A 458862-nucleotide genomic window follows, 5' to 3' on the forward strand; every position below is an offset into this window, starting at 1 on the left:
GCAGGTCTTTAAAACCCTGATCGTCAAACTGGACGGCCGGCAGCTGGCTGTTGGCATTGTACCTGTGGCCGGGCAGCTTGACCTGAAAGCCATGGCGAAAGCCTGTGGTGCCAAGAAAGCCACTATGGCGGAACAGGCTGAAGCTGAAAAAAGCAGTGGCTATGTTCTCGGGGGGATAAGCCCCCTGGGGCAGAAAAAACGGTTACTGACGATACTGGACCGTACCGCCGAACAGTTTGATACCATTCATGTCAGTGCGGGTCGTCGGGGGCTGGAAATTGAGCTGGCACCTGCGGACTTGCTCACCCTGACAAAGGGGCAGTTGTCCCCAATTGGTAAGTCTGGCTGACAGGATGGTCAGTTAAACTGCGCAAAAGGCGGGTGTCCGGAACTTCTTGCCTGAAACGCACTCTATTCTGGTAACTATTTGTATGTGAGAAGAAAAGGAGTTCGCCATGAATCCATCTGCCGTTGCAGGCCCCATCAAAAATATGCTCAATAGCTATGGTCGCACCATTGCAACGTTTATGGCTGGTGCAGCAGGGCGCAGTGCAGGTGTGCAATACGGTCCCGGGATTGTTAACTGGGCGATAAACCGTACGGTCAGTGGCGTTCTTCCAAGGTTCTTTCTTCGTAATGCTGCGCACGCTGCCATCGGTGGTGGCTATGCCTGGTTCGGACAAATTGCCCTGGGTGGCGCGGCTGCCTTATGCCCGGGACCTGGCAAAATCGCCCAGACCTGGACGGGGTACAAAGCCGGTCGTGATTATCAGAACCAGCTGAAAACATTTGACCCCGAAGCGCTAACAGTGAAGGCGGTTGAAGAAGGCTGGTTGTTGTGCGATGACCTTCAGAAGAAGCCACCTGAAATCAATGACCAGGTTGATACTGAATCTTTTGTCGTTGTTGGAAATGAGGCAAAGGATTTGCCAACGCCTGCACAGATGGGAACGCCGGAAACGTTTGAAATGGATGATCTGGCATCTGACAAATCCGCAGAAGGGTTTGAGTTTGTCGATGAGCTGGATTGATTCTCATGCCGGAAAGTGACGCTTTCCGGCATGTTCTGACTGACCTTTCAAGCGACCTTTTTCTTGACTCCTGCCTTGCTTCTGCTTCTAATTGTTTCGTGTAATGTCCGATAGTAGGGCATGGATTGTTCCCACGCTTCTGCCGTTGAGAATAACGGTGAATAACCCAGTTCGTTCCTGGCTTTTTCAATACTGAAATAATTGTCGATACCAATTCGCTCCAGTGCCAGGGTGGTTTGAGGCGGTTCAGGCAGTTTGATCATCAGATGCAGCTTTTCCCATACCTGAAAAACCTGTTTAACCAGACGGTAAGATACTCTCCGGCCCGGATAGTTGTATCCCAGTGCCTGAACCAGAGTTTTGGAAAACTCCATCATATTGACGGGTTCCCCATCGTTGATAAAGTAAGCCTGCCCCGGCGCATTGCCCTGCTCACTGAGTTGCCGGGCAGCCAGTATCTGGCCATGCACCAGGTTGTGGATAAAGGAGTTATCCAGACACGCAGAGCCATTGCCGATTAACGCTTTAAAGGCGCCTTTTACCAGTTGCTCAATCATCAGTTTGAACATGGTCTGGTCGCCGGGACCCCATATGCCGCTGGGGCGAATCGCACAGGTATATAAACCATGGGTGCCATTGGCTGCCAGTACCAGTTGTTCGGCTTTGGTTTTGGTCTCTGTATACAGATCCCGGAACTCTGTTACGTAAGGTAAGGACTCATTGCCTCCGACAATGGGCTGACCATTAATCACGACACTGTTGGAACTGGTGTAAACCAGTCGTTTAATGTTGTTGACCATGGCTGACTCGATAACGTTTTTTGTGCCTTCAAGGTTCACATCGTATGACAACTGACGTGTTTCTTCCGGGACAATGCTGCCGGATCGAATATCGATGATGGCAGCGGTATGAAAAACGGTATCAATATCTTCGCATGCCAGCAGAACGGCTTCCTTGTTACGAATATCGCCCTGAAGGCTTTCGAGATTTGGATGTTCTAGGGTGTTTTTTACACGATCAAAAGAGCGGACGTTATAGCCTTTGTTCAGAAGGGTTTGTACCAGATTACTGCCCAGGAAGCCTGAGCCTCCTGTTACCAGAACCTTGCCCGGATCAACAGGGGCAGGCAGGGAGTTGATTGTATTCATCACTGTTATTCTTGTTATTGGATTACTACAAATTACTATTCTGAAGTGCGATTGGCCGATATGGCAAGGTTAGAATGGATTAGAAATCGGAATCGCTTTTATGTAAGTGCGGGTTGAAATATTCATTCATACCCATAGGATAGGAAGACCACAAGAGGTAGATAGTGAATGAAAAAACTTGCTTCGCTGATGGCCATGTTAATGGTGTTCAGCCTTGCCTTTACGGCTCCTGAAGCTGAAGCCCGGCGTTTTGGCGGTGGCAAAAGCATGGGGCGCTCGTTTAAAACGGCTCCGGCCCCCAAGCGGCAGCCTGCTTTCCAGCAGAACCGGGCCGACCGGCAACAACAGAATGCCAACCGCAATCAGCAGAACAACAGCCGCAAGGGAATGTTCGGCGGTTTGTTGGGTGGTTTGCTGGCCGGAGGGTTAATTGCCTCCCTGCTCGGAGGAGGGGCTTTCGGCGGTATCCAGATGATGGATATTCTGATACTGGGGCTTCTCGCCTTCGTGCTGTTTAAAGTGTTCCGGAGTATGAACCGGGCGAAAGCAATGGCTGGCAACCACTCGGGTGCTTCCCGCCGTGACCAGTCTTTCGGTCAGGGCAACCAGAACTATCGTGACCAGCTGCAGGACCTGTTCAGCAATGAGACGCCTGCGGAGTCCCGTGATGCGGGGTTTAACGATACCCCTTCAGGCCCTGAGGGTTCCGGTTCAGAGGCTCAGACGGGTTTTGGTGCCAGCGATGTGCCTATGAATGTGCCGTCGGATTTCAACCTGAATGCTTTCCTGAATGGCGCCCGCGACCACTACCGCACTCTGCAGGAAGCCTGGAACCGAAGTGATTTCAAAACCATGCAGGAGTACCTTGATCCGGAACTGTTTAAACAGATGAAACCGGTACGTGAACAGTTGCAGGGTGATCAGCATACGGAAGTGATGTTTGTTGATGCCGAAATGGTGCGCGCCGATTACACGGCAACTGTAGCTCAGATCAGTATTCGTTTTACCGGTAAATACCGTGATACGGTTGAAAGTGTGGAAGAAGATATTACCGATATCTGGCACCTTGAGCGAGACCTGACCCGGGAGAATGCCCCCTGGCGGATTATCGGGATTGAGTCCTGATCGTTGCTAGACGATTTGATTGCGTTTGACCTGTAGGTTGGGTAGAGCGAACGCGTTTATGCCCTTGGGTAACACCCAACATGGTGAATAGCATTGAGCTCCCATGTTGGGAGTCGCTACACTCGTCCCAACCTACAAGATATTTGCGTAGCGCTTCAGACTGCCTGCCAGCTCCTGCTGATCACGCCTTTGTGTTTGTTGAATGCCCGATGTTTTTAACCAGTGATCAATCATTGCAGCATTGAGTCTGGCACTCTTCGGACAGTGTTCACAAACAGAGACCAGCGCTCTTGCCTGTTCAAAGTTTTTTACACGTTTTCGTGCAAACAGTTTGTAGAGCAGTCTTGGCCTGAGCGTACTATCCATTTTATCCAGCAGATGCGTTAACTCTTCAGGTACTTTTTTAATATCGGCTGTTTTTTGCTGATCAGCTGACGTTAATTCTTTTTCTGCCGTTGCCTGCAGCTGGTGTATAGGGTTCAGAACGGATGCTGCCTGCTCAGGTGTTATCTGTTTCTTAAATACCATGGGCAGTAAATTGTTGGAGACCTGACTGATGTCGACAGGTATTTCTCTACGGGGGCGTTCCTCCAACCCCTTGGTTAAGGATTTCAGATTGGTCAGATACTGCTGTAATTTGTCTGACTTTTTTCGCTGTCTGGCAGGCTGCGTCTGTAACTGATCTTTCACTGCATCTAAAGCACCGTTGATTTGATTGACGTCCGCTTTGATCTGTTCTCTGACCTGAACAAGAAAATCAATGGCTTCCTTGTTTTCCTGAGCCAGCTGGCCCGCCTTGTGATACAGGTTGAAATCATCCAGAAAACCAGTTTTATAGTCATTGAGAAGCTCAGGTGGCAGGGGTAAAACCTCCCAGCCTCTGGTTAACTGATCAAAATGAACCCTGTCGTTAGTGAGCGATTTTCTGAATGCTTCCGCAATGGTTTTCTGTGGGTCAGTGGTGCTGTTCAAAAATGCCCTGAAGTCTTTGCCATTCAGGGTTTCTGGTGTGAGTGTTATCTCAACTTTGCAGGATACTGCATCTTTTTTGCCCTCAACCGGGGTTAAAGTCACTTTAGCAATACCCTGTAATACCAGGTTTAAGTCCGTTTCCAGATCTTTTGTTTTTTGCTTACCCGAAGCGAATATCTTTTTTAATTCTGTTGTTAACGATGTGGTCAAAGCGTCTGTTAATTCTTCAAAACGCGTGGCAGAAGTCTCTTTGGCATGCTTCTTTATGTCCTCTGGATATTTGCTCATTAGATACTTCAGGGCTTCACTGCCTTTCTTAATGTCTTCTTTAATGCCTTCCTCTAAATCCATCTCTGCGCTCAGAGCCCGTTGTATATTTTTGTACTGGGGCCTGTCCCAGTGATTCAGTGATTGCGAAAGAGCGTATATTTCTTCGAACGATTTTGCTTCGTTCAGTACCCTGGACAAAAAGTCAGGGGATGAGAAGTTCTCAGAGGCAGCTTCCCTAATTGCTGAAGACAGTTTTGAGATATTTTGCTCTTTGCGCCCTTCAAGGACGTCTGCCATGGAAGAAAACATCTTCAGGGAGGCTTCACTTGAGACCAGCTCCGGTTCTCTGACTAAAAATGCACGACAGACAGGGTTCAGCAGGTGAAGGAAATCGGGTGCTGATTTGGGGCTTGTGGTCAGAACGGGCAGAACATGCTCTGGCAGGTTTTGCTCCAGCTTCTCCAGAGAAACCAGATTCTGGTCAGCCTCTTCTACGGCATGCATCCATTTAGTAGTAAACTCCGGTTCTTCAATGGTCTTAACACGGGCAGACAGTGACGCCAGCTGTTTCTGGGCGTCTTCGCACAGTTCTGGTGCCTGTTGTTCCTGAAGCCGGCTCTTTTCTATTGTCAGTTTCAGCAAAGGTGCCAGACGGCTATGATATTGCAGGTTTTCCGCCAGAAAATGATGGAGTTGTTGCTGAGCCTGCTGACGCTCCTTCGGGTTGCGAGCGTTGTTAATGGCGGAAACTTTGGCTTTCAGTGTTGGGTTCCTGATCCGGGAGGTAATCCAGGCATCAAACTCTCCATTTTTCACACTTTCAACTCTTACGAGCATTTCCCGGCATCGCTCAAGCAGCTGAGTGGCCATTGACTGGTTTGAGGGGATGTCTTTTTTGTCGATTGCCTTATGAGCCAGAGACTGCAATGTATCAAACGCATTATTGAAAACGCTCTGATAGGTTGCCAGTATCTCGGCATCCTCATCGGAAGCCTGAGCTTCCTGTATCCATTGGGGCAGGACCGTCAGCAGTCTGCCAAGCTCTTCAACCGAGTTGTTCAGCGTTGCTTTAAACGCCCCGGCTTTTGACTGTTTTACGTTCTGTATCAGAGTTGCCAGCAGTTGTTCAGGGTTTTCCGGAGGAGGATCATTGGGCGGTGGAGCTGTGTCCGTTGGAGCCAGGTCCGGTAGTATGGGTGTTGTTGATTCAGCTGGCTTAGTCTGTTCCGGTGAAACCGGGGCTGTTGATTTGTTTAACTGCGCTTTGGTTTCTGAGATGACCCCTGTTGCCTTTGACATCAGGGTTCTGAGCTGCTCCATGCTGGCTTGCTGTTTGTTTTTCCAGAACTGTCTTTGAATCGACGTCTCTAATTCGTTCAGTTCGTCCAGTATGGGGGATAGCTCATTATTGCGTACCATGACTTCGTCAGCGTTTTGCTTCTCAATACGGCCTTCGACAACCAGATGTGCCACCCACTGCCTGTAGTGATTGAACAAGGTACTAAGGTTGTTTTTGATGGTGGCGACGGCTTGCTTTAACCGGGAACGCGATATGTCTGGTTTCGACTTGTCGGACAGGTCTGCCACGGTGTCAAGATACCGGTTTTCTATTTCCAGAACCTTTATGTCCCAGTCATCCAGAGTGCGGTTTGCTGTCTGGTCTGCCTCCGGAGACATGTATTGCGGATTGTCATTGTGGGGGTGAACAGAACGACTTTCGCCCGATGCCTGAAATACGCCCTCTGCGGTGGTTTTTGATTCTTTGTCATCTTTTATCGAAGGCTTGGGATTGGAAGAAGACCTTCCAGCAGGAGATATCGACATAGTGACGTTTCCAGAGGGTTGTTTCTGTTGTTCTTATGATTGTCGGCAGACCACTGTAATTTCGGATATTCTCAGGTTTATTTCATGTAAACTTCAGCCAGTTTCATTTTGATTGGCCATTAATATGTCCGGTAAGCGCCCAGTCGCTCAGCTTCACCCCCGCAATATTCATCAGGGCCGCTATAACATTGACGATCTATGCTCCATACGCCCGGAGCTTAAAGCCTTTGTTAAAGCGAATCCCCGTGGGGATAAAACCATTGATTTCTCTGATTCACAGGCTGTGGTCTGCCTGAATCAGGCATTATTGAAACGGCATTACCAGATTCAGCACTGGTCGATTCCATCGGATTACCTCTGTCCTCCCATTCCCGGCCGGGCTGACTATGTCCATTATGCAGCCGATCTTCTGGGGTCGGTGAATCTGGGCAGAGCCCCGGTGAAGGTTCTGGATATTGGCACCGGCGCTAACCTGATTTACCCCATCATTGGCAGTCAGGTCTATGGCTGGCACTTTGTTGCCAGTGATATTGATCCGGTGTCGGTTGAATCGGCACAGAATATTGTTAACAGCAATAGCAACCTGACAGACAAGGTGGACGTTGTCCGGCAAAACAACAGCCAGCATTTTTTTAAAAACATCATTGAGAAAACGGACCGGTTTGCCCTGACCCTGTGCAACCCGCCTTTCCATGCTTCTAAAAGAGATGCGGAAACAGGCACAGTGCGTAAATGGAAAAACCTGAAGAAGTCAGCGGCTAAGCGCGGCAGTCAGATGCACGGCGCCAGTAAAAAACAGCTTAACTTTGGTGGACAGAGTAACGAGCTATGGTGTGACGGGGGGGAGATTCGTTTTCTGAAGGATATGGTGAAAGAGAGTGCTGAATTTGCCCGGCAGGTATTCTGGTTTACCAGCCTGGTGTCTAAAAAAGACAACATTGCCCCTTTACGTAAAGTGCTGACAGAGGTGGGTGCAAAACAGGTGAAAGTCAGGGCGATGAGCCAGGGACAAAAGGTCAGCCATATGCTGGCATGGAGTTTTATGACGGTTGAGGAACACCGTCATCCTGAATCACTTTAATGTCGTCTGTAACAGCATTCAGGTCAAAGGCTGTGTAAAGGAGCTGTTTATGCCCTACTGCGAGCTTTGTGATCTGGGCTTTCTGGGAGAGCCCGGAATGTTTCTATACGAAAAACACATTAAGTCCCATTTATCACGCCGCCTTGTAGAAATCTCGTCTTTCCAAAACGGCGACAGTACTCTTAACGTTCAGAGACTGGGGTGGTTTTGTAAAATATGTGGGTTTAAGTTCCACCAAAGTGATGAGCTACGTGAGCACATTGATGATGCTCACGAAGGGTTTCTGGATTATTCGTCAGCACTGCCGGTCAGGGAGGGGGATGTATTCACCAAAGCCCGGGAGGATATTGCTTTCAATAAGCTGCTTATCTTCAGCTTTGCAAGTGCTTCAGAGTCTGATGCTACCGTAGAAAACCTTAGAGAGCATACCTGGCACAAAAACCGGCTTGCTGCGGAAAATATGGCAACAAACCAATGCCCAATTTGTTTTATGCCTCTGCAATTTCAGGCTTCCAGATCCATATCCTGCCGCCACGAATTCCATGAAAGCTGTATTGTTACCCATGTTAGTTTCAACGGTAGATTCTGCCCACTTTGCCGGGAGTTGTTTTACTGGTGATGAAACACAGGCGTGTATGTCCACAACGTTCAAGCGCCCCAGGCTCGTCTTAATACACCAAGAATATCTTCATAATCCGCTTCCTTCGGATTAAAAATAATCGACCCGTCATCAATTGCCACAGAAGCAATCTCTTCGAGTTGACCTTCTGCCACCTTTCCGGTTTCTTTCAACGTCCTTGGCAGCTTATGGTTTTTGTATAAGGTATCCCGCAGAGTGCAGATATGTTCAATGGTTCGTTGCGCCCGTTGCTCTTTCGGAGTCGAGGTATAGACATCATCACCGGCTAACGGCAACAGCAGCTCCCCCAGCTTGTCACCATTTACTTCCCGGTTGTATTCCAGCACATAGGGTAAAAACAGGTTCATGCAGAGTCCGTGGGGAAGGTGGCATATACTGCCCAACGCATGACCAAGGGAATGCACCATACCGACCATGGCGTTGGAAAAGGCGATGCCTGCCATGGTTGAACCTTCCGCCAGCGCCAGTCTGCTGCTGGCATCTGATGGGTTGTTCAGAGCAGTAAACAGATGATTGGAAATTTTTTTGATGGCTGCAAACGCGTAGGCGTCACTGACCGGGTTGGAAGCGAGGCAGGTATACGACTCAATCGCATGGGTCATGGCGTCCATTGCGGTCATGGCGGTGATGTGGGCAGGCAATGTCTGTGTCATTCTTGGATCGAGAACAGCAGCATTGGGGAGCAGAAAGCCTGAAGCGTAGCTTCGCTTTATACCATGGTCGTCGCTGATTACGGCGACCAGTGTCGCTTCTGAGCCTGTACCTGAAGTGGTTGGGATCACAAAAAAAGGCTTCAGTGGACGTTTAAGTGCATGTGCGCCTGCATACCGGCTGAGATCGTCACCACCTTCAGAGACCAGAATGTTAACGGCTTTTGAGGTGTCGATCACCGAGCCGCCCCCGATGGCAATAATAGAGTCACAGCCTTTTTCCCGGTAAATAGCTGCCGCCTGTCGAACACAGTGTTCACTGCTATCCTGTGGCACGTCGTCAAAAATGGTTGAGACAGTGACACTGGACTCTGCAAAAGCATTCTGCACATGATCAATAAGTCCTGCCCCCAGCACCCCCTTGTCGGTTATAACCATGGGGTTTGACAGGTTAAGAAGGGACATTTCAAAGGGGATATGCTCTAACGCCTTATGACCTGCAATGATTTTTACCGGGGAAAAAAATTCATAATAAGAATGGTTCATACTGATCGTCCCAGAATAATGGTTGTGGTGGTCCGGGCGTATATTTGCGCTGCTTTTGTGATTTTCTCTTTTATGCCCAGCTCAGGCGGGTATCTTTTGACGGCTTTTCTGGCAATGAATTCTGGCAGTATTAATGCCTCAAGCCGGTTCAGAATACGTACAAACTTTGTCGCGTAATTAAGATCGCCCTCTGCCACCATCCGGTCACGGGCAAAAGCGAGCGCGGTTCCTTCCTGAAAGCTGAACACCAGAAAGGCGTGGCTTGTATGCTTGAACCGGATAACGAGATCAGCCTTTCTGCTCTGATTCCTGACCAGTTCAAACAGGCCGGTGTCGGTAACTTTCAGTTTAAAGTTTGCGCCCTGTGGACTGGTAATCATTTCAATGTGGTAATTGGCGGGAATCTTTTTTATCTCTTCCCGGGCTACCTTGTCTATTCTGCTTAGTGCTGATAAGGCATTGCCGACAATGATCGTCATTATTTTCACGTAAACAGCCTGCAGGCTGGCTGGGCGATAAGTCTTCATTATTTTTCTTTATTTTGTCGAAGTCTGGAAAATATAACGGCTATCAACATTACCCACAACGGCAAACCCGGGCTTTTCACCGTTCTATCTCAACTATACTGTCTTTCCAGTGGCGCAGGGTGCCTGTTTGATGTGTAAGTTATCAGGCTGAGATCATACCTGTTGAACCTGATCCGGTTAGTACCGGCGTAGGGATTGTCGTGATATTCCCAGTTTGTCTGTTCAGCGTCTTCCAGCGATTCCAGAACATTGCTTCTGGCTCAGACCTTGCGCAGGAAGGCGGTACAACAGGAAGACGGTGTTCTTTCAGGCTGAATGCGTTGCTGTTCCTTTATGTTTAAGTGTTTATGGGTTAACGCATGTCAGACATAGTTATTTCAAAGGTTGTTTCAAAGACCGACACATCCAGGCTCTCCCTGCTGCTGAACTGGTACGCCAATCCCTATCACACGCCTGTTTTTATGGCGCACTACCTGGGGTTTTACGAAGAAGAAGGACTTTCACCTGCCATCATGGAGACGACAGATCCTTCTGATGTAACGGATTTAATTGGCCAGAACAAGGTGGATATTGCCCTCAAGGCGATGATCCATACTTATGCTGCCAGGGCTAAAGGGTACAAAGTGGTTTCAACCGGCACACTGTTTCATGAACCACCAACGGGCATTATCTTTTTGAAATCCAGTGGCATCAGTGGCTTTGAGGATATCCGGGGAAAAAGGATTGGTTATATTGGCCGCTTTGGGAAAATTATCATTGATGACCTTGCCCGGCGAGCAGGCATAGAGCCGGGTGCCTATGAAACCGTTCGGGTCGGCATGAATATGACCGATGCTATTCTTCAGAACCAGGTGGATGCTGGTATGGGAATAGGCTGTTTCCAACAGGTAGAACTGGAACAGGCCAGTGGACAGGAAACCGGAATACTTCGGGTGGACGAACTGGCTGGTCTGGGCTGCTGCTGTTTCTGCAGCATTCTGTTTCTGGTGAATGAAGAATACCTTGAGCATCATCAGGACGAGGTACGCCGCTTTATGAAGGCAACCCAGCGCGGTGTTCAATGGACCCTTGAAAACCCGGAAAAAGCCTGGGACCTGCTGTGTCAGCACATTCCCCGCCTGAGAACCGATACGTTCCGGAAAATATACATCAGCTGTCTTCCTTATTTTTCAAGGGATCTGGTCAATGTTGACCGAGACTGGAATAAGGTCGGGCTTTATGCTCAGGAGCTGGGCATTACCGATGAGTCTATGGAAGCTGCCTGCTGTTACAGTAATGAGTATCTGCCGGAACGGCCTTATGCCGCTTTTCAGCCTGTGGATGGCAGTTATATTTCTGAATCAAGGGCCTCTTGATACCTTCTGTCCCTTACTTTCTACTCCTTAACAGTGGAAGCCTGTTAGCAGGCTTCCGGACTCACTCTCTCTACCCCGATTTTGTAGGAAGTACACGACGTAATATGATCGTTCACCATGCCCATCGCTTGCATATAGGCATAACAAATCGTACTGCCGACGTATTTGAAGCCCCGCTTTTTCAGGTCTTTGCTCATGGCATCTGACTCAGGGGTTGTTACGGGGACTTCGTCCATGGTTTGCCAGTGATTAATGATGGGATGGTGGTTAACGAACTGCCAGATATAGGCGTCGAAACTGCCGAATTCTTGCTGCACTTTGATGAAGGCTCTGGCATTGGTGATAGCACTGTTTATTTTTAAGCGATTGCGGATAATGCCTTTGTCGTTTAAAAGTCGTTCTACGTCGGCTTCGTCAAACCGGGCGACTTTCTGCACATCGAAACCGGCCAGCGCGTTTCGGTAACCTTCGCGTCGCTTGAGAATGGCTAACCAGTTCAGCCCTGCCTGAGCGCCTTCAAGAATAAGAAATTCAAACAGGGTCTGGTCATCGTGGCAGGGGACACCCCACTCTTCATCATGATAACGAATATAAAGCTCATCGTTTGTACACCAGTGACATCGCTTCTTACTGGTGGTCTCCTGGCGGGTGGATTGTTGTGTCATCGTGTAGTCCTTTTGGAAACGTTATGCCCCGATGGAGCTGGCAGCCTGTAAAATTTCGTTCACAAACATCGTCAGTAATTTTGGCTGGTACTTTCTGTCCCGATAGACAATATAAGCCTGACGAACCTGTCGGTTGTACTCGGGAAGCAGCCTGACCAGGTCTGGATAGTCGTTTGTCAGAACCGTTGGCAGAAAAGCGATGCCCAACCCCTTTTCGACCAGCTCGATGATGACACGAATGTCGTAAACCACCAGGCGAGGAGTTATGTGAAACTTTTCAGCGATGTTATCGCCTTTGAATAAAGTCACATCGTATTTGTGATCGACATTCAGCCACTGATGCTGGTACAGCTCCCGGATAGTTTCCGGGCTTCCATGCTGCTCCAGATACTGCTTACTGGCATAGATACCGTGATAGGAGTTGAACAGTGGCCTTGCCACCATGTCCTGCATATTGGACACATCAAAGGTCAGCACCAGGTCCCGGTTAGTTTCCGGTTTAGCCTGCTCGTGACAGAGGGTTAAGTCGAAATGGACGCCCGGGTAGCCTTGCAGAAAGCGTTCAATCACGTCACTAACAAACTCTTTGTAGAAGTTGTGGGGCATTGAGATATTCAGTTTACCGGCCACTTCGGTTTGCTGGCTGACCAGCTGTGAAAAGGAGAGCTCTATCTGTTCCATTCCACTCATTAAGGAACGATACGCCTTGGCACCCGCTTCTGTTGCAACCAGCTCCCGCCCCTGTTTTTGCAACAGGCGTACACTGAGGCGAGCCTCTAAAGCCGATAAACGCCGGGACATGGTCGAAACCGGTAGCTGAAGCTTTACGGCGGCTTTTTGCAATGACCCTTCTTCGATTACAGTGCAGAGAAGATAAAGGTCATCAATGTTTCCAAATATGGAATCCAAGATCCTGTTTTCCGCTGTTTTTTGTAATTTAAGAAGATTTTATACTCTGTGAAACAATATTCAAGACGGGTCTGCAGGAGGTATTGTCATGACCAGAAAAGAATTTTTTATTAATTGCTTTTTGTCATCTGTTTTTATGACGCTGTTTATGTCCGGCGTTATTTCCGGAACAAAAGTGGGTTATGGCGCGGCATTTCTTTATACGTGGAGAGATGCGTTCCTGCTGGCCTGGCCTCTGGCACTTATATTCAACCTGACCGTCCTGCCACAGGTGAAAGGTTTATCCAGCTGGCTGGCGAATATTGGCCGTACAAAATGAGACTCTGCCTGAATACTCACTCTCCTTCCCGCTAAATACATAACTTTGAGTCGTCAATGCTTGCTGAATATTGCCGATAGCACACAGGAAAAACCGGGCAGACCGGACGGCTGAATAAGCAAAAAACAGTGAGCGGGATACTCTGGCAATGTTTAATGGCATAGGACCTCAGTCAACAGGCAGAAGTACTTCAACGGAAACCTCCGATCCAGTTGACCAGGGCGCTTCAGAAAAAGGAAGAACGTCGGACTTCAGGGATGTCAGTGTTGTCCCTTCGGCAGCGCTTTCGCACAATCGAGCCAGCCATTCTCAAAATCCGGCACGCCAGCTTAAGCGCCGAAGGATAAGGCCGGTTCATGTGAAAGGTGACTCAATAGGTTCCGGTTCGATATTGTGGCAGCCTACTTCCCGCCAGACACCACACCCCTCGACCCAGCCTCTGTCTAAAGCGCAATGTGCTGGTCTGCCCAAACGCAAGTTTATTGACCGGTTTATGGCGTTTGCCGTCTGCATAGTTCTGGATATGAGTTCGGTAAGGCAGAAGTTTGTGTCATACACTTCGGCAACCGTTTATCTCATAAAAGGTCAGTTACAAAAACTGCAACAACTGCTTAAACTGGGCGACTCTCTGAGTGACGATGAGCGTGCAGAATCCAGAAAACTGGTCAAAAATCTGCGCAGGAACGTTAAACAAGCTAAACAGGAAAAACTGGATGAGGCCCATAATTACATCCAGTTGGTTAAGGCGCTCAAGAAAATCAACCGTGGAGAAATCAGCAGTCACAAGGTTCATTTAGCCGGTATTGAGCTGGCGGGTGGCAAAGCGAACCTTGAAGATATCGATATGACCGTAACAGGCGTTGATCTGGTCAGCAGTACAAGTGGTGCGCTGGTTCCAAGGCTAAAGGCGGACGTGAAGGCCACGCTGGTTGTCCCTGTTCCCGGAAAACCCTCGGTTCGGGTCAGTGTCGACATTGAGGGTACTGAGCTGACCCTGGAAGGGCGGGTAATGCCTTTTGTTAATTCCTATATTCAGGGCAATACGATCAAGAACCTGTTTAAAAATATCCGTCATTTGCGGAAGAACAAGGAAGAGAAGTTTCAGCTAAGCCACCTGGGGCTATCAGCAGCGAAGGTATCGGCAAGGCTGGAGGATATTGATCCGGGAGCCATCAGCCGCATTGCTGCACGATCGGTTTATGGTAAGCGACGCCTGATCGAAAGGATGATGACCGACCTGAAAATGCCAGTCGATTTTCAGGTTGATGAACTGGAGCTGTTTGATCATGACCAGAAGCAGCCCATGTTAAAGGTTGAAGATCTCTCCGGACAGATGAAATGCCAGCGGGCTCATGAAGTAAAGGATGGGGGAAAGGAAACCAGAGGTTTCAGCCTGCAGACCGGCAACGTTTACTGTGATACTGAACAGGCTTCTGATCTTGCCAGCCGCACCCTGCAGAAAATGATACAGGTTCCGATGACGGTAATGCCCGGGGACACGCCGGTCACTTCAACCGTTTCCGGTGTTTTGAGTAAGCATTCAGAACGTTTCAGGGGAAACATCGCTCGTGCTGAAATAAATTTTGATATGGATTGTATTCATGAAAAGCACGCTTGCAAGGCTTTGGGGCAGGAGCGGCTGGATATCTGGGCGGATCAGCTGGAAGCATTTAATGAAGGCGCAACACATCTGGATCTTGGTGCCGGAGAAGTGCATGTAAATATTGAGAGAAAGGGAAGCGAGCGTTCGGTCACAACCAGGGTTAACGACTTTATGGTGGATGTCGATTTGCGTGAGGAATTACCGGACAAAGAGCTGAAACTGGACCTTCACGGTCGTGTACAGGGGCTTGATGCAGAACTCTCAGTCATCCAAAAAGACGGTGAAACCCACTACCACGGTGAACTGGAGCAGGTTGATATAAAGACAACACCGGAAACCATGACAATCACTAAAGGTCCGTTGGAAGTCTCTCTGCCTGGCAATGGCAGTTTGTCGTTTGATTCCGTTGCCGTGGACAGTCAGGCTCAGGAGGCGGGTCGTGACAATCATGTCAGAATGGATGGGCTCAAAGGCAAAGGTTCTGGCGATATTCGGGTAAAAAGTCCGGGCAATGAGTGGCGTGTGCCAGTGCAGGGTTCAGGCAGTGTTGAAGCGCTGGATCTGGCTGCGCAGCAGAATGCAGGCGGTGCTCAGGATGTACCTGAAACTCTGGCTTATGCTCAGTTGCAGACACTCAAATTAGATGATCTTGGAATAGCGGGTGCTCGACTGGGTGAGGTAGCGGTTGACCTGGATGAACAGGGCAGTGGAATGATTCGGTTAAACCGGGTTGAGCTGGATGGCAGTGAGTTGTTGAAAAATATTGAACTATTGCCAGAGGCGTACCGGCAATGGATTACCCCGGCACTGGTTGAAGGGCGAATTTTCCGTTGTGATATCTCCCTCAAGGTCCAGAATGGTGAAATTATCAGCGATCAGTCGCAGGTGTCCGGGCTGGATATCCAGCATACTCAGGAAGCCGGAAAAACCATGATGGGGCAGGCAGCAGGCTATCTGCTGGGGATGTTACAGGGGCTGGTTAATCGCCTGGATGTATCGGCTATCAATGTTCATGAAGGGCGACTGTGGCTGGAACTGAACGTAAAAGGCTGGCATTTGCCGGTACCGCTTTTCAAGGTTGGCTCAGAGCATATTAATGAAAAAGGCGGGGTGTCGGTCGCCGGACTGTTGCACGAAAACACCGGTGTGCAACTGATGGGGATGCGCAACAGTTACCGGGAGTTGCTGCATAGCGTCAATAGTAGTGTCAATAATAGGGCTAACACCGGGAGAAAAGGCAGCCTGCGAGTACTGGAGGAAACCTGCAGGATGGCCCCGAAGCAGGAGACCGTCAGCATTCTTCAGCGGGTTGATATTAACAGTATTCTGGAACAGGCCAGAACCGGGAAACCGGAGGCTGTGGCCGACCTGCCGGTGCTTTACCGTTTGTTTCTGCAGTATCCGGAAACGGTTAACCGAGCCTTACAGGTCAGGGAATTTATCCAGTCGCCAGCAGAAAGCCTGGATATGTTCAGGGCTGAACCTTATGCCCGACAGGTTGACCCCGTCCTTTTATTTCAGAGCCTGCAACGCGAAGGCGAACCGGAAAAGGCCCTGACAGTGATGGAACAGGCTCTTGAGCAGGCACCCTATAACCCCAGACTGAACTATTTTGCCGCCCGTCTCCTGACCGGCATACCTTTAGATAAGTTGCCATTAGATAGCTCTCCATCGGAAAAGCAGCTTCATGTGCAGCAGGCCAGGGTTGCCAGCCTGTTAGCCAGGGCGTCCAGAGGTGGATACTCCAGAGCCAGTGAGTGGCTGAATGAGAAAGCTCAGGCCAATGATCCTTATGCCATCCTGGCACAGAGTGGTGATACCCTGACCCGGACAACAGACATCAATGAATTCTATACAGCGGTGGCAAAACTGGAGCGTCTTGCAGTTAATACGCAAAGTGATATCAGGGATTATGCAGGGCAGATACTGGTGAACAGGGCGCGGAATGCAGACTGTATGTTCCTGCACCCGGACCCGAACCCGAAGCGGGTCAGTGAGCTGGATAAGCAGCAACAGCTTATCACGGAAGGCAGGGAAGGCGAACTGAGCGGAGATGATGCCTATCGCTGGGCTTTACGTTTCCTCTATGGTGTGGAAGGAGTGGGTGTAAACCCGGAATTGGCCTCGCATTTTCTGGATCTCAGTCAGCAAAGCGGCGTAGAGTCGGCATCTGTTCATCAGCAGGTGTGCCACAGGGTACATCACTCTAGTCAGGCAGCCGCTGCTGCCTGATGGCTTTCGGCTTCAACGGCAACTGCTTGCGAATTAAACGGAGTGAGAGTGAGACTCCCGCATTCTTCTCAACTCCCGTATAGCCGGATCACAACGGCACCGGTAAATGATGGCTGCAGCTCCAAAAAAAACAATCCCGGCACCGGCCGCACCTACTTTGATATGAGCATTCAGGCATTCGTCGTCTTCCTGACAGGTCGCCATACTGTAAAAGCCACCAACCAGTGTCGTAAGCAGGGTACTCATTGCACTCCCTACCAGCGTGTAAACCGGAACACGGGTTGCCAGGTGTCGCAAATGCTGTAAGGTGCTGGGCTGAGGTCTGCCTGCAGCAATGCCGGCCATTTGCCCCATCAGGGGTTCTACCTGTCCAAGCAACGCCAGCAGGTCGTTTGCGGCGTCTTCATCCAGATTCTGGACTGCCTCATAGGAAAACTCCCGAAGACTCTCCATTAATTGCTGGTATTGTCTCAATGCTCTGGCGCTTCTCAGATAGGAATTCTGGTGCAATGCACTGAACATATGGTGCGCACGAAAAAAAAGAGGGTGCCTGCTGGTCCTTTGCCCTACCGCATGCTGACAGCTTGCCAGAAGAGGCGTTGTCTCGTCGCTGTGTTGCAAGAGAGACCCTTCAAGAGAACGGGTGCTGGCAGAATCTGCGCGGCATTGGATGCGCACCAGTAATCGATCAAGAGCATTATCCCGGTTGATGATCAGCGAGTGTCTGCGCCAGAACTCAATAATGCTTCGCTCTGCGGCCTCTCCCAGAGAAAATGAATGAGAACAGTGTTCACATAAAGCGCTGAGGGGAATGAGCACATCGCTACTCCCGGCAGTGGTGAGTGTGACTCAAGGATAGAGTATTTACAGGGCTTATGCCTGAGTCAGTTTTTTCCAGAACGACTGTTGGGCTCGAGAGAAGCCCACAGGTTTTCGTCGGCCAGGGCAATCAGGGAAATTTTACCACGCCCTTTGGCTTCTGGCTGGAAAATGGCGCTGTTAGCGGGCGTTCTAAGCCCCTCGACAGGTTGCGCATTAATGGCTTTGACAGGAGATGAGCTGTCCCTGTTCTGGAGGGCATTTTCAGTCACCTGGTTGTGGGCAGGGAAAGCGCCTCTGGCGGCTGGACCTACCATAGATTGCTAGTGATCACTTAAACCATTCACCATCCTGTATCGGCTTTGAGTGGCAGGATGTGAGAATCACTACACAGATCATGGATGCCCGCTGCCTGTATGGGGGATAAAACACTGTCAGTTTGTTGAACAGGCAGGTATCCTGTTGAATTAAATACATCCCAGAGATAATGAACGAATGGTAATTTCCGACAACAAGGTCGCAAAGATTCATTACACCCTGAAGAACCAGGGCGGTGAGGTCATGGACAGCTCCGAAGGCCACGAGCCTCTGGCTTATCTCCAGGGCGCCGGGAATATTCTGGAAGGTCTGGAAAGTGCGCTGGCAGGCAAGCAGGCGGGTGACAAGCTGAAGGTGTCTATCGAAGCGGCTGAAGGTTATGGTGAATACGACGAAAGTCTGGTTCAGCCAGTGCCTCTGGAACAGTTTGGTGAGCACCAGGTGGAAGTGGGTATGCAGTTCCATGCTGACACCGCTATTGGTCCTCGCATTGTGACCATCATTGCCATCAACGAAGAAGAGAAGCAGGTGGTGATTGATGCCAACCACGCCCTGGCCGGTGAAGACCTGTTCTTTGATGTTGAGGTGGTGGAAGTGCGCGATGCCACTCAGGAAGAGCTGGATCACGGACATGTGCATGGGCCGGATGGCCACGAGCATTGATTAACCGCTGCTGATTAAAAAAGCCGGGCAGGTAACAACGACCTGCCCGGCTTTTTATTTGTATTTACTTTTTATTTTTTGCGCATTCAGCGGCAACATACTTTTTCAGGGCGTGTACTATGCTTGCTTAATATTTTCCCACTCTGAAGTATTATGGGTGCTGTCAGATTCAGATTAATTCTCTGCTTCGTTCTCTTAATGCTCAGTGAGATACTTGTTGCTCAAAACAATACCAGTGACAGTGAGCCAGAGGATGATTGCTCAAGCTTTACAACAGTGACGATAGATTCCGTTGAGGCACACATTCAGGAACTTTTACAGCAGGATAGCAAAAATTTAAGTGACTTGTCTGAGAATAGCGTGGAGGTTCAGGATGAAAGCCAGTCTGAACCTGAGACTCCATCAGAAGCGGAAACTATAGAATCACTAATGAGGAGCTATAGCGGCACTGTTATTTTGGTATCTAATCTGGATGTAGGTAATGTGGAAGATGTTAGGACTCTTCAGCAAATATGGAGGTCGTCTATTGCACGCTGGCAGCGTGAGGGCAGGATGATATGGATTGCCTATTCAAACAGGGACAGAACGTCTCAAGAGCTTGCAGAGCTGACCTTTGCCGGGTTCGACATTATCATAGAGCGCGGGTTGTCAGACTTGACTCTTTATTGCCGCTCACCAGTATTGCACACGAATATTGCCGAACACCTGGTGGTACAGAGACCTGTCAGAACGACAGAACACTTTGTTGTTATCCCGGATCTGGAAACGCAACTATTAAGTCTGCTGACGTCATTCATATATGCCCTGAGGAGAGGTGGGGCTATTCGGGATGACATGGCAGGTCTTGTTTTAAGTGGCCAATACAGCTACGACGATTATGAAAGGACGATTGCTGCTGTGGAAAGGCGACAAATGGGGACTTTGTTCAGAATCTGGATTGACCGGCACGCAAATACCGTTGAAATTAACGGCTTGCCGACACAGGAGATGGTCGTACGGGGAGTCGTGAGGGCGCTTGCTTTACCAGTAGCTTCTTTTATCGTCTTTGAAGCGAGAATTCGCAGGTTTCATGGAAGTGTGCAAATGCCAGTTTTGTTGGGCAACCAGATTCCTGTATCGGCTTTGAGTTATGAAAATAGCCTTGGTAATAATACCGACGATGGTTACATGGCTGATGATGAAAGCGATGACCGTTAACTTTGCTTAATAACGACGCTACAGACCTTTCAATTTCTCAGTTAATGGTTGTATAGTTCGCAGCCATTTTGTTTGTCGATTGTTTGTTGTCTATGCGACTCCTGACTGCGCCATTGTTGGCGATTGCTATAACTGCTTCTGTTTATAGTGCTGAACACGCTTTTCCGTATTGGACTATGATTGCGCAATGGAAAGACCCCCTGCTGTTTCTGGCTGGCCTGATGGCAGGGGTGCGTTGGCCTGACTGGGATTTTTTGATACCGGGGTTAAGCCACCGTTCCGGTTTGACGCATTCCATACTGTTGCCTCTAGTCGTGTATTTCATGGCCTTGCCCGCCATTGCTGCCGGGTTATCGCTGGGCATTGCCCTGCATCTGTCTTCTGATATTCAGCCCAAAGCCTGGACGGGAGGGGCGCTGATAAAATTTCCTGTGCTGGGCAGCATTGGAAAAAAACTGTCGCCGTTATGGCTGTTCATCAATATCGTGGGCTGCATTGGTATTATGGCAGCCTCCCTTGATATTGAACCGCATTTTGCCCAGCTGATTATGCTGATGGTAACGTCTGCCGGAACCTTCTGGTATTTCAGTCGAGAGGAGAAGAAGCGCCTGATTCCACTGACCACCCTGGCAGCCAGTGGCTTGCTGGTTCACAGTTTTCGCAGTGGGCTTCTTACTCTGAGTGCTGTGACTCAGTTTTTTGTCTGATCGCTTGATTTCGGGAGCGCTGGCGCTCCCTGTCACGGATTTTCTGCTTGCGTCGTGATTTTACGGTTTCCGCAACCTGCCCACCGATATGTGCTTCTCCACGGGCTTTAGCCAGCTGCATCTGTTTTTCCCGCTCCTTGAAACGCTGCTTCTGCTGGCTGGAATGTTTGTTATGGCAGTGTGGACAACTGACTCCCTGTTCATAAAACGGGCTGGCTTTATCTTCCTCGGTAATAGGCAGGCGGCAGGCGTGACACTGGTCGTATCGTCCCTTTTTCAGCTGGTGGTTGACCGTGACACGGTCATCAAAGACAAAGCACTCACCTTCCCAGAGCGATTCAGTCTCCGGAACGTCTTCCAGATATTTGAGGATGCCTCCCTGCAGGTGATACACCTGTTCGAAACCCTTTTGTTTAAGGTAAGCCGTTGATTTTTCGCAGCGAATACCACCAGTGCAGAACATGGCGACTTTTTTGTGTCTGGCCGGGTCAAGGTGTTTGTCAGCGTATTCAGGAAACTCCCGGAATGTTGTGGTTTCCGGGTTGGTAGCATGCCTGAAGGTTCCCACCTGAACTTCGTAATCATTGCGGGTATCGACCACGACAACCTCCGGATCTGAAATCAGTTGGTTCCAGTCCTGAGGTTTTACATAAGTGCCAGCACTCAGGATCGGGTCTATATTCTCGATCCCCATGGTGACAATCTCTTTTTTCAGTTTGACCCTGGTGTGCTTGAAGGGCTGTTGATCCGTAAAAGATTCTTTGGTGGTCAGGTCAGACAGCCTGGTGTCATTGCGCAGCCAGGCCAGAAGACTGTCAACATTCTCACGGCTTCCGGCCACGGTTCCGTTTATGCCTTCATGGGCAAGCAGCAGTGTTCCCCGGACTTGCAACCGGTGCATTGCCTCGGACAGGGGCTGGCGCAGGGTTTGGTAGTCGGTGAGAGTCACGAATTTGTAGAGGGCGCAAACAACGGTTTTCATTATTGTTGTCCATACTGTTGTCCATTGAGTGTACAACGCATTATCAGGGGTTATGTTCAGGGAGCCGGATGATGGGTTGGTTGAATGTGGTGAAGAGTGTAGCAGTCAACCAGGGATTGGAGTAGCAGTCTCTTCCAGTATGAAATAAGCCTGAATCAGTCAGTGCAAGCGTTTCTTCCATAAATTGTTAGATACACTAACCGCACAGTCAGTGTATTTTCAAAAGCATGGGGCATAATTTAGAGCATATTAAAAAGCCGACCAATAATAACTTTTAGTTAAAACGGATAAGGAGTAAATGATATGTACTCAACACAACTTTTCAACCATTCGACGAACGACTCTTTTTGGGTTGACCAATCTGATAAAAAGCCCCAGGCTGATAAAACCCGGGGAAGCGGTAGCCTGAATGGAGTGGAGGTAACGAGGGAAAACGGACAAAAGTATCTTTCCCGGACAGCTGTCGACCAGGCGAAGCCACCCAAAACATCCATCATGAGCAGAATAGCCCGACCATTTAAAGTTGCGGGCAGTTATATTAAAAGCACCATCAAAACCAGCGTCAGGAATGCTGCAAACCTTTCGGAGAAAGTGGGTAAATATGTTGGTGCGGGCATCGTTCTCGGAGCCTTGTGTCCCATTACTGCACCCTTAACGTTTGCGTCAGTTTTCTTACAAGACTCACAGTCTGCCAGACTACTCGGTAGCATAGCCAGTCCAGGTGAATCTCTGGGTGGAGGCACAGGCCGTATTGTTGGCGGAATTGCAGGTGCGGCAGTGGGGCTGGCTTTAACCCCTATTGCAGGAATGATTGGCCTTGTCAGGGGGGCGGTCAGTCTCATACCAGCCTCACATTCCGCGAGAGCCTGATTCCAGCTATTTAAGTCAGGCCGATGCAGTGTCCATTACCGTAGGAGCCTGACCGAGAATAGACTGCCCTACTGCGGTCGTAGCAAATTGGTCTGAAAATCCGCTTTTGTTCGTTAAATAGCTCGCTATTCGCCTCACAAAATCGAATTTTCATCCTCAATTTTCTACGATCCTCGCTACGGGCGCTATTCTCGGTCAGGCTCCGTAGGGATGAACACTGCATTTTCCCTAATGGCTGTTTGGATAAGTAACGGAGCAGGGAGTGTTCTCAGTTAACTTTGCAACCAGACATCCTTAGCCCAGTGCCAGACCGTAGGCCATGTTTCTTCTTCCTTCAGTTCTCCGCCTGACCAGAGACCGACTTCACCTTCAGCAGAAACGCAGTAGTAATCACCATTGTATTCGCAGATCGGGATCAGGTCTCTGGGAACACCCAGGTCCCAGGCCGTTGCGGTGACTTCTGGCAGATAAGTGTGGGAATGGGAGTCGGCAATGGTGACCGGCTCCATTGAGCCATAGACGACATCGCTTACCTGTAACAGGAATTCACGAAATTCGTAGGGTATAGGCAGCAGGATCTGTTCCTCTATTTCTATCAGGTCATCTTCGTTGGGAAGATCCAGAGGAATGGCCACCTGTTCCGCATTTTCCCGAAGTTCTTCAATGACATCTTCCATCGGTCTACATCCAGTAACAATAATTCAGAAACAATAGTTTGCCCCTAGTTTAACATTGCTCACTGGTAGCGTGATCACATTTATGCGGACACATGTGGGGCCGTCTGCATTGAAAGATATAACAGGCTGGAAATGTTACGGACTGTCTTCTGTAATAGATGCACTTCGCCTGTTAATTTGGCTTTTTCGGGTAATCTGACGTGAGCAGCGTAGCTGTCAATCTGGGTGCAGACCCTGTGCCAACCTGTTTCCGGCATTATTTGCTGCCCTCGGTTATGGGGATGATGATCAAGTCTGTTTATATTATTTCAGACCTGATCTTTATTGGTCAGAGTATGGGACACGCTGGTCTGGCAGCGATCAATATTGTAATTCCTTACTTCACTTTTATGTTTTCGGTTGCCATGTCGATTGGCGTGAGTGGCTCAGCACTGATGGCGATTCGTTTTGGTGAAGGGCGTAAACAAGAAGGCCTTATTATGTTTCAGCAGGCGTTCTCCCTGACCGGCATCACTATGATGCTGTTCACGGTTTTTACATTGCTGGAACTGGAAAACATTTCTTGCCTGTTTGGTGCCAATGAAGAGCTGTTGCCACTGGTTAAAGATTATCTGGGCATGATAACGCTGTTTGCTACTCCATGTGGTATGGGCTGGGCTATGTCCGGGTTCATCCGAAATGATGACAACCCCGGACTGGTTATGCTTGCAATGATTAGTAGCGCCAGCACTAATGTTTTTCTTGACTGGCTGTTCCTGTTTCCATTTGGCTGGGGCATGAAAGGTGCTGCCTGTGCCACGGGTATTGCTGAGGTGGTCATGTTGGGAACGCTGTTATTGCACTTTCGTCGCCCAAAGCAGTCGTTGAAACTTAAACTGGTGCTGCCGGACTGGCACATTTCTAAACTGATTTTCAAGAACGGTGTGTCGACATTTGTCATGGAGTCTGCAGTGGGTGTGGTGATCATGGTATCAAACTGGGTATTGTTAAGGCTCGGTGGCAACCTGTTTGTTTCTGTGTATACCATTGCCCTGAACTGCACCTGGGTGGTGGTTCTTCTTGTCTATGGTGTCGGACAGGCTACCCAGCCGATTATCAGCTTCAACTATGGTGCCGGGCTTAACCACCGGATTCAGGAAATCATCAAACTCGGATTTGGGCTGGCTATGGTGATTGGTCTTACCCTGTCGCTGGGAATGGTTGTGTTTGCCCATTCTATTGTGGCGCTGTTTGTTGATAAGCCATCTGCGCAATTGCTGGCTCTGGGGGGGCATGTACTGCGGCTGTATGCATTGTCGTTTGTACCTATGTGCATCAGTCTGATGACGGCGACGCTGTATCAGTCGGTTGATAAACCCGCTTATTCCACGGTTATTTCCATGTTGCGGGCCCTGGTTTTACCGCTGGCAGGAGTATTCTTATTGCCAACCTTATTTATGGCTAATGCCGTTTGGTACAATTTCTTGCAGACAGAGGTTATGACTGCCCTGATCAGCGTGTATTTCCTCAAACGCTTTTGGGATCAGTTGCGTTAAAGCACTGTTTAACCCTCTATGACATGGTCTGTATGAAAAGCCTGTATGAAGAGTCTGCCTGAATGGTGTTCACAGGCTCTCTGCTAGAAAGCCTGTGATGAAAATGGAGGGCTATCAGCTTTTCTTGCGGCGCAGGGGTTCAAAGCCCGCATCGACTGCTGTACCGGAGGCTTCAGCAGGCTTGCGACGTTTACCGATGTTTTTCTTCACACGATGACGAGCCTTGGTTTTGTCGGCGTCTTTCTTATTGATCTTTTTCTTTTTCGATCCTGCCGCTTTACCGGAAGCCTTGACCTTTTTCGGACCTTTCCATGAACCGCGTAACTCTTTAATGGAGCGCTTTTCAAAACGGGTTTTCAGGTAACGCTCAATGCTGGACATCAGGTTCCATTCGTTAGGGCCAATCAGGGCAATAGCCAGCCCTTTTTCACCGGCGCGTCCGGTACGGCCAATTCGATGTACATAATCGTCACCACTTCGGGCCATATCGAAATTGATCACCAGTTGCACACCTTTTATGTCCAGACCCCTGGCTGCCACATCCGTGGCGACCAGTATATTGATCTGGCCATCCTGAAACCGGTTCATAATCTGTTTGCGGTGTTTATGATCCATATCACCGTGCAGTACACCCACCTGTAACCCCTGCCTGTCCAGCAGATTAAACAGGTGCTCGGCATTATCGCGGGTATTGGAAAAGACCAGCGCCTTGTCAAAGGTTTCGTGCTTCAGCAGCCAGCTCAACAAACGTTCTTTGTGCGGATTGTCGTCAGACAGCATGATCTGCTGGTGAATGTTTTCGTGCTTGTCGCGGGCTGTACTGAGGGTAATGGTTTCCGGGTTTGTCAGTACAAACCGGATCAGTTCGCCCATGCCTTTGGGTTTCATGGTGGCAGAAAACAGCAGGGTCTGGCGTTCTTCACGGCATTCGTCAGCAATTTTCAGCATATCGGGGCTGAAGCCAAAGTCGAGCATCCGGTCGGCTTCGTCCAGTACCAGATATTCCAGATCACTGAAATCAGTGTTGCTGTTTTCCATGTGTTCCAGCAGACGACCCGGAGTGGCGATCAGGATTTCCGGGTTCTTGCGCAGGGTGTTAACCTGATGGCGGAAATCGTCACCGCCGGTAATGATGCCTGCTTTCAGCCAGGTAAAGCCCGCCAGCTTTTCACACTCTGCCAGAACCTGACGTGCCAGTTCCCGGGTGGGTACCAGAATCAGTCCCCGGGTGCTGGAACGGGGTGCCGGATTATTCTGCATGTGATGCAGCATGGGCAACAGGAAAGCGGCTGTTTTACCACTGCCGGTCTCGGCGTTGACGATAAGGTCCTTACCCTTTAACACCTCAGGAATCGTGGCTTCCTGAACGGGCGTTGCCTGAGTGAATTGCTGTTGGTCAAGAGCCTTTTGCAGGCGTTCATGCAGTGCCAGTTCGGAGAAAATCAAGGGCGGGTCCTCGGCAGAAAAAATCATGGGGGAATTTGAGAGGCAGGCATTCTATTCGGGAAGGACTGAAAAAGCTATGGTTCACCAAACAGCATGTCTGTCACCATATCGGCAATCGCGTCCGATATCTCGTTCATCCAGCTGTAATGATTTGCCATTTGCCAGGTGTTAAAGGTAAACATGCCTGCTTTTATCACCAGCAGACTGATCCCGGTGCCGAGTTGAGTCACCACTCCATCGGTCACGTCTGCAGGTGACGGCCTGTAAGTGTTTTCAAGATACTGAATAATAATCAATGAATTATAAGTAATGATATAGCCGACGACCTTGGCGTGGTCTTCAACTTTATTGCTGACAATCCCCCGGATTGAAAACTCTGACTCACCTTCTGACTGATAATCGCTATTCTGGTAACTCTCAACTAAATCGCCTGCACTATCGCCTACTCCCAGAATGCTAAGAAGGGAGTTAGCCGCTTCAAACAGCAGGAAGGCAGTGAGAAAGCTTTTACCCCACCAGGCATAAGCTCCGTAACCTGCAACGGAGGGAAGAGCGATAGTGATGGCATCTTCCAGCAGATCATCCAGAGAGTTATGTAAAAAGTGGTTAACTTCGTCGAGGAAGGTGGCGTATGTTGTGTAAAAAACCTTATGGAGGCGCTCTCTTGCGTTGAGTGGCTCCACTGGTTCAATTCTCATAATGGTGCAGTTATTTCTTTCTACCCAGCGCCCGGGACATCGGGTAAGAAACTGTGAGCTGTCTGGAAGCCCCTTTCCTTCTACTGCCTTTTCAAACAGTGCCGAATGATAGCAGACCAGTGTTGACTGGTTGCCGGAGATATCCATCATGCACAGCCTGCCGTCTCTCCTGCTGAGGGCAAAAGTCTGGGGGGGGTTAAAGGCTTCTGCCGTTGTGGTCAGCATCAGGCAAATTAGAAGGCAGCAATCTTTCAGGGTGATGTCCAGTCCAGTCATTCACTTTCCGTCTCAGTGCTGAATCGTCAATTGATGATAGAATAAGAGTCTTTAAAAGTTTTGGGGGGAGGATGTCCGCCTTCTTACGTTTTGTTGTTTCTATCGTTTTCCTGATAGGTCTGGCAGAAGCAGGCGAGTTTAGAATTGATGTCTACAATGCGACTGGTTTTTTCAGTCAATATTTTACGGAAGACGGGCAGGTTTATGAGGATTCCCAGATACTGGCGATGTTTCAACAGCTTCCTTTTATCAGAAGTATTCATGTAAACCACGATCCAAACCGATATTTCATCTACTCAGATTATCAAGTACAGCGAAATCCTGAGATACCTGCCATGGCCAATCCGGAATTAAGGCGCGAAACTCTGAAAAGTGCTTCTGTACCTTCAAAAAGACTCAGAAATAAACGGTTGCCTGACTTTTTAATAAGTAATTCTGACACGAACCCTATCCCAAGAAATATTGAAATCAGCAGGTCGGATAACCAGTCGTTCTCTGTTAAAAGTACATGGTCAAACGGTAAAACATCACATCGTAAAATGACTGGGAATCCTCTTTCAATGATTAATGTTTTAATTGATGTTGAAGACTGTATGGGACGCAGAGATGTACGTTTCAGCAGAACACAAAAGCAATGGCAAATTAAAACAGATGATGCTCGTGTGGTTCCTGGCCTTTCAATTTCCCTTCGTTACACCAGGGAACAGTGGGACCAAACCTTTTATGATGGAATTCTTGGTGTTGATGAGGGCTGGTCAATCTATGCAATCGTCATGTCTTCCGGGCAAAGTATTCTTTGGAACGGCCGTATGGTTTCCCATCAGGTCGTTATTGGGTTTCAGTTAGTTAACCAGCAAAGCCATTCTAATCTGTTTATTCAAATGACAAACTGGACAAACGATGACCTGCATTGCTCATACAATTACCTTAATCCTGAAACATCTTCTACCTGTCCGTTATTGTCTGAGAGTGAAAATAAGGTTGATGGTAGCAGTGAATTTATTCTCTACTCTATTCTCATTCACGCAGGAGCTGGTACTTCAAATGAAGAAACAGATCCTTTACCGCTACGCGCCTATATAAACAAGGGGTTTCGTGACGACGATGATGATGACGCACCTGCAGCCTCAGGGGCAGCAGGCTGTAGAGGATGCATGATATCGTCGGACAGATAGCTGGCTTAATTAATGGATAAAAATAATGATGGCTGAAGGCAATGGAAAGGTCGTGTGTGTATCAGGAGGATTTGATCCGGTTCATATTGGTCATCTGCGCCTGATGCAGGCAGCAAGTCAGTACGGACGAGTTGTTGTTATTGTCAATTCCGACGACTGGTTGCTGCGTAAAAAAGGCTATGTCTTCATGCCGCTGGCTGAGCGATGCGAATTACTGGAAGGTTTTGCCTGCGTGGACACGGCAATTCGGGTTGATGACACGGATAATTCAGTGTGTGAGGCTCTGGCACGCCTGAACCCCGATTATTTTGCCAACGGTGGTGATCGGAAAGCTGACAATACGCCTGAGGTTGAGCTGTGCCAGACGCTGGGTATTGAGTTGTTGTGGAATGTGGGTGGCGGGAAAGTTCAGAGTTCGTCTGAGCTGGTCAGGCTCAATGGAAATGACTTGTCGTCATCTCCACTGAAAAGAAGAGGGTGATTACATCACCCGCATTCCAGGCTGGGCGCCTTCATGAGGTTCCAGAATCCACAGATCTTTACCACCGGGACCCGCAGCCAGAACCATGCCTTCACTCACGCCGAATTTCATCTTGCGTGGTGCCAGGTTGGCGACCATGACCGTATGTTTGCCGATCAGGGCTTCCGGTGCATAGGCTGACTTGATACCGGCGAAGATGTTGCGAGTCTCCGCTTCACCAATGTCCAGAGTCAGGCGCAGCAATTTGCCAGCGCCTTCAACGTGCTCGGCGTTAACGATTCTGGCGATACGCAGGTCAACTTTGGCGAAATCATCAAACTTGATCTCTTCTGCCACCGGCTCTTTTTCCAGCCATTCGTTGCTGGCTGTTTTTACGACTGGTTTTTGTTCCGCCATCTTTGCCAGAACTTCTTTGCTGGCTTCAATCATGTTGCCCACCTTATCGGCTTCAACACGGGTCATCAGTGGCTTGAACTTGTTCACACCATGATCCAGCAGCAGGGACTGGCTGTCTGCCCATGTCAGTGGCTCAACGTTCAGGAAGGCTTCAGCTTTAACGGCCATGGCAGGCAGAACCGGCTTCAGGTAGATCATCAGCAGGCGGAACAGGTTGATGCCTGCGGAGCAGATATCGTGGAGTTCCTGATCCTTGCCTTCTTCTTTAGCAACCACCCACGGTTTCACTTCATCAATCCAGGCATTGGCTTTGTCGGCCAGGGCCATGATTTCACGCATGGCTTTACCAAACTCACGACCTTCATACAGCCCGGCAATCCTGTCACCGGCTTTCTGGAAGTCTGCGGTCAGTTCAGGAATCAGGTTGTTGGCAGACAGCTTGCCACCAAAACGCTTCTTGATGAAACCGGCGTTACGGCTGGCAATGTTGACCACCTTACCCACCAGGTCGGAGTTTACGCGCTGGATGAAATCGTCGGTGTTCAGGTCCAGATCGTCGATACGGTTAGACAGTTTGGCAGCGTAGTAGTAACGCAGGTATTCAGGGTCGAGATGATCCAGGTAGGTGCGGGCTGTAATAAAGGTACCGCGTGACTTGGACATTTTCTCGCCGTTAACGGTCAGGTAGCCGTGAACGCTGACACTGGTCGGTGTGCGGTAGTCGGTACCATGCAGCATCGCAGGCCAGAACAGACAGTGGAAGTTAACGATGTCTTTACCGATAAAGTGGTGAACTTCGCAGTCGCTGTCTTTCTTCCAATAGTCGTCGAAGTTCAGGTCGTCACGGCGGTCGCACAAGTTTTTAAATGCCGCCATGTAACCGATAGGCGCGTCCAGCCATACGTAGAAGTACTTGCCGGGCTCACCCGGAATTTCGAAACCGAAGTAAGGTGCATCACGGGAAATGTCCCAGTCCTGCAGGCCGGTGTCCAGCCATTCTGCCAGCTTGTTAGCGATTTCATCGGAGATGGTGCCGGAACGGGTCCACTCTTTCAGAAAGGCGTCAAAGTCAGACAGTTTGAAGAAGAAATGTTCACTTTCCTTTTCAACCGGCGTAGCGCCGGAAATGGCGGAACGGGCATTTTTCAGGTCAGCCGGAGAGTAAGTGGCGCCACAGGCTTCACAGTTGTCACCATACTGGTCAGGCGTGTTGCACTTCGGGCAGTCGCCCTTGATGTAACGGTCAGCCAGGAACATTTCTTTCTCTGGGTCGAAAGCCTGAATAATGTTGTGGCTGGCAATATGGCCTTTCTCTTTCAAAGCCAGGTAGATGGCTTCGGACAGCTCGCGGTTTTCATCGGAGTGTGTGGAGTGGTAATTGTCGAATTCCACGTGGAATTCGCTGAAATCACGCACACGCTCTTTGTTGATCAGGGCGACAGACTCTTCCGGCGTAATACCCTGTTTTTCAGCGTGCAGGCTGATGGCGGTGCCGTGGGCATCGTCCGCGCACACATAGGTACACTGGTTGCCGAACAGCTTCTGGAAACGAACCCAGATATCGGTCTGGATGTATTCGACCAGATGGCCCATGTGCAGCGGCCCGTTGGCATAGGGCAGGGCGCTGGTAACGAGAATTTTTCTTTGGCTCATGCGTTTACTGTTTCGCTCGAACTGGCAGATTTTGGAAATTAATCAGCCATTATACTGCATTGTGTTCAGGGAGCCATAAGGGGAACGGGAAGTGATGCATGTCTGGCAGAGAGGCTGGAAGGGGCAGTCAGGAAACCTTGTCAGCGGTTTCCTGACCTGAAAAGAGTCTGAGAATGGATCAGGCCGGTTGCCCACTTGTATCGGCAGCGGATTGTGGTGGTTTGAAGAGGTCTCTGACCCGGGTGACGATGACCACGAGGTTGTCCTTCGAACCAGCCCTGAAAGCGTGATCCCTGATACTGGCTGCCAGATTTTCCGGGGAGATATCGGGTTTTTCTGTACACAACCTTTTAACCAGCCGTGTAATTTGCTCATTGGTGGCGACTTCCGAAATGCCATCGGAGAACTGTACCAGAAAGCCACTCGGGTCAAGCTCGTTTTCATCAAAAACCGTGACAAATGGCCTCGGGCTGGTCACTCCATTATAGTTATGATCTCCAATAGAGGTGACACAACTCATACCATTGTCTCCTTCCGGAGTATCCCTGCACTTTACCCGAACCTGGCTCGGCTTTTTCGGGTGTGGAGCAACGATACCACCACGTTCATGAACCATCTTGTTAAACCGGGACTTTGCATTATCCGGGTTATCCTGTTCGTTTAGTAAACCGGCATCTTCAGAGAGCTGGATACAGGCGCCTGCATCGGATGGCGCTTTATCAGGGTTGATAAAGAGAGAACGGCTGTCACCGGTGTTGATAATGCATAGATGGTTTCCGATAACGGCTGCACAGTTCAGTGTGCTACCGCCTGACTGGTAATTGCCCTGCCGGTCCAGGTCGACAATTGCAGCCTGGCACGCAGCCGTCATACCCGTTTTTGTGAAGGTCTTCTGATTCAGTGAATTCAGGCGCTTTGTCAGGGCTTCAGGAAGGTTTTTTCCACTTTCAGTGGCTGCGGAATTGTCTCCGGTATCTTTTCTGTTATCGACAGTGTGACCGTCCAGCACAGCGGTTATCCGGACCGGTGTCCAGTGACCGGCAATCATGGTATGCACATGCTGTGCAACAGGCACATCCTCCATGCCATAAGAGACATTGCCATCGGCTCCGGCAATTCCTGTGGCAGGTAGTTCTTGAGAAGCGGTTTTAAAGCTGTACAGGTATTCACAACGTCCTAACTTATTGGGGTCATCCAGAAGCGCCTGAAACTTTCCATGGGTTTTCTCGTCAAATTGCTCAGCGTTACCTTGCGCTTGCGCCCGCTGTTTGTTTTCTGCCAGCTCGTCTTTAAGCAAAGCCGCTGAAGTGGTGACCTGATAGTCCAGATCCTGTAGCTCCTGCAATGAGAGTCCGGCAGGGTTTAGCGGGGCAGCAAAGTCAGACTGTTCTTTCATTGTTTCTACAGGCTGGCCTTTGACCTGCCGGGTTGTGACCTTGTCTTTGTCCGGAAAATTTTTTAGCTGGGCTTCTAATAATGAAGTTGCAACGGTTTTTCTGCGGGTCGACAGCTCCATAGTTAACATGTCCTGAATAGAAGACTCTTGTTCACTGTCTCTGTAGGAACTTGACACTCTTGTTGCCAGTTCTTTCACCAGGCCTTTGTTGATTGAGCAAAGTTCCTGAAAAAGTGCCCTCTTGTTGGCGGGTGTTGCGAAGTCAGGGGCAAATTTCTCAGAAAGTCCGGACTCCAGATAGGTCATAAGATGGTTGTAGTCTCCTTCTCTTAAAGAAGGGAGTCCTGGGAGTTTCAGGTTGTTAGCGCCTTCGTATGCTTTGGCGCCTGCGCTGAACGGAGTTTTTGCTGATTCCTCAAGTTTTTCTACAAAAGGTTTCAATCCTGAAGGGGTAAGGCGCTCAATAGAGCTGAATTTAATCCCCCGCTCTGTTAAGTGGGTTCTTTCAACGTAGGTGTTCAGGCTGCCTTCCATATTGCTCTGATAATCTGCAAATGTTTTACCTTCCGGGTCTCTTACCGTTAGCACCCAGGACTTTGCCCAGCCCAATGCCTTATCAGTCTGCCCGAACTCTTTAAAGAACTCCTCTTTAGACATCACCCTTCCGTTATCAGACATACCCAGCTCTTCTTCGGGCTTACTTTTTTCGTATTCACGAATGGTTTTGCAAAAGTTATACGTTGTCGGGTAAGCATTGAGTGTACTGGGGTCCATAACTGTATCTCTTGTTCTGGAGAAGGAATGTCATGGCTATCGGCGGAACCCCTGCAACTCTGATGAAAAATTGTCACTGTTGCTCAACCTGAGCTCGGGGTAAACTACTAACCGTTCATACAAAGGCGGAAAGTGCTGAAAAGTGTAGATATACGCATTGCTCTTTTGTTGACGCAGGAGCAGACTTGCCCGCCCTTTTTTCTTTCAGAAACCCTGAGATTTTTTGCAGGTTTTTTGTCACGGCTGTTTGGGCAGAACTGGTGGTAGACCCGGATCATCGCCAGCAAGTGTTCGCCCGATCCATGTTTAATTTCAATGACCGGTAGACCGGAACCGGGAAGGCAGGTATTGTTAATTCCATGACCGAAGAGGATCGAAAACAGCGTTATATTCGTCAACGCAACGCCGGTGCATTGCCCTGGGAACTTGAAGAATCGAGATCTGTCGAGCCGGAACATCCGGTTTTTTCACAGGGTATTCAGCAGGAAGTGCCGGCAGCACCCGCGAACGAAGGTGCCAGGGTGCAGCCTTTACCGGACGACTTTCAGCCTGATCCGGTATACATCGAGTTTCTCGAGGTTCACCATGGCATTGACCGTGAATTTACCCTGGCTCAGCTGGTTGAGTTCAAACTGTACTGGCGTGAAACGGGGGAAGCACGCAAGGCATGGCAGAACAAGTTCAAGAACCATGTGATTTACCAGTGGAAGCGGAGCCAAAGTGAAACAGGGCAGAGAGCTAATCGATCAACAGCTGAAAAGCTTACAGACACCAGCTGGGCAGACGGCATACAGCTCGACTTCGACGACACCGACAACTGAGTCTGTACAGGGTTCTGGTTCTGGCTCTGGTCGGGGCGCTGGTCAGAATGAAAGCGCAGAACAGCAACAAAACTACCGCTACGCCATCAACACCCTGTTTACACTGCTTGAAGATGCCTACCCGTTAAAATTCAAGCGGGCCTTCCCAACCGAAGAAGATCTGAACCGGGCCAAGCGGGTCTGGTTTCAGTCTCTTAAGGAATTTCATCCCCGGCGTATTGTTAAGGCGGCGCAGAAAGCGCTGGATACCAGCAAGTTCTTTCCAGACCTCAGTGATATCCGTGAGCTGTGTAAGCTGCGCTATGACGAGGTGGGGCTGAAAGAACCACTGCAGGCGTATTATGAAGCCTGTTATGCGCCGGTGCAGACCCGGGACTATCACTGGTCGCACATTGCCGTTTATCTGGCAGCCAAACAGACCGGCTGGATGACTCTGCGCAGTGAAGAACAGCGTATCGCTCTGCCGATTTTTGAGCGCAATTACGAAATCATCTGCAACCGTGTGCTGGATGGTGAAGACCTTGAAGCGGATATTCTGCAGGGTCTGGAAGACAGTCGCAGCAAAGAGGCTGTACGGCTGGCGGATGAGCAGGCTGAACAGGGTTTGCGTCAGCAGATGGAAAAGCAGGGGATTGACCCGGATGCCGGGCGTGAGGCATTTATCAGGATGCGTGACCAGCTGCTCAGGAATAAGTAACGTAGCCTGACCTGACTGACACCCTCTATGAAATGGGTAGCGGTCAGGTCAATCATATCTAATATCAATAAGAAAGTTGTTGCAATCATGGGTTGCCAGGCCACTGTTGTCGGTCATTCTCAGGAATTTCATTTCGCCATCAAACAGTCTCTGGCACCATTGATTTGCAGGTTCCTGCAAATCCCAATCGCTGCATATTTCCTTGCCTGCAATCGACCAGCGACTTGATTGTATTATTGCCATTGGTCCGTACATATCCAGCTCGCAATGTATATTAAACCATGGATCGCATACCCAAATATTCTCATTTTTGTACTGGTCAAACTCTTTCAGTGCTAACTTTTTTTTCAGTTCGATTTCATTCGCTACTACCAGAAACGTATGACATTTATGATCGACCAACCATACATTTGGAATCTCCAAAGCCTTACCGTACTGGAGGGCTATACAGCTGTATTCATGACAGTCACCCGCCCTCTCCTGAGGAGGGTATGAGTCTAAAAGCCTGCATGCATCAAAAGTTGTATATTTTCGTAAATCACATATTACGTTATAAGCCTTATATTCATTGGCAAGGCGTCTTTGCTTCCTCTCTGGAGAGGCCAACCCATATTCCAATGAGAAGGATTTATTACCTGTTTTTAAAGACAGCTTAAAAAATTGACGGGCATAATTTATCATCTGGTGTGAATATGTCTTTTGATCATTCATAAATGTGTCGGCCTCTCTGGTCAATTAGAGGTTTAGTTCAGCAAATGGTGAGTCGGTGTTTACTGCTAATCCAGTGATATTTTTTACTAAACCGTTTTGTTTGGTAATAATGCACACCTGATACGATTTCTCTGGAGTCAGGTGTTTATGAGTTCTCCCAGGAGCGCTGCAATCAGCCGCGCTGTGATTGAAACTGCGATCCAGTCCTACCAGGACCCTTATCTAAAACAGGATTTACTCTCTGCCGGTTGCGTGAAATCCCTTGAGATTGATGGGGGGAAAGTTCAGCTTTCCGTTGAACTGGGCTATCCGGCAGACGGTCTGGTAAATGGTGTGGCGGAACTGCTGCGTACCAAAATCAATAATGTTGACGGCGTTGAAGACTGCATTGTCAGCATCAGCTGGCGTGTTGCTTCTGCACCGGTTCAGGGAGAGCTGGAAGCTTTTGCCAATGTGAAAAACATTATAGCTGTGGCTTCCGGCAAAGGCGGTGTGGGTAAGTCTACGACGGCGGCTAACCTGGCACTGGCGCTGGCGGCTGAAGGTGCCAGAGTGGGTATTCTGGACGCCGATATTTACGGCCCAAGTGTTGGACTGATGCTGGGTATTGCCGATGGCACCCGCCCTGAAGTGAAGAATGAAAAGTTCTTTATGCCGATTCAGGCTCATGGTATAGAAGCCATGTCCATGGCGTTCCTGATCACCGAAGATACACCAGTCGTCTGGCGTGGTCCCATGGTGAGTGGTGCTTTGCAGCAGCTGCTGACCCAGACCGTGTGGAATAATCTGGATTATCTGGTGATTGATATGCCACCGGGTACCGGCGATATTCAGCTGACGCTGGCGCAGAAAGTCCCTGTCACCGGCAGTGTGGTGGTGACCACGCCTCAGGACCTTGCTCTGATTGATGCTAAAAAAGGTATCGAGATGTTTAACAAGGTCAACATTCCGGTATTGGGTGTGGTGGAAAATATGGCAGTCCATATCTGTTCCAGCTGCGGTCACAGTGAGCATCTGTTTGGTGAAGGCGGTGGCACCCGCATTGCAGAACAATTCGGCGTAGATTTGCTGGGCGCTCTGCCTCTGTCCATGATGATTCGTGAACAGGTGGATGGCGGCATGCCAACGGTGGTGGCCGAGCCGGATTCCCAGATCACCATGATCTACAGGGATATGGCGCGCAGGCTGGCCGCAGAGCTGTCCCTGAAGAACAGTCAGGCTGCAGCCGCACCAACTATCTCGTTCTCAGACGATTAACGGCTGAGCAGTTTCGGGAGTCTGGTTTTTACTTTCTGTAAGAACTGCTCCCGCTGCTGTTGGGTATTCTTGTCCATGCTGTACAGTGCCAGCCAGTGAAACCGGCGAAAGTGGGTACAGGCCCGGAGACTTAGCTTCAGCATCTTTCTGGGTGGATTTCCAATCAGTTTCATCCGCCACCAGGACGAACCCTGAGTGGTAATCACCACAACGGTTTGTATCTTTGTCAGCCCCGGTTCTACGACACCGCAATTAAACTTTGCTGCAATGCCCGGCAACCAGATTCTGTCCAGCCAGCCTTTGAGAATAGCGGGTGGTCCCGCCCACCAGGTGGGGTAGACCAGCACCAGAGCCTCAGCCCAGCGCAGTCGGCAGACTTCCTGTTCGATGCCAGTAGTGTTATCGCTGGTTGTGTAGCGTAGCCGCTCATCCCTGCTCATGACTGCAGTAAAATTCTGCTGATAGAGATCAAGCACATTGACCTCATGGCCTGCTTCTTTCAGAGTACTCTCTACCTGCGCTTTAATGGCGGCATTAAAGCTTTCAGGGTCTGGGTGGGCGTATACCACCAGTGTTTTCTTTGGTGTCATTCTTTAGAGTCATTACTACAGTTCGGTATGAGTCCGGTGATTCAGCTAAGGGGAACCTGCTCAATGGTTACGCCATTTTCACGGCAGAACCGGGAGAGTTCTTCCTGAGGATTGCGGTCGTACTGTTCGTCATAAACAATGCGTTTAATGCCTGCGGCCAGCAGGTTCTTGGTACACTGGTCGCAGGGGCTGTGGGTGACATAGGCGGTTGCCCCTTCAATGGCTGTGCCGCAGCGGGCAGCCCAGATCACGGCATTCAGCTCCGCATGGATTTCATGGCGCAATGACCAGTGATGGTGGTCTTCATAGTCGGCTTCATTGCAGTTGATGTAGCCAGACGGCGTGCCATTCACACCCGTAGACAGCACTCGCCCGTCTTTCACCAGCAGACAGCCTACCTGCAGGCGCACACACTTAGACAGCTTGGACAGCGATCGGGCCATCTCGAGATAAACAGTATCACTCATAAACAGATCTGGTTTGGATAATCGGTGGATGACCGTACTTTAGCAGCATTAAAGACGACACATAAGGCTTTGCTGACAGACAGGGTCAGTTAAGCTTGATCATTCAGCTGGTTTTCTGCCGTGAAAAGACAATGCCAGGAAATAGCAAGAAACAGACCAGAGGGGGACGAATTCTATTGATCCAGATCACGATAGTGGTTTCCCGAAATCGGCCATACTGTAGTCAAACTCAGACAGTTTCGACGCTTACGCAGGAGGCCGAGCCATGAATCAGGACTATTCTCTGCAGTCTGTCACCGCTGCGCAGATCATGACCCATAAGGTGATCAGTGTCCCCTACGACTGGACGGTTGACCGTCTGGCAAGGTTTTTCACCGACAAGGGGATTTCAGGTGCGCCGGTTGTCGATGAATCCCGCCGTCTGGTGGGCGTCGTGACACTGTCTGATATTGTTCGTCAGGCAGGCAGTGGACTGGTGGATATGAAGCGTCGTGATGAAGACTTCTACAGCTCTATGCTGGACGCGGAACTGTCTGAAGAAGATATGCACGCTTTCCATGAAAGTATTGACCAGAGTGTTCTGGTTAACGACATTATGACCCCAATGGTGTTTGAGGTGGAACCGGATACTCCGCTGGTGAAAGTGGCAGAAGCCATGGTAAAGGGCAGGATTCACAGGGTTCTGGTGACGGAAGGCCGAAAGCTGAAAGGCATTATCAGTGTGCTGGATATTCTGAAAGTTATGACCGATTAGGGAGGCGGTGGCGCTGCCACCACCTTTCCCGCTAATCAGTGGGTGACACTGATGACCGCCCTGCGGTTTTCCTGCCGCATTTCTTCTGTCTCATTGCCTCTTACCGGTTCACTTTCGCCTTTGCCCAGAGTTTTAATATGTTCTCCGGGTACACCGCGTTTCATCAGCCATTTTTTAACAGCCATGGCACGGCGTTCTGAGAGATCCTGGTTGTAAGCTTCTGTGCCAATGGCGCAGGCATGGCCCGTAATCACAATACGACTATCATCGTCGATCAGCATCAGCAGCTCATTCAGCTTTCGCTCATCTGCCGCCTGTATAGCGGTTGAATTAAAGGCGAAGTGCAGCGTGTTCAAACGACCTTGGTTAGGTACCTCCCACACATCGTCTGCAGCTGAGTCAGCCATAGCGCATGCGGTGCCAGAGAGTACTGCGCCTGCAAGAAAAGCAGCTCCCCCGGTGGCCCAGTTGTAGGCGGCACCTGGAATGCCTATGGCAACACCGCCCTGGACGGCACAGGCTGCCCAGTGTCGGGAAGGTGCAGAAGAATCTTTCTGGTTTGAGGTTGAGGCGCAGCCCGCTGTGAACAGCAGGGCAATTATGATGGCGCTGAGCTTCAGCTTGCTGATCGTCATGGTACTTCTCCATCCATGGTTTTATGTAATGACACCTGCGAGCGGGAAACGCTTTGGGTGCTTTTGAGGAGAGTATAGGCATGAGGTTTCTGGCGATGGAGAAGGGGGGTTTTGCCAGCAAATGAAAAGGAATGAGGGAAAGCTTTCCGGAAGCTGCTGGTTTTTTGACTGAAAAGGTCGAAAACCCCAGAGCCGGGGCTTTCTGGGGATGCTTAGTTATGAGCGTGCAACTCATCATTCAGGGCAAAAGCCGTCTTTTTGGTCAGGCATTCAATGGCACCTGTCTGGGAGTTACGCCAGAACAGCAGGTTGGACTGCCCGGCCAGTGTCGAAGCCTTAACGGTTTTAACCGGCTTGCGTTCGTTATCCAGCAGGGTGACTTTTGAGCCAGCCGTGAGGTACAGACCCGCTTCTATGGTGCAGTGATCACCCAGTGGGATATTGACACCCGCTTCGGCACCAATCAGGCAGTTCCTGCCGATGGATACAACGATATCGTTACCGCCGGACAGAGTTCCCATGGTACTGCAGCCGCCACCCAGGTCGGAGCCTTCGCCCACCCAGATACCGGCAGAAATACGGCCTTCCACCATACTTTTGCCCTCAGTGCCGGCATTGAAGTTGATGAAGCCTTCATGCATGACCGTAGTGCCTTCACCGACGTAAGCGCCCAGACGTACTCTGGCAGTGTGGGCAATACGAACGCCAGCTGGCACAACGTAGTCAGTCATTTTCGGGAATTTGTCCACAGAGTTAACGCTCAGGTAACGACCTTCAGCACGGGCTTTGATCTGGCGCTCCTGCAATTCAGTCAGGTCGATTGGGCCTTCGCTGGTCCAGGCGACATTAGGCAGCAGTGGGAAAATCCCCTGCAGATTCACACCATGCGGCTTGACCATCCGGTGAGAAAGCAGATGCAGTTTCAGGTAGGCTTCAGGCGTGCTGGTCAGTGCGCTGTCGGTTTCCAGAAAGGTAATGACTCTGGGACGGTCACTCTCTTCCAGACTCAGCATAATGCTGGCCAGCTCCTGTTCATCCAGGTTTTCAAACAGTTCTTCCAGGGCGTGACAGGTTTCGCTGTCCAGCTCAACGCAGGTGTTGCCGCCTTCGTACCGGATCAGGTTCCGGATGGCTTCAACCAGCTTTTCATCCGGATGCATCATCGGCTTCGGATAATAAACTTCCAGCCATTCGCCTTTGTTGTTTTTGGTGCCAATGCCAATGGCGAGGCTGAACAGTGTGTTGGTTGTACTCATGGAGTGTGCTGCCTTATTTGCAATTTTTAACTTGAATCTGATGATTACCGGGTAATGGGGGCAAAAATCTGTTTATAAAGGTCTGCCCTGAACCCAAGATGTTTTTCAGAGCCGGTATCCAGCAATGGACGCTTGATCATGGCAGGATACTCCACCATCAAAGCCAGGGCCTGATCTTTGTTAATGCTTTGTTTCTGCTCATCCGGAAGGTTACGCCAGGTGGTACCGCGTTTGTTCAGCAGTTGCTCCCAGGCCAGCTCCTCAGACCATTCCTGAAGCTGCTGAAGGGTTAACCCATCTTTACGGTAATCGTGGAAATGGTATTTGATGCCATTATCACTGAGCCAGCGGCGGGCTTTTTTTATTGTGTCGCAGCTTTTTATGCCATAAAGAGTGATGCCATAAAGAGTTGTGCCGTCAAGAATGGTCATAATTTTTCCCAGGTGTACTCTGAAGCCCTTGCCGCGCTTACTATGCCTTAAATACCGCCATGCCTCAAATAAGCTATGCCTCAAATAAGCTATGCCTCAAATAGCAGACAGTTGCGAGCGCTTCACAGCCTGTGGTTTTGTGCCGACAGTATAGGAATGACTGTTTATTAATTCACTGAGGCTGTCTGAATCATGCATTCGGAAGGTTTGCAATGCGCTTATAAAGGCCCGTCAGGTTCTGGCTGCGACGAGCTGGCGGAATCCGGTTCAACGTTTTGTTTCTGGCACTGCCCTGATATTGACAAGTCTGGTATGGATCTCAGGGAGAGACTGGAACAGCGAGCCGGGACGGGACACCCCATGGAAGGTTTTCTGCTGAAAGGTGCCAACCTGGAGAATGTCAATCTTGTGAATCATTGCGGAGAACCCTATCGGCTGGTCAGGGCAGACCTGAATCGCGCTAATCTGCACCGGGCGCACTTATATCAGGTGAGTTTGTTGCAGTGTAATCTGCTTAAGGCCAATCTCAGCAATGCGAATCTGCACTTTACCGATCTCTCAGACTGCAACCTTCTGGGAGTGAACTTCAAACATGCCCGGCTGGATGAAGTCTATTGGGGGGACCAGCTGTTGCAGGAGCGTCTGGGTTATGAAAAGCAGCACTGTCACCAGAACGAACCGGCTCAGGTGTTGTTTCAGGAGGCGGAAGAGGTCGCACGCAATATACGCCGCAGTTGTGAGAATCAGGGGTTGTTTGCTATAGCGGGTGACTTTTTTTATCGTGAAATGGTGATCAGGCGTCAGCGTTATCCTAAGTGGTCTTACGACAGAGGGTTATCAATGCTGGTTGACCTGATCAGTGGTTATGGTGAAAAACCACGCAGGGTCATTTCGTTTGCGGCTGGCCTGATCTTTCTGTTTTCTTTTATCTATCTGCTGTTTGGGGTTCAGGAAGGTGGACGGCTTATTCAGTATTCGACGGACCAGCCTTTTCTGACCAATGCACGAACCTGGCTTGATACGCTTTACTACAGCGTTGTAACGTTTACGACACTGGGGTATGGCGATATTACCCCAGTGGGAATTTCAAGGTTTTTTGCGGCGCTGGAAGCCTTTACCGGTAGCTTCAGTATGGCGCTATTTGTGGTGGTTTTTGTAAAAAAAATGACCCGGTGAGGCGTCATTCCTTTCAACCTGTTCGATAGGCTTCGCTTTCTTCAGGGTCACAGCTGATGGCAGCGTGAACCTGCCCCTGTAGCAGCTCCTTAAACTGTTCCCGATTCATATGAACCAGCTCTCTGTGGTTACCTGCCTCAAGATAGACATCCTGAACCGAGTTGAGTTCATCATCCCAGCAGGTACTCATGCCGTAAGCGGCTCCCATAGCCGGAACTGCGCCGGAATCGCAGTCCGGAAACAGCTTTCTCAGCTCTTTCTCCGTAGCCAGTCGTAAATGACGATCCAGTTTGGTATTGATCCAGCGGAGCATCAGTTTGTTCATGGAGGGCATGATAGCCATCAGGTAGCCCTGCTCGTCGTGAAGTACAACCGCTTTGGTCATATTCTTTACCGGTATACAGGCGGAACGGGCTGTATCCAGAGCCCTTTCGGAATAAGGGTGGCAGACCAGTTCGTAATCGGCATGATGCTCATGGAGAAAAGATTGCAGTTGCTGGGCAATAGCCATGTCAGTAACCCCGGTTAACCAATTGAATAGCAAATGGTCAGACGCTGTGCAAAGAAGAGATAAGAATAAAGTTTATATGGAATAAGAGCGTACGCCTGATGAGTTGGTACGGAAGCTGAGAACAAAAGTGAATTAAAACAACGTCGTATATGTTATGCAAACTTTTTCGTACGTATATTGAGGCTGTTCTGTATGATATATCATCCTGTCTTTCCTGCTTTAACAACGGTATCCTGTTTTAACTTTGGTTAATATATTATGGTTGCTGGTAATGAAAATAGGGTGCAGAGCCAGGTTTGCCTCAGCAGGCACGTTAGCGATTTCTTTCCCACAGATAACCTGGGCTGCAGATGATTTGTTAAGAGTGACAACCCATCCTGTAGCATGGGCCTGTGTCGTTATTTTTGTAATTGCTTACATCGCCGTTATGGCGGAAGAAAAAATCCACCTGCGTAAATCCAAGCCTGTCATACTGGCTGCGGGTCTGATCTGGGCTCTGATTGCCTGGCTGGCGAAAGAGCAGGGGGTCTCGCACAATGACCTGTCACGGGCAGTCATGCATGACCTGGAAGAGTATGCGGCGATGTTTCTGTTCCTGCTGGTGGCGATGACGTATATCAACGCCATGGAAGAACGACATGTGTTTGCCAGCCTGCGCTCCTGGCTGGTACAGAAGGGGTTCAATTTCAGGCAACTGTTCTGGGTAACAGGGATTCTGGCGTTTTTTATCTCCCCGGTAGCCGATAACCTGACGACTGCGTTGCTGATGGGAGCGGTGATCATGGCAGTGGGACAGAAAGATGTCCGCTTTATCTCTCTGGCAATGGTCAACGTCGTTGTCGCATCGAATGCAGGCGGAGCTTTCAGCCCCTTTGGGGATATTACCACGCTGATGGTCTGGCAGGCAGGTAAAGTCGAGTTCGCACAGTTTTTTGTACTGTTTATTCCCTCGGTTGTGAATTTCCTGCTGCCGGCAATGATTATGAGTGCTTTTGTCAGTACCGGGCAGCCGCTTCCGATTAAGGATCAGGTCGCTATTCGTCCGGGTGGCCTGATGATATGTGCCCTGTTCCTGCTGACTATTTTCATCGCTGTTTCCTTTGAACACTTCCTTGGCCTGCCTCCGTTTATGGGGATGATGACCGGACTGGCGCTGTTGATGTTTTATACCTATTTCCTCAACCTGCAGGGACTAACCAGCAGCAAGCGCTTTCCTTCCGGTATGCACAATTATGAAAACCTCGACGTGTTCCAGCGGGTAGCCCGTGCGGAGTGGGATACGCTGCTGTTCTTCTTTGGTGTAATTTTTTCAGTGGGCGGGCTGCGTTATCTCGGTTATCTGGAAGTGGTCTCCGAGTTGATGTACGACGGCATAGGCATGAGTTGGACAAACATTGCGGCCGGTGTGATTTCAGCCATTGTTGATAATATTCCGGTGATGTTTGCAATTCTTGGTATGAACCCGCAGATGGATACTTTCCAGTGGTTGCTGATTACCCTGACAGCCGGTGTGGGTGGCAGTTTGTTATCTGTGGGTTCCGCTGCGGGTGTCGCCCTGATGGGGACGTCGAAAGGGCATTATACCTTCCTGTCCCATCTGCGCTGGAGCTGGGTGATTGCCCTTGGGTATATCGCCAGTATTCTTGCCCATTTCCTGCTTAATGGAGAGCCGCTTATCTAAGCAGGTAAATGACATAAGGAGTACATTGGCCAGTGGTTCTGATATTGACAATTGCATCGTATCGCTGGCCAGGTTCAAGATTCCAGCTTTGTTTATGATGGGTCAGATAGAGTTTGGACATATCGACTTTATATCGCTTGAACCAGTAGGCATGGGGAGCAGAGTCCGGTGTGAAGCTCACCATAAGCGGGGCTTCAGTGCTGTCCATAACGACTGATCCCCTGACTGGCTCATAGTGGCAATTAAGAGCATTATTCGTATTGCAACCTGACAGCAGCAGGCTGGCAGTCACTGTTATAGCGTACAGTTTATTCTTTCCCATCACTCTCCCCCTGCGAATATCCATCCCGCTAAGGTCTGATTATCACCTGCCTTTGCCCTGATGTATATGCACAGATCGGATGAGCAGGTAGTAGACCGGTGTCAGCAGGGTCGAAAGGATGGCGACGGTGAGCATTCCCCAGAACACAGGAAGTCCGAGAGAGATTCTTGCTGTCGCACCCGCTCCACTGGCCAGCATTAATGGCAGTACGCCAAGAATAAACGAAAGACCAGTCATCGTTACGGCCCTGAAGCGCAGCCTTGCAGCCATTCTGGCGGCATTAAAAACGGTATTCCCTTCCTGTTCCCTGTGGCGGGCAAATTCGACAATCAGGATGGCATTTTTGGCAGCCAGGCCAATCAGCAGAACCATTCCGAGCTGGGCGTAAATATTGTTATCCATACCCGACAGATATAACGCCAGCAGTGCGCCAGCCAGTGAAATGGGAATGGATGCCATAACGGCAATGGGCAGTAACCAGCTTTCAAACTGTGCAACCAGAAACAGGTATGAAAACAGTATGGCCAGTAGAAGAATCACTACTGTCCATTGACCAGACTCTAACTGTTGTTGTGACAGGCCGGACCATTCATAGGTGAAACTGTCAGGCAGCTGTTCGGCGATTGCTTCCATGGCCTTCATTGCATCTTCTGTCGTGTATCCCGGGGCAGCCTGACCACCAATAGATGCTGAGCGGATCAGGTTGTAATGTTCAAGGTTTGAAGGACCTGTTGCGGGCTGTATTTCCACCAGTGTCTTCAGCGGTACCATTTTGCCATCTTCACTTCGGACATAGAGTTCAAACAGGTCTTCCGGTGTTGTCCGGTCTTTAGTCTGTGCCTGTAGAATCGTGTTGTAGGGTCGGCCAAATTTGTAGTAATAACCAAGATAACGAGTGCCGAGATAACTCTGCAGGGCATTTTGCAGGCTGGACATCCTGATGTTCTGGTTCAGCAGTTTTTCCCGGTCAATGATGACTTTCAGACGGGGTTCAGTGGCCCGGTAAGTGCTGAACGGTTGTTGTATTTCAGGTCGGGTGCTTATCTGTTCCATAACGATATCCAGCATTTGGGCTAACGCCTGTGGCGACTGTTGCAGGCGATCCTGAAGTTTGAAGTTGAATCCTCCGAGCAGGCTCATGGTTGGTATGGCAGAGGGTGGCATAGCCATAACGTTTGCACTGGCAATACTGTCCAGCTTTTCCTGAACCCTGTTCATCACTGCAAGTGATGAGGAGCGCCTGTTTTTTCGCTCGCTCCATGGCTTGAGAATCACGGCAATAAATCCAGAGTTGGAGGCATTGAATCCGTACATTGGGCTGTAACCCGTCACCGCAACCGTATGTTCGACCTCTTCCTCTTTCTGAATAATGGTGACAGCCTCCTTCAGCACTTTGTCGGTTCGGTCGACGGAATGGCTGTCAGGCAGTTGTACGAAGGCAAAGAAAACCCCTCTGTCGTCGTTTGGTATAAAGCCTCCGGGCAGTACTTTAAACTGCCAGCAGACTACGATAATTGACGCCAGCAGGGTGATCAAAGCAACAGACCAGTGTTTCAGACACCATTGGGTGACCCTCAGGTAGAAGTCAGTTAACTGCCTGAAACCAGACAATAGCCGCGCTTGAAGAGGGTGGCCTGTGCTGTATTTTTCTTTTAACAGCAGCGCACACATGGATGGGCTTAATGTGAGAGCGCAGATTGAGGAGATCATGACCGCACTGGACGTGGCGATACCAAATTCTTTATAAAACTGCCCCGAAGTGCCGGGGATAAACCCGATTGGGAAAAACACCGCCAGTAATACCAGTGTGGTGGCAATAACCGGACCAGTGACTTCTTTCATGGCAGCAACAACCGCAGAACCGGGTGGGAGCCCGTTTTCCTGAATCTGTCGCTGAACGTTTTCTACGACAACAATGGCATCGTCAACAACAATGCCTACAGCCAGTACCAGTCCGAACAGTGTGACGGTATTGAGGCTGTAACCTAATACATAAAGAATTGTAAAACTGCCTACCAGTGAAACGGGGATGGTCACTGCGGGTATCAGCGTTGCTTTCCAGTCGGCGAGAAACAGATAAATGACCAGAATCACCAGGGCAATAGTCAGCAGCAGGGTAAATTTCAATTCATTAATGGTTTCTTTAACAAACAGGCTACTGTCGTATGGAACGGTATAACTCAGCCCGGAGGGCAGCTTTTTACTCAGTTGTTCCAGTTCTTTCTGGATGGCCTGGCTGACCTCTATGGCATTGGAGTCAGGGGTTTGGTACACCGACAGGTGAATGGCGTGGGCATTGTCCAGCCGGTCTATAAAATCATAGTCTTTTGAGCCCTGCTCCACGTCGGCAATATCCCCAAGACGAACCAGTTTGCCTTCTTTGGAACGCCTGATGACCACCTGCTTAAAGTCGTCGGGGCTAAACAGCAAGCCTTCTGTTTCAATAACATATTCCAGCTGTTGATGCTCGCGGGATGGTCTTTGTCCTACTTTGCCGGAAATGATTTCCTGGTGCTGGTCGTAAAGTGCATTCTCGACATCCTGTGGTGTCAGCCCAAGGCTTGCCATACGATCCGGATCGAGCCAGATTCGAAGGCTGTACTCTTTGTTGCCAAAAATTACAACATCACTGACCCCGGGAAGTCTGGACAGGTTGTCCATAATATTCAGGCTGACATAGTTACTGAGCCAGATGTCGGAGTGTTCAGGGTTGTCGGAATAAAACACCACAAACATCAGTTGGGTCGGGTTCTTTTTTAAAACCTGTACACCTCTTTCCCGCACTTCCTGAGGCAAATAAGACTGCGCCAGTGTGACTCTGTTCTGTACTGCCAGAGCGGCAATATCGAGATCTGTTCCCGCTGCAAAGGTGACCTCCAGGCTCATTGAACCATCGTTTGCACTTCGGGAGGAGGTGTACAGCAGGTTATCCAGTCCGTTGATCTGTCGTTCTATGGGGTTGGCAACATTGCGTTCAACCTGGCTGGCTGTGGCACCGGGATAGTGGGCGTTTACATAAACCTGTGGTGGTGTGACATCCGGATACTCCAGAGTTGGCAGCAGGGGCAGGCTCATGAGTCCGCTGATAAAAATAATCAGCGCCAGCACCTGGGCGAACCGGGGGCGTTGCAGGAAAAAGCGAGTCAGCATTGGATTTGCCCTTATCGTGACGGAGTCACTATAGACAAATCAGTGCTGATTTTGTGAAAGCTAAAGAATGCGCCCCCGGGCTTTTTATGCCTGTAAAGAGACAGACAAAATGCCTAGGAAAGCTACCTTACTCTATAGGGTCATCGTAAAAACTTTGCTAAAAACTTCAAGTTTCTTTTAAGTTTGATCTGTGCTCAGAGGATATTATGGGACTTACTGCCAGCTATGGTAAAAGACAGCTTCAGAATAAAAGAGTTACCCGCCCTGACGGCTCTGCCCTTTCGTTCAGACTCAGCCGATCCGGTTTTTTGCAACGTTTGCCATTTTGTTTTTTGTATTCCATGGCTGGTTTTCCCTTAGTCGCCATATCGGCGCAACACACTGAGTTATCCAAAATTACGGCATCCTTCTCACCGAACACTGTTATCATTAATCGCACCACATACGCTATAACGGCGACCCGCAATAAAGACAGATCCGTTGATTACTCCTTTCAACCTTACGACAGCCTCAGTCCGTCCATTAACTTTAATCTCAGGGTAAGGACCTCTGCCTCAGGAAGTCTCTATCAGATGACCAGTGATACCATGGACATAAAGGCCACGGCCTCCCTTGCCACCCGGCCCGGAGTCAGCGCACCGGCAATAAGATTAGATTTCAATAATAACCAGACCAACAACAGCATCATGGCCAGTCAGACCACTACCCCCGCCAGTATTTTTTTGAACTCATCGTTTGTGGCCGGAAACAGCACATCCATTAATATCACTCTCCCCTCTGACGGATCGAAACAAACACCGGGATCAAAGGCCGGGCCACTAAAAATGGCACTTGTAATTATTTTAACGATTATCTTGTCGGTTGTGCTCGGGCTCTACTATTGCTGCCCGGTCAAAGAAAAAGGCACTACAACGGCAACCGGCCTGAATAAGCAGGCTAAATGCCTAAGGGGACACCCGCCCCCACCAGATGACTGCGCGGGGGGCATAGAGCTTACTCTGTTTCGACAGCTCTCGCCGTTAGAAGACCCATTGACCGGTTCGGGTACCATTTTCCTCCCGGAAGAAAATCAAAGCCCCCTATACAGAGGCTCATTAACCCGTTCCGAAACCATTTGCTTCACGAAAGAAAGCGAGCAACTAACACAGTCTGGAAGGGATGATAATCTCGTTCGGGAAGGCAGTGCAGTGACGGTTGAGGTGACAGTCCACTCCTCTCCCGCTTCCTGCCAACAACCCGACCCGGAAACAAGTACTGTGGACTAGCAAGGTTCGGGATGTGACGCTTAGCTTTTAATCCGGGCTGGTTAAATCATCCATCAATATTGCTAATTGACGTTTTCGTTCGGCTTTTTCTTCTTCAAACATTTTAGCCGCTTGATTTAACCATTTTTCTTTTTCTGCCACCCCTGCTATATCATGCGACGATCCATCATCATGCTGCCCCGCTAACAAGCTCGTTGATTCAGTTTCGGAAAAACGCCCCTCTGCTGCTACAGCCGATTCTTGTTGAAGAGAGAGTTCTGGTCCTGACGCCACCAGCTCTGAGACCAGAATGGATAATGGGTGTTCAGACTGATCGGGAATATCACCTTCTTCCAATACGATTAATGTTTCTTCCTGTTGTTGATGGCTTTCTTCAGGCGTTTCAGGCTTTGTTGCTTCATCAGATGGTACGGACCAGAATGAACACCCTCCTGCATCTTTAGGGTTATCATCTGCCGGTAATAGATAAACTAATGCCCCGGGGGGTTTAGGTGCTATAGGCTGAAACCCTGATCTTTTTTCAGGTGCTTCCTGCTTAGGCGCTCGAGCTTTACCCCGGGTTTTACGAACCTTTCGTGCTACAGGTGTAGCATCAGGTTCTCGCCCCTTTTGTAACAGTGTTTTTTTTGCCTCCGCAAAGAGTTGGTTTTTCTTATCTGAAAAGGCGCTTTCTTTTGTCGTTGATTCTTCTGGAATTATCTTCCTGCATTCTTCCAGAAAATCCTTATCCTGAAGCATTTTCACGACAGACCTTCTCACAAAATTGGAATGCCTGTTTAGTATTTTGCCCCTTAAAATTAAAAGCTTCTTTATTTCAACATCATTTATATTTTCTTTAAGACATTGAGCGGCTTCTTTCTTTACATTATGGGACTCATGGCAAAGAACATTGGCAAGAGAATCCAGTTTGCTTTCATATTCCCCAAAGATATCTTTATGCATACTCTTACTTATGTAGTAATCAAAGCTGTTTCTTACAAAAGCATTATCAAATGGGACGCAACCGTTAAAATCCAGCTTGGTTTTTTCATATATTTTTTCATACACTTCTTTGCCCACTTCATTTTTGAGACCTTCTGTTTCTTTAACTTTTTCCTTCCATGAAAGCTGACTTGCCAGCCTCTTTTGTCTCACTGCGCTACTTATTTCTTCGTGGTGATACCCGGGCTGAGCCTCCCCGCTTAAAAAGGTTTTATTTACAGTGACAACGACAACGCCAGCGGCACTCTCTTTTGATGGCGTTTCTTTGGGGGCTAATTCAACTGCTGCAACACCTGGAAGCGGTGACAAAGGTTTTATAATTTTATCCATTTTTAATCATTCCCTATAACATTTGCAGCCCATTTCAGGAAAACCTGAAGAAAAGTGGTTTGTCACTCTCTTTAATGGATACTTAGAGTCGTATTTTGGTCTAAAGTTTCGTTTATCTGGAAAAACAGGACACATACCAATCCCCTTTCCCGCCGACAGCTCGCTACAGGCGCTATTCCCGGTCAGGCTCCTGGCCTGAAAATATTCTTCAGTATCGACTAATGAGGCTCCCTATATTCATCAGGGGCATGTAAGCCTATACAGGGATGTGTGCGTTGTAAGGAAGGTTGCCCCGGATAAGGCTCTATCCGGGGCGGAAGGGAACGGATCAGCTGTTAGCCTTATCCGGGTTGAAATGTTCACGCAGTCGCTGCAGCAGGAAGTAGAACACTGGTATCAGCAGAGTACCGATCACGGTCGCGGCGATCATACCGGACATTACGGTTGTACCAATGATCTTACGGCTGGCTGCACCGGCACCGCTGGCGAATACCAGAGGCATTACACCCAGTACAAACGACAGAGCCGTCATCAGTACCGCACGGAAACGCAGAGCGGCCGCGTCAGCCGCAGCATCCAGAATACTCTTGCCCTGCTGACGCTGAACCATAGAGAATTCAACAATCAGGATCGAGGTCTTGGCAGCAATACCAATCAGAAGGACCATACCGATCTGGGCGTAAATATCATTCGACATTTCCGGAGCGAAGATTCGGAACAGGTTAATACCGGCAAAGGCACCAAAGGTGGCCACCGGAACCGCACTGATAATCGCCAGCGGCATAGTCCAGCTTTCATACTGGGCGACCAGGAACAGGTAAACAAACAGGAACGCCAGGCCGAACAGCAGAGGTGCCAGGTTACCCGCTTCGATTTCCTGCAGACTCTGGCCGGACCAGGAGAAGGTGTAGCCGCTTGGCAGGGTTTGAGCGATTTCTTCCATGGCTGTAATCGCAAGGCCGGAACTCATTCCCGGTGCGGCCTGACCACTCACATTCGCTGAACGGAACATGTTGTAATGCTTCAGACTGTTTGGTCCCAGAATCGGCTTCAGGGTGGCCACTGTTGTCAGCGGAACCATTTCGCCCTTGTTGTTACGAACAAAGAAGCGGTTCAGGTCGGAAGGCCCTGTACGGAATTCACTTTCAGCCTGCAGGCGCACCTGATAAGAGCGACCAAACCGGTTGAAATCGTTGATATAAGCAGAGCCCAGCTGGGTTTGCAGAGTCATGAAAATTTCAGACAGAGCAATGCCCTGGGCCTTGGCTTTGTCACGATCTACATCCAGAAAGTACTGAGGAATATCAGCACGCCAGGTACTGAATACACGAGTCAGACGTGGGTCCTGGTTAGCCTGGTAAACCAGACCATTAAGAACCTGTCCGAGTTCCTGAGCGGAACGTCCTTCTGTGTCCTGCAGGCGGAAATCGAAACCGCCGGAAGTACCCAGTCCCGGAATGGGTGGGAATTCAAAAGCCATGGCCTGAGCTTCAGCCAGTGTCCAGATCATACCCTGAATACGCTGCATGACGGCAGATTGATGCTGATCAGGATCAGGGCGCTCACTCCAGTCTTTCAGGTTTACGATTGCCATACCACCGTTGGAGCCAGCTCCCCCCATGATGCTGAAACCGGAAACGGTGATGACGCTGTCTACGTCCTTGTCAGCCCGGATCATGTCGGTGATCTTTTCCATCACCTGCTGAGTCCGGTTAACGGAAGCTGCATCAGGCAGTTGCACGTTGACCATGACAAAGCCCTGGTCTTCGTTAGGTACAAAGCCGCTTGGTGTAGAGGTAAACATATAGCCTGTGCTGGCCATCAGGATGGCAAACAGGCCAATACCCAGAACAGAACGGCGCAGCAGCAGGGTTACCCAGCTTTTGTAGCCGCCCGTCATTCTGTTGATGAAAGCATCCAGAGGCTTCAGCCAGGCAATATGCCCCATCGACTCTTTTTTGAGCAGGGTTGCACACAATGCCGGACTCAGAGTCAAAGCATTGATGGAGGAGATCACAACTGCGACAGAAATGGTGACCGCAAACTGGGAGTACAGACCACCGGTAATGCCGGGCATAAAGGCAACAGGCACGAATACCGCCAGCAGTACCAGAGTGGTGGCAACAATCGGACCTGCCACTTCTTTCATGGCCTGGCTGGTTGCTGCTTTCGGGTCCATACCTTCTTTGGTGATCAGGCGCTCAACGTTCTCAATAACAACAATGGCGTCGTCTACTACAACACCGATCGCCAGCACCAGGCCAAACAGGGTAATGGTATTGATCGAGAAGCCCAATGCCAGCATGATGGCAAATGTACCGATCAGGGAGACCGGAATTGCAATGGCCGGGATCAGGGTGGCGCGCCAGTTCTGCAGGAACAGGAATACCACCAGAATAACCAGCAGGACGGCCTGGAACAGGGTGCTGACTACTTCGCGGATGGACTCATCAATAAAGTCGGTGGTATCAAACGCAACGACGTATTCTACACCTTCCGGGAAGTTGGCAGACAGTTCTTCTACCACTGCCTTAACATCAGCTGCAACGCTCATTGCGTTAGCGTCAGGTTGCTGATAAATCACCAGGAAGCCGGTGTCAGCATTGTTAAATTTAGCAATACCACCATAGCTTTGTGCGCCCAGTTCCACGCGGGCAACGTCTTTCAGGCGAATAATGGTGCCATCAGGGCGGGCTCGAATGATAATGTTTTCAAATTCCGAAGCATCGCTGAGACGCCCCTGGGTTTTGATGGTGTAGGTGAACTGCTGATCCGGAACATTTGGCCCCTGTCCCAGCTGACCCGCTGCGACAATGGTGTTCTGTTCCTGCATAACCGCAGCAATATCATTTGTGGTAATTTCCAGCGCCGCCATGCGCTCAGGGTTCAGCCAGATACGCATACTGTAGATCTGGGGACCCATAATGCTGGCATCGGCAACGCCATTGACGCGGGCAAGCGGATCTTTCAGGTAGTTATTGGCGTAGTTACTCAGGTAGATGCCGTCGTATTCCGGTCGGTCGGAAATCAGGTTGATACCCAGCAGCATGTTAGACGACTGCTTTCGTACCCTGACACCCATACGACGAACGTCTTCCGGCAGGATGGGTTCAGCTACGGCAACCCGGTTCTGCACGTTAACCATAGCCATGTCCTGATCAACACCGGACTGGAAGGTGACGGTTACTGTCGCAGAGCCATCGTCAGCAGAAGATTCCATGTACAGCATGTCTTCCACGCCATTGATGTTATCTTCCAGTGGTCTGATAACCGCTTCTTCAATGGTTTCCGCATTGGCGCCAGGGTAGCTGGCATTAACAGTGATCTGTGGCGGTGTGATGTCCGGGAACATTGCCACGGGCAATGTATTAAGGGCAATCAGGCCGACCAGCGTGATGACTATTGATATGACAAAGGCAAACTTGGGCCTGCTAATAAAGAATTGACTGAACATCTCAATTACCCTGCTGAGCCTGAGTGTCGGTCTGTGGCGACAGGATGATACCGCCGGTTTCCGGGTCAATGGTGACGAGGTTTGGCTGAACTTTCACACCGGGACGAACTTTTTGCAAGCCTTCCACGATAATGCGTTCACCGGCTTTCAGACCGCTGTTAACAACCCAGAACGGACCAATACGGCGTCCCATTTCGACCTGACGGCTTTCTACCTGATTGTCAGCAGTCACTACCAGTACAAACCGCCCACTCTGGTTTTCCTGAATGGCAGATTGTGGCACGACCGGACGCTCTTCCTTCTCATGACTTTCAACCATCAGGGTAACGTACAGACCAGGAATAATAATGCCGTGTGGGTTCGGGAATTTGGCACGCAGGGTCAGGGTGCCAGTGGTCTGGTCAACCTGGGTGTCGGCAAAGTTGAAAACACCTGGCTGACCGTATTCGGAGCCATTCGGCAGGCGCAGGCGCATATCGAAATTACCGCTATCGGTGCGTTGCCCTCCCGTGTTCTGAAGGTAATCTACCAGCATGCGTTCATCAACCTGGAAGCTGACGTACATCGGGTCTACGGTGGTCAGGGTGGCTAGAGAACCGGACGATGGACCAACCAGGTTGCCAACGCTGTAGCTGGCACGACCAATCTGACCGGCAAATGGTGCATGGATACGGGTATAGCCAAGATTCAGCTTAGCGGTTTCCAGTCCGGCTTCTGCTGCCTGAACAGCGGCAGCGGCACGTGCCTGATTGCTGGTCTGTGTATCCAGATCGGCCTGGCTGATATGGCCTTTCTGAAACAGATCTTTGCTGCGTTGAAGGTCTCTGACGGCTTTGGTGCGTTCCGCTTTGGCACTGGCAAGGTCAGCTTCGGCTTTTTTCAGGGCTGCTTCGTAAGGTTTGGGGTCAATCTCAAACAGTAACTGATCTTTCTTGACGTTTTCCCCTTCGATGAAGTCGCGTCTGGTCAGGAAACCTTCAACCCTTGCACGCAGGTCAACGGTTTTAACGGCTTCGGTGCGGGCAACGAATTCCTGGTAGTCACCAACGGGTTGCTTAGTGACATCAATCACAGAAACGGCAGGTGCAGGCATCTGCCCCTGTTGTTGTGGTTGTTGATCACAACCGGCCAGCGCAAACAAAGATGCGACAAGAAGGCCAGCCGACATTAAATGCCGCTGGCGGGTGTTCGAAATGATCGATTTCATTGACAGCTCCGATCGGAAAAAACAGAAAGGTTTGCGAGCTTTGTGGTGGGTGGCAGATTGAGTGTTGAGTCTAGCAGCCTGTCTGGGGGTTAACAGGCTGTCAGGCCGGTTTAGCCATTCTCCACTTTGGGGGTGGATTCTACCTGTTCACAGAGTTGCCTTGTAGTCGTCAGGTCAGGTTTTACAAGCAACTGACGCAATGTTGTAGATGTGAATGTATTCAATCGTGATCCTATCACTCATTTACAGGACTCTTACTGATTCTAACCGCCAAATTTAGATCAGCAGGCATACACTGAAAGGCGTTTCAGGTCAGGTTCAGAGCGTTTGAACCTGATTCTGTTGGCATGTGCGATTTTGTAACTGCACTGTCAGTTAAAATCCAATATGATACCGGCAGGTTCAAGTACATTGACCGGTAGCATATTGTTAAATTTCCCTGTTACCCTGAGCTGTACTTCAACCCCGACGCACCCCGCCGGGGTCTTTTTTATCTGGAGTGGCTGCATTACCGGGCAGTTGCTCTGTGCTCATGGTTGTCTGGATGGAGTATCAAATGAGTAGCGACAGCGTAAAACTTCTTTTGATAGACGATGATGTCGAATTATGTGAGTTGCTGATCGAATATCTGGCCACAGAAGGCTATGACGTTAAGGCAGTTCACGATGGAGAGTCGGGTGTGGTTTCTGCACTGTCCGGTGAATACCAGCTGGTGTTGCTGGATGTCACTCTGCCGAAACTGAACGGCTTTGATGTGCTGAAAAAAATTCGCCAGACTTCTGATATTCCTGTTCTTATGCTGACCGCCCGTGGCGATGATGTAGACCGTATCATTGGTCTGGAATTCGGAGCAGACGATTATCTGCCGAAACCCTATAACCACCGCGAACTGGTCGCCCGTATCAAGGCGATTCTGCGCCGCGGCCGCACTCCCGCGGCTGACAGCAACCCAAGAACCCTTAGTATTGACGACATCACACTGAACCTGGCTAATCGTGAAGCCACGATTCATGGTGAGGTGCTGGAGCTGACGGCCACCGAGTTTATGGTGCTGAAAGCCCTGATCGAAAAAGCAGGTGAGCTGATCTCCCGTGATGAGCTGACCCAGATTGCATTGAACCGTCGTCTGACCCTGTATGATCGCGCCATTGATATGCACGTGAGCAACGTTCGTAAAAAGATTGGTACCCGCGCTGACGGGTCTGCACGAATTAAAACAGTGCGTGGTGCAGGCTATTTTTATATTCGCCCCTGACAACTTATGAAGGATGATCGACGGGCTGTGCGCACGTTTGCAGTAACTGATTGAATGAAAGCACAAATACACAAAATGCTGGCCTGGCCCTTTCGCAGTTTGTTCTGGAAACTGTTTTTATGGTTCTGGCTGACCATGGTGTCAATGATGGTGGCGCTGGTAGTGGCCGTTGCCATTACGGTTGACCCCGCAGATTTCCTGTCTGAACGAAGAGCCCTGTTTCGGGAGCTGGAAGTGGCTTCCCGGCAGGTTGAACGAATGGCATCAGGCTGGTCGACCAACCTTACTATAAGGCAGCTGCCCGGTAGTTATTATTATTTGTTCGGGCCTAACGGTGAACCTGTCGGGCGACCGGTGGTACCTTCTGAAGTTCAGTTCGCTTACAACAAAACCCGTGACCGGCGCGAGCCTGTTATCACGTTTCGCAGCGGTGTTGTGGTCGTAGGACCGCGCAAAGTCTGGATTGACCGTACCCCCTTTGATCTTTACCTGACGAAAGAGATGCCTCGGTTGGTACACTGGCGGGTTAAGAAAGTGTTTGCCCAGCAGTGGCACCTGGTCATTATTGCCCTTGGGGTCAGCTTCCTGTTGAGCATCATGCTGGCGCGCTATCTGGTAGTTCCCATACGACAGTTACAGGGTACTTCGCGCCGGTTGGCGCAGGGCGACCTGACGGCCCGGGTGGCTCAGGTTGTGCGTGATCGTGGCGATGAACTGGGTGAGTTCGGTCGTGACTTTAACCACATGGCTGAACAGCTTGAGTCGCTTATAAACGACAAGGAACGATTACTCAGGGATGTCTCCCATGAGCTGCGTTCGCCTCTGACCCGGTTGCAACTGTCGCTGGCGCTGGCGCGACGAAAGTCGCCGGATGCAGAATCTGAACATGGCCGTATTGAACGTGAAATCGAACGTCTGGACCAGATGATTGGAGAAATTATCCGCTTCTCCCGTATTCAGAATGGTGTGACAGATCTGGCCTGGGAGTCCGTACCGCTTCATGCACTGATTGAAGGCATTGTTGATGATGCTGACTTTGAAGCTCAGGCTCAGGATAAGTCGGTGGTTGCAACAGAGCTGCAGGACATCGAAATCAACGGTATCAAAGACTGGCTGGGCAGTGCTATTGAAAACATGGTACGAAATGCCATCCGTTTTACGCCCCAGGGCAGCCGTGTGGAAGTAGCGCTGAAGAAGCACAAGCGATATGCCATTGTCACCGTCAGGGACTTTGGGCCGGGTATCCCGGAAGATGCCCTGGATTCGCTGTTTGAGCCGTTCTTCAGGGTAGATGACACTCGTGGCAAAGAGAATGATGGCTTTGGGCTGGGAACGTCCATTGCGATGGGCGCTGTGAAAAATCATGGTGGAACCATTACAGCAAGGAATGTTCATCCGGGTCTGGAGGTCACTATTTGTTTACCTTTGAATCACAAGGTCGTTGCCTGACAGTTGCCGAAGCCAGGGAGTGGCAACAGGAAATGGCAGGGCAGATTGTCTGCCGCGATGAGATTGGAGATGTTCACACGGTGGCCGGTGTGGACGTTGGCTTTGAAGAAAATGGCTCTGTGACCAGGGCGGCAGTCGCCGTCCTTGATTTCCCAACATTGCAGCTGGTGGATTTTACGATTGCCCGGCTGCCCACCTGTGTACCCTACATTCCGGGACTATTATCTTTTCGTGAAAGCCCCGCCGTTCTGGCTGCCCTGCAGCAGCTGACTGTGCAGCCGGACCTTTTATTATGCGACGGACAGGGCAGGGCGCATCCCCGGCGATTTGGTGTGGCGTGCCATATAGGTCTGTTGTCCGGTATTCCTTCCATTGGTGTTGCCAAACAGAGGCTCTGTGGAGAACATGGCACTTTACCCGTTGAAAAGAACAGTGTCGTTGCGTTAATGGATGGTCTGGAAACCATTGGGTCTGTTCTACGCAGTCGCACCGGCATCAAACCTCTGTATGTTAGTATTGGACACAGAATTTCTCTGACATCCGCTGTGCATTTTGTGCAGGAAAGTCTTGCCGGTTACAAACTGCCTGAACCCATTCGCTGGGCTGACGGGTTGGCATCGAATCGAGGGAAAACTGTTGAAAAAGCTAATCAGATCCTGGGGCGCTCCGTTTAACCTGTTGCTGGTGTTGGTGTTTTTGCTGGCCGTGATGCTTGCTGGTTGCCCGTCATCCCGGTCAGAAACGCTGACCGGGGAGCAGCTTCAGGCTCTGGTCAACCAGAAATTCATGTCGCCACAGATTCGTAATCTGGAGGTATTGCCGCCTATTGTGAATATTCAGCTCTATCTGGAAACCCCCAGGCTGACGATTCGTGGTGACTATCAGCCGCTTGGTTTTCAGTTCAGGGGAACACTGGATGCGGATGTTTTCAGTGGTGACGTGTTTAGTGACTATATCAATGGCAGTGTTACTGATCCCGTTCCTTTCCAGGTAGAAGGTTCTGCCAACCTGGAATACCAGCCGGACGACCATGCCTTCTTTTTCTCAAATATACAGCTGGACAGGGCGCATATTGATCTGGATATCGCCATGATCGAAACACTGATTATCGACCAGCTGAAGAAGGCTCTCAGGCAGGAACTGGGTAGTTTGCCTGTTATTCCTCTTGATGACGGGGACGCACTGTACCGTAAGCTTGGAACCTTGCCTGCCTCGGTGAAGGTGGAACAGGGTAAGGTGGTGATTACTTCGAACGCTTCTGAAAGTTGACTTTAGTCCGGGCTTCAGGGTTGACTCCAGCGCCAGTTAATTACAGGAATTTTTTTAAGCAGGGGGCTTGTTACTGTATAAAGCCCTATGCCTGCTGCGTCGGCGATCAGGTCAAGCCCGGATAACTCCCGATAATCCGTAAACCCCTGTAAAACTTCCAGCATCAGGCCGTAGCCAAGCAGTGCCAGTGCTTTTTTCCAGTTCAGTTCTGTTTCGGGCCAGCTGGCGTCAATAAGAAATGTCAGGATCAGAAAAGCGATAATGTGCTGTGCCTTGTCGTTCCAGTCTGACAGTGGGATTTGCTCTGTGGGGACTAAACACAGAGTGGTTATTGTGATCAGGGCGGTTGCCAGAGAAACTCTGGCAAGAAAGGTGTAATGTTTTTTTATTATCGCTTCCAATGTGTGGTCCTTGATCGACGATGCCAGTGGTGGGCAGACTTTGGCTTGTTCTGACTCTGGCTTAGTTGCTTTTTTAATGCCTCTGGTACCGGGACTTCCTGATACGTTCCCTGAGGCAGGTTGTCCAGTGTCCAGTCTCCAATCTTATAACGAACCAGCCTCAGGGTGGGATAGCCAATGGCTGCTGTCATACGCCTGACCTGTCGGTTACGGCCTTCTTCGATGGTGAGTTCCAGCCAGCAGTCCGGAATCGACTGGCGCACACGAATAGGGGGATTCCGATCCGGCAGTTCCGGAGTACTTATACGTTTCACTTTGGCGGGCAGAGTTACGCCATCATTCAGTTTCACGCCTTTTCTCAGCTGATCGAGAGCAGATTCGTCAGGAATACCTTCCACTTGAACCCAGTAGGTTTTTGGCATTTTGTGCATGGGGGAGCTGACCTGATGCTGGATTTTGCCGTTATTGGTCAGCAGCAACAAACCTTCGCTGTCCCGGTCGAGGCGACCGGCAGGGTAAACACCGGGAATGGGAATATAGTCTTTCAGGGTTGGCCTGCCCTCTGCATCGGTAAACTGGGTCAATACACCATAGGGTTTATTGAACAGGATTAGCTTGACGGGCTTATCAGGACTGTCTGCAGTTTTCTGGGGCTGACGGTAGGCATTCTTTCGCATGATTTAAATCCGGAGAAAATAGCGGAGGATTATATTGCTGTTGTTTAAAATCAGCTATTGCGTGAAAGCAAAATCTTCAGGAAATGTCCATTAAGGAGAATGGATTAAGTCTTTATTTGAATAAATATTCAGAACACGAATCTGAACTACACTGAAGTCTTGAAATCATGATGAGCCAGTCAACAGGGTGTTTTTCCTGGCTGGATAACAAAACGAAAAATTCAGGACGGGGGTTAGTGTTGGGTGCTTTAAATTCTTCCGGTAATCGCTCTATTTTAACTCAGCCAGCCTTGTTGTTGCGCTATTGTGTCCCTTTGCTTTTTGGAGTGTTTCTCTGGAATCTTCCAGCTCCGGAAGCTATGGATATCAGGGGCTGGCAAATGATGACCATTTTTCTGAGTACCCTGCTCGGAGTGATGGTGATGCCTTTGCCCATGTCTGCGGTCACTTTTTTTGGTATGGCTGCACTGGGGCTTACTCAGACCCTGACTTTGAAACAGGCGTTGTCTGGCTACAGTGAACCCATTACCTGGCTGATTGTGCTGGCGTTTTTCATTTCCAACGGTTTTATTAAAACGGGTCTGGGACTGCGAATAGCGTTTTGCTTTATGCGGTTGCTGGGGAAAAAGACGATCACGCTTGGTTATGGTGTGGCGCTGACGGATGCCGTACTGGCACCTGCTATGCCCAGCCAGACGGCCAGAGCCGGTGCTGTGGTTTACCCGATTATGCGCTCAATAGCCGAGGTGTATGACAGCTACCCCGGTAATCCTTCTGCCAGAAGAATGGGTACTTTTTTAACACTGGTGGTGTTCCATGCCAATGCAATAACCAGCGGTATGTTTCTTACGGGTGCAATTAAAAGTGTTCTATCCAGTGGCTTTCCAGTACTTATTCCAGTCACCATTAGCCCTTAAAGTTCTAAGGTTCAACATATCGTGAGCATGCTCTGGTTTCCACCATGCTCCGGGAAGTTTCAACCGGGTTTGAACAACAGAACGATTGGAGCTCTCTATTTCACCTGAACCGATAGGCAAATTGGCAGCTTCTGCCGCCTGATAATCAAATTGTCCGGGACGATTCCTGATATAGCGATGACACTCTTCCGATTTGTTGGCTTCCTTTCCAACCTTACCGTTACGATAAGGCTCAAGCTCTGCCAGAACTCTCTCTGACTCACCTGCTTTCATTCTTGTTTTTTGTTCATCAGTCCATTTTTTACGGGCTTTTTCATCTTTTCCAATGCACTCTTTAGCAGCATCTGCGATGTACTCACAAAGGTGATAGTAATCCACCAGAAAACTTCCCTGAGATGCGAATACGCGGTCTGCCTGGCTGGCAATCCACTTAGCCCCATCACTTACACAATGAATAGATGACTGCCGATTCAAACCTTGCTCAATAGCGCAACTCAACCACTGATCGCCTGCTTCACCGGGCTCTCCCATAACTACACGATGTCGCTTATCGCAACTTCCTTGTTCATAAACCAAGCAAAGCTTGGCCTCTTGCCAGTCAACTTTTCTGGCCTTGCGCTTGTCGCCTTCAGCTTCTTCATCAAAAAGAACCACTGGAATCATGCTGCCGTCCATTTCACCAATCAGCTGCTTGCCTTCTCCTACACATTCCTGACAATTTTTCAGGGAAGCTTTAGATTGCTCACTCATGCAGCGGGCGTGACCCAGGGTAATGGCTCGTACTGATGACTCAGGTACGATAACGCCATAATGCTCTTCCATTTTCTGTGAAGCTGTTGCAAAAGAACTGTCTGATGCAAAATCCACCAATCGCCGTTGTAACGGTAAAGAGTAGTCACGACAGTGGATATGGGCATTCTCGGAAAAAGGGCGTATACGATGCCCTGCAACGGTCAAGCATCGCTCACAGAGACGAACTTTGCCGTAAGTGGTCATCCAGTGGAGGTCTTTTTTTTAGTATTTGATTCAGAGTGAAGATCGTGGGCCTCTTCAAACTTTTGCTTCTCTTTATGGGCTCCCCAGTCCGTCAGAAGCTCATTCCCCAGTTCTTTAAGGTTTTCAATGACAGCTTCCTCTGCTTCATCAGCCCGGTCAAGATGACCGGACTTGGCTTCTACCAGACTGATCAATTCAGATACTCTTTTTTCAAGCTCTGGATGGGCAGCAAGTTTTTCCGCAAGGGTTTTGGAAGTAGACATGGAACGCATCGGGTGAAAAATGAACTCTTAGCATTATGGCCAAGTTCTGGGAAATTGCTGACCGGGGAACACTTTTAATTGCACCCGTTTCTTACTGCTATGGCTGGGAATCCGCTGGTCGTGAAGCTGGCAGGTGATCAGGGTGTTGATATTACCTGGGCATCCTGGGCTATTGGATCGATTGTTCCGGGTTTGATCTGTCTGGCTCTCATGCCTGTCCTGCTTTACAGAATTTCACCTCCCCAATTAAGGGAAACCCCAAAAGCCGTTGAAATGGCAAAAGAGAAATTACACGAGTTTGGCAGCTTCAAGCGGGATGAATGGATTATGGCAGGCACCTTTATGGTTTTGCTGGTGTTCTGGGTAACGGGGCGTTATCTCGGACTTTCTGCTTCGCTGGTGGCCCTGTGTGGAGTGTGCATACTGTTGCTGTCGGGTGTACTCAACTGGGATGAAATAAAAGGTGATAAAGGTGCCTGGGATACCATGATCTGGTTCGGTGCTTTTGTCACTATGGCTCACTATTTGAGTGAGTTTGGAGTGGTTTCGTATCTCAGCAGTTTTATCAGCGTATGGTTTGAAGGTTTGCCTGTCTGGCTCAGCCTGGTTTCAATCAGTGTGGTCTATTACTTTGCTCATTACTTTTTTGCATCAACGACGGCTCAGATCAGTGCTATGTATGCCAGTTTTCTGATTATCATGATCAGCGCCGGCATTCACCCGGCAGGTGCTGCCCTGATACTGGCGTACCTGAGCAGTAATTGTGCGGTTGTGACACATTATGGCAATGGGCCTTCCCCGATTTTGTTTGGCGCTGGATATGTTCCACTGACTACCTGGTGGAAAGCTGGCTTTCTGATGAGCCTGGTTTATCTGACGATCTGGCTTACGGTAGGAACTACCTGGATGAAATGGCTGGGTTATTTTGGATGAGTTTGTTACAAAACAGAGTTGGTGCCGTGACCAGATTGGTAAAAATACGAACAGGCGCTGTTGTCTGGGTGGCTTTTTGTGGGTGTTTGTCAGATTGTGTTGAAACTTGGCGTATATCTACGGATTAATGAAATTGTCAGAACGTTCAGAATAGCAGACAGATAAGCTGCTATGTTTCTTATCTCTTGTCATGGAGTGCTGATGTACTCAACGGTAAGTCTGTCTGTTTGACTTGCTGACTTGTCATGTTCGTTCTTCTATTCTGGCCCGGGTCAATGTTTTGACCCGGGCTTTTTTTTAAGTTTTCCCAGCAGACAACTGTCAGCCAATCGAACGCATAAGTACTCCTTTGATAAGAAACCCCAGCACACCTAAGCATAGTGCTCCAAATAAAACAAAGGTACCGAACTTGCCGGCTTTGGACTTTTTTGACAGGTCGTAAACGATAAACCCCATAAATAAAATAAGCCCTGTGAGCAGGGTTTTCAGCATCAGGGACTCAAAACTTTCTATATCCATTACGGCACACTCTGTTGTTTATTATTCTGCATCTGCAGCCTTCTGCTGGAGTGATTTTAGCTGCTCATGCCTGACGGGTGAATGTTTGTATGAAATCTGTCTAAACTGAAAATTAGCAACTTTCATGGACTTTTATGGAGAGAGGGAATGGCATCCCGCATCCGTCTGGTAGACATTACCAAGCTCAGCAAGTCATCCTGGCTTGTGCAGAAAGAATCAGAAGCAGTTCTCAATCAAGCGAATAGAAGTATGAAGCAGCAGGCTGAATTTATGGAAAATGTCGGCCTGGACCGCAAGGCGCTCAGAGATTTCATAAACAGCGACCGCTGGACAGTTAAACAGAGACATAAAGCCCGTCAGGAACTGATTCGCTTCAGCGAAGAGCTGAAACAGGATATGTCTGAGCAGGCTTCTGAAAAGCGCAGAGAAATCCGTCTGGCTAACAACCTTCTTAAGCCCAAACGCAAGAGCAAGCCGTCTGTCCGGAGGCGCCGTACCGGATTTGTATAAAGAAAAGGCATGCAGATCTGTTAATACAGCAAGGATGCGAGCAGCATGAGTAATGTTAATGGCGTAGATAATAGTAATATTTCGTTTCAGCCGCTTGATCCGGCTGAACTGAGTCAGCAGGACTTTATTGCAGCCGTGTATCTTGAACGAGGCAGTATGCTCGATGGCGAAGTACGCAGAATCGCCAAAGATATAGAAACGTCCAACAATCTGTTGCACTCCGTTAATACAATGGTTAATAAGGCTAATATCGCTCAGTACAACGACAGTAATTATGCTAATCCAACCTGGACGGTAAATGGCAAGAATATCGTACTGGACAATGGGTACGGGCTGGGGTTTCAGACGGATGATGATGGAAATACTTCGTTTACGCTGGTGGATGCTGAAGGCAATCAACTGATTTATAAAGATAAGGCCCTGATTCCAGTGCCAACAGGGGGCAGTGTTGACGCCAGTGAAGTTGGTATCCCTGTTATGAACGATATGACAATGGTTCTGGATGACGGTACTGAAATTACCTTTGATACGGGAGCCCCCGCTACGGCTTTTGACACCAGCGACTTTTCCGGTGGCCTGGCCGATATCCAGAAGATCACTATTAAGCGCGGTAATCAGGGGATGACCATTAATGATGTCAACACGGCCGATCCAAAGATTGTAGCTGCAGCGTTAAATGGCAGTGCGCTGGATACTCTGGATAATGACGGTTATATCCTGCTGGAGGCGGGAGGGCTGGACTCCTGGGAATACGATGGTGTTAAAGTTGCCAGTATGACCCAGACTAACCCCAATGATGCAAATGCCCAGGTCAGTGGATACGCAGCCCGTAAACTTGCTTTTCAAAACACGCTTAATAACGAGTACAGTGGTGTTACACCTTCATTGACAAAAGAAGAGAAAGATATCCTGGCTAACATCCTGAAAATTTCAATTAAGAAAGATGATGGCAAAGGCAACCTGGTTGCGCAGGACTGGGCAACAATAAGGGGTGACCTGACACCGCAGGAATGGGGTTTCCTTAAGACTGACCTGCTGGCAGCCAAGGAGAACCTGACCGGCAGTAACCAGCTGCAGACTGTTCAGCTGCAAAGAGCAATGCAATCGCATAATCAGAATTATGATGCCATGTCCAATGCAGAGAACAGAATTTACAGCCTGCTAAGGGATATTGTGAACAATATCAAATAGACGTTTAGGGTCTGTTTATTCAGCCACTAGTTCAGCAATTAGTCCAGCGATATTCCGAGCTGGCTGATACCATTATTCTGAGCCTGCGCCCTGATTTCTTTCATAAAATCGGGGTTTTGTTTTTTCTGGGTTTCCAACCTGTTAAGGATGTCATCCAGAAAGCCCAGGTGCTGTTTGTAGAGGTCGTGCTCTTCAATATACTGTGCCAGCTCAGTGCCGTTTAAATCAGGTACTTCTGCATAGCGAATAAATTTTCCGATAGTACTGAGAGAAAGTGTGAGAGCGCTGGCTGCTTCATCTGTGCTGGGCATCATGGCACAGCTGATGGCGCAGTTAATACTGACGATAGTGTCCAGAGCGGGCTGGACGCCAAACATATCGTAATCATCGGGATTGGGCGTATTGTCGTCTATTTTTTCCAGCAGTCGTTCAAAATTTTTGGCGGACTGATACCCGGCAATATTATCCCATAGCATGTTCAGACAGTGCCTGACGGTTGAGCGGTCGCCAAATTCAGCCAGCTCAGAGAATAATGCAAAATTTGGCCATGCTCTTTCAGTGACGATTGTGGCAGCCGCAGTGAGTTTCCAGTCAGAGAATGACTCGATCCTGTCACGGAACAGGGCATACTGCTTATGTGTATTCAAGGTGACTTCCTGCTGTTGAATCAGGGGGCGTATTGTATCAGGAGAAGTGGGGATGGGTACTTGTCAGATAAAAAAGTGGGGGCTTTCCGGGCAGCCTGCTCAAAGAGCCCATTTGAAGTTGACAGTAATGGAGTCAAGTTTGTAATCAGAATTGAGCTCAATTTTGGAATTGTCCATCAGGCAGCTTTCTGCTTTTAATTTGCCGCTGAATTCAACCTTTCCGCATTTGCCAAAGTCGAAACGAGCTTTTTCCTTAATGTATTCAACCCGTTCTTTCAGAGGTTTGGCAAACCCTATTGCATCGAGTCCAAGATAGGCGGCACTGGCTGCGGCATCGCTGCTCAGTTTTTTAGGATCTTTAAAGGCTTTATAAACAAATTGACTGATTTTTTTCTGAGTAAACGGATTTGACTTGCTTTCGACATCAAGCTTCGGCATGTCTTTCTGTCGTTTAGTGGAAAAAAGCAATTGAGATGCAGGAGGTGTGTAAGAGTCCACATGCGCTACATCGTTTGAATACTGGTTCAGGTATTTTGTGTAGCTGATGGTCGTGTTGGTATCAGGGGTTTCAGCCCAGACAGCAGGGGTGATCGCAAGTATCAGCAGCCGCTTCAGCGATCGACAGATAAGATGACATTGAATTGATTTGCGTCCATCCATGGTGTCTATCCTTCCCTGACGTCTATCCATTAACGCCAATAAATATATTGCCAGTCGGTACACCATGCTGGCAAGGAAATAACCTCTATCTGATTAGTTAAGCATGCGGTTTGGTGAACTTCTAACTCGATTCCACCATATAACAATTAAATCTAAAGTTAAAAAAAACTTATTATCATAGGAGATTAGCCATCATATAAGCCGAATGAACATGACGGATAAAATACAATTTATCTTTTAATTCATTTCAGGTGTTTTTGTGCTTTGCTCTGTCGATAAACTTAAATCTATACAAAAAACTGCTGTGTAGAGGTTTATCGGATGGGATTTGATGATCTTGAATAGATGGCGGAACACTAAGCCGGGGATGATAAACTCGATACCGGTTTGACAGGCAGCAAAGCGATTCATAGCAATCGCCTGCTGCTGGCTGATTTATCAGGCTCTGGACATATACTTGCCCGTTTCAGTGTTTACTTTGATCACTTCACCAATGCTCAAATACTCAGGTACCTGAACTTCAAGGCCCGTACTCAGCTGGGCAGGCTTGGTTCTGGCAGCGGCTGATGCGCCTTTGATGGCCGGAGATGTGTCGACAATTTCCAGGGCAATGGAAGCCGGTAGTTCAATAGCCAGCAATTGCCCCTCGACAAGCAGGGCCGTCAGACCTTCCATTCCATCACTCAGGTACAGAAGCTGGTCTTCAATCGTGCTGCTGTTGACCAGGTATTGGGAATAATCTTCTGAATCCATAAACGTGTATTCATCGCCTTCCTTATATAAGAAGGAAACAGTACGCCTTTGCAGGTCGACATCAGTGAACTGATCATCACCTGTACAGGTCTGCTCCAGCTTTTGTCCACCAGGGACTGAAGAAAAGCGTATTTTATAGAGCGTTGACGCGCCACGGGCAGAAGGGCTTTTGGTTTCAATCTGGCGTACCAGGTAGTACTGACGGTCAATCTGAACAATCTGACCCTTTTTCAGTTCTCTTGCGTAACTCATACAGCAAGTCCTTCAAGATGATTAAGTGCGGGCATTCTATCAGAGACCGCTGTTGGACGAGAGCGGTTGACTATCTGAAAGCATGAATGTCGACAAAATTAATGTTTCTGGTCCGGGAACTGAATCACGTTACCAGACTCGACGTTTTTTTCTTTTCTATAGGAAGCCGAAAGAATAACGTTGGTATCATGCTCTGTGGATTGATCAGGAGACTGAATATCCATCATCTGCAGTCTGGAGCCCAGCAGGCGAATATGTCCGGGGTATCGGCGAATGCCATCCGGCGTAAATTCAAAGCTGAAATCCCGCGCCAGACACATCTGCCCATCGGGTCCTCTTCGGGGCCTGGTTTTATAACGTACGACGGTACCGTCCAGAAACTGAAGGTTCATATCCCGGCAGGCTCTTTTACCATGAGTGATGGCAACTTCACGGGCTTTGGAAGTGTCTGACCAGTACCAGAAGGCGAGTGCTGCAGGGATTATCCAGATTACAGTGTCCATCAAAAGCATAGAAATAGAACTTAAAAAATTGTCGAAAATTGTTGAAAAAAAGCGATTTAGATCAATAACTTTGTCGAAATAGTGAAAAATACCTAACGAGATCGGTTTTTATACCCGATATAGTCAGCCCGCTGAACACAGTCAACCTTTAGGTAACTCAACTTCACACAAGCGTGTGATGATAAACAGAATATCATTGGAAGAATCATGAAGAAATGCACCTCCCTGCTGGCGGCAGGCTGTTTTGCCGCTAGTGGCTTAGTGTGGGCGGAAAGCGCACCCGTCAATGTTATGCTGATCACAGCAGATGACCTTGGTTATGAAGCCTATAGCCTGTTCGACAATGAACTCCCTAATTTGACCCCGAATATGGATCGCTTTGCCAGAAAAGGTGTCCAGTTTGCCAATGCCCATGTAAACCACTCTATCTGTATGCCAAGTCGTTCCGTTATGGCAACGGGTATGTACAGCTCGTCTTCCGGGATGATGGGTTTCATGAACATGAAAGAGAAAAACCCAACGGTTATGAGCGTGCTGGCTGATAATGGCTACCGTACCGGGGTACTCGGCAAGGTGACTCATTCAACGCCTGATCTGGACTTTAGCTGGGACTATTCATACGACGCAGACGACCTGGGCTCTGGTCGTTCTCCTGAACTCTACTATCAGAGAACCAAAACCTTCATTAAAGAGAGCAAGAAAGCGGGGCAGCCATTTTATCTGATGGTCAACTCCCACGACCCGCATCGTGTATTCCATGATCCTGAAGATGAGCGGCTCGATGGTGAAGAAATTCCTTCACAACTGTATCAGCCGGATCAGGTGACAGTGCCTTCTTATTTGCCTGACTATCCAGAAGTAAGACTTGACCTTTCTCATTATTACAACTCGGTTCGACGTCTGGACGATACTTTCGGCCGGGTAATGGAAGCTCTGGAGGAAACAGGCCAGACAGAAAATACCCTGGTTATGTTCGTATCCGACAATGGTTCCCCATTCCCGTTTGCAAAAGCGAACACTTACCTTGCCAGCACCAGAACACCACTGCTGGTTCAGTGGCCTGGCGGCAACCTGAAAAACGGTAAGACCGATGTAGAGCACATGGTATCCACCGTTGACCTGATGCCTACTATTCTGGATGCGGCAGGTATTGATGTGCCGGGCAATGTAGACGGCACTTCTTTCCTGCCAGTACTGCGTGGTGAGAAGCAGGAAGGCCGTGGCTATATTTTTGCCCAGATCGACTACAAAATCGGAGGTCCTGCGACCCCGATGCGAGCTGTACAAAGTAAACACTATGGCTACATCTTCAATCCATTTACCGGCTTCTCTGAGTTCCGTGTAGGTTACGACCGGGAAACCATTGACCTGATGATGGAGTCTGGTGATAAAAAGCAGGTTGAACGGGCAGAAATGTTCCGCAAGCGTGTGCTGGAAGAGTTTTACGATCTGGAAAACGATCCGGGTAACGTGAATAACCTGATTGATCATCCTGACTATCAGGACATCATCAAGGAGTATCGCAGCGAGCTGGAATCCTGGATGCAGGGAACTGAAGATCCGGTGCTGGACATTTTTCAGGCTCGTAAGAACCCTGAAAAGGTGCTGAAGATGATGGAAACCCATTATCCCTCGCGTCAATCCCTGATGCCTGAGGCTCAGCTGGAAGCGAACAGAGCTCGTCAACGGGAAGCTCGAGCCCGCCGTCGTCAGCAAAACTAACGTTCTGAGCTGAAAGAAGTTATTTAAACCTTCGGTGTCGTTTACCTTCCAGTAACTGCGCCGAAGGCTAAAACTGAGATCAGATAATTTTTATTGTGTTTAATAGAAAAACAGAATTTTCCAATGTGATAAAACTTGTTAAATTTGTTGCGTGTTAACTTTTGTTGTTTTAGTGCAGATGTCTTGGATTAGACGGCTTACCCTTCGGTTTCCCGTCCTGATCAATCAGCTTGTCACGAGCGTCAACACGATAAATATGACGCAGGTACTGAGCTTTAAGATCATTGCTGTCTAATGTTTGTTTTACTTCCACACCTACACGCTGTAGGTATTCAAGCATAAATGCGGGGTCTGGCACTGCAGCCTCCAGGGCTAACCTGTCTTGTATAATTCGAGCGTAGAATATCACTCCTCTGTTAAGGTTTTTTGACCTGAAGCACCTTTTTGCATGCTATTTTCATAAATTTACAGCACCAGTTGTTGTATAAAGAAGTGTAATCGTTGTGAAAGTGCGGCTGACAAAAGTTCCTTGGTGAATAACTCTGTTGTTTTTTGTTTGTTTGGAGTTAATTGTCGACAAGTGCTTATAAACGAAATAAACATCTAACAAGAATCATTATACTTAAATATAAGACTGAATTTTCTACTGAGAGGAGCATATTATGCTGGTTGGAGTGCCTAAGGAAATAAAAAATCATGAATACCGTGTTGGACTGACACCGGCTTCTGTTAAAGAGCTGGTAGAACACGGACATGGTGTTTATGTCCAGAAAAACGCAGGAGATGGTGTAGGTTTCAGTGATCAGGATTACGTCGATGCAGGTGCAATCATTCTGGAAACTGCTGATGAAGTGTTCACTAAAGCCGAGATGATCGTCAAGGTTAAAGAACCTCTGGCTGAAGAGCGCGCCCGCCTGCGTCCGGATCACACACTGTTTACCTATCTGCATCTTGCTCCGGATGAAGCACAGACGCAGGACCTGATTCACTCCGGTGCTACCTGTATTGCCTATGAGACAGTCACCGACAAAAATGGCCGTCTGCCTCTGCTTGCTCCCATGTCAGAAGTCGCTGGTCGCATGTCCATTCAGGCTGGAGCCCACTGTCTGGAGAAGTCCATGTCAGGTCGTGGCCTTTTGTTGGGGGGCGTACCCGGTGTTGAATCCGCTAAAGTGGTCATCATCGGTGGCGGTGTTGTCGGACAGAACGCAGCAGCCATGGCGGTAGGTATGGGCGCAGAAGTCGTTATTCTGGATCGTTCAGTTGAAGTGCTGTGTAAACTGGATGAGCAGTACGGCAACCGGGTACGTACTGTCTATTCAACATCGCACGCTATTAATGATCATGTCACGACAGCGGATCTGGTTATTGGGGGAGTACTGTTGCCAGGTGCTGCAGCACCCAAGCTGATTACCCGGGATATGATCAGCAAGATGAAAAAAGGCTCCGTTATCGTTGACGTTGCCATTGATCAGGGTGGATGTGCAGAAACAGCCGTTGCAACGACTCACGATGAACCGACATTTATTGTCGACGATGTTGTACATTACTGTGTTGCTAACATGCCGGGAGCAGTGGCACGCACATCAACGCTGGCACTGAATAACGCAACCCTGCCTTATGTATTACAGCTTGCGGACAAAGGGCCTCGACAGGCACTGGAAGAAAATCCACACCTTCTTGAAGGGCTGAATGTGTGCAAGGGCGTTGTTACCTGCCAGTCCGTTGCCGACGCTCAAAATCTGCCTTACCGTCCAGCAGCAGAAATGCTGACCGAGCTGTAATAGGTATAAATCCCTGCCTTTCCTTCTGCTATAAGCTGCGCTCACCCTCTCGGTGGCGCGGCTTTTTTTATTTTGATCTGATACATTTGCCATTTTTAACGATCAGGAAATACTGCAGTGATTGAATGGGAATGGTGTCATTATGAAACACTTAGTCTGAACCAGTTGTATGAGATTCTGGCAGTACGGCAGTCAGTCTTTGTCGTAGAACAGAACTGCGCTTATCAGGATGCAGATGGTCTGGATCAGGTGGCATATCACCTGATGGGCTGGGCTTTCAACGACGATGGACGTAAAGCCCTGGCTGCCTATGCCCGCGTTATTCCACCGGAAGTCGTAAAGCCGGAACTGGCAATAGGCCGAGTTATTACTGCTGAAGCTTTTCGGGGACAGGGTTTAGGACGCGCCCTCCTTGCTGAAGCGGTCCGGCTCTCTGAAGAAACCTTTCCTGACAGTGATATTTATCTCAGCGCCCAGGCTCATCTGCAAAGCTACTATGGGGGCTGTGGCTTTGTGGCATCGGGGGAGTTATACGATGAAGACGGTATCCCCCATATTGCCATGTTCAGACGGAAACATCGTCAGCAACCAGTGTCAGGTACAAACCTCAGCCAGTAACCTGTTGCCGCCCAGGGATTGCACCGTATCAAGCTGCTCGTCGTTTTTAACCATTATAAGCCCGGCAAACCCAAGGGCATTGACTGATATACCCTGATAACGATCACGGGTTCTGGGAATCATCATCATCCAGTGGTCGGTCATCAGAAGGTTATACGGGGCTGGGTGCTGCCCGGCCGGTTTGCCGGGATTAAGCTGGCTGATCATGGAGAGATAAAGTTTATAAACCTGTTCTGCTGTTTTTCCGGCAATATCGACCGTCAGGTTTGGAAAAGGAAGCGCCGGCAGGCGCTCTGGATTCTGGCTGATACGCTTCAGGGCTGCATCAACAGGCAGGGTGGCGGGTTGGGGAAATGCCTGAAAGTGCCGATGAGGCTGGCTGGCTCCCGCTTCCATACCACTGTTATAAAAAGCCAGCATCGGGAATGAACCCATGACCTGTAATATGGCATGAAACTCTTTTTCACCCAGCAATGTTTCCTGGGCTTCAAACTCTGGTGTAACCACCAGAAGATGATGATCCACCACATTGAATTTATTAAGCAGAACCACATGACCAGCTTGTAAATGGCAGATGTACAGTGCCTGCTCATAAGGAAGAAAAGGGTTTTTGCCTGTGTTTTTAGCGAACTTGTGGGAAGGTTTTTTGCGCAGGCTCGATAGCTTTCTGACTTCAAAAGGGATAGCTCCGGAAAGAGTGCCGGAAAGCGTGAACAGTTCTGTAGAAAGCGATTGCAGAGAGCCATTATCCAGGGCCGCCTGACTGGTTTCGAGCAGCCACTGCTTCAGCTCAGATGCCTGAAAAAAACGTTTGTTGTCGTTCATAGGGTCAATAGTCTTTATGGTTCCAGCTGAACCTTATAGATCAATCAGCCAGGTGTTTGAAATTGATATAAGTCAAAGTATCAGAGACAGACACTTTTCGAACACAGCATGATACAAGTACCCTAACAACAATAATAACCATGAGTTTTGGATATCTTTTTATCCAGGCACTGATAAAAAGCTGTCCTTCACAAGGGGGAGTACTATGTCGATGTTGATCGATAGAATTATAAAAGATCATGAACACCTGACACGTTTGCTGGTTTGTCTGGACAGGGAAATCTCAAAGTACAAGGAAGGGGCAACCCGTCGACCCAGGCTATCGGTGATTATTGATGCACTGGATTATCTCCATAACTACCCTGACAGTTTTCATCATCCACTTGAATCACGGCTGCTGGCAAAATTACGTCCCAGAATCACGGATAGCGAACTGCGGGAGAAGCTGGAAGTTATTGAAGACCAGCACGTTGAGATCAATCAGTTGACCAATAATCTTATTGATCGCTTCCAGTCCATACAGAATGACCAGATAGTGCCTATTGATGCACTTCTGGCAGATTACCAGCGCTATGCTGAGCTGCAGATTAATCACCTCAAGCTGGAAAACACCTGCATGATCCCAGCCATGAAAGCACTGTTAACAGAGGAGGACGTTGCAGCGGTCACATCCGCACTGAATGGCAACCCAGACCCTCTGTTTGGTGCGCATCTCTGGGATTCTTACGAAAATCTTTACCAGTTTGTTATTGGTACTGAGAAAGAACAGATCGCTGTCTGACCTTTGTTATTAACCCAGCTCTGCCCTATTCCGGAAGTACTCCAAAGCTTCCGGGTTGGCCAGTGCTTCGGTATTGGCAACGGTTTTTCCGTGGACAACATCCCTGACTGCCAGCTCAACAATTTTGCCGCTGATGGTTCTGGGAATGTCTGGCACCTGCAATATAACGGCTGGCACATGCCTGGGTGTTGTATTGCTGCGGACAGTCATTTTAATGGTTTTAATTAATTCATCACTGAGCTGCAGGCCGGGGCGAAGCTTAACGAACAATACGACACGAACATCGTTGTCCCACTCCTGCCCTATGGCAATACTTTCCAGAACGGCTTCAACCTTCTCGACCTGTCGATAGATTTCTGCTGTACCTATCCGGACACCACCCGGATTTAAAACCGCGTCGGCACGACCATGGATCACAATGCCGCCGGACTGTCTGAGTTCGCCATAATCACCATGAGCCCAGACATCGGGGAAGCGATTAAAATAAGCGTTCCGGTAGCGGCTTCCATCCGGGTCATTCCAGAAGCCAACCGGCATGCTGGGAAAGCTGGACTGACAGGTCAACTCACCTTTTTCGTCTGTGAGGGCTTGCCCTTCGTTATTGACAAACTGCACATCCATGCCCAGTCCCCGACATTGCAACTCACCCCTGATAACAGGCAGCGTCGGGTTGCCCAGGGCAAAGCAGGAAACGATATCTGTGCCGCCTGATATGGATGAAAGGCATACGTCGTTTTTCACAGAACGGTAGACATAGTCAAAACTCTCATGGAGCAAGGGGGAGCCAGTCGACAGAATGGCTTTCAAGTGGCTAAGGTCATGGGTTTCATCCGGTTTTTCACCCGCCTTTTCCAGTGCGGCTATGTACTTTGCACTGGTTCCAAACACACTGACCTGTTCTTCTTCCAGTAAATCAATCAGTGCGGAAGGTTTTGGGAAAAAAGGAGAGCCGTCGTATAGGATCAGAGTCGCACCCAGGGCCAGGGAAGACACCATCCAGTTCCACATCATCCAGCCACAGGTTGTGAAATAGAAAAGACTGTCAGTGGACTTGAGATTGGTATGCAGCCCCAGCTCTTTCAGGTGTTGCAACAGCGTACCGCCATGACCATGAACAATGCATTTGGGAACACCGGTGGTACCCGAGGAATACATAATAAACAGTGGGTCATTAAATGCGACAGGCTCGAAGTGAACCCCATGGCTGCCTTGTGCGGCAAACGTGGAATACAGTACCGTATCCGGTAACGCAGAAAAGTCAGGTTCAGGCTCCATAAAAGGTACCAGTACCGTCAGCTGAAGCTCTGGAATGGCCTGCTGAATAGCGGCTACCTTGTCTTTGCAGTCTATGACTTTGCCGCCATAGAAGTAACCGTCACAGGCCAGAAGCAATTTGGGCTCTATCTGTCCGAAACGATCAAGCACACCCTGAAGGCCAAAGTCGGGAGAGCAGGAAGACCAGATAGCTCCCAATGCTGTGGTGGCCAGCATCATGATGATGGTTTCCGGGCAGTTTGGCATAAAGGCAGCAACCCGGTCACCTTTCCTGACGCCCTGTTGAACCAACCCGCTCTGGGCTGCAGAAACCGCCTGATAAAGTGCCTGCCAGGTCAGGGACTCCCTCCGTCCTGTCTCGCCCCGGAAGATAATGGCTGGGCGGTCAGACTCCCTGTGCCGTAACAGGTGTTCAGCATAGTTCAGGGTACTGCCGGGAAACCAGTCGGCACCGGGCATGGCGTCGTTTGCCAGAATGGTCTGTGGGGGTTCATGGAACATGACCTGAAAGTAATCGGCGACCAGTTCCCAGAAAGACGCTCGTTCAGAAACACTCCACTGATAAAGGTGGTTGTAATCCGGGAAAGTCTGACCAGTCCTGAGCCGGGCCGCCTGACTGAAAGCCTGCAGGTTTGAGGGGTTGATCGTCTGTTCTGAAGGGGTCCAGAGTACCTGAGTCATAACCGAAGATTCCTGTTTTATTATTCTCACCAGCTACGGGATCCATAGTTCTATAAAAGCTCTATAAAAGTTCCATAAATGTAGCTGGCATTTTTCAGGTGATCACGGTTTATCATGACACAGTGCAATGGTGGGCTGTAAAGTAAAAAAGGCCGACGTTACGACCTGTTTTACCGGTTCCGTTATTCTCAGGCTGTCTGGGGCTGCTGTTCTTTTTTACTTTTCAGTACGCTGTCTACAGAAAAAGCGCCAGCTCCCAGTGCGGTGACCATCAACAGACCGCCAGCAATCGACAGATTTTTCATAAACAGTAATGACTGCATCTGCTCTGTCAGGTTGTGGAAAATCAGGTTAGCCACAAGGGTGAACCCTGCCAGCAGGAACGCGGCAATACGGGTGTTCCAGCCAACCAGCAGGGCAAGACCGCCCAGCAGTTCAACCGCAATCACCAGTGGCAGCAGCATGCCGGGAATGCCCATGGCTTCCATATAACCCTGGGTGCCAGTGTAACCACCGATTTTGTTGTAGCCAGCCAGAATAAACATCAGGGAGAGGAGTAAACGACCAAACGGGGCGATAAGTTTTTGTGCCTGATCCATGCGGTAATACCTTTGTTGTTCTCTTTCTGTCGGTTCGTAGAGATTGTTTGGCAGTAGTGTATGAATTAGAGTGGGCAGGAAAAACACAACGAATGTGAATTAATAATTTCAAAAAAGAGAACAGTGACGTGAGCCAGCTTAAGGAGTTGCAGGTCTTTGTCCGGGTGGTCGAGGCCGGAGGTATTGGTAAGGCGGCAGAGCAGATGGGGATTGCCAAGTCAGCAGTCAGTCAGCGTCTTGTAAAGCTGGAAAAACGTATGGGTGTCAGGTTACTGAACCGTACGACCCGGCGCTCACATCTTACCGAAGCAGGGCAGCGCTGCTATCAGCAGTCATTGAATATTCTTAATGCAGTTTCAGAATTACACACTGTGGTCTGCGAGCAGGAACAGGAGCTTCAGGGTGTGCTGAAAATTGCGGCACCACTGGTTTTTGGCCGACACCATCTGGTCAGGGTGGTTGATCAGTTTACCCGCCTGCATCCAAAACTGCTGCTGGATATCGACCTGTCTGACCGGTATGTCAACCTCATAGAGTCTGGTCGCGATATGGCAATCCGCATTGGCTCATTGCCTGACTCGACGCTTCAGGCCCGACGCATAGCTTCTGCCAACGGCATGCTGGTAGCCAGCCCCGACTACCTTGAACGCTATGGTACTCCGGAAACACCAGAAGACCTGAAAGATCACGCCCTCCTGCAATATGAAACTAGCCGGGGTAGCGCTGTCAGACTGAGAGACCGGCAGGGAACCACCATCAGCTACTCCATGAAGCCCAGGCTGATCGCCAACAATGGTGACTTTCTTAATGAAATGGCGATTCTCGGCCAGGGCATTGTTTTATCACCAACGTTTATCTGCTGGCAGGATGTTCAGGAGGGAAGGCTGGTGCAGGTGTTGCCCGATTATGATGTCCCGATTGGGGGAATTTATGCCGTTTATCCGGAAAACCGTTTTGTTTCACGACCATTGCGCTCGTTTATTGATTATCTGGTAGAGGTACTGGGTGACAGTCCTCACTGGGATAATCCAAAGGAAACCTGCAGAGTGTTTGAACAGCAAACGCCCTGCAAGGGGTAGAGGTTTACTTATAAGAAGAAATCAGTGCTTTTCCGACCAAACACAACACCGCCAAAGTTGCGCCCGTATTTGTCCGGCACATTGGCAACATGGGTGCGGCCCGTCTGAATATCACGAAAAGCACGATTAACGGTATGGTTCCTGAAGATCACTGAAGAACCGCAGTAGGTGTAAAGCTGGTTGACGGCTTCTGCACACTTGGTCATGACATAGGCCGAGTCGTATCGCATCTTGACCCGTTCTTTCATATCAAGTGGAACATCGTTCTCCGTTTTATCCGCCAGAATGTCGAAGTTTTTGAACAGGGTGGTCTTGCACTCATCCACAACTCTCAGGGCATCGGCAGCCGCTTTCTGAGCTCCGGGATCTTCCCTGACGGCTTTGCCATCACTGAGGACGATACGGTTGCGGTTAAATTCAATGTATTCGTCCACTGCCCCTTTTAACGCACCAATGGCAGAAGACGACACAGAACGCACAAAAATCTGGCCAAAGGGTAATTTAAACAGGGGGGCAGTGTCCCGGACTGTTCTGCATAAAGCCGTCCAGTGAACGGTGTGTACGATACTCTGGTACAAAAACATCGTCTACGACAATGTCATTAGATCCGGTTGCCCTCAAACCCATTACATCCCAGTTATCCTGAATTTCATAATCACTGCGGGGGACCAGGAAGGTTCGGTAATCCGGTGCCTCACGTTCCTGCCTGACCTGCTCTTTATCAATCATTATTGTTATCTCCGCGTCCCCGGTTAGTTGTGACCGCATGATTCTGGAAAATGAATATGGAGCAGATTGAAGCAAGAGCGGTCAGTACACACATCATCTAAACGAATTAGTGCATTTAATGCCCTGTAGTCTTGATGGACGATGATGCCAACATGGCTGACAGAGACAATCCTGCTATCTGTAAAAAAGATGACAGGAGTTAGACAATGAGCGGCAAAAACGATTTAAAGAGTAGTATGCTGCAGGCCATGAGACGCCTTGCCAGCTCGGTTTCAGTAGTGAGTTGCAGCGGTAAGGCAGAGCGTCATGCCATGGCCGCTACTTCTGTTACTTCTCTCTCCATGGACCCACCGTCACTGCTGGTTTGTGTCAATCAGTCAACGGCCATGCACTCCGCCCTGGCTGAAGGGGCTGATTTCTGTATCAATGTTCTCAGTCTGGAGCAGCAGGATGTATCCGTTGCCTGTGGTGGCAGACTGCGCGGAGAAGAACGCTTTGCGTTTGGTAACTGGGCTAAATCTGAAGGTGGCCTGCCTTATCTGGCCGATGCTCAATCGGTTCTGATGTGTGTGCAGGATGGTCGTTACGATTATGGAACGCACACTATTTTTATCGGGCGGATTAAAAGTATTCAAAACAGTGAAGACGTCAACCCGCTGGTTTATGTCGACGGTCGATATACGACAACGGCTGAAGCCGTGGAAGCCTGAGCATCACGATAATAAAAGGGCAAGCTATGACCAGACAGCAAATGACTGAAGTTCCGCAGGCGCTAAGCATTGAGTGTGCAGATCAGTATGACTGGGATGATGAACAGGATGTCGTTGTCGTTGGTTTTGGTGGCGCAGGCGTAGCTGCCGCGCTGGAGTCTGTTCAGCAGGGAGCTACGGTGCTGGCGGTTGACCGCTTTTTTGGTGGTGGTGCAACGGCCGGAAGTGGCGGGGTTGTCTATGCGGGTGGTGGAACCCCGATACAAAAGTCTGAAGGTGTCGAGGATACTCCGGAGCAGATGTTTGAATACCTGAAAATGGAAGTAGGGGATGCGGTCAGGGAAGAGACATTGCGCCGTTTCTGTGACCAGAGTGTGACTAACCTGCAGTGGCTACAGCATCATAATGTTGAGTTTGCGGGCAATATTCCCCCGGTAAAAACGTCGTATCCCACGGATCAGTATTATCTGTATTACTCTGGTAACGAGGCGGTTTCTTCTTATGCCGAACAGGTTAAACCTGCGCCACGAGGTCACCGGGTGAAAGGTAGAGGGTTGTCTGGAGAAGTGCTGTTTGCTGCTTTACGTAAATCAGCACTAAGTCGGGGCGTCAAGCTTCAGGTGCAGACTGAAGCAATCCGGCTGATCACTGATCAGAATGGTCAGGTGGTCGGTCTGGAAGTTCGGCAGATACCCGCAGGCTCAAGCGCTGCTCGCAGGCATAAGCTGCTTTATCGTCTGGCGGAGCGCAGTCATAACGCGGCTCGTAAGTTTGCTTTTCGCCTGAGAGATAAACTGGCTGTCCTTGAACGTGCAGAAGGTGTCGTAAAACGAATACGCGCCCGTAAGGGAGTGATTCTGTCTGCCGGTGGTTTCGTTATGAATCAGACGATGATGGATCAGTACGGTGAAAAGTATGTAGGTGCTTTGCAGCTGGGAACGTCGGGCTGCACAGGGTCCGGCATCCGGCTGGGGCAGGGCGCTGGTGGCGCTATTGACCGGATGGATAAAATCAGTGCCTGGTGCTTTATTAATCCACCACTGGCCTTTGCCCATGGAATTGCTGTGAATCTGAAGGGTGAGCGTTTCTGCAGTGAAGATGTTTATGGCGCAAAACTGGGATATGAACTGGTTGAAAAGCAGAATAATAAAGCATCACTGATTTTTAATGGTGAGCTGCGCAAACAGGCGTTGTCACAATCCGTACCCGGTAAGCTGCCGTTCTTCCAGTATATGCCTGCGTTAATGGCTATTTTTGTGGCGGCGAAAAAAGCGAATACTCTTGCAGAGCTGGCCGACTATACCGGTGCGCCTCTGGAGACTCTGGTGAAAACCCTGCACCAGTACAGTAAACATGCCAGAACCAATACCAGAGATCAGCTGGGTAAGGCTGAAAGCTTTATGGCTAACCTGGATGAGGGGCCGTGGTATGTTCTGGATCTCGACATCACTAATGAGAAGTTCCCATGCCCGATGATTACTCTGGGCGGTTTACAGATTAATGAAGAGACCGGCGAAGTCATCAATGAAGACGGCAGGGAAATCAAAGGGCTTTATTCTGCAGGCCGGAATGCAGTGGGTGTCGCTTCCAACTTATACGTAAGTGGTCTTTCAATTGCGGACTGTATTTTCTCCGGCAGACGAGCCGGTCGGCATGTAGTGAAGGTTGATGCGGCTGACGATACCAATGCTGAAGCTGAGCCCGCTGAACAGGACGAAGTGGCTGAAGTCGTTTAAATTCAATGACTTTAACGTGTTGCGTAGGTTGGGTCGACCGAATGCGATATCCAATACGGTGAACAGCATTGAGCTCCCATGTTGGGAATTACCCTGAAGGGCATAAACGCTGCGCTCGTCCCAACCTACAGGTCAAACGTAATGAAACGATGTGCCAGGCATTAGGCTTGCTGTTTATTGTGGATGAACGGCAAGCCCTGCTTCATCTAAAAACAGAAATAATAAACAGGTGTTCAGTATGGCTGACCAGGCAGTTGGCAGTACCATTCCGAAGCTGGCTACATACTACGCAGTGCCGGTGTGAATGTGCTGTTTTGTATTGATGAATTTCTGGGGAACGATTACTTTGCTCTGCTGGCAGACGAATAATTGCCAGAACTCAGGACGTTCATAACCTTTCGATCAGCAGGTTCTGATCAAAACGACAATAAACGTATGACCTTCGAACACTTCCTGACTCTGGGTGGAAAGGTTGAAGAGACAGTTGTCAGGAGTCGTCAGGATCAGGTTCATAATAACGATATGTCCGACCTGTTGTTTACGTCAGGTACGACCGGAAAAACCAAAGGGGTTATCACCCGGCATGGGCAGAACCTTGGCGTTATTTCAGACTGGAGTGATGTGGTGGGTCTGCAGTCCGGTGACCGGTACCTGATCGTTAACCCTTTCTTTCTTTCATTCATTTGGCTATAAAGCGGGCTTTATTGCAGCGCTGATGCGCGGCTGTACCATTCTTCCGATGCAGGTGTTTGATGTGGAAGCGATTCTCAGGGTGATTGTCAGCGAGAGCGTTTCTGTGCTTCCGGGGCCGCTAACGCTTTACCAGTCCATTCTTGCAACGCCAGAGCTGGATAACTATGACCTCTCATCGCTGCGGGTGGCGGTTACGGGCGCTGCCGCTATACCGGTGATATTGGAGTGATGAACGAAGCGGGATATCTGCGCATTACTGACCGGATTAAGGACATGATCATCACGGGAGGCTTTAACGTCTACATTGAGAATGTACTCAGCGCTCACAAGTCCGTTGCTCAGGCAGCGATTGTCGGTGTGCCTGATAAGCGCATGGGGGAAGTGGCGATGGCCTATATCATTCCTTCCGCGTCATATCAGCCGGAAGCATCGGATATTATTGACTGGTGTCGTCAGGAAATGGCGAATTACAAGGTGCCGAGGCATGTGAGGTTTGTGGAAAGCTTTCCGCTCAACGCATCGGGTAAGGTTCTGAAATTCGAGCTGAGGGAAAGGGCAAAGGTCGAGCTGGATTAAAGGTGAATTAAACGTTTTTTTCGGGGTGGAGTCATCCACCCCATAGATTCCACACTATCAGATGTTCAGCATGCTGGTGGCCAGACCGAAGTAGATCAGCATACCGAAGATATCAACGATGCTGGTCAGCATTGGACTGGTCATGACTGCCGGGTTGATACCCGCGCGGGTGGCACCCAGAGGGATTGTGGCACCGATCAGGGTGGATACAACAATCTGAACCGCCAGAGCAAAAGAGATAACAAAAGCCACTTCAAACAGGCTGGTATCCATTGGCAGAGCCGCGTCACCACTCAGCAGGGCCACCTTGCAGAATGCAATAATGGAAATAACACCCGCCGTCATAATCGCAATGCGCAGCTCTTTCCACAGAACCCGCAGGTACAGGCCAGTGTGCAGGTCATTTTTCGCCAGTGCCTGAATGATCACAGACGCTGCCTGACTACCGCTGTTGCCGCCGCTGTCGGCAATCATTGGAATGTAGACCGCCAGAATCAGCAGGCTGGAGAGAGTGTCTTCAAAAGAGGTGATAATGTAGCCGGAAATGAACCCGAACAGCGCCAGCATAACCATCCAGCCGATGCGTGCCTGAAAATGGTCCATAACAGACTGGTTCAGATAGTCGCTGTTGGTGTTTTCTGCGCGAGTGTTGAATACGTTGCCGATGGCAGCGGTGCGAGCCTGTGCGTTGAACATGGCGTTAATCCTGCAATTAATTCAGTGTCGTGTTGTTAACCTCTGGTTTCAGGCAGGCAACAGACACTTGGCAGGAACACCGCGGTCTTTAAGGTGATCCTTTATCTGTTGCCCGCCGGCGTAGACGGAGGTTCCGAAGATTGATCAAACAATAAAGACATGGGTCACCTTCTGTGTAAAAACACTTTCTGTATAGAAACAGTGGTGTGTAGGGACAGTAAATTTGCGGGCATACTAGTCTGTTCATCCTGAACAAAACCTGAATGGAAAGCTTGATTTCGGTTTTCCGAGGGAAGGGTTGGTTGATTTTCAGGAAAGTATTGGTTTTCTTGTGAACAGCTGGTGCGTTGATGTTCAGAAAAATCAGATAATGTTGCTCAGGTTATTCCGGAGAGGGAGAGAAATGCTGGTGGCGAATCAGCCACTTTCCTGAATGGTTTTCCAGAAATGCTGTCACACGAACTTTAGGGTGGTCGTACCCCTTTACATTCAGCTGGGTACACATGCAGGCTGCCTCACCGTACAGGTATACGACAGGCGCTTCAGTTTCCGACACAAAGCCATCTTCACTGCTGAAGTAGTCGTTATAGCGCTGTTCAATGTCAGAGCGGCTGTTCAGGTTGACGTGCAGACCGAAGCTGTGCGGTTCGTTATCGTCCACGAACAGGGACATCATGCCGTCTACATCCTTGTCCTTTATACAGCGTTCATATTGTCTGATGATATGCAGGAAAGGTGCCAGCGCCTCTCCTTCCAGTCTTGTGGACATATTGAGACTCCTAATATAGCGATCAAGCGTCATTAGAAGTCTATAAGAAATAGCGGTGACTGCCAGAAAGAGTCGATAAATTCTTCAGCTGATGCCACGGGCCTTTAGAATCGCGGACTTGAAATCGTCCACACAGTCCCTGGCAATACCGGGGATCATTTCCTGGTGGTCACGGCTACGCATTTTCAGGTGATAGATCAGCATGTCGTCGTTCATTGCGCGAAGGTCGCCTTTGTGACCGGCTTCTTCAGCCATTTTACCCAGAAAGGTCATCAGGCTGTCATTCTGGCTGGTCATCCATTCGTCTTTCAACAGTTCCAGCAGCTCGTTAATACGGTGGCATTGCATGCTTTACTCCTTTGCCCTGCGGTGAAGAATTGTGTTTGAGATTGTTAATGTGTGATTTCGTATCACATTGATTTATATGAATATAATACATGCAAATTATATGAATTTTTAGTTTTATCTCAAAAATGACTTTGTTATAGTCCTGCTTACTGGCTTTATAGCAATGAATACTTATAAGTATCAGGAGTAAGCGATGAGCACTGTAAAAGGAATTCAGATTACCCGGGCAGACAATGAAGCTCTTTTGAACTCTTTCTGGCTGATTGATGAAGAAGATAACATCGCCCGTTGTCTGTGTTCCCGTGATCAGGCCTTTGAACAGGACGAACAGGTTGAACTGAGTCGTCTGGGTGAGTTTGAATACCGGGAAGTACCTGTGGAGCAGCCGTCCCTGCGTGAAGGCGGGCAACATCTGAATGTGAACGTTCTGTCTGCGGAAATGCTGCAGGATGCTGTGGATAACCCGGAGAAGTACCCATCTCTCACCATTCGAGTTTCTGGCTATGCGGTACGCTTTAACTCCCTGACTCCGGAACAGCAGCGTGACGTGATTACCCGTACTTTTACAAAATCCATGTAATCATTTTGGTGCGACCAGCCTTCGGTCATTATTCATCAAGTACTGAAGGCTGGCAGTGACAGATATGGTAAACTCTGGCTTTTGCGTGTCCTTAGCATGTCTGTCGTTGACCCTCATTTTAACTCACCCTTTCACACTCTCAGTTTGCAACGCATCCCTTTGCGTCGACGGGAAACCCTGCAGGCCTGGGATGCAGCCGATGAGTATCTGCTCAACCATTTCTTTACCGAATTTGCCCGGCAGAAGTCTGCTCCTGACCAGAATGTACTGGTCTGTAATGACAACTTTGGTGCGCTGTGTCTGAACCTGCATGACTATAAGCCTGCCCTGTATACCGACTCACATATTGCCGAGCTGGCACTGACTCATAATGCACAGCTGAATAACCTGCCTGTGTCTTCTGTTTCAGTGATTCCTTCAACGGCTGAACCTGCAGGTAGTAGCGGGAATGGGAAGTGGGATGTGGTGCTGATGAAACTGCCTAAAAATCAATCCTGGTTCCGGGAACAGCTGATTCAGATCAAGCCGTTTCTAAATGAAGGCAGCAAAGTGATCGTGGCAGCCATGGTTAAGCACCTGCCTCACTCAGCACTGGAACAACTGGAACAGATAATTGGTCCTGCCAGCCTGTCCAGGGCGAAGAAAAAAGCGCGCCTGCTGATGGCGGACACTGATCTGCAACGAAAGGCGTTAGTGTCTAAATACCCCAGGCACTGGCAGGTTGACAACGCCCGCAAACCGCACAATGGCATTAAGCTGATTAATCATGCCAACACCTTTTCCAGAGACAGTCTGGATATTGGAGCCCGCTTTTTTATTGAACACCTGCCAACGGGCATAGAGGGCGATATTATCGATATGGGCTGTGGTAATGGCATCATCGGCATTGCTACCGCGATGCAGAATCCGGGGCATATCACCTTTGTTGACGAGTCGCACATGGCGGTGGCCTCTGCGCAGGCAAGCTGGCTGGCGAACGACATGAACGAGGCGCAGGCGAGCTTTAAAGTGAATGATGCGTTGCAGGGCTTTGCGGCTAATAGCGCCGACTGCGTGTTGTGTAATCCCCCTTTTCATCAGCAGACCACCGTTGGCGACCAGATTGCCCAACGCATGTTTCGGGATGCAAAACAGGTGCTGAAACCAGGCGGTGAGTTTCGGGTCATCGGTAACCGTCATCTGGGCTATCACGGCCTGATGAAAAAACTGTTTGGTAATTGCACGCTGGTGGCCTCTAATTCCAAATTTGTTGTGCTTTCGTCAATTCGGTAAAACAGCTTCCTGAGACCTTCCCCTGCTAAACCCGTTAGTCTTATTGGACGATGATGCCCTTTGTGTTTGTCCGGTTTAATCCCTTGCAATAGTTAAAGTTTTTACGCCGGACAGGGCTGTCAGTCCCGTCGAAAACAGAATAAAAAGAGGGCAGGCAAATGGACATTCGTGGTCTGGGTTACGTCACTGCGTTATCGACCGATCTGGAACAATGGCGGGAATACGCTATCCAGGTTCTGGGACTGATGATTGCCCCTGAATCCACCGACGACGTGCTGTTACTGAAGCTGGACGAGCGTTGTTTTCGTATTGCAGTGGAAAAATCTGATCGTGATGGTTTTGGCGTCAGTGGCTGGGAAGTGGCTGATCAGCAGGCCTTTGATCAGGCCGTTGCCGGACTTGAAGCGGCTGACGTGGATGTTCTGCCGGGAGAGATTCAGGCACGCAGGGTTCAGGCTCTGGCAAAATTCAGGGACCCGGAAGGGAATCGTCATGAAATTTTCTGGGGTCCCGTCAGCGACTACTCCCGTTTTGTCTCGCCCGCAGGTGTTAAAGGTTTTGTTACCGGAGAGCTGGGGCTGGGGCATGTTGTTCTGCCCGCCACTGCGTTTGACCGCTGTCGTGAGTTTTATACCCATGTGATGGGCTTTGGTCTTTCTGACCTGATGAATGTCCGTTTTACCCCTGACCCTGCCGAGCCAGACAAACGTCTGCACTTCCTGCACTGTAACAACGCACGTCATCATTCACTGGCGATTTTTGAAATGCCCAGTGACTCAGGCTGTGTCCACATGATGCTGGAAGTGGAAGACGTAGATGAAGTAGGCCGGGCTCTCGACCGACAACAGGCGCATGGCGTCAAACTGTCCGCCACGCTTGGTCGCCATATCAACGACGATATGGTGTCGTTCTATATGAATACACCGTCTGGTTTCGACCTGGAATACGGCAGTGAAGGTCTGGTTATGGACTGGGACAAACATACTGCGTTTGGAACCACTGCAACCAGTCACTGGGGACACGATTTCAGCATTGGCTTCAGGCAGGATTAAGGGGTAGCTGTAATGGATAAACGCATGACCACCGCTGATATCGTTGGCGAACTGCGTGACGGTATGACTATTGGTATTGGTGGCTGGGGACCCAGGCGCAAGCCAATGGCGCTGGTTCGGGAAATTCTCAGATCAGACCTGAAGGATCTGACCATTGTCGCCTATGGCGGAGCCGATGTGGGCATGCTCTGTGCCGCCGGGAAAGTGAAAAAAGTGGTCTTTGCTTTTGTATCACTGGATTTTATCCCCCTGGAACCGTATTTCCGCCAGGCTCGCCAAAACGGTGAGATTGAAGTGATGGAAATTGATGAAGGCATGATGTTGCTGGGGCTGAGGGCGGCAGCCTGGGGGTGTCCTTTCATTCCTACCCGGATTGGCCTGGGAACGGATGTTATTAAAGTTAACCCTGAACTGAAGGTGATTGACAGCCCTTATGACGACAAAGAATGGGTCGCCATGCCTGCCCTGAAACTGGATGTTTCACTGTTACATGTTGATCGGGCCGATGAGCGTGGAGTCTGTCAGATCAGGGGAGCCGATCATTATATGGATGACTGGTTTGCCAGGGCAGCAGACAAGACCTTTGTAACCTGTGATGAACTGGTGGACAGCGATTATTTTGCCGACCCTGAAGAGTCGCGCTATGTGTTCTGGGAACGGTCCGCGACAACTGGTGTCAGCCTGATGCCTGGTGGCGCTCACCCATCATCCTGCGCACCACTCTACGGCTTTGATGTACCTCATTTCAAAGAATACAGTGCCAGCGCCAAAGCGGGAGGCTTTGCTGTTTACTATGACAAGTACATCAGCAATACGACAGAAGAAGAATATCAGAAAAGGGTCGGTGGGCTTGAAGCGATTCGCAGCCTGCCCGCGCCGGTTTATTAAGGAGAAGCATTATGAGTACACCGGCTAAAGAGTTTTCACTGGCAGAACTGATGATCTGCGCAGGCGCTGAAGCCTTTCGCAACGATGGCGAAGTGCTGGCTACCGGAATTGGCTTGATTCCCAGACTGGCTGCCAGTCTGGCAATGAAAACCTTCAACCCTGATCTGATGATGACAGATTCCGAGGCTTATCTGCTCAGTGAGCCTAACCCGGTTGGCAATCGTCCGGACAACTTTGTACAGAAGAACGAAACCTGGATGGGCTTTTCCCGCATCTTTGACAATGTCTGGAGTAGCAAACGTCATGCGATGGTTGGCCCGACCCAGATTGACCAGTATGGGCAGGCAAATATTTCTGCCCTGGGCGGTTCTTATGAACAGCCCAAAGTTCAGATGCTGGGGGTGCGGGGGTTCCCGGGTAACTCCATCAGCCATGCCAACAGTTTTTTTGTCCCCGGCCATAACAAACGGGTCTTTGTTGCGGGTGAGTGCGACATGGTGGCATCTGTTGGCTATAACCGGGAACGACTGCCCGGGGGCTATAGTCTGGACGATGTGGATTTACGTCTGGTTATCACCGATTTGTGTGTGATGGACTGGCAGGGGCCTGATCATCAGTTACGGCTGGTCAGCCTGCATCCGGGCGTCAGTGTACAGGACGTTCAGGAAAATACGGGATTTGACGTTTATATCCCGGAGCAGGTAGCAGAAACGGTTCTGCCAGATGAAGAGCAGCTGCGTATTATCCAGCAGCTTGACCCCCATAATCTGCGTGCCAGCCAGTTAAAAGGTAATCCAGCGGGCAGACGTTGATAACCAATAAAATAAGAAGTACGAGAGGAACCCTCCCATGACCGATACGAATAATAACAATCAGGATGTGGTTCTCTATGAGGTACGGGACGACATCGCTATTGTCACCATGAACCGCCCTGAATATAACAATGCCCAGAATTCACAGATGACCTATGCACTGGATGCGGTATTCCTGCGTGCCAGTGATGACGACAGTGTCAAGGTGATTGTTCTGGCAGGAGCCGGTAAACATTTCTCAGCAGGCCATGATATTGGTACACTCGGTCGGGATGTGGACAAAACTTTCGACCGTGCGAGCCTCTGGTATGACCATGTGAATAAACCCGGTAGTGAATTTCTCTACACCCGCGAACAGGAGGTTTATCTGGGTATGTGCCGCCGCTGGCGGGATATTCCCAAGCCTACCATTGCCATGGTTCAGGGTGCCTGTGTGGCGGGGGGGGTGATGCTGGCCTGGGTATGCGACCTGATTATTGCCACCGATGACTCCTTTTATTCAGACCCTGTCGTGCGTATGGGCATTCCCGGTGTTGAGTACTTTGCTCATGTCCATGAACTGAATCCCCGGATAGCCAAGGAGTTCCTGTTTCTTGGTGAGAGAATGCCCGCTGAACGTGCCTTCCAGATGGGCATGTTGAACAAGGTAGTGACCAGGGAAACTCTGGAAGAGGAAACCATGGCGGTGGCCAGCCGTATTGCCAGAATGCCCCGGCTGGGATTACAGCTGACCAAGCAGGTCATTAATAGCGCTGAAGACCTGATGGGTAAACGCACGACCATGAATATGGCATTTGGCTATCACCATTTTGCCCACTCCCATAATGAACTGGTTTCCGGTGATCGTCTGGCAGGCTTTGATGGCAAAAAAATGGCTGACTCCCAGAGAGGACAGGAAAAAGAGAAAGCGTCTGTGGAGGGGCAATCCTGATGCCATTGCAAACCCGACTTACCGAACTGCTGGGGTGCAAATATCCGATTATCCAGACCGCCATGGGCTGGGTGGCTGATGCAAAACTGGTGGCTTCCACCGGTAATGCGGGAGGCTTCGGCTTTCTGGCAGGGGCGACGATCCCTCCGGAAGCGATGGAGCAGGCTATTGTGGAAACAAAAGTGCTGTCTGATCAGCCCTTTGGCGTGAACTTCCATATGTACCAGTCCAATGCTCAGGAGATCATTGAGCTGGTCATTAAATACGATGTAAAAGCGGTCAGCTACAGCCGTTCACCCGGTAAAGCATTGATCGGGCAGTTAAAAGAAGCAGATGTCGTTTGTATCCCTACCGTTGGCGCACTGAAACATGCGGTCAAAGCCGTACAGATGGGCGCTGATGCCGTGGTGGTTCAGGGTGGGGAAGGGGGAGGCCATACAGGGTCGGTACCTACATCCATTCTTCTGCCACAGGTGGTTGATGCCGTCGATGTTCCCGTCGTTGGGGCGGGTGGCTTCAAGGACGGACGCGGGCTGGTGGCTGCATTGGCTTATGGCGCTGAAGGCATTGCCATGGGAACCCGGTTCCTGATGACGGCAGACAGCCCGGTTCCGGTACAAACCCTGAGTCGCTATGTGGAAGAAAATAACCCGGCAAAAATCATTGTCAGTAAAGCCATTGACGGTATGCCGCAACGAATGATCAGCAATGCGTTTCTGGGCAAGCTGGAAAAGGCGGGCAACTGGAAGCGATTTTTGATGGCATTTGGCAACGGCCTTGCCTATCGGAAATACGCGGGCGCCAGCATTACCGACCTGGTTTCATCGGCTCTGAAAATGCGCAGTAATGACGGTATGACCGCAGCACAGGCGTTGATGTCAGCGAATGCCCCCATGGTCATCCAGAAAGCCATGGTGGATGGCAAACCATCTGAAGGGGTTTTGCCAGCCGGACAGATTGCCGGAGCTATTGATAACCTGCCAACCTGTGCAGAGCTGATTGAGCAAATTGTTAGCGAGGCAGAAACACGTCTGGTTCAAATGCAGCAACTGAATAAAAATAAAACAACAGCTTTTTTGTCGGTCGTTAGTTAAGAAACGGTTCGTTAATAAAAAGTACTGAACTGCGTTGGAACTCCTCGCAATAGCTCGCTATTACTCGTCGTTCCGCCTTTATGCCCTTCAGGGTATTATCCCGCGATCCAGAATGGCTTGCTCATGGTCATATTTAGAAAGCGGAATTGGTATAAGACAGGGTCATTAATAATAGCGTTGACGCTATTACTGATAACCCTGATTCGGTGTTAAAGCCATTTTATGCATCTTCCTGTGAAGATGCATAAATCTTCATAAAAAGCTCAGTCAGGCGTTTTCTTTCAACAACTTCAGAACCGGCTGCAGGAATCGGTTAGCTTCCTGAGAGCTGACCTTTTTACGCAGTTCAGCAGAGATTGCTCTCTGGTAAACACGCTTGTTAGCCGGCAGCTCACTGACCAGGGCATTGATCATTTCCGGGTTGAGCAATCGGTTAGCAAGAGGTGTCTGAGGGTAGGCAGCACGAACAACTTTCTGGTCGTACTCAATCAGAACGGCTTTCAGGGAACCTGGCTCGGCTTCTTCATACTCCAGCTCAGTTTCAGCAGGGGTAGCGGCTTTTTCAACGACAATGTCAATTTCAGCCACTTCTTCCTCGTTTCTGGTTTCTTCCAGATTGGCTGTTACAGTGGCAACAGCACCAGACTCTACCAGGGCCGCAGCCAGCTCGTCACGCATGATCCAGGCAGACGCTTCGCCAACCGTTCCTTCCAGAGCGAGAATGGATGCAGCAGTGCCTTCAGGCTCGATGTCCAGAAAGCTGGCGATACGCTTACCCAGATTATTCACAATCAGCGATGCTCGCTTGGCACCGGTCACTTCAGCAACCTGCTCTGCAGTGACTGCACGCTCAGGGAAGGCAAACCATGCAGTCAGCAACTCCATATCCTGTGTGCGAACGGCTTTGTTATTACCCAGTGCTTTAAGAAAAAATTCTTTAGAAATCAACAGCTTCACCTCGACGAAAAAAAATCCGCCTATTCTTTCAGGCTGACTCAAATAATCAATCGCTAGTTGTGCTGATCTGTATGTTTTTTCACTTATAACGGAGAGTGCTAAATGATTGATTAAGCGATACTTGAGGACAGCCTATTCTTGGTCAGGCTCCTGATTATTTGATAATTTCAGATTGTATCGAACTAATATAGTAGCCCACCGATGTAAAACGATACTCCTGAATGTAAGAGTTTGTCATGCCGCTATCAGTGAACGTTAGTCCCTGAAGACGACCCCGTTCATCGAATAACGCACTGCCTTTGATTCCTCTGAAAGATAGTTGAAGAGTTTCTCCTTGTTCAGCAGGGGTAACGATGAACTGATCCTTTTGGGCTGACTTGTGTTTGAATTTAACAGCCCTTTTGTGGTAATTCAGAGTCTGAGCATTTTTGTTCTTGCTCAGGAAGATGCAGCACCAGTCTGATTCGGGAATAGTCGTGTTCAGAGGCGTTTCATTGGCCAGTTTTACAGGCTTCTTTCCTGCCAGCGTATGATCGAGCTTCAGTAAGGCGAAGCTATTGGCAGAATCTTCTGCATTGATAGTCGTTAAGATTGAAATAGTCACAGTAACGGGTTTGCCATTGCTGATCACCTTAACCTGTCTGCCTTTTGTAGCAATGCATTCGCTGGGTGTCATAAGCCACAGGGGGGCAACCAGAATACCAAGGCACTGTGCGTCGACGCTTGCAAGGTAGTCATTTTCAATGACAATCAGGTATTCAGGCTCATGTTCCAGTTTGGCCACTTCGGCAGCAGTTGCCACCCTGCTAAAGAGGATAACAGCACAGAGGCTGGCAGCTATGCAGCTCCATTTTATTACGAGCATCAGATCTCCGGCGCTTTTGTAACGCTAACAATCTAATACACAGATCGGATAGCTGCCAGTTTATTGTTTGTACCCCGGAGGTTTAATGGACTTTGAATACCTGTCCGGTTGCGACCCCAAGTGCTGAACGAATGTAAGCTTTCGCAACAAGGTCTCCGGACACTGGCTGATAGCCCGGGAAGAAATCGCCATAAACGTCAACAGATTCCTGCAGCAGGCTGGGGCTAACCACATTAATCCGAATGCCATTGGGCAGCTCTGTAGATACCGCTTTGACAAAATGTTCTACGGCTCCGTTTACTGTGCTGGCACCTGTGCCTGTAGCAATCGTGTGGTCACTGAGAACCCCGGAAGTCAGGGTAATGGAACCTCTGGGTGACAGGTATTTCAAAGCCTCCCGGGTCAGGTTGACCTGTCCCATCAGTTTACTGGACAGGTTGACCTGCCACTCTTCAGCACTCATGTTCGTGAATGAGTTGAATGCGACATCACCGGCGGCACAGATCAGGTGATCAAAGGCGTTGATCTCTTCCAGCGCGGCGAGAATAGAATGAGTGTTGCTGATGTCCATCCGGTATTGGCCACTGGATTTGCCGACTTTTATCACCTCATATTTGCCTTCCAGTGCTTTGACGATGCGTGAGCCGATGGTTCCGGTAGCTCCGATAACAACAATTTTCATAATGGTTCTCCCGTTGTAGTATGAAGGCGTCGTTGGTAGTACCTTGAAAGTTATCGTATAGATTGCTTCCTGCCGGAAAAACAATAGAATCTAAACAGACTGTTAAACCTGTAAAGCTAAAAATAATGAACCTGTTGCACCTGGAAAGTTTTTACAATGTGGCGCAGAAAAAGGGATTTTCTGCCGCTGCCGATAGTCTGGATGTGTCCAAGGGGCTGGTCAGTCGTCATGTTGCCAGTCTTGAAGAAGCCTTTAACACCCAGCTGTTTCACCGAACCACCCGCAGTGTCACGCTGACTGAAGCCGGTCGTCATTTGTATGAAAAGGCCGAGCAGATTTTTTTGCTGGCACAAAATGCCCAACAACAGGTCATGGATATTTCCCATCAGGCCCAGGGAACCATCTCTTTTACCAGTCCGGTAACGCTGGGCGACCGGGTAGTACAGGATATTTTGCCGGAATATCGCGACCTGTGTCCTGAAGTCAGGGTTCAGCTGAATTTCAGTAGTTCTGCGTATGATATTGTCAATGGCGAACAGGATATTGCCCTGCGAACCACCAGTCTGCTGCCACTCGATGCGGTGGCCAGACCAGTCGGCATGATTCGCAATGCCATGGTTGTGTCGCCTGAATACGCTGAACGTCATGGTATACCGGAAACACCTCTGGATATTCACGACCACGAGTGTGTATTGCAGAGCCGTCATCTGAACTGGAATAACTGGAAGCTGTCTGACGGTGAGCGCTCGCTGGATATCAGCGTCAGTGGGCTGGTATCTGCTAATCGACATTCGACGATGCGCAAGCTCTGTTTAAATGGATTTGGAATTGCCAGTATCCCCTACTACCTGATTGAGAACGACTTAAATTCGGGCAGGCTGATACAGGTATTACCAGACTACCGGCTGGCGATGCATGAGCTGCATATTGTGTATGCAAGGCAGCGGGTCATTCCGCGCAAACTGGAGTTGTTTAAATCGCTGCTGGTGAAATGGTTTCAGGGGCATCCGGACTATTTGTTATGAAAATGCTGCTCTACCGGGCTTGATAGATAGTTTCAATACCTGAAACAAAAGTATCAGTGACTGAGTCTATTGTAATTGCTATATAAAAAATAACTTCTAAACTTCCGAACCAATGACTGATTTCACTTTCATATACGGCAGTTTTTCAAGGTATGAAAAGAAATTATAATTTAGCAGGGATAAAAAAATATCTACTGTTTTTCTTTATCGCTTTATTTAGTACGTCGGTTTTATCAATCACAATAGAGGATCTCAAGAAGAGACTTGGCGATCACCTGATCAGTATAAATTCACCTGTAATGCAGTCAGAATACCATGATAGTGCATTGAATTTTCTTACTACTGTTATATCTCAAGAATTTGATATTAGACAAATTAATGTTTATCAAGTTAATGAGTTTATTATGCATGTGGCCATTGTGGTTAATAATTTTTTGTATGATGCTTCAGGCAATGCCCCCGAAGCCAGCCCAAATGACCCATCTAATACTCTGTTATTAGGTGGGCAAAGATTAAGAGGCGTCTTAAGAAATACCCCATTTCTCAGGACATTTTTTTCACGAGCCGTCTCTTTGCAACATCCGGCAGTGAGCGGACCAAGACAGGTACTATTTCCAGAGCAAGGTGTGCAACCTGTCCAATTCAGCCTTAATCAACCCGTTCCAGGTCAGCAACTTCTGTTGCTACAACATCCGCATCAACAGCCTCAGTTTCATCAACCAGTCATGCCTCAGCCTCCCCATCTTCTGCCTGTATATCCACCTCCTCTTGTAGTAAACGCCAATCTGGTTCGTCCTACTATGTACCAACTAAATAGGGTGGCAGCAGAAAAGAATAATTTCGTCGAAGTAGGGCAACCTATAGGGGCTGAAGCTACCCAGGAAGAAACTGAAGAGGCAAAGATGCTGAAGGCGCTAACAGAGGAAAACCTCAGTCTGAAAGAACAACAGCAAATACTTAAAAATGAAATTGATCAGGATAAAAGAGAAAAAACTATAAATGAAGCTGAAAAAGCAGAACAGCTAAAACAACTGGCTGAACAAATTAAACAATTGAAACAGCAGCAAAAGGATCTTGAAGATAAAACCGCGCAGATAGTTAAAGAAAATTCTGTAAAAACAGAACAGTTAAAGCAACTGGCTGAGCAAACAGAGCAGCTAAAACATCTGTCAGGACAGAATGACGAATTAAAAGAACAGCGAAATAAGCTTAAGAGGGAAAAAAGTAAAATAGGAAAAGAAAAAGATAGGTTGGTGAAAGAGAATGCCTCCCTGAAACAACAAATTAAAGATTCTCAGGAAAGCTCTACCCATAAGGAAGGAAAGCCCTCCCATAAAGGCACTAACAACCAGCAGAAACAGAAAGAAAGCAGCAGTCACCGTACTTCGTCCGACCGTGAAGTGCAAAAATTGATGGGTGAAAGAGAGAGAGGCGAGCGTGAGGAACAAGAGAAGAGAGAACAAGAGCGGCAGATGCTAATTGCCCAGCAAAAAGCAAAAGAGAAGGAAAGGAAGAAGCGTGAGCAGGAAGAGCTAGCCTTGGAAAAAGCAGAAGCCGAGAAGAAGCAGCAGGAAAAGCTTGCCCGGGAAAAAGCAGAAGCCGAGAAGAAGCAGCAGGAAAAGCTTGCCCGGGAAAAAGCAGAAGCCGAGAAGAAGCAGCAGGAAAAGCTTGCCCGGGAAAAAGCAGAAGCCGAGAAGAAGCAGCAGGAAAAGCTTGCCCGGGAAAAAGCAGAAGCCGAGAAGAAGCAGCAGGAAAAGCTTGCCCGGGAAAAAGTAGCAGCCGAGAAGAAGCAGCAGGATGAGCTTGCCCGGAAACAAGCAGAAGCCGAGAAGAAACAGCAGGAAAAGCTTGCCCGGGAAAAAGTAGCAGCCGAAAAGAAGCGGCAGGATGAGCTAGCCCGGAAACAAGCAGAAGCCGATAAGAAGCAGCAGGAAAAGCTTGCCCGGGAAAAAGCAGCAGCCGAGAGGAAGCGGCAGAAAGAGCTAGCTCGGAAACAAGCAGCAGCCGAGAGGAAGCGGCAGGAAGATCTAGCCCGGAAAAAAGCAGAAGACCAGAAGAAGCGTGAGCAGGATGAGCTAGCCCAGAAACAAGCAGAAGCCGAGAGGGCGCGGCAGGAAGAGCTTGACCGGAAACAGGCAGAAGAGGAGAAGAAGCGGCAGGATGAGCTTGCCCGGGAACAAGCCAAACAAGAGAATGAAGGTAGTAAACAGGAGCGGACACAAGACCTGAGCCATAAAACAGAACAAACCGCTGGTCAGCTTAGAACAGTTGATCTTTTTAACCCGAGAAATACATTAGGGAGCTTAGCGGTTGTTTCAGCCTCGGCAGATCCATCTAGGAATCTGGAAAAAGAACTTTCTGGTCTGATGAAAAATAATAATATTAAAAAACAGTTTAATAATAGAAACGCAGCGGAAGCGTCAAGTAAATCAAGTTTGCCGGATGATAATACCAAACCGAGCCAGGAGGTATCACAAAGTAACCAGATTAACAGCAATCGAAGGCAGATGGGAGAAGATACTATTTTCGTAAAATATGGTGAGTATTTTTTAGCTGCCTGGACAGGAGTTTTATTTCTCGGTGCAATTGTTGTTTATCACTATATAAACTCACAGGCTAAAAGTGATACGGATACGTTTGGAGATCAGTGTCAGCCTTTTCTGAATAATATTATTTCAAATGGTGATGACTCCACTATTAAAGACTCAAAAATAACTATGAAATGCTTTGTTAGACTCAGTGCGGGTGATCTTATTATACCTTTATATAAGCCGTATATCAGAAATGATGAAGATGGTTATAGTGATTTTATTTTATATAACGGCTCTGAGAATAATAATATCTTACCTGAAGATAAGTTTTTTTTAGCGCCTGACAAAATGGAAAAAATGTCCAATGTATCCTCTAATTTTGGAGGGAGATACGCAGAACTTCTATCAGATATTCATGATCTACTACTGAACAAATCATTGATTGATGGTCTCAGGATCACAAATTTGTCTGCAATGCTGTGTGGAGTAATGCCGATTATAAACCAGACAAAACAATGCTTTTTAAACGTTCGAGATATGATTGAGAGTAATGGTATTAATACAATAAGCAGTTATTACTCTTTTATGAATTTTGGCAAATATGTCTCTGATTATTATATTTCCAGGGGAAATGTGTTTGCCATTCTTCCTTTTTGGGAGATAGATGCTGATGGAGACCTTCTGGGGAAAAGATATCCTGTTAAATTGCAAAAAAATTCCTATAGACCATTATTTCCCCTTTTTGATATTTCTCCTGACGAGTTTATTGACCCTTATACTCAGGGAAAATCTTTCTTTTTTAGTAAGGACTTTGCTTGGGTGCGTCACACCAATGCATTTCTGTCTGGACAGAAAACAGGGCTAAGCCAGTTAAAACATTTTGTAGTCTATGAATCTTCACCATGGAAGCACTACGCCCGTATTGTAGGCTATGACGACGGGAAACAACTCAGCCTGCTCACGGAGCCTGATCATGGCTTAAGAGAAAGCCACGCGGAGTTTATATACATGTTTTATAAGCGCTACCTTGCCAGTAGTCAGCAAGTCCGGAAAATTCCTGAAGAGTTAAGAGCCTGGTTTACAAGCTGCCTGGAATCTCAGGTGTGTCAAATTCCCTGGTTTAGAACTGATTTTACAAAATTAGACAATGGCCATTACCAGAGAGTGCATAAGGCATACGAGATAAAGGCGGTGTCTTCAGACAAGGCTATGCGACAGTGGCAAAAAAAACTTGCTTTTGTATATGTAGCAGCAAACCTGAAGTCTACGGGTTTAACGATTAGTCAATTTGCTGATGAGGCAAGAAAGTTATGTGGTGTGTTTGAGCATTATAAAAATCAATTAGCCTGTTTTGTGGAGCTGGCCGATGCTCACTTTTCAAAGTCTGACTGGACGAAATCCTCTGAAATAATTCACTATCTGGAAAATTTTGATGGACACAGTCCCCAGGTTGCCTGGCCAATAAATGGCGAGCACAGTGTACTGCCTCCGAGAGTGTTAACTCCACTTTGAAATAGCCCATTTTTCAGCGCTACTATTTTTTAGCGATCCTTCAGGACAAGGACTGTCATAAAACAGAAAGGTGATGAATGAGTCCTTGGTTTGCAAAACAACTGCTGTTCTTTGTTTCGCTGGCAAGTATGCCCCAGTTAAAGTATCCCCCGCCTGCACCGGAATTAACCCGGGAGCAGAGCGTTCAGGAGATAGAATATAAAGTCCTGCGTATGAAAGACCAGTTGGCCGGTACAGGCTGGCACCGATTCAGCAATGAACGACTGATCGTGTCGGGGATGGCAGTTCCGGCTCCTACCCCCTTTCAGTATGAGGACCTGGCTGGCTGGTCCTGTGGGCCAAATGCAGTGACCCGGGCAGTGAGTCTGGTGACAGGCAGAACGCTGTTTACCAGCAATATTGAGTATACCCGTTTTGCCCTTGGAGTACCCAAAGGGCTGGGAACCTACCATGACCATCAGCACGATGATGCCATGTCCTATAACACCTATGGTTTTAAAAAAGTTTACAATCTGCCCTTGATGCCGAGAGTTGCCCAGATTGTTCAGTCCAGCCTGTCTGGCTGGAATCTCAAAACCGGGGCTCCCCCTGAATGGCTGGCTCAGTATATGAATGCTTACGCTGAAACCGGCAAAGGCATGCACGGGCTGGAATTTGTTTACTACGGCACAAATAACTTTAATCATCTGTGGCAGCAGATTACTGCGCACCTGGACAGGGGAGAGGGAATTATTCCGCTGGTTGTATCGGGTGCCTTGCGGTGGCACTATCTGAATATTGCCGGTTATAACCTTCAAACCGGGCAGGTATTGTTGCTCGACAATGGCAGGCTTGTGAAATGGAGTATTCACCGCTTACAGGGACTGATGTATATGGGGTTTAATTCGCAATATTATCAGGGTGGGGAGTACGCTGCTTTTGCAGTCAGTGGTCTGGTTAACTGGTTTTCTACAGTGAATGATTACAATGTTATTTTTGTCCGGCGAAAGGACATTGCCGGAAGCCACCCTCAAATCGTCCATTCTAACGATTAACCTGCCTTTGAATTCCGTCACAGTTATCGCCATCGCTATTTGGGAAGAACAAGAGGCGCTGCCATGGAGTTCGCTTTTACCGATGAGCAGGAGATGATCCGCGACTCAGCGGAGAATTTTCTGCAGGATAATTCCACCTCTGAAGCGGTTCGCGCCGCCATGGTGACAGAGACGGGCTTTGATCCGGCGTTATGGGAGCGTATCTGTACTGACATGTACTGGCAGGCATTGCCTGTTCCGGAAGCTTATGGCGGTCTTGGGCTAGGCTACGTTGATCTGGTTATTCTGCTGGAAGAAATGGGGCGGCGCCTGTTGTGTTCGCCGTTTTACTCGACGGTTTGCCTGGGGGTGAACAGCCTTTTGGTGGCAGCCAGTGAAGTGCAGCAACAGCAGTGGTTACCGCAGATTGCAGAAGGCAGCCTGACAGCCACTCTGGCGTATACCTCGGCAAACCGCTGGGGTACCGACAGCGTTCAGTGTGTTGCGACCGCAGAAGGTAATGGTTTTTTGCTGTCGGGTACTCTGAAGTATTTACCGGACGGGCATACTGCCGGTTTGCTGATCATCACTGCCGGCCTGTTTGAAGTCGTTTAATGAATTCATGGAAGGAGACCATGTCATGGTCAGTAAAGAGCTAATCAGACAAAAAATGGAGTTGTATATTCGTCTGCTCAATGCGGGTGATGTTGAGGGTATCATTGGGTTGTATGCTGATGATGCCGTGGTGGAAGACCCGGTGGGAACCGACCCTTATGTGGGGATTGATGCCATTGCCAGCTTTTACCGGGGAGGGCTGGGGCAGGTTGAAGTGTCTGCTGAGCAGACCGGTGCAGTGCGGACAACCGCTGCCAGCGAAGGCGCAGTCCCGTTCAGGGTCATCTTGCGTAATGACGACCAGACCATTGTCGTAGAACCCATTGATTTTATGCGTTTTAACGACGACGGCAAGATCGTTTGCATGCGGGCGTTCTGGAGTCCGGAGCACAATTACAACAGCGTTATTCATGAAGATACGCTGGAGGAAACCGTTCAATGAGTCTGGAACAGCGTATTGAAAAACTGGAGCATCTTGAAGCGATCAGGCAACTGAAACACCGTTACCTGAACAGCTGTGACCTGAAAGACGTTGAGGCTATCCGTCAGTGTTTTGCAGGGGGTGAGGTACTGATTGATTACGGCGCTATCGGAACGTTTTCCCACCGGGATGACTTTATAGAGGTCTTTCAGAAGATGGCCTGTCATGTTCATGTGATCGATCTCCACCATGGGGCCAATCCGGAAATAGAACTGGATGGAGAAGAAGCCAGTGGCCGCTGGGCGCTGTATTACTTTACTATTGACGGGCGTACGGGAGCCAGTCAGCAGCTGGGAGGTTTTTACCAGGACCGTTACCGGCGTGTGGATGGACAGTGGCTTATTGTAGAAACGAAGTTTCTGCCTCACTCGCTAAAACGAATGCCAGCGGCTGAAGAACAACAGCAGGAGCTGTTCCGGTAATTCGTTAACATCAGTCATTCGAAACGGGCTTTCCAAACAAGCCTGTTTGCATTCAAGCCATTGCCAGGGATGGTCCAAATCCCTGTCAGTGGGAGCACGACCCACAGCCTGCGTATTGCAAGGTTAAGCGTGATGTGAAAAAGAATAACATTGTGCCAGTCAGACAGGAACAGCCCAAATATCGTCGTACTGGCGGTGACCGCTGATTCAGTTATCAGATGGAGGCGGACCCTTTAAGTGGCTTCTGCCTCCAGAACGATAAGGCGTTATCCGTGAGTTAATGTTAAAACCGAAATCATCCTGAGTTCTATTAAATTAATGGTCAAAATCAAAATCAAAAGCGGAATTTACTTTCCTTATGAGTAAGCCGAGGGCTGTCTCAACCTCACCCCGCCAGATTAGGTAATTCCTGCCCATAAAAATTTTTTTTGCAAACTCGGCATCAGAATGGTCATCGCTTTTTAAATGACCAGGCATGATAGTATGGTCATCGCTTCTTACCTGACCAGGCCTGAAGAACCTTGCTGCGGCAACAACTTTCGGATCGGGATGAAAGCCAAACTGAAGATAAAAACCCCAGGCTTTCTCGGTCGGTGTGAGAATATGCAAGTGCTTGCCGTTGTTAGCCTGAACTTCGGCAGTAGCAATGAACATCAGTAAAGCACCCAGTGAATTATCTCGGTAGGAAGCGGAAACGTTGATAGAACGCAAACCATAAGCGCCTTCAGAGTATGCAGGGTTGTTAAAGCTGGCACGAAAGGGGTTATGCATGAAAAAACGATCGGTCTGGTACACGAGGGTTGCATCCCCAATCTTTTTGTCGACCTCCAACAGCTGAGGCCCGAGGACATATTTACTTTTGACAATGCGCCGGTATGTAAAAGTCTTTGCAGACGATTTATGCTTAAAAAAAGTACCATCAGGTATTTTGACGCAATCAAAGTACATACTCAACTTCCTGAATGGGTGCGCTGGATGAGAAGGGTTGACAATTCCGCAGCCCCTTCAGGCTTCTGGCTGTACGGTAGCTATCTTGGTTTTGTCGCTGATTTCAGCAATGGCAACGGCAAAGATAAAGGCAGAAAAGCTTCCATGGACTGGATGATACCTGAGAAAAAATAAGGGAGAAATGTCCCGCCTTTGAAGGCCGCAGTTTACAGATTGGACGCTGTTGTGGAAATCTGAAAAAGCCCCTGTTTGAAGGGGCTTTCGTTTATCTGAAGAGTGATTTGCGGCTTCAGATGAACAGGGAGCCAGAATAGGCGGAACAAACATATCTGCAAAGCCAACCACCATGAAGTGGCTTCGGCCTTTGGAGCAGTAGTGCTATCCGTGAGTTAATGTTAAAACCGCAAACACCAGAAACAGACAGGCGCTGAATCGGTGAACCCACTTGATTGGCAGCTTGTCGGCAGAGAGTTTACCCATCATAACCACTGGCACATTCGCCAGCATCATTCCCACCGTACTACCAATAATCACTGCCCAGTAGTTGTCATACATCGCCGCCAGCAGCACGGTAGCCACCTGGGTTTTGTCGCCTATTTCTGCCAGAAAAAACAGTACAAAAGTGGCTGCAAAGGGACCATAACGGTAAAACCGGCTCTCTTCTGCCTCGACTTTGTCGGGTATCAGCATCCAGATAGCGACAGCCGCAAACGACGCTGAGAGAACGTAACGCCCCATGTCTCCGGTCAGCCAGTCGGCAATCCATTGTCCAACCCAGGCAGCTGCCGCATGATTCAGGATGGTAGCGGCAAATATGCCCAGGCAGATAACCAGAGGCTTTTTGAAACGTGTCGCCAGGATAAAGGCGAGCAACTGGGTTTTGTCACCAATTTCGGCAACGGCAACGGCAAAGGTTGAAGACAGAAAAGCTTCCATGAACTGGATGGTACCTGAGAAGAAATAAGTCAGGCGGGTGTCACTTCCCGCCTCTGAAGGTCGTAGTTTACAGATTGAATGCTGTGGTGGAAATCTGAAAAAGCCCCATAGATCAGGGGCTTTCGTTTATCAGAAGGGTGCTTTTCGGCTTCAGAAGAAAAGGTGAGCCATGGCTGCGATCACTGGCAGGGTGACCAGGGTTCTCAGGATAAAGATCATGAACAGTTCGACCAGGGAGACTGGCACCTTGCTACCCAGCAGCAGAGCGCCGACTTCAGACAGATAGATCAGCTGTGTCAGGGACAGGGCAGCAATTACAAACCGTGTCATTTCTGTTTCGATGGACGCAGCCAGAATGGACGGAACAAACATATCTGCAAAGCCAACCACCATGGTTCTGGAAGCCAGTTCGGCCTCTGGAATCTGCAGGAGTTCCAGTAATGGGATGAAAGGCATGCCCAGGTAGTTAAAAACAGGTGTGTATTCAGCAGTGATCAGGGCAACAGTACCTATACCCATCACAACTGGCAGCACGCCAAACACCATGTCGATGGCATTCTTTAAGCCGTCTTTAAGTACTTTAACAGGATGATTGTCGGCCTCAGTGGCTTTGTTAATGGCATTGCTGACACCCCAGAAAAAAGCGCTCTGGCCAGCAGGAATCACTTCACTGTCTGCTTTACGTACTTCGCCGGTAATGTACAGGTCTTTCTTGTTGGACAGAGGGGGCAGCTTTGGAACGATGATGGCTGCAGCAATGCCTGCCAGGCAGACTGTCAGATAGAAAGGGCCAAACATGTGTTCCAGTCCCACCTGAGCAATAACCACCAGGGAGAAGGTAATGGAAACCGCCGAGAATGTGGTGCCAATGACAGCAGCTTCCCGCTGGGTGTAATGGCTGGTTTCATACTGTTTGCTGGTCATCAGAATACCAACACTACCATCGCCCAGCCAGGAGGCGATACAGGTAATCGCTGCACGCCCCGGCAGTCCAAACACCGGTCTCATGATTTTTGTCAGCAGGGAGCCCAGTAGTTCCAGCAGGCCGAAGTTCATTAATAACGGCAGCAGCAGGCCGGCAAAAATAAAGACAGAAAACAGGGTGGGTAACAGGTCAAACAGCACCATACCACCAGTGTCTTCTGACCAGATAGCAGCAGGTCCCATTTCAAACAGGCTGAGGATGGCAAAGGTCATGCCCAGAAAGCGTACAAAACACCAGACAGGGCTGACATCAAACAGACCTGACAGGAAAGTGGAGTGGTTGATAAAGCCGGGTTTGAACACTTTTGTTGCCAGAGTCAATAATCCGGTAAAGATAATGATCAGCGTGATTAATGGCGCAATGGTGTCGCCTATGGAACTTTTTAAAGCGGATGCCAGCAGCGCAACAGGAATAGTGAACTGTTCACCGACGCTGACGGGAGTAATGAATAACAGAACCCCAAGAAGTGAAGGGATAACAAATGTCATCCATTCTGCCAGTCCATACGGCTGTCTGTTGTTGGTGCTTAAGGCTGCAAACTGCTTCATAACGAGCCTCCTTTCCCCGGTAATCTCTAATTCATGAAGGGCTGGCCTTCACTGCCTGAATATCCGATTCAATCGGATACCTCTCTGATCGTGCAGGATGATTATGCAATAAAAATAGAATTATATGCAAATAATTATTCTCAATTTATGAATAATAATTCTCAATGTGCGCATTGAATTGTTGAATATGGACAATTGTAGCGTTTTGTAATGGCTTGTTATATTTGGTGTGGCAGGTCGATTCAGGCGGGATTCAGTATACTGAATAATTATTCAATATACTGAATAGTGCACAGGCTATCTGTTGATGCCGTAATGTATACGGTCTTCCAGCCCACCCCGGTAGGGGTAGAAGTCTTTCTGATGACCTTCCTTAGTCATTCCTATTTTTTGCATCACTCGTTCTGAGCCTTTATTGCTGGCGTAGCAATCGGCAACGATCTTGTGTGCATTCAGCTGCTCAAAACCATAGCGCAGCAATAGACGACTGACGCTGGTTGCCAGCCCTTTGCCCCAGAAGCTTCGATCCAGCTGGTAGCCAATTTCATAAACACCGGGAATCATTCCCATGGGGATGATGGCGGCCATACCGGCAAATGCCCGGGTATGGGTATCACGGATGATCAGGGTCATCACCGGCTCACCTTCTCCTTTCATGGCCAGGGCATTCTGCTCAGTCATGGGAGCGAAATAATCCCGGTAGAACTGTTCAGGTGCGGGGGCAAACCAGAGAAACTCTGTGACCTCGTCGTCCTGTAGCATAATGACCAGATCATCGATATCGGCTTCGGTAATCAACGACAGCTGATGGTTATCATCCAGGGGAAAGGGTACACCCTGAAGTAGTTTATGTTTCATTATTTCCATGTTGGTTTATCCTTTCTTTCTGCGACGGGATTCACCCTGAACACTGCGGTATAACCGGCTCAGGGATTTATCCCTGGCTCGCTTCTGAGCAAGGGTTGCGGAATTCAGCGCCTGTTCGCGCATCAGTTTGCGATAGTTGTTAAGACGGCGGGTATCCAGTTGTCCCAGCTCCAGGGCAGAGGCAATGGCGCAGCCCGGTTCACCACTGTGCTGGCAGTCGCTGAACTGACAGCTCCGGGCCAGACGACTGATGTCAGCAAACGTTTCCTCGACACCCTGTTCACAGTCAGCCAGCTGTAATTCACGCATGCCGGGAGTATCCAGCAGCAGGCTGCCTGATGGCATTGGGTGCAGCGAACGGGCGGTGGTGGTATGGCGACCTTTGCTGTCGTCTTCACGGATAGTTCCGGTTACCTGTTCAGCTTTATTCAACAGGGTATTAACCAGCGTAGACTTGCCAACTCCAGAGGAGCCCAGAAAAGCCACGGTTTTGCCCGTCGTACACCAGCTGGCAAGAGCATTCACACTGCTCGCGTCAAGCGCGTTAACCGCTTCGACCATCAGCATGGAATCAATAGCCTGTACCTGCCGGATATAATCCTGAGGGTCAGCGCACAGGTCTGCTTTGGTCAGTACCACTACCGGCTCAGCACCGGCTTCATTGGCGAGTGCCAGAAAACGCTCAAGGCGGTTGAGATTAAAATCGCTGTTCAACGAGCTGACGATAAAGACCGTATCAACATTAGCAGCGATGCTCTGGCTATTTACCTTGCTGCCAGCCGCTTTGCGGGCAAACAATGATTGTCGTTCAAGCAGACGGCAGAAATGATCATCATGGTTCACCAGTAGCCAGTCACCGACTGTTATTCCAGTCATATCAGGGAGAACAGGTAGTGTAAGGCGTTTGTCTTCGGTCTGGACGACAATAATAGAACGATGCAGCCCGATCACCCGGGCAGGGACGGCGTCTTCCCACTCATCAAGAGTCAGTTGCTGTTGAAAAAAAGGTTTCCAGCCCAGTTCGTGCAGAGACAGGCTTGGGTTTTCGTTTGTATTTGAATTTTCGTTTGAATTAAACAATGTTATAGCCACCCCGGACGTAACAAATGGCAGTACATCAGGTAAAAAATCATTATGCAGGGGGCGTGCAGATTCGCCCCGGTTTGAATACCGGGCAGAAGGGAGTGCTGTACTGTAACGGTTAAATCGGTTTCAGTTGTAACTTTGCAGACAGCTTGTTACAAAAATAGTTACAAACAGGGTGTTACAGACAGTTTGCCCGGTGGGTGGTTACTGCAATCATGAATATCCTCCAGCTTTACTAGCTTGTTGTGTTGATTAAGCCATCAATGTAATCAGAATTGCCGGGAGTGTATATAAGTACTCAACCATATGGTGTCATATGGCCGGGTACTTAAGCTTTTTTTAGGGTAGACATTAAGCTCCCAAAAAATGCAAAACGAGTATAGGAACTGAAGCCCTGTAGTGTAGTGACTTTTCATACCGTTGGGTTTCAGCCCTATTTAAAGGGTCAGTTACTGAACTCTGGTAAATGTTAGATTGTATTTTTCTGCAGGACTATCAATAAAACTATTACCCCCCTTCTTCCAGGTCATCAACTCTGCCGTAAAATGTCCTGTCTGGTCCAGAGGCTCTTTAATGCGAAGCATATACTGATCCCTGAGCCACCAACCATCACCACAGCGAATTGACACAATCATATCGCCGCCCCTGTAGTTCAGGGTATTGAAGTCAACGCTGAAAATGTCCTGATCCCAGCAGATATTCGCAGGGGGCTGAAGCTCTTTGGCAGGAATTCGGTCAATGAATCTGAACTGGGTTCCACCATTAAATAGTAATTTCATGAGTTCAGCAGGCAGGTCTTTGCTAACCACTGACCAGGAAATGTCACTGAAAAAATCCGGAGTAAAAACTGGGTTCTTCTCAATTCTGCCTGGCACCCCTGCACCTTCAACCTGAGTGGTCTGGTAGGCACCTCTGATTCCTTTTACAGAGTCTTGATGAACCAGAGTCTGCTTTACGTAGACTTTTTTATCGGGTCCATGGTCTGAATCTATGGATTCATCAACACCATTACGGATGGGTGAGAAAGTCCATTCGCCGGCCAGCGTTTCCAGTTTATTATTCCATTGAAGCCTGGCTGTTAAGATTGGATTTTCGTCTTCAACAGGCAGGTTAAGCTGAATCTTTTTACCACTATCGGTCTCCTTACTGGATGTATTCAGGATGAAAGCTTCTATACTCAGGTTTCTGTTTCCCTGCAGGTCTTTTTCAGAGGTCTCTGAGTGATAGGTTGGCGCGAATTGGTTCCAGGCTACAAGGTTGACCTGGTTTAATGGACGTAGACTGGAATTCGGCACTGCAAATTCCCGTTCCGGTGGATTATCCCACCCTGGTGCCATAATTTTGTTAAAAAGCACTCCCTCAGAGGTAATGCTATCTTTTTGCACAACATTAAAAGGGTTGTCGAGTTTAAGGTTTTCAGACTTTGCTTCCCAGTCGCGAAAAATCTCACTGGATTTACCACCGTTTTCCAACCAGTAAGTGTATCTCTCCTCGTAGTAAGCAGGGGAAGACATTTCCACAGGCAGTGAGGCATTTCCGGGCTTTTGCCACTCTGTCATAAGGTCAGCCTCAGTGGGTGTGCCGCTTGAATCGATACTGTCTTTAAACATACGTTGTTCAACAAAATCGACGCATGGGTCAAAGGGGTCTTTGCTGGAAAGTTTGTTCAGCTCTGACAAAATATCAAAATTTGGGCAAAACTTTCTGGCAGGTTGCTCATTACCACCCTCAAGGGATGGGTCGCCTTCGTTGTAAAGCTCCATCATATCCATAACCAATAAGCCTTGGTCGTTGTATTGGTAGGTGCCGATGGCGGCTTTTTCACCCTGAAACTGGAATAGCCCGTCCCGGTTATAATCAAATTCAAAGAAGGTATGCACAGTCAGCTGGCCAGTGTCCCATTTTTTTGATTCAGTCCAGTTTTGAAGGATATCATCGGTCTTGATTCCATTTTCATCAACAAACCACTGGGTACCTTCTATCCTCTCAATTTTTTTCCCGTTCTCTTTCTTTTTGAGATGAACAGATTCTTCGTAACGCTCAAAAAAGGCATGGGTATGAAAACTGTGCTGCCAGATATTCCAGGCGACCACATGTATACTGTCCCACTGTGCATAGTCAGGATTGTTTTTCAGTTCAGCTTCCCGCTCTCTGGCTCTTTCCAGCCACAATTTAGATTCTCTGGCTCTTGTGACTATGGCGTCATAGTTGTCATGGTCATGGTGAGAAAGAAAGTCACCAAAAATAATACTCTGGTCATTGGCGCTGAAATCGTTTTGTTCAATCACTTCGGACTGAGCTTGACGGATAGCAAAAGGCAGATTGTTGTTCTCCCCCATTGCGACTTTGTCTGATACCTGAGTTGTAAAGGGTGAGACGGTTAGCGAATGACTGTTTTCAGAGTTGTCAATTAGCGTTCGGTACAAGGCTCCGGACGATTTATGAGAACCAGGGATAACCAGAATCTGCGAACCTGTCGCGGCGGCTGACTCAGGCACTTCTAGAGAGAACTTTCCATCAGAGTCAGTAGTCCCTACTATCTCTCCGGTGCAACTGTTGTTCATGGCCTGATCAAGGCAGACTGTAGCATCTGAAAGATAGTCACCATCAAGGGCAATTCCAGACAAGGTGACGGTGGGTTCTGAAGGTGGAGATGAAGGAGAATCGGAAGAGTTGTCGCTGCAACCAGCAAGAATTAGTGCTGACGCTATGGCCAGCGGAATAGCTTTAACAGGAGTCATGTGTTTAACAACTTAAAGTGCATTTTGGGGTGACCACACCAAGAAAAGTTCTGGTCTTAGCGGTTTTTACACTATCTGCATATTTCGGTCAAAATGAACACAACGCCAGCCTCTAATAGCATTAGGGTTTATCTTGTTCAGTCTCATAATGGTTAAGTATCAGATTGTAGTTTGGCTGTTCAAGATGGACTCTGCCCAATGAACCTCGGACGAAAGTGGCTAATGTCTACCCAAAGAAGCTTTTATATTCATGGCCTTATTGGTGGGGACACCAGTTTCATAATAATCCTTCATAATTGCCCAGGCCTGTTCCAGGGGAAGATTGATAACCAGCTGGTGTGAAGCTTTTGAACCCATAGATAAAAGGAGTCTCTTTGTTATAGTTGTTTTATAGCTGCTTATTTATATAGCTGCTTATTTATAGAGTCGCGTTGTCAGCCGTAGCGACCTCAAGAAAAGCAGGTTTTTCACCACCCCCGTGTACCACCACTTCTGCACTACTGACGTAAGACGCAAGGTCAGAAGCCAGATAAAGACATGTGTCGTCTATATCGGAAGGTTGTGCCAGCCGCTGTAAAGGAACTGTTCTGGCGACGCGGGCAATGCCTTCTTCGTCCCCGTAATGCAGGTGGGACTGATCGGTCTGGATCATGCCTGCAATCACCGAGTTCATCCGCACCTTTGGAGCCCACTCCTCCGCCAGTGACTGAGTCAGGTTAACCAGCCCGGCTTTGGCTGCACCACAAGCAGCTGTTCCGGGAGATGGGCGTCTGGCACTGATGATACAGATATTAATAATGCAGCCACCCTGGCTTTGTTGTTGCATCACACGGTTAGCGAACTGAGAAAGGTTCAGTGGCGCCATCAGGTTAAGTCGCAGGATGGATTCCGAAAAGCGGGGGGGACACGGTGGCAGCTTCGGCAAACGGTGCGCTACCGGCATTGTTGACAAACACCGACCTGTGACGATGACAACCTGACCAGTGAAATCCAACGGGTTTTGCATGCTTAACTCTTTTGTTTTTTCAGGTTTTGTTGTTTTCGTTACAGGCTCTGTGCCGAATGTTACCGACTGAGCCAGCAAGAGTATTAGTCCGTTTAAACGATGATGGTGTAACCCTGCATTGAAAGAATCGCCAGATGGTATGACTAAATAAATCCGACAGCCTTGTGGCTGTTTTCTGGTCAGGAGGTTAGGGATGAGTGTAATACCCGAGCATAGCTACGTTCGACTGGATGATGACGTCACTCTGCACTATCTGGATGCAGGGGAGGGCGAAACGGTATTGTTTATTCACGGTTCCGGCCCGGGAGCCAGTGGACACAGTAATTTCAAATTAAATTACCCTGAATTTCTTAAGGCTGGCTATCGGGTGGTTGTCCCCGACCTTCCGGGTTATGGCCGCAGCAGCAAGCCTGAAACCGACTATGTGCTTGATTTTTTCGTGGAAGCCGTGCGAGAGCTTGTGGACCATCTTGGTGTCAGCAGGGTCACGCTGGTCGGGAACTCTCTGGGAGGCGCGATCGCGATCAAGCTGGCGCTGGATTATCCAAAGCTGGTCAATCGCCTGATTTTGATGGCTCCGGGTGGGCTGATGAAAAAAGAGCGCTATTTTAAGGAAATGGAAGGCATTCAGAAAATGGCAGCCGCCTTTGCTGGTAATGAACTGAACGAGCCTGAAGGTATGCGTCGTTTATTAAGCCTGCAGATGTACGACGCTTCCGGCTTGACAGAGGAAGTGGTGCTGGAACGGGTTGCTGTTGTTAAGGAACAGCCCAGGTGTGTGCTGTCGACTATGCATGTACCAAAGCTGGCCAAACGACTGAAAGAGCTGCAATGCCCGATTCTTGGCTTCTGGGGTATGAATGATAAATTCTGCCCTGCTCATGGCGCCCAGACCATGATGGAGGAGTGCCGTAACATTCGTTTTACCCTGCTCAGCGAATGCGGACATTGGGTGATGATAGAGCATCAGGAACTGTTTAATCGTCAGTGTCTGGAGTTTCTGGAAGACCGCTGAAAGGACGGGAAATGAATAATAATAAAAGAGCGAAGTATGGTGATGAGCTGTACGAAGCGCTGACTTCTGGCAAGACTATTCAGCCCTTTACCGAAAGGGATGACGATATCCCCATAGACGACGCCTACCACATTTCCCTGCACATGGTTAGGATGCGACGGAGTCGGTAATGCCCTGCTTTGGGATTGTCGATTCCCGCATCCATAACTGGCAGATCAAAATTCAGGATACCGTGGCAGACAATGCCTCCTGCGGGGTATTTGTACTGGGTGATCAGGAGGTGGACCCAAACGTTTGCGGAAGAAGCACAAAATGGGTCACTCATATTACCGGAACGCAGCTAGTCAGCTAAGTGGAGAATAACAATGGACCTGAAAGGTAAAAGCGTCATCCTTCACGACATGAGCCTGCGGGACGGAATGCACGCCAAAGCTCACCAGATCAGCCTGAAAGAGATGGTGGATATAGCCACTGGTCTGGATGAAGCCGGAATGCCAATGATTGAAGTCACGCACGGCGACGGTCTGGGTGGCGCGTCGCTGAATTATGGTTTTCCAGCTCACTCAGATGAAGAGTACTTGAGTGCTGTAGTGCCTGCCCTGAAACAGGCAAAGCTGATGGAACGCTATGGTGCTAACTGCATTTACTGCACTGGCTCAGCAGGTTATATGTTGCCTGCTGACGTAACTGTCAAAATTGGCCTGTTACGTTCGGAGCTGAATGCCAATACTGAGATAGGTTTCCATGGTCATCATAATCTGGGCATGGGGATTGCCAACTCGCTGGCAGCCATTGAAGCCGGTGCCAGTCGTATCGATGGTTCAGTTGCCGGGCTGGGGGCGGGTGCAGGTGCAGGCAATACGCCGCTGGAAGTGTTTGTGGCGGTACTGGATCGCATGGGCGTTGAAACGGGGGGGCGTCCTTTATAAGGTCATGGATGTGGCAGAAGACCGTGTGGTGCCGATTATGGATCAGCCTATTCGTATCGACCGGGATGCCCTGACTGGGGTATGCGGGGGTTTACTCTTCTTTCCTGCTGTTTGCCAGACGGGCAGAAGCAAAATATGGCATTCAGGCCCGGGATATTCTTTTTGAACTGGGACGTCGCGGTACAGTGGGTGGTCAGGAGGATATGATAGAAGATCTGGCGCTGACTATGGCAAAAGAAAAAGGGTTGATCTGAATCGTTAACAGAAGCCCCCGTTCTCAGTCATCTGAGAACGGGGGCTTTAAACGTTCACCGTCTGTTATCAGGCTTCAGCTTTCTGCCCGGATACCACCGTTGAACCGTTCTGTTCAGCCGCAATGCAGGCTGTAGCCGTGAAGACGACGTCGGTAGAACTGTTCAGCGCGGTTTCAACAGAGTCCTGAATCACACCGATAATAAAGCCGACAGCTACCACCTGCATGGCCACTTCGTTGGGAATACCAAACAGGCTGCAGGCGAGAGGGATCAGCAGCAGTGAACCACCGGCAACACCGGAAGCACCACAGGCAGATACAGCTGCCACCACACTCAGGATAAAGGCAGTGGCGATATCCACCTGAATACCCAAGGTGTTAACCGCTGCCAGCGTCATCACAGTGATTGTGATCGCAGCACCACCCATATTGATGGTGGCTCCCAGAGGAATGGATACAGAATAAGTATCTTCATGCAGCTTCAGGTTTTTACACAGCTGCATGTTTACCGGGATATTAGCGGCAGAACTGCGGGTGAAGAACGCAGTGACGCCACTTTCACGGATGCAGCGCAGCACCAGTGGGTATGGGTTCTGGCGGGTCTTCAGGAAGACGATCAGAGGGTTAATTCCCAGGGCAATGATCAGCATGCTGCCCACCAGAATCGCTAACAGGTGTGTGTAGCTTGCCAGTACAGAGAAACCAGTGGTGGCAATGGTGTCGGCTACCAGGCCAAAGATACCGAAAGGTGCCAGCTGAATGACGAAGCGAACGATGCTGGAAACTGCATCGGACATATCCTGCAGGGTGTTTTTGGTGGTCTCGGAAGCGTGGCGCAGTACTACACCCAGACCAATAGCCCAGGCCAGAATGCCGATAAAGTTACCGTTCAACAGTGCTTCAACCGGGTTCTGAACAATGCGGAACAGCAGTGTGTTCAGCACTTCTCCAATACCTTCCGGCGGTGTTGCACTGGCACCTTCAGTAGCCAGACTCAACGTTACCGGAGACAGAAAACTCAAGGCTACTGCGGTAAAGGCTGCCGCCAGGGTTCCAATCAGGTACAGGGCCACAATGGGGCGAATGTTGGTATGCTGGCCTTTTTTCTGGTTGGCAATAGACGACATTACCAGAACAAATACCAGAATCGGGGCAACGGCCTGCAGAGCTCTTACAAACAGCGAACCCAGAATGGCGACGGAGCCTGCAGCCGCTGGAGAAGCAACTGCAATCAGGGTACCCAGAACAATACCGATAACGATTCTGAGCACCAGGCTAACGCTCGTCATTCGCCCAAACAGCGACTGAGCTTGATTCATTGATAATTCCCTCTTCTTCTTCACTTTTCTACGGTTATTGACCTGAGCTCAGGCTTATTGGACTTGTTGTACTGATTATCAGGAAAAACTATGGCCGTACTGGTCGTGTTGTACCAGAGACCAACGAGGTGATTATATAAGAGAGGTGGCTGCGAATTATATTGCTGTAAATCATTGTTTTTATGAAATTAAATACTATAAAAAGTGATTTGACAGTTTATTATCTTGCTGATTGGTGTTCTGGTGATGTCTGCATCCGGGTCAACCCAGAGAGGCGACGCTTTTGAGAATCAGTCGTACCAGCATGGTCTGACGTGTGACACCGGTTTTGGAGAAGATTGAACGAAGGTGAGCCCTTGCGGTGTTGCGACTGACACACAGGGTTTCTGCCGTTTCATCCAGAGTCAGGCCATTGGCCAGCAGCATAGCCAGCTGCGCCTCAGCAGGCGTCAGGTCAAACAGGGCTTTCACGATTTCCTGCGGCGCCCTGGATTTTCGTTCCGGGTCGCTGATAAAAATGACTACGGACGGACACTGGATGCCTTCTGACCATTTCTCCATGGGAATGGGGCGAACTACAATGCCCAGGTCACTGGCTCCGGACAGGCGCTGGATGCGCAGTGCTTCGACCAGCGATGGTTCAAGGCTCCCGTTGACACTATGACGGTGTGAATTGAGCGCATTGCGAATCATTTCCCGTAACTTTCGGGTATCGCTGCTGGAGCTCACCTGCAGGGTTTTGCCCGTGATTTTCAGACTGTCATTGTCCTTGACCAGCTCTTCTGCAACCTGGTTTACCTTCATGATCTTGCCATCTTCATCGAGAATAATGGCACCGACCGCCAGCTGATTCACCGCCCTGGCATACAGGTTTCGTTCAGACTTTACCCGGTTCAGGCGCATGTGGATTTTTACTGCTGATTCCAGATGAGGGACCAGCAGTTCAAGCACTGTCTTATCGTCCGTGGAAAAGGAATCCGCCTCTTTACCACGGCTGATTCTCAGACTGCAATGGGCGCCATCTTTCGTATGAATATCCGTGCCGACAATGTGATACACGTCCATGGGCGCAAGGTACTGGCTGAAGTAGTCTGATGTCTTCTGTTCTTTTTCAGGAATAAATTCGTCAAGAGTGACGACTTTGCCATGGGGCAGGTCGACAAAGGGGTCAAGGGCGAAAAATTGTTTGTTATAGGCCGCCACTTCGTCGTCAGTACTTTCGCCAGTACTGACAATAATGCCTTCGGCATCACTGGAAGGAGGTCTCAGGATGAAAGTGGCAGAGTTGGCATGCATCTGATCCTGAAGGCTGTGCAGAAAGGATTTCCATGGAACGTCTTCCTGAATGCCTTCGTACAGGACGTCAGTCAGACTGCTGAACTCTTTGACGCTGATTGTTTCGCTCATGAATCTGTTCTTTTATCGTTGTAATCGTCAGATACTATTCATGCGCTTTTGGTGGGTTGCGCAACACGCAGAGTATAGGGGTTTCCCCTTGCCGGCAAGCTTTTACTTAGTCTTTTTAGACGATGTTGCTGTGCATGACTGGGGCAAGAATCGTAGTGGGTTTGTGTTAATTGCTGATGATTGCTGTTTTAGTCTGCAAATGCTGGCAAATTGAAGAGGTAGGCTGATGGAAAATAATAACAACATAGTCCCGGATAAAACATGGGATAAAACAGTTGATGTCGTCGTTGTCGGTTCGGGGACAGGCGCTTTAACGGCTGCCCTGCGATCTCATGACCTGGGCATGAAAGTACTGGTGGTGGTATCTGGATACCCGACAATCATCAGATATCTCAACTCGGTGGTGAAGATTCCGGAGAAAAATCCATCAGCTATCTCAAGAATATTATTGGCCATGATCCGGGCGATGGTCGTATAGAAGCATTTGTCTGCAATGCGAAGAAGATGCTTAAGTACCTTGAGAATAACACCCGCGTCCGCTACGAATCCCAGCCAGCTTATGCGGATTATTATCCGGAGACATAAGGTGGTTTACCTGGCTATCGCTCCATGGACCCGCTCTCCCGGTTTTTTACCCACCACCCTTAAAGTCATGTGGCGTTACTGGAGCGATCTTCCCTGGCGTTTTAAATCATCCGGGGATCGCCTGCTGATGCTGGGCAATGCCCTGGTCGGTGCACTGCGTGCCTCCATGATGGACCGGGAATTGCCGCTCTGGTCGAGTCTGACAATCTGATGGCTCGCAGCGGCAGGGTGTGGATTGCAGCCGAGCTGGGGGAAGAACTGGGCGTTAAGGGCATTGATGGTAGCCAGCCACCGTCGCACAGGGCATTTTTAGGAGAGCCAGCTGAACCCAGTCCGGCGATCGTGGAGTGAGTTGTCGTAGATTGGGACGATCGTAGCGATTCCCAACACGGTGAGTAGCATTTAGCCCCAATGTTGGGAATCACCTTGAAGGGCATAAACGCTACACTCGTTCCAACCTACACGTCAAAGCATTGAATTAGATAACAGCAGCCAGGTGGCATCCCTGATTGATCGCACGCTTGGCATCCAGCTCGGCAGCGACATCCGCTCCTCCAATCAGGTGAACGGGCTTGTAAGTGATCGAATCAGCCAGGGTTCTCAAAGGTTCCTGTCCGGCACAGATAATCACATGATCGACGGGCAGGATTTCAGACCGGCCTTCGACGTTGATATGCAATCCCTGATCATCAATTTTTTCGTATTCGCAGGAGTGCAGCATTTTTACGCCGCGTCTGGCCAGTGTTGAGCGATGAATCCAGCCGGTGGTTTTACCCAGGTTGCTACCCGGCTTCTGGCTTTTACGCTGTAGCAGATAAACCTTGCGTGCCGGTGTTTCGGTTGCATGCCCGGACACCAGTCCGCCCCGGTGCCTGACCTCCAGGTCAACGCCCCACTCTTCCATAAAGGCGGCCGGATCAAGGCTGGTGGACGGACCGTTCTGGGTCAGGAACTCTGACAGGTCAAAGCCGATGCCTCCGGCACCGATAATGGCAACTGTCTTACCCACCTCAGCCCCCTGAAAAGCGTCCAGATAACTGAGTACTTTGGGATGGTCGATGCCTTCGATATCAGGCGTTCTCGGGGAGACACCGGTGGCGACAATCACTTCGTCAAAGTCACTGTTGTCCAGGTCTTCTGCGACTACTGTCGTGTTGAGTCTCAGGGTCACTCCGCTTAACTCAATCTGGCGCTGGAAGTAGCGCAGGGTTTCATTGAACTCTTCCTTACCGGGTACTGTTTTGGCAATGTTAAACTGCCCGCCAATTCGGTAAGACGCTTCAAACAAAGTGACGTTATGCCCTCTTGATGCCGCCGTTGTTGCAAATGCCAGCCCTGCGGGACCTGCACCGACTACGGCCAGTTTTTTGGGTGTTTTGACAGGCAGGTAGTTAAGTCGGGTTTCATCACAGGCTCTTGGGTTGACCAGACAACTAACAGGCTTCAGCTGAAAAACATGATCCAGACAGGCCTGGTTGCAGCCAATGCAGGTATTGATTTCGTCGGCGTGCTGTTGTTCTGCCTTGTTAACCCATTCCGGGTCCGCCAGGAAAGGGCGCGCCATAGATATAAGGTCGGCGTCGCCTTTTGCCAGAACCTCCTCGGCCGTATCGGGCATATTGATCCGGTTAGAAGTGATGACCGGTATTGACAGTTCTGAACGGATTCGGGCAGTGACCGACGTAAAGGCTGCCCGGGGAACCATGGTGGCAATGGTGGGAATACGGGCTTCGTGCCAGCCAATTCCGGTATTAATAATGGTGGCGCCTGCCTGCTCAATGGCTTTGCCCAGCTCGACAATTTCATCCCAGGTGCTGCCACCTTTTACAAGGTCAAGCATCGACAGGCGATAAATAATAATAAAGTGTTCTCCAACGGCCTGCCGTGTACGACGAACTACTTCTACTGGAAGCTTTATCCGGTTGTGGTAGTCGCCTCCCCACTCATCGTCCCTTTCATTCACTTCTCTGGCGATGAACTGATTGAGGAAATAACCTTCAGAACCCATGATTTCCACACCATCATAGCCCGCTTTCTGTGCCAGTCTGGCGCAGTTTACAAAGTCATTGATTTCTTTTTCGACTTCGTCACTGGTCAGGGCTTTGGGAACAAAAGGAGTGATCGGTGATTTTCTGGCACTGGGAGCAATAATGTCCGGATGAACCCCGTAACGGCCGGTATGAAGAATCTGCATACAGATTTTACCGCCTTCGTCGTGTACTGCTTTGGTCAGAGGTAGATGGTGGTCGACGTCTGCCTCGGTACACATGGCTGCGGCACCGGGCATCCCTCCGGCGGCCTGGTTGGGGGCAATTCCGCCTGAGACAATTAGTCCTGCACCGCCTTTAGCCCGCTCTGCGTAATAGGCACCCAGCTCTTTGAACTTGCCTTGCTCTTCAAGATAGGTGTGCATGGAGCCCATGATGACGCGGTTCTTCAGAGTGGTAAAACCCAGGTCAAGAGGCTGGAAGAGGTTTGGATACAGTGGGTGTACTTCGGCTAACATCGTCTTTCCCCAGTGGTTTTTTGTTATTTTGACCGAGTATATCGCAGCTGCTCTGCATAGTCTTTTCTAATAGCCGTTATTGGACGGCTTAGTGATAGTCCTGATGGACGATGATCCGTTTGATGTTCTGGTTAACTATGCCAACCGGGATGAGCAGTCGGTCATATTCAGGGAAGAGCTGGCTGTTATTGAGGCCGACTATAAAGACCGGTTGCAGGTGGTTTATCTGTATGACAATGTCGATGGCTATCTGTCAGTACCTCTACTGTGACAGCTTTTGACGTTTGTCTGGATGGTGAGACTCAGGAGGTGCCTTATGAAACCGGGGATACCCTGCTTCAGTCCATGCTTAAAGCGGGCATTGACGCACCGTTTTCCTGTGAAGAAAGTATGTGTGCAGCCTGCATCTGTTCAGTAGAAGGGGGCGAGACGGTACTGGGCAATAATGAAGTATTAACGGAAGAGGAGTTGGATGAAGGCTTGACGCTTGCCTGTCAGTGCCGACCCATGTCAGGGCCTTTAAAGGTTGTTTTCGAAGATTGATTCATCTTTTCGGGCTGGCTTCTGTCAGCCCTTAATGTCGATAGTCTATATATAACTGTCCGGGTAGTCAGAATATGGTGTTCATTTGGTCAGGTTTATCCCTGCTTGCCTCAGAAAAACCTGTCAGACAGGTTTGTTTGTTGTAGCCATTCAGGTCACCCAGTGGGCGGCAGGTATGGACTTCCATATTGGTCTGGTGAAAGTTCAGCACGATGGTTTCTGTTTTTATCATGCCATGGCAAAGGCGATGGGTGAGGAAACTGACGGACGACCACTGTTTCAGAGTCTGTCTGCCTTCCTGAATGATGCCAGTGCCTCCAGTCATCCTCTGCTGGAAGCCCATCTAAGTGATGCGGTGGTTGGTAGCAGCCTTGACACTCTGGCAGATCAGCTGGCCTCTACTCCTCCGTCACTGGCCAACCGTGACAGCTGGGCAGGTATGCCCGAGCTTGTGGCAATGGTACACATGTTGGGTCAGCCGGTTCTGGTATGGCATGTGAATCAGGATTTACGGGTGGATGAACACAGTTTGCTGGTAACGCCCGACAGCATTTTGCCAGTGTTCTCCATTGCTGAAGGTGCAGACGTCGCCATCCCGGCCATACAGCTTGTACATGCGGGCAGTGAGTGGTGGTTACTGGAAACAGATGACTTTTTGCAGTCCTGGAGTCCTGACTGGGAGGCATACAGAAACCAGGTTTCAGGGGTGCTGCACGAACAGCTGACTGCAGAAGAAACCGAACCTGTTCTGGACGAAACGGATGGCGATGAATCGTTTCATGGGTGGGTCTATTTGCCCGGTATGGAGGTGCCGGACAACCTTTTGATTCTTAAACACAGCAGCCTGGAAGCTTTACAGGAAATAGTTTTTGCTGCCAGCTTACCATCATTGATGAAAGCGTATCTCCATATGAAGCTGGAGCTGATTCATGCCGTCAGTGAGTCAGATGATATCTCTGATCCGGCATTTCAGTGGGCCAGTGATCGTTTTGGCCATACAGCCCGCATGATTGACAGTGTCAGCCGTACACTGGTTTCACCGATAGCCATCAGGTTTATTGGGGAATCCATGAATGACTATCTGGAGGTTACAAACGTGAGGCTAAAAGATTTTATGGCATCGCTGTTACCGACACGAGGCTCAGTCTGGGATACGCTTTCACTGCTCCAGCGGTTGATCAACAGGCTTGTTCAGCGTTCAGGAGGATTAACATTTTCCGGGATTTGTTCATCGTATCTGGCTTCCAGCCAGATGTCCGATACTACCAGATGTCCTAACTACTTCGACTTCTCTGACACGTCATTTGCCCGTCTGCCATCCGGGCAACAGCATCCCGACCGTATTTCAGTGACGCATGAGAACGTTGTTATTCCCTTTGAAGTAGCTAATCCTCTGCACCATATTCTGTTTAGTCTCTATGTCAGTGCAAGAGCTTTTCAGTTGGTGAATCACTGTATGACCTTATCCCTTCTGCAGTCATCTGACCAGGAGCTGGCAGAGTTTTTTGGTATACCACAGGCGTTTTTAGCCAGGGCAGTTATCGAGTCCCAGATTAAAGAGTATAGAGTTGCACTTCAGCGCATTCATGCAGTGATTCATGCTTTAGGCCACCGTTATTACCCTCAATACTGGCAATCCGGTCATTATCAGGCGATCATCATTTGCGAAGGCAAAACGATCACGTTCAGTAGCGATGATTTTCAGCCCCGGGAAGGGTGGATTCATCTGCAACTACCCACCCCGGAGGAGGACGAAGATTGATTTACCAGCTGGCACCCAGACCAAACATTAAAGTGCTGTCGTCTTTTTTCTTGCCAGGTTGTGGGTCGTTATCATAGTCATAATCCAGTTTCACAATGAGATGCAGCAGATCAATGAGTTGAACCCTGAAGCCTGTGGACGTCTGGAACAGCCAGCTCTTTTCTTTAAAACGATAATAGATATCCTGGTTATGGAAGAGGGTCACCCAATCCCAAAGCAGTTGATCGTAGTTAAGTTTCCAGTGGCCTGCTCCGCTGTTTTTCTTTTTTTTAGGGTCTGAGAATTTTTCCCAGATATAGCTTGGTCCCAGTTCCATTCTCAGGTTGAGATCGGGTTCATCGTAAAATTGATGACCCAGACCAACGCCAACCGACGTACGGTAATCCAGTGATTTTATGGTGTCTTTTTCCCAGCCGAGGTTGCCACTCAGATACCAGACGGGATTAAGAAAACGGTTGTAACCGTATTGCAGCAACCAGCGGTCTTTCAGCTTTTTTTTATCGTCTTCCTCGTAATCAAATTTCCAGTCCAGGGTGTTGCGGTTCATGTAGTCCCGGGCAGCGAACTGACCATCAGCATTAAAGGCATCTTTTTTGGTATTGCCCCGTTGATAGCTCAGATAAGCATTGGCATTACCGGACCAGCGCCATTTATCGCTGTCAGGGGCTATGTGACTGACGCTGGCAAGTTGTGATGGATCGGCCGGGCGCATCTGCGACTGGTCAGGGCTGACCAGCTGAAGCTGTTGATTCATGGTTTCCAGTTTCCAGGGACTGAACGAACTTTCCCCTTTGAACCGGATCCAGACAGGTTTTTCAGAATCCATGGAAGCAATATCTTTCAGTGGTATAAGCAGTTTGCCATAGCCGCTGTCTACCTCCAGTTTATCGTCTTTAATGCTGAGAACCTTTCCAGTAATCACGCTGCCATTGTGCAACTCAACTTTGTCGGCTTTAAGATAAGCGGCGGATGTCAGACAACATGCAAACCCGACAGCCTTAACCAGATGACCAGACCTGTGCATTATCGACCTCCCATCGATAACTCAATTAACAGGTAAAGATTAGGTTAAATGGCTATCATACGTTGATTTTATATTTTCACTGACTGTTACGGAGCTTAAATGAACGACGAGTATTATTTATCCATTCAGGCTGTAACGCCGGAACAGTTGCTTATGGAACAGTTATCAATAACGCTATTGCTTGAAGCTGATCCATCAGAAGACAATGTCCGTGCGTATCTGAAAAACAGCCGCTGTTATCGTGCAGAAATACGACAGAAGACAGTCGGTGTCTGTGTTCTAACGAAAAAATCAGACGACTGCTTTGAATTGATGAATATTGCGGTGGCGCCAGGCATGCAGGCACAGGGGATTGGTACCCGACTATTGAATTTTGTGATCAGCGAGGTCGAAGCCAGTGGCGCACATCGTATTGAGCTGGGAACTGGCACATTTGGTCATCAGCTGGGCTTCTATCAAAAAGCAGGTTTTCGTGCCGAAAGGGTAGAACGTGATTTTTTTCTTAAGAACTACGACCAGCCCGTTTTTGAAAATGGTATTCAGCACAAGGATATGCTGAGGCTGGCAATAGAGTTTCAGTCTGGGTAACACCGGGCTGTTGATAAATCAGCCTGGTGACGTTTGTGTGGTGACGCCTTTGAGGTGAAGAGCGTGTCAGGCAGGCTCTTCTTCAGGTATTTTTTCCTGGGAGGGCGGGGCTGCCAGACGATGCTCAGGAATCGGATTAAAGGTCTTCAGGGCGTGGGATTTACGCTCTTTCCACTGTTCCGGCACATCGGCAATATCGACGTAGAACTGATTGTACCAGTGCCGTAGACGAGTAACCGGCCCGTCACCATCACAGAGGATCGGATTATCTACCCGCACCTTATTATGTCAGATGGTGACATCTTCAAGGAAAGCCTGCTGCGGAAGGCTGTCATCTGGCCCTGGTGGATGTGAACCCTGACGGGCTGGCTGAAACCGTCAATCAGCTGGAACCCGCCGGAGTCACCATCAGCCAGCATGTGGTGGACGTCACTAACCGTGAGCGCATGATGTCCCTTCCTGAAGACGTTCTGAAAACCCACGACAGTGTCAATCTGTTGTTTAATAACGCTGGTATCAACTTCCAGAGAAGTTTTGAAGAGATGTCGCTGGAAGACTGGGAGCTGTCGCTGGGCATTAATCTATGGGGGGTTATTTATGGTAGTAAAGCGTTTCTGCCTTCTTCCATTCTCAGGCCCTTTGCCAGCTTTTATGCCAAAGGCTTGAAAGATCAGGCCTGATGTTTAAGCGTTGATAATTGTTGCAGCCGTTTTTTATCACTGCTGCAACATTCCTTTTACAGACTTTCAACCGCCTGACGTATACGACGAATACCTTCTTTTAATAGCTCACGGTTGCAGCCAAAGTTAAACCGCAGAAAGTTTTTGTCGCCAAACTGCTCTCCCGGAGACAGGCCAACACCTGCCTGTTCAAAGAAGCCATGAGGGTCATCCAGCTTCAGTGCGCTGACATCAATCCAGGCCAGATAGGTCGCTTCTAGTGGTGTCATGCTCAGGCCGTCAATGGCATTGATTTCCTTAAGCAGCAGATCGTGATTGCCCCGCAGGTATTCCAGCAGGCACTGGCGCCAGGCTTCTCCATGCTGGAAAGCCGCTTTGGCAGCGGTGAAGCCGATCAGCATATTGTCCGGATCGGGTACAATACCTTTGCGGGTACGCTGGAACTGCATCCGTAGTTTGCCGTTGGGAATAACGGCAAAGGCGCAGCCAAAGCCTGCCACGTTGAAGGTTTTGGAGGGCGACATCAGGGTAATGGAATGCTCCCGGGCGTAGTCACTGACAGAGGCATAGGGAATATGCTCACAGTTCGGGTCGAGGATCAGGTCGCAATGCACTTCATCGGAACAGACAATCAGCTTGTGCTGCTGACAGATAGCGTCAATGGCTTCCAGTTCTTCCCGGGTCAACACCCGTCCATTAGGGTTTTGTGGATTGCACAGCATTAACAGTCTTGTGTCGTCTGTCAGGTCCTGTTGAAACTGTTCAAGATCCAGTTGCCATCTGTCGTCGACCAGCTTCCAGCGCAGGCCAATCATTTCCCGTGCTGACAGCTTGGGTGCCATCAGAAAGGGATAGTAAACCGGATAGGGTACTGCCACGGTTTCGCCTTCAGCGGCGTAGCAGCGGGTGGCAATGTTCAGGGCGGTGACCAGACCGGGTGTCCAGACCAGCCACTCTTTTTCAATATCCATGTGGTACAGGCTGCGGAAGCGGTCAACCACCAGTTCTTCCAGCTCATCACCGGCGTTGGTATAACCAAAGACACCGTGCTCAATGCGGTCGTGCAGTGCTTCGATAATCTCAGGAGCTGAACGAAAATCCATATCGGCTACCCAGAAGGGCAGGATATCCCGGTTTTTATATTTGTCCCATTTCAGGCTGGATGTGTTGGTTCGATCAATCTGTGGATCAAAGAGAGGATTAAATTCTCCGGGCACCTTGTTGTCTTCCTGCGTTCTGATTGTGATTCTGTTGCAGGAATACTAATCGCATTAGCAACACTCTAAAACCAGTTTTTCTTTATTTTCTCGATATCTGTCAGTTTCAGCCAGCGATTGACTTCTTTAAGCAGGGTGTGGCTACTTTTCGGCATCATGTAAACCTTGTGGGAAATCGTCCAGGTAAACATGTCGGGGTTGATAATGGTCAGGGCCGGAATCTGTTTGAGCTGATGGTTCGCTTCAATAAGGTCGGTCACCATAACATCCGCCTGTCGGTTCCGCAGCATCAGGAACGGCTCACGGTTATCTACCGCCATGGTAAAGCGCATGGATGGCAGGTACTGCATGGCGAAACGCTGATTGGTGCCGCCCGGATTGATGACGAGATGCAGGTCAGAAGTGTTCAGCTTATCCAGCAGCGTCTGGTTGTTCAGCCCTTTGAAAGGGGTGGCAAGGTTGTTTTGAATAAGTACCACTTTACCGCTGGGAATAACGTTATCAGACAGCAGGAACTGTTTGTCACGATCTTCTGTGCGGGTGATTCCGCCCATAGCTATATCAAACCGGTCAAGGTTCAGATCGCTGTGCAGGTCAGGCCAGTGGGTTCGGATAAATTCGACCCGGATGGTTTTACCGCTGACCAGCGACAGATAGGAACTCAGTGACTCTGCCATATCAATGGCAAAGCCCTGATACTGACCCTGTCTGTCGCGCAGGGTCAGAGGTGGATAGTCACCGGTTGTTCCTACCAGCAGGGTGCCGGAGCGAACGATTTCAGACCAGTCTCTGGCAGAGGCGGGAAGGCTGAGAAATACTCCCAGCCAGATAATAGAGAGGTGCAGGATTTTCATGCTGTGTTCGTTCATTGTTTTCAGGGCGTTCATTTATTACCTGGTTATCCGGTGCAGTTGTCAGTTAAGTCCCGGTTTGACGATCAGGCATTGCCCGACGTAAGACTTACCAATGGATTAAGGCTTGTTTAATTTAGTGCTATTTTCGAATCACAGTATGGATTTATCATGAATATCCATGTTTAAAATGTGGTTAATGGATTTTAAAGTGTAGCTTTAAATGACTTTCCAGAAGCCTGTCCTCTGCTGTAATGACATCAAAGTTAATGGGAGTAGGCAGCGTGTAGCAATAACAACCATTGCAGGAAGCAATGATTTTGCAGGAAGCAAAGATGAAAGGATTTCATATCAAGGGGGCGTTTCTTGCCATCACCCTTGTCACCTTAATGGGCTGCGATCTTTTTAAGTCGAGTAGCTCATCCAGTAGTAGCAAACAGACCACCAGCACTTCCGATTTGCAATTGCCTGAACAACTGGAGGTGGTGACAAATGAAAATAACTAATCTTTTGCTACCGCTGTTTAGTTTGGTGCCTGCGGCAAGTTTTGCAGCATTTGATGATGCAGGGACAGATTACAGTAACGCTGAACAGCGCACCCATGTCTGGAATGAGGCTTTGGAGCCTATTGAACTGGTTAACAGTATTTTATGTTTTACCAAACAGTTTAATGGTGAACAGTTTGCTAACCAGGGGGCATATATTGCACTGGCTGATGAGTCCGCCTGCTTTGAGCAAGAGCAAACCGGCTCCGGAGGACAGTCTTCAGGCGCTTCCAAACAGACAAAATTGATGAAAGCAGTAGCAAAAGTAGATCGTAGTGACGATACATCGCCCCTGGAAGTCGGTGTCTGGTTGCCGGAAATGGGCAAGGGTGAGGATGGCGAGCAGGCCATTAAATTCAAAGCCACCATACGGGAAGGTGTGTCTGAAGCAAATCCGTTTGGAGATTTCACTTTTAATTTCGACTTTTACGACAACTTCACTGAAAACAACGGAACTGGCGGCGGAGAGGTAAAAACGATTTCCGGCCTGGATAATAAAATTGGTTTTACTTTGTATGAACAGAGTACCCGTCAGGGGCAGGGTGGTTCTGAATCCTATAAACAGTGCGCAAGTGTGGTCATGGATGCTGACAGAACGTCAGGTATAGCCCTCACTGGAACGGAATATTCCAATAACTCTGACAGCGGCGGACGCAAATTTGCCCTGGCGTTTGATGAAACCCGGGTTCTGGTTCAGAAAAACAGCGGGGATTTTGAGGATTTACCCTACAAATCAGGGGACTTTGAGACCAATACTAAATGCCTGAGCCGGACAGACTTTGAATATTTTGCACACCGCTATGACCTGTATGACACCACAACCGGGGCAAAGGTAGAAATAAACAGCGGTTTCCCAATTCGTTTTGACGGTTCGGGAGATGGAAATTACAACGGTTACGGGTTTGTTGGCTACTGGGGACTCTGGACTGAGGGCGGTCAGGCGCTGGACAATGGAAACACTGTCTTCAGAGACACTGGCGGGCAACAGGAAGAGTACACGATTGTCAGTGCTCCCGGGCGGTTGGTTAAACATACTGCCAGAAGCCTCCCCCTCGGTGAACTGACTGGTATTCGTTTTCACTATTGGGATGATGCCGTTTATCTGGATGACTCTTTTGACCAGTGGCTGGTGAGCTATCAGAATGGTGGCTTTTACAAGGTTGGTAAGTTGAAGTGGCAGCAGGACGGGCCGCCTCAAACCACTGACCTGGACTCACCGGTTGCGATCAGTCTCGACCTTACTGATAGCGACCACCACAACGATAGTCTCCACATGTTCTCTGAGCAGCTAGGTGGGGCCGTGAAATATCTGGCAGGTGAAAGCTCGGTCACTTACTACGAGGAAACCTTTATTGATGGTTCGCAGGTTGGAGATGCCTTATTACCCAACGATGGTTCTATCACGCTGACCTGTTGGGATAACTGCCCAACAGGTACCATTGAGTCCGGTCAAATTACCAGCTGGTCTGGCAGTGGGAGTCCGTATGAGCAGTATGCCCCTGCTACATCCTATTCATACACCTTCTCTGTCACTGGCAATAACGCTTTAACCCTGGTCAGGGTGTCAAATAATGAGCCCGTTGAGTTTGGCAGTTCAGTCAATGAACAGAATCTGCAATCCACCCCTCATAGCTGGGGAGTAAGAACAGGCCCCATGGTATTGTCCACTCAGACCCTCTCAAATCCATGGGATGTTTATGACCCTTCCATTGTGACTGAATACTATGTGTGGGAAACCGGTCTTAATAACTGGAACCGCCTGACAACAGTCAGAAATGATCAGGGAAATATAGTCAGCTTCCAGAAACCCATTCAGTTCAGCTATAAACATTCTGATCAAAATGACAGAAGTGGAAATGCCGGTAGCTTTGCCAGTCAGACCATAATGCTTAACTATGGTGGCAATGGCGACCTGTGGGGTATTCCAGATGTAGGTCACTCCAGTGATCAGGATTACCATTATCGCCCGGCCTTCTCTATTAAAGACGGAGTCGTGATGGGGCCTGGTAATCAATACGTTATCAAAGCCCGGGAAATCGAAGAGTTAATGACGGAACTGCCTCAAGATCAGTGTACAGGCATGGTGCTGGCAGATCCGGCCGTCCCCGTTCCTTCTTCGACAACGGGCAGTGCGGATATAGGTGAAATGCCTGTAGTAACGGGTGAGCCGTCGGTGATCGCAGGGGTTAATCAGTAAAGTTCTACGGTATTGGATGTGGGGGTAATGCCCCCACTGCCTTGAAGTCCAAAAATCCAGCTGTTCAGACGATAAGTGGTTGTTTGACGGGACTGGAACTCCTGAGATGACTGGCAAAGCAGCCGTTTGTGGACAATTCTGAAAGAGAGAACCTCCGGAGTTGCAGTAATACTGATGTCAAAAGGTTTATTTCTTTCTGTTTTCGCCAGCGGCCTGCTTGGCTTTCTATGCATTCTGCCACTCTGGCTGGTTGATTTTTCTGCCGTTGAAATTGTCTTTGGCCGTTTTCTGGTGTTTGGCCTGCTGATCCTGCTGGTTCTGCCATTCCGGCGCGATGCCCTGAAACGATACGATACCGCCCCCCCCCGCTCCCGCTGGCAAAATGGTTTAATTCTGGCGTTAACAGGACATATTGGTTATTACCTGTTTCTGATTTTGTCGATCCGGTCACTGGGTGGCATGGCCGCCTTTCTGCTGGTAGGAACCCTGCCCATCTTATTCAGCCTGTCTCACCACAGTAAAGGCACACACCACCCGGTCAGCCAGAAACTGGCACTGTTCATGCTGTTCTGCTCACTGGTACTGCTGATGTTTGACAAAGCCGCCCTGGTGGAAGACAGCTCGGATAAAGACCAGTTCGCCACCGGGGTTATCTGGCTGCTGTTGGCTGGAAGCTGCTGGATGTGTGCAGCAAGCCGTCAGGCATGGATTGTCAGGGCGTGTTCAGGAATTGACCGTTCCAACCATTTGATGATGTCCGGGCTGTGTACCAGCCTTGCCCTTACTGTGCTGCTGCCACTGGCTCTGGTTGGGGAAGGCGAGTGGCGGCTGTTTACCCGGCAGGATGGCAGAAGCTGGTACATTTTCTGGTTTGGGATGATACTGGCCGGTGTCTTCTGTACTCTGCTGGCACGGGTTATCTGGAATAACCGACTGGCATACGCCAGCGATTCGGTTCGGGCCGGGGCAATGGTGTCAGAGCCCCTGATGATTGGTGTGCTGTTCTTTCTGCTGGAAACCCGCTGGCCTGATACGGTTGAATGGAGCATCATTGCCCTGTCAGGATTAGCGCTGTGGCTGTTTTATCGCAGGGTCTGAGATAACAACCTCTGCTCCCTGTTTTCTCAGCTCAAAGGCATCGTACCGGTCACCTGAAACGGTTTTTGATTCATACCTCAACGTGTCACCCTCAATAGAGATAACCTGAAACAGAGGCGTGTTTTCAGCTGTGACCGTTGCCCATTCCGCTTCCACCTCCTGAGTTTTGCTGCCACTGTTGGCAGTGATATAAACAGGGCCGTTCAAACGGTTGCTGTCGTCGGTTATCTGCCCCCGGGCATAAGTGTGGTCATCACCCTGCAAAACCAGATCAACACTGTATTGTTTATAAAGCGGTGCGTAAAGCAGTTTGAGTTCGAGAGAGTCCTTTTCCCCTTTAATTGATGTCTCCACGGGTACGTGCTGAAAGACAATGGTCCACGGATTTGGGTTGTTTTTCAGCAGCCCTTTCAGCCAGCTCCGCTGTGTCAGTGTATCTTTCAGGGTTAACCCCCTGAACACATTGGTATTCACAGAAATAAAGCGCACGCCCTGGTAGTCAAAGTAATAGCTGCTGTTATCCTGTGTTTTGCTGCCTTCGGGACCGTTAGCCGGGAAACGAAAATGTGCTGCCCATTCGCGTTCCTGTGTTTCACCGTCGTACTCATGGTTGCCGGGCGTAACGGCGATGGGAGACCGGGCAAAAGCCGTCCGGTCCGCCGCAAAAAAAGCCTGCCATTCCCGGTCATCCTGTGAATGGTCAATCAGGTCGCCCACGAACAGATTAAAACGGGACTCCGGCGCAGAGGTCTGTGCCTGCCTGAGCATCTCAGGCCATAAGTCCTGTAGCCCTTCCTGAACGTCACCGAAAAAAGTAAAGGTAAAAGGTTCGGGTTGTGTAGTGGCGGTGGTGAAAGAGAACCATTCAGACCACTGCTGACCATCCCCAACCCGGTAGCGGTACTGAGAGTCCGGTGTTAACCCTGTCATCTGGGCGTGATGATGAACTGACTGATAGCTGGCGTGGTTCATTAAATGACTGACTGCCAGCTTCTCTTGTGGCTGGTCGGACTGACTGTCAGCAGGCAACACCTGAATCTTTGAAGTGTTCACTTCGGTACTGCTACGCCAGTGAACCATGACACTGCGGTCAGGTTGTTCTGTCATGGTGAGAAAAACACGGTCCGGTATGGCGGAGGGCTTAGTGTCCGGGCTGGCAGAGGGTAGAAATTCAGGGAGGGGTGCAGGTACCGGTATGCCACTGAGGTTTGTCATCAGGGCAATAGAAAGGGTTAGCAGCAGAACGGTGCCGATAAGCAGGTTATTTATTATTTTCATAGTTTTATTTAAATGTGCTTAAACGACAGATACTGAATAAATCAGAGGATTCAGTTCTAACATGATTTGTCCGCAACTGGAAGGGGTTACCCCTTCCAGTCAGAGGGCAGTCAGGCTAAAAGGGTTTTAACCAGTTCCGGGTAGGCTTTAAGGATATCGTTGTGGTCGCCACTGAAGATAACCTTGCCTTCTTTTTGTCCAAGCTGGTATTCGTACATCGGGTCGTAGTATTCGGTCAGCAGGCTGGCAATCAGAGGTCTGTAGCCGTCTAAATGATTGTCTTCACAATGGTGTTTCAGGGCGTTTTCCAGCAGACTGTTCAAAGCCTGATAACGGACTCCGCCAAGACGTCTGCGAATACGGTACAGGCTTCCGGTCAGACCTTCCCGGAACTGTTCAAAGCCTGCTTCCTCGCCGTAGGCACTGATAAAGTCAGCCAGATTGTCGCGGACATATTCCTGCAAGCCAACTTCAACCCGTTCTTCGATACTGGTTTCCAGCAGAATAATGGGCGACTGCTGCATTTTATCCCGTATGGGCTGACTCAGGCTGCAACGACCAATCAGTTTGCTTTCGTCTTCCAGCAGGGCAGGGTGTCCTGACTTTTGATTCAGATGTTTCAGCAGAGCGATGGAGAGGCGGTTTTCAAAGTCGATCTGGGTAGGTTGTCCACCACAGCGACGACCAAAGCTGGAACCACGGTGGTTAGCCAGCCCTTCGAGGTCGATACTGTCACTGATTTTATGGATCAGGCGGGTTTTTCCAGTTCCGGTTTTGCCACTGAGGATAATAAACGGACAGGCCTCGACCGAAGCTTCCAGCTCATCAATCAGGTAGCGGCGCAGGGCTTTGTACCCTCCCTTGATTAACGGGTAGTTAACGCCCGCTTCTTTCAGCCATGCCTGGGTCAGATGGGAACGCTGGCCGCCACGGAAGCAGTAGAGGTAGCCTTCGGGGTGCTGGTCAGTGAATGCTTTCCAGCTCAGCAGGCGGGCTTCCCGAACGTCATCGGTCGCCAGTTCATAACCCAGGGCGACGGCGGCATCCTGTCCTTCCTGCTTATATCGGGTACCGATAACCTCGCGCTGGTGGTTATCGAGAATAGGGATATTCTGTGCGGTTGGAAAGGCACCCTGTTCAAATTCCACAGGAGCCCGTACATCCATCAGAGGTGTGTCGTTCAGGAACAGGGTTTTAAAGTCGTCGGTATCCGATCGCGTCTGGCTCATACTAAACAATAGTCAGGCAAAACGAAGTAGTGTGGTATCAAACAGGTGGTCAGCGCAAGTTCGGATTATGACGATGGGGTATTTTTCCTGACCCTGCCGGTCAGGTAAGGAATATCTCCGCTTTGCGGAAGGGGCTTGATACTCTGGCGATTGAGGATGTCAACCTTCAGTATCTGGCATGTCAATGACATCAATGTCTGTGATCAGCCACCTTCCTGAATCGCTCTGATAAATATTGGGAGGTAACTGCCTTGTTGGATCATAAAAAGGGAGGTGAGAGAGTGGCTGAACGTCTGCACTACAGGCAGGGGATTGAGAGGGGGAGAAAACTATGCTCCGGCAAAACAGGCAATGCACCTTGCGGTACCCGGAGAGTTTTTTTTGGTCTTTCATTATGTCGAGAACTGCACTTAAACGAATGAACCAGTTATCAGTAGGGCAGAGAATATCAAACAACCTGCTGGGTCGCTTAAGGTCGCTTTTGCCTAAGCTGCTTCGATAATCCAGAAAAGTCTGTTTTATAAAACGTTTAGATCCTGAGTATTCTTCCATCCGTGCCAGCGTATAATCAAAACACACTTCATTGCTTGTATAGATGATGTAGGGTTCATAAGATCCACGCATAAAACGGTAAAGGTCTGAGTACATTTCAGTACCGTGGGGGGCATAAAAATAGATAGATACCCAGGGAGGGACGGTAAACTTTCTATCACGGGAAGGGTTGCTCATGCTGGGTGACATCTGCTCATAACCTCCGTGACAATATAAAATCAGGTTTTCAACGCTCCTGCCAGCAAGGCGGTTACAGGTAAATAACTTCAGTGCTTCGCTTGGGTTGGACGTTTTCACTTTGGGCTTAAAAAAAGGCACAGCAATAACCTCAGTATTTTTATCCACATTCTGATGAGTTTATGTGGCAGGATTTAGCATCTGAACATGGTTGTTAATACGGTAAGGAACTGTCACGAAATAAGCTCCTCATTCTCGTCATTCCTATGAAGATGGGAATCCACCACGAGTAGTGGATCTCCGCCTACGCGGAGATGACGAGGGAAACGGAAGATATTTTCAGACAATTCTTAACAGGAGGAATAGAGTTTAGTTTTGTCAGTACTATGATGTTCATGAAAAAAGTATCACCTGGTATCAGTGTCAGCCTCTTCTATTATCGCTGCTTTTTTTCTCATAGCCTGTTTTTTTGTGTTTCATGTACGCTTTGTTCTGCAGAAGAAACTGTTCTGGTCAGGTCGATCAGATAGGGTGCTGCGCCGGGGTGTTCTTCAAGGTAACCCTCGATGCCATTGTGCAGTTCTGTTACAAAGTAGTCGTCATGCAGATACCAGTGGCCATTCTGGTGTTCCAGAGTGACATAATGACCAGAGTTCACCGATGCTCCTCCCAGATGCACAACGACTGAATGAATTGTAAAAGGCACCTGTTCGATATTTTGAGTAGTGGTATTCAGAATTGGAAGAAGTGTATCCGTCTGATTGAGAATCAACTCTCTTGCTGCTTCGGGGGAGCGAAGCCCCTGCTGGTTCTGCCAGTCATAATCAAACAGCTTTGCCTGAATACGAATGCGCCGCAGGTCCTGGGGAGCCGGGTTGCCCGGATAGGCTATTTTGACTGAGGGTAACCTTGTTTTTGTAACATGCTCAACCTGCATGCCGTTCTCATTGGTAAAGTGCTTATCTTCCCATTCGACGCTGTTGTCGCCTTCCATCTTCTCAGACTCTGGCTCGAAGTAGTTGGCCAGAGAGGAACCTGTTTTCAGGGATATTGGATAATACAGCGTGGAACTTCCTGTGCGACTTCGTTTATGTTCGTCTGCAAGGCTGAAGGTGGCTTCGGAGCGACACAGTTCCTGAGAGTGATTCCTGAGACCTAACAGATCAATCAGGCAGGCAGCAAAGGCCTGAGAGTCCTGTTGGCCCCCGGCACCATCGACCAGTAGAGCCTTCATGGTCTGGGCTTCGCTGGAATCTCCCTGCAGGCCAAATGTGACCAGGCTTTCAAGCAGGTTTAGGTGCAGTTTGTTAATGTCGGTATAAACCGTTTTGCCGATTCGCTGGGCAATAACGGCATCGGCAAACTGTAAAAAAGAAGCCATAACTGCTGACTGCTCAGGAGGTGCTTTGGCACAGGCTGTTCGAATATCCAGCAGGTCTGCTGGTGACAGGCCAACAATGATTTGTTTCAAAGCGGCATTGGCAAAGCAATTCGTGCCGTTGTGGTTTCTGAGGCCCGGTGTCCTGGCTGGAGTGACTGTTATGAATGGCATTTTATCGACAGGGAGGGCGTTCTGACTGGCTCTGGCAGTTTGTTCATCCTCTGGCGCTTCCGCAACAGGCATCTCTTTGGGATTGCACAGGGTAATTCTGGCTGAAATGGAATCTTTCTGTGTTCCCAGATATTTCAGCATTTCTTCTTTCATGTCCTGCAGGTGGAGTTGTTTTGCTGCTTCTGTAAGGAAGTGAGACTGTCTGGTATTTTCAATTTCGATCACACATGAATTCAAAACATTTTCCAGAAGCAACAGTTGCTGTTGTTCTTCTTCAATAGTTGTTGGTGAGGTGTTGCCATGTCTGTAACAACAGGTAAAGCTTATGCGCCCGTAAATTTCTGACAGTAAACTCTGAAACTCTCTTTTTCCTTCAGGGGATGTAAGGCTGATCCTTGAGGCGGGATCACAAAGGCCATTGAAAAATGTCTGGAGTTTGTCCATTGCATCCAGTATTTGTGCGCCGGGGGTATTCAGAGTCTGCTCCAGCTGATCAGCAAGGCTTTTCAGAGTTAAATTTGAAAACTCACTGATCAGCTCTTTAACGGCTTGTTCATTATTGAAGCCCTGCTCGGCCTTTTTTAATTCTGTTTCAAAATGTTCGGGCATCACAGTGTCAGCCAGCTGTATTTTTCGCATGGTCAGAAGTCTTGGCTCTATTTGACCCAGAGTAGATGCCATATAATCAGCGGCTAAAGAAAAATGGGCGAAGTATTTTTTCAGTGTTTCAATGTTTTGCCATTTTAGCATCGTGACAGACCAGGCTGTTAACTGACCCTGATCGTTAAGAGTTGGATGGTAATCCCGGTAGCCCTTTCTTAAAAGTTCGTCACACTCATGCTTCCATTGTCTGATTTGTGAGTAGCCTGTATCCATGCCCGAACCTCCGGAGAGCAGCCTTATCCGTTATGAATCGTCGTTAAGTTAAATAGTGGAGTTAATTAGTGGAGTTATATAAAGGGGCAAAGTTCCGTCTGGATGGCGCTGCCTTGTTAGATGCAATAACGGAGCGTTAAGCACTACTGACCAGCCCTCTGACTGAAACCGGGATTGGTTCCCTGTTTTTCTGCTGACTGGTTCTTTTGTGCCAGAGAGAGCCTGTCTATCCTCTCAGGCCAGTCTTGAAGAGGAGTTGGTCACTATGACGCCAGAACATAACCACCTTGGACAACCGGTTGGCATGCCAATGCCTGAGTGGCGATCCGTCCCTTTTCCTGAGGGAACGGCACTGACAGGTCGTTATTGCCAACTGGAAAGGGTGAATGTCGACCAGCATGGGCAGGATTTATATGAAACGCTCTATGCCAGCACTGACCAGCAGGAATGGACCTACCTGCTGCACGAGCCTGCGTCGGACGCAGAAGACTTTATACACTGGTTGCAGACCATCAGTCGCAGTCAGGACCCCATGTTTTACGCCATTATTGATAGTCACACAGGTCAGGCCGTGGGACTGGCCAGTTACCTGCGTATTAATCCGCAACACGGGGTTATTGAAGTCGGGCATCTTCATTTTTCACCGGTTCTGCAGAAAACCGCTGCTGCTACGGAGGCGATGGGGTGCAATTAAAAGTGTTCCCCGGTCAGCAATTTCCCAGAACTTGGCCATAATGCTAAGAGTTCATTTTTCACCCGATGCGTTCCATGTCTACTTCCAAAACCCTTGCGGAAAAACTTGCTGCCCATCCAGAGCTTGAAAAAAGAGTATCTGAATTGATCAGTCTGGTAGAAGCCAAGTCCGGTCATCTTGACCGGGCTGATGAAGCAGAGGAAGCTGTCATTGAAAACCTTAAAGAACTGGGGAATGAGCTTCTGACGGACTGGGGAGCCCATAAAGAGAAGCAAAAGTTTGAAGAGGCCCACGATCTTCACTCTGAATCAAATACTAAAAAAAAGACCTCCACTGGATGACCACTTACGGCAAAGTTCGTCTCTGTGAGCGATGCTTGACCGTTGCAGGGCATCGTATACGCCCTTTTTCCGAGAATGCCCATATCCACTGTCGTGACTACTCTTTACCGTTACAACGGCGATTGGTGGATTTTGCATCAGACAGTTCTTTTGCAACAGCTTCACAGAAAATGGAAGAGCATTATGGCGTTATCGTACCTGAGTCATCAGTACGAGCCATTACCCTGGGTCACGCCCGCTGCATGAGTGAGCAATCTAAAGCTTCCCTGAAAAATTGTCAGGAATGTGTAGGAGAAGGCAAGCAGCTGATTGGTGAAATGGACGGCAGCATGATTCCAGTGGTTCTTTTTGATGAAGAAGCTGAAGGCGACAAGCGCAAGGCCAGAAAAGTTGACTGGCAAGAGGCCAAGCTTTGCTTGGTTTATGAACAAGGAAGTTGCGATAAGCGACATCGTGTAGTTATGGGAGAGCCCGGTGAAGCAGGCGATCAGTGGTTGAGTTGCGCTATTGAGCAAGGTTTGAATCGGCAGTCATCTATTCATTGTGTAAGTGATGGGGCTAAGTGGATTGCCAGCCAGGCAGACCGCGTATTCGCATCTCAGGGAAGTTTTCTGGTGGATTACTATCACCTTTGTGAGTACATCGCAGATGCTGCTAAAGAGTGCATTGGAAAAGATGAAAAAGCCCGTAAAAAATGGACTGATGAACAAAAAACAAGAATGAAAGCAGGTGAGTCAGAGAGAGTTCTGGCAGAGCTTGAGCCTTATCGTAACGGTAAGGTTGGAAAGGAAGCCAACAAATCGGAAGAGTGTCATCGCTATATCAGGAATCGTCCCGGACAATTTGATTATCAGGCGGCAGAAGCTGCCAATTTGCCTATCGGTTCAGGTGAAATAGAGAGCTCCAATCGTTCTGTTGTTCAAACCCGGTTGAAACTTCCCGGAGCATGGTGGAAACCAGAGCATGCTCACGATATGTTGAACCTTAGAACTTTAAGGGCTAATGGTGACTGGAATAAGTACTGGAAAGCCACTGGATAGAACACTTTTAATTGCACCCGAGGCGATGTATCTGATGATGAAACACGCCTTTGAGGTGCTGGGCTACCGACGTTATGAGTGGAAGTGCGACTCACTGAATACGCCTTCCAGAAAGGCGGCTTTAAGGCTTGGGTTTACGTTTGAAGGTATTTTTCGTCAGGCACTCGTCTACAAAGGCAGAAGCCGGGATACGGCCTGGTTCAGTATGCTGGATAGCGAGTGGCCCGAATTGAAAAAAGCGTTTGAACAATGGCTGCATCCGGACAACTTTACCCGTGATGGTCAGCAGCTTGAGAAGTTGCAGGCGTTTCGGTCCTGACAAAACTTTTCCGTGTACTTGCAAACTACTCACTAAGTTCTCACAATGTGCCGCTTATTTCTGGCCGGGTCGAGTGATCGGCCTGCCACTGTCATTGCTTTTTTTATTGCTCTATGATGGTTATCCGGCAACCCCTGGTATGGGTTGCCTGACAAGCGTTCGCAGCCTCTGGTATGGGCTGCAATGAACGGAAAACAAGCAGCTTCTGGTACGAGCTGCCACTGAACTGAACAACATTTAAGGAAATTTCCCATGCCTGTTATTACGCTTCCCGACGGCAGCAAACGCGAGTTTGCTGAAGCCGTTTCTGTCATGGAAGTCGCCCAGGATATCGGTCCTGGCCTGGCTAAAGCCACTCTGGCTGGTCGTATTAATGGTGAGCTGGTGGACGCCAGCGCCCTGATCAGCGAAGACTCCGAACTGTCCATTATCACCTCCCGCGATGAAGAAGGTGTTGACGTGATTCGTCACTCCACCGCTCACCTGCTGGCGATGGCGACCCAGGATCTGTTCCCGGGTGCTCAGGTGACCATTGGTCCGGTGATCGACAACGGTTTCTACTACGACTTCTCTTACGAGCGTGCCTTCAACATGGACGATCTGGAACAGATCGAGAAGCGCATGGGTGAACTGGCCAAACAGGACATGAACATTGAACGTGTTGTGATGTCCCGCAGCGAAGCCATCAGCGCGTTCAGGGCACTGGGCGAAGAGTACAAGGTTGAGATCATCAACGACCTGCCAGACAGTGAAACCATCTCTGTTTACCGTCAGGGAGAGTGGATGGACCTGTGTCGTGGGCCGCACGTACCTTCTACCGGCAAACTGAAAGCCTTCAAACTGATGCGTGTTGCCGGCGCTTACTGGCGCGGTGATTCCAGCAATGAAATGCTGACCCGTATCTACGGTACCGCCTGGGAAGACAAGAAAGCCCTGAAAGCGTACCTGAAGCGCCTGGAAGAAGCGGAAAAGCGCGATCACCGCAAGATCGGCAAGCGTCTGGACCTGTTCCACATGCAGGAAGAAGCGCCGGGTATGGTGTTCTGGCATCCAAACGGCTGGGCGATCTACCAGGAACTTGAGCAGTACATGCGCAAGAAGCAGATCGCCTGGGGCTATCAGGAGATCAAAACACCTCTGATGGTGGATCGTTCCCTGTGGGAAAAATCCGGTCACTGGGACAAATACAGTGACGATATGTTCACCACTAACTCTGAAAGCAAGGACATGGCGATCAAGCCAATGAACTGTCCTTGTCACGTTCAGGTCTTCAATCAGGGCCTGAAGAGCTACCGTGACCTGCCGCTGCGTCTGGCAGAATTTGGTTCCTGTCACCGTAACGAAGCCTCCGGCGCGCTGCATGGCATCATGCGTGTACGCGGTTTTGTTCAGGACGACGCTCACATTTTTGTGACAGAAGACCAGATTCAGCAGGAAGTGTGTGACTTCATCGACATGCTGCATGAAGTGTACGCCGACTTTGGTTTTACGGCTGACAATATGCTGTACAAACTGTCGACCCGACCTGAAAAGCGCGTAGGTTCCGACGAGATCTGGGACAAGGCCGAAAAAGCTTTGTCAGAAGCCCTGGACGCTAAAGGGCTGCCATGGGAAGAACTGCCGGGCGAAGGCGCTTTCTACGGACCGAAAATCGAATTTTCCCTGAAAGACTGCATTGGCCGGGTATGGCAATGTGGCACCATGCAGGTAGACTTCTCCATGCCGGGTCGTCTTGGTGCCGAATATGTTGATGAAAATGGCGAACGTCAGACGCCGGTTATGCTGCATCGTGCTACACTGGGTTCCTTCGAACGATTTATTGGTATCCTGATTGAGCACTTCGAAGGTGCGATGCCTGCGTGGCTGGCACCGAAGCAGGTAGCGATTCTCAACATCACCGATCGACAGGCTGAATATGCCTCTGAACTTGAGACGCGATTAACCGAAAACGGTTATCGGGTAAAAGCGGACTTGAGAAATGAGAAGATCGGCTTTAAAATTCGCGAGCACACCTTAAACAAGGTGCCTTATCTCATTGTTATTGGAGATAAGGAAATGGAAAACAGAACCGTTGCCGTTCGTACCCGTACCGGGGAAGACCTTGGTACAATGCCTGTCGAGGCATTTGTCGAGCTGCTGGCAGCGGACGTTAACAAGCGTGGCCGAACTGCGTAATCGACACCAAATTCTGGTTTGAGACGATTTTTACACTGAAAAGTTTAAGTTGTTACGACTCAAACCGGATACGCTTCTTGGCTGCCTTTACAGGAGATACACCTATCAGACGCAACAGCTTCCGGGATCGTCGTCCACAAAAAGCGCCGATCAATGAAAATATCCGTGCCAGAGAAGTCCGCCTCATCGGAGCCGATGGTGAGCAGGTAGGCGTTGTTGAATTGAACGACGCATTGGCTAGGGCCCGGGAAGCGGGGCTGGACTTGGTTGAGATTAATGCCAACAGCGAGCCTCCCGTCTGTAAAATCCTCGACTACGGTAAACACCAGTACGAGTTGAAGAAGCAGAAGGCTGCAGCCAAGAAGAAACAGGTTCAAACCCAGGTGAAAGAAGTTAAGTTTCGCCCGGGTACTGAAGATGGGGATTACCAGGTAAAACTGCGCAACCTGGTACGTTTCCTGACTGAGGGCAACAAGGCGAAGGTTTCCCTTCGTTTTCGTGGTCGTGAGATGGCCCACCAGGAGCTGGGTATGGATCTGATGCGGCGGGTTGAAAAAGACCTGGAAGAGCTCGGAACCGTAGAACAGCGTCCTAAGATGGAAGGCCGTCAGCTGATCATGGTGATTGCCCCGAAAAAGAAGAAGTGATGTTTCACTGAGAAACCGGTCGCTTCGTACAGCGAAGTGACCGGTTTTTTATGCGCTCTTTAATTTCATTCGTGAAATTTAAAAGCGTTGTGGGGCTTGCTTTGTTTTTTAAACTATCCCGACACTCCTTTTATACCCTGTAGGGTATGGCCCTGAAACGGGCGTCCTTTTCTCTTCGGACTTTTTCGGGAGAAATGAGATGAGTGATCGCGAATGCGGAGTGCTTTTTCATGCCAAAAATGAAAACTAACAGTGGTGCCGCGAAGCGTTTCAAGAAAACTGCTTCCGGTTACAAGCGCAAGAGCGCTTTCAAGAGCCACATCCTGACCAAGATGACTACCAAGCGTAAGCGTCAGCTGCGTGGTACCTCCATGGTATCTGCTGCAGACACTGGTCTCGTTAAGCGTATGCTGCGCGACTAATCATCGCTTTTTAGATCATTTTATTCGGAGATATAGCTCATGGCACGTGTAAAACGTGGCGTCGTTGCACGCCGTCGTCACAAGAAGGTTCTGAAGCAGGCTAAAGGTTACTACGGAGCGCGTTCCCGCATCTTCCGCGTAGCTAAGCAGGCTGTTACCAAAGCTGGTCAGTACGCTTACCGCGACCGTCGTCAGCGCAAGCGTCAGTTCCGCGCTCTGTGGATTGCCCGTATCAACGCCGGTGCGCGTATGAACGGTCTGTCCTACAGCCGTTTCATCGCTGGTCTGAAGAAGGCTGCGATCGAAATCGACCGTAAGGTTCTGGCTGACATCGCTGTGCACGACAAGGCCGTTTTCGGTCAGCTGGTTGAAAAGGCTAAAGCTTCTCTGGCTTAAGTTTTTTCAAACTGCATTTAAAACGGGGTTATGGTTTTACCATAACCCCGTTTTTTTAGGGATGAAAAATCCATTGGTTAACGTCTTGTAGAGAGCGATTTCCGACGAACAAGCGGGTAGGTAAAACTGTTCTTCGTTGATTTATTGATGACCCTGATCTGTCTGATACCTGTAGAGGCAATATCACCATAGACCGACACCTCCAGATCCTCCGGGGTAAACTCAGGGAACCTGCTTTTTAGCTTCAGATCAAGACTGGCCTGACCAATATTGAGATGTTTTATTCCGTGAGTGTCATGCCGGTTTACATACCAGACGATTTCGCCTGGCATAACATTGATCCCAACTGCCACTTCCTGCATCAGCGCTATCGGCCCCAGTCCTCCCCAGCCAACAAAGTAACCTTGTGCCGCAGGCGATGAACCTCTGCCTCCGGTCGATGGGTTGTTGTACTCGTAGATTCTGGAAGCAAAAGAATGCTCACTATCCCTGGTACTTTCCAGCAAACATGATCCTTTCATGCTGTTATCCAGCAAACAGGAACCCTCCATGGTACTGGACAGCAGGTCGAGATAACGCCTGGTGGCTTTTACCGCAATGTCCCAGGCTTCAGGAACCATCTGGCTGTAGTTCATCAGCCCCTGAATGGTAATGTAATTGAGTGGCGGCCAGACCCCTCCTTTCCAGTAGTTTCCCGTCGGGCTAAATTCCGGATGACTGGCTGCCAGTGTCGGGAATGGCATGTAAGTATTAAAATGACTGGCTGACTTCAGAAACCTGAGCATCGCTTTGGCCCGGGAGGGATTAGCGATGTTGGCGTACAGCGCCCAATATCCGGACAGGGTGTAGGTTTGGTCTTTGTTGTTGCAGGACTTGTTCACATTAAAGTAAAAACGGTATTCATCATCCCACATGCACTGGTTGATCAGCGACTTCAGTCTGTCTGATTTAGTTTGCCAGACCTTTGCATTTTCCGGATAGTTGAGTTGGGCTTCAATGTTTGCCATGGCATCGTAATGAAGCTTCATCTGGGCTGAAATATCGAAGGACGCATCATTTTTCCTGATCAACAGGTCGTAATAGTCCGGTTTTTCCAATCCCGCTGCTTCTGTTTGAAACGCTTTCCAGTGTTGAAACTGGCTGGGCAGGTTATCCATTCCAGAAGCCATGACCCGTTGCCAGAACAGTCCTTTCAGCTCGCCCTCTTTGATTTGACGCTGACTTTCCAGCCAGCGCGTATGTTCCCTCAGGGCATGAAGCACCCTTTTCAGACGGTCTGTGTCGCGGCTCAGCAGAAACGCCTGCCACTCGGCATGAGCAGCCAGTGGTGGATTATTTTTATTTTCCTCGGTGTAAATCTGGATCAATGGCTGAACCTGCTGCCGAATCTGCGACTTTTGTCTCCGGTAATAAATGGAGTACAGATAATGGGTGACAATGTTGTAAACGGCGTTTACGCCGCGCATAACATTGAGCATCTCGGGAGGAGGAACAGGTTCTGAGTCAAGCCTGAGTAATAGATGTTGCCCGGGAAATAACCGGTTTTCCCTACCGTCAGACAGAATTTCCCGGGGAATAAAGCCACTCAGGTGTTGCACACTGAAAAAACTGTCCAGCCCGCCACGGGTATTAATGTCCCGATGAGCATAGCGGGCAAAGCCCGCCTTGATCAGACACTGATCCCAGAAATATTCGTTATCTGAAAATTGGGAACTGGGGCGTGCCGGAACCTCTCTGCCGTTAAAGCTGTAGGAGACGGGTTCGCGAATATGATCGTAAAAGGTCTTCCAGGCGATTTCGTTGAGGTGTATCCAGCCCGGTTCGCCTGTGATGGTTAATCGGGGTATTTGATGGCTGTCCAGGGCTTTTTGATAGGAGGTAGGCTGTACCGGCCCGGGGTTTGCCGGGAAGTAACTACCCTGGCTTGAGTTTCCTTCGATTACTACATAGGACTGCTCTACCTTGTACTCATAAAGGTCAGCAGAGAATACGACTGACGAACAGGCCAGCAGGAAAGGGACAAAATACTTCAGGCGTTTCATCATCATCCGTTTGAACAGTATGTTATTGATTATGCCTGAATACGCCCCAATGACAGGGTGGTCGGGTACCCGGCTACTAATAAGGTAGCCGGAATTGTGGATTTTGAAAGGTACGTTAGCACAAAATACAAGAGGTCAATTCTGCCGGCTGGTATGCTGCTCCGTTTTTTTTGAACTGATTTTTCTGGAAAAGCCGCTGTGATTAAGGAAAATACTTCAAGGCAAGTTCGATGATGACAGGCGTGATTGATGCGATGAGCAAGAGTGCCATGGAAACATTGAATAATCGCTGTTGCATTTCATTTTTCAGTATTTTTTTGAGATTGGCACCAAAAAAGAGCCAGAGTGCCGTACACGGGAACATCATGATAAAAAAAGCAAGGGTTATATAGTATACCTGCATAAGAATATCACTATCATCGGTGGTGTAAGCGGCGATAGCTTCGGTGGCCATAATCCATGCTTTCGGGTTGATCCACTGGAAAACAGCAGCCTGTATAAAAGTAAAGGGGGTTGTTTTATTGTCGCGGGTTGCGGTTCCGGATGCCGTTGCCACATGGTAGGCCAGATAGAAAAAATAAAGTATCCCCGTCACTTTTATAATTTCATGTAATAATGGAAATTCATGAAATACGACGTCAAAGCCGAGGCCGACGGCTGCCACCATAACGGGTAAGCCGATACAGACCCCCAGATAGTGAGGCAGGCTTTTTCTGATGCCATAATTCAAGCCTGAACTCGTGATCATGATCACGTTGGGTCCGGGCGTCACTGCAGTCGTGAAGGAAAACAGCAGAACTGCAAGATAGTTCTCCACCGTAGCTCCATCATTAAAAAGGCTTTCATGCTCAAGGCAATAACGATGGTCCAGTATAGTTTATATGGCTAATGTTCAGTTTTGCCGTTTGGCATGCCGCTCCCGGTTTTCCAGTTTTTCCTTCTCACTTTTACGCAGCGATACATACACCGCTCCGCTACCACCGTGCTCCCGCAGGGCGGTGTGAAATGACAATACCTGATCGAACTCTCTCAGCCAGGTATTGACGTAGCTTTTCATTTTGGCTGGCGGTGAGCTGTTATGGCCTCGACCGTGAACAATCAGTACGTTGCGTAGTTCATGCTCTGTGCAGTCGTTAATAAACTGAAAAATAGCTGCCCGGGCTTCTTTTACGGTGTGCTGGTAGAGATCGAGCCGGGCTTCATTATCGTATTTGGCCAGTCTCAGCTTTTTAAAGACACCTTCCTGTACACCGGATTTTTTGTACTCCAGATGATCATGGGGTTTAACCCATTTTGGGTTATCCAGTGACAGAAAATTAGGGTCAGACAACTCCTGTTGAGCCGCATGACGGCGCTGCTGCTGTCCGGGGGTCTCCCTGTGCGACTTTTTGATGTCTGCAGTCACTGATTGTTTGATGGGAATAACGTCCTGCATCTCCTGCAGGAAAAGGTTGTGATCTTCGAGGCTCATGGTTTTTTACGAAAACAAATGTAGGCCAAGCTTATCAAAGAGAAGATTTTAAGCAAAAGCCCGGGAAATCGAAGGGGAGTATGTAGGTGCCGATGTTGTACTAGACTTTGCCTGTACTCAACAGGAGGGCAGGCAATGCTCAGAACCAAGCACAACCTGACAGACGATTTTGATCTGATGCAGGATCGCGTTTCCATGTTGAAGCAGAATGATCAGGAGTTTCAGCGCCTGAGCAGGGTGTATGCAGAACTGGACCACAAAGTCAGAGGGTTGGAAATGCGCGATGTTCCGACCAGTGACGAGCATTTTGTCGGCTTGAAGACACAGCGTGTGCGCATTAAGGATGTGCTTTACCAGCGACTGAAAGAGTGGGATGAAATAGGCCGTTGAATTAAACTCAGCTTTTGTTGCAGGGACTGCTCTTGCAGCCCCCCTGCTTATGTACCTGTTGCCAGTCAGTGAGAGTAACAGCCATCCCAGTCTTTCCAGACCGCTTCAAGCCCTCTGGCTTTGATAGCATCCGCTACCTGTTCAGGACGACGATTGTCGTCAATAGCAAACTGCTCCAGTGCCGTATGTTCCAGAAACTCGTCGTTTACATAACCGCCAGGCTGGGTGCTGGAAAAAGCACTCATCGTGGTGACCCCCAGGGGTAGAACGTTGTCTCTGAAACGGGCTGATTCTCTGGTTGACAACGATAGCTCAGCTTCCGGTTTGAACAGTCGGTAAGCACAGATAAGCTGTACCAGTTGCCGGTCGGAAATAAGCGATACAGGGTTCAGTTCCCCCTCGCAGGGGCGCAGCCTTGGAAAGGAGATGGAGTAGCGGGTACGCCAGTAGGTTTTTTCCAGATAATCCAGATGTGCCGCTACCATGGCGGCGTCGGTGCGCCAGTCTTCAAGACCAATCAGTGCCCCAATGCCGATTTTGTCGATGCCCGCTTTGCCCAGACGATCAGGGGTTTCGAGCCGGTAATCAAAGTCTGCTTTGCTGCCGCGTAAGTGTACTTTGTTATAGGTCGGGCGGTGATAGGTTTCCTGATAGACCAGAACAGCGTCCAGCCCCAGGCTCATCAGTTCTTCATAATCGCTCTGGTCCAGCGGCTGGACTTCCATGCTGATGTGGGAAAAGTGCATACGCAGCTTTGGCAGAACCTGACGGAAATAGTCCATCCCAACAGTTCCCGGTGCTTCTCCGGTGACCAGTAGCAGGTGTTCAAACCCATGGGCTTTGATCGCTTTGATCTCAGCATCCAGATCATCCATCGACAACGTTTTGCGACGAATTTTGTTGCCCAGACTGAAGCCGCAGTATGTGCAGATGTTTGTACACTTGTTGGACAGGTACAGAGGGATATATAACTGAATGGTGTTGCCAAATCGTTGTCGGGTCAGCTGCAGGCTTTTCTTTGCCATCAGTTCCAGATAAGGGCTGGCCGCCGGTGAAATCAGGGCAAGGAACTGGTCGTGATTCAGACGACGGTCAGAGAGTGCCTGCTCCACATCGGCAGCGGTTTTACTGGCAATGGAGAGTTTTATCTCATTCCAGTCGAGCCGGTTGAATGTATCGAGAAAACTCATCACATATCATCCAGAAAAGCGGTCAGGGGGCTGCTGGCCTGTGCTTCAAGGCTTCGTGAGCCAAGACCTGCCTCGTAAGCTCTGCGGCCTGCGCTGACAGCCTCTTTAAACGCAATAGCCATGGCGACCGGATTCGGGGAAACGGCAATGGCGGTGTTTACCAGCACGGCGTCTGCACCCAGTTCCATAGCCAGTGCCGCATCCGAGGGACTGCCAATACCGGCATCGACTACAACCGGTACTTGGGTCTGTTCAATAATGATTTGCAGGAACTCACGGGTTTTCAGACCCAGGTTGCTGCCAATGGGAGAGCCCAGCGGCATCACGGCAGCAGCACCGGCTTCTTCAAGGTGTTTGCACAAAACCGGATCGGCATGGATATAAGGCAGAACAATAAAACCCTGCTGCGCTAACTGTTCACAGGCTTTGAGGGTTTCGATGGGATCAGGCAGAAGGTATTTCGGGTCGGGATGGATTTCCAGTTTCAGCCAGTTGGTCTGCAGGGCTTCCCGTGCCAGCTGTGCTGCATAAACGGCTTCTTTGGCGTCCCGGGCTCCTGACGTGTTGGGTAACAGGTTGATGTGTGGCTGCTGGAGTAATGGTTCCAGAATGTCGTCATCCTGCGAGTACAGGTCGACCCGTTTCAGCGCCATGGTCACCAGCTCACTGTCAGAAGCGATAATGGCCTCTGTCATGGCCTGTCGGTTTTGAAACTTCCCTGTCCCGGTAAACAGTCGGGAATTAAATAGTTTGTCCGCGATTTTCAGCATTCTGGTCTGATCTGTTGTAATAAGAAAGAAAGGTTGGACGGTTCAGCTATTCAACCACCCCTGTTATCCGCCAGCGGTCGCTTTAATCAGGGTGACCTGGTCGCCGTCTGCAAGTGTGTGGTTGCTCCACTGTGAACGACTGACAATCTGGCTGTTTATTGCCAGAGCCACCCCTTTTTCTTCCTGGCTCAGTACTTTTAGCAGCTCCCTGAGGTTCAGGGCGCTTTTAATGGTGACTGGCTGGTCATTTACCTTGATTTGCATTCGGTTCCACAAACGTTGCGATGGCTACTTATCAAACTGGCGATTCTAATCAAAGATGCAGAACCTTCATAGGGGTTTTTGCTAAAGGCAGATAAATCCGATGATGACCAGGCGGTTCCTGCAGAATTTTTCGACGAGGTTTGCAAAATCAATTTCTGTCCTTCTGAAGAAAGAAAAATGGTGAGAAATCGTCTTGCCCTCTGAAACGATGAACTAGACTTTACCGCCTGTTCAGGAGGGCGTTCGGCGTTATCCATCTTCTGAACAAACTAAAGAGCTTATGGATTAAGTCATGTTATTTTTTTCAATACCAAAGGTTTTCTATGAATGGCCCAATAAACCACTTCAGGTTCATTACCCTGTTCTGTTTCATGCTGTTCGGTGTTTTAACCGATAGTGCATCAGGCAGTACACTCAACTATGTTCTGAAATTTAATTCTAATAGTGACCTTGGCGACCTTTCTTTTACCGTGCTGACGGATGAGGAAGCACGAGCCCATGAGAGAGCTGTCGAGACGGAGGCGGAAGCACGAACCCGTCATCCCGGCCAAAGCGACTCAGACAGAACATATGAAATCTTTACAACGCTTACAGCGAATCAACCTCAAACGACCTTAATCTTCATCCCTGCGAATTTGCAGCAAGAAGCTGCAAGAGGGATTCGCTATGCTACTTATGCCCGGAACCTCGAAACGGCTGAACGCTCCCCGGCAGTGGGGTTCGGTGAACCAGAAGGCCCCTCTCTTTCGTCATTAACGGATATTCATCGCTCACGTCAGTCCGAACAAGCAGGTTCTCTGACTGAACAGCATTGGACTAATGTCATCATGACTCATTTTCCTAACATTAATTTAACGGGAGGTCATGCACGGGCCCTGGGTTATCAGAGAGTTCTTTTTTCACCGCTTTTTAATTCTGTTACTTATGAAGTTTCTTCTGAGGGGAGTGGTTATTACAACGTCACTTTTGTCGCGAGAGCTTTTGCAAGCAGAGATACACATAGCGAAATTTCGATCCCGGCCCGTATCTATATGAATGATGCCGGTATCCCTGTTCATGTGACCTTTGAATTTAATTCAGTTCCGTTTTCTGTAGAAGCAGATGACCGGGCAGGAACCGAAACGCAAGAAATAGCCATTACTTTTAGTGATGAGGAAGATGATACTCCCGGAGAACAACCGGCTGAAGAAATTAGGTACGAACTCATTCAACGAGGGGGTAATACCACGACGAGTGCCAACCTGTTGCGGCTTCAGGAGCATCCGCGACCTCACCCACCTCACCAACATTTCCCATTTAACCCTTCTGCTTCAGGCTCTTTCTAACAGAATAATGGAGTCAGGGTTGGGGGGGCATATTGTCAGGCGATACGGGCCAGCTGTCTAACCCCTCCAGCCCGGGGGCAGGGATGAAGTTCTTGTCTTTGACGGTGGGGGGCTCTGATGGTTCGCCGGACTCTGTTTGTGTGGTTCTGGTTTCTAACGGTGTGATACAGAGATTTTTAACGGCAATTTCAGCGTCAGCAGCACCGGTGCCTGCAGAGAAGCCCAGACCGGAATAACGGGTATGAAGGTCAGCGTGATGATTAAGAACCGGCTGGTTATTGGCGTAAACCCGAATGCGGTCCTTCGTCACCGCCACTTTGACGGGTATCCATTGACGCTGGGAGTAGGCTTTTCTGAAACGGTCCCAATCAAGGAGCCTGTTATTCTGTCCGGTCAGGGAGATGCTGCGGGAGCCATAGAGTTTAAACAGGACGGCATAACCATCGCCTTCCTGTTTAAGGCCAAGACTGTCACCATCCGGTGGTGTGCCATAGTCCGAAGTATCTTTCAGGAAGAAGAAAGCCAGTCCATCGGCAGAGTTCCAGATCGCCCACTCACTCCCGTCATCGTCCCAGGTGCTGTAACTGAAGGTCACCTCAAAAGGAGGTTTTACCGGGCTGGAAATGGCAGCGGCTACACCGGTCTGGTACTGGTTGTCGGGAATGAGCAGCATTTCCTGTTTATCTCCAACAACAGGCAGTTTTGGGCGTTTCATGTTGTTGTAAAACTGCCAGCCTTTTTCTTTAAAGGTGTAACAGGTGGCTTCATTGCCTCTTTGTCCGGCAGGCACAGGTGCCGAATAACTGTTGTTGGATAGTATCAGTGTGCTGAAGATAAGGAGGGTCAGGCTCAGTGACGACATGGTTAATTCCTGCATTCGGGTTAACGTTCATATCGTTCGCTGGTATTGAAATCTTGAGGCCTGGCTAAGCCGTACCATGACGCTGGCGGTCATTATTAGTGAATGATGGAAATCATTAGACAGCGTTAAGGATAGAGCTATTTTTATCTGAAGCTTCATAAAATGAAAGACGACAAATAGCACCTGTCCTACTTTCTTTAAAAAAGCAAACCTATAAAAAATCAAAATTTAGTGGCTTTGTGAGGTAGCGGATAATGGTAAGAAACAGTCAACCCATGCTTTTTGGTCTCGCAGTAGTATGGCTGTTGTTCATAAGTGCTTTTTCGTGGAATGTGCAGGCAGCCAATAAAAATGACAGACCCGGAGTAAAGTACTTCTATCAGGTGGTGGACAATAGAACTCAGAGATCGTTTGTTTTTCATCTCAACTCGTTTGGCGCTGTCGATATCAGCCGATTCTATAACAGTGCTTTCAGTGTCAGTGAAATAACTCAAAATGAAGCCGCTGATGCCCACCTGATTTTTCAGATCAGTGTGAGAAGAGCTTTAAAATCGACGGGTGTTCAATCCCAAACAGCAAAGAAAGAGAGAATGGCACTGCTGTTTACACAAATTGATGCGATCAACTATTTGAACCGAAGTCGAATCTACAGGCGGCACTTTAATACAGACTTCGAGAGCACCCATTCAAGAACGATCAATATTCGGTTATCCAGTGAAATAACCAGTCACATGAGTTCTAATACCTTATTGTCCACTATTGAGACTGGCATGCAGTCGTTAATGGATGAAAGAAGAGTAACCAGCTGGTCTTTTCAGGGTGTATCAGCCGATGAACACACCGCTGTTGACTTGAGAATCCGCCTTACTGCTCATGCAAATACCAATGGCTCTGTGAACAGCGAGGCAATCAGGCAATATCTGACCGACAGGCTGAATGCTGAACACAGCCGCACCTCCCGCCCGGCAGATGGCATGAATGAGATGCTCACGCATTGGCAGGCTCAGCAGGAACAAGTTGTGCCCACTACAGAACCTGAAACCGCTACACAGGAAAGTGGAGAGGCGGCACCTGAACCTTCAGGTTCCGTACCGACAGAAGCCGCACCATTAACCGGGCAGGCTAACGAAGAACCTGAAGCTACTGGTGAGCGTGCGACGCTGTCGCATGTTCCGCTTCAGCCTGTTCCGCTTCAGGAGCTACTCAAAAATAATGGGCTGGATGTCATCACCAATGCGCCGGAAGTCGGCAATAATGTGCAATACTACATAGAATATTGTCTGAGCCTTACTTTTCGCTTTTACTGGAATGAGCATGACGAGGCGTCAAGGTCTATCCCTGATTCAGTTTATGTAGAGCGTATTAACGATTTTTTTGAAGGAATAAGCCAACATCACGCTTCATCATTTTTTACTTTGACGCTTTCCCACATACAGCCCAGTGCAAACGGTGTTGCGGTTTATTACCACCTGACACAACGCTTATTTCCCTCGCAGGATCACATGGATAAGATCAAGCGCTTCAGCTTGAGACGACATGTACATAGCAATCAAAATCTTTGGGGTGCCGATGAAGTTAACCCGCTCTATATTGCGCAGTCGGTTCCTTCATCCGTTCAGCGCGCCCCTGAGCCGATGTTGAGTTGTTGGGGGTGTTTAATATCAGTCCTGTTAGAGCGACTGATAAGAAACAATCAACAGCCGGAATCTCCGATCGACCTTGAGTTGAAGCCTCAAGTGCAATTGCTGATGATGGAAACCGTCATGTAGTAAAACCGTTTTTGATCCTGAGAAGCCTTGTACAGGCTCTCAGGGTCAGCAGATGAATACAGGCAAGGCCACGACTATCAATAGCGAGCCATAACCGCTAGACTTGGCGGTTTATTTTCTGTAGTGCATCTGTCATCGGGAAACCCCATGGAGAATCTGGAAACAATTACCTCAAGTGCCCTCGCTGAAGTTGAGTCGGCTGCCAACGCGGCTGATCTGGATCAGGTCCGGGTTCGATTTCTGGGAAAGAAAGGCGAGCTGACCCAGCTGCTGAAAGGTCTGGGCAAGCTGTCTGCTGAAGAGCGCCCAAAGGCTGGCGGTCTGATCAACGAAGCCAAGCAGCAGGTACAAACTGCTATTAACGCCAAACGAGAAGGGATGGAAAAAGCTGCCCTGGAAGCCCGTCTGGCGAGCGAAACCATTGATGTCACCCTGTCCGGACGTGGTCAGGAAATGGGTACGGTGCATCCTATCACCCGCACTATGGAACGCATCAGTGACTACTTTAGTCGCATCGGTTTTGAAGTGGCCCGTGGCCCTGAGATCGAAGACGATTACCATAACTTTGAAGCCCTGAACATTCCGGGTCACCACCCGGCCCGTGCTATGCACGATACGTTCTACTTCAACGACAACACCGTTCTGCGTACCCACACCTCGCCGGTGCAGGTGCGTGTGATGGAGCAGTTTGCCAAAGCCAATCAGGCACCACCGATTGCCATCGTGTGTCCGGGTAAAGTATACCGTTGCGACTCTGACCAGACCCACAGCCCGATGTTCCATCAGGTCGAAGGTCTCTACGTGGCTGAAAAGGTCAGTTTCGCTGACCTGAAAAGCGTACTGAGTGACTTCCTGCGTGTGTTCTTCGAGCGTGACGACCTGAAAGTCCGTTTCCGCCCTTCCTACTTCCCGTTCACTGAGCCTTCTGCGGAAGTGGACATCGAATGGGGCAAGAACCCGGACGGTTCCACCAAGTGGCTGGAAGTCCTTGGCTGTGGCATGGTGCACCCGAAAGTCTTTGAATATTCCGGTATCGACAGCAAAAAATACTCCGGCTTTGCCTTCGGCATGGGCGTTGAGCGTTTTGCCATGCTGCGCTACGGCGTTAACGACCTGCGTCAGTTCTTCGAGAACGACCTGCGCTTCCTGAATCAGTTCTACTGATCAGGCGAAGCAAGCAGCCCTGAGCTGATAAACAGCCTTGAGCTGAAAAAGAAGACAGGTTTAAGTTAACGGAATTTGAGAAAAAACTATGAAATTCAGTGAACAGTGGTTGCGACAGTGGGTTGCAATTGAAGCCGGTACCCAGGAGCTGGTGGACAAAATCACCATGGCCGGTCTGGAAGTTGACGAAGTAGAAGCCGTAGCTGGCGACTTTTCCGGTATTGTGGTGGGCGAAATTGTTGCCTGCGAACAGCATCCTGATGCTGACAAACTGCGTGTCACTAAAGTGAATACCGGTACTGAAGAAGTACAGGTCGTGTGTGGTGCGCCTAACGCCCGTATTGGTCTGAAAGCCCCTTTTGCAACAGTGGGCGCACTCTTACCTTTAAAAGATGGGCCCGGCAACTTCAAGATTAAGAAAGCCAAACTGCGTGGCGTTGAATCTTTCGGCATGCTGTGTGCGGAAGAAGAGATGGGCATGGCGGAATCTTCCGACGGCCTGATGGAACTGCCTGCCGATGCCCCGGTTGGTCAGGACATTCGTGAGTACCTGGGTCTGGACGACAAAATCATTGATGTTGACCTGACTCCCAACCGTGGTGACTGTCTGAGTATCGCTGGCCTGGCCCGTGAAGTCAGTGCGAACTTTCTGGCGGAAGTGGACGAGCTGAAGGTTGAGCCGGTGGCGCCTCAGATCGACGACACTTTCCCTGTCAATGTGGCTGCCAAAGCAGGCTGTCCACGTTTCCTGACCCGTGTGATCCGTGATGTTGACGTGACCAGACCCACACCACTGTGGATGGTTGAACGTCTGCGTCGTTCCGGTATCCGTTCCATCGACCCTGTGGTTGACGTAACGGCTTATGTGATGCTGGAACTGGGTCAGCCCATGCACGGCTACGACCTGGATACCCTGAACGGTGCGATCAATGTTCGCATGGCAGAAGACAAAGAGACACTGGTTCTGTTGAACGGTGAAGAAGTGACCCTGAACAGCAACACCCTGATGATTGCTGATGACAAACACGCTCTGGGTATCGCTGGCGTGATGGGTGGCGAAGGTTCCGGCGTTAACGCTGAAACCCGCAACGTACTGCTGGAAGCGGCGTTCTTCGATCAGATTACCATTGCGGGTAAGGCACGCTCCTATGGTCTGCATACGGATGCTTCCCACCGTTTCGAGCGTGGCGTTGACTTTATGCTGCAGCGCAAAGCCATTGAGCGTGCGACTCAGCTGATTCTGGATATCTGTGGCGGTCAGCCGGGTCCGGTATCCGAAGAAGTCAGCGAAGAACATCTGCCAACCCTGAGTACCGTTGAGCTGCGTGCGGAAAAGGTGGAATCCCTGCTGGGCATCAGGATTGAAAATGATCTGATTGAAGCCCTGCTGACCCGTCTGGGTCTGGAACTGACCGCTGTTGGCGAAGGTCAGTGGCATGTTGCCGTACCCAGCTGGCGTTTCGACATTTCCATCGAAGAAGATCTGGTGGAAGAGCTGGGGCGTATTTACGGCTACGAACGTCTGCCGGAAACCATTCCGACCGCACTGCTGAAAATGAAGCAGGTGGATGAGTCTCTGGTGCAGGAAGCTGACCTGCGTCGTCTGCTGGTGAGCCGTGGCTATCAGGAAGCGGTATGCTTCAGCTTTATTGATCCTAAACTGCACAGCCAGTTTGATCCTGAGCGTGAAGCGGTGGCTCTGGCGAACCCGATTGCCAGCGACCTGTCGGTTATGCGTACTTCCCTGCTGCCGGGGCTGGTTAAGGCGGTTTCTTACAACCTGAACCGCCAACAGAGCCGTGTGCGTCTGTTTGAAATGGGGCAGACCTTTATCCGCGATGGTGAAGAACTGAAGCAGGAAGAGTTCATGGCGGCTGCTATCACTGGCGCACGTTTCCCCGAAGGCTGGAACGCTGGCAGTGACTCTGTTGATTTCTTCGATATTAAGGGAGATGTTGAGGCACTGCTGGAAAAAGGCGGTGTGTCTGGTGACTTCCGCTTCGAGAAAGGTACTCACTCTGCCATGCATCCGGGGCAGTGTGCGGCACTGGTTCGTGAAGGCAAAGTAGTGGGTCACGTGGGCACTTTGCACCCGACTCTGAAGCAGTCTCTGGGTCTGGATAACGAAGTCTTCCTGTTTGAAGCTCGTCTGGATGCCGTCACCAAAGGTAAAGTAACCCGCTTCAAACCTCTGTCCAAATTCCCTGAAGTTCGTCGTGACCTGGCGCTGATCGTTCAGCAGGATGTTGCGGCTGATAACCTGTGCGAAGTGGTTCGTCAGGAAGCCGGTGAGCTGCTGACCGACGTCCGCATCTTCGACGTTTACGCGGGTAAGGGTATCGAAGAAGGTCACAAGAGTCTGGCACTGGGCATGAAGTTGCAGCACGGTGAACGGACACTGAAAGATGAGGAAGTAAACCAGCTGGTTGACGCCATTGTCAGCCGTCTGGAAAAAGACTTCAGTGCGACACTCCGTGGCTAACGGATAGTCGTCAGTAGTCGTTTGACAGGTAGCCGGTTCTCTGAAAACAGTGAGCCGGCTACCGTTCTGTCAGCTTAACGCCATTGTCGATCCGTTTTAGAGTTCCCTGAAGGCCGTGTATGAGGCCAAAAACCTTGTTGGTCCCGGTTGGATGTATTGTCCCGGTTGGATGGATAGCCACGGTTTGTCGTTTGTCTGCCTCTCCCTGTCCTGCCTCTCTCTGTCCTGTCAGAATCCCTCCGGGGTTCGCTTTCCGCTGTAAACTGCCGGGCTGCAGAGGGTTCACGACGAGGGTTGTTATGAGGACGACCGTGTACCGGAGCATTGGGCGGACGCTCTGCTCTGCGCCAGTTTTGTGAATCGGCTCCTGTTAATGGCCTGTGTGAAGGATCACCTTGTCGATCAGGCTGCCCCGCTGCTCTTCTTGCTGGCAAAGGATTGTCTGATTTAACCGGCTCATTAATCGCCGATTGAATCAGGTCAGTCACGCTCAGACCGTAATTGAGAAACTTATCCAGTCTTTTTCTCAGGTAGCTGACTGTCATACTGTCTCCCTCAATCCGGACTGAGTTCAAAGCATTACAGACCATTGTTCTGGCTACCGGATGAGACATGTCTATGGTTTCATTACTGCCTCCTCGGGCTGTGCTTTTAAATGTAAGCTGTGGCCAGCTTTCAGGAGAGCAGTCCAGTAGCATTCTTTCTTTTGCCATCTGTTGCTGAAGGCCATTGCGAAACTTGGGATTATTGAAAGGGTTGATATCAATAATCTCAATATTTTCCAGTGGAATGCCATACTGCATGGCTATGGCAAAGTAGCTAGCCGCTTCCCAGGGAGCAATATTGGTATTATCCACCACAATGTTGGTCTGATGGTCACTGCTACTGCTCTCTATTAATGTTTCTATTTGCTTTTTTGCTTCGGCGTGAAGACTGTCTAAGACCATTTGTCTGTTATCTTTGTTCTGACCGCTGAAAGTAACATTAGCACTGTTGTCTTGGTAATACTGTTTGATTAATTCCCTTTTATTTTGTTCTGTCACCTCACCTCCTTTGGCTTCGCGCATAGCGGCTATGAGACCAGCACCGACAACCTTAACGTCTTTCAGCGAATCTGCATGAGACGTTTTACCAGAACCAGGCAGCCCTCGTAAGAAAGAGAAATGGATTGACGACGGTGAAGGGCAGGTTTTCACCTGACGACTCTTGTACTCTCCCACCAGTCTCTCTGTTTCAGCGTTCGCTGGCGGCATTGATATTCTGTCAACTCTGTGTTCTGTAAAGGGTCTTTCAGGCAGACTGTTCATTGTTTCATCCTTTAAACATTGTCATTTTTTTTGTTTCCGGGCAGATTGTTCTGCCCACGACTCATGGTTTTGCACCAAAGGTAAACGTTGTTCACCATCATCAGACTGGCTATCTGGTAAATAGTTCCTGGTAAATAGTTCCTTGTTTGATAAAACATGCCTTTGTAATTTTTCAGAGTTTTATTCTTGATGCAGTTTTTGTTCTTTCTGCATTGTTTTTCAGCAGGGAAGAATGGCGTGTTTTTATCAAGGGCGTCAAAAACGGTGAATTTGACGTGGCATGATGCAGCAAGAAGGCAGGTTTTTTTCTGCCTCCTTTCGTTTTTCTTATGCTTCAAAAGCGGCTTCGGGCTGCAACAAAACCTGTCATAGCCTACTGATATGAATTTTTTCACTGATACGACCCACCGCCAGTGCAAGGGTGTAGTCAACGATGTAGTTCACCGTGTCATCAATGTTTCTACTCATCAAAACACCTAAATGCGGAGAGATCAAAATAGTGACGTCCTGAAAAATAAATAAAAACAAGCTTCCCTGATTGTAGGGGGAAGGTATACCTGAATATCGAAAAGCAAAACTTCTAACCCCGTTTCGAAGCTCACTGTTAATGTAATCAACCAACTGGTCACTTATTCTTTGTATACCCTGATTACCTGAGCTTTGGCTAATGTTGTAATGGGGTATATTCGCTGCCACTTGATTACTTTGAGAAAATCGTAAGACCTGCTGCCTTATCTGCATAGAATGCTGGAAGAAATCAGCTGCGCTTTCCCGTGGCCTGGAGAGCAGTGCCTTTAATAATGCGGTATAAACAAACTCAAAATTGCCCCTTATCCATTCCAGTGAGTGAGTGGTTTCGGCAGGAAAAACCAGAGAAGTAAGATTACTTTCGCGGGCAATATTGCCGAGGGTTATTTGTATATTGTTTTGAAAATCCTCCATAAGGCGTCTTGCGGCTTCTGCAGAATAGGGCGGGGGATGGGAGCCTACGGTGTTATCGAGCACGTCTCGTGAGACTGCTTTTTCATAAATCTCTTTCATTACTTTATTCCTTTCGTCTAACTCCCTGACCCTCCGTTGGGCTTCTGCAAACTGCTCATGTATTGCTTCCCAATTTACCCCAGTGTATCTGTGATAATCCGCGTCCCTGAACACTCTACGGTTGGCTATGGGCGCAGGCAGATGTCTGTTTTCAGCATAACCTGCCCTTGGATCAGATTGTTCGGAAACCAGGTTGGAATCTCTTCCTGCCGTCCAGAGGCTGAACATGCCACCTCTGCCGTGGTGTCTGGGAAGAGTGGGAATAGAGAAGAAGTTATTGCTTCCTTGTGCCGGGGCTGTCGGCATACTGGCTGGACCAGACAGAACGGGTAGATGAGGGGCCTGACGATTGAGTTGGTAGTAGAGATTGTGTCCGTCATAAAAGATCTGTGGGTCGGGGGAGTTTTCATTCCCAATAGTAAAGGTGCCACGGCTGGTGGTTATCCAGACAGGGCCATCGGCTTCTACATTGGACACTCGTTCGTGTGACGTATTGCTTTGCCCCGAATTTTGCGGGACAGTGCTCAATGATTGGTAAAGTGCATCTGCCTCCTTGCACTGACAGTAAGTATTGGTGTTACAGTTATCACAGACAGCCATGACTATCGATGGTAGTGCAGCTAAAACAGACAGAGTCATCCTGTATATAGATTTCATATTCTGGACTATACCCTCGTTAATTTTTGACTTTGATGTTGGTTTTACATTGAAGTCAAAAAGGGTAGTAGAATTTACGGCTCTACATAGTTTTAATAAGCTGTTTGTGCTTGACCTTGCAGTACGGTTCACGCACTCTAGGAGGATGAGGAGGTCAGCCTGCTGGCGGGATATCCATCAGGGGGCTGAGAGTGGAACCAAGCGCAAGCATTGCGCGGCTGGTAACCAGAATGGGCGTGAAGGACTCCCGGCACCCTGTTTACGTATACATAAACTCTGTATGCAAAAAAGAGCAAGGGTGTGTGTTACTGGCTATACAAAGAGTGGAAGTAACCATGGGAGCCCTGACTAAAGCGGATATAGCCGAGCATCTGCACGAAGAACTCGGTTTTAATAAGAGAGAAGCCAAGGAGATGGTCGAACAGTTTTTCGAACAGATCCGTCAGGCTTTGGAAAATAATGAACAGGTAAAACTGTCAGGTTTTGGCAACTTTGATCTGCGTGACAAAAAAGCAAGGCCAGGACGCAATCCTAAAACCGGACAGGAAATACCGATTACTCCACGTCGTGTCGTAACGTTCAGACCTGGTCAGAAGCTTAAGGCGAGGGTGGAAGCTTATGCAGGACACCGAGTTCAGGACAGCTGATTCCAGCGTTCAGGATGAATCCGGTCAGCAGACGGAATTACCCGTTATTCCTGGCAAGCGCTACTTTACTATTGGTGAAGTCAGTGAGCTGTGCCAGGTAAAGTCTCATGTTCTGCGCTACTGGGAACAGGAGTTTTCCAAGCTGAAACCCGTTCGCCGCGGCAATCGTCGCTACTACCGTCGTCAGGATGTATTGTTGATACGGCAGATTCGGAGCCTGCTTTACGAACAGCGCTATACCATCGATGGCGCTCGCGCCCATCTTAAGGGTGAGACCCAGAAGCAGGACTCTTCAAAGTATCAGCAGCTGATTCGACAAATGATTGCCGAGCTCGAAGATGTTCTGGATACGCTGGATGGTATTCCCCGCTCCTGAAAAATTGACAGCTCGCTATTGCCTGTAAGTTAAATTCAAATCGCAGGCATCATCAGCCTGCGATAAAAATAATGTTCAACGTTTCTTACGAGGGTGCGAACCTTTTTTGCCACCTCTGGAATTCGGTTTGCCAGCCCCTTTAGCTGCCGACTTGGTGCTGCTTTCTTCGGGAGAATTGAACAGCAGGTACAACTCCATTAACACTTCCGGAATCTGGCTGGTCATGTCTTCGGTGAGTTCTTCGTTATTCAGGATTTCCTGGAACTCCGGCTCTTCGTCAAACAGACCGGAGGCCAGCATAACCGGCAGCAACAGTTCGCACACTTCCTGTTCGTGTTCAACAAACCACTGCTTTTCATTCAGGAAATGACCTTCCATAAAGCCGCCACACCAGTCGAACAGGGCTTCGTCTTCCGGATCGTCCAGTTCTTCTTCGCAGGACAGGGTAAAACCTTCCTCTTCGTTAAACTGGCGATCGATACTGCGGGCAACATCGGTCAGTGCCTGGTTCAGGGCTTTCTGGTCTTTGCTGTTCAGGGATACCTGACCATCAAACAGAATCTCATTGCGTTCTGCTTCGCTCAGATCAACCGGGCAGATGGCCAGTGCGGTCATAAAGCCGTGGACGGCGTGAAAATTCAGTGGCTCTTCTTCAGAATACTGAGTTAAAAGGTGTTCAATGGTAGAACGAGTGTTCTGCATGAGGGGGGCTCAATTTGAGTGATAACAGTAATCGCACAGTTTACCTCAGAATCTTCTGATCATCATTTCTTTCCCTGTTATAATGTACAGTGTCGGTTCTAATTATTATTTCATCGTCGTTTAATTTCTGGCTTTACCTTACTTGGCTTTACCATATAGCGGATACCCATGACTGATTCTGCACTGGAGATTTTGCACAACACTTTTGGTTATGAATCCTTTCGCGGATTTCAGGAAGAGGTCATCAACACCGTTATTCAGGGACTTGACGCTCTGGTTCTGATGCCAACCGGAGGGGGCAAGTCTCTTTGCTATCAGGTGCCAGCCCTGGCACTGGCAGGAACAACAGTTGTTGTGTCGCCACTGATTGCCCTGATGGAAGACCAGATCAGCTCGCTCAAGCAGCTGGGCATCCGCGCAGAAAGTCTGAACTCCGGAACTCCCTATCCTGAACAACAGCGAATCGAGCAGGAGCTGCTGACTGGCCACCTTGATTTGTTGTACGTTGCCCCGGAACGTCTTTTGACAGAAAGTATGCAGCGCCTGCTGGATCAGGTAAAACTGGCACTCTTTGCCATTGATGAAGCCCACTGTGTTTCCCAGTGGGGGCATGATTTCCGACCGGAATACTTGCAGCTGTGTCGTTTAAAATACCGTTATCCAGGCATTCCCCGCATTGCCTTAACGGCTACAGCAGACCTGCGCACACGTAAGGAAATTGCAGAGCGTCTGGAGCTGGATAACGCCAGGGTCTTTGTCGACAGTTTCAATCGCAGCAATATCTTTTACCGTATCAGCCAGAAAAAACAGGGCAAACAACAACTGCTGCGTTTTCTTCAAAAAGAGCATCCGGACGATTCAGGCATTGTTTACTGCCTCTCCCGTAAGCGGGTAGAAGACACAGCGCGCTGGCTGAATGAACAGGGGCGTCTGGCACTGCCTTACCATGCCGGAATGAGCAATGAGGAACGCAGTCGCAACCAGCAACGATTCCTCAAGGAAGACGGCCTGATTATTGTAGCCACAGTGGCCTTTGGGATGGGCATTGATAAGCCTGATGTTCGCTTTGTGGCGCATCTGGATCTGCCGAAAAGCATTGAAGCCTACTATCAGGAAACCGGCAGAGCCGGTCGTGATGGCTTACCGGCCACCGCCTGGATGGTTTATGGCTTGCAGGATGTAGTCTTGCTACGGCAAATTCAGGCTGGCTCGAACGCCAGTCCTGAAATACAGCGGGTTGAACAGCAGAAACTGGATGCCATGTTGTCGCTGTGTGAAGTCACCAGTTGCAGGCGTCAGGTGTTGCTTAATTACTTTGATGAACCCATGGATGAAAAGTGCGGTCACTGTGATCTCTGTCTTGAGCCTGTAGAAACCTGGGATGGTACAGAAGCGGCGCGCAAGGCTTTGTCCTGTGTCTATCGTACCGGACAGTTGTTTGGTGTCAGCCATCTTGTCGATGTGTTAATGGGTAAGGAAACTACGAAAGTCAGCCAGTTTGGTCATCAGCACACCAGTACATACGGTATTGGCAAAGATTATAAACAGACAGAATGGCGTTCTGTCTACCGTCAGCTGGTGGCGCGGGGGTATATCAATGTCGATATTGAAGGGCATGGTTCGCTCAAGCTGAATGAACGATGTCGACCTCTGCTGAAAGGCGATGAGCGTATTTTGCTGAGACAGGACCGATACGAACACGCCAGCACCAAGAGCACGAAACCGGTTGAGAAAGGCCGCGTGATTGTAGCCGATGAAGACAAACCGCTGTGGGATGCGCTGCGCACCCTGCGACGGGAAATGGCAGAAAAACAGGGTGTTCCTGCCTACATTATTTTTAACGATAAAACGCTGTTTGAAATGCTCAGGCACAAACCTTGTGACCTGGAAGCCATGTCACATATTTCCGGAGTAGGGCAGTACAAGCTGGATCAGTATGGGCAGCAGTTTGCCGAGCTGATCAGTCAGTCCATGGCTTATCGTGACTGAAGATGCGTTTATACCAACGCAGAATAACCGCCCGGAAAGTCAGCGCAATAGAATAGCTAATTATTGCGATTGGTATTACATCGGTCTTAGCTCATTGATCATAAAGGTGATGAGTGTTGTCTTGATGAGGTGGTGGTACAAACTTCCTGTCGTGGTGCTTTGCTCTTTCAGGTTTGTCCAGAGAGGTGTTTCCCGGGTGGTATTGAGTTGGGAGTGAGAGGCTGTTTCACAGGAAATCAGTGCTGGTACCAGTGTAGTCTGACGAAAGTATCTGTGTAGACATGGTGCTCCGGGGTCATCATCATCTTCCCTGTCCTTCTTGAAGTCATCTAAATTCAGATCGGACAGGTCAGACAGCAGGCTCTCGTAATCTGAATCTTCACTGGATTCTGATTTTACATCGGATTTTTCTGGTTTTGGATCAGGCAATGGGCTGTACACTTCAGGCACTTGAATCCGGGTCATTCGAAAGCTTGCTGACGATAACTGGATAAGGTCAAATCTATTGTTGATGAGCCATTCTGTATAGGCATCCATGGAGTTTGGGGCAGAATAATGGTAACCGCCGAAACTGTGTGAGCGAACGCTACGCCGGGGTTGGAGCTCAGCAGACTGTATACGAAAAACGGGAAGTTGCAGTGTGATGCCATCAAGACTAACTGCCGGACTCTCTTCCAGCCAGAAATAGAGGTCGTCTGGGTAGTCATCCCGATATAGACAGTAATTTACGGCAATCCCATTAACCAACACACTATTGTCATTGTTTGAAGGTGGCTCAGTAACGGTTAGAACATAGCCTGTTGGTGAATTGTTTTCTTGCACGTAAGAATAGGTCAGACTACCAACGCCTTCTATGTGTGTGCTTACCCTGCCAGAGTGATCGCTCAGGCTTGTCCTTGTATGAACCACTTCTGCCTGCCTGAGAGTTCCGTTGACTAAAACCACGTAATAGCGGGTTTCATCAGCATAAACCAGAGAGCTGTACAATACTCCCACAATGTAAGCGAAAACCAGCGAGTGTATGTGTTGTTTGAATACCATTTGAAAAGTTAGCACTCCAATGCCATGCATCTGTTTTTTGTCAGAGATAGTTATTGTCGTTAACAGGTGCTTAATATAGCTCAGCTATTCTTTTTAGCATTGGTTCAGCTTGCGCTGTGATGGTACGACTTAGACTGGCTTGAGTGGGCTTTTACAGCTCACGCATTGATAGACAGTTCCTCTCAATATTCGGTTATGACGAATCGCCGATAAGTGAATAGTCTTGTCCGGACACTGGCAGCGATAGGAAAACGGCCGTTTGGTCGACTGCCTGGTGTCGTAACTGTGTGTTCGCTTTGCAGGCAGCCTGAACACCTGCTCCATCACAAATTTCCATTCCCTGCCGTGAGGTCGAATTTTTCTGCCATACACATTTTCAGCAATCAGGTGCGCGACTTCATGCCCAAGCGTATGCTTTAGAAAATGCTGCTGGTTTTCTTCCAGTAATACTCGGTTCAGCCTTAACAGGTTGCGCTCGGGCCATGCCTGCCCGGCGGTTTCCCCCCTCAGGTTTAACAGTACGGCTGGTCGTTTAAAGCGTTTCAGGAAATGTCGTTCTGCCAGGCAGTACAGTTCTGCAATACGAAGTTGTATAGCCTGATCAAGCGAGTCCGATGTCGTGTGCATGAAAATCCGGAAGATGGGATAAAAGCTTCAAAAGATTAGATGAATCAGGCTGATAAAGTAAAGTCATCAGGTCTGCTTATGAAGGTTATGCACAGTACCTACTCAAATAAATTGACATTTATATGTTTTTCTACAAGCATATAAATATATTTTTATATGTTTATGGAGAGCCATCATGGATAAATGCTGCTCAACCAACTGCTCTTCCCAGGCAGGATCTCAATCCCTGTCTGGTGTAGCAGCTGATGCTCTCCGGTACAAGTGGTTTATCAGGGGTATGGATTGCGGGAGCTGTGCTGCCAAGGTCGAAAAGGCACTGGCAGGAATGCAGGGTGTCAGTCAGGTCAGAGTGGTCTACTCAACTGAACGCCTGCTGGTGGACACGGACAGCTCTGTTAAACCCCGGGCTATTGAGGCGAAGGTAGCTGAACTCGGTTTCAGTCTCGAAGGCAGCCAGGAAACGGCTGAAGAGTCGTCATTCTGGAAGTTACATCTGGATCTGCTGATTCTCGGTGCGTTGACGGTTCTGGCTGCACTGGTTTATCTGCTGGTACCCGGCTGGGGAGAGCTGGCTTTTTATGCACCGGCAATCGTCGGGATGGTTCCCTTTATACGCAAGTCGGTTGCCCAGGCAAGGAATGGCAGCTGGTTTGGGATTGAGACACTGATGTCGATTGCTGCAATTGGCGCATTGATCCTTGGGGAAACCTTCGAAGCGACACTGGTACTGCTGTTGTTTTCTATTGGTCAGATGCTGGAAAGTGTGGCAGCCCACAAAGCCCGCGCTGGTGTTAAGAGTCTGATGGAACTGGCCCCGGATACAGCTACCCGGATAGAAAACGGTCAGCGAATCAATGATGTTCCCGCAGAGTTCCTGCAACCGGGCGACCTGATAGAAGTCCGTCCCGGAGACCGCCTGCCCGTCGACTGCATACTGGATGACAATTCGTCGGCTATAGGCGTCTTTGATGAGAGTGCATTGACCGGCGAATCCATTCCTGTCAGCCGCTTACGGGGTGAAAAAGTGATGGCTGGCAGCCTGGTGGTTGACAAGGTCGTTCGTGTCACAGTGGTGTCTGAACCCGGTTCCAATGCGGTTGACCGTATTGTTCAGCTGATTGAAGAAGCGGAAGAACGCAGGGCGCCCATTGCCCGGATGGTTGACCGTTTCAGTGCCTGGTATACCCCGCTGGTGATTGGCATTTCTGCGCTGGTCATGTTTATTCCCCCGTTACTGTTTGGAGCAAGCTGGTACGCCTGGACGTATAAAGCACTGACACTGCTGTTGATCGCCTGCCCCTGTGCGCTGGTGGTATCCATTCCGGCGGCTGTGACCTCCGGGCTGGCAGCGGCTGCCCGCTTTGGTGCTTTGATCAAGGGCGGTGCGGCTCTGGAACAATTACGACAGGTGAAGCATCTGGCGTTTGATAAAACTGGAACGTTGACTGAAGGTAAGCCTGAGGTGACTGCTGTAGAGCCGCTTTTCGGCTCTGAAGCGGATGTGCTTTTTCTGGCAGCGGCCATTGAACAGGGTTCCAGCCATCCTCTGGCAACGGCAGTTATTAACAGGGCAAACACTCTGGGCATTACGGTTCACGAGGCTGAAGATGTGGTTGTCATGCCGGGAGCAGGTGTTAAGGGGGTGGTGAATGGACGTTCAGTACAGATCACTTCACCAAAAGCCATGCCTGAATCCCTGCAACAATTCCTACAACAATCCGATCTGGCTGAACGCATTAGTACCCTGGAGTCTCAGGGTAATACCGTGGTGGTTGTACTGGCAGATCAGCAGGTTCAGGGTCTGATTGCCCTGGCGGATACATTGCGCAGTGATGCCATCGAAGCGGTGCAGCGTTTAAAGGCCATGGGTATCAGCTGCACTATGCTAACGGGGGATAACCGCCGGGCGGCTGCCGCCATTGCCGGACAGCTGGGGATTAACTACCGTGCAGAACTGCTGCCGGAAGACAAAGTCAATGCGATTCGTGAACTGCAGGCCAATAGCAACGGTGCGGTTGCCATGGTGGGCGATGGTATTAATGATGCACCGGCACTGAAGTCTGCGGAGCTGGGCATTGCCATGGGGCGTGGCAGTGATGTTGCGCTGGAAACCGCCGATGCCGCACTGACCCATGAGCGTTTGCCAGAGCTGGCGGGTATGATCGGCCTGTCCAGGAGAACTGCCGGGATTGTACGACAGAACATAGTCCTTGCGATGGGCATCAATGTACTCTTTCTGCTGACAACGCTGTTTGGTATTACCGGCTTGCTGGGAGGCGTCCTGTCTGACGTAGGTGGCACGATTCTGGTCACACTGAATGCTATGCGTTTATTGAAACGGAAGTCATAAAACGAAGCTATTCTTCCGCAAGTATTCCTCAAGGCAAAGCGATATTGATTCTTTTGCCTTGTTTTGTTTCTTTTTACAATTTTCTGTCGTCTGAACTTGAGTTTCCTGCTGTTTTGTTTATATCTTGATCGAATAGAGTATTTCTGGTCATTGAAGCATCAGGCTTTGCCATGTACTCTGCGCCCCCTCAACGTTTTTACTGATAAAAAAGCAGGACGAAAATTTGATCACAACCGCCAACATCACCATGCAGTTCAGCGATAAGCCACTGTTTGAGGACATTTCCGTTAAATTCGGTGACGGTAACCGCTATGGACTGATTGGTGCCAACGGCTGCGGCAAGTCTACCTTTATGAAGATTCTCGGTGGGGAACTGGAAGCTACGTCCGGTACAGTAAACCTCGACCCGAACGAACGTATGGCGAAGCTGAACCAGGATCAGTTTGCCTATGAAGAGTACAGCGTTATTGACACCGTGATCATGGGTCATGCTGAACTCTGGAAAGTCAAAGAAGAGCGCGACCGCATTTATGCCAAAAGTGACATGACTGAAGAAGAAGGTATGCGGGTTGCAGACCTGGAAGTTATGTTTGGCGAAATGGACGGTTATTCCGCCGAAGCCCGTGCCGGAGAACTGCTGCTGGGGCTGGATATCCCACTGGAACAGCATTACGGCCCGATGAGTGCCGTGGCTCCCGGCTGGAAACTGCGGGTATTGCTGGCACAGGTGTTGTTTGCTGAACCGGATATCATGCTTCTGGACGAACCGACCAACAACTTGGACATTAATGCGATTCGCTGGCTGGAAGGTGTGCTGAAACAGCGCGACTGCACCATGATCATCATTTCCCACGACCGTCACTTCCTGAACAGTGTCTGCACCCACATGGCAGACCTGGATTACGGTGAGCTGCGCCTGTTCCCGGGCAATTATGATGAATACATGACCGCTGCGACCCAGGCTAAAGAGCGTATTCAGGCGGATAACGCGAAGAAGAAAGCGCAGATTGCCGAGCTGCAAAATTTTGTCAGCCGCTTCTCTGCGAACGCTTCCAAAGCCAAACAGGCGACATCCCGTGCCAAACTGATCGACAAGATCAAACTGGAAGAGATGAAACCGTCCAGCCGACAGAGCCCGTTTATTCGCTTCGATCAGGAAAAGAAACTGTTCCGTAACGCGCTGGTGGTTGAAAAGCTGTCTCAGGGTTATGACGACCTGCTGTTTAAAGACGTGAACCTGATGGTCGAAGTGGGTGAACGCATTGCCATCATCGGTCAGAACGGTATTGGTAAAACCACGCTGCTGCACACACTGGCGGGTGAAATGGCACCAAAATCCGGTACAGCTCAGTGGTCAGAAAATGCCAATATCGGTTATTACGCACAGAATCACAGTGCTGATTTTGAAGAAGATATGACCCTGTTTGACTGGATGAGCCAGTGGCAGAACGAAGGTGAAGACGAACAGACCATTCGCGGTACTCTGGGTCGGATGTTGTTCTCTCAGGCGGATATCAAGAAGTCTGTAAAAGTAATTTCCGGTGGCGAGCAGGGTCGTATGCTGTTTGGTAAGCTGATTCAGCAGCGTCCGAATATTCTGCTGATGGACGAACCGACCAACCATATGGATATGGAGTCCATTGAAGCCCTTAACCTGGCGCTGGAAAACTATCCGGGAACACTGATGTTTGTCAGTCACGACCGTCAGTTTGTTTCATCGCTGGCGACCCGTATCATCGAGATTACCGATAAAGGCGTGATCGATTTCCACGGTACTTACGACGACTACCTGCGTAGCCAGGGCGTTGTGGAAGAGTAAGTTTAAATTCAAAAGTTGGGGCTTTCTCTATAAGTCCCGACTTTCCCGTGCCAGCCAACCAGGGTGGTCTCTCTGAATTTGCCGAATAATGTCCAGAATCCCGGTTAAGCCACCGTGACTGGTTAACTGCCCGATCAAAAGGTTGAGATGTGCCGGGCTGTCAAAAAACTCCAGACGAAGCCAGCGTATTATCAATCCTCTTTGTTCCGGAAGTGGTACCCGATCAAGGATGGAAAGCAGTACTTGCATGGAGACAGGGGTAACCACTTGTAGTTCCCGGAATGACCGGTATTCATTATCAAACAGTCGGCAGGCATTGACAGCATGAAGGTGTTGTTGAGCTTGTAATCTCAGGTCGTCTGCCATTCTTCTACAGAACTGGTCAGGAAATAGAGTGTTCCGATCAAAGGAACCCGTACATTGTTCACATATCAAATTACCTGCTTCTGTTTGCCAGACTTTATCCATATACAATTTGCATCGGCTACAGGCCAGAGTTTTATTCTTCCGCTCCTTATCGCTTAACTCAGACAACAGGGGCTTAATGATTTCAGAGCGGCCAATAATGACCACAAGTGCCAATAATTGTTCGCTTGGTAGAGACCCGGCCATCCATCCGTAACATTCCCTTGACTCATCATTGAGTGCCAGAAGTTCTCTTGTTAGCCAGTTAATGATCACCTGGAAATTGTATATAACAGAACTTCCCGGAACAGCGTCACGGAGTAAAAGCGTTATCCGTTGCTGTAACGTTGTACGAAGAATCTCCAGATTGTTATGACGTAACCAGTACAGGGACGTTTCACCGGCCGGGTCCCGTCCGGAGAGTGAAGTAAGTTGTGTTGCATGATGGATTAAAAAATGAATGAATGAGTTTCTACCATGGTTGGTGAGTTGACGGACATAATGGTCAAAATCTGGCTCCTGTAAGCCGAAAATAAGGTGTTCGATAATGCCACTCCAGGCAGCAGCAAGCTCTGGCTGGCTTCTTTGAGGCGTTTTTCTATTGATGACATTTGCATTGAATTTTTGATACAAAGCCAGGCTCCAATAGTATTCCTGAGTGTCTGCTACATGCGGAATCTGAGAGCCGTTTCTGAATTGGTACAAAATAGTTCTCAACAGTCTTAACGGATTCTCACTGACGAACGCCTGACTGTAACCATTGATCAGGTACCTAAGGGCAGTATGGTCACCTCTTGCAGCGATCCAGAGTACATCTTCCAACAACTGAGGCAGGGGGATCCTGTTATCCAGACAATACTCAACAGTCTCCCTGATAATTGCCCAGAGAGAACTGCTTTGGAGGTTCAGTTCAAATAATAAAGTTGCAATCGCTTCCCAGCTGTCCAGTTCTAATGGATCTGGTATTTCCTGGCTTTCCGTTATTTGCTCCATGGTCTGCCCATCCGGGCGAGGCTGAACCGTTGAGCGCCCTGGCATTAAAGACGCTTGCCTGTCAGGCCTTATAATATCGGGTAGCTCACTGATAACGCTGGGTTCAATATCGGTCTGGCGACTCAGACTATCGCGAATATCGTTAATGGTGCTGGTGTACAGTTGAGCTTTTAACTGCTCTTTATTGTCGTTGAAAAATTTAATTAAACTGCTGTAATCACCTGAAGTTATAGCGTCTTTTAACAGTTTTATTATCTCAGGTCTAAGGTCTTTTGATGTATCACTGGTTTCTGAGTTGAGCTTCTTATTCTCATCAGGCGGCTTTTTTCCATCCCCCCCGGCATTACTGCGTCCCCGGGAGTCTGATGGTTTTTCGTCTGTCGGCTTTTCATTACCCTTAACACTTTCCTTATTTGACTGATTTTTTTCTCTGGCACCATTTTTCTGTTCAGAACTTCCCATCATATTGCCCATGAACCTGAATGATTTATCTCTGCTAAAGAGCCAGTCTGAAGTTAGCCGGAATGTATAAAGCCACGGCAGAAAATTTACAGAGAAAATAGAGAACGTACGGCTGGGTGAGGCTATCTTCTGAACATGAGTATCAGCTGTATTCGGAAACTTTACTCTTGAATTCTGTGAGGCGTTCTCAGTCAGTAATTCAAGTGTTCTGTGTGACTGAAGGTTTTCGGAATAACAGTAACCGGCTGTTGGAAGAATCATGGTAATGGATAAAGCAGCAATACATAGGGTAGCCAGATATCTCATCAATCCTCCCGAAGGGTGTTTTTATTAACAATGAGAAAGTGTTGTGTGATGTCTGATTATTCATCACGGACAAGCCAGGTCGGTTGCTCTTGCTGGATTTGATCAAGAATGTCGATTATCCACCTCAGCCTGATATGGCTAATTAACATCCTCTTAAAAATGTTCAGAAGCGTCAGGCTGTCAAAAAACTCAAGACGTAGCCAGCGAACAACGGTGATTCTGCGTTCAGCAAGCGGCAATTGCTCAAAATCTTCAAGGAGTATTTGTAATGAGTCCGGGTGAAAGAAGGCAAATTCAGAAAGCCGGTGGTAATGGATAGATGGTCGTAAAGAGTTCAAACATTCTAGTGCTAATTTCCTTGATTTTTTCGCGTCATTTGTTCTGAAATTGTCTGCCATGTTGTTTTGCTGATCATGATTGATTCTGCATTTATCACACAGCAGAATGCCTTCTTCTATATTCTGCCAAACTTCCAACATATAACGATTGCATTGGTGACAAAGGATATTTTCATCACAATCTATCACGTTGGTCAGCTTAAATACGATAGCCTGTTCACTTTCAGCCTCGCCAATCAGGTGTACCAGCGCTAAAATGTACTCTCTTGACAACGACCGGGCTATAAAGCGGTAACACGCATCAGGTTCTAAGCTATCTAACCCTAGCGTCTGGATTAACCAATGGGTCAGCGTTTGAAAGCGTTCAATCACTTTGCCCGGACAACCTTTATGGTCAGGCAAACAGATTAAACCCTGCTGCAAAATTGCCCGGATATACTCTTCCCGGTTGTTTTCAATCCAGTGTCGGCAGGTCGTAAAAGCTGAGTCTGCTTGAGGAAGCGAAGCAAGGTAAGAGTAGTGTTGAATCAGGTACTGAAGTAAATAACTTCTGCTGTTAGCAGGAAGCTGGCTTGTATTCACTTCAAACTCTGATTCAGGTTGGCCTGACATAATATGATCAACAGCACTATTCCACAGGTTACTTAACTCTTGCTGGCCTTTAGAAGGGTAGCCAGAGCCATCTACTCTGAATTGTTCAAGAAAATATTGACTCCAGACCGATTCAAGCTGAGAGGTTTCGTGCCGACTTTGCGGGTTGGCCCTGAGCTGGTACAGAATGGTTCTGACCAATCTTACCGGACGATGATCTATTAGCTCCAGACTGTAAACAGTGGTCAGAGTTGTCAGGGCTTCACGGTTTCTTCTTGCTGCAATCCAGAGCAAATCTTCCAGTGGCTGGGGGAGGTCAATAGTGTTGTCTATGCAATACCTGATAACACTTCTAATGATCAGCCAGAGGGAAGATCCCTGAAGATTCTGTTCCATTAAAAAGTTTGCCGCTTCCTGCCAGCTGCCAAATCCGGAGGGTGCTGAAAAACCCTGACTCACGGCTAACTGATCGATGGTCTGTTCACTCAGGTCAGCAGGCAGCCCTTCCGAGTCCCGCTGGTCTGAAAATAGCGGTCTTTCCGGTCTTATGATATCTGGCAGACGGCTGATAATTTCGTCAGGTCGATTGTTGAAATCAGAACGGATGAAGCCAATGATGTCGGTGTATTTGTCCGTTTTTAACTGTTCGCCATGATCATTTAGAAACTTAAACAGATTATCGTATTCGCCTTCATTGATAGCGGCTTCATAAAGTCTTCTCAACTCAGCGGTCAGGTCTTCTGTCGTGTCAACCTCTCCCGGGTTAGTTTGCTTTTTGTCGCCCGGAGGTTTTTTGCCCCCTCCATCCCCCCCGGAGCCTGAAGGGGAAGATCTTCCCTGAGAGGCAACATTGGTTTTGCCCGGAGCTTTTGTACCTCTGTTGATCGGTGTCTTTTGCCCTTTATCTCCTTTTTGATCTTTGGCGTTTGTTTTGGATTTACCCGCTGTCCTGACCTTTTCATTTTCTCCAGAAAGCCAGCTAACCACGGTTCGAAATGCGTAAAACCACGGAAAACTATAGACAGGAAAAATATAAGCCTCATTCCATGAGGATGTCTTTCCAGAAAGTCCACCTTCCAATACTTTCAAGGCAACCGCAGGTAATAACTCTATACTCTTAGCCCCCTGAGAGGTCGTCTGAAAACTTATGGAATGGCTGCCGCCGTTTACAGGAGACGTCATGCTAATGGATAAAACAAAAGTACAAATGACAGCCAGGTGCCTCATCACCCCTCCCGGAGAGTATTTTTATCTTGTCTTTCACAGAAAAGTAGACAGATGCGCAGGCTTTCTAAATGTAGACGCATTCAGGTGATTGGCAATTCCCGCCTGACTGTCCGAAAGGCGCTCAACGAAGATTGGAGTTTTTTACCATGAAAATCTTTTCATCACCGAGGGTGACGAAAAAAATATTTCTTGCGCTCATGGCTGTTTATGGGCTTTGTACTCTGTGGTCATATCAGTTTCCTGAAGTTTCTGGTTGATCCGTTCGATCAGTAAACTGACTTTTGTGGACAGGTGTCGGTTATGGGGGTACAGAGCCCAGATGCCTTCCGCAGGAGGCTGGTAGTCAGCCAGTAACTCCACTAACTCTCCACTTTTAATGGCCGGGGCGACATAATGGTTGGGCAGCTGCACCAGCCCTAATGCCTTCAGGGCTGCCAGACCGTTTCAGATACGCCGGAGAGGCGCACAGGTGCTGGCTTCTTACGCCCTGCCATGCAGGCACCTTGGGATCGACATTATCGCATGTACGATTATGTGACTTCTGAACTGCCTGCCCTGATTGAAACCTATTTCCCGGTCAACTCCAGACGCTCTGTTTCAGGGCATTCCATGGGGGGGCATGGTGCGCTGGTGTGTGCGTTGAAAAATCCCGAAAAATACCTGAGTGCTTCGGCTTTTTCTCCGATAAGCCATCCTTCGAAGGCTCCCTGGGGGCAAAAAGCCTTTATGGCTTACCTTGGAGAGAATCAGGAAGACTGGGCCGATTACGACGCTTCACTGTTGCTTCGTAGGGTAAAAGACACGGATACAAAGGTGCCGGTTCTGGTCAGTCAGGGGCTGGCAGACGAGTTTCTGCAGGAACAGCTTCAGCCTGAATCTTTACGGGACGCAGCGAAGATGGTGGATTACCCGCTGACGCTGGAATTGCATGAACACTACGACCACAGCTATTACTTTATTGCCAGCTTTATTGAGCAGCATCTCAGGTTTCATGGCCGTGTGTTGTACCAGTCGCTGTAGGCAGTGGTTGTAATCAAGCGACCCTGCAGGCTTATGCAGGGTCGAATAGTCTCAACTATTACAGACTTCTCAGGCAAACAGAAAAGCCCTTAAATACTGTTGCCAGATCAAAGCACCTGCACGTACTCCGGTCCAGCGCCCATACTCCATAGAATCACCGTTGTGATCATCAGGGACACCAGTACGACCAGTCCAATACACAGTACTGAGCTGGCGTACACAAACCCCTGCTCTTTTGGAATTCTCATAAATACCGGCAGCCCGGTATACAGAAGCCAGGCAGACCAGGAGGCACCAATGGTTCCGGCAACGATCGCCAGCCAGATAGAAGGAACCAGTCCGCACAATCCTGCCAGAAACAGGGGAAAAGCTGTATAACAACTAAAGGCAATGCTCTGTGCCATGGTCGGTTTACTGCCGAAGGTTTCACTCATCCACTGCACAAAGGCGCCCATCACGCCCACACCTGCCAGAATGGCTAACCAGGCCAGCACTGACATCACCATAGCGCTACCTTCGGTCAGGCGAACAACATGTTCGCTACCGGGTAGTGACCAGCCGGTCCGGGTGGTTCCGTAAAAGGTACAGACCGCAGGCAGGGCCGCCAGCCAGATAACCTGGGTAAGATAAAGCCGTAATATACCGGGAGGGTGTTTGCGAATAGAGTCCCACTCTTCATCAGGGTGAGTCATAAGACCCCAGAAGTGGCTCAAAATCATGGTGTTCATCTCCATGTGGGCGAGCTGTACCTCAAACGGTCTGGTTAAGTACTGTTTAACAGAATCTCTACAAGACCGAGCTACGAATCAGCGGTTGATTTTTGTTATTATTATCAGCTCCTTTCCTGGTCACCACCTCAATAAAAAACATCAAGGTGATGAAAGACCGCCGCTGCCATGAAAGTGCCGTTCCATTTAGTGTTGGCATGTTTCATTGCGAATGTAAAGAGTTACTGTAAAGCCTTACTATAGAATAAAGTGTGATCAAGCATGATAAGTCGAGTGGATAGAGTGTTTCTGGGGTTGCTGATTATTGTTGTACTGTCGTCTAGCTTGTGGCATCTGTCTCAGCAGCCTTCAGTGGTTCAGGATGTTATAAAAGAGGCTGAGGAAATGGTGAAAGAGGTGGTTGAAGACACAGACCTTAAAGCAGCCATTGATAAACAGTTATCAGACATTCCTGACTTTGCCAGCATGCTGGATGTTCAGGAGAAAAAAGCCTCTTTCTTTGCCTTTATGAAACACATGATTGATGAAGAGAATCAGCAGCTGAATGAGCTTCGTCAACAACTATTGTCGTATAAAGACAAAGGCACTCTTGATGAAAGCCAGCAAGAGTGGGTGAACAGTCTGGCACAACGTTTTAAAGTGGATGAGAAAAAAACAGAGCTGGATGATATTTTCGACGAATTGCTGATAAAGGTTGATGAAATTCCTGTTTCTCTGGCGCTGGTTCAGGCTGCGAATGAGTCGGCGTGGGGAACGTCCCGTTTTGCCCTGGACGCCAATAATTTTTTTGGGCAGTGGTGTTTTTCTCAGGGTTGTGGCCTGGTTCCGGAAAGACGCCCGGAAGGCGCGAGCTATGAAGTCAGAAAATTTGACTCTCCTGCTCACTCAGTACGCTCCTATATGCATAACCTGAACTCCAGCCATCACTATGAAGGCATGCGGGAGATGCGCATGAAGCGTAGGGAAGCGGGCGAACCAGTTACTGGCCCGGTTCTGGCGCATGGGTTATACGCCTATTCCATTCGGGGTGTTGAATATGTGGATGAGTTGGTACAGATGATCAGGGGCAATGATTTGTTGCGTTATGATCTGGAAGACGAGAGCATAACAGAAGAACGCTAAAAGCATTCTGAAGGAATTCGCAGTCAGGAAGACGAATGAAAATAATAACCAGTCTGTTGATCTACCTGGGACTCATGTTGTCCCAGCCCGTTTTTGCAGCCCCCGAGAGCAAGTACTGGGGGATCTGGGACAAGAGTGATAAGGCATCCACCAAAACGATTGACCACTCGGCCTGGTCAGACCTTCTTTCACAGTACCTGAAAACCTACCCCGACGGTGCGCTGTTTGCCTACAGTAAGGTGTCGAAAAAAGACCGCGAAAAACTGCAGAGTTATCTTGCCAGTCTGACCGGGCTGGACCCTCGGCGCTTTAATCGTAAAGTGCAGCTGGCTTACTGGATTAATCTCTACAATGCCCTGACCATTGAGCTGATACTAAAGCACTATCCGGTTAAATCCATCACCAAAATTGGTCCCTGGTATAAGTTTGGCCCCTGGGATGAAAAGGTGGCTGAAGTGGCGGGCGAGTCACTGACACTCAACGATATAGAGCACCGAATTCTGCGCCCCATCTGGCAGGATAAGCGTATTCATTATGTTGTTAACTGCGCCAGCAAGGGCTGTCCGGATCTTGCTGATAAGGCTTATACGGGTGCCACGGTTGAAGCCATGATGTCAGAGGCAGAGAAACGGTTTATTCAGCAGGATAAAGGGGTGGACTTTATTGATGGCAAGCTGGCGCTGTCACGAATCTATGAGTGGTATGCTGCGGATTTTGGTTCCAGAGAGTCTCTGTTGAGGCACATTAAGGAAAACAGCCAGCTTGCTATGGCTACAAAAATAGACAAGTACAAAGGCGAATTGATCTATCAGTACAGCTGGAGCCTGAATGACAGCCGGTAGGCAGTTTGGGTATTGGCTTTGCTGGTTGCTTTATCACTGAAGATTTCAGCCGATTGATCTAGGAGTCTGTCGGACTTAAGCGTCCGTAGCGAGGATTGCAAGAAATTGAGGATAAAAATTTCTGATTTTGAGGCGAATAGCGAGCTATTCAACGAGAAAGCAGGAATTTTTAGACCAATTTATTGCAACCGCAGTAGGACAGTCTTAAGTTCGACAGGCTCCTAGGTACTTAAAAAGCTCAGGGATGGAATGGTATGGCTTGGATTCGAAGGGCAGCCCGGCTGATGATGCTTCTCTGTCTGATGTCTCAGGCATCCATGCTCCGGGCTGCACCTGAAAAGGACTACTGGTCATTTTGGGACAAGCATGATCCCCGCAGTAAGCTTGAGGTTGAGCACGGCGACTGGCAGATTATTCTCGATAAATACGTTCGCTTCTCAGAAAAGCAGCAGATGTATACCTTTGTTTACGGTGGTGTGAGCCGTCAGAATTCGGAACGTTTACGTCGTTATTTGAAAAATTTGTCTGAGTACGACCCCAGAACCCTGAACAAAAACGAGCAGCTGGCTTACTGGATTAATCTTTATAATGCTCTGACGGTTGAGCTGATTTTAAAAAACTATCCGGTGAAGTCCATTACCAAACTGGGCAAAGGCTGGTTTCGTGTTGGTCCCTGGGACGACAAGCTGATTACCGTTGCAGGTAAAGAGCTGTCATTGAATGATATTGAACATCGTATTCTGCGGCCTGTCTGGAATAACCCCCGAATACACTATGCGGTTAACTGTGCCAGCATTGGCTGCCCTGATATTGCGCCGGAAGCCTATACTGGCAAGCTTATTGAAGCCCAGATGGATGAGGCGGCAAAACGCTTTATCAACCAGAGCAAAGGTGTCAATTTTGTCGGTGGGCGACTGGTATTGTCGAAAATCTTTGACTGGTATAGCGATGATTTTGCGGGTAAAGACAGTTCTGGCAAAGCCTATTCCGGCGAAGAAGGGGTCTGGAAAGAGTTGTTGCAGTTTGCTGACCCCGGACTGCGAACCCGGCTTGAGTCATACAAGGGTGGAATCAGCTACCACTATAGCTGGAAACTGAATGAATTCCGTCGTTGATTATTCAGCTAACTCTTACAGATAGCCGTAGAAGATGTTGTTGCTTATTGCCTCAAGTTGCTTATGAAGTCCTGGATACCTGAACAGGAGAAGAGCTGAATATTGGTCTATCCGCTGCTGATAATCTGCAAGTTCACTGTCGGTTAACGCTTCGTTGCTGACCATTTCCCGCAATAGCCTGATGATGGCCCGGCCGTAGCCGATGGCTTCAATATCTGAAGTTGCAGGCTTGACCGGCCAGGTCTCCGCCTCAAGCCGCTGGTCGGCCGTTTGGATGAGTGTCCACAATTCACTGTTACGATCCAACGTCTGTTGAACCAGCGCGATAAGAAAGGGAGTTGCATTGTATTCCTGATACAGGCGCAATAAAAACAGCTCAACCAATTCCGGTTGTTGCTTTAATTGTTGCAGTGCTTTTGCCCGTTGCCTGTTGCCCACCGCAGTAAAGAACGCCTTAATGGCTGGCGAACCGGCTACTTTAGCCAGGTCCCTGTTAACGGCTCCCTGGTGGGGCATGTATTCGTGAAACGGCAGGCGTCCGGAAGATATGACTTCATACAGACTATGGTCGCCGGTAGAGCCAGCAACCGGCACCGGGCCGGACGCATTCTGTAATTCAAGGTAGATTTCCCGATCAAGGGGGAAAGGATTCATGATGGCAATGCTGCGCCGGGCTTTTGGAGAAGCTGATGTTACCAGTGGATTATCGTCAGGTTGCTTTATTGTTTGCCAGTCTCTGCCATTCCAGTAGTGAAGTCTGTCAGCAGGAATGGCTTGCAGTGACTCAACAACGGCAGGGATTTCCAGGTCTTCACTGTTTAAAGGCAGCATCAACATCATATCAGCATCCGGCGCCATACCGGCAAGGGAGTGAATGAATAACAGTTTTCCATACAGACTGTGAAAATAGCCTGTATAAAAGTGCATAGTCTCCTGAGCAGACTCTTGCCTCCTGAGCAGACGCTCATCTGTCTTCAGCAGTTGATCAACGGCTTGAGACAAACCATCAGGCATCAAAGCGTGTGCGCTCTTAAAGGAGTAACGACCCGGTATTTCTGGTTTTTTATTCAGGAGCAGGCCGATGTTTTTCTTGTTAATGCCAAAGGAAGGTGCTAGGGGGGTATCAAGAGAGAGGTAATCGCCGGACAGGTAGGAGTCTTCACTCTCATCAACCGTAAAGGCTGCTTCAATAGGCTCTGAAGAATAAACACTCAGGCTCTGCTCTACGGTCAATTGATGACCGAAGGGAATGGATGCCATCATTTCATGGTAGTGAGCCATATGAATTTGTGGATTTCCCCCGGGTGAGTGGATCTCCATGAAATACATCCAGCTGACGTCTTTATCAAATAATGGGTCCAGGTCATTCGGTGGATCTGATGGATTGGGTGGAGCGATAACAAAAGAGAATACAGCCTGACTTTGCTCTACTCTCTCTGAATATTCGGTCATTTCAGTGGGCAAATGTGGATCAGGGTCGCTACTGAACCAGAAGTCGCTGGTTTTGGACGGGTAACCAAAAATTCGTGCTACCTTCTTTTTCTTTTCTGCGCCACCCCCCATTATTCTTTGCAGGGGAATGCCGGGCAGCGCTTTTTCAAGCAGACCAGAAAAAGACATGACATAAGAGAAATTGCCCATTCCATCCTTGCCTTCTGTCGTCAGGGTAATCCATGTTTTGGAGGGGTCGGAAGGAGTGAGGAGGGACGCATAGAGAAGGAGCGCATCTTTCTGTCCCTGAAGGCTGGTGGGGATGCCAGAAGGGCTATTTGCAGAAGCAGAAAAGGTAAAAGCAAAAAGCAGGGGGGCGATCAGTGCGGAACGGAAAACCATGGCAGTCAACCCGATGTGAACATTACCATGATTATCGATCTTAAAAGATAAAACTGAATCGAATACGCTTAACGGTTTACCCCGATCCGGAACTTTTTGATGATATTTCTGTTGCGCTTGTCAGTAGGCAGGTTTGAACCTCTGACTTGTCGCTGTGAACAACAAGCCAGAGTCAGGATTAGCGATACGGCGAAAACGGATCAGGCAGAGGCTGGTTCGAAATTGATGACCTGCACGGTATCGTCTTCAGAGGAAGGTGTTGCTTCGGGAATATTGCCTGAGAATATCTCCTGGCTGTCTTCAAACTCATAAGGCTTGCGTTCGCCGGAGCGATCAACCGTCAGGCTGGCAAAATCGAACAGTTCGGTATCTGCCATCTGGGAAGGGGCAATATTCTGCATAGCTGTAAAGATGGACTCGATTCGGCTTGGGTGCTTTTTCTCCCATTCTGTCAGCATGGCTTTAATGTTCTGGCGCTGCAGGTTTTCCTGGGAGCCACACAGATTACAGGGGATAATCGGGTAGTTCTGTATTTGTGCGAAACGGCTGATATCTTTCTCACGGCAGTAAGCCAGGGGACGGATAATCACGTTGCGACCGTCGTCTGAACGTAGCTTGGGAGGCATGGCAGACAGGCGCGAACCATAGAACATGTTCAGGAACATGGTTTCAACAATGTCGTCCTTATGATGGCCCAGAGCGATCTTGGTGGCACCGATGTCCTCTGCAAAGGAGTACAGCGTACCACGGCGCAGGCGGGAACACAGACCGCAGGTGGTTTTGCCTTCCGGAATTTTGGACTTTACCACGGAATACGTATCGCGGTTAATAATGTGGTAAGGCACTCCGACACTGTCCAGATATTCAGGCAGAATATGCTCCGGGAAGCCCGGTTGCTTCTGGTCCAGGTTAACGGCGACCAGCTCAAAACGAATGGGGGCGCTTTTCTGCAGGCTCATCAGGATGTCGAGCATGGTGTAGCTGTCTTTACCCCCTGACAGACAGACCATGATCCGGTCACCCTCCTCAATCATATTGAAGTCTTCGATGGCTTTACCGGTAAAGCGTCTCAGTTTTTTCTGGAGTTTATTGAAACTGTATTTTTCTGCGCCAGTCAGGGTGGACGAACTCATAGGTTTAGAACACTGATTCGGAATTAAAGCCGGAGATTATAGCTGTGTGCAATATTCAGCCGCAATCCGGTGCTTCTACCAACAGTCACCCGGGGAGCGTTGTTGATGTAGATCAATGCTCTGGTGCTGTTTCGGTATATGCAGAGTGTGTCATTATATGAGATAAAATGTTCTACAGGGTTGAAATCATCCGCTAACTTTAATCTGTGCTGAAAATAGACAGTTGGCTATGAATCAGAACACTATCAGGGATTGTTGACTTAACCTGTATAAACCATTCAGGGGCAGTGCTTTTCGGTTTGCCGAATAAATTCCTTCGCTCATGACTGTTTAAGCTGAATTAACGGTAACTCAGGGATAGCCAGTACTAACAATAATCTTCGATAAACGCAATGTTCAGGGGATTTTTATGAGTGATCACAATAAGTTGAGAGATTGGATGCTGAGCCGTCGGGAAGCACTCAATGAGCGGTTGCATAACATCAAAAAAGACGTCACTCGCAAAGCCAGTGCCGACTGGTCTGAGCAGGCTCAGGAGCGGGAAAATGATGAAGTTATTGATGCACTGGGGAACGAGGCCAGAATTGAGCTGAATAAGATCAATCTCGCTCTGGATCGTATGAATAATGATGAGTATGGGTATTGTGACGGCTGTGGTGGCGAGATCGCTCCCGCCCGGCTGGAAGCTATGCCTTATGCCGACCTTTGTATCAAGTGTGCAGAAGCCCGGGACAACGGGGGCTGATTAAAGGCTGCGAATCATGGTATCGGCCTGGTTTGCAGTAGTCTGGCTGGTTTCCCCTGTGATCAGCCTTTCATAACTGTCTACAAAGCTTTGCACTGAACCCGGGTTATGTCGGTGAAAATAGTTGTGCCACAGTTTGCCCAGCCCTTCGATATCGTCTTCCGGTAAGGAATGAATGCTTTTTTCAGTCCGGCAATAAATCAGCCATGCAATCGCCGTTGCGTAGGAGAGATTGGTGGCCAGCTCATGGTGAGGGTGGCACAGAAATTCTCTCTGGCTGGCCAGGCCTCTGACCAGGCTCGACAGTTCTGACCTTTTAGCCAGGTAAAAGTCCCAGATATTTCGGTGCATACGGGGAGAGATATGATAAATCCCCAGAGCCCGATGATGGTCCTGTTTGATATGAAATCCCAGCTCTGATTCTCTGGCCGCTGTTCCCAGCAACAGGTTCTCGGCGGTTGGGCTCCACATTTTGAGATGCTTCAGGGTGGGACGGACAACATAATGGCGCAACTCCTTTGCACAAATTCCCATGCCTTGATCCTTCATGAGGTTGAATACTCGTTTTATCGTATCACTGGCTTAATACTGAAGCATCTGCCATTTTGACAATAATCTGTAAGTACAGAGAGAAGCTGCTGATTCTCTCTGCAACAGAATCTATTCCCCTTCAAAGGCGCACAACGAAAAGGTGGGAACGCCTGCATTTTGCAAACGACGGGAGCCGCCAAGGTCAGGCAGGTCCATAATCGCTGCCGCTTCAATGGTTTTTGCGCCCAGTTTTTCAATCAGCTGAACCGCTGCCAGCAGAGTTCCGCCGGTTGCGATCAGGTCGTCAACCAGTAAGACCCGGTCGCCTTTGTGCAAACTGTCGGCATGAACTTCCAGACTGGCAGTGCCATACTCCAGGTCGTATTCTACCGAGATGGTTTTGGCGGGCAGTTTACCTTTTTTACGAAACAGGACCAGGGGCTTGTTGAGTACATAGGAAAGGTTGGAGCCGATCAGAAAGCCCCGGGCATCCATTGCACCAATATGGCTGAAATCCAGCTCCATGTAACGGTGGATAAAGCTGTCCATCACGCCACGCCAGGCTTTGGGGTTTTCAAATATGGTGGAAACATCCCGGAACAGGATGCCTGGCTTGGGCCAGTCGGGAACAGTGCGAATCTGGGACTTGAGATAAAAATCGTCGATGATCATTGAGTGGCAACCATATGCTGTGAAAGTGCCGATCATGGCTTGGGGAAAACCACTGCCGTACGGAGCCATCGGACTGTACGGCAGTGTGAACAGGTTACATCAAATCAGTTTGCTGCAATGATCTGTTCAATATCAGCGGCTTTCCCGCCAGCCAGAGAGCATAGTTGAACTGCGTCACGAATTTCAATTTCCTTACCAACAGCCGAAATCAGGCCGTTTTTCTGGAAACGAGTGAAAACACGGCTAACCGTCTCTACTGCCAGACCCAGATAGTTGCCCATCTCATTACGGGACATGGACAGTCTGAAAGACTGGGACGAGAAACCACGACGACGGAAGCGGCTGGCAAGATTGATCAGGAACGTAGCGATACGCTCGTCTGCATTCTTCTTGGACAGCAGCATCATCATTTGCTGGTCTTCCCTGATCTTTTTGCTCATCAGGCGCATCAGGTGACGACGCAGCTCCGGGAAGTCGTCAGACAACATTTCCAGCTGCTCAAACGGAATCTCACACACCATGGTGGTTTCCATGGCCTGGGCGGATACCGGATACACGTCGGTGTCCATACCACTCAGACCGAGAATTTCGCTTGGCAGGTAGAAGGCAGTAATCTGTTCTTCACCTTCGTTAGTCGCGGTGTAGGTTTTGATAGCCCCGGAACGCACAGCGTATACGCTGTCGAACGGGTCTCCTTCCAGAAACAGGTGCTCGCCTTTTTTCAGCGGGCGGCCGCGTTTTATGATTCGATCCAGATTGTCGATGTCTTTCACACTCAACGCCAGCGGCAGGCACAGAGAGCTGAGACTGCAATCCCTGCAGGCCACATGGCTTGGTTGTCGGACGTTGGGCTTAGACGTCATTGAGTGCCCTCAAGGTCTTAAATGCAAAACGCTGACTATTTTATGGAAAATATTTAGAAAGTGTAAGTGCGGTGTTGACTTACGAATGTTGATATTGATCGTTTTTTAAACTTAATTCGGTAAGTCGCATTATATTGCGGTTAATAGCTAGCTGTATTGGTGAATGCTTTGTCATTTTTCGGGGTTTAGGGCAGGGTATGTGCGATTATTTTTGTGCAGTGATCTGTAGGTCGCAGGTGTTTTTTATTGTTGCTGATTTATTGAGGCACTGCATGGATCAGAGGTTACTAACCTCTGATCCATGCATAACGTTAACCAGACTAAATAACTTTAGAAAAGAACTTCATATTCTTTTGCTCCTGATAATATCGGTCAAACATCATGCAGATATTTCGTATCAGCAGTTTGCCTGCCGGTGTTACTTCCAGGATTTCGGGGGTTATGGTAATCAGACCATCCTGTTCCAATGGTTTTAAATTGATCAGTTCAGACAGAAAATAGCTGGGAAAATCAATCGTATATTGCTGCTCAATTTTTTCTGGTTTCAGTCTGAAATGGCAGATCAGCTCGTTGATGACACTCTGACGAATCTGGTCATCTCTGGTCATTTTCAGACCGCGCTTGAGCGGCAACTGGTTTTGCTCGATAGCAGACTGGTATTCAGCCATATCCGTATAGTTCTGGGCATAGGTATTGCCTACCTTGCTGATAGAAGATACGCCCATGCCCACCAGGTCACACTGGCTGTGTGTGGTATAACCCTGAAAGTTGCGATGCAGTGTGCCGTCTTCCTGTGCAACTGCCAGCTCGTCATCGGGCAGCGCAAAATGATCCATGCCGATGTAAACATAGCCACTGTCCAGCAGCCTGCGGGTCGCCTGCTGCAGAATCTGCAGTTTGACATCGGCAGGTGGCAGGTCTCTCTCATTTATTCGACGCTGTGGCATAAAGCGGTGTGGCAGGTGAGCGTAGTTAAACAGTGACAGGCGATCGGGTTGCATCGCGATCACCTTGTCGATGGTGGTCATGAATCCGCCGAGCGTCTGGTGCGGCAGCCCGTAAATCAGATCCATGTGAACAGATTTGAATGCCATGGTGCGGGCTGCATCAAGAACAGATTCAATTTGCGCTTCGCTTTGTACCCGGTTAACCGCCTGTTGCACTCCGGGGTCCAGATCCTGAACACCAATGCTGATGCGGGTAAAGCCCAGGTCCCGCAATGTCGACATCATGGGCCAGTCTACTTCACGAGGGTCCAGTTCAATGGAGTAATCAATGTCACTCCCATGGGGCAGTTTGAAATGTTCAGATACCTTGTTCATCAACGATGAAATCTGTTCCTGATTAAGAAAAGTAGGCGTGCCGCCCCCAAGGTGTAGCTGTTGCACTTCCTGGTCTTCGTTATACAGGTCTGCCTGCAGCTCAATTTCTTTGAACAGGTAGTTCAGGTAAGTGTCTGCCTGTTCTTTGCGTTTAGTGACAATCTTGTTGCAGGCACAGTAGTAACAAACGTGCTGGCAAAACGGAATATGGAAATACAGCGACAGGGGCTTGCCTGTGGCTGAACTACGCCAGGCGCTGGACTGGTAATGCTTCTGGTCGAAGTCTTCAGAAAACTGAACTGCCGTTGGGTATGAGGTATAGCGTGGACCTGACAGGTCGTACTTGCTGATCAGACCTGTATCCCACACGGGTGTGTTATTCATAGTTTTTCTCATTTTGTTCTTATCAGGTCATCAGTCAGCCGTCGACCTTGCGAAATGTTGTTTCAGTCTATGAGAATGGCAGGAATGTAAGATTGATATGTGTCAATAGGTAGGGGGCGTAATTTACATTTCTTGGGTTTAATTGATCAGGGTCAGGTAGGTGAGATCGCATCGGCTACATTGAGTGACTGCCCATGGCCAGTAAAGACATAACCCATTTTTGATGTGGGCCGGGAATAGCCCAGAACCCAAACAGGATCATTAATACGCCTGCAATATTGCGTGTAGCTGCTGCCTGAATCAGCGAGGTTAACTGTCTGGCAAACAGGCCCGTTAAAAAGACAGCGGGCAGGGTGCCGAGCCCAAACAGGCACATCAATAAGGCCGATTGCAGGGCATTACCCTGGGTGGCGCTCCAGACCAGTGTACTGTAGACCATTCCGCAGGGAAGCCAGCCCCAGAGGCTGCCCAGAGCCAGAGCATTGGGCAGATTGCGAATCGGCAGCAGACGGCTGGCTGCTGGCTGAATATGTTTCCATAGTCGTCCGCCCAGCTGTTCCAGTCGCATCAGGCCCCGCCACCAACCGCTGATGTAAAGCCCCATTGCGATCAGCATAATGCCAGCGAATCCGCGCAAAGCCATGTGAACTTCACGACTGAGGTCGCCCAGATACCAGCCAAGACTACCGAGAATAAACCCCGCCAGTGTATAACTGCCTATCCTGCCCAGATGATAGGCAAGCATCAGGACCGCTGTCTGCCAGCGGCTTTTTCCCTGAAGTGACAGGCTTAATGCTGAGGTAATACCGCCGCACATGCCAATACAGTGAGCGCTACCCAGCAGTCCGATACTGAGTGCGGTCAGATAAACAGGCATGGCGTGGGTCAGCTCCATGGGAGTATATCCATCGTTATTTTATTATTTGTGAAATATCATGTGTTTTGCATCTTTACGATTGTAAGGGGTTGTTTTTCTCACTACCCTGACGTGCGTCAGTTTGTACTGGCTTTTTCGTTTTGTCTTCATAGAGAATGCTATGGGCCGGACCTTCAAGGTCGTCAAACTGTCCACTGTCTACTGCCCAGAAAAACACCCTGATGGCGAGGGCAATAAACAGAACGGCAAGGGGGATAAGAATAAACAGGCTTTCCATGTTTATATCCTTATGGCCGGGTTGTATACAGAGGGCGATTCTGAGCGCTCAGAAGCCTGAACATGACCGGTTTTTTGCCGTCCACCCAGGCGCAAGGCATTGCCCACAACAATCAATGAACTCAGAGCCATACCTATGGCTGCCATCCAGGGTGCAATCAGGCCCGCTGCTGCCAGAGGCAGTGCGCTAAGGTTATACAACAGTGACCAGGCCAGATTCTGGCGAATGACTGAACGGGTTTTGCGAGCCAGTTGCCAGGCATCCAGCAAGCGACTTAAGTCGTTAGATAGCAGAACAGCATCGGCACTGGTTTTTGCCAGGTCGGAAGCCGTACCCATCGCCAGTGAGATATCAGCGCCGGCCAGAACCGGGACATCGTTAATGCCGTCACCCACCATCAGAACCCGTTCACCCTGTTGTTGCTGTTGCCTGATGAACTCAAGCTTGTCGTCGGGGCTTGCCTGTGCCTGCCAGTGGTTGATATTCAACTGTTCAGCGACAGTGGCAACCACGTTGGTCTGGTCGCCGCTGAGCAGTGTCACGGTTATACCACGGTTTTGTAACTGACTGACCACCTCGCAGGCTTCCTGACGTAAACTGTCGTCCATCATCCGGAACCAGCACAGGGCTGTATGGTTCTTGCTGAGCATTAACCACTGGCCAGTGCCTTCCGGTCTTGCCGGACTGTCTTCAGGCAGGCAGAAATCCGGTTTGCCTATCCGGTAAACATTGCCGTCTATAACACCTTCAACACCCTGTGCGGTGTAAGTCTTTACTTTCTGTACGGATAGCGTCGACGTGGTTGTACGAAAAGCTTTCGCAATAGGGTGTTCTGAATGAGCTTCCAGTGCTGCAGCGACCTGCAGAGCATAGTTTTCAGAATGATTCTGGCTGATCATACGCACTTCATTCAGCTCTACATTACCTCTGGTGAGTGTGCCGGTTTTATCAAAGACAACATGGGTAATCTTCTCCAGACCTTCCAGAACATGCCCTTTTGTGATCAGGAAACCAAGCTGGTGCAAATGTCCCGTGGCGGCGGTCAGCGCCGTAGGCGTAGCCAGTGACAAAGCGCAGGGACAGGTGACCACCAGTACTGACAGGGTAATCCAGAAAGCATCTTCGGCGGCCACTGAGGACCAGTACCAGTAGACGGTGGTAGCAACGATCAGCACCGAAGCAACAAACCAGGCGGCTACCCGGTCAGCCATTCTGGCAATGGCCGGTTTGTCGTGCCGGGCATGGTTAAGCAGCTGCATGATGGCAGACATACGGGTTTCTGCGCCGGTCTGGGTGACCTTCAGCTCAATGGCGTTCTCTACATTAAGGCTACCCCCTATAACAATGTCGCCATCTTTATGGGCGACCGGGCGGTTTTCGCCGGTCAACATGGATTCGTCAAAACGGCTGGAACCACGGGTAATAATGCCGTCAGCCGGTACTGAGTCGCCGGGTAAAACACGAACAAAGTCGTTTTTTTGCAGCTCTTTTGCCGGTACCCGGACATACTCACCATCAACCCGCTTCAGGCAGCTGGAGGGTAGCAGGTTTTGCAGAGCCCTTGCGGCTCTGGAGGTGGCGTGCCTGGCTCGCAGCTCAAGGTAGCGACCCGTCAGAAGAAAGAAGGTGAACATCGACACCGAATCAAAATAAACTTCGCCACTGCCGTTTACTGTGGCCCATAAACTGGCGACATAGGCTCCGCCTATGGCGATGGAGACCGGCACATCCATGCTCAGATGGCGAACCCTGAGGTCACGCAGGGCCGCCTTAAAGAAAGGGGCGGCAGCATAAAGGATAACCGGCGTGGCCACCAGGGCGCTGATATAACGAATAAAATCACGATAAGCGTCGCTCATATCATTGGTAATCGCCCCTGAATAGAGGGCAATGGCATACATCATCACCTGCATAGTGCCGATACCCGCCAGTGCCAGTCGCCTTATAAAACGACGATTTTCTTCTTTTAGCAGGGCTTCCTGACGATCTGCACGCCATGGGTGGGCTTTGTAACCAACACGATGAATATGCAGCAGCAGGGTGCTCAGTGGTACCTGCTCAGGGTTCCAGACCACCTGGGCTTCATGGGTGCTGAGGTTGACGCTGATCCGGTCAACCCCGGTCAGGGTGCCGATATGGTTTTCCAGCAACCAGATACAGGCGGCACAGGTAATGCCTTCAATTAAAAGGCTGGCCTGTTTGAGTGACGAATCGACGGCAATTACAAAATCGTTTTGAATCTCGTCCCTGTCATAAATCAGCAGCTCTTCCTGAAGTCTCCGGGTAATACTGCTGGCCTGCAGTCCGGGGTCGGTGCGGTGCTGGTAATAGCTGTTCAGGCCACCGGCAATAATGGCTTCAGTGACGGCCTTGCAGCCGGGGCAGCACATGGGTTGCTGTTTCCCGTCAACGTCCGCATGAAAAGGGGGAGTGCCGGGAATTGGCAGATGACAGTGAAAACAGTGGTGGTTGTCCTTGCTCATATTTCACCCCGGACCATCAAGGTTGTGACTGCAGCAGCAGAGTGGCTCCGGGCTCAAGAATATGAGTCTGGTTCAGACGCCAGCCGGTTTCGTAGCCGACTTCCGGAATCAGCTCATCAATGGTTTCGAGCTGAATATAGGTTTTGCCGGAAACGGTTCTGTCGGTCTGCCCGACATAAACGACATCTGAAGTCAGAGTGATGCCCTGCTTCAGGGTGATAATGTTGTCCCGGTCTGCAAAGGCTGGTGACAGCAGGCTCAGTTTCAGCGATGAAGGCCATTCTTCGGCATCACCCTGAACCCTTACCTGCACCTCACCCATCAGTTCATCAATAGTCAGCTGTGCTGAGATGTTCAGGTCTCTGGCATTCTGGTCGCGGGTTAAGTCCTGGTTGATGGCTTTGCCACTCTTGTAGTAATCATCCACTACAACGCTGTCTTGTATTTTGAAGGCGTAATAAATCCGGTAACTGCCCCAGATAAAGGTGGTTAACAGCAGCCCTATGATTGCCCAGACCCAGGGCTCTTTGTACCAGGGAGTAAAGGGTTCGTGGTTTACCGGATGGGTCATATACTGCTTCCTCTTGTCCGAATGGTGTTCTTTTTCTGTTTATGGCGAGATGAATCGGCTGCCTGAGCTGACGGATATTGAATCCGATGGCGGGTTGGTGAGGGTAAACTCAATATCCACTCCCGGTGTTTTAAGCTCATCCACAGGAGCAGATAGTCGGATAACCTGTTCTGCAACCTCTCCGGAATTGACGACAAACGTTGTCTGGCTTCCTGAGCGTAAATCAGGGATACCGGAAAAGCTCAGGGTGAGCGTCTGATCCTGATCGGTTTTATTGGCGATTTTCAGGGTAAAGATATTTTCGATGCGACCGTCCGGCAGGGTTCGGTACAGCACATTTCGATCCCGCAATATTTCAAACTCAAGGGGTGACCGGTTGGTCAGAGTCCATAGAAACAGTCCTGTCATAACCAGCAGTGCGCTGACATAGCCAATCAGACGCGGGCGCAGCCAGTGAGCAGGCTTACCAGCGAGCTGATTTTCGGTCGTGTAGCGAACCAGCCCCCGTTCATACCCCATTTTATCCATGATGCTGTTACAGGCATCAATGCAGGCGGCACAGCCTATACAACCAATCTGAAGGCCGTCCCGGATATCAATGCCGGTCGGACAAACCTGAACACAGACCTTACAGTCGATACAGTCGCCCAGTCCTTCTTCTTTATAATTGCTGTTGCGCCTTCTGGCTCCCCTGGTTTCACCGCGTTTCTCGTCGTAAGCGACAACCAGAGTGTCATTATCAAACATCACGCTCTGGAAGCGGGCGTAAGGACACATCAGCAGGCAGACCTGCTCCCGCAGCCAGCCTGCATTGCCATAAGTGGCCAGCGTGAAAAAGGCAATCCAGAATAATGCCCAGGGATGAACCTGCCAGGCGGCAATATCGGTAACCAGTTGCCTGATGGGGGTGAAGTAACCGACGAATGTCAGGCCGGTGGCCAGGGCGACGAGCAACCACAGTCCGTGTTTTGCCAGCTTTCGAAGCAGTTTGTTGCCTGACATGGGCTGCTGGTCGAGCTTGATACGGCGGTTTCGCTCGCCTTCTGTGAATCGTTCAATCCACATGAAGATCCAGGTAAAGACACTTTGTGGACAGGTATAACCACACCATACCCTGCCAGCAAAAACCGTGATGGCAAATAAACCAAAAGCGCAGATGATGAGCAGCCAGGACAGCAGAACAAAATCCTGGGGCCAGAAGGTGGCTCCAAAAATATGAAACTTTCGTTCGGGTAAATCAAACAGTACCAGTTGCTGCCCGTTGACCTGTATCCAGGCTGTACCAAAGTACAAGGCAATAAGAAGACCTGCCCCGAGCAGTCTGAGGTTGCGGAAAAAACCTTTAAAGCTTCGGGTGTAGATCGGGTCTGGCTTCTGATACAGATCTATCAGCTCAGGCTGATCGTCAGGCTGTTGTTTTTTCATTGTTCTGTTAACACCACTTTATTTTGACTTCTTCTGTTGCGGCTTCGAAATAGAAGCAGGCTATCAGGTGTTATTTGAAAAACATCCGGTTTTTCGATGGTCTATATTACCTGTCTTAAGAAAAAATAGCTTTGATAAAAGTGACAAATAATACGAAAAAACGGGTGAGAACGGTTTTTCTTATCTGTTTGCTGATCGGCTCCAACAGTCAGGCTTTTGTTTACGCTCAGGCTTTCTATCCTGCCCCCCACGGTACAGTCGTTCTGGATCGTGATGGCGGACAACATTACTACGAAGGAACACTGCCTGCCGGAGCATCGGCTTATTATAAGCCCTACGTCAGTTCTCTGGTTGATGCTCTCTCGGCTTCAGCCACAATGGCATTGCTTTACTATACGACAGAAAGAGTATCCAGCTGGCTTCCTGAACCATGGCTAAGCTCTGTAAGACTAAGTCCTGCAAGAGTTTCGTACCTGATGGTGACAGTCATCAGTTTGGGTTCCATGTGGTTTTATTATGGCGATCTGAAAGTCAGGGCTGCTAATTTCTGGAGACTGGGCGAAGAGGATAGCCGCTATGTCATTCAGTTGATGGCTACAACCGCTTATGGCTATTCCCCACTTCATATTCAGCGGGTTTTTGATACCAGAGAACATCGGTTGTTCTACCGCATTGCTGCTTTGCCTGAGGTGCCAGAAGAAGCAAAGGCTAAAACAGCAGGTCTGGATGATGCAATGTGGGAACTGGCCAGAGTCCTGCGTGACCACAAAAGCTATATAGAATTGAATTTTCCACAGCCTCAGGGTTGTCGGATGCCCTGGTTTTACTGTGATCAAAGACGGACAGAGAGCAGACCTAAAACGCTGACCCTGTCGGTATACCCTGATGGTGGGGAAACCAGGCTGCCGGTTTCTGTAACGTTTACCTCCACTGATAACAGCTTCTGGCTTGAAGATATTTTAACCGCTTATGAGCATGAACTTGCCCATCAAACCCGAAGCAGCGACAGAAATAATTCTGACAACCACTCCTTCAACTCTTCAGACTCTGTCATTACAGATATTGGTGAGTCAGCTTCCGGTCTCTGGATTCAGAGCTTTAAATTTGATTCGCCTTTAAGTCATGGCTGGATCAGACACCTGACGAACTGGCTTGAAAATGTCCCTTTATGGGGAGGAGAGGGTGCTGAACAATGGAGTGAGGTATCTATTGATGATGCCTGTATTTCCGAACCCTGTCCTGTTTCGAGGGGCGTAATAATTCCGGATAAAAATGGTTGTCTGTCTGTTGATCTGGGCAACTCAACTTACTTCCTGCCGGGAAACCTGATTGATAAAACCAGACCTGCCAGTGAAAAGAGTTATTGTCACACCGTTTTGGGCAAAACGTCGGCAACTCATGTAACGGCAACCCATTCGGCAGCCAATCACTGGCAGGCAGAAACACTGTTCTTCAATGACCTTCCACCCAGGATGGGTTTTGTGTTTGTTACCATGGCTATGCTTGGGAACGCTGCCCGGCTGGTGGGGCAAAGGATGCCGTTTTTCTCCGGAGCGGACTCAGAATTGTTCATGGGGCAGCTATCTCATATTGATGGCAGAAGAGGTACAGGCAATGAAATCGTTCCCTTTGTCTCTCCCGGTGAAAGTGTCATTCCCTCTCTGGCCAGTTCGATTAAACCTTATCCTCCTGATACCGGCTGGGGGCTTCTGGGCCTTAGAGTTTATCCGGAACTAATGTCCCATATTACACAAACAGGAACAGGTAATGACTGGATTGACTACACATGGGCGGCTCCCCCGGAGGATCGCAGACCGGAAATACAGGAGGTTGTTTCCATTTCACAGAATAACGTTGAACAAGAAATAACGTGGTCAGAGGTCGCTGAAGAAAGAGAGTCTTTCCTGGGTAAAGGAATGCTGTATCAGAGTGAATTGTCCTTAGTGGATATTGTAGCCATTGAAAAGCCTCCTTCAGATGATAAAGAAGCTGCGAACGAGTCTTTACGGGATAATAAGAAGAGACCAGAAGCGATTTTCACGAGTTCCGACAGTGAGAACGAAGCGGTACCGATTGAAGACAAAATGCAGGGGGGCGAAGATCTGTTTTTCACTGAACCAGTATCCGGTGCAACTGAACAGGCTGAATCATTATCTGAAACCGGGGATTCAGAGCCTGATACATCAGGGTCAGACGATCGGTCAGGAAGTATCATTGAGTTGCCCGGGGATAAGGAAAAAGAGTCCGATAGAGTCGGCCTTACCTCCCTTGGATCTTTACCGGAAACTGCGAGAGAAGTGGAAGTTGGTTCTGTTATTTCAATGTCTGTATTGCCACAGATTCCTGTTGATAGCGAGTCTTCCGATGTTTGGAAGCCGGATAGTATTCCATTAACAGCCGCTGAGCAGCGTTTGGCAGCTTTTAAGAAAACGGCACAGGCAAAACCACCGTCAGCTGAATTAAGCTCTGCAATAACAGAGATTGAGTCAGGGAAAGCCTGGAAAGAGGTGGTGGTCAGACATATCCGGCAAAGTGTATGGGGAGCCATGTATGGTTCGTCAGCTGATGGCAATCATGGGGGAGAGCTACCACATTTTGCGAGTAAAGATGTCTCGAATCTGAAAATGGAAATACCAGACCACTGGAGTGAGATTGATAAAGTTATTGCTGAACGGCTTAAGGTTATTGCTTTTGAAGAGGCAAAAAACAAAAAGACCAAACATTTTAAAGATAAAAATAATAAACCGATCAGGATGGTGCTTTTTGATGGAATGAACGCCCTTTTAAATAAGGTTGCTGTTCTCGAACAGGCTAAAAAGGTAGGCTCAACGGTCTATATGATTCCCTTAAAAGAGGGAGGCTATTTATCAACTGTGACTGAGGCTGCCTCTATTTCCCTTCAGGCCTTGCAGAAAAAAGAGGAGTCCAACCCAGTGTCTGTCTGGTTCCATGAAAACGTTGAGGGTCTTGTGAAAGAGGAGTACGCGAGGGTTAGCAGGCTGTTAGGTGATCTGATCCAAATGTATAAAAATCACTACAAGGATCATGAAGTCGGTGAATCAGTAAAGTTTGGTCAACTTCCACTGGAGAGCATTACCAGACCCGGAAAAATGCAATCATTGAAAAAGCCTGCATTTCGCCTTACCCGTTTGATGAGTATGCAATACACTTCTGAAAACGTTGTTCCCTGGCTGGTAAAAGCCTATCCAGTTGTTAAAACCTATGAAAGCTGGAGCAACTCATTTCAGGCAATGATGGCAGCAAATGAAGGAACCAGGCTCAGCCCTGAGCCACTGAAGCCATATCGTAAACAGGCAAACCAATTGCTGATTGAATACAGCAAACTGGAGCAGAATAAAATGCCAGCCTATAAGTGGGCTGAAGTTTCTGAAGCCAGGCAGGCTCTCGAAAAACTGTGCAGCAAGACTGATAGTGACATATAGCGCAATGGCGCTGACTTCAGAGTAAAAACTTTGAAGTCAGCGCCTTTTGGTACACCGTTTCGGTGAGTTTGACCTCGTGTACTGCTTTACTTTCCCTGCTCCCCTTTAAGGCTATAGACATAAGTAGAAACCAGATGCACTTTTTCTTCTCCGAGAATATGCTTCCAGGCGGGCATTACGCCATTTCGGCCGTTTCGAACGGTATATTCAATTTCTGCCTGACTGGAGCCGTATAGCCAGATACCATTGACCAGGTTGGGAGCGCCTAAGGCTTTGTTGCCTTCTCCATTCGGGCCGTGACAAATTGAACAGGTGTCGTTATAAATTTTCTGGCCATTGTTCAGTACTGAGTCGTCTATCTGTTCAACCAGTCCTACCTGATAGCGGATAAACGTGGAAACATCCTGTACCCCTCTTTCACCAATCACGGCTCCCCAGGCAGGCATCTGTCCGTTTCGCCCTTCCATCACGCTTATTTTGATGTTTGCAGGCGTGCCACCATACAACCAGTCATCATCGCTCAGGCTGGGGAAACCAAAAGCCCCCCCGGCATCAGAACCATGACAGAGCGCGCAGTTGTTGAGAAAGATACGCTGACCCATTTTAAGGGCTTTGGGATTTTCAACCAGTTGCTCTATGGGGGTTTTGGCGTACTGGGCAAACAGTGGTGCATAGCGTCTGTCGTGTTTTTCCTGATTCCGCTCCAGCTCGCCGGTTGATGTCCAGCCAAACAAACCTTTCCAGTTGCCCATGCCCGGATAGAGCAGAAGGTACGCTGCGGAGAAAACCAGCGTGGCAACAAACAACAGGAACCACCAGTGCGGCATCGGGTTATCCAGTTCTTCAATGCCGTCGTAATTATGCCCGGTGGTTTCTTCGGTCAGGTCGCGTCTTTGAGTTTTGCGGGTGGCAAACAGTAGCCAGGTCACCAGAACAAGACAGGCCAGGGTAAGTACGATGATCCAACCGCTCCAGAAACTACTCATCATTGTGCTACCCCTCCTTTATCGTTCATCCGTGAATTACCTGTTTGCAGACCGTCGTTTTTATTGTGTTGACTGTCAGGGACGTCATCATCTGCAAATGGCAGGTGTGCGGCTTCTTCGAAATCTTTTTGCTTGCGACTGCTGTAGGCCCAGTAAGTGACGGCAAGGAACGCCACCATGGCCAGAACTGTGGCAAGTCCTCTGATGTCATTAATGTCCATGGTGTTACCGTTTTGTTGTAATTGCTGTACCGAGTGATTGCAGATAGGCCACAAGGGCATCCATTTCTGTGCTGCCTTTTACCTGGTCAGCCGCTCCGGCTATGTCTTCATCGGAATACGGTACGCCCAGTTTTTTCATAACCTCCATTTTTCTGGCGGTTAATTTACCGTCCAGAGTGCTTTCGTTTAACCATGGGTAGGCAGGCATTATGGATTCAGGAACGAGATCTCTCGGGTTGTAGAGGTGGGCTCTGTGCCATTCATCGGAATAGCGACCGCCAACCCGTGCGAGGTCTGGACCGGTTCGTTTGGAACCCCACAGGAACGGAAATTCGTAAACGGATTCGCCAGCCACTGAGTAATGGCCGTAACGCTCAACTTCAGCACGTAAAGGGCGAACCATTTGCGAATGGCAGCCGACGCAGCCTTCACGGATATAAATATCACGGCCTTCGAGCTGTAGCGGGGTATAAGGCTTCAGACCGGCAACAGGTTGGGTGGTCTCCTTCTGGAAGAACAGGGGGACAATTTCCACCAGACCACCAAAACTGATCGCCACCACAATCAGCAGCACCATCAGGCCAATATTTTTTTCAACAATCTCATGTTTTTTCATGGTGATGATCCTCCTTGCTCAAACGGCCTGAGGCTCGGTACTGGCATCAGCTTCAGTATCCGGAGCAGGTTGCTGGCTGGTGCGGTAAACGTTGTAAGCCATGATCAGGACTCCGGCGACAAAGAAAGCACCGCCAATGGCTCGAACGATGTAGCCAAACTCGCTGGCAACGACTGATTCAATAAAGCTGTAGGTCAGGGTGCCGTCGTTGTTCACTGCTCTCCACATCAGGCCCTGGGTAATGCCGTTTACCCACATGGCAACGACGTACAGTACGGTGCCAATCGTCGCCAGCCAGAAGTGTGCATTAATCAGGGAAACACTGTACATCTGCTCACGGCCGTATACCCGTGGAATCAGGTGATAGAGAGAACCGAAGGACACCATGGCAACCCAGCCCAGGGCGCCGGAGTGAACATGGCCGATGGTCCAGTCGGTATAGTGGGACAGGGCGTTGACGGTTTTAATCGCCATCATTGGCCCCTCAAAGGTGGACATGCCATAGAAAGACAGGGAGACCACCAGAAAACGGAGAATCGGGTCGGTGCGCAGTTTGTGCCAGGCACCGGACAGGGTCATGATACCGTTGATCATGCCGCCCCAGGACGGTGCCAGAAGAATCAGCGACATGACCATACCCAGGCTTTGTGCCCAGTCTGGCAGTGCGGTGTAGTGCAGATGGTGTGGACCTGCCCAGATGTAGATGGCAATCAGCGCCCAGAAATGGACGATGGACAGCCGGTAGGAATACACCGGACGTTCAGCCTGCTTGGGAACAAAGTAATACATCATACCCAGAAAGCCGGCGGTCAGGAAAAAGCCTACCGCATTGTGTCCGTACCACCACTGGATCATTGCATCCATGGCACCGGCGTAAGCAGAATAGGATTTGGTCAGGGTAACGGGAATAGCAGCACTGTTCACCACGTGCAGAACCGCAACGGTAATGATAAAGGCTCCAAAGAACCAGTTTGCTACATAAATATGTCTTGCCTTGCGCTTCATGATGGTGCCGAAGAACACCAGGGCATACGACACCCAGACAATAGTAATCAGGATGTCAATGGGCCACTCCAGTTCCGCGTACTCTTTTGAAGACGTCAGGCCCATAGGCAGGGTGATGGCTGCCAGAACGATAACCAGTTGCCAGCCCCAGAAGGTAAAAGCAGCCAGCCTTGGTAATGCCAGTGTCGTCTGACAGGTGCGCTGGACAACATAGTACGAGGTGGCAAACAGCACACAGCCACCAAAGGCAAAGATAACGGCATTGGTATGCAACGGTCGCAGCCGGCCAAAACTGGTCCAGGGCAGGTTAAGGTTGAGTTCGGGAAAAACCATCTGTGTGGCGATGAACAGTCCGACGGCCATTCCTACGATGGCCCAGACCACTGCCATAAGGGCAAACTGCCTGACAACCTTATAGTTGTATGGAGAGTGGCTATAAGGAGAATCGTTGTCAGCGGGCTGTAGCAATACAGTGCTCATGCTCCATGTTACCTTCGGTTTGTACTTATTGTTCGGTTATTGTGGGTAATACACAGGGCTGGAGTATTGATTTATGTCAAATTCTGGTCAGGGGTGACCCATGAATTGCGGTGCTATCGTGTCCTGAAGGTTGCTTCCTGGAGGCTGCGTCCTGGGATCGGTACTGTCGCACTTCTTATTATTCTCCGGTCCTGAGTCATGTCCGACCTTCTACGCGAGGCTGATAACAGCGCTGAGCAGATGTTTGCAAAGATTCGGTGACCCGGGGCAATAATACAGAATTGGTGCGTGGTTAGCTATGGTTTTATTCGGCATGTACGTAAGAAGTTGTGAGTTAATGTTTTGCCAAAGACCGGGCAACGGCCCGGATGTCTGCAGACTGTTCAATGAGTTTTGCAGACCATATGGCCTGTTCTCTGGCAAAAACCTCTAAGTCAGAAAAAGATAGCTGTGCCAGTTTGTGCAGGTTGGCCCCTGCTTTTGCCAGACCATAAATAGGGCGGTGACGGTCAAGGTAAAAGGGTAAACGTTCTGCAACACTGTCGACGACTGTGGATACCTTGCATGAGTGAGAGTACTGATCAAGATTCCCGAAGGGGGTTTTCAGCATTTTCTCTAAAGCGGGCAGACCTAAAGAGTCTCTGGTGTTTGAGATTAAGGAGGAAAATACATGCAGGTAGCCAAATATATTTAGCTCATGTAGGAACTTTAGCTTGTAAATAAACGCCCAAAATCCTTCTTCTACTGGTTTTTCATTGTAGGTGCTGAGATTGAGGCGGCACATTAAATCAGGCCTTTTATTGCAGGGGTGATAAAGTCCACTCTGGTAATAGGCCTCGCGGATCATGGTTAGCCTCTCATAAAATATCCAGCTGGATGCGGCATAATTCAGCTTCGAAATGATGTACTGGTTGGACTGGTATTTATCAGGGGCATCATAACCCAGATTCATCCTTTTTTTGAATTGAGAAAGCCTTTCTTTGTAAAGTGGATTGATGACTTGTTCCATAACGTCATCCAATGTCTTGTCTGCCTGATTGCAGATGTTGTCATGGGAGAAATACTTTTCTCTCAATGATCCCTGGTGCAGCGTCGACAGTTCGTAATCCTGTTCTGACCATCCGGGAATAAGGTCAGGGCGAAACGGGGCTCCATTGAGATAGGTCGCTGAAGCATAAGCATTTTTAAGAGGAAAATAGATGTCGTCGGTCATATGAACCGCAGCAAATGTAAACTTGAAGATTTGTTTCAGGTCATCACAGGTGAGTGTCTTATTTTTGTACGAAGGTCTTACCATAAACAGGGCAGCCCTGAAGAGCGCTTCCCTTTTAATAAAGATTTCCAGAAGGGCTGACCTGATATTGTCGACATCATCGGAAAAAGATTCATTATCAATTGAATGATACGGAGAAAAGGTCGCACCTGGGTTAATTTCTGACTCATCCAGGCTGGTGTTTGCCAGTAAAAGGCAACTTAAGAAGAACAACAGAGAAAAGAAAAACGCTTTGCCAAAGGCACTAACAATGCCTTTTGAATCCCTCGCTGTACTCCACATCTTCAACTTTTCCATCTTTATTTAGAGGGAAAGGCTAGACCATTGTTTGTATATGTCAAAAGCTAAGCTGAACAGACAAGTTTTGCTATCACAGCTTTATGGATTGTGCTGAAACCTCAAATGAAGCTCCGGCACACATCAGGAAAACCTGCCACGATTAAGGCGAACCGTGTTTCTTTAGGAACTCTACAGAAGGCGCAAAGAAGGCACAGCCCGTGACTGCGGTAGAGAAGTTCATCAGGTGGTCATAGTGTCCTGCCTCGTCGGCTTTCATCATGGCTTCAAGCATCAGCTCAAAGTGCAGTGGAGTGCGGCAGTAGGAAGCAAAGAGCAGCCCGGCTTCCTTGCTGTTGCCGTAAGGCATGCTGTGACGCAGGATTTCCATACCTTTGCCGTCGGCGTCCTTGATATTGGCGCGTTTAATGTGGGCGGTCGGTGCTTTTTCTTCGCTGCTGAACTCAATGTCGTCTGCTTTGGTACGACCAATGATTTGTTCCTGTTCGGGAACAGGCTGCTCGTTCCACTGATGCAGGTGGTGGATGTAGCGTTGTGTGTGAATATAACTGCCTGCAGCAAAGTCTGAGTCTTCTTCACCTACCAGGGCAACACTGACACGACTGTCGCCAGTCGGATTTTCTGTGCCATCGACAAAACCGGTCAGGTCTCTGGAATCCAGATAGCGGAAACCGGACACTTCTTCTTCAACCAAGATGCTCTTGCCCAACTGCTCAAGAATGTCATGCATCAGCTGGAATACAACATCACGACGATTGGCGCGGATGTGCAACAGCAGGTCGCCAGCTGAGGCGGGTGCCAGACGTCCTTCATCCTCTATTTCAGGGAAGGCGCGAAGGGATTCAGGGCGGGATTGCGGGTAAAGTAAGTCCCAGGCATCGCTGCCAAAACTGACAGTCGATGACAGGCGGGCATCCGGGTATTGTCCAGCCAGTTTAGCGGTCATCTCGGGAATGATGGCGCTGGTTTGCCGGATACGATCCAGGCTGGTGGGATCTCTGTTAATCAGCAGAGTAAGGAATAGCGCATCGGTATTGGCTTCCGGAGTGATACCTGACTGGGGAGTATACATGGATTGCCTCTGGTCTGTGTGTCCAGCCCGTCATTTTATGGGCTTCAGGTGTTAATAACCATGTCGAAGGTCAACAAAAGCCGTTTTCAGGTGCAAGGTCTACGTGTTTTTCCGCGGACTGTTCGGACAGGGTGCAACCAGGTCTGCAGGTCGCTACAATAGCGCTCTTTCTGCCTGCCGGGTATGTTTCACAGAGTATGGGAAATCACGGCTTTTGGCTTGCCTGTCGCTTGTTTATTTTGATGGGGAGTCGGGTTGGGATCAATCTACCAGCGAATTAATGAAACAATTAATGAAACGAGTAATTGGAACAAGGGCTGGTGCCAGTCCAGTGTTAGAGTTTTTCCTGCAGGGACAGCAATTTTGAGGATAGTCTGTGTCAGAGCATATTGAAGTACAACATGAACTCGATACCTGTGGGCTGCTGTGTCCGGAACCGGTCATGATGCTGCATAACAAGGTTCGGGATATGACAGCCGGTGAAGTCGTGAAGGTGATCGCTACGGACCCGTCTACCCAGCGCGATATTCCAAAGTTCTGTAATTTTCTGGATCATGAGTTGCTGTACAGTGAAGAAGCCAACAAACAGTACATTTATATGATTCGTAAAGCAGCGGAATAAATACCGTTGCAGTTTAATGGGGGCTAACCAGTGGTAGTTCCCTCTCTTTCATCCAGTTCTGTCTTTCAAAACCCTCCTGTAACAATCAATGTCTTCCTGATTGCCGGCCAAGATTCTTTCTAAAATTTCGATAAATTGGGGCGAATAATTCGTCTTTTAAATCGTAAAAATCGACGATAAATTAACAGGTAAGGTAATAAAAAATACAACCCTGCTTACAGGAGCGCACTATGAATACCATCCTGAATATCACTTCAAGCCTGTTTGGCCAGGAAGGGCAGTCTTCAAAACTGGCACAGACATTTATTGAGCGACTGCAGCAGAGGAAGCCGGACTCTGAAGTCATTCATCGGGATCTTGCGGCAAAGCCTGTGCCACATCTGAATGCAGACAGTTTTCAGGGGTTTGCAGCACAACCTGATGAGCGTACCGATAGCCAGAAGCGTGCAGCCGAGTTGTCTGATGGACTGATTGATGAGCTTCAACGTGCCGATATTCTGGTGCTGGGCCTGCCTATGTATAACTTTGGTATCCCTTCGACCCTGAAAGCTTATTTTGATTATGTTGCCCGGGCAGGTATTACTTTCAAATACACAGAAAAGGGTGCTGTTGGTTTGCTGCAGGGTAAAAAGGCTTATGTTCTGACGACCCGTGGGGGGCTGTATAAAGGCACATCAAAAGACACGGAAACCCATTATGTCACCGACTTTCTGTCTTTTTTGGGTATAGACGACATTCAGTTTGTTTATGCTGAGGGGCTGGCAATGGGCGACGATGCTCGTGAAAAAGCCCTGCAGGGTGCAGCACAAACCATTGATCGACTGGTGGTTTAAATGAGTACTACAAGAAGCGTTATTCATAGTATCGATGCGGTGCCTGCTTCCGATGGGGCAGGGGTGCAGTTGAAGCGAATTATGAGCCAGCCTCCGCACAGGCTGATGGATCCGTTTCTTATGCTGGATGAGTTAAAAGCGGATCATAAAGATGCTCTTGGAGGAGGCTTTCCTCCTCATCCCCACCGAGGGATAGAGACGATTTCCTGCATGCTGGTCGGCGGTTTCCGGCATGAGGACCATATGGGGAATTGTCGCGAGGTAGGAAATGGTGGCATGCAGTGGATGAAATCGGGTCGTGGCGTGATTCATTCAGAAATGCCGGTACCTGAGCAGGATCGTCTGCACGGCTTCCAGGTCTGGTTGAATATGCCCCGCCGGGCAAAGATGGATGATCCGCAATACCTGGATATTGATCGTGACGCAATCCCTGAATGGCCGCTGCCTGAAGGCAAGTGTCGTGTACTGCTGGGCTCACTGCAGAAGAATGACATTCAGGTACAGGCACCGGTGGTTCGGCAGGAAACTCAGGCTCTGATACTTGATGTTCAGATGAAAGCCCGTGACCGGGTGGTACTGCCTGTTACGCCACGCAAAGCCATGATCTACGTTTATCAGGGGGTAGTGAATGTTGCAGGAAGTGATTCGGTTATTTCCGTAGGGCAGTCAACGCTTGCGGTATTAAGTGAGTCGGGTGATCTGGAACTGACCGCCAGTGAACAGAGTGGATTTATGGTGCTGGCAGGAGAGCCGTTGAATGAACCTGTGGTTCAGTCCGGGCCTTTTGTCATGAATACCCGTGAAGAAATTGAGCAGGCGTTTCAGGACTACAGAACAGGGCGATTAACGGGTTAAAAACCGGCGTGTAGCGACTCCACCGGTTTTACCTTCTCAGGCAAGATTAATCGTTAGCTTTCTCTCATGCGGCGATCGGTTTTGCCCTTATACCGTCCCCATTCTGAACCGCCAAACTCTTTACTGAGTTCCTGCCAGGTCTGGCGCATCTGTCGGGTTTTTTCGGGAAATTCATCAATCAGGTTATTTTCTTCGCCGATATCGTCTGCAAGGTTATAAAGGCCAGCTCTTTCTCTTTTATTCTGTACCAGCTTCCATTCTCCCTGACGCAGCGCCCAGCTTTCACCATAACGCCAGAACAGGGTGTCGTGGGGGCTTTCTTTTGTTTCGCCACTCAGCACTGGCAGAATATCTTTACCGTCCAGGTCCCACTCCGGGTCGATGTCCCCTCCGGCAAGTTTCACAGTGGTCGGGAACAGGTCCAGTGCGCTGATCATGGTGTCTGAACGGGTGCCTGCCGGAATCACTCCCGGTAAACTGGCGGCAAAGGGTACACGAATGGCGCCTTCAAAAGCGCCTGCTTTTTCACCACGCAGAGGGCCGTTGTCACCACCATGAACGAATTTGCCACCATTGTCAGAAAACAGAATGACCATGGTGTTATCGGTCAGCTTCTTTTTATCCAGGGTATCGAGAATTAATCCGATGTTGTCATCCATACTGGATATCATGGCGGCCAGCTTCTGACGTTCGCCCAGATGTTCAAACTTTTCCAGATAATCATCAGGTGCTGACATGGGAGCATGGGGAGCCGTAAAGGCAACTTCCAGAAAGAAAGGCTTGTCCGCATTGCGCTGAATAAATTCTACCGATTCACGACCAAATGCATCCGTTAAATAGGCATCTTCACGTTCTACCGGTTGATCATTCCGGTGCAATAACCCGTTTTTATTGTCTCCAATCCAGTAGCTTGAGGCACCGTTATTAAAACCAAAATATTCATCGAAGCCACGATTGTAAGGCTGATGCTTTTCAGCTTTACCATCATGGAACTTACCCACCAGACCCGTCCGATAGCCCTGAGTTTTTAAATACTCCTGAATCATGGTGACATCGGTTGGGGTGCCGTGGGCTTCAACATCATCAGAACTAAAGAACAGTGCTTCATACCCCCATTTATGCTGGTAACGGCCGGTATGAAAACCTGCCCTGGAAGGGCCACTGATAGGCGCCGACACATAGGCTGTGGACATCACAACGCCAACATCAGCAATACGGTCCATGTTGGGCGTGGGGATTTCTGTGGAACCGTTAAATCCGGTATCGCCGTATCCCAGGTCGTCGGCAACAATCCAGATGAAATTAAGAGGTGCCTGTTCTGCTAAAACAACCGGGCTGGATGCCAGCATTAAACCAGCGGCAGCCGCAGGTAATGTGCGTTTTAAAAAAGGAATCATCAGGTGCTCAAGAATTATTTAATTAATATCGGTGTATTGCAAATTATCACTCGGATTGACAGTGAACAATGTTAATTAAACAGCCTTTTGATTTGAAGCAGTAAAATAAATTTTTAAATTAAAGAATTGTAACGAAGTCGGTTTTAATTGATTAGCTATGAATGACTTTTATTGTTGTTATGAATTTATTTAATTAACTTGAAATTAAAAAGCGTTTTATTGATTTAATTAATGTGCATCATTAATAGATGAGTTAATGGAAATAAAAGTAATTTATTCGTCCACCAGTTTGGTAAACGCCGAAATGGCATCGGGGTCACCTTTTTTAATTTTATTGGCAATAATATGGTGAAAGAAATAGCGGAAGTTTTCATGATCCTGAGCGGCATACAGACACTCATCGCCAGCCAGAATAGGGGTTGTATCGACTTCTTCTTCGTTAGCCACCATCGCCAGTATCCGACCATCATTAAAAAGCCGCCAGCTGGTAACATGAACCAGAACCACAGTCTTGAAACTGTCTTCTGACAAAATCGCGTGTGTACCAATGTTGTCGTTTATTTCCTGGAGGATAAGTTCCGGGTCTTCGCTGTCTATGTGATAAAAACTGGCAGCATTTTCCAGTTCTACTACCTTGTGTTCTGGCGGCTCGAAATAGGCAAGCTCGTGAAAGCTGTCGTAATAGCCTTCCCAATGGCCATTCAGCGGGTCATTCAGTTCTCTGGCAGGCACCAGTCGGTTCAGCCAGGGAACCATGGCATCAACATTGCCGTCTTTGCTGAGCGCCCAGCACAGAATTTTCATACTGAACAATTTGCCGGGGTTAGCATCGTTGCTGTACAGCATTTCCATGCCGTCCATTTCGGGTGCTAGTCGGATTATTTTGCTGGATTCATTTTCATCAAGCGGCTTGCGTGTAAAGAGATCAATGACATTGGTATTCTCTACTGGCTTGTTATCCATAAATGCCCTGTCTCCTGAAACCTGCGTGGCGAAATGCGTGGCGAAAAAGATAAGCTGCTCACAGGAAAGGCTATCGGCATACAACAGGGGAAGTTAACGACCGGCCGGCATGAGGTTGCACTCGCTCAGTACGGCCTGCCAGGCCGAGGTATGGCGCTTCACCGACTGGTCAAGCCGGTACCAGATACCAAACGGAGTCTGGTCGGAAGTTATCTGTTGCAGATAAGCCTGCATAGGCTCAGAGGGTGGAGGAGGCAGTTGCTGAAGCAGTTGCTTCATGGCAGATCGCCATGCGCTGCCTTCCCGGTCGATGCGGCTCAGATAAGCCTGTATCTGGCTGGCGTACAACAGGCGGAATACATTCTGCAAACGTTCTGCGGTGGGCATCAGGCGACCATTGGGACAGAGTGGGCGTTGTTTCAGACGCGTTTCCAGAAGATAAGCCACTGCGTTCAGTGTGTCAGTCAGTCGTATGGCCGACCGAATCAGCTGCCCGCTGTAGTGGGATGCAATCAGCTGTTGCAGGTGTTCTTCCATTTCCATTTTTGTGTAAGGCGTTGAAAGGGTCTGGTCAGGCAGGTAGTGGTTCAGATACAGCAGTGTGTTCAGCGTTCCGGCCTGACCGGTCTGTTCATCCGGTAATGATTCAGGTTGCAGAGTCAGCTGCTTTGCCAGTTCTACATGACCAAACAGGGCGTTCCAGCGAATGGCCGGGAGTTGTTCCTCTTTACGCACAGTAATGCTTTGCAGTTCCGGCAGAATCGTTGAGTCAGGTTCAGTTTCCTGCAGGTATTGAATACAGCCGGTCAGTTCGTTGAGTAGCTCTTTTTCGTAATGCAGGCGCTGAGATGGCAACATCTGTCGGCCCAGGCTGCTGTTCCGGTAAGCCACCACCTTGCTCAGTCTCGGGCATTCCAGCAGATCCAGAGCAGCCAGAGCCTTCATACGAATATCGGGAATGTCGTAAATTCGTTCCTTCAGCGGGGGCAGCGCCGGGTCTCGGGCTGTTTTGTGAGGAGCGGGGTCTATTTCGGTGACTCGGCTGATGCGTTTCAGATAGTCATCCAGTAAATCATCCATTGGATTGCCAGGCTGGCAGCCTGAAAGAAGAAGCAGTAACAGAGGTAGCAGGAAGCGGATCATGTTCAGAAATTCGACCAGATGATGAATTTATCCTACAACATCTTCTCCATAGCCACTATTAGCTTGTGGTTGTTTCATAGTCATCGTTTCCGGGCAGTGGCTTTCCAGCTTATAAATAGGACGTTAGTATCGCTTTCTTTATTGAGGGTGATCCTGCTGTTATGAAATCTGAAGTTATAAAACCGGCGGCTTTAAAAATCGTGGCCGACGAAAACATTCCACTGGTGCGGGAATGCTTTGCGGAGCTGGGTAATGTGGTGACCTTGCCGGGACGCAGTCTTTCTGCAGACGATCTGGCTGATGCAGATGTGCTGGTGGCACGTTCTGTCACCCGGGTGAATAAAGAACTGGTACAGAACAGTTCCCTGAAATTTGTCGGAACCTGTACGGCAGGCTTTGACCATGTTGATCTGCAAGCCCTGAAAGCGCAGGGCATTGAGTTTTCCAGTGCGCCTGGCTGCAATGCCCGTTCGGTGGTGGAGTATGTGCTGTGCGCACTGGATATACTGGCGGAACGGGATGGTTACTGCATAACAGGTCGTACCGTTGGCATCGTCGGCAAGGGGCAGGTGGGAAGTCGTCTCTACCGGGCTTTGCAGGCGCTGGGGGTAACGGTTATGGCAAATGACCCTCTGCTGGAACCTGAAGCGGGTGTTGAGCTGGTGGAGCTGGATGAATTACTCGAACGTTGCGATGTCATTGCCCTGCATACACCGCTGACCACCTCGGGCGATTACCCGACTTACCATTTGATGGGTGAGCAACAGTTGCTGGCTATGAAGCACGGCGCCGTATTGATTAATGCCGGGCGGGGGGCAGTAGTCGACAACCGGGCATTGCTGAACGTTCTGAAGGTTCGGGATGACCTCAGCGTGGTGCTGGATGTCTGGGAACACGAGCCGGACGTTGATCCTGAGTTACTGGAGCTGGTGGATATCGCCACGCCACATATTGCCGGTTACAGTCTGGATGGCAAAATCACAGGAACCGTTATGGTCTACCAGGCGCTGTGTCGCTTTCTGGGCCTGCCTGCCCGAACCTCGCAACAGGATCTTACGCCGTTGCCACCTCTTATGAAGCTGGACTTTACCGGTACGGTCGATGCCGATCAGGCCACCTCTGTTGCTATGCGGGCCACCTATGATATTCGCCGTGATGATGCCCTGATGCGACGCCTGTTGAAAATGGAGCCGGAAGCGCGCAGGCTGGCTTTTGACTTTATGCGCAAAAATTATTCAGAGCGTCGGGAGTTCAGTACCTTGAATATTGATGCCAGCCGTTCCAGTCAGGAGGTACAGCAACGTTTGCAGGCACTGGGCTTTTGTTTGCAGGATAACGGTCTGTCTGTTGGATAACTCTCTATTGGATAAATAGTGCGCTTCAAGACACAGCCATGAGTAATACCAATTTCGTCACATCCGGTGATGAAAGCGGGTGCTGAAAATTATATTTTCATAGACAATAAGTACTCAACCATATGAAATCATATTTTCTGACTCATTGTTCAGGCGCTCCCGGCAACTGCTCCTTGCGTTGCCCTACCTCCTGCATCCATGCAGTCGTGACTGCGTTGCAACTCTGGTCACATAGCTCACTATGCTCCCGCCGTTGCGCCTTGCATAGCACCTGCCCAATAAGCCAGAAATATTCGATTTCATATGGCCGAGTACTTACAAAAAATAAAAATAACGGGTCAATGTCGTGGACTATATCGTTTTTGCGATCCCGGTTTTCATATTGCTGATTGCCATTGAGATCATCGTCACAATCGTCAGAAAAAAAGACTATTACCGGTTCAGTGACGCGATTAACAGCCTGAGTGCCGGCATGATCAGTATCACGTCCGGCATTCTGACCAAAATCGTTAGTGTGGCGATTTATACGGGACTGTTCAGCGTGTCTGCCCTGTGGGAGATGAGCGTTGAGTCCCTATGGGTCTGGGTACTCGGGTTTCTTTTTTATGATCTCTGTTATTACTGGACTCATCGCATGGGGCATGAAATTAATGTCCTCTGGGCAGCCCATGCGGTGCATCATCAGAGCGAAGAGTACAACCTGACGACAGCACTGCGACAAACCAGCAGCGGCTTTATTTTTGGCTGGGTGTTTTATGTGCCGATGGCGGTGGTGGGTATTCCGCCGGTCGTCTTTTTTACAGTGGGTCTTATCAACCTGCTTTACCAGTTCTGGGTTCATACCCGTCATGTGCCAAAACTGGGCTGGTTTGAGTGGTTCTTTGTCACGCCTTCCAATCACCGGGTTCATCATGGAAAGAACCGGCGTTATCTGGATAAAAATTACGGCGGGGTTTTTATTCTCTGGGATCGCCTGTTCGGCACCTTTGAGGAAGAGGATGAACTGTATGAACCCATTCGCTACGGCACTCTGAAACCATTGCGCAGCTGGAATCCTCTATGGGCTAACCTGCAGCTGTATGCTGAACTGTGGCAGGACTGCAGGGCGACGGGAAGCTGGAAGGATAAACTGACCCTGTGGTTTCGCAAAACCGGCTATCGTCCGTCCGATGTGGCAACCCCCATGAAAATGCCGGACATCCATGCCTATGAAAATTATCAACCCGCTGTCGTCCGTCCCCTGATATTTTATGGCGCCTTCCATTTTGTTCTGATGATCATTGCAACTCTCGCGCTGATGGGCAGTTATCACTTGATGCCTATGTGGTTTAATACGCTCTGGGTGGCTGTGTTTGCTGTACAATTACTGGTTATTGGCTGGCTGCTGGAAAAAACCAAAAAGCTGGTTATTCTGGAAGCGGGGCGTTTTGCTACAGTTGCAGCAGCTTTGGGCATTACGCACCTGCAAATCGCTGTGCCTGCCAGTTTGTGGTGGCTGTTGTGTACTCTGGCTGTAGTTTCATTGCTGGCACTGAGCAGGGTTCAATATGGCGAAACCCCTCAGGTTCACTTACAGAAACCATAGGATGTATCATGTCAAAGCCACTGCAGTTGTCGGTTTTGCCGCAAAGGTTTTCGGTTCATCGCTTTGCCGTTGACAGCCCTGTTCCCACAGAAGTGCTGAATAGCGGTATCTTTTCAGTGATGCGCACGGAGGATGAACTGTCGATAGTCTGTGAATCTTCTCTCACTTTGAATTCAGATCAGGTGGAGACGGACTGGTCGGCACTGAAGGTGACCGGTCCTCTGGATTTTGCACTGACTGGCATTCTGGCAGGGTTGGCCACCGCACTGGCTGAAGCGGGTATCAGCCTGTTTGCCCTGTCTACGTACGACACAGATTATGTATTAGTGAAATCGAAGCAGTTGAGTCAGGCTTGCATGGCTCTCAATAGTGCAGGCTATATAGTGGAGAACTGGGTGAGTGATGTTTAAGGCTGGATCGTTTGCACCCATTCAGCAATGAATTCCTTTAAAAGTGCTTCCAGTGCCGAAAAAGAGGGTATGTTTACAGATTAAGCAGGTTGGTAAACGGGGAGGCATTGTTCAACTGGCAATATCATCAAATGTATCGTGAGAATCATAATCATAATGACTCAATAGGTTAGCGGTTGATGCATCTTCACCAGTGTTTCCGGGGCCAGAATCCGGAAAGTTTTGATTAGTCTCCGTGGTCACTAGCCCTGACCCCTGTTTTGCCGTTGTTGTGGTGGCTGATGGCCTGTATTCAGTGACCATATAGGCACTTCCTATCGGGGATGTTACGGTGCTGATGGTTGTAGTATTACCTGAAGATACTTTGGTTTGGGTTGTTACGGTGACCATTCCCACCGGCTCCGGGTGTGTATGCACAGAGACAAACCGGGTTGTTGGTACGGGTGGGTGTATTGCCAGCTTGTGCCTGGAGAGGTTGGACTGTAGATTAAAACGGCAACCGCATATTTCACACTGAAGGGATCCGGTTTCGTTATGAATTTTCTGATGCCTTTTAAGATGGGGTAATTGAGTGAAAGAAAGACCGCATGCCTTACATTCATAAGGGCGTTCATCGGTATGGCTTCGCGTGTGCTGAGCCAGGTTTCCCGGATTCTTAAAACCCTTGTTGCATACCTTGCACTGAAAAGGTTGTTCACCGGTATGGGTTCGCATATGTCGGGTGAGACTGTCAGCACGATTAAAACGCTTGTTACATATTTCGCACTGAAAAGGCTGCTCACCCGTGTGGGTTCGAAGATGTTTTTTGAGGGCGGAGGCATTTGAAAGGCTTCGCCCACACTCATCACAGGTGTAACTCGGCATGCCTGATATTCCTGTGCAAGGGATAAGAAAGCAGAATTAACCCTTTTACTCCAGGATGAATAGAGACGCCTAATGATAGACAGGAATGCGGCAGTTAGTGGAACTTCTTCTTGCGGGAAAGAAGCTTTATCGTTTGCTACCAAAAGGCAAAGGCTTTATTGAGCGTTAAACCCCTGCCAGGCATCCAGCATGGTTTTAAAATCATCCAGTCCGCACTCGGCATGGAGTTCCTGATCGTAGAAGTCCATGCCTTCATCCACAGGTTCTTCTTCAAGGTCATCTTCTGGCAGGGCGGCCGAGCGCACAATGGCATCAGTGCGTGTCAGCCTGAGGTTGAACTCCAGACCTGACAGGCTGAATGTCCAGCGCTCACCGGTTTGCAGTTCGACAATGGTTTTGAATAAAGGCTCCAGCCGCTCCGCCCTGGCTGCCGGTTCTGTCAGCAGCCAGTTGCCCATCGCTTCGTGATCCATTGAAAAGCGCGCTTCTATACGGCCTGCCAGGTCTCGACGAAATTCATACTCCATAGTTATTCCAGAAAAGTTAATTCACCATATGGAGTGAAATTGTACTGGCTATGTAATTTTGGGCGAATAGGTAGAAAGCCTGTTTTATAACCGTTTGGGACTAAACCAGAAACGACGTTTGAAAGGAAAAATCCAGGAAGACCCAATGGCAGCCAGTAAAGCTTCCGGATGGTACTGACGCAACTGCTGTCGTACCTTCTGCTCCTGAGGTTTATGAACATCCACCATGATCAGGTGTTTGCCCTGCTCAATATCGTCATGGAACTGTGCCACCTTGTAATTTTCCCTCATCGCCCCGGCCAGTCCACCGCTCCACGCGCCAAACAGGGTGAATGTACCTGCGACGAATAACAGAATCATCGGAGGAACCGGCTCAGTGATAAAGGGCAGAATTTCGTGCAGCACGAACACCGTGACCAAACTGATAGTCCCACCCAGAATCGCCCCCAGTTCGCCCGAATGAATCACATCATTCTGCTGAAACAGGTGCGCGCTGTGAACATGACGATGGTAGAGTCCCGCTTCATCCCTGCTGAGTACATGGATATGCCAGTCGGTGACACCATTGTTGTGCAGGTCGTCACTGATCTGGCTGACGCTGTTGAGTGTATCGGTCAGATAATAAAGACGTTTCATGCTTTCCTCCTGCGTATTGCATGCAAGATGGACTGGAAGATTATAGAGCACTGGCGCGGATGCCATCTCTTGTTGATACTTAAATCAGTAAACGTTTAAACCGTATGATAAGGACAGGGTGATGAAACAGATCAAGGTCAGCGTCGGAAAAAAAGGGGCTCATGATGAACATGAGCAGCTCAACAGCATTGACGCAGAACTGAAATCAACGCTGGAACGCCTGAAAAAGAAAGGCTTCAACCCTATGCAGATGTGTAACAAGCTTATCGAACATAAGGTGACTGCTCCCGATGGTTTACCCTGGAGCTATGACCTTGTGGTGTCTGAGTGCAAGCGATTGAAGATATAAGACCATCATTGTAAAAGTCCGGCAGGCTCTTTACCTTAGCCCCGGCTTTTTTTAAGCAGTTCCTGAAAGCGTCTCTGCTTTTCTTCAGGACTCAGTTGCGGGGTGGCTTCCTGATGGTGGTTAACCAGTGGGCTATAGTCCAGTGGTGGCAGATCTTCAGAGCTGCTCCCTGAATGATCTTCTGGTTTGCTCTGCTGTTCCAGCTGCAGCAGATGAGCATCCATTACGTCCAGTGCTTCCAGTAAACCGTCGTGTTCATTGTCGGTGTCATCAAGGCGCTGCAGTTTGGCTACTATATTGTCGCGAATCTGGCGAATGCGCTCAGGGGACGTTTTTTGTTGATTTGCTTCAAGCCACTTTCTGGCAGATTCGCCATTGGTTGCCATACTCGATCCTGTTCCTAACAACTTTCATTCTAACTACTATCAGAGCGCATAATATACCAATCGCCCTTTCAAATCCCCTATTGCGCAGCCATTTGAGTCCAATATTCTGCGTTGGGGATCGTCGCCATAGCTACAGCTATGACTCCTCACCCCGCCTTTATGCCCTTCAGGGTATTGCCTATTGAACTCAAATGGCTTGCTCATGACGGGGTTTGAAAGGTTGATTGGTATTACGCAATATTTCGGAAAATACCAACCTGTAGTGATCAGTGCATGTACGTAAAATTTACCGATTTGCCTGATGCACAGATGATGGAGTTTGTTCGGGAGATGATTTTGCTCTCCGGCTATAACAATGCAAGAAGTTAATGTTCATACACCTGCGTTGACAAACCATCTGCGGCAGCTTCTGCAGAAGCCTGCACCGGGTGTGCCTGTTGTGCGAATTGAGCAGCCAGTGCCTGTGTGTAACCTGCTGTCGTGGCTGGAACACCAGAAGGGGCCTCAGCTTGAAAACAGCCTTCAGCTAAAGGAAAGTAACCAGCAACGGTCTTACTGGCGTGACCGGGATGCTGATATAGAAATGGCGACCCTGGGTCAGAGCTGGAGTATGCCGGTTCCGACACGGCGGGAGCTGCCTGAAGCTGCAGACAGGGCTGTCAGCCTGATAAACGACTCGGGTGCCTGGGCTGAAAAAGCCCGCTCATTGCTGTGGCTGTCGTTTTCAGATGTTGACCGGATGGTCTGGCCAACCTTTGGTTATGGCTGTGTGTATCTGCCACGGATTGAAATGCTGTTAACCCGCAAAGGGGCGACACTGGCCTGCTATTTACAAGCTGAGTCCGATGAACTCTGGCAGTCAGAAATTGTCAGTGCGCTTAAACAGCTGGCTGCCATCAACTGGCAGATGTCTGACGAACAGGGCGCTTATCAGCTTGGCCCCTTGCGCTACCAGCCGGAGCAGGCGGATTATAACTGCAACATTGCCAGGGCAAAACAGGCTCTGGCGGCTGGTGAAATGCAGAAAGTTGTACTGTCACGTTCGGCCTCAACCACGATTAAGGGGGCTTTCAGCCCCTGGCGACTACTGCAACACTGGCGGGTGGCGAATCCCCGCTCTTATGTTTTTGCTGTTGAAGCCCGTAATGGCGATCTGTTTTTTGGTTGTTCCCCGGAACGGCTGATGGCCCGGCGTGGGAGAGTCATTCACACAGAAGCACTGGCTGGAACCGCACCCAGGGGAAGTACCCGGGAAGAAGACAGGGCTCTGGAGCATTCGTTATTAAACGACAGTAAAAACATTCATGAAAACCTGCTGGTGCTGAAAGATATCCGTGACCGGCTGGGAATTTTGTGTCAGTCACTGGAAGCAGACCGAAGCCATTCAGTGGTTAAACTCAAATCCATCCAGCATTTGCGTTATCTGATCCGGGGAGTGCTTAATGCCGGAGTGACCGATGCCGAGCTTCTGACTGCCCTGCACCCGACACCGGCGGTGGGTGGTACCAGCCGGGAAGTGGCTATGCAGTTTATTGAGAAGCATGAAGGTTACGCCCGTGGGCTTTATGCGGGCGTCTTTGGGGTTGCCTCGCCTGAGCATACCGAAATGGCTGTTACCATCCGTTCCGGGTTGCTGCGAAAACTGTCAGATAACCTGCAACAACTGTCGTTATTTTCCGGAGGCGGTATTGTTCCGGGTTCTGTGGCTGCTGAGGAGTGGCAGGAGCTGAACAATAAACTGGCAACGGTTTACTCGTTGCTGAAGGGCGCTGAGCAGGAAAACGTTGCACTCTCGTAACTTGCAGCCTCTAACCTCTCAGGGTTGTGAATAAAGCAGCCTGTTGTCTATTACTATTGGCTATTGTGTGAATCTGTTGATGAAATTTCCAACCCGGCATCCCAATCTGAATAGCTTATGGTCAGCTCTGGTACTGGAAGAACTCTGGCGGCTGGGCGTTGAACATATCTGCATTGCACCGGGCTCTCGCTCGGCACCACTGACTCTGGCGGCTGCGGTACACCCCAGGCTTCGGCAACATGTTCATTTCGATGAACGGGGGCTGGCTTTTTTTGCCCTGGGGCTGGCGAAGAGCAGTGGCAGGCCGGTGGCGGTGATAACCACATCAGGAACAGCCGTACCAAATTTGTACCCTGCTATTGTGGAAGCACGACAGTCTGGTGTTCCACTGGTCATTATTACGGCTGACCGTCCTCCTGAACTGATTGACTGTGGTGCCAATCAGGCCATTGAACAGCAGGATATTTTTTCCGGTTATCCGGGAGCAACCATTCGATTACCCACCCCAAGTCTGGATATTCCTGCTAACTGGCTGCTTACCAGTATTGATCAGGCCTATGCCCGCTCCTGTCGTCAGGGGTTGCCACTGCATATTAACTGTATGTTCCGGGAACCGCTGTACCCGGGTAAAACGGATGAAGACTACTCTCTGTACCTGGCTGAGACGACTCGCTGGATTGAGTCAGGTTCACCCCATACGGAATACGAACTGCACGGAGATGGCAGTTTAAATGCCAGCCCTGTGTCGTGGGCTGAATTTATGTCAGGTAAGGGGTTAGTGGTGGTTGGTCGTCTAAGAGCCAGCGATGATGTCAATGCTGTACTGGCTCTGGCGCAAAGGCTGGGCTGGCCGGTTCTGGCGGATATTCAGTCCCAGCTGCATGGGCATCCTGCCGTTATCCCGCACAGTGACCTGTTACTGGCATCCCGTTCAGGCAGGGCATTAATGTGTCAGGCCGATCGTGTGTTTCAGGTAGGAGGGCATCTGATTTCCAAACGGCTTGACCGTTTTCTTGGCAGCCATCGCTGGCAGCATTATTACATGCTGGGGCGTGAAGTGAGACGAATGGATACCGGCCACTGCCAGACTTATCGCATGGTAGGCAATATCGGCAGAATCTGTCATCAGCTGGCACAGTTGTACGCTGCGTCAGATGCACCGCTGCTGCCAGGATGGCTCGACGCTTTTCAGGCGCAGGGGCAACGTGTTTCCAATGTCGTACGACAAAGGCAGTCAGAGGTTTTGTCCGAGAGCTGGATTGGTACCCATCTGTCAACACTGTTGCCTGAAGAGACGTCTCTGTTTATTGGTAACAGCCTTCCCATCCGTTTGATCGATATGTTTTCTGCCCATCGTTCTTATGGTGTCTACACTAATCGGGGGGCAAGTGGTATTGATGGCCTGATGGCGACTGCTGCTGGCTGCTCTGTAGCGACGCTGAAACCACTGGTACTGCTGCTGGGAGACATTTCGTTCCTGCATGACCTGAACTCTTTGCAGTTAGTCAGAAACCTTGAATCCCCAATGCTGATCATTTTGTTAAACAACGACGGTGGCGGCATTTTCAACCTGTTGCCACTGGCAAAGGGTGATTCAGCGATCAGCAACCGGGCCATGGATTATTTCACGACACCACACGGTCTGGATGCCAGCCACGCTGCCGCCATGTTTGGTATTGAGTATGAATGTCCGGAGTCTATCGCCGCTTTCAGGCAGGCTGTGGAGCAGTCGCTGCAACGTCCGGGCTGTACTCTGCTTGAGGTTAAAACCGAACCGGGAGAAGCTGCCCGTGATATCAGCCAGATCATTGCTCAGGTGGAGGAGTTGTAATGAATAATCTTGCTTACCGAACCTGGGGTATTCGGGGGCGTCCGGCCCTGGTATTGCTGCATGGTTTTCTGGGAGACAGCGAAGACTGGCTGCCGCTGGTATCGCTGCTGGAAGAAGACTTTTATCTGGTGGCTGTAGACCTTCCGGGACATGCCAAAAGCCTGAATGTCGGGTTATCTGGTGGCAGTGCTGAACTATCTGACGACAATGTTTCGCTGTCTGACGACAAGGCATTTGCACTATTCAGTGACCTGCTGGATCTCACCCTGCATCAGCTGGATCTGAAACGCTACAGCCTGCTGGGGTATTCGCTGGGTGGGCGGCTGGCTCTGCTACACAGCCTGAGCCATAGCAACAAGGTTGAACAGCTGCTGCTGGAATCCTGCCACCCCGGACTCGAGTCAGAAGCTGACAGAGAGCTGCGTCGCCAGGCCGATAAAGAGTGGGCAGAGCGCTTCCGGACGGAGCCACTGGAGCAAGTGCTTGAGCGCTGGTATCACCTACCTGTCTTTGCTGACCTGAACAGCCAGCAAAGGAAGGATCTGATGGAATACCGGCTGGGTATAAACAAAAATGGTCGTTTACTGGGTGACATACTTGAATACTGTAGTTTATCCAGACAGCCTGCCTGCTGGGGGCAAATGGAAGATGTCTCGTTTCCTGTCCATTACTTTTACGGGGAGCGGGATCTGAAATACACCGAGATTGCTTTGCGGTTGCATAAGTCCGGTAGTCTGGCCGGCCTGCATAAAATTGCCGGTGCCGGCCACAATATTCATCGCGAGCAGCCTGCTGATATGGCCGAAGTCATTCGAAAGCAGCTAAGTCCCTCCAGTGTGTAGATGGAGGTTCTGGTTGGAGAGTGCTGGATTGAGAGTGCTAGATGGAGGGTGCTGGATGGAGGGTGATGAATGGAAATAGTTGGCTCGAAAATTTACCAGTATGACTTACCGCTTGCATGGCCTTTACCGCTGAAAGCAACAAAACTGAAAAGCCGGCAGGGGCTGGTTCTGGAGTTAAAGGTCAACGACGCTGATCAGGGTGTTGGCTACCTTTACGGCGAAGCCGCACCTCTTCCGGACTTCAGTCTTGAGAGTCTGGATGCGGCCCGGCAACAGTTGGAAGAGATAGTTTCAGCCCTGGCTGGGCAGGAGGTTGACCCGGAATCTTTCAGTTGTCAGGAGTGGAGTGATCAGCCTGTATACCCTTCCGTTGCTTTTGCCCTGGAATCAGCGATAGGTCTGCCGGCTCTTCGGGCAGACGATATGGAAACCGCGCTGCCTGTTGCGCCACTGTTAACCGGGTCAACGGCGGATATGCTGAAGCGGACAGGCTCCTGGTCATCCTGCTGGCCCAGTGCCTTTAAACTTAAAGTGGCCCGTGGAGATGGAGAGCTGAAGCCAGACGTTTACCGGGTCAGACAGCTCCTTGAAGCATTGCCCGAATCGGTTTGTCTGAGACTGGATGCTAACCGTGGCTGGTCATTAGAGCAGGCTGTAGAGTTTGTGCATCAGATTGATTCTGACCGTATTACCTATATAGAAGAACCCGTGGATACAGCGTCGGACTGTCCTGCCTTTTATCAACAGACACGTATGCCTTTTGCATGGGATGAAACCCTGCAGAATCCTGAGTTTGAATTCTCGCCGCAGACAGGTCTTGCTGCCATTGTCGTGAAACCGACGCTGGTTGGCGGTATTCGCCGCTGTGAAAGTCTGGTCAGTGCAGCCAGAGATGCAGGTATTCATACTGTTATCAGCTCAACCTTTGAGTCGGTACTGGGTGTAAATACGCTGGAAACGCTTGCAAGAGCCTGGGCGCCCCGGGAAGCAGCGGGTCTTGATACCCTGACAGCATTTAAGCAACAACTGTTTGATCAGCCTGTTGCCCTCTGGCAACGTCTGCCGGGGGCGGTATTACAACAAATGGAACTGGTATGGCGTTGACTGAATGCCCTTTACGGAAAATTGCTCTGGTATCCCCGGATAGTACAGTGATGCAGGTTAATAAACGTACCGTATCGGCACTGCAGCTGGATGCCTGGGTCGAGGATTACCGCCTGCAACTGATGCCACAACTCAGTACAGGTGATCGCCTGCTGGTCATACTTCAGGATAAACTTGAAACTGTGGTTGTGATACTGGCCTGCCTGCGTTCGGGGGTGATTTATTGTCCTGTTAATCCGGTGTTTCCTGAGTCCCGGATTCTGGACTATGCCCACAAAATCGGTGCAAGCGTCTATATCAGTGATACCGGTTTTAAAGCTGAATCGATAGTGCCTGTTGCGAGACCTGCGCTGGCTGCCCGGACGGTTGCTGTTAACTCAATGATAGACGTCGATAGCAAAGCAATCCTTGATCTGATTCCAACTTCTGGTACCACTGGCGTGCCAAAGGCAGTGGCACATAGTTTAGATAACCATCTGTTCAGTGCCAGAGGGTCTGCTTCCATTATTGAACTCACTCAGGGTGATGGCTGGCTGTTATCACTGCCTCTGTTTCATGTGGGTGGCTTCAGTATTGTTATTCGTTGCCTGGTAGCAGGAGCTTGTCTGTTGATTGACCGGCAGGGACTACCGCTGTCACGACTACTGAAAACTATGTCAGTGACCCATGTCTCTCTGGTCAATACTCAGCTACAACAGATTCTTCAGGGTGACGACAGTATTGACCTTGCCGAAACCCGGCTGAAGACCATTTTACTGGGTGGTGGTGTTGCTTCCGCGCCTCTGGTCAGGGCCGTACAGGAAAAAAATATCCAGATTCTGACCACCTACGGAATGACAGAAATGAGTTCCCAGGTATGTACAGGCGTACCGCTGTTTACCCGTGAGGGAGTGACATCCGGAGAAGTGCTGCCTTACCGTAAGGTTAAAATTGCCAGTGATGGTGAAATTCTTGTGGCTGGCGAACCATTATGCCCGGGTTACTACCTCAGTAGTGAAGACAGCACTAGCGGAAACACTGGAAGTGTTATGCCGGTTGTTGATGCTGAAGGCTGGTTTCATACCGGAGACCTAGGCGAGTGGGTGGGTCAGCAGGTTCGTGTTCTGGGACGAAAAGACAATATGTTAATTTCCGGAGGAGAAAATATTCATCCTGAAGAAATTGAACAGGCACTGCTGGCCTGCGAAGGTGTTGCGCTGGCCGTTGTGGTTGCCGTGACCGATAAAAAGTTTGGTCAGCGACCTCTGGCTTTTGTAGAAATGGTTAACGGAACGGTCAACGAATCGTTTACAAAAGGTTGTCTGGCAGGCAAGATTGCACGATTCAAGATACCCGATCGTATTATCCCTTTGCCAAAAGAGTTACCACCTGAATTTCCCGGGCAGAAGTTATTTACGGGTATCAAGCCTAACCGCCGTTTGCTGCAAAAACTGGCTAATCGACAGGTATCTTAAAAGCTTCTTAAGGGTTCGTTTTTATTATCAGAAGTAGTTCGGCTTTTGCCCTGATCTGGTTTGAAAAATGTTGGAATAAGGTGGTGCTTGCTGGTAGGTAAAAATACTCATTACGGGTCGTATTTTTACCTGAGTACAGGCATAATTATCTTCCCTGCTGAGTTGGTGTAATAGCTTCCGGGGGCAACGGGTCAGGAGAGTGGAATCCGTCGCTGACAGTCGTGGTTGGTATCCAATTTTTTTGGCGAAGCAGCGAAGTATGAAGTATCAGATGACTAGAGAAAAGCAAAACACTATTTATAGTAAAACGAGTTCCAGAGGAATGGCTTCTAAAGAAACAGTTCGTGCATTTGTTGCAGTAAAATTGCCTCTGGAGTTGGCAGCTATGCTGCACAAAAAAGCACAGAATCGTGCCGGAGATGCTCTGGTGCATAAAATGCGTTGGGCGGCTCCTCAGCAGCAGCATATCACCCTGCACTTTCTGGGAGAGTGTACTCATGAACAACTGAAGCAATACAGTGCTCAGCTGGAATCTGCTTTTTCCGGGGAACATGCATTTTCTGCCATGACCGGGCGGTATGAGATCTTTCCAGATGCTAACCGGCCAAGAGTGCTTGCCCTGAGTATGCACTCCGGACAGCAGCTCAACAGTCTGGCCCGTATCTGTGAAGAGGCGGCTGCATCCTGTGGATTGAGGCAGGAGCTTCGCAATTTCCGTCCTCATGTCACTCTGGCTCGCTTCAAACAGCATCACCATGTTTCCCCAAGACATTTCTTCAATATGCCCAGCTTTCGTATGAGTATCTGTGAAGTGGTGCTTATGCAGAGTGAAACCGGTTCGGGCGGAACGACCTACCGCACGCTTCAGACCTTCCCGTTACGATCATTAGCGCAGTCTGCTTGATAGGGATCAATACCTATATCAGATACCTGTGATAGTCTGAACGGACTAGAACGAGGGAGCGCATATATGGAGCTGGTCTGCCCGGCAGGGAACTATCCATCTTTAAAAGCTGCAGTTGATAATGGTGCCGATGCGGTTTATATCGGCTTTCGGGACAACACCAACGCCCGACATTTTGCCGGTTTGAACTTTACGGATCAGCGCGCGATAAAAGCTCTGGATTATGCCCGTAATAATAATGTCCGCCTGTTTGTTGCGATTAACACTTATGCCCAGGCTGACCAGTGGTCACGTTGGCAGTATGCTGTAGATGCCTGCGCCGACCTGCAGGTCAGCGCTTTGATTGCTGCGGATATGGGAGTGATGGCTTACGCCTGTGAGAAGTATCCGGAATTATCACTGCATCTGTCGGTTCAGGGGTCTGCGACCAATGCGGCGGCACTGGAGTTGTATCATCAACAGTTCAATATCCGTCGTGCTGTTCTGCCAAGGGTTTTATCGTTAAAACAGGTACAGGCGCTGGTTAAAAAGAGCCCGGTAGAGCTGGAAGTTTTTGCTTTTGGGAGTCTGTGCATAATGGCAGAAGGTCGTTGCCTGTTGTCGTCTTATGTGACAGGTGAGTCGCCTAATACGGCAGGTGCCTGCTCTCCTGCGTCAGCAGTGCGTTGGGAGCAAAGGGCGAATGGTGGTATGGATACCCGACTGAACGGTGTTCTGATTGATCGTTTCTCAGCTTATGAACAGGCGGGTTACCCCACTTTATGCAAGGGACGCTTTAAGGTTCAGAGCGAGGCTGAGGAAAAAATTGTGCATGCGCTGGAAGAACCTACCAGCCTGAATACCCTGAATCTGATTCCCCAGCTATCCGAAATGGGAATCAGTGCTGTAAAAATTGAAGGTCGGCAGCGTAGTCCGGCTTATGTAGCAGCTGTGACCCGGATCTGGCGCGAAGCGCTGGATGCCTGTAAAGCGAATAAGAATGAATTTCAGCCCGAAGGGCGCTGGATGGCAGAACTCAGCAAATTGTCCGAAGGTAGCCAGACGACATTGGGTGCCTATAGCCGACCCTGGCAGTAATCTGATCATTCAGGAGGAATGACCGAATGCAAACCACTCTTGGACCTTTGCTGTATTTCTGGCCCAGGCAGGATGTTTTTGATTTTTATGAAAAGGTGTCTCAGTCAGGTATTGACCGGGTTTGTCTGGGGGAGGTGACCTGTTCCAAGCGGCGGGAGCTGAATCATGGCGACTGGATGGCTATTGCTCAGCTGCTTGCCGATGCAGGTAAGAAGGTTGTGTTATCGACGTTGACACTGCTGGAATCCGAATCGGAGTTGTCGCAGGTGCGGAAAATTTGTGACAACAATGAATTTATGGTTGAAGCAAACGATATGTCAGCGGTTAAGTTTCTGTCGTCTAATGGGCTTGAATTCTGTACCGGACCTTCGCTGAATATCTATAACGCCTATACATTGAAGCAGCTGTATAAGCTGGGTTTGAAACGTTGGGTGTTACCTCTGGAGTTATCTGAGAAAAAGTTGACCAGTATTCTGCAGCAGGCTGAAGAGCTGAAGCTTAACGATAAAATTGAGACTGAAGTGTTCAGTTATGGCTATATGCCTCTGGCCTATTCAGCGCGTTGTTTTACTGCCCGGGTAAACGACAAAGGTAAGGATGAGTGTGAATTCATCTGCCGGAAGGTGCCTCAGGGAATACCCCTGGCGACTCAGGAAAATGAGCAGCTGTTTACTTTGAATGGTATTCAGACCATGTCCGGACACTGTATGAATATACTCAATCGCTGGCAGGACATGGAAAAACAGGGCGTTCACTCCATGCGTTTATCTGCGCACTCGTATGATGTGCTTGATATTGCAGACAGCCTGATCAGTTCGATTAAGGATAACAAACCTTTTGTTTCGGAGTTATCTGTTGAGCAGTGTAATGGCTACTGGGAAGGTGGCTCTGGCAAAGATCAGTTCTATCGGGAAGTGAGATAACTTTACAACAATATGAGCCCCGCACTGCGGGGCTTGTCTTATCCCAATTCTTCTTTCTATACCCTGTTTATTCAATCATTGAACTATCTGCCTAAAATGTGGTCTCACTATACCGCAGCACCTACAATAACCATCAAAATAACGAGCTTTAGTGTAAGCCTTTTGTTTGAGGAAGAAAGCTGAGTGATATAAGAAGGTCACCCGTTTTATATCCCTTGGCTAAAGATTGCTGTAAAAGATCTGCGAAGCTAGATGAATAGATTCAAACCTAAGAAAAGACATATATATACAATAAAAAGTAATATATCCACTTCATGTCGGTCAGGAGTTGTATGAAAAGAACATTACCGATATTGTTCTCTTTATTAAGGACGATAACATTAACCTGTATTATGGTACCACTCAGCTTGTACGCTGAAGAGCACCCCGAAAAGTTCGGTCTATACATAAAATCGGGGAATGGTAACCTCCAACGTATAGGATCGGTAGAAACCCAATTAACCGATAAAAAAGATGGAAAATCAAAGAGGCAAACCAGAAAAACACAAATAATGATTAACAAAGGCTGGAGATGGATAGCAAACCAAGGCTACACAGATTACCTTCAATACCTCAAATACCGCAATAAAATGACATGGTTTGAATCACCTTCGCTTTTTTTTCATGCTAATTCTTCATACGAGGCATCATTAATTGATTTTTCATCAGAAACCTATGAGGTTGGTGCAACCCACTTTTCCCTGAGGTATTCATATCCGGCGAATCAGCATTTGGGTAGCGCGGGACAATCCTACATTTACACTTATATGATGTGGGAAGACAGTCATTTACCGCTCTGCCTCGTTGAAGCTCCGGAAGCAGGTAGCCAGACAGAATTAACCGGAGCAATGATGGAGCTGGATGAGGGGTACGACTCGCTGGGGTCATCCGAAGACTTGGGGGCAACAGCTCTGGACCCCGGATCAGCAGGGGTTACAAATGCAAAGCTGAGTATGATTAATTTCTATTATCTGTACGGTGGTCACGAAAGCTTAGGCGCATGGTACTTTAACCACTATTTTGACGAAAGTAACCCGGACTTGAGTTCTGACACTGGCTCTGACACTGGTTCTGAGATCCCAAAAACGGTATTCGTTGATATATGGTCGCTGTTTGAATACCGTACGATCATACATCAACTGATAACCGATAATCAGTATTCTGTTTTTCTGGTCACCCCTCTTCTTGGCACAAACCCTGTCATGCTCGCTAACACCGAGTCAGCTGAACAGGGGGGAAGTTTTGTCTTTAACCTTCTTTCTTCTATCAGAGCCCCTGATGGCGGAAGGTTTCAGGCCGGACGTGTTGAGCTTGTTGCCAGCACATCCTCAATGCTTGACAGGGTTAGAATGGTATTCACAACCGACGTGGAGGTGGAGATTAATCTTGTGAGAGAGCCGGGTGATGAAGCTTTCTCTGCCGAAGTAACACAGTTACCCGAACTCACACTGACAGAACAGGGCTTTCCACCTGTCGATCATTTACAGTGTGAGGAATATCTCGATGATACGCCGACAGACCTTCCCGTTCCGGAATGGGAAACGCTTGAAATGCAGGGAACAAACTGGTGGTTTCTGTTTAATGATGGTGATAACGGGACAAAACCATGACTGAAAACTGATTTTTCCGCGACAGCATCGAACGCGGGAACCTGCTGCACAGCAGGCTACCGCGTTCGTGGGAGTGACGTTGAGGAAGGTGATAGAGCTTCTACCGCTTAGTTACTAGCGGCTAAAGTTTTCTAATTTATTGCCCAGTTTCATCAGGGTCTGGAATGCTTTGGGCAGCTGTTCGGTATCGATGCTGTCGAGCAGGTTTTTCAACCCTAACCCCAGTTCTGTATCCCCTTCAATCATTAAACGACGTTGAAAGAACAGTGTGTCGGGGTCTTCCCTGCGCAATGCCAGCGTTCGAAATGCCATGCTGTCACCACAGAATACGACATCACACGGGCGACTGTTAACCGCTTTCAGCTGGTTGCCGTCGAAGCCTATATGGAAGCTCAGCTCTGCGTCCGTGATGTGAATCTTGACCCAGCGCTGCTCCATAAAATCAAACTCGCCTTCTTCAACAGACTGGCGAAAGACGTGGTTGATGGCTTTTTCCAGTGGTGTGGTCAACAGTTCGTCAGGCATAAGACGCAGTGGAGTTGTCAGGGTTTTTACACTGGGTAAGGGAGGTGTAGGCAAAGCCATGGCGGCTCCTTTTTATTTTTAACACAGAATTTCAAGACTTAAACGGGCTTGAATCGTCTCAGCATCCAGCTGGTACAACTCGTCCAGAAGGTGCATTTGCAGGGAGCCTGGACCCTTTGCGATGAAGGCCGCTTTTTCACCGGCTATGCCCAGACAGGCGATACTGGCAGTTACTGCCAGCCATGGGTCTTCGCTACTGGCCATGAAGGCTCCGGTTATCGCGGTTGCTGTACAGCCGGTACCCGTTACTTTCGCCATCATGGGGTGACCGTTAGTGATTTTTGCTACGCGCTGACCGTCAATGATGTAGTCCGTTGCGCCGGTGACTGCAAGAACGGTATTTAGCTGCGAAGCGCGTTCCTGAAGGTAGTTCAGCGTTTCATTCAGAGCATCATCGCTGGAACTGTCGGTGTCCACACCTCTGCCGGTGGGCTCGCCGGTCAGCAGGGTCAGGATTTCAGACGCATTGCCCCGGATGGCTGCAGGCTGTAGCTCCAGAAGTTCTGAATTAAGTTGTAAACGATAGGGGGTTGCTCCGGCACCTACCGGGTCGAGAATCCAGGGTTTGCCCTGTTCACGGGCTGCCTTGATGGCTTTTCTTATTGACGTCCGTTGGGTTTCACAGGGAGTGCCGGTATTGATAACCAGTGCGCTGGCGATACTGACCATATCCGCCATCTCTTCTGGTGCATGGGCCATCACCGGTGAAGCGCCAATCGCCAGCAATGCGTTGGCGGTGGAGTTGGTGACAACCTGATTGGTGATGTTGTGAATTACTGGTTGCTTTTGTCTCAGCGCGGCCAGTGTGGCAAAGATTTCAGAGTGCATCGTTAGTGTTAGCCCGGATGAAAAAAGGATCGCTAAACTTTAGCCGTAAAATGCCCTGTCAGACTATACATCAGGCGAAAAATGGCCGGATTGATATGGGTCATGTGGAATCACTTATCTGTTTGGTGAATGTTGCTATCTGTTATGTTTTGTTCCGGTTATTAATTCTGCGCAACTTGATAAATGTAGGTTTATTATTTGGTTGGTTGGTTAAAACAAAGTATTTTACTATTGTAACGATGTTGTTTTGTCGTTAAATTAACCGCGTCTGAAACAGGTACTGTTCTGTATCTGTTGTTTAAACACCATTCGTTTTTCTTCTGTGCCTTTTGGTGCAGGGAGTATTTATTGACTTGATTGTCCGGGGATAAAAATGTCCATCAAGCGTGAAACCATTGCAGATACCTTTGCACTGATCAGTTTTGGTCTGGTTGTCGGTATGTCCGTTGAATTGTTTGTGGCTGGCTTAAGTCTTGAGCAGTCATTGCATTCACGCTTGCTGAGTATCCCTGTGAATCTGCTGATTGCCCGACCTTATGGTATGTACCGGGACTGGATTATGGCCCGGGGCAGGAAAGTGACAAGCAGCTCCCTGATGGATTCAATAATGGATATTGTGGCATTCCTGAGTTTCCAGATGCCGGTTTATGCGGTGCTGGTGGGTACTTCCGGGGCTTCTCTGGATCAGGTGATTACTGCTTGTATGGGGCAGCTGGGAGCGCTGATTCTGATGGGGCCGTCCTTATGGCATTTATATGCAGATGTGCCGTAACTGGTTTGCTGAGCGTACTCCTCTGCAGGCCGCATAGCTATTCATCTGGGTAGCTATTCATCTGGGTAGCTATTTATCTAAGCAGCAACTCATCTAAATGGCCATTCAAGTGACTATTATTAAAGCGACACCCGTCTGTTTGAGGGTTGTCGCTTTTTTGTACTAGTATGGTCTTGTATTTTATTCCTCCTTATTTCTCTGATATAGTCCAGAAAAATCGCCCGAATGAGTGGTGCGGGCTGCCAATAACAATTCATCAATCACGACTAATAATGCGACGATTGCTTTTTAAACAATAATGTCGTCGTATTCACAGGTTCTTATTTAAAACACCGAACCTGATTTTTCAGCAGGCAGATTCTTACCCGTTCACAGCCAGAAGCCTGTCGGACTTATGCAACCGCAGTAGGACAGTCTTAAGTCCGACAGGCTCCTGTGTCTGGCATTGCATTCGTGCGTTATTAATAAAAATGAATTTTGCAGACAGTTTCAGGGACTGTTGCTGTTTGCAGGCAAGGGGGCTGCATGTCTTTATTGGAAGTGAATGACCTGCGCATTGAGTTTCCGTCGCGCCATGGTGTTGCGGTGGCAGTGAATGATGTGTCTTTTACGGTCAGTCGGGGAGAAATTCTTGGGCTTGTCGGTGAGTCGGGTGCGGGAAAATCTACCATTGGTAATGGCATTATTGATCTGCTCAGCCCTCCAGGACGTGTAGCGTCTGGCCAGGTCACTCTGGCGGGAGAGACGATTTCCGGTTATTCCGGAGAGGCGATTCGACAGGTCAGGGGGAATCGTATCGGGTTTATTTTTCAGGATCCGATGACGTCACTCAATCCGTTGTTGACCATTGAAACTCAGCTGGTCGAAACCATCCGTACCAATCTGCAACTGGATAAACAGGCCGCTGCGAAAAAAGCACTCGCCATGTTGCAGGCTGTTGGCATTCCCGAACCGGAATTACGCATAAAACAGTACCCGCATCAGTTTTCCGGAGGCATGCGACAAAGAGTTGTTATTGCCATTGCTCTGTCCTGTGATCCGGAACTGATTATAGCGGATGAGCCGACGACGGCACTGGACGTATCGGTTCAGGACCAGATATTGCAGCTGATTCGCAAGCTCTGCAAAGAGCGCGATGTGGGTTGCATTCTCGTTACTCATGATATGGGCGTGATTGCTAATACCACCGATCGTGTCGCTGTTATGTATAGGGGGGAGATGGTTGAAATTGGCACAACCGGGCAGATTTTGCATGATCCGGTCCATGACTATACAAAGAGCCTGATCAGTGCGGTGCCAAGAGCTGACATCAAGCTCCATCGGTTTCCAAGGGTTGAATACATAGAAAAAGTACAGACCAAGGCTATTGATGTTAAGAACCACTGGCTGGGCCAGAAGGAAACCTTTGGCGAGCTTCATGAAGGCCATCTGCTTGAAGTGCAGAACGTTCATTTAAAATTTGAGACCCAGAGTGCTTTTCTGCAAAAAAACAGAAAATATGTGCAGGCTTCCGACAATGTCTCTTTCTGTGTTCAGGAAGGGGAAACCTTTGGGTTGGTCGGTGAGTCGGGGTCAGGCAAGTCAACCATTGCCAGAGTCATTGCCGGACTGTATACACCAGACAGTGGTGAGATTGTTTACGCTGGCAAAGGTGTCAGCAAACTGGATGACAGGAGTCGCCGCCCCATCAGGCGACAGATTCAGATGGTATTCCAGAATCCCTATTCAAGCCTTAATGGCCGGATGAAAGTAAACGATATTATTGCAGAGCCGATACGCTTCCACCGTCTGGCGGATTCTGAATCGCAGATCCGGCAAATTATTGCCGACCTTCTCGATCATGTAGGGCTGGGCAGCCAGGCGGGCGTAAAATATCCCCACGAATTTTCCGGCGGACAGCGTCAGCGTATTTCCATTGCCAGGGCTCTGGCAACACGACCAAGGTTACTGATCTGTGATGAGCCGACTTCTGCGCTGGATGTCTCTGTACAGGCACAGATTTTGAACCTTCTGAAAGACCTGCAGGACGAGCTGGGTTTGACCATGCTTTTTATCAGTCACGACTTACCGGTTATTCGCCAGATGTGTGACCGGGTGGCGGTCATGAAGCAGGGGGGCATCGTTGAAATAGCCGACACTGAACAGCTGTTTACCCAACCGGCACATCCTTATTCACAAAGCCTGATTGAGTTGATGCCACAAATGCACCAGCTTTCACGGGAAGGACTGGAAATTGAAGGGCAAAGCCAGTTACAACAACAAAATTCAGGGTTTGCTCTTGTGATGGAAAGAGTCTGACGGAAAGAGCTTGATAGAAACTGCCTGAAGGCAGCAGTTTTATGACAAAAATAATCCCAGGAGAGGGAAATAATGAAAAAAATCCTTAAGTCGATGGCAGGCATTGTGCTTGCTACAACACTGGCTGCGGGGGCGCAGGCTGCAACCCTGAAAGTAGCATATGACTCTGATCCGGTCTCTCTTGATCCTCATGAACAGTTGTCCGGTGGAACACTGCAAATGTCCCATTTGCTGTTTGATCCACTGGTGCGCTGGGATAAGGATATGAACTTTGAGCCGCGCCTGGCGACAAAGTGGGAGCGTAAGGATGATCTGACCATGCGCTTTTATCTACGTGAGGGCGTTAAGTTCCATTCCGGTAATGATTTCACGGCTAAAGACGTGAAATGGACTTTTGACCGTCTGAAGGACAGCCCGGATTACAGAGCCATATTTGAACCTTTTGCGGCACTGAAGGTGATTGATGATCACACCATCGACCTAGTGACCAGAAAGCCATTCCCGCTGGTGCTGAATAATGCCACGTACATATTCCCTATGGACAGTGCCTTTTATACCGGTGAAGACGACAAAGGTCAGCCTAAAGACCGTCTGGTAAAACACGCAGATACCTTTGCTTCCCGCAATGCTTCCGGTACCGGGCCTTATATTGTTGAACGACGCCAGCAGGGTGTCAGAACTGACTATAAGCGATTTGCTGACTACTGGGACAAGCAGTCTCCGGGTAATGTCCAGACCATTACCCTGACACCGATCAAGGAAGGTCCTACCCGTGTTGCGGCTTTGCTGGCAGGTGATGTTGACTTTATTTTCCCTGTGCCGCCGAACGATCACGATCGTATTAACCGTTCTTCCCGTTCTGAACTGGTGACTCTGCCTGGTACCCGGCTGATTACCCTGCAGTTGAATCAGGAACGTGTGGAAGCTTTTAAAGACAAGCGTGTGCGTCAGGCGATCAACTACGCCATCAATAATGAAGGGATTGTTGAGCGCATTATGCGAGGCTTTGCCACCGCAGCGGGTCAGCAGGGACCTGAAGGCTATGTGGGTTACGTCGAAGACCTGAAGCCTCAGTACGATCTGGAAAAAGCCAGACAACTGATGAAAGAAGCGGGTTATGAAGAGGGTTTCAGTATCACCATGCTGGCACCGAATAACCGTTACATTAATGATGCCCGTATTGCGCAGGCAGCGGCCAGTATGCTGGCTCGAATCAATATCAGGGTAGACCTGAAGACTATTCCGAAAGCTCAGTACTGGCCTGAATTCGACCTGCGTTCAGCGGATATTATGATGATTGGCTGGCACTCTGATACTGAAGACTCTGCCAACTTCACGGAGTACCTGACTGCCTGTACCGATGAAGCAACCGGTTGGGGGCAGTACAACAGTGGTAACTATTGTAACAAGGTAGTGGACGACATGGTTCGTTCAGCGAACCAGGAAACCGATCTGTCTAAGCGTGCGGCTGTTCTTCAGGATGTTGAACGTACCCTGTACGAAGAAGCGGCTTATGTGCCTCTGCACTGGCAGAACCTTGCCTGGGGTGCCGGTAAGGGGGTACAGGCTGAAAGCGTCGTAAATGTTATGAATTTCCCATACCTTGGTGACCTGGTGGTGACCCAGTAATGGTCGGGCGGTTGTTCGCCAGAAAATAGTGAACAACCGCCATTTCAGGAAGAATAAACTAAACGACCGGGTTGTATTATGTTGTTGTTTTTATTTCGAAGGCTGATTCAGGGACTGGCGGTCATGTTTGTCATCAGCCTGATCAGTTTCTCCATTCAGGATAATCTGGGTGATCCGCTGCGAGAGATGGTGGGGCAGTCAGTATCTGAAGCGGAGCGTCAGGCTTTGCGACAGGAAATGGGGTTGAATGACCCGTTTCTGGTTCAGTATGGGCGGTTTATGTCCAGGGCGGTTCGTGGTGACCTTGGAACGTCTTATTTCTTCAAGGAGCCTGCCCTGCAGGTGATTATGGCCAAGCTTCCGGCAACACTGGAACTGGTATTCGGTGCTACTTTACTCATTGTTCTTATTTCTGTGCCTTCGGGCGTTTATTGTGCCATCCGTCCCAATAGCTGGCTGACACGGTTTATATTGGGAATCAGTATTCTGGGGATTTCCATCCCTGTTTTCCTGACCGCTATTTTCTGCATCTTCCTGTTTTCTATCGAACTGGGATGGCTGCCCTCCTATGGACGGGGTGAACTGGTTTCTGTTTTTGGATTATGGGACAGTGGTTACTTAACTAAAGACGGTATTCTGCACCTGGTGCTGCCATGTTTTGCTCTTGCCAGCATTATGCTGCCGTTGTTTATCCGACTGATACGCTCTGAAATGGTGGAGGCCCTGCATACTGAGTATGTGAAATTTGCCAAAGCCAAAGGGTTAAGAAAAGCCCGCGTTTATTTTGTTCATGCCCTTAAAAATACCATGCTGCCTGTGCTGACGGTGGGCGGGGTGCAAATTGGGACAATGGTTGCTTATACCATTCTGACCGAGAGTGTTTTCCAGTGGCCGGGTATGGGGTTCCTGTTTCTGGAGGCTGTTCATCGGGTTGATACACCATTGATTGTGGCGTACCTGATTGTGGTCGGCGGTATTTTTGTGATCGTCAATACCCTTGTCGATATTCTTTATGGTCTGATCAATCCAACGGTAAATCTGGCAAGGCCTGCGCAATGAGTGAACTGACAATGCATCAGCCAGTGTCTCGCTGGCAAAGAGTTAAAGATTCCGATATCTGGTACAGCTTCACCCGTGACTGGGTAGCCATGATATCGGCCGGTATATTTCTTTTGCTGGTCGGTGCGGCGGTGCTGGCCCCCGTTATTGCACCAACCAATCCTTATGATCTGGCCAGTATTGATATTATGGATTCGGAGTTGCCTCCGGCCTGGGCTGAATACGGCGATGAGCGTTTTTTGCTCGGAACCGATGATCAGGGCAGGGATTTATTCAGTACCATTCTCTATGGTGCCAGAATCTCGTTGATGATCGGTTTGTTTGCAGTACTGCTGCAGGCGGCTCTTGGAATTACGCTGGGTTTGACGGCAGGGTATTTTGGCGGTCGGCTCGACAGTATCCTGATGAGAATTGCGGATATCCAGTTATCCTTTTCCACCATGATGGTGGCGATAGTGGTGCTGGCAGTGTTTCAGGCATCCTTTGGGTCGGAACTGTATAACCGTCTGGCGATGTTGATGCTGATTCTTGTTATCGGTATTGCAGAATGGCCCCAGTATGCCCGAACGATTCGGGCCTCAGTGCTGGCTGAAAAGAAAAAAGAGTATGTAGAAGCAGCCAGAGTGATGGGGCTGGGCAGTCGACGCATTATGTTTCGGCATATTCTGCCTAATTGTCTTTCGCCGATTCTGGTGATTTCTACGGTTCAGATTGCCAATGCCATTATCAGTGAGGCGGCGTTATCTTTTCTTGGTCTGGGAATGCCTGTGTCAGAACCTTCGTTAGGGGCGCTGATTTCCAGTGGTTTTCAGTATATCTTCTCCGGCAGCTGGTGGATTACCGTGATTCCCGGAGTGGTGCTGGTGGTGCTGGTTCTTGTGATTAATCTACTGGGTGACTGGTTGAGAGATGTGCTTAATCCCAAGTTGTATAAAGGGTAACTCCCGGCATGGGAGTTTGATGCTATTCACCGTGTTGGGTGTCGGTTCGCTCGACCCAACCTATGAACTGCCGTTTATTGAAGAGTTGCCAGACCACGAGAATGGCAAAGGTTAAAGCCATTAGCGGATTAACCCAGCTGGTGCTGCCTGGCACCAGCCATCTTGACAGGTCAAACGCTTCCAGCACGGCCAGCGAAATAAGCCCGACTCCTAAAGCCAGATATTTGTTCTGCCAGAGATGGTTGGCACTGGTAAACCATAATGCAAGAACGGTTCCAAGGATAATGTAGTCGGTATTAACACTTCTGGGGTTAAACAGGAGGTGGTAGCAGGAAGCCAGTGTCAGCATATAGACCAGAGCTGTTTTTATATCGAACTGACGAATGGCAAACCAGCACAGCAGCCATGTGGCACCTGCCAGTATGACTTTAATCAGAAGCTGCCAGTGATCGGAGATAAAGAGGCCAAATACCTGAAATACATTGAACAGGCAGGCAAAATTCTGGCTGTGGACACCGTAGTGCATGGCCGATTGCGCCCATGTCCACAAAATTGATGTATTGTTGCCAGCCGTATTGCCAGCCGCCAAACAGCATGGGCAGTGCCAGAAACAACAGCATCAGTGGCGGAACCCTGAACCATAAAGGCCGAAACAATGTTGTTGCCAGCAGAAAAAAGACAATAAAGGTCGGTTTCAGGCTCATGACCAGTGCCAGTAGAAGCGCGGCGCTGTTCCAGCGTTTTTCAGCAATCTGGCAGATTACCAGTACCATGACGGACGTCAGGATGACATTCATCTGTCCATTTCGAAAGCCAGAGAATGCAATAGGTACGGCAATGATGCTCATCATGCCAAGCCACTTGATCAGGGTGCCTGGAGAACGATTATTGATCATATTGATCAGATTGGTCAGGGCGTAGAGATAAAGAATGATAATAAATAACCGCCAGATCAGGTCAGTCATTGCTTCAGGAATGTGAAGAAGCGGGGTAAAGAGTACAGCAAAAAGGGGGGTATAGATAAAACCGCCGGGACCGGAATAAAGAGTGATCCTGTCTGCCCAGCGTTGCCCACCCAGCAGGTAGCTGTCGACAACGGAGTGACTTCCTGGCTCAAGAATGACCTTGGCAAAAATCAGGACAAAAGCCAGCAACCAGAGGAAGAGCCCCAGCTTTTCAAATGTTGTGGTATTTTTCAGAATGTTGTTGAAATGCATGAGTTTTTATCGTTTACAGAGCGAAATCATTCTTTAAGCGTCAGTGTTTATAGTTGGAATGGATTTAATATAGACGGCTAATCGGCTTTAGTACGGGAAAAAGTGTTGGAAAAGAATTTTTTATACAGTTTTCCGGATGGGCTCTTGAAGCGCAGGGTGAAGTGGTAGCAACCGGTTGACACTCTGGCTTTCTCTTCAGAACTGAAACTGATCTCCATCTGGTCCGGCAGGCTCACCACCTGTTCGATCATTTGATGCACTGACTCTCTGATCAGGCCGGAACGATTATCGAGAGCGAAGCCTTCTTCCATCAGCAGTTTGACCAGTTTGAGCATATCGTTCTGTCGATCAAGGTGATTGACGCTGACAGAAAAATAGCGGGCTGATGTACCAAAAAGGCTGAACCATGCGGCTATTTCATTGTCAGACTGCAAGGTTTCAAACTGCTGCAGGGTTGGTTTTTTGGGTGGAATATGATTCAGGTTCCATAGCGTTGGGGTGTCGTTTTCACTGGTTATCTGTTTCAGTATTGACTGAGACGGTTGACTCAAACAATGGGCATCAAGTTCAGTAATTAAGATGGCTGGCACTTCCGGAGCCGGGTGGTGAAGCCAGTAAAGTTCAAGATGTTGTTCAGGGCAGCTGGCCCTGTCCCGAAGGCAATAGCCGAATTGTCCAAGCTTCTCTGTCAGCACAGGGCCAGACGTCCATGGTAAATTCACGGTCCGGAAGCTGATATGATCGTGAACCACCCGCTTGTTGTGTTCTTCCAGTAAATGATAAATCTTCAGGGCCTGGGGAACTCTCTGACAATAAGTCACCCATAACGGGGTGATCAGGTCGGACAAGATGGTTTGATAATTTGTCGGGTTCAAAACAACCGCCTGTTTTCAAAAACACCGCCTCATTATGAGACAGTTTTACGGATGCTGCCCTGTAATACCCTGCTTTTTTACTGGTACAATCGTCGCAAGAAAAATATAACGAGTATATTGCACATGTTAAAAGTTGCCTTGCTGTATCAAACTCGTGAAGGGCAGACTGCCAGGATTCTGAATGTTATAAAAACACAGATGGAACAGTGTGGTTTTCAAACGGCAGTATTTGATGTCCGGGACCCATTCGTAAGTATTGACCTGGAGGGTTTTGATGCATTTATTTTAGGCTGTTCTATCCGGTATGGGCGTCATCATAAGGCATTCTGCCAGTTTGTTGAGAACAACTATCAAACTCTGAACGCCAGGCCCAGCTTTTTCTTTTCTGTTAATCTTACGGCCAGAAAGCCGCAGCGTTGCCGCCCTGATAATAATCGCTATCTGCAAAAGTATCTCGCCAGAACCCCCTGGAAACCCGACCTGGTTGACGTGTTTGCTGGCGCCCTGTTGTATACCCGTTATGACCTGTTTAGCAGGCTGGCGATTCAGTTGATTATGAAACTGACTGGAGGTAGTACGGATACGTCAAAGGATATTGAGTATACCGACTGGGAGCGGGTCGATAAGTTTTGCCGCACTGTAGCAGGCCATCTTAATAATAGTGTCAGGCAGAAGCAGACGTCTGAACAGGTTGGTACCGTTGCTGAAGCTTCTGCCTGAGTGGAGTTGGTATTAATCCTTGCAGAGAGGCAGGAGCAGGGCAAAGCCGTAGAGTGCAGGCATAATCAGGGCAGTGGCAAGAATGATCTGGTCCATAACTGAATCCTTTGTTTTATTGTTGTAATTGTTCAGGGGTTCAGATGCTCACTCTTTTAACATATCAGCAAAAAAAGGTGGTTGGAAAGGGGGCAGGGACGTCCATGTCTGCTGACAGAGCATCAACTGTCTACGATTTGCCAGTTGGAAGGCATACCAATATTTAACTGCTGCATCAGGTGTCCAAGACCATTAAGCACCCGGTAGCGGGCATACAGACCACGGTGTACAGCTGTCGTGTATGAGCGTTGGGCCTGAAAGTTTTCGTTCTCACTGTCGAGCAGGTCCAGCAGGGTGCGCTTGCCCAGTTCAAACTGTTTCTGATAGGCCTTTACAGTCTGAGCACTGGCGTCCATGTGCTTTTTAAGATAAGGCTCCTCAGCGCTCAGGTTTTCCATTGCAGCCCAGGCGATTCTGAGGGTTTCCCTGACCATGCGCTGAGTGTCCTGTTGCATGGCATGGCTCTCTTCAACGCGATAGGCCGCTTCCTGACGACGGGCGCTGTCGGAACCACCGCGGAACAGGTTGTACTTCATGGTCAACATGGCCTTGGTATCTTCATGGCGTCCTTTATGGCCGTCGATGTCTTTGTCCCAGCGCTGGCTCAGTGACAGGTCGACGGAGGGCAAAAAGGCACCCCGGGTCTGGTCATAACCGTATTGAGAGGCGCTCAGGTCAAAGTTACTGGCGTGAATGGCAGGGTTATCCTGCAGGGCAATAGCCAGCGCCTGTTCCAGGTCGGCTGGCAGAACCTGCTCGTCAAGACGTGGCATGGTCAGATCATCAGCCGCCTGATTGACCAGACGCAGATATTGCGTTTCGGAGTCTTCAAGGTTGTTGCGGGTGCTGATCATATTGGCACGAGCCCGAGCCAGACGGCCTTCAATCTGGTACAGGTCGGACTGGTTGGCAACGCCTTGCTCCGTACGTTGTTGAATCAGCTTGTAGATGCGTTCATGGGCAGCCAGATTGTTCTTTGCCAGTGTCATTTGCCGGCGGTTTTCCAGCAACTTCAGGTAAACGTCAGCGACCTCCAGAGCCAGACTTTCTGCTTTGGTGCGCAACTGTTCCTTACGACCGTGCTGAAGCTCCTGGGTTTTGCGGTATTCGTTGGTGGTAGACAGACCGTCGTACAGGTTCTGGTTCAGGATCAGGGCATTTTCCTTGGGCCTGAAATCTTTCTCGTTGGTTCCTGCTTTTTCAGTTCTGGGGTTATCAAGCCGCTCATGCCCAATACCGGCTTTCCAGTCTAATGTAGGCAGGTAGCCACCACGGGCTGCCTTGACGCTTTCCTGACTGGCCTGGTAGCGATTGTAGGACGCCTGTGCCTGTGGATTGCTTACCAGAGTTTGTGTAATCGCTTCCTCCAGAGATACCGCATGGACAACTGAGCCCTGAAGGGCAGCAGCAACCAACAAGGCAGGGGCTGAAGCACGAAGTATTTTCATGGAGGCGTGTTCCTCTGAATCATCAAAGCTTGATAAAAGTAGTTCCAGATTTTTGTCAGGCTTGAAGCAGCTGTAAAACTGTCTCAACCACGGTTGTTTTTGCTATCGCAGGCGCACCCTGCCGCGTTAGCTCTGAAGGAGCTTCTCTATAAAAAGAACAGAGTTAACCCGCAGTCGCCTGTCTGACCAGATTGAAACTAGCATAGTTTTTGCAAATTGCAGGGAATTGATATTCATATCAATTTTTTTATATTGTCAGGGGTAAGCTGCAGATTCATAAAAAGGAAAATAATGTTGATCATCAGTAAGCTTGCCGTATTGCTCTTATTCTGTTCATTTCATGTTTTGGCGAGCGGCATTAATACGCTCAGTTCAAGATTAAAACCGGGGGGATTTTATGTTGGAACCGTTAAGCCTGGAACAAAAGTACAATATAAGGACCGGCGAATTCGGGTCTCAGCAGACGGGCAGTTTATTATTGGTTTCGGGCGGGATGCTGATTTAGAGCAGAGTTTCAGCCTTATCCATAAAGATGGCAGATCAGAGCGGATCAGTCTGGCGTTGAAGTCCCGTGAATATGATATCCAGCGTATCAACGGGGTCAAAAAAAAATATGTTCAGCCTGCCCCGGAGGTGATGCAGCGTATTCGTACTGAAGCAAAAGCAGTCGGCCAGTCCCGACAGTTTGATACAGCAGGAAAGGATTTTTTCTCTGGTTTTAGTCAGCCTGCCCAGGGGCGTATTACCGGGGTCTATGGCAGTCAGCGCTTTTTTAATGGTGAACCCAGAAGGCCGCACTACGGTCTGGACTTTGCTGCACCGACAGGAAAGCCTGTTATTGCTGCGGCAGATGGTATTGTCAGGCTGGCGGATAAGGACCTTTATTTTTCAGGTGGTACCATCGTGATTGATCACGGGTTTGGAATTTCCAGCAGCTACCTTCATTTAAGTGCTCTCAGTGTTGAAGAAGGCGATACTGTTGAGCGTGGTCAGCGGATTGGCGAAATAGGAGCGACGGGGCGTGTAACGGGATCGCACCTTGACTGGCGGGTAAACTGGTTTGATGTTCGGCTTGATCCCGCCCTGATGATGCGGTGAACTCTTAATTGTTCAAGATGGCTTTTCTGGAGCGATTCATGGCAATTTACAGTAAACAGACTATTCCTTCAGCCGCTGAGGCATTGCCCGGGCGGGAACAGCCAGTCTCTCTGACTGGACAACATTTTGTACATGGACGGTCACTTCTGGCTCCGTTTCCTGAGTCCTGTGAAGTGATTTATTTTGGGATGGGATGCTTCTGGGGGGCTGAACGACTGTTCTGGAAGCAGACCGGCGTCTGGACGACCGCTGTTGGTTATGCCGGTGGGTACACACCAAACCCTTCTTATCAGGAAGTCTGTTCAGGTGGGACAGGTCATGCTGAGGTGGTGATGGTGGTGTTTGAACCCGGTGTGATGACCATTGAGACACTGATGAAACTGTTCTGGGAGTCTCACGACCCGGGGCAGGGAATGCGTCAGGGCAATGATGTTGGCACCCAGTATCGTTCAGTCATTTTCACAACGACCAGAAGACAGCAGTGTGTGGCTGAAGCGTCGAAGGATGCTTACCAAACGGCGATGACCAGCTGTGGTAAAGGCAAAGTAACGACAGAGATTCAGCAGGCTCCTTCATTCTATTATGCAGAGGAGTATCATCAGCAGTATCTGGCAAAGAATGTTAATGGCTACTGTGCTTTGGGAGGAACCGGAGTCTGTCTGCCGCCTGTTCTGGATACTGATGAAGTCGATCAATAAATAGTAAGGTAAAAAAAACCGGACAGACTCGAAGAGGGGAGTGCTGTCCGGACGCAGTTTGCTGAACGAGTATCCTTCAGGAGTAAAAAAAACCGGTACACAGAAAAGTAGTGACTTTGCTTAACTTCTGCCCTGAGTAAATATACGCTTTGCAGTTCGTTATACACCTATAGATGGCATGGTTTTGCCCGGCTCAAATGTTTTTCTTAATTAAGTTTCTGATTAAAAAACGTGTTGGATTGAGAGCGTCCAGCAATGAATGTTCAACAACATTGCTGTCACCTGAAATCATGGATGCAATGATTTCCCCTGACAAAGGACAGGTGATCAGTCCTCTCGAACCGTGTCCGGTATTCACATACAACCCTTCAAGATAGTCAGCTTTGCCATCAATCAGGGCTTTAGCGTCTTTCCGTAAAAGGGCAAACTGCTTAATAAATGAACTTCTGTTAACAACCGGTCCAACCAAAGGCAGGTAATCAGGGGTTGTGCAACGAAAACCGGTACGCCCCCCTGTCACCTCAGGGCGGTAGTCTGAGACATAGTTTGAGCTGGTTTTCCCCAGAGCGGCATAGACTTCAGGCATCTGGCTGGAGAGCATGTCAAGGTTACGCTGATGGTCTTCTTTTCGTACTGAAAGGCAGTCGTCGTTAAAGTCAAACGTGGCACCCAGTGTGTGTTCATGATCACAGGCTGGTGCTATATACCCTTCACAACACAGGCAGACGGACAACCTGCTACTGCTGGTTGTCTCAGCCACCTGGCTGAGTTGCCCCCGAATGGGCTTTACCGGTAAGTGTTCCAGCTCCGGGAATTGATGGCTGTGAACCCCTCCTGCCACCACGACGACTTCCGACCGTATGATTTCTTCCTGCTGTTTATTAAGCAGAACCCATTCAGACCCTTCTTTTTTAAGAGCCTCTACACTGTGTCCGGTTTCTGTCTGAATGGCTGGGTGATCAGCCAGTGACTGGCAGAAATGTGCAGGTTTTACCCAGCCAGCTTTGGGGAATACCAGTCCGCTGCGGTTAAGTTTGAATCCGGTTAACGTTGCGAGCTGTTCAGAGTCAGCCATAAACAGCAGGTTTTCAGGGAATTGTTCTGCCAGAGATTTATAGCGGTTGAACTCTTTGTCCGTCACTGGCATTTGAACGACGCTGGTTTGATGCCAGTATGGCGAATGGCTGCCCTGTAACTGGTTCATCAGGTTGATGCTGTACAGGTATCCCTGCAGGATAAAACGGCTGAGAGGTGTGTGATGGGGTGACAGCTTGGCATAAAGGATGCCTTGCGGATTGCCGGAGGCTTCTTTTGCCAGTTGTTCATGCTGTTCCAGCAAAGTAACCTGCCAGCCTCGTTCAGCCAGAGACCGGGCGGTGCTGGTACCGGCCAGCCCTCCGCCAATGACGACGGCCTGCTGCCGCTTTGTAACGGGGGCGTCTGGCAGTTGCCACTCGGGACGAACAGCACTTGCAGGTGTGGAGCGCAGGAACTGCCCCCGCAGCATATCCCGCTTTTTGCCAAAGGCGGGTACTTTCTCCACACTGAAACCCGAGCGGATAAGATGGTCACGTACAATCCGGGCAGCCGTAAAGGTGGCATAAGTCGTTTGACTATGGCTTTTATGAGCCATGATGTCGAAGAGTTCAGAACGCCACATATCAGGGTTCTTTGAAGGGGCAAACCCGTCCAGAAACCAGGCATCGACCTTGCCTGAGAAATCGGACAGAGTGTCCAGAACATCACCCGTCAGCAAGGTGAGGCGCACACGTCCGTTGGCGAAGACAAAGTGTTGCTGTCCCTGACAGGCCGGCAGGTACAGGCCGGCCAGTTCCGAAGCCTGTTTCTTCAGTTCCGGCCAGAGTGTCAGCGCCCGCTGAAAGTCGTCCTGCTTCAATGGGTGTTTTTCGGTGCTGATGAAGTGCAGTCGGGAACCGTCAGTTGCCAGTTCATCGAACAGCTGCCAGACACACAAAAAATTAAGCCCGGTACCAAAGCCGGTTTCAGCAATACTGATACATTCACCGGTATTCAGTCTGCTGAAACGCTCAGGAAGCCGGTTTGGCTTAATAAAGGTATGGAACGTTTCTTCCAGTCCGGATTCGGTGGAAAAATAAATATCATTGTACTGGCTGGAAACAGGCTGACCATTGTCCCGCCACTCAAGCTTTGCATGGCTCAGGGCTGGTGCATGGCTCAGGGCTGTGTTTTCCGGATCGCTCATTTTATTGCTGACTACTTATTGTTGCCTGTTTATTGTTGCCTGTTTATTGTTGACTATGTCGCTTCGTACACTTTCTCAGACATTCCCCGGATGCAGGTTTCCCTTTTGATCTGTTCAAACAACTGCTGTGCCTGTTCAGAGGTTTTGCTCATCATGCTTAACCATTGTTTCAGCCGCCCGTCCAGATAGCGCTTAGGGTTGTTTATGCCATAAGGGTGATCCGCTTCAGGGTGTTCGGCTGCCTGCACCACTTTCCGGGTAAATCGTTGCAGTATATCCAGTGATTGAGGCCAGTGCTGCTCATCGCTATGATTTTTTTTGTGTGGCTTGTTGCTGTGTAGAGAGTTGCTGTGTAGATGGTTGCTGTGCTGAATGGCAATGGCTTTTGGCAAGCCTGGATTCCGCAGTACTCCCCGTCCAACCATAATGCGGTTACAGCCGGTAATTTCCCGACACCGACGGGCGTCTTCAGCACTGAATATATCACCATTGGCCACCACCGGGATGGCCACGGCTTCCCTGATTGCCACAATATCTTCCCAGTAAGCAGGCGGTTTGTAGCCCTGTAGTTTGGTGCGGGCGTGTACTGCCAGACCATTTGCGCCCGCGTCTTCTATGGCTCTGGCGTTATCAATGGCAAGGTCGCCATCCAGATAGCCGAGGCGTATTTTTGCCGTTACCGGGATCTCGTCGGGTACTGCCAGGCGAACGGCTTTTACGATGTCATGAATCAGCTCTGGCTCCTGTAGCAGGATGGCACCGCCTTTGTGTCGATTCACCGTTTTTGCCGGACAGCCAAAGTTTAAATCGATTCCACGGGCGCCAAGTTTTGCGGCTTTCGCGGCATTCAGTGCCAGCAACTGTGGATTGTTGCCAAGAAACTGGATATGGACAGGTGTTCCGGACCGGGTCTGGCAGCCATGCTTCAGTTCCGGACAGATGCGATGAAAGACCGAGGTTGGCAACCGGGTATCGGTGACACGAATAAACTCGGTTACGCACAGATCGATGCCTCCGACTTCGCTGAGAAGTTCCCGTAATAGATAGTCAATAACGCCTTCCATCGGGGCGAGAGTAATGTGGTTCATGAGTTTGGCATGCTTGATTGATTGTATGGGCAGTTTGTATGAGTAGTTTGTATGAGTAGTTTGTATAAATAGTTGGCAGTTGCTGGAATCTATCAGAATTTTCAAGTGCAACAAACCGTGTTTGTTACTCAGTTTTCAGTCAAAAAGAACCCCGAAGAGTTGCAGAGATGGCGTTTTTTTCAGATGCCCGGCTTTTGCTGGCACTGAGAGAACTCTGGAGACTGTGGTGTAGTTTGTTTTTCTTCAAACGTTTGTTGTTTGACCTGTTCAAATGGTAAGCAAAAAAAAAGACGTCAAATCAGTATTTTCCGAAAGTATGTAGTTCTATTGATTTGAGTTCGTGCAAATACGGTGGTGCTGTTGCAGATTATTACCCGTAAAACTGCAACTGTATGTAATTTGTGCAGAATGCGCGACGGGTGCTTATTGGTTAATAAGTTAAATGTCGGGCGAGACCGAATTTAAACAATTTTTAGATTGCGCCAGTTTCTGTGATAGCAAGGCAAACATCACAACGGAATGTTTCTTTTCACGGAAAAATTATCTGAATGGCCGATGCGGGGTGAAATCGGCAGGGGCAATCTCCGCTCACTAATTAAGCAAAGGACTAGAGCCGTATGGTTTCATCTGATCTGTTACTGGAAGGTGTGAACCTCATGTTGTTTGGGATGGGGTTTGTATTCCTGTTCCTGACTTCGCTGGTGGGTGTGACATCAACCATGTCGAAAGTGGTTACCCGCTTTTTTCCAGACCCTTTACCGGCGGCACCAGCGCCCAGGGCAGCAGCGCCTGCTGCAGCGGCCTCTGACGATAATGAGCTGGTTGCCGCGATCACCGCTGCCATCAAAATGCATCGGGATAAACAGTCTTAATCAGCTTCCTGTGGGCAGAAAGCTTTTACAGCTGTGAGCTGAGGGCTCTCGGAGCGAGAGCCATAAAAACAAATTTTGTGTAATTGAAACTTGTCATTTAGGGGAGATCCTTCACCAATGGCCAACGTAAAGAAACCACTGGGTATTACCGACGTTGTATTGCGTGACGCGCATCAATCACTGTTTGCGACCCGCATGCGTATCGAAGATATGCTGCCAATCGCTGAGAAGCTGGACGACATTGGCTTCTGGTCTCTGGAAACCTGGGGTGGTGCGACTTTCGATTCCTGTATCCGCTTTCTGGGTGAAGATCCGTGGGAGCGCCTGCGCGCCCTGAAAAAGGCGATGCCAAAAACCAAACAGCAAATGCTGCTGCGCGGTCAGAATCTGCTGGGCTACCGTCACTACGCTGACGATGTTGTTGACAAGTTTGTAGAGCGTGCCTGTGTCAATGGTATGGACGTATTCCGTGTCTTCGACGCTATGAACGATCCACGTAACCTGAAGCAGGCTATGCAGGTGGTTAAGCGTCACGGCGGTCACGCTCAGGGTACTCTGTCTTACACGACCAGTGAAGTACATACAACAGATATGTGGCTGAGCCTGGCGAAGCAGATTGAGGATATGGGGGCTGACTCTCTGTGCATCAAGGATATGTCCGGCATCATCACGCCTACAGACGCTTTTGATCTGGTGACACGCCTGAAGAAAGAAACCGATCTGGAGCTGCACCTGCACTGTCACGCGACTTCCGGTCTGTCTTCCATGTCCATTCTGAAGGCCGTGGAAGCGGGTATCGATCGTGTGGATACAGCCATTTCTTCCATGTCCATGACTTATGGGCATTCTCCAACCGAGTCCATCGTAGCTGCTCTGCAGGGTACTGACCGCGATACGGGTCTGGACCTGGGTAAGCTGGAAGAGATCGCTTCCTACTTCCGTGAAGTGCGTAAGAAGTACGCTAAGTTCGAAGGTGCTTTGCGCGGCGTTGACTCCCGCATTCTGGTCGCTCAGGTGCCAGGCGGCATGTTGACTAACATGGAAAACCAGCTGCGCGAGCAGGGTGCTTCTGACAAGTTTGACGAAGTACTGAAAGAGATTCCTCGTGTACGTAAAGATCTGGGCATGATCGCGCTGGTGACTCCAACCTCTCAGATTGTCGGTACCCAGGCGGTACTGAACGTTCTGACCGGCGAGCGTTATAAATCTATCTCCAAGGAAACTCAGGGCATCCTGAAAGGCGAGTACGGTGCTGCACCGGCTCCATTTAACAAAGAGCTGCAAGAGCGCGTACTGGATGGTGCCAAAGCTATCACCTGTCGTCCGGCGGATCTGCTGGAAGCAGAGATGGACAAGCTGACCGCTGAACTGAAGGACGTTGCTGGCGACAAAGGCATCAAGCTGGCTTCTGACGAAGTAGACGACGTTCTGACTTATGCGCTGTTCCCACAGGTAGGTCTGAAGTTCCTGCAGAATCGTGGCAATGCTGATGCCTTTGAGCCTGCCCCGGGTACTGAAAAGGTTGAAGAAAAAGCACCCGCTGCCCCGGCGACAAAGAAAGCGGCTGCTTCCGACACTGGCGTTTACAGCGTGAAGGTAAATGGCAACAGCTATGTCGTGGAAGTGAGTGAAGGTGGTGACGTATCCAGTGTCGCACCAGCTGCTCCTGCCGCTGCCGCTCCTGCAGCTGAGCCTGTTGGTGAAGGTGAGCCAATGCCTGCTCCTCTGGCGGGTAACATCTGGAAAGTGAACGTTGCTGCCGGTGATGCGGTGAATGAAGGTGACGTACTGCTGATTCTGGAAGCCATGAAGATGGAGACCGAAGTACGTGCGCCACGCAGCGGTAAGGTCACTTCTGTGGGTGTTCGTGAAGGCGACAGTGTTGTCGTAGGCGACACTTTGCTGGCCATTGCCTGATCCACGGGAGCGATAGCAATAATGGATAAGGTGCTAAACCTCTGGTACGGCTCTGGCCTGTACAATATGACCATCGGTCAGTTCGCCATGATAGTGGTAGGCTTTGTCCTGCTCTATCTGGCGATTCGCAAGCAGTTCGAGCCTCTGTTGCTGGTGCCAATCGGCTTTGGTGGCATTATGGCGAATATTCCTGCGGCTGGTCTGGCGCTTCCTGCCATAGAGCAGGCCATGTCTATCGCTCATCCTCAGGTGGTTGCTGCTGTTGCAGCAGTCCTTGAGGTTGAAGTGACAGGCGTGAGCCCTTATGAGCTGGTAAGTCTTTATAACGAAGCGGGTGTGGCTGTGCAGCAGGCTGTTCACGCAGTGGTTGCTGACTTTGGTTACTCTAACGGTGTCTTGTATACCTTCTATGAAGTAGCGATTGCAACGGGTGTTGCGCCGCTGGTGATCTTCATGGGTGTCGGTGCCATGACGGACTTTGGTCCGCTGCTGGCTAATCCGAAAACTCTGTTCCTGGGTGCCGCTGCGCAGTTTGGTATTTTTGCCACTGTGCTGGGAGCTGTGGGTCTGAGTTCCATGGGGCTGATGAACTTCAGTCTGGCAGATGCTGCGGCGATCGGTATTATCGGTGGTGCGGATGGCCCGACGGCGATCTATGTATCCAGTGTACTGGCTCCGGAACTGCTGGGTGCGATTGCGGTAGCGGCGTACTCTTACATGGCTCTGGTACCTCTGATTCAGCCGCCTATCATGAAGGCGCTGACGACAGAGGAAGAGCGCAAGATTGTTATGGTGCAGCTGCGTTCTGTCAGCAAGACCGAGCGTATTGTGTTCCCGTTGCTGCTGCTGGTGCTGGTGGCTCTGTTGCTGCCTGATGCAGCGCCGCTGCTGGGCATGTTCTGCTTTGGTAACCTGATGAAAGAGTGTGGTGTTGTGGAGCGTCTGTCTGACACGGTTCAGAATGCGCTGATCAACATTGTCACCATTTTCCTGGGTCTTGCAGTCGGTTCCAAGCTGGTGGCTGACAAGTTCCTGCAGCCAGAAACGCTGGGTATCCTGTCTCTGGGTATTGTGGCGTTCTGTATCGGTACGGCGACCGGCCTGCTGATGGCTAAGCTGATGAACAAGGTCAGCAAGCACAAGGTGAATCCTCTGATTGGTTCTGCCGGTGTGTCTGCTGTGCCGATGGCGGCGCGGGTAGCCAACAAGGTGGGTCTGGAGGCGAATCCACAGAACTTCCTGTTGATGCACGCTATGGGACCAAACGTAGCGGGTGTTATCGGCTCTGCGGTAGCGGCTGGTGTGATGATTAAATATCTGTCCGGTATGTAATTGTTCACTGCTGACAATTGATGGTAAAAAATCCGGCATTCAGTGTGATGTCGGATTTTTTACTTTAACAGGCACTACGAAATTAATAGACGCTATGGAATTAACAGGCGCTATGAAAAATGAAAACTAACGGATGATATAAACTGGTCGTGAATTTTAACCGGGTTACTCATTCCCGGAAGGTGATCTATTTTCGACACTTGTCCAACATGCTGAAGGTTGGGTACGACCTTGCCGACAGAGGAAACCGGGTCGCCGGCTATCAGTATATGTTGTATTTCGGTAATCGCAGTAGCAACGCTCTGTTCATCGCGGTTATCATTAATCGCATTGACCGCAGCTTTGCCAAGTTCGGCCGAGCAATACCCGGTAGCTGCAATTTTACAATTTCCTGTACTCAGGTTGGCCGCAGCATAAGTGGCCATACCTCCACCCAATGAGTGACCATAAACAGCAACGTTAAAGCCGGCATGTTTAATCAATGCTGCTAACAGAAGCTCTGCTTCAACGTAACATTTTGGCAATCCACCTAAGCCATTTTTTAAGTTTGCTCCCCACTGCGACAGGGTTTGGACAAGGTTAGCCTTGCTCCTTTGTGCCAGATTGCCAGCTGTTGTCCCCGATGTTGTACCTCCGAAAATGAGATTATAAGTACCTTTTCCCAGTATGACATAGGCCACCAGTCCGGATTTGGAGGTTATGATATTGAGGGGTTTGCGTGTGCTGGCACTCGCACCTGCATCGGGTTGGGCATCTGCGCTGGCACTGGTAATCACGAGCGACAGTTCCTCGCCGCCAGGAAGCTGCTGGGCAGATTTTGCGATCTTGAATGCCATGGCTGGATCGACTGTGTACCCCGGTGGTAACTGGCTTTCATCCTGGTGATAGGGAAAGCTCGCCATTTGTGCGTTGGCCAGTGCAGGGTCAATGGTTGCACGACGTCTGCAGCCTGTTCTTGAAAAACCAGATCTAAGCATTCTCCTCTCCCTTCTACAGGAGTGACTGACAGATGTTTATCCGTCTCATTAATCGTCCATGCATGAATACTTTCAAGACAGCAAAAACCAGCTGTCCGTTAGAGTCTGTCCGGGTTTCTTCTTTTTGACCGGGAATGTTTGACTCTACCTTTCCAGTTCGTAGTGGGATCAATGTTAGCAGCATAGACCATCAGACAGGGTGTCATTACTCTTCATCAATCCGCCACATAATATTGGAAAATTGAATTTATATTGATTTGATGCAGCTCTGTTGATTGACAGTATGGGGGCTTAACCGTAAAACATGACTTTTTTAACGAGTATTCAGGTTGATTGATGGAATATAAAAGTCATGCGGTTCCCGTGAAAAAAAGCATTGCGCTGGTAGCACACGATAATAAAAAAGATGAGCTGGTAGGCTGGGCAATGCGTCACAGGGATGAGCTGGTTAATCATGAGCTCTATGCGACAGGCACAACAGGTGGGTTGCTTGAGCGCCATCTTGAGCTTCCAATTCATAAGTTTATCAGTGGTCCGCTGGGTGGGGATCAGCAGATAGGTGCGCTGATCTCAGAGAGTAAGCTGGATTTGCTGGTGTTTTTCTGGGACCCGTTTGAGTCGCAGCCACACGATCCGGATGTCAAAGCTCTGCTGAGGATTGCTGCGGTATGGAATATTCCGGTGGCCTGTAACGAGAGTTCGGCAGACTTTGTCTTTTCGTCTCCTATGATGAAGGCGAGTCACGAGCGAAGAATACCTGACTATGACAGCTATCTTCGTTCCAGATCGTTCTAATCTTATATGCCCACTTGTTTTTAAGTGGGCATATATAAGTTATAGCTAACTCAAGCTATCCTGCCGATAACCTGTGAAACGAGCTGATAGATTATTCAACCGGTGTTGAATGATCTGGAAAGAATTCTGGTTCAGCTTTGGAGCTGAAATGCGAGATGCCAGTCTTCAGGCGTCTGTTATGCTATCGTTCTGGCCTACAAAGTGACGACGCTTTTTGTAGGTCACTTTGGGTGCCCGGGCTGGTTTGTCTTCTGATGGGTTCTGGAACGTTGCGTTATTCGAAAGAATCGATTTACCTGACCGGTTATAGTTTCTGTTTCTAATCCTTTCGGATCGGGGTTTCATGCTGGTTTCGGAATGAATTCCGGTGTTAGCTGAAGTGATGTCAAACGAGTCATTAAATCTGGGTTTGTCGAATTTGTGATCAATAGTATGAATTGAATCACCGGCTTCCAGAGAGCCACCTTCTTCATCGTTATTTATTTCCTGCGTATCCTGTTCCTCCTGCATATTCAGTCGCATTCGGTATGGGTGACCGTATCCGCGTCTGCGTCTTGGTTTGTGTGACTTCGGCTCTGGCGGTTTAAGGCCAGTAAATTGCTCGTAGACAGTGGCATAAATGTATTTGCTCATTATTGCCTCCAGTTAAGATTCATCCCAGATTATTAAGTTAATGTCTTTATTTGTTGTACGATGGTAGTAAATACCCAAAAGAGCATGTATAGGTAACAGTACCTAAATAAAATTAACATTACTTAGGCAAAAAAAATCATGGTTGAATTTTGATTCAATCGAATCATAGCAGGTCGATTATTTCTGACGTTATTTGTTTCATAATATTTTTGAATGTAAGAGGGTTGTTAATAACCAATCTGTTAATTGAGTTTTTTTGTATGTGCAAAATAAAAACAGTACAAATGGCTGCTGAGTGTATTTGATTATATTGATTATGCTTTTAGGGAAATTCAGCAATTAACTGCATTGAGTGATGAGGGTGGGGTGAAAGTGTTGTCTGATGACTGGTCGCTGGTTGAATGTGATTGAACGTGTTAACTAAAATTTGGCACGTACGTAGGTATTAGCCCTGATAGTGGAAAAACCGTACATGGGATATGTTTGCCAGAGCAATTTTAAGCGGCTGCAGGCAATGAGATTAAGCAGAAGAATCTGTTCATGCAGGACTTCTGTTATCAGCTATAACTATGTCAGCAAGTTTGGTAAAGAGTGTTTTGAAAACCTTCTGTATGGCAATTTACATTATGTAATTTACTATACAGGCAGATGTCGAGTTTTGACCTAGCTCAACTCTCACTCTCAATAATGGTTCCACCCTTTTGACCATAGCCTTCGCAACATACGACTTTTATCTGATATCTCCGCAGCACTTTGACAGACTCAAAAACACGAGGAGCTTGCTGAATGAGCACTCAAGTCAACGAAACTCCCGCAGCATGGGAAGGTTTTGTTCAGGGCGACTGGGCAAACAGCGTAAACGTTCGCGACTTTATCCAGAAGAACTACACCCCTTATGAAGGTGGTGACGAGTTCCTGACCGGTGCGACAAAGGCCACAGATACCCTGTGGGCTGATGTCATGGAAGGCATCAAGCAGGAAAACCGCACTCATGCGCCGGTTGATTTCGATACTGACCTGCCTTCTACCATCACTTCTCACGACGCAGGTTACATCCGCAAGGATCTGGAAACCATCGTTGGCCTGCAGACTGACAAGCCTCTGAAACGTGCCATTATTGCTAATGGCGGCATTCGCATGGTTGAGACTTCCTGTCAGGTGTACGGTAAAGAGCTGGACCCGATGGTCAAGAAAATCTTTACCGAGTATCGCAAGACTCACAACGCCGGTGTATTCGACGTTTACACTCCGGACGTTCGCGCCTGCCGCAAGTCTGGTGTTATCACCGGTCTGCCGGATGCTTACGGTCGTGGTCGTATTATCGGCGACTACCGTCGTATTGCCCTGTACGGTATCGACTTCCTGATCAATGACAAGAAAGCTCAGCACAAGAGTCTGGACAAAGTTCTGGAAAGTGGTGAGAAGCTGGAGCGTACCCTGCAGCTGCGTGAAGAGATCATGGAGCAGATCCGTGCTCTGATGCAGATTAAGGAGATGGCCGCCAAGTACGAGTGCGACATTTCTGTACCTGCTAAGAACGCTCAGGAAGCTATACAGTGGACTTACTTTGGTTACCTGGCCGCTGTTAAATCCCAGAACGGTGCAGCGATGTCTCTGGGTCGTGTTGCTTCCTTCCTGGACGTTTACATCGAGCGTGACCTGAAAGCGGGTTTGATCACTGAAGAGCAGTCTCAGGAAATGATCGACCACTTCGTTATGAAGCTGCGTATGGTTCGCTTCCTGCGTACACCTGATTACGATGATCTGTTCTCCGGCGACCCGATCTGGGCGACTGAGTCCATCGGTGGTATGGGTCTGGACGGCCGTACACTGGTTACCAAGAACAGCTTCCGTTTCCTGAATACTCTGTACACCATGGGGCCGTCTCCGGAGCCAAACATCACTGTACTGTGGTCTGAAGAACTGCCGCAGGGCTTCAAAGAGTACTGTGCTAAAGTGTCCATCGACACCAGCTCTATCCAGTACGAAAACGATGACCTGATGCGTCCGGACATGGATAGCGATGACTACGCTATTGCCTGCTGTGTATCCCCGATGGTTCTGGGTAAGCAGATGCAGTTCTTCGGCGCTCGTGCCAACCTGGCCAAGACTCTGCTGCTGGCGATCAACGGTGGTGTGGATGAGAAAACTGGTCTGCAGGTAGGTCCAAAGTCTGACGCGATTACTAGTGATGTTCTGGAATACGAAGACGTTAACTCCCGTCTGGACAGTTTCATGGACTGGCTGGCGACTCAGTACGTGACAGCTTTGAACTGCATCCACTACATGCACGACAAGTACTCCTACGAAGCCTCCCTGATGGCTTTGCACGATCGTGACGTAGTACGTACCATGGCTTGTGGTATTGCTGGTCTGTCTGTTGCAGCTGACTCCCTGGCAGCGATCAAGTTTGCTAAAGTTAAGGCGGTTCGTGATGAGAACGGTATTGCGACTGACTTCGAGATTGAAGGCGACTATCCTAAGTTCGGTAACAACGATGAGCGTGTAGACGCCATTGCCTGTGATCTGGTTGAGCGGTTCATGACTAAGATCGCTTCTAACAATATGTATCGTGAAGCGGTTCCAACTCAGTCTATCCTGACTATCACTTCCAACGTTGTGTATGGTAAGAAGACCGGTAACACACCAGACGGTCGTCGTGCAGGACAGCCATTTGGTCCGGGCGCTAACCCAATGCACGGTCGTGACACCAGTGGTGCGATTGCATCCCTGAGTTCTGTTGCCAAACTGCCATTTGCTTACGCAAAAGACGGTATTTCCTACACCTTCTCTATCGTGCCAAAGGCGCTGGGTAAGGATGAGGACAGCCGTCGTCGTAACCTGGTCGGCCTGATGGATGGTTACTTCCACAACGAAGGTCAGGAAGTTGAGGGCGGTCAGCACCTGAACGTCAACGTACTGAACCGTGAAATGCTGGAAGACGCTGTCGAGAATCCTGACAAGTATCCTTCTCTGACTATTCGTGTATCCGGTTACGCAGTGCGCTTTAACTCTCTGACCCCAGAGCAGCAGCGCGATGTTATCACTCGTACCTTTACCTCTTCCATGTAAAGAAAAGCGTTTGACGCTTAACGATGTGATCTGAAAAAGGCCGGCTTTAAGTCGGCCTTTTTCGTTTTAAGTGAAAACAAGTGAATAAAGTATTATGTCTCTAGGTCGTGTTCATTCTCAGGATTCGTTTGGTACCGTCGACGGGCCGGGTATTCGTTATGTGGTGTTTATGCAGGGATGCCATATGCGCTGCCGTTACTGTCATAACCGGGATACCTGGGATCTGCGCGAAGGTGGTGAAGTCAAAAGCCACGAAGCCGTGTTTCAGGATATCTACAAGGTCAGGAACTTTCTTTCGGGCGGGGTAACGGTGACCGGGGGTGAGCCGTTGATCCAGGCTGAGTTTGTGGCTGATTTGTTTGCCGAGTGTCGTAAGGCGGGTATACACACCTGTCTGGATACCAATGGTTTTACCAAAACTATTACCGAACCGGTTGAACGACTGCTGGCGAATACCGATCTGGTGTTGCTGGATCTGAAGCAGATTGATGAAGATATGCATCAGAAGCTGACTTATGTGACCAATCGGCATCCGCTGAATTTTGCCCGTTATCTGCATGAAATTAACAAGCCCGTCTGGATTCGTTATGTAGTGGTAGAAGGGTATACGGTTGATCCCCAGTATGCGGCAAGGATGGCGGAGTTTATTGCGCTGATGAAGAACGTTGAGAAGGTAGAAATTCTGCCTTACCACTCGCTGGGCGTGCATAAGTGGGATTTGCTCAAGGATACTTATGAGCTGGAGTCTGTGACGCCGCCGACTACTGAGCAGCTTGAGGCTATTAAGGCGGAGTTTGTTAAGCGTGGAGTGGTTGCTGCTTATTGATTAAATTTTAAAGTGAGCTGACTTTGTGTTCTGAGTGTTGTGGCATCCACTATATTTAATCCCTCCTGTCATAAGCTGGATGTTGGAGCGCAGTGAATGAGTCCGTTCAGGTTATATAAGTTTCTGCTGTTTAGTGGCTGTTGCTTGCTGCTGAATATTGCTCCTGCAGATGATGCGCTGGTTGTACAAGTCGTGCTGGAACTGGAAGAGGATGAGTCAACCGGGGCCGGGCTTGTTTCTGGCGTTTATCCTGATCTGATGTCCAGTGAGGTGACGCTTGAGGCTTCCAGAAGCTTAGTGAAAAAAGTTTCTGGAGAGCAATACTACAAGACTCGGTTCAGGCTGATGGAAAAGCCCGGGGAAGAGTCGTCTGCTTTGCTCATCAATGAGTGGCAGGGTGTTAAAGAGCAAATAGTTTTTGAGCCTGATAAGAATGCATTGATGAACTCACTGAGTAATGCGCCGGTCAGGTTTATGGAAGGTGTTAGTGGCTGGGGGGCACCTGATTTCAAGCTGGTTGTTATTTCGCCTGATGCTGAGGGTTCATCGCTACCTCTGCTGGATGCCGAAGGAGCTGATGAAAAAAGGAAGCATTATGCCGGAACCAGAGAGGATGGAACTGTCGATGCTTCTGACGATGGGGGAGAGGGAGGTGCTGGAGATAAAGATATTGAGCATGAAGCTGATGCCAGAGGAAGTGGTAGTGATGATGGAGGAGATGGCGATAAATACCGTTTTAATAAAATCGCAGCAATACCTTTTGAGCAGGCGGTAAAAAAGCCATTAACTTCTATGCTGGCTGCTGTCGGTATGGCGACTGCGACATGGCTATTCGAGCAAATGACAGGCACTGGTAATCCGCAAAATGACAGGAAAATAGCTGCAGAGCAGCAGCTTGCCCGACTGACCAGGCATTTTGGCGGGGCTACTGTTCGAATTCGTTTGACGCAGTCTGCCCTGGAGTCGCAAATTGCCCTGCAAAATACGACAGATCATCGGGCAGGTTCAGAATTCAGAACTTACGGTTTTGTTTTTGAAGGGGAGTTTGCCGGTGCGTATAACGATAATGGGGAGCTGCCTGAATATAAAGGCTGCCCTGAAGGCTGCCTTGATTATCCCAACTGGAAGAATGTAAGAGTTGTTGTATCTATCAAAGAGTATGACCTTATGCCTATGCTTGAAGGTCTGAATGCCAGTCAGCCGGTAGGTGGTCTTGTTATCCGGGGAGTGCCGCAGGGGGTTAATAATCAGGATGCCTGGGTGGTTTGCATCAAGTGTGAAGTTCCAAAGAACGAGGTTGAGCTGACAACGGCCCAAAAGGTTGGACAAGCATTCTGGGTATATCTCTTTCCCCTGGTTATGACGGGAACAGGGCTGGTGTTCGACAAAGTGTTGGATATGTGGGTGTGGTTTAGAGAGGTGAGGACGCGCTTTTTATATCGACATGTGTTGATAAGGTGAGGCAAGCCTCAGGCTTGCCTCTTGAAAAATCACATTAGTTGAAAATGCGGTTTTCCTGCTCCTGAACCCGAATAAACGTAGTACGCTTAGTCAGTTCTTTCAGCTTTGCAGCACCCACGTAGGTGCAGGTGGAGCGAACGCCGCCCAGGATGTCCTGTACGGTTTCAACCACTGGACCACGGTAAGGTACTTTAACGGTTTTACCTTCGGAAGCACGGTACTTGGCAACACCGCCAGAGTGCTTGTCCATGGCAGTGTCGGAGCTCATGCCGTAGAACAGTCGGAATTTCTTGCCGTCTTCTTCTACCAGCTCGCCGCCGGACTCGTCGTGACCGGCAAACATGCCGCCGATCATTACGAAATCGGCACCGCCGCCAAAGGCTTTGGATACGTCGCCTGCACAGGTGCAGCCGCCATCAGAGATGATCTGGCCGCCAACACCGTGAGCGGCATCTGCGCATTCAACAGTAGCAGACAGCTGAGGGTAGCCAACGCCGGTTTTAACACGGGTGGTACATACGGAACCCGGACCGATGCCAACTTTTACAATGTCAGCGCCTTTCAGGATCAGTTCTTCAACCATTTCACCGGTCACTACGTTACCAGCGATGATGACTTTGTCAGGGTGAGCCTTACGTACGCGGGTTACGTAGGATACAAAGTGTTCGGAGTAGCCGTTGGCTACGTCGATGCAGATGAAACGCAGCTTGCTGTCCAGTGCCAGGATTTCGTTCACTTTTTCGAAATCACTGTCAGAGGTGCCTGAGCTGACCATGATGTGCTCCTGAATGCCTTCAGGGGCGTCAGCCAGGAACGCTTTCCATTCTTCAACGGTGTAGTGCTTATGCACTGCAGTCAGCATTTTGTGCTCGGCCAGAGCCAGAGCCATATTGAAGGTACCAACTGTGTCCATGTTGGCAGCGATAACAGGAACACCAGTCCATTCTGTATCGGTGTGTACAAAGCGGAAGGTTCGCTCCAGGCTTACCTGGGAACGGCTCTTCAGAGTGGAACGCTTAGGCTTGAACAGTACATCTTTAAAGCCCAGCTTGATATCAGCTTCAACGCGCATAATCTTCCCGTTAAGGCATCAGTCTTTCCAAAATAATTTTGTCGCTGTCATTGAGCGATAAAATTACGCGACTCATGCCTGTTTTTACAGGTTAATACAGAGGGTGATGTACAAGCGGCGGGTGCCTGATAGGTAGTTTCCGTTTCTACTGAATACAGTACCGGAAAGGGATGCAGAGTTTTGACGCTTATACCAGTCGAGTATACAAAATCATTGTCAAAGATCAAAGGGTTGATTGTTAATTCAAGTTTTTTGAATGGTGAATCAAAATTAGGCAATGCAGCTTCAGTTTTTTTAACAGTGAGGCTGCATTGGTTATACGTTAATCGATCAGATCGCGGATTTTGGTTTTGATCAGATCAATGGCAATACGGTTTTTGCCGCCGTGTGGAATGATCAGGTGAGCGTGCTGACGGGCGGGTTCAATAAACTGCAGGAACATTGGGCGTACGGTTTCAAGGTACTGTTTGATCACGGAATCAACATCGCGCCCGCGCTCTACAATATCGCGTTTCAAACGACGAATCAGGCAGATGTCCAGAGGGGTGTCCATATAAAAGCGCAAATCGAATGCTTCACGAATGTCCGGACGGGTAAACAACAGAATACCTTCAATAATCACCACGCGGGCAGGCAATACATGACGGCACTCTTCTTTACGATTGTGGATTGAGTAGTCGTACATGGGAACGTCGACCGCCTTGCCTGCTTTAAGCTGATTCATGTGATCCAGCATCAGTTCATGATCCATGGAGTCCGGGTGGTCGTAATTGGTGCGAACACGCTCTTCCATGGTTAGATGAGTCTGATCCTTGTAGTAGGAATCTTCTGAGATAATACACAGATGCTCTGACTGCAACTCTTCGATCAGGGTGTTCGCCAGCAGACTTTTACCCGATGCAGAAGCACCAGCAACACCGACAAGGATGGTTTTCTGTTTCATAAATAATCCACCATTGGGAATTGTGGATGAATAAAGGCTTCAGATGCCTGACGATTTTTTATGTAATTGGTTGCAGTAAGGGTTATTGCAATCAATTACAGCCAGCGTTACTCAGCTATGGTGACGATCGACAGGGTGAGGTTTTCCATCGTCGTCTATAGCAACATAGGTGAAAATGCCTTCTGTGACTTTGACCCGTTTCTGGTTGAATGGCATCTTCATACTCCATACTTCCAGTTTAATACGCATGGACGTTGTGCCAATGTGCATGAACTCGGCGTAACAGCAGACAACATCACCTACTTTGACCGCCTGGTGAAAGGACATGGATTCTATGGCTACGGTTGATATTCGACTGTGAGCGCGCTGTTTGGCAGCCATGCCGCCAGCCAGGTCCATCTGCGACAGTATCCAGCCACCGAAAATGTCACCATTGGCGTTAGTGTCGGCAGGCATTGCCAGAGTGCGAAGAACCAGCTCACCTCGGGGCTCATGCATCAGAGCATCTCCAAATCTATCCGGTTTGATCGGCGAATCCTAAGGGGCTGGGTGACTGTTGTAAATTGGTAGATGTCAGTTTGTGATTTTTTCGCAGTTTCGGTATAAGAGCCCGTTTCAAAAGCCCTGCTGTTAGAATGAATGCTTTTGAGAAGATTTCTGTACACGACTTCACTGTGTTTGGCTCGTAGGTTGGGATGAACGAAGTGACTCCCAACATGCTGATCAGGATTAAGCCCTCTGTGTTGGGTGTCGCTACCGCTCGACCCAACCTACGCGACACGTCAAAATTATTGAGTTCATGTGCCAGGCTCTTTATCCGGTAGAAAGGTTAGAAAAATTTATGGGATTTGATTCTCTCGTCAATACCAGCCAGCTGGTGATGCGCAACGCCCAGTGGCTGGAAAGCGACAATATGCTGCTGGTGGGTATGCCTGCTGATAATCTGGCCAGTGTTTTGCTGGAAGAGGGAGTTGCTACCAGAGTATCCGGTCTGACCCGGGATTATGCCGTTTACCGGCGTATCCGGTCTGTCTGGGCGCGTAATGAGCGGCTGAATCTGGAGTTTGCGCCGGTTGTTTCGAAAACTGAGCAACGCTTTGACGGTGTCATTCTGTTTCTGCAGAAGAGCAAGCCTTTAATGGATTACTGGCTGGACATGCTATTGCCGTTGCTGACAAAAGACGGCTGTATCTGGCTGGTGGGAGAAAACGGCGAGGGGATCAAGTCCTGGAGAAAGCGTCTTAAGAATACGTTTGAGTCGGTCAAAAACCTTGATAATGCCCGGCACTGCGGTTTGCTGGAAGGTGCTGCGCCTGTCAGCATTGAAGCATTTGACTGGCAGAAGGCCTTTACGGAATTTGAGATTCCGGTGGCAGGCCAACGATTGTCCATACAGTCTCTGCCAGGTGTTTTCAGCCATGGTCGACTGGATGTGGGGACTCAGGTGCTGCTCGATACGTTTGATATGATGCCTTCCGGGAAAGTGCTGGATTTTGGTTGCGGTGCTGGCGTTATTTCTGCTTATTTAGCCCAGGTGAAGGATGGGAATGACTATACCCTGGTGGACTGCGACGCTCTGGCACTGGCCAGTTCGGAGCACTCGCTGCAACAGCTTGGTGTTGAGCGGTTTAAAACCGTTGCCAGTGATGGCCTGTCGGATGTTGAAGGAAGTTTTGACTTTATTGTTTCAAACCCGCCTTTCCACCAGGGTGTGAAGACCCATTATGCAGTCACAGAACAGTTTCTGGCAGAATCGCCACAACGCCTGAATAAAGGTGGGGAGCTGAGAATTGTGGCAAACAGTTTCCTGCGTTATGAACCCATTATTGTTAAAGCCTTTGGTCATTGTAAAACACTGGTGACCCGTAATGGCTTCAGTGTTTATCAGGCCATTAAGCGTTAATGTCATCCTGAATGTTCAGGTGTCGTATTCCCGTCACCTGAACGATGCTTTGTCTGCTTTATTAAAAACTGCACATTTATTCTGACTCCCTATCAAACGCCATTTTTTAAGAAGAATTATTTCCTATACTAACCAGAAGTTGTGATTCCTAAGATCAGGGAGAGATCAGATGGCTTCAATTTTTGACAAAATGAATGCTAGGCTTCCAGCACTTTTGAGGCCAGGGAGTCGCTTGCGGACGAAGGCAGCAAGCGTTAAACCTTTAGTTGGTATAAAGAAGTTTGCTCTTAAAACGGTAATGCTTGCAAAACAGTTAAAAGTATTAATACCTCGTCAATTACGTAATTTCGCCAGCAATGTATACACCCCTAAAGCAACCCTCAGAAGTAAACTGGGTGCGGATGTAGATTCTGCCCTTCATAGTCGCTCTATCAGAAGAGTCGATTCAAACACCCTTCTGGAGCAATTTAAGCAAAAGGGGGAGAAATATGGTACTGAGGCAGCCAAACGAGAAGCTAAAGAGTTAATGGACGCTTTTGTTAAATTGCAGCCAGCGCTGGAGGCATTTATTTCTGGAGCAGATGCAAGAACTGATCGTTATCAACAGAAGTTGACTGCAATTGAACAAGAATTTACACAAGGGATTGAGCACCTTAAGGATATTGCGTGGGAAGATATGCTTGCTTTTCTTGAGGGCGCATCAAGTGAGGAAGTTACTCAATATCAAAGTCTGCACCAATTAGTGTATGGCACCAGCCATGTTGATACAGGTTCTGATGTTCGACTAAATGGATTAAAGCAGACCGTTCAGGAAATCAATGAAAACCCAGGCTTGAGAAGAGAGGGAGAAACCACTTTTGAAGCGGCATTGAGAATAATGAGGACTGAGTGGTCGAAACATAAACGCACTGTGAAACAACAGTTGAGAACCTGGGAAGACAACAAAGACATTACAAGCGCACGAAAATATCAACACCATCTGGCATTTCTCGAGTCAGTTGAAAGTCTTGAAAGAATGATTAATGAACCTAATCAAGACATTGCCAGAGAGGCTAGGCAGCACTTCCTTGGGAAATACGGTGAACTGTTTGGTGTTCAGGGGCGCATGCCCGCTGCTGCCAAACATTTGAAAGGCTTGAGAGATGCAGATTCGGGCAGTGAGACAAATTCTGGCAACGATACAGATTCGGATGAGGACGAATTTTATGAAACACAGACAAGTGCTGAAGGTTTAGGTTCTGGGGATGAAACTTCCGGGGTTGAGACTGAGACTGATGCTGATGCTGCTCCGAAGGCCAAAAAGGCTCCAAAGCAGTCGGGGCTAAGACGAAGGAAAAAGTCTTCTATTAAAGAAAGAAATGAACGCTATAACAGGCGTGCAGGCAATAAAGGTGTTAGTGGACAAACAGGCCTTGACTCTGATTGAAGCCAATAGAGTGTTGACTGCACTCTTGTAAGTGCAAATACAAACAGCCCCATTACTCAATGGGGCTGTTTGTATTTAGAGTCTCAAAAAAAATCTTTTAAGTAAGGCTTTTACCTGCTCGGTGAAAACTGTTCCTTCCTGATAAAGCGTAATGCGCTTATCCACTCGGGCAGAATTTTTGGATGACTTGTTTTTGTTCAGCGTAATGATGTATCGGTGGTCGGGATGACTGGGGGACGGCCGCAGTGCTGTTATAGATGACACGTTCAGACTGTTTGTAGCCTCTACAACACCAATAAAAGACAGAGACGACTTTACCGGTAGAATTATCCATGCAGTACCATTTTTTGTGCAGAAGCCGGGAAGTGGCCTGAACAAGGTCTGAAAAACTAAGGCTTTCGGTATGCCGGGCCATTGTACGCTTATCATTAGCTGCTTTCAGCGAGTTCTCAAAAAAAGGCGGATTGCAGATGATTGTGTCATAGCCATCAGGTGCGCCGAAAAATTGTTGAATAGCGGACTGAGTAACCGTTATTCGGTCAGACCATGGGCTTTGAGCAACGTTCTGTCTTGCCTGACGAGCAGCATCGTCATCCAGCTCAACGGCATCAATATGAGCAGAGCTGCGCTGTGCCGCCATCAGGCTTAACAGTCCTGTTCCTGTGCCAATATCCAGAATGCGCTGGCTCTCTTCAACATCCACCAATGCGCCAAACAGGCAGGCATCCATGGTGACCTTCATGGCGCACTGGTCCTGATCTACCCGGAACTGTTTGAACTGGAAATAGGTGTTCGATTTTCTCGCCATTTAATTAGCCCTGCCCAACAGGCAACTCTTTTTGAACTGAAGGTTCTTTCTGAGCTGATGGCTCTCTGTTCGCTGAAGGCTCTGTGTATTTCGGTTTTGAGAGCTTTTTTGCGGAGGGTTTGTGCTGTTGCAGAACAACGGCAAAAACAATCATCACCAGCCCGACGTAAGTCGTTGGATGGATGCTTTCCTGCAGAATATTTGCGATGAAGAATAGAGAAAGGAAAGGGCTCAGATAGCTGATGTTACTCACGGCAGCCGTATTCTCAGCCAGCTTAAGCGCTTTCAGCCAGAGAATATAGGCAAATCCCATTTCAACCAGACCGATGTAAGCAGCCCCCAGCAACCCTTCAATACCTGCGGGACTGAAATCAGAAGCGATAGCGGTTGCGGCGATAATCCATGGCATACCAAACAGGAAACAGATCAACAGGCCAACCAGTGGGTCACCTTTCAGGCGGGTATTGAAAATCCAGTACACCGCCCAGGTCAGTGTACTGGCAAGGGCAAGAACAACACCGAGGGGGCTGCCAAAGTCAAGACTTTGCAGTTGACCACGGGTGCTGATAATCAGTACGCCCAGATAGGCAACCAGACAACAAAAGACGTCTTTACGACTAAGGACTTTTCCCAGAAACGGAACAGCAAGCAGACTTAGTGCAACAGGCCAGCTGTAGTTAAGCGCCTGCGCCTGCTGGGCAGGCAGGAGTTCATAAGCTCCGAACAGAAAGATATGATAAAGAAAGGGGTTGAGTATACCGAGAAAGGCGTAGAGCCAGAATGATTCCCGGGCCTGACGGATTAACAGTTTGCCTTTTTTTTGCAACAGGACAATGCTTCCAAGCAGCAGGGTAGATGTCAGAACTGACCAGAAAACCAGTTGCCAGGGGTCAAGATAATCAAGAGTTAGTTTGAACGCTGTTGCGATGGTTGACCATAACAGCGCAGTGGCCAGAGCGTAACTGCATGCCTTGGATTGAGATGTCATTGCTTGCCTGTTTATTTATACACGTTTTCAAGATAGGGGCGCTTATATAGCATACTCATAAACAGGCTGTCAGCTAATAGTTTGCAGCCTTCCATGGCTACAGCGGCGGGTTATTCTTCACCGGTGACAAGACTGGCCTTGCGATTGGAAGCTCTGCCTGCACGGGTATCGTTGTGTTCAAGTATGACTCCGCCTGCCATTGGCTTTATCCGGTCGCCGGAAATGCCCTGTTTGACAAGGTAATCCCTGACTGCCTCTGCCCGGCGCTGGGACAGGTCAACGTTGTAAGCGGGTTCACCACTGTCATCAGTGTAACCGTATACCCGGAGCTTCAAATCCGGATTGTCTTTCATCTTCCGGCTGACGCTATTGAGGAGCTGTCGGGAAGCATCATCAAGGTTTTCTTTGTCAAAGCGAAAATGGATCTCACCCAGGTTTTCAGACACTTTCAGGTAGCACCCCTGTCTATCAACCGGCGCTCCCTTCATGGTATTCGGGCATTTGTCCAGACCATCAGGCACACCATCACCGTCTGAATCTATGGGGCAGCCTTTGTCGTCAACCATAACACCTGCCGGTGTATTGGGGCATTGGTCCATATTGTCTGCAACACCGTCACCATCGCTGTCAGGGCAGCCGTGTTCGTTAACGGTCATGCCAGCAGGCGTGTCTGGACACAGATCCTGATAGTCAGGTACGCCGTCGTTGTCTGAATCTATGGGGCAGCCGGACTCTCCAACTTCGACGCCCGGAGGCGTGTTTTTACAAAGGTCGTAGCGATCAGCGACACCATCGGCATCACTGTCCTTGTCAGTAAATGCACAAAGCAGGCCCCCAAGCAATGCCCCTGCGGCGGCACCTCCGGCAGCAGCGGCACCCCCTTCTACTGCGGCACCAATAATACCTCCCGAGCCACCCCCAATGAGCGCGCATTGCCCCCACCGTTTAAGGCTGCCGTCAGTCGCACATCCCGATATCATGACGCTGAACAGGACTGGAATCAGAACTCCTGAATATGAGCGGGGGCTGGACATAGCTAGAACTCCGGACGGATAGAAGGAACATTGCCAGATAGCGGCGGTACTCCCAGAAACAGAAAGACTGTTTCTGGCATAAAATATAACGACGCCTGTTTATTTGCGTCACACCAGAAACAGGTTTTTAGTGGAACCGGGAAAGTATAGGTCAGGATGGGTTGGTTAATGCAATCACTGACATAATGAGTGGTCACAGTAGGTTTAATCCTTGGTTATGATGTGGATATTAGCGGTATTGACTGTCTTCCAAGCAACAGACTTTCACTTTAGTATGCCCATGATTTTATAACTTATTTCAGGACGTTATTCCCAAGGCTATGCAGACAGCAATTGAGAACAGCAACAACGACTCAACACCAGCGGTTCAGGTGAGCTGTCGATTTTCTGTGGCCCCTATGATGGATTGGACGGACGTACTATAAAAATAGATGTACTTATGGTGATGGGGACCTTTGTGGGGACCTGAGTAGACGTCAGGCCTGCAGTTATCGCTATTTTCTAGTGTTGGACTGCCAGACAGCATGGTGTTGAGTGTATAATTTCGCCTTGTGATAAAGGACTGAACTGTAGGTGATGAAGTGGATATTCTGTTGTCAGGCACTAACGCTTTCTGTAAATATTTGAACATCGACCCACCCCGAATTCCCAGTCCGGATGGTAAGCGTATTGGAACTCAGCCAATTCAGACTACTCAGGATACTATGGCTTGGCAGTGTCATGCTGCAAAAAGGCAGAGTTCGGCAGGTGAAATGATTGATGTCATAGTGGTTGAGGCCAGAAGTCGCTAAGTCATACTATTTTCCAATCCTGAATTTGAAAGCCTGAGCGAGTTTATTGAAGCATTTACAAAGCGCTGGGCGGAAGAGTCTGTGCATATGGCTATGGAGAGTGGTGCAACGACTCAAGAACATTATCTGCAGATGTTCCACCAGTTCGATATTACAGCGAAGAAGGTGGAAGTTTTCAGAAATACGGATCTCAGTGTTAACGGCCATGTCAGCGACGCTGAGCAGTGGTTAATAGAATCTTATCCACGCTACGACGTTGATATTCTGGATCGTGGAGAGGAAATTGGGCTCGGCATGCATATCAACCAGTTTCGAAAGAAGGCTAAGCCTTATCCGGGAGCGAAGCGGCAGGTGTCTTTTCTCCCTATGTCCCGAATGGTTGATGACTGGCTTTATCGTTTTGCCCGAGGATTATCACAGTGGAGCCACCCCGGTACAAAGGGTGGGGATTTTCCAAACCCTTATGCTGCCGAAGTTTGCTCAGCACAGAAACAAGCCAGAACGCGTGACGAGGGAAATACTACTTTGCCTGATAATGTGATCAGTCTTGAACAAGTACGCAGAAACAAAAAGCGGTGAACAGAGTTTACTTGAAAGCCTCTCTTTCCGGGGTCATCACAATGCATTTTTCGCTCATGGCTGTTTGGGTGAAAAAAGGGTTTAATGTCAAGTATAGCAGGTGTGGTGAGCAAGCATGGAAATAAAACAGTTTCAGGTGACTAATGTCGGGCGATTTTCCGGTATGGAGATCGCTTTGGCACCAACCCCAAAACATTCTTCCAATATTACCGTTATATTGGGGAATAATGGTGCCGGAAAAACTTCACTTTTAAAAAGTCTTGCTACTTCCCTGAGTTGGCTGGTTGCACGAATCAGAAGTGAAAAGGGAAGTGGTAGCCCCATTCAGGAGGAGGTTATAAAAAACGGTCAGAACTGGGCTTCCATAGAAGTACATTTAGAGGATGACTGTGGGCAACGTTTCAATCCTGACGCAGATCAGGCTGACTATCAGTTTTACTGGGGGTTGGTAAAACCCAGAAAAGGCAAAAAGGCTGACGCATCTTCATGGTTGTCTGATGTGACAAGACTGGCAGATCACTACAGAACCCTGCTGTCCAAAAATGATAATGCGGATCTTCCATTAATTGCCTTTTATCCGGTTGAGCGAGTTGTGCTGGATATCCCCCTGAAGGTGAAAACTAAGCATACATTCTCACAACTGGACGGTTATGATAATTCCCTGAATCAGGGTGTTGATTTCAGGCGTTTCTTTGAGTGGTTCAGAGAGCGTGAAGATGCGGAAAATGAATCTCAGATACCCCGGGGGGTTCTTGAAAGCTTACAGGCATCTGTTGAAGAAGATTTATGGCAAAAACTTTCTAAACTCAATGCATCTTCAAGAGACAGGCAGCTAAGCGCCGTCAGAAATGCGATCAGCCACTTTATGCCTGGCTTTACTAACCTCCGGATTCAGAGAAAGCCGCGATTACATATGTCCATCGATAAAGACGGTCAGACGCTAAACGTTGCTCAGCTTTCCCAGGGAGAAAAGTCATTGATGGCTCTGGTTGGCGACATTGCCAGACGTCTTGCAATGATGAATCCATCGCTACCGAACCCATTAACTGGTGATGGCATCGTCTTGATTGATGAAGTTGATTTGCACTTGCATCCAAAGTGGCAGTCTACTCTGCTGCAACGACTCACACAGACATTTCCAAACTGCCAGTTTGTTCTGACGACTCATTCTCCGCTAGTGATTAACAGTGCACAGAACCTCCTCTGTTATTCACTGGGTGACGATGAACTGCATGAACTTGACAGCCTGTATGGTTTGGATGCAAACCAGACTCTGGCACTGGGTCTGGATAGCGCATACCGGAATGAGCAAGTGCAGAGTAAACTTGATGATTTGCTGGATGCGTTACAAGACGGTGACTTAGAGAAAGCGAGAAAATTTCAGGCTGCACTGAAGCAGGATCTGCCGGAAGGGCATATTGAGCTGACTAAGTCTGACCTTTTACTTAGGAAGTTGGAACTGCGCCGTGAGAAAAATCGTTAAAGGTCAGGAGCCTAAAATCTTCACCTCATGGAAGCGAACTAACAAAGGTAAGAACTATCGAGATTTAAGTCACGATGTTCGTGCTGCCATTAACGAAGCGAATATTAAGGAACAAAAAGGAATCTGCGCTTACTGCTGCGATCAGATAGATGCCTCAAACAGTATGAATGAGCACGTCGAGGCTCGAAAGCTGAACCCGGCAAGGCAGCTGGATTTCAATAATATGGTAGCTTCCTGCACAAGACCCGGGCAATGTGATAACGCTCATGGCTCTCAATCTTTGCCTTTAACGCCATTGATGGACGAATGTGAAACCGAGATTCGTTTTTATCTGTCTGGTCGGGTAAAAGGTTTGACCGAGCGCGCGGAACAGTCGATCAAGGTACTTGCACTTGATAACAGGGCTCTGAAAGAAAAGAGAAGATTTCAGTTGGAAGCACTGCTGTACGAAGGAGGCTCAAACCCAGATGAAATTAAGCTTTTGGATTCTGAGCTTGTAGAGATTCTTGTTGAGGACCTACAAGAGCCTGCAAGCAACCAACTACAGCCATTTAGCCCGGTTTTGGTTAATGTCTTAAAGCATAATGCTTTGTCGTCAGTCTGATGCTGTCAGGCAAAGGGAAAAGAGTTGTATGTTGAAACCGTACTATTTCTGGTAAGGGAATAAACTCATAGTATGCCTGATCGGGAGCATCAGTGTCATAGGATTGAATGGGGAATCCTTAAAGAGCCTGTAATTAATTCTGTGTAAACGCTCAACGGTAGTAATCCAGACCTGATCTGACAATTTGAGCCTGTAATTAATTCTGTGTAAACGCTCAACCAACTTTACTGCCTGAACCGGTCTGGAAACATAATTGCAAACCGGTTCAGAGCTGATACCCAATTCCTGATGGGCATCGTCCATTTCGCTGAAGCTCTTTCCATCGCCAGATAAATCACCTTCATCACAGAGTTATCTGATGGGAAGATCTTCCGTTGCTTGATAGCTTTTCTGATCACGCTGTTCAGCGATTCTATAGCGTTCGTCGTGTAAATCGCTTTCCTGATATCATCAGGATAGTCAAACAGGGTTATCAGGTTATCCCAGTTGTTGCGCCAGGATTTACCTATCGATGGAAACTTATCATCCCAGGTCACCTCAAAAGCGCTCAGTTCACGTTCAGCCTCGTCCACAGTAGCTGACTGGTAGATCTTCTTCAGGTCCGTTGATACGGCCTTACGATCCTTGTAGGACACATACTTCAGAGAGTTACGAACCTGATGGACGATACACAACTGAATCTGGGCTTTTGGATAAACCGTGTTGATGGCTTCAGGGAAGCCTGACAGTCCATCAACACAGGCAATGAAGATATCTTCAAGGCCACGGCTCTGAAGCTCTGTTAAAACCGAGAGCCAGAATTTGGCTCCCTCTGTTTCGGCAATCCAGAGACCGAGAAGTTCCTTTTGGCCTTCAATATCAACACCAAGAGCGACATAAACGGTTTTACGGACAACCCGCTTATCCTGATGGACTTTAACGACGATGCCGTCAAGGTAGACAATGGGGTAAAGGCTTTCCAGAGGGCGGTTCTGCCAGTTCTGTACTTCCTCTTGAACAGCTTCAGTCACCTTGGATATCAGGTTGTGTGACACGTCTGCGCCATACATTTCCTCCAGGGCATCGGCTATATCGCGGGTGGTCATTCCACGGGAGTACAGAGCCAGAATCTGCTGATCCAGCTTGTTGATTCGGGTTTTACCTTTGGCAATAAGCTGAGGTGAAAATTCACCGTTGCGGTCTCTGGGGGTTTTGACCTCGACTTCACCGAAGTCGCCCTTGAGTGTTTTTTTGGAATAACCGTTGCGACTGTTTCCGGAGTTTTGACCTTCAGGCGCATGCTTGGAATAGCCAAGATGATCTTCCAGTTCAGCGGCCATGACACGCTCAACAGAGACTTTCAACAGCTGACGACTGAGTTCGGCAAGATCATCTTGAGTCTTTATTTGACTGGCAAGTTTTTCGACGAGTTCCGGATCGATGTCAACGCTCATTGTTATTCTCCTCTTTGGAGTTTTAACGACAAGCGTTTACACAATTTGAATTACAGTCTCGACAATTTTATTTACTTTTAACATTTGTCTGGCAGCAAAACACAGATTTGAGTTACCACCCAACGCATCACGAACCTCTTCAGACTCATCCTCTGCCAGCACAAGCTGTACAGATTCCGGAATGGACGAGTTTTGCGCCAGATAACATCGCACCAGTTCAGAATCATCCTTTGCCAGCTTTCGCATCATTGGCAACGTCATAATACCAAGACTGGCAACGTCACCCCTGATCCCTTCTTCAGGGTCTTCTGATAATCGCTGTCTCACCGCTTCTGTAATTCCGCGATTACCGACAAGATGATTACGAACCCAAATTCTCGGGTCAGATAGCAAACGAAGTTGCACATCTTCTGCCAAGTTCGGCTGACAGACCAGTATATGCACAACTTCATCATTTCCCGTATCAATGAGTTTGTGTTGCAATTCGGGAGTCAGCGAATAATTACAAGTCATATACTCCCAAATTTCAGGTTCATGCTCTTCGAAAAGCTGTTGTTGAATATCCGCTGAAATCGAGGGGTTCACGGCAATATTACATCTGACATGGATATCAGGGTCACGAAGCAGAATATCTCTGTATTCAGGTGCTAGGCGTTTATTAGCTGCAAGGCTACCCCGAATTTCAGAGCTATCGTCCATAAGTAAAATGCTCTGAATAGCTTGCCCTATTGACGGATTTCGTGCCAACTCAGAGCGAACAGGAACTGACTGGTCGTTCACTAACACCTCATGTAAATCAACAGGCAACGCCAGATTTGTTGCCACTATTTCACGGAGATTTTCATCAGTACTCTCTGCAAATTGGTGTAATAAATCCAATGACAGTACAGGGTTACTCGCCAGGCTCCAACGGAAATTGTGCTCGCCATCGACATCTTTTTCACTGATTAGCGCCTGAAGCTTCTTTGGCAGGCTTTCATTACCAGAAAGAACATCAACCACCCAGTCATGATCATCATTTGCCAACTGAATCATTGTTTCTTCGGAGATAGAGCGGTCTTCAGCCAGCCTGACGTGCAAATCGATTCGCGGATCATTCAGAGCCTTATTGTGAATAGCACCCTTAAGCTGTTCATAGAGCTTGTCAATATTCCCGAGCGCCAGCATCATGCGACTTTTAGCGGAAGGGTTTGCTGAATGCACGGTAATATGTGGTGGATAAAACAGGTCACTCACTATGGCCTGCTCAATCCAGTTCAGAACATCGTATCCAGTTCCCCTGTCATCGTCGCCTAAATCGTGATCAAGGCTGATTTCAGTGACAAGATCCGTTCTAAGAAATTCGATGACTTCATCGGGCCAGTAGCATCGGGTCCAGCCTGCGGGTGTTGATCTCTCATCGTCCAGAAATAACTTCATACTGTTTACTCGTCAGTAGTGTTTGCTTGCGGCTAATATTTCCAATTCACTCTGGCACCCTGACAATTCCACCTTTCATGCTCGCTCACCATGCGTTGATCTTTTGTAATCAGCCGATTGGTAGATTCTATCAGAGTGCAATTGCGTTCCGTCATGGTCTCAAGAAACACAAAATATTCGTTATTTCTTGCCCTGCTGCTTCCATCAAATATTTGAGGAATCACAATGGCAGCAGCTGCACCAGCAATGATGGCGAAAATAAGTAAAAGTGGTAGGAATCTATCGGGCAAAGCGTACTCCGTTAACACATGTTAGTGGCTAATATTTCCAGTTTACTCTGACACCCTGGCAATCCCACTTTTCATGGTCACTCACCATACGCTGATCTTTTGTGAACAGTCGGTTGGTGGATTCTATCAGAGTGCAATTGCGTTCCATCATGGTCTCAACAAATAGGAAGTATTCACTATTTCTTTTACTGCTGTCATTACCTAACATATTAACCAGCATGAAGCCTGTACCGGCAGCAGCGAGACTGAGAACAAAGAAAAAAATAAACAGAAATTTATAACGCAAGGCCAGCTCTCTTACTGTGCTTTTTTGATAACTATTGATAATAGGATTTACAAGCAAGTTCTGTATTCTGCAGGTAATTGCTTTTCATAATCATTACTGAAAGCAATCAATTCTTTTATCTCACTGTCTGGCACCTTGCCAGCCTGCTCTTTTATGTAAGGTTCCATAATATACATCATAAATCTAAACGGTTTACTGCTTATAGGTTCATAGACAGGTTCGTCAAAATCAAATTTATTAAGATAATCAAGCATTATCGTATAGTAGATTCGATCATTGGCATCAAACCAATACGGCCAATCATCGTCCATCACCAATATAGTGAGTTCATCCATACGAACAACTTCGTCTTCTAATGCTCTAATCAAGTGCTTAACGACAGTTTTAGTATAAATCATTCAATAACCCTTATGCTTTCGTTTACTTATCATAACAGCCTTACGCAAAGTTAAGTTTTAGTTTTAACTCAGGTAATAGATTTTTATTCTCAGCGAGACTCTTCTGCAGCATTTTATCATCAGAATCTGAAAACTTATGCATCAGTGATGTAGTTAAACTTTCATTACGGGCAAGTGCATGCAAAACATAAGGTTCGTTAGATAATTTCGAAAGCTTATATTGAACTGAGTGAGACAACGATGGGTTCTTTGCCAAAGCTATTATGACAATCCTGGCAGGATCATCGAGCATATAATTAGCAAGACCTTCAGGTAGATGTGTACTTTCGGCGAAACGGACTCTCTCACATATATTATAAGAGAAACCTTCATCAAGAAGTGTCTTATAAATAGAGACGAGGTTGGCACTCGCTAACTCATTTATTCTGCTGATGGAGTTCTTAACTTTCGAGTTTATATATCGCGTTGGCTGATACACTATCTTTGGTGGAAAGTAGTTACTTTTCACAACTTCTTTCTCTATCCACTCCAATGCAATATAAGCATTGTTGTAACAGTCCGACTTCAGATTGTAATGTAAGTGCATTTCTGAAACATCACGATCTTTTAAATGGTGAATAGCACTGCCTTCGTATTTGCAATACACTAACTCTTGGTTCAACTGACTATCTTGCTCTGCGCCTAAATAGATTTTAAAATCTGACTTAAAAGGTCTATCTTCAGACCATTTTAACGGGGAAGTTGATTTCAAAACACAGTCTATCTGAATATGGTCTTCATCAAAACTATGAAAGCAAAAAACACCATCTTCCAAATTAAGAAATTCCTCGTGAAAAATACTTTCTTTCTCTCCACTGTCTTCATCGTATGAAACAAAGATATCACACACAGCAATATGATTCACTTTAAATGAATATTTTAAATCAGGACAAAAGCGATGTTTATCATGTGGCTCATATTGTTTATAGCTAAAGAAATTGTTAGCTAAAAGCTTGGCTTCACACTCAACATAATCACCTAAACTTACTCCTTTCGGCAAGTCACTGTTATAGATTAAAATACCACAATCGATTATCCACTCTTTTTTATGAATGTAGACGACATTGCCAGAAATTTTATACAAGAAGTGCTCTTTATTAATATAACATTTGTCAGTTGAATCAGTTTTTTTCACATTCTCCGGTAAAAAGCTTATATAAAAATTCTCATTTTCACAGAGTTCAACATTGCCTGACGTATAACCATTAAGGTTACCTTCTCCTAATCTCATAAAATTCTCTTTCAATACCCGTTAGTAGATTTAAATTTGTCAGATACAGATGGATTAGACATTAATTCTTGTCGAAGCGCGTCATCATCAATTTTAGAGAACCTTTCTATTAATGATAATGACAGATTTGGATTTCCAGCCAAGGCTAGTAAAATATGTTGCACATCTTTTATCTCAGAGAGCTTAGTCTGATAAAGCTCTGGCAAGCAAGGGTTAGAAGCCAAAGTACAAACTACTGACTTGCTCTCATCATCCATCAATTTTGAAATGGTTTTCTTAGATAAATCTGTATATCCAGCTAGTTTAACCCGCTCTTCAACTTCACCTTTCATCATATTATCGTGAATAGTTTCCAAGTTAATATTTTTCAAGTTTTCAATTTTAGAAATCATTTTAATCATTTCTATTTTAATTTGAGCTGGTGCTGAATGAACAGTTATTTTGGGTGGATAAAAATTACTTTTTGTCACTTGTTCTTCTATCCAGATCAGCACATCAAGACCGGTGCCTCTTTCATGATCGCCCAAGTCGTAATCAAGACTTAATTCCGTGACTACATAGGCATTGAGGTAAGAAATTACCTGGTTTGGCCAATAGCATCTTGTCCAGCCTTCTGGTGCCTGAAGTTTGTCATCCAGAAATAATTTCTCACTGTTTTCTACATAATGATGTAACTCAAAATTTTCCAGATTTTTATTATCTTTTAATCTACATACTATTTGATAGGAGTCAAAAAAGTTTTCGTAATCGTCACACCATACGTAATCTTCCTTGCTTTTAATTTCAATTATTTTTTCTAGTTTAGTGCTACTGTCTTCATATGGACTGATAATCTGAAATTTCTTGATAACATCCCACTTATAGGTAACGCAAGGCCATTCTCTTCTATCGTTCAAGTCATAAACATCATACATAGGATCAAATCCAAGACTTGCTTCACACACAATATAATCACCAACTTTAAAACTACTGTCCAAGGTTTTTAGTGAATAAAGCCTAATGCCACAATCAATTACCCAGCCGCGATAGCCGGAGTAAAGTATTTCGCCTTGAATTTTATAAAATCCAGGTTCTATTTGAATAATACTTTTTCCAGTATTGCTTTTGTTTACACCCTTTGTGTAAAGGCAAACTTCAAATTCTCGATCATTTTCCAGATCAAAGCGTCCATCATATACTGCCCAACCTTCTATATCGATCAAAAGATCAATCCCTAAATCTTCCTGACTCATACAACCATTCCAAGTCTTAAATTTTTATCCACACAAGAATCACAGACTCTTGATAACACCTAATTCAATCAGTCTATTCCTGGCATTGCTACAAAGGTTTTCATTCGCCCTAAGATCCATTTGTATATCCAGACATTTATCTTCTGCCAGTATCATCTGAATGGATTCAGGAATTTGAATACTACTGGCCAATTCAAGGCGAACATCTTCACTGCAATCTCTGGCAAGTTTTCTCATGGCGAATAGCGTTAATCCATTCCTTGATGCATAAGTTGCCCGAAGCTCATCATCCCAATGATCGACTAAAACCATTTCTATTTTTTCACTGATAGCCGGATTTTCTGCTAATGCGCTTTTATTACAAAGGCGATCATCATTCAGAAGTTTTATTTGCATCTCATCCGTCAGGCTAGGGTTTTCCAAAAGTTCCAGCGCCCATGCGTCATAACTGTCGGCAATTTTTTCTTGTAGCTCCGCCGTCAATGATGGATTAAAAGTTAAACTACTGCTAGATCCTTTATTGTAAAATATGTCTTCTTGCTGTTCTTTGCTCAGCAAGGGGTTCTTTTCTGCACACCTTACGACCTCATAAAAATCGTCATTTAACAAGCAGTTAAAAACATCTCCCTTTAGTGAAGGGTTTTCTGCCAAGCTAATTCGTACATCATCAACCGAGTCTTTGCACAATACCTCTTGCACAGATTCAGCGAGACGAGTGTTTTTTGCCAATTCCATACGTACTGTGATGGAAGAATCCTGTAGCAATGTTTTCTGCATACTGTCATCAATGCTACTGTTTGAAGCAAGAAGCGCACGAACACCAACAATATCACTTGTCAAAAACTTTGTTTTTAACTCTGGAATCAAGCTGGTGTTACTTGCCAATGCTCCAAGGGTTTTATGATGTTTTAGTTGAGCTATTTTTAATTGGCTGGCACTACTTAATGCAGGGTTAGCTGCAAGAGTCGATAACACAATAAAGTGATTGTCCTCTATCAACTGGCAAGCCGTAGCTTCTGTAATATCCTTATCACTTGCTAGCCGTAGGCGAATTGCAGCCCGTCGATCCGATGCCAGACTATCCTGTAGGGATTGAATATTTGTTTTCTTATAATCAGACAATTTACCCAAAATAGTCTGAATTTCACTTTCTCTAGAACTGTTTTCAGAGATTACTTCTATTTCAGGTGGGTAAAAATCGCGTTGTTTAATAGCACTTTCCATCCATAACAACACAGCTGTGCAGTCATTGCTTTTGCACACAAAATCCATCTGTACGTTAACGACCAAACCTGCCTTTAAAAACTCAATGGCTTCCTCTGCATCACAGCATTTTGTCCAACCGGCTGGTGCACTACGACTGTCTCCAAGATACAGTTTCACTCTGTAATCACTGGAGCTTAACCGGTTGTCAGTATTTGGAAGCAGCTGACAGTGTAATTCATAGCTCACATCAACATACTTAAACTCATATCCGTCAAGTTCCCATACGTCTCCCATGTCTTTGACCATTACCCGTTCATTCAAATCCTTATAGGATTCCGGTGCTTCATCTTTATAAAGAGAGTCCAGAGTCAAAACACTTTCCAGCGCTTTGATCTCCCAAGCGTTGTCATCATGATAATCAAATTCAACTCCAGGACCAGACACCCAGTCCATTGAGTCAAAGTAGAATTCAACTTCCGCGTGGATGTAATCACCCAGATCAAATTTTTCAGTTAATAAATCCAGTTCAAGAATGACATCACCGCAGTCAACATCTATGGAAAAAGCACCTGCCCTAATCACTTTCCCACAGATAAGATGAACAGCTCCCTGTTTTCTTATGATGCATTTCTCAGTGTAATCATTAAGTATTATCGATATAACACCTGTATAAACAGGAAAACTTTTGACATCACCCACCTTGAAGTGGTCATGGTATTGTTCATACAAACCAAAACTATCGACTGCAATAACTATGTTCATGCTTTTACTCCTTGCATTAAACCAGGCTGATTAAGATGCCCACTCATACACAACACCAGAACAGTTCCATTTCACATTTTTTTTGATCATCTCTTTTTCTTTATTACTGGTCACTATGATTTTTTCAGGCTTACAGTCTCTAACATTCATTATTTGTTCGAATTGACTAAATGCATGTGTTTCAGCTTCGGTCAGTCTTTTTCGAGAAATGACATCAAATGACCTTAATGTAAGCTCATTAAAGGCTAAACCAATAAAAAGAATTAATGCTATATCCTTCAACTTTATTACTCCGTCGTTTAAGGTAGAGGGCGGTCATCAGCCAACTATACAAGGCTTACTTTGCTTCAAACACTGTTTTGATTAGAATCATTTTCCACAAAAATAGCTTCTAAGAAATCATGATCATCACTATCTATGAAACCTTTAATCGTAGATCGTTTATGCTCAAGCGCTACGCTGCACTCTTTATGAGTGGTTAGATGGTTCACATCCGGTATTGGCATCCAACCAACAACATTAACGCCTTCTGGCACATACCACTCTACCCCTGTAGCGTAAGCATCCGCAATGCCGCCGCACCCACGACCAGGCCAACTTCCTACGTAAAGAACAATCACAACCTCCATGCTTTCCGGCATCTTCTCTTTGCAATCAATCCACATCGTTTTTGATCATCATTTTATTGGGCTTTTTCAGCCCTTAATATTCACAATCTGCCGCAACGTATGCACCACTTCCACAAGATCATCCTGAAGTGCCATCACTTTATCGATGTTCTTGTAAGCCCCCGGAATTTCATCCAGAACGCCTTTGTCTTTGCGGCACTCTATGCCTTGCGTCTGGTCTTCCAGATCCCTCACTGAGAAAGCTTTTTTAGCAGCAGTACGGGACATAGTTCGTCCGGCACCATGAGCGCAGCTGCAGAAGGATTCCGGATTACCCTTGCCACGAATGATGTAGGATTTCGCTCCCATCGACCCGGGGATAATACCCAGCTCCTGACTTCTGGCACGAATAGCCCCTTTACGGGTAACCCAAACCTGATTTCCGTCGTGCAACTCTTGCTCAACAAAATTATGGTGGCAGTTAATGGCTTCTTCAGTGACAGTAAAAGGCTTCAGTCCTGATCTCAGCGCGATCAGTACCGCATTCATCATATGCTCACGGTTACGCATGGCGTAGTCCTGCGCCCAAACCACCGCCTGCACATAATCGTCAAAGTATTCGGAACCTTCTTTCAGGTAACCAAGATCACGATCCGGCAGGTGGACCTGTTGCCGTTCCATATCCTTTCGGGGGAGCTGTATAAAGTACTGACCGATCCGGTTGCCAATACCACGGCTACCAGAATGCAGCATCACCCATACGTCGTTGTTTTCATCCAGACACAGCTCAATAAAATGATTACCCGCACCCAGTGTTCCCAGCTGGCAGGCAAACTTGTCGGCTCTCATGTTGCGAACAATATCAGGATGCTTGTGCAGAATGTGTCGCAGCCCGGTCACTACAGGTGAATTTTCTGCAATTTGCGCCTCTTTATGAGTTCCGCCAGTTCCAAGTGGGATGCGCTGCTCAATGCTGGTACGAACGGCATGCAAGTTATCAGGCAAGTCACTGGCTTTTAATGACAGTCGAACGGCATTCATGCCGCAGCCAATATCTACGCCTACGGCGGCAGGTATAATGGCATCAGTCGTGGCAATCACGGAGCCAATAGTCGCTCCTTTGCCAAGATGAATATCTGGCATACCTGTAACATGCTTGTAGATAAAGGGCAGGCTTGCCACCTTTCTCATCTGCTCCAGAGTCTGTGCATCCACTTCGTCTGTCCAGATTTTTACGGGCTTACCCTGTTTGGTGGCTTTGAGCTGTGTAATGACTGGCATATTGGTACTCCTTCAAATCATTCATTTCATCGGTTGCAGGCTGTGTGATGGTTTCAAAGCCCTCTATCGCAATGACATTGAATAGTTATCAAAGTTCGTGCCAACAATTATATTTTTATCAAAAACCCTTATAACTACCTGTTTATAAAGAACTTTGGCGTTAATCATAAGTTTTGTATTTTTTACCGATTAAACTTACTATCCTTTTAAAATATCTCATCAGATAAATAGTTATTTAATAAGATAGGGACTAATTTGAGATTGAAGGACAAGAGAAAAAGGGTAGTGATCAGCATCCTTGGCACGACAAAAGATGTCAAAGGTGGAAAAAAGGCAACACGCTGGACACACTGGCGACCCACCGTCAGCGTAGTGATGCACGAGGCATTTCCCGTTGATCGAATGGAGCTAATCTATCACCCTCAGCATCTGGCCAAAGCCCTGATAGTGGCAGAATACATCCGAATCGCTTCTCCCGATACAGAAGTGGCACTGATCGAGGCCGTTTGGGAAAACCCTTGGGATTTTGCAGAAATCTATCATTGGTTTTACGAATTTGCCCGGCACTATCCAGTCAACACCGATGAAGAATCCTATTATCTGAACATCACCACCGGCACTCATGTCAGCCAGATTTGTATGTTCCTGATGAGTGAGGCGCACTTGCTGCCAGCACAAATACTCCAGGTGTCGCCCGTCACCCAGAGCGGTGACAAAGCAAAAGGCAGCCTCCACAGTATCGATCTGGACCTTGCCCGCTACGAGTCATGGCAAAGCGCTACTTTGAAGAATCCAGTTCTGGTCAGGATTTTCTGAAGTCCGGCATCCAAACCCGAAACAATCACTTCAACCAGATGATTGCCGAGATCGAACGGGTTGCCCTGCGTTCAAAAGACCCGATTCTGTTGCAAGGCCCTACGGGTGCCGGTAAAACCCAGCTTGCCCGTCGCATCTACGAACTAAAGTCCATGCGAAAAGAGATAAAAGGCAGCTTTGTTCCCGTCAACTGCGCCACGTTGAAAGGTGCCGGAGCGATGTCGGCGCTATTTGGTCATTACAAAGGCGCGTACACCGGCGCGGTTAATCATCGGGAAGGTTATCTCCGACATGCTGACAAAGGCATTCTATTTCTGGATGAAATTGGAGAACTGGGGCTTGATGAACAAGCAATGCTGCTACACGCACTGGAAGAGAAAAGCTTTTATCCACTGGGCAGTGATAAAGCCGTTAGCAGTGACTTTCAACTGCTGGCAGGCACGAACCGCAACTTACGACAGGCGGTTCAGGAAGGTCGCTTTCGGGAAGACTTGTTATCCCGTATCGATATCTGGTGCTGGCGTTTACCTGCTTTGAAAGAGCGGCTTGAAGACATGGAAGCCAATATCGATTTTGAACTGCACCAGCACACCCGCAGCACCAACAAACAGGTACGTTTCAACAAAGCCGCCCGGGAACGCTACCTGAACTTCGCCACAACCCCTGATGCGCTCTGGTCATCCAACTTCCGTGACCTGAACGCCAGCATTAACCGCATGGTGACTCTGAGTGAGTTTGGGCGTATTGATGAAGCTAATGTAGTGTCAGAAACGGAAAGGCTGTCCTCACGCTGGCATCAAAAAGAACAGAACCCTGAGGTTGAGTTAAGCGATTATCTTGACGAAGAAACCCTTGTCAGCATTGACCATTTTGACAAACTTCAACTGATGAGTATCATCAATGTATGCCAGCAGAGTCGTACACTGGCGGAAGCAGGCAGAAAGCTGTTTGATGTGAGTCGTAGCCAGAAAGCCAGCGTGAACGATTCACATCGGCTCAGGACGTATTTGAAAAAATTCGGGTTGGATTTTAAGTCCTTGACAACTTGATACACTATGCCTTGTGAGTCACTGCATGCTCATGAGGCTTATGACGTGCTATCAGACACCAAGCAGTCCTCTGGTCAACTGGACGCTCATTGCTATGAAAACGGCAGCCCCCATCACATAAGCCGAAGCAACAAGGTAGTTGTTAAAAGCAGTCGCATTACGCAATTTTTGCTCGGATTTTTCCAGCATATCATCCATCGTTAAAATCCTAACTTTAGCAAGTTGATATTCTGGTCAGCATTACTGCCACTGTTACAGCTACAGCTGTTATTGAAACAGAGAAATACATAGCTGATTTGGCATAGTTTTTAAATTTTATTGATCGGTCAAGGTAGTCTATTTTATTTGCCATACTTCAAATTCTATAAATTAACAGGCTTCAAATCAGAAAAGCAAAGAGGCGAATGCTTTTAAAAAGGCTGATACTTCCGCAAATATCACACCAGTGTAAGGCAGGGTTAAAAACATCAGGCACAAACTGGTGGATAACCTTCTGATCTTAATGGACGACAGGGTCAACAGAACAAAGAAGATTGAAGAAAACCACACGAACCCTGTTTTTAAATCGGGTGATAATATTATTGTGATTGACGCCAGCAATATGCCCAGCATAGAAGCGAATTGCAGCTTATCCCGATACTTCTTCCTGATTTCCCTGTCAGCATCTATAAGCTCCTCACAGTCTTCCAGAAAGCAGGACGTGAATGCTGTTCTCTTGAATATTGATTTCATGAAAAAGTCATTATGATCATTGTGAATAGATAGAGCATTCCGCCGGATGTCATCAATCGAATGAGCTGTTTTGATAACAAAATATCTCTGTTGGTTCGTTTTATCTCCTGATTGACCAAGTAACTATGACTCTCTCTGAGGCGGTCACACTCACAGCTGAACTGCTCTGCATCAAGTTCAGAATTAATTTTTTCAGTCATTCACTTTTCCAGAATTTTTGCCAGCAGAATCAAGCTGGCTTATAAACAATATCTTTGACCCGGTCGCCAAACGTTCCCAGCCACCACTCCAGCTGTGCGGACCGGACAACCGTTGCCGTTATCTCATAAAAGTCATCGCATTCTGTATGTTGCTGATCTTCTGATAACCGGGTTTCCAAAATATGCAGACCGGCACTTTTTTGTATCGAGAAGGTCAGCCTGACTTTTTCACCTCGTCCAAAGGTGAATCGACCATCGGCACTGAACTGCTTCAAATCAAACTCTTCCGGTCTGTCAAAGGTGAGTGTGGATGATTCTGCACTCTGAATGCGATGCAATGCCAGAACCCGATCATCTTCATACCCTTTAAAGCGACAAACCACATACAGCCTTGGTCCCTGCTGAGCCAACCCTAATGGCATGACGGTGGCATCCCGAATACTCCCGGCTGCATTTTTATATGTCAGATGAAGCCAGTAGTTGCCATACAGAGCTTTACTGACCTGATCAAAAACACCTTCCTGCAATTCAGGTGGTAACAGTGGCTGGGTTTCAGGGGCAACAATCACCTTGGACACACCACTCTACGTCTTGCTGGGGATCCGATGTTTGGCTGATATTCCGGTTGGCCTCTTCGAAGAAACCTGCCATCGACCCCATTAAACTACTGGGCAACAGGTTTTTCAGATACTCTTCAGCCATCCTCAGAATCAGCGACTCCTGAATACTTAACCCGTTGGCGGTAAAGCCCTTGGCATTTTTACTCCAGCGATAACCATAAGGCTTGCTGCGATCATCCAGATCAATATTGAAATGGCTGCTTTCCACCAGTGTTTTCAGATGCCGCTGAATTGTGTGGATATCTCTTGAAAAACCGGCATCACAGAGCTGCTGTTGCAACTCCTGAGCAGTGATTGACCAGTTTTTGGGTATCCTTTTCAACAGCTCAAGGATCAGGATGGTGGTATCCAGGGCAGAAGATCGTTTGGACATTAAGGCAGCAGCAAAGTCATCGTTAAAACGCTGTAAACGACAAACTTCGCACACTACTTAAACATTACTCTATTTTAGCGCGCTTACCGGCTTCCAGAATAGGAATATTGGCTTCAGTCGGCACATAGATAATTTGCTGAATGTTGCCTTCCTTCAACGCTTCGGCAAAAGCCCCCATAAACTCCTGCAACCGATATTCCGGATAGTTTTTTGCGGCTTCGCCCATAATCTCAATGGCTTTGGCTCGCAGTTCGGCAGCTTCAACTTCTGCCCGGGCAGTTTCAATCGTGATGCGTTTCGTTTGCTCAGCCTTTGCCAGTGCCGCTTCGCCGGAAAGCCCCTGCTTCCAAACGTTCCACACCGGCAACCCCCAAAATAAAGCCACCACAATAACAATGACACCCACCACACCAGTGAATAGAGGTAGTAAACTGTTTTTGCTTTTACTCACGATGCTTCCTCGTATGCATCTTATCGCTTAATGATAGCCATTATGAGCAGTGCTGCGACGGAATGCGTCGCAGGCAACGGTTAACAGCAACCAGCACTATTCTGTATAAACTGTTCGAGGTTAAGTTTTCCCGCTTCAACCCTTTTCGTAAACTTCCAGAAGTCTGTTTTTATCATACTGGCAACTTTCTCACTGAGCCCCAACAGTGCGACAGGCCTCAAGGTGACAGGCTCCCTTTGCCAGAACGCCAGATCACAGAACGGTTCTGCATTGAAATTCAGCAACACATCTTTCATTACTTCACTTTTGGTATGCCGGTAGGCAAAATCCCACGGCCAATCGATAATGCGATGAATGGGGCTTTTTGTGAGCAGAGCATAGATAAACGCACGCTGCTCCATCACGTTGAGATGCGACAGAAGATCGGAAAATTCTGACTCCGATATCCCTTTTAGAGGGGGCTTATAGTTCGACAAAACCTTATTATCACTGGCCCCTAACAAATAAGCAGCACCCACTTCCTGCGAAAACCTGTACATACAGCGTTCCATTACTTCTTTGCAATAAACGACTGCCAGAGCCTTTTCAAGATGGTGCAAATCCCTGAGCGTGATTACTTCAGAACTCATCGTCCAGTATTCTGTGTACTGAAGCGGACTGCACTCCGGATATCTGTCAAGGCAAATCAGGCTGCAAAGAGGGTATGTCATCCGTGAATACTCCTAAGTAGCCCCTTAATGCAAAGGGGCTTTGGGTGTTAATAATTCGTTAAGCTTTTGAGAGCTCATACTCCAGATCAGCAATTCTTTTGATCAGAACCTTATCGTTGGCAACAAAGTTATTGAGCTTCAGGAATTGCCCAATGGCCCTTCTGTCACGGAAGATTTTCTTCGTGCCGTCAATATCACACTTCACAGTCTCAGCTTTATCCAGATGGAGAGTGATTAGCTGTGAAGCCAACTCTCTGCGATTTGAACCACCGAAGCATTCCGGTGGGAATAACTCAACAACGTTGCGTACATAAATGTGATTATTATTGAGATTACCTTGGGTAATAACCACTTCGCCTTCGTTAGCACCAGTAGCTACTCGCACTGGCGCGGTATAAGCCAGTTTTGGCGCAGCGGGTTCAGCAGGCTGAGGTGCAGAACCTTCCTGCAACCAGTCTTCACCCGCCAACTCTGCCTGAAGCTGCTTCTGGGTTTCTTCGCCAAGGGTTACCCAGGTCACAGCGCCATTCTTGTGCTGATAGGGAACAGGCGTCGAAAGCTTTTTAAGCTTGCCTAACTGCCAGGCATGGTTCCACTTTGCGACTTCACCGGACTCAATCATATTGGAAGGAATGCCATGACGATGAACATTACCGAGCATGTCTTCATGGCTCAGAGGCCCTTTGGAACCAATGATTTCAGCAATGCCCACAACTGTTCCTGTACCTTTGGCAATCAGCCCCACGGTTCCGGAAATACTGGTGTGGGTTGAGCGCATCTCCCAGTCTTTTTCGCCGTTCAGGATTTTACCAATCCAGGGTTCTGCGATAATCAGAGCGCGTGTGATGTTCATGCGGCTCTCCTTTTGGGTTTCGTTGTTATTATTCATTATTGCTCTCCTTGGCAGTGACTTATCTGCGCTTGCCTTTGTGACGCACCGTCTTGTGTGCCACCGTAATCACAAGGTCATCCTTCATGACCATGTAAATGCTTAACAATCTCTCCAGCAGCTGTGCTGAAAGACTCACTTCTGTTTTAAATGTTTCTACTGCACTTCGGTTCATACTGTAAATCTCGGTACCACGGTGATACTGAACAGACCCGAATTGGTAAAGCAGATCCATTAACATGTAGGCAATACCTCTCTGCTGCCCACGTTTTGAGGCATGTGTTGTTAATTCCATTTGAATAGCCTTTTTATTCTTAAAGTGTCGGCTTTTATTGACTGTCTTAGGCTTCACTCTTTAATGAAGCCAGCACCCCTCTGAATGAACCTACGTCTTTCAGAATGACTTTGATCAGATCAGCTTCCGATAATTCCTGATACTTCTTTAATCCGGAATGGCGGTTGTATTGACCATCTTTATTAACATCCTTTGCAGGATAATCTACGATCTTACAACTAACCGTAATTTTGCTTTTGTATTCAGCAGGCAGCCACAAAATCTGGGCTTTGCCATCGTGCTGATGGGTGAAAGTAACCTTCTCGCACTGATAGCCGTCCATTTTTTTGTTTGGCTTTTTCTGGCTTGGGTGTCTAGTCACCCATTCGCAGTACTCCAGCTCTTGTTTTGCCAAATCAGCATTAATAGCAGTGTTGTCATCAATATCGACTCTTGGGGTTGCTACTTGTTCTGGCAGCTCTTTTAATGCTTTTTGGAGCGTTTCTTCTTCTTGTATTTTCTTCACTGCGTGTACAGTTCTGACCATCCACTCAGGACTTATTTTTAGTAACTGGGCCAGTTTTATACTGACTTTGGCAGTGAGCCACTGCATTGGTAAGTAGCCATAAAAATTTTCATCACAAAACCGATTCAAGCTATGATCAAAAAAAATTTTAATATCTCCTTCCCTGTCTTTAATTCCTAAAACATCAGGCAGCATACCGATATCAATATTATTATGGATACATACATCCCTGATCCAATTCGAGAAACTTATTGAACTGTCAAAAACAGCATCAGGGTTAAATTGAAATAGATCTTTTTCTGCATACCGGCATGGTGAGAACTTCCCTTTTACCTTCAACCAGCGAATAGCTTCTATCCGAGAGTAAAAATTATTAGAGGCTTCACACCCTACGAGGCGATCTTCCCCTTTTGCGTAGTGAGCCTGTCTAACGCTTTCCTCACTAACTTCCGCCAAAATAGCTAATATCTTTCTGCTGATAGTATTTTCAGGCTCATCAAGATTTTCACTGTTGAACGATGGGTAATCAAACCATGCAAGAGGAGTCATTAGCTCGCGTGCAGCTATCACCTCCATTATCTCTACAGTTTTTACAGAAAGAGGCGTTCCTTTGAGCCACTCAGAATACCCACAACTATCTAGCAAGCGCTCAAGGTTATATATTTCTTTACTAGCAAAGATTTTGTACTCACACAGATCATTTATAAGACAGTTATCAAATATACCTGTTGTAGCATAGTCGTACAGCGTTGAGAATTCGTTCTCTAGATGAAACATACTATGCCTTTCACCCATTGGATCGAATGACGGGTACTTATCCAGATCGAGTAGCTTATTAACCCTTTCAAAATGAAACCAAGTAGAAAGCAAGGCTCTAAATGGTGCATCGTCCGTAAAGTACAGCTCCCTGAATTCTCTGAGTAACTCTTCTTTGGTAAACGTCAGCTTAGCCATAATTATTTCTTATTGTTGTTTTTGATTTACCAAAATACTTACACGACAAAAGCGGCATTTCAAGTAAATTTTTCGCCAGACAACAAATTATTTCATTTAATGCGAGTGCCTTCGCCGCGACAACGGCACTTTTTTCAATCATTTATAACTATTCTGGCGAATAAATGGCAAATAGTGGCGAACAGCCCCCTTCCAACAATGCAGAGACTACTGCCAGCCTCATTGCTCACAACAAAAAATATCTAAAAATGGCGAATTTCTGGAGAGAATTAACCGGTCTTCATCCTTAACCCCATCAGCGATGTCAAAAGGCACAACCCAGAGTTTCAGGTGCTCGCTAAAGTCAAAACTAAACGCCACTGGCTCTTCAAATGCATCAGTTTTTGGATAAATAAGCACCAGCTCACCCTGACCATTCAGATATTTTTGTCCATAAGCAAACATCTGGTAGAAGTCCGCCTGTGACATGCCCATCTTTTCCGAGCCATTCGCTTTCTGGCTGTTCACCAGTTTCCACTTAGTATCCATAACGATAACAGGCTTATGGCTTTTCTCGATCAGCAGGTCTGGCCTCAGGTTGAACCAGCGGGAACCGTTAAACTCAACCAGATACTGTGAACGGGCTTGCTCTTTGAGCGAGTAAGGCGCTTGAAGTTGCTTCCGGAGAATGCTGCCTACATAGGCTTCAAATACTGCCTCCATAGGGAACAGTAATGAAATAGCTTCTGCCTTGCCCTGCATGGAGAGTGGTGTGACACCCTCGAGAATCAGGCGAGTCCAGGCCAGAGGTTTTTGATAATGATCCATACCACGGGTGACGTTTATGGCGGCAAAATCATTTTTCACATGATGACTGCAAGGAACGTCGCTGAAGGCAAACATCAGTTCTCTGCACAGTTTCTGATTGTCGTTTGAACGACTGTAAGCCGCTACCTTATTCAAAGCTGTGTGGATAAGCCGGTTCACCGGCCGATCCAGCAAATACTCATCGTACTCCACATAAAAGCGGTGTTTATTAACCAGATTGTGTTTCAGCTGCTTTGTCGTCAGCAGCTTGCCCTTCATAAAGCACTGATTATCTTCACGGCGCACATACTCAGACCGCAATCCCCGTTTTACCAGTGTGCTGACACTCTCCAAAAACTGACGGATAAACACTTCAAACAGCGGTAGTTTGCGAGTAGCCACCTGTGCGTCGGTTGTTTCAATGTGCTTAAACTCCCGCAAATGCCGCAGCATATTCAGCAACGACTGTCGGGCACTATCGTGACTGTCAGCACCGTTAGTGCGCGTTATCTTTGGCAGAACTTCAATTTGCTGACCCGCGGGTGTGTGAATCACGCCCACATAGTTCCTGACTTGCAGGGCTTTGTTCCTGTCAAAGCTACACAGACGCAGAAAGGACGGCGAGCTTTCATCTTCCCTGAGGCACAAAGCCTCAAGGTAGTCAAAAGCTGCCTGACTAATTCGGGTACAGCGTTGGTCAGAGGTGGTTGAGCTTAAATAGCCATACTCGAAAACCGTAATGAGTTCAGACATTATTCGTTCTCGTGCGCTTCTGCGATCTTGCCTGCAACCTTTAGAAATGCCTCAGGTTTACTGAAAGCATCCTCATTGATTTCATAGCGCACACCCGCATTACCAAAGGCCTCATCTTCGTAGTTTGAGCCAAACAGTGCCTGCGGTCTGACGGTTTTCTTTTTCACAAACTGCAGTGTTTCGTCTTTCTTTTGGTTATCACCCAATACCAGACGAATTTTTTCCCAGTCTTCAAAGAAATACTCTTCCAGTAATGGAATGATTTTGTCCTTGAATACATTACCCAATGTTGTGAATCGTTCCTGCTCCGACTCCTGCTCAATGATTGGCATAAAGAACGCATGACCCAGCATATGTTCACGGTCGTATAAATATTCAATGCGCTCATTCATGGTTCTGAGAAGACGCCCCAGACACACCCCCTCAGCAAGTTCATCATCCAGAAGTGAGTACTTGGGCATCATTTCTCTGAAGTCAAAACGACGGCGTAATGCCGTATCCATCATGGCCAGCGAACGGTCTGCGGTATTCATGGTACCGATAATATGAAGGTTGCCGGGTACTGAAAAAGACTCCTTGGAATAAGGCAGCTTGACGGACAAGGCTTCTGGTTGCCCCTGTCGTTTCGAGGGTTCAATGAGGGTAATCAGTTCACCAAATATTTTGGAAATATTGCCCCGGTTGATCTCGTCAATGACCAGCACAAAGCTGTCATAACTTTTATCTGCTTGGGCATCTTGGCATATCTGTTTGAATATACCGGATTCGATGGCGTAGCTGACTTGCCCTGTGCCATCAGTATTGGCACGCAGCCCCTCAATAAATTCTTCATAACTGTAGCTTTGATGGAAGGTGACAAACCGGATGCGCCCCGTCTCTATCAGTTCATCATAAGCCGCTTTAAGTTCTTCCCTTTGGTCAGCGTTAAACCCTGCGAACTCAGGCTCAGCAGCTTCCATTGCTGCTTTAACAACATGGTAAGTTTTCCCGGTTCCGGGAGGGCCATAGAAAATAGTGTTGGTACCAGCAGGTTTGTCCATGATTGGCTCTTCTTGCGTTTCGCTCTGGGCGTTTGAACTGATCTGTTCTGCTGGTGCAGCCTCACTTGCCTCTGTTTTTCTGGTGACATTAAGTTGTTCATAAAAATGCCAGAGAGATGTATTTAGTTCATAAGCATCCCAATCACCCGTTAACAGAGGGCGAATAGCATTGAGCAGCGTCTGGTTATCTTCAAACCAGTTACCTGTTCGGCTAAATGGTAATTTAAACAGCCGCTTGAACTCAGTCTGAATTCTGGTTAATACTCTGGCATCCAGAATCGTTGTTACCTGCTCGGGTGCTATGGTTGCTAACATCCGGTTAATAACGGCATAGTTAGTTCTGGAGAAGCCATATCCCTTCCAGCTTCTAATGACCGAATCAAGCGTTGCTTTACCCGGAGACGCAAAAATGTCGAACGTCAGCTGTTTCAAAATTCCTTTATTCTGATCAAACTCTGCTCTGGATAAATTACCCACCCCTACACTGGCAAGGCCGTTATTTCGGGTAAACCAGAGCGTTTCAAGATTTCTGTCTGATAGTTCACCTGACGACTGAATAGCCTGAGCCATTGAAGCGATTTGCTTGTAACCTTCAATCCACTTCTGCCCCCAGTCACATGAATCCAGAGACCATCGCAGTATGGTTTCTACACCGTGTTGTCCCTTAACCGTTTCCCACAGACCTTTCAGACTATCCGTATAGTCGGACTGAACAACAATTCCGGAAGATTGTGGACTCCACTGCTGTTTTGGAAACTGCCGTTCCAGTACAAACATCGGAAGCTGACCTTCATGGTTTTCAAGACGAAGGTCATCAAGCCTGAATTTGATATAAAGACGCTCTTTGTCAGGGTCTTTCCAGTCGACATCAGAGTAACCAGGCTGCGTAACCGTTCCGCTGGCAACAATACCTCTTGGCTCGTCGCCTACACGAACCAGATAAACTCTGTCGCCCTTTACGGGCTGTTTACTGTTACAGCTCCAGCGAATTTCATCGCCTTCCTGACAGTTCAGACCTTCTTCCGAATCGTCACTGTTCAGTGAAAAATGCTTGGGGTTCCAAGTTAACAGATACGATGTCATAGGCTTGTACTCATTTGCATCCATCTGCACCTGATGCAAATCGCTGGGAAAGAAAGTGGTCCCTTTTTACAGCGTCGGCAATGGCAAGATGCAGTTGTATGGTCAGTGTCTTCTATATGGTAGTGCCAAGAATACGCACCTGAATGGAAAATTCATTGACGCAGGTTGCAGGAAAACCCCACAACCTGATGTTTTGGAAAAACGATTTCAGGCAATCAGGCGGGTTCTGCTACAACCAGACCAAGCACATCCAGAAACTCTTCCAAGGCTGAAGGCTCAGAGAAGCCAAAGGGAATTCCGTAATAATTCTCTTTGCCTTTTGGGGTTTCCTTCTTCGGAAATTGTCTGTAATTACTACTGAATCGCTCCGGGGGAACACCGGCAATCACCCCGGAAATGTTCAGTAAATCTTGTTTCTGGGTAAGATAGTGGGGCTGTATGACCAGAGTATTACTGGAGGATTTAGTCTCGGTATTCACATACACTTCAACCAGATCCCCCGCACTGGCAAAGCCAATAGCCTTTTTGGTACGGCTGACTTCTTCCAGTCCTAAACGCTTTAACACTTTTTCAACGTCTTGATGCTTCATAATTATTATCCGTTTAGAGCGTATCAGTGTACGGAGGGTTAAACTTGCAAGCGCCTCCCTCCAGATACGGATCATTCCAGAACTGGCTGGACTCTTCCAGCACTGAATACTTGATTTTATATTTTGTACCTGACTACGGGACATTTTTTGAGGAGAGTGCTGGCAAGGTCAGCAGCATGAGCTAAGAGAGTAGTTCTCACACAAACTTTCTTTGATGCCAATGAACCCTGTCACAGCACTCCAGAACAAGCTTAGTGTTCATCTCGATTGGAACAAGGCTCGTTGTGAATTTATTGCTCAATTTATCCTTGGTCTGATCAAACTCAGAACCAGCTCTCTATACAGACTCCGTGTCGCCTTTGTCAGAGAGGCCTCCCCCGACTCAAGCTACAAACGGATTCAACGTTTTTTCAGAAGCTACTCACTGGACTACTCCGCTATTGCTCGCTTGATTGTCACGTTAGTGCCTCTTGAGCCTAAGTGGACTCTCTGTCTCGACAGAACCAACTGGAAACTCGGAAGTCAGGACATTAACCATCTGGTTCTGGCTGTTTGTTGTCAGGGTGTTGCCATTCCTTTGTTCTGGAGCAACCTTGATAAAGCTGGTTGCTCCGAGTCGAATCAGAGAATTGCCCTCATGAAACGCTTTTTGGCAACTTTTCCGGATCAGCCAGTTGCCTGCCTGTCTGCAGACCTGGAGTTTCATGGACATGGCTGGCTAAGCTGGCTCATGGAGCAAGGAATACTGTTCAGAGTACGCATCAAGAAGAATACACAAGTGGCGAAGCCCGGAAGCTCTGCCATCTCCGTGCGGTTGCAGTTTCGTTCACTGAAGGCTGGCACTTGGGACGCAATTTCGAAGCCTTGCAAAATCTGGGGCTTGAAGCTTTATGTTGCAGGGAGTTTGTCCCATAAAGGCTACTGCTTTGTTGTCAGCCAGGATAAGCCTGATACGATTATTCCCGACTACCATTGCCGCTGGGAAATCGAGTCTCTGTTCAGTTGCCTTAAAACCAGAGGGTTTGACATGGAAGCTTGCAGGCTGACCGCACCAGAGAGGACGGACAAGCTGACGGCTTTGCTGGCTTTGGCATTCTGCTGGAGCTACACCGAAGGGTTGAAGAGGCAAGCAATTTCTCCATCAAGAATTGCGAAAACGCGCTTTGGTGCATCATGGCCAGCAGAAAGCATTTTCCATCAAGGCTTGGAGTACCTGCAGGAACTACTTCTGAATCCTGATAAATTGAAACGTGGATTTAAACAGGCTTTGAACTTTTTTGTCCCGTAGTCAGATTTTGTACCCGAAAAGCCTGAGGCGCTTGTATCAAAAGGGTCAGTCTTACCCCGCCACTTTCAGCTTCCTGCTCTCAACCTCAGCATCAATCATCTCCATCTGGCCCGACGTAGCCAGCTTTTTAACAACACCATAAAGCTTCAACATGCCCGACTTGATGCTGTCAACCTGAAGAACCCCCAACGCTTTCTCTACAAACTCATCATCATCCAATTCCGAAGCCGCAGCCTTGAGATAAGCGGTATAATACGTTTTTTCATCACCGCCAAACATCCACATACCCGCCTCATCAGCGAATATAATCGATTCACCGGAATCAACCGCATCAGTGAGTTCATACAGCATGTCAAAGCCTTCCAGCGCAGCACTGTACTCACCCTGACGGGACAGCTTGGTGCATTCAATAAAAAGCGTATCAAGGTGGGCAAACCAAGCGTCAGTTTCCTCCGGAACATCCATAAAATTTTTTGAGTTGACGTCAAAAGGTGCGTAGTAATCACCCGCCAGAGACTGGTCATAGAACTCCTTAACCGCCGCCACAGTATCCCCAGCCGCAGGAAAATCATACTGCTCCTCGCCCACCACAGCACTGAAAACCTCACCTCTTTGGTTGGTGCCCATGACGTGCCATGCGCTATTCAGCAGCATCAACAAATCAGCCTTCTTTTTCTTGGAAAGAATTTTAAACAACACATCTTCATTCATAACGTATTCCGCTATACCAAATTCAGGATCGACGTTAGAATTATTGACTCAGCGGGGGTCATTTTAAAGCGAAGTTAACAGTTGTCAGGGTGTCTGATTTTTGGTTACGCGATCAACCAGCGTCTCCCACTCTTTGATTTTATCCCTCGCTCTGAGAGTCAGAAGATGCTGGGATAGCTCATCGATGTAAAGATCAACTTCCGATAATGAGTAATACTCATCTTCAGTAATAAAATGCAACAGGGCTGCTGCTAAACGCAGAACTGTTGGGGTGGCTGATCGATTATCTTTTCTCCAGCGATAAGCGGCTGAGCTGTTTCTGCCGAGAAGGGGGCCTATGCTGTTTTTTACTCCGGTTGCGTGATCAAGCAGCTCAGACAAGAGGTTGAGGTCAGGCTTTGTAAGATCAATGTGCCTTATGTATGTAGGATGAGAATCATAAAATTTGCATAAAAGCGCAAGTGAAAGATCGACAGGCAGATCGGGGCCTCTTTGTGTGCGTAGTCTCTTACCTTGTGATGATTTGGTACTTTTAGCTTTTGCGGTTTTATTGCCTTCTTGCGTTAGTTCGTACCAGATGGAACTGTTCAGCCCCAAAAACCAAACAATATCCTGAACAGACTCAATCTCCAGAGATTCTACAAAGTGAGTAAGCATTTTTCCCAGAACCGGCTCGTTATGCTTAAGGTTTCTTTCCGGGAAGTGTTTCAGCTTCTCCGATTTAAGTGAATCAAGAAAATTTCTTTCACTGCCATTCAGCATGAAGCCTACTGTGATTTTGCTCATATACACTCCGTGACAGTGACCTTAGTCTAAACAGTTTTACATGGAGTAGTCATTATTGGAATAAACTGTACCCTTATTGCCTTTTTTCATGCCACTTGCAACTTCCTGAACGAGATTTTTTGCATATTCTTCTGCTCCTTTATCGCTCCTTACCGCTTCAGGAGAGTATCGGCGAACCGCATTTGAGATTTGCTTTTGGCTAAATCCATGGCCGAGTAATTTTTTGATGATTTTGATATCAAGCTTTTCCCAGTTAATTTCCTGGTCTAACGCCACTGTTTTTTTAGAGAATTGTGGGTGTTGCCTTAACGCCATTTTGACGTACCGTGTATCGGCAGTACTCGGGTCTGATTTCATGCTTTTTTCTAGGGCACCGGAAATTAGCAACCCTTTTCTGTGCTCATATGTGTCCTACTTTTCGGCTGGGATTGAATCAACTTTCTGATGCTTAGATTTTCGCTTGTAATAATTTTGCCTGTTTCTTTCAGTTAGAGTCTTTGTTTTGTTTATAGGTTTTGTTGGAACTGCTTTTTTATCTTCTGGATTATTTGTTTGAGAAGGGAGTGAGGCTGGTTTGGGGTTGGAAGTTATGTTTTTTTTGATTGTCTCAATAGGGTTTTCGTCTGAATTAATGATAAGACCTCTGGATATCAGTTCTTTGAGCTTGTAATTTGTACCCAATTCAGAGCCCTTGAATGAGTGCTTTCCATATGTAAATCGATAACCTACGAGTTTTTTATTTCTAATGTTCGGCACTGGAATTATGCCCTTTCTTCTAAGGAGTTTTTCGAAAACTATTTTTTTGATGCCGTTTTTTATTTTGAGCAAATGATCAATTTCATCCTGAATTATTTCTAAAGGAGTTTTGTTCAATCCTGCTTTTGTCATCATAGAGCGAGAAGGTTTCCGCTGTTGGCTTTTATTATTAAAAACCAGCTTTTTTCCTTTCCCAACTTCTACCATAGGTGTTGTTGGAGTCAGGTTAAATTGCTTTTCAAGTCTGGATGCAGCCAGTGCAGCTTTTATCAGCTCGAATCTGGGATTCCAGATTTTACCGGAAAATTTGATTCGTGATATCTCAATATGCAGATGGTCCTGCAGGGTATTTTTATGCCGAACGCCAAACCAGAGGTGCTCATCTGGGTTCGTTTCCATCTGCCTAATAAATTCTCGTACGATCAGACCCCATGTTTCATCGTTGCATTTCTCTCCTGGTGGGAGGCTTAGCACACAAGCGATAATAGGATTTCTGGTATCCGGGCGAGTATTGTGCAGATCGGAAAATTCCTTGGATATCTCATAGGCATTGCGTCCACAAACGTTACCACATGTGATTTCAAGCAATACAAATCCATGTCGGACAATTTCTTCATCGAGGTAGTATTTTGTGTGTGAATGTAAATTATCGTGCCTCATTATCATTGATTTCATTCGATCTCTCCGCTCTTTTTATGGAACCGGATAAGAGACAGGATATTATCAATTTTTTCAAAAAAATGAGTACAATCCTCTTTGGAATTAGATTTCAGATATTGCTTTAAGTTGGAAATTTCTCCTGCCAATTTGGCTAAATGCTCTATTTGTAAGCTGATTTTGCTAGGTCTTTTTTTAATTAATGTGTACCTTGCATATTCCCCAAGATGCTTGGAGTAGGACTTTCTGTCTGAGTTGACTAGCTTTGGATCTAGACCGATTTGATTTAAAAAGCAGTCAAACTCTTCGTCTGAGAAAGTGATTTTAACGGTATTAGTACGTTTTCCTGTTATGGGTTTTGTTGACTTGCTTGAGCTCATTGCCTTCCTCCCTGGTGGCTGTTGGGGCCTTCAGAGCACCCCTTGTTTATAATTTGTATTATAGAAAATATTTCGTAATTAAGTATAAATACATTCCGCAAGATTTTATCGATTGGTATCCAGAAATTCATCTCATTCTGATTATTGGTTTCTTTATACTTTGTACATATGTTATCAATTTTGAATAGTATACTGTATATAAAACGTATTAAGTGCATATTACATAATTCTGGCTATAATATTTTCAGAGGATAATTTTCCTTTGGAGGTGGTCTCTATCGTGAGAGCCGAATGATTGTCACCACTTTAAGCATGCTCCATTTTGCTTTTGGCAGAATCTGGCAGGGAGGTTGGAAAATGCTTGATTTTGATTTGCTGCATCGTGAGTTTGGTTACAGGGCTCTGGTGCCACTGGAAGATCTGGTTGAGCGAGGGTATCTGTCTCTGAGTGTCAGAACTGCAAAAAATCGTGCAGCACTGGACTTGTTACCTTTCCCGGTTGTGCGACCAGAAGACAGTCAGAAATCATCTTACATGGTGGCCATTAATGATTTTTATAAATGGATTAATGGACGAGTCAAAGATGCCAATGACAGTTGGCAGAATATGAACGGATGATTTTAAAGCTTCTTGCAGATAGAACATACTTCTCACACATCGCTCTCCCTAGCCCCGGGCTTCTTGGTTTATCCCACGTCTACAACCAAAACAGAACTATTTCCAATTCTTTGAATGGTTACATCAACTAAGTTGTATTTGACACTTTTACAATTTATTTATTGTTTTTTAAAAAATACAATTTATAAGGTGTATTTAGACTAAAATACATTTTATAAATTGTATTACGGTGGCTTCTCATGAAAACTCAGATGGAGCTGGCACAAGCTCTTCAATATCACAGAAAAGCGAAAGGCATGGGGCAAAAGGATATGCGGCTGAAAATCGGTATGTCACAGCAGCAATACCAAAGAGCTGAGTCTGGCAGCGATCTCAGGGTTTCAACACTGCTCCGGATACTGGAAGGCCTGGATCTGGAGTTACAGCTAGTACCAAGGCAAAAGCCCGGCAGAAGTGAAGCTGTTTCTTTTGACTCTGATGTAAAAGCCGAATCTTCATGGCAGGACTTTCTGGGCGATCTGGAGGACTGAATAATGGCTGAAAAACAGCGCCCGCGTCCGGAGTTCGCAGAAGCTTTGGAGCTGGTTCTTCATGGGCAACGTATTGGAGTTCTGGTTCATTATTCCGGTGGGCGGAAAATTCTGACATTTGATCCTGAATACCGTCAACTTCCAACATCTGAGCGACCTGTATTTACGCTGACCCAGCTATGGAAAGAGAATTATCTAGCTGGCCGACAAAGCCATTCTCAACGTTTACCTCCCGTTCTCTCCAATCTACTGCCGGAAGGTGCGCTACGAGAATGGCTGTCTAGCTCCCTGAAGACACATATTGAAAATGAATTTCCTTTACTGGCATGGACAGGAAATAACTTGCCGGGTGCTCTGGAGGCACTTCCTTTGAATGCGGGGGAAATTCCCGGCTGGGCATTAGCAGGCAGAGATCAGGTTGAACCAGTGCCTATACCTATAGATATCGGAGTGAAAGACTCAAAATTCTCTCTGGCCGGTGTGCAGATGAAATTCTCCAGTATCCGGCAAGATGGACGTTTCAATATTAGCACTGACATTGGCTCGGATAGCTGGATTATAAAAACCCCTTCCACTGTTTACCGCAATGTTCCGGAAAATGAATTTACTGCAATGAAACTGGCTGAAAGCATTGGGGTTGAAATACCCGAGATTCAGCTGATACCGCTGGAGAAACTCGATAACTTATCTGACATCGTTCTGCCAGATGAGCCCATGGCTTATGGTATTCGGCGATTTGATCGGGGAGAGGGTTCGTACAGGCAAAATAAACACCGCATTCATACAGAGGATTTTGCTCAGATATTCGAATTTTATGCCCACAAGAAATACAGTCATGCCAATTATGAACAGATAGGTCGGGTCATCTATCAGTTCAGTCAGAACGGGCTTGCAGATTTGCAACAAATGGCCAGACGCCTTCTGGCAAATATTTTGCTGGCAAATGGAGATGCACACCTGAAAAACTGGAGTATCATCTACCCAGATGGCATACAGCCCCGGCTGTCACCTGCTTATGATATTGTCACTACGTTGGCGTATGTAAAAGGTGAGACGGGGTCTGCTCTCAATATGGGCAAAGAAAAAAGCTGGCGAGCCATGACAATGGGAACATTTCAGTATTGGGCTTCGCGAATCGGAGCACCCTGGCCTGCTATTAAAATACATTTGCATGAGGCAATAGAGAGCGCCCGAGAACAATGGCCTGAGTTGTTACAAGCGTTACCTATGTCCGCAAGTCATAAAGACGTTTTGAAAGAACATATGGCGAGTTTGTCGTCTGATTTTCGTGTTGAGTTGTAATACTGGGTGACGATGGTGATTAGACTTTGAACTTCATCTGCCTCTTGCTGATGTCTCCATGCTTTTCCTGGTAAGAGGTTTACGACAAGAGGCAGCGAAGTAGCTCGGTCTGACATGCAAATGTGGTTACTGCGTCTTTTCTTGAAGTTTTTGAAGCAACTGATCAACAATTTGTCGATAAGCCCTTAATTCAGCCTTAATGTCAGCCAGGTTTTCTGATCTCTCCTTGCTCATTACCGGCAGTTGTCCATCTAAGAATTCCTTTATGTTGAGTTGGGGATTGATTAAAAGTCTGGCATGGAGGTGCTCGCCAAGAAATCGCTCAAGTACACCTGTTTTTAGGGAATATTGCTTTCTGATGCGGTCGAACTGGGTTACATCTTTGAGCAATTCATCAGTAACCGCTTGCTTCAGGCCTGCAGACATGCGTATCTGATTCATCTACCCATTCTCCTGTTGAGACAGATCAACTGTAAATCATAAAAAGAGAGATATAGTACGTGGTTATATAGTGCGTGGCTTAATTTTAGCTCACGAGCAATAGTTTTTGGGAAATTTACTCGTTGTGGATGAGGAATAGTCGTGGAGGTTGAGCCAAAAAAGCTATTTGGTAATCGCATTCGTGAGTTACGTAAGGCGAAGGGTATCTCACAGGAGGCTCTTGCCCATTTGGCAGGTATTGATCGTGGCTACATGGGGCATATTGAGCGTGGTAACAGAAATGTAACGATAGAAAAAATTTACCAGTTGGCACACGCCTTAAAAGTTTCGCCTAGAGATTTTTTCTAATACTGCCCATAGGTTATGGATCGCAATCATAGTGTTTCAAGTGGTTAACTGGTTTCACCACATAAACAGGTGGAGATTTCTATTTTTTGTTTTTCAATTCTTCGTATCTGCGATGCAGGGAATCGGTATCGATAGCGGTATAAATTTTCCACAATGTACTCAAGTCCCGATGTCCGGTTACACTGGCAACCTCTTCAATTTTGTAGCCAAGCTCAAACAATCGGCTTGCACCTTCCCTGCGAAGATCATGGTAACGCAAATCATGAATGTTAAGTTTGTTTCTGCAACGCTGAAAAGCTGCTGAGACCGAGTTGGAGTTATGGGGGAATATTCTACAATCCGTTTTTGCTTGCTTGATGACAATGTCCCAAGCAGGGCCGAGTAAGGCAACCGTTTGGTCATTTCCGGCTTTATGTCTAGGGTCTTTACGATCCCTGATAACGACTGTTTTTTTGATGTAATCTATATCCTCCCACAAGATGCGGCAAACTTCTCCTACCCTCATGCAGCTGAAAATACTGAATTCAAAAATATCTACAAGCGGTATGGTGCTTTGTGGTTTTAACTGCCTTTTCTCCAATGCAGCTCTTATGTCGTAAAGTTCTTTTTCATTCGGGCGTCGGCTCCGGGCTTTGCTGTGAGCGATCAACCCATGCTTTCTTAAAAAGGGAGTGGCCTCATCTATACAGGCAGCAGTGACCTCTATATTCCATGAAGGCTTTGCCAAAGAAAGCACTGATCGCAGATATGAAATATCCTGGCTGACGGTAGCTGGCCCTGTCCCTCCTTTTTGGCGAAGCTGGCAGTGGTCAATAATATCTGATGCCTTGAGAGAATAAATATCTTTTTTAGCCAGATCAGAATTCAGCAAAAGATCAAGAGAGTACTGCTTGGAACGGCCCCACGGTTTCACAGGATAGAGCTCATCAATGTATCGTTGAATCAGGCTGGCAACCGTACCCTGTTGCGGAAAATGTTTGCGATGTTGAACTTTCTTGAGGTAATCGGTGTCTTCCAACTCATTAACGCGCTTTTTACCGTAAGCCTTAGCCTGACTCTTCTTACTGAATGTTTTGGACTCCTGATGTATGATCTGCCCGTTTTTCTTGACTCTGACCATACAGCGGTATCGGGTATCACCATTTTTTTTGGTTCTTTTTTCAATGTGATAAAGAGCCATATTGCCTCACTGCTTTCTGATTGTATTTATGATCTTAAAGATAGACATTTTTTCGGGTCCCCACAGAAAAATGGGGACCCGCTGTGGGGACCCGTAGTATGAAAAACGGTGAAAATACGCCTAAAAAGTACAATAAACAGTCATACTATGGTGCTAAATATGCATTCAATAAATTTTTAACTTGTTGTTATTATTATGAAAAGTAAAAAAGACCTGAATCGTAAGTTTTCAGTCGCTCCGATGATGGACTGGACCGATCGCCATTGCCGTTATTTCCACCGCCTGCTTTCAGAACATGCGGTTCTGTACACTGAAATGGTGACATCCGGGGCGTTGGTTTATGGTGACCGGGAGAGGTTTCTGAAGCATTCTGTTGCTGAATACCCCCTGGCTCTGCAGCTGGGTGGGCATGATCCTGATCATCTGGCGCAGTGTGCAAGAATGGCCGAGTCAGCCGGTTATCAGGAAGTTAACCTGAACGTTGGCTGCCCCAGTGACCGGGTCCAGAATGGTCGAATTGGTGCCTGCCTGATGGCAGAACCTCAGACGGTGGCTGACGCTGTAAAGGCAATGAAGGATGCTGTTGATATTCCGGTCACAGTTAAACACCGCATCGGGATTAATGGCAGGGACTCTTATGAAGAGCTGGTGGATTTTGTCGGTACGATTAAAGACGCTGGTTGTGAGACGTTTATTGCCCATGCCCGAATTGCCATTCTCGAAGGGCTGTCTCCTAAAGAAAATCGTGATATCCCACCGCTGAAGCCGGAAGTGGTTTATCAGCTGAAGCGTGACTTTCCTGAACTGGAAATTACCATCAATGGCGGTATTGCCAGCTTCGATCAGATTGAACAGCACATGCAGCATGTTGATGGTGTGATGCTGGGCCGGGAGGCGTACCATAACCCTTACCTGATGGCAGAAGTGGACAATCGTCTTTATGGCAGCAGCAAACCATTGCCAGAGCGTCGTGCTCTGATTGAACAGATGGTGCCATATATTGAAGACCAGATGAGTAAAGGTGCTTATCTGAGCCATATTACCCGCCACATGCTCGGGTTGTACCAGGGAGAGCCCGGAGCCAGAAAGTTCAGACGTTATATCAGTGAGAACGCCCACCGGAAGGGGGCTGGGGTTGAGGTGCTTCTGGCTGCGGTTGACGAAGTGGAAGCCATTCGTGAGCAGGCGAAAGAGCGACAGATTGCACTGGCTGCTGGATCAGCTGTTTGAGTTATCGTCCCCGTTCTTGTTCTTGTCTTTATCGCGAGATGTCTGACCTTTTTCCAGTTGTCTGACCAGCTCGCTAAAGGCTTTGCGATTGTCTTCATTTAACGACATTAGCACTTTATGGGCATTCAGAACCCGCTCCTGAGTAGCGGGTTCTGTGCTGCCTTCACAGGGCAGATCGTTCATAGGCAGCTTAACCAGTCCTTCAAATTCCCGGACAAGGACAAAGACGGAATCAAACCCCATGCTGAGCAGAACCCGGGTAATATCGTCCTGGGTAGAAATAAGGATGGGGACAAGGTTGAAACGTTTTTTTGCCTGAATGGACAGTTTTGCCAGTATGCCAAGGGATGTGCTGTCAATCGTTGAGGTTTCAGACAGGTCTATGATGACCGAACTGAAATCCGGGTCGTTAAACATGTTGTCCAGAAAACTTTCCAGAGAGGAACACAGGGTTAAGCGAATTTCACCCAGGAATTTCAGCACATAAGTGCCTTCATTTTCTGCAAACTGTATTTTTCCAGCAGTCATTCAATTTCGAGCCAGTACTAGCAAAGCGATATCATCCGGTGCTTCACGCATGGCGTCAAGCCCGAGCTTTTTGGTGAGGGCAGGTACGGAATTGGCACCATCCCTGATCACAGACAACAAATATTGCTCTTTTTCTTCAAGAGAAGACTGAGGGAGTACCTCAAGAATACCGTCGGACAGGATAGTCAAGGTGAATTGCTCCGGCAAGTCGATGGTCACATCTTCAAAGCGTGCGTCTTCAAACAGACCCACCGGCAGTCCGCGTCCTTCAATTGAATACGTTTTATCCGGTTCGTGCATAATTGGCAGGGGGTAATGTCCGCCGAAGGCGTAAGTCAGGGTGTGGTTTCTGATATCGACAACGCCGCCAAATACAGCAACATGTTTGCCCAGTCCGCTGTTCATCAGATTTTTGTTGATATAACTGAGTACGTGGGATGGTTTGACCCGGGCTTTTCCACCGTGTGACTGATATTCCTGTAACAGGTTAATGGACATGTGCTTTAGCAGCACTGTGACGAAGGCTGATGATGCACCATGTCCGGAAACATCCGCCAGGTAAAAGGCAAAACAGTGATCGTTCAGGGCAAAGTAATCAACGAAATCGCCACTCAGGTAGAGAGAAGGGATAATGTGGTGATCGACCCGGTAGCCAGCAAATTCGAGAGGCTTCTGGGGCAGCATACGCATTTGAACTTCACGGCCAGCTTTCTGGTCTTCCTTCAGCAGTTGCAGATTGCCTTCCAGCGTTCTTATGGCTTCTTCAAGGCTTTCACGATATCGACGGTTTTCAACCGCCAGCTGGGCATTTTCCAGAGCGCGGTTGATGGCGTATTCCAGTACCTCCAGATCGACGATAGGCTTGATGATGTAATCACTGGCTCCAAGGCGCAGGGCTTCCACCACGTCGGCCATGACACCAGCGCCGGATACAACGATAAAGGGGAGTTCAGGTGAAATTTCCCTGACATTGCGTAAAACCCCGAGCCCATCCATCCGTGGCATACGGAGGTCACAGAGTATCAGGTCGGGCTGGGACTCCTTGTAAACGGCAAGCCCCTGCTCGCCATTTTCAGCCTGCAGAATATTGAAGCCACTGTCTTCAAGATAAGCAATAATGCTTTCTCTGACGATCGTATCATCATCAATAACAAGGATGGTATTACCAACTCTGCTCATAGAAATTGCCACAGCAGTTGACAAAAAGAAGATCGGTCTTGCAAAGTCCTGTGCATAGATTGTTAAACCACCTTTGGAGCACGGCTGTCAGATACATTTGAAACATACTCTCAACCTGTGGTGGCTGCAAGCGAATGTGTATGGTTGTGATCTATTATTCTCAGGATTGTGGCAGTACCACTGTTCGGTTTGTTCAGGTCTGGAATATGTATTGGGTATCAGAAAACCCATGGATCTGATTCTAAAGATCCATGGGGCATAGTGACCGGGCTTTAAAAGTCGTCATCAGGTAATTCGCCCGTAATAATATAGTTACGGCGTTGCAGGTAAGCATCACGAATAAAAGAATAGCGGTCGCCGACAATCAGTTCTTCAGAACTGAGCAGGGCAGCCCGGGTGTTGACGATATCCAGCCCGTGTACAAACAGGCGGTCACTCTCAGGTTCAACCACCTGTTTCGGGCTGACCAGACTGTCCGGGATAATGCCAACACCAGAACGGACTGTTCTTGGTCCCAGCAGCGGCACCACAACAAAAGGACCCGATGGAACATCCCAGCGCGCCAGCGTCAGACCGAAATCCTGATAGCGTTTTTCAATCCCAAGAGGGCTGGCAACGTCCAGCAGCCCCAGCATGCCAATGGTGGAATTAATGCCAAAGCGACCAATGGCAGCCAGGGTGTCGCCCGCTTTCAGTTGCAGCAGGGAGTTGGCGGCATTACGGATTTCTCCAAGGTTGGAAAAAAAGTTGCTGACCAGCTGTTGAACAGGCTTCGGTGTTATGGTGTCGTAACCTTTTGCCACCGGTTTCAGGGCATGGGTATCAATCCAATCGTTGAACCCAAACACTGAACGGTTCACATTTTCCCATGGGTCATCGAAAGATACGCCTTTAGCGGCATGGGAGCTGGAGATAAATCCAGTCAGGAGTACTGCGGTTAGCAATTGCAGTATTCGTGACAGCATACAACGATTATCAGAACAAGGAATAAAAGTCACAGTCCTGTCCTCATGTCCTTTTATTTTTCTTAAAGTAGTCCAGGTTGCCTGCCTTGTACCGACTCTTAATCCTTTTAGTGCAGGCTATAACTCTACCAGTATCCCACTAAGTATCTGGAAAATACAAATATTGTCCAGGAGATGGTTTTCCAGGCTAAATTACAAGTTTTATCGGTTGTTATTTGCTAAAAGTAAGTTGAGAAGCCTGTTGCTGAACTCGTTTTCAATTTACGACACCGTTTGCCGAAGAATGAGATAGAGTTCACTGGATGCCTTGATCAGCTTATGACATTATTTATGATTCGCCAGGCACGGGAGGAATCATGGAAGATAAAGTCCAGCCAGAGTATAAAGCGACTCAGGTAGTAGAAGTCGGGAGCACAGAAGAGAGAGTCAGGGCTCTCAGAGAAGCGTACCTGAATGGCACGCTGGCAGTAGATAGCGCGAAACTTGCACAGAAAATGCTGAGTTTTGAACGCGAACTTGATCGGCAGTATCACAATGACAGCAAATAATTGCGATAGTCGTGGTTTATAGCGCAGACAATGTTTGAAACCAGCACAGATTTGGTTACAATACGCAGCAAGCCAGCCGGAACAACAAGTAGCCCGCTGGCTTTTCTATGCTCCCGTGGCACAGTTGGATAGCGCAGCCGCCTCCTAAGCGGCAGGTCACAGGTTCGAATCCTGTCGGGAGCGCCATATACAGAAAAGGCTTCAGTTTTGAAGCCTTTTCTGTATATGGCTCTGGCTTTTCAGGGTAGACATTTTTATCTGGCAGACTTGTTTATCCTACACTCCTGAGGCAGCTGTGGAGAACAACAGAATAACTGGTTTAAGTCGTCTAACTCCCGGCACAGCCTGCAAGATCTGACTCATTACAAAACTCTCCATAGATATTGCTGTCACCAGATAAAATATCAGTCCATTTTTTACAGGTTTTGCTATAGTCAGAATCATCGAAAATAAAAAGCGTTTATTCACGTATATTGTCGATGTTCACATTGCTCTAAATCCCAGAGCCTTCGGTTACGTTTTGTATTCATCAAGCTCTTGCTTCAGGAGACTGTAATGAATCCCAGTTTAAAGTTAACCGATCTGAAGCAGGGAGATATCCTGATTCAGCACAGACACGATAAAGATCCGACAAAAGAACTCATAACCCATGCAGCTATAGTGGCTACGCACAGTGTGACCGAAAAAGAAATTGTAACTGATGCCAGCGGAGCCCGATTCGAATCTAAAACATACACTATCCCCCATATTTTTGAAATGAAAGTACCCACTGGGCATTGTCTGAATACAATCTACGGTGAAAAGAATAAAATCTGGAGTGTCTATCGCCTGATAATCACAAGCTCAATGGAAAGTAGGGAAGAAACTAAAATATCAAGATTACTTCCTTACAAAGCAGCCTCAATAGGTTATTTATGGGTCTTTTACAAAAATTATAAGTATAAAGCTGATTATAAAGCTGATTATAAAGTGACGAATTCTGGCACCTACAGCAAATTCTCCATAGTTTCTGCGTTTCTGGGTTCATCAGAATTTTCAGCCTATGCCCAGGCGTATGCTAATAGTCTATGGAAAAATAACAGAACTCAGCCTCCCCCTGACCTGATCAGGATGAGTAATCAATGTTCATGCTCATGCTCATTTTCAGGAGAAATTTGTTCTTATCTGCCAATAGCCCTTTATCAGGCTGCGATGGGGCTTTCTAAAGCTTTTATCTATATGGCGTTAAACGCTAAACAATCACTCCCACGGGACCTGGCAAGATATCTGACAGTCAATAAGTACTGGAGTCTGGTGGGGACAGTATCCGGAAAAAGCGGTTAACTGGCCTTTTGGAGGTCTTCGTGTAAATTGTTTGTGTTCACATTGCCCTTAATCCTAAACCTTCGGTTGTAGATAAATACAAAAACTTATCATTTTTTATACGTCAGGTACCCGCCTAAGGATATTTAAATGAATCCCAGTTTACATCTAACCGACTTGAGAAAGGGGGATATCCTTATCTTGCACAGACAGGATAAAGGACCAACAGAAGAATTAATAACCCATGTAGCTATGGTCGCTGAAAACAGCATTGAGGATGACGCCAGCCACAGATAAATTCGTCCTTATATCTTTGAGATGACAGTACCCACTGGACACTGTCTAAACCTTATCTATTCTATGAATAATCAAATCTGGAGTGTCTACCGCCTGATAATCAAAAGCCCAATAGAAAATAAGGAAGATACTAAAATGTTAAAATTACTTCCCGGTCAGGCAGCCTCATTGGGTTATGTATGGATCTTTCATAAAGATTATCAGTTTATAGGCCATCATAAAGTGGTGAACCCTGGCTCCTACAGCAGGTTTGCCATCGCTTCAGCGTTTCTGGGCTCATCTGACTTTTCAGCAGAGGCTCAGGCATATGCTCATGGATTGTGGAAAAATAACAGAACCGAGCCTCCTGCTGAACTGAGCAGAACCAGCGGTCTGTTTTCAGGAGCAATTTGTACTTATCTTCCAATAGCTCTTTATCAAGCCGTTATGGGGCTTTCTAAATCCTTTATCTACATGGCTATAAACGCCAGGCAATCTGTCCCCCGGGATCTCGCAAGATACCTGACGATCAATAAGTACTGGAGTCTGGTAGGGACAGTCTCCGGAGAATCCGGTTAACGGACCTCCGGCAGGCCATTCATCCAGCGATAAACTGCTCACCTTCATGTAACTGACCGGATTGATAAGCCGTCAGCAATTCCCTTAATGCTTCCATTTCAGCCAACAGGGATTTGCCGACATCAGTATCCGCGACTCGCTTACGATTGGTTTTTTTCAGAACACGCATTTCAGAATTAACGGATACACCTTCCTCAATAACCCGTTCCACGCTCTGGAATGGTTTGTGCGACACAAGACGTAAACCCCAGGAATTATAAATCAGTGTGTAGCCAGCAAGCCCCGTTTTTGCCTGGTAAGCCATGGATAAACCACCGTCAATCACCAGTAAACGTCCATCGGCTTTAATAGGACTTTCACCTTTAGCCGCTTTAACCGGCGTGTGTCCGGTAATAATATGGCCTTGCTCAGGGTTCAATCCAAAGTTTAAAAGTATACTGCGGCAAATATCAGAATTTTCCCTGAGGGTGAAGTATGGGTTAAGGGCTTCCTTGTGCAGGGATTTTTCTCTGGTGAAATATCGTTCAAAAGTGGCCATTTTCTGTTTTGCGAACATGGGCGATTTGGGACCTGTCCACATATACCAGAGCCAGTCAACGTCATTGATATTCTGGGTATAATGAGCTTTTCTGACTAAAGCCTCCAGCTTGTCCAGCAGGGCTTTGCCCTGATAATCCTCACCATCGATAGTAAAGTTCTGGAAGCTACCGTCTTTATTCAGCAGAACACTGCCGTGGTAAAGAAGGTTGCCGTTGTAGCGAAGATAGAGGGCTCCATTTGTGTAAAAAAAGTGGATGTGCTTCTGTAGCTTTTCACTGTTCCTGAAATAGAACGATAGCCGGTCAATAACTTCCTGCTCCTCAGTCGTCAGCTGACAGGGGTCTTTTGGATCAATGGTAGGAAAATGACAGCTGGTCAGTGAGTACTCCCTGCCGTTAACCATCAGAGAACCGTTCTTATAATCTACCTGCTCCAACAGATTGCGGTCATCCATCGCAAACTCTTTACGGCGTTTGATAAGCTGACCTTCCAGCTTGAACTGGATAATAGCAATGGCTTTATGCATTCGGGCGATCAGGTTACGGTCTTTTTCTGCATAAAATTCTTCATTACTCTGGCGCGGCATAAACTCTTCACAGGGGTCGTCTTTATAAACGTCCATCGCCAGATGCCCCAGGGGCAGCATATTGATTCCGTAACCTTCTTCCAGACACTCCAGGTTGCCATAGCGAAGCGCAATCCGAATGGCTGTAGCCACCATCAGCGGATGTCCCTGGGCGGCCCCCATCCAGAGAATATCGTGGTTGCCCCACTGAATATCAACTGAATGGTAGGCCATCAGCTCATCCATCACTTTTTCCGGGGCTGAACCACGGTCGTATATATCGCCAATGATGTGCAGTCTGTCCACCGCCAGCCGTTGAATTACTTTGCTGATAGCCGCAATAAACTCATCAGAACGATCCAGTTCGACAATGGTGTTGATAATCTGGTTGTAATAATCCTCTTTATTAAGCTGAGTGCTTTCCAGATTTAACAATTCATCAAGGATGTAGGTAAAGTCACTGGGTAAAGACTTGCGTACCTTGGAGCGTGTGTATTTCGAGGAAACCACTTTGCAGACAGACAGCAGACGGTAAATATTGACCCGGTACCAGTCTTCCAGTCTCTGTTCCTGCTCTTTGACCCGTTTCAGGCGTTCATGGGGATAGCAGATAAGTGTCGCCAGATTTTTCTTTTCCCATTCGGGGATGGAATAACCGAAAATATCATCAATTTTAAACATCAGCACACCGGAAGCACTGCGCAGATGATAAGAGAACGCTTCGTATTCACCGTGTATATCGGTCAGAAAATGCTCTGTCCCCTTGGGCAGGTTGAGAATAGCGTTAAGGTTAATCAGTTCCGTGGTGACATCTGCAATGCTGGGGTACTGTTTTGCCAGTAATTTCAGATATTTCAGTCTTTCCATGGTATTCCTGTATTGTTATTCCTGATTTTTAGGCAACAAAATACAACGATCTGTATCGAATTGTAAGGATTAACTGAGGGCAGGGGTTGCGTCATGGTTAATTAAACCGGTTGACAATATATTGAGGCGGTTTTATGTACTCAGCCGTGGAATCGAATTTGAATAAACCAGCTTTTCTTGCCGGGATACTTTTATCCTGCAGTGTATTGACCAGTGTCGCAGACCATAGTGGTACAGCACAACATAGTGGTACAGCACAACATAGTGGTGTTGAAGGAACCATCGAATTCGACCGGAACCGGCTCTATGACTGTTATAACGCTGGTGAGATAGTCTTTTTTCGTGATGGACGGATGACGTACAACGGTGATGACTTCACCATCATTGAACCTGAGCGCTGGATGCAGACCGGTGGGCAGGTACAGCCTGAAAGAGAGGTGGGCGTTCGTTTTACCCGTGTTGATATTGAAGATTCACCGATGCTGATTCAGAGCTTCGATGCCAGAGGCAGAACTGAGTTATTCAGCCAGAATAGTTTGCCAGCAACAGGTAGTGAGTTATTACTGACGGTCAATGATGGCCCTGTCGCATTTTCACTGGAGTTTGACCATGACAATGCAGGGCTTGATATCACTTTTGAATTGTTTGATCCGGTCAACCCGAATAACGCTTCGGCTATGGATTTTGGCCTGAACTGTTCCTGACTCTGGCTGTTCCCATGCAGGGCATGGGAACAGCGAACGCATTAACCTTTTATTAAATCAAAGCTCACACAGTCATCAGCGCGAGAGTCGCTGCCAACAAAGACCTTGATCTCACCGGCATACTGATGGAAACACTGCTTACTGCCATAGAATGACAGCTTTTCAGGTGTCAGGGTCAAGGTTACTTCCCTGCTTTCACCCGGCTTCAGGGTGATTTTGCGGAAGTCTTTCAGTTCGCGTTCCGGACGTGTCGTGTCCGCTACAGTCTGTCGAATATAGCATTGTACGACTTCTGACGCTTCTACCTGACCATCGTTGGTAACAACCACCGTTACCTGTTGCGTTTCACCAAACTTTACGGTGTCTTTGCTGACTGAAAGGCTTTTGTAACTGAAGGTACTGTAGCCCAGACCAAAGCCAAAGGGATACAGTGGCTCAATATTCGAATCCTTGTACGGCATATAGTCCTGGAAATCACGCATCTTACCCAGAGGTTTACGGCCATAGTACATTGGGATCTGCCCCGTAGAGCGTGGCACTGTGATTGGCAGGCGACCAGAAGGTGATACGTCGCCAAACAGTACACGAGCCACAGCGTGACCGGCTTCTGTACCACACTGCCAGGCGTACAGCAGGGCATCCGCGAACTGTTCCGCCGCTGGTGACGGGACCGGGCGACCGGTACACTGCACCACTACCAGAGGCTTACCGGTTTCACCAATCGCTTTGATCAACTCTTCCTGACCAGCAGGCAGTGTCAGCTCGGCAATGTTACGGGCTTCACCGGTACGACGGTGGCTTTCACCCACACACAGCACAACAACATCAGCACGATGCGCACACTCCACCATCTCATCACTGAAGGCTGCGTCTTCGGTGATAACATTGACGTCTGGAATGTTCGCCTGAATACCTTCGTAAATGCTGGTAATGTCTTTTATCTTGCCGTCCAGACACCAGGATCCAAGGTGTGGGCGCTTGGAGTGAGCATGAGGGCCAATGACTGCAACCGTCAGGTCAGCTTTAGACAGTGGCAGAACATTATTGCGGTTCTTCAGAAGTACCAGGCTCTCTTCTGCCAGTTTTAATGCTCCGGCAACATGATCTTCACGACGCATGACCGCTTTATGACGCTGTTCGTCGGCATAAGGACGTTCGAACAGTCCGGAGCGGAATTTGGCGCGTAGTACACGACAAACTGCATCGTTTAAGCGGTCTTCATTGATTTCGCCTTCCTGTAACAGTTCTTCCAGGTGGCCTTCATAGGCTTCGTTGGTCATGGCCATATCAACACCGGCATCCAGAGCCTTTGCGGCAGCACCGGCAGCGTCTCTGGTGACGCCAAAGTAAGCCAGGTCGGAAATAGAACCCCAGTCGCTGATGACCATACCATCAAAATTCTGCTCGGTCTTCAGCCAGCCCTGAATCAGAGGCTTGCTGCCGGAAACCGGCGTGCCGCCCAAATCGTTAAAGCCGGACATCAGGGTACCAACACCTGCTTCAATGGCTGCTTTAAACGGCGGCAAATGTACGTTATGCAGAGTGTTGTCAGTAATTTCTGTGGTGTCGTAATCTCGTCCGCCTTCTCCGGCAGCGTAACCCACAAAATGTTTGGCACAGGCGAGCAGGGAGTCTGGATTGGCCGGACTTTCTCCCTGAAAACCATTGACAACGGCTCTGGCAAACTGGCTGGTCAGGTAGGGGTCTTCACCATTGGTTTCAATCACACGTCCCCAGCGAGGGTCCACGGGCAATGTCCAGCATGGGCGCAAATGTCCAGTGAATACCGAGGGAGGCCGCTTCACGGGCAACGCCGGTGTAAGACTGCTCAACCAGTTCCGGGTTCCAGGACGCTGCCTGGGCCAGTGGAATGGGCAGAACCGTTTCCTGACCGTAAATCACATCGCGTGCCACAATCATCGGAATCCCCAGACGACTGTCTTCTACCGCAGCGCTCTGGATTTCATTCAGTTCAACCGGATCGACGGTTAATCCCGGTGCATTTCCTGCCCAGGCGGTGTCCGCAAGGATGCGGGAACCCCAGCGACCCTGTCGTACACCGTCCAGAAAGGCTTCTTTGTGCTGATCAAAGTCCAGCATCGGGGTCTGACACAGTTGGCCGATTTTTTCCTGCAGGGTCATTCGTGCCAGCAGGTCGGCTACCCGCTCCTCAATGGGCAGGGCCGGGTCTTTATAGGGAAACGTCATGCAATAGCTCCTCAATTCTTCCTTAAATTATTAATCCAGCGGGTATTCCGGAAAGGCTTCCTGCAGGAATTCGGTCATTTCAAGTGTCAGCGCTTTGTCGCCTTTAACCCGGGCTCTTTTCAGCAGCTCCCGGGCGGCTTCTGGCACATAGCGCAGATCAAGCTGGATGTAGATTTCGATAAAGTCGAGCAATGCTTCGTCGGACAGGTGCGGCAGGATGTCCTGTGACGCATCAATGGCTTTTTGATAGAACGCCGGGCGCAGGCCGAGGATGCTGGATTCCCAGGCTTCAATAACCTGCTGATAGCCGCCGAGATATTTATCCTCAATTCGCAACTCAAGTTTGTTCATGCCTTTCAGGGCTTCAACCAGCTCGCCCTGCTCATGCATCTGCAAGGCGTGTTCAACGTAGGCGCTGGACATCTGGTAGGCTTTTACCCAGGCTGCACAGTAAGTGATCAGCAGGAACAGGCCGATCAGTGCCAGTTTTTTACTGAGACTCATTATTTCACTCCACTCATTATTTCACGCCAACGCCAGTGAACGCTTTAATGAAGTTTTTCTGCAGGAAGAAGAAAACAAAGACGACAGGTACCGCAATCATGGTGGTCATTGCCCACAGTTGCTCAAGGTTGCCGCCAGGTACATTGGTCTGGAATTTGAACAGTGCCAGCTGCAGGGTCAGCATGGAATCATCGCGGATATACAGCAATGGCCCCATAAAGTCGTTCCAGGCTCCCATAAAGGTCAGAATACCTACGGTCGCCAGTGCCGGACGCAGCATAGGCAGAACGACTTTGTAGAAGATTCGCCACTCGCTGGCACCATCAATACGGGCTGCTTCCAGATAGGCGTCGTCAATCTGCTTCATAAACTGCACCAGCAGGAAAATGTTGTAAGCAGAAATAGCCCCCGGAATAATCAGCGCCCGGTAAGTGTTAATCCAGCCCCAGTCGTACATCATCATGTACACAGGAATGGTAAACAGTACCGCCGGAATCATCATGGAAGACAGAATCAGCTTCAGCCAGAACTCGCGGCCAGGCATATTGGTCTTGACAATGGCAAACGCCACCATGGACGACAGCAGGCAATTAAGAAAGGTAATAGACATCGCAACAAAGATGGTGTTCAGAAAAATCCGCACGAGATCAATACTGTTGAACACTTCAATATAGCCGCGCCATGACCACTCTTTTGGCATGGCATTCGGAGCATGCATGATCTCCGACCCTGTTTTAAAGGAGTTAATGATCATGAAAAAGAACGGATACAGCACGACAAGGCTGGCGACGATCAGTGAGCCATAAATCAGCCACTGTTGTTTTTTACTTTTGATCATCAGTGGTCTTCCTTGCTGGTAAGCTTCATCTGCATCATGGTCAGGGTGTAGATAATCAGGGCCAGCATCAAACCGATGGTGGAGGCTTCACCCATCTTCATCTGTTCAAAGCCGGTCTGGTACAGGTGCAGAACCGGTGTCAGTGCCGCGTTGTACGGACCGCCCTGCAGGTCAAAGTTCATGAAGACTTCCACGAACATCTACGAACATCTGCAGACCATTGATGATATTAATGGTCAGGACAAACACGATCTGTGGCTTGATCATCGGCAGGGTGATACTGGTCACCTTGCGCCACCAGGAAGCACCGTCCAGGTCGGCGGCTTCATACAGGGATTTGTTGATGCTGGCAATACCGCCCAGGAAGATGATCATTTGTACACCGAACCATTTCCAGGCACTGAATACCGCGATCATTGGCATTGGCAGCCACTGTTCGAATTTCCAGAATACCGGATTGTCCAGAATGCCCATGCTTAACAGACTTTCCTGAATCGGACCGGCAGGGCCGGAAAGAAAGTCAAAGATGATCATTGCTACGGTAATGGACGTGATGACCGGAATAAACAGAATGGTGCGGAACAGACTGGCAAGAAACTTGATTTCGTTCAGCATCAGCGCTGCCATCAATGCGATGACAAAACTCAGGGTGACAAAGATAATCTGGTTGAACAGTACATTGAACAGCGACAGCCAGAACTTGCCGTGACTGACCACGTGTGTCCAGTTTCCCAGCCCGACAAAGCGGGTGTTTTCCGGGTTCAGTACGTTGACGTCAAGAAAGCTGTTCTGGAACGACAGAAAGAACGGGTACAACAGGAAAACCAGAAAAAAACAGTACCCACGGGGATAAAAACAGATAGGCAACCCAGTGCTCTCTTAACTTCATATTATATGGCCTGTAAACATCTTATATACATCAATTACTCATACGGCAGCCCGGGGGTTCCGGGCTGCCTGTCATTATCTTTTCAGAACGGCTCTCGCTTCCTTACCGGCACGACGGACGGCTTCTTCGGGTTCCAGCTCATTGCGTAATACGACACGGGAGTAATAACGCAGAATAATGTTGGAAACGTCAGCGACACTGGCGAAGGATTCGTTTATTACCGAGTTGTTGAGCTGTTCAACGAAAGGTCTCACTTCATCAGCCTGGAAATGAGGGTGATCTTTCAGAGCGGTCAGGGTAGGCAGTTGCTGTAAAGCCATGCTGGCTTTCAGGTTCATGTCGTCTTCCATCAGCAGCTCGATCAGGTTCCAGCTGTGGCTTTCGATTTCATGGGTGTTTTTGAACATCATCAGGGCGCGACCGTCCAGATTGGAAAAGTGCGGGTCGCCAGCCTTGCGTACAGGCAGTGGTGCAATACCAACGTCTCTGCCGATTTCCATGGGGCCACCCATGGCATCCTGCAGGTTCAGACGCCAGCCAAAACCATACTGTGGCCACATGCCGATGGTACGGGAGAAAAAGTTCTGTTCCATGGTTAGTGGCGAGTACTTCTGAAGTTCGCGCATGGTGCCAAAGAATTCCGCCATACCGGCTTCTTCCTGATCAAACACCGGATGAGTACCGTAGCGATTCAGCAGCTGGTACTGACCGTCATTAAAGTTGTAATACATCTGCGACAGCATGCTCCAGTACCAGCTGCCGGAGGAAATTTCTTCGTTCCAGAGTACGGAGCCGTATACCCGGTTACCATTGCTGCGGGGAGGAAGTGCGCTGATTTTTTTTGCGGACTCAAGGTATTCGTCCCAGGTAACGGGAGGCTTTTTCGGATCCAGCCCGGCTTCGGCACATTTATACATCAGTTTGACCTGTAACCAGCAAGACATTCAAAGCCAGTGCTTGTCTCCATGGTTTCCTGTTAATTGAATTATCACTTATGCAATCAAAGTACTGGCTAAAAGCAGGAAACTTGCTGAAGGGAGTAATGGCTGCGGGTACCATGATTTCAGCAAGTTCCTGAACTTTTAGAGCCTGGCAAAGTCAGTGACTCTGCCAGGTATAAGCAGCTTGCAGACTACTTATAACCAGATTTCCAGAGTATTACCGGACTCCTGCAACAGGCTGTTCAGAGTGGTCTGTTCAATTATCGCAGCGCCGGTACGGTAAGCGTTTGGCAGCTCTGTCAACTCAACATCAGTACCGTTCAGGGTTGCACGCTTTGGTGTGTACTCGCCCTGTTCCGGGTTGATGACCAGCTGGCAAGGCTTGTCGAACAGACGGAAGTTCAGGCTGACTTTACCCAGTTCTTTGCTGACAATCGGGTCCAGTACCAGGTTGTTGTTCTGGTAACGAACACCCAGTACGTTGCTGATCAGCTGGTTGATGTAGATGCCCGGGCCACTGGAGTAAATTTTCCAGCCGCCTTTCACCTGAACGTCACCGGTCTTCAGTTTTCCGAAGTTCTCGTAGGCTTCGTAGCGGTCATTGAACTTACCATCGGAGCTGGAGAAGTAAGCGTTGGATTGACGCAGTTCCGCATTCGGCACAGCTTTCTGGATATCTACCGGCAGAATCTTGTACAGGTTGTCGTAGACTTCCTTCGCCTTACCCATTTTGCACAGGGCTTCAATAAAGCGGATGTGTGCGTGGCAGTATTGCAGGCCAACTTCGCGTCCCAGGTTTGCCGCCAGTTCAGCTCGCTTGAAGTAAGTCTGTTTACCCGCCTTGTACTCTGCCATGCGATCCATCAGGCGAACGCCGTCCGGGCATACCAGCTTGTCTTCAATGATTGCCATGTGCTCTGCTGCCATCTCCTTGTCAAAAGTCTCGGAGATGATAGAGCGTGACGCTGGCAGCAGACGGTACTTGATGCCGGTTTTCTGATCAGACGGGTGCAGCAGGTATTCAGGCTGCTCAATGTCGCCTTCCGGGAAGTGCAGGAAGCCGGTGATAATACCATCCTTGATCAGGAACTTACGGTAGTCCGCTTCCATTCGTTCCGTCAGGTCAGACACCTGGGCAACAAAGTCTGCGTATTCTGTCTGACCTTCCAGAGCGGCGGTCAGGGTCTTGAAGGTCTGCAGGGTCAGAGGAATAGTCCAGCCGCTGACCATGTTCTCACGCAGTGCCTGATTGGCAGGCTGCAGGGTGTCATCCCAGTCGCCGTCGCCGTAGCAGGACAGGGAAGTACCTGGTACCAGATTGTTGATGATGTGCTTCACCTGACGTTGCAGATGGGCAAACAGGCTGTACTGTTCAGTGGTGAAGTTAAAGCCGTTTTCAACGCTGGTGTAAGGGATTTCCTTCTTCAGTACATCAAAGTCACCTGTCGTTTGCAGGTAATCAGCCACTGCTTTCAGAGGCCAGACTACGATGTCACCGTGGGATTCTTCCTGCTGAATGGTGTTGTACTGGTCGAACATGAACCACTGCGGCCAGGTACCGGTCTCAATGTACTGGTGGCTGTAGATGGACTCCAGAATATCCACAGCGCGATCATAACGCTGCATGGACATGAAGAATTCGAATGGCCCCTGAGACACGTCACGGGTACCCCAGGCTGCGCCGGAGTACTGTTCCAGACCGTGTGGTGTGCTGTAGTGTACCAGTGCGTTGTGAGTGAACCACTGCATGGTGTCGTTCAGCTTCCGGGCATTGTATTCGTCGTTTTCGAACTGCACGCTGAAGTCATTGACCAGATCGTTCTGGCGAGCCTGATAGGTACTGGTTTCTTTGTCGAAGTCCAGCGGCTCAACAACTGCCTGCTGGCGATCTGTCAGGGATGCGCCGATGGTCAGGCTGGCTTTGCCCTGCAGCTGGCCAGACAGAATGAGGCAACGGGCAGAGTCATCTTCTTCACAGGTCACGGTGGAAACTTCAGACACTGCCGGGTCGGTCAGCAGGGTGAAGCTCAGCTCAGGATGGTGCTTCGCAACCAGTTCATTGTTGCCGGTAATGTGGATGAAACGATCCCGGGTGGTGACTCTGACGGTCGCGTCTTTCTCATTGTTACCCATAATCAGCTGGTTGCTGATCCGGATATCCAGAGGTTCGCTGATGTTGATGGTTTCGATGTCCATCTGTAATGCGGTGGTGTCGCAGGCACTGAAGCAGCGAACCTGAATGTAGCCACCCTGGAGTTTGTAAATCCAGCGGGAGAAGTTGGCACCGGCTTCGAAGGCAGATGGCATGGTCAATACTTTGTATTCGCCGTCTACTTTTACCCAGATTCGCTGGCCGGAAGATTTGAACAGGTTCAGGAACGTGCGGTCTACACCCAGCAGTTTGTTGAAACCAGCACCAGGTGGGAGTTAAATACTCCGTACATGCCGTGAGTAGAACTCAGCACTGCATTGGTAAAGTCCTGATTATTGCCGGAAGAGATCATGTGACCGGTGGAACGCTCCAGGTACAGTTCTTTCTCCTGCAGAGTCACGTACTGACTGTCACCGTGGAAGAACGACAGCAGCACACCGTTTTTCTCTTCAACAAAACGACGCTCGGTACCAAAGAACTCTGTCACTTCATCGCTGGACAGTGGTGTACCCGCCAGCACGGACTGACCGCTCAGATGAAATTCAGGTGCCGCAATGGCAACGGCCTTATCTTTGGCTGGAGCTTCGTAATGAACTGCAATATTTTCCGGGGCTTCAGCTTCTGACACATTGGATTTTTCCATGTGAGGCTTGAAGTACAGGTAGAAAACAGTGCTGCTGGCGTCGCCGTCCTTCAGGGTGATGTCAGCAGTTTGCAGGGCAACGTAAGCCATTTCGTACTGGTATTTTACGTTGTCCAGGGTTGGCTTGATCAGGGCTTCTGGCTGGTTGGTAAACTTGTAGCTCTTACCGAAGAACTGGGTGCCATCGGCTGAGAAAGCGACAGCCGTGAGTTTTAACCGGTAGCTTTTCTGCGAAATTCCTCTCTGCAAAAACCCCTTGAGTTAATTGTTTTGAAACTACTGAATTCAGGACAATCCGATCGAAATATTCCAGTTTCTTTCCGGAGGGCTATTCAATTAGTGGCTGCCCCCGCTAAAACCCATTCTGGCGGCTGCAGCGGGTTGATACATATTATGAACCGGCAATAATTCCTCAGCTGTCACAGCCACTGGGTTTTCATTGGCCGAAGCCTCTGTGCCACCTGCGGTCGAGGAAGCCGACTCCTGAATCGCCTCCAACGTAGCATAACCGGGAACCTCTATTCGCCTGAAACGACCTGCCTCGTTATCATAGTTAAATGTCACCTGATAAGTGTTCTCCACAAATTGCGCCATCCACTTAGCAACGATCGTTTAGCCTCTTCGTCGTAAGCCTCCCAACTTTGAGTGGGGAGATATAAGGTGGGAGTCCGCAAGGACGCCGGTTGAGTTTTTGATATAGCTCTTACCTTGTTCTAACTTTGTTTTCGGCTTTTGCTGTCAGCTATCGAAAACTAAGTAGCTCCTCAATGAGTGCTGAATAATGAAAAACTTCGGTCAATCGTCTATCTTCCATGTATGGCTTTTTCAGCACACGACGAACTGCAACCAGATCTGCCAGAGAAGCTTTTAAGGTTCATCACCCAGCAGCAAGAGCAAACCATTCAGCTACAAGGGCAGGTCGAAGCTCCTGAGGCTGAATGGTTTGTTCTTGCTGCTGAGTGATCTATTCTTGTTGCTGGGTGATGAACCTCAAACAGGACATAGGACCTGACAATAATCAGGCGTTTTGAACATCATTCTGGCTACTTCTTATATTGTGGTTACTGCCGTAGCTTATAATGAAATGCAGCCTCCGGGGCTGTCGGAGTCTACCAATCAGAAAAATATGCGTTTTCAAATGAGTCATGGTTTAAAGGGGTAGTTTTAATTATTTTCTTTCATTAATTTCATGAAGAAGCTATTTCCGAAGCCCCAGGCACCATTAAGGATAAGTCCAATTGGTATCATAGCTGCTTTTACTGTAATCCCTTTAAGGGGAAAGACAACAAGGAATGCTACAACTGTTGGTCCAATAGCACCGAAGATTGTAGCCTTTGCCCAATGCTTTGCTCCTTGATCCTTTTTTACAAGGTGCCAAATAAGCATTCCCCAAAGCCCCCCAAAGAATGCAAGGGAGATAATACCAGGAACGCCAAAAGAATTAGGCGTCATATCATATGGAGCGAATGGAATAACTTTAGCTAAGAAGAGCAGCCCGATGATCCCTTGATGAAAAACAAGCGTGGAGATAAAACCTGAAATAAAAGCTTTCATATTTGTTTTCATAGATACCTCTTTTAACGTTGTCATACGTGGAAAAATCAGACCACTAGCCGAGGAGCTTAAGCTTCACTTGCCCTGGTATCAAGCCCGGATTATTATAAAAGGAGTTGCCAACAGCCAACCCGCAATCTTTCTGTTCAGATCACTAGCCAAAACCTCTTGTGTTCAAACAGAGCTGACAAAACCGCAGCTACATCCTGAAGCCATGGGCAACGAAATATCCAAACAAAGGTCATGAATCAAATGCGTTGATCTCGTATATCTAACGACCAATACTTGCTGTTATCCTGCCGATTTTCCTATGGCAATTATTAAAGTCGTTTGTGCTCACTGTGATACCACAGATGGTGTCGTGAAAAATGGTAAAGCGCCCTCAGGCATACAGCGCTATCTGTGTCGAAATTGCAGGCAAAGCTTCCAGCTTGAATTTGTCTACAACGCCAACAAGCCCGGTGCTCACGAGCGCATAGTGGATATGGCCATGAATGGTTCCGGTGTCAGAGATACGGGACGCGTTCTGGGCATCAGTCCAACGACGGTCATCAGCCACTTAAAAAACTCGTCCCGCGACAGGTGACATCACTCCCCTTCGACAATGAAGAGCTGGTGCTCATCTGCCAGATGGATGAGCAATGGTCTTATGTCGGCAATAAAAAGAATCAGCGTTGGCTATTCTATGCGTGGGAACCTCGCTACCAGAGGGTGATCGCTCATGTTTTTGGTCGAAGAACGAAAAAGACCTTGAAGAAACTGATAAAGCTGGTCAAACCTTACAAGTTCAAATTTTACTGCACAGATGACTGGAAGCCCTACGGATCAGAACTGCCGGAAGATAGCCATGTTATCAGTAAGAAGCTGACCCAGAGCATCGAGAGAACAAACCTAACGCTTCGCACTCGGCTGAAGCGGTTAACACGTAGAACGATCTGTTTCTCTCGATCAGACGAACTGCATGATAAGGTTATCGGGGAGTTCATCTCACGAACGTGGTATCAACGTGTTTGATGCGTGACCCAAACAAAGGTGAGCTGTGCTCAAGTTCAGAGTTTTAAAAGCACAGTTGTTTGGTCAAATAGCCAGGATGGACACAACCGCCACTGACAGCTCTAATTTCTGCTCATACCGGTTCCAGCAGTTACGAATCCGAAACTGCGGAATAATCCAAAACAGTACACGCTTAAGGAATAGTATCAGTGAAGCACTGCCGTCTGTATCAGGCGGCAGTGTTCAACAGAAACGGTTACAATATTGCCTTGTTGATTTTGATCACGGCTTTCTGAATCTTTTTGTCGTCCTTGCGGTAGCAGGGACGGTGAATATCTCCCGGATAGAAAATGGCGAAATCGCCTTCGCCCAGAGACAGGTATTTTTCATCCTTAATACCTTCAACATAGGCGACATCCTGATCCAGGATATGGTCATCAGCCACACTGTCGTATTGATTGCTTTCGGAATAGCCAATCACTTCACGGCCTTTCAGGACAACTTCAATATCGACATACTGGTCATGGAATTCCGGCGTCGTTTCTTCGCAGTCACAGCCTTCGTGGGTATCTGAGTACCAGTACAGGTCTTCCCCCATCACTTCGTAACGTTTGCAGGCGGTCAGGGCGTCATCCATTCTGGCAATAATGTCTTTCATCGCCATTTTGATGATGGGGTTAAACTGGTGGATGTCGTCTATATCTTTCAGATTACCGGTGATCATATCATTCTCATTATTGCGTTATTAAAAAGGAATCCGACATTGTTCTGAGCCTGTCTGGTCATCATTTTTATACGACAGGTTTTTTGCTTAGTGGAACTCAGTGATAAGAGTGCGCAGTTCTTTTAACATAATGGCGTTGGCCAGAAAAAAAATTGACCTGTGGCAATACAGTAAACTTTAACGGGGGAAGGAAGCGTTATGGAATTCATCAAGGGCTACCATGCCCATATTTATTTTGATCCTGAAGAGTCCGTTGCCGCTGAATCATTGTGTCACGCAGCAGGAGAACGTTTTGACCTGAGGGTGGGACGCTTGCATATACAGCCTGTTGGACCGCACCCGCGTGGAAGCTGCCAGCTTGCTTTCAGGGCTAACCTGTTTGGAGAGCTGATTCCCTGGCTGCTGATAAACCGGAACAGACTGACAGTGATGGTTCATGGACTGACCGGAGATGACTTGAAAGATCATATCGATTATGTGTTCTGGTTGGGGGAACAGGAAACACTGAATCTGGATAAGCTTTAAATGTCGTCTGATTAAGCCCCTGATCAGGGCTTAATCTGGCTGACGTCTGTAAGCAGTTCGTTCAAAATGTCCATTTTTTCTTTTGACAGGCTACTGGTCAGCTTGTTGTAGCTGGCGTCCACTTCCGGTGCCATTTCTTCCAGCAGGCTGCGAGCTTTTTCAGTAACGCTGATCAGGGTACGGCGATGATCGTCGGGAGACTTGCGACGTTGTACGTATTCCTGCTGCTCCAGACGCTGGATAATACCTGTCAGGCTGGGGCTGAGAATGCAGCAGGTTTCAGCCAGCTGCTTGGTTTCCATTTCCTCATGATCATTCAGTACCCGCAAAACCCGCCACTGTTGCTCAGTGATGGAGTGTTCCTGAAGCATCGGGCGGAAAAAACTCATCGCAGCTTCACGAGCTTTCAGTAATTTCAGGGGTAAAGAGGTCTCGTATTTACGCATGGGTAATACTGCTTTATTTGGAGGGGGACGATTGTGTTCATGTTAGAGAGGATAATCAAGTCTTTGATTAAAAAATGATCTTTTTTTACGACATGTTGACTGTTTTTTGTTAATGGTCCGAAGAGAAGCGGGCTGAGGCGTTTGGAAAGCGGTCAGTCATTCAGGTATTCTCTGCAACCTCCCGGGCTGACTGAGCCACTGTGGCGGTTGTTTGCCCTATGGCAAAAGCTGTGTTGTTATCGCCAGAAACCGACTATTTTTTATAAGCTTATCTTTCGAATTAAAGGAGCTGCTTCTCTATGCCTGTATCTTTTCCTGATCAGGAAAATTCTCTGAAAACCTATCTCGACAGCCACTCTGATGATCAGCAACAGGCTGACCTGATGGGAGAAGCCCTGATCGGCGTGACTGCGGATGATGAAGTGACAGGCAGTGTGTCTAAATATCACGCTCATGCGGGGGCTGGCGTGTTGCACAGGGCGTTCAGTGTGTTGTTGTTCAATACAGAGGGAAAGCTGCTGATTCAGAAGCGTTCGGCAGAAAAGATAACCTTTCCTGACTACTGGGCCAATACCTGTTGTTCTCACCCTCTTTATACCGAAGATGAGCTGGAGGCTGCTGACAGTGCCGGGGTTAAGCGTGCAGCGATTCGCAAACTGGCTCAGGAGCTGGGTATTACCGGTGAACTGGCAGAAGGTGATTTTACCGCCATGACCCGCCTGCATTACCGGGCAGAATCGGGCAATGGCTGGGTGGAAGAGGAAATGGACCATATCCTTATTGCCAGAGCCACCGTCACACTGGCTCTGAATCCGAATGAGGTGGCGTCCGTCCAGTGGGTGTCCCGTGGTGAGCTGTCAGACCTGCTGAAGGATAAAGAGGTTCTGATCGCTCCCTGGTTCAGGGTTATTGCTGAACAGCTGTTGCCAGGCTGGTGGCCTCACACCGGAGATCAGAAAGCCCTGAAACACCTGGCTGACAGGCGTATTATCAGGGCTTGATCTGGAGTTAAGCTTCCGTCTTGCGAATGCCTTTGTCTTCAATGATGATCAGGCGCTGCTTGTATAAACCACCCAGCGCCATTTTAAAGGTGCGCTTGCTGGCTCCAAACTGCTTACGAATGATCGCCGGATCGGTTTTGTCATTGACGGGCAGAAAACCGTTGCTGGCGTCCAGTTTGTCGAGAATAGCCTGACCCAGATCAGACATTGCACCTTTGTCAAAACCCGGTTTCTTCAGGCTTAAATCGATTTTACCGTCATCTCTGACCCGTTTAATGAAACCATCCAGACGGTTGCCAATCTGGAGGGTTTTACCGGATTCCTGCACGTCATTATCAAAAATCAATCCCTGATGGCGATTATTGATAATGGCCATAAACCCCAGGTCTGTCCGGTCACTGATCAGCAGAGAGACAGACTGACCGTTCTTGTAGGCAGGTTTCTGCTGGCTAAGAAAACGGTTGATCTTGCTGGAAGCGACAATGCGACGGGTCTGGTCATCCTGGTACAGGTAGACCACATAGGATTTACCGGCTTCCATCCGGCTTTTCTGCTCCGGATAAGGGCATAACAGGTCTTTGCCCAGGTTCCAGTCGAGAAATGCACCCACGGGGTTAACCTGTTTGACGGTCAGGCTGGCAAATTCGCCGATTTGTGCGAACGGGGTTTCAGTCGTAGCGATCAGGCAGTCATCAGAGTCCAGATAGACAAAGACATCGATTTCATCACCCACCGAGCAGTCTTCCGGCACAAATCGTTTGGGCAGCAGGATTTCGTCGAACTGCTTACCGTCCAGAAACACCCCGAACCCGACTTTATCAACCACTTTCAGGCGGTTCCGGCGTCCAATCTTAACAAACTGTTCAGTCATAAAAGCAGTCCTGAGTAAAAATGGCGCAGAGTATAAACCTGAACAGTGGGTGAGCAAATGGATATTGCTACTGAAGTTGCTACTGAAGCTGCTTCAGAATGGATTCCAGAGTCTCAGCAATATGACTGGCAGAAGGTCGACGTTCCGGATCGAATTGTGTTGCACTGTTGATGAGTTCGATCAGCTGCTTGTACCCCTGTTCGTGGATTGCAGGTATTAAGCCTGTCGGATCTTTTTGAGTGAGTTCAACGTTGTTAAAATATTGCTGAAGCGGAGAGGCAGTAAGGCTCAGCTTCAGCCCTTCCGTGTTGTAGATAAACCCATTGGCCTGATTTGTGTAATAGTGATAGAAAGGCTTGTTTACCTGTAGTTTTTCAACCAGCTCTACTGTTTGTGGGTACAAGTTAAGAACAACTGCCAGCATAAAACCGAATGACCAGATATCACCTTTTAAAGTGGCTGAGGTGTATCGCCACTCTTTGGGATAGCCTGCCGGGAAACGAATTTCAGGCGCATGGTGCAGATTATTGCTGAAGGTGAATTTTTTTCTTCCCAGGGCGTGACTACCAGAAACCGCGTCAACCTTACTGGAACGTTCAAAGTTCGCAAACGCTATATGCATTTCTGGTTGGAAGCGTACCAGCAGGCTTTTAAGGGCGATATCCCCATGGGCGACGCTACGGGCATGCATAAATTCCATGGCCCTTGCTAATAGCGCCATATGTCTGAGCATCTCCGTCAGAGAAATATAGGGCTGGGAAAAAAGGTAGTCCTTGAGATTAGTGTCATAAAGCTCCAGCAGAGGGATGGCTATCAGAATGTCCTCACTCTTTTCATGAAAGCGAATAATGTTAGGTTGACCTTTCAGCAGTTTGATGAAATCGGCCTGGCGGGCAACGCCACCGATGATCTCCATGAACTGGTGAGGATTGCCATTACTGACCGTAGGCCAGGTGCTATCAATCTGCAGCATATTCAAAACGCCTTGCGACAGAATCAGGGTCTGATACTTCTGGTCCTGATAAAGACTGGTGCTATAAGGCTGTGTGAACCAGCGTCGCCCTGCTTTAGAGAAGTGGTACTGACTCTTGGTTTTTCCATTGGCAATAATGTTTTCTTTTTTAAAAACAACCAGCTGGTACATTTCGCTGGAGTCCATATCCACCTGTTCATTGCCTTGTAACGGGCGTGAAATGGTGTAGAAATCCACATCATCAGTGATGGCTCCGGCAAACGTAAGCTCTATATGACCCATAAGCGGTGTGCGGGGTGATTTGAGGTTCAGGTTGGACATTGGAACCATTTGCTGAATCTGGGTATCCAGTTCCTGTATGAACTGACCGCCAGGGTCAAGCATGTAAACGGTGAATATGTCTTCCCAGTTTTTTTGAGCCTGAGCGTGTAATGAACAGATCAAAAGTGCCAGTGATAATAGAATGTGATGGCGCAAATACTTCAGTAACTTCATCTCTGTCTCCTTTTATTCTGTTCATTCATAATGAGTAAAGACTTTCTGTTTACTATAGGTTTTTTTAGGTCGTTACATAGCATAAGACTTCACTGGCAAGCATAAGTTGCAGCCCGATCGTTTATTTTCGATGATGCATGAAGAACCCTGCCTGTTAGCCGATGGCTTTATTCAGGCTTGTGTCAGGTTGTGGAGGCAAGTGTGCGTCTGGCCATCTTTCTGCTGCTGTTGACGGTTAACCCCCTGATAACCCTGCTGGCTCAGCCATTACAGGCGTTGGATCAGAGAGTTTACAAAGTTGCGATACTGGATCGTTTCTACCCCCGGCTGGATGGTTTTGGCTCGGATGAAGACCGCAGCCGTCACAGTTGGCTGTACGGTATGGTCGATATCGACAATGATCAGGTGAAAGAGCCTTTCTATCATGGTGACATTGTCCGGATGATCGCCACGCACCCGCGCATCACGTTTATTACCTATCCGATTCAGGATGATCGCGCGCCAATGAGTGAAATCCGGCGCAATCTGCAGAAAATTTATGCCCGGCTCCAGATTCAACCGCTGGATGCGCTGGTGCTGTCCTGGGAATCGTCCACCCTGATCAGTTCGTTCGATAAGCCATTGCAGCGTGAAAACGTTGATGAATACAAAAAGATGATTTACGCAATGGGGCGCAAAGATCCGGTATGGGCTGACACGTATGAAATTATTCGCTGGCTGGAAAAAATTGTCGACCATGGGGTTGCGGTTTACACCATTTCTGGCAATGGCGGACGGGGGATGGTGAACACTTTCTCTTTTGCTGATGGTGTTGTGACCGTTGGCGCCAGTGAATACGAGCTACGGCATTATATAGCCGACAATCCTTTTGTGGATGTGCATGCACAGGCAGCCTATGAACTGAGACGGGTAGATGATGCTGAAGGCAATATTCTTGGGTATGACATTAATGGTGACCAGTGTGTGGATATCCGCAGGGAACGTTTGTCCAGTGTAGGTTACGGACAGAAGGATGAGGAAAAGCAATGGTCAGAAAAGCAGTGGCCTGAAAAATACTGGCGGTTACTGATTGGTTCTTCCTTTGCTGCACCGGCTGCACTGAGATCTGCACTGTTTTCTGACCTTGAGATAAATGACTGCTATCAGCGATAAGCTGACATTCTAACCGCATATTCACGGACTGATTCCGGCTACCACTCAGGTTATGATCACGCCATCTTTCTGATGGTGATCAAATGGCTTCGCTGTATTTCTATTATTCCTCCATGGATTCCGGTAAAAGCACTTATCTTCTGCAGGCTGCTCATAATTATGAATCGGCGGGTAAGCGCGTACTTCTGCTGACGCCTATGATCGACGATCGTTTTGGGGTGGGTAAAATAACCTCTCGCATCGGTTTGCAGAAAGAGGCTGTGGCCATTTCAGGCAATGAGAACCTTCTGCAGCAGATTCGCACGGAACACGACGAATCTCGTTTAACCTGTGTGATGATTGACGAAGCGCAGTTTCTCAGTGAACAGCAGGTCTGGGAACTGTCTGCTGTGGTCGATCAGCTGGGTATTCCAGTGTTATGTTTTGGTTTGCGTACCGATGCATTTGGAGAAGCTTTTCCTGGCAGCAAGGTGTTGCTGGCCGTTGCAGATGAGCTGTGTGAGATCAAGAGTATCTGCAAAAAGTGTGAAAAAAAGGCCATTATGCAGCTGCGCCTGGACGGCGATGGTCGTCCGGTAAGTTCCGGCTCTCAGGTTCAGATTGGGGGGAACGATACTTATCTGTCTGTGTGCAGGAAACACTATAAAGAGATGTTGGGGCAGTAATAAATCGGCCTGATTTAATGCCCTGTTTACCACACTGCTTATCGCACTCTTTATCGGACAATCCGTAGCAGATTCCTGACTGGTAAGGGTATAAAATAATCATTTTCCTATCGATAGCATTGGGTTAAATGGATTTTACGGTATTTGAACTCATAACGGTTTTTGTTGCGATTTTCTTTGGAGCCCTGGTTCAGGGAACCATCGGTTTTGGTCTGGCTATTGTTGCCGCTCCTGTCCTTTATCTGGTTACACCTGAACTAGTGCCTGGTTCCATTATTCTGATGGCGATGCTGGTGGGTGGCCTTACGGCGAAACAGAATCTTCATGCCGTGAAGTTAAATGATCTTAAGTCTGCCTTAATGGGGCGTATTCCCGGATCGTTGCTGGGGGCCATGCTGTTAACAATGGCTTCTCACCGCACCATGGGACTGTTTATGGGCGGCTCAGTGCTGTTTGCGGTGCTGGCAAGTCTCAGCCCCTACAAGGTTCAGACGAATGGCAAAACCCTGTTTTCTGCCGGGCTTCTGTCGGGCATTATGGGAACGGCTTCTTCGATCGGAGGCCCTCCCATGGCGCTGGTCATGCAGAACCAGAGTGGTGAGCGTATTCGTGCCAACTTGTCTGCTTACTTTGTAGTCAGTGCGGTTATTTCATTGTCGATTCTCGCCTGGAGTGGTCAGTTTGGCTGGTTGCAGCTGAAATACGGTTTGATGTTTGTTCCCTGTGTACTGGCGGGCAACCTGGTGGCCAGAAAACTGGTACCTTACGTAGATCAGGCTATGATTCGTAAGGCGTTACTGATGTTGTGCTCTGTTGCGGGTATTGGCGCAATTGTCTCGGCTATCTGACGGTGGATTCCTGATTTGCAGTTGACATCTTTCCCTGAAATTGCATAATTTGCGCAATGCGCTGATTTGTCTTGGCTTGCGGGCGCAATAAAAATACTGCTAAAAGAAGGGTTTATCGAAAGATTTCATGAAAAACCACTCTGTTTAGCACAGAGTGGTTTTTTTTTGTCCGGAAGGACATCCTGCCCTCAATCGGGGGGCTGCTGATGACTGGCAGCTCCAGCCAAGCCTCACTATGAATGATCTGCCGAAGCAGTGCTGAACAAGAGCCTGAGCTTGGTAAAGGCAGGAGTGACAATGATAGAACTGAAAAACCTTAACAAAGTCTTCAAGGCTGGCAATAAAGAGGTTAAAGCCGTGGATGGCATTAACCTATCGGTGCCTGAAGGCTCCATTTATGGCGTGATCGGCTCCAGTGGTGCCGGTAAAAGTACGCTGATACGCTGTGTTAACCTGCTGGAACGGCCTACATCGGGTCAGGTGGTGGTCGATGGGCAGGATCTGATGCAGCTCAACGATAAGCAGTTGCGTGACGCCCGTCGTAATATTGGTATGATCTTCCAGCACTTTAACCTGCTGTCCAGTCGCACCGTGTTTGACAATATTGCACTGCCCCTGGAACTGGCGGGTGCCAGTCGTCAGACGATTGAAGAAGCCGTTCTACCGTTGCTGGAACTGACAGGATTGTCAGATAAACGAGACAGTTACCCGTCTCAGTTGTCAGGGGGACAGAAACAGCGTGTTGCTATTGCCCGTGCGCTGGCCAGTAAGCCTAAAGTGTTGTTGTGTGATGAAGCAACTTCAGCGCTTGACCCACAAACGACCGCCTCTATTCTGGCGCTGCTGAAAGACATTAACCGTCAGCTGAAAATTACCGTACTGATCATTACCCACGAAATGGATGTGGTGAAGAGTATCTGTGACCGAGTGGCGATTTTGAGCCATGGTCGTCTGATTGAAGAAAACGGTGTCGAACAGTTTTTCCTGAATCCGCAAACCGAACTGGCCCGTGAGTTTGTCCGCAGCGCCATTCATGAGAAGCCGGCAGCAGAAGTAGAAAGTCGTTTCCAGCAGGAAAAAACACCGGGTGCCAATCCGGTTATTCGAATCACCTTTGTTGGGCAGAGAGTCGTTGAGCCGTTGATTACTCAGGCGGCAAGAAAGTTTGATACCGATTTTGTGATTCTGCAGGCGGATATTGAAACCGTGCATGATAAGGCAATGGGCTTTCTGATGGTGGAAGTGATTGGTGATGAGCCATCTGTAGAGGCTTCACTGGACTTCCTGAATGAAAATGTACAAGTAGAGGTGGTTGGTTATGTCGGCTGATTCCTGGGCATTACTGGCTCGCTCACTGTGGGAAACCATCTACATGACCGGACTGTCCGGTTTGATGAGTTTTGTGTTTGGTATTCCACTGGGTGTGCTGCTGTACATCACCAAGCCAGGACGTTTTATGGCAAGTCCTGTGGTGAATATGGTACTGGGCGCTGTGGTGAACGCTACACGTTCTGTGCCGTTTATTATTCTGATGGTCGCCATTATCCCGCTGACCAGAATGCTGGTAGGAACATCCATCGGAACCACTGCTGCTATTGTGCCGCTGACACTGGCTGCAATTCCTTTTGTAGCAAGAATTGCTGAAGGTGCCATCAATGAGGTACCGGGTGGGCTGATTGAAGCCGCTCAGGCGATGGGGGCAACCCCTCTGCAGATTATTACCCGCGTGCTGCTGCCAGAGGCTCGTCCGGGGTTGATTAATGGCATGACCATCACTCTGGTGACGCTGGTCGGGTATTCCGCCATGGCGGGGGCTATTGGTGGTGGAGGCCTGGGAGACCTGGGTATCCGTTATGGTTATCAGCGCTTTGATGGTGTGATTATGCTGGCGACGGTTGTCGTGCTGATCGTGCTGGTGCAGCTGGTTCAGTCTGCAGGTGACAGGCTGCAGACGCATTTCGACAGAAGTCATTAATTAAACAAAAGTCATTAACTATAAAAGCACTCATTTGGAGGAGTAAAAATGAAGGCTATCAATAAATTAAAAGCTTTGGCCGGTACTGTTGTGATTGCCGCCAGCGCCATGCTGACCGGTTGTGGTGGCAGCGACTCTGCAGACGGCGCCCTGAAAGTGGGCGTGATGGCAGGTCCTGAGGCGGATGTTATGAAAGTGGCTGCTGCGAAGGCTGAAGCGGATTATGGTGTAAAAGTTCAGCTGGTTGAGTTTTCTGACTACATCTCTCCAAACATGGCGCTGGCAGACGGTTCTATTGATGCCAATGCTTTCCAGCATCGCCCTTATCTGGATAGCATGGTAAACGACCGTGGTTTTGATCTGGCTGTGGTAGGCAATACCTTTGTTTATCCTATTGGTGCTTACTCCAATAAGATCAGTGATATCAGCGAGTTGCAGGACGGAGCCCGGGTGTCTATTCCAAATGACCCGAGCAACGAAGGTCGCACCCTGATTCTTTTGCACAACGAAGGGCTGATTAAGCTGAGAGATGTGAATAATCTGGAGGCGACACCGGCAGATATTATTGAGAACCCGAAAAACCTGCGCTTCATTGAGCTGGACGCTGCCCAGTTGCCACGTTCAATGGACGACGTTGACCTGGCATTCATCAATTCCACATACTCTGTGGCTGCAGGTCTGCTGCCAACCCGTGACGCGTTGCTGGTGGAAGGTAAGGATTCTCCTTATGTGAACATCATTGTAAGTCGTGGAGACAATAAAGATGATGAGCGCATTGCCAAGTTGGTGAAGGCTTACCAGTCGGAAGCTGTAGAAGCGAAAGCTGAGGAGCTGTTCCAGGGTGGCGCAGTGGCTGGCTGGAAGTAAACACTGACTTCTGACCATTGCATTTAAAAGCCCCTGTCTGTGCTAAGCAGACAGGGGCTTTTGCTATCTGGCTAATCAGGCAGCGCCATGTGCAGAATCGGGAATGGTTTGCCCATGCTGTCAAGCGGAGAGCGGCTGGTTACCTCAAAGCCCATGTGCTTATAAAAACCAACAGCGTCCGGATTCTGTTCGTTGACATCAACCTTCTGCACCCCCATCTGCTCAATGGCATAGTGAACCAGAATACGGCCAATACCTTCGCCACGGTTCTGAGGATCAAGAAACAGCATCTCAATATTGTTCTGAGCCACGCCAAGGAAGCCCAGAATTCTTCCATCGTCGCTTTTTACACAACGAAGATTTACTGCTTCCAGAAACTCGTTAAGGATCAGCGGTTTGAAAAACTGGATATCACTTTCGGTCAGAAAGTTGTGGGTCGCTCTTACAGATGCTTCCCATACTTCAACAATCTCAGGGTATTCGTCTCTGGTCACTTCAGAAATTATCATACGGCTTTATTTCTCTATCCAGGTGAATCGTGTGGCTGGATGATACTGGAATAAGTGGCGATATTGCGAGCTGGGGCTGCTCAACAGTAACAACAGTATTTTTTTATTAGAAAAGTCAGGAAAGCACTATTATTTAATCCCCACTCCTTTATTTGATGACCATAACGTCACTGTAACCAGTCTGTGTGAGGGCATTTTTATGTATGCCATCTTAGCGGACTACCCCCAGCAGGTAATGGTCGGGGCCAAAGGCTCCAACCCTACTATTAGCAAAGGACAGGCTATTGAGGGGCATTCTTCCATTGCCTTAAGGAGAGACGTGTTATATGCGGGAGAGCTGGAGTTCTTTGAAAACAAGCTGGTCGGCTGGAACAATCAATCAGGACACTACGCGCCTCCCTCAGAGATGCGTCACACTCAGCTCACTCCCAATGTAAGAAGGTTGTTACCTGAAGAGCTGTTCACGGATATCTTTTTGGGTTTCTTTTGACACACTGTTGCAGGCACTTTTAAACCTTAGAGGTTGTTTGAAATCTTAATCTGTCCTTATATAGGTAATTATATATATTTGAATATCCATATATATTGCGTACTATGCAACCAGAATCATTTTTGATCCTTGAGCTATTTAGGAATACTGATGGATATCTCTCTGGAGACAACCGCCTGCAAGCCAAAATCGGCATCGCTGTTACCTTGGCTGAGCGTTCTGTTTTTTGTCTACATGCTGCTGGTTGCCATAGGCATGATAGGCGACGGTTTTAAATGGGCGGCTGGTGGCCCAGAAGCGGCCGCCAACCTGTTCACCTTTGCTTCCAATCCATTTACCGGTCTGGTGATTGGTTTGATTGCCACCATTATGGTGCAGTCTTCCAGTACTACGTCGTCCATTATTGTGGGACTGGTGGCTGGTGGCTTGCCTGTCAGCATTGCGATCCCCATGATTCTGGGTACTAATATCGGTACCAGTACTACGGCAACGCTGGTCAGCCTCGGCAACCTGGGAAAACGCAAATCCTTTCGACGCTCATTCACCGCTGCTACCGCCCACGGCCTGTTTAATGTCATTGCCGTGTTTATTTTCCTGCCTCTGGAAATCATGACTGGTGTGCTTGGCAAGCTGTCGGGATCGCTTGCTCATACTATTTCCGGTGGTTCAGGTACCAGCCTGGGAGGCATTGACTTTATCAAGCCTGCAGTTAAGCCGGTGGTGGGACTGTTCTCAGACTTTTATGCGGTATTGCCAGGAAATACAGGTGGCATTGCGCTGGCTGTTTCAGGTCTGGTGCTGACGTTTGTTTCCATTGCCTATCTTGGCAAGGTTCTGAAAACTCTGATGGTAGGGCGTGCTAAACAGCTGTTGCATAGAGCGATAGGTCATGGCCCGGCATCAGGTATTACTTCAGGTGTGCTGACTACATTTCTGGTTCAGTCTTCAACCACGTCTACGTCACTGGTTGTGCCACTGGTAGGTGCCGGTATTTTTAAACCTAAGGAGATTTATCCATTTACCCTCGGTGCGAATATAGGCACCACAATTACCGCTCTGCTCGCTGCTACCACACTGAGTGGCCCAACTGCGGTGTATGGATTGCAGATTGCGCTGGTGCATTTGCTGTTTAATGTTCTGGCGGTGTTGTTTATTTATGGTAATCCGATAACGCGGATGATTCCTTTCAATCTGGCGAGACGCTTTGCCATGGTGGCGAGTCGCAACAAAGCTATTGTTCTTCTTTACGTTGCCGGTGTCTTTTTCATTATCCCCGGGTTATTAATTCTGGTGACCAGCTGATGTCTAATTTGAAACTGTACAATAAACGTCGTAAGCAACTGGCTGCAGAAATCAAACAGACCAAAGCCCTGCTGGCTTCCCAGAAAAAAGCACTGAAATCGCTGCGGGAAACGCATCAGCATGAAGCTGTTGATCATCTGGAAGATTATCTGCAGGCTTCAGATCCTGACAGGGTTTCGCTGATCAGCCTGATTAAGAAATGGTTTAAAAAGTAATTAAGAGAAAGCCGGATCAACTACAAATCAGGAACCCAGTTTATCTCTCTGGCGGTATGCCAGCCAACGATCACTTGCCTGAGATTTTCAGGCATTTTTTTTGTGTTAGCGTCAATAGGGATGTGTCCGCCCATTACTTCAGCATACCTCTGTGGGTATAGGGGTTGTTTTTCTGGCTCAGCATAGCCTTCAGGAAATTCTGGAATACCTGTATCGACGTCGTATTTATCGGAAGCTCCGAGTGTATGCAGCAGCTCATGAGTCATCACAATATGATTTTTGCCGGTGTAGCGCCTGTCGCCATAGGCGTTAACAATACCTGCCATGCCTTTCTGCATACCAATCGAATGTTGTAAAACGGGCGTTGAGTCCGGGTCGTAGTAAAGGACATAGAGGTGTATGTCCGCCCCGGCCTGAGTGCTATTTTTTCTGGTTTGCCAGCTCCACAGGCGAAACTTTAATGACCACAGCATAATAGAAAGAAGGCTGCTTCTGTCAGGTTGTGCCGGGGGGTGTTCGGCTAAGGGTTCTGCCAGATAGAATGAAACCGGCTGGTTGATGCTTACACCGTAGGTTCTCGCCTGAGTCGCCATAAAAGCTTCTATTGCCTCAAAATCAGACGATCTCAGTCGTTCAATGTAGCGATTTGTTTTTGTCGAGTTATCGCCGCTGGCAGGGTGAATGGCTACGTATAGCGGTACAGACCAGCTGGTGCTGTGCTTTTGTGAAAACCAGGTTTTACCACCTGCCAGAATTAGAAGGAGAAGAAGAGCAGCGATCCTTGCTGTTTTGAACATGGATTGGGTTCCTGTTTCTGACTTTTATTGGATAGAGTTTCAGTTTGCACTTTCTCAGCCTGAAGAGTCGAATTATTTTTCAAGCAGGTAGTCGACTACTTTGTAAAACTCATCAAAGGAAGTAAGTCTACTCAGGTTAATGATGTACTTATTGTTAATGATAAAGCCTGGTACGCTACGAACGTTTTGTTCCAGCTCTGACCAAGACCTCATACGTTCACGTACTGCCGGGTCATTAACACCCATTGTCCAGTCCCGCTTGCTTAAACCGGCGTCAGCCAGGGCCTTAAAGAACTGATCGTCGCTTTGCCAGTCCCCAATGCGATCTTCCTGTAAGGCTTTGAACATCGCTTTTTTTAAAGGAGCGAACTGTTCGGTACCTTTAGTAATAGCCAGAGCCTGACTGGCTTTATTTCCATAGTTTCCCATAAAGGCTACATGGGACTGGTAATAGCTGATCTCTCTCGATTTCAGGGTTTGTTCCAGATCATCCAGAGCTTCCAAACTCCAGAAATAGCATCCCCGGCAATAAACTGAGAATACTTCTCTTACCTCTGGTTGGTCTGATTTCTGGAAGCCGGGCAGAGTGTTGTAGTGGATACCCTCAGAAAAATCAGAGGCAAAGACTGATAAAGGTAAGACCAGTGCCAGGCAAAAAATAGATATTAATTTCTTCACGGGATAAATCTGTCTTAATAATCTCAATTATCCGGTGCCATGCCGGAAAACTAGCTTTAGAGTGTTGAGCAGAATGAAACCCCTGAGAATAAAGTGAAGGGGGGCACTTTATTCTCAGGTTCAGGTTTTAAGCTTTGTGGGCAATGGCTTCGATTTCAACCAGTACGCCCAGAGGCAGGTCTTTTACTGCAAAGCAGGAGCGGGCAGGGCAGTCGGAACCGAAGAAGTCAGCGTAAACTGCGTTGAAAGCGGCAAAATCATTGATATCTGACAGGTAGCAGGTTGTTTTGAGAACGGTTTCTGTGTTGCCGCCACCGGCTTCCAGAACGGATACCAGATTTTCCAGTGATTTTTGAGACTGTGCTGAAATGCCACCTTCAACCACTTGTCCTGTTTCACCATCAACAGGCAGCTGCCCGGAAGTGAAGATCAGATCTCCGAAAGCGTTACCGTGGGAGTAAGGACCGATTGCTTTAGGGGCGGTTTCGGCATTGATAATTTGCTTTTTCATAGTCAACCTTTGTTTTGTTTCAGTTACATTGAGTCTGTAAAGACAGTGTTCGGCAGATAAGTGTTGCCGTGAGAGTGTCTAGCCAGAGTGCATTCTGCCTTGTTGTGGCAGAGTGGCTAAACCAGTCGCCTTAAGGCGATACTTGCCAGCATTGATGCCATTCGCTGGATGCTTGTGTCATCAAAATCATACGTCGCCGTATGAGTGTTTGTTCCCCTGGTGCCAACCATAAACCAGCAGGCACCTTCTACCTGTGGAGTGACAAAAAACTGCATGTCTTCTCCGCCAGGTGATGGGGGAACATTGTCAATGACATGGTTTTCACCATATATTGCTTTGCCGCAGTCAATGACGCAGTTGGTATGCTCCACGGTATTGATGGTCGCCGGGCATAAAACGTTGAAGTCGAGCTCATAACTTGCGTTAAATCTGTCACAGACACGTTGCGCTATTTCATGCATCTGATCACGCATGGTGTCGGCTATGGAGCCCTCAAAATAGCGCATGGTGCCTGCAGCCGATGCCTGCTCAGGAATGGCATTCATGGAAGTTCCGCTGTCAACAGTGCAGGTGGCTATAATTGCCATCCCTTCTTTGATGGATGCGGTAATCTCATGCCATTCCCGTATTATTTCGCAGGCAACACTGATCGGGTTGATGCACTTTTCGGGAACGGAACTGTGTCCACTTCTGCCCTGGATGGTCAGCCGGAAACACTCTCCTGCACCGGTGGTTGCGCCGTAGCGTACCTGAAGCGTACCGTCTTTCAGCCGTGGCATGTTATGAAAGCCATAAAGTTCTGTGTAAGGGTGAGCCTCATACAGACCATCATTCATCATTGCTTTTGCGCCGCGTCCCGTTTCCTCATTGGGCTGAAACAGCACTTTTACGCAACCGCTGAAGTCGTTGTTGTCTGTCAGATGTTTTATCGCTGCCAGAGTGACCGCCATATGACCATCATGACCACAGGAGTGGGAGCGTCCCCGATGCTTTGAAGCCCAGGGAGTGCCGGATTCATCTTCCATGGGCAGTGCGTCCATATCGCAGCGAAATGCGATGGTTTTACCCGGCTGTCGCCCTTTTATAGTGGCAACAATGCCGGTTTCACCGTAACCTGTTGCGTATTCAACCCCCCACTTTTCAAGCAGGTCAATGAGATACTGCTGTGTTTTGTATAATTCAAAACGCAGTTCAGGTATTTGATGTAAGTCACGTCGCCACTGAATTGCAGCTATTGCTAAATTTTCATCAATAAAAGCGATGTCTGGTTTAGTAAGTGCTGTCATAACGGATTCAATCTGTTTACTGCGCGGAAGCCGCTTCACAGTTATGCTGTTTCTTTGTGTAGAGGTAGGGCACTGAAATAAGCGCCATAAAGCCAAGGCCGATCAAAATTCGGGACAAGTCCTGATCAGCTAATAAAAACAGGCAGATGACTACCGCTGCCAAAGGCAGTACCGGGAACAAAGGAGCCTTGAAAGACTGACTCTCGCTTGTGAAACGCTTGCGGAATACAAAGAGAGACAGGCATGTCGGAATATACTGTGCAAAACGTGCAACAACCGAGAGCATGGCCAGCTCTACAAAAGAGCCGCTCAGGGCGATAGGCAGCGTCACCAGGCAGGAAGCGATGATTGCTACAGTAGGAACCCCTTTTGAAGTCTTTTTACCCAGAAACGCTGGAAGCAGTTTATCTTCGGATAAAGGCAGCAAAGCTCTGGGAATGTGGAACGATGCAGCAATGTTTATGCCTGCGATGGAAATGACAGAGCCAATGGTGATCAGCCAGAAACCAAAGTCGCCGGCAACCACTCGTGCGGCATCAGCCAGTGGAGTACTGGAGTCGGCTACTGCTTCTCCAAGAATGCCCACGGTTACTGCCATAATCAGCGCGTAAAACATCATCACAATACCAAGGGAGATGCAGATGGCCTTTGGCAGGTTCTTTTTCGGGTTCTCCATATCTTCGGCCGCAGTGCCAAAGGTTTCAAAACCGGTGAAGGAATAGAAAGCCAGAATCAGTGCAGAAGCCAGGGTCTCGGAACTAAGAGAATAAGTTGGGTCTACGGTTGCGTTCGGAATGATATTTTCAGGCGACACATACCAGATACCGGTAACGACCAGAAATACCAGTGGCAACATTTTAGCGATGGTTGAGATATTGTTAACCGCTTTCGCAGCACTCACACCCAGCAGGTTCATACCGGTCAGCAACAGAATAAAGCTACCAATAACCGCAGTGCCAAAGAGCCCGTCACCATCATACCCAAGGGTAGAGGCAAGAATGTTTTTGAATGCCACGACCATAACAGCCCAGGCAATACACTGCATAAACCATTTCAGAAAACCAACTTCAAAACCAGCAAATTCGCCGAACGCTTCTTTGACATAAACGTAAGCTGCACCGTTTTTACTGAAATAACCTGCCGCTTCGGCAAAGCAGAGGGCAATGGTGGCAACAACGGCACCCGTTATAAATACGATGGCCACCGACCAGTCACCGGCAAATTTATACAGAGGTGCAGGAAGCAGGAAAATACCTGAACCAATAATGGAGTTAAATCCTAATAACACAATTGACCAGAGGCCAAACTTCTTCTGTGTGTCTGTCATTTTAAAACACCTTATTCCTTTTTGATAAGAAGGTCGCTAAATAGTCAGGGTGCCATCAAGAGAGAACGCTTCCAGTTTGTGCAGCCATGGTTCGATATCGCCAATCTGACTGGAAATCCACTCTTCGTCATAACAGGTGTCAAGGTAGCGCTCACCACTGTCACAGATCAGCGTTACCAGGGAGCCGGTTTCACCGCGAGCCTTCATTTCACTGGCGATCAGCAAGGCGCCAAACAGGTTGGTTCCTGTACTTGGACCTACTTTTCGTCCCAGTAGCTTTTCAAGCCAGTGGATTGTTGCGATAGAGGCGGCATCAGGAATGTGGCGCATTTCGTCAACAACGCCGGGAATAAATGAAGGCTCGACTCTTGGACGACCAATGCCTTCTATGCGGGAGCCGAAATCACTGGTCAGACTTTCATTACCGGTTTTGTAGTATTCAAGGAATACAGAGTTGTCCGGATCCACAACGCACAGTCGGGTGCTCAACTGCTGGTAACGAATGTAACGACCGATAGTGGCAGAGGTTCCGCCGGTTCCCGGGCTCATTACCACGTATTTTGGTTCAGGGTGTTGCTCTTTTTCCATCTGACCAAACATTGAATTGGCAATGTTATTGTTACCGCGCCAGTCTGTAGCACGTTCCGCGTAGGTGAACTGGTCCATGTAGTGACCATTAAGCTCTTTTGCCAGGCGACGGGACTCTGCGTAAATCTGACTTGAGTGGTCAACCAGGTGGCAACGTCCACCGTAAAATTCGATCTGTCGGATTTTTTTGCTGGCTGTGCTTTTGGGAACAACCGCAATAAAAGGCAGTCCCAGCAGTTTGGCAAAATAGGCCTCGGAAATAGCTGTGCTGCCCGATGAGGATTCGATAACCGGAGTCCCTTCTTTTATCCAGCCATTGCAGAGCGCATAAAGAAACAGGGAACGAGCCAGTCTGTGTTTTAAACTGCCTGTTGGATGGGTGCTTTCATCTTTTAAATAGAGGTCAACACCTGGTACAGAAGGGAGGTCCAGTTTAATTAAGTGGGTATCAGCACTGCGTTGAAAGTCGGCTTCAATTTTTTGTACTGCTTCATTGATCCATAGATGATTGTTTTCTGTTGTCATAGAGTTCGTTGCCGGTCATGCCTGAAAATTGATTGCATTTATTGTATTCAAAAGGCAGGAGAAAAATATTCTGTATGTTGAATGAGTAAACCGAAATATCAGAATGAGATTCTTATTTGCCGCCATGATAGGAATATTTTTCTACACTATGCTTATTTTACAATATTTTTTTCTTGATAGTGTGATGTGAGATGGATCAATAACGGATGGGAAGTTTGCGTGAATTGCGGTTTTTACGGAAAAAGCTACGAAGTTGTTTCGGTCTGCATTTAGGTGAATTAAAAGAAGATCAGCATTAGGTCAGTAAACGACTCTTCAGGTAACAACCTTTTTACATTGGGGGTGAGTTGGGTGTGGCGCATTTCAGGGGGAGGGCGATAGTGGCCTGACTGGTTGTTCCATCCGATTAGTTTATTTTCAAAAAATTCCAATTCACCGGCGTATAAAACATCTCTATATAAGCTAATGGAAGAGTGCCCTTCAATGGTTTTGGTACTGTCAATAAAGGTGTTTGTGCAAGGGGTACCGACCATGACCTGGTGGGGGTAATCCACTAAAATGGCATAATAAAAAATGCCATGACACAGGTTTGGGATAGTGATATTCGTGTTATCAAATAGAGGGCAGGGCATTAAATAATAATCTGTCCCCGATTTCTCTAATAAAAAAACACTATTTTTGTGGCCCGGTTTTTGTTGGTAGTGGTTTATCTGCGTCTTTAGCGCAGTCATTTGATTCAGGTAACTGAATAAAATTTTCTACATCAATGCGACCCATGATAAATACCTTCTGACCTAGCCGCTTTGAAATTATAGTCGCCTGATACTGCTGCTGGTTTATTTCTGAGCGATTGTCTGAGCCTGACTAGTCAGGCTCAGACGTGACAGGGCGGTCTGATCAGAAGATGGCGTTAGCAATAAAGTAGCCAATCACACAGGCTGAACCAACAGAGATGATACCCGGTACCATGAAACTGTGGTTGAAGTAGAACTTACCAATTCGCGTAGTACCTGAAGCATCGAAGTTGCAGGTCGCGATATCGGACGGGTAGTTTGGAATAAAGAAGTAACCGTAGCAGGATGGCATCAGACCTACCAGTACAGCAGGCGGCAGACCCATCGCCATACCCACAGGCAGCATCATACGACACACGGCAGCCTGAGAGTTCACCACGACGGACACCACAAACATTGCCAGGGCAAACGTCCATGGGTAGTTCTGCACCATGCCGACAATACTGGTTTCGAAGGTTGGCATTGCGTGACGGAAGTAGGTGTCACTCATCCAGGCAATACCAAAGATGGCCAGAGCTGCGACCATACCGGATTTGAATACCACACCTTCAGGCACCTTGGAGGTAGGTGTTTTAGTTACCAGCAGGATGATACCGCCGAAGGCCAGCATCATCATCTGGATGATCGTGGACATGCCAATGGTAGAGCCCTGAACGGTACGAACCGCAGGGAACATCGCCACGGCAACAATACAGGCCAGCGCCAGCAGGAACAGCATAACGGAGTTTCTGGCTGATGGAGGCAACTGTTCATCCAGAGAAGTTGCGGTGGTGGACAGAATCTTCTCACGCATGTCCGGATCCTGCATACGACGCTGGTATTCTTTGTCGTCTTCCAGCTCAACGCCACGGCGCATACTGTACAGGGACATCAGCATGGTACCCAGGAAGGTGGCAGGAATGGTGACGCCCAGAATGTGAAACAGGGTGATGCCGCTGGTCATTTCGCTCATGGAGGTCAGGTAGAATACCACGGCAGCAGACAGTGGACTGGCAGTGATACCCATCTGGGATGCAACAGAAGCCGCAGCCATTGGACGCTCAGGGCGAATTTTGTTCTTTAGGGCGACGTCTCCAATAATAGGCATGATGCTATAAACCGCATGACCGGTACCCAGCATCAGGGTCATGGTGTAAGTGACGATCGGAGCAATGATGGTGACACGTTCCGGGTGTCTGCGCAGAATGCGTTCTGCTACCTGTAGCATGTATTTGAGGCCGCCAGCCGCTTCCAGAATGGATGCACAGGTCACCACGGCCATGATAATCAGCATAACATCAACCGGTGGGGAACCGGGTGCCATCTTAAAGATGAACACCTTGACCATCAGGCCAATACCGGAGACAACGCCCAGGCCAATGCCGCCAAAGCGGCTGCCCAGATAGAGCATTAAAAGAAGAAAAATAAACTGCAGAATTAGCATGAGGGTCTTACTTAATGAATTAAAACGAGGGAAAATTAACAGGTTGATTTTTAATTATTTAGGATATTAAGCGGTCAGGTATTGATCGTGGTCAATGCCGCTCTAATAAATATAAATCGCAGTATGAATAGTAAACATACTGGTTATAAGTTGGTCATTTTCGAGTGTGCTTATCGTAAAGTGATCCTTGCCTCTGTCCTGAAGGCCATAAAATTTGCTAAGATAATCCGTTATTTCGCGAATCGACTGGGTTTCCTGATTTTCCGAACTGGCAGGTGACTGGTTTGCCTGATACTCCGGTCAGTCTTTTCAGGATGGTCGACATCACTCAACCTTGCATGAGGGCGGGGGTACTTCATGGCTGTAGTTGCCAAAAAGTCATCCATGATTTTTTTCTCGGATCCGGCTGACCATTACTGTCACCGGGTTCGCATTGTTCTGGCGGAAAAAGGCGTTGCGGTTGACATTCAGAATGTCAATCCTGAAAACCTGCCGCAGGAATTATCGGATATGAATCCATACAATACACTGCCAACTCTGGTTGACCGTGAGCTGGTACTGTATGAGCCAAACGTGATGATGGAATACCTCGATGAGCGTTTTCCTCATCCGCCACTGCTGCCTGTTTACCCGGTGAGCCGTGCGCAGAATCGTCTGATGATGCATCGTATCCAGAAAGACTGGTGTGCGCTGGTTGACATCATTATGAATCCGAACACCAAGGAAACGCCTGCTAACCGCGCACGCAAAGAGCTGCGTGAAAGCCTGCTGGCCATTGCTCCGATTTTTGCTGAAAAGCCTTATTTCATGAGCGATGAGTTTACCCTGGTGGATTGCTGTGTAGCGCCGATTCTGTGGCGTCTGCCTGCAATGGGTATTGAACTACCTAAGCAGGGCAAGCCGATTCTGCAATACGCTGAACGGCTGTTTGCACGAGAGTCTTTCCAGGAAAGTCTGTCCGAAATCGAAAAAGAAATGCGCGAATAATCGAGCTTTTTTGTGGGTTGCTGCCAGATAGCGCACTGGCGCTGATGGCAGTTATTATTCTGGACAGTATGGTTCTTCAATCCGGAGACAGATATGACAATGACCAGTAGTCGTCCATATATTGCCCGCGCGCTGTATGAATGGATTCTAGATAACGACTGTACGCCTTATATCCTGGTGGACGCTGCTCGCCGTGGTGTTGAAGTGCCTCGTGAGTTCGTCAAGGACGGTCAGATTGTGCTGAATATTTCTCCATCGGCGGTGCGGGCTTTGCAGATGGAAAATGAGGTGATCACGTTCAGTGGGCGCTTTGGCGGTGAAGCTCTGACCATCACGATTCCTGCTGATGCTCTGATGGCTATTTACGCCCGTGAGAATGGCCAGGGCATGGTGTTTGAGGTTGAGCCTCAGATGGAAGAGGCTGAAGAGTTGGAAGCGGATATCGGTCTGGTTGAGGTATCTTCCGAGTCGAAACCTGCTGAAGACAAGCCAGTAGAGGCTAAGAAACCTGATGATTCAGGTGATAAGCCTAAAAAACCGGGTCGACCACATTTGAAAGTGGTTAAGTAAACAGAAAGGCTGCCTGAGGGTGGCCTTTTTTTTGCTTGAAATACCAGTGATTAGAAATCGGAAACGATATTACGTACCACTGCAATGAGGGTGTCATGAAGCTAACAATAATAACGGGTAGTCATCGTCGGGAATCCCAGAGCGAGCGGATCGGTCATATCTTGCGTAAAAGGGTTGAGGCACTTGGGCTGTTTGATGACAGTGAGGTGTTGAGTCTGTCGGGCAATCCTCTGCCACTCTGGGATGAGGTGATTTTCAGCGGGGATGAGCAATGGAAAGCATTGCTGTCACCCTGGCGGCAGACACTCAGGGCAAGCGATGCGCTGGTGGTTGTTACGCCGGAATGGAACGGGATGGTGCCGTCAGCCCTGAAAAATTTCTTTCTTTTGTTTGGTGCAGCAGAACTGGGGCATAAGCCGGCGCTGATTACGGCCGTGTCAGCCGGGCAGGGCGGTTCTTACCCTGTCGCAGAGTTAAGGATGAGCAGTTATAAAAATGCCCGCCTGTGTTTCATTCCGGAACATCTGATCATCAGGGATGTGGCTTCGGTGTTTACCGGAGACAATCAGGAGGCGGATATGCATCTGCAGGATCGGACTGATTACGCCCTGCGTCTGTTGTCAGAGTACGGAAAAGGATTGCAGCAGGTGCGGAATAGTGGCGTGATTGACCATAAAACGTTCAGGAACGGGATGTAGTTTATAACGTTTTGCCGGAGAGCTGTTTTGTCATGCAAGTGCCAGCTTTTCCTTCGGATATTGAAAACCGATCGTTCTTTACTAGGCTTGCTCACTGATGCAAAAAGAGACGTGCGGGTATTTTCCGCCAGAAGCCTGCTAGTACTATGTGCGACAGGCTTCCTGAACTTGAATAATAATCGGCATTCAGAGACTGGCTTTCTATGAATTTACACTCAGTGTTTATAACTTGCGCGGCTTTGCTGTTGCTGGCCGGGCTGTCAGGTTGTGAGCGCAGCGATCGTTACAAGCTGGAGGCTGCCCTGGAATCAGCCAGTGTAACGCTGGCGAGACAGGCGGAACTTTCTGGTTATGGTCTGATAACTTCTCAGGAGCTGGCTGCGCTGTTAAAGCGGGACCCTGCGGTAGTGCTTGTGGATACGCGAAGGACGTCGGATTACAACAAAGGCCATATTCGTTCAGCAAAAAACTTTACTTTTCCCAAAGGTGTCCTCATGGAAAATGTCTGGGATGATTCATTGATGATGGGTCGTACCAAGCAGGAATTCCTGCAGTTGCTGGGGGCAGACCGTAACCGGTTGCTGGTATTCAGTTGTGGCAGAACCCGTTGCGAACGAGGCCATAATGGCGCTTTATGGGCGGTTCGCCTTGGTTATCGCCGGGTGTTGCGTCATCCTGGTGGTGTTGAAGCGTGGCTGGGGGAGGGGTTTGAGCTGGTCAGGTGATGGCTTGTTGTTCTGCCCAGAGCAAAAAATTACCCATTAATTGAGAGCCCTGTTCGCCGGATGTTTCCGGGTGAAACTGTACCCCCAGAAACGGCCGGTCTGTAATCTGAAACGCTTCCACGCTGTAGTGGTCAGATTGTGCCAGAACGTGCATCGAATCGGATGGATGAATACCTTCGCAGTGATCCTCAGAAAATTGATTTGAAGGCAGGCTGGTGAAAAGCGGATGTGGCGCAATGATCGTAATGTTGTCGCTTATTCTGCGCTCTTCTCCACGGTAAACCTGGCCACCGAATGTCAGGGCAATGGCCTGATGCCCAAGGCAGATACCCAGAGTGGGAAGCTCAAGGTGTTTCAGAAACTGAAATGACTGCATGAGTTGGTCATGCTTTTGGGGGCTTTCGGTAAACAGATGGGGACCGCCAGAGATGATAACCGCAGTTGATTCAGAGAAGTCCCATTGATTGGCATCCTGAAGGTTAATGCTGGTGGTTTTGTAGCCGTGATGTTCTGCAATACTGATAATTTTTGGGAATTTTTCGCTGCCGCAATTGATAGTAACAATGTTTTTGCTGTTCATTGTGTACTCCTTGATTTTTGTGGCCCTCTGGAATCGATTCAGATAAAAACCTGAGTCGACTCCAGATGTTTGCCTGGACCGTTGTTGATTATAGGGCAGCCCGTTCAGACCTTGCTTTCGTCAGCGAACGTATTCGAAGATTTTTACAACCTTTTGAACGCCTCTTGTATTACGGGCAGCTTCAACCGCACTGCTGGCCTCTTTTGGGGTTGCCAGTCCCATCAGGTAGACTGTGCCTTTTTCTGTATTGACCTTGACTTTGTCGGCGGAAACAATTTCGTCCTGGATCAGTTTGGTTTTGATCTTTGTGGTCAGCCAGGCGTCGCTGCTGTGTTCCATAACGCTGGCAGGCTGGCCGATGGTCAACTCGTTATACACTTTGCGCACGTTCTGGATGGGCGTAACAATCCGGGTGGCTTCATCTTTCAGTGACTGGCTGGGAACCTGACCGATAATCAGTACAATGCCGTTAAAGCTGATCACTTTAATGCGGCTGTTTCTTCTGAATTCGTCACTGGACTTGTTGATGTTGACTTCGGCAATGGTTTCGATGGTCTGGTCATCCAGCCAGTTGCCCCAGGAACGCTCGGTGGGGTCCATGCGAATCGGGTCTTCATTGATGCCATCCACCACAGTGGCGCAGCCAGTCAAAAAGGCTAAGAGACCGGTTAGCAGGCTGGCGAAAAATAATCGTTGGGTGCGTTTCACTCGATACTCCTTTACTGTTTTTTCTGTGAAATTTTTTCATCACCTTTTTATTGTTCAGGGTGACGAAAAATGTTCCTTCGCTCAAGGCTGTCTTTTGCTCAAGGTTGTCTGGTTTCTTTCACCGGTTATTCAAGTAAAAGACTTTTGCAGTTTATCCGGTAGAGAACAGGAATTCGTCAATCAGGTCACACAGGCAGTGGATAATCAGGGTGTGTACTTCCTGAATGCGTGGTGCGTCGTTTGCTGGCACCCTGATTTCAATATCTTCCGGGTGCAACAGCCTGGACATGTCGCCCCCGTCCTTGCCAGTCAGGGCAATAATGCTCAGGTCCCGGTCGTGGGCTGCCTGAATGGCCTGAACGACGTTGGGGCAGTTGCCTGTAGTGGAGAAAGCCAGAAGAACGTCCCCTTGCTGCCCAAGCGCGCGAATCTGTTTGGAGAAAATTTCGTTAAAACTGCTGTCGTTGGCAATTGAGCTGATCGTCAGGCTGTCTGCGCACAGGGAAACGGCAGGCAGCGAGGGGCGTTCCCGTTCAAACCGGTTCAGCAGTTCGGAGACGAAATGTTGAGCATCGCCCGCAGAGCCGCCATTACCGCAGGCGAGAATTTTGCCATCATTCAACAGACATTGAACCATGACTTCTGCAGAGTCTGCGATGTAGGGAGGCAGGGCGTCGGCAGCACGAATTTTTGCGTCAATGCTGTCCGAGAAATGACGTATAATCAAGTCATGCATGTCTCGAGTCCTGAACGTTTATAAACGCCTGATAAAAACCGTTAAAAAATACCTTGCAACCATTCTATCGGTTTTGGCGGTCGTTCGTCATTGCTACTTATAACGTTACAAGTAACGGTGTCAGTTTGATTACTAATCAGAACAGCATCGAATCGGCAGTGACGATGCTGGTGCTTTCTGTAGTTTTGAAGAAAATGTTCAGCAGTACGGCGGATTTTCTGCTGCTTGGCAGGTGTAATGCTGGCTGCTGCTCCGCCAAACTGCTGGCTGTTGCGACTGCGTACTTCTACAAACACCAGGGTTTCGCCATCCAGCATAACCAGATCGAGTTCACCAAAGCGACAGGCGTAGTTTCGGGTGACCAGCTTCAGCCTGTTTTCCCTGAGGTGTTGCAGCGCCCGGTATTCGGCCCGGGCGCCAGTATTACTCTGAAGTCTGAGCCGCCAGTACATCGGTATTCTGTACGGGGATGGGGAGTGGTGTCAGTTGACCATTGCGAAAGATCTGCCACGACAGTTCCCGGCTGACACGCCCCTGTTCATTAATGCTAAGCCAGCCAGTCAGGCCGTCAATACGACTGCCGCTCAGGCTGCGCAGCTGTTGCAGTCGTGGGTGCAGGTTGTAGCTGTCAGCGCCCAGGGCAAAAAGACTGCCGTATTGACCGCGAGCTGTGGGCCAGGTGTCGGTGATGGATTGTTTGAGTGGCAAACTCTGTCCGGGTATATTCCATTGCATGACAGGTATCCTGAGGAAATTCAGATCCTGATCACGACTTCGGCTTATTTGTCCAGAGTAGGCGTTGGAGGTCGCATAAGTGGGGATATCGCCTGCGTACTGGTAGGCGACGGCTGGTTTAATCTGTCTGGCTTCCTCGGGTGAGGTGGCCATGAATATCATGTCGACATCCTGCCGGCGTCTTGGTTCGAAGCCAATCTGCTCTCTCAGTAATCGACTGATTTGACGTGCGCGTTGCTGGCTTTTATCGACCAGCAGGGCTTCACCTGCCAGTTTGCTGTATTCACTCTGGTTATCGAACTGACTGATTCCAGCCACTTCACCTTTGAGCTTTTTCCATTCCGCCGTAAAGCTTTCGACGGCTCTCTGGCTCCAGGAGGCATTGGATGTGAAGATTAATGCACGACGGTGTCCATCCAGAATGCCGCGCTGGGCTGCCAGTTTTGCCTCGTCTTCTGTAGACAGGCCAAACTGGTAAAAGCTGGTCCCGGCAGCAGCTGGGGTGTTGTTGTCATCCGACTGGCTGCTATCGGTCTTGCTGCTGTCGGTATAGTTGAGCGCCAGGATAGTCACGCCTTCTGGCGGTGACTGTTTCAGTTTGATGACATTACCTTTGTCCAGAGGGCCGATGATCAGTTCGGCTCCGGCATTTTTGGCCTTTTCTGCCACCTCAAGGATGTCAGTTTTGTGGGTATCGAAAAACAGGACCTCAGGGGTGTGCTGGTTGTCCGAACCGGAATGGTCAGCAATAGCAGAGTAATAAGCAGCCATAAAACCATCCCTTATTGACTTGCCAGCCGTAGCCAGTGGTCCGCTGGTGGGTAGCAATAATGCAATTTTCTGAGGGTGGCTGATGGCTTCAGGACTCAGTGTGTCCAGATTATCAGGCAGGAACTTACTGGCAGGATGACCACTCCAGCTACTTTTCCACTGGTTAAGGTTTTCGAGCTGCTGGTCAAGCGCTTTGCCCGGGCTGTAAATCATAGCCAGTTCGAGCCAGCCCTTCAGGCTGGTATCCCTGGTCTGCGAATTAAGTGCCATCAGGCGGTCGTGGGGGACGTGCAGTAACGTTGTCCAGAAATCCTGATAAAGGGCTTCCTGTTGATCCGTATGCAGCCCGGGAATGACCGACAGCCACTCATCCAGTGCTGCCAGATATTCGCCATAGCGGTTAAAAGCCCTGGCACGTAATATATGTGAGCGATTAACCAGGTCAGGGTCGCTGCTGTTGATAACAGGCTCGCGATCCAGCCAGTGAAATACTTCCCAGTTCTGTCCATTATGCTCGGCAATTTCAGCCCGCAGCAGGGAAAAATTTGCTTGGAGTTCAGAGGGCAGGCCGTCGTATTGTATGCTTTCCAGAACGGTTTGAGCCCGGTAGGGCTGGTCGCTCACCAGCATCTCTGCGGCCTGAATTTTCAGCTTTGCACTTTCCGGAAAAGTGGCACGTTCTGCCTGAACCAGAAGTTGATCGGCTGTCCGGGGAGTTGTTTCCACCTTAGGCAGGGGTTGTTGAATGACCTGCTGTGGTGGCTGGGAAGAACAGCCTGCCAGGATGGCAGTAATGATCAGGGCTTTGATCGGTCTGAATCTGGAAGGGTTGTCCCTCATAAAATCCTCATTTTCAGGGGCTTTGGCTGCGTCTGCAACGAGAAGCCTATAGTCCCTAAGTTGAGCTGGCAAGCACTGTAAACAATGCGTTTGGCCGTGTAGTGTACCTTATACTTTTTCTGGATTCTAATCGTACTGATAGCCTGTGAAAGCGCCTCACTGAAAGCGTTTGTGTCAGCAAGTCCGCTAAGTTAAGTACCCAACCACATGAAATATTCGATTTCATGTGGTTGGGTACTTAGTTACAGAGGGCTTTGGTGTTCCCTCTATAGGTTGAAAACCAAGAGCTTGGTACGACAGTATTTTCTGTTATGGGTTTTAAATAGCATGCTATTTGATTGTATCTGGTTGCGTAGTCTCTATATATGACCCTGCGATCATCTTTTTGTTTTTGTGTAAAGGTCTCGGTTACAGGTTTGTTTTCGTTCTCAAGAAGGTAGTTTGTGTATTGGTCGCGGTAGTATTCTGCCAGGGCGTAAGCATTCCAGCCTTTGGGGTTTTTTAAATTGGTATTGGCCTTTTTTTCTACAAGAAATTCCACGACTTTGGGTAGCCCTTCATAGGCTGCATACATCAGAGCTGTATATTGAGAACCTATATCTCTGCACTCGTGAGTGTTTTTGTTGCAGTTTATGATTTTTTCCTGATAGTCGATGTTGGCACCCAGCTGGAAAGTTCCGTTGATCTTTTGGATCATCCTATTTTCATCTTCATTGGGGGTGCTTACGGCCATCATCATCATTCCCGCTGGCGGACAGATAATGGTGGTAGCCATGGATATGCGAGAGAGGTGTCTTTCTTTCATAATGTCGATGAGTTTTTCGTCTGCAGTTTTAGCGACGGTCATGCTGCACCAAAATGACAACAGTATGGGAAGGGCGAGTTTCAAGGGCTTATGCATTATTTGTACCTCCAGGTTTGTAAAAGTTTTCTGTTTTCTTAGGTTGTCTGGAAGGTGAATAGTTCCCAAATTTAAATCATTCTAGTAGGTTTGTGTTTCTGGCCACTGTAGACTTCAGCGTTTTGTTAACTGGCTTGATGATCAATAGCATGTCTGAAAGTACGCTGTATGTCGTTGCAACCCCAATTGGCAATCTCGGGGATATGACACCCAGGGCCGTTGAAGTACTCCGGCAGGTCGATGTGATTGCGGCTGAAGATACCCGGCACAGTAAAAAGCTGATGAGTCATTTTGGCATCAGTACGCCGATGGTTCCCTGTCACGACCATAACGAGCGTCAGCAAACGGCGAACCTTGTTGCTCGTCTGGCAAAAGGGGAGTCGGTGGCGCTGGTGAGTGATGCCGGTACCCCTCTGATTTCCGATCCGGGCTATTTTCTGGTTCGGGAAGTGCGTGAGGCTGGCTATCGTGTCGTGCCGGTGCTGGGTGCCTGCGCCCTGATTGCGGCACTGTCAGTGAGTGGTCTGGCGACGGACCGGTTTTATTTTGAAGGTTTTCTGCCGGCCAAATCTTCGGGGCGGCGTAAAAAGCTTCAGGAGTTGTCTGGTCTGACCTCTACCTGGGCGGTTTATGAGTCAACACACCGGATTCTCGATAGTCTTGCAGACTTTAAAGAAGTGCTGGGGGCTGACCGTTACGTTGTGCTGGCCAGAGAGTTGACCAAGACGTTTGAAACGGTGCTGGCGGGTACGGTTGCTGACGTTGAAAGTATTCTTCAGGAAGACTCGAATCAGTGCCGTGGTGAGTTTGTCGTATTGGTTGAAGGCAATAAGGAAGAGAGGGAAACGGCTGTAGACCCGCAGACGGCTCGTTTGCTCGCGCGCCTGATTGAGGAGTTGCCGCCGAAAAAAGCAGCGGCTGTTATCGCGGATATAACGGATTACCGTAAAAAAGAGCTATATAACCTGGCTTTGGAAATGAAAGCTTGATTCGGCGTCACTAGCTCTATAATATTCGCCGCCGCGAGTTGGCTGGGCAGTCGCTGTGTGGAGATTATCAGCATTAGCTGATGTATCCATGTGGAGGAAAGTCCGGGCTCCGAAGGGTAGGGCGCCAGATAACGTCTGGGGGGCGAAAGCCTACGGAAAGTGCAGCAGAGAGCAGACCGCCAAAGTCTTCAGCTGAAGACCGGTAAGGGTGAAAGGGTGCGGTAAGAGCGCACCGCATGGCTGGTAACAGTTCATGGCATGGTAAACCCCGCCTGGAGCAAGACCAAATAGGGACCCTACAGGTGTGTACCCGCACTGGGTCCGGGTAGGTTGCTTGAGGTGTCTGGTGACAGGCATCCCAGATGAATGATTGCCCAGGCTGGTCAGGATTTATTCTGACTGGCTGGACAGAACCCGGCTTACAGGCCAACTCGCTATTTTTCTCTTTTTTGATGACTTTCTCTTGTGAAGAGTTATTTTCATCAGTCTCTCTGAACAGCAAAACAATGCTTTCAATTCATGGCTGCCTGTTTTTGAACAAAGGCTGTGGAGCAGAAGCTGTGGAGCAAGTTGTGGAAAAAACATTATCCACAACAACTTTTCCACATCCTTTTATCACACCTTTTTATATTATCCACTTCATCCATTGTCTGACGGAGTCAGGCTAGCTTCTTCATTTTCAAAGATTTTTTACAGCTGTTCATCCTGTAATGTTATTCACAGATTGACAATTTCCTGACATTGTCGGTAGTTGCCCTGCTTGACGTGGGTTTTTCAGATTTCTATAGTGTCCTTGAGTGGCGTATTGTGGATAAAAGTGGGTTTAATTGGTTTATACTCGGGTATGGTGGTGTTTTTACCCAATGATACACAGCTGCCATGAAACGATATTTTTTCTATGAAAGCGGTATTTTCGGCTCGCAGCTGTTTATAAGCCCAAGGCTGTTTGTAGAAAAAATCCCGGAATTAAGGAGAGAGATTTGTTTCGCGGTGTTAACGCTATCAATCTCGATGCCAAGGGACGACTGGCAATTCCTACCCGTTATCGGCAGGGGTTGAAGGATCGTTGTGCCGGCTGTCTGGTAGCGACGATTGATACCGACGAGCCATGCCTCCTTATTTATCCGGTTGATGAATGGGATGCTATCCAGAAAAAAATTGAAGCATTGCCCAGCTTTCATCCCATGACCCGCCGTATACAAAGACTTCTTATCGGTCATGCCACTGATCTGGATATGGATGGCAATGGCCGGGTTTTAGTCCCTCCACTGCTAAGGGATTATGCCGGGTTGGGTAAAAAGTGCATTTTGCTTGGGCAGGGTAAAAAGTTTGAACTCTGGGATGAAGACTGCTGGAACCAGCGTCGCGATGACTACCTGCGGGAAGCCAGCGACGCCGAAGAGGTTCCGGTTGAACTACAGTCTTTATCCCTCTGATTGATTTAACTCTGACTTAAAGAGTCATCGTAGTAAGTGATGAGTAATACAGATAAGCACATTACCGTGCTGTTGGATGAAGCCGTAGAGGCTGTGTTAACTGACCCCCGGGGTGTCTATGTGGATGGCACCTTTGGCAGGGGAGGTCACAGCAGGGCTATCCTTGACGGGCTGGCTGATGAAGGTCGCCTGTATGGTATTGACAAAGATCCAAGGGCGATTGCTGTCGGGACTGAACTGGCTGAGCGGGATAAACGTTTTTCCATACATCACGGCTCTTTTATTGAACTGGATGAGATGCTGGACGGTACTCAGGTAGACGGGGTGCTGCTGGATCTGGGGGTGTCGTCTCCGCAGCTCGACTCACCTGAACGTGGGTTTAGCTTCATGCAGGACGGTCCGCTGGATATGCGCATGAACACCACTGAGGGTGAAAGCGCCGCTGACTGGATTAACCGGGCAGAGGAACAGGAAATCAGTAAGGTGATCTGGGAATACGGTGAAGATCGTTTTTCCAGGCGAATGGCACGCGCCATCGTGGCGGCAAGGGCCGAAGAGCCGATCACGACTACGCGGCGCCTTGCTGAAATTATTGCAGCGGCCTGTCCGACCCGTGAAAAGGGCAAGCATCCGGCAACCAGGGCATTTCAGGCAATCCGTATTCACATTAACCGTGAGCTGGATGATCTGGTGGAGTGTCTGGATAAAGCACTTGAAGTACTGAAACCGGGTGGTCGGCTGGTGGTCATCAGCTTCCACTCACTGGAAGACCGCATTGCCAAGCGTTTTATTCGCAAGCATGCAAAAGGTGATGAGCTGCCAAGCTGGTTGCCAGTGCGGGAAGACCAGCTGAACAAGAGAATGAAGCCTCTGGGTAAGGCGATCAAGCCGGGTAAAACAGAGGTAGACGCTAACCCACGAGCGCGTAGCGCCGTGATGAGGGTGGCCGAGAAACTGGTTTGATCCTATGGATAAAGAGCCGTTATTAGCGTTGTTTAATCGTGCCAATGTTCTGGCAGGAGCTTTGCTTCTGCTGGTGCTGGTGTCGGGTGTGGCTGTCAGTTATGTCGGCCATGAAAACAGACGGCTCCACAATGTTCTCCAACAGGAACAGGAGAACCTGAATACTGCCCAGGTGAAGTGGGGGAAGCTGCTGCTTGAGCATGGCATGCTGACCTCGCCGGGGCGTATTGAATCATTAGCCAGGGGAGAATTGGGAATGAATGTTCCGGATTCCGGGCGTATCGAAGTGGTGGCTCCATGAAAGCCAGCGCTCGCAACAGTGATAAAAATAACAGGAAAAATGCCAGGGCCGGTAAAAGTCTGCAGGGGTACCCGGCTCGTTATCGAATTCTGAAAGGTCTGTTTGCTCTCGCCGGAGTGGTTATTCTGTCGAGGGTTATGTATTTACAGGTATACGACAGCAGTTTTCTTCAGCAGGAAGGGAACAAGCGCGCAGTGCGCTATGAGTCCATTCCTGCGCACCGTGGGGTTATTTTTGACCGCAACGGTAAGATGCTGGCGGTTAGTGCGCCGGTCATGACCCTGTGGGGCGATCCCCGGCAACTGATTGATCAGCATGAACACTGGCCAGAGCTTGCCAGGGCTTTGGACATGCCAGCATCGGAGCTGGCGACCCGGATACGAAATAATGCCAGTAAGGAATTCATCTACCTTAAACGACAGATAACGCCAGAAGAGGGGATGGCGGTTCTGAATCTGAATATTCCCGGTGTGAACAGCTACGACGAGCATAAACGCTACTACCCGATGGGAGAAGTGGCGGCGCATCTGGTGGGTATCACCGGCATTGACGACAAAGGGCAGGAAGGTCTGGAGCTGGGCTATGACAGCTGGCTGACCGGGGAGCCCGGAACCCGGCGGACTTTAAAGGATCGACGTGGGCGGCTTGCCAAAGAAGCGGAAGTCACCAAAAGTGCTGAACCCGGTAAGGAGATCATGCTCAGTATTGATCTGCGGCTTCAGTATATGGCCTATCGTGAACTGAAGAAGGCGGTCACCGAGCTGAAAGCCAGCTCAGGTTCTCTGGTTATGCTGGATATTGAAACCGGCGAAGTGCTGGCGATGGTTAATCAGCCCTCCTATAACCCCAATAACCGTTCCGGTATGCAGGCATATCGCATGCGTAACCGGGGCATGACTGATCTCTATGAGCCCGGTTCAACTCTGAAGCCTTTTACCGTTGTTGCCGGTATGGAATCCGGACGCTATAACCGGGATACCCAGATTGAAACCGGTAACGGTTATATGCAGGTTGGGCGCAATGCCGTTCGTGACCTGGGTGGCTATGGCACCATTGATGTGGAAACCGTACTGGTTCGCTCCAGTAATATCGGTGTCAGTAAAATTGCCATGGATGTCGGTGCGGACAGTGTGATCAGTGTGATGCGTCGTATTGGTCTTGGGCAGAGTGTGGGAACCGGTTTTCCCGGTGAGCGGACTGGCTTTCTGCCTTTCAAGGACCGCTGGAGCAATTTTGAATTATCAACGCTTTCCTTTGGTTATGGTCTGACGGTTACGCCGTTACAGCTGGCTCAGGCTTATATGGTGCTGGGTGCGGGTGGCGTGCTGCGCCCCATTTCTTTGATCAAGCGCGATGTGCCGCCCCAGGGCAAGCGGGTGCTTGATGAACAGGTGGCTGAAGAAGTGCTGGATATGCTTACGGCTGTGGTTCGTAACGGTTCGGGGCGCAGGGCTTCCATCCCCTCATACCCGGTCGCAGGTAAGACCGGCACAGTACGCAAGGTCGGTGGCAGTGGTTACACTGAGGATCGCTATGTTGGCCTGTTTGCCGGTGTTGTGCCTGCTGATAATCCTAAACTGGCAACGGTTGTCATTATTGATGATCCGGCGGGCGAAAAATATTACGGCGGTTTGACGGCTGCTCCGGTATTTTCCAAGGTGAATGCCCAAGCATTGCGGATGCTTGGGGTTAAGCCTAAGCATCAGGATGTGTTGACAGCTAAAGTTGGCGGCTGGTTCCGATATGTCCTTAACGACGCAGGTTAGTAATTTTCTATGAAGAGCTGCTCATGGCTTATAGAGCCAGAGTACTCCAAAGATAAGCAGGAAGGTAATGGCTGATAGCCCATTAAGTACACTCAACGAAGTATTGGCGGTTCTTGATTGTCCGCCTATTGAGCTTAATAAACCGATATCCGGATTAACCCTCGACAGCCGCAAGCTGGTCGGGGGTGAGTTGTTTCTGGCAGTTCCCGGATTGGTTGTAGATGGACGTCAGTACATAGATGCGGCGGTTTCAGCGGGTGCAGCGGCTGTGCTGGCTGAGTCCGAAGAGGCACAGGAAGCAACAATTAAGCTTAGTCATGCTGACGCAAAAGGTGTGCCGGTTATTTTTGTATCGGGTCTGAAAAATCGCATTGGTTTTCTCGCTGATCGGTTCTATCGGCAGCCGTCCGCAAACCTGAATGTGGTGGGTGTTACCGGGACGAATGGCAAGACTTCCTGCTGCTGGTTTATTGCCCAGCTGCTATCCATGTTGCAGCAGCCCTGTGCGGTCATGGGGACCATCGGAAAAGGAGTGCCTCCGTCGCTGGAGCCCTGTCTAAATACCACTGCTGACCCTGTTTCCCTGCATCAGTATATGGCAGAGCTGGGTACCAGTGGCGTGAAAGCCATGGCTATGGAGGTTTCTTCCCACGGTCTCGATCAGGGAAGGGTTGACGGCGTTCAGTTCGATGTTGGCGTGTTTACCAATATCAGCAGGGATCATCTGGATTACCATTGCACGCTGGACGCTTATGCAAAAGCCAAGTCGCTGTTGTTTGCCGATGGTCGTGTCAAACAGGCTGTTATCAATCTTGATGATGATTACAGTGACATGATGCTGAAAGCCTGCGGCAGTCAGACGCAGGTGCTGACTTACTCGACGTCCAATCCTGAAGCAGATGTTTATGCTGAAAGTTTTTCTTTGACGGCTGATGGCTTGTTGAGTCAGATACGCACCCCGTGGGGTAGTGGACAGCTGCGTACTTCGTTGCTGGGGCGTTTTAATCTGGAAAACCTGCTGGCTGTTCTGAGCTGTATCTGTGTTCAAGGTTATACCTTTGATCAGGTTCTGCCGCTGATCTCCCGTTTAACCACCGTTCCGGGGCGCATGCAGCGTTTTGGCGGTAGTCGCAAGCCAATCGTTGTGGTTGATTACGCTCATACTCCGGATGCCCTTGAAAGCGTACTGGAAGCACTGCGTGAACACGGTGCCAGTCGTTTGACCTGCGTGTTTGGCTGCGGTGGCGACCGGGACCGGGGCAAGCGTCCGTTGATGACCCGTGCGGCGGTCAACGGTGCTGATAAGGTGGTGGTGACCAGCGATAATCCCCGCAGTGAAGATCCCGGGCAGATCATAGCCGACGCTGTTCATGGCGTTGATTTTGGCGAGGTGAATGTTGTGACTGAGATTGACCGCGCCAAAGCCATTGCCAGTACCATTGCTGAAGCGCAGGCGCGTGAAATTGTGGTGGTGGCAGGTAAAGGGCATGAAGACTATCAGGAAGTGAAAGGTAAACGTCTTCCGTTTGACGACAGGGATCATGTTTCTCGCGCGCTTTCACAATGGAGAGAATTATGATCCGGACTTATCAGCTCTCAGAGCTGGCAGCAGAACTTAATGGACGTTTACACGGTAATGACCTAGGCATTTCGGGGATCAGTATCGACTCCCGTTCTGTAAAGCCCGGTGAACTGTTTATTGCTATCAAGGGTCCCAACTTTGACGGGCATGCCTATGCGGGCAAGGCTCTTGAGTCCGGAGCAGCAGCTGTACTGGTGCAGGAGTTACCTGCTGAGGCAGAGGGTGGCAGTTACATCCTTGTAGACGATACATCGAAAGCGCTGGGGCAGCTTGGAGCCTTTAACCGCAATCAGGTGGATATTCCGTTTCTGGCGATTACGGGTTCCTGCGGTAAAACGTCGGTTAAAGAGATGCTGGCGGCCATTCTTGATCAGGAAGGTTCAACGCTGGCGACTCGTGGCAACCTGAATAATGCCTTTGGTGTTCCCCTGACGCTGTTTTCTGTGAAGGCTCACAACCAGTTTGCTGTTATCGAGCTGGGAACCAGTTCGCCTGGTGAGATTGGTTATATCTCGGAGCTGACCCGTCCTGATGTGTCGGTGATTACCAATGCTGCTGAAACGCACCTTGATGAGTTGGTCAGTGTTGAGGGCGTTGCTCAGGAGAAGGGTTTTATACTGGATTTTCTGTCGCCTGAAGGGGCAGCGGTTTTAAATCTGGATGACACTTTTTTTAATGACTGGCAGCAGCGGACATTATCCGGAAGTAAACAACGGCAGGTGTTGTCATTCAGTCTGAGTAATCCCGACGCTGATGGTTATGCCAGCCATATTGAAACCACCGCTGAAGGTATGAGCTTTACCCTGAATTTAAACGGTGAACAAAAGGCGCTGACCATCGCATTCTGGGGGCAGCATCAGGTTCAGAATGCCTGTTGTGCGGCAGTGGCAGCCTTTGCCGCAGGTATCGGACTGGACAAGATCGTTCAGGGGCTGGAAAATGCCCGCCCTTACCAGCGTCGTGGACAACGGTTTCAGTTAGACGATCAGACGCTGGTGATTGACGAAACCTACAATGCCAATCCCAAGGCGACTCTGGCTGCTATTGACCAGCTGGCAGAGTGTAAAGGCCACAGGGTTATGGTGCTGGGGGATATGCTCGACCTCGGGGCGGTTTCACAGCAGAGGCATCTGGATGTGGGTGCCTATGCCCGGGACAGGGGCATTGAAACGTTTGTTGCCCTGGGTGACGCTTCCCGGCAGGCGGTGTCTGCCTACGGTAGTGCCGGACGTCATTTTGAAACGAAAGAGTCTCTTGTGGACTGGTTACAGTCTTTGCTGACGGAGCTGGACGCTCTGCCGGTGACTGTGCTGGTGAAAGGTTCACGGGGGATGGGAATGTTGGATATCGTAAGATCCCTGGTGGGGTCTGACTATAAGGGAGAGCGCTGACAATGCTGCTCTGGCTGGCGGATTTTTTATCCCAGTACTACCACGGTTTTGCCGTGTTCAAATATTTAACGCTCAGGGGCATTCTCGGCGTACTGACTGCCCTGGCCTTAAGCCTCTGGCTTGGGCCACACATGATTCGTCGTCTGAGTTATCACCAGATTGGCCAGTCTGTCCGTGATGACGGGCCGAAGTCGCACCTCAGCAAAGCGGGAACCCCAACCATGGGTGGCGCTTTGATACTGGTGTGTATTGCCATCAGTACCCTGTTGTGGGCGAATCTGGAAAATCGTTATATCTGGGTTGTTCTGCTGACTACCGGTGTTTTTGGCATCGTCGGCTGGGTGGATGATTACCGCAAGGTGGTTGAGAAAAACTCCCGTGGTTTGCCCGCCCGCTGGAAATTTTTCTGGCAGTCGGTGGCTGGTTTCGGTGCGGCGATGTTTTTGTTTATGACAGCGCCCGGTGTTGCTGAAACCTCGCTGATTGTGCCGTTTTTTAAGAATGTCACCATCGCTCTCGGCCCGTTTTTTGTCCTGATTGCTTATCTGACGATTGTCGGTACCAGTAATGCGGTGAACCTGACGGACGGTCTTGATGGTCTGGCAATTATGCCAACGGTTATGGTGGCCTCAGCTCTGGCTATTTTTGCTTACCTGAGCGGTCATGCGAATTTTGCCCAGTATCTCCATATTCCGTTTATCTCAGGTAGTGGTGAACTGATTGTCTTCTGTGGTGCCATTGCCGGAGCTGGTCTGGGCTTTCTCTGGTTTAACACCTATCCCGCCCAGGTCTTTATGGGTGATGTTGGCGCACTGGCACTGGGGGCAGCGCTGGGAACCATTGCGGTCATTGTCCGGCAGGAAATTGTCCTGATCATTATGGGCGGCGTGTTCGTTATGGAAACCGTGTCGGTTATTTTGCAGGTGGCTTCTTTCAAGCTGACTGGGCGTCGTATTTTCCGTATGGCTCCGATTCATCACCACTTTGAGCTTAAGGGTTGGCCGGAGCCACGGGTCATCGTTCGCTTCTGGATTATCACGCTGGTACTGGTGCTGATCGGTCTGGCAACACTGAAGCTTCGCTAGGGATTAAGGCAGATTTATGGGGTCGGAACTGATCGCTTCAAGTTGTTCACGGGTTATCGTCGGTCTGGGCAAGACCGGCCTGTCCTGTGTTCGTTATCTGTCTGAAAAGCAGCTGCCATTCAGGGTAATGGACACCCGGGCGCAGCCACCGGGTATTGATCAGCTGAAGGCTGAATACCCGGATGTCGAGGTGTATACCGGTGGCTTTAACCAGGACTGGCTGAATAACGCTGATGAGCTGGTGGTCAGTCCGGGGATTGCTGTGGCTGAACCGGCTATTTCGGAGGCGGTGGCCTGTGGGGCAAGGGTTGTCGGTGATATCGAACTGTTCTGTCGTGATGTTGAAGCCCCCATTGTTGCCATCACCGGTTCCAATGGTAAAAGCACTGTCACCACACTGCTGGGTAAGATGGCTGAGGAAGCTGGCATTCAGGTGGGCATTGGCGGCAATATCGGAACGCCTGCGCTTGAACTGCTTGAAAAAGGTGGCTGTGAACTCTATATCCTTGAGTTGTCCAGTTTTCAGCTTGAAACTACGTATTCCCTGGAAGCTGCGGTGGCAACGGTGCTTAATCTGAGTCCTGACCATATGGATCGCTATCCGTCCATGGTCGAATACCATCAGGCCAAGCAGCGTATCTATAAAGGCTGTAAGAGCGCGGTCTACAACAAGCAGGACGCGTTGACGACACCTCTGCTTCCTGTTGCGGTGAGTGGTGTGGCGTTTACGGCTGGAAAGCCTGATTTGCACGACTACGGCCTGTTACAGGAAGGTGATACCACCTGGTTGTGTAAAGGCGTAGAGAAGTTACTCGACAGTTCAGAGATGAAGCTTTGCGGACAACATAATCAGACGAATGCTCTGGCGGCACTGGCGCTGGGTGAGCAGGTCGGGATTCCCCTGAGTGCCATGTTGTCAGTCTTAAAACGTTTTACCGGTTTGGTGCATCGCTGTGAATGGGTTGCAGAGCAGAATGGTGTGGTCTGGATTAATGACTCCAAGGCAACCAATGTGGGGGCGACGGTTGCAGCCATTGTAGGACTTGGCGGTACCACCAGGGGAAAGCTGGTTCTGATTGCTGGCGGTGACGGTAAAGGCGCAGACTTTTCTGAGCTGAGACAGCCTGTCAGCCGGTTTGTCAGAAAGCTGGTGTTGATGGGGCGTGATGCGGCTGCTATTGAACAGGCGGTGGGTGATACAGTGCCGTCTGAGTACGCACAGAGTCTTGATGAAGCGATTGAGACGGCAGCCAGAGTCAGCCAGCCTGGCGATATCGTGCTGCTGGCACCCGCCTGCGCCAGCTTTGATATGTTTACCAGTTTTGAGCAGCGTGGCGACCTGTTTCGTCACCGGGTGGTCGAGTTTCTTGGCTCTCTGTCGGAAAGCGGGGAGCCAGTATGACAATCCATCAGAAGCTGCTTCAGGAGTTCAACAATAAAGGCACCAGGCCAAGCCTGATTGATCTGCCTTTGCTGGGTGCCATATTAGCGCTTCTGGTGGTTGGTCTGGTGATGGTCAGTTCGGCTTCCATGAGTGAATCCGACAGTATTTACAACAATTCGATGTACATCCTGTTCAAGCAGTGCCTGTTTGTCGGGGCTGGTCTGTTTTGCATGTTGTTTATGCTGCTGATACCAGTCAGAAAGATAGAACAGTACAGTTGGGCTTCTCTGTTTACAGGTATTTCACTGTTGGTACTGGTGTTGATTGTCGGGCGTGAAATAAACGGCAGTGTGCGCTGGATACCTCTGGGAATATTTAATTTGCAGGCGTCGGAAGCCGCTAAGTTGTGCATTGTCGTTTATCTGGCGGCTTATCTGGTGCGGCGCCTGGATGAAGTCAGAACCCAGTGGCGAGGTTTTTTAAAGCCTTTGCTGATACTGATCGCCTCGGCTGTTTTGCTACTACTGGAGCCGGATCTTGGTGCGGTTGTCGTACTGATGACAGCCTCCATGGGCATGATCTTTATGGCGGGTGCTCGCAAGTTCCAGTTTACGGTTCTGATCCTTCTGCTGGGGCTGGCCGTTGGCCTGCTGATCTGGATAGAGCCTTACCGGATGGCTCGCCTGACCTCTTACCTTGACCCCTGGGGTAACGCTTTTGGCAGCGGGTACCAGTTAACACAGGCACTGATTGCTTTTGGTCGTGGTGAATGGTTCGGTGTTGGTCTGGGTAACAGTATTCAGAAGTTGTTTTACCTGCCGGAAGCGCACACTGATTTTGTGTTTGCTGTCCTTGCTGAAGAGTTTGGCGTTTTCGGCAGTACGGTGGTTGTACTGCTTTTCCTGTTTATTTCCTGGCGGATTTTACAGATTGGTTTCCGTTGTGAACAGAAAGATCTGCTGTTCCATGGCTATGTCGCTTATGGGTTTGCCCTGTTGTTCGGTGGCCAGGCGCTGATCAATATCGGTGTAAACACCGGGCTGCTCCCAACCAAGGGGTTGGCGTTGCCGTTAATCAGTTATGGAGGCAGTAGTCTGTTGATTAACTGTCTGGCGTTTGGATTGTTGTTACGAATTGATTATGAGCGACGCTTGTTCAATGTTAAAGACAAACCTGCGGAACAGCGCAGGCGGTCAGTCAGCCGGGGAGAGCGCCATGTCTGAGCATTCCTCTGCGGTAAAAAAGCCAACCATTGTCGTGATGGCAGGTGGTACGGGGGGGCATATATTCCCGGCCCTGGCAACAGCGCAGGAGTTGAAGAAAAGAGGTTTTGCTATCCACTGGCTGGGAACGCCGGGCAGTATGGAGGCAGAGCTGGTACCAAAGTATGGCTTTGATATCAGCTTCCTGCCGGTCACCGGGCTGCGGGGAAAGGGGCTTAGCTTCCTGCTGAAAGCCCCCTGGCGAATCTCTGTCTCCCTGCTGCGTGCGGTCAGGGCATTGCGACAGCATAATCCGGTCTGTGTGCTGGGTATGGGTGGATATGTAACGGGGCCTGGGGGTCTTGCTGCCCGTTTGTTGGGTGTGCCGTTGGTGATCCATGAGCAGAATGCTATTGCCGGACTGACCAATAAAGTACTGGCCCGTATTTCCAGTCGGGTGCTGGAAGCGTTTCCGGGTACCTTCCAGAAGGCGGGTATGAGTTCCGGAAAAGTGTTTCACACTGGCAACCCTGTCAGGAACGATATCCAGAGTGCTGTACAGAAACTGGAGCAGCGTGGTGAAGCGCCCGTTCGGTTGCTGGTGGTGGGTGGCAGCCGTGGTGCGCAGGTGTTCAACCAGACGGTGCCTGCCGCTCTCTCATCGCTGAAAGAGTCGCTGAAAGAATCGCTGAAAAAGAGTCCACAGGATGCCACTGAACAACCGCTTCAGGTCTGGCATCAGACGGGCAAGGGAAACCTTGATGCAACACGGCAGTTGTATCATGACCACGGTGTTGATGGCCGCGTTGAAGAATTTATCGATGATATGGCAGAAGCCTACGACTGGGCTGACCTGATCCTTTGTCGGTCAGGCGCGTTAACGGTGTCTGAGCTGGCTGTCGCCGGACGCCCTTCGATACTCGTACCCTATCCCTGGGCGGTTGATGATCATCAGACCGCCAATGGGCATTATCTGGTTGAACAGAGTGCAGCTCTGATGATCCAGCAAAACGAATTTAACCAAGGCAGTTTGGCCCGAATGTTACAGGAATTAATTGAAAATCGTTCACGGCTTGAGCAGATGGGGGCGGCCGCCCGCTCTATTGCCCTGCCAGAGTCCACCCGGCAGGTGGCAGAACACTGCCTGGAGGTGGCTGATGTCTGATAATCGAATGTTTCCGGTGACTCCGGTGCCGGAAATGCGTCGCATCCGTCGCATTCATTTTGTCGGTATAGGTGGTACCGGAATGTGCGGTATTGCTGAAGTTCTGTGCAATCAGGGTTATGAAATATCCGGGTCGGACATTCGGCAGTCACCGGTAACCCGTCGTCTGGAAGGGCAGGGTATCAAGGTGTTCATTGGGCATGATGCAGGTCATGTCCATGGTGCGGATGTAGTGGTAACGTCAACAGCAGTCGCCGGTGAAAACCCTGAGGTGATTGAAGCGAGGGTATTGCGCCTGCCAGTAGTTCCCAGGGCGGAGATGCTGGCTGAACTGATGCGTTACCGTCACGGTATTGCCGTAGCCGGTACTCACGGTAAAACAACAACAACCAGTTTGCTGGCATCGGTATTTGGTTATGCAGACCTTGACCCGACCTTTGTGATTGGCGGTCGTCTGAATTCTGCGGGTACCAACGCCAAACTGGGGGGGAGCCGGTATCTGATTGCTGAAGCTGATGAGTCGGACGCTTCGTTTTTGCATCTGCAGCCCATGGTGTCCATTGTGACCAATATCGATGCAGATCATATGGAAACCTATGAAGGTGACTTTGGTAAATTAAAGAAAACCTTTGTGGACTTTCTGCACAACCTGCCTTTTTACGGGTTGGCTGTCGTATGTATCGATTGTCCTGTGGTGCGTGAACTGTTACCGTCGATCAAACGACAGATTATCACTTATGGTGTGAGCGAAGAGGCTGATATTCGAGCTGTTAATATCCGTCAGGAAGGCATGAAAACCCGGTTTGACCTGGTGCGTCGTCAGTCGGGTGAAACGGTTGAGATGGAACTGAACATTCCGGGACATCACAATGTTCTCAATGCCCTGGCAACCTTTGCAGTGGCATCCGATGAAGGTATTGATGACACAGCTATTCGTGAAGGGTTACGACAGTTTCAGGGTGTGGGCCGACGCTTTCAGGTGCAGGGGCATTATCGCCACATTAATAATGAAGGTGATGCTGGCGACATCATGCTGGTTGACGACTATGGCCATCACCCGACAGAAGTAGCGGCAACCGTTAGCGCGATTCGCAACGGCTGGGATGATAAACGACTGGTTATGTTGTATCAGCCTCATCGTTATTCACGTACGCGTGATTTGTATGAAGACTTTGTTGATGTGCTGTCCAGGGTGGATGTTCTGTTACTGATGGAAGTCTATGCGGCGGGTGAAGAGCCTGTCCTAGGAGCAGACAGTCGCAGTTTGTGTCGCAGTATTCGTCAGCGGGGGCAGTTGGACCCGATTTTTGTTTCTGACCCTGATGCGCTTGACGATATTCTGTCCGGCGTATTGCGCGATGGCGATCTGTTGTTAACTCAGGGAGCGGGTGATATTGGCGCGCTGTCCCTGAAGCTTAGTGAGAAATTAGGAGAGCCGGTGTAAATTCACCGGCGATAAGTGAAAATGAAGTCCATGCCACAAGCAGGTCTTACAGGAATGAGTGAATCCAATACCAGCGCACAGGCTGGCCAGAATCGAGATCAGTTTGATCCCCGGGCATTTGGTAAAGTGGCTGTCCTTCTCGGCGGCACATCAGCCGAAAGGGAAGTTAGCCTGGTGACCGGCGACCGGATTTATGCGGCACTGGTTCGCAATGGTGTGGATTGCAGGATGATTGACCCGGCTGATGACCTGATGGGTCAGCTGGAAGCCTGGCAGCCGGATCGTGCATTTATTGCCCTGCACGGTCGTGGCGGGGAAGATGGTACGATTCAGGGGTTGCTGGAGTCCATGGGTATTCCCTATCAGGGTAGTGGTGTTCTGGCATCGGCTCTGGCGATGGATAAATACCGCACCAAACTGTTGTGGCAGGCGGTGGGGCTGCCTACCCCGGATTTTCGTCTGGTAGAAACCCCGGACACGCTTGAGTACTGTGCCGATATGCTGCCGGTATTTGTTAAACCCAGCCTTGAAGGTTCCAGTGTGGGTGTGGCCAGGGTGGATCGTGAACCGGATCTTCTGCCTGCTTTTGAAAAAGCATCCAAACATAACAGTTCGGTTCTGGTTGAGCAGTTTATTGATGGGCCTGAATACACTGTAGCGATACTTAACGGTGAAGCCTTGCCGGTGATTCGAATTGAAGCCCAGAATGAGTTTTATGACTATGAGGCGAAGTATTTATCTGATGATACCGGTTATCGTCTGCCTTCCGGCCTTAGTAAAACCCGGGAACAGGAAATGCAGGCGATCGCCCTGACGGCGTTTGAGACCATTGGTTGCTCAGGCTGGGGACGTGTGGACTTTATGGAAGACCAGCGTGGACGTTTCTGGTTGCTGGAAGTGAATACTATTCCCGGGATGACTGAACACAGTCTGGTGCCTATGGCCGCAAAGGCGGTAGGGCTGGACTTTGATGCGCTGGTTCTGGAGGTGCTGAAGTCATCGTTGTCAGATAATGTACTATCAGACAACGGTCCGTTAACGATGGATGATCAGGAAAGGGAAAGCCAGATTGTTGCTGAAGCGGAAGCCGACCCAGTCTGAGCGTTCAGGCAGTCAGGTGGCGGTCAGTCGGGTAGATAGTGTTCAGGTAAGAAGAAGGCGGCAGCCGCCTTCTTCCGGACGAGTCCGGACTTTCCTGTCCACTCACTCGCGCACCGGGTGGCAGATTGCCCGGATGACGACCGGTGTTGTCTTTCTGGGGGCGGTGCTGTGGGTATGGCCTTCGCTGATGAACTGGTTGAACCGGCCGATAGCACGTGTGGAGATTCATGCGGGTTTTGAGTCTCTTAACCGGGTGAAGGTGGAAGCAGAGCTGGAACCGTTTCTGGTCAATCGTTTCTTTCATCTTGATCTGGAAGCGATGCGTCAGGCACTGTTGCAGATGCCCTGGGTGCGGGAAGCCAGCCTCAGGCGACGCTGGCCGGATCGGCTTGAGGTTTCCCTGCAGGAGCGTCAGGCTGTTGCCCGATGGAAGCAGGATAAGTTAATTACCGGTGAGGGTGTAGTGTTTGCACCTGCATCGGTGAGCGAATTCAAGTCGTTGCCGCTGTTATCCGGGTCGGATGATGAGGCACTTGAGGTTATGCAGCAATATCTGTCTATCAGTCAGTTATTGCGACCAATGGGGTTGTCGGTGAGCGAGCTGCAACTGGGTTCGGCGGGTTCGTGGCGATTCAAGGTTGATCACGTGACGGTTTATCTGGGTCGTGATCGGCGTATGGAACGGTTGCAGAGGTTTGTCCGTCTGTACCATGCAAGGCTGGACAGTCGCTGGAACGAGGTAGAGCGTGTGGATATGCGTTACCTCAATGGTGCGTCTGTCGCCTGGCAACAGAATTAGTGTAAAGGAAAAGCAGAAAGGGGCGGTGATGTCAGCGCGCTGACTGTTTGTGCTGACCATCTGTGCTGACTATCTGTGCTAATTACGAAAGTTATGCTGACTATGAAAGCTATTGCGGTTTAGGAAGATAAATGCCATGACATCGGCAGAGAACGGAAATTTGATCGTTGGGTTAGACATTGGCACCTCCAAGGTAGTAGCCATAGTCGGCGAGATTCTGGAAGATGGCGAACTGGAAGTGATTGGCATTGGTTCCCACGCTTCCAGAGGTTTGAAACGTGGTGTTGTCGTGAATATTGACTCCACCGTACACGCCATGAAGCGAGCCATTGAAGAAGCTGAATTGATGGCCGGTTGTCAGATCCATTCTGTTTATGCGGGAATTGCCGGTAACCATATCCGCAGTCTGAACTCCCACGGTATTGTGGCTATCAGGGAACGGGAAGTAACCAGAGCTGATATTGAACGGGTTATTGATGCTGCAAAAGCAGTAGCAATTCCTGCCGACCAGCGTATTCTTCATATTCTGCCACAGGAGTATGTCATTGATTCTCAGGATGGCGTCAAAGAGCCGCTGGGGATGTCTGGCGTTCGTCTGGAATCAAGGGTACATCTGGTCACCTGTGCGGTGAATGCCTCCCAGAACATTGAAAATTGTATACGACGTTGTGGGCTAGAAGTCGACGACGTCATTCTGGAACAACTGGCATCGAGCTATTCCGTCCTGTCTGAGGATGAGAAAGAGCTGGGTGTCTGCATGGTGGATATTGGTGGTGGTACCACTGATATTGCCATTTTTACAGATGGCGCTATTCGCCATACTGCGGTTATTCCTATTGCCGGGGATCAGGTAACCAATGACATTGCCATGGCATTGCGTACACCGACCCAGCATGCGGAAGAACTGAAGATTAAATACGCCTGTGCACTGACTCAGCTGGCTGGTGCAGACGACATGATCAAGGTTCCCAGCGTGGGCGATCGCCCGGCCCGGGAACTTTCCAGACAATCACTGGCAGAAGTCGTAGAGCCTCGTTATGAGGAGTTGTTTACGTTGATCCAGCAGGAGCTTCGTCGCAGTGGTTTTGAAGAGCTGATCCCCGCAGGTATTGTCCTGACGGGTGGAACGTCGAAGATGGAAGGCGTTGTCGAGCTGGCAGAAGAAATATTCCATATGCCGGTAAGACTGGGAATGCCGCAAGCAGTGCGGGGTTTGGCCGATGTCGTATGTAATCCGATATATTCGACAGGTGTCGGGCTTTTGCATTACGGTCTTAAAATCCAGCAGGAAGGACGTAAGGAAGCTGTATACAGCAAGCAGGAGGAAGGTGTGTTCAATCGGTTAAAACAGTGGTTTCAGGGTAACTTCTGATTGAACGCCACTGCCAATTTTTAGAAAATATCCTGTTTAAGGTGAGAGAATAAGGAGAGGGCCACATGTTTGAAATGTTGGAAGATAACGTTCCGCAGGAAGCGGTCATTAAAGTTATCGGTGTCGGCGGTGGTGGCGGCAATGCTGTCTGCCACATGCTGAACAGTCAGCTGGAAGGTGTAGAGTTTGTCTGCGCCAACACTGACGCTCAGGCTCTTAAGAAACAACACATGCAGGCGCATACGCACCTGCAGCTGGGCGCTGGCATTACTCGTGGTCTGGGTGCCGGCGCTAACCCTCAGATTGGCCGTGAAGCGGCCATGGAAGATCGTGACCGTATCAGCGACCTGTTGCAGGGTGCCGATATGGTGTTCATCACTGCTGGTATGGGTGGTGGTACAGGTACGGGCGCTGCGCCAATTGTGGCACAGATAGCCCGTGAAATGGGCGCGTTGACTGTTGCGGTGGTGACCAAGCCCTTCTCCTTTGAAGGTCGTCGTCGTATGACAGTGGCCGAAGAAGGTCTGAAAGAACTGCAGGAAAATGTAGACTCTCTCATCTGTATTCCTAATCAGAACCTTCTGCCTGTACTGGGTAAGGATGTCAGCCTGCTCAACGCCTTTGGTGCCGCCAATGATGTGCTGCTGGGCGCGGTGCAGGGTATTTCAGAACTGATTACCCGTGACGGCCTGATCAATGTCGATTTTGCGGACGTACGTACCGTGATGTCGGAAATGGGTATGGCTATGATGGGTACAGGCTCTGCTACTGGCAGTAATCGTGCCGTTGAAGCTGCCGAGCGTGCCATTCGCAGCCCGCTGCTGGAAAATGTTAACCTTCGTGGTGCCCGTGGCGTCCTGGTTAACATCACCGGTGGCATGGATATGGGGCTGAATGAATACACCGAAGTGAACGAAACGGTTGCAGAATTCGCTTCCGAAAACGCCACCATTGTGGTGGGAGCGGTTATTGATACCGAAATGAGTGATGAGTTGCGGGTCACTGTGGTGGCGACCGGCCTGGGTGGTGAGGAGTCTGAAACAGACCCTGCACTGAAGGTAGTTGACGGTTCCCGTCCGCGTACAACCCGCAACGATGGATCACTGGATCTTAAAACCCTGGATATTCCACCCAGCATCCGCAATCGTACCAAAGATGCGGAAGAGGCTGGCAGGCCTGCAACGGTCACCGCCGATGCAGAGCCGGAGCCACCAAAACGTCAGGCAACATCGACTGACAATGTAGATTATCTGGATATTCCGGCGTTTTTGCGTCGGCAGGCTGATTAATTGAGTGTAAGTTACGACTTGTGTCAAATGTAACTTTTGTTACAATGAGTCGTTGCATTCAAATAACAGGGACCTTACAGGTCGCGGAATTGCGTAATCATGATCAGACAGCGTACCCTGAAAAACATTATTCGTGCCACGGGAGTAGGGTTACATTCTGGCGAAAAGGTCTATTTGACCCTGAAGCCAGCTCCCGTTGATACAGGTATCATCTTTTGTCGTACGGATCTCGACCCAGTTGTAGAGATACCCGCACGTGCCGAGAATGTGGGGCAGACTACGCTGTGCACATCTCTGCAGAAAGATGGTACTCGCGTAGATACCGTCGAGCATCTTCTCTCAGCTCTGGCAGGACTGGGCATTGATAATGCCTATGTTGAAGTCAGCGCACACGAAGTGCCTATTATGGATGGCAGTGCCGGTCCTTTCGTTTTCCTGGTCCAGTCTGCTGGCATCCGGGAGCAGGAAGCACCGAAAAAGTTCATCCGGATCAAAAAGGAAGTCACCGTTTCTGATGGTGATAAAACCGCTACCTTCAAACCTTATGCAGGCTTTAAGGTAAGTTTTACCATTGATTTTGATCATCCGGTATTCAAGAGTCGTTCGCAGACTGCTGCGATTGATTTCTCCAGCACATCCTTTGTCAAGGAAGTCAGCCGGGCTCGTACATTCGGCTTTATGCGGGATGTTGAATACCTTCGCTCCCAGAACCTGGCTCTGGGTGGCAGCGTTGATAATGTAGTGGTGGTTGACGACTACCGCATCCTGAACGAGGATGGTCTGCGTTATCACGATGAGTTTGTAAAGCACAAGATGCTGGACGCCATTGGTGACCTGTATCTGCTGGGCAATAGCCTGATTGGTCAGTTTGTTGGCGTTAAGTCCGGCCATGAACTGAACAACAAGCTGGTTCGTCACCTGCTGGAAAACCAGGAAGCGTGGGAAGTGGTGACTTTCGAAGATGCGGAAGTGTCCCCCATTTCTTACCTCAAGCCTGTAGCGGTTACCGCTTAAACGGTATCCGGACTTCAGGGTATGGACTGCTGAAGAAAAAGGTCGCTTTTAAAGCGGCCTTTTTTTGTGGTTGCAGTCAAGGATTTTTGTAATACCAATCGCAGTTATTAGCTATTCTATTGCGCTGATTTTTCAGCCGGTTATCCTGCGTTGGCGATCTTTGCCATAGCTATTACCCACAGGGCATAAAGGCTATGACTCCTCACGCCGCCTTTATGCCCTTTAGGGGATTGTCTAACCGGCTGAAAAAATCATGCTCATGACGAAGCTAATAACTTTGATTGGTATAACTCATTGAGTTGTAAATAAAAAATCGATTAATTTCCCAATTATCAGGTCGTTCTGTAGTAGTTTGTTGATCTGTATTCTTGCGGGGATTTGTTTGTCGGTGCTAAAGTCCTTCACTTGTTATAACTCTTGGTTCAGTGTTCCTTGTCCCCAGATCTGGTCGGGATAAGCGAGGGACTGTATTTAAAAAGTGGGAGCCCAGGGCTTTTTAATGAAAGTCATAGTTGTCAAGCAGGATCATTCACGCACCCGGTCATTCAGAGTCAGCGGACAACGTCTGGCCGTTGCAGCGGCACTGGCCGTTACGCTGTCTGTATCTCTGGGTGGTGGCTTAATGTATGGCTTCCTTAAATACGATTCGGATATGATTCTGACTGAAGAGGGTCTGGAAAACTGGAAACAGACACTACTGGGTCAGAAACAGGACCTTGCCTTCGTTCGTGAAGATGCCGGACGCCAGCTGGATGCCCTGACATTACGCCTTGCGGAACTGCAGGGGCGCATTACACGACTGGATGCTCTGGGTGAGCGGCTGACGTTGCTGTCAAACCTGGACGATGGTGAATTTGACTTCAGTCAGGTACCAGCGGTGGGTGGCCCTGAGCAGCAGCCTGACAGCTTTCAGGTTTACGCCAAGCCATCGCTGACAGATGCGCTGGACAAACTGGCAGAACAGATCGATAACCGTGAGCAGCAGCTGGAGTTGCTGGACAACCTGCTGACTAACAAGGTGCTTGATGATGAAGCGTTCCTTAGCGGGCTGCCCGCTGCAAAAGGCTGGTTATCATCTCGCTTTGGAGCCCGAACCGATCCGTTTACCGGCAAGGACAGCTGGCATAACGGTATTGATTATGCCGCACCGCGCGGAACCGACATTCTCTCTCTGGGTGCAGGGGTGGTGGTCTGGTCCGGTGACCGGTGGGGCTACGGCACAATGGTTGAGATTAACCATGGCAACGGTTATGTCACTCGCTATGCCCACAATGACGAAAATGTTGTTAAAGTGGGCGATATTGTGACCAGAGGACAGGTGATAGCCAAGATGGGAAGTTCAGGCCGTTCTACCGGGCCTCATGTGCATCTGGAAGTATTGGAGAACGGTAAGGCTGTCGACCCTCAGCGATATATGTATCGGGCTGCGAAACGATCTGACAATCGGGCTGCGAAACGGTCTGGCGACCGGGTAACCCGATGAGAAGAAATGTGGCAGTACATTTCCAGCTGAACTACATTCTTTCCGGTTATTCGCCGGGAGGATTGAAAACCGGGCGACGCGTTCATATATAAAGATGGGGATAGAATCTGGTCTACTGCCGTGATTTAGTTCGCTGAATCACACAGACTGTACTAGCAGATTTTATGCGGTTTAAGTTCGCCGGATTTAGCCCAGTAAACCGGTTGAGAGATAGTCAATCACACAAGTATGTTTGCTTCTTTAGTCAAAAAAATTGTTGGTAGCCGAAATGACCGGCAGCTGAAACGAATGCGTAAGCTGGTTAAGGCCGTAAATGCACTGGAAGACAGTATTTCGAGCCTGTCTGACGAAGCGTTACGCGCCAAAACTCAGGAATTCAAAGACCGCTACCAGCAGGGGGAAACCCTTGACGCCATTCTGCCTGAAGCCTTTGCGGTCGTTCGTGAAGGTGGTAAGCGCAGCATGGGTATGCGCCATTTCGACGTACAGCTGATCGGTGGTATTACCCTGCACGAAGGTCGTGTTGCGGAGATGCGCACTGGTGAAGGTAAGACCTTGATGGCGACCCTGCCAGCTTACCTCAATGCGATTACCGGCAAGGGTGTTCATGTTGTTACCGTTAACGATTACCTCGCCCGTCGGGATGCCAACTGGATGCGTACTCTTTACGAATTCCTTGGCCTGACAGTAGGTGTCGTGGTGCCACAGCAGGACCCGGAAGAGAAACGGGCAGCCTACCTGTCGGACATCACTTACGGTACCAATAACGAGTTCGGCTTTGACTACCTGCGTGACAATATGGCCTTCCGCAAGGAAGACAAATTTCAACGCCCTCTGCACTTTGCTGTTGTCGATGAAGTCGACTCCATCCTGATTGACGAAGCCCGTACTCCTCTGATTATTTCCGGTCCGGCGGAAGACTCTTCTGAACTGTATCGTAAGATGAACGAACTGGCTCCAAAGCTGGAACGTCAGATTGAAGAAGTCGCTGAAGATGAAGAGCCTACCAAGCACTTACACCGTTGACGAGAAAACCCGTCAGGTTGAACTGACCGAAGTGGGTCATCAGTTTGTTGAGGAAATGTTGCAGCAGGGTGGTTTGCTGCCTGAAGGTGAAAGCCTTTACTCTTCTCATAACCTGACCATGCTGCACCACGTCAATGCTGCGCTGAAAGCCCATGTGTTGTTCACCCGCAATGTTGAGTACATTGTTCAGAACGGTGAAATCCTGCTGGTTGATGAACACACCGGTCGTACCATGCCCGGTCGTCGTCTGTCAGAAGGCCTGCACCAGGCGCTGGAAGCGAAAGAGAACCTGCGTATTCAGGCGGAAAGCCAGACCATGGCTTCCACCACTTTCCAGAACTACTTCCGTATCTACGAAAAACTGTCCGGCATGACCGGTACTGCTGATACCGAAGCGTTCGAACTGCGTCAGATTTATGGTCTGGACGTGGTGGTTATTCCTACGCACAAAGAAATGGTGCGTAAGGATCATAACGACCTGGTCTACCTGACCATCAATGAAAAATACGACGCCATCATTGAAGACATCAAGGCAACGGTTGCTGAAAATCGTCCGACTCTTGTCGGTACGGCTTCGATTGATGCTTCCGAGCATCTGTCGGTTGCCCTGGACAAGGCGGGCATCAAGCACAGCGTCCTGAACGCCAAATTCCACGAAAAAGAAGCTGAGATTATCGCCCAGGCTGGTAAGCCGGGTGCAGTGACGATCGCTACCAACATGGCGGGGCGTGGTACCGATATTATTCTGGGTGGTAACTGGGAAGCTGAGCTGGCTCGGATTGAAAACCCGACTAAAGAGCAGGAAGACCAGGTTAAGGCTGAATGGCAGCAGCGCCACAAAGGCGTGCTGGACGCCGGTGGCCTGCATATCATCGGTACCGAGCGCCACGAGTCCCGCCGTATTGACAACCAGCTGCGTGGTCGTGCCGGTCGTCAGGGTGACCCGGGCTCTTCCCGTTTCTACCTGTCTCTGGAAGACAACCTGATGCGAATCTTTGCCTCTGACCGGGTGAAGAACTTTATGAAAGCCCTGGGTATGGAAAAGGGTGAAGCGATTGAACACCGCATGGTGTCTAACGCCATCGAAAAAGCCCAGCGCAAGGTGGAAGGCCGTAACTTCGATATTCGTAAGCAGCTGCTGGAATACGATGACGTGGCCAATGACCAGCGTAAAGTGGTTTACACTCAGCGTGACGAGCTGCTGAATGCTGAGGATGTGGTAGAAAACATTGCGGTGATGCGTGAAGACGTTGTCAACGACCTCATCTCCGAATTCATTCCGCCACAAAGCCTGGAAGAACAGTGGGATGTTCAAGGTCTGGAGAAGAAGCTGGAAACTGAACTGGCTGAAAATCTGCCGGTACAGAAGTGGCTGGATGAAGACGACCGCCTGGACGAAGAAGGTCTGCGTCAGCGTATTCATGAGTCCGTTGTAGAAAGCTACAAGAACAAAGAAGAGCTGGCGGGCGAGGAATCCCTGCGCAACTTCGAGAAGCATATTCTGCTGCGTATTCTGGATGACAAGTGGAAAGAACACCTGGCGACTATGGATCACCTGCGTCAGGGTATTCACCTGCGTGGCTATGCCCAGAAGAATCCGAAGCAGGAATACAAGCGTGAAGCCTTTGAGTTGTTCCAGCACATGCTGGAAGACATTAAAGGCGACACCATTCGTATTCTGTCTCATGTGCAGGTTCAGCAGGACGACCGCACTGAAGAGGAAGAGCAGCGCCGTCGTCAGGAAATGGCTCGCCGTATGCAGTTCCAGCACGCTCAGGCTGGCGGTATGGCGGCTGAAGAGCAGTCTGAAGATGCTCAGGAAGCTGAGGCACCACATCCGGAGCCATTTGTTCGCGATGGGCGTAAGGTGGGTCGTAACGAAGCATGCCCATGTGGTTCTGGCAAAAAATACAAGCAGTGTCACGGCAAAATAGCTTAACGAGAATAGCTTAACGTCTGCCGAACAGTACTGAGTCATAGAAACGGGTCGCACTGGTTATAACACCATGCGACCCGTTTTCTTTTGCGGAATTCTCTTTTTGGGGGAACTAGTGTAGCTTTACCGGCTTCAGAACAAAGAATAAATTGGAGTCGTTATGGCTGTTGGTTCCGGTAACTGGCCTGATGTTAAAGCCGTTAAAGGATTTCGTCTGGGGACGGCGGAAGCAGGGATTCGCAAAACAAACCGCCGGGATCTGGTGGTGATGGAATGGGATGAAGAGGCCACCGTTGCCGGTGTTTTCACCCGGAATAAATTTTGTGCGGCTCCGGTACATCTTGCTAAAGCCCGTCTTAATCAGAATCCCCGTTGTTTTGTGGTCAATACCGGAAATGCCAATGCCGGCACCGGGCAACAGGGAATGCAGGCTGCGAAACAGTCAGCCGCTGGTGTTGCAGAGCTGCTGAATATTACTCCGGAGTCGGTTTTGCCCTTTTCTACAGGCGTTATTGGGGAGCAGTTGCCTGTTGACCGTTTGCTGGCGGGCTTGCCAGCAGCAAAAGCAGATTTGTCCGAAGATGGCTGGCTTAAAGCCGGAGAAGGTATTCTGACCACCGACACTCGCCCCAAAGGTGCCAGTCGTCAGTTTGAGGTTGATGGTGTCGTTTATACCGTATCGGGCATCAGTAAAGGATCGGGAATGATTCGCCCGAACATGGCCACCATGCTGGCTTTTATTGCCACTGATGCCGCTGTTGAGCAACCTCTGTTGCAGACACTTCTGAATGATGCTGCAAATCTGTCGTTTAATCGTATTTCCGTGGATGGAGATACCTCGACAAACGACTGCTGCATGCTGGTCGCTACAGGAAGGTCAGGTGCAGAGTCTCTGAAGTCAGAAGAATCTGCTTTATACGGCAGTTTGCGTCAGGCGGTCAATGAAGTAGCGGTTGAACTGGCTCAGGCGATTGTCCGTGACGGAGAAGGCGCTTCCAAGTTTGTTACGGTGAGCGTTGAGAAGGCTGATACCGTGGCAAGCGCACTGGAAGTCGCTTACACCATTGCTCACTCGCCACTGGTGAAAACAGCACTGTTTGCTTCTGACCCGAACTGGGGGCGCATACTGGCGGCGGTTGGTCGTGCAGAGGTGGACTCTCTGGTGATTGAACGGATTGCCATCTGGCTGGATGATGTCTGCATTGTTGAAAATGGTGAACCGGCTGCTTCGTACACAGAAGCGGCAGGTCAGGCAGTGATGGATAAAGACGAGATTACCATCAGGATTTCTCTGGGTTCAGGTGACATAACCGAGCAAATCTGGACGACCGACCTTTCTCATGAGTATGTCCGCATAAATGCGGAATATCGCAGTTAATAACTTGCAGTTGTTGGTAGCAAGCCGCTTTGTTGGGTGTTACCCTGAAGGGCATAAACGCTACGCTCGACCCAACCTACTTTTGACTTCTGACAGTAGTCATAATGCTTAAATTATGGCTACTCTATGTCTTTCTGTCTGATTTCATGAAATGAGCTTTACCATGGCGAAAAAACAACAATCGGATCAAAAACAGTCTGACTATGTCGTGCATGTCGCAGTGGCAGTGATTCGTGGCGACGACGGCCGAATACTGGTTGCCAGAAGGCCGGACGACAAACACATGGGCGGTTTGTGGGAATTTCCCGGTGGTAAAGTCGAGCCGGATGAGGATTTAAAAGAAGCTCTGAACCGGGAGTTGATGGAAGAGCTGGATATCACCGTTAGTACGTTTCAGCCTCTGATCACGATTCAGCATCAGTATCCTGAAAAAACGGTGCTTCTTGATACCTGGCTGGTGTCGGGCGTTAACGGAACGCCAAAGGGGAACGAAGGACAGGAGGTGCAATGGGTTGAAGCTGACGGCCTGACCGGTCTGGATTTTCCTCCGGCCAATGAGCCCATTGTTAACGCTGTTTTGCTGCCGGGCCAGTATATGGTGACCGGGCTGTTTTCTTCTGCGGCCGAGCTGATTGAAAAGGTGAGTCGACAGCTTGAGAACGGATTACGCCTGATTCAGTTCCGGGCTCCCTGGTTGCAGGAGAAGCCTTATTTGCATCTGGCTCGTGAACTGCACCATCTGTGTCAGCCGTTTAATGCAAAGTTGTTGTTAAAGGGTGATCCGGAATTATTGCAGGAGACATGGTGTGACGGTATTCACCTGCGTTCTGATCAATTGAGTATCCCGGCTTCCGAATGGAAAAGATACCGTCGGAAAGGGCAGTGGCTGGCAGCATCCTGTCATAATGAAGAGCAGCTTCGTGCCGCCGAAGTGGCAGGCATGGACTTTGTGACACTGTCACCAGTACGGCCAACCAAATCGCATCCGGGGCGTTTGTCTATGGGGCACGAAAGGGCAACTGAATTGACCCTGTGCAGTAGGGTGCCGGTTTACTGGCTTGGAGGATTAGGGCGTTCCGATGAGTCGCTGGCTATTGATTGTGGGGCTCAGGGAGTCGCTGGTATAGGAGCTTTCTGGTTAACCCATTAGATTATGTGGCTGATTTTTTACAGTTCGATTTTGCACACCAAAGGCATTGACTGTTATTGATAGTACTGATTATTTCCAGAATGACAATCCACAGCAACTATAGCACTGACTCACTCCGGTGGCTTCAGATAGCTTATTATCTTCATCAGCCTGACTTGTATTATTTACTTGACCAATGTCGTTTTGCTCAGGCATTAAAGTAACAACCAGTCCGTCGATGGGGGTGGGTCTCTGGCCTTCAAGAGTCGCACCCGTAACTTCTAACCTACTTAGCGAAACGCCTCCGTCACTGGTATAAGAAAGTGAAGCTTCAGCCGAGGCTGAGAGTTCTATATTATAAGTTCCGGGAGGATAAATCTCATCGAGATTCGATTTTATTGCCCTGATATCCTGGTGTATTTCGTACAATCTTCTATCCATGTTGCTATACAAACTGTTACCGACTTCAGGATCTGAATAGTAGTTTGATGTTTCATATTGGATGCCCTGATTTCTGTATGAATCCTGGCGTGTCGAGTAAAGTATTTCTCCGGTTAAGGTGATGGTTCCGTCTTCATTTGTGACTACAGAAAGCACAGAGAGTCTCGAATGCACAATGGTGTTGTTAACTTCAAATGTCCCTATAGGAAGAAGTATATTGCGATTATTTACCCGTTCAAAATTAGAGGTAAGCGCTTGTAAGTGCTGTGAGTTTAATAAGGGAGTTCCTCTCCAGAGTCCCGAAAGATTATATCTTTGATAGGATCTACTCTCATCCTGTATAAATGTGCAAGCAGATTCACCATCGACATATATTTTGCGTTTTTTTTTCCATTTGTTGGCTGGCGGCGTCAAATGCCTGGTAATAACCTTGCGGGATTGAATGGGATTATCAGTATCAACAGGGGAAGGTGCTACAGTAAATCTATGCATAGTGGCACCATCAGAAACATAGATTACATCATCTGCATTTTTCTGCCCCTCTTTTCCTGTTAAACACTCTTCTTCTACCTTTATCTTTCTGCTGGAGCCATCTTTCGTTGTAATTTTATAGGTCCTTGTTTTTGGGGCGGCTTTACAGATCAGTGGAGTGAGGAGTGCTATCAGGCATAAGATCAACCCGAGGATTTTGAACTGAACCACTTTTCTCTCCTATACATCACTGCTTATAAATAAAGCCAGTTCCCGCACAAAACGAAATCAGCCTGCTGGCCTGATAATCAGAGGGCTTCAAAGGTATAAAAAATGCAATACGCAGTGTAGGTTGGATTTGGCCAGCCTTCCTTATAATATTTTTGAAGAACTGTTCGGTATGGTCAGGTCTGGCTAGACTATAAAAAAATTTATTAATTCGTTTAACTTAATTTGAGGCAGGGACGCCATGCTGGAAAGACTTCGAAAACTGGCGGGAAATTATGGTTTTACAGGACCTGGCAGAGCGGGTCCGAAACCATTGAACCGTGGGAAACATAAGTTTCGAAAGGTGTCCACAGCCTCTTTGCCAACAGAAATTCCCCGTGATCCAAGTCCGTATACTGTATCCAGACCCCGTCAGGTGGCTCAGCATGACCTTGCAACCAGTAATGACTATTACTCCCAGACTGGTCAGACAGATCCAGACATTATCCCTTCCATGAATACCCGTCCGCACAATGATTTCTGGACACCTGTGTCAGGTCAGAAAAAAGATGCGGATACCGTTGATCATAAACATATGCTTGTCAGTCCCGGACTGGCGGAAGCTGAAAGGTATTCCGGCGAATGGCATGTGAAGACACCCGGGTACGAATCAACCGGTGTAAAGCTTAAACGTTACCTGCAGAAAATGATGTACTGGATCACCGGGCAGCGCTATAAAGCCGATTATTACGACAACAAGCAGTTGCTTGCCCAGAAAGAAGTGCTGGCAGCCAATGTTTACAGGGAAGTGGTGAGTTCGGAAAGTGATGATCACTTTAACGGTGCTTATAAAGTTGGCTATTCCATGAAAGAGGCTGGGTCATCTTCTGGCGAGGATGAACATTGTATCGCCAGCAGACATCTGCAGGGCTATGACAATGGTCATCGTCTGGTTCAGAAACCTTCAGACAGTTCTTCACCGGTTCTCTGCACCCGGTTTCACAAAACACATAACCCTGTGGTGAATCTGGTTGTGCGCAGGTTTTTGCTGGGTGATGAGGATTACCTGAAGCTGGATAACTACATGTTTGCTCCAGATGCCGGTGGAGGTACAAGACAACGGCTGGTGAATATTGATTTTGGTATGTCTTTCTACAATCGCTGCAAACTACCCTCTAAATGCACCCTTGAACAGTTTCATCACAAGATGATGTCGCCTTCCATTAAGCATCGGGGTCAGTACCGTGGCCGCCACACCATACATACCGTGATTCAGGGGATGAAACGTAATGGCGAGAATATAGATGCGTTGATGAAGGGCGCTTTGGGCATGATTGCAAAAATGAGTGACGAAAAGCTGAAGGGGCTGGTGGGGCATGTGCATCATCCTCAAGCCCGTTCAGCACTGTTGCAAATATTGAAATTCAAACGAGACCAGGCGGCTGCCATTGTTGAGCCTGCAAGTCATCCCTGGCCTGAAGAGCCTGGTCGCTGGACACTCAGCGCCCTGGTTGGTCGAGTTCGTCCGACATAAGGTCATCAAAATCAGGGCGGCCGGGGATTGAATGTTCTTCGTTTGCCCAGGCTCCGAAGTCAATCAGTTTGCAGCGCTCAGAGCAGAACGGTCGGTATTTATTTTCCTTTTTCCATTCAACCGGCTTGTTGCAGTTGGGGCATTTTACGGTGGTTGGCATGACTAAAACTAAATCCTCTTTCATTAAAAAAGCCTCTGCAGGCAGAGGCTTTTACTGTTCAGTCCCGGGAGCTGATTACTGATCCTGAGCTGGCGGCTTTGGCGTTGACTCCTGAGAAAGGGCAGGAATATTTTCCAGTTGTTTGTCGATACCGGAGTCCCCGAACAAACCGAAGGTCACGGTATAAAGTAGTGACGGGTTCACATCGCCAAAAGACTGATAACCAATAAATTCGCCTTTTTCGTTCAGGGCATCAGACTCAGGGTAATTCAGTCGCAGAACTTCCAGCGCTTCGTTCGCCGGCTCGATCAGCCCCATTCGCTGATAGCCTTCAATCATGATCGCAAGAGCCTCTGGAACTGCGGGGGTTTTTTGCAGGTTTTCTACCACATAACGACCACGGTTGGTGGCTGCGACATAGGCTTTACGCTTCATATAGTAATTAGCAGCGTGTATCTCATAGGCAGCCAGTCGGTTGCGCAGGGCTATCATGCGCTGTCGGGCGTCCGGCGCATAACGGCTGTCCGGGTAGCGGTTTAGCAGTTCGGAAAACTCACCAAAAGACTGTCGGGCCTGACCGGGATCACGCTTGGTGTAATCCAGTGGCAGATACCGTTCCAGAAGCCCCATGGCTGAAGTATTGGACGCCAGTCCTTTCATGTACAGGGCGTAATCAGCGTTCGGGTGATTGGGGTGCAGGCGCAGGAAGCGGTCAGCAGCAGCGCGTACTGCTTCCGGCTCATAGTTCATGAAGTAGGCGTAAATAATATCCAGTTGGGATTGTTCAGCAAAGCTGCCAAATGGATAACGGGATTCCAGGGTGCGAAGCGTTTTAATGGCGTCATCGTACTGCCCGCTGTCGATGGACCGGGTGGCCATCTGATACATTTCGGCTTCAGACAGCGTCTCCGGTACTTCTTCATCCGTAGTGGATGCACAGCCCACCAGTGCTGCACTGATAAACAGAGCGGACAGGATGCGGGTAATATTGAATTTGAATATTCTCATGACTTTTATCGGTTTCCGTACTCCGGCATGCATTTTTACGGATAGGGATCAGCGGCGATTCACCCTAATCTGCATCGGTGGATATGATAAACTACCGGGTTTGTTAATCAGTCTAATTTAAACACAGTCCGCCTGAAACGGAAAGAAAGCACACGGGAGAATTGCTCCACCGGTGCAGTTTAGTCGTTATAGCGAACATGTAGTAGCCATATAGTAGCTATTAGTTAGTAGCTATGCAGCAACGGGCGGACGTATCTTTTTTTGTTTGAGTATTAATTGAATGAGTGAACAATTCGATCAGCAGGTCGTTGTGCCTGACGAATTAGGTGCGAAACGCTTTGACCAGATCGCCGCCGCCTGCTTCCCTGATTTTTCCCGGGCGCGCCTGCAGGAATGGATCAAAAATGGCGACCTGCTGGTCGATGGTAAGCAGCGTAAGCCCAAAGAAAAGCTGGTGGGTGGTGAGACTCTGTCATTGTCCGTAGTCGTTGAAGACTCTGAACACTGGCAGGCAGAAGAGATTCCGCTGGATATTGTGTATGAAGATGACGATATTCTGGTGATCAACAAGCCTGCGGGCCTGGTGGTACACCCGGCAGCGGGTAATCGCAGCGGCACTCTTTTGAATGGACTCCTGTTCCATTGCCCTGATCTGGCATCGGTACCCCGTGCCGGTATTGTTCACCGTCTGGATAAAGACACCACCGGTCTGATGGTGGTTGCCAAAAACCTTGCGGCACACACCGATCTGGTGGCGCAGTTGCAGGAACGTTCGGTGAGTCGTGAATATGAAGCGATCACCTATGGTGTTATGACAGCGGGAGGAACCGTCGATCAGCCTATTGGCCGTCACGCGACTAACCGTTTGAAGATGGCGGTCACTGCCGGTGGTAAACCCTCTGTCACCCATTACCGGGTCCTGCAGAAATACAGAAACCATACGCATATCCGCTGTAAGCTGGAAACCGGTCGTACCCACCAGATTCGGGTACATATGAGCCATATCCGTTACCCATTGTTTGGTGATGAGACTTATGCCGGCCGTCTGCGCCTGCCAAAAGGTTGTGGCGAGGACATGATCGAACAGCTGCGTCGTTTCCGACGTCAGGCACTGCATGCCCGCCGTCTGGGTCTGATTCACCCTGCAACCGGTGAGTTTATGGAGTGGGAAGCGCCCCTGCCAGATGATATGGTTAGCCTGCTGGCGCTTCTGACAGAGGATGCCAGAGAGGCAAAATAATCCGAGGCAGTCCCTATGACCTTTGAACACCGCTACCTGATTCCCGACTGGCCGGCTCCGGCCTGTGTTAAAGCTTGTGTTACCCGGCGGGAAGGCGGTGTCAGCCAGGGAAACTTCAGCAGCTTCAATCTTGGCCTTCGTTCCGGGGATGCTTCTGAGCATGTTCTGGCCAATCGTCATCAACTGCGTGAGGATTATGGCTGGGACTGTGAACCGCAATGGTTAAGGCAGGTTCACGGCACACATGTCGTGAAAGCTTCAGACAGCTCAGAGGAGCAGGAAGGCGATGCTGTCTGGACGGACTCTTCTGGTTTGCCCTGTGCCGTTCTGACCGCAGACTGTCTGCCGGTGCTTTTCTGTGACCGTAACGGTTCAACCGTTGCAGCCGCTCATGCAGGCTGGAAAGGGTTGCAGGCGGGTGTGCTGGAAAATACGCTGAAGGCTATGTCATGCCCTGCATCAGAGGTCATGGCCTGGCTGGGGCCTGCGATCAGCCAGAAGCATTTTGAAGTAGGGCCTGAGGTTCGCTCCGCATTTCTTGATATTGATCCTGAAGCGGCAGCCGCCTTTACTCCCGGAACCGGTGATCGCTGGCATGGCGATCTGTACCAGCTGGCACGACAGAGACTTGGTTCAGCCGGAGTGCCTGCCATTTATGGTGGTGGCTACTGCACCTTTGAACAGCAGCAGACGTTTTTTTCTTATCGCCGGGATGGCAAAGAGTCAGGTAGACTGGCAAGTGTTATCTGGCTTGAAAAAAACTAATCCGGTCGCCATATAAAACAACAGAAGCAAACAAAACGGTGGCAGACGCAGGAGAAAGCCAATGCGAGCTGACAGACTAACCAGCAAATTACAGTCCGCGCTGTCTGATGCGCAGTCGCTGGCGATCGGTAAAGACCATAATCAGATTGAACCGGTACACCTGCTGATGGCCCTGATTGACCAGCAGGGCGGTTCGATCAAACCACTGTTAATGCAGACCGGCTTTAATATTCAGCAACTGTCGGAAGAATTAAATCAGTTACTGAATCAGGTACCTGTTATCAAGAACCCGACAGGTGATATACAGCCATCGCAGAATACTCTCAGGATACTGAACCTTTCCGACAAGAAAGCCCAGCAGGAGGGCGACCAGTTTATTGCCAGTGAAACCGTGTTGCTGGCGATGATGGAAGGCAATACCCCTCTGGCAAAATTGCTTAACAGTCAGGGGGTTAGCAAACAGGCACTGGAAAATGCCATTAAAAACATTCGTGGTGGTGGAACCGTTGATGACCCGAATGCTGAAGATAATCGCAACTCCCTGAGTAAATACACCGTTGATTTAACGGCTCTGGCTGAACAGGGCAAGCTGGACCCGGTGATTGGTCGAGATGATGAAATTCGTCGTACGATTCAGGTCCTTCAGCGTCGTACCAAGAATAACCCGGTGATTATTGGCGAACCGGGTGTGGGTAAAACGGCCATTGTTGAAGGACTGGCACAGCGGATAGTCAACGGTGAAGTACCGGAAGGCATTAAAGGTAAACGACTCTTATCGCTGGATATGGGTTCCCTGATTGCCGGGGCCAAGTTCCGGGGTGAGTTTGAAGAACGCCTGAAAGCCGTATTGAATGACCTCTCCAAACAGGAAGGTCAGATCATTCTGTTTATTGATGAACTGCATACCATGGTGGGTGCGGGTAAGGCTGATGGTGCGATGGATGCGGGGAATATGCTCAAGCCCGCACTGGCCCGCGGTGAGCTGCACTGTGTGGGGGCGACGACACTGGATGAGTATCGTCAGTACATTGAAAAGGATGCCGCCCTTGAGCGTCGTTTTCAGAAAGTGCTGGTGGATGAGCCTACTGAGGAAGATGCCATTGCTATTCTGCGCGGTTTGAAAGAGCGCTACGAGGTGCATCATGGCGTGGATATCACCGACCCGGCGATTGTTGCTGCTGCACGACTGTCGCAACGCTATATCACTGACCGGCAGTTACCGGATAAGGCTATTGATCTGATCGACGAAGCGGCCAGCCGGATTCGCATGGAGATGGATTCCAAACCGGAAGCTATGGATCGTCTTGAGCGCCGTCTGATCCAGCTGAAAATTGAACAGGAAGCGCTGAAGAAAGAAGACGACAGCGCATCTAAAGAGCGTCTCAGTCGTTTAAATGAACAGGTTGCAGAGCTGGAGCGGGAATACTCTGATCTGGAAGGTGTCTGGAAAACCGAGAAAACGGTTCTGCATGGTTCTCAAAAACTGAGGGAAGAAAAAGAGCAGTTGTTAATAGAGCTTGAAGCGGCTCGCCGTCAGGGGGATCTGACGAAAATGTCCGAGATCCAGTACGGTCGCCTGCCGCAGCTTGAGAAAGAGCTGGAACAGGCAGATGCAGCGGATGCGGGGGATCTGCAACTGCTTCGAAACCGGGTAACGGATGAGGAAATTGCCGAAGTTGTATCCAAGTGGACGGGGATTCCAGTTGCCAAAATGCTGGAAGGGGAGCGGGATAAACTGCTGCGAATGGAAGAGGCTCTGCATGACCGGGTGATTGGTCAGGATGAAGCGATTGTCGCTGTTTCCAATGCAGTGCGTCGCTCCAGAGCCGGGCTGTCAGATCCGAACCGTCCAAATGGTTCATTTATGTTCCTTGGCCCTACCGGCGTAGGTAAAACGGAGCTGTGTAAAGCGTTGGCGCAGTTCCTGTTCGACACTGAAGATGCCATTGTCCGGATTGATATGTCCGAGTTTATGGAAAAGCATTCTGTCTCCCGCCTGCTGGGAGCGCCTCCGGGTTATGTGGGGTACGAAGAGGGTGGTTATCTGACCGAAGCTGTACGTCGTAAGCCGTATTCTGTGGTGCTGATGGATGAAGTGGAAAAGGCACATCCTGACGTGTTTAATATCCTTCTGCAGGTCTTGGAAGATGGTCGTCTTACTGACGGCCAGGGGCGAACCGTTGATTTCAGGAACACCGTTATTGTAATGACGTCGAACCTTGGCTCGGATGTTATCCAGACCATGCAGGGAGAAGACTTTGAGGCGTTGAAATCTACCATGATGGATGTGGTGGGTCAGCATTTCCGCCCTGAGTTTGTTAACCGTATTGATGAGCTGGTGGTGTTCCACTCTCTGACCCGTGATCAGATTGAAGGCATTGCCAGTATTCAGATTCAGCGTCTTAATAAACGACTGGCTGAAAACGACCTGTCACTGACCCTGTCAGATGAAGCCATGAAAAAACTGGCGCAGGTCGGGTTTGACCCGGTATACGGCGCTCGTCCACTGAAACGGGCGATTCAGCGCAGTATTGAAAACCCGCTGGCTGAGGCGATTCTCTCTGGTCGTTATGTGCCGGGCGATACCATCAGGGCAGTGGTCAGTGAGGATAAAATTAATTTTGAGTAATGGCTGATCACTACAACTAATGTTCTGGGGAGCAGGGTCTACTGCTCCTCGTTCTTTACCTCTGCTCAGTGCCTGAGCCTGCCTGTTTTTGTCCAATGGGTGGGTTCAACGCTGTCTGAAGTTCTGGGAAAACGGGACTAAGCCGCTTAACTTTCTCAAACTGGATATTTCAGTGGAAACAGGTATCAAGAACAAGCGAAAGACGTGTGACTGGGACGAAGACTACATGATGAAGGTTCTCGGGCTGATTGATTTATGATCATGTTTTTGCCGTGGATCACTCTCTAACCGTGGAGGTTGATTGCAACATGTGGCGGGCAGTTTCTCGCACAGACCTGACCTGAGTTGGTGTTTGAATAAATTCCCAGTGTCGGCACAGCTTTCCTTGCATGATGGTGTCAATCACCATTTCATCAAGGTTATTCTCGGTAACCTCTCCCGCCAGTAACTTGTGAGCCATATTTTCTGCGGCAAAGAATGTTCCTGTTCGTCCCAGTCCGGCAAGGCAATTTACCACAATTTGTTTACCTTCACAGGCTGCTTTTTCCTCTGTCACCAAGGCGATAAGCTCTGTTAAAAGTTCGGGAGGCATGCCTTTGTGATCAGGCCAGAACGGACAGGAAATTTGCCGCACTACACGCTCACCGTTTGGCCCTGAAACCGAAAATGTTCGAACGGTAACTTCTGGTGCTTCTTTTTCCGCGAATTCTGGATTCGTTAGGCGATGGAATTTCACTATTTTTTGACCCAGTTTACGAATTTGATAACCCCCATCCAGTATCAATGGCTTGTCATCGGAAATTTGCGCCCAGTGAAACCGGTAGAAGCCTTTATCACTGTGTCGGTCCTCGTCGTGAATCAAATCCAGGAATAGTCCGACATTTTCCTGTTCAGCCATTCTAAGGACAGCGGGCATTTCTTTAGGAACAGGCCCCTTCATGGCAATACCTGCCTGCCGGTTGTCATAAATAATTCTGTGTGCGCTCAGTTTCAGGCTTTTCTTTGACTCATCCGCAACGGAAACCAGAGTGTCAGTCCGAAGCTCCGACTGTTTACTATCAACCGGTATTTTACTTTGTATCTTTTGGAGACTGTTTTTTTCCGTTATGCCCAAAGCTTTGGCGAGTTGCTTTATTTTTTCTTTAAATGGCAGATTTTGAGTGGATTGAATTTGTTTTGCCTTCTTATGACCTGATAGTTTTTCTTTCAGCTTTTTGTGGTTCTGCTTGTCATATTTTATAGCCTGAAGGCTTTTGGCTGTTTCTTCTTCGCTGCTTGTTTTACTTAGAACAACAAGGCAGTTCGACAGCTTTTGATCGAGTTCTCTAATGACCCGTTTTCCTTTTTTAGATACAGTGCTTTCTATCGCTGTAGCAGCCGTATTAAGTATCTGGCGAGTAACACCGACAGCCTTTTGATAATCCCCGGTCTCATGGATATCAGGGTGCTGGATAATAATATTCTCACAAAGAGTGTCGATAAATTTCATCAGCTTATTATTGATGAAATTTAAGATGTTTGCATTTTTGCGATCCGGAGTGCTTTCCGTGATAATTTTCCTGTACGACTCCCTGACTATCTCAACTTCCCCGCAGGAATTCCATTCTAGCTGCTTAGTTCCAGCTTCCTGGTCCTCGCCGACACATTGAGTCGTTTTTGCTAATAGATCGGTCTGCTCCTCGATATCAGGAAGTACATCTTTAATGCGTTTCCATTCCCTGGAAAAAAACTGTTCTGTGGTGCACCCATGAAAATAACGTAGGACATAGAACTGACTCAGCATTGGAGGTAAAGAATCAGGATTCAGTTTAGAGCCAAGTTTTTTCATATATTGGGAGAAACGTTGCTTATGTTCGTGAAAAGGGAGTTTTCCATACTCTTTATGCACTTCTTCAGTGTGTTTCTCGAGCCAGTTTTTTAACAGCGTCATTTTCCGTTGTAATTCCCGATATTCATGATACTGTGTGGATTGTTTTTCTATTTCGGTTGGAATGCCATCCCAATGGCTATCAAGGACAAGCTGATACAGCTTTCTTGCACTGAGACTGGAGGCTTTGTCCGTTGTGGTAGTCATATCAATCGTGGTGGTCATTTCTTGTAGTGAGGCGGGGTCAAGCTGATCAAGACTGCTGTATTGTCCATGAACCAATTGTTTAAGAGTTTCTCGAGTACCCCCTGACCCAAAAAGCTGGATAAATCCTAATTTCGGGTGAATGACATTAATCGGGTAGGAGAGTTCCTGGTCGTACTCTTGTTGAGATTTAACATCTTCCCCTATAAGATAAGGCACTTTTACCATATGAAGATGCATGCGAGAACTCTCTGCAAAAACTTTCTCCTGCTTTGGTCCATAAAGTTTTGAAATATCTTCTCTCTCCGACAACGTCTGCTTAAAAATGTAAAAATGCAGCTCTACATTCGGGTCTCTAACGTCATTAAAGCTATTAGCAAGCGTTCTTGTTATCGAAAGTAACTGGTTTCCACTTATGGAAACTTCTACAATCCCCAATTTTTTATACCCAGCCTGATAGGCTTTAGTGGCCTCTCCAATCAAGGCTTTAATATGAGCACTGGTTGATTTAGGCTCGGGTTTAGCAGTAGAAATCATTATTTTTGGTCGTGCAGAGGCTGGAATATAGGGTTCCAGAAAGTCATATAACAGAGTGCCGCCACGCTCCATCGTAAGAATTACCTCGCAGGGAGCCCGGGATATTTTTTCTCCCATTTGTCTCAAGGCATCCTGTTGTTGCTGCAGATATTTCCAGTAAATGATTCCGGCACCCTCCCTGTGGCGATGACCTTTTCGAATCAATTCAATTCGTCTGCATACTTCGTCAGGTTCCAGATCCGGTGATTCAAGAAAGTCAGGGGTTAGTGCTTCTGGTTGTGCAATAAATATCTCCGGATTAGTGATACGAACGACATTTAACTGTTCAAAAGGCGTTTGATTATGTGGCTGCTTATTTTGGGCTGGCAAAACCTCAGTTTCTGATGTTTTTTTAACGATTTTACAGGGCTGTGGGGGATAGTTTATAAAATTTGGCAGTCGTTTTTGGGCAGTTACGTCTTTCAGCTTCTCCATTCTGGATTGGCTGTCACGGGAAGCCTTTTCTGACGACGTTGTTGAATCGGGTGTGTCTTCAGGTTTGATAGAAACCGTTTTTTCACTCAGGCTCTCAAGGGCCTGATATCGCCCTGCCATCAGATTCCTGAGTGTCCCTCTCGGTCCTTCATCACTGTATAACTGAAGAAGCCCCTTTTCAGAGTGAATGACGTTAACAGGAACGGTTTGATTTTCACCATATTCAAGATATTTATCTACATCTTCTCCATGCAAGAAGGGTGTTTTTACGGAATGGAAATGAATGAAGCTATTATTAGATACAATCGTTTCCTGTTTCTTTCTTTGAGAATTTACGAATTCAGGAGATGTAACTATTGTTTGTTGCATTACATAAAGATGGAGTTCAGTACTAGTCTCCAATTTAGCGCCAGCTCTCTCCAGTTTTTCAGTATACTCGGAAAGATGCCTTAAAATGTATAACATTTGCCCACCAGTGACAGACACTTCTACAAGACCTATTCGCCGATATCCCTGATCGTAGGCTTCCTGAATCTGCCTCAGCAGATATTCCATAGTTGCGGCCCAGGTGTTTTCCTCGAGTTTCGCAGTTGATATTACAGCTTTCGGGCGCCCCTTCTCTGGAATATAGGTTTCAAGACAGTCGTATAAAAATGTACCACCCCGTTCCATCGTGAATATAATTTCACTGGGGTGTTTGGCGACTTCTTCACCAAGGGCTTTCAGGGCTGTTTGTTGCGCTTTCAGGTATTCCCAGTAGATCAGTCCCCCATCTTGTTTGCCACGTTGCCCCTTGCGAACATGCTTAATGTGTTTTTGTAATTCCTTGGGGGCGGCAGTGCCTATGTAGTCTGGGTGCAGCATATCAGGGGATTTAAGATATTTTTCCGGATCAGGAATACGTATCACCTTCAATCGTTTAAAGGCTGCCCCCCGCTGGTCACCGGTTAAATCAGGTGAGTCAAATTCAGTATTGTGAGTCGGAGACTCAGGTAACTTTTTGCTAGAAGGCTGACCGTCACAGGTCTCCCCAGCCGCTTCTTCGGTTGGATGTGGGCGTTTAATGTTGTAAGGCTTGTTAATAAGCGGATTGCTGGAAATGTGTGCGTCCATTGCTGATCACCGAGCGAGTTAATTTTTAATAATATTTTTTGACAGCGTTGCTTTGTAGAAGTTCAACGTCAGATTGAAATAGCAGTCACGTTAGTTAATAAAAAGGCGGTGTCAACACGGCAAAACATGATCATAAATCTATCAGTCCGAGAACCTTCATCATGTAGTCTTCGTCCCAGCCACACGTCTTTCGCTTGTTCTTGATACCTGCTTTCACTGAAGTGTCCAGTTTGAGAAGGTTAAGCGCCACTTGCCTGGCAACTCAAGGTTTTCAGTGGCAAAACCTTCTCTGGCTCTGCAACGGTCTTCATCAAAAGCAACGTCAAGAACCCAATGCAGTTGAATCTCAACCAGCCAGTGCCTCCTGGTGGCATGAAGCACCTCCTCAGCAGACAGTTGGCGACTGGATATAAAGTAGCGAATCAACGTGCTTCCTTTATCCTTCTTGCGGCTGTCCAACTGGACAGCGGCTATGGTTCTGGCTTCCCAGGATGAGGCATTTGAACCTTCGGCAATATCGGTTATGACCCAGCAGCGACGATGCTCAACACGACCATGCTCTTTGCCTTCCTGCCCCGCAAAAGCTAACCCCGGTGCATCTTCGGGATTATCTTGCCAATATTGATCAAAGGTCCGGATCTGCTCACCATAAAGCTTTTTCTGGTTGCCTTGTTTTACGGTAATTTCTGCGTTTGTGCAGTTTTATCCATACTATGAATTAGTACTTAATTGCCAAATTGCCATAGCTCGGGTTCAATATGGTTTGAAAACTCCTGTTGAACCCGAGGTAGGCATGCATTCAGTTGTTGTTTCAGATCTGGACGGAACGCTTCTTAACAGTCAGCACGAAATCACCCCACACACCAGACAGGTGATTCGTCGTTTACATGACGCAGGTATCAAGTTTGTGTTTGCAACCGGGCGTCACCATATTGATGTGGGCAGGCTGGCTGATGAACTGGACATCAGCATGTATTTGATTACTGCCAATGGTGCCAGGGTGCATAATCCGTCCGGTCAGATCATTATTCGTCATGATATTTTCCCGGAGCAGGTGCCGGAGCTGATCGACATGGGGCGGGAGTTTCAGGGTAAAGTGTTGACCAATGTGTATCAGGAAGACTCCTGGTTTATTGAAGAACGACACGAGACGGTTGATCAGTTCAGCGATGTGAACAAGTTTGCTTACCAGTTGCAGAACCTCGACTCTGTGAACACAACAGGCGTCAGCAAGATCTTTTATCTGGCGGAAAAGCACGAAGACCTGCTGCCGCTGGAGCAGCGCATCAAGGATGAAATGGGTGACAGCGTGAGTATGACGTTCTCTCTGCCAATCTGTCTTGAAGTCATGGCTCCCGGTGTCTGCAAGGGTGTGGCCCTGGCAGAGGTATTAAGGCTCAAAGGGCATCAGTTTAAAGATACCATCGCTTTCGGCGACGGTATGAATGACTATGAAATGTTGCAGGGAGTGGATAAAGGTCTGCTGATGGGCAATGCAGACCAGAAGCTCAGGGCATTGCTGCCAGATCATGAAGTGATTGGTCACTGTGATGATGATGCGGTCGCAGAGTTTCTTGAGCGGCATTACGCGCATTAACTGGTAAGTCTGTTTGTTGCTCAGGGTCTATATTGCTTCTTTGTAAATTTACCCTGAGTTAACTTTTTAAAGGCATTTGCCATTTATGAAATTTATTTTCCTCCGTTTTTTATTCCCAGTATTATTTCAATAAGCACATGGTACGGATCGCATCAGAGCATATTATAGGTAATCGATCTGGCACAATGAGCCCAGAGCAGTAAAAAGACGACCAAGGTCTTGTAAAATGCTTCAACACTCAAGAGCAGAGGTGCGTAGGCTAACAATGTACCAACGGGTTAAGGCTCAAATTAGGGCCATTGATTTTTAAATACAGTTGTCTGAATATAGATACAGGGCGGCTACCTATAATCAAGAGTAAGCATCAAGCATGCAGAACATCAGGCTATTGGTTTTAATAACTAAAAGCCGGAACAGTTAATAGTGTTATGCCTATGCTTATTCGTTATCTTAGATGATTATTTCAGCATGTTTCACTATTTTGAAAAAATCTTTTCCACATCAAATAGGTATTCAGTGAGTGTTCTATGGAATAAAAAAAACTTGGAACCTGTTTTCGACGATAATTTTGGTATTTGCGCTGGCATGGTAGTTACATGGATAAAAAAATGCATCGCTTCAAACGGAAAGGGTGTTCAAAGTGCTGATGAACTGGATATGAAGGCAATCTCAATTATCCAAGGAGCCTATATGATGTTTACCCCGCATTCTGATGAAACCCAAAACGTTACTAGCATGGATTTCTTGTTAGGAAGTCAAAATCTTATTGTTTTGGATTATGAATCTGGATTAATGTTTGGCAGCATAAACCATGTCTATGAATATGTGCAGAAGAATTCTGGATATTTTTATTTATCATGTCGTGGCAGTGATAAGAGAAGTCACGCGATTGGCTTATGGCACAACAATGAGACTGTGGAAATGCTTGATCCTGAGCATGGACTTTTCAGGTGTAATAATCTAACGCAGTTTTTAGTTCAGTTGAGCAGTTTCATCCAATTTATAATAAGTAAAGGATACAACCGTGATTGGAGTCTCTACAAGATTGGACTGGAGGCTTAGTAACTATGGAGGGTTACGCTTCAAAACCGCTGAAAATGTTCTCTCTCGATGAATTCGCCAATCACTTTGTCGTGAATTTTTTCTGAGCGTGAAAAACAGATTGGGAACTGTCGACATTATCTCTTTAGGAACCAGCCAGATCTGAAGGCTTTACTATTAGACATAGGCCAAAATAGCCATCATTATAGAAGCAACTATTATCAAAAGCGTTTATTGAAAGGGAACTCAATGAGCATCGAAGTGGGCGATCATTTACCCGATATCACCATTCACGAATACATTGCAGAAGCCTCCAAATACGATCAGGTAGGTCCCAAGGCCTGGAGGCTGCCTGATCTTGCCCATAAAAAGAAAGTGGTCGCCATAGGGGTGATCGGTGCATTTATGCCGATTTGTACCAGCAACCACCTGCCAGGTTATCTGGAAATGGAAGATGACTTTAAGGCCAGAGGGGTGGATGAAATCTGGTGTATTTCAGTCAACGACCCCTTTGTATTACATGCCTGGGCAGAAAGCCTGAATATCAATGGACGCATGCGCATGCTGGGAGATGGCTCTGCCGAGCTGGTGACATTGATGGATGTCACCCTGGATCTGTCAGCGAGAGGGATGGGTGTGCGTTCCGACCGCTTTGCCATGGTGGTTGATAATGGTGAGATTATTCACTTCTATCGGGAAGAAACGGGCTGTTTCTGCCTGACCTCTGCTGAGAATGTACTGAAAAAACTGTGAGTGCATTTCGTTCCTGTGTTGAAACTTCACCCTTGATTAGCACTAACTACGTATACCTTTAACTGTCAATAGATGGTTATATGCCGCTCAATTTCGCTCTTATTTGTCACTACTAATAAATCGCGTCGGAGCGCGGCAGACAGTGGAACTTGACCTTATTGCGCTTTTAGAAAAAAGCGCCCCCCTGTTGATTTTTTTAAACCTGTTTTTAGGCTATGTGGTAGGTAAAATTACCATAGGATCGTTTCAGATCGGGTCAACCACAGGGGTGTTGTTAGTCGGGCTGCTGTTTGGTCATTTCGGTTTTTCGGCCATGGAAGGGCTCGATACCATTGGCTTTATTCTGTTTATTTTCTGTGTCGGCCTTCAGACCGGCCCCCGCTTTTTCAGTGTCTTCCTCGAAGATGGTGCCAAATACATTGCCCTGGCAGCCATTGTTGCGCTTGCCGCTATGGCCATTACCCTGATTCTGTCTCACTTGCAGGGCATATCAGCCCCTATGTCTGCGGGTATTATGGCAGGTTCTCTGACCAGTACGCCTGCGCTGATTGGTGCTCAGGACGCTATTCGTAATACGCTGGTGGAGTCGTCCGAGATGACGCAGATGGCGCTGTCGGATATTGGTGTGGGTTATGCACTGACGTATATTCTTGGCACGGTTGGCCTGTTGGTGATGATCAATTATACACCGGCCATGCTGGGTGTTGACCTGAAGAAAGAAGCCAAAAAAGTCGCTGTAGCCAAAGGGCTTGAGAAAAATATTAAAAGGCATACTGAGCTACCTATTGTGCGGGTATTCCGGCTGGATGAAGAACGTATCGGGCAGTTTGATGGTAAAACACTGCGGCAGCTGGCATTGCAGGAACGTACTGGTTGTCTGATCGATAAGATTCGCCGTAATGGCAGCATCTTTGAACCTGATGGTGACACCGCGCTGGTGGAGGGCGACTCCATTGCCCTGGTGGGACGCCCCCGGGAGATATATAAGTTTCCCTACGAACTCGGACAGGAAATCTTCGACAGCGAACTGCTGGATTATGAGTTTGGTTCTCAGGAAGTCGTGGTAATCAATCCCCATATTGCCGGAATGCGGTTGCAGGATGTGGGTATTGATGCCCTGTACGGTTGTTTTGTCAGTAAGGTCAGCCGTTCCCAGATTGAAATGCCAATTAACGACGACCTTCAGTTATCCCGTGGCGATGTGCTGGAAATCAGTGGTGAGAAAGGTCGCCTTGAACGTCTGACTGAACGACTGGGTTATGCCGATGAGCAGTCCCATATTACCGACGTTATTACCTTTACCTTTGGTATTGTCGCCGGTCTGTTGATTGGCCATCTGATTGTTAAAGTCGGCAATATTGATATCACTCTGGGTAATGCCGGTGGACTGCTGCTGTCGGGTATCACTATTGGTCACATGCGCAGTAATTACCCAACCTTTGGTCGTGTACCACCGGCAGCCACTTATGTGCTGATGGAAATTGGTCTGATGTTCTTTATGGCTAATATTGGCCTGAGTGCCGGTGATGGTATTGTCAATGCCCTGATGAATATTGGCCCAATGATTCTGCTCAGCGGGATGATTATTATGATTGTGCCAGTCATGGTAGGCTACCTGTTCGGTCATTATGTGCTGAAGCTGAACGTGGCACTGTTGCTGGGCGCATTGACCGGAGCCCGCACCAGTACCGCCGCCCTGAACATTTTGACAGAAGAAGCAAAAAGCAATGTACCAGCTCTCAGTTATGCAGGTACCTACGCTTTTGCCAATGTATTTATGACGCTGGCAGGCACAGTACTGGTCAGTTTGCCCTTATAAACGGGTAGTAGAAAAAGGAGAGCCGGAGTGGGATTTTTCTCAAAGTTGTTTGGTCTGGATAAGGAATCTGAGCAGCCTGAAACAGTGGTTGAACCCGTTGATTACCAGGGCTTTCAGATTTATGCCGAAGCCAAGGCCGTCAGTTCGCAGTTTCAGGTGAATGGGCGCATCTGCAAAGAGATCGACGGTGAGCTGAAAACCCATGACTTTATTCGCTCCGACCTGTTTATGATGCCGGAAGATGCTAATGAGGTGATGCTGCGCAAAGCCAGAATGTTTATCGACCAGATGGGCGAAGGCATCTTTGATTGAAGGCAGCCTCTAAGGCGTAACCGGCTTGAACATCTCATCGAAGCCGTCGGCCAGTTTCTGCTGGGCTTCGGCTTCTTTTTTCATTTCCAGTTCTGGCAGAAGTTGTTCGGCGACATCCAGCAGGTTGGCGACCATGTTATCCAGCATCTCAACCGTGGTGTTTTCTGACGTAGCCCGATGCGACAGTACAATGCGTTCGCCAATGGTGTCCCAGCCCAGCGCCGCTCCCCGGGTTTCAAGGGCGTAAGCATTAAGCTTCATGGCGGTTTCCAGCCGTTTTCTGCGAATTTCTCCACTGCCAATGGATGTCATCTCAATAATGATAAACAGGTCGTCACAGTAGGCAGGCGCTTCCAGAGTGACTGGAAACAGATTGTTAAAAGTAAACGCACAAACTCTTCCACTGTCGTCTGTGGCAGAACGATCCAGTCCGGCCTGCTGCATCCATGCTTCCAGTAGTTCAATGCCTGTCATGATAGAATCCTTCCATAGCGAAAATGGTTGGGTATTGCTGCATCAGCGGGTTGGACCCTGAGTCTTGAGTGACGAGCCATTATCCGGGATCGTCGGGAAGCCTTCTGCTCAGGGTTAAAAGTCAGGCTGTAACCGGCGGTGACAGACCCCTGTTGCGTCTGATCTTTTCGCTTTGGGCTCAGCTTGCTTGTTAGCCACAGGGAACCGGATCTGATCTGTTTGCTAAGAGTCGTTAAACCGACCACATGAAGCAGCGTCTTACCGGTTTGTTTCAGTTGCAGCCCTTTGAAATTCACCTTGTCACGATATAAAACCTTCTGCAGGCTTTTCATGGCAACTTTTTCAGGAGTCAGTTGCAGCTTCTTAATCGTATTGTCAGTAACGCCAAAGTTGCGCAGAAATTCGATACAGTCTGATAACTCTTTCCCCTCCGCACTGCGCAAACGCAGTAGAAAGGATTTTTCAGCGACACCAATATTGTTTCTTGCCAGCGCAGCCAGGCTGTCTTTTGCAGCCATGAGTGTCTCACTGCCTTCCCTGGCTTTTGCCAGTTTTCTGTTATGGTACAGGTCGAATGCCATCGTACCCAGCCCTGTTGCCGTACCCAGAGTACCTGTGGCAATCAGAGCGGCAGGGGCGCCAACGGCTGAAGCTGTCAACCCGGCTGATACACCGGTAAAAGCAGCACCTATGGCGGTGTTGAGCATATTTTTACGGGCTTCAATGGTTCGTTCCTGTCTGATATGTCCGGCCAGTGCTTTCAGCAGAGGGTCATTCGTGGCGGCTTTGGCTTTGGCGAGATTGTTCAGAGCAGCGATCTGGGTACCGGTTTGGATGGCAGAATGCGCTGTTGCAATAGCCGAGGCAACAATTCCAAAGACGGGAAGCGCTTGGGCAGCGGTTGGGCTGAAACCTCCGGCAAATATCAGTGAACTTTCGACAGCGCTTGTGCCTTTGGCCAGCAGGTTTTTGGCTCGTACCAGATGGTCAATGGTGGTCTGGCTCTGGTTGCGGGACAAGTCTGAGGCGGTTGTGACAAGACGCTGTTTCAGTGTTTTCAAATGTGCCGGGTGACCAGCCAGCTTCCGGGTCCGTGGATCATACAGTTTGAGTAATGTCTGTGTCCGTTTACGCTCACTGTGATGGCGGATATCCCTGAAAGCGTGCCAGGCCCCTGTCAGAGAGTCCTGTATAAACGACAAGCCTCCCGTCACTGCGGCGATTCCCTGCAGGCTGTGATAGGTTTCATTAAACTGGCGGTTAGGAACCTCCCAGGAGCCGGTATGCTGTTTAAATCCGGCCTTGATGGTTTTGACGCCGGCCAGCCCTACTGTATGTGCTGCATGAAGAAAGGCTTTGATGTTACTGCCAATAACCGCCGCTTTTTCAATTTTGCTGGTACCTTTGTCAAAATGAGCCTGTGGATGACCAGCTACAATCTGTCTGGCCAGATTGAGTGCTTTTCCCGGTGTCTCGGACAGGGCGTTACTCTGTTGTCCCAGGGGGTGAACGTGAATATCAGCACTGGCTGACCGGTGAAACAATCCTCTGCTGGCCGGCTTGTCTTCTGTACTACACATGTAAGCCTGATGAACAGGTTTCGCTGAACGCAGTGAACGGATTCGGTTCATTCAGCAGGCTCCAGTGTCTGGAGCTGTTTAATGGTTACTTCTATGGCCCGGGACAGGCTGATTGTCTGCTGACTCAATGCAATGGCAGGATTGAAAATGGCACCTGACGCACTACGCAGCTGGATAATACCTTCATTAACAAGATTGAGGTGGGTCCTGCTTTCCGACTGGATAAGCAGTCGCAATGTCATTTGTTGTCGGGTCTGACAGAGAATGAGTGGTGCGATCAGTTGTCCTGTCGCCAGAGCGAAGGTGTTCAGGTCTTCCGACTCCTCAAGGTCAATGATAACGATAAGGGTGGTGGAGACCAGATTTCTGGCAGGCTTGCGAGTAATGCACTCTGCTTCAATGCCGGGAGCCAGGTTAAAGCTGATGGCTGTGAAGGCATTTTTTTTACCCTGGCTCTTATCTTGAAAGAGTACCGGCTGTAGCCCCGCAGCCTTTAAATGACCGAACAGCAGTTTTTGTTCAGCTTTCATGGGTGATGACCTCAAACCAGTGTTCCGATAGCAGGTCTGCCATCATCCGGGCTTCTTCATTGCTGAGTTGTTGCTGCTCTATTTGCAGACATGCCTGATGTAGCAGGGGAGCCAGAATCTGAATCGTGTCCAGCATAGCCCGGCTGTTGATTTTGGTGTTCAGTGAAATGAGTCTTGCCTGTCGTATAACCAGCTGAACCGGTTCTGGATTGATGATCAGGGCAACCGGGGCTAATACGGCAGTTGACTGTTGTATAAAAGCCTGGGTGGCCGGGGTTAAGGTAACGGGAGTCGGTAGCTGGGCATCAATAATGGCGCACAGGGAGTTCGGATTCAGACCCTGTTGCAAAACGGCGGTAAGCTGGATAGCGGGTATATGCCCGGCGGTCAGGCTGGTGGACAGGTAAAAGGTCTGGTCATCGCTGGCTTCCTCAATCCGTTTCAGGCCCAGCTGCCGCCAGTAGTTTTTAAGGTGTAACGCTTTTTCCTGCAGGTTTTTTGCGTTCAACGAAATGGCTCCCTGCCTTGAACGTCATCTAATAACTCTACCGGAATGTTTTACTAACGGGCAAGAGGGCAGTAGGTGTGGCAGCCCTTCAGGTGAGCACCTGAAGGGCTGAAGAAAACGGACTGATCAGAGCCAGCCGCCCAGGTCTTTCCACTGGTTGACAATCGCGCAGAACAGTTCAGCGGTTTTTTCCGTATCGTAACGGGCTGAATGGGCTTCGCCTTTGTCAAAGCTGACATGTGCTTCTTCACAGGCTTTGGCCAGAACCGTTTGACCATAAGCCAGTCCACCCAGGGTGGCGGTGTCGAAACAGGAGAAAGGATGAAACGGGTTGCGTTTGATATCGTTTCTCTCTGCGGCTGCCATCAGGAAGCTCAGGTCAAAAGACGCATTGTGTCCAACCAGTACGGCCCGGCTGCAACCCTGACGTTTCACTTCCTTGCGAACATTTTTGAAGATGGCTGAAACCGCCTGTTCTTCTTCAGTGGCAATGCGCAACGGATGGAAAGGGTCTACACCGATAAACTCGATGGCTGCCTGCTCGATATTGGCACCTTCAAACGGTTTGATATGGAAAGACTGGGGCTTGCAGGGATGTACGTAGCCCATTTCATCCATTTCAATGACCACCGCCGCAATTTCCAGCAGGGCATCAGTGGCGGGATTAAAGCCGCCGGTTTCCACATCAACCACAACCGGCAAAAAACCGCGAAAGCGGTTGGCCATCAGATGGCTTTCATCAACCACGGAATCTCCTTAATTCATTATTTACAAGCTGTTAGCGAACCAGTCGCCAGGTCAGGGTTTCGCCAGCTCTCAGTGGGACTACCTGACTATCGCCGTAGGCAATGCTTTCAGGTAATTGCCATTCTTCTTTAGCCAGAGTGACAGTCCCGGTATTTCGGGGCAAACCGTAGAAGTCCGGGCCGTAATGGCTGGCAAAGGCTTCCAGTTTGTCCAGTGCGTTCATCATTTCAAACGCTTCAGCGTACATTTCCAGCGCTGCCGGGGCGGTGTAACAACCTGCACAGCCGCAGGCTGCTTCTTTTGCACCCTGTACATGGGGAGCAGAATCGGTGCCGAGGAAAAATTTCGGGTTGCCGCTGGTGGCTGCTTCCAGCAGTGCCTGCTGGTGAATATTGCGCTTCAGAATCGGCAGGCAGAAATAGTGGGGGCGAATACCGCCGACCAGCATATCGTTACGGTTAAACAGCAGATGGTGTGCGGTAATCGTCGCACCAACATTGGCAGGCGCACTGGTCACAAACTCCACGGCGTCAGCAGTGGTGATGTGTTCCATAACAATTTTAAGGGTCGGGAAGCGCTCGACCAGGTCGCGCAGGTAACGATCGATAAACACCTTTTCACGGTCAAAGATGTCGATGTCCGGGTCGGTGACTTCGCCGTGTACCAGCAAAGGAATGCCACATTCTGCCATAGCGGCCAGTGTGTCATGAATATTGGCCAGGTCTGTGACACCAGAGTCGGAGTTGGTGGTGGCGCCAGCAGGGTACAGCTTCAAAGCCTTGATATTGCCCTGAGCTTTGGCGGCATAAATCATTTCCGGTGTGGTCTGGTCTGTCAGGTACAGCGTCATCAGGGGTTCAAAATCAACGTCCTGAGGGATAGCCGCAGAAATGCGCTGCTGATAGGCAGCCGCGTCTTCTGCATTCAGCACCGGGGGGAGCAAGTTTGGCATTACAATGGCGCGGGCAAAGGTTCTGGCTGCTGTGGCCACCGTTTCTGTCAGGGCGTCACCATCGCGCAGGTGCAGGTGCCAGTCGTCAGGGCGTGTCAGGGTAAGCTGTTGAGTCATAAGAGGGAGTGTACCTGTTCCGGGAAAGCCTGATAAAAAGGCAGTTTGTATCCGGAAGGGCATCCTAGCGAATATCGTTTGTACATGGTAGTGATATTTTGCCTGAAGTACATGGATTTTACTGTTTTTACTATGGAAACGGGTTTTTCTGTCACGAAGTAGCTGGCATGCTGTCGGACAAGCTGGCATTAATTAACTTGCCAGTGGAACTTGTGTGAATTAATATGCTCAAAAAAAGCATAAAAATACATAAATACTTATAATTCATGCATTTTGTAGCTAATTATCTTGATTTGAGTGAATAGCTATCCAATCGGGAATCTGGAGTGTCCGATGAAAGCGATAAAAAAAGTGGTACTGGCCTATTCCGGAGGGCTGGATACGTCGGTCATTGCGAAATGGCTCGAAGACACTTACGAATGCGAGGTGGTCACCTTTACGGCAGACCTTGGACAGGGCGAGGAAGTGGAGCCTGCCCGCGCAAAGGCTGAAGCCCTTGGTATTAAGGAAATTTATATTGAGGACCTGCGTGAAGAGTTTGTTCGTGACTTTGTATTTCCGATGTTCCGGGCGAATACGGTTTATGAAGGCGAATACCTGCTGGGAACTTCCATTGCCCGCCCGCTGATTTCTAAACGTCTGATTGAAATTGCCAATGAAACCGGTGCGGACGCGATCTCTCACGGTGCGACCGGTAAGGGTAATGATCAGGTGCGTTTTGAGCTGGGAGCTTACGCTCTGAAGCCCGGTGTGCAGGTGATCGCGCCCTGGCGTGAGTGGGATCTGAACTCCCGGGAAAAACTGCTGAGCTACTGTGACCAGCATGGCATTGAGGTTGAACGGAAAAAAGGCAAGTCGCCTTATTCTATGGACGCCAACCTGCTGCATATCTCCTATGAAGGCGGCATTCTGGAAAATCCCTGGGCCGAAGCGGAAGAAGATATGTGGCGCTGGACGGTGTCTCCTGAGCAGGCGCCCGATGAAGCCACTTACCTTGACCTGACCTATGAAAAGGGTGATATCGTTGCTATTAACGGTGAAACCATGTCACCGGCGACAGTACTGGAATACCTGAATAAGGTGGGCGGCGCCAACGGTGTTGGGCGGCTGGATATTGTTGAGAACCGTTATGTGGGTATGAAGTCCCGGGGCTGTTATGAAACACCGGGTGGTTCTATTATGCTCAAGGCTCACCGGGCGATTGAATCCATCACACTGGACCGTGAAGTAGCGCACCTGAAAGATGAGCTGATGCCCCGTTACGCCAAGCTGATCTACAACGGCTACTGGTGGTCGCCGGAACGTGAAATGCTGCAGAAAATGATCGACGAGAGCCAGCAGCATGTAAACGGCATTGTTCGGGTGAAACTCTATAAAGGCAATATCATTGTTGTTGGTCGTCAGTCCGACGATACTCTGTTTGATGAAGCCGTAGCGACTTTTGAAGAAGACGCGGGCGCTTACAATCAGGGGGATGCGGAAGGCTTTATCAAACTGAATGCATTGCGGTTGCGGATTGCAGCTGATAAAGGGCGTGATCTGGGCTGATTACTTCTTTAAGAGCCTGTTCAGACGTAACTTCTGATGCAGGCTCAAAAATCCCTTATAGTTTCTCTAAACGTCGCCTTTGTAAAAATCCTTCTGGGCCGTCGTTACCTTCCTCAGATAATTTCTCGACTCTTCACGAGGGTGTCGCTGGGTTAGCGCCCAGTACACCTGCTCTGGCTGCATGCTGTTCAGAATATCCATGGCTTTACCACGATCCGAATGGAAGGTTTTTAATACATTGCCTGTCCCGCCGTTGTAAGCGGAGATCACTGCGTAATGTTTGGAGAGCGGATCCTGAACACTTTTCAGGTAATGAGTTTGCAACAGGTGTAAGTAAGCGACACCCGTATCCACATTGTTCCAGGGCTGAAACAGGTAAGTCTTGGTGGGCTGGTCATTACGGTTTTTCAAACGCTGGAATACGTCCCGCCCTGCGGTAGCAGGAATGATCTGCATCAGCCCGTAAGCGTTAGATGGACTGACCGCATAAGGGTTAAAAGAGCTTTCTGTGCGCATCACAGCGTAGATCAGGCTCTCATCCACATTATATTTACTGGCATGCTGTCGTACGATGTCGGCGTATTGATACTGTCGCTGTTCAAGATGATTATTGACCAGATCAATATCTACCGAATAGATTGTTCCCCGGCTGCTGTTGCGGGTGGCCTGGTGGTTAACGGTCAGGTAATCCGCAAAGTTGCCAGCGCGCCACTCCCAGCGAATGGGCTGGTTTTCATGGTCCAGCACCTGCCCGTACAGCATGGGTTCTTCGCCCAGTTCAATGGCTTTATCGCTGAACAGGTCGACTTTATCCGGATCGTAAGGCGTCAAAAGCGTGATAATGATGGCGTGGCGCAGGTCTTCCTGGTCCAGAGTTTCTACGTGTATTTTGCCGGTTTCAAAGTTAACAAATACACGGGTGCGGTAGTTGTTGGTGTATTTAACGTATTCGTTATTTGTCGCCTGCCTTTCATCGCCCCAGTTGGTTTGTGCCTGCCGGGCCAGTGTTCGAACCAGTGCCTCAAAAGCAATTTCGTCTTTTTTAATGTTTCTGAGGGTGTTGGTCCAGTTCGGGTTATTGTTTGAAAGTTCTCTGACAATGACTTTGCTGGCATCGTTGGAGCAGCCGGGTAAAAGGATAAAAACAGAGAGAAGAAAAGCGATTAAACGACAGTTTGTCATAGAGTGCGCGCGTCCCTGGCAACAGGCTTCAAGTGAGTAGTGTTTGTTTATTTATGAATAAAGACGAAGGAAACGATGGATACCGGTTCCTTCGTGATCAGCGTTTAGCCTTTCAGACCTTTTGTCGCACCTTTCATCTGGATCAGTTCAATCTTATAACCGTCCGGGTCAGTGACAAAAGCGATTTCTGTGCTTCCGCCCAGTACCGGACCCGGCTCACGGGTGATGTTGCCGTTGTTGGCCCGAATGGTGTCACAGGTGGCGTAAATATCGTCAACACCAATGGCGATATGACCAAAGGCTGTGCCTTGATCGTAGCTGTCGGTACCCCAGTTGTAAGTCAGCTCAATCACTGCCTGTTCAGACTCATCGGCATAGCCAACGAAAGCCAGGGTATATTTGTACTCTTCGTTGTCATGCTTCCGCAGCAGCTTCATGCCAAGAACATCGGTGTAAAAAGCAATGGCACGATCCAGGTCGCCAACACGCAGCATAGTGTGTAGAACTCGCACAAGGCACTCCAGTTCTGTTTGTGAGAAAAGGGAAAAGTTTAAAGGCTCTATGTCGCTTTGGAAATAGCTGCATTTAAACGCTACGAAAGCAGAGAGGGTAGCTGCTGTGGGAATAGCTGGCTAATTGCAGATAAAAACAGCCCCGATCGGTAAGTACAAAACTTTGTGTATCTGTTATTTTAATTGTTAGCATTTAACTTATTGATGATTGCTTGCGTTCTGTATATATTTCATAAAACTTTTCAGAAAGTTAGATTTCAGAGAAACCTGATAAAAGGGATCTGAAATTTCGCCAGTAACCGTTTGCATAGTGCGAACAAAACTAACCGTATGGAAGGAGGAGTAATAGACGAATTATTCAAAGCTAACTAATCGAAATGTTGAACCTTAGGGTTCGTTGCTAATCGCGCACAAGGAGGTGTGCTTTAAAGAATGTCTATCCAGCTCATTTCCTTTTTTCTCTGTTTCACCTGAAAACCATCAGCCAGTGGTTTTAAGAAAATCTATTTAGCTTAATGTTCATTATTGAAGCAGCTCGTACTCAGGTTAGTTTGATGAGAAAGCCCTGATCTTTTATCAAGGCTTGAAGTATTTACAGTTTCAGGATCCGGATAAGCTGAATATAGTCGCCAGTTGCAGGCACTCTTCAATAATTATCTTTCGCATGAACTGGTGAACAGGGTCGTTGTCACAGCGTGGATGCCACATAGCATAAGTAGGGGAGGGCGCCATTTGCTCCAATTTATGGAAGTGGAGATCGGGGTTGTTACTGAGGGCGTATTTATCAGCCTCAAAGCAGAAAGCAACATTTTCTGACCCCGGGATGATGTCTCTTAGTAACTCGAATGACGGTGCAATAAAGCTCACTGACCGCGTGAGGTTTCTGGACTGAGTGATTTGAGACAGCTCATGTTCGATATATCCATATGGATAGCGTTGTATGGTTGGGTAGCTGAAAATTTTCTCAAAGCTGTAATCCGTTTTTCGGATTGGGTGTTTTTTGTCAGTAACCAGGTAGATGCTCATGGTCGCAATGAGGTGACTATTGAGCTCTGGAACCTGTTCTGGCAGATTGTACAGCACAACATCTGCCATACCGGATGCCATGACTTCTGTTATCTTTTTTTGGGCAGGGATATGTTCGATGGTGATTGAAGGTGCCTCTGTCTTCAGTCGGGACAGTAACCGTGGAATTAGTAAACCCGCTCCAATAGGATCAGCCATGATACGAAAGGTAATGGTTGCTGTTTTTGGATTGAAGGGTTCGTCAAATAGAGAGTCCTGGAGGTTTGCCAGACTCTGATGCAGGCTTTTTTTGATGTTAGCGGCTCTGGAGGTGAGTGTGTACCCTTTACCTGACTTTACCAGAAGCTGGTCATCCAGTGCTGTTCTCAGTTTTGCCAGATGGTAACTGACATTCCCCTGTCGCATACTGAGCTGCCTTCCCACCTCGGAAAGGTTGCGGGTTTCCAGCAGTATATCCAGAACCAGTAGGGATTTTAGCTCCAGCGTGTGCAGCTTTTCATAGACACTTGGGGACATAAGATGAGAATGTGTGTGAAGATAATGTGGAGTGATTTTACTGATCAATATGCATTCATTCTAATGCAGAAATATTGATAAAGGGTATCTAAAGTGCAAAAAAGTAATATATGCCCTGTTGAGGCTGCAAGAGATATTGGTTTGCGAGTGTTGTCATAAGATATGTGGTCAGAAAAATTCGCTAAATTTTTTAAAAGCATACTAAAAAATCACTACTAACTTTCAGGATTGGATTCGGCAGCTGGATGGATGGTTGTCTGATAAGTTCCCTGAGGGGTGTATTTGCTGAAGCAGGGGGCAGATAAAACGCATTGGGTAGGGTTGGTGTTATAAAAATTTACACTACGTTACAAGCGGTTGGGCAGCGATAGCTGAAGCCATCACTGCTGTAAAATATTTTCAGGAGGATTTCAGACCAGTAATTTTTCTGCCGTCTACTTCGCCTTCAGCAAATTTTATCAGGTATTCTGAATCATCTTTTTGATGAAACTTGACCAGTACATAGTCCCAGTCTTTGGCAAACCAGATCCATGTCTGGCGTTTGCTGTTGTCTCGTTTGATTTTGACTCGCACAGTGTTCAGTTTGCCGACATCGGTTTCCAGCACTTCTTCACCTTCAATAATGAACTCCCGCTCGTAGACTTCATCATCATCGACAACAGGATAGCGCAGGTCTGTTTTTCCGGCAGCAAGGTCAAGCCCCAGCTGATATTGATAGGACAGTTTATCCTGTGCGTTAGCTGGAAACGCTACAGGCTGATCTTCATGATTCCATGTGGCCTGCATCTTCTGCCAGTCAAAGTGTGCTTCTTCGGGTTTGCTGCCAAACAGTCCGCCACGTTTATAGCGATAAAATACTGGCCTGACCCGATTCTTGTTTATGGTAAACCGGGTTGTTTCTGTCAGGCTGACAACACTGGCATCAGCTCCGAACTCCAGTACCCACTCATCGTCTTCTTTGCTCAGAGTACGGGACCCTCTGGCACTAAAACCACTATAGCGGGTGCTGTAACGGGCAGTAAACGGCTTTGGTTGTATGGTTTGAGTCGTCACTGCCGCTGTGGGTTTTCCAGCGGGAACCCCAGTCTGAGGTTCGGAGGCAGCAAAGGTAAAAGGTGCTGCCGTCATCAGTAAAGTGCCAATGAGGGGCAGGCTCTTCAGGGTTTGATTAATAATCTTTGGCATTGTTGGTCCAGATTTTTTTCCTGCACTGAATATCCTTGTTTGGGAAGGGGCTGATTGTCAAGCCATACCGCATTGTCCTTACAGATGAGTCGGCCAGAGCAGAGCCAGTCTAAAGCCAGTGGGTAGACCTTTTGTTCCATGGATTTCACCCGTTGTTCAAGGGTCTGGACAGTATCAGAGTGACGGATGGGCAGGGTGGATTGAAGGATTATGGCACCGCTGTCGAGTTCTGCTGTAACAAAATGAACTGTTGTTCCATGTTCGCAGTCGCCAGATTCCAGGGCGCTCTGGTAGGTGTTCAGTCCTTTATGTTTTGGCAGCAGGGAAGGGTGGATGTTGATAAGCCTGCCTGAAAAGTGCCGGACAAATTTACTGGACAGAATGCGCATATAACCGGCAAGAACGACATAATCAGGATTCAGCTGGTTAATCTTCTGCATCATGTGCTGGTCGAATAAGCTTCGGTCCGAAAAGTCTTTGTGGTCAAAGGCGTGCTGAGGGATATTGGCGTTTGCAGCTCGCTGCAGTCCGTAAGCGTCAGGACGGTTACTGAAAACGGCAACGATTTCGTAATGAGAATCAGGCTGCTGGTCAATCAGTGCCTGCAGAGTGCTGCCATTTCCAGACAGCAGGACGACGACGCGTTTGCGGCTCATGCTCGTGCTCATGGCTAGGTACGGGTACGGCTCTTTATTGTAACGCTATATTGTATTAGCGGCTTATTATAGCGTTGATCGTGTGACTCCCATACAGAAATATGGGAGTCCATGGTTAGCCCGGTATTACAGGAGCTTATCGATAAACGACCTGTTCGCCTTCACCAGTCTCCATGTGACCGATGACAAAGGCGTCTTCGCCCAGCTCGTTTAAACGGGTAACAGCCTGCTCAGCCTGTTCCGCAGGTACGCAGATCACCATGCCAACACCGCAGTTGAAGGTCAGGTACATTTCAGACTGGGCGATGTTGCCACCCTCCTGCAGGAAACGGAAGACCTGTGGGATGTCCCAGCTGCTGGTATCAATAACAGCGCGACAACCTTCCGGAATCACCCGTGGCAGGTTTTCGGTTAACCCGCCACCGGTAATGTGTGCCATGGCATGTACCGGCATTTCTTTGCACAGTTGTAACAGGGATTTGACGTAAATGCGGGTAGGGGCCAGCAGTGCATCAGCCAGAGGCTTGCCGTCGACTTCCTGAGTCAGGTCAGCGTCAGTGACTTCCAGAACTTTACGGATCAGGGAGTAACCATTGGAATGTGGGCCGCTGGATTTCAGTCCGATGAGAACATCACCGGCAGATACGCTGGACCCATCAATGATATTTTCTTTTTCCACAATGCCGACACAGAAACCGGCCAGATCGTAATCTTCACCCTGGTACATGCCGGGCATTTCTGCGGTTTCACCGCCAATCAGGGCGCAGGCAGACTGTTCGCAGCCTTTGCCGATGCCGGTGACGACCTGTTCTGCTACATCGACGTTCAGCTTGCCTGTTGCGTAATAGTCGAGAAAAAACAGAGGTTCAGCACCACATACCAGCAGGTCATTGACGCACATGGCCACCAGATCGATGCCGATGGTGTCATGCCTGTTCAGGTCCATGGCCAGTTTCAGTTTAGTGCCTACACCGTCGGTTCCAGAGACCAGGATGGGCTCCTTATAACCTGCCGGGATCTGGCAGAGGGCTCCGAAGCCGCCCAGTCCGCCCATCACTTCCGGGCGTCTGGTGGCTTTTGCTACATGCTTGATACGTTCAACCAGTGTGTTGCCTGCACTGATGTCTACGCCAGCATCCTTGTAGCTAAGAGAAGAGCTAAGAGAGTCTTTGGAGGAATCGCTGTCGATTTTACTCATAAGAGGTGGTTCCGCACCTAACTATTTATGTCGAACTAAGTCGAGGGTCAATGATCAGAGCGCGCATTCTAGCGTAAAGCTTGGTGATGATGCGAGTTTTTACCTGTTGTGCGCTGGGTACTTATGGCAAAATCTATTTTTTGATTAGTTTTCAAGGTTTCAGGCATGTCGTTAGCTGTCATGGCTTGTTGTGTGGCGAAAGCAAAAAGTAGCGTGGCGAAAGCAGAAAGTAGCGTGGCGAAAGCAAAAAGTTTGAAGTTTTCGGGAAGTCCAGCGTTGCGGCTGCCGCGTCAGGTATTGCTGTTATTGGCCTGTTCATTGCTGTTGCTCTTGTCTCAGTCATCTCCGGCATCCCAGATCAATAACCTGTATCAGGTAGAGGTGCCGGTATCCAGTCAGGGCAGTAGTGACCGCAGCCGGGCAACGTCCAGGGCGATGTCGGAAGTGCTGGTCAGGGTCACTGGGCAGCGTCAGACACTGGCTGACCCCGCAATAAAAAGTGCATTACAGAAAGCGACCAGCTACCTGCAGGGATTCAGCTATCGCCGTGATGAAGTAGGCGGGCAGCGACAGCTGATGCTGGTGACTCAGTTTGATGACAAGGCGATAACCCGTCTGCTTCGCGACAATGGTCTGGGTATCTGGGGAGGGAACCGGTCGACCACTCTGATGTGGTTAGCAGTTGATGAGGACGGTCGTCGGCAGATTCAAAGTAGCGGCAGGTCAACCAAACTGTCCGAAAACATTGATCAGGTATTCGATCAGCGAGCTTTACCGCTGATCTTTCCGGTCATGGATTTTGAAGACAACCTGGCCATCAGTGCCGTGGATGTCTGGGGACTGTTTTCCAGCAAGTTGACAGAAGCGTCAGTGCGCTACGGTTCCGAATCCATTCTTGGTGGTCGCCTCTCGGTCAGCCAAACGGACAAGGGTGAACGGTACAATGGTCGATTGGTTCTTCTGTTTAGAAACCAGCGATTTGATGCCAGCATCGAAGACCTGAGTGCTAAAGGTGTTGCGCTCGCTATGGCGGACCTGGTGGGTAACACCCTGTCCAGACATTATGCAGTGACGGCAGGTAGCAGTGAGAACCCCATACTGCGTATTGATGGTACAGGTACTACCAAAGCCTATGCAGGGGCCATTGCTTATGTAGAAGGTTTAACGGCAGTACGAAATGTTATGGTAAAACGGGTGTCAGGGGATCAGCTGGAGCTGGAACTCACCATTGATGGTACTGTTGAACAACTGTCAGACTCCATTGCCCTGGAACGTCGGCTGCAAAAGGTGGAGTCGGATGCTGGCAGTGGTGAAGGCTATCTGCACTATCGCTGGCGTGGGCGGTAAATAAAAACAATAATCCTGCAGGAATGGGTATGACCATAAGACAACGCTGGATGCTGGCAGGCGTGGCCCTGGCCACCGGGGTAGTGATTCATTTTCTAAGTCCTATCCTTGCACCTTTTGTGGTCAGTCTGGTGCTGGCCTATCTGGGTGATCCAGTGGCAGACAGACTGGAAAAAATGGGTATGAGTCGCTCGCTGTCGGTGACGGTGGTATTTCTTGCCCTGTTTGTAGCCGGTCTGGTGTTGTTGCTGGTGCTGATTCCTGCACTGTTTCATCAGATCAAAACCGTGATACAACTGCTGCCAGTCTGGGAAGCCTGGGTACGCAACAATGTTGTGCCAGAATTGTTGACATATATCGAGGTGGACCCTGAATGGTTTGACCTGAGCATAGTGGTTAAGCAACTGGCGACCGAGTGGCAGCAAACCGGTGGCATTATTGCAGACCTGAGTCGTAAGGTAACGTCTTCAGGGCTGGTGATCGCTGGCTTTGTCGTTAATCTGTTTCTGGTTCCGGTGGTGACGTTTTATCTGCTCAGGGACTGGGACAAAATGATGCAGCACCTGCGCCTGATTATGCCCCTGAATATGGAAGCAGAGATCGTTACTCTGTCAAAAGAGTGCGATGAAGTGCTGGGAGCCTTTCTAAAAGGGCAATTAATGGTTATGCTGGCGCTCGGTGTAATTTATGGCGCTGGCTTGTGGCTGATCGGGCTGCAGTTCGCTATGCTGATTGGTCTGTTGGCAGGGCTGGCGAGCATTATTCCCTATATGGGATTTTTTGTAGGTTTTGCCACGGCAATCATTGTTGCACTTTTCCAGTTTGACCAATACTGGGCTTTGCTGGCTGTGACGGCTGTCTTTACAGCTGGACAGGTGTTGGAAGGTTATGTCCTTACACCATGGCTGGTTGGGGATAAAATTGGTTTGCACCCGGTGGCTGTTATTTTTGCCTTAATGGCAGGTGGACAGCTGTTTGGTTTCATTGGCATGCTGATTGCACTGCCACTTGCTGCAATTATTATGGTACTCTTGCGTCATCTGCATCGGAATTACAAGGCAAGTGACCTTTATCATGCGGGCGAGCCTGGTGAGAAACCTGAGGAGTGAGCCATGAAAGGTGTAACAGAATACCTAACACCGGTGCCAGAAAAGTCAGGGGCTGTAGCGTTCTTTATGCGTAGGGCAGTGCCTGTGAAATATTATCAATCCATTGCCTGATGTCGTATATGAGTCTGCCTGTGCAATTGCCGCTCAGCGTCCAGTTAAGGGACGATGCCACATTCGCTAACTTTTTCAGCGGACAGAATGCTGCATTGGTTAATATGCTGGATATTGATCGACAAGTTCCCGGCATAGAGACTGAGCAGTTTATATATCTGTATGGTTCCAGTGGTGTGGGTTGCAGTCATTTACTGCAGGCTGCCTGCCATCAAGTCGATAGTCGCCAGGGGCGCAGTATTTATCTGCCAATGAATGAACTGGTTCACTATCCTTCAAAACTTCTGGAAGGGATGGAGAGTCTGCAGCTGGTCTGTATTGATGATATCAATGCGGCGGCAGACATTCCTGAATGGGAAGAAGCCCTGTTCGACCTTTTCAACCGTCTGCGCGATGCCAACACCCGTTTGCTGGTAGCGGCTGACTGTCCTCCCAAAGCCCTGAAAATTGAGTTGCCAGACCTGGTTTCCCGGCTCAGCTGGGGGGTGGTGTTTCAGGTTCAGCCACTGACCGATAAAGAAAAGGTCGCCGCTCTGCAGTTGCGTGCTCATCTGCGGGGGCTGGACATGAATGAAGACGTTGCCCGCTTTATTATCTATCGCAGCAACCGCGATATGGGACATTTATTCAGGATTCTTCAGAAGCTCGACAGTGCATCATTGAGAGCTAAAAGAAAGCTGACCATTCCTTTTGTGAAACAGGTTATGAGCTGGTAGTTAACGACTTAATCCTGCGAAGCATCTGTTTGCTCTTTTAAACCTGCGTAACCAGAGAGTATTTATGCAAAGCCAGTCGCAGTCTCGTTGGTTTGTAAGTGTCTTAGCCGGACTGCTTATTTTCCTGACTCTTTTGTCAGGTTATTTCCTTTTGCCCGAACGACTGGCCCGGCATTTTCTGGAAAGACTGTCTCAGGAATCCGGTGTTGAGATTCTGCCGGTGCGGGCAGATTACTCCCTGCTTAGTAGGGAACTGATTCTTAAAGATTCCGACCTGTATCTGCTGCCGGGACTAAAGATCAGTGCCGATGAAGTGCGCGTGCGTATTCCCCTGTCAAAACTCACTTCGTCTGATCCCCTGCAACTATCCAGCCTTTATTTTCAGAGCCCTTTTGTTAATGTTGACCTTGATCTTCTGGGCAGTTCCGGGGCAGCTGAATCTTCATCGCTTCAGGAATATCTGGCAACCGTCGTAAAGTATTTTGAGCTGGGCAAGGGCGGCCTGTTTCTCTCTCGCAGCGGGGCGCAACCTCTGGCGGCTTCTCTGGCCTATCAGTCCATGCGGATACAGACCGGCGATAGAGGTGAATTAAGACTGACGGTTGATGGTTTACCAGAGAAGGGTGACTGGGCATTCCAGGGGCAGTTCGACCTGAACACTGGTGAGCTTAATGGTGAGTTTGATGTCTGGAGTGTGCCACTGGCTACGATTCAGGCAGCTTTCCCAAACAGCCAGTTTGATCACTGGGAACAGGTGACAGTCAGTGGTAACCAGAGCTTTTTCTGGTCGCCCCGGCAGAGTGTCAGTATGGAAGGGAGCCTGGTGCTTCAACAGGGGGTTGTGAGCTTCTCTGAGGACCAGAAATTTCGCTGGGATGAGCTTGAACTGCTGGGCTTCTCCCTGTCCGATGGCCACGTATCGGTGGTTAAAGGCTCTCTGAATGGTGCTGATGTACTTTTGAGTGAGCAGGCGCTGGCGTTGTTGCCAGAACAGCTGAAGGTGTTTTCCGAGCTGGAACTCAGGCGGCTGAATCTATTTACCCATCCGGACCAATGGCAAAGCAGTCAGGGAAAGCCGGAGCTGGGTAATCTGAACGGACAGCTTGGCCACAATGGTGAGTCCGGACTTACTTTAAAAGGGACGGCTTACGCTTTGCAGACACTACCGGTTGCTGTTGACGCAGAGCTTCATGCTGATGGTCATGGCAAAGCCCGGTTTAATCTGAGAGAAGTCGACCTTGGCAGTGTTTCAAAACAGAAACGGGTTGTGGCTGGTTATGATCTGGCAGACAGTACGATGAATGCCGTTATGCAGTTGTTCTGGGGAGCAGGTGAACGACATGCGAAAGGGCGGCTGACGTTTACCCGGTTTAAAGCACGACCCGACAATGATTCAGCAATAGACTGGAATCTGTCGTTAATTCAAGCTGCAATGACGGACAAAAAAGGACGAATTATTGTGCCCGTTGCGGAGCGTAAGTTATCTGATGAACCCCTGCCTTCTGCACTGGTGAATCTGTTACAGGACAGTGTAAAGGTAAGTCTCAAGCGTGTGACGGATGAACCTTTCCAGTACCTGGGCCGGGTTTCAGGCAGTCAGGAGCCTCTGGTTGAAGCGATTGATTACGTACCGGGGCGAGCCCTGTTGTGTAGTGAATCTGAACAAACGGTTCATCAATGGACAAATGTATTGAATCGCAGACCTGCCCTTGATTTATCCTTTCAGGGGCTTGCTTCTATAAAGGCCGATAAGCCGGGTCTGGCCAGGGCTGAGTTAGATGCAGACCTGCTGGAATTGTATTCTACCCTGCTTAAAAAAGAGTCAGAAAGCGTTGCCGGAATTCCTTTGCAGACCCGGGAACAGTTGATTGAACAGATGTATCTGCGTATCCATAATCGCCGCCTTCCGGAAATAGGTGAGGAGACACAACAGCAGCGAGTTGTCAGGGCAGAAAGCTGGTTGGTGGATCACTGGCCGGTCAAGCCGGAAAGTCTACAGAACCTGGCTGAAGAACGAGCGGAAACGATTAAGAATTGCCTGCTGGAAGCAGGGGTAGACAGCAGTCGTTTGCATATTGAGCCTGCTCAGGTGGTTGATGAGCAGGCCCGGATGCACTTCAAACTTCTCTATTAACCCGGCTCTGCCAGCGGATAAACAACAGAGACACGCTAAAAAGAAGACAGCTGATGCCTGCTGTCAGCCAGCCATGTAGTGATTCGGGCTGGGCAGAAACCGATAAAACCCCACTGATAAAATAGAAACACAGAATAAAGCACAGCCATGCGGCTGACCTTGGGTTACGTTTTAACAGCCCGTACAGGGGCAGAGTCAGGGGTATAAGCTGAATAGCGGTAATGGCCAGTCTGGAACCCGGTGGTGGATTCAGCCACCAGGTTTCCGCCAGCAGCGCCAGCGCCAGGCTGACGTATAAGCCCATGGTTAACGAGTAAATGAAGGCTGCCTTTTTTATCATTGTCTGGTCGTTCAGTTTGTTGCAGTGGCTCATCTCAGAGGATTTCCAGAACAGACTCCGGTGGTCTGCCAATACGGGCCTGCCCTTTATTGACAACAATCGGGCGTTCAATCAGCCTGGGATATTTCAGCATTGCCTGAATCAACTCTTTGTCATTCAGCTGAGGGTTTTTCAGGTTATTATCCTTGTACTCCTGCTCCCCTTTTCTCATCAGTTCTCTGGCTGTTAAGCCCAGTTGTTTCAGCAGAGTTGTCAGGGTGGCTTCGTCAGGAGGGGTTTCCAGGTACAGGATGATGTCCGGGCTGATGCCATGCTCTTCTAACAGGGCTAGTGTCTGGCGAGATTTGGAACAACGTGGGTTGTGATAAATGGTGACAGCCATGCAGGTTTCCTCGTTTTTTACTCTTTTTCTTGTTCAGGCGAAGAGTAAACCCGATTGTGGCTCTGCACAACCGCTTAAGGTGCTCTTTTGAAGAGCCGCTTTTGTTGAGCAAATGTTGTGTAATTTGTCGGCGTGGAACTGGAGAGTGTTCAGAAGAACGAATATGCTTCTGCTTTCGTCGCAAACAGAATTGAGAATCATTATGTTACGCAGCAGGCATTGGTTGTTAGGGTGTTTTGCCATATTGCTGGCGGGCTGTGCCAGCCAGAGAATTGACTGGGATTATGATACATCTTCCAGGGCTCAGCAGCAGATGAACAGCTGGAAAACCTATGCCTGGCTGACGGTTGATAAAGATCAGTCGTCGGCTTATCACCTGGACGGCCTGCAGGATCGCAGGGTGCGTGCTGCCGTAAACCGTGACCTGCAAGCCAAAGGATTCAGGCTGGTGGATGAGTCTGACGCAGATTTTCTGGTCAACTACCTCACTAAAACCAAAACCCGCCGGGAAGAGAATCATGTTTCTACCTCGCTGGGGTACGGCATTAACAGCTGGGGAGTGGGCGTGCAGTCGGAAACCCGTGTGAGGGATTATGAGGAGGGTTCGCTGATGGTCGATTTTATTGATCCTGCCAGTAAAGAGCTGGTCTGGCGTGGTCGCTCTCAGGCGCTCATTCCTGACCGTTCGACCCCGGAAAAACGCACGCAGCAGATTAATAATGCAGTCGATGCCATTCTTAAAGGCTTTCCGCCAACCTCTGGAAGCTGATATCCTGACTGGATAAAGGGGTAAAGGTGAAAATAGCCTTTACTCCTGATGTGCTGAGGAGCAGCTCATGGTCAGGCCCGATATTTCCCTGCGTTCCATCAAACAACTGCTGTTGTTTATCAAGTCCACAGTTGAGCGATTCGTTCAGAACGGCTGCATGGACAGTGCCGCTGCCCTTACCTATACCACGCTGTTTGCCGTGGTGCCTTTGATGACCGTTACTTACAGCCTGCTGTCCGCCATTCCCAGCTTTCAGGATATTGGCGAAACGGTACAGTCTTTTATCTTCAATAATTTTGTGCCAACGGCGGGTGAAACCGTACAAACGTATCTGGTCAGTTTTTCCCAGCAGGCGCGCAAGCTGACGGCGGTCGGTGTAGTGTTTCTGATTGTGACCGCCTTTATGATGTTGAAAACTGTGGATAAGGCCATTAATAAGGTCTGGCAGGTAGACAAGGTACGCCGTGGCGTTTCCGGTTTTTTGCTGTACTGGGCTATTTTGAGCCTTGGACCGTTTTTGATTGGTTTGGGTTTTGTTCTGACCTCTTACCTGGCTTCGCTGAAATTTATTTCTGATACGACAGCTTTTTTCGGTGCAGAATCTGCCCTGTTGCGATTGATGCCGGTGTTGCTCAGTACAATGGTGTTAACACTGCTCTATGCGGCGGTGCCTAACCGCAAGGTGCCTTTTCGGTATGCTTTAACAGGAGCGGTGGCCATCGCTACGGTGCTTGAAGTCGCCAAAGGTGTCTTTGCACTGTTTATTGCTCAGGCACCGACGTATGAACTGGTGTATGGTGCCTTTGCTGCGGTTCCTGTTTTTCTGGTCTGGATATACCTGAGCTGGAACCTTGTTCTGCTTGGGGCGGTTATGGTACGCAATCTGACGATGTCAGTAGGGCAGCAAAAGGATGAGCACTGGCCACCCCTGTTGGGGCTTCTGGTGGTACTCTCCATGTTTCGTCAGCAGTTTTGTCAGGGTAAAACGGTCAATTATAAAATGTTCCAGAATGAATGGCCTCTCTCCCTGGAAGACTGGGAACGCTATATTGTTCTGTTGCAGGAGCAGGGGTTGATCTGTAAAAGTCATCAGGGGGAGCTGGTACTGGTTCAGGATTTACGACAAATGCCGCTTGCTTCGTTCTGTCAGCAACAGCCCTGGCCCATGCCCGACGCACTCTCTCTGGCGAACATCACCCGGGAGGGGCGTCCGCAGTGGTTTTCAGAGTTAATGGACCGGCTTCTGCATGTGAATGAAATCAGGGCAGCGGCGCTTGATATTAATCTTGATGAGCTTTACCAGTGATTTTGTTGAGTGGGTCCGTTACATCAATCGCAACCTGTCGATAGTGCGTGTTGGGGCGATGCTGGTTTCGGCAATACAGTCCGCGAACTGCGTTACTCAGGTAGCCCAACCCTGCCAGTTGTCCGGACCACGTTGTAACCACTTTTTTCCAGCTCCAGCAGCCGTTTCATTGCTGGATCTTGCCGTTCTCAAAGACTGACAAGCTTAGACTATTGTCAAAAATCCCCAAAAACTGACTTTCGTCAACAAAGTATCCGTTTGATGTAACCGGTTGCTGAAACCGGTTACATTTCCTGTTCAGGATTGTTATCGTAATAACCGTAATAAGAAAAACTGGTGCGTAATACCAGAGTCGGTAAAAAACCATAAGCCAACGGAAAGAAGCTCGACAGGTCTGTACAGAGCTTTGTTTCCAGAAAAAAACAGATTGATAGGAAGTGGTATCTTGGGGGTCTCGATGGAAAATTTTGCGAATAAACTGGAGCAAACGCTGATGCCGGTGGCTACCCGGCTGGCTAATATCAAGTATCTGATCGCCCTGCGGGATGGCATGGTGTATGCCATGCCTTTCTTTATCGTCGGTTCGATCATCCTGCTGTTGCTGAACCTGCCACTGACTGACCCGAGCAACTTCATGTACTCTGAGTGGTACACCAACCTGATGGCTGAACACAAAGGCAACTGGCTGCAGCCGTTTTATGCGACACTGGGTATGTCGTGTCTGTTTATTTCCTTTGGTATTGGTTCCAGCCTGGGTAAACAGTATGGATTGCCAGAGGTGACCAGTGGTTTTCTCTCCCTGTTTGCATTCCTTATGGTCGCTGCGCCGGTTGATGGCTGGCCGCCTGCCATTAATGCCAGTTATCTCGATAGTAAGGGCATGTTTACTGCGATCGTGTTCTCTTATCTGGCAATAGAAGTGTATCGTTTCATGCAGACCCGCAATATGACTATACGTCTGCCTGAACAGGTTCCGCCTGCTATTGCCCGTTCGTTTGAATCATTGACACCGGTAATTGCACTGATCCTTATTCTTCAGCCTCTTAATCTGCTGGTCGCTTCTGTTGGTGAAGGTGGCATGCTGGTGCCTCAGCTGATGATGGACATCTTCAAGCCTCTGGTCAGTGCCGCTGATTCTCTGCCAGGTCTGCTGTTTATTGTTTTGCTGGTGCATGTGTTGTGGTTCTGTGGCTTGCATGGTGCCAACATTGTAACGGGTGTGATTGGCGCAATTATGCTGACCAATCTGTCTGCCAACCAGGCTGCCCTGGAAGCGGGCGAAGCTCTGCCAGCCATTTTTGCCGGTGGCTTCCTTGACAGCTTTGTTTATCTCGGTGGTTCCGGTGCGACCCTGGGACTGGCGATTGCCATGGCGATCAGCAAGAGTGCTCACCTGCGTTCCATCGGCCGGCTGTCTGTTGTTCCGGGTCTGTTCAACATCAATGAGCCGGTATTGTTTGGTGCGCCTATTGTGATGAACCCGATCCTTGGTATTCCTTTCATTCTGGTGCCGCTGATCAATGTAACGGTGGCTTATGTTGCAACCTCTCTGGATCTGGTTGGCCGTGTTGTAGCCCTGGTACCCTGGACAACACCCGGACCTCTGGCTGCTTTCCTGGGTACTAACTTCAGTATCAGCGCCCTTATCCTGAGTCTGGGGCTGGTTGCTTTCTCTACGGTTGCTTACCTGCCATTCCTGAAAGTCTATGCCAGGTCTCTGGAATCACAGGAAATGGAACAGACACAGGGAGAGACCGTCACTGCCTGATGAATCTTTGAAATGTTGTGTGTGTTGTGTGTGCGAAAGTGTGTGTTGAGAAAAGGGAGCCGGCTATATGCCGGTTTCTCTTTTGAGGTAGCCATAAAGACAGGTCATTGGGTTCTGCAATCAAGGCTCAAATAATATGAATATGCAATCAGTAGATTTGACTGATGTAAGTGCATCCATTCGCCGGTATGATCACAGCACGATTTCGTTATCACGATCGTCCTTTCTCACTATCGCCCTTTACGGAGAGCTTTTTTATGGTAGCCATTGGTACCCCTGGTTCTGTTTCTGCAACAAAGGTGTTGCTGCTGGGTTCTGGCGAACTCGGAAAAGAGCTTGTGATCGAGTTACAGCGACTTGGGGTGGAAGTGATTGCTGTTGATCGCTATGACAATGCGCCCGCCATGCAGGTGGCTCATCGTCGCCATGTTATCAATATGCTGGATGCTGATGCGCTCAGGGCGCTGATCGCTGAGGAACGCCCTGACTATATTGTGCCGGAAATAGAAGCCATTGCTACCGATGTTCTGGTGGATGTTGAACGTGAAGGCATGACTACCGTCGTACCCTGTGCGCGTGCAACCCAGCTTACGATGGATCGGGAAGGGATTCGCAGGCTGGCAGCAGAAGAACTGCGACTGCCGACTTCGCCATTTTCCTTTGCAGAATCGGAACAGGAACTGCGTGATGCGGCTGAAGAAATTGGTTTTCCCTGTGTGGTTAAACCGGTAATGAGTTCTTCCGGCAAAGGTCAGAGTGTACTGAAGTCGGATGGTGATATTACCTCTGCCTGGGACTACGCCGTGGAAGGCGGTCGTGCAGGTAAGACGCGGGTCATTGTTGAAGGCTTTGTGGATTTTGATTATGAAATCACCTTGCTGACGGTTCGCTCCCGGCAGGGGACTTATTTCTGCGCGCCGATCGGTCATCGTCAGGAAGGAGGAGACTATGTGGAATCCTGGCAGCCGCAGAGAATGTCGGATCTGGCATTACAACAAGCTGAGTCGGTAGCTGGTGCGATTACCGGTGCGCTTGGCGGGTATGGTGTGTTTGGTGTTGAACTCTTTGTGAAAGGGGATGAAGTCCTGTTTAACGAAGTGTCTCCACGTCCTCACGATACGGGAATGGTGACCCTGATTTCGCAGAATTTCAGCGAATTTGCACTCCATGCCCGTGCTATTCTCGGGTTGCCTGTAAGTCATATACATCAATCCAAAGCAGCTGCGTCGGCAGTCATTAAGCCGTCTGGTAACTCCTCCCAGATTATGTTCAACAATTTAGAGGTTGCACTGTCGGAGCCGGAAACCGACTTGCGTCTGTTTGGTAAACCGGAAATAAATGGCGCCCGTCGTATGGGGGTCGCCCTGGCTCTGGGGGAGAATACTGAAGATGCCTGTAGAAAAGCCAGTAATACCGCTGCCCGCGTTAAAGTAAGCATTGTGTAGAAGCTGTTTCAATTGAGCCAAAAAACCGTGTTCCAGCTGGCAGGGTTCTCCTGCTACACTGGAAACCGGTCTAATGCTCAGGAGACTGCAAATGCTCAGATTGATTTCTCCGGTGAATATGCCTCTGCTGGTGGTTCTGGTGGCACTGCTGTCCTCCTGCAGTCAGCCTGAATTTACGGATAGTTCCGGTAAAGGGATAAGTCTCAGTGATGATCAGGGGCGCTGGCTGGCACTGAATATCTGGGCAGAGTGGTGTGACCCCTGTCGGGAAGAAATTCCGGAACTGAACGCCGTTTACCAGTCAGACGCTATCCGGGTTCTGGGTTACGACTTTGACAACAGTCAGGGGACTGAGCTGGATAACAAAATCGCTAAACTCGCTATTGGTTTTCCCGTGTTGACCAGTAGTCCGCTCGAACGCCTGAAAACTCAGACTCCACAGGTCTTACCCGCCACCTTTATTGTTAGTCCCCGGGGCGAGCTGGTTGAAACCTTGTATGGTCCCCAGACACAAAATACTATTGAGCAGGCAATTCGCAAACAACAGACAAAGGTGACAGCGGGTGGCTAAAGTTTGTAAACGTGCGCTGGTTAAAGGCAGGGTTCAGGGAGTCTGGTATCGTGGTTCAACTCAGCGAAAGGCTCAGGAGCTGGGAATTTCTGGCTGGGCAAAAAATCTTGCGGATGGACGGGTAGAAGTTCTGATGTGTGGCGAGGAGTCCGCGCTGACAGAACTGGCAAGCTGGCTTCATGAAGGGCCGCCCGCGGCTCAGGTTGAATCGGTGAGCGTATCCGAGGAACCCTGGCAGGCGTTTGAAACCTTTACGACTGGTTAGACCATACCTTAATCATTTTTCCAGTGCCTGTTCCAGTTTTTGTACACTCTTTCCGGGTACCAGGTTTGGCCAGGGCTGCCATTGTACCGTGCCAGAGCCCGGGTAAGGTTGCCGGACTCCCGCTCCAGATAGTGACTTAAAATAGCACTGCCATAGCGGAGGTTGGTTTCAATGTCCGTCAGGTTGTCATCCGGGCGACCAATCACACTTTTCCAGAAAGGCATAACCTGCATTAATCCCTGGGCGCCAGCGGAAGAAACAGCAAAGCGGTCAAAGGAGGATTCGGTATGGATAAGTGCCAGAACCAGTTCTGCTGGCAGGTTGGTGCGGGATGCTTCCCTGTGTACACTTTGTAACAGCTGGATTCGTTGTCCGGGGTCTTTGATAAAGGGCTGCATGCGCTGGGACATGACCAGCAACCAGACTTCAGCTTCAAAGCGGTCGGTAAAACTGTCGGCGTGGCGCAGGTTATCCTGCAACGACTGGATAAGCAGAGGGTCGTGCCGCTGTTGCGCCACGGCAAAAGCCGGAAGCAGCAGGGCAACGATGAGCAGACTTCTTTTGAGGGTTATCTTAACCTGGTTTGTCTTTAGCTCGTGCATTGAGTTCTCATGTTGGAGTTACCCTGAAGAGTTTTTCGGCGGTTACGCGAACGACTTCAGACTTCTACAGATTTAAAATTCTTGCTGTTAATTGCTGATGTTGTAAAAGTCCGTCGCTTTGATTTTTGGAATCCAGTTTATTGTGTTTTTCAGGTTGTGAAATGCTTTGTCATTATCTGAGATGCCATAAATAATTAAAAAATTGTTTTTGATATTTGACTTGATGCATTTGTCTAATAAATCAACACAATCTGGATGAGACAGTCCTAAATATGGGGTATCTGACCAGGGATTTTCTTGTGAACAGACGCCTCCAAATCTAATACAAATCACTTGAAGACCTTTTTTTGAAATCTTTTTTCCTGTTTTTTCTAATTGGATTTTACTCTCACCGTATGGAGAGACAGGATTAGGTTTTGTATTTAAATCAATGACTAAGTTCAATTCTTTATTAATGATTTTATATACGTCATGAGTGTGAACTGAGCTTGCCATAATCACTTTTGGGATATTTAAATTTAACGCTACCTCGTAAACATTGTTTGCCATGATTAAATTGTTTGGATCTGCTTTTTTACTCGAAAAGTTTTCTACTTTGCAATTCCAGGCTAAGTGAATAATGGCATCGATGTTTTGGTCTTTTAATTTATTTTTAAATCTTTCGTAATCTAAAATATTAGTGTCAGGCAAATCTATCAATATTAACTCATACTCTTCCTTCAGCCCGGTTGTTAGAACTTGTCCGATGCTTCCTTTATGTCCAGTTATACAAATTGTTTTTTTTGTCATCTTTTGTAGTAACCTCTTTTAATTATTTTTGTTTAAGGTTTCTCGCAGCAGAAGGGCGTGCCGCTGCTGCGCCCCGGCAAAGGCCGGAAGCAGCAGGGCAGCTAGGAGCAGACTTCTATTAGGGGTTAATTTAACCCAGTTTGTCTTTAAGCATTTGTGCGATGTCACTGAGAGCCACGTCTTCCCTGTCTGCAGCACTGCGGTATTTATATTCTACCTGATCATTGGACAGTCCACGGTCGCTCAGTACTACCCGGTGTGGAATGCCAATCAGTTCCATATCAGCAAACTTAACACCCGGGCTGGCTTTGCGATCGTCCAGCAGAACGTCGTAACCTGCTTCTGTCAGTTCCCTGTACAGGTTTTCGGCGGCTTCCCGAACGGCTTCAGACTTCTCCATCTTCAGGCCTACGATGGCAATCTGGAAAGGTGCAATGCTTTCCGGCCAGATAATGCCACGGTCGTCGTGGTTCTGCTCAATTGCGGCGGCCACCACACGGGAGACGCCCAGACCGTAGCAGCCCATCAGCATGGTGACAGCTTTGCCATTTTCATCCAGAACCTTAGCGCCCATGGCTTCGGAGTATTTGGTGCCAAGCTGGAAAATATGTCCTACTTCGATGCCGCGCTTCATGATCAGCTTGCCTTTGCCACATGGGCTTGGGTCGCCTTCTACCACATTGCGCAGGTCTTCAATACGGTCAAACCGGGCGTCACGTTCCCAGTTAATGTTGAAGTGGTGTTTGCCTTCAATATTGGCACCTGCGCCAAAATCGGACATAACGGCAACGCTGCGGTCAACAATGCATGGAATTTTGATACCAACCGGACCCAGAGAGCCGGGGCCTGCACCCATGATGTCCCTGATCTCTTCATCGGTGGCAAAACGCAGGGGCTCGGCAACGTCTGGCAGATGCTCTGCCTTGATTTCGTTCAGCTCGTGGTCACCACGAACCAGCAGGGCAACAAAGTCAGACTCTGTTTCTTCACTGGCGGCAACAATCAGCGTTTTAACGGTTTTTTCAACGGGCAGATTGAACTGTTCGACCAGGTTCGCAATGGTTTTGGCATCTGGCGTATCGACCAGCTCCATGTCTGCTGTGGGGGCAGCGCGGTCATGGGCAGGGGCTACCGCTTCAGCCTTTTCAACGTTGGCGGCGTAATTGCTTTCTTCGCAGAAAACGATGGCATCTTCACCGGAGTCTGCCAGTACATGGATTTCGTGGGAAGCGTTACCGCCGATGGAACCGGTGTCCGCTTCTACGGCGCGGAAGTTAAGACCCAGACGCTCGAAAATGCGGAAATAGGTGTCGTGCATGTTCTGGTATTCGGCGCTCAGGCACTCCTGATCCTTATGGAAGGAGTAAGCGTCTTTCATAATGAACTCACGACCACGCATCAGGCCAAAGCGTGGACGGATTTCGTCACGGAACTTGGTCTGAATCTGATACAGGTTGGCAGGCAGCTGCTTGTAGCTGCTGATTTCGTCACGAACCATATCGGTAATGACTTCTTCGTGTGTCGGACCGATAACGAAGTCACGCTGATGACGATCCTTCAAACGCAGCAGTTCCTGGCCGTACTGTTCCCAGCGACCGGTTTCCTGCCACAGCTCCGCAGGTTGAACCGCTGGCATCAGTACTTCCTGGGCGCCGGAACGATCCATCTCTTCACGAACGATCTGCTCGACTTTGCGAAGTACTTTCAGGCCCATTGGCATCCAGGTGTACAGTCCGGATGCCAGTTTGCGGATCATGCCTGCTCGCAGCATCAGCTGATGGCTGATAACGACGGCATCAGACGGGGTTTCCTTGAGGGTAGCCATCAAGGACTGACTTGTGCGCATGTGTGCGAATATCCTCTTTAACGACGGTGGGAGCCTGTTGAACTTATGATGTCCGGAAGGCCCCCTGCCAGCGGACTTTTACAGTCACTGGCAGAGCTGTCGACATTCAAAAAGCGGTATTTTACGGTCTGTCGACGTTTTTTTCATCTTTACCTGCATGAATACGGTTTTCAGTCTGCAACATGTCAGATATAGTGTGCCGGTTTGTACTGACTTCGGAGCCTGTAATGGAAGAATTTCCGTTGGACCCTCAATTGGAAAAAGACTGCGTAGTACTGGGTGACCTGCCGTTGTGCCGTGTTCTGCTGATGAATGACGCCACCTATCCGTGGTGTATTCTGGTACCTCGTGTCACGGAAATTGAGGAACTGTTTCAACTGGTGGATGAATTGCAGATTCAGGTGGCTCTTGAGTCTGGTATCCTGTCCCGCTATATGAACGACCTGTTCGAAGCGGACAAGATGAATGTTGCGGCACTGGGTAACAAGGTGCGACAGCTGCACATGCACCACGTTGTTCGCAAACAGAATGATGCGGCCTGGCCTGAGCCTGTATGGGGCAAGGCACCAGCCCAACCGTATTCCGACAATGAACTGGCTGAGATGCGTGAGAAGTTTCAGCCTTTGTTCGCCCGATTTGGTTAAGTGTTCGCCTGAACCGGGAGCTAGTCATGAAAGATGAGTTAATTGAACTGCAGACGCAGATGAGCTTTCAGGAAGATACGGTCGCTCAGCTGAATGATGTAGTGACTCGCCAGCAACAGGAAATTGATCAGCTGAAGCTGCAGGTTGAGCAGTTGAAGAAGCAGATGCAGGAAGTGGTTGCGGGTGATGTGGAAGGTGATTCGGACGAAGCGCCGCCTCCGCATTATTAATTTTTAATAGCTCTTTACAGTTATGATAAAAAAACACCGGATTAATCTCCGGTGTTTTTTTATTAGTGAGAGTGGAGCTATTGGTTAACGGCCTTTGGGGGCAGCAATCACATCTTCAGCCTGCAAGCCCTTGTCTTTCTCTACCACCACAAATTCGACTCGCTGGCCTTCAGTGAGTACACGATGGCCTTCTCCCCGAATAGCGCGATAGTGAACAAACACGTCGTCGCCCTGGTCACGGGTAATAAAACCAAACCCTTTGGTGACATTAAACCATTTTACGGTACCGGTTTCCCGGTCAGTATCCTGGTATTCCATCGGACTGACCGGATTAAAAGACTTCAGGTTAATCAGTACATGCAGTGCGACCCCGACACAGATCAGCATGACGATCAAAGGCATAGTGACCAGTGTTTGTCCAAAAATCGCCAGGGCAGGCAGAGCGGATGCTGCAATCAGCACCAGGGCTGACAGCAGCTGGACGACTTTCAGTTTGCAGCGACAAACGGTCAGATAGCTTCCCAGACAAAAGTGAACCAGAGTCGCAATCAATAACAGGAATACCGGCGTGGAAGCGGGCAGCGTCTGGTGGATGGCAGCAGCAATGAGTCGGCCGTCAATCACCAGAACAATCAGTCCCAGAAGCCCGGCCAGGGCATGGATAAATTTGAGATGTTTCAAGGCAGTTCCCTTTTTATATCAGGCGGGTGACATAAACCATGAATCCGCCTGCAGGTTGTTATAGTTAAAAACTGAAAATATTGGATTGAACCTCTCTGGAAAACATCAGGATCGAGTGGCTGATTCCAGATAACAGGTAATCCATGCAGCTAAACAACGACTTATTTTTTAATCAGCCTGAAAAGCAACCAGGCAGCTTTTCATTTTTTGCACCCTTTCTATCTGCATAAGGAACAAAAGAAATTACACGAAAAGCTCAGGCTCAGAGACTGATTATTACACCTTTTTTCGTTAATGTAACCTGATACGTTTTTGACCTCAATGGCTTTGTACCCCTTGGCAGACCTGACTTTTATGTCATAAATAATTGTTGAAAAAATGCTCGCAGATAAAAAATACTGTTGGTATAGTGGATTTAGATGTCCTGAAAGCATTAAAAACACTGGTATTTAGGGCTTTCAGAGAAAAGAGGAGTGATCTGAAGTGCAGTTTGCAGGTGTTTTTGGTTCTCCTCAGGAAACGCATCAGCCTGGTGTAGTGGCAGATAATAAACTGCAGCGAAATGCCGCAGTGTTTGTACAGGGATAACCATCAGGAGACTAACAGCATGGCAGGTAAAAAAGCCGCAGCTATCAAGGATCGATACAGCAAAACCCAGATTATCGCTGAAATTGCTGACAATACGGGGCTGACCAGAAAAGAAGTCGGAGCCGTTTTTGATGAACTCAGTGACCTCGTTGAGCGTCATGTTAAAAAACGGGGGTGTGGAGAGTTTACCCTTCCCGGTCTGTTGAAAATTGTTACCAAGAAAAAACCGGCTCAGAAAGCCCGCAAGGGTGTTCCTAATCCTTTCCGACCGGGGGAGCTTATGGATGTTCCAGCCAAACCAGCTACTACGCAGGTTAAAGTTCGTCCATTGAAAAAGCTGAAGGAATACGCTCTATCTTAGTCTGTCACGTCAGGCAAAACAAAAGGGAGGCATCTGGCCTCCCTTCTTTTTTGGTTCACTGTTACTTCTTTGGGTGGTGCCCGCAGGCACCGACTACTGTTTCAGCAATAACGACAGCAGGGACTTAGAATACTGCAATGTTGTACTTCACGATGAAGCGGGTGTCCTTGATGACAACATCTTTAGCATTGTTCTTTTCTTCAGTGTTTTTGGCATAGCGCAGTTGTGCAGTCAGACCTTCAACTTGAGGGAATGCGTACTTCAGGCTGAGGTTGTACTCTTTTTCATCGAGTGTTTTGCCATCAGTGGTTTTAAAGTCAGAAGTGACATAGGCTGCACTGGCACTCAGGCCATCGACTAAGCCAACAAAATCATAACCTGCACTCAGTCCAATGGCTTTTTGGCCGTTCTTGTTAAAGTCGCTGTATTGGACAGCGTTATAGCCAAAATAGCCTGTATCGTCACTACCACCCATCCAGCCATGGGCGTATGAATCTGACAACAGTTCTTCACCATCAACAATCAGAGAAATGTTGTTTTTCTTTACTTTTGTATACGCCAATCCAAGCGAAGCTTGTCCAATGTCGGCCCCCACTTTTATGCCCCATGCGCTCATTTTTTTGTCAACTTCTGCAGCCTTCAAAAGATCGTTTATTAAGCCGTCAGCAGTCATTTGACCGTATTGAGCGCCTACAGACAGGCCAACGCCGCTTACTTCAGCCACATAATTTACTTCTGTTAAGTATTTTTTTGCAAAATCATTTTGTTGAGCATAAGCAGAATGAAGATCCAGACCATTACCAAAGTCATATGATCCGCCGAAAGACATCACAGCTTCATCATTGATTTTTAATTTGTCATCAATGGTTTGGTATTTATCGTAACCTGCTCTTGTTTTTGCATTTGCTTTTGTTGCCCAGACGCCGAATACGCTCAGGCCTTGATAGTTATAGTCAGCATAAAACGCTTCAGTCATACTTGGCAGTGCGCGACTGTCGGAGTCATTGATAAGAGGTGTGTCGAGCTGCATGCGACCGTATTTGGCAACACCGCTATCCATCAGATTGAACTTGATGGCATAACCTGTTTTACCAAAGCTGTTGGAGTCGCCTTTTGTATCAACCGGAAGAACCCCGGGATTTGTATTACCGTCTACATTTGATGCTCCTAACTTAAGCGCATAGTAGGCGTTGATATCGATACCAACGATATTCTCAAAGTAGCCGGAAGAGTAATCAGCTCTAATTGCCTGAGCCCACTGTGAACTTGAGTCATCATACGAGTTCTTTTGCTCATTAGAACGCTCGTGGAAGTGATTACGCAACTCAATATTCAGGCTGGAATCATCAACAAACGAGTTAGCCTGGGCTGCAGAGGCCAGCATAACAGCGGCACTGAGAACGCTCAGTTGTGTGAGTTTCATGGTTTAGTTCCTTGCTGTGTTTATTATATTTGTGACCCTGATTCCTTCATTTGTTTATACAGCTCTTGAATGAAGTACATCAAATCTCCCCATAGGGTCATCCAAGATTTTCTACAACCATCATGCAAATTGCAACCGGTAAATGTAAAAATATTACAGATGTTAAATAATTCAGTGGTGGAACCAATTGTACGATGGGGTTGACCTGATAAGTCAGGCGTCCATGCCTTATCAGAGAAGTGCGTCAGAAGACGCTGAGAGTGTAATCCACAAATACTCTCAAATCCGTTTTACCCTCATAGCGGAAGTCTTTTTTGCTTTCATTTTTCATTTCACTCAGCTCTTCGTCACCTTCATACTGTGCATAAAGCACAGTAACACTCAGGCCCTTCAGAGCTTTTTGTTGGAAGGCATAGCCAAACTTTACGTTGTGTTCTTTTTCTTTGTACTTGTCGGTGTAATCAGGTTTATTGGTGGCTTCTATGTCTTTACCTGCTGTGTAGGTGTAGCCCATGGATAAGCCGGGCAAACCCAGATTGTCGAAAGCGTAGGAGACACCCGCCTGCCAGACGGATTCGCCATTGTGATTAAAGGCGGAAATCTGACGTTTGGTTCGAAAGCCTATTTCGTCATAGTCACGACCAGAGTCGTAGGCCAGATGAAAATCAAACTCGCCGAGAGCGCCGTTCTTTTTCGCTTCTACCTGACTGTAAGAAGCCATAAATGACAACATCTCGAAGGTCAGCCTGGCATTTAAGTTATAAAGGTTAGCGTCTTTGTCAAAACCTCCAAACGTTTTACCGTCTGATTTCCATTTATTACCGTTTTCTTCACCCTTGTAATACTGTCCTTCCAGAAGGAGGGAGGTCTGGTCATCCAGCAGAAAGGTATAATTTAAGTTGGCGTGATAAAGCTTCAGGTAGGACTCACTTTCGGCGTAGGCCAGATCAGATCCCAGTCCTGACTCATGGTTATACGACCCACCCATGGTGTAGATGTGGTCAATGGCTTCGAATTTTTTGTCCCGCCCTTCCCTGCCTGGCTTTAAACTGGTGAATTTTTCCATTTTATCATGGTTGTAAATGGAAACTCTGTTGGTCCACGCGCCATAAAACTCAAAATCCCCTACCTCTGCCTCTGCCATTGCGCCCTGAAAACGTGTTGGTGTCAAACGGTAGTAGGTATTTAGCAGAGGTTTTTCGATAGGAATCCAGCCGGCTTTCCCTTTAATGTTCATTCTCTCCTGGCCAGCCATGCCTTTAAGGTAAATCTGTCCTAGCTTGGTATAGCTGTCCTGTTTGGAGGTGTAGAGTCCTTTGTGTTCATTAAAAACGAGTGGCTCCTCTTTTAATATGGTTGTGCCATATTCGTCTTTATTACCAATCAGCTTTAAACCGCCATAAAGCGACGCATCGACACCAATTGCAGCGGTATTGCTTCCCAGCCAGGCTGATTCGAAATTGATTTCCAGTCCCTGACCCCAGCCCAGCTGTTTGTTATGAGTTTTAACTTTGCGAAGCGAGTGGTCTGATAATTCTTCGTAGTAGTATTTGCTGAAGTCTCTAAGCTGACGATCCTGATAATAATTACGCAGTTTCAGGGATAAATGATGGTCGTTATTGTCAGGGTCGTAGAGATGATCTGCGGCCTGTGAAGGTGGTGCAGATAATGAACTCAAGGCAGTCAAAAGAACTACGGTACTTGTCGCAGATGAAACGGCAAGTTTCATTGAGAAGTGCTCCTGAGATAGAGCGGGCGCTTCATTATTTTTGATTAAGGTTATCGCCGCCCGTGTGTTAGTGATTCTGTCATTTGAGTAATTCAGTAAAACAGTGATCTGTTTTTTTGCAAATTACGATAAAGAATAAAAAATTATTTTTTGTTTCTTTTTATTTTTATGCATCGGACTAATGGCTAAACCTCTATAAATTACGAATGTTTATAATGAGTTGAATAATGGCGGAAAAATGTAAAGAGTGGGGATAAGGCATGGACAGGCCGGTCTCTGGTGATAAGCCAACAGAATCTGAAGCCAGCCCAGAGGAATGGCTTTCTTATTTAAAGCAGGGGGGAACCCTGGGAAAGCTCAGGCAGGTAAATTCCGAACAGATGGAAGCCATGTATACGCTGGGCTATGGGCATTTTGATATAGGGCATTATGCCGAGGCTCTCAGGGTATTTCGATACCTTGCAATGCTTGATCACTGGAATGCCCGCTATTTTCTTGCCATTGGTTACTGCCTTTATCAGTTGAAGCATTATGCCGATGCAATTCCGGCACTGTCCTACGCAGAGCGGCTTGATAAACAGGACCCAAGGCCGTCATTATGCATGACCGAGTGCTTCATAAGCCTCAAAAATCGCAAACTGGCCAAAAAAGCCCTGGCGGAAGCCGTCAAAAGGCTGAAGGTCAGTAAAGACTGGGATGAAGAAAGGAAACAGGCAAAACAACTAAAACATTATCTGGTGAATCAGTCAGGAAGGAGTTAGACATATGAATCCAGTGAACTCAGGGAATGGAGTGAGCAACAGTGGCAACAGTCAGGCTCCGGCAAATGGTCAAACGGGTGGAGCTCCTTCACCAAACCAGGTTTCTCAGGGCTATAGCGGTACGAATTCAGTCTCCAGTACCAGTGGCTCCCCTGCGCCAGCCAATGTATCCGCGAATCTACCTAAGCCTGAAGCTGTTAAAGTGACCGTTGAAGAATTTGTCAGTCAGTCAATGGATGCTGAAATTGACGCACGTCTGAGTAATATTCGTAATAACCTGAAAATTGACGCATCTGATGTCTATCTGGGCGATACCGATACGCTGTTTTTAATGATTAAGGGTTTTGTTGATGAACTGGTAGCCGTCGCCTCCATGCAGTCGATCAGCCAGGCATTTGGTAGTAATCAGCAGGCACAATCAGCAAGGGCGAGTAAAGCAAAAAAAACACTGACTGTTCAGGCTCGTATACAGGAGCGCCAGGAAAGTATTCAGGAAAAAAATAATCAGCTGGGCGATTACACGAGCAGTCTCGCTAAAAAGCTCCTTGCCAAAAGTTTGAAAGAGCATCAGCTTTCCAACGCTAAAGATGAGCAGGCATCAGGTATCAACCGCAGTGCTGATATTACCAGGCTCAACACGGAGCTATCATTGCTGGAACACAAAATTGCCAATGCTGAAGAGGGCATTTCAGGGTTACAGCAGGATGTAAAAGAGCTGCAGAGTTTGAATACAGTCGACAAAGCCAGCATTGGTTCTTTCCAGAGGGCTCTGAGTGTTGTTCAGGAAGAACTGGTGAATGTAGGCAGCCTGGTAGGCCAGGTGAAGCAACGGTTTGATCATGCAGCGCTGGATACCGGTGAAGAGAAAGTTGAGGAAGTTAAGGAAGCCGCAAAAGAGGTCAGTCTGGAAGTCCGTCGTGAAGAAGCGCGTCAGAAAGTACAAAAAGACCTTTCCAGAGATCTTGATAAATCAACCCGTAGACAGGAGACACAGAGGGCTGACAATGTGCTGGAAGGTGAGTTGTATAAGTCACAACTTTCTTTCCTGCCACCCAAAGAGGCCGCAATCTTGAAGGAAGTATTCGGGAGCATTGACGTCGATAAGCTTAAGGCGGCCTTGGATAAAACGCCAGCAGCGCTGGATGAAGTGCCAGCCGTCAGGGTTGAGCCGCCGAAGAAAGAGATTGATAAAACTAAAGCTGTTACTGCTGCTAATGCTAATGCTCAACAACCTGAGCGTCCCCCCTTTGACGAAGGTTTGGCTATTGTCCTGCAAAGTGCTCTCGATAAGTTGTCCGAACCTTCACCAGAGGAGCCGTCACCAGAGGAGCCGTCACCACAAGAGCTGTCACCACAAGAGCTGACTGAAGAGGAACAGATAAACCCGGCGGCGTCGACCTACGGAGGAGATAACCTGTCATTTGAGGGAGCAAAAAACCCTCTGATTTTCGCCGGACTCTGGTTGCAGGCGCAGATGGAACAGGGCGAGGCTACTCAGGCTGCCAAGGAAAACCATCTTGAAGACGGGAAGGAAGCAGTCATTCAGACCGAACAGCTCCAGAAGCAGTCCTTTGCTGATGCCCTGCAGGATTTTGCCACTATTCCTGAAGAAACAGCCAAGTCTCTCGATGAAGGTCAACAGGCTGAAGCGGACATAAGCCGGAGAAGCCCGGTCTGAGGCAGCTTCTGTAAGAAGTCACTGCCCTGAACTTTGACCCTTTAACCCTGATGTTTTTGCTACATTAAACTCTCTATCAGGGTTAACAGGTGTCTGGCATGACCGCAGATGAAGTTACTTCGGTTTTTAAAGATCAGTGGAACGCCTATCAATGGGTGGTTGATAACAACCTCATGGGGCATCGGGAGTTGCTCACCGCAGCAACGTCCTTTATTGAAGACCGTTACAGAGATTCACCAGTTGCCATGGCCGACTTTGGCTGTGGTAACAGCCTGTTAATTCCTGAGATGACCCGTTCGGTTCAATTGGATGGCTATTGTGGTATTGATCTGGCTGAAAATGCATTATCCATGGCAAAGCAGTTGCTTGAGTGTAACGGGATTAAACATCAGCTGTTATGCCAGGATCTGTTCTCGGGCATGCCAGAGAACTCTTCGTCTCCTGGTTTAATTTACAGTGCCTTTGCTGTTCACCATGGCGATCAGCAGAAAAAACGGCAGTTTTTTTCAAAACTGTTTCAACAGACACCTGACCATTGTGCCTTTGTTCTCGCAGATATCATGATTCATCCCCATCAGGGGTTTGATGATTACACACAGATGCTGGAACAGTACTTTGCCAAACAGGGCGTCCGGCCTGACTGGCTTTCCCATATCATGACCCATATCCGTCAATACGATTACCCGGAAACAGAAGAAACCTGGCTGGATATCGTCCGGTCTTCTGGCTGGAAGGTATTACAGAAGCAAAGTCTGGGGCCTCATGATGAATATCCAGCGATTTTCATGCTGCTGGAGCATGGAAAGGTTGCCTGATCACTGCCAGCCAGTCTGGTGAAACCCCGCGTTTCAGGTATAATGCCTCGGTTTTGATAGTGGCAAACGAAGGATGTTGAGGATCAATGCCGATCTACGAATATCAGTGCGAAAACTGCGGAGAAGTGACCGAAGCCATTCAGAAATTCAGCGATGCTCCGCTGACTGACTGTGGTGATTGTGGTGAATCTGCATTGAAAAAACTGCTGAGCGCCCCGGGCTTTCGTCTGAAAGGCGGCGGTTGGTACGAGACTGACTTCAAGGGTGGCAAGAAAAAGAACCTCTCGTCCAGCGACAACCACTGCCCCAGCCGGAGCTCCGGCAGTTCCTGTGGCTCTTGCCCGGCAACCAGCCATTAATCATTGCTGGTTTATTACTCGTTTATAAATAGTCTCAGGGGTTGTGTTTCCCTCAAGCCCTGTTGAATCCGAACTGAAAACCCCTGTTTCGAGGTATGTTATGCGCAGCCATTATTGCGGCGAACTGAATCTCTCCCATAACGGGCAGGAAGTGACCCTGTGTGGATGGGTACACCGCCGCCGCGACCATGGTGGTGTTATCTTCCTGGATATGCGTGACCGTGAAGGCACCACCCAGGTCGTTATCGACCCTGACACTGAAGAAGCATTTGCACTGGCTGACAAAGCCCGCAGCGAATACGTTCTGAAAATCACTGGTCTGGTACGTCCGCGTCCGGAAGGTACCGTCAACCCAAATATGAGTACTGGTGAGATCGAAGTGCTGGGCAAGCAGGTTGAAGTCCTGAATGAAGCCCAGACGCCTCCATTCCAGATTGAAGGTTACACCGATGTCGGTGAAGATGTTCGTCTGAAGCACCGCTTTATCGACCTGCGTCGTCCGGAAATGCAGGAAAAGCTGATTCTGCGCAGCAAGGTCACCAGCGCAGTTCGCAGCTTTATGGACGGCGAAGGCTTCCTGGATGTTGAAACACCGGTTCTGACCCGTGCAACTCCGGAAGGCGCCCGTGACTATCTGGTACCAAGCCGTACCCATGAAGGCAAATTCTTTGCGCTGCCACAGTCACCACAGCTGTTCAAGCAACTGCTGATGGTGTCCGGTTTTGACCGTTACTACCAGATCGTTAAGTGCTTCCGTGACGAAGACCTGCGTGCTGACCGCCAGCCAGAATTCACCCAGATCGATATCGAGACCTCCTTTATGGATGAAGCGGGTGTGATGGGTATCACTGAAAACATGGTGAAGAAAGTATTCAAGCAGGTTCGTGATATCGACCTGGGTGAATTCCCTCACATGCCATACGCTGAAGCCATGAGCCGTTATGGTTCTGATAAGCCTGATCTGCGTATCCCGCTGGAACTGGTTGACGTAGCTGATCTGATGGCTGGCGTAGAATTCAAGGTCTTCAAAGGACCTGCTGAAGATCCAAAAGGCCGTGTTGCGGCGCTGAAAGTATCCGGTGGTGCTGAGCTGTCCCGTAAGCAGATCGACGACTATACCAAGTTCGTCAGCATCTATGGTGCCAAAGGTCTGGCGTGGATCAAAGTGAACGAGATTGAAAACGGTGCGAATGGCCTGCAGTCTCCAATCATCAAATTCCTGGGCGACGACGTCACCATGAAGATCATGGAACGTCTGGAAGCCAAGAACGGGGACATCGTCTTCTTCGGAGCCGACAAAGAGAAAGTCGTTAACGAAGCCCTTGGCGCACTGCGTTGCAAGCTGGGTGAAGACCTGAATCTGTTCACTAAAGAGTGGGCACCGCTGTGGGTCGTTGACTTCCCAATGTTCGAGGAAACCGACGATGGTAAACTGACAGCACTGCACCATCCGTTCACTGCACCAACCTGCTCCGCAGAAGAACTGGCTGCTAATCCGGCTACGGCTCTGTCCCGTGCTTACGATATGGTGATCAACGGTTACGAAGTGGGCGGCGGTTCCGTTCGTATCCACCGTGAAGAAATGCAGCAGACTGTGTTCGGCGTTCTGGATATCCAGGAAGAAGAGCAGCGCGAGAAGTTTGGCTTCCTGCTGGATGCTCTGAAGTACGGTGCGCCTCCACACGCTGGTCTGGCGTTTGGTCTGGATCGTCTGGTGATGCTGATTTGCGGTACTGACAACATTCGTGAAGTGATTGCCTTCCCGAAAACTCAGTCTGCCGCCTGTGTGATGACTCAGGCTCCCGGCGAAGTAGACGGCACTCAGCTGCGCGACCTGAACATCCGTATCCGCCGTGATCCGGCGTCTGCGACCAGTCACTAAACGAACGATCGGACTTTATTCATGCGTTGATTTTGTCAACAATGTGGGTGAAGTCCGGCACGAAAAAATTGAGATAAAGGGTATTTCCTATGGCAGGTCATAGTAAATGGGCCAATATCAAACACCGTAAGGCGGCTCAGGACGCCAAGCGTGGCAAAATTTTCACCAAGATCATCCGTGAGCTGGTGGTTGCGGCGAAGCAGGGCGGTGGCAACATCGAAGATAACCCGAAGCTGCGTCAGGTGGTTGATAAGGCTCTGGGTGCGAACATGACCCGTGACACCATCAATCGCGCAATTGCCCGTGGTGCTGGCGGTGATGACGACTCCAACATGGAAGAAGTGACCTACGAAGGTTACGGTGCGGGTGGTATCGCAGTTCTGGTTGAAACCCTGACAGATAACCGTAACCGTACGGTTGCGGAAGTGCGTCATGCTTTTAACAAGCACGGTGGCAATCTGGGTACCGACGGTTCTGTTGCTTATATGTTCGAGCGTCGTGGTCAGATTTTCTTCGACAACAGTATTGAAGAAGAAGCCCTGATGGATGCCGCCCTGGAAGCCGGTGCTGAAGACATTGTGACTAACGATGATGGCTCCTTCGAAGTGGTGACCGACTGGACGGAGTTCATGGCGGTAAAAGATGCGCTGGAAGCGGCAGGTTTCACTGCAGCGGCAGCGGAAGTTGCCATGGTAGCCGACGTTCAGACCGAGCTGGACAAGGATGGCGCAGAGAAAATCATGAAGCTGGTGGATCGTCTGGAAGACCTGGACGACGTGCAAAACGTTTACACCAATGCGGATATCTCTGCGGAAATCATAGAGCAGCTGGGCTGATTGATAAGAGCGCCAGGGCTGGTGAACATTCCCGGAAGCCAGCCTGGTGCCTGTTAGAATTCTATAGTCGTCTATTCACCGGCTGGTTCTGATTATAAAAAAAGCCAGTGACTGGTTACATCCAGAGATTAATCCCCATCACAATGATAAACAGTATTATCACCACTCCGGTCAGGGTCATTAGAGTTTTTAGTGTATCTCGCATAATCATCACCGAATAATCGATGGTTCCCAGCTTATGCAAGGCTGGCAGATTGTCGTAGGAGAATTTCGTAATCTTCGTGTTTTGAATTGTAAGTGTGATTTGCACGATTGTACTGTCTAGAAACTTGTATAAATGTACAGTATGCTGTTTTTTTGAATAGCGTGTTTGAGAAGAATTCTACATGGCCATACTCTTGGGTATTGATCCCGGGTCCCGTGTGACCGGCTATGGCGTTATCGAAGAGGTAGGTAACCAGTGCCACTATGTGGCTTCAGGTTGTATCCGTGTTCGAGACGCTTCACTGCCGGAAAAACTGCAGCAGATTTATGACAGTGTTTCGACCCTGGTGGAGCAGTACTGTCCGCAAAGCGTGGGCATTGAGCAGGTGTTTATGTCGCGCAATGCAGACTCTGCATTGAAGCTGGGGCAGGCTCGTGCTGCGGCGATTGTGGCAGCTGTCAATCATAAGCTGGAAGTGGCGGAGTATTCTGCCCGTCAGGTCAAGCAGGCCGTGGTAGGTAAAGGTTCGGCTGATAAGCATCAGGTTCAGCATATGGTGACTTCGATCCTGAAACTCAGTTCAACACCACAGGCAGATGCTGCCGATGCGCTGGCAATTGCCCTTTGTCATGCCCATACCCGTGCCAGCCTGGTGAGAATGGCAGGGGTGAGCGGAACAAGAAATCGTCGCCTGACCGGAAGATAGCCCGGTCTGAATAGTTCAGTCTGGAAAGCTTAGTCTAATTTGGATGAACACATAAGTGGAAGGCGGCACAGCAGAGCAACAGGTCCAGAATCTGCTGGGGTTTGTAGATCTGTTTCAGCTGCTTCCAGTGTTGTTCACTGATGGCTTGTTCTTGATAAAGCGCTTCTGCAACACGCAAAATTAGCGCTTCCCGTATAGTCCAGCCGCTGGATATCTGGCCTTTCGCGACCAGTTCAAGGTCACTGGCCTGCAGTCCGGCATCCAGAGCGCAACGGGCAATATCCGGTATCAGGTGGCGGGCGCCGGCGAGATGCGCACTGCGCAGGGCGCTCAAAGCTCTGTCTCTTACAGGAAGACTGGTATAACCCTGCATATAACCAGTGAAACTGCGGGCAGGGGGCTGAAGAGTGGGGGCGCCTTCCTGTTTATGGATCATATCGTTCAGCAGGATACGTTGTGACACGATAAAGGGAATCGGTATGGCTCCGCCGTCAATAGCCGGGTGGTATTCGCTGGCCAGACCTGCGTTGGGGAGCAGTTGCCACAGGGAGTTGAAGAAGGTCTTGAGTCTTTCCATAAGCGTATTCCAGGATGCGTGATTTTAATGCGTTAGTTGTTTTAGAGCTGGCGGAAAATACAAAGTTCGTAGCAGGCCGGTCATTGTTAGACATTCTTACGCTCTGGTCAGTCTGCGGGACGCTAAGAGGTTGAAAATGATAGGAAGAATCCGTGGAACTCTGGTAGAGAAACAGCCCCCCCATTTGCTGGTGGATGCCGGCGGGGTGGGTTATGAAGTCGAAGCACCGATGTCGGTGTTTTATCAGCTTCCGGAGGCAGGTGCGGAAGTGGTTTTATTCACGCATTTTGTGGTACGTGAAGATGCCCAGCTGCTTTATGGTTTCGGTAGTCGTGAAGAGCGGGAGCTGTTTCGAACCCTGATTAAAGTGAATGGAGTGGGGCCGAAGCTGGGGCTAACGCTGCTGTCAGGGATTGATGCGCAGACTTTTGTACGTTGTGTGCATGAAAATGACAGTGCCACCCTGGTGAAACTGCCGGGTGTTGGCAAGAAAACAGCAGAGCGCTTAATTGTTGAAATGAAGGACAAGCTTGACCGCTGGCAGTCTTCACCGCTCCTGGATGGTAAGCCAATGATTGTGGGCAGTGCTATGGCAGAAGCGGCGAGGGATACCGAGCAAGAGGCTGTCAGCGCTCTGGTGGCTCTGGGTTACAAGCCGCAGGATGCCAGTAAAGTGGTCGGTAAGATATTTGTGGAAGGTATGGAAGCGGAAGAAATCATCCGTCAGTCACTGAAAAGTATGATTTAAAGCCTGAGTCAACCACCTCGCTGGCAAAGAGATTGTTGACGGAGGAACCCGTCAACGCTGCTCTGTATGAAGTTTTGATGCTTTTTTCTGGTGGCTCACCTGATTCGGAAGCAGTCTGATCAGATCAATCACCACGATCAGGGTTGCGGTCCAGATTAAACCATAAGTGACCCATTGTGCCGCTTCAAACGACTCCTGCAATATGGCTATCGCGACCACAAAGATGAGAGCGGGCTCCAGATAAGACAACAGACCAAACAGGCTGAAAGGCAGTTTGTTGGAGGCGTTGACATACATCAGCATGGAGCAGACCGAGATAATGCCAAACAGAGGCAGCAGGAACCACAGGGAAGGTGTGTTCTGTACCAGCAGGGTGAACTCGCTGTTTTGCAGCAGAAAGTAGAGGGCAAATGGCAGAAAGAGTGACTGCTCAAAGAGCATGATGGTGACCACGCTGGCTTTTACGTTCCGGCGCACCATGAAGTAAACCGGGTAAAGCCCGGCAACCACCAGGGCTACCCAGGGCAGCTGACCCTGTTGCCACAGTTCAACAGCCACTCCGAGCACTGCCAGGGCAATGGCCAGCTTCTGGGGCAGGCTCAACTTTTCGCCATAAAACAACCAGCCGGTCAGTGCCAGTGTCAGTGGTAACAGGAAATAGCCCAGTGCCAGCTCTTTGGTTTGCTGGTTGACTGGCGCCCAGACAAACAGCCACCACTGGATGCCGACCAGTGCCGTGCCGGGTATCAGAAACAACAGGTTGCGGCGATGGCTGAGCATTTTTTTCACATCGTGCCATTGATCGCTTAGCGTAATGGTGAGCATCAGGCACAGGCTTCCGGTCAGCATGCGTACCCAGAACAGCTGGTTGCCACTGATATAAAGCTGTTGTACCAGCCATGGCGTAATGCCGAACAGGATGGAGGCTATCACTGAGCAGGTGAGCCCACGACCATATTGATAGTGAGATGGACTGGATATCTGGTTCATTTGTACTGATTAAAACCTGAAAGGCATTTTGAAAAGCCAACGGGATACCAAGGATAGCGAAAATTTTCAGCTGTGATTCGTTTTCTGACAACGAAATGATACGCTGAGAGGATTGTATAGCAGGCTTTGAAATGATTGAAGCAGATCGATTGATATCAGCGGCACCGCGCCCTGTTGAGGAAGCACAGGATCGGGCGATCCGTCCGGTTAAGCTGGCAGACTATGTAGGTCAGCCAAAAGTTCGCGAACAGATGGAAATCTTTATTCAGGCCGCTCGTCTGCGTCAGGATGCCCTGGATCATACCCTGATTTTTGGCCCGCCCGGACTGGGTAAAACCACGTTATCTCATATTCTTGCCAATGAAATGGGCAGTAATATTCGTTCCACGTCAGGGCCGGTACTGGAAAAAGCAGGGGATCTGGCAGCGCTTCTGACCAATCTGGAACCCAACGATATTCTTTTTATTGACGAGATTCACCGTTTGAGTCCCGTGGTTGAAGAGGTGTTGTACCCAGCCATGGAAGACTATCAGCTGGATATTATGATCGGTGAAGGACCCGCTGCCCGCTCTATTAAACTGGATTTGCCTCCGTTTACTCTGGTGGGGGCTACCACCCGGGCCGGTTTGCTGACGTCACCACTGAGAGACCGGTTTGGTATCGTTCAGCGGCTTGAGTTCTACAGTATTGAAGACCTGACGCATATTGTGGTGCGTTCTGCCGGAATACTGGGAGTGGATATTGAAGAGGTGGGGGCCAGAGAAATTGCCAGACGTTCCCGTGGTACTCCTCGTATTGCTAACCGGTTGCTGCGCCGGGTGCGTGACTTTGCGGAAGTGAAAGGCAGTGGCCTGATTGACGAGTCTACGGCAGATGCTGCACTAAATATGCTGGATGTTGATGCCAGTGGTTTTGACCATATGGACCGGCGCCTGCTGCTGGCTATGATTGAGAAGTTTGATGGTGGCCCGGTCGGGGTAGACAGTCTGGCAGCGGCCATCAGCGAAGAACGCGATACCATTGAAGATGTACTGGAACCTTATCTTATCCAGCAGGGCTACATCATGCGCACACCTCGTGGCCGGATGGTCACCAGGCATGCCTATACGCATTTTGGTCTGAGCGGCGAAGAGTAACCGTTGTTGATCTGTCAGGGGGACTTCTGCCCCCTGCGAACATTTCTGAGAGTCAGAAGCCTCTTCACTTTTCATAGCCTTTCCTGCACTTCTATTGATACCCGTTTTTTTGTCGATCGGATTAAATTCAATTGGCTGGAGTCCCGTTAACTGTCTATGTTGTGACTTGACCTCAATTTGTAGTCAAAGGACGCTGCGTACGGGCAGGCGACTGTTTCTTTAGCTGCAACAATATCTTCTGCTCATTGCAGGCAGTTTCTCCGCTGGGGGAATGATGTATTAAGGCTGGAACAGAATCCGGGGCGCAAAACGTATCAAACGATTTATGTCTACTTCAATCAGGCAAAAGATTACGTTATTTACCCTTGCACCTGCTGTGGTTTTCTATAGCCTGGTGACGGCTGTGTATCTTTATTTCACCTTTCACGCCGCTTCTGTGGAAATCAGTCGCAGTCATCTGGAACAGAGCCTTCGTTATGCCAGTGTCATCGACGGACATTTGCAGGAAATACATCTGGCGGGTAAGAGCCTGGGGCTGTTGCTGGATCAGCAACCTTCATCGGATAACCTGAGTGCAGTGCCTGTGAATGCATCCAGGTTATTGGGAAATGCGCGACTGGTGCTGGGGGTTGGGCTGATTTTTCCTGCACAGCCGGAAAAAAATCGTTACTGGAGTAAACGTGCAGACCAGTTTTCCAAAATGCCTGACCATTATTCCGTCCCCGGCCTGCCTGAAGCGCTTTTACAGGAATATCTTAGTGGGCAACGAGTAAAACCGAACTGGTATGTTAACCGTGTTTCCAGCCAGCCTGCGGTGTTTCGCTCTACTTATATGGTGCCGGTATGGTTTCGTGATGGTGCCTTTGCTGTACTGCGGATTGATATTGACGGCTCACTTTTAACGGCTCCATTGATCTGGGCAGACACAAAAACCCGGCTGGTCATACTCGACCGGGAGGGTATTACGGTTTACGCCAACAGTATTTCTCTGGAGAAGAACAGGGAGCTGCGCACTTTTATTAACAGCGGTCCCTGTGATGGTTACAGCCAGATCAACGTGACCCGTGAAGATACCGGTGAACTGGTTGATTTTATTGCCCGCCCCATTAAAACCCATTCAGGTAAGCCGCCCTGTGCTGTTTTTGATGAGGCATTCCGGCGGGTGACGGATAACAGGCAGTCTATTAATTTCAGGGTGGAGGTGCGCGGAGTAAAGAAGTGGGTCACTGCGACCCCAATTCCTGCTACCGGCTGGTATTTCAGTATCAGCATTCTGGAAGAAAGCATCCTGCAACCCATTGTTCGTCAGGCGGTGATCAGTGTTGGCCTGATTGCGCTGGTGTTGATTCTGACCATATTTTGCCTGTGGACGGTATCCGGCCTGATTACGCGCCCACTGAACAGGTTGAAGTCACAGATGAACGAATTTGCTACGCCTTATGGTCTGAATTCGGATGATAGTAATTGTGATGAAGCGGCCAGTCTGGATTACAGCTTTAATATGCTGTTGCAGAGACTGCAGGATCGTGAGCGGTCGCTGCAAAAAGCCAGGGCGAACAATATTGGTCATCTGGTTCAACAGCTCAAAGGCCAGTATTTTTATTTTAATCTTGATTCGGGCGGAGTCGTGACTTATGTCAGCCCTTCTATCAAGGCCATCCTTGGTTATGGTGAGCAGGAGTTTGCCGGCAGGATGCACCAGTTTCTGTCACCTTCCAGCTTGAACCGGGAATTTTCCGATAAGCTTTCAGCGCTGGTATCCGGTCAGTGGGAGGAAGCCTTTGAAGTGGAAATGGTGCATAAGGACGGCAGTATCCGCCGGGTGGAGTTGTTCTGTACGACTCATGAGAAGCCGGTAACGGTAGCCGGTGAAGACTGTGCAGGATCCGGACAGGTGCCGGTTGTTATTGAGGGGATGGCGAATGATATTACAGAACGCACTAACGATACCGAGAAGTTCAGGCAGCTGATTGCATCAGCTCCGGATGCAACAGTGATTTGTAATCAGGACGGTATTATTTCACTGGTTAACCGAAAGGTCACGGAGCTGTGTGGCTTTATCGAGTCACAGCTGGTGAACATGCCTCTGGCTTTGCTGGTGGCTCCTGAACGACGCTATGAAGAACCCCTGCTGGCTCCGGTTGATCCTGCCAGACCTGAATACCATTGTGTTGAAGAGTACCTTACAGAAGGGATAACCGAGTCAGGGCGTCGTTTTCCCATGGAGGTGTCCAGCAATGTGCTGGAAACGGCAGAGGGAAAGCAGATTTCCATTGTTCTGAGGGATATCACGGAGCGCAAGCGCATTGAAGGAGAGCTGGTTCAGGCCAAGACCAGTGCGGAACAGGCCAGTCAGGCCAAGTCACTGTTTCTGTCCAATATCAGTCACGAATTACGCACCCCACTCAATGGTGTGCTGGGTTATGCGCAGTTGCTGCAGGCAGACGCCCGGGTGCCGGAACGTTATCGGGATACTCTGTCTTCACTGGAAGAGTGTGGGCTGCACCTGATGACGTTGATTAACGATATTCTGGATATGACCAAAATTGAGAGCAGTGGTATTGAACTGGACTCTCAGCCTTACGTGCTTGAGAGTATGTTGAGCACCGTACAGGCAAACGTTAAGGAAGTTGCTCGTTCAAAAAAGCTGGCTCTGGACGTGGATGTTGACCCGAATATCAGCCCGGAAGTAATCGGTGACAGCGTGAAGCTGCGGCAGGTATTGATCAATCTGATGGGTAATGCCGTTAAATTTACCGACAATGGCAGTGTTATGCTGCGGGTGAACAGAGCGCGGAGACGGCTCAGCTTTGCCGTGATAGATACTGGTCCGGGTATCAGTGTAGCGGATCAGGCCCGGCTGTTTAAGCCCTTTGGTCAACTCAAATCCGGGCGTAAGCAGGGAGGAACCGGACTGGGGCTGGCGATCAGCTACCGTCTGGTTAAGGCAATGGGTGGGGAGTTGAAGGTGTCCAGCCAGTTGCATCGCGGCAGTAAATTTTACTTCAGTATTCCTTATTTGCCGGTAACGGTGGATACAGGATTGGCTGTAGAAAATGAGCCGGAGCAGCCCGGAGCTCCAGAGGATTATCATAATCGACGCATTCTCGTGGTCGATGACAGCGAAACCAATCGGGATATGCTCAGTAACGCCCTGCGCAGTGCGAACTTTACAGTAGAAGAGGCTGCGGATGGGGCTGAAGCTGTCGAGCAGTGCAGACAGTACCATTATGATCTGGTGTTAATGGACCTGAAAATGCCGGTCATGGACGGCCTGACAGCAACCCGGCTGATTCATGAGCAACCGGATAACAAAACGCTCAGTGTGATAGCAGTTTCAGCCAGTGTGTCGGACACGACCCGTGAGAGCATTGGCAGTGCTGGAGTGTGCGACTTTATCAGCAAGCCCGTCTGCTTCAGTGAACTGTTCAGCAAAGTATACCGCTGGATAGGGGAGGGTACTGATATTCAGCACAGCAAAACCTGCGACACCGATTATACTGACGTGTCGCTGGAAGGTGTTGAAATGATGCTGTCGAGTATTTCTGCCTGTCTTGACATCGGTGATGTCGGTTCTCTGAACGATCTGGCAGAACAGTGGTCAACAGATAAGGGCCTGGGGCATTATCCGGGACAGATCATGCAAAGCTGTGGAGCGCTGGATCTGGCCGGGTTGGAAAGCATCAGGGAAGAATTACTGGGTCGAGCTGCTGATCGACCAGAAGAGGTCAATAATGATGAATTACACAGAGAGACCTGAACACAGATATTGGCTGTATGGTGTCTTACTAATACTGACCATGCTGGTCGGTGGTTGCAGCAATAATGTTCGGGTGGACGCCCAGCCAACGGCTCCCGGTGTCTTTGGGGATGGCTTTTCGCTGTCTGAAACATCCTGCCACAGAGTCACGAGTGGGACTGCTGAACTGCCGATTGACCAGTACCATGCCGGGCTGTGTTATGAGCGGGGTGTCGGAGTGCCAGTCTCTATGGAGCAGGCTTTCAAGTACTACACTATGGCTGCCCGCTGGGGCATTCCTGAAGCTCAGGAAGCCCTGAGACGTTATGACCAGCCGGTGCCGCAGGCGGATATGCTGCAGCGCCAGCAGGGTATGGAGCAGAGGTTGCAGCAGGACCGGCGTAATGAAAACCTGCAGAAACTTGAGCGTGAACACATTGATGCCATTCGATGGCGCGATTACCATTACGCACCTTATCATTACCATCACCGCCGGCGGTGCCACTGGTGCTACTAATGTATTAGTGGCACTAATGAGTGTTTCTGCAGAGTCTTTCAAGGTTTTCAGCGATCTGGTTTAATGACCTAACTGAGTATATGAGTACACTGTCGTGAGTTCTGACGCCTCTTTTTCTATCCTTCAGCGGGTTTATTACGAAGACACTGATGCTGCCGGTATTGTTTATCATGCCAACTACCTCAAATTTATGGAGCGCGCCCGTACTGATTTGTTGCGACATATTGGTGTGGGACATCAGGTTATGAGTGAGCTGGGCAGAGTATTTGCAGTGACCAGTGCTGATGTACGTTTTCGTCGCCCGGCCAGACTGGATGACGAAGTGTCTGTGACCGTAGAAATTTCTGAAGTAAAGCGGGCCAGTCTTGTTTTTCGCCAGTCCGTCCTGCTCAATCAGGGGCTGGTTAATGAGCAGGTACTGTGTACCGGAGAGTTTGTTGTCGCCTGTCTCGACAGCGCTTCAATGAAGCCTGCCAGTATTACAAAAGCCTTACGGAGTCTATGCCTGAATGTCACCAACACGTCACAGGTTTGATGGTATGATACACCCTATTTTTAAATTAACTGCAAGCGAGGTAATCGGTGGCTGATAGCATGTCCATGTGGTCGCTGATCAGTAATTCCAGCTGGATTGTGCTGTTAGTACTGCTGATGCTGGTTGCGGCTTCTGTCGTTTCCTGGGTGATGATTGTCCAGCGTGGTTTGTTGATTCGTAACGCTCAGCAAAGCATGCTCGAATTTGAGGATCGGTTCTGGTCTGGTATGGACCTTTCCCAACTGTTCCGTGAATTGCAGGATAACGGCAGTCCGGACGGAGGTCTGGAGAGTATATTCAAGGCAGGTTTTCGGGAGTTCAGTCGCTTGCGCAGCCAGGGAACCTCGGATGCGGATGCCATTATGGAAGGCACGCAGCGAGCCATGCGGGTTGCCATTTCCAGAGAACAGGAGAAGCTGGAAACCCACCTGCCGTTTCTGGCCAGTGTCGGCTCAACCTGCCCTTACGTCGGCCTGTTTGGAACCGTTGTCGGGATCATGAACTCGTTCCGTGGGCTGGCCCAGGTACAACAGGCGACGCTGGCTTCTGTTGCCCCGGGTATTGCTGAAGCTCTGATGACTACGGCGGTTGGCCTGGTCGCAGCCATTCCGGCCGTTGTGGCTTATAACCGTTATGCGTCGCGGGTTGATGCCCTGCTTGCCAGCTATGAAACCTTTGCCGATGAGTTCCACAGTATTCTGCATCGTAAGGTTCACAGCCGTTCCAATCGACCAGAAGCGGGCTGAGGAGACTACTGTCTATGGCGCGCTCCAGAACAGGTCGCAAAGTGATGTCGGAAATCAATATGGTTCCGTTTATCGACATCATGATGGTATTGCTGGTTGCCTTTATGGTCAGTGCTCCAATGCTGACCCAGGGGCTGCAGGTCGACCTGCCAAAAACAACCAGTCAGGTAATCCCCCTGGAAGAAGATATTGAAGCGTTGATTATTTCAGTCAAGGCGGATGGTGAGTACTTCATTGATCTGGGGGCAGAGCGGGAAGCTGCAAAAGGACTGGATGTGATTGCTGAAAAGGTGGGTAAGGTGTTGTCTGCCAGCCCCCGTACCCAGGTGTTGATCAAGGGAGATCGCAAGGTGGCTTATGGCTCTGTGATTGAGTTAATGGCAGGACTGCAGTCAGCCGGTGTCGAAAATGTCGGACTGATTACTGATCCGGCGGAACTGGATCGGCAAGGGAACTGACGGCTGCTGCTGATGAAAAAAGTATTGAACCGGATACTGGGCAAGGTTTTTCGTAAAGCAGTCTTTCGTGGCTACAGCTTTCCAGTTGTAGTGTCGCTTCTGTTACACGCCTCATTGTTACTGGTATTAAGCACCAGCTGGTCGGTTGAGCGTCAGTTGAATATTGTTCCACCCCGCAATATCAAGGCGAGTTTGGTTGAGGTGGCACAGCCTGCCCCGCAGCCCCGACCTCAGGTAGACGAGTCTGCTCGCAAAGCCCGGGAGGCTGCTGAGCGCAAGCGTCAGGAAGCGATTCGGGAAGAAAGGCAGCGTCGTCAGGCAGAAGAAAAACGGCAGCGGGAAATTGCCCTGCGCAAAGAGCAGGAGGCCCGGGAAAAAGCGAAAAAAGAAGAGGAAGCGCGTAAGGAACGGGAACGTCAGCGCAAGCAGGAAGAAGAACGAAAGCGACAGCAGGAAGCTGAGCGTCAACGCAGGCAGCGGGAAGAAACCCTGCGCCGGCTGGAGCAGGAAAGAATCCAGAGAGAACAACAGGAAGCGGCAGCCCAGCAGGCGGCGGAACAGGCTGAGAAAGATGCGGCAGAGGTTCGCTATTACAGCGAGTTGCTGAATAACCTCATTGTTAATAACTGGAACCGTCCGCCCAGCGCCCGCAATAATATGACCGCATTGCTGCAGGTTACCCTGTCGCCATTTGGTGACCTGCTGGAAGTTAAGCTGCTGGAAGGCAGTGGCAGTGACTCTTTTGACCGGTCTGCGGTACAGGCAGTACAACGTGCAGCCCCATTTCCAGAGTTAAAAGAGCTGGATCGCAGAATTTTTGATGCCAACTTCCGACGCTTTAATTTCAGATTCAGGCCAGAGGATCTAGTTCGATGACTCGTTTGATGACTCGCTCGATAAATACGACACCGAGCCACTTTGACCCAGGGAGGGGGTGCTATATGACAACCGTCAGATGGTTTGCGGCCTTTGCCCTGCTGCTTCTGGTTCAGCTAGCCCTGGCAATGCCAGCAAGGGCTGAGCTGACCATTGAAATTACCCATGGTAATGATCGTGCGGTGCGTATGGCTGTGGCACCGTTCAGTTTTGACGGCAAGACGATTCTGCCAGAAGATATGGCAGGAACCATCAGTGATGATTTGCGACTCAGTGGCCTGTTTGATCCTCTGAAGCGGGATGATATGCTCAGTTTTCCCAGCAAAGAGTCCAATGTGTTCTTTCGTGACTGGAAGGTACTTGGGGCTTCTTATCTGGTTATCGGCCAGGTTAGCCAGAGCAGCGGTCAGTATACGGTTGAATATCAGCTGTTTGATGTACTGCGCCAGCGTTCTATTCTGAAAGGGCAGGTTCGGGGCGTTGAAAGCCAGCTGCGAACCATGGCGCATACCATCAGTGATGCCGTCTACGAAAAAATCACCGGCATTCCGGCCGATTTTTCAACCCGCTTAATGTATGTGACTGCCCAGAGGCACAGCATTGATAACACCGATTATCAGTTAAACTATGCCGATGCCGATGGAAAACGGGCGCGTGTTATCGTTCGTTCCAAAGAGCCTATTCTGTCGCCTGCCTGGTCGCCAGATGGCCGCCGTATTGCTTACGTGTCTTTTGAAGCGGGTAAGCCTGCTATCTTCCTGCAGGAACTGGCAACAGGCAAACGACAGAAATTAACTGATTACAAGGGGTTGAACAGCTCGCCGGTGTTCTCTCCGGACGGTAAAAAAGTAGCCCTGGTACTCTCCAAAGATGGTAATCCGAATATTTATGTCAAGGACCTGGCTTCCGGCAAACTGAGTCAGCTGACCCGGCATTTTTCTATTGATACTGAACCGGACTGGATGCCGGACGGCAACAGCATTGTATTCACCTCGAACCGGGGTGGCAGTGCGCAGATTTATCAACTGGATGTTAAACACTTGTCTGATGGTTCTGTTGAGCCAGTGGGCAACCCCCGTCGCCTGACGTTCAAGGGGCGTTTCAATGCGCGGGCAAAAGTCTTCCCGGATGGTAAATCGCTGGCCCTGGTACACAAGGGGCAGGGCGCAGCCGAATTTAACATTGCAATTCTTGATCTGGACACCAATCGCCTGAGGTTGCTGACATCTGCACAGCTTGAAGATTCGCCCAGCGTTTCTCCGGGCGGCCGACGGCTGATCTATGCTGTTCAGGGGGGGAAGAATGGTGAACTGGGTATTGTCACTGCGGATGGTAGGGTAAAATACCGCCTGCCGTCGGCGACTGGTGATGTCCGGGAACCAGTCTGGGGGCCTGCGGTTAGGTAAATGCCGTAAAAAAGTAGTTGTGTGTGTCGCGTTTGTTGCGGTGTGGGCTAGTCCCGTGTAAAGGGTTCTGATACTGTACTGCAACAATCTAACTAACATCCAACTAACCAACATTAAACAATTGGAGTCTGTAATGCGAATTGTCAATTATGTTAAGGCAGCCACCCTGGCGGCTTCTGCCCTGTGGCTGGCCGGTTGTGCTTCTACCGGCGGTGAAAGCACTTCCGGTGTAGAAACCACGGTAACACCTGAAGAAACGGTTGTGACTGAAAACGTCGTGATTGAAACCATGCCAGTACTGGATCCGGCGGTACAGGCTGTTATGGACAGTGGTGAAGTTCAGGCGAGTGCGGAAGAGGTCGAGATGCTGCTGGATCGCGACACGTTTAACTTTGCTTTTGACAGTTCTAAGCTGAGCGACAGTGATTATAAGGCTCTGGACGTACAAGCAGCTTACCTGAACTCTGATCAGGGTAAGGGTAAGAACATTATTGTGCAGGGACACACTGACGAACGTGGCACCCGTACTTACAACCTGGCTCTGGGTGAGCGTCGTGCCAATGCGGTGAAAGACTATCTGGAAGCGAAAGGCGTAGCCAGAAGCCGTATTGATGTGATCAGCTTTGGCTTCGAGAAGCCGGTAGATCCAGCCCATAACGAAGCTGCCTGGGCCAAGAACCGTCGCGCACAGATCGTCATTAACTAATAACTGAGATAGCTAATGAGTTTGAAACCTTTATCCAGTTCTTTTCTGATTCTGGCCAGCCTGCTGGCCGTTCCGGTACTTGCCGCAGTACCTGTTGTTGAGTCTTTGCCAACGGCGGAGGTCGTCAGAGAAACCACTCAGGATGCCACACCTGTGTCAGCGCCGGAGAGTGTTGAAAGTGTCATTCAGAGTGCGCAGGCTCAGCAGGTTTCTGAAGAGAATAGCCAGCCCCGACAGCAGTCGGCAAACAGCACGGCTTATTTTCTTAATCAGATCGAAGAACTGCGCAAAAGAAACATGACTCTGGAGGGGCGTGTTGAAGAGCTGGAGTTTCAACTCAGGCAGAACGAAGCCGAGTTCCGTGATCGTTACCTGGACCTGGATGCTCGTATCAGCAGGGCGATGGGTGATCAGCCTGCACCTGATTTGACCGGTGATCGTTCTGCCAATAATCGTTCTCCAGATAGAAGTCAGCCAGCTGAACCGGGTAATACGCCGGTGCAGCTGCCTGTTAGTCAACCCCCTGAAGAGTTGCTGGCTGAGCGTGAGCAGGCTGAGTACCGGGCGGCTTTCGGATTAATTCGTGATCGCGAGTTTGATCAGGCGCTGGTTGCTCTGCGCAAGTTGCTGGAAGAATACCCTGATGGCAGACTTTCCGATAACGCACAGTACTGGCTGGGTGAAGTGCTGATGGCCCAGGGAAAGTTTGAGCCTGCCCGTGATGAATTCAGAGTTGTCATGGAGCAATACCCGGACAGTGCCAAGGTGCCTGACGCAGCCTATAAGCTGGGTCGGTTGTATGACTTGCTGGGTGACAAGGCTGAAGCCCGGAAGTACCTTGAATCGGTCGTCAGCCAGTACCCCGGAAGTTCGGCTGCAAGGCTGTCTGATACTTATCTACAGAGTATGTCGGATAGCTGAAACAGGCTCCTGGCTAACCCTTAACACCATGCTTGCATGGTGTTTTTGTAGGTGCTGCATAATTTTGCACTCTCACTGGCAGTTAGCTACCCTTCTTTGCTGATTAATACCCTGCTTTGCTGATTAATAATTCTCTGATTAATAACTCTCTGATTAATAAATAGTATCTCTCATGCTTTCTGAATCCCTTCGAATTTCCGAAATATTTTACTCTCTTCAGGGGGAGTCAAGAACCTCCGGACTGCCAACTGTGTTTGTGCGCCTGACAGGCTGCCCTCTGCGTTGTAACTGGTGCGATACCGAATATTCCTTCACCGGGGGGGAGCGCAGGACGCTCAACAGTATTCTGCAGCAGGTCGCTGACTATGGCGCTAAATATGTCTGTGTCACTGGTGGTGAACCGCTGGCGCAACCACGCTGTCTACTGTTGCTTGAACGACTGGCGGATGCGGGTTATGAGGTTTCACTCGAGACCAGCGGTGCGCTGGATCTGGCTGAGGTGGATGCGCGAATTGTCAAGGTGATGGACTTGAAGGCTCCAGGTTCCGGTGAGGCTGGAAAGAATCTTTATCAGAATATTCAACATCTGGATCACAAGGACCAGGTGAAGTTTGTGATTGCTGATCGTGCTGATTATGACTGGTCTGCCAGTAAGTTGATTGAGTATGATCTGGTCGGAAAAGTATCGGATGTGTTGTTCTCTCCGGTCAGTACCGGAGTGGAGCCAGCGGAACTGGCAGAGTGGATTCTGGCTGATCGATTACCGGTTCGGTTTCAAATTCAGTTGCACCGGGTAATCTGGGGTGACAAAACAGGTGTCTAAGGAGATTGGAATGTCTAAAAAAGCGGTTGTGCTTCTGTCAGGAGGTCTGGATTCTGCGACAGTTTTGGCGATGGCAAAGGATCAGGGTTATGAGTGCTACACCATGAGCTTTGATTATGGTCAGCGTCATCGTGCCGAGTTGCACGCATCAAAGACTGTGTCTGAGGTGCTGGGTGCGAAGGATCACAAAACCCTGAAGATGGATTTTCGGGATATCGGCGGTTCTGCGCTGACCGATGATGAGATTGATGTACCGGAGAATCTGGATGAGGGTATTCCTGTGACCTATGTTCCGGCGCGCAATACGGTATTTCTGTCTCTGGCCCTGGGCTGGGCAGAAGTGCTGGGAGCCAGGGAACTCTTTATTGGTGCCAATGATGTTGATTATTCCGGCTATCCGGACTGTCGACCAGAATATCTGGAAGCCTTTGAAAAAATGGCAAATCTTGCCACTAAAGCGGGTGTTGAGGGTGACCATTTCCATATTCGTGCGCCCCTGTTAAAACTGACCAAGGCGCAGATTGTTCAGGAAGGGGATCGTCTGGGAGTAGACTATGGTCTGACCGTATCCTGCTATCAGGCTGATGAAGACGGTCGTGCCTGCGGGGTATGTGACAGCTGTCGTTACCGTAAAAAAGGCTTTGAAGAAGCCGGGCTGGATGACCCAACCCGTTACCAACCTTAATCAGGCTGTTTGTTATCTTCTCCTTATTAATTTCCTGATAACAAACAACTTATTGTATTTTTAATGAATTTTCCTCAGACTGCCTCTGTCGACATCGTGTGGTAGAATACCCCGCAATTTGACGAGACAGGTCGTTAGTACAGGATTTATGAGCGCAGTGAGTAGCAGAGACTTTGTTAAGAGTCACCTTCAGGGGCAGTCCATTGAAACTCTGGATGCTGAGCGGGAAGAGGCCCTGAAAGAGCGGGTTCGGCAACTTCTTGATCGCGAAAATGCGGTTCTGGTGGCTCACTATTACACCGATCCGGTCGTGCAGGCACTGGCTGAGGAAACCGGCGGTTTTATTGCCGATTCTCTTGAGATGGCGCGTTTTGGTAGTCGTCACCCGGCGTCTACACTGGTGGTGGCCGGTGTTCGTTTTATGGGGGAGACCTCCAAGATTCTAAGCCCGGAAAAGCGAGTGTTAATGCCAACACTTGAAGCAGAGTGTTCGCTCGACCTGGGTTGTCCGGTGGATGAATTTTCTGAATTCTGTGACCAGCATCCGGATCGCTCCGTTGTCGTCTATGCCAATACCTCTGCAGCGGTAAAAGCCAGAGCGGACTGGGTGGTGACTTCCAGCTGTGCGCTGGATATTGTTGAGCACCTGATGGATCAGGACAAAAAGATAATCTGGGGACCGGATAAATACCTGGGCAGTTACATCCAGAAGCAGACGGGGGCCGATATGCTGTTGTGGAACAGCAGTTGCATTGTCCATGAAGAGTTCAAGGCAAAGGGTATCGTCGACCTGAAAAAGGTTTATCCCAATGCGGCTGTTCTGGTTCATCCTGAATCACCTGATGCGGTGGTTGAAGTAGCAGACGTTGTTGGTTCAACCAGTCAGCTGCTCAAAGCATCTCAGGAGCTGCCAAACGATACCTTTATCGTGGCGACCGACCGGGGGATTTTCTACAAAATGCAGCAGGCCTCTCCGGATAAGTCATTTATCGAAGCGCCAACGGCAGGTGAAAGTGCAACCTGCAGGAGTTGTGCGCACTGTCCGTGGATGGCGATGAATACGCTGGAAGCCCTGGTTCAGTGTCTGGAAAATCCTGGGCAGTTGAATAAGATTGAGGTGGACGATAGCCTTCGTATTCGTTCTTTAGAGCCTTTGCAGAAGATGCTCGACTTTACCGCTTCGATGGCAAAGTGATGTCGGATATCTGAGAACCCCTCTCCCGGGTTTTCTCGGAGGCATTAATCAATAAAAAGCCGGAAGGTCATTGGTCCTCCCGGCTTTTTTTGTTTGTCTGACAAATCCTGAGGCAGGTCTGTAAGCGGTAAATTAACCCCACATTCCAAAGAAAGCCACGCCCCTTAATACTTCAGGTTTTAAAACGGGAGAAACTCATGAAACCTGAAGAGCGCAAACAAAACCAGGCACTCTGGCAAGAGCGGATGAACGACTGGCAGCAGTCCGGACTCTCGGCCTCAGGCTGGTGTAAAAAGCACGACATCAAGCAGCACCTGTTTTTTTACTGGAAGCACAAACTGCTCACCAGACCGGATAATAAATTGATCCCTCTGGGCGTTGTTCAGCCAGAACCTTCTGCGCCTTCCCTGGTGATCCTCTATATGGATTCCATACGAATCGAAGCGGCTCCTGAACAGGCAGCAGCCCTGATCAAAGCATTGCAGGCTGCCTCGTGATCCGCCCGGAAGATGAGGTGGCTGTCTATCTCTACGCTGAGCACGTTGATATGCGCAAATCCATCGACGGGCTGGCGGCTTTAGTCGAACAACAAGCCGGACAATCACCATTTAATCAGACGGTCTACGTCTTCTGTAATCGCAAGCGGGACAAGATCAAGCTGTTGTGCTGGGAGCGTAATGGCTTTGTGCTCTGGTATAAGCGACTGGAGAAATTCCGCTTTAAATGGCCGGGGAATGAAGCACCCGAAGCGATCGATGGAGGCCTGCTCAACCAGCTTCTGGATGGTTATGACATTCGCCCCAAAGCACCTCACCCAACACTGGAATATACGACTTTACTCTAACAAGGTGGCAATGACTGCGCCACCGTCTATTCTGAATCGGCATGGAAGCCTGCCCTGTCCCTTTACCCGATAATAACCCCGAGCTGATTGCCTGGGTTCAGTCCATCCTTGCGAAAAATGCATTGCTGGAAGAACGCCTTCGCCTTCTTCTGCATAAACAGTTTGGTGCCTCCAGCGAAAAGACATCACCGGATCAGCAGGAACTGTTCAACGAAGCCGAGCAAGATCAACCGGAACAGCCTGAGCCAGACCCCGAAGAAAGCGTCACGGTTGCAGAACATACTCGCCAGAAGAAAGGTCGAAAACCGCTACCCAAAGATCTGCCAAGAGTCCGGGAAGAGCACGACATCCGTGACGATGAAAAAAACTGCAGCGGCTGCGGTAATCAACTTCATCGTATAGGCGAAGAAGTGACCGAACAGCTGGATATCATTCCGGCCAAAATCCGGGTTATCCAGAATGTGCGGTTCAAGTACGGCTGCAGATGCTGTGAAGAAGGCATTAAAACAGCCAAACTGCCCGCCCAACCGATACCGGGCAGCATAGCTACTCCGGGGCTGTTAGCCTTCATTGCCACCAGTAAATACGTTGACGGATTGCCTTTATACCGTCAGGAGAAATTTATCCTGGCTCGTCTGGGTGTTGATATTGCCCGTGCCACCACCTCACTGTGGATGGTGCGCTGTGGTGATCTGGTGCAACCGTTAATCAACCTGATGCGGGACAAGCTGCTGGAAGCGCCACTGATTCACTGTGACGAAACGGTCACCCAGGTGCTCAACGAGGAAGGCAAGGCTGCCCGAAGTCATTCGTACATGTGGGTTCAGGTGGCTGAACCGGTGAAAAATCAAAAGATCATTCTGTTCGATTACGCGCCCAGCCGCAGCGGTTCAGTACCCATGAAGCTGCTGGATGGCTTCCGGGGCTATCTGCAAACCGATGGTTACGAAGGCTATGCTGCCATAGGTCGCAAAAGCGGGGTAATCAGTCAAGGCTGTTGGGCTCACGCTCGTCGAAAGTTCGATGAAGCCATCAAGGGGCAGAAAGATAAAAACAAAACCGGCAAAAGCCATATGGGGCTGTCTTATATCCGTAAGCTCTATCAAATAGAACATGGGATAAAAGAGAGCCCTCCGGATGAACGAAAAAGGGTACGGCAGGAACAAAGTCTGCCGGTTCTGCAGAAATTACGACAATGGCTGGATAAATCGTTGCCCCAGGTGCCGCCAAAAACCTTGTTGGGCAAGGCCCTTTATTACCTGAATAACCAGTGGGAAAAGCTCATCCGTTATTGCGACGAGGGTTACCTGCGTATGGACAATAATCTGGCCGAAAATGCGATTCGTCCGTTCGTGGTGGGTCGCAAGGCGTGGCTGTTCAGCAACAGTACTGACGGAGCTAAAGCCAGCGCCAATCTTTATAGCCTGGTAGAAACAGCGAAAGCCTGCGGGTTGGAACCCTGCCATTATCTGAAGACCGTCTTCAACGACTTGCCAAGGGCAGAGTCAATTGCCGATATCGAGCAGTTGCTGCCCTGGAATCAGAAGCCAGTTTGAATCAAGGTGTGGTGGAATTACCGCTTACGCAGGTCTTGATGTTATAGGTGATCGGCCGATGCTTCTTTCATGGTTCGACAGCTGATGAAAGGGCTCAGACAATGAAAACGGAACCTTCAATTCACCGCCAGTATTCAGGTTTTTCCGGCGTTGTTCGCAAAGTACTGGATAAAGCCAGGCGTATTATTCGCTTTATGGGCCTGCGCTCTGTAAAGCCTTTTCCCCCAAATACTCCTTCATTAATGACCCATGAACCCAGTGCTCACTATGAAGGTAAAAGTCTGGCTGATCGTAATGTTGCTCAGCATTCTCCCAGTGATAAAAAGGGTGGGCTTGCAGAGTTGAGTGAAAAATATGCTGGGTTTCGGGCAAATAATACGAACCTTAAGTCACTATTGAATGACCTGACTCAAACAAAAACGGGTCAGTGGCCGGATGAATCTGATGAGCAGTTTCAGTACCGATTAAAAAACGCAATGGTACTGAGTGGCCTGGGATCGCTGCTTCAGGATGAAACATTAGCCCAGCGACGGCGCATAACGCCGTCAATCAAGTCCAGACAAATTCAGAAACTGGGCGAGTATATGGCAATGAAACCACTAAATTTTTATCAAAGTGTTGTTTCAAATCAGCCGCATATTGGTGAAACTTCAGGTGATGTTGGCGCTTTTCTTGTAACCAATCTGCGAAATCAGCCGGTGAATAACAACATTGAAGCGAGAAATTGGTATTTGTTTTGTCGTGCTTACCTTGATGAGGTGAGTGATGAGGTGTTGGGTTCTGTGGGCTATGACATGAACCAGAGAAAATTGTCAGACTGTATCCCGGATTTAGGGATTGAAAAAATGGATGGCAACTATATTGAAAACCTGAATGAAACCATTAGTTCAATGGATAAGGTTAAGCCAACGTCTGCGGAGACTGTCAAAGAATACTGCAAAGAGCATGGTATTGTTTATATTCCAGGTCAAAAGACAGTCGCCTTTGATGTCGGCGACAAATTGCATCAGAGCCTTTTTCTCTTGCAGTACCTGCGTAATACATATGAGTCCAGCAAGCTGGCAATATTGTCAAAATTTTCAGGTATCAAAGATTCAGACCAGATTCAGGCATTTATGCCGGAGAAGCAATTAGCAGGTCAACTAAGCGATCATATGAGAGGCCTGACTGACACAGTTGCTCAGAACCTGATGAAAAAATCGATGCCTGACAGTTATGCGGTGCCACCAGAGAATGCCTCTCAGCAAAAAAAACCTTTTTCTTACCAGCAGGCCTTGCTGATTGCAGATGATAATAGGTGCTACTGGAACAGTGACGATAATCAGCCTCGCCACGGGCGGCAGGATGAGAAACCACTGGAAAGCTTTGAAGAGTATCTGGAGCGATCAGAAAAAGAACAGGCTTGATGCCTGTCCTGCCGCTTTCTTACACTGCTCAGTTCTAATTGTGGAGAGGGTTGATCTGGCCCTTAGTTATTTTTTAACTTGTTTCGATAGGCATAGACGTCACTGAGTTTTTTCTCAATTCGAGCCGTCAGCGCATAGTTATTGCCAGCCAGCTTTTTGGCGTACTGAAGGTGCTTGATGGCATCATCAAGGTTGCCACTTAGAAAGAAAAATTCTGCCCTGGACTGATGCAGGCCGAGAATATCGCCTGCCTGACCTTGAGCTTCTGCCAGGTAATACCAGATGTCAGGGTCATCCGGTCGACTGCGGCTGAGAGCCTGAAGCGTATCTCTGGCACCGGTAAAGTCTTTGCTTTCCGTTTGCAGTTCGGCCTTTGTGAACATCAGGGGATAGTTATCCAGATAGACCTTTAATGCCCGATCGATACGGGCAAGCGCCTCTTTGTGTTTGCCCTGGGCGGACTCCAGTCGGGCTTTGGCCATGATCATGTAAAGGTTGTTCGGGTGCTTTTCCAGTAGCGTGTTCAACGCTTTTTCTGCTGTGGCGTAATCTTTGCTGAGATAGCTTGCCAGTGCCAGACCATAACGGGTGACATCCGGAGCGCTGGTGTAACCGTCCTGCAGTTCGTTTTGCAACTGTTTAGCAAAGGCTGCCGGATTTTCTGCGCTGAGGGCAAACAGTCTCATGCGCACCAGTTGATAATCCACACTGCCTTTGGTTCCTCCGCTGGGCATTTGTGCGGCCCTGGCCCGGGAGTCCGCAATCCGGTTATCAGTGACCGGATGTGTTAGCAGGAATTCAGGCGGCCGACTCTGGTAACGACTGGAGCGGTTCATTTCTTCAAAGATTTCCGGCATGGCGTTTGGATCAAAACCAGCCCTGGACAAGGTGATGATACCAAGGTTATCCGCTTCCCGTTCAAACTGGCGGCTGAAACGCAGGCTGCTGCTCTGGATACCGGCAATGGTGGAGGACAATGCCGCAACACCGGCGTCGCTTCCCGCTGTCGCCATCAGTACCACCGAGGCAATGATGGCTGCTGCGGTCGGGATGCTTTTACGCTGGGCTTCTTCAACATTCCGGGCGTAGTGGCGCTGGCTCAGGTGGGCAAGTTCGTGTGCCATCACTGCTGCAAACTGAGCTTCGTTGTTGGCATTGAAAAACAGGCCAGTGTTGACTCCAATGATGCCACCGGGGGCCGCAAAAGCATTGAGGGCTGAGCTGTCGATAATCATAGTCGACAACCGGTGGTCGTGGATGCCACTGTGTTCAGCCAGTCGATAGGTCAGACGTTCCAGGTAGTCTTTGGTTTCTGCATCGCTGATGGTCGGTGTGCGGCTACGCAGGTATTTGAGGTAGGTCTGGCCCAGTTCGTACTCCTGCTGTGGAGAAACAATGCCTGACGTCGTGTCGCCCAGGCTTGGGAGTTCGATAGGGGCCGCGCTCACAACTGCTGAGGAAAGTCCAAGCCAGGTGCTAAGCAGGGCTGCCGTGAGGTAACCCGGTCGCTTCATAGAATGTCCATACTCGTGTGGTGTCGGGTGCAATGTATCGTTTACGTTGCGGCAATACAAAATAGATTTCTACGATTTTACACATCATCGACGGAGGAAGGTAATCTATTAGGGGCAATAAACAGAAAATGTAATGAATTCTTTACACTCCGTTATCTCCAGACAGCGGAGCATGATGCCGACAAATTGCGTACAATACTGGGTTATCATGAGTCTGCAACATTGTACGTTTCAAATAGAGTTCATGTTGTACCACGGGAGAGAATAGCCAGCCATGGTTGAAGTTGATCTGGAACTGGATCTCAAGGGAATGAACTGTCCTTTGCCATTACTCAAAGCCAAACAGGGTTTAAAGCAGTTGCGTAGCGGTCAGGTACTCAGGGTTCAGGCGACGGACCCTGGTTCCGTCCGGGATTTCGAAAGCTTTGCCCGCATCAGCGGCCATGAGTTGATTTCATCGGAACAGGTGTCGGGCGTATTTATTCACACACTGCGACACAAATAAGGGATAGTTAAGGAATAGTACGAATGCTGGATACTATAAAGGGGTGGTTGCACCGCTATTTATCGGATTCTGAAGCTCTGGTGCTGCTGCTTCTGCTGGTAGCAGGTTTCGCCATTATTCTCACTATGGGCAATATGCTTGCCCCTGTGTTTGCAGCTCTGGTGCTGGCGTTTCTGATGCAGGGCGTAGTGAACTGGCTACAGAGTCGGGGGCTGGGTCACAACTGGTCGGTGACACTGGTGTTTGTGCTGTTTGTAACTGTTCTGGTGGTCGCTTTGTTTCTGCTGGTGCCTCTGGTCTGGCAGCAGGTTAGTTCGCTGCTGAATGAGCTTCCCAAAATGGTGAACCATGGTCAGGCCTGGGTGCGAGAGCTGCCTGAGCATTTTCCTGCGTTTATTTCCGAAGCTGAAACGGCAGCCGTCACCGAAAGTATTAATGGAATGATTGCCGGGCTTGGGCAGTGGGCCTTGTCCTTCTCACTTGCCAACCTGACCAACGTGATGGCGTTGCTGGTCTACCTGATTCTGGTACCCATTCTTGTGCTGTTCTTTTTGAAAGACAAAGACCTTCTGCTGGACTGGATTGGCAATCAATTACCAAAGCGTCGTCGTGTGATTAATCAGGTGGCGAACGAAATGAACAGTCAGATTGCTAACTACATTCGCGGCAAAGCGATTGAGATAGTGATTGTCGGTGGTGTCAGTTTTGTGTTGTTTGCCCTGATGGGACTGAACTATGCCGTTCTGCTGGCTACCCTGGTTGGCTTTTCTGTCGTTATTCCCTACATCGGAGCGACGGTCGTGACTATTCCTATTGCGTTGATCGGACTGTTTCAGTGGGGTTTTGGTCAGCAGTTTACCATTTTGATGATCGCCTACCTCTTTATACAGGCCCTGGACGGCAATGTTCTTGTACCACTGCTGTTTTCCGAAGCGGTCAATCTGCACCCGGTTGCCATTATTATTGCGGTTCTGGTGTTTGGTGGTTTCTGGGGGTTCTGGGGTGTGTTCTTTGCCATCCCTCTGGCAACGTTGCTGAAAGCGGTGATGAATGCCTGGCCAAGGGTTCAGGATGTCGGTGTTAAAACCTGACTGAGTGCTGTTGCGGGTTGGGGGGAGCTCTCACCTCCCGCCCCCTAACCTGCAAGGCCTGTTTGTTTTGGATTATGTCAGAGCCTGAGCAGCCTGCAGGACGTCTTCCACATGCCCTTTAATGCGCACTTTTCGCCATTCATGCTGCAAAATTCCGGCACTGTCGACCAGGAAAGTGCTGCGCTCAATACCCATAAATTCCTTCCCGTACATTTTCTTGAGTTTGATGACATCAAACAGCTGGCACAGTGTCTCTTCAGGGTCAGAGACCAGTTCAAAGGGGAATTCATATTTAGCTTTGAATTTCTCATGGGATTCAAGGCTTTCTCTGGATACGCCAAAGATCAGGGTGCCTGCGGCCTGAAATTCAGCATGGAGATCCCGGAAGGCTTCACCTTCACTGATGCAGCCAGGCGTATTGTCCTTAGGATAGAAGTACAGAACGAACTTTTTGCCTTTCAGTTCTTCAAGTGAGACAGTAGTACTATTCGTAGCCAGCGCAGTGAAATCTGGAACAGGTTGACCTAGGGTAAAACTCATTTTTTGTCCTTTACTTATTATCTAATGACGCCAACGATAGTAAAAGTTGGACTCTGTCGGCCAGAATGTCAACTCGCTCTTGTTAAGACCTGTATGCATCAGTAACATTACGCTAGTTTTTTTAATGATCAAGACCGTTCCGCAGTGGAGTGCATCAATGATTACCGGTAGTCTCGTGGCGCTAGTTACCCCCATGACTGAAGATGGGGATCTCGACTGGAAGCGTTTGCATGATCTCGTTGAGTTCCACATCCAGGAAGGAACCGATGGTATTGTCGCAGTCGGCACCACCGGTGAGTCTGCCACCCTCACTGTGCCAGAACATTGCGAAGTGATTAAACGGGTAGTGGGTCAGGTTAATGGCCGCATTCCAGTTATTGCCGGAACCGGTGGTAATTCCACCCAGGAAGCTATCCTGCTGACGGCAGAGGCAAAAAGTCTGGGGGCAGACGCCTGCCTGCTGGTGACACCTTACTACAATAAGCCGACTCAGGAAGGTCTGTACCGACACTTCAAAGCCATTGCAGATGCTGTCGATATTCCCCAGATCCTCTACAATGTTCCGGGGCGCACGGCTGTGGATATGCTGCCTGAGACGGTTGCCCGCCTGGCCGGACACCCAAATATAGCCGGTATCAAGGAAGCCACGGGCATTATTGAACGTGGCCGTCAGATCCGTGAACTGTGTGGTGAGTCCTTTGCCATTTATTCGGGCGATGACGCAACGGGAATGGAGCTGATGCTGCAGGGAGCCAACGGTGTTATTTCTGTGACAAACAACGTTGTGCCACGGCAGATGCATGAACTGTGTATGGCGGCTATGGCCGGTGATCGTGAAACAGCCACCGTTATTAATGACCGGCTGGACGCGCTGCATAGCAAGCTGTTTGTTGAATCCAACCCGATACCGGTTAAATGGGTGTTGAAAGAGCAGGGGCTGATTCAGGATGGCATTCGCCTGCCACTGACGCCACTGAGTGAGATGTATCATTCTGAGCTTCGTTCAGCCCTGAAACAGGCGACGGAGCAGGTTGAGCTGGCATAAGCCGGGCAGAACAAACGGCTCAGTCTGCTTCAAAAGGCAGGTTGAGTGTATGGATAGATGATTAATGGAGACATTATGTTGCGCACAATGAGGTCGCGCTCAATGAAAACCTTGCCGGTGGTGGCTGTGGCTTTAATGCTGGCAGGATGCGCAAATCCATTTGGCAGGGATGGGTATTTCCGGGATAAGTCGGGTGACTACACCCAGGCCCGGGTCAGTGAGCCGCTGCAGTTGCCTGAGGATCTTACCAACACCCGACCAATGGGTGACTCTTTGGTGATTCCCCCGATTACGGCTGATCATAGCAACCTGGAACAGCGGTTTCAGGCTCCCCGTCCGGATCAGCGCCTGCAGCACAGCGAAGGCGATACCTACAGTATTCAACGGGATGGTGGCGAGCAGTGGTTGCTGGCAGCCAAAAGTCCCAGCGAAACCTGGCCCCGTGTCATGAGTTTCCTGGAAGAGAACGATATTCCCGTGCTATCCCGGAATGCGAAGCAGGGATACCTGGAAACCGACTGGGTTGATCTGGGACTGGATAAAGAGCGTGGTTTCATCTATCGCACAGTGGGGCGCTGGGTGGGAGCAGAAGACGCTGAGCCCCTGGAAGACCGTTTCCGTATTGAGATCAGGCAAGGTGTAACGGCAGGAACCACTGAGGTTCATCTGCAACACAAGGGACGCCCGAAAGCTGATGAGGGTGACGAGCCGGCACCTGAACCCGCAGACTGGGATAACATGGAGCAGCGCAGTCAGCGTATGGATAATGGTACGCTGAACGAGTTGATGCTGTTCCTGGTCCGGGACGAGGACGACAGCAGTGTTTCTCTGTTGGCACAGAACCTGGACTTAGGCAATCAGGTTGAAATTGTTGATATCAACGGCAACCCGACCATGACCATTGAACGACTGTCGTTTGCTCGCGCCTGGGCTGCAATTGATCAGGCCCTGGTCAAGGCAGGTCTGGAAGTGACCGATAAAAACCGCTCTGGTGGTCTGTTCTATATTCTTGCAGATGAACAGGGCGATGTCGTCAAAGGGCAGCCTGAAAAGAAACCGGGCTTTTTTGCCAGACTGTTTGGCAAAGGCAAGAACGATGAAGATGAGTCCACTCAATCTACTTACCTGATTCGGGTCAGTGAATTAACAGGCGTTATTCAGGTGACGGTGGAGGAAAATATCAATGCGTTTGCTCCTGCTGAATTCAGCCAGAAGGTGCTGAACCTGATTAAGGACAATATGAACTAACGGATAAACAAAGGCTGGTTTGACCAGCCTTTGTTTGTTTTTACCAGAAACAAATCCTTTCTGTTTCTGCTCTGTCTGAGTTTGCGTTTGTATGTTGTATTGTTATCCGTTTTTTTATCCACAGAGCCTGACAGGCAAACAGGTTCACGTGGTTGAGATGACAGACGAACGGAGCCCGGACAATTAATCATCCACAACATTTCATTAAACAGGATATTGGCAATGAGTCTTGCTGATAAAGTATTGGCCGTTAACAACGATTTACCCATTCGCACCGACTTGCCTGTGCATTCAGGTAAAGTCCGCTCCGTCTACTGGCTGACAGAAGAGGACAGTCGTCGCCTTATTAAAGAGAGAGGCTATGATGTCGCGGAAAATGCACCGTTGGCCATCATGGTGATTTCCGATCGTATGAGCGCCTTTGACTGCGTGTGGTCTGGTGAAGGTGGCATGAAAGGAGTACCGGGCAAAGGCGCGGCGCTGAACGCTATTTCCAATCACTGGTTCAGGTTGTTCCGTGAACAGGGGCTGGCAGACAGTCATATTCTCGATATTCCTCACCCTCTGGTGTGGATTGTGCAAAAAGCCCGGCCTGTCATGATAGAGGCCATCTGTCGTCAGTACATTACAGGCTCCATGTGGCGGGCTTACGGCAAAGGTGAACGCGATTTTTGTGGCATTCAATTGCCCGAAGGTCTGGAGAAGGACCAGAAGCTGCCTGAGTTGCTGATCACTCCGTCTACCAAAGGCATTCTGGAAGGCATTCCTGGTGTCCCTGCGGTTGATGACGTCAATATCACCCGTAAAAACATTGAGGATAACTTCGAGGCGTTCAGTTTCCGCAGCAAGGAAGATATTGATCGTTATGAAGTATTGCTGAAAGAAGGCTTTGATGTCATCAGTGAAGCATTATCCAGGCTGGATCAGGTGTTTGTGGATACCAAGTTTGAATTTGGTTATGTCACTGATGCGTCCGGGCAGGAAAAGCTGATCTACATGGATGAAGTGGGTACCCCTGACTCTTCACGTATCTGGGATGGGCCAATGTACCGTAAAGGTAAAGTGGTTGAGAACTCCAAGGAAGGCTTCCGCCAGAAATTGCTGAAGCACTTTCCGGATTCCGATATTCTGCTGAACAAGGATCGCATGGATGAGCGTCTGGCGCTGGCACGTGATAATGAGTTGCCTGAATCGGTGATGATGGAGGTGTCCAGCACCTATATCGACATCGCTGAAAAAATCACAGGTGAGCGGTTGCCTCTGTCTGAAAATCCAAAAGCAGAGATTATTGAGGTACTCAAAAGTGAGTACGGTCTGATTGATTAAGGACTACAGATAGCCCTGCTGAGTGTTAATAGCAAATAGTTATTAGCAGGATGGTGAAAAATGGCGGCCTGTTCCCGTCATTTTCCACCAGAAATGGCTGGAGCCGCAATAATCCCTGAAGTCTTATACACAATTGTCAACCCCTTGACGTTTAATTCAGGCATTATTCATAAGTGCTTGATTTTATGAGTGTGTAATTTAAGTCATTGAAAAATATAAAAAAATAATTGATCAAAAAGTGATCAATCTGGTCGATGCTCAGTATTCATGGGTCTTTCTGGTCAGTATGATGACTTCATCCACAAAGTTATCCACAGAATTTGTGGGTAACGTTTGTTTTGCCTGAATTCTGTGCGGAATAGCCCTTTATCCGGGTGCCGTTTATTCTAACTTTGTATTAAAGTTTTCCGTACATCTGACGACTCGAGACGCTGATAAGGAGCTTTTATGAATGAGTCCACTGCAGTAGGGAACATCATGGATGTCACCGAAAGCAACCTGCAGGAAGTGTTACAGCTTTCAACTGAAAAGCTGGTGATGTTGTTCATTGGTATGGGCAGTGATGAGGCCAGTAATCAGCAGTTACGAATGGTGGAGCAGCTGGTGAATGCCTATGGCGGCAAAATGGTGCTGGCAAAACTGGATGCTGAAGAGCAGCAGATAGTTGCGCAGCAGCTGATTACCCAATTGCGTGCCAATGCCATTCCGGTTCATGCCTTTCTGCATGAAGGGCGCCCGGTGCAGGTTCTGTGTGGCCCACAGACTGAACAGCAGCTTCGTGAAGTGATTGACCCGTTGACCATGAGCCCGGCAGAGCAGATTAAATTGCAGGTCGATGCCCTGATTGAAGCTGGCATGATTGAGCAGGCGCTGGAGCTGTTGCAGAAAATCCTGCAGGAAGAACCTGATAATCATGGACTGCAGGTGCTCCAGGTGAACCTGCTGCTGGAGCTGGGGCGAATGGACGACGCTCGCCAGCTGTTAGCTGTACTGCCTGCTGATGCCCCGGGCATTGCTCAGCCAAAGGCCAAGCTGGCTTTCTATGAGATGGTGGCAGAGGCGCCTCAGCGTGATGTGCTGGAAGCGCAGCTGCATGAAGACGAGAACGACCATGAAGCGCGTTATCAGCTGGCCATACGGCTTGTAATTGCTGATGACATTGAATCGGCGCTGGATAACCTGCTGGTGATTGTTCGTCGTGACCGTGCTTTCCGTGAAGACGGCGCACGACTTCTAATGCTGAAAGTGTTTGAACAGCTGGGAGCAGGTAACCCGGTTGCCAAACGCTACCGTGGCAAGTTGTTTGGCCTGATGCATTAAAGGCAGATAGCCGGTCAGATTACTGTCCGGCTTTTCTCAGTTATTGCTCAGATTCCCCGCCTAAAGCCTCAATCAGATCCTTAATCAGCTGTCGTACCGACAGTGTCATTACAGAAAAGTCGGCATCAAACTGTTCTGCAGCGGTTTCTGCATTAATTTCATCCAGTTTTTCTTCAATGACTTCTGTGAACTTCAGCTTCCGGATAATCATATCGTCACCCAGAACAAAGGTTTGTGCATCGTCCCAGTTTAAGGCCAGTTTGCTGACCTGCATGCCAGCGTCGAGATGAGCCAGAATTTCGTCGGTGATCAGTTCCTGCTTCTTTATACTGATCTGGCCACCCTCGTCGCCTGGTTCCCGCAGTTCGCAGTCGAAACCGAGTGAAAGGGGGGAAGGTACCGATGGGTTTTGTTGCAGCCACTGAGTCATAATGGCGGAAGGGGCATTTTTCAGGGCAGGATTAATAAGGGGCAGGCTGCCGACACACTCTCTCAGGCAACTGGTCAGTTCTTCTGCCTTTTTAAAGGAGGATGCGTCAACAATCATCCAGCCTGCTTCTGCATCTATATAGGCAAATGTGTTCTGACTTTTAGTAAAAGCCTTTGGCAGCAGTTCCATGATGACGTCGTCTTTTAGAGTCTTCTTTTCTTTGCTGAACACCTGTCGGCCCTGTTCCTGTTCAATCGTTTCAATGCGTTCATTTAAAACGTCATTAATCACACTGGCAGGAAGGATCTTTTCTTCTTTACGCGCACACACCATGGCAAATCCATTAGCCGCGTGGGTCAGCATGTCGCCATGACGACCCAGAGGCGGAACCCAGCCATAAGTGCTCATGTCCTGACTGCCGCAGCTGCGAAAGCGTTTTTCATTCAGCTTTTCTTCCAGGTCTTCGGCACTCAGTTCGAACGGCTTGCTGAAGCGATAAATAATCAGGTTTTTAAACCACATGATGCATTCCATCCTTTAATACTGGGGCAACATATTAACAGAGTGGGGCTTTTCCGCCCGATCTTTGTTGTACTGGCAGCAGAGGGAATAAGCGCCATGTTTTTGATACTTATAAAAAAAATGTCTATAGATGGTTGCGTAACGAACGTTTGGCTGCTTATAATGCGCCGCGTTGTTGAGAGACAGTTCAACGCACAGGGTGATTAGCTCAGCTGGGAGAGCATCTGCCTTACAAGCAGAGGGTCGGCGGTTCGATCCCGTCATCACCCACCACTCTTTAAAGTATTAAAGAGATATGCAGACTTTTATTTTGATTAAGCGTCTGTATAGTGTGCCATAAGTTGTGTGTCGCAGAGTTTAGCGGACCGGTAGTTCAGTTGGTTAGAATGCCGGCCTGTCACGCCGGAGGTCGCGGGTTCGAGTCCCGTCCGGTCCGCCATTTGCTTTTATCTCATCAGTTCGCTTGCAAATAAATGAATTGCAAAACGAATTTTTAGCAGTAACATGCTGCTGCGTTAACTACGCACTTGAACGACGAGTGTCTTGCGATAAGATCGCAATTCCTACAGG

Annotated in this window: 445 protein-coding genes, 4 tRNA genes, 1 other RNA gene, 5 pseudogenes and 1 riboswitch (2 of these 456 cut by a window edge); of the genes and pseudogenes, 238 read left to right on the top strand and 217 right to left on the bottom strand. The window is 48.9% G+C overall.

The window, feature by feature from the left end:
* Together ybaK and V5J35_RS17265 are read left to right on the top strand one after the other, a co-directional pair.
* Nucleotides 1-349 carry the 3' portion of a Cys-tRNA(Pro) deacylase gene (gene ybaK, locus V5J35_RS17260; protein ID WP_354008338.1) on the top strand. Its footprint begins 125 nt before the window's first position, so the window shows 349 of its 474 coding nt (coding positions 126-474); its start codon lies off the left edge, out of view; the stop codon is at nt 347-349.
* A gap of 106 nt (nt 350-455) precedes the next feature.
* Nucleotides 456-1031, top strand: a complete 576-nt coding sequence (locus V5J35_RS17265; RefSeq protein ID WP_354008339.1) for a hypothetical protein — start codon at nt 456-458, stop codon at nt 1029-1031.
* A 47-nt stretch (nt 1032-1078) separates the two neighbouring features.
* Here the strand turns inward: V5J35_RS17265 and V5J35_RS17270 are convergent, their stop codons facing one another.
* Entirely contained in the window at nt 1079-2179 is a 1101-nt protein-coding gene (locus V5J35_RS17270; RefSeq protein WP_354016458.1) for an NAD-dependent epimerase/dehydratase family protein, read from the bottom strand.
* 168 nt (nt 2180-2347) lie between these two features.
* Between V5J35_RS17270 and V5J35_RS17275 the strand changes: the two genes are divergently transcribed.
* Nucleotides 2348-3304, top strand: coding sequence for a Tim44 domain-containing protein (locus tag V5J35_RS17275; RefSeq protein ID WP_354008341.1), 957 nt, complete (start codon nt 2348-2350; stop codon nt 3302-3304).
* A gap of 132 nt (nt 3305-3436) precedes the next feature.
* Here the strand turns inward: V5J35_RS17275 and V5J35_RS17280 are convergent, their stop codons facing one another.
* Nucleotides 3437-6370 carry a hypothetical protein gene (locus tag V5J35_RS17280; protein WP_354008342.1) on the bottom strand — a complete coding sequence of 978 codons (2934 nt, stop codon included), beginning with the start codon at nt 6368-6370 and terminating at the stop codon, nt 3437-3439.
* Nucleotides 6371-6494: 124 nt separating this feature from the next.
* Here V5J35_RS17280 and rlmF point away from each other — a divergent pair, with 124 nt between their 5' ends.
* Complete coding sequence (rlmF, locus tag V5J35_RS17285) at nt 6495-7451, top strand: 23S rRNA (adenine(1618)-N(6))-methyltransferase RlmF (protein ID WP_354008343.1); 957 nt, start codon at nt 6495-6497, stop codon at nt 7449-7451.
* 49 nt (nt 7452-7500) lie between these two features.
* Nucleotides 7501-8070, top strand: coding sequence for an RING finger domain-containing protein (locus V5J35_RS17290; protein ID WP_354008344.1), 570 nt, complete (start codon nt 7501-7503; stop codon nt 8068-8070).
* A gap of 29 nt (nt 8071-8099) precedes the next feature.
* On the opposite strand, the gene V5J35_RS17295 is transcribed toward V5J35_RS17290, so the two are convergent.
* The gene (locus tag V5J35_RS17295) at nt 8100-9287 is read right to left on the bottom strand and encodes an iron-containing alcohol dehydrogenase (protein WP_354008345.1); all 1188 of its coding nucleotides are present in this window, start codon (nt 9285-9287) and stop codon (nt 8100-8102) included.
* Nucleotides 9284-9814, bottom strand: coding sequence for an SCP2 sterol-binding domain-containing protein (locus V5J35_RS17300; protein ID WP_354008346.1), 531 nt, complete (start codon nt 9812-9814; stop codon nt 9284-9286). The genes V5J35_RS17295 and V5J35_RS17300 overlap by 4 nt, the downstream gene beginning before the upstream one ends.
* Nucleotides 9815-9919: 105 nt before the next feature.
* Nucleotides 9920-10027: riboswitch (TPP riboswitch) on the top strand.
* Between the two features lie 146 nt (nt 10028-10173).
* On the opposite strand from V5J35_RS17300, the gene V5J35_RS17305 reads away from it, so the two are divergent.
* Entirely contained in the window at nt 10174-11169 is a 996-nt protein-coding gene (locus V5J35_RS17305; protein ID WP_354008347.1) for an ABC transporter substrate-binding protein, read from the top strand.
* A gap of 44 nt (nt 11170-11213) precedes the next feature.
* Here V5J35_RS17305 and V5J35_RS17310 read toward each other — a convergent pair whose 3' ends face one another.
* Together V5J35_RS17310 and V5J35_RS17315 are read right to left on the bottom strand one after the other, a co-directional pair.
* On the bottom strand, nt 11214-11834 hold the full coding sequence (locus V5J35_RS17310; protein ID WP_354008348.1) for a DNA-3-methyladenine glycosylase I: 621 nt from the start codon (nt 11832-11834) through the stop codon (nt 11214-11216).
* Nucleotides 11835-11855: 21 nt separating this feature from the next.
* A complete protein-coding gene (locus V5J35_RS17315; protein ID WP_354008349.1) occupies nt 11856-12743 on the bottom strand; it encodes a LysR family transcriptional regulator in 888 nt (295 codons plus the stop codon).
* 88 nt (nt 12744-12831) lie between these two features.
* Here V5J35_RS17315 and V5J35_RS17320 point away from each other — a divergent pair, with 88 nt between their 5' ends.
* Both V5J35_RS17320 and V5J35_RS17325 read left to right on the top strand, forming a co-directional pair.
* Nucleotides 12832-13062: a DUF2798 domain-containing protein gene (locus V5J35_RS17320; RefSeq protein ID WP_354008350.1), complete on the top strand. Its 231-nt coding sequence runs from the start codon at nt 12832-12834 to the stop codon at nt 13060-13062.
* Between the two features lie 148 nt (nt 13063-13210).
* On the top strand, nt 13211-16897 hold the full coding sequence (locus V5J35_RS17325) for a tetratricopeptide repeat protein (RefSeq protein ID WP_354008351.1): 3687 nt from the start codon (nt 13211-13213) through the stop codon (nt 16895-16897).
* 33 nt (nt 16898-16930) lie between these two features.
* Here V5J35_RS17325 and V5J35_RS17330 read toward each other — a convergent pair whose 3' ends face one another.
* Nucleotides 16931-17716: a hypothetical protein gene (locus tag V5J35_RS17330; protein ID WP_354008352.1), complete on the bottom strand. Its 786-nt coding sequence runs from the start codon at nt 17714-17716 to the stop codon at nt 16931-16933.
* 65 nt (nt 17717-17781) lie between these two features.
* Nucleotides 17782-18033 carry a hypothetical protein gene (locus V5J35_RS17335; protein WP_354008353.1) on the bottom strand — a complete coding sequence of 84 codons (252 nt, stop codon included), beginning with the start codon at nt 18031-18033 and terminating at the stop codon, nt 17782-17784.
* A 178-nt stretch (nt 18034-18211) separates the two neighbouring features.
* Between V5J35_RS17335 and V5J35_RS17340 the strand changes: the two genes are divergently transcribed.
* The 3 genes from V5J35_RS17340 (at nt 18212) to V5J35_RS17350 (ending at nt 20601) form a co-directional block, all read left to right on the top strand.
* Nucleotides 18212-18697, top strand: a complete 486-nt coding sequence (locus V5J35_RS17340) for an FKBP-type peptidyl-prolyl cis-trans isomerase (protein ID WP_354008354.1) — start codon at nt 18212-18214, stop codon at nt 18695-18697.
* A 198-nt stretch (nt 18698-18895) separates the two neighbouring features.
* Nucleotides 18896-19894, top strand: a complete 999-nt coding sequence (locus V5J35_RS17345) for a hypothetical protein (RefSeq protein WP_354008355.1) — start codon at nt 18896-18898, stop codon at nt 19892-19894.
* Between the two features lie 176 nt (nt 19895-20070).
* Nucleotides 20071-20601, top strand: a complete 531-nt coding sequence (locus V5J35_RS17350) for a hypothetical protein (RefSeq protein ID WP_354008356.1) — start codon at nt 20071-20073, stop codon at nt 20599-20601.
* Here V5J35_RS17350 and trhO read toward each other — a convergent pair.
* The gene (gene trhO / locus V5J35_RS17355; protein ID WP_419095762.1) at nt 20567-21583 is read right to left on the bottom strand and encodes an oxygen-dependent tRNA uridine(34) hydroxylase TrhO; all 1017 of its coding nucleotides are present in this window, start codon (nt 21581-21583) and stop codon (nt 20567-20569) included. The genes V5J35_RS17350 and trhO overlap by 35 nt on opposite strands.
* A gap of 303 nt (nt 21584-21886) precedes the next feature.
* Here trhO and V5J35_RS17360 point away from each other — a divergent pair, with 303 nt between their 5' ends.
* Nucleotides 21887-22453: a hypothetical protein gene (locus V5J35_RS17360; RefSeq protein WP_354008357.1), complete on the top strand. Its 567-nt coding sequence runs from the start codon at nt 21887-21889 to the stop codon at nt 22451-22453.
* Between the two features lie 272 nt (nt 22454-22725).
* Here V5J35_RS17360 and V5J35_RS17365 read toward each other — a convergent pair whose 3' ends face one another.
* Nucleotides 22726-23130, bottom strand: a complete 405-nt coding sequence (locus V5J35_RS17365) for an SMI1/KNR4 family protein (RefSeq protein WP_354008358.1) — start codon at nt 23128-23130, stop codon at nt 22726-22728.
* A 200-nt stretch (nt 23131-23330) separates the two neighbouring features.
* On the opposite strand from V5J35_RS17365, the gene V5J35_RS17370 reads away from it, so the two are divergent.
* Nucleotides 23331-24665 carry an MATE family efflux transporter gene (locus V5J35_RS17370; protein WP_354008359.1) on the top strand — a complete coding sequence of 445 codons (1335 nt, stop codon included), beginning with the start codon at nt 23331-23333 and terminating at the stop codon, nt 24663-24665.
* Between the two features lie 114 nt (nt 24666-24779).
* Here the strand turns inward: V5J35_RS17370 and V5J35_RS17375 are convergent, their stop codons facing one another.
* Together V5J35_RS17375 and V5J35_RS17380 are read right to left on the bottom strand one after the other, a co-directional pair.
* Nucleotides 24780-26111 carry a DEAD/DEAH box helicase gene (locus V5J35_RS17375; protein ID WP_354008360.1) on the bottom strand — a complete coding sequence of 444 codons (1332 nt, stop codon included), beginning with the start codon at nt 26109-26111 and terminating at the stop codon, nt 24780-24782.
* Between the two features lie 74 nt (nt 26112-26185).
* Nucleotides 26186-27085 (bottom strand): hypothetical protein, encoded by a 900-nt coding sequence (locus tag V5J35_RS17380; RefSeq protein ID WP_354008361.1) that lies wholly within the window; start codon nt 27083-27085, stop codon nt 26186-26188.
* 71 nt (nt 27086-27156) lie between these two features.
* Here V5J35_RS17380 and V5J35_RS17385 point away from each other — a divergent pair, with 71 nt between their 5' ends.
* Together V5J35_RS17385 and V5J35_RS17390 are read left to right on the top strand one after the other, a co-directional pair.
* On the top strand, nt 27157-28260 hold the full coding sequence (locus V5J35_RS17385; RefSeq protein ID WP_354008362.1) for a hypothetical protein: 1104 nt from the start codon (nt 27157-27159) through the stop codon (nt 28258-28260).
* Between the two features lie 25 nt (nt 28261-28285).
* A complete protein-coding gene (locus V5J35_RS17390; protein WP_354008363.1) occupies nt 28286-28741 on the top strand; it encodes an adenylyltransferase/cytidyltransferase family protein in 456 nt (151 codons plus the stop codon).
* On the opposite strand, the gene metG is transcribed toward V5J35_RS17390, so the two are convergent.
* Nucleotides 28742-30790, bottom strand: a complete 2049-nt coding sequence (gene metG, locus V5J35_RS17395) for a methionine--tRNA ligase (RefSeq protein WP_419095763.1) — start codon at nt 30788-30790, stop codon at nt 28742-28744. It abuts the gene before it with no gap.
* Between the two features lie 178 nt (nt 30791-30968).
* Nucleotides 30969-32960, bottom strand: a complete 1992-nt coding sequence (locus V5J35_RS17400) for a PP2C family serine/threonine-protein phosphatase (protein ID WP_354008364.1) — start codon at nt 32958-32960, stop codon at nt 30969-30971.
* Between the two features lie 359 nt (nt 32961-33319).
* Here V5J35_RS17400 and V5J35_RS17405 point away from each other — a divergent pair, with 359 nt between their 5' ends.
* Complete coding sequence (locus tag V5J35_RS17405; protein WP_354008365.1) at nt 33320-33781, top strand: DnaT-like ssDNA-binding domain-containing protein; 462 nt, start codon at nt 33320-33322, stop codon at nt 33779-33781.
* Complete coding sequence (locus tag V5J35_RS17410) at nt 33681-34478, top strand: replication protein P (protein ID WP_354008366.1); 798 nt, start codon at nt 33681-33683, stop codon at nt 34476-34478. Before V5J35_RS17405 ends, V5J35_RS17410 begins: the two co-directional genes overlap by 101 nt.
* A 48-nt stretch (nt 34479-34526) precedes the next feature.
* Here the strand turns inward: V5J35_RS17410 and V5J35_RS17415 are convergent, their stop codons facing one another.
* Nucleotides 34527-35189, bottom strand: coding sequence for a hypothetical protein (locus V5J35_RS17415; RefSeq protein ID WP_354008367.1), 663 nt, complete (start codon nt 35187-35189; stop codon nt 34527-34529).
* Nucleotides 35190-35336: 147 nt separating this feature from the next.
* Here V5J35_RS17415 and apbC point away from each other — a divergent pair, with 147 nt between their 5' ends.
* Nucleotides 35337-36446 (top strand): iron-sulfur cluster carrier protein ApbC, encoded by a 1110-nt coding sequence (gene apbC, locus V5J35_RS17420; RefSeq protein WP_354016459.1) that lies wholly within the window; start codon nt 35337-35339, stop codon nt 36444-36446.
* Here the strand turns inward: apbC and V5J35_RS17425 are convergent.
* Both V5J35_RS17425 and V5J35_RS17430 read right to left on the bottom strand, forming a co-directional pair.
* On the bottom strand, nt 36443-37036 hold the full coding sequence (locus tag V5J35_RS17425) for an NAD(P)H-dependent oxidoreductase (RefSeq protein ID WP_354008368.1): 594 nt from the start codon (nt 37034-37036) through the stop codon (nt 36443-36445). The two genes, apbC and V5J35_RS17425, sit on opposite strands and share 4 nt — an antisense overlap.
* A 41-nt stretch (nt 37037-37077) precedes the next feature.
* A complete protein-coding gene (locus V5J35_RS17430) occupies nt 37078-37503 on the bottom strand; it encodes a deaminase (protein WP_354008369.1) in 426 nt (141 codons plus the stop codon).
* Nucleotides 37504-37768: 265 nt separating this feature from the next.
* Here V5J35_RS17430 and V5J35_RS17435 point away from each other — a divergent pair, with 265 nt between their 5' ends.
* Nucleotides 37769-38257 carry a CBS domain-containing protein gene (locus V5J35_RS17435; protein ID WP_354008370.1) on the top strand — a complete coding sequence of 163 codons (489 nt, stop codon included), beginning with the start codon at nt 37769-37771 and terminating at the stop codon, nt 38255-38257.
* 35 nt (nt 38258-38292) lie between these two features.
* Here the strand turns inward: V5J35_RS17435 and V5J35_RS17440 are convergent, their stop codons facing one another.
* From V5J35_RS17440 to V5J35_RS17450, 3 genes are all read right to left on the bottom strand, one after another.
* Nucleotides 38293-38892 (bottom strand): OmpA family protein, encoded by a 600-nt coding sequence (locus V5J35_RS17440; protein WP_354008371.1) that lies wholly within the window; start codon nt 38890-38892, stop codon nt 38293-38295.
* Nucleotides 38893-39104: 212 nt separating this feature from the next.
* Nucleotides 39105-40130 (bottom strand): 2,3,4,5-tetrahydropyridine-2,6-dicarboxylate N-succinyltransferase, encoded by a 1026-nt coding sequence (gene dapD / locus V5J35_RS17445; protein ID WP_354011317.1) that lies wholly within the window; start codon nt 40128-40130, stop codon nt 39105-39107.
* Nucleotides 40131-40192: 62 nt separating this feature from the next.
* Nucleotides 40193-40579, bottom strand: coding sequence for an ArsC family reductase (locus tag V5J35_RS17450; protein WP_354008372.1), 387 nt, complete (start codon nt 40577-40579; stop codon nt 40193-40195).
* Nucleotides 40580-40771: 192 nt separating this feature from the next.
* On the opposite strand from V5J35_RS17450, the gene V5J35_RS17455 reads away from it, so the two are divergent.
* A complete protein-coding gene (locus tag V5J35_RS17455; RefSeq protein ID WP_354008373.1) occupies nt 40772-41755 on the top strand; it encodes an ion channel in 984 nt (327 codons plus the stop codon).
* 13 nt (nt 41756-41768) lie between these two features.
* Here the strand turns inward: V5J35_RS17455 and V5J35_RS17460 are convergent, their stop codons facing one another.
* The gene (locus tag V5J35_RS17460; RefSeq protein WP_354008374.1) at nt 41769-42266 is read right to left on the bottom strand and encodes an aminoacyl-tRNA deacylase; all 498 of its coding nucleotides are present in this window, start codon (nt 42264-42266) and stop codon (nt 41769-41771) included.
* A 271-nt stretch (nt 42267-42537) separates the two neighbouring features.
* Between V5J35_RS17460 and nhaD the strand changes: the two genes are divergently transcribed.
* Nucleotides 42538-43947 (top strand): sodium:proton antiporter NhaD, encoded by a 1410-nt coding sequence (gene nhaD, locus V5J35_RS17465; protein ID WP_354008375.1) that lies wholly within the window; start codon nt 42538-42540, stop codon nt 43945-43947.
* Here the strand turns inward: nhaD and V5J35_RS17470 are convergent.
* Both V5J35_RS17470 and V5J35_RS17475 read right to left on the bottom strand, forming a co-directional pair.
* Nucleotides 43940-44269 carry a hypothetical protein gene (locus V5J35_RS17470; RefSeq protein ID WP_354008376.1) on the bottom strand — a complete coding sequence of 110 codons (330 nt, stop codon included), beginning with the start codon at nt 44267-44269 and terminating at the stop codon, nt 43940-43942. The genes nhaD and V5J35_RS17470 overlap by 8 nt on opposite strands.
* Nucleotides 44270-44311: 42 nt before the next feature.
* Nucleotides 44312-47419 carry an efflux RND transporter permease subunit gene (locus tag V5J35_RS17475; protein ID WP_354008377.1) on the bottom strand — a complete coding sequence of 1036 codons (3108 nt, stop codon included), beginning with the start codon at nt 47417-47419 and terminating at the stop codon, nt 44312-44314.
* A 206-nt stretch (nt 47420-47625) separates the two neighbouring features.
* On the opposite strand from V5J35_RS17475, the gene V5J35_RS17480 reads away from it, so the two are divergent.
* On the top strand, nt 47626-48684 hold the full coding sequence (locus V5J35_RS17480; RefSeq protein ID WP_354008378.1) for a hypothetical protein: 1059 nt from the start codon (nt 47626-47628) through the stop codon (nt 48682-48684).
* A 27-nt stretch (nt 48685-48711) separates the two neighbouring features.
* Here the strand turns inward: V5J35_RS17480 and V5J35_RS17485 are convergent, their stop codons facing one another.
* From V5J35_RS17485 to V5J35_RS17495, 3 genes are all read right to left on the bottom strand, one after another.
* Nucleotides 48712-49995, bottom strand: a complete 1284-nt coding sequence (locus V5J35_RS17485; RefSeq protein ID WP_354008379.1) for a hypothetical protein — start codon at nt 49993-49995, stop codon at nt 48712-48714.
* A gap of 328 nt (nt 49996-50323) precedes the next feature.
* Entirely contained in the window at nt 50324-53449 is a 3126-nt protein-coding gene (locus V5J35_RS17490; protein ID WP_354008380.1) for an efflux RND transporter permease subunit, read from the bottom strand.
* A 1-nt stretch (nt 53450) separates the two neighbouring features.
* A complete protein-coding gene (locus V5J35_RS17495; protein WP_354008381.1) occupies nt 53451-54656 on the bottom strand; it encodes an efflux RND transporter periplasmic adaptor subunit in 1206 nt (401 codons plus the stop codon).
* 556 nt (nt 54657-55212) lie between these two features.
* Between V5J35_RS17495 and V5J35_RS17500 the strand changes: the two genes are divergently transcribed.
* Genes V5J35_RS17500 through V5J35_RS17515 form a run of 4 tightly spaced genes read left to right on the top strand, consistent with a single transcriptional unit; the run spans nt 55213 to nt 58629 of the window.
* Nucleotides 55213-55911: a response regulator gene (locus V5J35_RS17500; protein ID WP_354008382.1), complete on the top strand. Its 699-nt coding sequence runs from the start codon at nt 55213-55215 to the stop codon at nt 55909-55911.
* Between the two features lie 54 nt (nt 55912-55965).
* A complete protein-coding gene (locus V5J35_RS17505; protein ID WP_354008383.1) occupies nt 55966-57360 on the top strand; it encodes an ATP-binding protein in 1395 nt (464 codons plus the stop codon).
* Nucleotides 57327-58034, top strand: coding sequence for a deoxyribonuclease V (nfi, locus tag V5J35_RS17510; protein ID WP_354016460.1), 708 nt, complete (start codon nt 57327-57329; stop codon nt 58032-58034). Before V5J35_RS17505 ends, nfi begins: the two co-directional genes overlap by 34 nt.
* On the top strand, nt 57997-58629 hold the full coding sequence (locus V5J35_RS17515) for a YceB family lipoprotein (RefSeq protein WP_354008384.1): 633 nt from the start codon (nt 57997-57999) through the stop codon (nt 58627-58629). Before nfi ends, V5J35_RS17515 begins: the two co-directional genes overlap by 38 nt.
* A 14-nt stretch (nt 58630-58643) precedes the next feature.
* On the opposite strand, the gene V5J35_RS17520 is transcribed toward V5J35_RS17515, so the two are convergent.
* Nucleotides 58644-59030 (bottom strand): VanZ family protein, encoded by a 387-nt coding sequence (locus V5J35_RS17520; protein WP_354008385.1) that lies wholly within the window; start codon nt 59028-59030, stop codon nt 58644-58646.
* Nucleotides 59018-59707, bottom strand: a complete 690-nt coding sequence (locus tag V5J35_RS17525; protein WP_354008386.1) for an rRNA large subunit pseudouridine synthase E — start codon at nt 59705-59707, stop codon at nt 59018-59020. Before V5J35_RS17525 ends, V5J35_RS17520 begins: the two co-directional genes overlap by 13 nt.
* Nucleotides 59708-59877: 170 nt before the next feature.
* On the opposite strand from V5J35_RS17525, the gene V5J35_RS17530 reads away from it, so the two are divergent.
* A complete protein-coding gene (locus V5J35_RS17530) occupies nt 59878-60624 on the top strand; it encodes an SLC13 family permease (RefSeq protein WP_354011318.1) in 747 nt (248 codons plus the stop codon).
* Here V5J35_RS17530 and V5J35_RS17535 read toward each other — a convergent pair.
* Nucleotides 60577-61620 (bottom strand): UPF0236 family transposase-like protein, encoded by a 1044-nt coding sequence (locus tag V5J35_RS17535; protein ID WP_354007956.1) that lies wholly within the window; start codon nt 61618-61620, stop codon nt 60577-60579. The two genes, V5J35_RS17530 and V5J35_RS17535, sit on opposite strands and share 48 nt — an antisense overlap.
* Complete coding sequence (locus tag V5J35_RS17540; RefSeq protein ID WP_354007673.1) at nt 61617-61883, bottom strand: hypothetical protein; 267 nt, start codon at nt 61881-61883, stop codon at nt 61617-61619. Before V5J35_RS17540 ends, V5J35_RS17535 begins: the two co-directional genes overlap by 4 nt.
* A gap of 99 nt (nt 61884-61982) precedes the next feature.
* On the opposite strand from V5J35_RS17540, the gene V5J35_RS17545 reads away from it, so the two are divergent.
* Complete coding sequence (locus V5J35_RS17545) at nt 61983-62816, top strand: DASS family sodium-coupled anion symporter (protein ID WP_354008387.1); 834 nt, start codon at nt 61983-61985, stop codon at nt 62814-62816.
* Nucleotides 62817-63137: 321 nt separating this feature from the next.
* On the opposite strand, the gene V5J35_RS17550 is transcribed toward V5J35_RS17545, so the two are convergent.
* A complete protein-coding gene (locus V5J35_RS17550; protein WP_354008388.1) occupies nt 63138-63335 on the bottom strand; it encodes a DUF2788 domain-containing protein in 198 nt (65 codons plus the stop codon).
* Nucleotides 63336-63482: 147 nt separating this feature from the next.
* Between V5J35_RS17550 and V5J35_RS17555 the strand changes: the two genes are divergently transcribed.
* On the top strand, nt 63483-63845 hold the full coding sequence (locus V5J35_RS17555) for a hypothetical protein (RefSeq protein ID WP_262566479.1): 363 nt from the start codon (nt 63483-63485) through the stop codon (nt 63843-63845).
* Nucleotides 63846-63890: 45 nt separating this feature from the next.
* Entirely contained in the window at nt 63891-65036 is a 1146-nt protein-coding gene (locus tag V5J35_RS17560) for a hypothetical protein (RefSeq protein ID WP_354008389.1), read from the top strand.
* A gap of 38 nt (nt 65037-65074) precedes the next feature.
* On the opposite strand, the gene V5J35_RS17565 is transcribed toward V5J35_RS17560, so the two are convergent.
* From V5J35_RS17565 to V5J35_RS17585, 5 genes are all read right to left on the bottom strand, one after another.
* Entirely contained in the window at nt 65075-65683 is a 609-nt protein-coding gene (locus V5J35_RS17565) for a DUF416 family protein (RefSeq protein WP_354008390.1), read from the bottom strand.
* Nucleotides 65684-65782: 99 nt separating this feature from the next.
* Nucleotides 65783-66343 (bottom strand): hypothetical protein, encoded by a 561-nt coding sequence (locus V5J35_RS17570; protein WP_354008391.1) that lies wholly within the window; start codon nt 66341-66343, stop codon nt 65783-65785.
* Between the two features lie 237 nt (nt 66344-66580).
* A complete protein-coding gene (locus V5J35_RS17575; RefSeq protein ID WP_354008392.1) occupies nt 66581-66754 on the bottom strand; it encodes a hypothetical protein in 174 nt (57 codons plus the stop codon).
* Between the two features lie 27 nt (nt 66755-66781).
* A complete protein-coding gene (efpL, locus tag V5J35_RS17580; RefSeq protein WP_354008393.1) occupies nt 66782-67348 on the bottom strand; it encodes an elongation factor P-like protein EfpL in 567 nt (188 codons plus the stop codon).
* Nucleotides 67349-67446: 98 nt separating this feature from the next.
* Entirely contained in the window at nt 67447-67851 is a 405-nt protein-coding gene (locus tag V5J35_RS17585; RefSeq protein WP_354008394.1) for a DUF3301 domain-containing protein, read from the bottom strand.
* A gap of 207 nt (nt 67852-68058) precedes the next feature.
* On the opposite strand from V5J35_RS17585, the gene V5J35_RS17590 reads away from it, so the two are divergent.
* Nucleotides 68059-69573, top strand: a complete 1515-nt coding sequence (locus tag V5J35_RS17590) for a sulfatase family protein (RefSeq protein ID WP_354008395.1) — start codon at nt 68059-68061, stop codon at nt 69571-69573.
* Nucleotides 69574-69742: 169 nt separating this feature from the next.
* Here V5J35_RS17590 and V5J35_RS17595 read toward each other — a convergent pair whose 3' ends face one another.
* On the bottom strand, nt 69743-69931 hold the full coding sequence (locus tag V5J35_RS17595; RefSeq protein WP_354008396.1) for a hypothetical protein: 189 nt from the start codon (nt 69929-69931) through the stop codon (nt 69743-69745).
* 304 nt (nt 69932-70235) lie between these two features.
* Between V5J35_RS17595 and ald the strand changes: the two genes are divergently transcribed.
* Both ald and V5J35_RS17605 read left to right on the top strand, forming a co-directional pair.
* Nucleotides 70236-71357 carry an alanine dehydrogenase gene (gene ald / locus V5J35_RS17600; RefSeq protein WP_354008397.1) on the top strand — a complete coding sequence of 374 codons (1122 nt, stop codon included), beginning with the start codon at nt 70236-70238 and terminating at the stop codon, nt 71355-71357.
* Between the two features lie 117 nt (nt 71358-71474).
* On the top strand, nt 71475-71975 hold the full coding sequence (locus V5J35_RS17605; protein ID WP_354008398.1) for a GNAT family N-acetyltransferase: 501 nt from the start codon (nt 71475-71477) through the stop codon (nt 71973-71975).
* Here the strand turns inward: V5J35_RS17605 and V5J35_RS17610 are convergent.
* Nucleotides 71952-72800, bottom strand: a complete 849-nt coding sequence (locus V5J35_RS17610) for a DUF4922 domain-containing protein (protein ID WP_354008399.1) — start codon at nt 72798-72800, stop codon at nt 71952-71954. The genes V5J35_RS17605 and V5J35_RS17610 overlap by 24 nt on opposite strands.
* A 205-nt stretch (nt 72801-73005) precedes the next feature.
* Between V5J35_RS17610 and V5J35_RS17615 the strand changes: the two genes are divergently transcribed.
* Nucleotides 73006-73581 (top strand): hemerythrin domain-containing protein, encoded by a 576-nt coding sequence (locus V5J35_RS17615; protein ID WP_354008400.1) that lies wholly within the window; start codon nt 73006-73008, stop codon nt 73579-73581.
* Nucleotides 73582-73590: 9 nt separating this feature from the next.
* Here the strand turns inward: V5J35_RS17615 and V5J35_RS17620 are convergent, their stop codons facing one another.
* Together V5J35_RS17620 and V5J35_RS17625 are read right to left on the bottom strand one after the other, a co-directional pair.
* Nucleotides 73591-75537, bottom strand: a complete 1947-nt coding sequence (locus tag V5J35_RS17620) for an acetoacetate--CoA ligase (RefSeq protein ID WP_354008401.1) — start codon at nt 75535-75537, stop codon at nt 73591-73593.
* Between the two features lie 188 nt (nt 75538-75725).
* The gene (locus V5J35_RS17625) at nt 75726-76136 is read right to left on the bottom strand and encodes a DoxX family protein (protein WP_354008402.1); all 411 of its coding nucleotides are present in this window, start codon (nt 76134-76136) and stop codon (nt 75726-75728) included.
* A 128-nt stretch (nt 76137-76264) separates the two neighbouring features.
* On the opposite strand from V5J35_RS17625, the gene V5J35_RS17630 reads away from it, so the two are divergent.
* Nucleotides 76265-77215: a LysR family transcriptional regulator gene (locus V5J35_RS17630; RefSeq protein ID WP_354008403.1), complete on the top strand. Its 951-nt coding sequence runs from the start codon at nt 76265-76267 to the stop codon at nt 77213-77215.
* Nucleotides 77216-77223: 8 nt separating this feature from the next.
* On the opposite strand, the gene V5J35_RS17635 is transcribed toward V5J35_RS17630, so the two are convergent.
* Nucleotides 77224-77685: an acyl-CoA dehydrogenase family protein gene (locus tag V5J35_RS17635; protein ID WP_354008404.1), complete on the bottom strand. Its 462-nt coding sequence runs from the start codon at nt 77683-77685 to the stop codon at nt 77224-77226.
* Nucleotides 77686-77716: 31 nt separating this feature from the next.
* Complete coding sequence (locus tag V5J35_RS17640) at nt 77717-77944, bottom strand: hypothetical protein (RefSeq protein WP_354008405.1); 228 nt, start codon at nt 77942-77944, stop codon at nt 77717-77719.
* A 206-nt stretch (nt 77945-78150) separates the two neighbouring features.
* On the opposite strand from V5J35_RS17640, the gene V5J35_RS17645 reads away from it, so the two are divergent.
* The 5 genes from V5J35_RS17645 (at nt 78151) to V5J35_RS17665 (ending at nt 81659) form a co-directional block, all read left to right on the top strand.
* Nucleotides 78151-78654, top strand: a complete 504-nt coding sequence (locus V5J35_RS17645; RefSeq protein ID WP_354008406.1) for a flavin reductase family protein — start codon at nt 78151-78153, stop codon at nt 78652-78654.
* A 26-nt stretch (nt 78655-78680) separates the two neighbouring features.
* Nucleotides 78681-80390, top strand: coding sequence for an FAD-binding protein (locus V5J35_RS17650; RefSeq protein WP_354008407.1), 1710 nt, complete (start codon nt 78681-78683; stop codon nt 80388-80390).
* A 435-nt stretch (nt 80391-80825) separates the two neighbouring features.
* Nucleotides 80826-81083 (top strand): AMP-binding protein, encoded by a 258-nt coding sequence (locus tag V5J35_RS17655; protein WP_354008408.1) that lies wholly within the window; start codon nt 80826-80828, stop codon nt 81081-81083.
* A gap of 22 nt (nt 81084-81105) precedes the next feature.
* The gene (locus V5J35_RS17660; protein WP_354008409.1) at nt 81106-81312 is read left to right on the top strand and encodes an acyl-CoA synthetase family protein; all 207 of its coding nucleotides are present in this window, start codon (nt 81106-81108) and stop codon (nt 81310-81312) included.
* Entirely contained in the window at nt 81312-81659 is a 348-nt protein-coding gene (locus tag V5J35_RS17665) for an AMP-binding enzyme (RefSeq protein WP_354008410.1), read from the top strand. Before V5J35_RS17660 ends, V5J35_RS17665 begins: the two co-directional genes overlap by 1 nt.
* 57 nt (nt 81660-81716) lie before the next feature.
* Here the strand turns inward: V5J35_RS17665 and V5J35_RS17670 are convergent, their stop codons facing one another.
* The 3 genes from V5J35_RS17670 to V5J35_RS17680 all read right to left on the bottom strand — a co-directional run bounded on the left by V5J35_RS17670 (nt 81717) and on the right by V5J35_RS17680 (nt 83472).
* Entirely contained in the window at nt 81717-82355 is a 639-nt protein-coding gene (locus tag V5J35_RS17670) for a magnesium transporter (protein WP_354008411.1), read from the bottom strand.
* 382 nt (nt 82356-82737) lie between these two features.
* On the bottom strand, nt 82738-83124 hold the full coding sequence (locus V5J35_RS17675) for a YybH family protein (RefSeq protein WP_354008412.1): 387 nt from the start codon (nt 83122-83124) through the stop codon (nt 82738-82740).
* 84 nt (nt 83125-83208) lie between these two features.
* Entirely contained in the window at nt 83209-83472 is a 264-nt protein-coding gene (locus V5J35_RS17680; RefSeq protein WP_354008413.1) for a YihD family protein, read from the bottom strand.
* 193 nt (nt 83473-83665) lie between these two features.
* On the opposite strand from V5J35_RS17680, the gene grcA reads away from it, so the two are divergent.
* From grcA to V5J35_RS17715, 7 genes are all read left to right on the top strand, one after another.
* A complete protein-coding gene (gene grcA, locus V5J35_RS17685; protein ID WP_354008414.1) occupies nt 83666-84052 on the top strand; it encodes an autonomous glycyl radical cofactor GrcA in 387 nt (128 codons plus the stop codon).
* Between the two features lie 96 nt (nt 84053-84148).
* On the top strand, nt 84149-85324 hold the full coding sequence (locus V5J35_RS17690; RefSeq protein ID WP_354008415.1) for a methyltransferase: 1176 nt from the start codon (nt 84149-84151) through the stop codon (nt 85322-85324).
* Between the two features lie 158 nt (nt 85325-85482).
* Complete coding sequence (locus tag V5J35_RS17695; protein ID WP_354008416.1) at nt 85483-86376, top strand: VOC family protein; 894 nt, start codon at nt 85483-85485, stop codon at nt 86374-86376.
* A 12-nt stretch (nt 86377-86388) separates the two neighbouring features.
* Nucleotides 86389-87264, top strand: coding sequence for a CoA transferase subunit A (locus tag V5J35_RS17700; RefSeq protein WP_354008417.1), 876 nt, complete (start codon nt 86389-86391; stop codon nt 87262-87264).
* Nucleotides 87265-87275: 11 nt separating this feature from the next.
* A complete protein-coding gene (locus V5J35_RS17705) occupies nt 87276-88076 on the top strand; it encodes a CoA-transferase subunit beta (RefSeq protein ID WP_354008418.1) in 801 nt (266 codons plus the stop codon).
* Nucleotides 88077-88113: 37 nt separating this feature from the next.
* Nucleotides 88114-89007 (top strand): enoyl-CoA hydratase, encoded by an 894-nt coding sequence (locus V5J35_RS17710; RefSeq protein ID WP_354008419.1) that lies wholly within the window; start codon nt 88114-88116, stop codon nt 89005-89007.
* Nucleotides 89007-90101 (top strand): NAD(P)H-dependent flavin oxidoreductase, encoded by a 1095-nt coding sequence (locus V5J35_RS17715; protein WP_354008420.1) that lies wholly within the window; start codon nt 89007-89009, stop codon nt 90099-90101. Before V5J35_RS17710 ends, V5J35_RS17715 begins: the two co-directional genes overlap by 1 nt.
* Before the next feature lie 267 nt (nt 90102-90368).
* Here the strand turns inward: V5J35_RS17715 and V5J35_RS17720 are convergent, their stop codons facing one another.
* The 3 genes from V5J35_RS17720 to V5J35_RS17730 form a co-directional block, all read right to left on the bottom strand.
* Nucleotides 90369-91049: a hypothetical protein gene (locus V5J35_RS17720; protein WP_354008421.1), complete on the bottom strand. Its 681-nt coding sequence runs from the start codon at nt 91047-91049 to the stop codon at nt 90369-90371.
* Between the two features lie 163 nt (nt 91050-91212).
* Entirely contained in the window at nt 91213-91923 is a 711-nt protein-coding gene (locus V5J35_RS17725; protein ID WP_354008422.1) for a hypothetical protein, read from the bottom strand.
* An 82-nt stretch (nt 91924-92005) separates the two neighbouring features.
* Nucleotides 92006-92605, bottom strand: a complete 600-nt coding sequence (locus V5J35_RS17730; RefSeq protein ID WP_354008423.1) for a short chain dehydrogenase — start codon at nt 92603-92605, stop codon at nt 92006-92008.
* Nucleotides 92606-92730: 125 nt separating this feature from the next.
* Between V5J35_RS17730 and V5J35_RS17735 the strand changes: the two genes are divergently transcribed.
* The 6 genes from V5J35_RS17735 to V5J35_RS17760 all read left to right on the top strand — a co-directional run bounded on the left by V5J35_RS17735 (nt 92731) and on the right by V5J35_RS17760 (nt 100204).
* Nucleotides 92731-93630 carry a LysR family transcriptional regulator gene (locus tag V5J35_RS17735; protein ID WP_354008424.1) on the top strand — a complete coding sequence of 300 codons (900 nt, stop codon included), beginning with the start codon at nt 92731-92733 and terminating at the stop codon, nt 93628-93630.
* A gap of 152 nt (nt 93631-93782) precedes the next feature.
* On the top strand, nt 93783-97673 hold the full coding sequence (locus V5J35_RS17740; protein ID WP_354008425.1) for a hypothetical protein: 3891 nt from the start codon (nt 93783-93785) through the stop codon (nt 97671-97673).
* A 77-nt stretch (nt 97674-97750) separates the two neighbouring features.
* Nucleotides 97751-98707 carry a hypothetical protein gene (locus tag V5J35_RS17745; RefSeq protein WP_354008426.1) on the top strand — a complete coding sequence of 319 codons (957 nt, stop codon included), beginning with the start codon at nt 97751-97753 and terminating at the stop codon, nt 98705-98707.
* 63 nt (nt 98708-98770) lie between these two features.
* Nucleotides 98771-99301, top strand: coding sequence for an acyl-CoA dehydrogenase family protein (locus V5J35_RS17750; RefSeq protein ID WP_354008427.1), 531 nt, complete (start codon nt 98771-98773; stop codon nt 99299-99301).
* 25 nt (nt 99302-99326) lie between these two features.
* Complete coding sequence (locus V5J35_RS17755) at nt 99327-99743, top strand: nuclear transport factor 2 family protein (protein ID WP_354008428.1); 417 nt, start codon at nt 99327-99329, stop codon at nt 99741-99743.
* A complete protein-coding gene (locus V5J35_RS17760; protein ID WP_354008429.1) occupies nt 99740-100204 on the top strand; it encodes a nuclear transport factor 2 family protein in 465 nt (154 codons plus the stop codon). Before V5J35_RS17755 ends, V5J35_RS17760 begins: the two co-directional genes overlap by 4 nt.
* A gap of 315 nt (nt 100205-100519) precedes the next feature.
* Here V5J35_RS17760 and V5J35_RS17765 read toward each other — a convergent pair whose 3' ends face one another.
* Nucleotides 100520-101152, bottom strand: a complete 633-nt coding sequence (locus V5J35_RS17765; protein WP_354008430.1) for a GNAT family N-acetyltransferase — start codon at nt 101150-101152, stop codon at nt 100520-100522.
* A 27-nt stretch (nt 101153-101179) separates the two neighbouring features.
* Here V5J35_RS17765 and V5J35_RS17770 point away from each other — a divergent pair, with 27 nt between their 5' ends.
* On the top strand, nt 101180-101326 hold the full coding sequence (locus tag V5J35_RS17770; protein ID WP_354008431.1) for a hypothetical protein: 147 nt from the start codon (nt 101180-101182) through the stop codon (nt 101324-101326).
* 204 nt (nt 101327-101530) lie between these two features.
* On the opposite strand, the gene V5J35_RS17775 is transcribed toward V5J35_RS17770, so the two are convergent.
* The 6 genes from V5J35_RS17775 to V5J35_RS17800 all read right to left on the bottom strand — a co-directional run bounded on the left by V5J35_RS17775 (nt 101531) and on the right by V5J35_RS17800 (nt 109321).
* On the bottom strand, nt 101531-102088 hold the full coding sequence (locus V5J35_RS17775) for a TMEM165/GDT1 family protein (protein ID WP_354008432.1): 558 nt from the start codon (nt 102086-102088) through the stop codon (nt 101531-101533).
* Between the two features lie 150 nt (nt 102089-102238).
* Nucleotides 102239-103621: a YjiH family protein gene (locus V5J35_RS17780; protein WP_354008433.1), complete on the bottom strand. Its 1383-nt coding sequence runs from the start codon at nt 103619-103621 to the stop codon at nt 102239-102241.
* 297 nt (nt 103622-103918) lie between these two features.
* Complete coding sequence (locus tag V5J35_RS17785) at nt 103919-104488, bottom strand: GNAT family N-acetyltransferase (RefSeq protein WP_354008434.1); 570 nt, start codon at nt 104486-104488, stop codon at nt 103919-103921.
* 6 nt (nt 104489-104494) lie between these two features.
* On the bottom strand, nt 104495-105568 hold the full coding sequence (gene rsgA, locus V5J35_RS17790; protein WP_354008435.1) for a ribosome small subunit-dependent GTPase A: 1074 nt from the start codon (nt 105566-105568) through the stop codon (nt 104495-104497).
* A 455-nt stretch (nt 105569-106023) separates the two neighbouring features.
* A complete protein-coding gene (locus V5J35_RS17795) occupies nt 106024-108315 on the bottom strand; it encodes a hypothetical protein (protein ID WP_354008436.1) in 2292 nt (763 codons plus the stop codon).
* 418 nt (nt 108316-108733) lie between these two features.
* Entirely contained in the window at nt 108734-109321 is a 588-nt protein-coding gene (locus V5J35_RS17800; protein ID WP_354008437.1) for an SDR family oxidoreductase, read from the bottom strand.
* Between the two features lie 193 nt (nt 109322-109514).
* On the opposite strand from V5J35_RS17800, the gene V5J35_RS17805 reads away from it, so the two are divergent.
* The 4 genes and pseudogenes from V5J35_RS17805 to dmpG all read left to right on the top strand — a co-directional run bounded on the left by V5J35_RS17805 (nt 109515) and on the right by dmpG (nt 111519).
* The gene (locus tag V5J35_RS17805) at nt 109515-110336 is read left to right on the top strand and encodes an alpha/beta fold hydrolase (RefSeq protein ID WP_354008438.1); all 822 of its coding nucleotides are present in this window, start codon (nt 109515-109517) and stop codon (nt 110334-110336) included.
* An 11-nt stretch (nt 110337-110347) separates the two neighbouring features.
* Nucleotides 110348-110506 (top strand): hypothetical protein, encoded by a 159-nt coding sequence (locus V5J35_RS17810; protein WP_354008439.1) that lies wholly within the window; start codon nt 110348-110350, stop codon nt 110504-110506.
* A pseudogene (locus tag V5J35_RS17815) lies at nt 110491-110625 on the top strand (2-oxopent-4-enoate hydratase); the annotation flags it as partial. The gene V5J35_RS17810 and the pseudogene V5J35_RS17815, both read left to right, overlap by 16 nt.
* Nucleotides 110626-110701: 76 nt before the next feature.
* Nucleotides 110702-111519 (top strand): annotated as a pseudogene (gene dmpG, locus V5J35_RS17820) (4-hydroxy-2-oxovalerate aldolase).
* 67 nt (nt 111520-111586) lie between these two features.
* Here dmpG and sstT read toward each other — a convergent pair.
* Both sstT and V5J35_RS17830 read right to left on the bottom strand, forming a co-directional pair.
* Nucleotides 111587-112837, bottom strand: coding sequence for a serine/threonine transporter SstT (gene sstT / locus V5J35_RS17825; protein ID WP_354008441.1), 1251 nt, complete (start codon nt 112835-112837; stop codon nt 111587-111589).
* A 261-nt stretch (nt 112838-113098) separates the two neighbouring features.
* Nucleotides 113099-114244 (bottom strand): PAS domain-containing protein, encoded by a 1146-nt coding sequence (locus V5J35_RS17830; protein ID WP_354008442.1) that lies wholly within the window; start codon nt 114242-114244, stop codon nt 113099-113101.
* Between the two features lie 226 nt (nt 114245-114470).
* Here V5J35_RS17830 and V5J35_RS17835 point away from each other — a divergent pair, with 226 nt between their 5' ends.
* From V5J35_RS17835 to V5J35_RS17845, 3 genes are all read left to right on the top strand, one after another.
* Nucleotides 114471-114722 (top strand): FAD-binding protein, encoded by a 252-nt coding sequence (locus V5J35_RS17835; RefSeq protein WP_354008443.1) that lies wholly within the window; start codon nt 114471-114473, stop codon nt 114720-114722.
* 108 nt (nt 114723-114830) lie between these two features.
* Nucleotides 114831-115040: a hypothetical protein gene (locus tag V5J35_RS17840; RefSeq protein WP_354008444.1), complete on the top strand. Its 210-nt coding sequence runs from the start codon at nt 114831-114833 to the stop codon at nt 115038-115040.
* Nucleotides 115040-115180 carry a hypothetical protein gene (locus tag V5J35_RS17845; RefSeq protein WP_354008445.1) on the top strand — a complete coding sequence of 47 codons (141 nt, stop codon included), beginning with the start codon at nt 115040-115042 and terminating at the stop codon, nt 115178-115180. The genes V5J35_RS17840 and V5J35_RS17845 overlap by 1 nt, the downstream gene beginning before the upstream one ends.
* Before the next feature lie 127 nt (nt 115181-115307).
* On the opposite strand, the gene V5J35_RS17850 is transcribed toward V5J35_RS17845, so the two are convergent.
* Nucleotides 115308-117335, bottom strand: coding sequence for an NADPH-dependent 2,4-dienoyl-CoA reductase (locus tag V5J35_RS17850; RefSeq protein ID WP_354008446.1), 2028 nt, complete (start codon nt 117333-117335; stop codon nt 115308-115310).
* A gap of 103 nt (nt 117336-117438) precedes the next feature.
* Between V5J35_RS17850 and V5J35_RS17855 the strand changes: the two genes are divergently transcribed.
* From V5J35_RS17855 to V5J35_RS17865, 3 genes are all read left to right on the top strand, one after another.
* Nucleotides 117439-117606, top strand: coding sequence for a hypothetical protein (locus V5J35_RS17855; RefSeq protein ID WP_354008447.1), 168 nt, complete (start codon nt 117439-117441; stop codon nt 117604-117606).
* Nucleotides 117603-117878 (top strand): 2Fe-2S iron-sulfur cluster-binding protein, encoded by a 276-nt coding sequence (locus V5J35_RS17860; protein ID WP_354008448.1) that lies wholly within the window; start codon nt 117603-117605, stop codon nt 117876-117878. The genes V5J35_RS17855 and V5J35_RS17860 overlap by 4 nt, the downstream gene beginning before the upstream one ends.
* 133 nt (nt 117879-118011) lie before the next feature.
* The gene (locus V5J35_RS17865) at nt 118012-119640 is read left to right on the top strand and encodes an OTU domain-containing protein (protein WP_354008449.1); all 1629 of its coding nucleotides are present in this window, start codon (nt 118012-118014) and stop codon (nt 119638-119640) included.
* 1 nt (nt 119641) lies between these two features.
* On the opposite strand, the gene V5J35_RS17870 is transcribed toward V5J35_RS17865, so the two are convergent.
* A complete protein-coding gene (locus V5J35_RS17870) occupies nt 119642-120664 on the bottom strand; it encodes a DUF481 domain-containing protein (protein WP_354008450.1) in 1023 nt (340 codons plus the stop codon).
* A 99-nt stretch (nt 120665-120763) separates the two neighbouring features.
* Between V5J35_RS17870 and V5J35_RS17875 the strand changes: the two genes are divergently transcribed.
* Nucleotides 120764-121252 (top strand): GNAT family N-acetyltransferase, encoded by a 489-nt coding sequence (locus V5J35_RS17875; protein WP_354008451.1) that lies wholly within the window; start codon nt 120764-120766, stop codon nt 121250-121252.
* A 66-nt stretch (nt 121253-121318) separates the two neighbouring features.
* Here the strand turns inward: V5J35_RS17875 and V5J35_RS17880 are convergent, their stop codons facing one another.
* Nucleotides 121319-121531 carry a hypothetical protein gene (locus V5J35_RS17880; RefSeq protein ID WP_354008452.1) on the bottom strand — a complete coding sequence of 71 codons (213 nt, stop codon included), beginning with the start codon at nt 121529-121531 and terminating at the stop codon, nt 121319-121321.
* Nucleotides 121532-121602: 71 nt separating this feature from the next.
* Between V5J35_RS17880 and V5J35_RS17885 the strand changes: the two genes are divergently transcribed.
* A complete protein-coding gene (locus tag V5J35_RS17885; protein WP_354008453.1) occupies nt 121603-121932 on the top strand; it encodes an SDR family NAD(P)-dependent oxidoreductase in 330 nt (109 codons plus the stop codon).
* 56 nt (nt 121933-121988) lie between these two features.
* Here the strand turns inward: V5J35_RS17885 and V5J35_RS17890 are convergent, their stop codons facing one another.
* Both V5J35_RS17890 and V5J35_RS17895 read right to left on the bottom strand, forming a co-directional pair.
* Nucleotides 121989-123149, bottom strand: a complete 1161-nt coding sequence (locus V5J35_RS17890) for a MalY/PatB family protein (protein WP_354008454.1) — start codon at nt 123147-123149, stop codon at nt 121989-121991.
* Between the two features lie 65 nt (nt 123150-123214).
* Nucleotides 123215-124036, bottom strand: a complete 822-nt coding sequence (locus V5J35_RS17895; RefSeq protein WP_354008455.1) for a transporter substrate-binding domain-containing protein — start codon at nt 124034-124036, stop codon at nt 123215-123217.
* A gap of 278 nt (nt 124037-124314) precedes the next feature.
* Between V5J35_RS17895 and V5J35_RS17900 the strand changes: the two genes are divergently transcribed.
* The 3 genes from V5J35_RS17900 (at nt 124315) to V5J35_RS17910 (ending at nt 127840) form a co-directional block, all read left to right on the top strand.
* The gene (locus tag V5J35_RS17900) at nt 124315-124506 is read left to right on the top strand and encodes a hypothetical protein (RefSeq protein ID WP_354008456.1); all 192 of its coding nucleotides are present in this window, start codon (nt 124315-124317) and stop codon (nt 124504-124506) included.
* The gene (locus V5J35_RS17905) at nt 124493-126742 is read left to right on the top strand and encodes a hypothetical protein (RefSeq protein ID WP_354008457.1); all 2250 of its coding nucleotides are present in this window, start codon (nt 124493-124495) and stop codon (nt 126740-126742) included. The genes V5J35_RS17900 and V5J35_RS17905 overlap by 14 nt, the downstream gene beginning before the upstream one ends.
* A gap of 174 nt (nt 126743-126916) precedes the next feature.
* A complete protein-coding gene (locus tag V5J35_RS17910) occupies nt 126917-127840 on the top strand; it encodes a DMT family transporter (RefSeq protein ID WP_354008458.1) in 924 nt (307 codons plus the stop codon).
* Here the strand turns inward: V5J35_RS17910 and V5J35_RS17915 are convergent.
* The 4 genes from V5J35_RS17915 to V5J35_RS17930 form a co-directional block, all read right to left on the bottom strand.
* Nucleotides 127808-129118 (bottom strand): purple acid phosphatase family protein, encoded by a 1311-nt coding sequence (locus V5J35_RS17915; protein ID WP_354008459.1) that lies wholly within the window; start codon nt 129116-129118, stop codon nt 127808-127810. The two genes, V5J35_RS17910 and V5J35_RS17915, sit on opposite strands and share 33 nt — an antisense overlap.
* A gap of 110 nt (nt 129119-129228) precedes the next feature.
* The gene (gene mnmH, locus V5J35_RS17920) at nt 129229-130347 is read right to left on the bottom strand and encodes a tRNA 2-selenouridine(34) synthase MnmH (RefSeq protein ID WP_354008460.1); all 1119 of its coding nucleotides are present in this window, start codon (nt 130345-130347) and stop codon (nt 129229-129231) included.
* A 159-nt stretch (nt 130348-130506) separates the two neighbouring features.
* Complete coding sequence (locus V5J35_RS17925) at nt 130507-131217, bottom strand: putative adhesin (RefSeq protein WP_354016461.1); 711 nt, start codon at nt 131215-131217, stop codon at nt 130507-130509.
* 313 nt (nt 131218-131530) lie between these two features.
* Nucleotides 131531-133504, bottom strand: coding sequence for a ubiquitin carboxyl-terminal hydrolase family protein (locus V5J35_RS17930; RefSeq protein ID WP_354008462.1), 1974 nt, complete (start codon nt 133502-133504; stop codon nt 131531-131533).
* Between the two features lie 265 nt (nt 133505-133769).
* Here V5J35_RS17930 and V5J35_RS17935 point away from each other — a divergent pair, with 265 nt between their 5' ends.
* The 8 genes from V5J35_RS17935 (at nt 133770) to rplT (ending at nt 139538) form a co-directional block, all read left to right on the top strand.
* Nucleotides 133770-134198 carry a GNAT family N-acetyltransferase gene (locus V5J35_RS17935; RefSeq protein ID WP_354008463.1) on the top strand — a complete coding sequence of 143 codons (429 nt, stop codon included), beginning with the start codon at nt 133770-133772 and terminating at the stop codon, nt 134196-134198.
* A gap of 74 nt (nt 134199-134272) precedes the next feature.
* Entirely contained in the window at nt 134273-134539 is a 267-nt protein-coding gene (locus V5J35_RS17940; RefSeq protein ID WP_354007673.1) for a hypothetical protein, read from the top strand.
* Nucleotides 134536-135579, top strand: a complete 1044-nt coding sequence (locus V5J35_RS17945) for a UPF0236 family transposase-like protein (protein ID WP_354007956.1) — start codon at nt 134536-134538, stop codon at nt 135577-135579. Before V5J35_RS17940 ends, V5J35_RS17945 begins: the two co-directional genes overlap by 4 nt.
* Nucleotides 135542-135898 carry a GNAT family N-acetyltransferase gene (locus V5J35_RS17950; RefSeq protein WP_354008464.1) on the top strand — a complete coding sequence of 119 codons (357 nt, stop codon included), beginning with the start codon at nt 135542-135544 and terminating at the stop codon, nt 135896-135898. The genes V5J35_RS17945 and V5J35_RS17950 overlap by 38 nt, the downstream gene beginning before the upstream one ends.
* A 252-nt stretch (nt 135899-136150) precedes the next feature.
* Complete coding sequence (thrS, locus tag V5J35_RS17955; RefSeq protein ID WP_354008465.1) at nt 136151-138073, top strand: threonine--tRNA ligase; 1923 nt, start codon at nt 136151-136153, stop codon at nt 138071-138073.
* A gap of 77 nt (nt 138074-138150) precedes the next feature.
* Nucleotides 138151-138720, top strand: coding sequence for a translation initiation factor IF-3 (gene infC / locus V5J35_RS17960; RefSeq protein ID WP_456077457.1), 570 nt, complete (start codon nt 138151-138153; stop codon nt 138718-138720).
* A gap of 230 nt (nt 138721-138950) precedes the next feature.
* Entirely contained in the window at nt 138951-139142 is a 192-nt protein-coding gene (gene rpmI, locus V5J35_RS17965) for a 50S ribosomal protein L35 (RefSeq protein ID WP_135507615.1), read from the top strand.
* Between the two features lie 39 nt (nt 139143-139181).
* Complete coding sequence (gene rplT, locus V5J35_RS17970) at nt 139182-139538, top strand: 50S ribosomal protein L20 (RefSeq protein ID WP_262566516.1); 357 nt, start codon at nt 139182-139184, stop codon at nt 139536-139538.
* A 77-nt stretch (nt 139539-139615) separates the two neighbouring features.
* Here the strand turns inward: rplT and V5J35_RS17975 are convergent, their stop codons facing one another.
* From V5J35_RS17975 to smrA, 3 genes are all read right to left on the bottom strand, one after another.
* Nucleotides 139616-141586, bottom strand: a complete 1971-nt coding sequence (locus tag V5J35_RS17975; protein ID WP_354008466.1) for an MGH1-like glycoside hydrolase domain-containing protein — start codon at nt 141584-141586, stop codon at nt 139616-139618.
* A 196-nt stretch (nt 141587-141782) separates the two neighbouring features.
* A complete protein-coding gene (locus V5J35_RS17980; protein ID WP_354008467.1) occupies nt 141783-142397 on the bottom strand; it encodes a LysE family translocator in 615 nt (204 codons plus the stop codon).
* Between the two features lie 75 nt (nt 142398-142472).
* A complete protein-coding gene (gene smrA, locus V5J35_RS17985; RefSeq protein WP_354008468.1) occupies nt 142473-143051 on the bottom strand; it encodes a DNA endonuclease SmrA in 579 nt (192 codons plus the stop codon).
* Between the two features lie 135 nt (nt 143052-143186).
* On the opposite strand from smrA, the gene V5J35_RS17990 reads away from it, so the two are divergent.
* Nucleotides 143187-143441, top strand: coding sequence for an HP1242/YdcH family protein (locus V5J35_RS17990; RefSeq protein ID WP_354008469.1), 255 nt, complete (start codon nt 143187-143189; stop codon nt 143439-143441).
* Nucleotides 143442-143506: 65 nt separating this feature from the next.
* Here the strand turns inward: V5J35_RS17990 and thiH are convergent, their stop codons facing one another.
* The 3 genes from thiH to thiS form a co-directional block, all read right to left on the bottom strand.
* Nucleotides 143507-144631 (bottom strand): 2-iminoacetate synthase ThiH, encoded by a 1125-nt coding sequence (gene thiH, locus V5J35_RS17995; RefSeq protein ID WP_354008470.1) that lies wholly within the window; start codon nt 144629-144631, stop codon nt 143507-143509.
* Nucleotides 144631-145401 (bottom strand): thiazole synthase, encoded by a 771-nt coding sequence (locus V5J35_RS18000; protein WP_354008471.1) that lies wholly within the window; start codon nt 145399-145401, stop codon nt 144631-144633. The genes thiH and V5J35_RS18000 overlap by 1 nt, the downstream gene beginning before the upstream one ends.
* Before the next feature lie 63 nt (nt 145402-145464).
* The gene (gene thiS, locus V5J35_RS18005; RefSeq protein WP_354008472.1) at nt 145465-145665 is read right to left on the bottom strand and encodes a sulfur carrier protein ThiS; all 201 of its coding nucleotides are present in this window, start codon (nt 145663-145665) and stop codon (nt 145465-145467) included.
* Between the two features lie 323 nt (nt 145666-145988).
* Between thiS and V5J35_RS18010 the strand changes: the two genes are divergently transcribed.
* Complete coding sequence (locus V5J35_RS18010; RefSeq protein WP_354008473.1) at nt 145989-146990, top strand: hypothetical protein; 1002 nt, start codon at nt 145989-145991, stop codon at nt 146988-146990.
* Nucleotides 146991-147003: 13 nt separating this feature from the next.
* On the opposite strand, the gene V5J35_RS18015 is transcribed toward V5J35_RS18010, so the two are convergent.
* Nucleotides 147004-147852: a hypothetical protein gene (locus V5J35_RS18015; RefSeq protein WP_354008474.1), complete on the bottom strand. Its 849-nt coding sequence runs from the start codon at nt 147850-147852 to the stop codon at nt 147004-147006.
* A gap of 254 nt (nt 147853-148106) precedes the next feature.
* On the opposite strand from V5J35_RS18015, the gene V5J35_RS18020 reads away from it, so the two are divergent.
* From V5J35_RS18020 to pheT, 3 genes are all read left to right on the top strand, one after another.
* A complete protein-coding gene (locus V5J35_RS18020; protein ID WP_354008475.1) occupies nt 148107-149621 on the top strand; it encodes a hypothetical protein in 1515 nt (504 codons plus the stop codon).
* Between the two features lie 147 nt (nt 149622-149768).
* Complete coding sequence (gene pheS, locus V5J35_RS18025) at nt 149769-150785, top strand: phenylalanine--tRNA ligase subunit alpha (RefSeq protein ID WP_354008476.1); 1017 nt, start codon at nt 149769-149771, stop codon at nt 150783-150785.
* 88 nt (nt 150786-150873) lie between these two features.
* On the top strand, nt 150874-153267 hold the full coding sequence (gene pheT / locus V5J35_RS18030) for a phenylalanine--tRNA ligase subunit beta (RefSeq protein WP_354008477.1): 2394 nt from the start codon (nt 150874-150876) through the stop codon (nt 153265-153267).
* Between the two features lie 74 nt (nt 153268-153341).
* Here the strand turns inward: pheT and V5J35_RS18035 are convergent, their stop codons facing one another.
* Nucleotides 153342-154574, bottom strand: coding sequence for a hypothetical protein (locus tag V5J35_RS18035; protein WP_354008478.1), 1233 nt, complete (start codon nt 154572-154574; stop codon nt 153342-153344).
* A 366-nt stretch (nt 154575-154940) separates the two neighbouring features.
* A complete protein-coding gene (locus V5J35_RS18040; protein WP_354008479.1) occupies nt 154941-156254 on the bottom strand; it encodes a hypothetical protein in 1314 nt (437 codons plus the stop codon).
* A 353-nt stretch (nt 156255-156607) separates the two neighbouring features.
* On the opposite strand from V5J35_RS18040, the gene ihfA reads away from it, so the two are divergent.
* On the top strand, nt 156608-156919 hold the full coding sequence (ihfA, locus tag V5J35_RS18045) for an integration host factor subunit alpha (protein ID WP_354011319.1): 312 nt from the start codon (nt 156608-156610) through the stop codon (nt 156917-156919).
* A complete protein-coding gene (locus V5J35_RS18050; RefSeq protein ID WP_354008480.1) occupies nt 156891-157295 on the top strand; it encodes a MerR family transcriptional regulator in 405 nt (134 codons plus the stop codon). Before ihfA ends, V5J35_RS18050 begins: the two co-directional genes overlap by 29 nt.
* A 75-nt stretch (nt 157296-157370) precedes the next feature.
* Here V5J35_RS18050 and V5J35_RS18055 read toward each other — a convergent pair whose 3' ends face one another.
* The gene (locus tag V5J35_RS18055) at nt 157371-157997 is read right to left on the bottom strand and encodes a YecA/YgfB family protein (RefSeq protein WP_354008481.1); all 627 of its coding nucleotides are present in this window, start codon (nt 157995-157997) and stop codon (nt 157371-157373) included.
* Between the two features lie 168 nt (nt 157998-158165).
* Here V5J35_RS18055 and recQ point away from each other — a divergent pair, with 168 nt between their 5' ends.
* The gene (gene recQ / locus V5J35_RS18060; RefSeq protein WP_354008482.1) at nt 158166-159986 is read left to right on the top strand and encodes a DNA helicase RecQ; all 1821 of its coding nucleotides are present in this window, start codon (nt 158166-158168) and stop codon (nt 159984-159986) included.
* Between the two features lie 75 nt (nt 159987-160061).
* Here the strand turns inward: recQ and V5J35_RS18065 are convergent, their stop codons facing one another.
* Together V5J35_RS18065 and V5J35_RS18070 are read right to left on the bottom strand one after the other, a co-directional pair.
* Nucleotides 160062-161042 carry a hypothetical protein gene (locus tag V5J35_RS18065; protein ID WP_354008483.1) on the bottom strand — a complete coding sequence of 327 codons (981 nt, stop codon included), beginning with the start codon at nt 161040-161042 and terminating at the stop codon, nt 160062-160064.
* Nucleotides 161043-161156: 114 nt separating this feature from the next.
* Nucleotides 161157-161654, bottom strand: a complete 498-nt coding sequence (locus V5J35_RS18070; protein ID WP_354008484.1) for a SprT family zinc-dependent metalloprotease — start codon at nt 161652-161654, stop codon at nt 161157-161159.
* A 175-nt stretch (nt 161655-161829) separates the two neighbouring features.
* Here V5J35_RS18070 and V5J35_RS18075 point away from each other — a divergent pair, with 175 nt between their 5' ends.
* Both V5J35_RS18075 and V5J35_RS18080 read left to right on the top strand, forming a co-directional pair.
* Nucleotides 161830-164004, top strand: a complete 2175-nt coding sequence (locus V5J35_RS18075; RefSeq protein WP_354008485.1) for a heavy metal translocating P-type ATPase — start codon at nt 161830-161832, stop codon at nt 164002-164004.
* A gap of 223 nt (nt 164005-164227) precedes the next feature.
* Nucleotides 164228-165823 (top strand): ABC-F family ATPase, encoded by a 1596-nt coding sequence (locus V5J35_RS18080; protein WP_354008486.1) that lies wholly within the window; start codon nt 164228-164230, stop codon nt 165821-165823.
* A gap of 27 nt (nt 165824-165850) precedes the next feature.
* Here the strand turns inward: V5J35_RS18080 and V5J35_RS18085 are convergent, their stop codons facing one another.
* The 3 genes from V5J35_RS18085 to V5J35_RS18095 form a co-directional block, all read right to left on the bottom strand.
* Entirely contained in the window at nt 165851-167686 is a 1836-nt protein-coding gene (locus tag V5J35_RS18085) for a hypothetical protein (RefSeq protein ID WP_354008487.1), read from the bottom strand.
* A gap of 359 nt (nt 167687-168045) precedes the next feature.
* Nucleotides 168046-169905 (bottom strand): hypothetical protein, encoded by a 1860-nt coding sequence (locus tag V5J35_RS18090; protein ID WP_354016462.1) that lies wholly within the window; start codon nt 169903-169905, stop codon nt 168046-168048.
* A 435-nt stretch (nt 169906-170340) separates the two neighbouring features.
* On the bottom strand, nt 170341-170583 hold the full coding sequence (locus V5J35_RS18095) for a LysR substrate-binding domain-containing protein (RefSeq protein ID WP_354011320.1): 243 nt from the start codon (nt 170581-170583) through the stop codon (nt 170341-170343).
* Nucleotides 170584-170613: 30 nt separating this feature from the next.
* Between V5J35_RS18095 and V5J35_RS18100 the strand changes: the two are divergent.
* A pseudogene (locus tag V5J35_RS18100) lies at nt 170614-171165 on the top strand (alpha/beta hydrolase-fold protein); the annotation flags it as partial.
* 107 nt (nt 171166-171272) lie between these two features.
* Here the strand turns inward: V5J35_RS18100 and V5J35_RS18105 are convergent.
* A complete protein-coding gene (locus tag V5J35_RS18105; protein ID WP_354008489.1) occupies nt 171273-171857 on the bottom strand; it encodes a Yip1 family protein in 585 nt (194 codons plus the stop codon).
* Nucleotides 171858-172166: 309 nt separating this feature from the next.
* Between V5J35_RS18105 and V5J35_RS18110 the strand changes: the two genes are divergently transcribed.
* The 3 genes from V5J35_RS18110 to V5J35_RS18120 all read left to right on the top strand — a co-directional run bounded on the left by V5J35_RS18110 (nt 172167) and on the right by V5J35_RS18120 (nt 174972).
* Nucleotides 172167-173015 carry a glucosaminidase domain-containing protein gene (locus V5J35_RS18110; RefSeq protein ID WP_354008490.1) on the top strand — a complete coding sequence of 283 codons (849 nt, stop codon included), beginning with the start codon at nt 172167-172169 and terminating at the stop codon, nt 173013-173015.
* A 35-nt stretch (nt 173016-173050) separates the two neighbouring features.
* Nucleotides 173051-173857 carry a DUF547 domain-containing protein gene (locus tag V5J35_RS18115; protein WP_354008491.1) on the top strand — a complete coding sequence of 269 codons (807 nt, stop codon included), beginning with the start codon at nt 173051-173053 and terminating at the stop codon, nt 173855-173857.
* Nucleotides 173858-174111: 254 nt separating this feature from the next.
* Complete coding sequence (locus tag V5J35_RS18120; RefSeq protein ID WP_354008492.1) at nt 174112-174972, top strand: DUF547 domain-containing protein; 861 nt, start codon at nt 174112-174114, stop codon at nt 174970-174972.
* Nucleotides 174973-174987: 15 nt separating this feature from the next.
* Here the strand turns inward: V5J35_RS18120 and V5J35_RS18125 are convergent, their stop codons facing one another.
* Nucleotides 174988-176805, bottom strand: coding sequence for a hypothetical protein (locus V5J35_RS18125; RefSeq protein ID WP_354008493.1), 1818 nt, complete (start codon nt 176803-176805; stop codon nt 174988-174990).
* Between the two features lie 200 nt (nt 176806-177005).
* Nucleotides 177006-177938, bottom strand: a complete 933-nt coding sequence (ttcA, locus tag V5J35_RS18130; RefSeq protein ID WP_354008494.1) for a tRNA 2-thiocytidine(32) synthetase TtcA — start codon at nt 177936-177938, stop codon at nt 177006-177008.
* Between the two features lie 409 nt (nt 177939-178347).
* Here ttcA and V5J35_RS18135 point away from each other — a divergent pair, with 409 nt between their 5' ends.
* Nucleotides 178348-178683, top strand: coding sequence for a TraR/DksA family transcriptional regulator (locus tag V5J35_RS18135; protein ID WP_354008495.1), 336 nt, complete (start codon nt 178348-178350; stop codon nt 178681-178683).
* Here the strand turns inward: V5J35_RS18135 and V5J35_RS18140 are convergent, their stop codons facing one another.
* The 9 genes from V5J35_RS18140 to ccoG all read right to left on the bottom strand — a co-directional run bounded on the left by V5J35_RS18140 (nt 178684) and on the right by ccoG (nt 188088).
* A complete protein-coding gene (locus V5J35_RS18140; protein WP_354008496.1) occupies nt 178684-179217 on the bottom strand; it encodes a hypothetical protein in 534 nt (177 codons plus the stop codon).
* Between the two features lie 126 nt (nt 179218-179343).
* Nucleotides 179344-179886 carry an adenine phosphoribosyltransferase gene (locus V5J35_RS18145; RefSeq protein ID WP_354008497.1) on the bottom strand — a complete coding sequence of 181 codons (543 nt, stop codon included), beginning with the start codon at nt 179884-179886 and terminating at the stop codon, nt 179344-179346.
* A gap of 104 nt (nt 179887-179990) precedes the next feature.
* Nucleotides 179991-180749, bottom strand: coding sequence for a fumarate/nitrate reduction transcriptional regulator Fnr (gene fnr, locus V5J35_RS18150; protein ID WP_354008498.1), 759 nt, complete (start codon nt 180747-180749; stop codon nt 179991-179993).
* A 320-nt stretch (nt 180750-181069) separates the two neighbouring features.
* On the bottom strand, nt 181070-182455 hold the full coding sequence (gene hemN, locus V5J35_RS18155; protein ID WP_354008499.1) for an oxygen-independent coproporphyrinogen III oxidase: 1386 nt from the start codon (nt 182453-182455) through the stop codon (nt 181070-181072).
* Nucleotides 182456-182630: 175 nt separating this feature from the next.
* Nucleotides 182631-183350, bottom strand: a complete 720-nt coding sequence (locus V5J35_RS18160) for a sulfite exporter TauE/SafE family protein (RefSeq protein ID WP_354008500.1) — start codon at nt 183348-183350, stop codon at nt 182631-182633.
* A gap of 55 nt (nt 183351-183405) precedes the next feature.
* Nucleotides 183406-183609 (bottom strand): cbb3-type cytochrome oxidase assembly protein CcoS, encoded by a 204-nt coding sequence (ccoS, locus tag V5J35_RS18165; RefSeq protein ID WP_354008501.1) that lies wholly within the window; start codon nt 183607-183609, stop codon nt 183406-183408.
* Nucleotides 183610-183611: 2 nt separating this feature from the next.
* Nucleotides 183612-186092: a heavy metal translocating P-type ATPase gene (locus V5J35_RS18170; RefSeq protein WP_354008502.1), complete on the bottom strand. Its 2481-nt coding sequence runs from the start codon at nt 186090-186092 to the stop codon at nt 183612-183614.
* A 16-nt stretch (nt 186093-186108) separates the two neighbouring features.
* Nucleotides 186109-186663, bottom strand: a complete 555-nt coding sequence (locus tag V5J35_RS18175; RefSeq protein WP_354008503.1) for a FixH family protein — start codon at nt 186661-186663, stop codon at nt 186109-186111.
* Nucleotides 186664-186702: 39 nt separating this feature from the next.
* Complete coding sequence (ccoG, locus tag V5J35_RS18180; protein WP_354008504.1) at nt 186703-188088, bottom strand: cytochrome c oxidase accessory protein CcoG; 1386 nt, start codon at nt 188086-188088, stop codon at nt 186703-186705.
* A 164-nt stretch (nt 188089-188252) separates the two neighbouring features.
* On the opposite strand from ccoG, the gene V5J35_RS18185 reads away from it, so the two are divergent.
* Nucleotides 188253-191531, top strand: coding sequence for a hypothetical protein (locus V5J35_RS18185; RefSeq protein ID WP_354008505.1), 3279 nt, complete (start codon nt 188253-188255; stop codon nt 191529-191531).
* 86 nt (nt 191532-191617) lie between these two features.
* On the opposite strand, the gene ccoP is transcribed toward V5J35_RS18185, so the two are convergent.
* The 6 genes from ccoP to V5J35_RS18215 form a co-directional block, all read right to left on the bottom strand.
* Nucleotides 191618-192520, bottom strand: a complete 903-nt coding sequence (ccoP, locus tag V5J35_RS18190; protein WP_354008506.1) for a cytochrome-c oxidase, cbb3-type subunit III — start codon at nt 192518-192520, stop codon at nt 191618-191620.
* Nucleotides 192517-192738, bottom strand: coding sequence for a cbb3-type cytochrome oxidase subunit 3 (locus tag V5J35_RS18195; protein WP_354008507.1), 222 nt, complete (start codon nt 192736-192738; stop codon nt 192517-192519). The genes ccoP and V5J35_RS18195 overlap by 4 nt, the downstream gene beginning before the upstream one ends.
* A gap of 4 nt (nt 192739-192742) precedes the next feature.
* Nucleotides 192743-193354: a cytochrome-c oxidase, cbb3-type subunit II gene (ccoO, locus tag V5J35_RS18200; RefSeq protein ID WP_354008508.1), complete on the bottom strand. Its 612-nt coding sequence runs from the start codon at nt 193352-193354 to the stop codon at nt 192743-192745.
* 18 nt (nt 193355-193372) lie between these two features.
* Entirely contained in the window at nt 193373-194839 is a 1467-nt protein-coding gene (gene ccoN / locus V5J35_RS18205) for a cytochrome-c oxidase, cbb3-type subunit I (protein WP_354008509.1), read from the bottom strand.
* Between the two features lie 334 nt (nt 194840-195173).
* A complete protein-coding gene (locus tag V5J35_RS18210; protein WP_354008510.1) occupies nt 195174-196394 on the bottom strand; it encodes a hypothetical protein in 1221 nt (406 codons plus the stop codon).
* Nucleotides 196395-196551: 157 nt separating this feature from the next.
* Nucleotides 196552-197481, bottom strand: a complete 930-nt coding sequence (locus tag V5J35_RS18215) for a Dyp-type peroxidase (protein ID WP_354008511.1) — start codon at nt 197479-197481, stop codon at nt 196552-196554.
* Nucleotides 197482-197857: 376 nt separating this feature from the next.
* Between V5J35_RS18215 and tusA the strand changes: the two genes are divergently transcribed.
* From tusA to V5J35_RS18230, 3 genes are all read left to right on the top strand, one after another.
* Nucleotides 197858-198103: a sulfurtransferase TusA gene (gene tusA / locus V5J35_RS18220; RefSeq protein WP_354008512.1), complete on the top strand. Its 246-nt coding sequence runs from the start codon at nt 197858-197860 to the stop codon at nt 198101-198103.
* Nucleotides 198104-198333: 230 nt separating this feature from the next.
* Complete coding sequence (locus tag V5J35_RS18225) at nt 198334-198936, top strand: FMN-dependent NADH-azoreductase (RefSeq protein WP_354008513.1); 603 nt, start codon at nt 198334-198336, stop codon at nt 198934-198936.
* Nucleotides 198937-199791 carry a pirin family protein gene (locus V5J35_RS18230; protein WP_354008514.1) on the top strand — a complete coding sequence of 285 codons (855 nt, stop codon included), beginning with the start codon at nt 198937-198939 and terminating at the stop codon, nt 199789-199791.
* 53 nt (nt 199792-199844) lie between these two features.
* Here the strand turns inward: V5J35_RS18230 and V5J35_RS18235 are convergent, their stop codons facing one another.
* From V5J35_RS18235 to V5J35_RS18245, 3 genes are all read right to left on the bottom strand, one after another.
* A complete protein-coding gene (locus V5J35_RS18235; protein WP_354008515.1) occupies nt 199845-201188 on the bottom strand; it encodes a sulfatase-like hydrolase/transferase in 1344 nt (447 codons plus the stop codon).
* 273 nt (nt 201189-201461) lie between these two features.
* Entirely contained in the window at nt 201462-202151 is a 690-nt protein-coding gene (locus V5J35_RS18240) for a hypothetical protein (RefSeq protein ID WP_354008516.1), read from the bottom strand.
* Between the two features lie 93 nt (nt 202152-202244).
* Nucleotides 202245-203231: a DUF3080 family protein gene (locus V5J35_RS18245; RefSeq protein ID WP_354008517.1), complete on the bottom strand. Its 987-nt coding sequence runs from the start codon at nt 203229-203231 to the stop codon at nt 202245-202247.
* A gap of 224 nt (nt 203232-203455) precedes the next feature.
* Here V5J35_RS18245 and pdxB point away from each other — a divergent pair, with 224 nt between their 5' ends.
* From pdxB to V5J35_RS18260, 3 genes are all read left to right on the top strand, one after another.
* Nucleotides 203456-204649, top strand: a complete 1194-nt coding sequence (gene pdxB / locus V5J35_RS18250; protein ID WP_354008518.1) for a 4-phosphoerythronate dehydrogenase PdxB — start codon at nt 203456-203458, stop codon at nt 204647-204649.
* A 346-nt stretch (nt 204650-204995) separates the two neighbouring features.
* Nucleotides 204996-206234, top strand: a complete 1239-nt coding sequence (locus V5J35_RS18255; protein ID WP_354008519.1) for a sterol desaturase family protein — start codon at nt 204996-204998, stop codon at nt 206232-206234.
* Between the two features lie 8 nt (nt 206235-206242).
* On the top strand, nt 206243-206644 hold the full coding sequence (locus V5J35_RS18260; protein WP_354008520.1) for an ACT domain-containing protein: 402 nt from the start codon (nt 206243-206245) through the stop codon (nt 206642-206644).
* A 111-nt stretch (nt 206645-206755) separates the two neighbouring features.
* Here the strand turns inward: V5J35_RS18260 and V5J35_RS18265 are convergent, their stop codons facing one another.
* From V5J35_RS18265 to V5J35_RS18275, 3 genes are all read right to left on the bottom strand, one after another.
* Nucleotides 206756-207508, bottom strand: a complete 753-nt coding sequence (locus tag V5J35_RS18265; RefSeq protein WP_354016463.1) for a C2H2-type zinc finger protein — start codon at nt 207506-207508, stop codon at nt 206756-206758.
* A gap of 155 nt (nt 207509-207663) precedes the next feature.
* The gene (locus tag V5J35_RS18270) at nt 207664-208035 is read right to left on the bottom strand and encodes a YacL family protein (RefSeq protein WP_354008521.1); all 372 of its coding nucleotides are present in this window, start codon (nt 208033-208035) and stop codon (nt 207664-207666) included.
* Between the two features lie 84 nt (nt 208036-208119).
* Entirely contained in the window at nt 208120-208671 is a 552-nt protein-coding gene (locus V5J35_RS18275; RefSeq protein ID WP_354008522.1) for a hypothetical protein, read from the bottom strand.
* A 121-nt stretch (nt 208672-208792) separates the two neighbouring features.
* Between V5J35_RS18275 and V5J35_RS18280 the strand changes: the two genes are divergently transcribed.
* Nucleotides 208793-209020 (top strand): hypothetical protein, encoded by a 228-nt coding sequence (locus V5J35_RS18280; protein WP_354008523.1) that lies wholly within the window; start codon nt 208793-208795, stop codon nt 209018-209020.
* Nucleotides 209021-209055: 35 nt separating this feature from the next.
* On the opposite strand, the gene V5J35_RS18285 is transcribed toward V5J35_RS18280, so the two are convergent.
* Nucleotides 209056-209406, bottom strand: a complete 351-nt coding sequence (locus V5J35_RS18285; protein ID WP_354008524.1) for a hypothetical protein — start codon at nt 209404-209406, stop codon at nt 209056-209058.
* Between the two features lie 355 nt (nt 209407-209761).
* Between V5J35_RS18285 and V5J35_RS18290 the strand changes: the two genes are divergently transcribed.
* The 9 genes from V5J35_RS18290 (at nt 209762) to V5J35_RS18330 (ending at nt 220988) form a co-directional block, all read left to right on the top strand.
* The gene (locus V5J35_RS18290) at nt 209762-211204 is read left to right on the top strand and encodes an isochorismate synthase (protein WP_354008525.1); all 1443 of its coding nucleotides are present in this window, start codon (nt 209762-209764) and stop codon (nt 211202-211204) included.
* A gap of 79 nt (nt 211205-211283) precedes the next feature.
* Nucleotides 211284-213035 (top strand): 2-succinyl-5-enolpyruvyl-6-hydroxy-3-cyclohexene-1-carboxylic-acid synthase, encoded by a 1752-nt coding sequence (gene menD / locus V5J35_RS18295; RefSeq protein WP_354008526.1) that lies wholly within the window; start codon nt 211284-211286, stop codon nt 213033-213035.
* Complete coding sequence (gene menH / locus V5J35_RS18300; protein ID WP_354016464.1) at nt 213035-213877, top strand: 2-succinyl-6-hydroxy-2,4-cyclohexadiene-1-carboxylate synthase; 843 nt, start codon at nt 213035-213037, stop codon at nt 213875-213877. The genes menD and menH overlap by 1 nt, the downstream gene beginning before the upstream one ends.
* Nucleotides 213878-213946: 69 nt before the next feature.
* Entirely contained in the window at nt 213947-214981 is a 1035-nt protein-coding gene (gene menC, locus V5J35_RS18305; protein ID WP_354008528.1) for an o-succinylbenzoate synthase, read from the top strand.
* Nucleotides 214972-216435 (top strand): o-succinylbenzoate--CoA ligase, encoded by a 1464-nt coding sequence (gene menE / locus V5J35_RS18310; RefSeq protein ID WP_354008529.1) that lies wholly within the window; start codon nt 214972-214974, stop codon nt 216433-216435. Before menC ends, menE begins: the two co-directional genes overlap by 10 nt.
* 271 nt (nt 216436-216706) lie before the next feature.
* Nucleotides 216707-217339, top strand: a complete 633-nt coding sequence (thpR, locus tag V5J35_RS18315) for an RNA 2',3'-cyclic phosphodiesterase (protein WP_354008530.1) — start codon at nt 216707-216709, stop codon at nt 217337-217339.
* A gap of 66 nt (nt 217340-217405) precedes the next feature.
* Nucleotides 217406-218416, top strand: coding sequence for a ubiquinone anaerobic biosynthesis protein UbiU (gene ubiU / locus V5J35_RS18320; RefSeq protein WP_354008531.1), 1011 nt, complete (start codon nt 217406-217408; stop codon nt 218414-218416).
* A gap of 26 nt (nt 218417-218442) precedes the next feature.
* A complete protein-coding gene (locus V5J35_RS18325; RefSeq protein WP_354008532.1) occupies nt 218443-219339 on the top strand; it encodes a U32 family peptidase in 897 nt (298 codons plus the stop codon).
* An 806-nt stretch (nt 219340-220145) separates the two neighbouring features.
* Complete coding sequence (locus tag V5J35_RS18330) at nt 220146-220988, top strand: hypothetical protein (RefSeq protein ID WP_354008533.1); 843 nt, start codon at nt 220146-220148, stop codon at nt 220986-220988.
* A gap of 114 nt (nt 220989-221102) precedes the next feature.
* Here V5J35_RS18330 and ubiT read toward each other — a convergent pair whose 3' ends face one another.
* Nucleotides 221103-221573, bottom strand: a complete 471-nt coding sequence (ubiT, locus tag V5J35_RS18335) for a ubiquinone anaerobic biosynthesis accessory factor UbiT (RefSeq protein WP_354008534.1) — start codon at nt 221571-221573, stop codon at nt 221103-221105.
* A gap of 18 nt (nt 221574-221591) precedes the next feature.
* Nucleotides 221592-222401, bottom strand: a complete 810-nt coding sequence (gene thiM, locus V5J35_RS18340) for a hydroxyethylthiazole kinase (RefSeq protein WP_354008535.1) — start codon at nt 222399-222401, stop codon at nt 221592-221594.
* 373 nt (nt 222402-222774) lie between these two features.
* On the opposite strand from thiM, the gene alaE reads away from it, so the two are divergent.
* The 5 genes from alaE (at nt 222775) to V5J35_RS18365 (ending at nt 229100) form a co-directional block, all read left to right on the top strand.
* Nucleotides 222775-223173: an L-alanine exporter AlaE gene (gene alaE / locus V5J35_RS18345; RefSeq protein WP_354016465.1), complete on the top strand. Its 399-nt coding sequence runs from the start codon at nt 222775-222777 to the stop codon at nt 223171-223173.
* Nucleotides 223174-223698: 525 nt separating this feature from the next.
* Nucleotides 223699-225471, top strand: a complete 1773-nt coding sequence (locus V5J35_RS18350) for an ABC transporter ATP-binding protein (protein ID WP_354008537.1) — start codon at nt 223699-223701, stop codon at nt 225469-225471.
* Between the two features lie 72 nt (nt 225472-225543).
* Nucleotides 225544-227100: an ABC transporter substrate-binding protein gene (locus tag V5J35_RS18355; RefSeq protein ID WP_354008538.1), complete on the top strand. Its 1557-nt coding sequence runs from the start codon at nt 225544-225546 to the stop codon at nt 227098-227100.
* A 78-nt stretch (nt 227101-227178) separates the two neighbouring features.
* Nucleotides 227179-228159, top strand: a complete 981-nt coding sequence (locus V5J35_RS18360; protein WP_354008539.1) for an ABC transporter permease — start codon at nt 227179-227181, stop codon at nt 228157-228159.
* The gene (locus V5J35_RS18365; protein ID WP_354008540.1) at nt 228156-229100 is read left to right on the top strand and encodes an ABC transporter permease; all 945 of its coding nucleotides are present in this window, start codon (nt 228156-228158) and stop codon (nt 229098-229100) included. Before V5J35_RS18360 ends, V5J35_RS18365 begins: the two co-directional genes overlap by 4 nt.
* A 22-nt stretch (nt 229101-229122) precedes the next feature.
* On the opposite strand, the gene V5J35_RS18370 is transcribed toward V5J35_RS18365, so the two are convergent.
* From V5J35_RS18370 to V5J35_RS18380, 3 genes are all read right to left on the bottom strand, one after another.
* Nucleotides 229123-229626, bottom strand: a complete 504-nt coding sequence (locus tag V5J35_RS18370) for a hypothetical protein (RefSeq protein WP_354016466.1) — start codon at nt 229624-229626, stop codon at nt 229123-229125.
* Complete coding sequence (locus V5J35_RS18375) at nt 229529-230317, bottom strand: glycosyltransferase family 87 protein (protein WP_354016467.1); 789 nt, start codon at nt 230315-230317, stop codon at nt 229529-229531. Before V5J35_RS18375 ends, V5J35_RS18370 begins: the two co-directional genes overlap by 98 nt.
* A 77-nt stretch (nt 230318-230394) precedes the next feature.
* Nucleotides 230395-231192, bottom strand: coding sequence for a DUF1338 domain-containing protein (locus V5J35_RS18380; protein WP_354008542.1), 798 nt, complete (start codon nt 231190-231192; stop codon nt 230395-230397).
* 123 nt (nt 231193-231315) lie between these two features.
* Here V5J35_RS18380 and hemG point away from each other — a divergent pair, with 123 nt between their 5' ends.
* A complete protein-coding gene (gene hemG / locus V5J35_RS18385) occupies nt 231316-231912 on the top strand; it encodes a menaquinone-dependent protoporphyrinogen IX dehydrogenase (protein WP_354008543.1) in 597 nt (198 codons plus the stop codon).
* 218 nt (nt 231913-232130) lie between these two features.
* On the opposite strand, the gene V5J35_RS18390 is transcribed toward hemG, so the two are convergent.
* Nucleotides 232131-233456, bottom strand: coding sequence for a TolC family outer membrane protein (locus tag V5J35_RS18390; protein WP_354008544.1), 1326 nt, complete (start codon nt 233454-233456; stop codon nt 232131-232133).
* Nucleotides 233457-233747: 291 nt separating this feature from the next.
* Here V5J35_RS18390 and V5J35_RS18395 point away from each other — a divergent pair, with 291 nt between their 5' ends.
* Nucleotides 233748-234554 carry a M23 family metallopeptidase gene (locus tag V5J35_RS18395; RefSeq protein ID WP_354008545.1) on the top strand — a complete coding sequence of 269 codons (807 nt, stop codon included), beginning with the start codon at nt 233748-233750 and terminating at the stop codon, nt 234552-234554.
* Between the two features lie 38 nt (nt 234555-234592).
* Nucleotides 234593-235252 carry a peptide-methionine (S)-S-oxide reductase MsrA gene (gene msrA / locus V5J35_RS18400; protein WP_354016468.1) on the top strand — a complete coding sequence of 220 codons (660 nt, stop codon included), beginning with the start codon at nt 234593-234595 and terminating at the stop codon, nt 235250-235252.
* 193 nt (nt 235253-235445) lie between these two features.
* Here the strand turns inward: msrA and mnmC are convergent, their stop codons facing one another.
* On the bottom strand, nt 235446-237476 hold the full coding sequence (gene mnmC, locus V5J35_RS18405) for a bifunctional tRNA (5-methylaminomethyl-2-thiouridine)(34)-methyltransferase MnmC2/FAD-dependent 5-carboxymethylaminomethyl-2-thiouridine(34) oxidoreductase MnmC1 (protein ID WP_354008548.1): 2031 nt from the start codon (nt 237474-237476) through the stop codon (nt 235446-235448).
* A 53-nt stretch (nt 237477-237529) separates the two neighbouring features.
* Nucleotides 237530-238564: a tRNA-dihydrouridine synthase gene (locus V5J35_RS18410; RefSeq protein ID WP_354008549.1), complete on the bottom strand. Its 1035-nt coding sequence runs from the start codon at nt 238562-238564 to the stop codon at nt 237530-237532.
* A gap of 617 nt (nt 238565-239181) precedes the next feature.
* Here V5J35_RS18410 and V5J35_RS18415 point away from each other — a divergent pair.
* The 3 genes from V5J35_RS18415 (at nt 239182) to V5J35_RS18425 (ending at nt 242685) form a co-directional block, all read left to right on the top strand.
* The gene (locus tag V5J35_RS18415; protein WP_354008550.1) at nt 239182-239436 is read left to right on the top strand and encodes an OadG family protein; all 255 of its coding nucleotides are present in this window, start codon (nt 239182-239184) and stop codon (nt 239434-239436) included.
* Nucleotides 239437-239553: 117 nt separating this feature from the next.
* A complete protein-coding gene (gene oadA, locus V5J35_RS18420) occupies nt 239554-241353 on the top strand; it encodes a sodium-extruding oxaloacetate decarboxylase subunit alpha (RefSeq protein ID WP_354008551.1) in 1800 nt (599 codons plus the stop codon).
* Nucleotides 241354-241374: 21 nt separating this feature from the next.
* On the top strand, nt 241375-242685 hold the full coding sequence (locus V5J35_RS18425; protein WP_354008552.1) for a sodium ion-translocating decarboxylase subunit beta: 1311 nt from the start codon (nt 241375-241377) through the stop codon (nt 242683-242685).
* A gap of 110 nt (nt 242686-242795) precedes the next feature.
* Here the strand turns inward: V5J35_RS18425 and V5J35_RS18430 are convergent, their stop codons facing one another.
* On the bottom strand, nt 242796-243521 hold the full coding sequence (locus V5J35_RS18430; RefSeq protein WP_354008553.1) for an alpha/beta hydrolase: 726 nt from the start codon (nt 243519-243521) through the stop codon (nt 242796-242798).
* Between the two features lie 477 nt (nt 243522-243998).
* Between V5J35_RS18430 and V5J35_RS18435 the strand changes: the two genes are divergently transcribed.
* Nucleotides 243999-244457 carry a methylglyoxal synthase gene (locus tag V5J35_RS18435; protein ID WP_354008554.1) on the top strand — a complete coding sequence of 153 codons (459 nt, stop codon included), beginning with the start codon at nt 243999-244001 and terminating at the stop codon, nt 244455-244457.
* 165 nt (nt 244458-244622) lie between these two features.
* Here V5J35_RS18435 and V5J35_RS18440 read toward each other — a convergent pair whose 3' ends face one another.
* A complete protein-coding gene (locus V5J35_RS18440) occupies nt 244623-245090 on the bottom strand; it encodes a hypothetical protein (protein WP_354008555.1) in 468 nt (155 codons plus the stop codon).
* Nucleotides 245091-245876: 786 nt separating this feature from the next.
* Between V5J35_RS18440 and pflB the strand changes: the two genes are divergently transcribed.
* The 3 genes from pflB (at nt 245877) to V5J35_RS18455 (ending at nt 250449) form a co-directional block, all read left to right on the top strand.
* Nucleotides 245877-248162 (top strand): formate C-acetyltransferase, encoded by a 2286-nt coding sequence (gene pflB / locus V5J35_RS18445; RefSeq protein WP_354008556.1) that lies wholly within the window; start codon nt 245877-245879, stop codon nt 248160-248162.
* 94 nt (nt 248163-248256) lie between these two features.
* Nucleotides 248257-248988: a pyruvate formate-lyase-activating protein gene (gene pflA / locus V5J35_RS18450; protein WP_354008557.1), complete on the top strand. Its 732-nt coding sequence runs from the start codon at nt 248257-248259 to the stop codon at nt 248986-248988.
* 96 nt (nt 248989-249084) lie between these two features.
* Entirely contained in the window at nt 249085-250449 is a 1365-nt protein-coding gene (locus V5J35_RS18455) for a hypothetical protein (RefSeq protein WP_354008558.1), read from the top strand.
* Nucleotides 250450-250483: 34 nt separating this feature from the next.
* Here V5J35_RS18455 and V5J35_RS18460 read toward each other — a convergent pair whose 3' ends face one another.
* From V5J35_RS18460 to yciA, 3 genes are all read right to left on the bottom strand, one after another.
* Complete coding sequence (locus V5J35_RS18460) at nt 250484-251521, bottom strand: GMP reductase (protein WP_354008559.1); 1038 nt, start codon at nt 251519-251521, stop codon at nt 250484-250486.
* 322 nt (nt 251522-251843) lie between these two features.
* Nucleotides 251844-252464, bottom strand: a complete 621-nt coding sequence (gene udk / locus V5J35_RS18465) for a uridine kinase (RefSeq protein ID WP_354008560.1) — start codon at nt 252462-252464, stop codon at nt 251844-251846.
* Between the two features lie 111 nt (nt 252465-252575).
* The gene (yciA, locus tag V5J35_RS18470) at nt 252576-252962 is read right to left on the bottom strand and encodes an acyl-CoA thioester hydrolase YciA (protein ID WP_354008561.1); all 387 of its coding nucleotides are present in this window, start codon (nt 252960-252962) and stop codon (nt 252576-252578) included.
* Nucleotides 252963-253305: 343 nt separating this feature from the next.
* Here yciA and V5J35_RS18475 point away from each other — a divergent pair, with 343 nt between their 5' ends.
* Both V5J35_RS18475 and V5J35_RS18480 read left to right on the top strand, forming a co-directional pair.
* Nucleotides 253306-254367, top strand: coding sequence for a class I SAM-dependent methyltransferase (locus V5J35_RS18475; RefSeq protein ID WP_354008562.1), 1062 nt, complete (start codon nt 253306-253308; stop codon nt 254365-254367).
* A 169-nt stretch (nt 254368-254536) separates the two neighbouring features.
* Nucleotides 254537-255793, top strand: coding sequence for a hypothetical protein (locus V5J35_RS18480; RefSeq protein WP_354008563.1), 1257 nt, complete (start codon nt 254537-254539; stop codon nt 255791-255793).
* A gap of 157 nt (nt 255794-255950) precedes the next feature.
* Here V5J35_RS18480 and V5J35_RS18485 read toward each other — a convergent pair whose 3' ends face one another.
* From V5J35_RS18485 to V5J35_RS18495, 3 genes are all read right to left on the bottom strand, one after another.
* Complete coding sequence (locus V5J35_RS18485; protein ID WP_354016469.1) at nt 255951-256601, bottom strand: tRNA1(Val) (adenine(37)-N6)-methyltransferase; 651 nt, start codon at nt 256599-256601, stop codon at nt 255951-255953.
* A gap of 4 nt (nt 256602-256605) precedes the next feature.
* Entirely contained in the window at nt 256606-257589 is a 984-nt protein-coding gene (locus tag V5J35_RS18490) for a DMT family transporter (RefSeq protein ID WP_354008565.1), read from the bottom strand.
* Nucleotides 257590-257699: 110 nt separating this feature from the next.
* Nucleotides 257700-258623, bottom strand: a complete 924-nt coding sequence (locus V5J35_RS18495) for an OmpA family protein (protein ID WP_354008566.1) — start codon at nt 258621-258623, stop codon at nt 257700-257702.
* An 872-nt stretch (nt 258624-259495) separates the two neighbouring features.
* Here V5J35_RS18495 and V5J35_RS18500 point away from each other — a divergent pair.
* From V5J35_RS18500 to V5J35_RS18510, 3 genes are all read left to right on the top strand, one after another.
* On the top strand, nt 259496-259993 hold the full coding sequence (locus V5J35_RS18500; protein WP_354008567.1) for a hypothetical protein: 498 nt from the start codon (nt 259496-259498) through the stop codon (nt 259991-259993).
* A gap of 115 nt (nt 259994-260108) precedes the next feature.
* On the top strand, nt 260109-261476 hold the full coding sequence (locus V5J35_RS18505; protein WP_354008568.1) for an AAA family ATPase: 1368 nt from the start codon (nt 260109-260111) through the stop codon (nt 261474-261476).
* Nucleotides 261460-262080 carry a retron system putative HNH endonuclease gene (locus V5J35_RS18510; protein ID WP_354008569.1) on the top strand — a complete coding sequence of 207 codons (621 nt, stop codon included), beginning with the start codon at nt 261460-261462 and terminating at the stop codon, nt 262078-262080. The genes V5J35_RS18505 and V5J35_RS18510 overlap by 17 nt, the downstream gene beginning before the upstream one ends.
* Nucleotides 262081-262304: 224 nt before the next feature.
* Here the strand turns inward: V5J35_RS18510 and V5J35_RS18515 are convergent, their stop codons facing one another.
* The 10 genes from V5J35_RS18515 to V5J35_RS18560 all read right to left on the bottom strand — a co-directional run bounded on the left by V5J35_RS18515 (nt 262305) and on the right by V5J35_RS18560 (nt 272265).
* On the bottom strand, nt 262305-263513 hold the full coding sequence (locus V5J35_RS18515; RefSeq protein WP_354008570.1) for an IS256 family transposase: 1209 nt from the start codon (nt 263511-263513) through the stop codon (nt 262305-262307).
* Between the two features lie 36 nt (nt 263514-263549).
* Nucleotides 263550-264932: a cyclic-phosphate processing receiver domain-containing protein gene (locus V5J35_RS18520; protein ID WP_354008571.1), complete on the bottom strand. Its 1383-nt coding sequence runs from the start codon at nt 264930-264932 to the stop codon at nt 263550-263552.
* A 318-nt stretch (nt 264933-265250) separates the two neighbouring features.
* Nucleotides 265251-265565, bottom strand: coding sequence for a hypothetical protein (locus tag V5J35_RS18525; protein WP_354008572.1), 315 nt, complete (start codon nt 265563-265565; stop codon nt 265251-265253).
* A complete protein-coding gene (locus V5J35_RS18530; protein WP_354008573.1) occupies nt 265556-265906 on the bottom strand; it encodes a hypothetical protein in 351 nt (116 codons plus the stop codon). Before V5J35_RS18530 ends, V5J35_RS18525 begins: the two co-directional genes overlap by 10 nt.
* Nucleotides 265907-265946: 40 nt before the next feature.
* A complete protein-coding gene (locus tag V5J35_RS18535; protein WP_354008574.1) occupies nt 265947-267176 on the bottom strand; it encodes a hypothetical protein in 1230 nt (409 codons plus the stop codon).
* A gap of 11 nt (nt 267177-267187) precedes the next feature.
* Complete coding sequence (locus tag V5J35_RS18540) at nt 267188-268408, bottom strand: cyclic-phosphate processing receiver domain-containing protein (protein WP_354008575.1); 1221 nt, start codon at nt 268406-268408, stop codon at nt 267188-267190.
* A 39-nt stretch (nt 268409-268447) separates the two neighbouring features.
* Nucleotides 268448-270376 carry a cyclic-phosphate processing receiver domain-containing protein gene (locus tag V5J35_RS18545; protein ID WP_354008576.1) on the bottom strand — a complete coding sequence of 643 codons (1929 nt, stop codon included), beginning with the start codon at nt 270374-270376 and terminating at the stop codon, nt 268448-268450.
* Between the two features lie 30 nt (nt 270377-270406).
* Nucleotides 270407-270658 carry a hypothetical protein gene (locus tag V5J35_RS18550; protein WP_354008577.1) on the bottom strand — a complete coding sequence of 84 codons (252 nt, stop codon included), beginning with the start codon at nt 270656-270658 and terminating at the stop codon, nt 270407-270409.
* A 65-nt stretch (nt 270659-270723) separates the two neighbouring features.
* A complete protein-coding gene (locus V5J35_RS18555) occupies nt 270724-271041 on the bottom strand; it encodes a DUF551 domain-containing protein (RefSeq protein WP_354008578.1) in 318 nt (105 codons plus the stop codon).
* A 30-nt stretch (nt 271042-271071) separates the two neighbouring features.
* Nucleotides 271072-272265 carry an RtcB family protein gene (locus V5J35_RS18560; protein ID WP_354008579.1) on the bottom strand — a complete coding sequence of 398 codons (1194 nt, stop codon included), beginning with the start codon at nt 272263-272265 and terminating at the stop codon, nt 271072-271074.
* Nucleotides 272266-272550: 285 nt separating this feature from the next.
* Between V5J35_RS18560 and V5J35_RS18565 the strand changes: the two genes are divergently transcribed.
* Complete coding sequence (locus V5J35_RS18565) at nt 272551-273081, top strand: RNA repair transcriptional activator RtcR family protein (RefSeq protein ID WP_354008580.1); 531 nt, start codon at nt 272551-272553, stop codon at nt 273079-273081.
* Nucleotides 273033-274130, top strand: coding sequence for a sigma 54-interacting transcriptional regulator (locus V5J35_RS18570; protein WP_354008581.1), 1098 nt, complete (start codon nt 273033-273035; stop codon nt 274128-274130). The genes V5J35_RS18565 and V5J35_RS18570 overlap by 49 nt, the downstream gene beginning before the upstream one ends.
* Before the next feature lie 51 nt (nt 274131-274181).
* Here the strand turns inward: V5J35_RS18570 and V5J35_RS18575 are convergent, their stop codons facing one another.
* The 13 genes from V5J35_RS18575 to V5J35_RS18635 form a co-directional block, all read right to left on the bottom strand.
* A complete protein-coding gene (locus V5J35_RS18575) occupies nt 274182-274328 on the bottom strand; it encodes a hypothetical protein (protein ID WP_354008582.1) in 147 nt (48 codons plus the stop codon).
* Between the two features lie 530 nt (nt 274329-274858).
* Nucleotides 274859-275062: a hypothetical protein gene (locus tag V5J35_RS18580; RefSeq protein WP_354008583.1), complete on the bottom strand. Its 204-nt coding sequence runs from the start codon at nt 275060-275062 to the stop codon at nt 274859-274861.
* A gap of 29 nt (nt 275063-275091) precedes the next feature.
* Nucleotides 275092-275640: a helix-turn-helix transcriptional regulator gene (locus tag V5J35_RS18585; protein WP_354016470.1), complete on the bottom strand. Its 549-nt coding sequence runs from the start codon at nt 275638-275640 to the stop codon at nt 275092-275094.
* Nucleotides 275615-276055, bottom strand: coding sequence for a hypothetical protein (locus V5J35_RS18590; RefSeq protein ID WP_354016471.1), 441 nt, complete (start codon nt 276053-276055; stop codon nt 275615-275617). The genes V5J35_RS18585 and V5J35_RS18590 overlap by 26 nt, the downstream gene beginning before the upstream one ends.
* Nucleotides 276056-276119: 64 nt before the next feature.
* Nucleotides 276120-276506, bottom strand: a complete 387-nt coding sequence (locus tag V5J35_RS18595; RefSeq protein WP_354008585.1) for a hypothetical protein — start codon at nt 276504-276506, stop codon at nt 276120-276122.
* 80 nt (nt 276507-276586) lie between these two features.
* Nucleotides 276587-277135, bottom strand: a complete 549-nt coding sequence (locus V5J35_RS18600) for a hypothetical protein (protein ID WP_354008586.1) — start codon at nt 277133-277135, stop codon at nt 276587-276589.
* Nucleotides 277136-277274: 139 nt separating this feature from the next.
* Entirely contained in the window at nt 277275-278105 is an 831-nt protein-coding gene (locus tag V5J35_RS18605) for an ASCH domain-containing protein (protein ID WP_354008587.1), read from the bottom strand.
* Between the two features lie 22 nt (nt 278106-278127).
* Nucleotides 278128-278400, bottom strand: coding sequence for a hypothetical protein (locus V5J35_RS18610; RefSeq protein ID WP_354008588.1), 273 nt, complete (start codon nt 278398-278400; stop codon nt 278128-278130).
* A gap of 46 nt (nt 278401-278446) precedes the next feature.
* Nucleotides 278447-279859: a hypothetical protein gene (locus tag V5J35_RS18615; RefSeq protein WP_354008589.1), complete on the bottom strand. Its 1413-nt coding sequence runs from the start codon at nt 279857-279859 to the stop codon at nt 278447-278449.
* Nucleotides 279852-280001 (bottom strand): hypothetical protein, encoded by a 150-nt coding sequence (locus tag V5J35_RS18620; protein ID WP_354008590.1) that lies wholly within the window; start codon nt 279999-280001, stop codon nt 279852-279854. Before V5J35_RS18620 ends, V5J35_RS18615 begins: the two co-directional genes overlap by 8 nt.
* Nucleotides 280002-280078: 77 nt before the next feature.
* Nucleotides 280079-281398, bottom strand: a complete 1320-nt coding sequence (locus V5J35_RS18625) for an McrC family protein (protein ID WP_354008591.1) — start codon at nt 281396-281398, stop codon at nt 280079-280081.
* Nucleotides 281398-283545, bottom strand: a complete 2148-nt coding sequence (locus V5J35_RS18630; RefSeq protein ID WP_354008592.1) for an McrB family protein — start codon at nt 283543-283545, stop codon at nt 281398-281400. The genes V5J35_RS18625 and V5J35_RS18630 overlap by 1 nt, the downstream gene beginning before the upstream one ends.
* A gap of 191 nt (nt 283546-283736) precedes the next feature.
* A complete protein-coding gene (locus tag V5J35_RS18635; protein ID WP_354008593.1) occupies nt 283737-284111 on the bottom strand; it encodes a DUF2002 family protein in 375 nt (124 codons plus the stop codon).
* Nucleotides 284112-284331: 220 nt separating this feature from the next.
* Here V5J35_RS18635 and V5J35_RS18640 point away from each other — a divergent pair, with 220 nt between their 5' ends.
* A complete protein-coding gene (locus V5J35_RS18640) occupies nt 284332-285399 on the top strand; it encodes an IS4 family transposase (protein WP_354008594.1) in 1068 nt (355 codons plus the stop codon).
* Between the two features lie 51 nt (nt 285400-285450).
* Here the strand turns inward: V5J35_RS18640 and V5J35_RS18645 are convergent, their stop codons facing one another.
* The 5 genes from V5J35_RS18645 to V5J35_RS18665 all read right to left on the bottom strand — a co-directional run bounded on the left by V5J35_RS18645 (nt 285451) and on the right by V5J35_RS18665 (nt 288689).
* The gene (locus tag V5J35_RS18645; protein WP_354008595.1) at nt 285451-286110 is read right to left on the bottom strand and encodes a hypothetical protein; all 660 of its coding nucleotides are present in this window, start codon (nt 286108-286110) and stop codon (nt 285451-285453) included.
* A gap of 84 nt (nt 286111-286194) precedes the next feature.
* Nucleotides 286195-286896 (bottom strand): hypothetical protein, encoded by a 702-nt coding sequence (locus tag V5J35_RS18650; RefSeq protein WP_354008596.1) that lies wholly within the window; start codon nt 286894-286896, stop codon nt 286195-286197.
* Nucleotides 286897-286932: 36 nt separating this feature from the next.
* Nucleotides 286933-287211: a hypothetical protein gene (locus V5J35_RS18655; protein ID WP_354008597.1), complete on the bottom strand. Its 279-nt coding sequence runs from the start codon at nt 287209-287211 to the stop codon at nt 286933-286935.
* 96 nt (nt 287212-287307) lie between these two features.
* Nucleotides 287308-288327, bottom strand: a complete 1020-nt coding sequence (locus tag V5J35_RS18660; protein ID WP_354008598.1) for a relaxase/mobilization nuclease domain-containing protein — start codon at nt 288325-288327, stop codon at nt 287308-287310.
* Nucleotides 288324-288689: a hypothetical protein gene (locus V5J35_RS18665; protein WP_354008599.1), complete on the bottom strand. Its 366-nt coding sequence runs from the start codon at nt 288687-288689 to the stop codon at nt 288324-288326. Before V5J35_RS18665 ends, V5J35_RS18660 begins: the two co-directional genes overlap by 4 nt.
* Nucleotides 288690-289046: 357 nt before the next feature.
* Here V5J35_RS18665 and V5J35_RS18670 point away from each other — a divergent pair, with 357 nt between their 5' ends.
* From V5J35_RS18670 to V5J35_RS18680, 3 genes are all read left to right on the top strand, one after another.
* Nucleotides 289047-289307, top strand: coding sequence for a pyocin activator PrtN family protein (locus V5J35_RS18670; protein WP_354008600.1), 261 nt, complete (start codon nt 289047-289049; stop codon nt 289305-289307).
* A 239-nt stretch (nt 289308-289546) separates the two neighbouring features.
* Complete coding sequence (locus V5J35_RS18675) at nt 289547-289837, top strand: helix-turn-helix domain-containing protein (RefSeq protein ID WP_354008601.1); 291 nt, start codon at nt 289547-289549, stop codon at nt 289835-289837.
* A 3-nt stretch (nt 289838-289840) separates the two neighbouring features.
* Entirely contained in the window at nt 289841-291139 is a 1299-nt protein-coding gene (locus tag V5J35_RS18680; protein WP_354008602.1) for a type II toxin-antitoxin system HipA family toxin, read from the top strand.
* A 126-nt stretch (nt 291140-291265) separates the two neighbouring features.
* On the opposite strand, the gene V5J35_RS18685 is transcribed toward V5J35_RS18680, so the two are convergent.
* Complete coding sequence (locus V5J35_RS18685; RefSeq protein WP_354008603.1) at nt 291266-291580, bottom strand: hypothetical protein; 315 nt, start codon at nt 291578-291580, stop codon at nt 291266-291268.
* 141 nt (nt 291581-291721) lie between these two features.
* Between V5J35_RS18685 and V5J35_RS18690 the strand changes: the two genes are divergently transcribed.
* Nucleotides 291722-291928 (top strand): helix-turn-helix domain-containing protein, encoded by a 207-nt coding sequence (locus tag V5J35_RS18690; protein WP_354008604.1) that lies wholly within the window; start codon nt 291722-291724, stop codon nt 291926-291928.
* 79 nt (nt 291929-292007) lie between these two features.
* Here V5J35_RS18690 and V5J35_RS18695 read toward each other — a convergent pair whose 3' ends face one another.
* A complete protein-coding gene (locus V5J35_RS18695) occupies nt 292008-293108 on the bottom strand; it encodes a tyrosine-type recombinase/integrase (protein ID WP_354008605.1) in 1101 nt (366 codons plus the stop codon).
* A 195-nt stretch (nt 293109-293303) separates the two neighbouring features.
* Here V5J35_RS18695 and dusA point away from each other — a divergent pair, with 195 nt between their 5' ends.
* Nucleotides 293304-294338 carry a tRNA dihydrouridine(20/20a) synthase DusA gene (gene dusA / locus V5J35_RS18700; protein ID WP_354008606.1) on the top strand — a complete coding sequence of 345 codons (1035 nt, stop codon included), beginning with the start codon at nt 293304-293306 and terminating at the stop codon, nt 294336-294338.
* Here the strand turns inward: dusA and V5J35_RS18705 are convergent.
* The 3 genes from V5J35_RS18705 to V5J35_RS18715 all read right to left on the bottom strand — a co-directional run bounded on the left by V5J35_RS18705 (nt 294327) and on the right by V5J35_RS18715 (nt 297010).
* Nucleotides 294327-294866 (bottom strand): STAS domain-containing protein, encoded by a 540-nt coding sequence (locus V5J35_RS18705; protein WP_354008607.1) that lies wholly within the window; start codon nt 294864-294866, stop codon nt 294327-294329. The two genes, dusA and V5J35_RS18705, sit on opposite strands and share 12 nt — an antisense overlap.
* The gene (locus V5J35_RS18710) at nt 294867-296045 is read right to left on the bottom strand and encodes a response regulator (RefSeq protein ID WP_354008608.1); all 1179 of its coding nucleotides are present in this window, start codon (nt 296043-296045) and stop codon (nt 294867-294869) included.
* A gap of 272 nt (nt 296046-296317) precedes the next feature.
* Nucleotides 296318-297010 (bottom strand): MlaA family lipoprotein, encoded by a 693-nt coding sequence (locus V5J35_RS18715; protein ID WP_354008609.1) that lies wholly within the window; start codon nt 297008-297010, stop codon nt 296318-296320.
* 356 nt (nt 297011-297366) lie between these two features.
* On the opposite strand from V5J35_RS18715, the gene V5J35_RS18720 reads away from it, so the two are divergent.
* The 4 genes from V5J35_RS18720 (at nt 297367) to V5J35_RS18735 (ending at nt 299715) form a co-directional block, all read left to right on the top strand.
* On the top strand, nt 297367-297558 hold the full coding sequence (locus V5J35_RS18720; RefSeq protein WP_354008610.1) for a flagellar biosynthesis anti-sigma factor FlgM: 192 nt from the start codon (nt 297367-297369) through the stop codon (nt 297556-297558).
* Between the two features lie 109 nt (nt 297559-297667).
* Nucleotides 297668-297744 (top strand) — tRNA-Arg (locus V5J35_RS18725).
* Between the two features lie 369 nt (nt 297745-298113).
* Nucleotides 298114-298881 (top strand): hypothetical protein, encoded by a 768-nt coding sequence (locus V5J35_RS18730; RefSeq protein ID WP_354008611.1) that lies wholly within the window; start codon nt 298114-298116, stop codon nt 298879-298881.
* Between the two features lie 411 nt (nt 298882-299292).
* Nucleotides 299293-299715, top strand: coding sequence for a hypothetical protein (locus tag V5J35_RS18735; RefSeq protein ID WP_354008612.1), 423 nt, complete (start codon nt 299293-299295; stop codon nt 299713-299715).
* A gap of 19 nt (nt 299716-299734) precedes the next feature.
* Here the strand turns inward: V5J35_RS18735 and V5J35_RS18740 are convergent, their stop codons facing one another.
* On the bottom strand, nt 299735-301687 hold the full coding sequence (locus tag V5J35_RS18740; protein WP_354008613.1) for a fructose-1,6-bisphosphatase: 1953 nt from the start codon (nt 301685-301687) through the stop codon (nt 299735-299737).
* 158 nt (nt 301688-301845) lie between these two features.
* Here V5J35_RS18740 and V5J35_RS18745 point away from each other — a divergent pair, with 158 nt between their 5' ends.
* A complete protein-coding gene (locus tag V5J35_RS18745; protein WP_354008614.1) occupies nt 301846-302391 on the top strand; it encodes a hypothetical protein in 546 nt (181 codons plus the stop codon).
* 41 nt (nt 302392-302432) lie between these two features.
* Here V5J35_RS18745 and V5J35_RS18750 read toward each other — a convergent pair whose 3' ends face one another.
* The 10 genes and pseudogenes from V5J35_RS18750 to V5J35_RS18795 all read right to left on the bottom strand — a co-directional run bounded on the left by V5J35_RS18750 (nt 302433) and on the right by V5J35_RS18795 (nt 311148).
* A complete protein-coding gene (locus tag V5J35_RS18750; protein WP_354016472.1) occupies nt 302433-304139 on the bottom strand; it encodes a glycoside hydrolase family 3 C-terminal domain-containing protein in 1707 nt (568 codons plus the stop codon).
* Nucleotides 304111-304599, bottom strand: coding sequence for a glycoside hydrolase family 3 N-terminal domain-containing protein (locus tag V5J35_RS18755; RefSeq protein WP_354016473.1), 489 nt, complete (start codon nt 304597-304599; stop codon nt 304111-304113). The genes V5J35_RS18750 and V5J35_RS18755 overlap by 29 nt, the downstream gene beginning before the upstream one ends.
* Nucleotides 304600-304629: 30 nt before the next feature.
* Nucleotides 304630-305103, bottom strand: a complete 474-nt coding sequence (locus tag V5J35_RS18760; protein WP_354008616.1) for a hypothetical protein — start codon at nt 305101-305103, stop codon at nt 304630-304632.
* A 16-nt stretch (nt 305104-305119) separates the two neighbouring features.
* On the bottom strand, nt 305120-305941 hold the full coding sequence (locus V5J35_RS18765; protein WP_354008617.1) for a carbohydrate ABC transporter permease: 822 nt from the start codon (nt 305939-305941) through the stop codon (nt 305120-305122).
* Nucleotides 305941-306123 carry a hypothetical protein gene (locus tag V5J35_RS18770; RefSeq protein WP_354008618.1) on the bottom strand — a complete coding sequence of 61 codons (183 nt, stop codon included), beginning with the start codon at nt 306121-306123 and terminating at the stop codon, nt 305941-305943. The genes V5J35_RS18765 and V5J35_RS18770 overlap by 1 nt, the downstream gene beginning before the upstream one ends.
* Nucleotides 306113-306757 (bottom strand): carbohydrate ABC transporter permease, encoded by a 645-nt coding sequence (locus V5J35_RS18775; RefSeq protein WP_354008619.1) that lies wholly within the window; start codon nt 306755-306757, stop codon nt 306113-306115. The genes V5J35_RS18770 and V5J35_RS18775 overlap by 11 nt, the downstream gene beginning before the upstream one ends.
* 147 nt (nt 306758-306904) lie before the next feature.
* Nucleotides 306905-307747, bottom strand: a complete 843-nt coding sequence (locus tag V5J35_RS18780; RefSeq protein WP_354008620.1) for an extracellular solute-binding protein — start codon at nt 307745-307747, stop codon at nt 306905-306907.
* 219 nt (nt 307748-307966) lie between these two features.
* Nucleotides 307967-309520, bottom strand: coding sequence for a GH36-type glycosyl hydrolase domain-containing protein (locus V5J35_RS18785; RefSeq protein ID WP_354011321.1), 1554 nt, complete (start codon nt 309518-309520; stop codon nt 307967-307969).
* A gap of 306 nt (nt 309521-309826) precedes the next feature.
* Nucleotides 309827-310815 (bottom strand): annotated as a pseudogene (locus V5J35_RS18790) (cellobiose phosphorylase); the annotation flags it as partial.
* 87 nt (nt 310816-310902) lie between these two features.
* A complete protein-coding gene (locus tag V5J35_RS18795) occupies nt 310903-311148 on the bottom strand; it encodes a hypothetical protein (protein ID WP_354008621.1) in 246 nt (81 codons plus the stop codon).
* Between the two features lie 189 nt (nt 311149-311337).
* On the opposite strand from V5J35_RS18795, the gene V5J35_RS18800 reads away from it, so the two are divergent.
* Nucleotides 311338-311529, top strand: a complete 192-nt coding sequence (locus V5J35_RS18800) for a hypothetical protein (RefSeq protein WP_354008622.1) — start codon at nt 311338-311340, stop codon at nt 311527-311529.
* A 201-nt stretch (nt 311530-311730) separates the two neighbouring features.
* On the opposite strand, the gene V5J35_RS18805 is transcribed toward V5J35_RS18800, so the two are convergent.
* Entirely contained in the window at nt 311731-312132 is a 402-nt protein-coding gene (locus V5J35_RS18805) for a hypothetical protein (RefSeq protein WP_354008623.1), read from the bottom strand.
* A 298-nt stretch (nt 312133-312430) separates the two neighbouring features.
* On the opposite strand from V5J35_RS18805, the gene V5J35_RS18810 reads away from it, so the two are divergent.
* Nucleotides 312431-313134, top strand: a protein-coding gene (locus V5J35_RS18810) for an IS1 family transposase (RefSeq protein WP_354007591.1) whose coding sequence is annotated in 2 segments (ribosomal slippage) — nt 312431-312674 and nt 312674-313134 — 705 coding nt in all. Because the reading frame shifts where the segments join, the coding sequence is not laid out codon by codon here.
* Between the two features lie 235 nt (nt 313135-313369).
* On the opposite strand, the gene V5J35_RS18815 is transcribed toward V5J35_RS18810, so the two are convergent.
* On the bottom strand, nt 313370-313837 hold the full coding sequence (locus tag V5J35_RS18815) for a NanQ anomerase/TabA/YiaL family protein (protein WP_354008624.1): 468 nt from the start codon (nt 313835-313837) through the stop codon (nt 313370-313372).
* A gap of 198 nt (nt 313838-314035) precedes the next feature.
* Here V5J35_RS18815 and V5J35_RS18820 point away from each other — a divergent pair, with 198 nt between their 5' ends.
* The gene (locus V5J35_RS18820) at nt 314036-314362 is read left to right on the top strand and encodes a DOPA 4,5-dioxygenase family protein (RefSeq protein ID WP_354008625.1); all 327 of its coding nucleotides are present in this window, start codon (nt 314036-314038) and stop codon (nt 314360-314362) included.
* Between the two features lie 23 nt (nt 314363-314385).
* Here the strand turns inward: V5J35_RS18820 and hpaR are convergent, their stop codons facing one another.
* Nucleotides 314386-314808: a homoprotocatechuate degradation operon regulator HpaR gene (gene hpaR / locus V5J35_RS18825; protein ID WP_354008626.1), complete on the bottom strand. Its 423-nt coding sequence runs from the start codon at nt 314806-314808 to the stop codon at nt 314386-314388.
* Nucleotides 314809-315107: 299 nt separating this feature from the next.
* On the opposite strand from hpaR, the gene idi reads away from it, so the two are divergent.
* A complete protein-coding gene (idi, locus tag V5J35_RS18830; protein ID WP_354008627.1) occupies nt 315108-315809 on the top strand; it encodes an isopentenyl-diphosphate delta-isomerase in 702 nt (233 codons plus the stop codon).
* A 7-nt stretch (nt 315810-315816) separates the two neighbouring features.
* Here the strand turns inward: idi and V5J35_RS18835 are convergent, their stop codons facing one another.
* The gene (locus tag V5J35_RS18835; RefSeq protein WP_354008628.1) at nt 315817-316680 is read right to left on the bottom strand and encodes a CvfB family protein; all 864 of its coding nucleotides are present in this window, start codon (nt 316678-316680) and stop codon (nt 315817-315819) included.
* Between the two features lie 79 nt (nt 316681-316759).
* A complete protein-coding gene (locus tag V5J35_RS18840; protein WP_354008629.1) occupies nt 316760-318148 on the bottom strand; it encodes a protein kinase domain-containing protein in 1389 nt (462 codons plus the stop codon).
* A 201-nt stretch (nt 318149-318349) separates the two neighbouring features.
* Here V5J35_RS18840 and V5J35_RS18845 point away from each other — a divergent pair, with 201 nt between their 5' ends.
* The 6 genes from V5J35_RS18845 to V5J35_RS18870 all read left to right on the top strand — a co-directional run bounded on the left by V5J35_RS18845 (nt 318350) and on the right by V5J35_RS18870 (nt 323655).
* Entirely contained in the window at nt 318350-319300 is a 951-nt protein-coding gene (locus V5J35_RS18845; RefSeq protein ID WP_354008630.1) for a hypothetical protein, read from the top strand.
* Nucleotides 319301-319383: 83 nt separating this feature from the next.
* Nucleotides 319384-319965, top strand: a complete 582-nt coding sequence (locus tag V5J35_RS18850; protein WP_354008631.1) for a thymidine kinase — start codon at nt 319384-319386, stop codon at nt 319963-319965.
* 128 nt (nt 319966-320093) lie between these two features.
* Nucleotides 320094-320813: a sulfite exporter TauE/SafE family protein gene (locus V5J35_RS18855; protein ID WP_354008632.1), complete on the top strand. Its 720-nt coding sequence runs from the start codon at nt 320094-320096 to the stop codon at nt 320811-320813.
* 297 nt (nt 320814-321110) lie between these two features.
* Complete coding sequence (locus tag V5J35_RS18860; protein WP_354008633.1) at nt 321111-322142, top strand: methionine ABC transporter ATP-binding protein; 1032 nt, start codon at nt 321111-321113, stop codon at nt 322140-322142.
* Complete coding sequence (locus tag V5J35_RS18865) at nt 322132-322788, top strand: methionine ABC transporter permease (protein WP_354008634.1); 657 nt, start codon at nt 322132-322134, stop codon at nt 322786-322788. Before V5J35_RS18860 ends, V5J35_RS18865 begins: the two co-directional genes overlap by 11 nt.
* Before the next feature lie 48 nt (nt 322789-322836).
* Nucleotides 322837-323655: a MetQ/NlpA family ABC transporter substrate-binding protein gene (locus V5J35_RS18870; protein ID WP_354008635.1), complete on the top strand. Its 819-nt coding sequence runs from the start codon at nt 322837-322839 to the stop codon at nt 323653-323655.
* Between the two features lie 71 nt (nt 323656-323726).
* Here the strand turns inward: V5J35_RS18870 and V5J35_RS18875 are convergent, their stop codons facing one another.
* Nucleotides 323727-324164 (bottom strand): acetyltransferase, encoded by a 438-nt coding sequence (locus tag V5J35_RS18875; protein ID WP_354008636.1) that lies wholly within the window; start codon nt 324162-324164, stop codon nt 323727-323729.
* Nucleotides 324165-324363: 199 nt separating this feature from the next.
* Here V5J35_RS18875 and V5J35_RS18880 point away from each other — a divergent pair, with 199 nt between their 5' ends.
* From V5J35_RS18880 to V5J35_RS18890, 3 genes are all read left to right on the top strand, one after another.
* Nucleotides 324364-324654, top strand: a complete 291-nt coding sequence (locus tag V5J35_RS18880; protein WP_354008637.1) for a hypothetical protein — start codon at nt 324364-324366, stop codon at nt 324652-324654.
* Nucleotides 324655-324804: 150 nt separating this feature from the next.
* Nucleotides 324805-325956: a Na/Pi cotransporter family protein gene (locus V5J35_RS18885; protein ID WP_354008638.1), complete on the top strand. Its 1152-nt coding sequence runs from the start codon at nt 324805-324807 to the stop codon at nt 325954-325956.
* Complete coding sequence (locus V5J35_RS18890; protein WP_354008639.1) at nt 325956-326171, top strand: hypothetical protein; 216 nt, start codon at nt 325956-325958, stop codon at nt 326169-326171. The genes V5J35_RS18885 and V5J35_RS18890 overlap by 1 nt, the downstream gene beginning before the upstream one ends.
* Before the next feature lie 20 nt (nt 326172-326191).
* Here the strand turns inward: V5J35_RS18890 and V5J35_RS18895 are convergent, their stop codons facing one another.
* The 8 genes from V5J35_RS18895 to V5J35_RS18930 form a co-directional block, all read right to left on the bottom strand.
* Nucleotides 326192-326968 (bottom strand): hypothetical protein, encoded by a 777-nt coding sequence (locus V5J35_RS18895; RefSeq protein WP_354008640.1) that lies wholly within the window; start codon nt 326966-326968, stop codon nt 326192-326194.
* 72 nt (nt 326969-327040) lie between these two features.
* A complete protein-coding gene (locus tag V5J35_RS18900) occupies nt 327041-327646 on the bottom strand; it encodes a thiol:disulfide interchange protein DsbA/DsbL (protein WP_354008641.1) in 606 nt (201 codons plus the stop codon).
* Between the two features lie 127 nt (nt 327647-327773).
* Nucleotides 327774-328157: a Rid family detoxifying hydrolase gene (locus V5J35_RS18905; RefSeq protein ID WP_354008642.1), complete on the bottom strand. Its 384-nt coding sequence runs from the start codon at nt 328155-328157 to the stop codon at nt 327774-327776.
* A 116-nt stretch (nt 328158-328273) separates the two neighbouring features.
* On the bottom strand, nt 328274-329443 hold the full coding sequence (locus V5J35_RS18910; RefSeq protein ID WP_354008643.1) for a M20 metallopeptidase family protein: 1170 nt from the start codon (nt 329441-329443) through the stop codon (nt 328274-328276).
* Nucleotides 329444-329459: 16 nt separating this feature from the next.
* Complete coding sequence (locus V5J35_RS18915; RefSeq protein ID WP_354008644.1) at nt 329460-330770, bottom strand: APC family permease; 1311 nt, start codon at nt 330768-330770, stop codon at nt 329460-329462.
* Nucleotides 330771-330806: 36 nt separating this feature from the next.
* Nucleotides 330807-331883: a PLP-dependent cysteine synthase family protein gene (locus V5J35_RS18920; protein ID WP_354008645.1), complete on the bottom strand. Its 1077-nt coding sequence runs from the start codon at nt 331881-331883 to the stop codon at nt 330807-330809.
* Nucleotides 331884-332161: 278 nt separating this feature from the next.
* Nucleotides 332162-332614, bottom strand: coding sequence for a hypothetical protein (locus V5J35_RS18925; protein ID WP_354016474.1), 453 nt, complete (start codon nt 332612-332614; stop codon nt 332162-332164).
* 166 nt (nt 332615-332780) lie between these two features.
* Nucleotides 332781-334100 (bottom strand): anaerobic C4-dicarboxylate transporter, encoded by a 1320-nt coding sequence (locus V5J35_RS18930; RefSeq protein ID WP_354008647.1) that lies wholly within the window; start codon nt 334098-334100, stop codon nt 332781-332783.
* A gap of 357 nt (nt 334101-334457) precedes the next feature.
* Between V5J35_RS18930 and V5J35_RS18935 the strand changes: the two genes are divergently transcribed.
* The 4 genes from V5J35_RS18935 to V5J35_RS18950 all read left to right on the top strand — a co-directional run bounded on the left by V5J35_RS18935 (nt 334458) and on the right by V5J35_RS18950 (nt 337080).
* Nucleotides 334458-335087 (top strand): glutathione S-transferase N-terminal domain-containing protein, encoded by a 630-nt coding sequence (locus tag V5J35_RS18935; RefSeq protein WP_262568410.1) that lies wholly within the window; start codon nt 334458-334460, stop codon nt 335085-335087.
* 99 nt (nt 335088-335186) lie between these two features.
* Nucleotides 335187-335657, top strand: coding sequence for a ClpXP protease specificity-enhancing factor (locus V5J35_RS18940; protein WP_354011322.1), 471 nt, complete (start codon nt 335187-335189; stop codon nt 335655-335657).
* 95 nt (nt 335658-335752) lie between these two features.
* The gene (locus V5J35_RS18945; RefSeq protein WP_354008648.1) at nt 335753-336355 is read left to right on the top strand and encodes an NADPH-dependent FMN reductase; all 603 of its coding nucleotides are present in this window, start codon (nt 335753-335755) and stop codon (nt 336353-336355) included.
* Between the two features lie 218 nt (nt 336356-336573).
* Nucleotides 336574-337080: a rhodanese-like domain-containing protein gene (locus V5J35_RS18950; RefSeq protein ID WP_354008649.1), complete on the top strand. Its 507-nt coding sequence runs from the start codon at nt 336574-336576 to the stop codon at nt 337078-337080.
* Here V5J35_RS18950 and V5J35_RS18955 read toward each other — a convergent pair.
* From V5J35_RS18955 to V5J35_RS18980, 6 genes are all read right to left on the bottom strand, one after another.
* Nucleotides 337073-337660, bottom strand: coding sequence for a type 1 glutamine amidotransferase (locus V5J35_RS18955; protein WP_354008650.1), 588 nt, complete (start codon nt 337658-337660; stop codon nt 337073-337075). The genes V5J35_RS18950 and V5J35_RS18955 overlap by 8 nt on opposite strands.
* A gap of 120 nt (nt 337661-337780) precedes the next feature.
* The gene (locus V5J35_RS18960; protein WP_354008651.1) at nt 337781-338368 is read right to left on the bottom strand and encodes a BON domain-containing protein; all 588 of its coding nucleotides are present in this window, start codon (nt 338366-338368) and stop codon (nt 337781-337783) included.
* 151 nt (nt 338369-338519) lie between these two features.
* Complete coding sequence (locus V5J35_RS18965; protein ID WP_354008652.1) at nt 338520-339104, bottom strand: phosphoheptose isomerase; 585 nt, start codon at nt 339102-339104, stop codon at nt 338520-338522.
* 41 nt (nt 339105-339145) lie between these two features.
* A complete protein-coding gene (locus V5J35_RS18970; protein ID WP_354008653.1) occupies nt 339146-339556 on the bottom strand; it encodes a YraN family protein in 411 nt (136 codons plus the stop codon).
* On the bottom strand, nt 339528-341450 hold the full coding sequence (locus V5J35_RS18975) for a penicillin-binding protein activator (RefSeq protein WP_354008654.1): 1923 nt from the start codon (nt 341448-341450) through the stop codon (nt 339528-339530). The genes V5J35_RS18970 and V5J35_RS18975 overlap by 29 nt, the downstream gene beginning before the upstream one ends.
* Nucleotides 341451-341688: 238 nt before the next feature.
* A complete protein-coding gene (locus V5J35_RS18980) occupies nt 341689-342351 on the bottom strand; it encodes an ankyrin repeat domain-containing protein (protein WP_354008655.1) in 663 nt (220 codons plus the stop codon).
* Nucleotides 342352-342500: 149 nt separating this feature from the next.
* Here V5J35_RS18980 and rsmI point away from each other — a divergent pair, with 149 nt between their 5' ends.
* The 22 genes and pseudogenes from rsmI (at nt 342501) to V5J35_RS19090 (ending at nt 369607) form a co-directional block, all read left to right on the top strand.
* Nucleotides 342501-343340, top strand: a complete 840-nt coding sequence (gene rsmI, locus V5J35_RS18985; protein WP_354008656.1) for a 16S rRNA (cytidine(1402)-2'-O)-methyltransferase — start codon at nt 342501-342503, stop codon at nt 343338-343340.
* A gap of 34 nt (nt 343341-343374) precedes the next feature.
* Nucleotides 343375-343778, top strand: an RNA gene (rnpB, locus tag V5J35_RS18990) — RNase P RNA component class A.
* 542 nt (nt 343779-344320) lie between these two features.
* A complete protein-coding gene (gene mraZ / locus V5J35_RS18995; protein ID WP_262568400.1) occupies nt 344321-344776 on the top strand; it encodes a division/cell wall cluster transcriptional repressor MraZ in 456 nt (151 codons plus the stop codon).
* Between the two features lie 39 nt (nt 344777-344815).
* Entirely contained in the window at nt 344816-345739 is a 924-nt protein-coding gene (gene rsmH / locus V5J35_RS19000; protein ID WP_354008657.1) for a 16S rRNA (cytosine(1402)-N(4))-methyltransferase RsmH, read from the top strand.
* Between the two features lie 4 nt (nt 345740-345743).
* Entirely contained in the window at nt 345744-346040 is a 297-nt protein-coding gene (gene ftsL / locus V5J35_RS19005; protein ID WP_354008658.1) for a cell division protein FtsL, read from the top strand.
* Nucleotides 346037-347806 (top strand): peptidoglycan D,D-transpeptidase FtsI family protein, encoded by a 1770-nt coding sequence (locus V5J35_RS19010; RefSeq protein WP_354008659.1) that lies wholly within the window; start codon nt 346037-346039, stop codon nt 347804-347806. Before ftsL ends, V5J35_RS19010 begins: the two co-directional genes overlap by 4 nt.
* 67 nt (nt 347807-347873) lie before the next feature.
* Nucleotides 347874-349385, top strand: a complete 1512-nt coding sequence (locus V5J35_RS19015) for a UDP-N-acetylmuramoyl-L-alanyl-D-glutamate--2,6-diaminopimelate ligase (RefSeq protein ID WP_354008660.1) — start codon at nt 347874-347876, stop codon at nt 349383-349385.
* Complete coding sequence (locus V5J35_RS19020) at nt 349382-350779, top strand: UDP-N-acetylmuramoyl-tripeptide--D-alanyl-D-alanine ligase (protein ID WP_354008661.1); 1398 nt, start codon at nt 349382-349384, stop codon at nt 350777-350779. The genes V5J35_RS19015 and V5J35_RS19020 overlap by 4 nt, the downstream gene beginning before the upstream one ends.
* A 2-nt stretch (nt 350780-350781) precedes the next feature.
* The gene (gene mraY, locus V5J35_RS19025; RefSeq protein ID WP_354008662.1) at nt 350782-351864 is read left to right on the top strand and encodes a phospho-N-acetylmuramoyl-pentapeptide-transferase; all 1083 of its coding nucleotides are present in this window, start codon (nt 350782-350784) and stop codon (nt 351862-351864) included.
* A gap of 16 nt (nt 351865-351880) precedes the next feature.
* Nucleotides 351881-353266, top strand: coding sequence for a UDP-N-acetylmuramoyl-L-alanine--D-glutamate ligase (gene murD / locus V5J35_RS19030; RefSeq protein ID WP_354008663.1), 1386 nt, complete (start codon nt 351881-351883; stop codon nt 353264-353266).
* Nucleotides 353263-354471 carry a putative lipid II flippase FtsW gene (gene ftsW / locus V5J35_RS19035; RefSeq protein ID WP_354008664.1) on the top strand — a complete coding sequence of 403 codons (1209 nt, stop codon included), beginning with the start codon at nt 353263-353265 and terminating at the stop codon, nt 354469-354471. Before murD ends, ftsW begins: the two co-directional genes overlap by 4 nt.
* Nucleotides 354464-355615 carry an undecaprenyldiphospho-muramoylpentapeptide beta-N-acetylglucosaminyltransferase gene (gene murG / locus V5J35_RS19040; RefSeq protein ID WP_354008665.1) on the top strand — a complete coding sequence of 384 codons (1152 nt, stop codon included), beginning with the start codon at nt 354464-354466 and terminating at the stop codon, nt 355613-355615. The genes ftsW and murG overlap by 8 nt, the downstream gene beginning before the upstream one ends.
* Complete coding sequence (gene murC, locus V5J35_RS19045) at nt 355608-357059, top strand: UDP-N-acetylmuramate--L-alanine ligase (RefSeq protein WP_354008666.1); 1452 nt, start codon at nt 355608-355610, stop codon at nt 357057-357059. Before murG ends, murC begins: the two co-directional genes overlap by 8 nt.
* A gap of 54 nt (nt 357060-357113) precedes the next feature.
* Nucleotides 357114-358160 (top strand): D-alanine--D-alanine ligase, encoded by a 1047-nt coding sequence (locus tag V5J35_RS19050; RefSeq protein WP_354008667.1) that lies wholly within the window; start codon nt 357114-357116, stop codon nt 358158-358160.
* Nucleotides 358129-358959, top strand: a complete 831-nt coding sequence (locus V5J35_RS19055; RefSeq protein WP_354008668.1) for a cell division protein FtsQ/DivIB — start codon at nt 358129-358131, stop codon at nt 358957-358959. The genes V5J35_RS19050 and V5J35_RS19055 overlap by 32 nt, the downstream gene beginning before the upstream one ends.
* A gap of 136 nt (nt 358960-359095) precedes the next feature.
* A complete protein-coding gene (gene ftsA / locus V5J35_RS19060; RefSeq protein ID WP_354008669.1) occupies nt 359096-360331 on the top strand; it encodes a cell division protein FtsA in 1236 nt (411 codons plus the stop codon).
* 65 nt (nt 360332-360396) lie between these two features.
* Entirely contained in the window at nt 360397-361620 is a 1224-nt protein-coding gene (gene ftsZ / locus V5J35_RS19065; RefSeq protein ID WP_354008670.1) for a cell division protein FtsZ, read from the top strand.
* Nucleotides 361621-361719: 99 nt separating this feature from the next.
* Entirely contained in the window at nt 361720-362634 is a 915-nt protein-coding gene (gene lpxC, locus V5J35_RS19070; protein ID WP_354008671.1) for a UDP-3-O-acyl-N-acetylglucosamine deacetylase, read from the top strand.
* Nucleotides 362635-363133: 499 nt separating this feature from the next.
* Nucleotides 363134-364117 carry a M23 family metallopeptidase gene (locus tag V5J35_RS19075; RefSeq protein ID WP_354008672.1) on the top strand — a complete coding sequence of 328 codons (984 nt, stop codon included), beginning with the start codon at nt 363134-363136 and terminating at the stop codon, nt 364115-364117.
* Nucleotides 364118-364345: 228 nt separating this feature from the next.
* A pseudogene (gene secA / locus V5J35_RS19080) lies at nt 364346-367082 on the top strand (preprotein translocase subunit SecA).
* 157 nt (nt 367083-367239) lie between these two features.
* Nucleotides 367240-368457 (top strand): bifunctional glutamate N-acetyltransferase/amino-acid acetyltransferase ArgJ, encoded by a 1218-nt coding sequence (gene argJ / locus V5J35_RS19085; RefSeq protein WP_354008674.1) that lies wholly within the window; start codon nt 367240-367242, stop codon nt 368455-368457.
* Between the two features lie 163 nt (nt 368458-368620).
* Nucleotides 368621-369607, top strand: a complete 987-nt coding sequence (locus tag V5J35_RS19090; RefSeq protein WP_354008675.1) for a Nudix family hydrolase — start codon at nt 368621-368623, stop codon at nt 369605-369607.
* A 69-nt stretch (nt 369608-369676) separates the two neighbouring features.
* Here V5J35_RS19090 and V5J35_RS19095 read toward each other — a convergent pair whose 3' ends face one another.
* Nucleotides 369677-370729: a hypothetical protein gene (locus V5J35_RS19095; protein ID WP_354008676.1), complete on the bottom strand. Its 1053-nt coding sequence runs from the start codon at nt 370727-370729 to the stop codon at nt 369677-369679.
* 238 nt (nt 370730-370967) lie between these two features.
* Between V5J35_RS19095 and V5J35_RS19100 the strand changes: the two genes are divergently transcribed.
* Nucleotides 370968-372239, top strand: a complete 1272-nt coding sequence (locus V5J35_RS19100) for a hypothetical protein (RefSeq protein ID WP_354008677.1) — start codon at nt 370968-370970, stop codon at nt 372237-372239.
* Here the strand turns inward: V5J35_RS19100 and yacG are convergent.
* A complete protein-coding gene (gene yacG / locus V5J35_RS19105; protein ID WP_354008678.1) occupies nt 372205-372423 on the bottom strand; it encodes a DNA gyrase inhibitor YacG in 219 nt (72 codons plus the stop codon). The two genes, V5J35_RS19100 and yacG, sit on opposite strands and share 35 nt — an antisense overlap.
* Before the next feature lie 51 nt (nt 372424-372474).
* Complete coding sequence (locus V5J35_RS19110) at nt 372475-373407, bottom strand: outer membrane protein assembly factor BamD (RefSeq protein WP_354008679.1); 933 nt, start codon at nt 373405-373407, stop codon at nt 372475-372477.
* A gap of 280 nt (nt 373408-373687) precedes the next feature.
* Between V5J35_RS19110 and rluD the strand changes: the two genes are divergently transcribed.
* The 3 genes from rluD (at nt 373688) to clpB (ending at nt 378041) form a co-directional block, all read left to right on the top strand.
* Entirely contained in the window at nt 373688-374647 is a 960-nt protein-coding gene (gene rluD, locus V5J35_RS19115; protein WP_354008680.1) for a 23S rRNA pseudouridine(1911/1915/1917) synthase RluD, read from the top strand.
* Nucleotides 374648-374662: 15 nt separating this feature from the next.
* Entirely contained in the window at nt 374663-375412 is a 750-nt protein-coding gene (gene pgeF, locus V5J35_RS19120; RefSeq protein WP_354008681.1) for a peptidoglycan editing factor PgeF, read from the top strand.
* 61 nt (nt 375413-375473) lie between these two features.
* On the top strand, nt 375474-378041 hold the full coding sequence (gene clpB / locus V5J35_RS19125; RefSeq protein ID WP_354008682.1) for an ATP-dependent chaperone ClpB: 2568 nt from the start codon (nt 375474-375476) through the stop codon (nt 378039-378041).
* A gap of 277 nt (nt 378042-378318) precedes the next feature.
* Here the strand turns inward: clpB and V5J35_RS19130 are convergent, their stop codons facing one another.
* Both V5J35_RS19130 and V5J35_RS19135 read right to left on the bottom strand, forming a co-directional pair.
* Complete coding sequence (locus V5J35_RS19130; protein ID WP_354016475.1) at nt 378319-382236, bottom strand: protein-tyrosine phosphatase family protein; 3918 nt, start codon at nt 382234-382236, stop codon at nt 378319-378321.
* A 213-nt stretch (nt 382237-382449) separates the two neighbouring features.
* Nucleotides 382450-382920 (bottom strand): ISAs1 family transposase, encoded by a 471-nt coding sequence (locus V5J35_RS19135; RefSeq protein ID WP_354011323.1) that lies wholly within the window; start codon nt 382918-382920, stop codon nt 382450-382452.
* Nucleotides 382921-383029: 109 nt separating this feature from the next.
* Between V5J35_RS19135 and V5J35_RS19140 the strand changes: the two genes are divergently transcribed.
* Both V5J35_RS19140 and V5J35_RS19145 read left to right on the top strand, forming a co-directional pair.
* Nucleotides 383030-383833: a Cof-type HAD-IIB family hydrolase gene (locus V5J35_RS19140; protein WP_354008685.1), complete on the top strand. Its 804-nt coding sequence runs from the start codon at nt 383030-383032 to the stop codon at nt 383831-383833.
* Nucleotides 383834-384376: 543 nt separating this feature from the next.
* Nucleotides 384377-384895 carry a hypothetical protein gene (locus V5J35_RS19145; protein WP_354008686.1) on the top strand — a complete coding sequence of 173 codons (519 nt, stop codon included), beginning with the start codon at nt 384377-384379 and terminating at the stop codon, nt 384893-384895.
* Between the two features lie 20 nt (nt 384896-384915).
* Here V5J35_RS19145 and V5J35_RS19150 read toward each other — a convergent pair whose 3' ends face one another.
* The gene (locus V5J35_RS19150; protein WP_354011324.1) at nt 384916-384996 is read right to left on the bottom strand and encodes an IS1 family transposase; all 81 of its coding nucleotides are present in this window, start codon (nt 384994-384996) and stop codon (nt 384916-384918) included.
* Nucleotides 384997-385123: 127 nt separating this feature from the next.
* On the opposite strand from V5J35_RS19150, the gene V5J35_RS19155 reads away from it, so the two are divergent.
* From V5J35_RS19155 to V5J35_RS19165, 3 genes are all read left to right on the top strand, one after another.
* On the top strand, nt 385124-385627 hold the full coding sequence (locus tag V5J35_RS19155) for a peroxiredoxin (RefSeq protein ID WP_354008687.1): 504 nt from the start codon (nt 385124-385126) through the stop codon (nt 385625-385627).
* A gap of 142 nt (nt 385628-385769) precedes the next feature.
* Nucleotides 385770-387446 (top strand): aspartate-alanine antiporter-like transporter, encoded by a 1677-nt coding sequence (locus tag V5J35_RS19160; RefSeq protein WP_354008688.1) that lies wholly within the window; start codon nt 385770-385772, stop codon nt 387444-387446.
* Between the two features lie 27 nt (nt 387447-387473).
* On the top strand, nt 387474-387758 hold the full coding sequence (locus V5J35_RS19165; protein ID WP_354008689.1) for an HlyU family transcriptional regulator: 285 nt from the start codon (nt 387474-387476) through the stop codon (nt 387756-387758).
* A 9-nt stretch (nt 387759-387767) separates the two neighbouring features.
* Here the strand turns inward: V5J35_RS19165 and V5J35_RS19170 are convergent, their stop codons facing one another.
* The 6 genes from V5J35_RS19170 to pyrC all read right to left on the bottom strand — a co-directional run bounded on the left by V5J35_RS19170 (nt 387768) and on the right by pyrC (nt 392666).
* The gene (locus tag V5J35_RS19170; protein ID WP_354008690.1) at nt 387768-388232 is read right to left on the bottom strand and encodes a CesT family type III secretion system chaperone; all 465 of its coding nucleotides are present in this window, start codon (nt 388230-388232) and stop codon (nt 387768-387770) included.
* Complete coding sequence (locus V5J35_RS19175; RefSeq protein WP_354008691.1) at nt 388229-389863, bottom strand: hypothetical protein; 1635 nt, start codon at nt 389861-389863, stop codon at nt 388229-388231. Before V5J35_RS19175 ends, V5J35_RS19170 begins: the two co-directional genes overlap by 4 nt.
* A complete protein-coding gene (locus V5J35_RS19180; RefSeq protein WP_354008692.1) occupies nt 389860-390342 on the bottom strand; it encodes a hypothetical protein in 483 nt (160 codons plus the stop codon). The genes V5J35_RS19175 and V5J35_RS19180 overlap by 4 nt, the downstream gene beginning before the upstream one ends.
* The gene (locus V5J35_RS19185; RefSeq protein ID WP_354008693.1) at nt 390332-390850 is read right to left on the bottom strand and encodes a hypothetical protein; all 519 of its coding nucleotides are present in this window, start codon (nt 390848-390850) and stop codon (nt 390332-390334) included. Before V5J35_RS19185 ends, V5J35_RS19180 begins: the two co-directional genes overlap by 11 nt.
* A gap of 126 nt (nt 390851-390976) precedes the next feature.
* A complete protein-coding gene (gene rnt, locus V5J35_RS19190) occupies nt 390977-391576 on the bottom strand; it encodes a ribonuclease T (RefSeq protein WP_262568667.1) in 600 nt (199 codons plus the stop codon).
* A gap of 52 nt (nt 391577-391628) precedes the next feature.
* Nucleotides 391629-392666 carry a dihydroorotase gene (gene pyrC, locus V5J35_RS19195; RefSeq protein ID WP_354008694.1) on the bottom strand — a complete coding sequence of 346 codons (1038 nt, stop codon included), beginning with the start codon at nt 392664-392666 and terminating at the stop codon, nt 391629-391631.
* Nucleotides 392667-392999: 333 nt separating this feature from the next.
* Here pyrC and V5J35_RS19200 point away from each other — a divergent pair, with 333 nt between their 5' ends.
* Nucleotides 393000-394214, top strand: coding sequence for an argininosuccinate synthase (locus V5J35_RS19200; RefSeq protein WP_354008695.1), 1215 nt, complete (start codon nt 393000-393002; stop codon nt 394212-394214).
* A gap of 66 nt (nt 394215-394280) precedes the next feature.
* Here V5J35_RS19200 and mltC read toward each other — a convergent pair whose 3' ends face one another.
* The 6 genes from mltC to purM form a co-directional block, all read right to left on the bottom strand.
* Nucleotides 394281-395396 carry a membrane-bound lytic murein transglycosylase MltC gene (gene mltC, locus V5J35_RS19205; protein ID WP_354008696.1) on the bottom strand — a complete coding sequence of 372 codons (1116 nt, stop codon included), beginning with the start codon at nt 395394-395396 and terminating at the stop codon, nt 394281-394283.
* 104 nt (nt 395397-395500) lie between these two features.
* The gene (gene gloA / locus V5J35_RS19210; protein ID WP_201772208.1) at nt 395501-395908 is read right to left on the bottom strand and encodes a lactoylglutathione lyase; all 408 of its coding nucleotides are present in this window, start codon (nt 395906-395908) and stop codon (nt 395501-395503) included.
* Between the two features lie 600 nt (nt 395909-396508).
* Nucleotides 396509-397450 (bottom strand): LysR family transcriptional regulator, encoded by a 942-nt coding sequence (locus tag V5J35_RS19215; RefSeq protein WP_354008697.1) that lies wholly within the window; start codon nt 397448-397450, stop codon nt 396509-396511.
* Nucleotides 397451-397849: 399 nt separating this feature from the next.
* On the bottom strand, nt 397850-398635 hold the full coding sequence (locus V5J35_RS19220) for a DUF3108 domain-containing protein (RefSeq protein ID WP_354008698.1): 786 nt from the start codon (nt 398633-398635) through the stop codon (nt 397850-397852).
* Complete coding sequence (gene purN, locus V5J35_RS19225) at nt 398608-399291, bottom strand: phosphoribosylglycinamide formyltransferase (RefSeq protein ID WP_354008699.1); 684 nt, start codon at nt 399289-399291, stop codon at nt 398608-398610. Before purN ends, V5J35_RS19220 begins: the two co-directional genes overlap by 28 nt.
* Nucleotides 399292-399427: 136 nt before the next feature.
* Nucleotides 399428-400489, bottom strand: a complete 1062-nt coding sequence (gene purM, locus V5J35_RS19230; RefSeq protein ID WP_354008700.1) for a phosphoribosylformylglycinamidine cyclo-ligase — start codon at nt 400487-400489, stop codon at nt 399428-399430.
* A 165-nt stretch (nt 400490-400654) separates the two neighbouring features.
* On the opposite strand from purM, the gene V5J35_RS19235 reads away from it, so the two are divergent.
* The 4 genes from V5J35_RS19235 to V5J35_RS19250 all read left to right on the top strand — a co-directional run bounded on the left by V5J35_RS19235 (nt 400655) and on the right by V5J35_RS19250 (nt 405906).
* Nucleotides 400655-401836: a DUF2066 domain-containing protein gene (locus V5J35_RS19235; protein WP_354008701.1), complete on the top strand. Its 1182-nt coding sequence runs from the start codon at nt 400655-400657 to the stop codon at nt 401834-401836.
* 29 nt (nt 401837-401865) lie between these two features.
* Nucleotides 401866-402945, top strand: coding sequence for an AI-2E family transporter (locus V5J35_RS19240; RefSeq protein ID WP_354008702.1), 1080 nt, complete (start codon nt 401866-401868; stop codon nt 402943-402945).
* Between the two features lie 110 nt (nt 402946-403055).
* On the top strand, nt 403056-403772 hold the full coding sequence (hda, locus tag V5J35_RS19245) for a DnaA regulatory inactivator Hda (RefSeq protein ID WP_419095766.1): 717 nt from the start codon (nt 403056-403058) through the stop codon (nt 403770-403772).
* Between the two features lie 151 nt (nt 403773-403923).
* The gene (locus V5J35_RS19250; protein ID WP_354008704.1) at nt 403924-405906 is read left to right on the top strand and encodes a DUF748 domain-containing protein; all 1983 of its coding nucleotides are present in this window, start codon (nt 403924-403926) and stop codon (nt 405904-405906) included.
* On the opposite strand, the gene V5J35_RS19255 is transcribed toward V5J35_RS19250, so the two are convergent.
* Both V5J35_RS19255 and arsC read right to left on the bottom strand, forming a co-directional pair.
* Nucleotides 405890-406279 (bottom strand): DUF2069 domain-containing protein, encoded by a 390-nt coding sequence (locus V5J35_RS19255; protein WP_354008705.1) that lies wholly within the window; start codon nt 406277-406279, stop codon nt 405890-405892. The two genes, V5J35_RS19250 and V5J35_RS19255, sit on opposite strands and share 17 nt — an antisense overlap.
* A gap of 1 nt (nt 406280) precedes the next feature.
* The gene (gene arsC / locus V5J35_RS19260; protein WP_354008706.1) at nt 406281-406628 is read right to left on the bottom strand and encodes an arsenate reductase (glutaredoxin); all 348 of its coding nucleotides are present in this window, start codon (nt 406626-406628) and stop codon (nt 406281-406283) included.
* Nucleotides 406629-406791: 163 nt separating this feature from the next.
* On the opposite strand from arsC, the gene V5J35_RS19265 reads away from it, so the two are divergent.
* The 6 genes from V5J35_RS19265 to V5J35_RS19290 all read left to right on the top strand — a co-directional run bounded on the left by V5J35_RS19265 (nt 406792) and on the right by V5J35_RS19290 (nt 412752).
* Nucleotides 406792-407397 carry a DUF4136 domain-containing protein gene (locus tag V5J35_RS19265; RefSeq protein WP_354016476.1) on the top strand — a complete coding sequence of 202 codons (606 nt, stop codon included), beginning with the start codon at nt 406792-406794 and terminating at the stop codon, nt 407395-407397.
* Between the two features lie 67 nt (nt 407398-407464).
* Nucleotides 407465-408703 carry a YihY family inner membrane protein gene (locus V5J35_RS19270; protein WP_354008708.1) on the top strand — a complete coding sequence of 413 codons (1239 nt, stop codon included), beginning with the start codon at nt 407465-407467 and terminating at the stop codon, nt 408701-408703.
* Nucleotides 408704-409160: 457 nt separating this feature from the next.
* Complete coding sequence (locus tag V5J35_RS19275; RefSeq protein WP_354008709.1) at nt 409161-410471, top strand: PTS sugar transporter subunit IIC; 1311 nt, start codon at nt 409161-409163, stop codon at nt 410469-410471.
* Between the two features lie 257 nt (nt 410472-410728).
* Nucleotides 410729-411916 carry a formate-dependent phosphoribosylglycinamide formyltransferase gene (gene purT / locus V5J35_RS19280; protein WP_354008710.1) on the top strand — a complete coding sequence of 396 codons (1188 nt, stop codon included), beginning with the start codon at nt 410729-410731 and terminating at the stop codon, nt 411914-411916.
* A 91-nt stretch (nt 411917-412007) separates the two neighbouring features.
* Nucleotides 412008-412487: a TlpA family protein disulfide reductase gene (locus V5J35_RS19285; protein WP_354008711.1), complete on the top strand. Its 480-nt coding sequence runs from the start codon at nt 412008-412010 to the stop codon at nt 412485-412487.
* On the top strand, nt 412480-412752 hold the full coding sequence (locus V5J35_RS19290) for an acylphosphatase (RefSeq protein WP_354008712.1): 273 nt from the start codon (nt 412480-412482) through the stop codon (nt 412750-412752). The genes V5J35_RS19285 and V5J35_RS19290 overlap by 8 nt, the downstream gene beginning before the upstream one ends.
* Before the next feature lie 8 nt (nt 412753-412760).
* Here V5J35_RS19290 and V5J35_RS19295 read toward each other — a convergent pair whose 3' ends face one another.
* From V5J35_RS19295 to V5J35_RS19305, 3 genes are all read right to left on the bottom strand, one after another.
* Nucleotides 412761-413354, bottom strand: a complete 594-nt coding sequence (locus V5J35_RS19295) for a lytic transglycosylase domain-containing protein (RefSeq protein WP_354008713.1) — start codon at nt 413352-413354, stop codon at nt 412761-412763.
* 87 nt (nt 413355-413441) lie between these two features.
* Nucleotides 413442-414143, bottom strand: a complete 702-nt coding sequence (locus V5J35_RS19300; protein WP_354008714.1) for an NAD-dependent epimerase/dehydratase family protein — start codon at nt 414141-414143, stop codon at nt 413442-413444.
* A 130-nt stretch (nt 414144-414273) separates the two neighbouring features.
* Nucleotides 414274-415989: a proline--tRNA ligase gene (locus tag V5J35_RS19305; RefSeq protein ID WP_354016477.1), complete on the bottom strand. Its 1716-nt coding sequence runs from the start codon at nt 415987-415989 to the stop codon at nt 414274-414276.
* Nucleotides 415990-416216: 227 nt separating this feature from the next.
* Here V5J35_RS19305 and V5J35_RS19310 point away from each other — a divergent pair, with 227 nt between their 5' ends.
* Together V5J35_RS19310 and V5J35_RS19315 are read left to right on the top strand one after the other, a co-directional pair.
* On the top strand, nt 416217-416633 hold the full coding sequence (locus tag V5J35_RS19310; RefSeq protein ID WP_354008715.1) for an HIT domain-containing protein: 417 nt from the start codon (nt 416217-416219) through the stop codon (nt 416631-416633).
* Nucleotides 416634-416659: 26 nt separating this feature from the next.
* The gene (locus V5J35_RS19315) at nt 416660-416863 is read left to right on the top strand and encodes a SlyX family protein (RefSeq protein WP_262568349.1); all 204 of its coding nucleotides are present in this window, start codon (nt 416660-416662) and stop codon (nt 416861-416863) included.
* Nucleotides 416864-416947: 84 nt separating this feature from the next.
* On the opposite strand, the gene V5J35_RS19320 is transcribed toward V5J35_RS19315, so the two are convergent.
* The gene (locus V5J35_RS19320) at nt 416948-417544 is read right to left on the bottom strand and encodes a cold-shock protein (protein ID WP_354008716.1); all 597 of its coding nucleotides are present in this window, start codon (nt 417542-417544) and stop codon (nt 416948-416950) included.
* A 607-nt stretch (nt 417545-418151) separates the two neighbouring features.
* On the opposite strand from V5J35_RS19320, the gene V5J35_RS19325 reads away from it, so the two are divergent.
* Nucleotides 418152-418493, top strand: a complete 342-nt coding sequence (locus V5J35_RS19325; protein WP_354008717.1) for an HU family DNA-binding protein — start codon at nt 418152-418154, stop codon at nt 418491-418493.
* A gap of 124 nt (nt 418494-418617) precedes the next feature.
* Here the strand turns inward: V5J35_RS19325 and V5J35_RS19330 are convergent, their stop codons facing one another.
* Both V5J35_RS19330 and V5J35_RS19335 read right to left on the bottom strand, forming a co-directional pair.
* Nucleotides 418618-419916, bottom strand: a complete 1299-nt coding sequence (locus V5J35_RS19330; protein WP_354008718.1) for an OprD family outer membrane porin — start codon at nt 419914-419916, stop codon at nt 418618-418620.
* A gap of 244 nt (nt 419917-420160) precedes the next feature.
* On the bottom strand, nt 420161-421645 hold the full coding sequence (locus V5J35_RS19335; RefSeq protein WP_354008719.1) for an OprD family outer membrane porin: 1485 nt from the start codon (nt 421643-421645) through the stop codon (nt 420161-420163).
* 260 nt (nt 421646-421905) lie between these two features.
* Between V5J35_RS19335 and V5J35_RS19340 the strand changes: the two genes are divergently transcribed.
* From V5J35_RS19340 to ruvC, 7 genes are all read left to right on the top strand, one after another.
* Nucleotides 421906-422406 (top strand): SycD/LcrH family type III secretion system chaperone, encoded by a 501-nt coding sequence (locus tag V5J35_RS19340; RefSeq protein ID WP_354008720.1) that lies wholly within the window; start codon nt 421906-421908, stop codon nt 422404-422406.
* Between the two features lie 31 nt (nt 422407-422437).
* Complete coding sequence (locus V5J35_RS19345; RefSeq protein WP_354008721.1) at nt 422438-424084, top strand: hypothetical protein; 1647 nt, start codon at nt 422438-422440, stop codon at nt 424082-424084.
* A gap of 98 nt (nt 424085-424182) precedes the next feature.
* Nucleotides 424183-424899 carry a class I SAM-dependent methyltransferase gene (locus V5J35_RS19350; protein ID WP_354008722.1) on the top strand — a complete coding sequence of 239 codons (717 nt, stop codon included), beginning with the start codon at nt 424183-424185 and terminating at the stop codon, nt 424897-424899.
* Between the two features lie 86 nt (nt 424900-424985).
* Nucleotides 424986-425258, top strand: coding sequence for an FmdB family zinc ribbon protein (locus V5J35_RS19355; RefSeq protein WP_354008723.1), 273 nt, complete (start codon nt 424986-424988; stop codon nt 425256-425258).
* Nucleotides 425259-425358: 100 nt separating this feature from the next.
* Nucleotides 425359-427140: an aspartate--tRNA ligase gene (aspS, locus tag V5J35_RS19360; protein WP_354008724.1), complete on the top strand. Its 1782-nt coding sequence runs from the start codon at nt 425359-425361 to the stop codon at nt 427138-427140.
* A gap of 89 nt (nt 427141-427229) precedes the next feature.
* Nucleotides 427230-427976 (top strand): YebC/PmpR family DNA-binding transcriptional regulator, encoded by a 747-nt coding sequence (locus V5J35_RS19365; protein ID WP_354008725.1) that lies wholly within the window; start codon nt 427230-427232, stop codon nt 427974-427976.
* Nucleotides 427977-428362: 386 nt separating this feature from the next.
* On the top strand, nt 428363-428887 hold the full coding sequence (gene ruvC, locus V5J35_RS19370; RefSeq protein WP_354008726.1) for a crossover junction endodeoxyribonuclease RuvC: 525 nt from the start codon (nt 428363-428365) through the stop codon (nt 428885-428887).
* A gap of 34 nt (nt 428888-428921) precedes the next feature.
* On the opposite strand, the gene V5J35_RS19375 is transcribed toward ruvC, so the two are convergent.
* On the bottom strand, nt 428922-429464 hold the full coding sequence (locus V5J35_RS19375; protein ID WP_354008727.1) for a carboxymuconolactone decarboxylase family protein: 543 nt from the start codon (nt 429462-429464) through the stop codon (nt 428922-428924).
* A 136-nt stretch (nt 429465-429600) separates the two neighbouring features.
* Here V5J35_RS19375 and ruvA point away from each other — a divergent pair, with 136 nt between their 5' ends.
* The gene (gene ruvA / locus V5J35_RS19380) at nt 429601-430212 is read left to right on the top strand and encodes a Holliday junction branch migration protein RuvA (RefSeq protein ID WP_354008728.1); all 612 of its coding nucleotides are present in this window, start codon (nt 429601-429603) and stop codon (nt 430210-430212) included.
* Between the two features lie 51 nt (nt 430213-430263).
* Here ruvA and rarD read toward each other — a convergent pair whose 3' ends face one another.
* Nucleotides 430264-431202 (bottom strand): EamA family transporter RarD, encoded by a 939-nt coding sequence (rarD, locus tag V5J35_RS19385; RefSeq protein WP_354008729.1) that lies wholly within the window; start codon nt 431200-431202, stop codon nt 430264-430266.
* A 131-nt stretch (nt 431203-431333) separates the two neighbouring features.
* On the opposite strand from rarD, the gene ruvB reads away from it, so the two are divergent.
* The 17 genes from ruvB to V5J35_RS19470 all read left to right on the top strand — a co-directional run bounded on the left by ruvB (nt 431334) and on the right by V5J35_RS19470 (nt 448751).
* Nucleotides 431334-432338: a Holliday junction branch migration DNA helicase RuvB gene (gene ruvB / locus V5J35_RS19390; RefSeq protein ID WP_354008730.1), complete on the top strand. Its 1005-nt coding sequence runs from the start codon at nt 431334-431336 to the stop codon at nt 432336-432338.
* Nucleotides 432339-432663: 325 nt separating this feature from the next.
* A complete protein-coding gene (locus V5J35_RS19395; RefSeq protein ID WP_354008731.1) occupies nt 432664-436098 on the top strand; it encodes an ATP-binding protein in 3435 nt (1144 codons plus the stop codon).
* Nucleotides 436073-436594: an SEL1-like repeat protein gene (locus V5J35_RS19400; RefSeq protein WP_354008732.1), complete on the top strand. Its 522-nt coding sequence runs from the start codon at nt 436073-436075 to the stop codon at nt 436592-436594. The genes V5J35_RS19395 and V5J35_RS19400 overlap by 26 nt, the downstream gene beginning before the upstream one ends.
* Before the next feature lie 94 nt (nt 436595-436688).
* Nucleotides 436689-437129, top strand: a complete 441-nt coding sequence (gene ybgC, locus V5J35_RS19405) for a tol-pal system-associated acyl-CoA thioesterase (protein ID WP_354008733.1) — start codon at nt 436689-436691, stop codon at nt 437127-437129.
* Between the two features lie 59 nt (nt 437130-437188).
* The gene (tolQ, locus tag V5J35_RS19410; protein ID WP_354016478.1) at nt 437189-437875 is read left to right on the top strand and encodes a protein TolQ; all 687 of its coding nucleotides are present in this window, start codon (nt 437189-437191) and stop codon (nt 437873-437875) included.
* Nucleotides 437876-437889: 14 nt separating this feature from the next.
* Nucleotides 437890-438333, top strand: coding sequence for a protein TolR (gene tolR / locus V5J35_RS19415; RefSeq protein WP_354008735.1), 444 nt, complete (start codon nt 437890-437892; stop codon nt 438331-438333).
* Nucleotides 438334-438345: 12 nt separating this feature from the next.
* A complete protein-coding gene (tolA, locus tag V5J35_RS19420) occupies nt 438346-439209 on the top strand; it encodes a cell envelope integrity protein TolA (RefSeq protein WP_354008736.1) in 864 nt (287 codons plus the stop codon).
* 65 nt (nt 439210-439274) lie between these two features.
* The gene (gene tolB / locus V5J35_RS19425) at nt 439275-440615 is read left to right on the top strand and encodes a Tol-Pal system beta propeller repeat protein TolB (protein WP_354008737.1); all 1341 of its coding nucleotides are present in this window, start codon (nt 439275-439277) and stop codon (nt 440613-440615) included.
* Between the two features lie 133 nt (nt 440616-440748).
* The gene (locus tag V5J35_RS19430) at nt 440749-441321 is read left to right on the top strand and encodes an OmpA family protein (protein ID WP_354008738.1); all 573 of its coding nucleotides are present in this window, start codon (nt 440749-440751) and stop codon (nt 441319-441321) included.
* 15 nt (nt 441322-441336) lie between these two features.
* A complete protein-coding gene (ybgF, locus tag V5J35_RS19435) occupies nt 441337-442242 on the top strand; it encodes a tol-pal system protein YbgF (protein ID WP_354008739.1) in 906 nt (301 codons plus the stop codon).
* Between the two features lie 172 nt (nt 442243-442414).
* Nucleotides 442415-443065: a 7-carboxy-7-deazaguanine synthase QueE gene (queE, locus tag V5J35_RS19440; RefSeq protein ID WP_354008740.1), complete on the top strand. Its 651-nt coding sequence runs from the start codon at nt 442415-442417 to the stop codon at nt 443063-443065.
* Between the two features lie 10 nt (nt 443066-443075).
* On the top strand, nt 443076-443750 hold the full coding sequence (queC, locus tag V5J35_RS19445; RefSeq protein WP_354008741.1) for a 7-cyano-7-deazaguanine synthase QueC: 675 nt from the start codon (nt 443076-443078) through the stop codon (nt 443748-443750).
* A 148-nt stretch (nt 443751-443898) separates the two neighbouring features.
* Complete coding sequence (gene nadA / locus V5J35_RS19450) at nt 443899-444945, top strand: quinolinate synthase NadA (RefSeq protein ID WP_354008742.1); 1047 nt, start codon at nt 443899-443901, stop codon at nt 444943-444945.
* Nucleotides 444946-445142: 197 nt separating this feature from the next.
* The gene (gene tnpA, locus V5J35_RS19455) at nt 445143-445442 is read left to right on the top strand and encodes an IS66 family insertion sequence element accessory protein TnpA (protein WP_354007878.1); all 300 of its coding nucleotides are present in this window, start codon (nt 445143-445145) and stop codon (nt 445440-445442) included.
* Nucleotides 445439-445789, top strand: coding sequence for an IS66 family insertion sequence element accessory protein TnpB (gene tnpB, locus V5J35_RS19460; protein ID WP_354008743.1), 351 nt, complete (start codon nt 445439-445441; stop codon nt 445787-445789). Before tnpA ends, tnpB begins: the two co-directional genes overlap by 4 nt.
* A gap of 41 nt (nt 445790-445830) precedes the next feature.
* Entirely contained in the window at nt 445831-447345 is a 1515-nt protein-coding gene (gene tnpC / locus V5J35_RS19465; RefSeq protein ID WP_354008744.1) for an IS66 family transposase, read from the top strand.
* Between the two features lie 101 nt (nt 447346-447446).
* Nucleotides 447447-448751: a hypothetical protein gene (locus V5J35_RS19470; RefSeq protein ID WP_354008745.1), complete on the top strand. Its 1305-nt coding sequence runs from the start codon at nt 447447-447449 to the stop codon at nt 448749-448751.
* Between the two features lie 62 nt (nt 448752-448813).
* Here V5J35_RS19470 and V5J35_RS19475 read toward each other — a convergent pair whose 3' ends face one another.
* Nucleotides 448814-450199 carry a M48 family metalloprotease gene (locus V5J35_RS19475; RefSeq protein ID WP_354008746.1) on the bottom strand — a complete coding sequence of 462 codons (1386 nt, stop codon included), beginning with the start codon at nt 450197-450199 and terminating at the stop codon, nt 448814-448816.
* Nucleotides 450200-450539: 340 nt separating this feature from the next.
* Here V5J35_RS19475 and V5J35_RS19480 point away from each other — a divergent pair, with 340 nt between their 5' ends.
* Both V5J35_RS19480 and V5J35_RS19485 read left to right on the top strand, forming a co-directional pair.
* On the top strand, nt 450540-450770 hold the full coding sequence (locus V5J35_RS19480; protein WP_262568310.1) for a sulfurtransferase TusA family protein: 231 nt from the start codon (nt 450540-450542) through the stop codon (nt 450768-450770).
* A gap of 23 nt (nt 450771-450793) precedes the next feature.
* Nucleotides 450794-451861 carry an AI-2E family transporter gene (locus V5J35_RS19485; protein ID WP_354008747.1) on the top strand — a complete coding sequence of 356 codons (1068 nt, stop codon included), beginning with the start codon at nt 450794-450796 and terminating at the stop codon, nt 451859-451861.
* 72 nt (nt 451862-451933) lie between these two features.
* Here the strand turns inward: V5J35_RS19485 and V5J35_RS19490 are convergent, their stop codons facing one another.
* A complete protein-coding gene (locus tag V5J35_RS19490; RefSeq protein ID WP_354008748.1) occupies nt 451934-452401 on the bottom strand; it encodes a peroxiredoxin in 468 nt (155 codons plus the stop codon).
* Between the two features lie 157 nt (nt 452402-452558).
* Between V5J35_RS19490 and dapA the strand changes: the two genes are divergently transcribed.
* The 4 genes from dapA (at nt 452559) to V5J35_RS19510 (ending at nt 457340) form a co-directional block, all read left to right on the top strand.
* Nucleotides 452559-453446 carry a 4-hydroxy-tetrahydrodipicolinate synthase gene (dapA, locus tag V5J35_RS19495; RefSeq protein WP_354011325.1) on the top strand — a complete coding sequence of 296 codons (888 nt, stop codon included), beginning with the start codon at nt 452559-452561 and terminating at the stop codon, nt 453444-453446.
* A 75-nt stretch (nt 453447-453521) separates the two neighbouring features.
* Complete coding sequence (gene bamC / locus V5J35_RS19500; RefSeq protein WP_354008749.1) at nt 453522-454694, top strand: outer membrane protein assembly factor BamC; 1173 nt, start codon at nt 453522-453524, stop codon at nt 454692-454694.
* Between the two features lie 222 nt (nt 454695-454916).
* The gene (locus tag V5J35_RS19505) at nt 454917-456020 is read left to right on the top strand and encodes a phosphoribosylaminoimidazolesuccinocarboxamide synthase (RefSeq protein WP_354008750.1); all 1104 of its coding nucleotides are present in this window, start codon (nt 454917-454919) and stop codon (nt 456018-456020) included.
* A 447-nt stretch (nt 456021-456467) separates the two neighbouring features.
* Nucleotides 456468-457340: a tetratricopeptide repeat protein gene (locus V5J35_RS19510; protein ID WP_354008751.1), complete on the top strand. Its 873-nt coding sequence runs from the start codon at nt 456468-456470 to the stop codon at nt 457338-457340.
* 40 nt (nt 457341-457380) lie between these two features.
* Here the strand turns inward: V5J35_RS19510 and rdgC are convergent, their stop codons facing one another.
* Nucleotides 457381-458292, bottom strand: coding sequence for a recombination-associated protein RdgC (rdgC, locus tag V5J35_RS19515; RefSeq protein WP_354008752.1), 912 nt, complete (start codon nt 458290-458292; stop codon nt 457381-457383).
* A 197-nt stretch (nt 458293-458489) separates the two neighbouring features.
* Between rdgC and V5J35_RS19520 the strand changes: the two genes are divergently transcribed.
* From V5J35_RS19520 to V5J35_RS19530, 3 genes are all read left to right on the top strand, one after another.
* Nucleotides 458490-458565 (top strand) — tRNA-Val (locus V5J35_RS19520).
* An 89-nt stretch (nt 458566-458654) separates the two neighbouring features.
* Nucleotides 458655-458731, top strand: a tRNA-Asp gene (locus V5J35_RS19525).
* Between the two features lie 129 nt (nt 458732-458860).
* Nucleotides 458861-458862: transfer RNA gene (locus V5J35_RS19530), tRNA-Val, on the top strand; it runs 74 nt beyond the window's last position.

Source organism: Endozoicomonas sp. NE40 (assembly GCF_040549045.1).
Lineage (GTDB): Bacteria > Pseudomonadota > Gammaproteobacteria > Pseudomonadales > Endozoicomonadaceae > Endozoicomonas_A > Endozoicomonas_A lisbonensis.

What these genes read in the sequence shown, in the direction of transcription:
- V5J35_RS17265 (WP_354008339.1), top strand. Translation starts at nt 456, where the DNA reads ATGAATCCATCTGCCGTTGCAGGCCCCATCAAAAATATGCTCAATAGC.
- V5J35_RS17270 (WP_354016458.1), bottom strand. Translation starts at nt 2,179, where the DNA reads ATGAATACAATCAACTCCCTGCCTGCCCCTGTTGATCCGGGCAAGGTT.
- V5J35_RS17275 (WP_354008341.1), top strand. Translation starts at nt 2,348, where the DNA reads ATGAAAAAACTTGCTTCGCTGATGGCCATGTTAATGGTGTTCAGCCTT.
- V5J35_RS17280 (WP_354008342.1), bottom strand. Translation starts at nt 6,370, where the DNA reads ATGTCGATATCTCCTGCTGGAAGGTCTTCTTCCAATCCCAAGCCTTCG.
- rlmF (WP_354008343.1), top strand. Translation starts at nt 6,495, where the DNA reads ATGTCCGGTAAGCGCCCAGTCGCTCAGCTTCACCCCCGCAATATTCAT.
- V5J35_RS17290 (WP_354008344.1), top strand. Translation starts at nt 7,501, where the DNA reads ATGCCCTACTGCGAGCTTTGTGATCTGGGCTTTCTGGGAGAGCCCGGA.
- V5J35_RS17295 (WP_354008345.1), bottom strand. Translation starts at nt 9,287, where the DNA reads ATGAACCATTCTTATTATGAATTTTTTTCCCCGGTAAAAATCATTGCA.
- V5J35_RS17300 (WP_354008346.1), bottom strand. Translation starts at nt 9,814, where the DNA reads ATGAAGACTTATCGCCCAGCCAGCCTGCAGGCTGTTTACGTGAAAATA.
- V5J35_RS17305 (WP_354008347.1), top strand. Translation starts at nt 10,174, where the DNA reads ATGTCAGACATAGTTATTTCAAAGGTTGTTTCAAAGACCGACACATCC.
- V5J35_RS17310 (WP_354008348.1), bottom strand. Translation starts at nt 11,834, where the DNA reads ATGACACAACAATCCACCCGCCAGGAGACCACCAGTAAGAAGCGATGT.
- V5J35_RS17320 (WP_354008350.1), top strand. Translation starts at nt 12,832, where the DNA reads ATGACCAGAAAAGAATTTTTTATTAATTGCTTTTTGTCATCTGTTTTT.
- V5J35_RS17325 (WP_354008351.1), top strand. Translation starts at nt 13,211, where the DNA reads ATGTTTAATGGCATAGGACCTCAGTCAACAGGCAGAAGTACTTCAACG.
- V5J35_RS17335 (WP_354008353.1), bottom strand. Translation starts at nt 18,033, where the DNA reads ATGGTAGGTCCAGCCGCCAGAGGCGCTTTCCCTGCCCACAACCAGGTG.
- V5J35_RS17340 (WP_354008354.1), top strand. Translation starts at nt 18,212, where the DNA reads ATGGTAATTTCCGACAACAAGGTCGCAAAGATTCATTACACCCTGAAG.
- V5J35_RS17345 (WP_354008355.1), top strand. Translation starts at nt 18,896, where the DNA reads ATGCTCAGTGAGATACTTGTTGCTCAAAACAATACCAGTGACAGTGAG.
- V5J35_RS17350 (WP_354008356.1), top strand. Translation starts at nt 20,071, where the DNA reads ATGATTGCGCAATGGAAAGACCCCCTGCTGTTTCTGGCTGGCCTGATG.
- trhO (WP_419095762.1), bottom strand. Translation starts at nt 21,583, where the DNA reads ATGAAAACCGTTGTTTGCGCCCTCTACAAATTCGTGACTCTCACCGAC.
- V5J35_RS17360 (WP_354008357.1), top strand. Translation starts at nt 21,887, where the DNA reads ATGTACTCAACACAACTTTTCAACCATTCGACGAACGACTCTTTTTGG.
- V5J35_RS17365 (WP_354008358.1), bottom strand. Translation starts at nt 23,130, where the DNA reads ATGGAAGATGTCATTGAAGAACTTCGGGAAAATGCGGAACAGGTGGCC.
- V5J35_RS17380 (WP_354008361.1), bottom strand. Translation starts at nt 27,085, where the DNA reads ATGACTGGACTGGACATCACCCTGAAAGATTGCTGCCTTCTAATTTGC.
- V5J35_RS17385 (WP_354008362.1), top strand. Translation starts at nt 27,157, where the DNA reads ATGTCCGCCTTCTTACGTTTTGTTGTTTCTATCGTTTTCCTGATAGGT.
- V5J35_RS17390 (WP_354008363.1), top strand. Translation starts at nt 28,286, where the DNA reads ATGATGGCTGAAGGCAATGGAAAGGTCGTGTGTGTATCAGGAGGATTT.
- metG (WP_419095763.1), bottom strand. Translation starts at nt 30,790, where the DNA reads ATGAGCCAAAGAAAAATTCTCGTTACCAGCGCCCTGCCCTATGCCAAC.
- V5J35_RS17400 (WP_354008364.1), bottom strand. Translation starts at nt 32,960, where the DNA reads ATGGACCCCAGTACACTCAATGCTTACCCGACAACGTATAACTTTTGC.
- V5J35_RS17405 (WP_354008365.1), top strand. Translation starts at nt 33,320, where the DNA reads ATGACCGAAGAGGATCGAAAACAGCGTTATATTCGTCAACGCAACGCC.
- V5J35_RS17415 (WP_354008367.1), bottom strand. Translation starts at nt 35,189, where the DNA reads ATGAATGATCAAAAGACATATTCACACCAGATGATAAATTATGCCCGT.
- apbC (WP_354016459.1), top strand. Translation starts at nt 35,337, where the DNA reads ATGAGTTCTCCCAGGAGCGCTGCAATCAGCCGCGCTGTGATTGAAACT.
- V5J35_RS17425 (WP_354008368.1), bottom strand. Translation starts at nt 37,036, where the DNA reads ATGACACCAAAGAAAACACTGGTGGTATACGCCCACCCAGACCCTGAA.
- V5J35_RS17430 (WP_354008369.1), bottom strand. Translation starts at nt 37,503, where the DNA reads ATGAGTGATACTGTTTATCTCGAGATGGCCCGATCGCTGTCCAAGCTG.
- V5J35_RS17435 (WP_354008370.1), top strand. Translation starts at nt 37,769, where the DNA reads ATGAATCAGGACTATTCTCTGCAGTCTGTCACCGCTGCGCAGATCATG.
- V5J35_RS17440 (WP_354008371.1), bottom strand. Translation starts at nt 38,892, where the DNA reads ATGACGATCAGCAAGCTGAAGCTCAGCGCCATCATAATTGCCCTGCTG.
- V5J35_RS17450 (WP_354008372.1), bottom strand. Translation starts at nt 40,579, where the DNA reads ATGACCATTCTTGACGGCACAACTCTTTATGGCATCACTCTTTATGGC.
- V5J35_RS17455 (WP_354008373.1), top strand. Translation starts at nt 40,772, where the DNA reads ATGCATTCGGAAGGTTTGCAATGCGCTTATAAAGGCCCGTCAGGTTCT.
- V5J35_RS17460 (WP_354008374.1), bottom strand. Translation starts at nt 42,266, where the DNA reads ATGGCTATTGCCCAGCAACTGCAATCTTTTCTCCATGAGCATCATGCC.
- nhaD (WP_354008375.1), top strand. Translation starts at nt 42,538, where the DNA reads ATGAAAATAGGGTGCAGAGCCAGGTTTGCCTCAGCAGGCACGTTAGCG.
- V5J35_RS17470 (WP_354008376.1), bottom strand. Translation starts at nt 44,269, where the DNA reads ATGGGAAAGAATAAACTGTACGCTATAACAGTGACTGCCAGCCTGCTG.
- V5J35_RS17475 (WP_354008377.1), bottom strand. Translation starts at nt 47,419, where the DNA reads ATGCTGACTCGCTTTTTCCTGCAACGCCCCCGGTTCGCCCAGGTGCTG.
- V5J35_RS17480 (WP_354008378.1), top strand. Translation starts at nt 47,626, where the DNA reads ATGGGACTTACTGCCAGCTATGGTAAAAGACAGCTTCAGAATAAAAGA.
- V5J35_RS17485 (WP_354008379.1), bottom strand. Translation starts at nt 49,995, where the DNA reads ATGGATAAAATTATAAAACCTTTGTCACCGCTTCCAGGTGTTGCAGCA.
- V5J35_RS17490 (WP_354008380.1), bottom strand. Translation starts at nt 53,449, where the DNA reads ATGTTCAGTCAATTCTTTATTAGCAGGCCCAAGTTTGCCTTTGTCATA.
- V5J35_RS17495 (WP_354008381.1), bottom strand. Translation starts at nt 54,656, where the DNA reads ATGAAATCGATCATTTCGAACACCCGCCAGCGGCATTTAATGTCGGCT.
- V5J35_RS17500 (WP_354008382.1), top strand. Translation starts at nt 55,213, where the DNA reads ATGAGTAGCGACAGCGTAAAACTTCTTTTGATAGACGATGATGTCGAA.
- V5J35_RS17505 (WP_354008383.1), top strand. Translation starts at nt 55,966, where the DNA reads ATGAAAGCACAAATACACAAAATGCTGGCCTGGCCCTTTCGCAGTTTG.
- V5J35_RS17525 (WP_354008386.1), bottom strand. Translation starts at nt 59,707, where the DNA reads ATGCGAAAGAATGCCTACCGTCAGCCCCAGAAAACTGCAGACAGTCCT.
- V5J35_RS17530 (WP_354011318.1), top strand. Translation starts at nt 59,878, where the DNA reads ATGAGCCAGTCAACAGGGTGTTTTTCCTGGCTGGATAACAAAACGAAA.
- V5J35_RS17535 (WP_354007956.1), bottom strand. Translation starts at nt 61,620, where the DNA reads ATGACCACTTACGGCAAAGTTCGTCTCTGTGAGCGATGCTTGACCGTT.
- V5J35_RS17540 (WP_354007673.1), bottom strand. Translation starts at nt 61,883, where the DNA reads ATGTCTACTTCCAAAACCCTTGCGGAAAAACTTGCTGCCCATCCAGAG.
- V5J35_RS17545 (WP_354008387.1), top strand. Translation starts at nt 61,983, where the DNA reads ATGGCTGGGAATCCGCTGGTCGTGAAGCTGGCAGGTGATCAGGGTGTT.
- V5J35_RS17550 (WP_354008388.1), bottom strand. Translation starts at nt 63,335, where the DNA reads ATGGATATAGAAAGTTTTGAGTCCCTGATGCTGAAAACCCTGCTCACA.
- V5J35_RS17555 (WP_262566479.1), top strand. Translation starts at nt 63,483, where the DNA reads ATGGCATCCCGCATCCGTCTGGTAGACATTACCAAGCTCAGCAAGTCA.
- V5J35_RS17560 (WP_354008389.1), top strand. Translation starts at nt 63,891, where the DNA reads ATGAGTAATGTTAATGGCGTAGATAATAGTAATATTTCGTTTCAGCCG.
- V5J35_RS17570 (WP_354008391.1), bottom strand. Translation starts at nt 66,343, where the DNA reads ATGGATGGACGCAAATCAATTCAATGTCATCTTATCTGTCGATCGCTG.
- V5J35_RS17575 (WP_354008392.1), bottom strand. Translation starts at nt 66,754, where the DNA reads ATGAATCGCTTTGCTGCCTGTCAAACCGGTATCGAGTTTATCATCCCC.
- efpL (WP_354008393.1), bottom strand. Translation starts at nt 67,348, where the DNA reads ATGAGTTACGCAAGAGAACTGAAAAAGGGTCAGATTGTTCAGATTGAC.
- V5J35_RS17585 (WP_354008394.1), bottom strand. Translation starts at nt 67,851, where the DNA reads ATGGACACTGTAATCTGGATAATCCCTGCAGCACTCGCCTTCTGGTAC.
- V5J35_RS17590 (WP_354008395.1), top strand. Translation starts at nt 68,059, where the DNA reads ATGAAGAAATGCACCTCCCTGCTGGCGGCAGGCTGTTTTGCCGCTAGT.
- ald (WP_354008397.1), top strand. Translation starts at nt 70,236, where the DNA reads ATGCTGGTTGGAGTGCCTAAGGAAATAAAAAATCATGAATACCGTGTT.
- V5J35_RS17610 (WP_354008399.1), bottom strand. Translation starts at nt 72,800, where the DNA reads ATGAACGACAACAAACGTTTTTTTCAGGCATCTGAGCTGAAGCAGTGG.
- V5J35_RS17615 (WP_354008400.1), top strand. Translation starts at nt 73,006, where the DNA reads ATGTCGATGTTGATCGATAGAATTATAAAAGATCATGAACACCTGACA.
- V5J35_RS17620 (WP_354008401.1), bottom strand. Translation starts at nt 75,537, where the DNA reads ATGACTCAGGTACTCTGGACCCCTTCAGAACAGACGATCAACCCCTCA.
- V5J35_RS17625 (WP_354008402.1), bottom strand. Translation starts at nt 76,136, where the DNA reads ATGGATCAGGCACAAAAACTTATCGCCCCGTTTGGTCGTTTACTCCTC.
- V5J35_RS17640 (WP_354008405.1), bottom strand. Translation starts at nt 77,944, where the DNA reads ATGATTGATAAAGAGCAGGTCAGGCAGGAACGTGAGGCACCGGATTAC.
- V5J35_RS17645 (WP_354008406.1), top strand. Translation starts at nt 78,151, where the DNA reads ATGAGCGGCAAAAACGATTTAAAGAGTAGTATGCTGCAGGCCATGAGA.
- V5J35_RS17650 (WP_354008407.1), top strand. Translation starts at nt 78,681, where the DNA reads ATGACCAGACAGCAAATGACTGAAGTTCCGCAGGCGCTAAGCATTGAG.
- V5J35_RS17655 (WP_354008408.1), top strand. Translation starts at nt 80,826, where the DNA reads ATGACCTTCGAACACTTCCTGACTCTGGGTGGAAAGGTTGAAGAGACA.
- V5J35_RS17660 (WP_354008409.1), top strand. Translation starts at nt 81,106, where the DNA reads ATGCGCGGCTGTACCATTCTTCCGATGCAGGTGTTTGATGTGGAAGCG.
- V5J35_RS17665 (WP_354008410.1), top strand. Translation starts at nt 81,312, where the DNA reads ATGAACGAAGCGGGATATCTGCGCATTACTGACCGGATTAAGGACATG.
- V5J35_RS17670 (WP_354008411.1), bottom strand. Translation starts at nt 82,355, where the DNA reads ATGTTCAACGCACAGGCTCGCACCGCTGCCATCGGCAACGTATTCAAC.
- V5J35_RS17675 (WP_354008412.1), bottom strand. Translation starts at nt 83,124, where the DNA reads ATGTCCACAAGACTGGAAGGAGAGGCGCTGGCACCTTTCCTGCATATC.
- V5J35_RS17680 (WP_354008413.1), bottom strand. Translation starts at nt 83,472, where the DNA reads ATGCAATGCCACCGTATTAACGAGCTGCTGGAACTGTTGAAAGACGAA.
- grcA (WP_354008414.1), top strand. Translation starts at nt 83,666, where the DNA reads ATGAGCACTGTAAAAGGAATTCAGATTACCCGGGCAGACAATGAAGCT.
- V5J35_RS17690 (WP_354008415.1), top strand. Translation starts at nt 84,149, where the DNA reads ATGTCTGTCGTTGACCCTCATTTTAACTCACCCTTTCACACTCTCAGT.
- V5J35_RS17695 (WP_354008416.1), top strand. Translation starts at nt 85,483, where the DNA reads ATGGACATTCGTGGTCTGGGTTACGTCACTGCGTTATCGACCGATCTG.
- V5J35_RS17700 (WP_354008417.1), top strand. Translation starts at nt 86,389, where the DNA reads ATGGATAAACGCATGACCACCGCTGATATCGTTGGCGAACTGCGTGAC.
- V5J35_RS17705 (WP_354008418.1), top strand. Translation starts at nt 87,276, where the DNA reads ATGAGTACACCGGCTAAAGAGTTTTCACTGGCAGAACTGATGATCTGC.
- V5J35_RS17710 (WP_354008419.1), top strand. Translation starts at nt 88,114, where the DNA reads ATGACCGATACGAATAATAACAATCAGGATGTGGTTCTCTATGAGGTA.
- V5J35_RS17715 (WP_354008420.1), top strand. Translation starts at nt 89,007, where the DNA reads ATGCCATTGCAAACCCGACTTACCGAACTGCTGGGGTGCAAATATCCG.
- V5J35_RS17725 (WP_354008422.1), bottom strand. Translation starts at nt 91,923, where the DNA reads ATGCTCGTAATAAAATGGAGCTGCATAGCTGCCAGCCTCTGTGCTGTT.
- V5J35_RS17730 (WP_354008423.1), bottom strand. Translation starts at nt 92,605, where the DNA reads ATGAAAATTGTTGTTATCGGAGCTACCGGAACCATCGGCTCACGCATC.
- V5J35_RS17735 (WP_354008424.1), top strand. Translation starts at nt 92,731, where the DNA reads ATGAACCTGTTGCACCTGGAAAGTTTTTACAATGTGGCGCAGAAAAAG.
- V5J35_RS17740 (WP_354008425.1), top strand. Translation starts at nt 93,783, where the DNA reads ATGAAAAGAAATTATAATTTAGCAGGGATAAAAAAATATCTACTGTTT.
- V5J35_RS17745 (WP_354008426.1), top strand. Translation starts at nt 97,751, where the DNA reads ATGAGTCCTTGGTTTGCAAAACAACTGCTGTTCTTTGTTTCGCTGGCA.
- V5J35_RS17750 (WP_354008427.1), top strand. Translation starts at nt 98,771, where the DNA reads ATGGAGTTCGCTTTTACCGATGAGCAGGAGATGATCCGCGACTCAGCG.
- V5J35_RS17755 (WP_354008428.1), top strand. Translation starts at nt 99,327, where the DNA reads ATGGTCAGTAAAGAGCTAATCAGACAAAAAATGGAGTTGTATATTCGT.
- V5J35_RS17760 (WP_354008429.1), top strand. Translation starts at nt 99,740, where the DNA reads ATGAGTCTGGAACAGCGTATTGAAAAACTGGAGCATCTTGAAGCGATC.
- V5J35_RS17765 (WP_354008430.1), bottom strand. Translation starts at nt 101,152, where the DNA reads ATGTACTTTGATTGCGTCAAAATACCTGATGGTACTTTTTTTAAGCAT.
- V5J35_RS17770 (WP_354008431.1), top strand. Translation starts at nt 101,180, where the DNA reads ATGAGAAGGGTTGACAATTCCGCAGCCCCTTCAGGCTTCTGGCTGTAC.
- V5J35_RS17775 (WP_354008432.1), bottom strand. Translation starts at nt 102,088, where the DNA reads ATGGAAGCTTTTCTGTCTTCAACCTTTGCCGTTGCCGTTGCCGAAATT.
- V5J35_RS17780 (WP_354008433.1), bottom strand. Translation starts at nt 103,621, where the DNA reads ATGAAGCAGTTTGCAGCCTTAAGCACCAACAACAGACAGCCGTATGGA.
- V5J35_RS17785 (WP_354008434.1), bottom strand. Translation starts at nt 104,488, where the DNA reads ATGGAAATAATGAAACATAAACTACTTCAGGGTGTACCCTTTCCCCTG.
- V5J35_RS17795 (WP_354008436.1), bottom strand. Translation starts at nt 108,315, where the DNA reads ATGACTCCTGTTAAAGCTATTCCGCTGGCCATAGCGTCAGCACTAATT.
- V5J35_RS17800 (WP_354008437.1), bottom strand. Translation starts at nt 109,321, where the DNA reads ATGCAAAACCCGTTGGATTTCACTGGTCAGGTTGTCATCGTCACAGGT.
- V5J35_RS17805 (WP_354008438.1), top strand. Translation starts at nt 109,515, where the DNA reads ATGAGTGTAATACCCGAGCATAGCTACGTTCGACTGGATGATGACGTC.
- V5J35_RS17810 (WP_354008439.1), top strand. Translation starts at nt 110,348, where the DNA reads ATGAATAATAATAAAAGAGCGAAGTATGGTGATGAGCTGTACGAAGCG.
- sstT (WP_354008441.1), bottom strand. Translation starts at nt 112,837, where the DNA reads ATGAATCAAGCTCAGTCGCTGTTTGGGCGAATGACGAGCGTTAGCCTG.
- V5J35_RS17830 (WP_354008442.1), bottom strand. Translation starts at nt 114,244, where the DNA reads ATGAGCGAAACAATCAGCGTCAAAGAGTTCAGCAGTCTGACTGACGTC.
- V5J35_RS17835 (WP_354008443.1), top strand. Translation starts at nt 114,471, where the DNA reads ATGGAAAATAATAACAACATAGTCCCGGATAAAACATGGGATAAAACA.
- V5J35_RS17845 (WP_354008445.1), top strand. Translation starts at nt 115,040, where the DNA reads ATGGCTCGCAGCGGCAGGGTGTGGATTGCAGCCGAGCTGGGGGAAGAA.
- V5J35_RS17850 (WP_354008446.1), bottom strand. Translation starts at nt 117,335, where the DNA reads ATGTTAGCCGAAGTACACCCACTGTATCCAAACCTCTTCCAGCCTCTT.
- V5J35_RS17855 (WP_354008447.1), top strand. Translation starts at nt 117,439, where the DNA reads ATGGACGATGATCCGTTTGATGTTCTGGTTAACTATGCCAACCGGGAT.
- V5J35_RS17870 (WP_354008450.1), bottom strand. Translation starts at nt 120,664, where the DNA reads ATGCACAGGTCTGGTCATCTGGTTAAGGCTGTCGGGTTTGCATGTTGT.
- V5J35_RS17875 (WP_354008451.1), top strand. Translation starts at nt 120,764, where the DNA reads ATGAACGACGAGTATTATTTATCCATTCAGGCTGTAACGCCGGAACAG.
- V5J35_RS17895 (WP_354008455.1), bottom strand. Translation starts at nt 124,036, where the DNA reads ATGAACGCCCTGAAAACAATGAACGAACACAGCATGAAAATCCTGCAC.
- V5J35_RS17900 (WP_354008456.1), top strand. Translation starts at nt 124,315, where the DNA reads ATGATTTTGCAGGAAGCAAAGATGAAAGGATTTCATATCAAGGGGGCG.
- V5J35_RS17905 (WP_354008457.1), top strand. Translation starts at nt 124,493, where the DNA reads ATGAAAATAACTAATCTTTTGCTACCGCTGTTTAGTTTGGTGCCTGCG.
- V5J35_RS17910 (WP_354008458.1), top strand. Translation starts at nt 126,917, where the DNA reads ATGTCAAAAGGTTTATTTCTTTCTGTTTTCGCCAGCGGCCTGCTTGGC.
- V5J35_RS17915 (WP_354008459.1), bottom strand. Translation starts at nt 129,118, where the DNA reads ATGAAAATAATAAATAACCTGCTTATCGGCACCGTTCTGCTGCTAACC.
- mnmH (WP_354008460.1), bottom strand. Translation starts at nt 130,347, where the DNA reads ATGAGCCAGACGCGATCGGATACCGACGACTTTAAAACCCTGTTCCTG.
- V5J35_RS17930 (WP_354008462.1), bottom strand. Translation starts at nt 133,504, where the DNA reads ATGGATACAGGCTACTCACAAATCAGACAATGGAAGCATGAGTGTGAC.
- V5J35_RS17935 (WP_354008463.1), top strand. Translation starts at nt 133,770, where the DNA reads ATGACGCCAGAACATAACCACCTTGGACAACCGGTTGGCATGCCAATG.
- V5J35_RS17940 (WP_354007673.1), top strand. Translation starts at nt 134,273, where the DNA reads ATGTCTACTTCCAAAACCCTTGCGGAAAAACTTGCTGCCCATCCAGAG.
- V5J35_RS17945 (WP_354007956.1), top strand. Translation starts at nt 134,536, where the DNA reads ATGACCACTTACGGCAAAGTTCGTCTCTGTGAGCGATGCTTGACCGTT.
- V5J35_RS17950 (WP_354008464.1), top strand. Translation starts at nt 135,542, where the DNA reads ATGGTGACTGGAATAAGTACTGGAAAGCCACTGGATAGAACACTTTTA.
- thrS (WP_354008465.1), top strand. Translation starts at nt 136,151, where the DNA reads ATGCCTGTTATTACGCTTCCCGACGGCAGCAAACGCGAGTTTGCTGAA.
- rpmI (WP_135507615.1), top strand. Translation starts at nt 138,951, where the DNA reads ATGCCAAAAATGAAAACTAACAGTGGTGCCGCGAAGCGTTTCAAGAAA.
- rplT (WP_262566516.1), top strand. Translation starts at nt 139,182, where the DNA reads ATGGCACGTGTAAAACGTGGCGTCGTTGCACGCCGTCGTCACAAGAAG.
- V5J35_RS17975 (WP_354008466.1), bottom strand. Translation starts at nt 141,586, where the DNA reads ATGATGATGAAACGCCTGAAGTATTTTGTCCCTTTCCTGCTGGCCTGT.
- smrA (WP_354008468.1), bottom strand. Translation starts at nt 143,051, where the DNA reads ATGAGCCTCGAAGATCACAACCTTTTCCTGCAGGAGATGCAGGACGTT.
- V5J35_RS17990 (WP_354008469.1), top strand. Translation starts at nt 143,187, where the DNA reads ATGCTCAGAACCAAGCACAACCTGACAGACGATTTTGATCTGATGCAG.
- thiH (WP_354008470.1), bottom strand. Translation starts at nt 144,631, where the DNA reads ATGAGTTTTCTCGATACATTCAACCGGCTCGACTGGAATGAGATAAAA.
- V5J35_RS18000 (WP_354008471.1), bottom strand. Translation starts at nt 145,401, where the DNA reads ATGCTGAAAATCGCGGACAAACTATTTAATTCCCGACTGTTTACCGGG.
- thiS (WP_354008472.1), bottom strand. Translation starts at nt 145,665, where the DNA reads ATGCAAATCAAGGTAAATGACCAGCCAGTCACCATTAAAAGCGCCCTG.
- V5J35_RS18010 (WP_354008473.1), top strand. Translation starts at nt 145,989, where the DNA reads ATGAATGGCCCAATAAACCACTTCAGGTTCATTACCCTGTTCTGTTTC.
- V5J35_RS18015 (WP_354008474.1), bottom strand. Translation starts at nt 147,852, where the DNA reads ATGTCGTCACTGAGCCTGACCCTCCTTATCTTCAGCACACTGATACTA.
- V5J35_RS18020 (WP_354008475.1), top strand. Translation starts at nt 148,107, where the DNA reads ATGGTAAGAAACAGTCAACCCATGCTTTTTGGTCTCGCAGTAGTATGG.
- pheS (WP_354008476.1), top strand. Translation starts at nt 149,769, where the DNA reads ATGGAGAATCTGGAAACAATTACCTCAAGTGCCCTCGCTGAAGTTGAG.
- pheT (WP_354008477.1), top strand. Translation starts at nt 150,874, where the DNA reads ATGAAATTCAGTGAACAGTGGTTGCGACAGTGGGTTGCAATTGAAGCC.
- V5J35_RS18035 (WP_354008478.1), bottom strand. Translation starts at nt 154,574, where the DNA reads ATGAACAGTCTGCCTGAAAGACCCTTTACAGAACACAGAGTTGACAGA.
- V5J35_RS18040 (WP_354008479.1), bottom strand. Translation starts at nt 156,254, where the DNA reads ATGACTCTGTCTGTTTTAGCTGCACTACCATCGATAGTCATGGCTGTC.
- ihfA (WP_354011319.1), top strand. Translation starts at nt 156,608, where the DNA reads ATGGGAGCCCTGACTAAAGCGGATATAGCCGAGCATCTGCACGAAGAA.
- V5J35_RS18050 (WP_354008480.1), top strand. Translation starts at nt 156,891, where the DNA reads ATGCAGGACACCGAGTTCAGGACAGCTGATTCCAGCGTTCAGGATGAA.
- V5J35_RS18055 (WP_354008481.1), bottom strand. Translation starts at nt 157,997, where the DNA reads ATGCAGAACACTCGTTCTACCATTGAACACCTTTTAACTCAGTATTCT.
- recQ (WP_354008482.1), top strand. Translation starts at nt 158,166, where the DNA reads ATGACTGATTCTGCACTGGAGATTTTGCACAACACTTTTGGTTATGAA.
- V5J35_RS18070 (WP_354008484.1), bottom strand. Translation starts at nt 161,654, where the DNA reads ATGCACACGACATCGGACTCGCTTGATCAGGCTATACAACTTCGTATT.
- V5J35_RS18075 (WP_354008485.1), top strand. Translation starts at nt 161,830, where the DNA reads ATGGATAAATGCTGCTCAACCAACTGCTCTTCCCAGGCAGGATCTCAA.
- V5J35_RS18085 (WP_354008487.1), bottom strand. Translation starts at nt 167,686, where the DNA reads ATGATGGGAAGTTCTGAACAGAAAAATGGTGCCAGAGAAAAAAATCAG.
- V5J35_RS18105 (WP_354008489.1), bottom strand. Translation starts at nt 171,857, where the DNA reads ATGACTCACCCTGATGAAGAGTGGGACTCTATTCGCAAACACCCTCCC.
- V5J35_RS18115 (WP_354008491.1), top strand. Translation starts at nt 173,051, where the DNA reads ATGAAAATAATAACCAGTCTGTTGATCTACCTGGGACTCATGTTGTCC.
- V5J35_RS18120 (WP_354008492.1), top strand. Translation starts at nt 174,112, where the DNA reads ATGGCTTGGATTCGAAGGGCAGCCCGGCTGATGATGCTTCTCTGTCTG.
- V5J35_RS18125 (WP_354008493.1), bottom strand. Translation starts at nt 176,805, where the DNA reads ATGGTTTTCCGTTCCGCACTGATCGCCCCCCTGCTTTTTGCTTTTACC.
- ttcA (WP_354008494.1), bottom strand. Translation starts at nt 177,938, where the DNA reads ATGAGTTCGTCCACCCTGACTGGCGCAGAAAAATACAGTTTCAATAAA.
- V5J35_RS18135 (WP_354008495.1), top strand. Translation starts at nt 178,348, where the DNA reads ATGAGTGATCACAATAAGTTGAGAGATTGGATGCTGAGCCGTCGGGAA.
- V5J35_RS18140 (WP_354008496.1), bottom strand. Translation starts at nt 179,217, where the DNA reads ATGGGAATTTGTGCAAAGGAGTTGCGCCATTATGTTGTCCGTCCCACC.
- V5J35_RS18145 (WP_354008497.1), bottom strand. Translation starts at nt 179,886, where the DNA reads ATGATCATCGACGATTTTTATCTCAAGTCCCAGATTCGCACTGTTCCC.
- fnr (WP_354008498.1), bottom strand. Translation starts at nt 180,749, where the DNA reads ATGACGTCTAAGCCCAACGTCCGACAACCAAGCCATGTGGCCTGCAGG.
- hemN (WP_354008499.1), bottom strand. Translation starts at nt 182,455, where the DNA reads ATGAATAACACACCCGTGTGGGATACAGGTCTGATCAGCAAGTACGAC.
- V5J35_RS18160 (WP_354008500.1), bottom strand. Translation starts at nt 183,350, where the DNA reads ATGGAGCTGACCCACGCCATGCCTGTTTATCTGACCGCACTCAGTATC.
- ccoS (WP_354008501.1), bottom strand. Translation starts at nt 183,609, where the DNA reads ATGGAAAGCCTGTTTATTCTTATCCCCCTTGCCGTTCTGTTTATTGCC.
- V5J35_RS18170 (WP_354008502.1), bottom strand. Translation starts at nt 186,092, where the DNA reads ATGAGCAAGGACAACCACCACTGTTTTCACTGTCATCTGCCAATTCCC.
- V5J35_RS18175 (WP_354008503.1), bottom strand. Translation starts at nt 186,663, where the DNA reads ATGACCCATCCGGTAAACCACGAACCCTTTACTCCCTGGTACAAAGAG.
- ccoG (WP_354008504.1), bottom strand. Translation starts at nt 188,088, where the DNA reads ATGAAAAAACAACAGCCTGACGATCAGCCTGAGCTGATAGATCTGTAT.
- ccoP (WP_354008506.1), bottom strand. Translation starts at nt 192,520, where the DNA reads ATGATGAGTAGTTTCTGGAGCGGTTGGATCATCGTACTTACCCTGGCC.
- V5J35_RS18195 (WP_354008507.1), bottom strand. Translation starts at nt 192,738, where the DNA reads ATGGACATTAATGACATCAGAGGACTTGCCACAGTTCTGGCCATGGTG.
- ccoO (WP_354008508.1), bottom strand. Translation starts at nt 193,354, where the DNA reads ATGAAAAAACATGAGATTGTTGAAAAAAATATTGGCCTGATGGTGCTG.
- ccoN (WP_354008509.1), bottom strand. Translation starts at nt 194,839, where the DNA reads ATGAGCACTGTATTGCTACAGCCCGCTGACAACGATTCTCCTTATAGC.
- V5J35_RS18210 (WP_354008510.1), bottom strand. Translation starts at nt 196,394, where the DNA reads ATGTGGAGTACAGCGAGGGATTCAAAAGGCATTGTTAGTGCCTTTGGC.
- V5J35_RS18215 (WP_354008511.1), bottom strand. Translation starts at nt 197,481, where the DNA reads ATGTATACTCCCCAGTCAGGTATCACTCCGGAAGCCAATACCGATGCG.
- V5J35_RS18225 (WP_354008513.1), top strand. Translation starts at nt 198,334, where the DNA reads ATGAATACCATCCTGAATATCACTTCAAGCCTGTTTGGCCAGGAAGGG.
- V5J35_RS18230 (WP_354008514.1), top strand. Translation starts at nt 198,937, where the DNA reads ATGAGTACTACAAGAAGCGTTATTCATAGTATCGATGCGGTGCCTGCT.
- V5J35_RS18235 (WP_354008515.1), bottom strand. Translation starts at nt 201,188, where the DNA reads ATGATTCCTTTTTTAAAACGCACATTACCTGCGGCTGCCGCTGGTTTA.
- V5J35_RS18240 (WP_354008516.1), bottom strand. Translation starts at nt 202,151, where the DNA reads ATGGATAACAAGCCAGTAGAGAATACCAATGTCATTGATCTCTTTACA.
- V5J35_RS18245 (WP_354008517.1), bottom strand. Translation starts at nt 203,231, where the DNA reads ATGGATGATTTACTGGATGACTATCTGAAACGCATCAGCCGAGTCACC.
- pdxB (WP_354008518.1), top strand. Translation starts at nt 203,456, where the DNA reads ATGAAATCTGAAGTTATAAAACCGGCGGCTTTAAAAATCGTGGCCGAC.
- V5J35_RS18260 (WP_354008520.1), top strand. Translation starts at nt 206,243, where the DNA reads ATGTCAAAGCCACTGCAGTTGTCGGTTTTGCCGCAAAGGTTTTCGGTT.
- V5J35_RS18265 (WP_354016463.1), bottom strand. Translation starts at nt 207,508, where the DNA reads ATGCCGAGTTACACCTGTGATGAGTGTGGGCGAAGCCTTTCAAATGCC.
- V5J35_RS18270 (WP_354008521.1), bottom strand. Translation starts at nt 208,035, where the DNA reads ATGGAGTATGAATTTCGTCGAGACCTGGCAGGCCGTATAGAAGCGCGC.
- V5J35_RS18275 (WP_354008522.1), bottom strand. Translation starts at nt 208,671, where the DNA reads ATGAAACGTCTTTATTATCTGACCGATACACTCAACAGCGTCAGCCAG.
- V5J35_RS18280 (WP_354008523.1), top strand. Translation starts at nt 208,793, where the DNA reads ATGAAACAGATCAAGGTCAGCGTCGGAAAAAAAGGGGCTCATGATGAA.
- V5J35_RS18285 (WP_354008524.1), bottom strand. Translation starts at nt 209,406, where the DNA reads ATGGCAACCAATGGCGAATCTGCCAGAAAGTGGCTTGAAGCAAATCAA.
- V5J35_RS18290 (WP_354008525.1), top strand. Translation starts at nt 209,762, where the DNA reads ATGCAAGAAGTTAATGTTCATACACCTGCGTTGACAAACCATCTGCGG.
- menD (WP_354008526.1), top strand. Translation starts at nt 211,284, where the DNA reads ATGAAATTTCCAACCCGGCATCCCAATCTGAATAGCTTATGGTCAGCT.
- menH (WP_354016464.1), top strand. Translation starts at nt 213,035, where the DNA reads ATGAATAATCTTGCTTACCGAACCTGGGGTATTCGGGGGCGTCCGGCC.
- menC (WP_354008528.1), top strand. Translation starts at nt 213,947, where the DNA reads ATGGAAATAGTTGGCTCGAAAATTTACCAGTATGACTTACCGCTTGCA.
- menE (WP_354008529.1), top strand. Translation starts at nt 214,972, where the DNA reads ATGGCGTTGACTGAATGCCCTTTACGGAAAATTGCTCTGGTATCCCCG.
- thpR (WP_354008530.1), top strand. Translation starts at nt 216,707, where the DNA reads ATGACTAGAGAAAAGCAAAACACTATTTATAGTAAAACGAGTTCCAGA.
- ubiU (WP_354008531.1), top strand. Translation starts at nt 217,406, where the DNA reads ATGGAGCTGGTCTGCCCGGCAGGGAACTATCCATCTTTAAAAGCTGCA.
- V5J35_RS18325 (WP_354008532.1), top strand. Translation starts at nt 218,443, where the DNA reads ATGCAAACCACTCTTGGACCTTTGCTGTATTTCTGGCCCAGGCAGGAT.
- V5J35_RS18330 (WP_354008533.1), top strand. Translation starts at nt 220,146, where the DNA reads ATGATGTGGGAAGACAGTCATTTACCGCTCTGCCTCGTTGAAGCTCCG.
- ubiT (WP_354008534.1), bottom strand. Translation starts at nt 221,573, where the DNA reads ATGGCTTTGCCTACACCTCCCTTACCCAGTGTAAAAACCCTGACAACT.
- thiM (WP_354008535.1), bottom strand. Translation starts at nt 222,401, where the DNA reads ATGCACTCTGAAATCTTTGCCACACTGGCCGCGCTGAGACAAAAGCAA.
- alaE (WP_354016465.1), top strand. Translation starts at nt 222,775, where the DNA reads ATGTCCATCAAGCGTGAAACCATTGCAGATACCTTTGCACTGATCAGT.
- V5J35_RS18350 (WP_354008537.1), top strand. Translation starts at nt 223,699, where the DNA reads ATGTCTTTATTGGAAGTGAATGACCTGCGCATTGAGTTTCCGTCGCGC.
- V5J35_RS18355 (WP_354008538.1), top strand. Translation starts at nt 225,544, where the DNA reads ATGAAAAAAATCCTTAAGTCGATGGCAGGCATTGTGCTTGCTACAACA.
- V5J35_RS18360 (WP_354008539.1), top strand. Translation starts at nt 227,179, where the DNA reads ATGTTGTTGTTTTTATTTCGAAGGCTGATTCAGGGACTGGCGGTCATG.
- V5J35_RS18365 (WP_354008540.1), top strand. Translation starts at nt 228,156, where the DNA reads ATGAGTGAACTGACAATGCATCAGCCAGTGTCTCGCTGGCAAAGAGTT.
- V5J35_RS18370 (WP_354016466.1), bottom strand. Translation starts at nt 229,626, where the DNA reads ATGCACTACGGTGTCCACAGCCAGAATTTTGCCTGCCTGTTCAATGTA.
- V5J35_RS18375 (WP_354016467.1), bottom strand. Translation starts at nt 230,317, where the DNA reads ATGCATTTCAACAACATTCTGAAAAATACCACAACATTTGAAAAGCTG.
- hemG (WP_354008543.1), top strand. Translation starts at nt 231,316, where the DNA reads ATGTTAAAAGTTGCCTTGCTGTATCAAACTCGTGAAGGGCAGACTGCC.
- V5J35_RS18390 (WP_354008544.1), bottom strand. Translation starts at nt 233,456, where the DNA reads ATGAAAATACTTCGTGCTTCAGCCCCTGCCTTGTTGGTTGCTGCTGCC.
- V5J35_RS18395 (WP_354008545.1), top strand. Translation starts at nt 233,748, where the DNA reads ATGTTGATCATCAGTAAGCTTGCCGTATTGCTCTTATTCTGTTCATTT.
- msrA (WP_354016468.1), top strand. Translation starts at nt 234,593, where the DNA reads ATGGCAATTTACAGTAAACAGACTATTCCTTCAGCCGCTGAGGCATTG.
- mnmC (WP_354008548.1), bottom strand. Translation starts at nt 237,476, where the DNA reads ATGAGCGATCCGGAAAACACAGCCCTGAGCCATGCACCAGCCCTGAGC.
- V5J35_RS18410 (WP_354008549.1), bottom strand. Translation starts at nt 238,564, where the DNA reads ATGAACCACATTACTCTCGCCCCGATGGAAGGCGTTATTGACTATCTA.
- V5J35_RS18415 (WP_354008550.1), top strand. Translation starts at nt 239,182, where the DNA reads ATGGTTTCATCTGATCTGTTACTGGAAGGTGTGAACCTCATGTTGTTT.
- oadA (WP_354008551.1), top strand. Translation starts at nt 239,554, where the DNA reads ATGGCCAACGTAAAGAAACCACTGGGTATTACCGACGTTGTATTGCGT.
- V5J35_RS18425 (WP_354008552.1), top strand. Translation starts at nt 241,375, where the DNA reads ATGGATAAGGTGCTAAACCTCTGGTACGGCTCTGGCCTGTACAATATG.
- V5J35_RS18430 (WP_354008553.1), bottom strand. Translation starts at nt 243,521, where the DNA reads ATGGCATTCAAGATCGCAAAATCTGCCCAGCAGCTTCCTGGCGGCGAG.
- V5J35_RS18435 (WP_354008554.1), top strand. Translation starts at nt 243,999, where the DNA reads ATGGAATATAAAAGTCATGCGGTTCCCGTGAAAAAAAGCATTGCGCTG.
- V5J35_RS18440 (WP_354008555.1), bottom strand. Translation starts at nt 245,090, where the DNA reads ATGAGCAAATACATTTATGCCACTGTCTACGAGCAATTTACTGGCCTT.
- pflB (WP_354008556.1), top strand. Translation starts at nt 245,877, where the DNA reads ATGAGCACTCAAGTCAACGAAACTCCCGCAGCATGGGAAGGTTTTGTT.
- pflA (WP_354008557.1), top strand. Translation starts at nt 248,257, where the DNA reads ATGTCTCTAGGTCGTGTTCATTCTCAGGATTCGTTTGGTACCGTCGAC.
- V5J35_RS18455 (WP_354008558.1), top strand. Translation starts at nt 249,085, where the DNA reads ATGAGTCCGTTCAGGTTATATAAGTTTCTGCTGTTTAGTGGCTGTTGC.
- V5J35_RS18460 (WP_354008559.1), bottom strand. Translation starts at nt 251,521, where the DNA reads ATGCGCGTTGAAGCTGATATCAAGCTGGGCTTTAAAGATGTACTGTTC.
- udk (WP_354008560.1), bottom strand. Translation starts at nt 252,464, where the DNA reads ATGAAACAGAAAACCATCCTTGTCGGTGTTGCTGGTGCTTCTGCATCG.
- yciA (WP_354008561.1), bottom strand. Translation starts at nt 252,962, where the DNA reads ATGCATGAGCCCCGAGGTGAGCTGGTTCTTCGCACTCTGGCAATGCCT.
- V5J35_RS18475 (WP_354008562.1), top strand. Translation starts at nt 253,306, where the DNA reads ATGGGATTTGATTCTCTCGTCAATACCAGCCAGCTGGTGATGCGCAAC.
- V5J35_RS18480 (WP_354008563.1), top strand. Translation starts at nt 254,537, where the DNA reads ATGGCTTCAATTTTTGACAAAATGAATGCTAGGCTTCCAGCACTTTTG.
- V5J35_RS18485 (WP_354016469.1), bottom strand. Translation starts at nt 256,601, where the DNA reads ATGGCGAGAAAATCGAACACCTATTTCCAGTTCAAACAGTTCCGGGTA.
- V5J35_RS18490 (WP_354008565.1), bottom strand. Translation starts at nt 257,589, where the DNA reads ATGACATCTCAATCCAAGGCATGCAGTTACGCTCTGGCCACTGCGCTG.
- V5J35_RS18495 (WP_354008566.1), bottom strand. Translation starts at nt 258,623, where the DNA reads ATGTCCAGCCCCCGCTCATATTCAGGAGTTCTGATTCCAGTCCTGTTC.
- V5J35_RS18505 (WP_354008568.1), top strand. Translation starts at nt 260,109, where the DNA reads ATGGAAATAAAACAGTTTCAGGTGACTAATGTCGGGCGATTTTCCGGT.
- V5J35_RS18515 (WP_354008570.1), bottom strand. Translation starts at nt 263,513, where the DNA reads ATGAGCGTTGACATCGATCCGGAACTCGTCGAAAAACTTGCCAGTCAA.
- V5J35_RS18520 (WP_354008571.1), bottom strand. Translation starts at nt 264,932, where the DNA reads ATGAAGTTATTTCTGGACGATGAGAGATCAACACCCGCAGGCTGGACC.
- V5J35_RS18530 (WP_354008573.1), bottom strand. Translation starts at nt 265,906, where the DNA reads ATGATTTATACTAAAACTGTCGTTAAGCACTTGATTAGAGCATTAGAA.
- V5J35_RS18535 (WP_354008574.1), bottom strand. Translation starts at nt 267,176, where the DNA reads ATGAGATTAGGAGAAGGTAACCTTAATGGTTATACGTCAGGCAATGTT.
- V5J35_RS18540 (WP_354008575.1), bottom strand. Translation starts at nt 268,408, where the DNA reads ATGAGTCAGGAAGATTTAGGGATTGATCTTTTGATCGATATAGAAGGT.
- V5J35_RS18545 (WP_354008576.1), bottom strand. Translation starts at nt 270,376, where the DNA reads ATGAACATAGTTATTGCAGTCGATAGTTTTGGTTTGTATGAACAATAC.
- V5J35_RS18555 (WP_354008578.1), bottom strand. Translation starts at nt 271,041, where the DNA reads ATGTGGATTGATTGCAAAGAGAAGATGCCGGAAAGCATGGAGGTTGTG.
- V5J35_RS18560 (WP_354008579.1), bottom strand. Translation starts at nt 272,265, where the DNA reads ATGCCAGTCATTACACAGCTCAAAGCCACCAAACAGGGTAAGCCCGTA.
- V5J35_RS18570 (WP_354008581.1), top strand. Translation starts at nt 273,033, where the DNA reads ATGGCAAAGCGCTACTTTGAAGAATCCAGTTCTGGTCAGGATTTTCTG.
- V5J35_RS18575 (WP_354008582.1), bottom strand. Translation starts at nt 274,328, where the DNA reads ATGGATGATATGCTGGAAAAATCCGAGCAAAAATTGCGTAATGCGACT.
- V5J35_RS18580 (WP_354008583.1), bottom strand. Translation starts at nt 275,062, where the DNA reads ATGACTGAAAAAATTAATTCTGAACTTGATGCAGAGCAGTTCAGCTGT.
- V5J35_RS18590 (WP_354016471.1), bottom strand. Translation starts at nt 276,055, where the DNA reads ATGTCCAAACGATCTTCTGCCCTGGATACCACCATCCTGATCCTTGAG.
- V5J35_RS18600 (WP_354008586.1), bottom strand. Translation starts at nt 277,135, where the DNA reads ATGAGTTCTGAAGTAATCACGCTCAGGGATTTGCACCATCTTGAAAAG.
- V5J35_RS18605 (WP_354008587.1), bottom strand. Translation starts at nt 278,105, where the DNA reads ATGAATAATAACAACGAAACCCAAAAGGAGAGCCGCATGAACATCACA.
- V5J35_RS18610 (WP_354008588.1), bottom strand. Translation starts at nt 278,400, where the DNA reads ATGGAATTAACAACACATGCCTCAAAACGTGGGCAGCAGAGAGGTATT.
- V5J35_RS18615 (WP_354008589.1), bottom strand. Translation starts at nt 279,859, where the DNA reads ATGGCTAAGCTGACGTTTACCAAAGAAGAGTTACTCAGAGAATTCAGG.
- V5J35_RS18620 (WP_354008590.1), bottom strand. Translation starts at nt 280,001, where the DNA reads ATGATTGAAAAAAGTGCCGTTGTCGCGGCGAAGGCACTCGCATTAAAT.
- V5J35_RS18625 (WP_354008591.1), bottom strand. Translation starts at nt 281,398, where the DNA reads ATGTCTGAACTCATTACGGTTTTCGAGTATGGCTATTTAAGCTCAACC.
- V5J35_RS18630 (WP_354008592.1), bottom strand. Translation starts at nt 283,545, where the DNA reads ATGGATGCAAATGAGTACAAGCCTATGACATCGTATCTGTTAACTTGG.
- V5J35_RS18635 (WP_354008593.1), bottom strand. Translation starts at nt 284,111, where the DNA reads ATGAAGCATCAAGACGTTGAAAAAGTGTTAAAGCGTTTAGGACTGGAA.
- V5J35_RS18640 (WP_354008594.1), top strand. Translation starts at nt 284,332, where the DNA reads ATGAACCCTGTCACAGCACTCCAGAACAAGCTTAGTGTTCATCTCGAT.
- V5J35_RS18645 (WP_354008595.1), bottom strand. Translation starts at nt 286,110, where the DNA reads ATGAATGAAGATGTGTTGTTTAAAATTCTTTCCAAGAAAAAGAAGGCT.
- V5J35_RS18650 (WP_354008596.1), bottom strand. Translation starts at nt 286,896, where the DNA reads ATGAGCAAAATCACAGTAGGCTTCATGCTGAATGGCAGTGAAAGAAAT.
- V5J35_RS18655 (WP_354008597.1), bottom strand. Translation starts at nt 287,211, where the DNA reads ATGGCGTTAAGGCAACACCCACAATTCTCTAAAAAAACAGTGGCGTTA.
- V5J35_RS18660 (WP_354008598.1), bottom strand. Translation starts at nt 288,327, where the DNA reads ATGAAATCAATGATAATGAGGCACGATAATTTACATTCACACACAAAA.
- V5J35_RS18665 (WP_354008599.1), bottom strand. Translation starts at nt 288,689, where the DNA reads ATGAGCTCAAGCAAGTCAACAAAACCCATAACAGGAAAACGTACTAAT.
- V5J35_RS18670 (WP_354008600.1), top strand. Translation starts at nt 289,047, where the DNA reads ATGCTTGATTTTGATTTGCTGCATCGTGAGTTTGGTTACAGGGCTCTG.
- V5J35_RS18675 (WP_354008601.1), top strand. Translation starts at nt 289,547, where the DNA reads ATGAAAACTCAGATGGAGCTGGCACAAGCTCTTCAATATCACAGAAAA.
- V5J35_RS18680 (WP_354008602.1), top strand. Translation starts at nt 289,841, where the DNA reads ATGGCTGAAAAACAGCGCCCGCGTCCGGAGTTCGCAGAAGCTTTGGAG.
- V5J35_RS18685 (WP_354008603.1), bottom strand. Translation starts at nt 291,580, where the DNA reads ATGAATCAGATACGCATGTCTGCAGGCCTGAAGCAAGCGGTTACTGAT.
- V5J35_RS18695 (WP_354008605.1), bottom strand. Translation starts at nt 293,108, where the DNA reads ATGGCTCTTTATCACATTGAAAAAAGAACCAAAAAAAATGGTGATACC.
- dusA (WP_354008606.1), top strand. Translation starts at nt 293,304, where the DNA reads ATGAAAAGTAAAAAAGACCTGAATCGTAAGTTTTCAGTCGCTCCGATG.
- V5J35_RS18705 (WP_354008607.1), bottom strand. Translation starts at nt 294,866, where the DNA reads ATGACTGCTGGAAAAATACAGTTTGCAGAAAATGAAGGCACTTATGTG.
- V5J35_RS18710 (WP_354008608.1), bottom strand. Translation starts at nt 296,045, where the DNA reads ATGAGCAGAGTTGGTAATACCATCCTTGTTATTGATGATGATACGATC.
- V5J35_RS18715 (WP_354008609.1), bottom strand. Translation starts at nt 297,010, where the DNA reads ATGCTGTCACGAATACTGCAATTGCTAACCGCAGTACTCCTGACTGGA.
- V5J35_RS18720 (WP_354008610.1), top strand. Translation starts at nt 297,367, where the DNA reads ATGGAAGATAAAGTCCAGCCAGAGTATAAAGCGACTCAGGTAGTAGAA.
- V5J35_RS18730 (WP_354008611.1), top strand. Translation starts at nt 298,114, where the DNA reads ATGAATCCCAGTTTAAAGTTAACCGATCTGAAGCAGGGAGATATCCTG.
- V5J35_RS18735 (WP_354008612.1), top strand. Translation starts at nt 299,293, where the DNA reads ATGTTAAAATTACTTCCCGGTCAGGCAGCCTCATTGGGTTATGTATGG.
- V5J35_RS18740 (WP_354008613.1), bottom strand. Translation starts at nt 301,687, where the DNA reads ATGGAAAGACTGAAATATCTGAAATTACTGGCAAAACAGTACCCCAGC.
- V5J35_RS18755 (WP_354016473.1), bottom strand. Translation starts at nt 304,599, where the DNA reads ATGACGTTTCCCTATAAAGACCCGGCCCTGCCCATTGAGGAGCGGGTA.
- V5J35_RS18760 (WP_354008616.1), bottom strand. Translation starts at nt 305,103, where the DNA reads ATGAGTCTCAGTAAAAAACTGGCACTGATCGGCCTGTTCCTGCTGATC.
- V5J35_RS18765 (WP_354008617.1), bottom strand. Translation starts at nt 305,941, where the DNA reads ATGATCAAAAGTAAAAAACAACAGTGGCTGATTTATGGCTCACTGATC.
- V5J35_RS18770 (WP_354008618.1), bottom strand. Translation starts at nt 306,123, where the DNA reads ATGAACTTTGACCTGCAGGGCGGTCCGTACAACGCGGCACTGACACCG.
- V5J35_RS18780 (WP_354008620.1), bottom strand. Translation starts at nt 307,747, where the DNA reads ATGTATAAATGTGCCGAAGCCGGGCTGGATCCGAAAAAGCCTCCCGTT.
- V5J35_RS18785 (WP_354011321.1), bottom strand. Translation starts at nt 309,520, where the DNA reads ATGCAGTGGTTCACTCACAACGCACTGGTACACTACAGCACACCACAC.
- V5J35_RS18805 (WP_354008623.1), bottom strand. Translation starts at nt 312,132, where the DNA reads ATGAAAACAAATATGAAAGCTTTTATTTCAGGTTTTATCTCCACGCTT.
- V5J35_RS18815 (WP_354008624.1), bottom strand. Translation starts at nt 313,837, where the DNA reads ATGATCACCGGTAATCTGAAAGATATAGACGACATCCACCAGTTTAAC.
- V5J35_RS18820 (WP_354008625.1), top strand. Translation starts at nt 314,036, where the DNA reads ATGGAATTCATCAAGGGCTACCATGCCCATATTTATTTTGATCCTGAA.
- hpaR (WP_354008626.1), bottom strand. Translation starts at nt 314,808, where the DNA reads ATGCGTAAATACGAGACCTCTTTACCCCTGAAATTACTGAAAGCTCGT.
- idi (WP_354008627.1), top strand. Translation starts at nt 315,108, where the DNA reads ATGCCTGTATCTTTTCCTGATCAGGAAAATTCTCTGAAAACCTATCTC.
- V5J35_RS18835 (WP_354008628.1), bottom strand. Translation starts at nt 316,680, where the DNA reads ATGACTGAACAGTTTGTTAAGATTGGACGCCGGAACCGCCTGAAAGTG.
- V5J35_RS18840 (WP_354008629.1), bottom strand. Translation starts at nt 318,148, where the DNA reads ATGAAGTTACTGAAGTATTTGCGCCATCACATTCTATTATCACTGGCA.
- V5J35_RS18850 (WP_354008631.1), top strand. Translation starts at nt 319,384, where the DNA reads ATGGCTTCGCTGTATTTCTATTATTCCTCCATGGATTCCGGTAAAAGC.
- V5J35_RS18855 (WP_354008632.1), top strand. Translation starts at nt 320,094, where the DNA reads ATGGATTTTACGGTATTTGAACTCATAACGGTTTTTGTTGCGATTTTC.
- V5J35_RS18860 (WP_354008633.1), top strand. Translation starts at nt 321,111, where the DNA reads ATGATAGAACTGAAAAACCTTAACAAAGTCTTCAAGGCTGGCAATAAA.
- V5J35_RS18865 (WP_354008634.1), top strand. Translation starts at nt 322,132, where the DNA reads ATGTCGGCTGATTCCTGGGCATTACTGGCTCGCTCACTGTGGGAAACC.
- V5J35_RS18870 (WP_354008635.1), top strand. Translation starts at nt 322,837, where the DNA reads ATGAAGGCTATCAATAAATTAAAAGCTTTGGCCGGTACTGTTGTGATT.
- V5J35_RS18875 (WP_354008636.1), bottom strand. Translation starts at nt 324,164, where the DNA reads ATGATAATTTCTGAAGTGACCAGAGACGAATACCCTGAGATTGTTGAA.
- V5J35_RS18880 (WP_354008637.1), top strand. Translation starts at nt 324,364, where the DNA reads ATGTATGCCATCTTAGCGGACTACCCCCAGCAGGTAATGGTCGGGGCC.
- V5J35_RS18885 (WP_354008638.1), top strand. Translation starts at nt 324,805, where the DNA reads ATGGATATCTCTCTGGAGACAACCGCCTGCAAGCCAAAATCGGCATCG.
- V5J35_RS18890 (WP_354008639.1), top strand. Translation starts at nt 325,956, where the DNA reads ATGTCTAATTTGAAACTGTACAATAAACGTCGTAAGCAACTGGCTGCA.
- V5J35_RS18895 (WP_354008640.1), bottom strand. Translation starts at nt 326,968, where the DNA reads ATGTTCAAAACAGCAAGGATCGCTGCTCTTCTTCTCCTTCTAATTCTG.
- V5J35_RS18905 (WP_354008642.1), bottom strand. Translation starts at nt 328,157, where the DNA reads ATGAAAAAGCAAATTATCAATGCCGAAACCGCCCCTAAAGCAATCGGT.
- V5J35_RS18910 (WP_354008643.1), bottom strand. Translation starts at nt 329,443, where the DNA reads ATGACAGCACTTACTAAACCAGACATCGCTTTTATTGATGAAAATTTA.
- V5J35_RS18915 (WP_354008644.1), bottom strand. Translation starts at nt 330,770, where the DNA reads ATGACAGACACACAGAAGAAGTTTGGCCTCTGGTCAATTGTGTTATTA.
- V5J35_RS18920 (WP_354008645.1), bottom strand. Translation starts at nt 331,883, where the DNA reads ATGACAACAGAAAACAATCATCTATGGATCAATGAAGCAGTACAAAAA.
- V5J35_RS18925 (WP_354016474.1), bottom strand. Translation starts at nt 332,614, where the DNA reads ATGACTGCGCTAAAGACGCAGATAAACCACTACCAACAAAAACCGGGC.
- V5J35_RS18930 (WP_354008647.1), bottom strand. Translation starts at nt 334,100, where the DNA reads ATGCTAATTCTGCAGTTTATTTTTCTTCTTTTAATGCTCTATCTGGGC.
- V5J35_RS18935 (WP_262568410.1), top strand. Translation starts at nt 334,458, where the DNA reads ATGGCTGTAGTTGCCAAAAAGTCATCCATGATTTTTTTCTCGGATCCG.
- V5J35_RS18940 (WP_354011322.1), top strand. Translation starts at nt 335,187, where the DNA reads ATGACCAGTAGTCGTCCATATATTGCCCGCGCGCTGTATGAATGGATT.
- V5J35_RS18945 (WP_354008648.1), top strand. Translation starts at nt 335,753, where the DNA reads ATGAAGCTAACAATAATAACGGGTAGTCATCGTCGGGAATCCCAGAGC.
- V5J35_RS18955 (WP_354008650.1), bottom strand. Translation starts at nt 337,660, where the DNA reads ATGAACAGCAAAAACATTGTTACTATCAATTGCGGCAGCGAAAAATTC.
- V5J35_RS18965 (WP_354008652.1), bottom strand. Translation starts at nt 339,104, where the DNA reads ATGCATGACTTGATTATACGTCATTTCTCGGACAGCATTGACGCAAAA.
- V5J35_RS18970 (WP_354008653.1), bottom strand. Translation starts at nt 339,556, where the DNA reads ATGTACTGGCGGCTCAGACTTCAGAGTAATACTGGCGCCCGGGCCGAA.
- V5J35_RS18975 (WP_354008654.1), bottom strand. Translation starts at nt 341,450, where the DNA reads ATGAGGGACAACCCTTCCAGATTCAGACCGATCAAAGCCCTGATCATT.
- V5J35_RS18980 (WP_354008655.1), bottom strand. Translation starts at nt 342,351, where the DNA reads ATGCATAAGCCCTTGAAACTCGCCCTTCCCATACTGTTGTCATTTTGG.
- rsmI (WP_354008656.1), top strand. Translation starts at nt 342,501, where the DNA reads ATGTCTGAAAGTACGCTGTATGTCGTTGCAACCCCAATTGGCAATCTC.
- rsmH (WP_354008657.1), top strand. Translation starts at nt 344,816, where the DNA reads ATGAGTAATACAGATAAGCACATTACCGTGCTGTTGGATGAAGCCGTA.
- ftsL (WP_354008658.1), top strand. Translation starts at nt 345,744, where the DNA reads ATGGATAAAGAGCCGTTATTAGCGTTGTTTAATCGTGCCAATGTTCTG.
- V5J35_RS19010 (WP_354008659.1), top strand. Translation starts at nt 346,037, where the DNA reads ATGAAAGCCAGCGCTCGCAACAGTGATAAAAATAACAGGAAAAATGCC.
- V5J35_RS19015 (WP_354008660.1), top strand. Translation starts at nt 347,874, where the DNA reads ATGGCTGATAGCCCATTAAGTACACTCAACGAAGTATTGGCGGTTCTT.
- V5J35_RS19020 (WP_354008661.1), top strand. Translation starts at nt 349,382, where the DNA reads ATGATCCGGACTTATCAGCTCTCAGAGCTGGCAGCAGAACTTAATGGA.
- mraY (WP_354008662.1), top strand. Translation starts at nt 350,782, where the DNA reads ATGCTGCTCTGGCTGGCGGATTTTTTATCCCAGTACTACCACGGTTTT.
- murD (WP_354008663.1), top strand. Translation starts at nt 351,881, where the DNA reads ATGGGGTCGGAACTGATCGCTTCAAGTTGTTCACGGGTTATCGTCGGT.
- ftsW (WP_354008664.1), top strand. Translation starts at nt 353,263, where the DNA reads ATGACAATCCATCAGAAGCTGCTTCAGGAGTTCAACAATAAAGGCACC.
- murG (WP_354008665.1), top strand. Translation starts at nt 354,464, where the DNA reads ATGTCTGAGCATTCCTCTGCGGTAAAAAAGCCAACCATTGTCGTGATG.
- murC (WP_354008666.1), top strand. Translation starts at nt 355,608, where the DNA reads ATGTCTGATAATCGAATGTTTCCGGTGACTCCGGTGCCGGAAATGCGT.
- V5J35_RS19050 (WP_354008667.1), top strand. Translation starts at nt 357,114, where the DNA reads ATGAGTGAATCCAATACCAGCGCACAGGCTGGCCAGAATCGAGATCAG.
- ftsA (WP_354008669.1), top strand. Translation starts at nt 359,096, where the DNA reads ATGACATCGGCAGAGAACGGAAATTTGATCGTTGGGTTAGACATTGGC.
- ftsZ (WP_354008670.1), top strand. Translation starts at nt 360,397, where the DNA reads ATGTTTGAAATGTTGGAAGATAACGTTCCGCAGGAAGCGGTCATTAAA.
- lpxC (WP_354008671.1), top strand. Translation starts at nt 361,720, where the DNA reads ATGATCAGACAGCGTACCCTGAAAAACATTATTCGTGCCACGGGAGTA.
- V5J35_RS19075 (WP_354008672.1), top strand. Translation starts at nt 363,134, where the DNA reads ATGAAAGTCATAGTTGTCAAGCAGGATCATTCACGCACCCGGTCATTC.
- argJ (WP_354008674.1), top strand. Translation starts at nt 367,240, where the DNA reads ATGGCTGTTGGTTCCGGTAACTGGCCTGATGTTAAAGCCGTTAAAGGA.
- V5J35_RS19090 (WP_354008675.1), top strand. Translation starts at nt 368,621, where the DNA reads ATGGCGAAAAAACAACAATCGGATCAAAAACAGTCTGACTATGTCGTG.
- V5J35_RS19100 (WP_354008677.1), top strand. Translation starts at nt 370,968, where the DNA reads ATGCTGGAAAGACTTCGAAAACTGGCGGGAAATTATGGTTTTACAGGA.
- yacG (WP_354008678.1), bottom strand. Translation starts at nt 372,423, where the DNA reads ATGAAAGAGGATTTAGTTTTAGTCATGCCAACCACCGTAAAATGCCCC.
- V5J35_RS19110 (WP_354008679.1), bottom strand. Translation starts at nt 373,407, where the DNA reads ATGAGAATATTCAAATTCAATATTACCCGCATCCTGTCCGCTCTGTTT.
- rluD (WP_354008680.1), top strand. Translation starts at nt 373,688, where the DNA reads ATGAGTGAACAATTCGATCAGCAGGTCGTTGTGCCTGACGAATTAGGT.
- pgeF (WP_354008681.1), top strand. Translation starts at nt 374,663, where the DNA reads ATGACCTTTGAACACCGCTACCTGATTCCCGACTGGCCGGCTCCGGCC.
- clpB (WP_354008682.1), top strand. Translation starts at nt 375,474, where the DNA reads ATGCGAGCTGACAGACTAACCAGCAAATTACAGTCCGCGCTGTCTGAT.
- V5J35_RS19130 (WP_354016475.1), bottom strand. Translation starts at nt 382,236, where the DNA reads ATGGACGCACACATTTCCAGCAATCCGCTTATTAACAAGCCTTACAAC.
- V5J35_RS19140 (WP_354008685.1), top strand. Translation starts at nt 383,030, where the DNA reads ATGCATTCAGTTGTTGTTTCAGATCTGGACGGAACGCTTCTTAACAGT.
- V5J35_RS19155 (WP_354008687.1), top strand. Translation starts at nt 385,124, where the DNA reads ATGAGCATCGAAGTGGGCGATCATTTACCCGATATCACCATTCACGAA.
- V5J35_RS19170 (WP_354008690.1), bottom strand. Translation starts at nt 388,232, where the DNA reads ATGACAGGCATTGAACTACTGGAAGCATGGATGCAGCAGGCCGGACTG.
- V5J35_RS19175 (WP_354008691.1), bottom strand. Translation starts at nt 389,863, where the DNA reads ATGAACCGAATCCGTTCACTGCGTTCAGCGAAACCTGTTCATCAGGCT.
- V5J35_RS19180 (WP_354008692.1), bottom strand. Translation starts at nt 390,342, where the DNA reads ATGAAAGCTGAACAAAAACTGCTGTTCGGTCATTTAAAGGCTGCGGGG.
- rnt (WP_262568667.1), bottom strand. Translation starts at nt 391,576, where the DNA reads ATGGCCAACCGCTTTCGCGGTTTTTTGCCGGTTGTGGTTGATGTGGAA.
- pyrC (WP_354008694.1), bottom strand. Translation starts at nt 392,666, where the DNA reads ATGACTCAACAGCTTACCCTGACACGCCCTGACGACTGGCACCTGCAC.
- V5J35_RS19200 (WP_354008695.1), top strand. Translation starts at nt 393,000, where the DNA reads ATGAAAGCGATAAAAAAAGTGGTACTGGCCTATTCCGGAGGGCTGGAT.
- mltC (WP_354008696.1), bottom strand. Translation starts at nt 395,396, where the DNA reads ATGACAAACTGTCGTTTAATCGCTTTTCTTCTCTCTGTTTTTATCCTT.
- V5J35_RS19215 (WP_354008697.1), bottom strand. Translation starts at nt 397,450, where the DNA reads ATGTCCCCAAGTGTCTATGAAAAGCTGCACACGCTGGAGCTAAAATCC.
- V5J35_RS19220 (WP_354008698.1), bottom strand. Translation starts at nt 398,635, where the DNA reads ATGCCAAAGATTATTAATCAAACCCTGAAGAGCCTGCCCCTCATTGGC.
- purN (WP_354008699.1), bottom strand. Translation starts at nt 399,291, where the DNA reads ATGAGCCGCAAACGCGTCGTCGTCCTGCTGTCTGGAAATGGCAGCACT.
- purM (WP_354008700.1), bottom strand. Translation starts at nt 400,489, where the DNA reads ATGAGTAAAATCGACAGCGATTCCTCCAAAGACTCTCTTAGCTCTTCT.
- V5J35_RS19235 (WP_354008701.1), top strand. Translation starts at nt 400,655, where the DNA reads ATGTCGTTAGCTGTCATGGCTTGTTGTGTGGCGAAAGCAAAAAGTAGC.
- V5J35_RS19240 (WP_354008702.1), top strand. Translation starts at nt 401,866, where the DNA reads ATGACCATAAGACAACGCTGGATGCTGGCAGGCGTGGCCCTGGCCACC.
- hda (WP_419095766.1), top strand. Translation starts at nt 403,056, where the DNA reads ATGTCGTATATGAGTCTGCCTGTGCAATTGCCGCTCAGCGTCCAGTTA.
- V5J35_RS19255 (WP_354008705.1), bottom strand. Translation starts at nt 406,279, where the DNA reads ATGAGCCACTGCAACAAACTGAACGACCAGACAATGATAAAAAAGGCA.
- arsC (WP_354008706.1), bottom strand. Translation starts at nt 406,628, where the DNA reads ATGGCTGTCACCATTTATCACAACCCACGTTGTTCCAAATCTCGCCAG.
- V5J35_RS19265 (WP_354016476.1), top strand. Translation starts at nt 406,792, where the DNA reads ATGCTTCTGCTTTCGTCGCAAACAGAATTGAGAATCATTATGTTACGC.
- V5J35_RS19270 (WP_354008708.1), top strand. Translation starts at nt 407,465, where the DNA reads ATGGTCAGGCCCGATATTTCCCTGCGTTCCATCAAACAACTGCTGTTG.
- V5J35_RS19275 (WP_354008709.1), top strand. Translation starts at nt 409,161, where the DNA reads ATGGAAAATTTTGCGAATAAACTGGAGCAAACGCTGATGCCGGTGGCT.
- purT (WP_354008710.1), top strand. Translation starts at nt 410,729, where the DNA reads ATGGTAGCCATTGGTACCCCTGGTTCTGTTTCTGCAACAAAGGTGTTG.
- V5J35_RS19285 (WP_354008711.1), top strand. Translation starts at nt 412,008, where the DNA reads ATGCTCAGATTGATTTCTCCGGTGAATATGCCTCTGCTGGTGGTTCTG.
- V5J35_RS19295 (WP_354008713.1), bottom strand. Translation starts at nt 413,354, where the DNA reads ATGCACGAGCTAAAGACAAACCAGGTTAAGATAACCCTCAAAAGAAGT.
- V5J35_RS19300 (WP_354008714.1), bottom strand. Translation starts at nt 414,143, where the DNA reads ATGACAAAAAAAACAATTTGTATAACTGGACATAAAGGAAGCATCGGA.
- V5J35_RS19305 (WP_354016477.1), bottom strand. Translation starts at nt 415,989, where the DNA reads ATGCGCACAAGTCAGTCCTTGATGGCTACCCTCAAGGAAACCCCGTCT.
- V5J35_RS19310 (WP_354008715.1), top strand. Translation starts at nt 416,217, where the DNA reads ATGGAAGAATTTCCGTTGGACCCTCAATTGGAAAAAGACTGCGTAGTA.
- V5J35_RS19315 (WP_262568349.1), top strand. Translation starts at nt 416,660, where the DNA reads ATGAAAGATGAGTTAATTGAACTGCAGACGCAGATGAGCTTTCAGGAA.
- V5J35_RS19325 (WP_354008717.1), top strand. Translation starts at nt 418,152, where the DNA reads ATGGCAGGTAAAAAAGCCGCAGCTATCAAGGATCGATACAGCAAAACC.
- V5J35_RS19330 (WP_354008718.1), bottom strand. Translation starts at nt 419,916, where the DNA reads ATGAAACTCACACAACTGAGCGTTCTCAGTGCCGCTGTTATGCTGGCC.
- V5J35_RS19335 (WP_354008719.1), bottom strand. Translation starts at nt 421,645, where the DNA reads ATGAAACTTGCCGTTTCATCTGCGACAAGTACCGTAGTTCTTTTGACT.
- V5J35_RS19340 (WP_354008720.1), top strand. Translation starts at nt 421,906, where the DNA reads ATGGACAGGCCGGTCTCTGGTGATAAGCCAACAGAATCTGAAGCCAGC.
- V5J35_RS19350 (WP_354008722.1), top strand. Translation starts at nt 424,183, where the DNA reads ATGACCGCAGATGAAGTTACTTCGGTTTTTAAAGATCAGTGGAACGCC.
- V5J35_RS19355 (WP_354008723.1), top strand. Translation starts at nt 424,986, where the DNA reads ATGCCGATCTACGAATATCAGTGCGAAAACTGCGGAGAAGTGACCGAA.
- aspS (WP_354008724.1), top strand. Translation starts at nt 425,359, where the DNA reads ATGCGCAGCCATTATTGCGGCGAACTGAATCTCTCCCATAACGGGCAG.
- V5J35_RS19365 (WP_354008725.1), top strand. Translation starts at nt 427,230, where the DNA reads ATGGCAGGTCATAGTAAATGGGCCAATATCAAACACCGTAAGGCGGCT.
- ruvC (WP_354008726.1), top strand. Translation starts at nt 428,363, where the DNA reads ATGGCCATACTCTTGGGTATTGATCCCGGGTCCCGTGTGACCGGCTAT.
- V5J35_RS19375 (WP_354008727.1), bottom strand. Translation starts at nt 429,464, where the DNA reads ATGGAAAGACTCAAGACCTTCTTCAACTCCCTGTGGCAACTGCTCCCC.
- ruvA (WP_354008728.1), top strand. Translation starts at nt 429,601, where the DNA reads ATGATAGGAAGAATCCGTGGAACTCTGGTAGAGAAACAGCCCCCCCAT.
- rarD (WP_354008729.1), bottom strand. Translation starts at nt 431,202, where the DNA reads ATGAACCAGATATCCAGTCCATCTCACTATCAATATGGTCGTGGGCTC.
- ruvB (WP_354008730.1), top strand. Translation starts at nt 431,334, where the DNA reads ATGATTGAAGCAGATCGATTGATATCAGCGGCACCGCGCCCTGTTGAG.
- V5J35_RS19395 (WP_354008731.1), top strand. Translation starts at nt 432,664, where the DNA reads ATGTCTACTTCAATCAGGCAAAAGATTACGTTATTTACCCTTGCACCT.
- V5J35_RS19400 (WP_354008732.1), top strand. Translation starts at nt 436,073, where the DNA reads ATGATGAATTACACAGAGAGACCTGAACACAGATATTGGCTGTATGGT.
- tolQ (WP_354016478.1), top strand. Translation starts at nt 437,189, where the DNA reads ATGTCCATGTGGTCGCTGATCAGTAATTCCAGCTGGATTGTGCTGTTA.
- tolR (WP_354008735.1), top strand. Translation starts at nt 437,890, where the DNA reads ATGGCGCGCTCCAGAACAGGTCGCAAAGTGATGTCGGAAATCAATATG.
- tolA (WP_354008736.1), top strand. Translation starts at nt 438,346, where the DNA reads ATGAAAAAAGTATTGAACCGGATACTGGGCAAGGTTTTTCGTAAAGCA.
- tolB (WP_354008737.1), top strand. Translation starts at nt 439,275, where the DNA reads ATGACAACCGTCAGATGGTTTGCGGCCTTTGCCCTGCTGCTTCTGGTT.
- V5J35_RS19430 (WP_354008738.1), top strand. Translation starts at nt 440,749, where the DNA reads ATGCGAATTGTCAATTATGTTAAGGCAGCCACCCTGGCGGCTTCTGCC.
- ybgF (WP_354008739.1), top strand. Translation starts at nt 441,337, where the DNA reads ATGAGTTTGAAACCTTTATCCAGTTCTTTTCTGATTCTGGCCAGCCTG.
- queE (WP_354008740.1), top strand. Translation starts at nt 442,415, where the DNA reads ATGCTTTCTGAATCCCTTCGAATTTCCGAAATATTTTACTCTCTTCAG.
- queC (WP_354008741.1), top strand. Translation starts at nt 443,076, where the DNA reads ATGTCTAAAAAAGCGGTTGTGCTTCTGTCAGGAGGTCTGGATTCTGCG.
- nadA (WP_354008742.1), top strand. Translation starts at nt 443,899, where the DNA reads ATGAGCGCAGTGAGTAGCAGAGACTTTGTTAAGAGTCACCTTCAGGGG.
- tnpA (WP_354007878.1), top strand. Translation starts at nt 445,143, where the DNA reads ATGAAACCTGAAGAGCGCAAACAAAACCAGGCACTCTGGCAAGAGCGG.
- tnpC (WP_354008744.1), top strand. Translation starts at nt 445,831, where the DNA reads ATGGAAGCCTGCCCTGTCCCTTTACCCGATAATAACCCCGAGCTGATT.
- V5J35_RS19470 (WP_354008745.1), top strand. Translation starts at nt 447,447, where the DNA reads ATGAAAACGGAACCTTCAATTCACCGCCAGTATTCAGGTTTTTCCGGC.
- V5J35_RS19480 (WP_262568310.1), top strand. Translation starts at nt 450,540, where the DNA reads ATGGTTGAAGTTGATCTGGAACTGGATCTCAAGGGAATGAACTGTCCT.
- V5J35_RS19485 (WP_354008747.1), top strand. Translation starts at nt 450,794, where the DNA reads ATGCTGGATACTATAAAGGGGTGGTTGCACCGCTATTTATCGGATTCT.
- V5J35_RS19490 (WP_354008748.1), bottom strand. Translation starts at nt 452,401, where the DNA reads ATGAGTTTTACCCTAGGTCAACCTGTTCCAGATTTCACTGCGCTGGCT.
- dapA (WP_354011325.1), top strand. Translation starts at nt 452,559, where the DNA reads ATGATTACCGGTAGTCTCGTGGCGCTAGTTACCCCCATGACTGAAGAT.
- bamC (WP_354008749.1), top strand. Translation starts at nt 453,522, where the DNA reads ATGTTGCGCACAATGAGGTCGCGCTCAATGAAAACCTTGCCGGTGGTG.
- V5J35_RS19505 (WP_354008750.1), top strand. Translation starts at nt 454,917, where the DNA reads ATGAGTCTTGCTGATAAAGTATTGGCCGTTAACAACGATTTACCCATT.
- V5J35_RS19510 (WP_354008751.1), top strand. Translation starts at nt 456,468, where the DNA reads ATGAATGAGTCCACTGCAGTAGGGAACATCATGGATGTCACCGAAAGC.
- rdgC (WP_354008752.1), bottom strand. Translation starts at nt 458,292, where the DNA reads ATGTGGTTTAAAAACCTGATTATTTATCGCTTCAGCAAGCCGTTCGAA.